397 protein-coding genes, 1 tRNA gene, 1 other RNA gene and 1 riboswitch (1 of these 400 only partly in view) are annotated in these 461,373 nt (G+C 36.5%); of the genes, 179 read left to right on the top strand and 220 right to left on the bottom strand.

The window, feature by feature from the left end; all coding sequences use genetic code 11:
* On the top strand, window positions 1-1,031 hold the 3' portion of the coding sequence (locus IEX65_RS12150) for a SulP family inorganic anion transporter (protein ID WP_188766333.1). The gene continues 511 nt to the left of window position 1, outside the view; the window shows 1,031 of its 1,542 coding nt (coding positions 512-1,542); its start codon lies beyond the left edge, outside the window; it ends in the stop codon at window positions 1,029-1,031.
* Window positions 1,032-1,036: 5 nt separating this feature from the next.
* Complete coding sequence (locus tag IEX65_RS12145) at window positions 1,037-1,708, top strand: carbonic anhydrase (RefSeq protein WP_188766332.1); 672 nt, start codon at window positions 1,037-1,039, stop codon at window positions 1,706-1,708.
* A 110-nt stretch (window positions 1,709-1,818) separates the two neighbouring features.
* On the opposite strand, the gene IEX65_RS12140 is transcribed toward IEX65_RS12145, so the two are convergent.
* On the bottom strand, window positions 1,819-2,427 hold the full coding sequence (locus IEX65_RS12140) for a porin family protein (RefSeq protein WP_188766331.1): 609 nt from the start codon (window positions 2,425-2,427) through the stop codon (window positions 1,819-1,821).
* 319 nt (window positions 2,428-2,746) lie between these two features.
* Between IEX65_RS12140 and IEX65_RS12135 the strand changes: the two genes are divergently transcribed.
* The 11 genes from IEX65_RS12135 to IEX65_RS12085 all read left to right on the top strand — a co-directional run bounded on the left by IEX65_RS12135 (window position 2,747) and on the right by IEX65_RS12085 (window position 19,860).
* Window positions 2,747-3,166, top strand: a complete 420-nt coding sequence (locus tag IEX65_RS12135; protein WP_188766330.1) for an IS1/IS1595 family N-terminal zinc-binding domain-containing protein — start codon at window positions 2,747-2,749, stop codon at window positions 3,164-3,166.
* Window positions 3,167-3,512: 346 nt separating this feature from the next.
* Window positions 3,513-4,823: a hypothetical protein gene (locus tag IEX65_RS12130; protein WP_188766329.1), complete on the top strand. Its 1,311-nt coding sequence runs from the start codon at window positions 3,513-3,515 to the stop codon at window positions 4,821-4,823.
* A gap of 138 nt (window positions 4,824-4,961) precedes the next feature.
* Window positions 4,962-6,551 (top strand): MFS transporter, encoded by a 1,590-nt coding sequence (locus IEX65_RS12125; RefSeq protein ID WP_188766328.1) that lies wholly within the window; start codon window positions 4,962-4,964, stop codon window positions 6,549-6,551.
* Window positions 6,552-6,579: 28 nt separating this feature from the next.
* Window positions 6,580-6,801, top strand: coding sequence for a DUF6814 family protein (locus tag IEX65_RS12120; RefSeq protein ID WP_064196665.1), 222 nt, complete (start codon window positions 6,580-6,582; stop codon window positions 6,799-6,801).
* A 246-nt stretch (window positions 6,802-7,047) separates the two neighbouring features.
* Window positions 7,048-7,254 (top strand): hypothetical protein, encoded by a 207-nt coding sequence (locus IEX65_RS12115; protein ID WP_188766327.1) that lies wholly within the window; start codon window positions 7,048-7,050, stop codon window positions 7,252-7,254.
* Window positions 7,247-9,943 (top strand): sensor histidine kinase, encoded by a 2,697-nt coding sequence (locus tag IEX65_RS12110; protein WP_188766326.1) that lies wholly within the window; start codon window positions 7,247-7,249, stop codon window positions 9,941-9,943. Before IEX65_RS12115 ends, IEX65_RS12110 begins: the two co-directional genes overlap by 8 nt.
* Window positions 9,944-10,015: 72 nt before the next feature.
* Entirely contained in the window at window positions 10,016-10,405 is a 390-nt protein-coding gene (locus tag IEX65_RS12105; RefSeq protein ID WP_188766325.1) for a response regulator transcription factor, read from the top strand.
* Between the two features lie 65 nt (window positions 10,406-10,470).
* Window positions 10,471-12,444 carry a propionyl-CoA synthetase gene (locus IEX65_RS12100; RefSeq protein ID WP_262891858.1) on the top strand — a complete coding sequence of 658 codons (1,974 nt, stop codon included), beginning with the start codon at window positions 10,471-10,473 and terminating at the stop codon, window positions 12,442-12,444.
* A 3-nt stretch (window positions 12,445-12,447) separates the two neighbouring features.
* On the top strand, window positions 12,448-13,494 hold the full coding sequence (locus IEX65_RS12095; RefSeq protein ID WP_188766323.1) for an acyltransferase: 1,047 nt from the start codon (window positions 12,448-12,450) through the stop codon (window positions 13,492-13,494).
* 154 nt (window positions 13,495-13,648) lie between these two features.
* Window positions 13,649-15,550 carry an acetate--CoA ligase gene (gene acs, locus IEX65_RS12090; protein ID WP_188766322.1) on the top strand — a complete coding sequence of 634 codons (1,902 nt, stop codon included), beginning with the start codon at window positions 13,649-13,651 and terminating at the stop codon, window positions 15,548-15,550.
* Window positions 15,551-15,645: 95 nt separating this feature from the next.
* Window positions 15,646-19,860, top strand: a complete 4,215-nt coding sequence (locus IEX65_RS12085; protein ID WP_188766321.1) for a 3-coathanger stack domain-containing protein — start codon at window positions 15,646-15,648, stop codon at window positions 19,858-19,860.
* On the opposite strand, the gene IEX65_RS12080 is transcribed toward IEX65_RS12085, so the two are convergent.
* From IEX65_RS12080 to IEX65_RS12035, 10 genes are all read right to left on the bottom strand, one after another.
* Window positions 19,857-21,494, bottom strand: coding sequence for a hypothetical protein (locus IEX65_RS12080; RefSeq protein WP_188766320.1), 1,638 nt, complete (start codon window positions 21,492-21,494; stop codon window positions 19,857-19,859). The two genes, IEX65_RS12085 and IEX65_RS12080, sit on opposite strands and share 4 nt — an antisense overlap.
* Window positions 21,495-21,657: 163 nt before the next feature.
* A complete protein-coding gene (locus tag IEX65_RS12075; protein WP_308424956.1) occupies window positions 21,658-23,889 on the bottom strand; it encodes a hypothetical protein in 2,232 nt (743 codons plus the stop codon).
* Entirely contained in the window at window positions 23,862-25,052 is a 1,191-nt protein-coding gene (locus IEX65_RS12070; protein ID WP_188766319.1) for a BatA domain-containing protein, read from the bottom strand. The genes IEX65_RS12075 and IEX65_RS12070 overlap by 28 nt, the downstream gene beginning before the upstream one ends.
* A gap of 11 nt (window positions 25,053-25,063) precedes the next feature.
* On the bottom strand, window positions 25,064-25,927 hold the full coding sequence (locus tag IEX65_RS12065) for a DUF58 domain-containing protein (RefSeq protein WP_188766318.1): 864 nt from the start codon (window positions 25,925-25,927) through the stop codon (window positions 25,064-25,066).
* Window positions 25,928-25,936: 9 nt separating this feature from the next.
* Window positions 25,937-26,914: an AAA family ATPase gene (locus IEX65_RS12060; protein ID WP_188766317.1), complete on the bottom strand. Its 978-nt coding sequence runs from the start codon at window positions 26,912-26,914 to the stop codon at window positions 25,937-25,939.
* A 70-nt stretch (window positions 26,915-26,984) separates the two neighbouring features.
* A complete protein-coding gene (locus IEX65_RS12055; protein WP_188766316.1) occupies window positions 26,985-27,599 on the bottom strand; it encodes a DUF4159 domain-containing protein in 615 nt (204 codons plus the stop codon).
* A 129-nt stretch (window positions 27,600-27,728) separates the two neighbouring features.
* A complete protein-coding gene (locus IEX65_RS12050) occupies window positions 27,729-29,066 on the bottom strand; it encodes a TldD/PmbA family protein (protein ID WP_188766315.1) in 1,338 nt (445 codons plus the stop codon).
* 123 nt (window positions 29,067-29,189) lie between these two features.
* The gene (locus IEX65_RS12045; protein ID WP_188766314.1) at window positions 29,190-30,845 is read right to left on the bottom strand and encodes a TldD/PmbA family protein; all 1,656 of its coding nucleotides are present in this window, start codon (window positions 30,843-30,845) and stop codon (window positions 29,190-29,192) included.
* A 365-nt stretch (window positions 30,846-31,210) separates the two neighbouring features.
* Entirely contained in the window at window positions 31,211-32,566 is a 1,356-nt protein-coding gene (locus IEX65_RS12040; RefSeq protein WP_188766313.1) for a TldD/PmbA family protein, read from the bottom strand.
* Window positions 32,567-32,662: 96 nt separating this feature from the next.
* Complete coding sequence (locus IEX65_RS12035; protein ID WP_188766312.1) at window positions 32,663-34,306, bottom strand: TldD/PmbA family protein; 1,644 nt, start codon at window positions 34,304-34,306, stop codon at window positions 32,663-32,665.
* A gap of 416 nt (window positions 34,307-34,722) precedes the next feature.
* Between IEX65_RS12035 and IEX65_RS12030 the strand changes: the two genes are divergently transcribed.
* The 4 genes from IEX65_RS12030 to IEX65_RS12015 all read left to right on the top strand — a co-directional run bounded on the left by IEX65_RS12030 (window position 34,723) and on the right by IEX65_RS12015 (window position 38,770).
* Window positions 34,723-35,775, top strand: coding sequence for an aldose epimerase family protein (locus IEX65_RS12030; RefSeq protein ID WP_188766311.1), 1,053 nt, complete (start codon window positions 34,723-34,725; stop codon window positions 35,773-35,775).
* A gap of 128 nt (window positions 35,776-35,903) precedes the next feature.
* Window positions 35,904-36,500 carry a Crp/Fnr family transcriptional regulator gene (locus IEX65_RS12025; protein ID WP_308424955.1) on the top strand — a complete coding sequence of 199 codons (597 nt, stop codon included), beginning with the start codon at window positions 35,904-35,906 and terminating at the stop codon, window positions 36,498-36,500.
* Window positions 36,501-36,576: 76 nt separating this feature from the next.
* Complete coding sequence (locus IEX65_RS12020) at window positions 36,577-37,116, top strand: DinB family protein (protein ID WP_188766310.1); 540 nt, start codon at window positions 36,577-36,579, stop codon at window positions 37,114-37,116.
* Window positions 37,117-37,366: 250 nt separating this feature from the next.
* Window positions 37,367-38,770, top strand: coding sequence for an amidohydrolase family protein (locus tag IEX65_RS12015; RefSeq protein WP_188766309.1), 1,404 nt, complete (start codon window positions 37,367-37,369; stop codon window positions 38,768-38,770).
* A gap of 81 nt (window positions 38,771-38,851) precedes the next feature.
* On the opposite strand, the gene IEX65_RS12010 is transcribed toward IEX65_RS12015, so the two are convergent.
* The gene (locus tag IEX65_RS12010; RefSeq protein WP_188766308.1) at window positions 38,852-39,817 is read right to left on the bottom strand and encodes a GlxA family transcriptional regulator; all 966 of its coding nucleotides are present in this window, start codon (window positions 39,815-39,817) and stop codon (window positions 38,852-38,854) included.
* 114 nt (window positions 39,818-39,931) lie between these two features.
* On the opposite strand from IEX65_RS12010, the gene IEX65_RS12005 reads away from it, so the two are divergent.
* The 8 genes from IEX65_RS12005 to IEX65_RS11970 all read left to right on the top strand — a co-directional run bounded on the left by IEX65_RS12005 (window position 39,932) and on the right by IEX65_RS11970 (window position 45,338).
* Complete coding sequence (locus IEX65_RS12005) at window positions 39,932-40,501, top strand: dihydrofolate reductase family protein (protein ID WP_188766307.1); 570 nt, start codon at window positions 39,932-39,934, stop codon at window positions 40,499-40,501.
* 58 nt (window positions 40,502-40,559) lie between these two features.
* Window positions 40,560-40,982: a VOC family protein gene (locus IEX65_RS12000; protein ID WP_188766306.1), complete on the top strand. Its 423-nt coding sequence runs from the start codon at window positions 40,560-40,562 to the stop codon at window positions 40,980-40,982.
* A gap of 89 nt (window positions 40,983-41,071) precedes the next feature.
* A complete protein-coding gene (locus tag IEX65_RS11995; protein WP_188766305.1) occupies window positions 41,072-41,443 on the top strand; it encodes a DoxX family protein in 372 nt (123 codons plus the stop codon).
* Window positions 41,436-41,795: a DUF1801 domain-containing protein gene (locus tag IEX65_RS11990; RefSeq protein ID WP_188766304.1), complete on the top strand. Its 360-nt coding sequence runs from the start codon at window positions 41,436-41,438 to the stop codon at window positions 41,793-41,795. The genes IEX65_RS11995 and IEX65_RS11990 overlap by 8 nt, the downstream gene beginning before the upstream one ends.
* 13 nt (window positions 41,796-41,808) lie before the next feature.
* Window positions 41,809-42,081 (top strand): RNA polymerase alpha subunit C-terminal domain-containing protein, encoded by a 273-nt coding sequence (locus tag IEX65_RS11985; protein ID WP_188766303.1) that lies wholly within the window; start codon window positions 41,809-41,811, stop codon window positions 42,079-42,081.
* An 8-nt stretch (window positions 42,082-42,089) separates the two neighbouring features.
* Window positions 42,090-42,467: a VOC family protein gene (locus IEX65_RS11980; protein WP_188766302.1), complete on the top strand. Its 378-nt coding sequence runs from the start codon at window positions 42,090-42,092 to the stop codon at window positions 42,465-42,467.
* Between the two features lie 8 nt (window positions 42,468-42,475).
* On the top strand, window positions 42,476-42,688 hold the full coding sequence (locus IEX65_RS11975) for a hypothetical protein (RefSeq protein ID WP_188766301.1): 213 nt from the start codon (window positions 42,476-42,478) through the stop codon (window positions 42,686-42,688).
* Between the two features lie 124 nt (window positions 42,689-42,812).
* Window positions 42,813-45,338, top strand: a complete 2,526-nt coding sequence (locus IEX65_RS11970) for a phosphocholine-specific phospholipase C (protein WP_188766300.1) — start codon at window positions 42,813-42,815, stop codon at window positions 45,336-45,338.
* Window positions 45,339-45,377: 39 nt separating this feature from the next.
* Here the strand turns inward: IEX65_RS11970 and IEX65_RS11965 are convergent, their stop codons facing one another.
* Complete coding sequence (locus IEX65_RS11965) at window positions 45,378-46,436, bottom strand: response regulator (RefSeq protein WP_188766299.1); 1,059 nt, start codon at window positions 46,434-46,436, stop codon at window positions 45,378-45,380.
* A 6-nt stretch (window positions 46,437-46,442) separates the two neighbouring features.
* Window positions 46,443-47,666 (bottom strand): PAS domain-containing sensor histidine kinase, encoded by a 1,224-nt coding sequence (locus tag IEX65_RS11960; protein ID WP_188766298.1) that lies wholly within the window; start codon window positions 47,664-47,666, stop codon window positions 46,443-46,445.
* Window positions 47,667-47,881: 215 nt separating this feature from the next.
* Between IEX65_RS11960 and IEX65_RS11955 the strand changes: the two genes are divergently transcribed.
* From IEX65_RS11955 to IEX65_RS11895, 13 genes are all read left to right on the top strand, one after another.
* Window positions 47,882-48,694, top strand: coding sequence for a universal stress protein (locus tag IEX65_RS11955; RefSeq protein WP_188766297.1), 813 nt, complete (start codon window positions 47,882-47,884; stop codon window positions 48,692-48,694).
* Window positions 48,695-48,798: 104 nt separating this feature from the next.
* Window positions 48,799-49,173: a hypothetical protein gene (locus IEX65_RS11950; RefSeq protein WP_188766296.1), complete on the top strand. Its 375-nt coding sequence runs from the start codon at window positions 48,799-48,801 to the stop codon at window positions 49,171-49,173.
* 15 nt (window positions 49,174-49,188) lie between these two features.
* Window positions 49,189-51,648 (top strand): heavy metal translocating P-type ATPase, encoded by a 2,460-nt coding sequence (locus tag IEX65_RS11945; protein WP_229250645.1) that lies wholly within the window; start codon window positions 49,189-49,191, stop codon window positions 51,646-51,648.
* A 73-nt stretch (window positions 51,649-51,721) separates the two neighbouring features.
* Window positions 51,722-51,898 (top strand): cbb3-type cytochrome oxidase assembly protein CcoS, encoded by a 177-nt coding sequence (gene ccoS / locus IEX65_RS11940; protein WP_188766295.1) that lies wholly within the window; start codon window positions 51,722-51,724, stop codon window positions 51,896-51,898.
* Between the two features lie 79 nt (window positions 51,899-51,977).
* Window positions 51,978-52,745 carry a hypothetical protein gene (locus tag IEX65_RS11935; protein WP_188766294.1) on the top strand — a complete coding sequence of 256 codons (768 nt, stop codon included), beginning with the start codon at window positions 51,978-51,980 and terminating at the stop codon, window positions 52,743-52,745.
* 110 nt (window positions 52,746-52,855) lie between these two features.
* On the top strand, window positions 52,856-53,713 hold the full coding sequence (locus IEX65_RS11930; protein WP_188766293.1) for a universal stress protein: 858 nt from the start codon (window positions 52,856-52,858) through the stop codon (window positions 53,711-53,713).
* A gap of 88 nt (window positions 53,714-53,801) precedes the next feature.
* The gene (locus tag IEX65_RS11925; protein WP_188766292.1) at window positions 53,802-54,209 is read left to right on the top strand and encodes a hypothetical protein; all 408 of its coding nucleotides are present in this window, start codon (window positions 53,802-53,804) and stop codon (window positions 54,207-54,209) included.
* A gap of 185 nt (window positions 54,210-54,394) precedes the next feature.
* Window positions 54,395-56,572, top strand: coding sequence for a cytochrome-c oxidase, cbb3-type subunit I (gene ccoN, locus IEX65_RS11920; RefSeq protein ID WP_188766291.1), 2,178 nt, complete (start codon window positions 54,395-54,397; stop codon window positions 56,570-56,572).
* An 83-nt stretch (window positions 56,573-56,655) separates the two neighbouring features.
* Entirely contained in the window at window positions 56,656-56,820 is a 165-nt protein-coding gene (locus tag IEX65_RS11915) for a CcoQ/FixQ family Cbb3-type cytochrome c oxidase assembly chaperone (protein WP_188766290.1), read from the top strand.
* Between the two features lie 92 nt (window positions 56,821-56,912).
* A complete protein-coding gene (locus tag IEX65_RS11910) occupies window positions 56,913-57,701 on the top strand; it encodes a cbb3-type cytochrome c oxidase N-terminal domain-containing protein (RefSeq protein WP_188766289.1) in 789 nt (262 codons plus the stop codon).
* A gap of 83 nt (window positions 57,702-57,784) precedes the next feature.
* The gene (ccoG, locus tag IEX65_RS11905) at window positions 57,785-59,209 is read left to right on the top strand and encodes a cytochrome c oxidase accessory protein CcoG (protein WP_188766288.1); all 1,425 of its coding nucleotides are present in this window, start codon (window positions 57,785-57,787) and stop codon (window positions 59,207-59,209) included.
* 95 nt (window positions 59,210-59,304) lie between these two features.
* Complete coding sequence (locus tag IEX65_RS11900; RefSeq protein WP_188766287.1) at window positions 59,305-59,742, top strand: FixH family protein; 438 nt, start codon at window positions 59,305-59,307, stop codon at window positions 59,740-59,742.
* Between the two features lie 100 nt (window positions 59,743-59,842).
* The gene (locus IEX65_RS11895) at window positions 59,843-60,538 is read left to right on the top strand and encodes a sulfite exporter TauE/SafE family protein (RefSeq protein ID WP_188766286.1); all 696 of its coding nucleotides are present in this window, start codon (window positions 59,843-59,845) and stop codon (window positions 60,536-60,538) included.
* A gap of 78 nt (window positions 60,539-60,616) precedes the next feature.
* Here IEX65_RS11895 and IEX65_RS11890 read toward each other — a convergent pair whose 3' ends face one another.
* From IEX65_RS11890 to IEX65_RS11875, 4 genes are read right to left on the bottom strand one after another with little or no spacing between them, the layout of a single operon-like run.
* Entirely contained in the window at window positions 60,617-61,405 is a 789-nt protein-coding gene (locus IEX65_RS11890) for an alpha/beta hydrolase (protein ID WP_188766285.1), read from the bottom strand.
* Between the two features lie 6 nt (window positions 61,406-61,411).
* Entirely contained in the window at window positions 61,412-63,325 is a 1,914-nt protein-coding gene (locus tag IEX65_RS11885; protein WP_188766284.1) for a beta-L-arabinofuranosidase domain-containing protein, read from the bottom strand.
* 19 nt (window positions 63,326-63,344) lie between these two features.
* Window positions 63,345-64,451, bottom strand: coding sequence for an alcohol dehydrogenase catalytic domain-containing protein (locus IEX65_RS11880; protein ID WP_188766283.1), 1,107 nt, complete (start codon window positions 64,449-64,451; stop codon window positions 63,345-63,347).
* Window positions 64,448-65,254, bottom strand: coding sequence for a phytanoyl-CoA dioxygenase family protein (locus tag IEX65_RS11875; protein ID WP_188766282.1), 807 nt, complete (start codon window positions 65,252-65,254; stop codon window positions 64,448-64,450). Before IEX65_RS11875 ends, IEX65_RS11880 begins: the two co-directional genes overlap by 4 nt.
* Window positions 65,255-65,390: 136 nt before the next feature.
* Here IEX65_RS11875 and IEX65_RS11870 point away from each other — a divergent pair, with 136 nt between their 5' ends.
* The gene (locus IEX65_RS11870) at window positions 65,391-66,233 is read left to right on the top strand and encodes an AraC family transcriptional regulator (protein WP_188766281.1); all 843 of its coding nucleotides are present in this window, start codon (window positions 65,391-65,393) and stop codon (window positions 66,231-66,233) included.
* Window positions 66,234-66,263: 30 nt separating this feature from the next.
* Window positions 66,264-66,725 (top strand): hypothetical protein, encoded by a 462-nt coding sequence (locus IEX65_RS11865; protein WP_188766280.1) that lies wholly within the window; start codon window positions 66,264-66,266, stop codon window positions 66,723-66,725.
* A gap of 67 nt (window positions 66,726-66,792) precedes the next feature.
* On the opposite strand, the gene IEX65_RS11860 is transcribed toward IEX65_RS11865, so the two are convergent.
* The 4 genes from IEX65_RS11860 to IEX65_RS11845 form a co-directional block, all read right to left on the bottom strand.
* On the bottom strand, window positions 66,793-68,214 hold the full coding sequence (locus IEX65_RS11860; RefSeq protein WP_188766279.1) for an amidohydrolase: 1,422 nt from the start codon (window positions 68,212-68,214) through the stop codon (window positions 66,793-66,795).
* Window positions 68,215-68,310: 96 nt separating this feature from the next.
* Window positions 68,311-69,195, bottom strand: coding sequence for an alpha/beta fold hydrolase (locus IEX65_RS11855; RefSeq protein WP_229250643.1), 885 nt, complete (start codon window positions 69,193-69,195; stop codon window positions 68,311-68,313).
* Between the two features lie 49 nt (window positions 69,196-69,244).
* Window positions 69,245-70,348, bottom strand: coding sequence for a DNA-processing protein DprA (gene dprA, locus IEX65_RS11850; protein WP_188766278.1), 1,104 nt, complete (start codon window positions 70,346-70,348; stop codon window positions 69,245-69,247).
* 125 nt (window positions 70,349-70,473) lie between these two features.
* The gene (locus IEX65_RS11845; protein ID WP_188766277.1) at window positions 70,474-71,577 is read right to left on the bottom strand and encodes an endonuclease/exonuclease/phosphatase family protein; all 1,104 of its coding nucleotides are present in this window, start codon (window positions 71,575-71,577) and stop codon (window positions 70,474-70,476) included.
* A 150-nt stretch (window positions 71,578-71,727) separates the two neighbouring features.
* Here IEX65_RS11845 and IEX65_RS11840 point away from each other — a divergent pair, with 150 nt between their 5' ends.
* The 4 genes from IEX65_RS11840 to infB all read left to right on the top strand — a co-directional run bounded on the left by IEX65_RS11840 (window position 71,728) and on the right by infB (window position 77,530).
* On the top strand, window positions 71,728-72,183 hold the full coding sequence (locus IEX65_RS11840) for a hypothetical protein (RefSeq protein WP_188766276.1): 456 nt from the start codon (window positions 71,728-71,730) through the stop codon (window positions 72,181-72,183).
* 232 nt (window positions 72,184-72,415) lie between these two features.
* A complete protein-coding gene (gene rimP / locus IEX65_RS11835; protein WP_188766275.1) occupies window positions 72,416-72,889 on the top strand; it encodes a ribosome maturation factor RimP in 474 nt (157 codons plus the stop codon).
* 127 nt (window positions 72,890-73,016) lie between these two features.
* A complete protein-coding gene (nusA, locus tag IEX65_RS11830) occupies window positions 73,017-74,261 on the top strand; it encodes a transcription termination factor NusA (protein ID WP_188766274.1) in 1,245 nt (414 codons plus the stop codon).
* A gap of 197 nt (window positions 74,262-74,458) precedes the next feature.
* Window positions 74,459-77,530 carry a translation initiation factor IF-2 gene (gene infB, locus IEX65_RS11825; RefSeq protein ID WP_188766273.1) on the top strand — a complete coding sequence of 1,024 codons (3,072 nt, stop codon included), beginning with the start codon at window positions 74,459-74,461 and terminating at the stop codon, window positions 77,528-77,530.
* Window positions 77,531-77,598: 68 nt separating this feature from the next.
* Here infB and IEX65_RS11820 read toward each other — a convergent pair whose 3' ends face one another.
* The 4 genes from IEX65_RS11820 to IEX65_RS11805 form a co-directional block, all read right to left on the bottom strand.
* Window positions 77,599-78,306, bottom strand: a complete 708-nt coding sequence (locus IEX65_RS11820) for a hypothetical protein (RefSeq protein WP_188766272.1) — start codon at window positions 78,304-78,306, stop codon at window positions 77,599-77,601.
* A gap of 99 nt (window positions 78,307-78,405) precedes the next feature.
* Window positions 78,406-79,236 carry a mechanosensitive ion channel family protein gene (locus IEX65_RS11815; RefSeq protein WP_188766271.1) on the bottom strand — a complete coding sequence of 277 codons (831 nt, stop codon included), beginning with the start codon at window positions 79,234-79,236 and terminating at the stop codon, window positions 78,406-78,408.
* A 59-nt stretch (window positions 79,237-79,295) separates the two neighbouring features.
* Window positions 79,296-79,604: an HPF/RaiA family ribosome-associated protein gene (locus IEX65_RS11810; protein WP_188766270.1), complete on the bottom strand. Its 309-nt coding sequence runs from the start codon at window positions 79,602-79,604 to the stop codon at window positions 79,296-79,298.
* Entirely contained in the window at window positions 79,601-80,986 is a 1,386-nt protein-coding gene (locus IEX65_RS11805; RefSeq protein WP_188766269.1) for an HAD-IB family phosphatase, read from the bottom strand. The genes IEX65_RS11810 and IEX65_RS11805 overlap by 4 nt, the downstream gene beginning before the upstream one ends.
* A gap of 314 nt (window positions 80,987-81,300) precedes the next feature.
* Here IEX65_RS11805 and IEX65_RS11800 point away from each other — a divergent pair, with 314 nt between their 5' ends.
* Together IEX65_RS11800 and IEX65_RS11795 are read left to right on the top strand one after the other, a co-directional pair.
* Window positions 81,301-81,978 (top strand): response regulator transcription factor, encoded by a 678-nt coding sequence (locus IEX65_RS11800; protein ID WP_188766268.1) that lies wholly within the window; start codon window positions 81,301-81,303, stop codon window positions 81,976-81,978.
* Entirely contained in the window at window positions 81,975-83,339 is a 1,365-nt protein-coding gene (locus IEX65_RS11795; RefSeq protein ID WP_188766267.1) for a sensor histidine kinase, read from the top strand. The genes IEX65_RS11800 and IEX65_RS11795 overlap by 4 nt, the downstream gene beginning before the upstream one ends.
* Before the next feature lie 52 nt (window positions 83,340-83,391).
* Here the strand turns inward: IEX65_RS11795 and rny are convergent, their stop codons facing one another.
* The 8 genes from rny to IEX65_RS11755 form a co-directional block, all read right to left on the bottom strand.
* The gene (gene rny, locus IEX65_RS11790) at window positions 83,392-84,999 is read right to left on the bottom strand and encodes a ribonuclease Y (RefSeq protein WP_188766266.1); all 1,608 of its coding nucleotides are present in this window, start codon (window positions 84,997-84,999) and stop codon (window positions 83,392-83,394) included.
* A gap of 273 nt (window positions 85,000-85,272) precedes the next feature.
* Window positions 85,273-85,569 carry a cell division protein ZapA gene (locus IEX65_RS11785; RefSeq protein WP_188766265.1) on the bottom strand — a complete coding sequence of 99 codons (297 nt, stop codon included), beginning with the start codon at window positions 85,567-85,569 and terminating at the stop codon, window positions 85,273-85,275.
* Between the two features lie 128 nt (window positions 85,570-85,697).
* On the bottom strand, window positions 85,698-86,075 hold the full coding sequence (locus tag IEX65_RS11780; RefSeq protein ID WP_188766264.1) for a hypothetical protein: 378 nt from the start codon (window positions 86,073-86,075) through the stop codon (window positions 85,698-85,700).
* A 16-nt stretch (window positions 86,076-86,091) separates the two neighbouring features.
* Window positions 86,092-87,264 (bottom strand): trans-sulfuration enzyme family protein, encoded by a 1,173-nt coding sequence (locus IEX65_RS11775; RefSeq protein ID WP_188766263.1) that lies wholly within the window; start codon window positions 87,262-87,264, stop codon window positions 86,092-86,094.
* Between the two features lie 56 nt (window positions 87,265-87,320).
* Window positions 87,321-87,890 carry a 1-acyl-sn-glycerol-3-phosphate acyltransferase gene (locus tag IEX65_RS11770; RefSeq protein ID WP_188766262.1) on the bottom strand — a complete coding sequence of 190 codons (570 nt, stop codon included), beginning with the start codon at window positions 87,888-87,890 and terminating at the stop codon, window positions 87,321-87,323.
* Between the two features lie 128 nt (window positions 87,891-88,018).
* Window positions 88,019-89,170, bottom strand: a complete 1,152-nt coding sequence (locus IEX65_RS11765) for a site-2 protease family protein (protein ID WP_188766261.1) — start codon at window positions 89,168-89,170, stop codon at window positions 88,019-88,021.
* 34 nt (window positions 89,171-89,204) lie between these two features.
* Window positions 89,205-89,825 carry an HAD family hydrolase gene (locus tag IEX65_RS11760; protein ID WP_188766260.1) on the bottom strand — a complete coding sequence of 207 codons (621 nt, stop codon included), beginning with the start codon at window positions 89,823-89,825 and terminating at the stop codon, window positions 89,205-89,207.
* Window positions 89,826-89,974: 149 nt separating this feature from the next.
* Window positions 89,975-91,321 (bottom strand): sigma-54-dependent transcriptional regulator, encoded by a 1,347-nt coding sequence (locus tag IEX65_RS11755; RefSeq protein ID WP_188766259.1) that lies wholly within the window; start codon window positions 91,319-91,321, stop codon window positions 89,975-89,977.
* A 177-nt stretch (window positions 91,322-91,498) separates the two neighbouring features.
* On the opposite strand from IEX65_RS11755, the gene IEX65_RS11750 reads away from it, so the two are divergent.
* The 8 genes from IEX65_RS11750 (at window position 91,499) to IEX65_RS11715 (ending at window position 103,126) form a co-directional block, all read left to right on the top strand.
* Window positions 91,499-92,653, top strand: coding sequence for a sugar transferase (locus IEX65_RS11750; protein WP_188766258.1), 1,155 nt, complete (start codon window positions 91,499-91,501; stop codon window positions 92,651-92,653).
* 48 nt (window positions 92,654-92,701) lie between these two features.
* Window positions 92,702-93,850, top strand: coding sequence for a glycosyltransferase family 2 protein (locus tag IEX65_RS11745; RefSeq protein ID WP_188766257.1), 1,149 nt, complete (start codon window positions 92,702-92,704; stop codon window positions 93,848-93,850).
* Between the two features lie 41 nt (window positions 93,851-93,891).
* The gene (locus tag IEX65_RS11740) at window positions 93,892-95,028 is read left to right on the top strand and encodes a glycosyltransferase family 4 protein (RefSeq protein WP_188766256.1); all 1,137 of its coding nucleotides are present in this window, start codon (window positions 93,892-93,894) and stop codon (window positions 95,026-95,028) included.
* Window positions 95,029-95,052: 24 nt separating this feature from the next.
* A complete protein-coding gene (locus tag IEX65_RS11735; protein ID WP_188766255.1) occupies window positions 95,053-96,216 on the top strand; it encodes a glycosyltransferase family 2 protein in 1,164 nt (387 codons plus the stop codon).
* A gap of 182 nt (window positions 96,217-96,398) precedes the next feature.
* Complete coding sequence (locus tag IEX65_RS11730; protein ID WP_188766254.1) at window positions 96,399-97,484, top strand: FIST signal transduction protein; 1,086 nt, start codon at window positions 96,399-96,401, stop codon at window positions 97,482-97,484.
* The gene (locus IEX65_RS11725; RefSeq protein WP_188766253.1) at window positions 97,485-99,920 is read left to right on the top strand and encodes a PAS domain-containing hybrid sensor histidine kinase/response regulator; all 2,436 of its coding nucleotides are present in this window, start codon (window positions 97,485-97,487) and stop codon (window positions 99,918-99,920) included.
* Window positions 99,917-100,801: a glycosyltransferase family 2 protein gene (locus IEX65_RS11720; protein WP_188766252.1), complete on the top strand. Its 885-nt coding sequence runs from the start codon at window positions 99,917-99,919 to the stop codon at window positions 100,799-100,801. The genes IEX65_RS11725 and IEX65_RS11720 overlap by 4 nt, the downstream gene beginning before the upstream one ends.
* 267 nt (window positions 100,802-101,068) lie before the next feature.
* Complete coding sequence (locus tag IEX65_RS11715; protein WP_188766251.1) at window positions 101,069-103,126, top strand: LruC domain-containing protein; 2,058 nt, start codon at window positions 101,069-101,071, stop codon at window positions 103,124-103,126.
* A 35-nt stretch (window positions 103,127-103,161) separates the two neighbouring features.
* Here IEX65_RS11715 and IEX65_RS11710 read toward each other — a convergent pair whose 3' ends face one another.
* Together IEX65_RS11710 and IEX65_RS11705 are read right to left on the bottom strand one after the other, a co-directional pair.
* On the bottom strand, window positions 103,162-105,306 hold the full coding sequence (locus tag IEX65_RS11710; protein ID WP_188766250.1) for a PAS domain-containing hybrid sensor histidine kinase/response regulator: 2,145 nt from the start codon (window positions 105,304-105,306) through the stop codon (window positions 103,162-103,164).
* Entirely contained in the window at window positions 105,303-105,842 is a 540-nt protein-coding gene (locus tag IEX65_RS11705; protein WP_188766249.1) for a heme NO-binding domain-containing protein, read from the bottom strand. The genes IEX65_RS11710 and IEX65_RS11705 overlap by 4 nt, the downstream gene beginning before the upstream one ends.
* A 219-nt stretch (window positions 105,843-106,061) precedes the next feature.
* Here IEX65_RS11705 and IEX65_RS11700 point away from each other — a divergent pair, with 219 nt between their 5' ends.
* The 6 genes from IEX65_RS11700 to IEX65_RS11675 all read left to right on the top strand — a co-directional run bounded on the left by IEX65_RS11700 (window position 106,062) and on the right by IEX65_RS11675 (window position 113,904).
* On the top strand, window positions 106,062-106,787 hold the full coding sequence (locus IEX65_RS11700; RefSeq protein ID WP_188766248.1) for a TolC family protein: 726 nt from the start codon (window positions 106,062-106,064) through the stop codon (window positions 106,785-106,787).
* Between the two features lie 44 nt (window positions 106,788-106,831).
* The gene (locus IEX65_RS11695) at window positions 106,832-109,009 is read left to right on the top strand and encodes an exopolysaccharide transport family protein (RefSeq protein ID WP_188766247.1); all 2,178 of its coding nucleotides are present in this window, start codon (window positions 106,832-106,834) and stop codon (window positions 109,007-109,009) included.
* A 3-nt stretch (window positions 109,010-109,012) separates the two neighbouring features.
* Window positions 109,013-110,185 carry a glycosyltransferase gene (locus tag IEX65_RS11690; RefSeq protein WP_188766246.1) on the top strand — a complete coding sequence of 391 codons (1,173 nt, stop codon included), beginning with the start codon at window positions 109,013-109,015 and terminating at the stop codon, window positions 110,183-110,185.
* Between the two features lie 32 nt (window positions 110,186-110,217).
* A complete protein-coding gene (locus tag IEX65_RS11685; protein WP_188766245.1) occupies window positions 110,218-110,976 on the top strand; it encodes an SAM-dependent methyltransferase in 759 nt (252 codons plus the stop codon).
* A gap of 197 nt (window positions 110,977-111,173) precedes the next feature.
* Window positions 111,174-112,475 carry a lipopolysaccharide biosynthesis protein gene (locus IEX65_RS11680; protein WP_188766244.1) on the top strand — a complete coding sequence of 434 codons (1,302 nt, stop codon included), beginning with the start codon at window positions 111,174-111,176 and terminating at the stop codon, window positions 112,473-112,475.
* On the top strand, window positions 112,441-113,904 hold the full coding sequence (locus tag IEX65_RS11675) for an O-antigen ligase family protein (protein ID WP_188766243.1): 1,464 nt from the start codon (window positions 112,441-112,443) through the stop codon (window positions 113,902-113,904). Before IEX65_RS11680 ends, IEX65_RS11675 begins: the two co-directional genes overlap by 35 nt.
* A gap of 106 nt (window positions 113,905-114,010) precedes the next feature.
* On the opposite strand, the gene alaS is transcribed toward IEX65_RS11675, so the two are convergent.
* From alaS to IEX65_RS11650, 5 genes are all read right to left on the bottom strand, one after another.
* On the bottom strand, window positions 114,011-116,644 hold the full coding sequence (gene alaS / locus IEX65_RS11670) for an alanine--tRNA ligase (protein WP_188766242.1): 2,634 nt from the start codon (window positions 116,642-116,644) through the stop codon (window positions 114,011-114,013).
* Window positions 116,645-116,893: 249 nt separating this feature from the next.
* A complete protein-coding gene (locus IEX65_RS11665; RefSeq protein WP_188766241.1) occupies window positions 116,894-118,405 on the bottom strand; it encodes a 4-hydroxyphenylacetate 3-hydroxylase family protein in 1,512 nt (503 codons plus the stop codon).
* Window positions 118,402-119,313, bottom strand: a complete 912-nt coding sequence (locus IEX65_RS11660) for an alpha/beta fold hydrolase (RefSeq protein ID WP_188766240.1) — start codon at window positions 119,311-119,313, stop codon at window positions 118,402-118,404. Before IEX65_RS11660 ends, IEX65_RS11665 begins: the two co-directional genes overlap by 4 nt.
* Before the next feature lie 29 nt (window positions 119,314-119,342).
* Window positions 119,343-120,509 (bottom strand): hydroxymethylglutaryl-CoA reductase, encoded by a 1,167-nt coding sequence (locus IEX65_RS11655; RefSeq protein ID WP_188766239.1) that lies wholly within the window; start codon window positions 120,507-120,509, stop codon window positions 119,343-119,345.
* A gap of 20 nt (window positions 120,510-120,529) precedes the next feature.
* Window positions 120,530-121,288, bottom strand: a complete 759-nt coding sequence (locus tag IEX65_RS11650) for an enoyl-CoA hydratase/isomerase family protein (protein ID WP_188766238.1) — start codon at window positions 121,286-121,288, stop codon at window positions 120,530-120,532.
* A 154-nt stretch (window positions 121,289-121,442) separates the two neighbouring features.
* Here IEX65_RS11650 and IEX65_RS11645 point away from each other — a divergent pair, with 154 nt between their 5' ends.
* Window positions 121,443-122,861: a leucine-rich repeat domain-containing protein gene (locus IEX65_RS11645; protein WP_188766237.1), complete on the top strand. Its 1,419-nt coding sequence runs from the start codon at window positions 121,443-121,445 to the stop codon at window positions 122,859-122,861.
* 79 nt (window positions 122,862-122,940) lie between these two features.
* Entirely contained in the window at window positions 122,941-123,249 is a 309-nt protein-coding gene (locus IEX65_RS11640; protein ID WP_188766236.1) for a MerR family transcriptional regulator, read from the top strand.
* A 1-nt stretch (window position 123,250) separates the two neighbouring features.
* Here the strand turns inward: IEX65_RS11640 and IEX65_RS11635 are convergent, their stop codons facing one another.
* Both IEX65_RS11635 and IEX65_RS11630 read right to left on the bottom strand, forming a co-directional pair.
* Window positions 123,251-124,792, bottom strand: coding sequence for a PorV/PorQ family protein (locus IEX65_RS11635; protein ID WP_188766235.1), 1,542 nt, complete (start codon window positions 124,790-124,792; stop codon window positions 123,251-123,253).
* Between the two features lie 189 nt (window positions 124,793-124,981).
* Window positions 124,982-126,310, bottom strand: a complete 1,329-nt coding sequence (locus IEX65_RS11630; RefSeq protein WP_188766234.1) for a hypothetical protein — start codon at window positions 126,308-126,310, stop codon at window positions 124,982-124,984.
* 392 nt (window positions 126,311-126,702) lie between these two features.
* On the opposite strand from IEX65_RS11630, the gene proS reads away from it, so the two are divergent.
* Both proS and IEX65_RS11620 read left to right on the top strand, forming a co-directional pair.
* Window positions 126,703-128,178 carry a proline--tRNA ligase gene (gene proS, locus IEX65_RS11625; RefSeq protein WP_188766233.1) on the top strand — a complete coding sequence of 492 codons (1,476 nt, stop codon included), beginning with the start codon at window positions 126,703-126,705 and terminating at the stop codon, window positions 128,176-128,178.
* Window positions 128,179-128,296: 118 nt separating this feature from the next.
* Window positions 128,297-128,716, top strand: a complete 420-nt coding sequence (locus IEX65_RS11620; protein ID WP_188766232.1) for an FKBP-type peptidyl-prolyl cis-trans isomerase — start codon at window positions 128,297-128,299, stop codon at window positions 128,714-128,716.
* A 116-nt stretch (window positions 128,717-128,832) separates the two neighbouring features.
* On the opposite strand, the gene IEX65_RS11615 is transcribed toward IEX65_RS11620, so the two are convergent.
* Window positions 128,833-129,789, bottom strand: coding sequence for an acetyl-CoA carboxylase carboxyltransferase subunit alpha (locus tag IEX65_RS11615; protein WP_188766231.1), 957 nt, complete (start codon window positions 129,787-129,789; stop codon window positions 128,833-128,835).
* Between the two features lie 86 nt (window positions 129,790-129,875).
* A complete protein-coding gene (locus IEX65_RS11610) occupies window positions 129,876-131,297 on the bottom strand; it encodes an MBL fold metallo-hydrolase RNA specificity domain-containing protein (RefSeq protein ID WP_188766230.1) in 1,422 nt (473 codons plus the stop codon).
* 226 nt (window positions 131,298-131,523) lie between these two features.
* Here IEX65_RS11610 and dacB point away from each other — a divergent pair, with 226 nt between their 5' ends.
* Both dacB and IEX65_RS11600 read left to right on the top strand, forming a co-directional pair.
* Window positions 131,524-132,966, top strand: coding sequence for a D-alanyl-D-alanine carboxypeptidase/D-alanyl-D-alanine endopeptidase (gene dacB, locus IEX65_RS11605; protein WP_188766229.1), 1,443 nt, complete (start codon window positions 131,524-131,526; stop codon window positions 132,964-132,966).
* A 29-nt stretch (window positions 132,967-132,995) separates the two neighbouring features.
* On the top strand, window positions 132,996-133,790 hold the full coding sequence (locus IEX65_RS11600; protein WP_188766228.1) for an alpha/beta fold hydrolase: 795 nt from the start codon (window positions 132,996-132,998) through the stop codon (window positions 133,788-133,790).
* A gap of 38 nt (window positions 133,791-133,828) precedes the next feature.
* Here IEX65_RS11600 and IEX65_RS11595 read toward each other — a convergent pair whose 3' ends face one another.
* Window positions 133,829-134,206: a group III truncated hemoglobin gene (locus IEX65_RS11595; RefSeq protein WP_188766227.1), complete on the bottom strand. Its 378-nt coding sequence runs from the start codon at window positions 134,204-134,206 to the stop codon at window positions 133,829-133,831.
* Between the two features lie 201 nt (window positions 134,207-134,407).
* Here IEX65_RS11595 and IEX65_RS11590 point away from each other — a divergent pair, with 201 nt between their 5' ends.
* The 5 genes from IEX65_RS11590 to IEX65_RS11570 all read left to right on the top strand — a co-directional run bounded on the left by IEX65_RS11590 (window position 134,408) and on the right by IEX65_RS11570 (window position 138,862).
* Entirely contained in the window at window positions 134,408-134,872 is a 465-nt protein-coding gene (locus tag IEX65_RS11590) for a hypothetical protein (RefSeq protein WP_188766226.1), read from the top strand.
* A gap of 48 nt (window positions 134,873-134,920) precedes the next feature.
* Entirely contained in the window at window positions 134,921-135,121 is a 201-nt protein-coding gene (locus tag IEX65_RS11585; RefSeq protein ID WP_188766225.1) for a helix-turn-helix transcriptional regulator, read from the top strand.
* Between the two features lie 149 nt (window positions 135,122-135,270).
* A complete protein-coding gene (locus IEX65_RS11580; protein WP_188766224.1) occupies window positions 135,271-136,554 on the top strand; it encodes a GWxTD domain-containing protein in 1,284 nt (427 codons plus the stop codon).
* The gene (rlmB, locus tag IEX65_RS11575) at window positions 136,527-137,402 is read left to right on the top strand and encodes a 23S rRNA (guanosine(2251)-2'-O)-methyltransferase RlmB (RefSeq protein ID WP_188766223.1); all 876 of its coding nucleotides are present in this window, start codon (window positions 136,527-136,529) and stop codon (window positions 137,400-137,402) included. The genes IEX65_RS11580 and rlmB overlap by 28 nt, the downstream gene beginning before the upstream one ends.
* 68 nt (window positions 137,403-137,470) lie before the next feature.
* Window positions 137,471-138,862: a prenyltransferase/squalene oxidase repeat-containing protein gene (locus IEX65_RS11570; RefSeq protein WP_188766222.1), complete on the top strand. Its 1,392-nt coding sequence runs from the start codon at window positions 137,471-137,473 to the stop codon at window positions 138,860-138,862.
* 41 nt (window positions 138,863-138,903) lie between these two features.
* Here IEX65_RS11570 and IEX65_RS11565 read toward each other — a convergent pair whose 3' ends face one another.
* The 3 genes from IEX65_RS11565 to IEX65_RS11555 all read right to left on the bottom strand — a co-directional run bounded on the left by IEX65_RS11565 (window position 138,904) and on the right by IEX65_RS11555 (window position 141,248).
* Window positions 138,904-139,425: a shikimate kinase gene (locus tag IEX65_RS11565; protein WP_188766221.1), complete on the bottom strand. Its 522-nt coding sequence runs from the start codon at window positions 139,423-139,425 to the stop codon at window positions 138,904-138,906.
* Window positions 139,426-139,446: 21 nt separating this feature from the next.
* The gene (locus tag IEX65_RS11560) at window positions 139,447-140,556 is read right to left on the bottom strand and encodes a BT_3928 family protein (protein ID WP_188766220.1); all 1,110 of its coding nucleotides are present in this window, start codon (window positions 140,554-140,556) and stop codon (window positions 139,447-139,449) included.
* A 140-nt stretch (window positions 140,557-140,696) separates the two neighbouring features.
* A complete protein-coding gene (locus tag IEX65_RS11555; protein WP_188766219.1) occupies window positions 140,697-141,248 on the bottom strand; it encodes a DUF1599 domain-containing protein in 552 nt (183 codons plus the stop codon).
* A 167-nt stretch (window positions 141,249-141,415) separates the two neighbouring features.
* On the opposite strand from IEX65_RS11555, the gene folP reads away from it, so the two are divergent.
* Window positions 141,416-142,297, top strand: a complete 882-nt coding sequence (gene folP / locus IEX65_RS11550) for a dihydropteroate synthase (RefSeq protein WP_188766218.1) — start codon at window positions 141,416-141,418, stop codon at window positions 142,295-142,297.
* Between the two features lie 71 nt (window positions 142,298-142,368).
* A complete protein-coding gene (locus IEX65_RS11545) occupies window positions 142,369-143,478 on the top strand; it encodes a hypothetical protein (RefSeq protein WP_188766217.1) in 1,110 nt (369 codons plus the stop codon).
* 26 nt (window positions 143,479-143,504) lie between these two features.
* Here IEX65_RS11545 and IEX65_RS11540 read toward each other — a convergent pair whose 3' ends face one another.
* The 6 genes from IEX65_RS11540 to IEX65_RS11515 all read right to left on the bottom strand — a co-directional run bounded on the left by IEX65_RS11540 (window position 143,505) and on the right by IEX65_RS11515 (window position 149,161).
* Window positions 143,505-144,212, bottom strand: coding sequence for a hypothetical protein (locus IEX65_RS11540; protein WP_188766216.1), 708 nt, complete (start codon window positions 144,210-144,212; stop codon window positions 143,505-143,507).
* A gap of 34 nt (window positions 144,213-144,246) precedes the next feature.
* A complete protein-coding gene (locus IEX65_RS11535) occupies window positions 144,247-145,257 on the bottom strand; it encodes a homoserine O-acetyltransferase family protein (RefSeq protein ID WP_188766215.1) in 1,011 nt (336 codons plus the stop codon).
* A gap of 7 nt (window positions 145,258-145,264) precedes the next feature.
* Window positions 145,265-145,705, bottom strand: coding sequence for a YdeI/OmpD-associated family protein (locus tag IEX65_RS11530; RefSeq protein ID WP_188766214.1), 441 nt, complete (start codon window positions 145,703-145,705; stop codon window positions 145,265-145,267).
* Between the two features lie 127 nt (window positions 145,706-145,832).
* A riboswitch (SAM riboswitch) is annotated at window positions 145,833-145,949 on the bottom strand.
* Between the two features lie 115 nt (window positions 145,950-146,064).
* Entirely contained in the window at window positions 146,065-147,111 is a 1,047-nt protein-coding gene (locus IEX65_RS11525; protein WP_188766213.1) for a CHC2 zinc finger domain-containing protein, read from the bottom strand.
* 111 nt (window positions 147,112-147,222) lie between these two features.
* Window positions 147,223-147,975 (bottom strand): SDR family NAD(P)-dependent oxidoreductase, encoded by a 753-nt coding sequence (locus IEX65_RS11520; RefSeq protein ID WP_188766212.1) that lies wholly within the window; start codon window positions 147,973-147,975, stop codon window positions 147,223-147,225.
* Between the two features lie 256 nt (window positions 147,976-148,231).
* Window positions 148,232-149,161: a homoserine kinase gene (locus IEX65_RS11515; protein WP_188766211.1), complete on the bottom strand. Its 930-nt coding sequence runs from the start codon at window positions 149,159-149,161 to the stop codon at window positions 148,232-148,234.
* Window positions 149,162-149,372: 211 nt separating this feature from the next.
* On the opposite strand from IEX65_RS11515, the gene IEX65_RS11510 reads away from it, so the two are divergent.
* The 7 genes from IEX65_RS11510 (at window position 149,373) to rho (ending at window position 156,573) form a co-directional block, all read left to right on the top strand.
* Window positions 149,373-149,933: an OmpA family protein gene (locus IEX65_RS11510; protein ID WP_188766210.1), complete on the top strand. Its 561-nt coding sequence runs from the start codon at window positions 149,373-149,375 to the stop codon at window positions 149,931-149,933.
* Window positions 149,934-150,059: 126 nt separating this feature from the next.
* Entirely contained in the window at window positions 150,060-150,614 is a 555-nt protein-coding gene (locus tag IEX65_RS11505) for a helix-hairpin-helix domain-containing protein (protein ID WP_188766209.1), read from the top strand.
* A gap of 198 nt (window positions 150,615-150,812) precedes the next feature.
* A complete protein-coding gene (gene purN / locus IEX65_RS11500; protein WP_188766208.1) occupies window positions 150,813-151,376 on the top strand; it encodes a phosphoribosylglycinamide formyltransferase in 564 nt (187 codons plus the stop codon).
* A gap of 20 nt (window positions 151,377-151,396) precedes the next feature.
* Window positions 151,397-152,341 (top strand): magnesium/cobalt transporter CorA, encoded by a 945-nt coding sequence (gene corA / locus IEX65_RS11495; RefSeq protein ID WP_188766207.1) that lies wholly within the window; start codon window positions 151,397-151,399, stop codon window positions 152,339-152,341.
* Window positions 152,342-152,380: 39 nt separating this feature from the next.
* Window positions 152,381-153,364: a YheT family hydrolase gene (locus IEX65_RS11490; protein WP_188766206.1), complete on the top strand. Its 984-nt coding sequence runs from the start codon at window positions 152,381-152,383 to the stop codon at window positions 153,362-153,364.
* 8 nt (window positions 153,365-153,372) lie between these two features.
* The gene (locus tag IEX65_RS11485) at window positions 153,373-154,503 is read left to right on the top strand and encodes a mechanosensitive ion channel family protein (RefSeq protein ID WP_188766205.1); all 1,131 of its coding nucleotides are present in this window, start codon (window positions 153,373-153,375) and stop codon (window positions 154,501-154,503) included.
* A 318-nt stretch (window positions 154,504-154,821) separates the two neighbouring features.
* A complete protein-coding gene (gene rho / locus IEX65_RS11480) occupies window positions 154,822-156,573 on the top strand; it encodes a transcription termination factor Rho (RefSeq protein ID WP_188766204.1) in 1,752 nt (583 codons plus the stop codon).
* A 95-nt stretch (window positions 156,574-156,668) separates the two neighbouring features.
* On the opposite strand, the gene IEX65_RS11475 is transcribed toward rho, so the two are convergent.
* Genes IEX65_RS11475 through IEX65_RS11455 form a run of 5 tightly spaced genes read right to left on the bottom strand, consistent with a single transcriptional unit; the run spans window position 156,669 to window position 162,331 of the window.
* Window positions 156,669-158,069, bottom strand: a complete 1,401-nt coding sequence (locus tag IEX65_RS11475; protein WP_188766203.1) for a c-type cytochrome — start codon at window positions 158,067-158,069, stop codon at window positions 156,669-156,671.
* Between the two features lie 8 nt (window positions 158,070-158,077).
* The gene (locus IEX65_RS11470) at window positions 158,078-158,641 is read right to left on the bottom strand and encodes a Uma2 family endonuclease (protein WP_188766202.1); all 564 of its coding nucleotides are present in this window, start codon (window positions 158,639-158,641) and stop codon (window positions 158,078-158,080) included.
* A gap of 43 nt (window positions 158,642-158,684) precedes the next feature.
* Window positions 158,685-158,930, bottom strand: a complete 246-nt coding sequence (locus IEX65_RS11465; protein WP_188766201.1) for a T9SS type A sorting domain-containing protein — start codon at window positions 158,928-158,930, stop codon at window positions 158,685-158,687.
* A gap of 32 nt (window positions 158,931-158,962) precedes the next feature.
* Window positions 158,963-161,701: an alpha-amylase family glycosyl hydrolase gene (locus IEX65_RS11460; RefSeq protein ID WP_188766200.1), complete on the bottom strand. Its 2,739-nt coding sequence runs from the start codon at window positions 161,699-161,701 to the stop codon at window positions 158,963-158,965.
* A gap of 36 nt (window positions 161,702-161,737) precedes the next feature.
* Window positions 161,738-162,331 carry a Maf family protein gene (locus IEX65_RS11455; RefSeq protein WP_188766199.1) on the bottom strand — a complete coding sequence of 198 codons (594 nt, stop codon included), beginning with the start codon at window positions 162,329-162,331 and terminating at the stop codon, window positions 161,738-161,740.
* Window positions 162,332-162,436: 105 nt separating this feature from the next.
* Between IEX65_RS11455 and IEX65_RS11450 the strand changes: the two genes are divergently transcribed.
* The 4 genes from IEX65_RS11450 (at window position 162,437) to IEX65_RS11435 (ending at window position 166,673) form a co-directional block, all read left to right on the top strand.
* Complete coding sequence (locus IEX65_RS11450; protein WP_188766198.1) at window positions 162,437-164,278, top strand: BamA/TamA family outer membrane protein; 1,842 nt, start codon at window positions 162,437-162,439, stop codon at window positions 164,276-164,278.
* A 265-nt stretch (window positions 164,279-164,543) separates the two neighbouring features.
* Entirely contained in the window at window positions 164,544-165,005 is a 462-nt protein-coding gene (locus tag IEX65_RS11445) for a MarR family winged helix-turn-helix transcriptional regulator (RefSeq protein ID WP_188766197.1), read from the top strand.
* Window positions 165,006-165,056: 51 nt separating this feature from the next.
* Entirely contained in the window at window positions 165,057-165,668 is a 612-nt protein-coding gene (locus IEX65_RS11440) for a YceI family protein (protein WP_188766196.1), read from the top strand.
* A 102-nt stretch (window positions 165,669-165,770) separates the two neighbouring features.
* A complete protein-coding gene (locus IEX65_RS11435) occupies window positions 165,771-166,673 on the top strand; it encodes an SDR family oxidoreductase (RefSeq protein ID WP_188766195.1) in 903 nt (300 codons plus the stop codon).
* A 48-nt stretch (window positions 166,674-166,721) separates the two neighbouring features.
* On the opposite strand, the gene kynU is transcribed toward IEX65_RS11435, so the two are convergent.
* The 9 genes from kynU to IEX65_RS11390 all read right to left on the bottom strand — a co-directional run bounded on the left by kynU (window position 166,722) and on the right by IEX65_RS11390 (window position 177,513).
* Window positions 166,722-167,993, bottom strand: coding sequence for a kynureninase (kynU, locus tag IEX65_RS11430; RefSeq protein WP_229250640.1), 1,272 nt, complete (start codon window positions 167,991-167,993; stop codon window positions 166,722-166,724).
* Window positions 167,993-168,604 (bottom strand): SGNH/GDSL hydrolase family protein, encoded by a 612-nt coding sequence (locus IEX65_RS11425; protein ID WP_229250638.1) that lies wholly within the window; start codon window positions 168,602-168,604, stop codon window positions 167,993-167,995. Before IEX65_RS11425 ends, kynU begins: the two co-directional genes overlap by 1 nt.
* A gap of 128 nt (window positions 168,605-168,732) precedes the next feature.
* Window positions 168,733-170,049 (bottom strand): APC family permease, encoded by a 1,317-nt coding sequence (locus IEX65_RS11420; RefSeq protein WP_188766192.1) that lies wholly within the window; start codon window positions 170,047-170,049, stop codon window positions 168,733-168,735.
* A 320-nt stretch (window positions 170,050-170,369) separates the two neighbouring features.
* A complete protein-coding gene (locus tag IEX65_RS11415) occupies window positions 170,370-171,659 on the bottom strand; it encodes a lactonase family protein (protein ID WP_188766191.1) in 1,290 nt (429 codons plus the stop codon).
* 91 nt (window positions 171,660-171,750) lie between these two features.
* Window positions 171,751-172,068 carry a Dabb family protein gene (locus IEX65_RS11410; RefSeq protein ID WP_188766190.1) on the bottom strand — a complete coding sequence of 106 codons (318 nt, stop codon included), beginning with the start codon at window positions 172,066-172,068 and terminating at the stop codon, window positions 171,751-171,753.
* 94 nt (window positions 172,069-172,162) lie between these two features.
* The gene (locus IEX65_RS11405; protein WP_188766189.1) at window positions 172,163-173,356 is read right to left on the bottom strand and encodes an alpha/beta hydrolase family protein; all 1,194 of its coding nucleotides are present in this window, start codon (window positions 173,354-173,356) and stop codon (window positions 172,163-172,165) included.
* 206 nt (window positions 173,357-173,562) lie between these two features.
* Window positions 173,563-173,636: transfer RNA gene (locus IEX65_RS11400), tRNA-Ala, on the bottom strand.
* Window positions 173,637-173,816: 180 nt separating this feature from the next.
* Window positions 173,817-176,969 (bottom strand): PD40 domain-containing protein, encoded by a 3,153-nt coding sequence (locus IEX65_RS11395; protein WP_188766188.1) that lies wholly within the window; start codon window positions 176,967-176,969, stop codon window positions 173,817-173,819.
* A 73-nt stretch (window positions 176,970-177,042) separates the two neighbouring features.
* On the bottom strand, window positions 177,043-177,513 hold the full coding sequence (locus tag IEX65_RS11390) for a C40 family peptidase (protein WP_188766187.1): 471 nt from the start codon (window positions 177,511-177,513) through the stop codon (window positions 177,043-177,045).
* 165 nt (window positions 177,514-177,678) lie between these two features.
* Here IEX65_RS11390 and msrB point away from each other — a divergent pair, with 165 nt between their 5' ends.
* Window positions 177,679-178,164, top strand: a complete 486-nt coding sequence (gene msrB, locus IEX65_RS11385; protein ID WP_188766186.1) for a peptide-methionine (R)-S-oxide reductase MsrB — start codon at window positions 177,679-177,681, stop codon at window positions 178,162-178,164.
* Window positions 178,165-178,377: 213 nt separating this feature from the next.
* On the opposite strand, the gene thrA is transcribed toward msrB, so the two are convergent.
* A complete protein-coding gene (gene thrA, locus IEX65_RS11380) occupies window positions 178,378-180,840 on the bottom strand; it encodes a bifunctional aspartate kinase/homoserine dehydrogenase I (protein WP_188766185.1) in 2,463 nt (820 codons plus the stop codon).
* Window positions 180,841-181,071: 231 nt separating this feature from the next.
* On the opposite strand from thrA, the gene IEX65_RS11375 reads away from it, so the two are divergent.
* Together IEX65_RS11375 and IEX65_RS11370 are read left to right on the top strand one after the other, a co-directional pair.
* Window positions 181,072-181,374 (top strand): autorepressor SdpR family transcription factor, encoded by a 303-nt coding sequence (locus IEX65_RS11375; protein WP_188766184.1) that lies wholly within the window; start codon window positions 181,072-181,074, stop codon window positions 181,372-181,374.
* Window positions 181,375-181,472: 98 nt separating this feature from the next.
* The gene (locus tag IEX65_RS11370; RefSeq protein WP_188766183.1) at window positions 181,473-182,090 is read left to right on the top strand and encodes a hypothetical protein; all 618 of its coding nucleotides are present in this window, start codon (window positions 181,473-181,475) and stop codon (window positions 182,088-182,090) included.
* Between the two features lie 39 nt (window positions 182,091-182,129).
* Here the strand turns inward: IEX65_RS11370 and IEX65_RS11365 are convergent, their stop codons facing one another.
* From IEX65_RS11365 to IEX65_RS11325, 9 genes are all read right to left on the bottom strand, one after another.
* Window positions 182,130-182,627, bottom strand: a complete 498-nt coding sequence (locus IEX65_RS11365; protein ID WP_188766182.1) for a c-type cytochrome — start codon at window positions 182,625-182,627, stop codon at window positions 182,130-182,132.
* Between the two features lies 1 nt (window position 182,628).
* Window positions 182,629-183,246: an SCO family protein gene (locus IEX65_RS11360; RefSeq protein ID WP_188766181.1), complete on the bottom strand. Its 618-nt coding sequence runs from the start codon at window positions 183,244-183,246 to the stop codon at window positions 182,629-182,631.
* Between the two features lie 58 nt (window positions 183,247-183,304).
* Window positions 183,305-183,694, bottom strand: a complete 390-nt coding sequence (locus IEX65_RS11355; RefSeq protein WP_188766180.1) for a hypothetical protein — start codon at window positions 183,692-183,694, stop codon at window positions 183,305-183,307.
* 33 nt (window positions 183,695-183,727) lie between these two features.
* On the bottom strand, window positions 183,728-185,386 hold the full coding sequence (gene recN / locus IEX65_RS11350) for a DNA repair protein RecN (RefSeq protein ID WP_188766179.1): 1,659 nt from the start codon (window positions 185,384-185,386) through the stop codon (window positions 183,728-183,730).
* A 364-nt stretch (window positions 185,387-185,750) separates the two neighbouring features.
* On the bottom strand, window positions 185,751-186,344 hold the full coding sequence (lptC, locus tag IEX65_RS11345; protein ID WP_188766178.1) for an LPS export ABC transporter periplasmic protein LptC: 594 nt from the start codon (window positions 186,342-186,344) through the stop codon (window positions 185,751-185,753).
* Between the two features lie 65 nt (window positions 186,345-186,409).
* The gene (bamG, locus tag IEX65_RS11340) at window positions 186,410-187,708 is read right to left on the bottom strand and encodes a BamG family beta-barrel-assembly machinery protein (protein WP_188766177.1); all 1,299 of its coding nucleotides are present in this window, start codon (window positions 187,706-187,708) and stop codon (window positions 186,410-186,412) included.
* A complete protein-coding gene (locus IEX65_RS11335) occupies window positions 187,692-188,474 on the bottom strand; it encodes a type III pantothenate kinase (protein WP_188766176.1) in 783 nt (260 codons plus the stop codon). The genes bamG and IEX65_RS11335 overlap by 17 nt, the downstream gene beginning before the upstream one ends.
* Window positions 188,475-188,555: 81 nt before the next feature.
* Complete coding sequence (locus IEX65_RS11330; protein ID WP_188766175.1) at window positions 188,556-189,347, bottom strand: tRNA threonylcarbamoyladenosine dehydratase; 792 nt, start codon at window positions 189,345-189,347, stop codon at window positions 188,556-188,558.
* Between the two features lie 59 nt (window positions 189,348-189,406).
* The gene (locus IEX65_RS11325; RefSeq protein WP_188766174.1) at window positions 189,407-190,081 is read right to left on the bottom strand and encodes a TatD family hydrolase; all 675 of its coding nucleotides are present in this window, start codon (window positions 190,079-190,081) and stop codon (window positions 189,407-189,409) included.
* A gap of 86 nt (window positions 190,082-190,167) precedes the next feature.
* Here IEX65_RS11325 and IEX65_RS11320 point away from each other — a divergent pair, with 86 nt between their 5' ends.
* A complete protein-coding gene (locus tag IEX65_RS11320) occupies window positions 190,168-190,629 on the top strand; it encodes a GNAT family N-acetyltransferase (RefSeq protein WP_188766173.1) in 462 nt (153 codons plus the stop codon).
* A 75-nt stretch (window positions 190,630-190,704) separates the two neighbouring features.
* Here IEX65_RS11320 and IEX65_RS11315 read toward each other — a convergent pair whose 3' ends face one another.
* The 8 genes from IEX65_RS11315 to IEX65_RS11280 form a co-directional block, all read right to left on the bottom strand.
* On the bottom strand, window positions 190,705-192,333 hold the full coding sequence (locus tag IEX65_RS11315; protein WP_188766172.1) for a CotH kinase family protein: 1,629 nt from the start codon (window positions 192,331-192,333) through the stop codon (window positions 190,705-190,707).
* Window positions 192,334-192,376: 43 nt separating this feature from the next.
* Window positions 192,377-193,723, bottom strand: coding sequence for a DNA/RNA non-specific endonuclease (locus tag IEX65_RS11310; protein ID WP_188766171.1), 1,347 nt, complete (start codon window positions 193,721-193,723; stop codon window positions 192,377-192,379).
* 87 nt (window positions 193,724-193,810) lie between these two features.
* Window positions 193,811-194,200 (bottom strand): hypothetical protein, encoded by a 390-nt coding sequence (locus IEX65_RS11305; protein WP_188766170.1) that lies wholly within the window; start codon window positions 194,198-194,200, stop codon window positions 193,811-193,813.
* Window positions 194,201-194,294: 94 nt separating this feature from the next.
* Window positions 194,295-194,552 (bottom strand): hypothetical protein, encoded by a 258-nt coding sequence (locus IEX65_RS11300; protein WP_188766169.1) that lies wholly within the window; start codon window positions 194,550-194,552, stop codon window positions 194,295-194,297.
* Window positions 194,553-194,799: 247 nt separating this feature from the next.
* Window positions 194,800-195,084 carry a hypothetical protein gene (locus tag IEX65_RS11295; RefSeq protein WP_188766168.1) on the bottom strand — a complete coding sequence of 95 codons (285 nt, stop codon included), beginning with the start codon at window positions 195,082-195,084 and terminating at the stop codon, window positions 194,800-194,802.
* A gap of 12 nt (window positions 195,085-195,096) precedes the next feature.
* Entirely contained in the window at window positions 195,097-195,579 is a 483-nt protein-coding gene (locus IEX65_RS11290) for a hypothetical protein (protein ID WP_188766167.1), read from the bottom strand.
* 181 nt (window positions 195,580-195,760) lie between these two features.
* Window positions 195,761-196,549: a hypothetical protein gene (locus tag IEX65_RS11285; protein ID WP_188766166.1), complete on the bottom strand. Its 789-nt coding sequence runs from the start codon at window positions 196,547-196,549 to the stop codon at window positions 195,761-195,763.
* Window positions 196,550-196,655: 106 nt separating this feature from the next.
* A complete protein-coding gene (locus IEX65_RS11280; RefSeq protein WP_188766165.1) occupies window positions 196,656-196,982 on the bottom strand; it encodes a LytR/AlgR family response regulator transcription factor in 327 nt (108 codons plus the stop codon).
* A gap of 154 nt (window positions 196,983-197,136) precedes the next feature.
* On the opposite strand from IEX65_RS11280, the gene IEX65_RS11275 reads away from it, so the two are divergent.
* The 4 genes from IEX65_RS11275 (at window position 197,137) to IEX65_RS11260 (ending at window position 202,604) form a co-directional block, all read left to right on the top strand.
* Window positions 197,137-197,712, top strand: a complete 576-nt coding sequence (locus tag IEX65_RS11275; RefSeq protein WP_188766164.1) for an RNA polymerase sigma factor — start codon at window positions 197,137-197,139, stop codon at window positions 197,710-197,712.
* Window positions 197,702-198,388 (top strand): tetratricopeptide repeat protein, encoded by a 687-nt coding sequence (locus IEX65_RS11270; RefSeq protein ID WP_188766163.1) that lies wholly within the window; start codon window positions 197,702-197,704, stop codon window positions 198,386-198,388. Before IEX65_RS11275 ends, IEX65_RS11270 begins: the two co-directional genes overlap by 11 nt.
* Before the next feature lie 75 nt (window positions 198,389-198,463).
* On the top strand, window positions 198,464-199,876 hold the full coding sequence (locus IEX65_RS11265; RefSeq protein WP_188766162.1) for a S8 family peptidase: 1,413 nt from the start codon (window positions 198,464-198,466) through the stop codon (window positions 199,874-199,876).
* A gap of 4 nt (window positions 199,877-199,880) precedes the next feature.
* Window positions 199,881-202,604 carry a CHAT domain-containing protein gene (locus tag IEX65_RS11260; protein WP_188766161.1) on the top strand — a complete coding sequence of 908 codons (2,724 nt, stop codon included), beginning with the start codon at window positions 199,881-199,883 and terminating at the stop codon, window positions 202,602-202,604.
* Window positions 202,605-202,725: 121 nt separating this feature from the next.
* Here the strand turns inward: IEX65_RS11260 and IEX65_RS11255 are convergent, their stop codons facing one another.
* Complete coding sequence (locus IEX65_RS11255) at window positions 202,726-205,284, bottom strand: zinc-dependent metalloprotease (RefSeq protein ID WP_188766160.1); 2,559 nt, start codon at window positions 205,282-205,284, stop codon at window positions 202,726-202,728.
* A gap of 255 nt (window positions 205,285-205,539) precedes the next feature.
* Here IEX65_RS11255 and IEX65_RS11250 point away from each other — a divergent pair, with 255 nt between their 5' ends.
* The 3 genes from IEX65_RS11250 to IEX65_RS11240 all read left to right on the top strand — a co-directional run bounded on the left by IEX65_RS11250 (window position 205,540) and on the right by IEX65_RS11240 (window position 208,148).
* The gene (locus tag IEX65_RS11250) at window positions 205,540-206,064 is read left to right on the top strand and encodes an RNA polymerase sigma factor (RefSeq protein ID WP_188766159.1); all 525 of its coding nucleotides are present in this window, start codon (window positions 205,540-205,542) and stop codon (window positions 206,062-206,064) included.
* 88 nt (window positions 206,065-206,152) lie between these two features.
* Window positions 206,153-207,064 (top strand): HEAT repeat domain-containing protein, encoded by a 912-nt coding sequence (locus IEX65_RS11245; protein WP_188766158.1) that lies wholly within the window; start codon window positions 206,153-206,155, stop codon window positions 207,062-207,064.
* Between the two features lie 58 nt (window positions 207,065-207,122).
* Window positions 207,123-208,148, top strand: coding sequence for a DUF4097 family beta strand repeat-containing protein (locus IEX65_RS11240; protein ID WP_188766157.1), 1,026 nt, complete (start codon window positions 207,123-207,125; stop codon window positions 208,146-208,148).
* A gap of 96 nt (window positions 208,149-208,244) precedes the next feature.
* Here the strand turns inward: IEX65_RS11240 and IEX65_RS11235 are convergent, their stop codons facing one another.
* From IEX65_RS11235 to IEX65_RS11160, 16 genes are all read right to left on the bottom strand, one after another.
* Window positions 208,245-208,814 (bottom strand): MarC family protein, encoded by a 570-nt coding sequence (locus IEX65_RS11235; RefSeq protein ID WP_188766156.1) that lies wholly within the window; start codon window positions 208,812-208,814, stop codon window positions 208,245-208,247.
* On the bottom strand, window positions 208,811-209,845 hold the full coding sequence (locus IEX65_RS11230) for an aminotransferase class V-fold PLP-dependent enzyme (RefSeq protein WP_188766155.1): 1,035 nt from the start codon (window positions 209,843-209,845) through the stop codon (window positions 208,811-208,813). Before IEX65_RS11230 ends, IEX65_RS11235 begins: the two co-directional genes overlap by 4 nt.
* Before the next feature lie 49 nt (window positions 209,846-209,894).
* A complete protein-coding gene (gene cdaA / locus IEX65_RS11225; RefSeq protein ID WP_188766154.1) occupies window positions 209,895-210,674 on the bottom strand; it encodes a diadenylate cyclase CdaA in 780 nt (259 codons plus the stop codon).
* Complete coding sequence (locus IEX65_RS11220; RefSeq protein ID WP_188766153.1) at window positions 210,649-211,095, bottom strand: GNAT family N-acetyltransferase; 447 nt, start codon at window positions 211,093-211,095, stop codon at window positions 210,649-210,651. The genes cdaA and IEX65_RS11220 overlap by 26 nt, the downstream gene beginning before the upstream one ends.
* A gap of 148 nt (window positions 211,096-211,243) precedes the next feature.
* Complete coding sequence (locus IEX65_RS11215; RefSeq protein ID WP_188766152.1) at window positions 211,244-211,660, bottom strand: iron chaperone; 417 nt, start codon at window positions 211,658-211,660, stop codon at window positions 211,244-211,246.
* A gap of 5 nt (window positions 211,661-211,665) precedes the next feature.
* Window positions 211,666-212,784 carry a lactonase family protein gene (locus IEX65_RS11210; protein ID WP_188766151.1) on the bottom strand — a complete coding sequence of 373 codons (1,119 nt, stop codon included), beginning with the start codon at window positions 212,782-212,784 and terminating at the stop codon, window positions 211,666-211,668.
* 269 nt (window positions 212,785-213,053) lie between these two features.
* Window positions 213,054-214,019, bottom strand: a complete 966-nt coding sequence (locus tag IEX65_RS11205) for a YitT family protein (protein ID WP_188766150.1) — start codon at window positions 214,017-214,019, stop codon at window positions 213,054-213,056.
* An 18-nt stretch (window positions 214,020-214,037) separates the two neighbouring features.
* A complete protein-coding gene (locus tag IEX65_RS11200; RefSeq protein ID WP_188766149.1) occupies window positions 214,038-214,634 on the bottom strand; it encodes an HPP family protein in 597 nt (198 codons plus the stop codon).
* 56 nt (window positions 214,635-214,690) lie between these two features.
* Window positions 214,691-215,671 (bottom strand): Kelch repeat-containing protein, encoded by a 981-nt coding sequence (locus IEX65_RS11195; RefSeq protein ID WP_188766148.1) that lies wholly within the window; start codon window positions 215,669-215,671, stop codon window positions 214,691-214,693.
* Between the two features lie 125 nt (window positions 215,672-215,796).
* The gene (locus tag IEX65_RS11190; RefSeq protein ID WP_188766147.1) at window positions 215,797-216,369 is read right to left on the bottom strand and encodes a YdeI/OmpD-associated family protein; all 573 of its coding nucleotides are present in this window, start codon (window positions 216,367-216,369) and stop codon (window positions 215,797-215,799) included.
* Between the two features lie 27 nt (window positions 216,370-216,396).
* Entirely contained in the window at window positions 216,397-217,155 is a 759-nt protein-coding gene (gene bla, locus IEX65_RS11185; RefSeq protein WP_188766146.1) for a subclass B1 metallo-beta-lactamase, read from the bottom strand.
* A gap of 92 nt (window positions 217,156-217,247) precedes the next feature.
* Window positions 217,248-217,862 (bottom strand): hypothetical protein, encoded by a 615-nt coding sequence (locus tag IEX65_RS11180; protein ID WP_188766145.1) that lies wholly within the window; start codon window positions 217,860-217,862, stop codon window positions 217,248-217,250.
* A 102-nt stretch (window positions 217,863-217,964) separates the two neighbouring features.
* Window positions 217,965-218,579 (bottom strand): IMPACT family protein, encoded by a 615-nt coding sequence (locus IEX65_RS11175; protein ID WP_188766144.1) that lies wholly within the window; start codon window positions 218,577-218,579, stop codon window positions 217,965-217,967.
* A gap of 127 nt (window positions 218,580-218,706) precedes the next feature.
* Window positions 218,707-219,102 (bottom strand): hypothetical protein, encoded by a 396-nt coding sequence (locus IEX65_RS11170; RefSeq protein WP_188766143.1) that lies wholly within the window; start codon window positions 219,100-219,102, stop codon window positions 218,707-218,709.
* A 20-nt stretch (window positions 219,103-219,122) separates the two neighbouring features.
* Window positions 219,123-219,758 carry an oxidoreductase gene (locus tag IEX65_RS11165; protein WP_188766142.1) on the bottom strand — a complete coding sequence of 212 codons (636 nt, stop codon included), beginning with the start codon at window positions 219,756-219,758 and terminating at the stop codon, window positions 219,123-219,125.
* A 45-nt stretch (window positions 219,759-219,803) separates the two neighbouring features.
* Window positions 219,804-221,090 (bottom strand): type IX secretion system plug protein, encoded by a 1,287-nt coding sequence (locus IEX65_RS11160; RefSeq protein WP_188766141.1) that lies wholly within the window; start codon window positions 221,088-221,090, stop codon window positions 219,804-219,806.
* A gap of 65 nt (window positions 221,091-221,155) precedes the next feature.
* Here IEX65_RS11160 and IEX65_RS11155 point away from each other — a divergent pair, with 65 nt between their 5' ends.
* Window positions 221,156-221,299 (top strand): hypothetical protein, encoded by a 144-nt coding sequence (locus IEX65_RS11155; RefSeq protein ID WP_188766140.1) that lies wholly within the window; start codon window positions 221,156-221,158, stop codon window positions 221,297-221,299.
* On the opposite strand, the gene IEX65_RS11150 is transcribed toward IEX65_RS11155, so the two are convergent.
* Window positions 221,296-222,174, bottom strand: coding sequence for a DUF2911 domain-containing protein (locus IEX65_RS11150; RefSeq protein WP_188766139.1), 879 nt, complete (start codon window positions 222,172-222,174; stop codon window positions 221,296-221,298). The two genes, IEX65_RS11155 and IEX65_RS11150, sit on opposite strands and share 4 nt — an antisense overlap.
* Window positions 222,175-222,240: 66 nt before the next feature.
* On the opposite strand from IEX65_RS11150, the gene IEX65_RS11145 reads away from it, so the two are divergent.
* Window positions 222,241-222,771, top strand: coding sequence for an NUDIX hydrolase (locus IEX65_RS11145; protein WP_188766138.1), 531 nt, complete (start codon window positions 222,241-222,243; stop codon window positions 222,769-222,771).
* A 51-nt stretch (window positions 222,772-222,822) separates the two neighbouring features.
* Here IEX65_RS11145 and IEX65_RS11140 read toward each other — a convergent pair whose 3' ends face one another.
* The 3 genes from IEX65_RS11140 to mnmA form a co-directional block, all read right to left on the bottom strand.
* Entirely contained in the window at window positions 222,823-224,451 is a 1,629-nt protein-coding gene (locus IEX65_RS11140) for a S8 family serine peptidase (RefSeq protein ID WP_188766137.1), read from the bottom strand.
* Between the two features lie 108 nt (window positions 224,452-224,559).
* Entirely contained in the window at window positions 224,560-227,904 is a 3,345-nt protein-coding gene (locus IEX65_RS11135) for an NIDO-like domain-containing protein (protein WP_188766136.1), read from the bottom strand.
* A gap of 49 nt (window positions 227,905-227,953) precedes the next feature.
* A complete protein-coding gene (gene mnmA, locus IEX65_RS11130; protein WP_188766135.1) occupies window positions 227,954-229,066 on the bottom strand; it encodes a tRNA 2-thiouridine(34) synthase MnmA in 1,113 nt (370 codons plus the stop codon).
* Between the two features lie 266 nt (window positions 229,067-229,332).
* Here mnmA and trpF point away from each other — a divergent pair, with 266 nt between their 5' ends.
* The 5 genes from trpF to IEX65_RS11105 all read left to right on the top strand — a co-directional run bounded on the left by trpF (window position 229,333) and on the right by IEX65_RS11105 (window position 233,381).
* On the top strand, window positions 229,333-229,935 hold the full coding sequence (trpF, locus tag IEX65_RS11125; RefSeq protein ID WP_188766134.1) for a phosphoribosylanthranilate isomerase: 603 nt from the start codon (window positions 229,333-229,335) through the stop codon (window positions 229,933-229,935).
* Window positions 229,936-230,212: 277 nt separating this feature from the next.
* Window positions 230,213-230,434 (top strand): PspC domain-containing protein, encoded by a 222-nt coding sequence (locus tag IEX65_RS11120; RefSeq protein ID WP_188766133.1) that lies wholly within the window; start codon window positions 230,213-230,215, stop codon window positions 230,432-230,434.
* A gap of 96 nt (window positions 230,435-230,530) precedes the next feature.
* On the top strand, window positions 230,531-231,025 hold the full coding sequence (locus IEX65_RS11115) for a PspC domain-containing protein (protein ID WP_188766132.1): 495 nt from the start codon (window positions 230,531-230,533) through the stop codon (window positions 231,023-231,025).
* A gap of 86 nt (window positions 231,026-231,111) precedes the next feature.
* Window positions 231,112-232,119: a toast rack family protein gene (locus IEX65_RS11110; protein WP_188766131.1), complete on the top strand. Its 1,008-nt coding sequence runs from the start codon at window positions 231,112-231,114 to the stop codon at window positions 232,117-232,119.
* Between the two features lie 71 nt (window positions 232,120-232,190).
* Window positions 232,191-233,381 (top strand): lipoprotein N-acyltransferase Lnb domain-containing protein, encoded by a 1,191-nt coding sequence (locus tag IEX65_RS11105; protein ID WP_188766130.1) that lies wholly within the window; start codon window positions 232,191-232,193, stop codon window positions 233,379-233,381.
* 66 nt (window positions 233,382-233,447) lie between these two features.
* On the opposite strand, the gene IEX65_RS11100 is transcribed toward IEX65_RS11105, so the two are convergent.
* Together IEX65_RS11100 and IEX65_RS11095 are read right to left on the bottom strand one after the other, a co-directional pair.
* Window positions 233,448-234,131, bottom strand: a complete 684-nt coding sequence (locus IEX65_RS11100; protein ID WP_188766129.1) for a hypothetical protein — start codon at window positions 234,129-234,131, stop codon at window positions 233,448-233,450.
* A 45-nt stretch (window positions 234,132-234,176) separates the two neighbouring features.
* Window positions 234,177-235,508, bottom strand: coding sequence for a DEAD/DEAH box helicase (locus IEX65_RS11095; protein WP_188766128.1), 1,332 nt, complete (start codon window positions 235,506-235,508; stop codon window positions 234,177-234,179).
* 239 nt (window positions 235,509-235,747) lie between these two features.
* On the opposite strand from IEX65_RS11095, the gene IEX65_RS11090 reads away from it, so the two are divergent.
* Genes IEX65_RS11090 through IEX65_RS11080 form a run of 3 tightly spaced genes read left to right on the top strand, consistent with a single transcriptional unit; the run spans window position 235,748 to window position 239,626 of the window.
* The gene (locus IEX65_RS11090; RefSeq protein WP_262891847.1) at window positions 235,748-236,629 is read left to right on the top strand and encodes a carbon-nitrogen hydrolase; all 882 of its coding nucleotides are present in this window, start codon (window positions 235,748-235,750) and stop codon (window positions 236,627-236,629) included.
* Between the two features lie 26 nt (window positions 236,630-236,655).
* Window positions 236,656-237,693 (top strand): PDDEXK nuclease domain-containing protein, encoded by a 1,038-nt coding sequence (locus IEX65_RS11085; protein WP_188766127.1) that lies wholly within the window; start codon window positions 236,656-236,658, stop codon window positions 237,691-237,693.
* Between the two features lie 22 nt (window positions 237,694-237,715).
* Window positions 237,716-239,626: an ABC-F family ATP-binding cassette domain-containing protein gene (locus tag IEX65_RS11080; protein ID WP_188766126.1), complete on the top strand. Its 1,911-nt coding sequence runs from the start codon at window positions 237,716-237,718 to the stop codon at window positions 239,624-239,626.
* A gap of 36 nt (window positions 239,627-239,662) precedes the next feature.
* Here the strand turns inward: IEX65_RS11080 and IEX65_RS11075 are convergent, their stop codons facing one another.
* The 4 genes from IEX65_RS11075 to IEX65_RS11060 all read right to left on the bottom strand — a co-directional run bounded on the left by IEX65_RS11075 (window position 239,663) and on the right by IEX65_RS11060 (window position 246,046).
* Window positions 239,663-239,977, bottom strand: coding sequence for a LytR/AlgR family response regulator transcription factor (locus IEX65_RS11075; RefSeq protein WP_188766125.1), 315 nt, complete (start codon window positions 239,975-239,977; stop codon window positions 239,663-239,665).
* Window positions 239,978-240,035: 58 nt separating this feature from the next.
* Window positions 240,036-241,889, bottom strand: coding sequence for a S8 family serine peptidase (locus IEX65_RS11070; protein ID WP_188766124.1), 1,854 nt, complete (start codon window positions 241,887-241,889; stop codon window positions 240,036-240,038).
* A 13-nt stretch (window positions 241,890-241,902) separates the two neighbouring features.
* On the bottom strand, window positions 241,903-243,015 hold the full coding sequence (locus IEX65_RS11065) for a hypothetical protein (protein WP_188766123.1): 1,113 nt from the start codon (window positions 243,013-243,015) through the stop codon (window positions 241,903-241,905).
* Between the two features lie 229 nt (window positions 243,016-243,244).
* On the bottom strand, window positions 243,245-246,046 hold the full coding sequence (locus IEX65_RS11060) for a M16 family metallopeptidase (RefSeq protein WP_188766122.1): 2,802 nt from the start codon (window positions 246,044-246,046) through the stop codon (window positions 243,245-243,247).
* 95 nt (window positions 246,047-246,141) lie between these two features.
* On the opposite strand from IEX65_RS11060, the gene IEX65_RS11055 reads away from it, so the two are divergent.
* Complete coding sequence (locus IEX65_RS11055; RefSeq protein WP_188766121.1) at window positions 246,142-246,738, top strand: DUF502 domain-containing protein; 597 nt, start codon at window positions 246,142-246,144, stop codon at window positions 246,736-246,738.
* A gap of 73 nt (window positions 246,739-246,811) precedes the next feature.
* On the top strand, window positions 246,812-247,411 hold the full coding sequence (locus tag IEX65_RS11050; RefSeq protein WP_188766120.1) for a hypothetical protein: 600 nt from the start codon (window positions 246,812-246,814) through the stop codon (window positions 247,409-247,411).
* Here the strand turns inward: IEX65_RS11050 and IEX65_RS11045 are convergent.
* From IEX65_RS11045 to IEX65_RS11035, 3 genes are read right to left on the bottom strand one after another with little or no spacing between them, the layout of a single operon-like run.
* Window positions 247,399-247,830: a DUF3592 domain-containing protein gene (locus IEX65_RS11045; RefSeq protein ID WP_188766119.1), complete on the bottom strand. Its 432-nt coding sequence runs from the start codon at window positions 247,828-247,830 to the stop codon at window positions 247,399-247,401. The genes IEX65_RS11050 and IEX65_RS11045 overlap by 13 nt on opposite strands.
* Window positions 247,827-248,261 (bottom strand): DUF3592 domain-containing protein, encoded by a 435-nt coding sequence (locus IEX65_RS11040; RefSeq protein ID WP_188766118.1) that lies wholly within the window; start codon window positions 248,259-248,261, stop codon window positions 247,827-247,829. The genes IEX65_RS11045 and IEX65_RS11040 overlap by 4 nt, the downstream gene beginning before the upstream one ends.
* Window positions 248,258-249,262 carry a hypothetical protein gene (locus IEX65_RS11035; protein WP_188766117.1) on the bottom strand — a complete coding sequence of 335 codons (1,005 nt, stop codon included), beginning with the start codon at window positions 249,260-249,262 and terminating at the stop codon, window positions 248,258-248,260. Before IEX65_RS11035 ends, IEX65_RS11040 begins: the two co-directional genes overlap by 4 nt.
* Before the next feature lie 415 nt (window positions 249,263-249,677).
* Here IEX65_RS11035 and IEX65_RS11030 point away from each other — a divergent pair, with 415 nt between their 5' ends.
* The 3 genes from IEX65_RS11030 to IEX65_RS11020 all read left to right on the top strand — a co-directional run bounded on the left by IEX65_RS11030 (window position 249,678) and on the right by IEX65_RS11020 (window position 253,447).
* Complete coding sequence (locus IEX65_RS11030; protein WP_188766116.1) at window positions 249,678-251,135, top strand: 7TM-DISM domain-containing protein; 1,458 nt, start codon at window positions 249,678-249,680, stop codon at window positions 251,133-251,135.
* Between the two features lie 78 nt (window positions 251,136-251,213).
* Entirely contained in the window at window positions 251,214-252,461 is a 1,248-nt protein-coding gene (locus tag IEX65_RS11025; RefSeq protein ID WP_188766115.1) for a 3-phosphoshikimate 1-carboxyvinyltransferase, read from the top strand.
* 62 nt (window positions 252,462-252,523) lie between these two features.
* Window positions 252,524-253,447, top strand: coding sequence for an aspartate carbamoyltransferase catalytic subunit (locus IEX65_RS11020; protein ID WP_188766114.1), 924 nt, complete (start codon window positions 252,524-252,526; stop codon window positions 253,445-253,447).
* A 61-nt stretch (window positions 253,448-253,508) separates the two neighbouring features.
* Here IEX65_RS11020 and IEX65_RS11015 read toward each other — a convergent pair whose 3' ends face one another.
* Window positions 253,509-253,946, bottom strand: coding sequence for a DUF4890 domain-containing protein (locus tag IEX65_RS11015; RefSeq protein ID WP_188766113.1), 438 nt, complete (start codon window positions 253,944-253,946; stop codon window positions 253,509-253,511).
* A 125-nt stretch (window positions 253,947-254,071) separates the two neighbouring features.
* On the opposite strand from IEX65_RS11015, the gene IEX65_RS11010 reads away from it, so the two are divergent.
* Complete coding sequence (locus IEX65_RS11010; protein WP_188766112.1) at window positions 254,072-254,572, top strand: NADH-quinone oxidoreductase subunit C; 501 nt, start codon at window positions 254,072-254,074, stop codon at window positions 254,570-254,572.
* 55 nt (window positions 254,573-254,627) lie between these two features.
* On the opposite strand, the gene IEX65_RS11005 is transcribed toward IEX65_RS11010, so the two are convergent.
* The 4 genes from IEX65_RS11005 to IEX65_RS10990 all read right to left on the bottom strand — a co-directional run bounded on the left by IEX65_RS11005 (window position 254,628) and on the right by IEX65_RS10990 (window position 258,844).
* On the bottom strand, window positions 254,628-256,223 hold the full coding sequence (locus tag IEX65_RS11005) for a peptide chain release factor 3 (RefSeq protein WP_188766111.1): 1,596 nt from the start codon (window positions 256,221-256,223) through the stop codon (window positions 254,628-254,630).
* Window positions 256,224-256,332: 109 nt separating this feature from the next.
* On the bottom strand, window positions 256,333-256,929 hold the full coding sequence (locus tag IEX65_RS11000) for a M949_RS01915 family surface polysaccharide biosynthesis protein (protein ID WP_188766110.1): 597 nt from the start codon (window positions 256,927-256,929) through the stop codon (window positions 256,333-256,335).
* A gap of 4 nt (window positions 256,930-256,933) precedes the next feature.
* Window positions 256,934-257,785 carry a hypothetical protein gene (locus IEX65_RS10995; protein ID WP_188766109.1) on the bottom strand — a complete coding sequence of 284 codons (852 nt, stop codon included), beginning with the start codon at window positions 257,783-257,785 and terminating at the stop codon, window positions 256,934-256,936.
* Window positions 257,786-257,806: 21 nt separating this feature from the next.
* Window positions 257,807-258,844: a glycoside hydrolase family 113 gene (locus IEX65_RS10990; protein ID WP_188766108.1), complete on the bottom strand. Its 1,038-nt coding sequence runs from the start codon at window positions 258,842-258,844 to the stop codon at window positions 257,807-257,809.
* Between the two features lie 99 nt (window positions 258,845-258,943).
* Here IEX65_RS10990 and IEX65_RS10985 point away from each other — a divergent pair, with 99 nt between their 5' ends.
* The 3 genes from IEX65_RS10985 to IEX65_RS10975 all read left to right on the top strand — a co-directional run bounded on the left by IEX65_RS10985 (window position 258,944) and on the right by IEX65_RS10975 (window position 263,113).
* Window positions 258,944-259,123: a hypothetical protein gene (locus IEX65_RS10985; RefSeq protein WP_188766107.1), complete on the top strand. Its 180-nt coding sequence runs from the start codon at window positions 258,944-258,946 to the stop codon at window positions 259,121-259,123.
* Window positions 259,124-259,375: 252 nt separating this feature from the next.
* On the top strand, window positions 259,376-261,994 hold the full coding sequence (locus IEX65_RS10980; RefSeq protein ID WP_188766106.1) for a TonB-dependent receptor: 2,619 nt from the start codon (window positions 259,376-259,378) through the stop codon (window positions 261,992-261,994).
* A 210-nt stretch (window positions 261,995-262,204) separates the two neighbouring features.
* Window positions 262,205-263,113 carry a serine hydrolase gene (locus tag IEX65_RS10975; protein ID WP_188766105.1) on the top strand — a complete coding sequence of 303 codons (909 nt, stop codon included), beginning with the start codon at window positions 262,205-262,207 and terminating at the stop codon, window positions 263,111-263,113.
* A gap of 52 nt (window positions 263,114-263,165) precedes the next feature.
* Here IEX65_RS10975 and IEX65_RS10970 read toward each other — a convergent pair whose 3' ends face one another.
* Entirely contained in the window at window positions 263,166-264,236 is a 1,071-nt protein-coding gene (locus tag IEX65_RS10970; protein ID WP_188766104.1) for an Ldh family oxidoreductase, read from the bottom strand.
* Between the two features lie 228 nt (window positions 264,237-264,464).
* On the opposite strand from IEX65_RS10970, the gene IEX65_RS10965 reads away from it, so the two are divergent.
* From IEX65_RS10965 to IEX65_RS10950, 4 genes are all read left to right on the top strand, one after another.
* Window positions 264,465-266,111, top strand: coding sequence for a DUF4139 domain-containing protein (locus IEX65_RS10965; protein ID WP_188766103.1), 1,647 nt, complete (start codon window positions 264,465-264,467; stop codon window positions 266,109-266,111).
* Window positions 266,112-266,193: 82 nt separating this feature from the next.
* Window positions 266,194-266,985 carry an inositol monophosphatase family protein gene (locus tag IEX65_RS10960; RefSeq protein WP_188766102.1) on the top strand — a complete coding sequence of 264 codons (792 nt, stop codon included), beginning with the start codon at window positions 266,194-266,196 and terminating at the stop codon, window positions 266,983-266,985.
* A gap of 60 nt (window positions 266,986-267,045) precedes the next feature.
* Window positions 267,046-267,579, top strand: coding sequence for a YfiT family bacillithiol transferase (locus IEX65_RS10955; protein ID WP_188766101.1), 534 nt, complete (start codon window positions 267,046-267,048; stop codon window positions 267,577-267,579).
* Entirely contained in the window at window positions 267,576-267,734 is a 159-nt protein-coding gene (locus tag IEX65_RS10950; RefSeq protein WP_188766100.1) for a FeoB-associated Cys-rich membrane protein, read from the top strand. The genes IEX65_RS10955 and IEX65_RS10950 overlap by 4 nt, the downstream gene beginning before the upstream one ends.
* A 46-nt stretch (window positions 267,735-267,780) precedes the next feature.
* Here IEX65_RS10950 and IEX65_RS10945 read toward each other — a convergent pair whose 3' ends face one another.
* The 3 genes from IEX65_RS10945 to IEX65_RS10935 form a co-directional block, all read right to left on the bottom strand.
* A complete protein-coding gene (locus IEX65_RS10945; protein WP_188766099.1) occupies window positions 267,781-268,563 on the bottom strand; it encodes a queuosine precursor transporter in 783 nt (260 codons plus the stop codon).
* A 211-nt stretch (window positions 268,564-268,774) separates the two neighbouring features.
* A complete protein-coding gene (locus IEX65_RS10940) occupies window positions 268,775-269,701 on the bottom strand; it encodes a phage tail-like protein (protein WP_188766098.1) in 927 nt (308 codons plus the stop codon).
* Window positions 269,702-269,773: 72 nt separating this feature from the next.
* A complete protein-coding gene (locus tag IEX65_RS10935; RefSeq protein ID WP_188766097.1) occupies window positions 269,774-270,433 on the bottom strand; it encodes an ABC transporter ATP-binding protein in 660 nt (219 codons plus the stop codon).
* Window positions 270,434-270,650: 217 nt separating this feature from the next.
* On the opposite strand from IEX65_RS10935, the gene sucC reads away from it, so the two are divergent.
* From sucC to IEX65_RS10920, 3 genes are all read left to right on the top strand, one after another.
* Complete coding sequence (sucC, locus tag IEX65_RS10930; RefSeq protein ID WP_188766096.1) at window positions 270,651-271,868, top strand: ADP-forming succinate--CoA ligase subunit beta; 1,218 nt, start codon at window positions 270,651-270,653, stop codon at window positions 271,866-271,868.
* Between the two features lie 308 nt (window positions 271,869-272,176).
* The gene (locus IEX65_RS10925) at window positions 272,177-272,920 is read left to right on the top strand and encodes an alpha/beta hydrolase (RefSeq protein WP_188766095.1); all 744 of its coding nucleotides are present in this window, start codon (window positions 272,177-272,179) and stop codon (window positions 272,918-272,920) included.
* A gap of 4 nt (window positions 272,921-272,924) precedes the next feature.
* Window positions 272,925-273,803, top strand: a complete 879-nt coding sequence (locus IEX65_RS10920) for a helix-turn-helix domain-containing protein (RefSeq protein WP_188766094.1) — start codon at window positions 272,925-272,927, stop codon at window positions 273,801-273,803.
* Between the two features lie 34 nt (window positions 273,804-273,837).
* On the opposite strand, the gene IEX65_RS10915 is transcribed toward IEX65_RS10920, so the two are convergent.
* From IEX65_RS10915 to apaG, 16 genes are all read right to left on the bottom strand, one after another.
* A complete protein-coding gene (locus tag IEX65_RS10915; protein ID WP_188766093.1) occupies window positions 273,838-274,191 on the bottom strand; it encodes a heavy-metal-associated domain-containing protein in 354 nt (117 codons plus the stop codon).
* A 44-nt stretch (window positions 274,192-274,235) separates the two neighbouring features.
* Complete coding sequence (locus IEX65_RS10910; RefSeq protein ID WP_188766092.1) at window positions 274,236-275,309, bottom strand: YncE family protein; 1,074 nt, start codon at window positions 275,307-275,309, stop codon at window positions 274,236-274,238.
* Between the two features lie 87 nt (window positions 275,310-275,396).
* Window positions 275,397-277,634 carry a TonB-dependent receptor plug domain-containing protein gene (locus tag IEX65_RS10905; RefSeq protein WP_188766091.1) on the bottom strand — a complete coding sequence of 746 codons (2,238 nt, stop codon included), beginning with the start codon at window positions 277,632-277,634 and terminating at the stop codon, window positions 275,397-275,399.
* 44 nt (window positions 277,635-277,678) lie between these two features.
* Window positions 277,679-279,109, bottom strand: a complete 1,431-nt coding sequence (locus IEX65_RS10900; RefSeq protein ID WP_188766090.1) for a multicopper oxidase family protein — start codon at window positions 279,107-279,109, stop codon at window positions 277,679-277,681.
* Window positions 279,110-279,126: 17 nt separating this feature from the next.
* A complete protein-coding gene (locus IEX65_RS10895; RefSeq protein ID WP_188766089.1) occupies window positions 279,127-279,648 on the bottom strand; it encodes a DUF3347 domain-containing protein in 522 nt (173 codons plus the stop codon).
* 58 nt (window positions 279,649-279,706) lie between these two features.
* Window positions 279,707-282,046 (bottom strand): multicopper oxidase domain-containing protein, encoded by a 2,340-nt coding sequence (locus IEX65_RS10890; RefSeq protein WP_229250635.1) that lies wholly within the window; start codon window positions 282,044-282,046, stop codon window positions 279,707-279,709.
* Between the two features lie 103 nt (window positions 282,047-282,149).
* On the bottom strand, window positions 282,150-283,205 hold the full coding sequence (locus tag IEX65_RS10885) for a YncE family protein (RefSeq protein ID WP_188766088.1): 1,056 nt from the start codon (window positions 283,203-283,205) through the stop codon (window positions 282,150-282,152).
* A gap of 39 nt (window positions 283,206-283,244) precedes the next feature.
* Window positions 283,245-283,805: a DUF2911 domain-containing protein gene (locus IEX65_RS10880; protein WP_188766087.1), complete on the bottom strand. Its 561-nt coding sequence runs from the start codon at window positions 283,803-283,805 to the stop codon at window positions 283,245-283,247.
* Complete coding sequence (locus tag IEX65_RS10875) at window positions 283,802-284,560, bottom strand: PepSY domain-containing protein (RefSeq protein WP_188766086.1); 759 nt, start codon at window positions 284,558-284,560, stop codon at window positions 283,802-283,804. The genes IEX65_RS10880 and IEX65_RS10875 overlap by 4 nt, the downstream gene beginning before the upstream one ends.
* A gap of 8 nt (window positions 284,561-284,568) precedes the next feature.
* A complete protein-coding gene (locus tag IEX65_RS10870) occupies window positions 284,569-287,079 on the bottom strand; it encodes a heavy metal translocating P-type ATPase (protein ID WP_229250633.1) in 2,511 nt (836 codons plus the stop codon).
* 88 nt (window positions 287,080-287,167) lie between these two features.
* A complete protein-coding gene (locus IEX65_RS10865) occupies window positions 287,168-287,725 on the bottom strand; it encodes a heavy metal-binding domain-containing protein (protein WP_308424953.1) in 558 nt (185 codons plus the stop codon).
* Between the two features lie 65 nt (window positions 287,726-287,790).
* On the bottom strand, window positions 287,791-288,378 hold the full coding sequence (locus IEX65_RS10860) for an AraC family transcriptional regulator (RefSeq protein WP_188766085.1): 588 nt from the start codon (window positions 288,376-288,378) through the stop codon (window positions 287,791-287,793).
* Between the two features lie 74 nt (window positions 288,379-288,452).
* Window positions 288,453-288,887, bottom strand: coding sequence for an HYC_CC_PP family protein (locus tag IEX65_RS10855; protein WP_188766084.1), 435 nt, complete (start codon window positions 288,885-288,887; stop codon window positions 288,453-288,455).
* 69 nt (window positions 288,888-288,956) lie between these two features.
* Window positions 288,957-289,295, bottom strand: coding sequence for a tRNA-binding protein (locus IEX65_RS10850; protein ID WP_188766083.1), 339 nt, complete (start codon window positions 289,293-289,295; stop codon window positions 288,957-288,959).
* Between the two features lie 57 nt (window positions 289,296-289,352).
* Complete coding sequence (gene fumC, locus IEX65_RS10845) at window positions 289,353-290,753, bottom strand: class II fumarate hydratase (protein ID WP_188766082.1); 1,401 nt, start codon at window positions 290,751-290,753, stop codon at window positions 289,353-289,355.
* 156 nt (window positions 290,754-290,909) lie between these two features.
* Window positions 290,910-291,299 (bottom strand): Co2+/Mg2+ efflux facilitator ApaG/CorD, encoded by a 390-nt coding sequence (gene apaG, locus IEX65_RS10840; protein WP_188766081.1) that lies wholly within the window; start codon window positions 291,297-291,299, stop codon window positions 290,910-290,912.
* A 180-nt stretch (window positions 291,300-291,479) separates the two neighbouring features.
* Between apaG and ung the strand changes: the two genes are divergently transcribed.
* On the top strand, window positions 291,480-292,145 hold the full coding sequence (gene ung / locus IEX65_RS10835) for a uracil-DNA glycosylase (protein WP_188766080.1): 666 nt from the start codon (window positions 291,480-291,482) through the stop codon (window positions 292,143-292,145).
* An 85-nt stretch (window positions 292,146-292,230) separates the two neighbouring features.
* Here the strand turns inward: ung and lepB are convergent, their stop codons facing one another.
* The 5 genes from lepB to IEX65_RS10810 form a co-directional block, all read right to left on the bottom strand.
* A complete protein-coding gene (lepB, locus tag IEX65_RS10830; RefSeq protein ID WP_188766079.1) occupies window positions 292,231-293,370 on the bottom strand; it encodes a signal peptidase I in 1,140 nt (379 codons plus the stop codon).
* A gap of 49 nt (window positions 293,371-293,419) precedes the next feature.
* Entirely contained in the window at window positions 293,420-294,139 is a 720-nt protein-coding gene (gene dapB / locus IEX65_RS10825; protein ID WP_188766078.1) for a 4-hydroxy-tetrahydrodipicolinate reductase, read from the bottom strand.
* Between the two features lie 29 nt (window positions 294,140-294,168).
* On the bottom strand, window positions 294,169-294,789 hold the full coding sequence (locus tag IEX65_RS10820; protein WP_188766077.1) for a DUF5683 domain-containing protein: 621 nt from the start codon (window positions 294,787-294,789) through the stop codon (window positions 294,169-294,171).
* A gap of 82 nt (window positions 294,790-294,871) precedes the next feature.
* Window positions 294,872-295,807, bottom strand: a complete 936-nt coding sequence (locus IEX65_RS10815) for a ParB/RepB/Spo0J family partition protein (protein ID WP_188766076.1) — start codon at window positions 295,805-295,807, stop codon at window positions 294,872-294,874.
* Window positions 295,808-295,891: 84 nt separating this feature from the next.
* The gene (locus IEX65_RS10810) at window positions 295,892-296,674 is read right to left on the bottom strand and encodes a ParA family protein (protein WP_188766075.1); all 783 of its coding nucleotides are present in this window, start codon (window positions 296,672-296,674) and stop codon (window positions 295,892-295,894) included.
* Window positions 296,675-297,059: 385 nt separating this feature from the next.
* Here IEX65_RS10810 and truA point away from each other — a divergent pair, with 385 nt between their 5' ends.
* The 3 genes from truA to IEX65_RS10795 are packed head-to-tail and all read left to right on the top strand — an operon-like array spanning window position 297,060 to window position 299,227.
* On the top strand, window positions 297,060-297,794 hold the full coding sequence (truA, locus tag IEX65_RS10805; RefSeq protein WP_188766074.1) for a tRNA pseudouridine(38-40) synthase TruA: 735 nt from the start codon (window positions 297,060-297,062) through the stop codon (window positions 297,792-297,794).
* A 3-nt stretch (window positions 297,795-297,797) separates the two neighbouring features.
* Complete coding sequence (locus IEX65_RS10800) at window positions 297,798-298,271, top strand: GNAT family N-acetyltransferase (protein ID WP_188766073.1); 474 nt, start codon at window positions 297,798-297,800, stop codon at window positions 298,269-298,271.
* Window positions 298,271-299,227 carry an L-threonylcarbamoyladenylate synthase gene (locus tag IEX65_RS10795; RefSeq protein WP_188766072.1) on the top strand — a complete coding sequence of 319 codons (957 nt, stop codon included), beginning with the start codon at window positions 298,271-298,273 and terminating at the stop codon, window positions 299,225-299,227. Before IEX65_RS10800 ends, IEX65_RS10795 begins: the two co-directional genes overlap by 1 nt.
* A gap of 37 nt (window positions 299,228-299,264) precedes the next feature.
* Here the strand turns inward: IEX65_RS10795 and IEX65_RS10790 are convergent, their stop codons facing one another.
* A complete protein-coding gene (locus IEX65_RS10790; RefSeq protein WP_188766071.1) occupies window positions 299,265-302,561 on the bottom strand; it encodes an OmpA family protein in 3,297 nt (1,098 codons plus the stop codon).
* Window positions 302,562-302,674: 113 nt separating this feature from the next.
* Between IEX65_RS10790 and IEX65_RS10785 the strand changes: the two genes are divergently transcribed.
* From IEX65_RS10785 to IEX65_RS10745, 9 genes are all read left to right on the top strand, one after another.
* Entirely contained in the window at window positions 302,675-303,316 is a 642-nt protein-coding gene (locus IEX65_RS10785) for a WbqC family protein (RefSeq protein WP_188766070.1), read from the top strand.
* A 219-nt stretch (window positions 303,317-303,535) separates the two neighbouring features.
* Window positions 303,536-306,079, top strand: coding sequence for an ATP-dependent Clp protease ATP-binding subunit (locus IEX65_RS10780; RefSeq protein ID WP_188766069.1), 2,544 nt, complete (start codon window positions 303,536-303,538; stop codon window positions 306,077-306,079).
* A 69-nt stretch (window positions 306,080-306,148) separates the two neighbouring features.
* Window positions 306,149-306,919, top strand: a complete 771-nt coding sequence (locus IEX65_RS10775; protein WP_188766068.1) for an O-methyltransferase — start codon at window positions 306,149-306,151, stop codon at window positions 306,917-306,919.
* 131 nt (window positions 306,920-307,050) lie between these two features.
* The gene (locus IEX65_RS10770; RefSeq protein ID WP_188766067.1) at window positions 307,051-308,274 is read left to right on the top strand and encodes a cysteine desulfurase; all 1,224 of its coding nucleotides are present in this window, start codon (window positions 307,051-307,053) and stop codon (window positions 308,272-308,274) included.
* 12 nt (window positions 308,275-308,286) lie between these two features.
* Complete coding sequence (locus IEX65_RS10765; RefSeq protein WP_188766066.1) at window positions 308,287-308,475, top strand: hypothetical protein; 189 nt, start codon at window positions 308,287-308,289, stop codon at window positions 308,473-308,475.
* On the top strand, window positions 308,457-308,744 hold the full coding sequence (locus IEX65_RS10760) for a type II toxin-antitoxin system RelE/ParE family toxin (protein WP_188766065.1): 288 nt from the start codon (window positions 308,457-308,459) through the stop codon (window positions 308,742-308,744). Before IEX65_RS10765 ends, IEX65_RS10760 begins: the two co-directional genes overlap by 19 nt.
* Before the next feature lie 15 nt (window positions 308,745-308,759).
* Window positions 308,760-309,179 (top strand): SufE family protein, encoded by a 420-nt coding sequence (locus tag IEX65_RS10755; RefSeq protein ID WP_188766064.1) that lies wholly within the window; start codon window positions 308,760-308,762, stop codon window positions 309,177-309,179.
* Between the two features lie 20 nt (window positions 309,180-309,199).
* On the top strand, window positions 309,200-309,511 hold the full coding sequence (locus IEX65_RS10750; RefSeq protein WP_188766063.1) for an iron-sulfur cluster assembly protein: 312 nt from the start codon (window positions 309,200-309,202) through the stop codon (window positions 309,509-309,511).
* Window positions 309,512-309,636: 125 nt separating this feature from the next.
* Window positions 309,637-310,062 (top strand): BrxA/BrxB family bacilliredoxin, encoded by a 426-nt coding sequence (locus IEX65_RS10745; protein WP_188766062.1) that lies wholly within the window; start codon window positions 309,637-309,639, stop codon window positions 310,060-310,062.
* A gap of 84 nt (window positions 310,063-310,146) precedes the next feature.
* Here IEX65_RS10745 and IEX65_RS10740 read toward each other — a convergent pair whose 3' ends face one another.
* Window positions 310,147-310,875, bottom strand: coding sequence for an LOG family protein (locus tag IEX65_RS10740; RefSeq protein ID WP_188766061.1), 729 nt, complete (start codon window positions 310,873-310,875; stop codon window positions 310,147-310,149).
* Between the two features lie 232 nt (window positions 310,876-311,107).
* Here IEX65_RS10740 and rpiB point away from each other — a divergent pair, with 232 nt between their 5' ends.
* Window positions 311,108-311,536, top strand: coding sequence for a ribose 5-phosphate isomerase B (rpiB, locus tag IEX65_RS10735; protein WP_188766060.1), 429 nt, complete (start codon window positions 311,108-311,110; stop codon window positions 311,534-311,536).
* A 39-nt stretch (window positions 311,537-311,575) separates the two neighbouring features.
* On the opposite strand, the gene IEX65_RS10730 is transcribed toward rpiB, so the two are convergent.
* Window positions 311,576-312,904: a hypothetical protein gene (locus IEX65_RS10730; protein WP_229250631.1), complete on the bottom strand. Its 1,329-nt coding sequence runs from the start codon at window positions 312,902-312,904 to the stop codon at window positions 311,576-311,578.
* 290 nt (window positions 312,905-313,194) lie between these two features.
* On the opposite strand from IEX65_RS10730, the gene rbfA reads away from it, so the two are divergent.
* The 7 genes from rbfA (at window position 313,195) to IEX65_RS10695 (ending at window position 321,900) form a co-directional block, all read left to right on the top strand.
* A complete protein-coding gene (gene rbfA, locus IEX65_RS10725) occupies window positions 313,195-313,569 on the top strand; it encodes a 30S ribosome-binding factor RbfA (protein WP_188766058.1) in 375 nt (124 codons plus the stop codon).
* 125 nt (window positions 313,570-313,694) lie between these two features.
* Window positions 313,695-314,813 carry an ABC transporter permease gene (locus tag IEX65_RS10720; RefSeq protein WP_229250629.1) on the top strand — a complete coding sequence of 373 codons (1,119 nt, stop codon included), beginning with the start codon at window positions 313,695-313,697 and terminating at the stop codon, window positions 314,811-314,813.
* Between the two features lie 103 nt (window positions 314,814-314,916).
* Entirely contained in the window at window positions 314,917-316,044 is a 1,128-nt protein-coding gene (locus IEX65_RS10715; protein WP_188766056.1) for a hypothetical protein, read from the top strand.
* A 37-nt stretch (window positions 316,045-316,081) separates the two neighbouring features.
* Window positions 316,082-318,580: a M1 family aminopeptidase gene (locus IEX65_RS10710; RefSeq protein WP_188766442.1), complete on the top strand. Its 2,499-nt coding sequence runs from the start codon at window positions 316,082-316,084 to the stop codon at window positions 318,578-318,580.
* A 51-nt stretch (window positions 318,581-318,631) separates the two neighbouring features.
* Window positions 318,632-319,654 carry a radical SAM/SPASM domain-containing protein gene (locus IEX65_RS10705; RefSeq protein WP_188766055.1) on the top strand — a complete coding sequence of 341 codons (1,023 nt, stop codon included), beginning with the start codon at window positions 318,632-318,634 and terminating at the stop codon, window positions 319,652-319,654.
* 13 nt (window positions 319,655-319,667) lie between these two features.
* Window positions 319,668-320,657 carry a Gfo/Idh/MocA family protein gene (locus tag IEX65_RS10700; protein ID WP_188766054.1) on the top strand — a complete coding sequence of 330 codons (990 nt, stop codon included), beginning with the start codon at window positions 319,668-319,670 and terminating at the stop codon, window positions 320,655-320,657.
* A 40-nt stretch (window positions 320,658-320,697) separates the two neighbouring features.
* Window positions 320,698-321,900 carry a nucleoside permease gene (locus IEX65_RS10695; protein ID WP_188766053.1) on the top strand — a complete coding sequence of 401 codons (1,203 nt, stop codon included), beginning with the start codon at window positions 320,698-320,700 and terminating at the stop codon, window positions 321,898-321,900.
* Window positions 321,901-322,164: 264 nt separating this feature from the next.
* Here the strand turns inward: IEX65_RS10695 and IEX65_RS10690 are convergent, their stop codons facing one another.
* Window positions 322,165-323,385 (bottom strand): ABC transporter permease, encoded by a 1,221-nt coding sequence (locus tag IEX65_RS10690; protein WP_188766052.1) that lies wholly within the window; start codon window positions 323,383-323,385, stop codon window positions 322,165-322,167.
* 145 nt (window positions 323,386-323,530) lie between these two features.
* Between IEX65_RS10690 and IEX65_RS10685 the strand changes: the two genes are divergently transcribed.
* The 3 genes from IEX65_RS10685 to guaA all read left to right on the top strand — a co-directional run bounded on the left by IEX65_RS10685 (window position 323,531) and on the right by guaA (window position 327,714).
* Window positions 323,531-324,484 (top strand): hypothetical protein, encoded by a 954-nt coding sequence (locus IEX65_RS10685; RefSeq protein WP_188766051.1) that lies wholly within the window; start codon window positions 323,531-323,533, stop codon window positions 324,482-324,484.
* A gap of 53 nt (window positions 324,485-324,537) precedes the next feature.
* Window positions 324,538-326,001, top strand: coding sequence for an MBOAT family O-acyltransferase (locus tag IEX65_RS10680; protein ID WP_188766050.1), 1,464 nt, complete (start codon window positions 324,538-324,540; stop codon window positions 325,999-326,001).
* 183 nt (window positions 326,002-326,184) lie between these two features.
* On the top strand, window positions 326,185-327,714 hold the full coding sequence (guaA, locus tag IEX65_RS10675) for a glutamine-hydrolyzing GMP synthase (RefSeq protein WP_188766049.1): 1,530 nt from the start codon (window positions 326,185-326,187) through the stop codon (window positions 327,712-327,714).
* Window positions 327,715-327,789: 75 nt separating this feature from the next.
* Here the strand turns inward: guaA and IEX65_RS10670 are convergent, their stop codons facing one another.
* From IEX65_RS10670 to IEX65_RS10660, 3 genes are all read right to left on the bottom strand, one after another.
* Window positions 327,790-328,977 carry a glycosyltransferase family 4 protein gene (locus IEX65_RS10670; protein WP_188766048.1) on the bottom strand — a complete coding sequence of 396 codons (1,188 nt, stop codon included), beginning with the start codon at window positions 328,975-328,977 and terminating at the stop codon, window positions 327,790-327,792.
* Window positions 328,978-329,082: 105 nt separating this feature from the next.
* Window positions 329,083-329,649 carry a WcaF family extracellular polysaccharide biosynthesis acetyltransferase gene (locus tag IEX65_RS10665; RefSeq protein WP_188766047.1) on the bottom strand — a complete coding sequence of 189 codons (567 nt, stop codon included), beginning with the start codon at window positions 329,647-329,649 and terminating at the stop codon, window positions 329,083-329,085.
* Window positions 329,650-329,696: 47 nt separating this feature from the next.
* Complete coding sequence (locus IEX65_RS10660; RefSeq protein ID WP_188766046.1) at window positions 329,697-330,953, bottom strand: prephenate dehydrogenase; 1,257 nt, start codon at window positions 330,951-330,953, stop codon at window positions 329,697-329,699.
* A gap of 158 nt (window positions 330,954-331,111) precedes the next feature.
* Here IEX65_RS10660 and IEX65_RS10655 point away from each other — a divergent pair, with 158 nt between their 5' ends.
* Complete coding sequence (locus IEX65_RS10655) at window positions 331,112-331,438, top strand: DMT family protein (RefSeq protein ID WP_188766045.1); 327 nt, start codon at window positions 331,112-331,114, stop codon at window positions 331,436-331,438.
* On the opposite strand, the gene IEX65_RS10650 is transcribed toward IEX65_RS10655, so the two are convergent.
* From IEX65_RS10650 to IEX65_RS10630, 5 genes are all read right to left on the bottom strand, one after another.
* Complete coding sequence (locus tag IEX65_RS10650) at window positions 331,439-332,815, bottom strand: beta-barrel domain-containing protein (protein WP_188766044.1); 1,377 nt, start codon at window positions 332,813-332,815, stop codon at window positions 331,439-331,441.
* A 7-nt stretch (window positions 332,816-332,822) separates the two neighbouring features.
* Window positions 332,823-334,121 (bottom strand): TolC family protein, encoded by a 1,299-nt coding sequence (locus tag IEX65_RS10645; protein ID WP_188766043.1) that lies wholly within the window; start codon window positions 334,119-334,121, stop codon window positions 332,823-332,825.
* A 9-nt stretch (window positions 334,122-334,130) separates the two neighbouring features.
* Window positions 334,131-336,323 carry a peptidase domain-containing ABC transporter gene (locus tag IEX65_RS10640; RefSeq protein ID WP_188766042.1) on the bottom strand — a complete coding sequence of 731 codons (2,193 nt, stop codon included), beginning with the start codon at window positions 336,321-336,323 and terminating at the stop codon, window positions 334,131-334,133.
* Between the two features lie 240 nt (window positions 336,324-336,563).
* Window positions 336,564-336,857, bottom strand: a complete 294-nt coding sequence (locus tag IEX65_RS10635) for a hypothetical protein (protein WP_188766041.1) — start codon at window positions 336,855-336,857, stop codon at window positions 336,564-336,566.
* 43 nt (window positions 336,858-336,900) lie between these two features.
* Window positions 336,901-337,149, bottom strand: a complete 249-nt coding sequence (locus IEX65_RS10630) for a hypothetical protein (protein WP_188766040.1) — start codon at window positions 337,147-337,149, stop codon at window positions 336,901-336,903.
* 7 nt (window positions 337,150-337,156) lie between these two features.
* Between IEX65_RS10630 and IEX65_RS10625 the strand changes: the two genes are divergently transcribed.
* A complete protein-coding gene (locus IEX65_RS10625; RefSeq protein WP_188766039.1) occupies window positions 337,157-337,357 on the top strand; it encodes a hypothetical protein in 201 nt (66 codons plus the stop codon).
* Window positions 337,358-338,356: 999 nt separating this feature from the next.
* On the opposite strand, the gene IEX65_RS10620 is transcribed toward IEX65_RS10625, so the two are convergent.
* Complete coding sequence (locus tag IEX65_RS10620; protein ID WP_188766038.1) at window positions 338,357-339,661, bottom strand: amidohydrolase family protein; 1,305 nt, start codon at window positions 339,659-339,661, stop codon at window positions 338,357-338,359.
* Between the two features lie 173 nt (window positions 339,662-339,834).
* Here IEX65_RS10620 and IEX65_RS10615 point away from each other — a divergent pair, with 173 nt between their 5' ends.
* Entirely contained in the window at window positions 339,835-340,575 is a 741-nt protein-coding gene (locus IEX65_RS10615; RefSeq protein ID WP_188766037.1) for a class I SAM-dependent DNA methyltransferase, read from the top strand.
* 1 nt (window position 340,576) lies between these two features.
* Window positions 340,577-341,062 (top strand): GNAT family N-acetyltransferase, encoded by a 486-nt coding sequence (locus IEX65_RS10610; protein ID WP_188766036.1) that lies wholly within the window; start codon window positions 340,577-340,579, stop codon window positions 341,060-341,062.
* A gap of 71 nt (window positions 341,063-341,133) precedes the next feature.
* Here the strand turns inward: IEX65_RS10610 and IEX65_RS10605 are convergent, their stop codons facing one another.
* Window positions 341,134-343,941, bottom strand: a complete 2,808-nt coding sequence (locus tag IEX65_RS10605) for a TonB-dependent receptor (RefSeq protein ID WP_188766035.1) — start codon at window positions 343,939-343,941, stop codon at window positions 341,134-341,136.
* 304 nt (window positions 343,942-344,245) lie between these two features.
* Window positions 344,246-347,329 carry an amidohydrolase family protein gene (locus IEX65_RS10600; protein WP_188766034.1) on the bottom strand — a complete coding sequence of 1,028 codons (3,084 nt, stop codon included), beginning with the start codon at window positions 347,327-347,329 and terminating at the stop codon, window positions 344,246-344,248.
* Window positions 347,330-347,599: 270 nt separating this feature from the next.
* Here IEX65_RS10600 and IEX65_RS10595 point away from each other — a divergent pair, with 270 nt between their 5' ends.
* From IEX65_RS10595 to IEX65_RS10580, 4 genes are all read left to right on the top strand, one after another.
* A complete protein-coding gene (locus IEX65_RS10595; protein WP_188766033.1) occupies window positions 347,600-348,616 on the top strand; it encodes an aminodeoxychorismate synthase component I in 1,017 nt (338 codons plus the stop codon).
* Between the two features lie 76 nt (window positions 348,617-348,692).
* Window positions 348,693-349,211 (top strand): aminotransferase class IV, encoded by a 519-nt coding sequence (locus IEX65_RS10590; protein WP_188766032.1) that lies wholly within the window; start codon window positions 348,693-348,695, stop codon window positions 349,209-349,211.
* 1 nt (window position 349,212) lies between these two features.
* Window positions 349,213-350,352 carry a flavin-containing monooxygenase gene (locus tag IEX65_RS10585; protein ID WP_229250627.1) on the top strand — a complete coding sequence of 380 codons (1,140 nt, stop codon included), beginning with the start codon at window positions 349,213-349,215 and terminating at the stop codon, window positions 350,350-350,352.
* Between the two features lie 74 nt (window positions 350,353-350,426).
* Window positions 350,427-350,753, top strand: a complete 327-nt coding sequence (locus IEX65_RS10580) for a T9SS type A sorting domain-containing protein (protein WP_188766031.1) — start codon at window positions 350,427-350,429, stop codon at window positions 350,751-350,753.
* A gap of 131 nt (window positions 350,754-350,884) precedes the next feature.
* Here the strand turns inward: IEX65_RS10580 and IEX65_RS10575 are convergent, their stop codons facing one another.
* From IEX65_RS10575 to IEX65_RS10565, 3 genes are all read right to left on the bottom strand, one after another.
* The gene (locus tag IEX65_RS10575; RefSeq protein WP_188766030.1) at window positions 350,885-352,996 is read right to left on the bottom strand and encodes an outer membrane protein assembly factor BamB family protein; all 2,112 of its coding nucleotides are present in this window, start codon (window positions 352,994-352,996) and stop codon (window positions 350,885-350,887) included.
* Window positions 352,997-353,092: 96 nt separating this feature from the next.
* Complete coding sequence (locus tag IEX65_RS10570) at window positions 353,093-356,383, bottom strand: hypothetical protein (protein WP_188766029.1); 3,291 nt, start codon at window positions 356,381-356,383, stop codon at window positions 353,093-353,095.
* Window positions 356,384-356,490: 107 nt separating this feature from the next.
* Window positions 356,491-358,347, bottom strand: a complete 1,857-nt coding sequence (locus IEX65_RS10565) for an OmpA family protein (RefSeq protein ID WP_188766028.1) — start codon at window positions 358,345-358,347, stop codon at window positions 356,491-356,493.
* 784 nt (window positions 358,348-359,131) lie between these two features.
* Between IEX65_RS10565 and hisG the strand changes: the two genes are divergently transcribed.
* Genes hisG through hisD form a run of 3 tightly spaced genes read left to right on the top strand, consistent with a single transcriptional unit; the run spans window position 359,132 to window position 361,902 of the window.
* Window positions 359,132-360,001 carry an ATP phosphoribosyltransferase gene (hisG, locus tag IEX65_RS10560; protein WP_188766027.1) on the top strand — a complete coding sequence of 290 codons (870 nt, stop codon included), beginning with the start codon at window positions 359,132-359,134 and terminating at the stop codon, window positions 359,999-360,001.
* A 28-nt stretch (window positions 360,002-360,029) separates the two neighbouring features.
* Window positions 360,030-360,608 (top strand): Uma2 family endonuclease, encoded by a 579-nt coding sequence (locus tag IEX65_RS10555; protein WP_229250625.1) that lies wholly within the window; start codon window positions 360,030-360,032, stop codon window positions 360,606-360,608.
* 22 nt (window positions 360,609-360,630) lie between these two features.
* Window positions 360,631-361,902: a histidinol dehydrogenase gene (gene hisD / locus IEX65_RS10550; protein ID WP_188766026.1), complete on the top strand. Its 1,272-nt coding sequence runs from the start codon at window positions 360,631-360,633 to the stop codon at window positions 361,900-361,902.
* A 55-nt stretch (window positions 361,903-361,957) separates the two neighbouring features.
* Here the strand turns inward: hisD and IEX65_RS10545 are convergent, their stop codons facing one another.
* From IEX65_RS10545 to ssrA, 3 genes are all read right to left on the bottom strand, one after another.
* Window positions 361,958-363,118 (bottom strand): aldose epimerase family protein, encoded by a 1,161-nt coding sequence (locus IEX65_RS10545; protein ID WP_188766025.1) that lies wholly within the window; start codon window positions 363,116-363,118, stop codon window positions 361,958-361,960.
* An 88-nt stretch (window positions 363,119-363,206) separates the two neighbouring features.
* A complete protein-coding gene (locus tag IEX65_RS10540) occupies window positions 363,207-363,800 on the bottom strand; it encodes a pyridoxamine 5'-phosphate oxidase family protein (RefSeq protein WP_188766024.1) in 594 nt (197 codons plus the stop codon).
* Window positions 363,801-363,928: 128 nt separating this feature from the next.
* Window positions 363,929-364,305: a transfer-messenger RNA gene (gene ssrA / locus IEX65_RS10535) on the bottom strand.
* Between the two features lie 250 nt (window positions 364,306-364,555).
* On the opposite strand from ssrA, the gene IEX65_RS10530 reads away from it, so the two are divergent.
* Window positions 364,556-365,722, top strand: coding sequence for a cytochrome-c peroxidase (locus tag IEX65_RS10530; RefSeq protein WP_188766023.1), 1,167 nt, complete (start codon window positions 364,556-364,558; stop codon window positions 365,720-365,722).
* Between the two features lie 57 nt (window positions 365,723-365,779).
* Here the strand turns inward: IEX65_RS10530 and IEX65_RS10525 are convergent, their stop codons facing one another.
* On the bottom strand, window positions 365,780-367,900 hold the full coding sequence (locus tag IEX65_RS10525; protein WP_188766022.1) for a Tex family protein: 2,121 nt from the start codon (window positions 367,898-367,900) through the stop codon (window positions 365,780-365,782).
* A 69-nt stretch (window positions 367,901-367,969) separates the two neighbouring features.
* Between IEX65_RS10525 and IEX65_RS10520 the strand changes: the two genes are divergently transcribed.
* Complete coding sequence (locus IEX65_RS10520; protein ID WP_188766021.1) at window positions 367,970-368,464, top strand: hypothetical protein; 495 nt, start codon at window positions 367,970-367,972, stop codon at window positions 368,462-368,464.
* Between the two features lie 3 nt (window positions 368,465-368,467).
* Window positions 368,468-369,682: a BaiN/RdsA family NAD(P)/FAD-dependent oxidoreductase gene (locus IEX65_RS10515; RefSeq protein ID WP_188766020.1), complete on the top strand. Its 1,215-nt coding sequence runs from the start codon at window positions 368,468-368,470 to the stop codon at window positions 369,680-369,682.
* Here IEX65_RS10515 and IEX65_RS10510 read toward each other — a convergent pair.
* Window positions 369,677-370,096 carry a DUF1801 domain-containing protein gene (locus IEX65_RS10510; RefSeq protein ID WP_188766019.1) on the bottom strand — a complete coding sequence of 140 codons (420 nt, stop codon included), beginning with the start codon at window positions 370,094-370,096 and terminating at the stop codon, window positions 369,677-369,679. The genes IEX65_RS10515 and IEX65_RS10510 overlap by 6 nt on opposite strands.
* A 3-nt stretch (window positions 370,097-370,099) precedes the next feature.
* Complete coding sequence (locus tag IEX65_RS10505; protein ID WP_188766018.1) at window positions 370,100-371,476, bottom strand: high affinity choline transporter 1; 1,377 nt, start codon at window positions 371,474-371,476, stop codon at window positions 370,100-370,102.
* Window positions 371,477-371,620: 144 nt separating this feature from the next.
* On the opposite strand from IEX65_RS10505, the gene IEX65_RS10500 reads away from it, so the two are divergent.
* Complete coding sequence (locus tag IEX65_RS10500; RefSeq protein ID WP_188766017.1) at window positions 371,621-372,454, top strand: tyrosine-type recombinase/integrase; 834 nt, start codon at window positions 371,621-371,623, stop codon at window positions 372,452-372,454.
* Window positions 372,455-372,557: 103 nt separating this feature from the next.
* On the opposite strand, the gene pdxA is transcribed toward IEX65_RS10500, so the two are convergent.
* Window positions 372,558-373,637: a 4-hydroxythreonine-4-phosphate dehydrogenase PdxA gene (gene pdxA / locus IEX65_RS10495; RefSeq protein ID WP_188766016.1), complete on the bottom strand. Its 1,080-nt coding sequence runs from the start codon at window positions 373,635-373,637 to the stop codon at window positions 372,558-372,560.
* 153 nt (window positions 373,638-373,790) lie between these two features.
* On the opposite strand from pdxA, the gene IEX65_RS10490 reads away from it, so the two are divergent.
* Window positions 373,791-374,726 (top strand): 2-hydroxyacid dehydrogenase, encoded by a 936-nt coding sequence (locus IEX65_RS10490; RefSeq protein WP_188766015.1) that lies wholly within the window; start codon window positions 373,791-373,793, stop codon window positions 374,724-374,726.
* A gap of 83 nt (window positions 374,727-374,809) precedes the next feature.
* The gene (locus IEX65_RS10485; RefSeq protein ID WP_188766014.1) at window positions 374,810-376,174 is read left to right on the top strand and encodes a glycoside hydrolase family 140 protein; all 1,365 of its coding nucleotides are present in this window, start codon (window positions 374,810-374,812) and stop codon (window positions 376,172-376,174) included.
* Between the two features lie 73 nt (window positions 376,175-376,247).
* Here the strand turns inward: IEX65_RS10485 and IEX65_RS10480 are convergent, their stop codons facing one another.
* The 4 genes from IEX65_RS10480 to meaB form a co-directional block, all read right to left on the bottom strand.
* Complete coding sequence (locus tag IEX65_RS10480; RefSeq protein WP_188766013.1) at window positions 376,248-377,489, bottom strand: C1 family peptidase; 1,242 nt, start codon at window positions 377,487-377,489, stop codon at window positions 376,248-376,250.
* A 627-nt stretch (window positions 377,490-378,116) separates the two neighbouring features.
* Window positions 378,117-378,530 carry an rRNA maturation RNase YbeY gene (ybeY, locus tag IEX65_RS10475; protein WP_188766012.1) on the bottom strand — a complete coding sequence of 138 codons (414 nt, stop codon included), beginning with the start codon at window positions 378,528-378,530 and terminating at the stop codon, window positions 378,117-378,119.
* Window positions 378,531-380,780: an efflux RND transporter permease subunit gene (locus tag IEX65_RS10470; RefSeq protein WP_229250623.1), complete on the bottom strand. Its 2,250-nt coding sequence runs from the start codon at window positions 380,778-380,780 to the stop codon at window positions 378,531-378,533.
* 231 nt (window positions 380,781-381,011) lie between these two features.
* On the bottom strand, window positions 381,012-382,007 hold the full coding sequence (meaB, locus tag IEX65_RS10465) for a methylmalonyl Co-A mutase-associated GTPase MeaB (protein ID WP_188766010.1): 996 nt from the start codon (window positions 382,005-382,007) through the stop codon (window positions 381,012-381,014).
* Between the two features lie 119 nt (window positions 382,008-382,126).
* On the opposite strand from meaB, the gene IEX65_RS10460 reads away from it, so the two are divergent.
* The 3 genes from IEX65_RS10460 to IEX65_RS10450 all read left to right on the top strand — a co-directional run bounded on the left by IEX65_RS10460 (window position 382,127) and on the right by IEX65_RS10450 (window position 385,488).
* On the top strand, window positions 382,127-382,843 hold the full coding sequence (locus IEX65_RS10460; protein ID WP_188766009.1) for an SDR family NAD(P)-dependent oxidoreductase: 717 nt from the start codon (window positions 382,127-382,129) through the stop codon (window positions 382,841-382,843).
* Window positions 382,844-382,930: 87 nt separating this feature from the next.
* Window positions 382,931-384,562: a flavin monoamine oxidase family protein gene (locus IEX65_RS10455; protein ID WP_188766008.1), complete on the top strand. Its 1,632-nt coding sequence runs from the start codon at window positions 382,931-382,933 to the stop codon at window positions 384,560-384,562.
* A gap of 125 nt (window positions 384,563-384,687) precedes the next feature.
* Window positions 384,688-385,488, top strand: coding sequence for a hypothetical protein (locus IEX65_RS10450; RefSeq protein WP_188766007.1), 801 nt, complete (start codon window positions 384,688-384,690; stop codon window positions 385,486-385,488).
* A 1-nt stretch (window position 385,489) separates the two neighbouring features.
* Here IEX65_RS10450 and IEX65_RS10445 read toward each other — a convergent pair whose 3' ends face one another.
* The 14 genes from IEX65_RS10445 to IEX65_RS10380 form a co-directional block, all read right to left on the bottom strand.
* The gene (locus IEX65_RS10445; protein WP_188766006.1) at window positions 385,490-386,224 is read right to left on the bottom strand and encodes a 2-C-methyl-D-erythritol 4-phosphate cytidylyltransferase; all 735 of its coding nucleotides are present in this window, start codon (window positions 386,222-386,224) and stop codon (window positions 385,490-385,492) included.
* 50 nt (window positions 386,225-386,274) lie between these two features.
* Window positions 386,275-387,327: a tRNA preQ1(34) S-adenosylmethionine ribosyltransferase-isomerase QueA gene (gene queA, locus IEX65_RS10440; protein ID WP_188766005.1), complete on the bottom strand. Its 1,053-nt coding sequence runs from the start codon at window positions 387,325-387,327 to the stop codon at window positions 386,275-386,277.
* A gap of 261 nt (window positions 387,328-387,588) precedes the next feature.
* Complete coding sequence (locus IEX65_RS10435) at window positions 387,589-388,377, bottom strand: PhzF family protein (RefSeq protein ID WP_188766004.1); 789 nt, start codon at window positions 388,375-388,377, stop codon at window positions 387,589-387,591.
* Window positions 388,378-388,471: 94 nt separating this feature from the next.
* A complete protein-coding gene (gene gldF, locus IEX65_RS10430; protein WP_188766003.1) occupies window positions 388,472-389,194 on the bottom strand; it encodes a gliding motility-associated ABC transporter permease subunit GldF in 723 nt (240 codons plus the stop codon).
* Between the two features lie 53 nt (window positions 389,195-389,247).
* Window positions 389,248-389,763 carry a DUF4199 domain-containing protein gene (locus tag IEX65_RS10425; protein ID WP_188766002.1) on the bottom strand — a complete coding sequence of 172 codons (516 nt, stop codon included), beginning with the start codon at window positions 389,761-389,763 and terminating at the stop codon, window positions 389,248-389,250.
* Window positions 389,764-389,811: 48 nt separating this feature from the next.
* Window positions 389,812-390,357 (bottom strand): DUF4199 domain-containing protein, encoded by a 546-nt coding sequence (locus IEX65_RS10420; RefSeq protein WP_188766001.1) that lies wholly within the window; start codon window positions 390,355-390,357, stop codon window positions 389,812-389,814.
* Window positions 390,358-390,363: 6 nt separating this feature from the next.
* Entirely contained in the window at window positions 390,364-391,653 is a 1,290-nt protein-coding gene (locus tag IEX65_RS10415; RefSeq protein ID WP_188766000.1) for a dihydroorotase, read from the bottom strand.
* Window positions 391,654-391,789: 136 nt separating this feature from the next.
* The gene (gene gcvH / locus IEX65_RS10410) at window positions 391,790-392,167 is read right to left on the bottom strand and encodes a glycine cleavage system protein GcvH (RefSeq protein WP_188765999.1); all 378 of its coding nucleotides are present in this window, start codon (window positions 392,165-392,167) and stop codon (window positions 391,790-391,792) included.
* 143 nt (window positions 392,168-392,310) lie between these two features.
* Complete coding sequence (gene sov, locus IEX65_RS10405; RefSeq protein WP_188765998.1) at window positions 392,311-399,546, bottom strand: T9SS outer membrane translocon Sov/SprA; 7,236 nt, start codon at window positions 399,544-399,546, stop codon at window positions 392,311-392,313.
* A 169-nt stretch (window positions 399,547-399,715) separates the two neighbouring features.
* A complete protein-coding gene (ruvA, locus tag IEX65_RS10400; RefSeq protein ID WP_188765997.1) occupies window positions 399,716-400,309 on the bottom strand; it encodes a Holliday junction branch migration protein RuvA in 594 nt (197 codons plus the stop codon).
* Between the two features lie 49 nt (window positions 400,310-400,358).
* Window positions 400,359-400,904: a hypothetical protein gene (locus tag IEX65_RS10395; RefSeq protein ID WP_229250620.1), complete on the bottom strand. Its 546-nt coding sequence runs from the start codon at window positions 400,902-400,904 to the stop codon at window positions 400,359-400,361.
* Between the two features lie 141 nt (window positions 400,905-401,045).
* Window positions 401,046-401,498: a DUF3299 domain-containing protein gene (locus IEX65_RS10390; RefSeq protein WP_188765996.1), complete on the bottom strand. Its 453-nt coding sequence runs from the start codon at window positions 401,496-401,498 to the stop codon at window positions 401,046-401,048.
* 44 nt (window positions 401,499-401,542) lie between these two features.
* Entirely contained in the window at window positions 401,543-402,742 is a 1,200-nt protein-coding gene (locus IEX65_RS10385) for an ABC transporter permease (RefSeq protein WP_188765995.1), read from the bottom strand.
* A gap of 71 nt (window positions 402,743-402,813) precedes the next feature.
* Complete coding sequence (locus IEX65_RS10380; protein WP_188765994.1) at window positions 402,814-403,440, bottom strand: ABC transporter ATP-binding protein; 627 nt, start codon at window positions 403,438-403,440, stop codon at window positions 402,814-402,816.
* Window positions 403,441-403,659: 219 nt separating this feature from the next.
* On the opposite strand from IEX65_RS10380, the gene IEX65_RS10375 reads away from it, so the two are divergent.
* The 4 genes from IEX65_RS10375 (at window position 403,660) to IEX65_RS10360 (ending at window position 409,488) form a co-directional block, all read left to right on the top strand.
* The gene (locus IEX65_RS10375; protein WP_188765993.1) at window positions 403,660-404,295 is read left to right on the top strand and encodes a peroxiredoxin; all 636 of its coding nucleotides are present in this window, start codon (window positions 403,660-403,662) and stop codon (window positions 404,293-404,295) included.
* A 188-nt stretch (window positions 404,296-404,483) separates the two neighbouring features.
* A complete protein-coding gene (locus IEX65_RS10370) occupies window positions 404,484-405,278 on the top strand; it encodes a glycoside hydrolase family 25 protein (protein WP_188765992.1) in 795 nt (264 codons plus the stop codon).
* A 75-nt stretch (window positions 405,279-405,353) separates the two neighbouring features.
* Window positions 405,354-407,000 (top strand): glucose-6-phosphate isomerase, encoded by a 1,647-nt coding sequence (pgi, locus tag IEX65_RS10365; RefSeq protein ID WP_188765991.1) that lies wholly within the window; start codon window positions 405,354-405,356, stop codon window positions 406,998-407,000.
* Window positions 407,001-407,469: 469 nt separating this feature from the next.
* Window positions 407,470-409,488: a LysM peptidoglycan-binding domain-containing protein gene (locus tag IEX65_RS10360; protein WP_188765990.1), complete on the top strand. Its 2,019-nt coding sequence runs from the start codon at window positions 407,470-407,472 to the stop codon at window positions 409,486-409,488.
* Window positions 409,489-409,747: 259 nt separating this feature from the next.
* Here the strand turns inward: IEX65_RS10360 and IEX65_RS10355 are convergent, their stop codons facing one another.
* The 3 genes from IEX65_RS10355 to IEX65_RS10345 all read right to left on the bottom strand — a co-directional run bounded on the left by IEX65_RS10355 (window position 409,748) and on the right by IEX65_RS10345 (window position 412,434).
* On the bottom strand, window positions 409,748-410,683 hold the full coding sequence (locus IEX65_RS10355; RefSeq protein WP_445447103.1) for an IS256 family transposase, variant Zn-binding type: 936 nt from the start codon (window positions 410,681-410,683) through the stop codon (window positions 409,748-409,750).
* A 176-nt stretch (window positions 410,684-410,859) separates the two neighbouring features.
* Entirely contained in the window at window positions 410,860-411,003 is a 144-nt protein-coding gene (locus IEX65_RS10350; protein WP_188765988.1) for a hypothetical protein, read from the bottom strand.
* 81 nt (window positions 411,004-411,084) lie between these two features.
* Entirely contained in the window at window positions 411,085-412,434 is a 1,350-nt protein-coding gene (locus tag IEX65_RS10345) for a hypothetical protein (protein ID WP_188765987.1), read from the bottom strand.
* A gap of 206 nt (window positions 412,435-412,640) precedes the next feature.
* Here IEX65_RS10345 and IEX65_RS10340 point away from each other — a divergent pair, with 206 nt between their 5' ends.
* Complete coding sequence (locus IEX65_RS10340; protein WP_188765986.1) at window positions 412,641-413,789, top strand: glycosyltransferase family 4 protein; 1,149 nt, start codon at window positions 412,641-412,643, stop codon at window positions 413,787-413,789.
* Window positions 413,776-414,828, top strand: a complete 1,053-nt coding sequence (locus IEX65_RS10335) for an acyltransferase family protein (RefSeq protein ID WP_188765985.1) — start codon at window positions 413,776-413,778, stop codon at window positions 414,826-414,828. The genes IEX65_RS10340 and IEX65_RS10335 overlap by 14 nt, the downstream gene beginning before the upstream one ends.
* A 51-nt stretch (window positions 414,829-414,879) precedes the next feature.
* Here IEX65_RS10335 and IEX65_RS10330 read toward each other — a convergent pair whose 3' ends face one another.
* From IEX65_RS10330 to IEX65_RS10310, 5 genes are all read right to left on the bottom strand, one after another.
* Window positions 414,880-415,509 (bottom strand): hypothetical protein, encoded by a 630-nt coding sequence (locus tag IEX65_RS10330; protein ID WP_188765984.1) that lies wholly within the window; start codon window positions 415,507-415,509, stop codon window positions 414,880-414,882.
* A gap of 105 nt (window positions 415,510-415,614) precedes the next feature.
* Window positions 415,615-417,114 carry a hypothetical protein gene (locus tag IEX65_RS10325; RefSeq protein WP_188765983.1) on the bottom strand — a complete coding sequence of 500 codons (1,500 nt, stop codon included), beginning with the start codon at window positions 417,112-417,114 and terminating at the stop codon, window positions 415,615-415,617.
* Window positions 417,115-417,195: 81 nt separating this feature from the next.
* Window positions 417,196-417,876 (bottom strand): glycosyltransferase family 2 protein, encoded by a 681-nt coding sequence (locus IEX65_RS10320; protein WP_188765982.1) that lies wholly within the window; start codon window positions 417,874-417,876, stop codon window positions 417,196-417,198.
* Between the two features lie 55 nt (window positions 417,877-417,931).
* Window positions 417,932-419,371, bottom strand: coding sequence for a glycosyltransferase family protein (locus IEX65_RS10315; RefSeq protein ID WP_188765981.1), 1,440 nt, complete (start codon window positions 419,369-419,371; stop codon window positions 417,932-417,934).
* Between the two features lie 198 nt (window positions 419,372-419,569).
* On the bottom strand, window positions 419,570-420,730 hold the full coding sequence (locus IEX65_RS10310; protein ID WP_188765980.1) for an SGNH/GDSL hydrolase family protein: 1,161 nt from the start codon (window positions 420,728-420,730) through the stop codon (window positions 419,570-419,572).
* A 130-nt stretch (window positions 420,731-420,860) separates the two neighbouring features.
* On the opposite strand from IEX65_RS10310, the gene IEX65_RS10305 reads away from it, so the two are divergent.
* The 4 genes from IEX65_RS10305 to IEX65_RS10290 all read left to right on the top strand — a co-directional run bounded on the left by IEX65_RS10305 (window position 420,861) and on the right by IEX65_RS10290 (window position 424,070).
* The gene (locus IEX65_RS10305; RefSeq protein WP_188765979.1) at window positions 420,861-421,826 is read left to right on the top strand and encodes a vWA domain-containing protein; all 966 of its coding nucleotides are present in this window, start codon (window positions 420,861-420,863) and stop codon (window positions 421,824-421,826) included.
* A gap of 2 nt (window positions 421,827-421,828) precedes the next feature.
* Window positions 421,829-422,491 carry a tetratricopeptide repeat protein gene (locus IEX65_RS10300; protein WP_188765978.1) on the top strand — a complete coding sequence of 221 codons (663 nt, stop codon included), beginning with the start codon at window positions 421,829-421,831 and terminating at the stop codon, window positions 422,489-422,491.
* Window positions 422,492-422,529: 38 nt separating this feature from the next.
* The gene (locus tag IEX65_RS10295) at window positions 422,530-423,498 is read left to right on the top strand and encodes a phosphoribosylaminoimidazolesuccinocarboxamide synthase (protein WP_188765977.1); all 969 of its coding nucleotides are present in this window, start codon (window positions 422,530-422,532) and stop codon (window positions 423,496-423,498) included.
* A gap of 176 nt (window positions 423,499-423,674) precedes the next feature.
* On the top strand, window positions 423,675-424,070 hold the full coding sequence (locus IEX65_RS10290; RefSeq protein ID WP_229250618.1) for a hypothetical protein: 396 nt from the start codon (window positions 423,675-423,677) through the stop codon (window positions 424,068-424,070).
* A 38-nt stretch (window positions 424,071-424,108) separates the two neighbouring features.
* Here IEX65_RS10290 and IEX65_RS10285 read toward each other — a convergent pair whose 3' ends face one another.
* The 3 genes from IEX65_RS10285 to gltB form a co-directional block, all read right to left on the bottom strand.
* Window positions 424,109-426,442 carry a ChbG/HpnK family deacetylase gene (locus tag IEX65_RS10285; RefSeq protein ID WP_188765976.1) on the bottom strand — a complete coding sequence of 778 codons (2,334 nt, stop codon included), beginning with the start codon at window positions 426,440-426,442 and terminating at the stop codon, window positions 424,109-424,111.
* A gap of 123 nt (window positions 426,443-426,565) precedes the next feature.
* Entirely contained in the window at window positions 426,566-428,071 is a 1,506-nt protein-coding gene (locus tag IEX65_RS10280) for a glutamate synthase subunit beta (RefSeq protein ID WP_188765975.1), read from the bottom strand.
* A gap of 119 nt (window positions 428,072-428,190) precedes the next feature.
* Window positions 428,191-432,762, bottom strand: a complete 4,572-nt coding sequence (gltB, locus tag IEX65_RS10275) for a glutamate synthase large subunit (RefSeq protein WP_188765974.1) — start codon at window positions 432,760-432,762, stop codon at window positions 428,191-428,193.
* Window positions 432,763-433,269: 507 nt separating this feature from the next.
* On the opposite strand from gltB, the gene IEX65_RS10270 reads away from it, so the two are divergent.
* Both IEX65_RS10270 and IEX65_RS10265 read left to right on the top strand, forming a co-directional pair.
* Window positions 433,270-433,884, top strand: coding sequence for a glycosyl hydrolase 108 family protein (locus IEX65_RS10270; RefSeq protein ID WP_188765973.1), 615 nt, complete (start codon window positions 433,270-433,272; stop codon window positions 433,882-433,884).
* A gap of 249 nt (window positions 433,885-434,133) precedes the next feature.
* A complete protein-coding gene (locus tag IEX65_RS10265; protein ID WP_188765972.1) occupies window positions 434,134-434,736 on the top strand; it encodes a lysozyme family protein in 603 nt (200 codons plus the stop codon).
* A gap of 197 nt (window positions 434,737-434,933) precedes the next feature.
* Here the strand turns inward: IEX65_RS10265 and IEX65_RS10260 are convergent, their stop codons facing one another.
* From IEX65_RS10260 to IEX65_RS10170, 19 genes are all read right to left on the bottom strand, one after another.
* Complete coding sequence (locus tag IEX65_RS10260) at window positions 434,934-436,193, bottom strand: sulfate adenylyltransferase subunit 1 (RefSeq protein ID WP_188765971.1); 1,260 nt, start codon at window positions 436,191-436,193, stop codon at window positions 434,934-434,936.
* A 111-nt stretch (window positions 436,194-436,304) separates the two neighbouring features.
* The gene (gene cysD / locus IEX65_RS10255) at window positions 436,305-437,240 is read right to left on the bottom strand and encodes a sulfate adenylyltransferase subunit CysD (RefSeq protein ID WP_229250617.1); all 936 of its coding nucleotides are present in this window, start codon (window positions 437,238-437,240) and stop codon (window positions 436,305-436,307) included.
* Window positions 437,241-437,384: 144 nt separating this feature from the next.
* Window positions 437,385-438,062: a phosphoadenylyl-sulfate reductase gene (locus IEX65_RS10250; RefSeq protein WP_188765970.1), complete on the bottom strand. Its 678-nt coding sequence runs from the start codon at window positions 438,060-438,062 to the stop codon at window positions 437,385-437,387.
* 53 nt (window positions 438,063-438,115) lie between these two features.
* Window positions 438,116-438,997: a sulfite exporter TauE/SafE family protein gene (locus IEX65_RS10245; protein WP_188765969.1), complete on the bottom strand. Its 882-nt coding sequence runs from the start codon at window positions 438,995-438,997 to the stop codon at window positions 438,116-438,118.
* A gap of 14 nt (window positions 438,998-439,011) precedes the next feature.
* Window positions 439,012-441,090 (bottom strand): ferredoxin-like domain-containing protein, encoded by a 2,079-nt coding sequence (locus IEX65_RS10240; protein ID WP_188765968.1) that lies wholly within the window; start codon window positions 441,088-441,090, stop codon window positions 439,012-439,014.
* 196 nt (window positions 441,091-441,286) lie between these two features.
* On the bottom strand, window positions 441,287-442,198 hold the full coding sequence (locus IEX65_RS10235; RefSeq protein ID WP_188765967.1) for a ribonuclease Z: 912 nt from the start codon (window positions 442,196-442,198) through the stop codon (window positions 441,287-441,289).
* A gap of 111 nt (window positions 442,199-442,309) precedes the next feature.
* A complete protein-coding gene (locus tag IEX65_RS10230; protein ID WP_188765966.1) occupies window positions 442,310-442,732 on the bottom strand; it encodes an STAS domain-containing protein in 423 nt (140 codons plus the stop codon).
* A gap of 103 nt (window positions 442,733-442,835) precedes the next feature.
* On the bottom strand, window positions 442,836-443,714 hold the full coding sequence (locus IEX65_RS10225) for a hypothetical protein (protein ID WP_188765965.1): 879 nt from the start codon (window positions 443,712-443,714) through the stop codon (window positions 442,836-442,838).
* 25 nt (window positions 443,715-443,739) lie between these two features.
* Window positions 443,740-444,759 carry a glycosyltransferase family 9 protein gene (locus tag IEX65_RS10220; protein WP_188765964.1) on the bottom strand — a complete coding sequence of 340 codons (1,020 nt, stop codon included), beginning with the start codon at window positions 444,757-444,759 and terminating at the stop codon, window positions 443,740-443,742.
* 12 nt (window positions 444,760-444,771) lie between these two features.
* Window positions 444,772-445,752 carry a glycosyltransferase gene (locus tag IEX65_RS10215; RefSeq protein WP_188765963.1) on the bottom strand — a complete coding sequence of 327 codons (981 nt, stop codon included), beginning with the start codon at window positions 445,750-445,752 and terminating at the stop codon, window positions 444,772-444,774.
* A gap of 78 nt (window positions 445,753-445,830) precedes the next feature.
* Complete coding sequence (locus IEX65_RS10210) at window positions 445,831-446,988, bottom strand: glycosyltransferase family 4 protein (RefSeq protein ID WP_188765962.1); 1,158 nt, start codon at window positions 446,986-446,988, stop codon at window positions 445,831-445,833.
* Window positions 446,985-447,578, bottom strand: coding sequence for a D-sedoheptulose 7-phosphate isomerase (lpcA, locus tag IEX65_RS10205; RefSeq protein ID WP_188765961.1), 594 nt, complete (start codon window positions 447,576-447,578; stop codon window positions 446,985-446,987). The genes IEX65_RS10210 and lpcA overlap by 4 nt, the downstream gene beginning before the upstream one ends.
* Before the next feature lie 4 nt (window positions 447,579-447,582).
* Window positions 447,583-448,683: a glycosyltransferase family 4 protein gene (locus IEX65_RS10200; protein ID WP_188765960.1), complete on the bottom strand. Its 1,101-nt coding sequence runs from the start codon at window positions 448,681-448,683 to the stop codon at window positions 447,583-447,585.
* Window positions 448,684-448,785: 102 nt separating this feature from the next.
* Entirely contained in the window at window positions 448,786-449,766 is a 981-nt protein-coding gene (locus IEX65_RS10195; RefSeq protein ID WP_188765959.1) for a glycosyltransferase family 2 protein, read from the bottom strand.
* Between the two features lie 25 nt (window positions 449,767-449,791).
* Complete coding sequence (locus tag IEX65_RS10190; protein ID WP_188765958.1) at window positions 449,792-450,871, bottom strand: DegT/DnrJ/EryC1/StrS family aminotransferase; 1,080 nt, start codon at window positions 450,869-450,871, stop codon at window positions 449,792-449,794.
* Between the two features lie 65 nt (window positions 450,872-450,936).
* Complete coding sequence (locus IEX65_RS10185) at window positions 450,937-452,181, bottom strand: ABC transporter ATP-binding protein (RefSeq protein WP_188765957.1); 1,245 nt, start codon at window positions 452,179-452,181, stop codon at window positions 450,937-450,939.
* 125 nt (window positions 452,182-452,306) lie between these two features.
* Window positions 452,307-453,140, bottom strand: coding sequence for an ABC transporter permease (locus tag IEX65_RS10180; RefSeq protein WP_188765956.1), 834 nt, complete (start codon window positions 453,138-453,140; stop codon window positions 452,307-452,309).
* Window positions 453,141-453,200: 60 nt separating this feature from the next.
* Window positions 453,201-454,292 (bottom strand): hypothetical protein, encoded by a 1,092-nt coding sequence (locus IEX65_RS10175; RefSeq protein ID WP_188765955.1) that lies wholly within the window; start codon window positions 454,290-454,292, stop codon window positions 453,201-453,203.
* Window positions 454,293-454,327: 35 nt separating this feature from the next.
* Complete coding sequence (locus IEX65_RS10170) at window positions 454,328-456,814, bottom strand: polysaccharide biosynthesis/export family protein (protein WP_188765954.1); 2,487 nt, start codon at window positions 456,812-456,814, stop codon at window positions 454,328-454,330.
* A gap of 180 nt (window positions 456,815-456,994) precedes the next feature.
* Here IEX65_RS10170 and IEX65_RS10165 point away from each other — a divergent pair, with 180 nt between their 5' ends.
* Both IEX65_RS10165 and IEX65_RS10160 read left to right on the top strand, forming a co-directional pair.
* On the top strand, window positions 456,995-458,884 hold the full coding sequence (locus tag IEX65_RS10165; RefSeq protein ID WP_188765953.1) for a DNA topoisomerase IV subunit B: 1,890 nt from the start codon (window positions 456,995-456,997) through the stop codon (window positions 458,882-458,884).
* Between the two features lie 315 nt (window positions 458,885-459,199).
* The coding region (locus tag IEX65_RS10160) for an Ig-like domain-containing protein (RefSeq protein ID WP_229250615.1) at window positions 459,200-461,373 on the top strand (2,174 nt) is incomplete at its 3' end.

Below are 461,373 nucleotides of genomic sequence, written 5' to 3'. Positions count from 1 at the left end.
GGGCTTTGATAATCGGCTTAGTTTCGTTGGGAATTATGATTTTGTGGGAACAACCTTTTATCAAAAGAAATCAAATTCTGAACATGATTCCTGGGGCATTGTTGGCCGTAATTGCAGGAATTATTCTCAATACAGGACTTACTGTTTTACCTCCTTTATTTCACCTCGAAAGCAATCACTTGGTTAGCCTTCCGATTACCAATTCAATCGGTGATTTCTTTACACTATTCCAAATGCCAAACTTTTCGGCAATCAACAATTTCGCAGTTTGGAAAGTCGCTCTTGTCATTGCGATAATTGCCAGTCTCGAAACACTTTTGAGTGTTGAAGCAACTGACAAACTCGACCCTGATTCACGAATAACACCAACCAACCGTGAGCTGCAAGCACAAGGAGCTGGCAATATTATTTCGGGTTTATTGGGTGGTTTGCCCCTTACGCAAGTAATTGTTAGAAGTTCGGCCAATATTCAAGCAGGTGGAAAAACAAACCTTGCAACTGTTATTCACGGCCTTATTTTATTGGTTTGTACTATTTCTATTCCAACGGTTTTAAACCAAATCCCATTGGCTTCGCTGGCGATAGTCTTAATTATGGTAGGTTATAAATTAGCTAAACCTGCCATTTTCAAGCAAATGTATAAAGAAGGCCAAGACCAATTTGTGCCTTTTGTCATTACTGTTTTAGCGGTTGTTTTTACTGATTTATTAAAAGGAATTGGAATCGGTGTTTTCGTGGCGATGCTCTACATACTTTATACCAACTATAAGGGTTCGATGTCGTTCATGCGTGAAGGCAAAAGTGTATTGATTCAGTTTAATAAAGATATTTTTTACTTCAATAAATCAGAACTTAAAATCAAATTGGCATCCTTGAAAGAAGGAGATACCGTATATATAGATGGTACAAGGTCTTCATTCATTGACCACGATATTTATCTGACTTTAGAAGAATTTCAGAAAGACGTTAAATCACGTAACATAGAAGTAGAATTAAAAGGAATTTCAAGAAAACAACTAAACCATAATTAGAAATTATGCAATCATACCAAAAACTCTTATTAGCCAATAAGGCTTGGGCTGCCGAGAAACTTCGTGTAGATGAAGGATATTTTGAAGAATTAGCATCACACCAAAATCCTCAATTTCTTTGGATTGGTTGTGCCGATAGCCGTGTGCCTGCCGACCAAGTTACTGGTACACAACCTGGTGATATTTTCGTGCATCGCAATGTTGCCAATTTGGTCGTACACACCGATATTAATATGCTTAGTGTACTTCAGTATGCCGTAGAAGTACTCAAAGTAAAGCATATTTTGGTGGTAGGCCACTACAACTGTGGTGGTGTGAAGGCTTCGATGGATAATAAAGATTATGGCCTTATCAATAAATGGCTAAGAAACATCAAAGATGTAAACGTAAAGCACCACGACGAGTTGAGCAAAATCGAGGATTTTCAAGAGAAATTCGATAGACTGGTTGAACTAAACGTGACCGAACAAGTGCGTAATTTAGCCAAAACAACCATTGTTCAGAAGGCTTGGGCCACAGGCGATTATCCGCATTTACACGGGTGGGTGCTTGATTTGAAAACTGGGTTAATCAAACCCATCATGGAGATTCTGCCTGATGATTTAGACTCAATCGAAGAAGTGTATCGTTACGACATCAAAGTTCCAGAAGGACAATTAAATGAAACGATGCACTGATAATCAGATTTATAAACAAAAAAGCTGTCAATTTATGTTGACAGCTTTTTTGTTTATAGCAAATATGTGGAATAAGTTGTATGGATTTTAGTTGGTGAAGCAATAAGCCCTTAATTCTTTGAAATTGGGAAACTTACGCCTACGTTCAAGTTGAACGCTAAGTTATTATAATTGGTGTTTGAGGTTTTCGTGATGTCCGTAAAGCCTCTATTAAATCCTGCATCAACATTCAACCAAGTACGAGATTTTAGACGATAGTTGAAGCCTAAACCAGCCAAACCACCAAAATCAAAATCATTGTAAGCTTTTGAGCCATCTGACTGAATCACTACATCTCCATTGCCATTATTTGCTTGGAGCAATGCACCTGCGTACAAACCTGCAAATACTTTTGGTCTAAATTTTTGTCCTTCATTACCGAAGTAATAAACTCCTGTTACTGGTAATTGGATATAATGTAATCTTGTATGATTATCAATAGTTTTACTTTTATCACCGAGTTGTGAGTAAAGTAGTTTTCCAGATAAGCCCCAGTGGCTATCAATACTATAATTGGCAAATCCGCCAATTGATAAACCTGGAAGGTATTTAGTAGTTGGGTCAGCTACGATTGTTGAGACGTTTACACCCACCATTGGGCCGATTGATAATGTTTGAGCTGAAACAAGCTTCACATTGATTAAGATTACTGTAAGTGCAAATACTATTTTCTTTGTCATGATAAAATGGTTTTTAATAAATCAAAAGATTGTGCTTAAATAAGAATTTTACTTTTGGGTTACATAACACTACCCTAAAAATTACGTACCATAGTAATTCTTTAATGCTTTTGATTTGATTTGAGGAAATTTGGGGAAAATACTCAACAGCCTAATTAATTCGGGAGAGGATATTGACCTATAATGGGATATTAATGGGGTTTAGAGGAGTAATAAAGTGGGGAAAGAAAATAAAATTTAAAGAAAAAAATGAAAAAAAATCTTGGAATAATCTATATTTGCTAAAAAAATATATCTTTGCTAAAAATATATAGATACTATGAGCCTCCCAAACTGCCCCCAATGTGATTCGAATAATATCTCCCGAAACGGTATTATCAAAGAACGTCAACGTTTTAAGTGCAAAGATTGTGGCTATAACTTCACCGTCGAAAAGATGGGGAAGAGCATCGAAAGCTACTATGTAATAAAAGCCCTTCAGTTGTATATCGAAGGGGTCAGTTATCGTGAAATCGAGCGTTTATTGGGCGTTAGCCACGTTTCTGTAATGAATTGGGTGAAAAAATACCAAGTAAAAATACCAAAGCAAACGCTTTATCATCCAACCTATAAAGTGATGAATCACAAGGAGTTAGCCGAATTTTATGCTAACCGAGAGAACCTAAAAGGAGCAGGGATGGTCGTAACTGAGCTGGGCGATAAGTTTATGCTTATCAAATGGGAAAGGTTTAAGAAATAGCTAATATTTTGTTTAATCGTGCTTAAACAACAATAGTTTTTCTTTAAATAGTACAATTTGTATCTACTAAAATCTACTAAATATATATTTTTAAAGAAATTTTGCTGCGGTATGATTTAAAATAGCTTATGGTTGATTAAATTTGGCAAAAAAGGTATTTTATAGAATAAAATTTCGTAAAAATATGTATATCAATGAAAAGGTTTTAGTTTTTAAGAAAATTTAAAGTACAATATATTCTATCTATTATTAGCAAAGCTATATCAAGGATTTGTGAATCGAGGCTTTTTATGAAAGTTTTGTATCGTCTTAGCGACGTACAACAAAACCATAATAAAAGACCTATATGAAAAAATTAATCCTTTCTTTGATTGCTTGTGCATCAATGCTCAATGTAGCGATTGCACAAGAGAAAAAAGTAGAAGAGAAAAAAGCTGATGCAGCAGCACCTGCTCCAGCACCAAAACCGCAACCCGCTTTTGGTGCTACCATCGGTGGATTTGTCAGAACTGATTACATCTGGGATTCTCGTAAGAGTGCAAGCGTAAGAGAAGACCACCTCAATCTGTACCCATTAGATGTTGCAAAAGATGCTAATGGAAATGATGTGAATGCAGTGCCACAGTCCAACTTTCTTTCGCTGACTTCAAGAATCAACCTGAAAATCACTGGCCCTGATGCTTTTGGTGCAAAAACTTCAGCTTTCTTTGAAGGTGATTTCTTCGGAAATACTGACGGTACAATCGGTCTTTTCAGATTAAGACACGCCAACGCAAGTCTTGATTGGACCAAAACAAAATTAACATTCGGTCAAACTTGGTATCCACAATTTATACCTGAGTGTTTTCCGGGAGTAGCCAACTTTAGTACAGGTATTTTATTCAATCCATTTGGTTGGTCAACTCAAGCTCGTATCACTCGAAATCTGAATACCAATACAAGTTTTGCACTTTCGCTGTATAAAGATAGAGAGTTTGGAGCGGTGTCGCCATCGGGTGTAACCAACGAAGCATCTTCTAACTCAGCAATTCCGACAATTCACGGAAACTTGCAGTATAAAAATGCAAAATTATTAATGGGTGTTGGCGTTGAATACCGCTCATTAAGACCAAGAATGACAATTTCGACGGGTACGCCAGCCGTAACAGTTGAAAACAAAGGGAAAGTAAACAGTGTAACTGTAAACGCTTACGCTAAATATACAGGTAAAAAAGCTACAATTAAAGCTTACGGAATTTTAGGACAAAACGTAACTCACTTGGTTATGTTGGGTGGTTATTTAGGTTATAATTCTACAACTGACCCTGTTACTGAAATTTACAAACCACTTAAAACCAATGCTTTCTGGTTTGAATTGATGAGCAATCACGCCAAAGTTGCCCCAGCATTATTTGTGGGATACACAGTCAATAATGGAGCCGATGTGCAAGGAAAAGCAGCCTATGCACGTGGAGTAACAGTGGAAAAACGTACAGTTAAAGATGTAGTAAGAGCGGCAGGTAGAATTGATTTTAAGTCAGGAAAATTCAGAATCTCTCCTGAACTTGAATACACTGCTGCTAATTGGGGTACATCAGATAAAACAGGTGCAGTTACAGGTGCATTAACAAACGTAGGAAATATGAGATTCTTATTTTCAACAGCCTATACATTTTGAAATAATTAATAATTGAAAATGGATAATTGAAAATTTAATGGGACTATGATTCTATACGTTATCAATTTTACATTCTCCATTCTCAATTAAAAACAATCAACCCTAAAATTTATTTTAAAACCTTTTAAAACTAAGATTATGTCTGAAAGTAAAAAAAGTTCGATGTTCTCGATAATTGGAGCATCTTCAGTTGGAACGATGATTGAGTGGTATGACTTCTATATCTTCGGAAGTTTGGCTACGATTATCTCTACAAAATTCTTCCCAGCAGGCCCAGGAAGCGAGACTCTCTCATTTCTTTCTACCTTAGCAACATTTGCAGCTGGTTTTGTTGTTCGCCCATTTGGTGCATTGTTCTTTGGCCGTTTAGGTGATTTAATTGGCCGTAAATATACCTTCATGGTGACGTTATTGTTGATGGGAGGTGCAACTTTTGCTATCGGTTGTATTCCATCTTACGAAACCATCGGTGTGGTTGCTCCATTATTAGTTTTATTGTTGAGATTACTTCAAGGTCTTGCCCTCGGTGGTGAATATGGTGGTGCTGCAACTTATGTGGCCGAACACTCACCAACCAACGAAAGAGGCTACATGACTTCGTGGATTCAGATAACTGCCACCGCTGGTTTGATTGTTTCATTAATCGTAATCGCACTTACAAAAGCCATTTTGAGCAAAGAAGATTTCGATGCTTACGGTTGGAGACTTCCTTTCTTATTCTCGATTTTCATGGTTGGTATTTCATATATCATTCGTCGTAATATGCACGAATCTCCGTTATTCTCAAAGGCAAAAGCAGAAGGAAAAACCTCAACTAATCCTTTGAAAGAATCTTTCGGAAATAAATTAAACTTCAAATACGTATTATTAGCATTATTAGGTGTGACAATGGGTCAGGGTGTTGTTTGGTACACAGGTCAGTTCTATGCCATGTCTTTCATCGAGAAAATCATGAACGTACCGAAAGAGCAAGTAGATAACATCATGATTTGGGGATTATGCCTCGGTACACCTTTCTTCGTAGTATTTGGTTGGTTATCTGACCGTATTGGTCGCAAATGGATTATGATGGCGGGTATGTTGGTAGCGATTCTTTCATATCGCACAATTTACACAAAAATGTATGAAACTGTTGATATTAAAGGCAAAACTGAAATCGTAGAAAAAGCAACTTCAGTAGCCGAATTGAAAGAAAATGCAAAAAATAAAAATGGCGGTGTTGACTCGGTTTATACAGTTACAAAAGCATTTATTGACGGTACTACTTACAAAGAAGTAAAAACCAAAACATTGAAAAATGGGGCAGTTGAAATCAGTGACAAAGATGGTAAGCCAATCATTGAAACAAAGAAAACTGTTACAATCAATGATACTGACAAATGGACACTTACTTGGTTAGTATTTATTCAGATGTTGTTCGTAACGATGGTTTATGGCCCAGTAGCTGCATTCTTAGTTGAAATGTTCCCAGTGAAAATTCGTTATACCTCAATGTCATTGCCATATCACATCGGAAATGGTATCTTTGGTGGTCTTTTACCAGCAATCGCAACCTTCTTAGTATCAGACGCAACTAAGTTAAATACAATAGCAGCAGAAGCTGGTTTGCCAAAAGTTGTTGAAAAACCATATCTGGAAGGGCTTTGGTATCCGATAATTCTGGCAGGTATTTGTTTCGTAATCGGAACAATCTACTTAGATGGAAAAGATAATAAAGTAAACGACTAATTTGATTCACTAAAAAAACATTAATAAAATGAACGCTATAAAAAGAATTTTAGGAATAGTTTGGATATTAATCGGTATCGGTGCGGTTTATTATCTAATTGTAAATCAGGCAATTATGCTTTGGAACAAAGGTGGTGAAAACGTAATTCCAGCAATTATTTATACTGTAATTCTATGCCCAATGATTGCTGGGGCTTTAGGAACATTCGGTTTGTATTCGCTACAAGGTGAGTTCGACTCAAAAGATTGATTTTAGTAGCATAGTTGATTTCCAAGCCAGTCAACTATCGAAAAGATAATAAGTGAATTACCATAATAAGTAAGGCTTAGGGTTTAATAGAGCAATGTATGCCAGTTGAGGATAACTCCCGTTGGCATACATTCTTATTTTGGGGGTATTTGCTTTTAACTATACTTATTTAGCAAAAATAGCTAAATAAATCTTTGAATAGTACCACGTTAGTCGTAGCTTAGTGCAATAAATACAAAGCCCTACATGAAGCAGCAAAGAGCCATAGCGATAACGATATTTTTGGTTTGTTTACTCAACTTTCCGCTACTATCGTTGTTCAACAAAGCCGTTTTTATCTTCGGTATGCCTCTTGTTTATGTATATGTTTTTTGTGTTTGGACAATCGGAATCATCATCATTGCAATCATTGCAGAATCTAAAAACGTAGAAGATATACAAGAACATGAATAGCTACGTTTTAGGACTCATTTCGATTTATTACTTGGCATTTTTGTTTATCGTAGCTTATCAGGCCGAAAAGAAATCAAAAAATGCCAAAAGCATAGTTAGTAACCCTAACATATATGCACTGTCGTTGGCGGTTTACTGCACGGCTTGGACATTTTACGGAAGCGTAGGGCGTGCCTCAACCGATGGATTAGATTTCTTGGCAGTATATATTGGGCCAACACTCGTGATGTTTTTAGCATTTCCGATATTGCTTAAAATAGTACGAATTTGTAAAACCCAACGCCTAACGAGTATAGCAGATTTCATTTCATCTCGTTATGGCAAAAATCGTTCTTTGGGAGTATTAGTAACCATCATTTGCTTACTATCAGGTATTCCGTATATCGCATTACAGCTAAAAGCCATTTCAAATAGCTTCGGAATTCTGACAAGAAGTATAGTAAACAGCAATATTTTGGTTGACCATACCTTTTATATTGTCATATTATTGATTCTTTTCACAATTCTGTTTGGCACACGAAACGTTGAAGCAACCGAAAGACACGAAGGCATGGTTACGGCCATTGCGGTCGAATCTATAATTAAATTAATAGCCTTTTTTGCCATCGGAATTTATGTGACTTTTTGGCTTTTTGATGGCTTTGAAGATATTTTCGATAAAGCAAATTTGATGCAAGCTGCTCGAAAAAGCTTTGTAGTAGAGAAAGAAAGTGGAATGTCGATGTGGTTTTGGCACACATTACTGGCCATGATGGCTTTTATGTTTTTGCCACGCCAGTTTCAGGTGACGGTCGTAGAAAATGTTGATGAAAAATACATTAATCGAGCTATGTGGATGTTTCCACTGTATATGGTTCTCATCAATATTTTTGTGATGCCAATCTCGCTTGCGGGCGGAATAATCTTTAGCGGTAAACCAGTGAATTCTGATATGTACGTGTTGTCAATTCCGTTGAATTTTTCTGACGAATCTTTGGCAATTATTACCTACATCGGTGGTTTTTCAGCCGCAACAGGTATGATAATCGTAGAAACGATAGCGATTAGTGTAATGGTGAGTAATAACTTATTGATGCCAATTTTCTTGGGAATTCCAGCATCAAAAGAGCTTATCAATCTAAATCCAAGTCGTGTGATTCAGTTTATGAGGCGTTTTTCAATCGCCCTCATTATATTTTTAGGATATTTTTATTTCAAGTTTATTACCGAAAAATACTCATTGGTTTCAATCGGTATGACGGCTTTTGTGGTGGTTGCTCAGTTTGCACCATCGGTTTTTGGTGGAATTTTCTGGAAAAGAGGTACACAAAAAGGAGCAATGGCAGGTTTAGTAGGCGGTACGATAATTTGGTTTTTTACGCTTATCATTCCGTCATTGGTTAGTTCAGGTGTAATGTCTGACAAAATAATGACCGATGGTTTATTTGGAAATGCCTTGCTGAAACCTTACGAATTATTCGGTATGACAGGCATGGATAATATTTCTCACGCCACTTTCTGGACATTGTTTTTTAATACAGCTCTTTACTTTTTTGGTTCATTATGCACAAAACAGACCTCAATCGAGCATAATCAAGCCGTATTATTTGTTAATATTTTTCAATATTCAAAAGGCATTGAAAACTCGGTCATTTGGCGTGGAAAAGCATTGGTAAGCGATATAAAGTCGCTTTTAGAAAGCTTTTTAGGGGCGAGTCGCACCGAACGAATAGTTAGAGTTTTTGCAACTCGCAATAGTATCAATCTTAATACTCGTTATGCCGATGCCCGTTTTGTAAATTATTCTGAAAAATTATTGTCAGGAATCGTCGGAACGGCTTCGGCACGTATGATGGTTTCATCGGTGGCAAAAGAAGAGGAAATTTCTCTGAATGAGGTCGTAGAAATTTTGAAGAAATCGCAAGAGTTGATGGCCGTGAATAAGGAATTGAAACAAAAGTCACAAGAATTAAAATTACTTACAGAGCAGCTTCAAGCTGCCAATGAGCAATTAAAACAGACTGATAAACTCAAAGATGATTTTTTATCGACCGTTACCCACGAAATTCGTACACCACTTACTTCAATAAAAGCTTTGTCAGAAATCTTGTATGATAATGATGATATCGAACATTCAGAAAGACAACATTTTTTGAATACCATTATTAAAGAATCCGACCGACTGAGTCGCTTGATAAATCAAGTTTTAGATTTAGAAAAATTTGAGTCGGGTAAAGTAAGAATCGTCAAAGAAGAGTTGAATCTCGAAGAAATTATCAAAGATTCTGTTGATTCGATAGAGCAACTGGCTAAAGATAAAGGCATTGAAATCAAGCAAATTATTGATAAAAAAATGCCAACTTTTCAAGGTGAACGAGATAGAATTATGCAAGTAATGCTCAATTTACTCTCTAATGCTTTGAAATTTACTGAACCAAACAAAGGAAAGATAACTATCACGGCTTATGAAGAAGATGGTAGTTTGCACGTAAATGTGATTGATGATGGTGCCGGAATTGCAAAGCCTTATCAAGAGTTGATTTTTGATAAGTTTTATCAAGCCCACGACCAAACCATCAAAAAACCAAAAGGTAGTGGACTCGGATTGGCCATTTCAAAACGTATTTTAGAATTACACAATGGCACGATAGGCGTTGAAAGTGAAGTCGGAAAAGGCTCAAAGTTTTCGTTTGAGATTCCGCTTGAATAATAAAGTGTAGGACAAAGAAAGGATTTCTAAGCAAAAAATAAATTAAAATCTGATACAACAAGATTTACGACAATGAATATCCAAAAGAACATAAAAGTATTAATCGTTGATGATGAGCCAAATATCTTGCTTTCGTTGGAGTTTCTGATGAAAAAAGAAGGTTTTATTGTCTTTATTGCCCGAGATGGGGAAGAAGCGTTTGACATTATCAAAAGAGAGCATCCAAAAATCGTCTTGCTCGATATCATGATGCCCAAAGTCGATGGTTATGAAGTTTGTCGATTTATCAAAGGAGGAAATGACACCAAAGAAACGAAAGTGGTTTTCTTGAGTGCCAAAAGCAAAGAAGCAGATATTGAAAAAGGATATAGCGTAGGAGCTGATTTGTATATCCCGAAACCATTTTCAACCCGTGATTTGGTGAAGAAAATTAATATGATGGCTTCGGGGGTAGTAAGCTAATTAATGCCTCAATGATAGAATGAGTGAATGATAGAATATTATTCTCCAGATATATTAATTCATTCATTCGCTCATTCTATCATTCAAAATTAAAAATGTACAACAAAACTATAATAAAAGTAATGAACTATGACTCATTTTACAGGCGAAGCATTGACCAACCCGAAGCATTTTGGGCTGAGCAGGCTGACAAAATAGCGTGGTACGAAAAACCAAAAACGATTCTCTCGCAGGATAAAAATGGTTTTTACCGATGGTTTGAAGGTGGGTTGATGAACTCTTGCTACTTGGCGGTTGATTACCACGTTGAGCAAGGTAGAGGAGATAAAACCGCAATAATCTACGATTCGGCAGCAACAAAAAAGGTCGTTAAATATTCCTATGTCCAAGTACAAACCGAAGTTGCAAAAATTGCTGGGGCTTTACAGACTTTGGGCGTATGCAAAGGCGATACTGTGGTACTTTATATGCCTATGATTCCCGAGGCGGCATTTTCGATGCTGGCTTGTGCGAGATTGGGAGCTGTTCACTCGGTAGTTTTCGGTGGATTTGCTCCACACGAACTCGCCATCAGAATCGACGATGCTCGACCGAATGTAATCATTTCGGCCTCCTGCGGAATCGAGTTCGATAAAGTAATTCCGTATAAACCTCTGCTCGACGAAGCCATTCATTTAGCCGAACATAAAGTATCAAATTGCCTAATTTTTCAAAGACCGATTCTTCAAGCAAGCATGGTTGATGGCCGAGATATTGATTTTATTTCTTATGTAAATGCTTCAAAGTCAGTTGATTGTGTAGCAGTCAATGCCACTGACCCACTTTATGTACTTTATACTTCGGGAACTACGGGAAAGCCAAAAGGAATTGTCAGAGACAATGGCGGCCATGCGGTAGCACTAAATTTTTCGATGGAATATATTTATGATGTGAAACCCAATGAAGTTTTTTGGGCAGCATCAGATGTGGGCTGGGTTGTTGGGCATTCGTACATCGTTTATGCACCTCTGATTTATGGTTGTACGACCGTATTTTTCGAAGGAAAACCAGTCCGAAACCCCGATGCTGGAACATTTTGGCGAGTAATTGAAGACCACAAAGTAAATGTTTTCTTTACCGCTCCGACCGCTTTCAGAGCTATTAAAAAAGAAGATGCCGAAGCAAAACTAAAAACAAAATATGATACTTCTTCACTGAAGTCTATCTTTGTGGCTGGTGAGCGTTGTGACCCTCCAACTCTCGAATGGCTTCAACAAATAGCTCAAGTGCCAATCATTGACCACTGGTGGCAAACCGAAAGTGGTTGGGGAATTGTGGCTAATATGATGGGAGTAGAACGGTTTCCTGTGAAAGCAGGTTCGGCAACAAAGCCAGTTTGTGGTTTTGATGTGCAAGTTTTGGGCGAAAATGGTCAACAACTCGGTGCAAATGAAGAAGGTTATGTGTGTATAAAATTGCCACTTCCACCAAGTTGCTTACCTACGCTCTGGAATGATGACGAGCGTTTTATAACTTCATACCTCAATAAGTTTGACGGTTATTACCTCACAGGAGATGGTGGCTACATTGATGAAGATGGCTACGTTTTCATCATGGGACGGGTTGATGATGTAATCAATGTCGCAGGGCATCGCCTCTCGACTGGTGAAATGGAAGAAATTGTTGGTTCTCACAAGGCTGTTGCCGAATGTGCCGTCGTTGGTATTACTGACGAACTTCGAGGGCAGCGACCAATTGGTTTAGTGGTGCTGAAAGATGGAGCAGATTTTACACAAGATGAAATGGAACATGAGTTGGTTCAACTCATTCGTGAGCAAATAGGGGCGGTCGCATTTTTCCGTAATGCCGTTGTTGTGAAGCGTTTACCAAAAACTCGTTCGGGTAAGATTTTAAGAAAAACAATTCGTCAAATCATTGATGGTGAGCAATTTACAGTTCCTTCAACGATAGATGATGTAAATATTTTAACAGAAATAGAAGAGTGTATCAGAAATAGAAAAATTGGAGTTTTTCAGTCTGAAGCAAAACAAGCAAGCTAAATAATGCCCAAAGTAATCTGGATTTCAAATTTGAGAGTTTTTGCAACCCTAACCGTAATCATGCTTCATTGTGCGGCAGGAGGTATCTACTTGATGGGGAAAATACCCAATAGTTGGTGGTGGATTTGCAATGCTTCAAATGCTTTCGGTCGATTCGCTGTGCCAGTTTTTGTGATGCTTTCGGGGTATTTGCTCTTAGGAAAATACAAAAATTTAACAGAGTTTTTATCAAAAAGATTTTCCAGAATATTCATTCCTTTTTTACTTTGGACAATTATTTTTATGCTTTGGGGAAATTATTTTGGACTCATTCCAGCCGAAAAAACAAAGTTTGAGTTGCTTGATATTCTAAAAAAAGTACTAACTGGTGGAGCTGGCGGCTCAGGGCATTTATGGTTTGTTTATATGCTTTTGGGGCTTTATCTATTTTCGCCAATTGTTAGTCGATGGATTACGCAAGCGACAGACCAAGAAGTAAAGTTTTTCTTAATCATGTGGTTTATAGCCTGTACGGTTTATCCATATTTTGAAAAGTTTTTGGGTATCAAAAGCAATTTTGAGATTCGATACTTTTCGGGTTATTTAGGATATTTTGTTTTGGGCTATTTTCTGGGGAATCTTCAAATAAATTTGTCTCAAAGAAAAGTAGGTTTTATCTCATTAGCAGTTTTTCTGATAAGTTGGCTGATAACTTTTGTAGGAATTTTTTTCTCGACTGTATCCAATAACAAGGCTTATGAATCAAGTTTGTTCGACTATCTAAGTCCGTCGGTTATTTTGATGTCAATTTCAGCATTTCTGACTTTTAAGAATTTACTGAATATTGAGATTTTACCAACTTTAACCGCTCAATTAGATAAATTTAGTTACGGAATGTATCTGATGCATTTGATTCCGATGAAAATTTTATCTCGTCAGTTTCAGATAAATTTCAAATGGATTCACCCAAGTATTGGCATCGCAACGCAGTTTATTCTGACAACAATAATTTGTTATTTAGTCATTTTTATTTTAAGCAAAATACCCAAAAGTAGCTGGATTACTGGGTAGATTTTGGTTACTTGTTATTAGAGAACTGGTGATTGGTTACAATTATGTTAGCCGACAGTAACCAATCTCCCCAGTTTACAAGTAACCAATAACGAGTACACAATCAAAAAAACATACATTTATTCAATTTTAGTACTTTTTAATATTACCTCAAATGAAAATCAACTCTTTCCAAGAATACGAAGAAGCTTACAAGAAGAGCGTAGAGAATCCCGAAGATTTTTGGGGCGAAATTGCAGCCAATAATTTTGAATGGAGAAAGCCATGGAGAAAAGTGCTGAATTGGAATTTCAGCGAACCAAAAGTAGAGTGGTTTGTGGGCGGAAAACTCAATATTACAGAAAACTGTCTTGACCGCCACGTAAAAGACAAACCAAATCAGCCTGCCATTATTTGGGAGCCAAACGACCCAAATGAAGAGAGTGTGACACTTACATACCGTCAATTATTTGAGCGAGTTTGTCGCTTCGCTAATGTTTTGAAGCGTAATGGCGTGAAAAAAGGCGACCGTGTGTGTATATATATGCCAATGATTCCTGAATTATCGATTGCGGTGTTGGCTTGTGCCAGAATCGGGGCGATTCACTCAGTAGTTTTTGGTGGTTTCTCGGCAACTTCCATTGCTGACCGTATCAATGATTCGCAATGTGTGGCAGTTGTAACAACTGACGGTGCAGTGCGTGGAAACAAAGCTATTCCGATGAAAGATACCGTTGATGATGCCATGATTGGTTGCCCATCGGTGAAGAAAGTGATTGTTGCTACACGTACTCGCACGCCAGTAAGTATGATTAAAGGCCGTGATGTGTGGTGGGAAGAAGAAGAAAAACACGTAACAAGCGATTGTCCGGCCGAAGAAATGGACTCAGAAGACCCACTTTTTATTCTTTATACCTCGGGTTCGACTGGTAAACCAAAAGGCGTGGTGCAAACTTGTGGTGGCTACATGGTTTATGCGGCATATACTTTCCAAAATGTTTTCCAATATAAAGCAGGAATGGTTCATTTCTGCACGGCTGATATTGGCTGGATTACAGGGCACTCATATATTGTTTATGGCCCATTAGCTTCGGGTGCAATTTCGGTATTGTTTGAAGGTGTGCCAACCTACCCAGACGCAGGTCGTTTCTGGGATATTGTTGAAAAACACAAAGTAAATATTCTTTATACTGCTCCAACTGCTATTCGCTCTTTGATGGGGTTTGGTTTGGAATATGTAGAAGGAAAAGATTTAAGTTCGCTCAAAGTTTTAGGTTCGGTTGGTGAGCCAATCAACGAAGAGGCTTGGCAATGGTATTCAAAAAATATTGGTAAAGATAAATGTCCAGTTGTGGATACTTGGTGGCAAACCGAAACGGGTGGAATTATGATTTCGGCTTTGGCAGGAATTACGCCATTAAAACCAGCTTGGGCATCGTTGCCGCTTCCAGGAGTGCAAATGATGTTGGTTGATGAAAATGGAAATGAGATTTTGGGTGGAAACGTCAGTGGAAATTTATGTATCAAATTCCCGTGGCCATCAATTTTGCGTACAACATGGGGCGACCACGAGCGTTGCCGAACCAATTATTTCTCAGCCTATCCCAACCTATATTTCACAGGGGATGGTGCTATGCGTGATGAAAATGGTTTTTATAGAATCACTGGTCGTGTTGATGATGTATTGAATGTTTCGGGACATAGAATTGGGACTGCCGAAGTAGAAAATGCCATCAATATGCACACAGGAGTAGTTGAGAGTGCGATTGTGGGTTATCCGCATGACATCAAAGGACAAGGTATTTATGCGTATGTTATCTGCGAAAGCATGATTCACGACGAAGATTTGACTCGCCGAGATATTTTGGCAACTGTTTCTCGTGTGATTGGGCCAATTGCAAAACCCGATAAAATTCAGTTTGTGAGTGGTTTACCAAAAACTCGTTCGGGTAAAATTATGCGAAGAATCTTGCGTAAAATTGCCGAAGGTGAAACTTCAAATTTGGGTGATATTTCAACACTTCTCGACCCAACTGTTGTAGAAGATATTAAGAATGGAGCTGAGGCTTTGAAGTGATATAAAAATACTTTCGTCTAAAATGGCGAAAGTATTTTTTTTATAATTCATTTTTTGTGTGTTAATTAGTTGCTATAATTCTTCAACTGAATAAAATGATAGCACGCACTCTTACACGAATATTAACTCTTCATTTGCTTTTAACTTATTGTATTTTTTTTAGTGTAAATGCACAGCAAATTAGTTTAGGGGACGAAATAAGAAAAACTTGTATTGATACAGTTACCACTGTTTCTGTTACAACTTCAGGAACTTTTGACACGAATAATCAATTTTTTATTGAGTTTTATACAACAGATGGTAGAAATTTTTTATTACATACTCAAAGTGTAGAAATTATAAATAATCAAATAAAATTTACATATCCAGGCACTTGGTTTGAATATTATAAATATATAAATGTAAAAATACGCTCAACAGCCCCAGCACTTATTGTTTATAATAATTACATCACTATCTTTTCAAAACCATTATATTCTTATATATATGCTGAAAAGGCACAAATAGAAAGTGGTATATATAATAAGAGCGATATTGTTGAATTACCGTTTAAAATTTATACAGTGACTGATGTAAATATTGAAACGATATCAGGAAAAAAATATTTTAGTCAAGGTAATGGAGATACTCGCCAATTCAGTTATAATGAAAATTTAAATTCTACAGGAGTTTATGGTATAAAAAAAGCCAGTAATTTTTGTGGGACAACAAATAATATTTTTGGATATAATTTAAAGGTAAATAGCGAAAAATTTAGAATAGCCAATGCTGATGAGTTTAATTCTGTTTGTGCAGGAAGCAAATGTGTTGTGAAATTACTTACCGAAAACCCACTTCCATCGACAGGAATTAATTTTCAACTTCAACTAAAAAACTCTAATGGGCAAATTACCAACCCAGATTTTACACGATTAAACTCTTCTTTGATTATTGACATTCCTTCAAGTCAACTTTCGGATACTTATGAATTAAAAGTAAAAATTGTGGAAAAAGATATTGAAGCAGCAACTTCTATAGTCGTAAAAGACGTGGGTAGTCATTCAATATCTGGAACGTATAATGTGAAATATGGAGAAAGCTTCTTAATTACTGGCTATACTTCACAAACTCCAAGTGGTTTTCAATACGATGAATTAGACTTATTTCTTAACTCAAAAATTAAGTTATCTATCGACCAACAAAGAAACGTTAAGTTTAATTATCCGAAAGAGTCAGGTTATTATGAACTTACCAACGCTTTTTACACACAATACTTTAACTCTTGCAAAAATAATGTTTCGGGAGGTATTCAAGTTAATGTGTTTCCAAGTATAAATATCGAGTCAATTTCATCTACTAAATTTTGTAAAGGACAAGACATTTTTGTGCAAGTAAGTAGTAATCAGACGCTAAATCAAGCAAGTAGTTATAAGGTTAGGTTTGGAAGATATATTAGTACTGAGCCATTTTCATTAAGATTGTCCTACAGTTCAAGTTTTGAAGAAGTCAACGCTACATGGGTGTCTGCAAATACAATCAAATTTACTATACCGACAAATAGTACAATAAGCAGTTTATCGTATTATTATTTTTCAATCGTTGCATACAATCCAAATCTTGAAGGTATTATTTACAACACCCCAATTCAAATCACAGAAGTACCCAACTTAGCATTTGCAAATTCAACATATTCTATTTCTCCAAGCACTTTTGCAGTAAATTACACTACCAATTGCAATGACGGTTGGGTAAAAATGTCGGATGGAAGAACGTATCCGTTAGAAGCAAATACAGAAACGGGAATAGAAAATGATGGTTATATTCGCTCAATGACTTTTCAAACAGGTACTTATTTTCCCGTAAATACTTGGAACCAATGTGGAATAGGAAGTGTAGCTGGTAGCTTTCAAGTTTCAAATATAGACCCTTCACGAACAGCGGTATTGCTTGCACCACTCTTAAAACCTAAAATTTGTGTTGGTGATACACTTTGGCTTGATTGGACTTCAAATGGGAGTTTCAGTCCTACTAATAAATTTTTTGTCGAGTTTGGATATCCAAACCCAAATATTGAAATACAAGTTGGTAAAAAATATGTGGTAATTCCGAATACTTTCAAGACCTACAATGGCCCTGTGAGAATAAAATCGTTGTATCCAGAAGTATTTTCTTTCCAAAGATTTGTTGAAATAAGTGGTATAATTGAGAATCAATTCCTTAGTTTTGGAGGATGGACAAATAACGATTCAGTTGCTACCAATGGATATAACCCAGTAATGTTTTATGGTTATGGTGGGAATTTCATTACTTCAACTAATCAAATTATTAAGTTAGATAAACCGTTTTATTTTACAAAAGATACGTCATTTGTTATAAACCAAGTTTCAAATGGCTGCTATACAGAGCCATTTATCAAAACACTAAAAGTAGATTATAACCCATATATTCTTAAATTTCAAAAAATAAATGTCTCTTGCAATAATTATAAAAATACACTAAGGATTAATTATTATGTTTTTGGAGAAATACCAAATAATTTTAAAGTTGGTGTTCAATTCCTCAATCGACAAAGTGGTATTTGGATAAATTGCCCAATTAGTAATTATTCCTCTGATGAAATTTGGACAGATATAAATACTCAGAATATACCTGATAATTTTTGTTGGATAAGGTTTGTAAGAGTGGATGAACAAAATAATGTTTTAGAAATTTTGAGTGGAAACTTTTATATAACGCTTAAAAAATATTACCCCTCTCGAATCTTAAGTTCAACACTTGGAAATAATATTGTTTCAGAGAGTTTTCCGCTTAATTTAGAGTTGAGTATAACCCCACAAATGCCACTACTTTATTATAAATTTCAAAATCCAGCAGTGTTTATCGGAACAAATTTAATTATCAATAAAGACGAAGATTTTTTTATTGCCAATGCTTATGACAATTGTGGTTTTGTAAATGTGCCAGATACAGTAAAAGTTAAATTTGCCCCTCAAATTACAGGAGTAAATACGTATTTTATACCCTGTAAAAATTCAACGGGTTTATTTAATATTAGCTACAATACAATCAATGAATTTCCCAGTGGAACAATTTTAAAGTTTTATTTTCAAAACAATGAACAAAAAATATATATAGGCCAAACTACTCAAATAAATGGTACTTTCTCAAGTACAATTCCTGTGGAAGTTGGAAGCGGGGTTTACAATTTAGGCTATGAAACAAATACACCTTCAATTTCAAAAATCTTAGTTAATAATATTAATTATAGGGAAAGAGGTGAGGGTAGAATAATATCTGGTACAATTAACAAATACACTGATGACCCTTTCTATATTCCGTTTGAGCTTAAAGGTGGAAATGGTTTATATAATATCACAACAAATATTTCTCAATTTATATCTTTCCCTATATTTGGTTTGCAACCTATCACAATCAATCAAGATGGATATATTATTGGGACTCAAACGTCAGCTCAATCTCCAACAGAAATTACAATAACTAACCTTAATACCGGCAATTACTTTTGTGTTTCAGATGTTTTGCCAGGGAAATTGAGTATTAATTATTTGCCGAATACAGGACGTAAAATTTACGCAAACCTGTCTTTAACTCAAAATAACATACCAATAAAATGTATAGGTGGTGAAACACAAATAGTTAATTTAGAAACACAAGGAAATTTTAACAGTGACAATTTATTTATCCCCCAAATATCCGATGCCCAAGGGCTTAATTTTACCGATGTTACCTTTACTAAGGTAAATAATGAGTATATGATAAGGATTCCAGATAATATCTCTGCAGGAGTGGGGTATCGAATCCGATTTAGGTCAACATCTCCTATTGAATATGGAGCTTCGAGTAATTCAAATATTATAATAAAACCTCGACCGCAAGCAATACTCTCTGGTATATATAGGATTGAAGAAGGTGAAAGTGCATCTATAACAACATCATTAAGTGGATTTCCTCCATTTAATTTTGGATACAACGATGGTGCTTTATTTTCAAATTATTTCGGTTCAACATTAACCCGAACTGTAAGTCCTGTTGATGATACTATATATGCTATTAATAGTATTTCGGATAAATATTGTTCAGGAACTTCAAGTGGGAATGTACAAGTAATAATCAATTGTGCTTCTTACAAATACTTAACAACTAATCCGACCGAAAATAATGTTTTTAAAGCTCAAAGTTTACGAAGTAATACTACAATAAATAGTAACCTTAAAATAAAATACAAAAGTGGTAAATCTATATTATTAGAACCAGGTTTTAAAGTTGAGAATAATGCAAGTTTTACGGCTGAAATGAATGGATGCAATTAAACCTTCGGCTCAATCCACAAAGCACCTAAAACCAAAACAAACATTACAAGCCACAACCATTCGGGAATCTCAACTGAAAGTTTCTGGGATTCACCAGATTTTGTTGGGCTGGCGTTTAAATAAGGTTGTAAGAGATGAGATTTAGCAAGCTGTGTCTCTGAATTTTCAACAAAAACCTCAATTGAATCACCCAATTTTTGCCAACCAGTTGCTCGGAAGGTATAATTGACTTGACTTGAAAATGGATTTATGTCTGATTTTTGAGCGTTAACTGTATCTTTTTCTACTTTAATTTTTGCTAAAGATTCAGCACTATTAATGGTGATTTCAGTAGGAGAATCTTTGAAAACAGGTGCAGCAAGCAAAGCATTAGTTGCGTTGGATGGGCGAAGTAGATGCAATGCACCTTGCCAAATTTTCATGTAGCTGAGGCTATCGCCACTCAACATTAGCGGAAACGTTTCATTCAAGAGGCTAACGCTAACCGTTCCATTTTTTTTCTGAATAGCAATCGGGAAATCTCCAATACTTTTCTGAAAATCATGGGCTTGAATCGAATACGGCAAGGCCGTTAAGTCGGCTGAGATTGGAATGTTCTCTTGCGTGCTAATTCTTTTAAAAGTCCAATTTGTGCCAAGTGCTTGATTGATACTTTTGGCGGCTAAGTCAGCCTGCGAAAGATTAATGAAAAATATACTTTTTCCTTCTGAGTATGCTTTTTTTACCAGGCTATTTCCCGCATTCGAGGGGTCGGTAATGATAATATCAGGCGTAAAATTAGAATCAATTTGGTTGATTGAAACTGCACTTTGCGTGTTCTTGGCTACTGTACTAATTATTTTTACTTGATTGCCATTTCTGCCCAGCCAATCGGCCAAAGTTTTACTTTCAAAATCAGGGTTTGTGAGTATCATCAACACTCGAAACGCTTGAGTTTTTTGAGCAAAAAACTCAATACTTCGTAAGTTATCGTCGCCGAGAAATAAATCAAAAGAACTTGCTCCAAGTGTAAAAACTGGAACCTTTAGGCTAAAATTATTGAAACCTTTACTCAGTTTTACGCTATCAATAGTCTGTTTCCCCCATTTTAGATACAAAATATTACTTTCAGTAAGGTTTATCTTCCCCGATACTTCTTGCATATCACCTTTTCGCAAAACCGCCGACCAATGTAATTCTTGTAATTCATTTTCTTTGAAACTCGGAATCCACTCAATTGCATGGCCAGCAACTTTACTCAATATTTCTGGCTTTGCGTCTTGTCCAACAATATACACTTTTCCGACTTGATTCGCAAAATTCGGGTTTTCTATCAGGCTCTTATCAAAGGATTTCTGAGAAAAACTTTCTTGAATTTTAAGGCTATCTTTCAGTTGATTGACAACGCTCAATGGCACATCATTACCATATACCAAAACTCGATTACTATCAGTTGATTTTTCCCATTTCGGATTGATAATAAATAGGCAAACTATTAACCAAAAAACTAAGTTTAGTGCAATTTTTATCTTGAATCGCTTACTTGATTTTTGTTTGCGTAAAGTAAAAAATTGAATACCTAACAAAGCAATCAAACCAATTGCCAAAAGCCAATCGTAAATCGTGAAATTTTGTATTTGTTGAATCAAGTTCATTTATAATAGTAGAGCGAAATTCTATTTTGCTCGTAAATCTGAAAAAAATCTAAATAAATTTATCGGATGGATTAACGTCGGCAGGGTTCAAAACCCTGCCGACGTTCTTCTATTTTATGAAGCCCGATGAATTCATGAAGAATCAAAACATTGTTAAAATGATTTATAGCTGTACATGCTTCCAATAGGCTTTTTCTAAGCGTTTTTCGCCTTTGTAAGATTGTGTTTTGGGATTTTTGTTACTCGGTAAAGTTTTATTAATTAGCCCAAATAATTTAGTTTTTAGTGTCAGTTTATCATCTTCTGATAAATCTTTGCCATTGATAAGCTGCTGTAATGAACCTAAAATACTCCAATTGGATAAACTACTATTCACTACTTTATTACTAATGGCCGAACTAAGCTCCATTAACTTTAATTTTTGGGCATTATTTAGTGCTTTTTCGGCATCTTTACTCGAAATAATACCCAAAACCTCGGCCATCAATGCCTCAATTTGTTGCTGACTGTATGTTTTTTGATACTTGAAAGCCGTATTAAACTTGGTCAATTCGCCCGTCATACGTTTTTCTTTTTCTTTAATTGGCGGCGGGTCAAAGCTTGTTTTTTTGACAAAAGTTCTGGCTTTTTGCTGGGCAGATTTCAATAATTCCAATGCTTTTTTCTCATACGGAATCGCTTTTTCGGGTTCGTAAAGTCTCAGATGTAATTCCGATTGCCACATTTGTTCCAAAGCACTTTTCAATAAACTTCTTGTTGATTGCTCGTAAAAAGTATTGGCTTCTCCATCATCGTGAGAATGCACATAATCGGCCAAAAGGCTCGCAACTGGGTCATTTTCATTCCTATTTTCCGCCCCGTGCGAGTGTTCGTGTTCGTCATGTTTTTCGCCATCTTCGTGGTCGCCTTCACCCTCATCGTGGTCGTGTCTGAATCCCTTTAGCATATCACCATCGGTTTTTACATCACTTGGCAAGGCATTTACCCCACCAATTGCTCCTTCATTTTCTTCGCCTAAATACTGTCCGTAGCGGAGGCGGAGGGCTTTTTGGTCGAAGCCAATTTCGTTGGAAGTGCTATTAAATGCTTCCTTTGAAAGTTTTTTTCGTTGGGCAATCAGTTTTTCGGTATCAATAATTATTTGGCGTTGACTTCTAAAATATTCGGGCATGATATTCATGGCCATCGTTGCCAAATCAGCCTCTTCGGTTTGTGAAGTATCTTTATAAACAATAAAATAAGTATCCGATTTCGAGAAATTTGGTGTTGGTCGTTTATTATCAATGGCTGCCCAATAGTAGTAAAGTTCATCGCCAGGGGTAAAGTTAAGAGCCTTTAAATCAATGTTTTTGCTTACAGTGGTCGATTTGAAATTGGCCTGTGAAATCGGAAATTTCACTTCTCTAAACTTCACATTTTCGCCCGAGCCACGAGCCAAAGTAGCTACAATAAATGCTTGATTTACCAAAAAATCATCGGAGATTTTGGCCGAAACCTGAATGTTTTTTGGGTCTTTTAAAAAATGTAATTGATATAATTCTTTTGAAGCAGGTTCAATCTTTGGAGCCAAATCAGGAATGGCTTCAAGTCGATAAAAATCAGATTGATAAATGAGTGAATCGTGCCAATAGGCTTTGAAAGCATATAACCCAGAACTAATTAATTGGTCAGAATATTCAAAACTTTCTCCCAATTTTTTGAAACCAACTTTATCTCCTCGATTATTGCTAAGTTTTACGGTCAAATCGTTTGAATGACTAAATTTTAGTTGCCATTTTAGCAACGAACCGCTAATGGCTGAAATATTCATATTATCCGACTCATTGCTTGACAACCCTGTGTATGTAGGAGGGGTGATGCTTAAAGTTGCCGATTCAAATTCGGGTTTTGTGATTGGAATAGTAGGCGAATTTTGTAATAAACTACTTATTTTTGCTTGATTCTGACCAAATTTTAATGATGGGGAGAAAATATAGAAAGCTATGCAACTGACGAAAAGGCCAGAAAACAACAACAGTTTTTGGTCGTAAACCAGCGGTGTTTGATATGTATTTTTTGAAAAAAGGCGTTCGAGTTGCAGTTGTTCGGCCAAATTAGGTTGCTCGACATTCAGCAGGTCAAGACTGTATTCGGTATCGCCCAACTTTTGGTGAATAAGCTTGATAGCTTCTGTTTTTTTATTTTGAAAAAGCTTTTGTTGAAAAGCCATTCCCACAAAGGCAAGCACCATAGCTACCAAAGCCCAAAGTGTAGAATGACTAACCAAAAGCACCAAGAAATAAGCCGACCCCGCTACCAATAAACATATCAGAGCAGCAACGGTATAAAGTTGCAAATTAACTTTTGCTATGATTTGTCGGAGTTGATTCATGCGTTTTTCGTAATTGCGAGCCATCGCTCAAGGCCTACTAATAAAATAAAAATCAGCAGAAGGCTTTTTGAAAACCATTCATTTGATGATTTTTGTGGGTATTTCTGAATTTGAAAAATATTATTTAACTCATTATCAGTCAATGGTTTACTTAATTGTAAGTTATAAAAATCAATAATTTTATTGCCTAAAAATTCGGGTAATTGCCCATTAAAAACCCATTCGTTGTTTTGGGGTTTCAATAAATCTTCGAGATAAATTACGTTTTGGGTATTTTGAGCGGTAATCTGTTTCCAAAACTTTGTTCCTGAAAAAAAATATAAACTATTATCCGAAGTCGGTATTGATTTATCTGAGAAAACTATATCGTATTTTTTATCATTTTTTGCTTCATTGTCAATCTCAAACTCCCATTCGTAAATATCTTTTAAAGCCATTAATGCGGCTGAAATTTGCTTTTTTTCATTGGCATCAGTATTGAAAATACCGACTTTTAAAACTCCATTATTTGCACTTTCTCCTGTTAGTTGAGTTGCATTTTTTGATGTTTTTAAGAGATTGGCTTCATCGATATAACTTCTTTTATTTTCTGAAAAAGATAAAAACTTTGTTTGTTTGGATGAGTCAACCAACGAGTGAATCTTGAAATCTGTCGGAACAAATATGGCAGGTAATTTTGCCAAAGATTGCTGATTTACAAAGTATAATTCGAGCGTTTGGTTATTTATTTCATGGCTGATTTCATTGAGTGCAATTTGCATATTCGTTGCGGCAATACTTTTTAATGCTTGCTGCGGAGTATCATTCATGTCATCAAACTGAACGGGTTTTGATGCTAACCAATAGCATTTTTCTCCTCTTTTTAGTGCTTCTTCAATCTCGAATTTATAATTTTCTACAACTAATTGATTGGGCTGAATAAGATGAATCTTTGCTTTATCGGTAGAAGATTTTGCCCATTTTATTAAAGGTTTCGATAAAATAAAAACCAAAAGCAACAATAGTAAACACCTGATAATGAGCAACAAAATATTATCCAGTCGAATTCCTCTCGACTGTTGAAGGTTTTTCTCGCTCAGCCATTGAGTGGCTGCCCAAGCAATTACTTTACCTTTTTTTTGATGCCAAAAATGAATGACTATCGGAATAGAAATTGCTAAACTTCCCCACAATATGTATGGATTCAAAAACTCCATTTTTAGAAATTTCTCTTTTTAATTGATTCCAAAATTACACTCGCTATTGGTGTTTCTAAATTTGCTCTGAACAAATGCACAAACGGCTTTTGCAGAGCGGTTTCAATGTTTTTAAGGTAAGTTTCGGCATTTTTTCTTACCTCATCTTTTATGGCTTCTGCCTCCAGCTCAATCTCCTGCCCAGATTCTAAATCTTTGAAGCGATAAAAACCTTTGAGGTTAAATTCTTGCTCATGTTTACCCAAAATCTGAAAAATCAGAATCTCTCGGTGCGGGTTTGCTAAACTCGAAATCAAGCGAATCCATTCATCATCTACTTGCAGTAAATCTGATGCTAAAACTAACACTTCCTTTTGTTTAGCAGAACTTAACGCAGGAAATTTCGGGTCTTGATTTTGCCATTTTCCATTGGCCTCAGCCTTTTCGAGCGTGTATAAAATTCTCTGAAACGATTGTTTGCCCGAACTTACTAAGGTCTGTAATTCACCATTTTGAAGAGCATATAAACTCATTAAATCGCCTTGTCTGTACCCTAAATATGCCAGCGATGCCAATAAAATCTTGCAATATTGTAATCTACTTACGTTATTTTCGGTATAATTCATCGAACCCGATAAATCAATCATAAACTTGAGGTGGAAATTACTTTCGGTCGAAGATTCTCTTACCAAATGTTTATCGGTGCGGGCATAAAGTTTCCAGTCGATTCGCTTGGGGTCATCGCCAGGTTCGTAGTGTCGGTATTGCTCAAATTCAATGCCGTAGCCGTAGCGTTTACTATGATGAATGCCCAACATCAGTTGTTCACTCACCAGTATCCCCGCCAGTTGTAGGTTATTGAGTTTGATTAGTTCGGTTGTAAGCATGGTCGGATTTTATTTCTTCAACAAATCCTTTATTACATCATCCGTTGAAATTCCTTCGGCTTCGGCTCGGAAATTTAATGCAATTCTGTGCCTTAAAATCGGATAGGCGAGGGCTTCAATATCTTCGGGTAGCACCGAAAACCGTTCGTTTAGTACCGCTCTTGCTTTTGCACAAAGTACCAATGCCTGACCCGCTCGTGGGCCTGCACCCCATTCGCACCATTCTTTTACATAAGTCGAATTTGTTGTTGCTGGGCGAGTTGCTCTCACGATATGATTGATTTTTACAATTAATTCTTCGCTGATATGTACTTGGCGAGTAAGTTTTTGCAAATCAATGATGTCATTATCGGTCATGATGGTTTGCAAAACTGGTTTGTTTGTGCCAGTTGTGCTTTTCAACACATCTAATTCTTCGTTTTCGGAAGGATAACCAAGTTTAATATACAACAAGAATCGGTCGAGTTGAGCTTCTGGAAGTGGATACGTACCTGCCTGTTCGATTGGATTTTGGGTAGCAATAATCAAAAACGGCTTCGGTAAATCGTAGTTTGTACCAGCATACGTCACTTTATATTCTTGCATAGCTTCGAGCAAAGCCGCTTGCGTTTTTGGAGGCGTTCGGTTGATTTCATCGGCCAAAACAATATTGGCAAAGATTGGTCCTCGATTAAATTTGAAGAATTTTTTGCCAGTTTCGTGGTCTTCTTCCAAAATTTCAGTACCAACAATATCACCAGGCATGAGGTCGGGCGTAAACTGAATTCGCTTGAATTTCATATCAAGTGCTTTTGATAAAGTGCTTACCATCAAGGTTTTGGCAAGTCCTGGTACGCCTTCAAGCAAACAGTGTCCGCCTGCCAAAAGTGAAATCAAGATTTCGTCAATGGCCGCTTGTTGACCGACAATAACTTTGGCAATTTCTTTTTTTAGTAGGGGTAATTTGGCTACTAATGTTTTGTAATGATGAAGTTCTTTGGTTTCCAATTTTCTTTGAATTTTTTCCGTCAGCTAAAGCAGACGGCAATGAATTTTAAATTACGGCTGAATTTTAGACCTACACCGTTAAGGCATAATTAATAATATTTACTCCAAATTTCGTATTGTCTTCGGCGAGCCAGCGTTTGTTTCTGAAATCGTAGTCCCACTCGCAGCCGTAATCTTTATTGCTGTATAAAACCCCGATTCTACCATTGATAATAATTGCTTTTAAGTAATCATGCACGAGGTCATCCCCCCAGCCATTTAGCTCAAAAGTAGTAGTAGGAGGACCATCAAACTGAAAAAAACAATTATAAATTGGGTGAGTATTCGGGATTTTTTGAAGGGCTTTTGCTCCGAAAGTTCGAGCCATTTCTTGCTCAAATGACTTCGCAAAAAGTCCATCAATATCGTGATTACAATCATCTACGAAGACAAAGCCGCCATTTTCGATATATTTCCGAAAATGGTCACGTTCTTGACTCGAAAATTCAACCAATTTATGTCCACTCAAATAGCAAAACGGACTTTTGAAAAGCTCATTACTACTCAAAAGCACCACTTTTTCTTTTTCATCAATCGGAATAGTCGTGTATTCGACCAAAGAATTAAGAATATTTGAAGGCATTCGCTGGTCGGTATCCCAATCTCCAGAGTTATATTGTATTCTTGTAAAAATAAATGGTTTCATTTGAATAGTTATTGGTTACTGGGAAATTAGTTATTGGTTATTGATAAATTTTTAATGCCTTTTTATTAAACTATTTCAAGATAAAGGCAATACAAATTTTTACCAATAACCAATAACATATAACCAATTCTACACCGCATCAGATAAACTCGAAAATGTAAATTCTCGAATTTTCATGGGTGGTACCATATAATTTTGGTTCGATTCGGTACTGACCACACGCTCAGTTTTTCCCAACATTTCGAGATTATTGAGCATGATAATTGGACTTTCATTGAATCGGAAGTTTTTAATCGGATATTTGATTTTTCCATCTTCAATATAGAAAGTGCCGTCACGGGTAAGACCAGTCTGTAGAAGCGTTTGTGGGTCAACTGAGCGGATATACCATAGTTTTGTCACTAAAATGCCTCTTTTGGTGCTTTTTATCATCTCATCGAGCGTTGCATCGCCACCAAGCATAATAAAGTTTGTTGGGAAAGGAATGGGTTTTACACCTTTCTCTTTCGCCCAAAAACGAGAATAGGATAGGTTTTTAACTACACCTTTTTCAATCCACATACGTTTTTCTTGAGATTGTCCATCGCCTGACCACGGAGATGCTGGTAAATCTGCATAAGCAGGGTCGGAGAAAATGGTTACTCGTTCATCGACAATTTTTTCGCCCAGTTTTGTTTTTCCTCCTTGTTTGCTGAAAAACGAACGACCTTCATCGGCACTACGAGCATCCATATCGAAATAGATATTTTCGAGCAAAACAGCCGCTGCTGTTGGTTCAAGAATTACTGTATATTTGCCTGGTTCGAGTGCTTTGGCATTTTTCGACCCGACTGCTTTTTGAATCGCAATTTTGGTAGCGGCAGCAGTATCGAGTTTATTTACATCGCTAAAACCTTTGATTACATAACCCGAACCAGTGCCATCTTCGGTGCGAACCGTGAGTGAATAATTGATATTGGTACTTTTGTAGTAGGCAAACAGGCCTTTTGAGTTCATCATGGCCGAATAGCCTTTCGAGTCTTCTAAAAAGCCCGCTGCAACTAATTTTTGCTCACGAGTAAGTTTCAAACTTTTCATTACGGCTTCAGCACGTACATCAGGGTTGATGTTGGCGGTTGAATCAAAATATCCTTCTGATTTCATATATGGCTGAGGCTCCAAAACACCCATGTATTCAGGGTTTTCGGGAGCAAGGCGAGCCAATTCTTCCGAGCGACGTACTACTTTTTCGAGCGAGGCATCATCGAATTCGTCGATTGTAGCCACACCAACTCTTTTGCCAAAAGCCGATTGCACTTGCAGATTTTGATTGGTTAATGCACCGCTTGTCGAAACTTCATTGCGTGCATAGCGGATATTTCCGTTGATATTGGCCGAAATATTAATTTCACAATCATCGGCCTTTGAATAGCTCAAAACCTTTTTAAGCAAGGTTTTAGCTTCATTTTCTGATAATATGACTGACATGAATAATTTAGAATTAAAGAATGAGTGAATGAGCAAATAGAAAAGTGGAATATAGATTTTTTTGTAAGAATGGTAACCATTTCTTAAATCCAAATCGCACGGGCGACCCCGTCGTAATTCTTATTAGACTTTCCTTGCCGTATTGATTACATTAACACCATTGAAACGAGCTGTTGCACTTCCGTGCGAAACGGCACTCGATTGTGATGGTTGTCCCTTGCCATCGAAGAATGAACCTCCGAGTCTATAATCACGTTCGTCACAAATTTTTACGCACGAATTCCAAAACTCTTGCGTATTTGATTGATACGCCACGTCTTTGAGCATTCCTGCAATTTGTCCATCTTTAATTTCGTAATATAACTGTCCGCCAAATTGGAAATTATAGCGTTGTTGGTCGATAGAGAATGAGCCATCGCCAATGATATATATTCCTTTCTTAACGTCTTTAATCATTTCAGCCACCGTCAAAGGTGTTTTTCCTGCTGCCAACGAGACATTAGCCATGCGTTGGAATTGCACCGACGACCAGCTATCAGCATAGCAACATCCGTGCGATTCTTTTTCACCGATGATGTGTGCTTGGTCACGAATAGCTTGGTAGTTTACCAAAGTACCATCTTTTACTAAATCCCATTGTTTGGTTTTTACGCCTTCATCATCCCAACCAACTGCACCGAGTGAACCAACTTGCGTTTTATCGGCAAAGAAGTTTACTTCCTTGCTGCCATAATTGAAGTTTTTGCTTTGCCACTTATCAAGCGTAGCGAAAGAAGTTCCCGCAAAATTGGCTTCGTAGCCCAATACACGGTCAAGTTCGAGTGGGTGACCTACTGATTCGTGAATCGTTAGCCACAAGTGAGAAGGGTCAAGTACTAAGTCGTATTTTCCTGCCTCAACCGATTTTGCTGTTAGCTTTTCTTTGGCTTGTTTGGCTGCAGCAGTTACGTCTTCGAGCATATCGTAGCCTTTGTTGTAGCGTGTCGTGATGCCCGTAACTTTATCTTTCGGATTGGTCTGTAAATACTCATAACCCATACCAACTGGGGCAGAAAGTGCCTGACGAGTTTCAAATTTACCCGTTTTCGGGTCAATGGCAGTTACTGAGGCAATCGGCCAAATACGGTGAATGTCTTGGTCGATGTATGAACCATCCGATGAAGCAAAGTACTTTTGCTCATTAACCATGAAAAGTACTGAATTGACATAATTTGCCCCATTTTTCAAGGCAGCATCGTTTACTCCAAGAAGTAAATCAACTTTTTCTTTGATTGGCACTTCAAACGAATTTCGTTGAATAGGTGCTTTCCAACTTACCTCACCGTAGCCATTTTGCGGAGCAAGGATTACGGGCTGTGACATGAGTTTTGCGTTGGCTTTCGCAATCGCAACGGCCTCTTCGGCTGCACGTGCGGTGTCGGCTTCTGATTTTGCATCAACAACGGCCGCAAATCCCCAACAACCGTTGGCAATTACTCGCACACCTACGCCATAAGACTCGGTATTGACAATGTTTTGAACTTTGTCTTCACGAGTAACAACAAATTGATTGAGATAACGACCGATACGAACATCGGTGTAGGTAGCTCCTTTGGCTTTTGCGGCATTGAGAGCAGCATCGGCAAGGCGTTTCTTGACGGCTACATCAATTGCTCCGTCAATTAATGCTTCTTGCGACACAGAATTTCCGATAATCGGAATACCAGCAGTCGGCATATTGGGTAACATGAGTCCCCCAAAACCTAAGCTGGATAACTGGATAAAATCTCTTCTTTTCAAAGCTTTTTCGGTTTTTGTGTAAAATATTAAGTTTATAAATGAAGTCTAATTTATAGAATATTCTTTTAAGCTTAAAAATTGTCTGTTGGATTTTGATAAAAGGTAATAAGTCTTGTTGAGTGGAAGGTCTCTTTGAAATGATAAAACGTTTGTATAAACTATTCAAAGGACACATGAGACATTTTAATAATAAAATTTGATAGAACTAAGATTCATTACCGACTGCTTTAGCTGACGGAATCTTGGATGAAAACAAAACATATTTTGACTTTAGTCGAAATTTGTGGTTTGACTAAAGTCAAATTTGTTTGTTTTAATGTATCCGTCGATTGAAACTGACGGCAATGAATTTATCCTATTTAATTTTATACCGCATCAGATAAACTACTGAATGTGAAGTCTCTGATTTTTAGTGGCGGAACCAAACAACCACCTACACGAGTCGGTTTGCCCATTGCTTCAAGGTTATTGAGCATAATGATTGGACTTTCGTTGAAACGGAAGTTTTTGATTGGGTATTTGATTTGTCCTTTTTCGATATAGAAAGTTCCGTCACGAGTAAGTCCTGTGTACAATAACGTTTGAGGGTCAACGGCACGGATATACCAGAAACGTGTAACTAAGATGCCTTTTTCTGTTCCTTTAATCAAATCGGCCAGAGATTCGTTTCCACCAGCCATGATAAAGCCCGCAGGTGGAGCAATTGCTTTTACTCCTTTTTTATCTGCCCAAAATCTTGAATAATAAACGTTTTTCACAACGCCATTTTCAATCCAAGAGATTTTTTCTTGTGGGCGACCATCGCTACCTCCGCCACCAAAACGGCCACCACCGCCGCCACCGCCAAAGCCTGAGCTTGGAATTTCGATATTGGTTGGGTCAGAATAAATATTTACTCTTTCGTCGAATAATTTTTCTCCTAAACGAGTACCGCCACCTTTTTTGCTCAAGAAACTACGTCCTTCGTCGGCATTTCGTGCATCCATGCTTCGCATCATGTTTTGCAATAAATCAATCGAAGCTGCTGGTTCGAGAATTACGGTGTATTTTCCTGGCTCAAGTGCTTTTGCATTGCTTGAAGCCAATGCTTTTTGCATCGCAATTTCGGTTGCTTGTTTGGTGCTGAGTTTAGATACATCGTTGAAATCTCGAATAGCATAACCCGAACCAAGGCCATCGGCTGTACGAACAGTAATAGAAAAATCAACAGAAGTGGCTTTATTATATCCAAAAAGTCCTTTGCTGTTGCCAATGGCTGAGTAGCCAGTTGAATCTTCTAAATAACCTGCCGCTGTTAAACCTTTTTTAGAACATGGGTCAATGCTATCAAATGCTGCTTTGGCACGGTAATCGGGGTCGATATTGGCAGTGCTTTCGGCAAATGTCGGCGACTCTAAATACGTTTGTGGCCCGAGCATTGGCATATATTCAGAGTTTTCGGGAGCAAGACGAGCAATTTCCTCGGCTCTTCTTACAGTTTTTTCGAGCGAAGCATCATCAAATTCGTTGATGGTGGCTGTGCCTGAGCGTTTGCCAAAAACTGCCGTAACTGCCAATGATTGGTCGTATGATTCGCCACTGGTAGAGACTGAGTTTCGGGCATAACGAATATTTCCTGTGCGACCTCCGCTGAGACTCACACTCATTTCATCTGCCTTTGAAAATGCTAAAACCTTATCTATTATCTTTTTAGCTTCTTCTTTTGATAATATTTTATTCATTTTTGTAGTTTTAAAATGTAAGTAGTCAATGTTCAACAATTGACAGTTAATAACTTTCTAAATTATTAACTGTGGTCTGTGGACTATCGACTTTTATCAAATCTTTCTTCCAGTATTGATTACGTTTACACCATTGAAACGAGTGGTTGCACTTCCGTGAGAAACGGCACTTACCTGCGAAGGCTGACCTTTTCCATCGAAAAACGAACCAAAAGTACGGTAATCGTCTTTATCACAAATCTGCACACATGAGTTCCAGAACTCTTGTGTATTTGATTGATAAGCCACATCATCGAGCATTCCTACGAGTTCTCCGTTTTTGATTTCGTAGAAAAGTTGTCCACCAAATTGGAAGTTATATCGTTGTTGGTCAATCGAATACGAGCCACGACCGATGATATAGATACCTTTTTCAACGCCTTTAATCATATCAAAAACGCTCAATTTCTCTTTGCCTGGACGAAGCGAAACATTTGGCATACGTTGGAATTGAACCGAGTTCCAGTTATCGGCATAGCAGCAACCGTGCGACGCATTTTCGCCCAAGATATTCACTTGGTCACGGATTGCTTGATAATTTACCAAAACACCGTCTTTTATCAAATCCCATTCTTTGCATGGCACACCTTCGTCGTCATAACCTACAGTTCCGAGCGTATAAGGTTGAGTTTTATCAGCTACGATATTTACTTGCTTACTACCGTAGTTGAAAGCTTTTGTTTTCCATTTATCGAGTGTTGCGAAAGATGTTCCTGCATAGTTGGCCTCGTAACCCAATACACGGTCAAGTTCGAGTGGGTGACCAACTGATTCGTGGATGGTTAGTCCGAGGTGATTTGGGTCAAGTACTAAATCATATTTGCCAGCTGGAACTGACTTTGCAGTGAGTTTTTGTTGAGCTTGTTTCGATGCCATGATTGCATCTTCAACCATGTCGTAAGAGTTACGATAGCCAATCAGACCATTTGGAGCGGAAATTTTTTCGCTGGCCAAACCATCTAAATATTCATAGCCCATACCCATTGGAGAGCTGATGGCATCACGAGTTTTGAATTTTCCTGCGGCTTTATCAACGGCCGTAACTGTGAAAGTTGGCCAAATACGATGCACATCTTGGTCGATGTATGAACCATCAGAAGAAGCGAAATACTTTTGTTCGTTTACAAAAAATAAGTTTGATGTTACAAATCCAGCACCATTTTTCATGGCTTCGCTGTTTACTTTCATCAATAAATCAATTTTTTCTTGCACAGGAACCTCAAAAGCATTTTTCTTGATTGGAGTTTTCCATGTTACTTCGCCAACACCTTTTTGTGGTGCTAAGATAACTGGCTCTTTCTGAATCTTTGAGTTTGCTTTGGCAATAGCCACGGCCGTTTCGGCACATTTTGCAATACCGTCGGGTGTTACGTCGCTGGTGGCGGCAAATCCCCAAGTACCATTGGCAATTACTCTGATACCAACGCCATAAGATTCAGCATTGGTGATGTTCTGCACTTTGGTTTCACGGGTAAATAAGAATTGTTGTAAGTAACGACCAATGCGAACATCTGTGTAGGTTGCACCTCGTGATTTGGTTGCGTTGAGAGCAATATCAGCTAATCGCTTTTTGGTAGCTATATCAGCTCCCGGCTCAAGAAGATGTTCGACAGGTACCATATTTCCCAGTACGGGAATCGAAGAACCCATCATAGCTCCCAAACCCATACCAGATAATTGGATAAAATCCCTTCTTTTCATGTTAGGTTGTTGATTGAATTAAAAATGAAATTTATTGTAAAAATGAACAATTATTCGGTGATAAGAAATTTTTTAACAGAAAAACGATTTATACAAAAACTAAAACTAATGAATTGAGTAGATGTTTGGATAATTAGATAGACAAATTGGAGTTTTTTAGCGACTTTCTCGCAAGAATGTTTCTTAATTTATCTTAAATACCGAAATTCTCCTACAACGTTTTTTTACCACGGAGTTAAAAATGAGTATTTCACGGAGTTGCACGGAGTTAGTTAGTCCGTGTAACTCTGTGTTAAACTTCGTGAACCTCAGTGGTAAAAATTAAGGTCTAACATGCCCATTCCGAAAGTATTTTAAAAAAGATTATGTAGTTTTGCCGAATCAAATCTTTAAAATTCTACAAATAATCAAATATAATGAGTATCGAAAGACAATCTTTTGGGAAACTTCCCGATGGCCAAGAAACAAGCCTTTATACTTTAAAAAATACCGCAGGAATGAAAGCCATAATCACTGATTTTGGTGGAATAATTGTATCATTGACTGCACCTGACCGAGACGGAAATTTTACTGATGTTGTTCATGGTTGCGATACCTTGGAAGGTTATTTAAAAGGAGTACCATATTTTGGAGCAATAATCGGTCGTTATGGTAATAGAATTGCAAAAGGTAGCTTTGAGTTAGATGGTATAACCTATTCATTACCAATCAATAATGGTGTAAATGCTTTGCACGGTGGCTTGAAAGGTTTTGATAAAAAATTGTGGAATGTTACCGCAATCGAGGGCGAAGAACCAGCTCTTAAATTAAGCTATTTGGCAGCTGACATGGAAGAAGGTTACCCTGGGAATTTGAGCATTGAAGTTGTTTATACTTTACAGGCCGATAATACATTAAGAATTGATTATAAAGCTACTACCGATAAAGCCACGGTTTTGAATGTAACAAATCACTCATATTTTAATTTGAGCGGAGCAGCCGACGTACTTGACCATGAGGTAATTTTGCACGCTGATAAATTCTTGCCAGTTGATGCGACTGTAATTCCAACAGGTGAGCTGCGACCAGTTGTGGGAACACCATTTGATTTTACCGAAAAGCATACAATCGGTGAACGAATCAATGATACTTCGTATGAGCAAATTGTATTGGGAAGTGGCTACGACCATTGTTATGTATTGACCGATACAAGTTCAGATTTAAGACTCGCTGCTGAGGTGTATGAACCAAAAACTGGACGAATAATGGAGGTTTTTACAACTGAGCCAGGAATGCAATTTTACTCGGCTAATCATTTGAAAGGTGATATTATTGGTAAAGGTGGAGCAACTTATGCTCGTCGCTCGGCTTTTTGTGTTGAAACCCAACATTTTCCAGATTCGCCAAATAAACCGCACTTTCCGACTACGGTTTTAAGACCTGACGAGGTTTATCAATCAACTACTTCGTATAAATTCTCTGCGAAATAATAAAGTTTGGGTGGTCATAAATAGTCCACGGTCAATAGTCGATAGTCCATAGTAATTTTAACTACTAAGAACAAAATGTCGATTATTTAATTTACTTGATTTGACCACCCAAAAATCAATCTTGCCCGATGATGATTTCTGATGCTTCACATAAATTGCTTTTCAAGCAAACTGTTGACGGAATTTATTCATTATCTGATGAAGATTTTGATGCCTTTTTTGAGTTATTCAAGCCTTTTTCTGCCAAAAGAAAGGAAATCTTGACGTATAGCGGTACAGTTGAGAAAAATCTATTTTATATCATTGATGGTTTGCATCGAATGTATTATTCTGATGAAAATGGCCGTGAAGCAACCATTTTGTTTTCATATTCGGGAAACTTTGGGGGTGTTTTAGATTCAATGATGAGTCAGCGGGCATCGATTTTTTTTTACGAAGCTATAAGCCCATCGGTTTTTCTGAGAGCATCTTTTCAACAAATCGAACTCTTAATTCAGACCCGACCAGCCATTGAAATTTTATTGAGAAAAGGTCTAATCAGTGCTTTTTCTGGCGTTTTAGAAAGATTAGTTGAGCTTCAATGTTTTTCTTCCGAAGAAAAATTCCGACAATTACTCAAGCGTAGCCCACATATTCTGCAAATAGTTCCGCATAAATACCTCGCCAACTATATTGGTATTGATGCCAGTAATTTTAGTAAACTAATAAACTCGGTGCAGATATAAATCTTGGTATTTACCAACTTTTTCTAATTTAATTTAGCCCAATTTTGCGAATGAAAATTAATCATTCTTAGAATTTATGGAAAAGCTATTATTACTTAATCAATTAGAAAATCAAGTTGAAAATCATTTACAGCAGGCTATTCAAAAATATCAGAATCTTTCAAATGAATTATTGCTAAAGCCTTCATCATCAGGAGGTTGGAGTATTGCTCAGTGTTTAGAGCATTTGAATTCTTACGGTGTTTATTATTTGCCATTATTTAAAAAAGGTTTATACGCAAGCCAAGATGATATGCGTGTAGAAACCATAGAAAGTACTTGGTTGGGAAAATTGGCCATTGATTCGATGAACCCCGAAAAAGGCAAGAAAAAGTTTAAAGCCAGAAAAGGGCATATTCCCGAAGTGATATTAGATGCAAAGGCTGTTATTGCCGAATTTATCAATCAACAAGAGCAATTATTACAGATTTTACGAATTGCTAAAAACAAGCGTATTCAGCAAATAAAGATACCGATTTCAATAGCAAAGTTTTTGAAATTGCATTTGGGGGATGCCATACAGTTTTTGATTATTCATAACGAACGCCATATTCAGCAGGCAAATCGAAATCTGTAAAGAATCAAAAAGTTATAATTATGCTTAAACTACGTCCTTTAGGGCGTGGTAAAAAGTAAAAAGTGGAATTGTGGCTTTAGCCATGACTGCTTCTAAGTCAAGACTAAAGCCAAATGCTTTTTTATATCTTCCACGCCCTAAAGGACGTGGTTTGAAGAATAAAAGACCTCATTTTTAATGCTTTTAATCCATAAAGAATATTTGTTTTGCATATTTTTACTCATATTTGTAGTCAATACCGATTTCAAATATGAAAAAAACTACTCTGACAAGCGTCCTCATTTTATTCATTTCTTCACTTTGTATCGCTCAAAGCAAAGTCGACTTAGCTATTACAAACGCCAATATTATTGATATTCGAACAGGGAAACTGACTAATAATAAGGTAGTTATTGTTGATAAAGGCGAGATTATAAATGTTTGCTCACCTGCCGAACTGAGTAAATATAAAGCCAATCAAACGATTTCTGCCAAAGGTAAATTCGTAATGCCAGCCCTTTGGGATATGCACGTGCATTTTGGCGGTGGCGATAGCTTGATTCAAGAAAATAAAGATTTGATGAATCTGTATATTGCGATGGGAATCACGGCCGTAAGAGATGCAGCAGCTGATATTTCACCAAGTGTGCTGGAATGGCGTAAGGCAGTGAATGATGGCAAACTTCTGGGGCCAACAATTTTTACTTCTGGGCCAAAACTCGAAGGTTACAAGTCGATTTGGTTGGGTGATATTGAGGTTGGTACAATGGATGAAGTAAACAAAGCCCTTGATTCACTGGATAAACTAAAAGTCGATTTTGTGAAGATTACCGACAATACAATCAAACCCGAGATTTATTTGGGAAGCATCAAAGAGGCAAGAAGGAGAGGTTATAAAACATCAGCACATATTCCGCCTGTATTTACGATTGAGCAAGTGAGCGAAGCGGGCTTGAGTAGCGTTGAGCATATTACGTATCTATTGCGTGCAGGTTTAAAAAATCAGAAAGAGCTAAGCGACCAAGTAGCCAATGGCACACAAACCGCCAGAGATTTATCACTAAAAGCCCTCAACGAATTTGATGAAGCAACTGCCGAAGCGGCATTCAAGATTTTAGCAAAAAATAAAACTGCCGTAACTCCAACATTATCAATTAGTTATGCAACTGCATTTTTAGATGTAAACGACCACCAAAATGATGCGTTCTTGAAATATATTGGGCCCGGTTTACGCAAAACTTACGATTGGCGAGTGCAACGTGCGGCCAAAGATACCAAAGAAGCTATCGAAATTCGTCACCGAACCATCGAAAAAGCAGCGTCTTTGTTGCCATTATTGCAGCGTTCGGGCGTGAAGATTTTGGCAGGAACTGATGCTGGATATTTGAATAGTTTTGATTACCCAGGCTTGGGACTTCACCAAGAATTGGAACTGATGGTCAAAAATGGACTTACACCATTGCAGGCTTTGCAGGCATCAATCATTAATGGGCCTGATTTTTTGAATAAATCAGAAAAATACGGAAGTGTGAGCAAGGGCAAAAAAGCAGATATTTTGTTGCTCAACGAAAACCCGTTGCTCAACATTTCGGCTACACAAAATATATATGGTTTAGTAGCTCACGGAGAATATTTGGATGCTGCCAAACTTAAAAGTCTCCTGATTGCGAAGTAATTGATAATTGAGAATTGATAATTGAGAATTGATAATTGATAAATCATTATTCATTTTCAATTCTCCATTATCAATTAAAAATTAAGAATTATACTTATTTCTATACTCAATCGGTGACATTCCTACCAGTTTTCTGAAAACATCACGGAAAGCTTTTAAATCGGTATAACCCACATCATACATTACTTCGTTAACGGTTTTTCTGCCACTTTCGAGTTGTTTTTTTGCGGATTCTATTTTTACTCTTTGTATGTATTCAATAACTGTATTTGAAGTCGCTTTCTTGAATCTACGTTCAAATGTTCGTCTTCCAATGCCAAATCTATCAGCCAAATCTTCTACATTGAGTTTTGTTTGGTAGTGTTTTTCGATAAACTCTTGAGCATTCAGAATCTGCGTATCTTCATGGTCTTTTTGTCCTTGAAACATCACAAATGGTGATTGGCTGTTTCGTCCCATTTCGAGCAAAAAGAATTTAGAAGCCATAATTGCCATTTCACGATTCGTGTATTTTTCTACCAAATAAAGTAGTAAATTCCAGTACGAAGTAGCTCCTCCACTCGAATAAATGCCATTTTGCTCGGTGATAACCTTGTCATCAGCGAGATACACTTCTGGAAACATCGTTCTGAATTCATTCGCATAAAGCCAATGGGTTGAGCATGATTTTCCGTTTAAAAGCCCAGTTGAGGCCAATAAAAATGCTCCCACACACAGGCTGGCAATTTCAGCCCCTTTACGATGTTGGTCTTGAATCCACGGAATAAAACCTTCGTTTTGTTTGATGGCCTGAGCCATATTTCCGCTCAAGGCAGGAATAATTATCAAATCAGCTTTCCTGACTTCATTCAAGAGAAAATCAGGATAAAATGAAATCAAACCATCATTTAGCTTGACTTCTTTGCTCATTCCTACTAATTTTATGTTGAAAGCGGGTTGGAGTTCCATACTTTTATAGAACTCATTAATGGCCGAAAACATATATCGTGGGTCAACGATTGCAGCTGGAATAGCTGTTTCAGGAACTAATATCATGACGTTTTTCATGCCGTAAAACTATAAAAAAAGTTTGTCGCAATCAACCCACTAAATTGTCGTTTTTACATATTTCTAATTCAGAATATTGCCCGTAGTTTTGTGGCATTAAATCTTACAAAAATTATGAGAAAGCTAAAATTACAAGTTCAAATGTCGGTCGATGGTTTTATTGCTGGTCCAAATGGTGAAATGGATTGGATGGTTTGGAACTGGGATGATGCCCTAAAAAACTATGTTTCAGCCCTTACTGATGATGTCGATTGTATCATTTTAGGTCGAAAACTGGCCGAAGGTTTTATTCCACATTGGGCAGGTGCTGCACAAATCGAGAACGATGAACAAGATTTTGCAAAAAAAATGAGCGAAACTCACAAAGTAGTTTTCACAAAAACACTTGAAAGTGCTGATTGGTCGAATGCTATTTTAGCAAAAGGAAACCTTGTTGATGAAATCAATGCTTTGAAAAATCAATCTGGTAGTGATATCATCGTATATGGTGGAGGGTCATTTGTTTCTTCTCTAATCAAAGAGGGCTTGATTGATGAGTACCATCTTTTTGTAAATCCTGCGATTTTGGGCAAAGGAATGCCAATATTTCAAAGTTTATCTGCTAAGCAAGGACTTACTTTGAGAAAAGCACAGGGTTTTGACTGTGGAATTACGCTTCTTTGTTATGAGTTTAAAAAAGATTAACGGTATTTTGATAAATCAGTAAAATTAGTGTGTTTCTAAATTAAAATTATGAAAAACTATGAATAATGAAATTTCTCTTTGCCTTTGGTTTGATGGCCAAGCCAAAGAAGCGGCCGAGTTTTATTGCTCGGTTTTCTCAAACTCAAAAATTACTTCCGCAAATCCTATGATGGTCACTTTTGAGTTAAATGGCCGAAAAATGATGGGACTCAATGGTGGCCCACAATTCAAATTCAACGAAGCTACATCGCTTGTGGTAAATTGTGAAAACCAAGAAGAAATTGATTATTATTGGGCAAAACTCACCGAAGGTGGAGAAGAAAGTCAGTGCGGTTGGTTGAAAGATAAGTACGGACTTTCGTGGCAAATTGTGCCTTCAATTTTGGGTAAGTTGGTTTCAGACCCTGAAAAAGGACAACGAGTTGTACAAGCCTTTATGAAAATGAAAAAATTTGATATTCAAACCCTCTTGAATGCTTAACTAATGCTTTTGCAAAATAAAGAATTGACATTATATTTATACCTAACTAAAAATATTGACTAAATAGCCTAATAAATAAAACTAAAAACATGAAAAAAGATAAAATCATCTATTGGACAGCTACCACCATTATCGCTTTATTTGAAGGAGTAATGCCAGCTTTGACATCTCAAACTGAATTGGCAAAAGAAGGAATCAGACATTTGGGGTATCCAGAATATTTCGGAAACGCATTGGTTGTTTTTAAGGTTTTAGGGGTTTTGGCTTTAGTTATTCCACAAGTGCCAAAACGAGTTAAAGAATGGGCTTATGCTGGCTTTGCTTTTGACTTTATTTTTGCAACAATCAGTCACGGAGCAGTTGATGGAATCAATGGACAAACATTTTTTCCTTTGGTTGTTTTTGCAATTTTAGCAGTTTCATATGTTTATTATCATAAATTAAACCCTCAAAATGACTGATACTGAGCAAGTGACAGCATATATGGAGACTTTGGAGCATCCGCTAAAAGCTGAGATAGAAGCTTTGAGAATGATTATCAAAGAAACAAATGCCCAAATTTCAGAACGAATCAAGTGGAAAGCTCCAAGCTATTATTGTAAAGAAGATTTCTTGACATTCAACCACCGAATGCAAGATAAAGTGCATTTAATTTTTCATAATGAAGCCATTCCAAAGATAAACTCTGTAATTCTCGAAGGTGACTATAAAGACCGTAGAATGGTATATTTTAAAGATATGACTGATGTTTTGGCTAAAAAAACTGAATTACAGAGAATTATATCCGAGTTATTAGAATTGATTGAAAATTAAGGTTTTACCGAAGATGCTAAAGATTTGCGAGAAAGGTCATCAATTTTTCAAAAATAGCGATTGTCCAACGTGTCCAGTTTGTGAGCAAGAAAATAAGCCTAAAGATGGGTTTTTAAGCTTGCTTCCTGCACCTGCACGGCGGGCATTAGAAAACAACAACATTCATACTTTAGACGAATTATCAAAATTTAGCGAGGTTGAAATTCTGAAACTACATGGAATGGGTAAAACCTCTATTCCCAAACTTCAAAAAGCATTGTCCGATGTTGGATTAAGTTTTAAATAATAGTATTTATGAATACCATAGGATATTTTGAAATACAATCTTCAAATCCTGCCAGTGATGCAAAATTTTATGAGGCAGTTTTTGGCTGGAAATTTATAAAAGACGAATTTCTGCCGATTGAATATTACAGAATCGAAACCAATTCTATCAATGGAGGCTTGCTCAAAAGACCAAGTAATATACCGCAATTGGGCGGTGGTACGAACGCCTTTGTATGTTCGATAGAAGTAGCCAATTTTGATGAAATAGCCGAACTAATTATTGCCAATGGTGGACAAATTGCTCTACCGAAGTTCGCCATTCCAGCACGGTGTTATCAAGGATATTTCATTGATTTGGATAACAATACTTTTGGGGTTTTTGAGGTCAATGCCCAAGCAAAGTAAACAAAAATATGATTGAAGTTTTTAAGACTGATATTAGGAATAAAACTACGGCAAAAGCCATTTTAAAAATATTGAAACAAAGTTTTCCATCTGAAAATTTTAATTTTGACCTCAATGATTGTGATAAGATTTTAAGAACAGAATGTAATGATAATATTAGTCAACAAATCATTGAAGTAATTAATAATCAGGGTTTTAGATGCGAGATTTTAGAAGAGTAGCTTATTCAGTATGCTACTCTTTTTGTTTCGATGGATTAATAACAAAAAAATAATGCTCTAATTTTTAAAAATATTTAATAAAGCAGTATTTTCGATAAAAATTCAGAGACTATTCAACCCTAACATGGAATCCAGAAGAGACTTCATCAAGAAAGCAACTTTATTGGCCAGCGGAGCTGGTCTGATGGGCGTTTTGCCTCCATCAATTCAAAAAGCATTGGCCATTAATCCTGCCGAGGGCAGTACCTTTTGGGATGCCGAACACGTAGTGATTTTAATGCAGGAAAATCGCTCATTCGACCACAGTTATGGCACACTTCAAGGCGTACGTGGCTTCAATGACCCACGAGCCATTAGTTTACCAAATAAAAATAAAGTTTGGTTGCAGTCGAACCTGAAAGGAGAAACTTTTGCTCCGTTCAGACTCAATCTGAAAGATTCAAATGCTACTTGGATGAGTTCGTTGCCGCATTCTTGGGAAAACCAAGTCGATGCCCGCAATAATGGCAAATATGATAAATGGCTGCACGTAAAGCAGTCAGGCAACAAAGCCTACAAAGAAATGCCACTGACTTTGGGTTATTATAACCGTGAAGATATTCCGTTTTATTATGCACTGGCCGATGCCTTTACGGTATGCGACCAAAATTTCTGTTCTTCATTGACAGGGACAACACCTAATCGTTTGTATTTATGGACAGGTACGATTCGTGAAAAAGCTGATTTTGAGGCAAAAGCCAACGTAAAAAACGAAGACGTTGATTACGGAAAATGGGCAAAATGGAAAACTTTCCCCGAAAGATTGGAAGAAAACGGTATTTCATGGAAAATCTACCAAAATGAAATCAGTTTACCAGTTGGTTTTGAAGGTGAAGAAGAAGGTTGGCTCGCCAATTTTACCGATAATCCGATTGAATGGTTCGAGCAGTATGCCGTGAAGTTTTCGCCTGAATATTACAAATACATTCAGAAAATGAATGATATTTTGCCGAAAGATATTGCTACGCTCGAAAAAAATTTGGCATCGTTGAATGGAGCTGAACTCGAAAAAGCAAAATCTGAATTGGCTCGTAAAAAATCATACTATGAAATCTTAAAGCAAGATTTGGTACAATATACGCCCGAAAATTTCGAAAAACTGAATGATTTTAACAAAAATCTCCATCGAAAAGCTTTTACCAATAACCGTAACGACCCACATTATCATGAATTGACCACGCTTGAATACGATGATAATGGCACGCCAAGAAAAGTAGAAGTACCGAAGGGAGATGTTTTGTATCAGTTCAGAAAAGATGTTGAAAATAAGCAACTTCCGATGGTTACATGGTTGGTTGCTCCCGAAAATTTCTCTGACCACCCTGGGGCTCCGTGGTATGGTGCTTGGTATGTGTCGGAAGTGATGGATATTCTGACGAAAAATCCAGAAGTTTGGAAAAAGACCATTTTTATTTTGGCTTATGATGAAAACGATGGTTATTTCGACCACGTTCCGCCGTTTGTGCCACCACATCATGCAAAGCCAAATACGGGTAAAGTTTCGGCTGGAATTGATACTTCAGCCGAACAAGTAAATTTGATTCATGAAAAACAAAGAAAATACAAAGACCCCGAAAAAGATGCTCGTGAAGATGCCATCGGCTTAGGCTTTAGAGTGCCGTTGGTGATTGCTTCGCCGTGGAGTAGGGGTGGAAACGTATGTTCTGAAGTCTTTGACCATACATCTATTTTGCAGTTTTTGGAGAAGTTTTTGAAACACAAAACCAAGAAAGAAATCACCGAAACCAATATCAGCGATTGGCGTAGAACAGTTTGTGGCGACCTTACTTCAACATTCAAACCTTATAACGGAGAAAAGATAGCTTTGCCAACTTTTGTTGCCAAAGAGCCTTTTATTCAGTCGGTTCATAAAGCGAAATTTAAGAAATTACCATCAAATTTCAAGCCTTTAACTGCTGATGAAATCAGTAGCGTAAACACACAAAGTGCTGATTATGAATGGCTTCCGAAACAGGAAAAGGGAATTCGTAAAGCCACTTCAATTCCGTATGAATTATATGTTGATGGGAGTTTGAGTGAAGATAAAAAAACTTTCCAAGTGAGTTTTGGAGTAGGTGATAAGGTTTTTGGGAATAAAGTAAAAGGTTGTCCGTTTGTGGCGTATTTTACTGATAATGAGCTAAAAACTCGTAATTATGCTGTAAAAAGAGGCGATGAATTGACCGATACTTGGGCTTTAGATACATTCACCAATAAAAATTATAGTGTAGAAGTTTATGGCCCGAATGGATTTTATCGCTCGTTTGCTGGTAACGAAACTCAGCCACAACTCGAAACAAAGTTGAAATATCAAGCCAGCGATGCCGCAAAAAAGAGCTTAACAGGCAATGTTGTGATTGAGTTGCAAAATAAAGATAGTAAGAGTTTAAAAGTTGAAATCAATGATTTATCCTACAAAACTGGCAAAAAAGTGTTGGATTTGCCAAAAGGCGGAACGGCAAATTTGGTTTTAAACTTACAAAATAGCCATCAATGGTATGATTTTTCGGTAAAAGTAGAAGGAAATGATACTTTTGAGAAAAGATACGCAGGCCATGTAGAAACTGGCCGAGAAAGTTTCACCGACCCAGCAATGGGAAAGGTGATTTAAAAGTTGAAAGGAAGACTTCGCTTCAAGCGAAGTCTTCCTTCAATTCTTCAACCGCTTCAATTTTTCCAAATTTAAAATTGTAATTTTTCCAGACTCTATTTCTATTAGTTTTTCGTCTTTGAAGTCGGAAAGCGTTCTGATGGCAGTTTCGAGCGAAGTTCCCGCAACGTTTGAAAGGTCTTCACGGCTAATTTTCATATTATTGCTGGCTGTACCTTCTTTTACCAAATGACTATGGAATTTTAGCAAAGCCTCAGAAATACGTTTTCTTACAGAATTATAAGCGAGTTTGAGTAGTTGTTCTTCGTTGGCTTTAACGTTATTTGAAAGTAACTGAATAAATTTCTGTGCAACTTGGCGGTTTTTATGAACGAGATTATAAAAATCATTTTTCGGAATCAGGCAAATCTCGCAATCTTCCATCGCCGCCGCCGATTCGGTGTAGTTGCTTTCTTGTAGTAAATCTACATAGCCCAAATAATCATTCTTGTCGTAAATATTTATTATCAGCTCTTTACCATCATCATTAGTCTTGAAAGTTTTGATTTTTCCTTTGATAACGCAGAATAAATAAAGCGGATAATCGCCTTCACGGTAAATCTCACTTTTCTTTTTATAGCTTCTTACTTCACGGCTTTCGAGTAGTTTTTTTAGTTCTTGGTCGCCACCTGCATCGCTGATTAGTTCGTCGAGTCCGCCTAAATCTTGTGTGTAGTTTTTTTGTAAAAGTTCAACTTTCTTGAGTCGGCTTTCGATAGCATTCAGCAATTCTACATCATCAAAAGGCTTGGTTATGTAGTCATCGGCACCCATTTCCATACCTTTTCTGAAATCAGAGCGGTCGGCTTTGGCAGTCAGAAATATAAACGGAACATTGGCAGTATCGGGTGTTTTTGAGAGTAAATGCAGCACACTGTAGCCATCCATGATGGGCATCATGATGTCGCAGATAATCAAATCTGGTTTTTCGTGGTGAGCTTTTTCTACGCCAACTCGTCCGTTTTCGGCGGTTACTACCTGATAATCAGCCAGTTCGAGAATCTCGGCTGTGTTTTCTCTGATTTCGGTGTTATCTTCAATAAGCAATATCTTTTTCATGCGATTCTAAAAATTTCGAGGAAGGTTTATAAAAAATGTTGTGCCTTCGTTTTCTTTGCTTTTAAATGTGATTGTGCCTTTCAGCAGATTTACGTAGTGAGCCACAATACTTAAACCGAGTCCCGTACCTTGAATTTCGCCCGCATTGCTCGAACGGAAAAAACGCTCGAATAAATGTTTTTGGTCGGCTTCAGGAATCCCGATTCCTTGGTCAGCAACGCTTAGTTTTAGTTCGTTTTCCGACAAATTGGCACTGATTGTTATGTTGTTGTTTTCGGGCGAAAACTTGATGGCGTTTGATACTAAATTAATAAAAATATTACGAATAAGCGTTTTATCGAGGCTTACCATACAACTTCCATTATTGGCACACGAAAGGTTTATTTTTTGTCCAGTTTTTGTAATTCCCTGCAACTCTTGCATCAAATTTTCAATCATATCGTGTAGATTAAATGATTCGATATTGAGCATTACTTTGCCTTCTTCGAGTTTGTTCAGCGATAAAAAATCATTCAAAATATCGGTCAGGTTGCGTACCGAAGATTTGATTCTACCGATGTGCTTTAATCTTTTCTCTTCATCTTGCAAAGCAGAGTATTTTTCAACTAACGAAAGCGACGATAAAACCGTAGCCAATGGTGTGCGAAACTCGTGCGAGGCAATCGAAATAAACCTTGATTTCATCGAATTTACTTCACGTTCACGTTTCAGTGAATTATCAAGTTCGTCTTTGGTTTGTTCGAGTTTCTGAATCGCCTCTTTCAGAATCATGGTGCGTTCTTCAACCTCTTTTTCGAGCTCGGCTTTGTAGGCAATGAGCTGATTTTCAGCCTTTTTTCTGATTGTAATATCAATGATAAACGCAATTACGAAACTTCCCTGACTATTGGTGTACGGACTCAAACTGACTTCTACTGGAAACTCCGTACCATTTTTTCTTTTAGCAAATAAATCGAAATTCGCACCCATCGAGCGAGCGTGTGGGCATTCCGAAAACTGTTGTCGATGTTTTACATGCCTTTCAGTCAGGCGATTAGGAATTAATATTTCAATCGGTTGGCCAATAAATTCATCTGTATTGTAGCCAAACATCATTTCGGTGCTTGGGTTTACTTTGATAATTTTCCCTTCGTTATCCGTAATTAGTATAGCTTCAGTAGCAAATTGAAAAATAGCTTCTACCTGATTCAGCATGTCGTTTTCAGCAATTGAAATATTGGTTGCAATCATCGGGCAAGTTAGGATAATAGTGTGTTGATAAAATATGACTTTGGTCAGTATTTCAAAAATACTTGGCTTCAAAGATAAAAATTTATACTCGGAAGTTTAGCGTTTTATCAATATCATATTTGCTTATGACAAATGTCATAATAATTGTTTTATAAAACTCCAAAATTTGTAGCGTAGAAAAAATGGTAGTGTCAATATCTAAAACAAACTACGTTATGAAAACCATCGTATTTGCCACTGACTTTTCGAGAGGTTCAAGGAAAGCAGCCCAAACGGCGGCCCAAACCGCCACCAAAACTGGTGCAAAACTTATTCTTTTTCATGCGTATCGTTTTCTGATGCCTTATGATTCAGAAATGAGTATGTTGGCTCTTACATCAAAAGATTTAGAAAAACATAGTTTATATATGCTCAAACGTCTCAAAGCAAGGCTTATCAAGAAGTTTTCGCCAGCTTTAGAGATAGAGTTAATGGTTAAAGAAGGCTTAGTAGTAGATGCTTTGACCGAAGTTTTAGACGAAACCAACGCCGATTTGTTGGTTATGGGAAGCGTGGGTGATTCGCCATTGGGAAGTAGATATTTTGGTAGTTTGGCCACTTCAATGATTCATCATGCCAATGTGCCAATGCTTTTAGTGCCTCCAAAAGCGAAGTTTTCGGCTTTCCAAAATACAGTTTTGGGGCTTGATTTTAGGTATGATATTGATGCTACTCTTTTGGGTAAAACAATCAATATTTTGAGAGATTTAGATGCCGTCGTAAATCTTTACACGGTGGCTGACGAGTCGGAGTATGCCAAAGCGAGTGCATTGAAAATCAGGGAGTTGATGAAAAATGTGCCGCACACTTACACGCTCGTTGAGGGCGGAGATTTCCCGAAAGCTGTGTTAGATTTTTCGAGAGCCAATCATTCAGATTTGATAATTACATTCCCAAGAAAGCATAATCTTTTCGAGCGTTTCTTTATCGAAACCAATACCGAGCGTTTGGCTCTCAACGAGGAGATTCCGATTCTGACAGTGGTTTAATACTTATTGAATTTCTGTAAAAGCAATGGAAGAATGAAAGTGACAGCTTTGCATGAGCAAACATAATATTTCCCCAACTTTCAATCTCTAATAATGAAACACCTATGATTATTTATGTAAAACCTGATATAAAGGCAACTGATTTAATAAGACAGTTCAACGAGATTTACCCATTTCTTCGGCTCGAAATTTATCATCGAGGCGAAGAAATGAGTGATGCTGCTCATGACTGCTTGTTGTGTGATATTGTGCATAGAAAAGCCGTCGAGAGCTTTGCGATTTCGCCCGAAATGAAGGTTTCGGAGGTGGAAAATATGTTTTGGGAAAATATGGGGATTCAAATCTCGATATTTAGAAAATCAGGAAAAACTTGGTTAGAATCGTCGTTTACTAATTATTGGTCGCTCGAACGCCAAAATAATTTAGGAAAAGACATGAATGATTTTATGAAAATCGAGCCACAAAAAATTAGAGTTTAGCAAACAAAAACTTTTTTGATTAAAGGAGAAGCGAATGATATGAGTCAGATAGCAGAAGTAGAAGAAAAATTGGTGTGTTATCATTGTGGCGACGAATGTCCCGATGATTCGATTGCCATTGACGATAAGCATTTTTGTTGTCATGGTTGCCAAACTGTGTTTGAGATTCTACAGGATAATAATCTTTGTGCCTACTATGACCTCAACGATAACGCAGGGATTAGCCTAAAAGCCAAAAACTTTGAAGGTAAATATAGCTATCTCGATGAAAGAGATATTGTTGCTCAATTACTTGATTATCAGTCGGGTGAGTTGAGTAAAGTTACGTTTTATGTACCAGACGTTCATTGTAGTTCGTGCGTATGGTTACTTGAAAACTTCAATAAAATCAGAAAAGGAGTTATCTCATCTCGACTAAATTTTATCAAGAAAGAACTTTCGCTGAGCTATAACCCAATAGAAGTTAGTTTGAAAGAAATTGTAGAATTATTGGCTACGCTGGGCTACGAGCCTTTGCTTAATTTGGAGAGTTCCGACAAACCACAACAAAAAAATAATGCACAGCGAAGTTTGATTCTGAAAATAGGTGTGGTTGGTTTTTGTATGGGAAATATCATGATGATGAGTTTTCCTGAATATTTTCACCTCGACCTCAAAAATAGCATTGATGCTACTTACCAAAAGTTTTTCTTGTATTTCAATTTTATGCTTTCGTTGCCAGTTTTCTTTTATGGAGCTTATGATTATTTGAACGGTGCGTGGATTTCAATCAAGGAAAATTTCAAGAAAACTACTGATGTTTTTAGTGTTGATATTCCGATTGCGGTAGCCATTATTACGCTGTATGGACGTAGTGTTTACGAAACATTCTTCAACCATACTGCTGGCTATTACGATAGTATGGCGGGTTTGGTTTTCTTCTTACTGGTTGGAAAATGGATGCAGCAAATCACCTACAATTACCTTTCTTTTGAGCGAAACTATAAGTCATATTTTCCGTTGGCTGTTAAGGTTTTACGTGGAAATGTAGAGTCGTTTATGAATGTAATGGAACTCAAAAAAGGCGATACTATTTATATCCATCACCAAGAGTTGATTCCTGCCGATGCCATTATTTCAAAAGGAAAGGGCATGATTGATTATAGTTTCGTTACGGGCGAGTCTGACCCTGTTAGCAAAAACGTTGGCGAGGTACTTTATGCGGGGGGCCGCCAAAAAGGCGAGCGTTTGGAGTTGATTGTGCAGAAACCTGTTTCGCAGAGTTATCTTACCCAACTTTGGAATAATGAGGCATTTATGAAAGAAAAAGTAATGCCTACAACCGAATTGGCCAATTTGTTCAGTAAATATTTTACGGCAATTACGTTTACAATTGCGACCGTTGCGGGTGTTTATTGGGCATTTTTTGAGCCAAGCCTGTTCTGGAATTCTGTAACTGCTGTGCTAATGGTGGCGTGTCCCTGTGCTTTGACACTTTCAATGCCATTCACGATGTCAACAACGATGGCAATTTTTGGGCGAAATAAATTTTACGTAAAAAATCAGGGTGTAATTCAACTGCTCAACGAAGTAAACGAAATTGCCTTTGATAAAACAGGGACTTTGACTGAAAGTAATTCGGAAAAAGTAAATTTCGTTGGCTCTGAATTGAGTGAATTTGAACAAAAACTCGTAAAAACACTCACGATGCAATCGGCTCACCCGTTGAGCAAAATGATAGCCAATTCGCTGATTATCAAAGATTTTAAAACATTTTCGATAGATTATTTTCAAGAATTTCAAGGCGAGGGACTTGAAGCAAGTATTGCGGGAAACTTGGTGCGACTCGGTAAAGCAGGTTTTATCCAGTCGGCATTAAATCAGGAAGTGAAACATACACATTCATTCCTCGAAATTAATGGCATTCTGATTGGATACTTTGTAGTTGAAACGATTTACCGCAAAAACTGGCAAACGATTCTGACTAACCTCAGCAAGAACTTTAGATTGTTTATACTTTCGGGCGATAATGATGCTGATAAAGAAAAGCTCGTGCCTTATTTCAATGAAAATGCAGTTTATTTTAAGCAGAAACCACAAGATAAACTCAACTTTATCAATCAAGAGCAACAAAAAGGCAATCACGTTTTGATGATTGGCGATGGCCTCAACGATGCAGGTGCTTTAAGGCAAAGCAATGTTGGAATTGCCATCAGTGAAGATATTAAGGTTTTTTCACCCGCTTGCGATGCTATTTTGGACGCTTCAAAATTTGGGCAGTTGGCTGATTTTCTGAAGTTTAGCCGAACTTCACTCAATATCGTGAAAGCAAGTTTTGTGCTATCGTTAGTTTATAATTTTATAGGAATCGGTTGGGCGGTAACTGGCGAACTTTCACCAGTATTGGCTGCTATTTTTATGCCGTTAAGTTCTATTTCGGTGGTGCTTTTTGCGGTTGGGCTTACGCATTTATTTGCCTATTTTAGAAAACTTTAGTAAAACAAGTCTCCCGACTTGTTTGGACAAACCGTGAACAAGTCGGGAGACTTGTTCTACAATAAATACAACTATGAGCATTATCTTATTTTTAGCCGTAGCCGCTATTGTGGTCGCAGGCGGTTTTTTAGGAGCATTTATTTGGGCAACCAAAGATGGACAGTACGACGATACTTACACGCCATCGGTCAGAATGTTGTTCGATAACCCTGTTCAGAGTCCCGAAGCAAAAATTAAGAAAGATGAGTAAGGTCATCTTTATCAGTGATATTTCTCAATATATTTTGTTCGGCTTTTGAAGACTTTTGTTTCATAAATCAAGGCTATTTATGAAACAAACAGGTTCGAAGTGCGTTTACACGATAGCACTAACCACTATGATGTTAGTGCTATTTTTTTCTTACTCGGATACATCGGCACAACAGCACAGTGCCTTTTTGAATGTTCCCGAAACTCAAATCTTCAAGAATAAAAATGCATCAATTTTGGTCAAAAACGTAAAATACACCGAATATTATAAAGAATTTGACTGCAGATGGGAAACCAGCCATGCAGTTGTGAGCGGTTTGAGTGATACTACGGCTCAAAATTATGTCAATGATTGGCTATCGGGAATGACGTTTTTCGGGACGTGCGATGGTGACCATGAATGTCTTGATATTGCATCGTTTCATTATTTCTACAAAATGACTTATGTCACGGCCGTTCAGAACGACCTTCTCGGATTTTTTCAGAAAGCAGGAAATTGTAAAACTTACGAAACTCCATGTTGTGAAACCCAGGATTGGGAAATCTATGATTTAAAACAAAAACGCTTTCTTCTCGAATCGGATATTTTTAAGCAAGATGCACTTTCTCAAAAACTTTTCTTTAAAGCAATCGAAGATAAAGTTGCTCAACGCCATCTGAAATTAATTTCTGATTGGAAGGCTTTCGACCGCCAAATTGGCATTGAAAACCAAACAGGAGGAAATGCCAAAATTGTTGTTTATCTACTTGAAGATGTTGTCGGACAACCAAAAGGTTTGAAGCTTGAGTTTTCTGCTCAAGAAATTGCGAAAATCCTTAATAATGAGATTGTTAAGCGTGTTTTTTAGGCAAAAGTTTCACAAACTGATAACTCTCATATTTGTCTCAAATGCTGGTCATGCTTTATGAAATGCTTGTAGTTTAGATTTGTTGCATCAATCTAAAAATAGCATTCACCATGAAAAAGATTCTGCTTCCAACCGATTTCTCTAAAGCATCAGAAAGAGCCATTCACTATGCTTTGGCAATGTTTAATGATACAGCCTGCGAGTTTACGTTGTTGAATACCTATACAACCAATACTCAACCCGAAATAGCCATGTATGTTTTGGACGACCTGAAAATAAATGCTGAAAATCTGATGGAGAAATTTCTGAAAGGTTTGAAGCAATTTGATAATGAATCGTTTCACACATTCAAGACTGAATATATGCCAGTTTCGGCGGCCAGTGCTATTGAGATTTTGAACCAAACGCATCAATACGATTTGGTGGTTTTGGGAGCGAGTGGGGCAGGGAATAATCTGTTTTTTGGCAGTGTTGCTACCGATGTAGTGCGTAATGTTTCGGCCAATACGCTTGTTATTCCAGCGAATGCTGTGATTAGTCCGCTCAAAAATGTGGTCATGGCCGTTGACTATAATCAAGTGAGCGATTTAAAAGTTTTTGATAACCTAAAAGATTTGCTTGCTCGCAAAGATGCCCAGTTGACACTCCTAACGGTTTTGAAAGATAATCAATCGGCTGATGAGTTAGATGGTTTGGCAAAATACGAATACCATAATTATTTCAATGATGTAAAGGTCAATGATTATTACATCAAAAATTCGGATGTAGAGAAAGGTATCAAAGAGTTTTTGGATATTCATCGTGCCGATTTGCTCGTGATGGTGTCTCGTCATCACTCTTTCTTGGATGTAATCTTTAATCGTAGTGTTACTCGAAAATTTGCGTATCATCCTTCAGTTCCGCTACTCAGTATTTATGATGAAGTGGCTGCTCCATTTATCAATGAAGCCGAGATAGTTACCTTCTAATGATTACCTAACCCCGTTTTTTATTTACAACAAAACTTTAAGTGAGGTAGGCCAAAATCTACCTCACTTTTTTAAACATAAAACTGAAATGACAACTTCTAAAATGCACCAATTGAATCATGCTCATTTTGAGCATAAACTCTGGCGGAATGAACTCGAATTAGTTGCACAAGAAGCTACTTTTTTCCTGAAAACCTTAGATGAATATAAAACAAAAACCATCGCTCAATCGCATGATTCGTTGATTGTGGCCGAATTTGTGAAGCAGTTTCATCATTTTCAACGATTAACTAAACGCTTGCTCGAAGAATTGACAGTTGTCGAAAAAGAAATAGCTCAGGGAGTAATGGCTGATAATATTTTAGATGGCGAACAACGAAAAGATAGAGCTTATTTGAATGAAGAAATGAAATACTTTGAGTCTGATTATAGAGAAACAAAGTACCGTTTTCGCAATTTTATAGCTACTTATGAGCCTGCCCAATCGCTCAATTGATTATATGATTTTAATCATGTTTCCTTCAGACCTCAGTCATGTTTTTGACTGGGGTCTGCTTGTAATTTTACGCCATGATATTACAGGATTAAGAATTAAGAGTGCAGAATTTAGAACGAATTAATGATTCTCATATCTCAAGTCTCATACCTCAGTTTTTTACTATCTACCATAAACCAAATCTTATGCGATTATTTGCCAAACCTTTTTTTAGTAATGACTCTCATTCAGGGGGTGGGGGTGCATTAGAAGGGTTTTATTACGACAATAAAGTAGTAAAAGCCTTTATGATTGCTTCCGTAATCTTCGGAGTTGTCGGTATGTTGGTGGGTCTTACAGCAGCTACTCAGTTGTTTTGGCCATCAGCCAATCTCGGCATTCCGTTTACTACATTCGGACGTATTCGCCCACTTCACACCAACGCTATTATCTTCGCTTTTGTTGGTAATGCTATGTTTGGGGGTATTTATTACTCATTGCCACGCTTATTGAAAACACCGATGTTTAATAAAACATTGAGTTGGGTTCACTTCTGGGGCTGGCAATTAATTATCTTATCTGCGGCAATCACACTTCCGCTGGGAATCACAACATCAAAAGAATATGCCGAACTCGAATGGCCAATTGATATTGCGATTGCATTGGTGTGGGTTGTTTTTGGTATCAATATGATTGGTACAATCATCAAGCGTCGTGAACGCCATATGTATGTAGCTGTTTGGTTTTATATCGCTACATTCATCACGGTTGCCATGCTTCATATCGTAAACTCTTTGGAATTACCTCTTACTTGGACCAAGAGTTACTCAATCTACGCTGGTGTGCAAGATGCCCTTGTACAATGGTGGTACGGACATAATGCGGTTGCGTTTTTCTTAACAACTCCATTCTTAGGTTTGATGTATTATTTCATGCCTAAAGCGGCCAACCGACCAGTTTTCTCTTATAAATTGTCAATCATTCACTTTTGGTCACTTATTTTCCTATACATCTGGGCTGGGCCTCACCACTTACTTTATTCTTCGTTGCCTGATTGGGCTCAAAGTTTGGGTACTGTGTTCTCGATTATGCTCATTGCTCCATCTTGGGGTGGTATGTTGAATGGTCTCTTGACACTCCGTGGTGCTTGGGATAGAGTTCGTGAAGACCCAGTTCTTAAATTCTTCGTAGTTGCTGTTACTGCTTATGGTATGGCTACTTTTGAAGGCCCATTGCTCTCTTTGAAAAACGTAAATGCGATTTCGCACTTTACTGACTGGACAATTGCTCACGTTCACGTAGGTGGTTTAGGTTGGAACGGATTCATGATTTTTGGTATGCTCTATTGGTTAGTACCAAGAATGTGGAAGACCAAAATCTACTCTTTATCATTGGCAAATACGCACTTTTGGATGGGTACACTCGGTATTTTGTTCTGGACCTTGCCAATGTACTGGGCTGGTTTTACGCAAAGTTTGATGTGGAAAGAGTTTACAAAAGAAGGTTTCTTGGCTTATCCAAACTTCTTAGAAACCGTAACTCAGTTGATTCCGCTTTATGCCATGCGTGCATTCGGTGGTTTGATTTACTTGCTCGGTACTTTCATCATGATTTATAACTTAATAAAAACTGCTGGACAAGGAAGTTTTGTAGCTGACGAATACGATGAAGCTCCTGCGTTGGTTAAAAATGTTAGAATCTCAGGTGAAGGATGGCACGCATCTCTTGAGCGTAAACCAGTGATTTTTATGGTGTTGTCTTTAGTTGCCGTAATTATTGGAGGTATTGTTGAGTTCGTACCGACATGGTTGGTTGAATCTAACATTCCGACAATCGCATCGGTAAAACCATACACACCACTCGAACTCGAAGGCCGTGATATTTATATCCGTGAAGGTTGTTACACTTGTCACTCTCAAATGATTCGTCCATTCCGTTCTGAAACCGAGCGTTACGGAGAATACTCAAAAGCAGGTGAGTTTGTTTACGACCACCCGTTCCAATGGGGTTCTAAGCGTACTGGTCCAGATTTGCACCGTGTTGGTGGTAAATACCCAGATAGCTGGCACTACAACCACATGATGGACCCACAAACAATGTCGCCAGGTTCGATTATGCCAACTTACCCGTGGTTATTATCAGATAAATACAACAAAAATTTGATTCCTGATAAAATCGGTGTGATGCGTAAGTTAGGTGTGCCTTACCCAGAAGGTTTTGAAGACGAAGCCATTGCCAATGCTGAGGCTCAAGCCGAAGGAATTGTGAAATCGTTGGCCGATGCCAAAATCAAAACCAAAGGTGACCGTGAAATCATTGCCCTCATTGCTTACTTGCAACGTATGGGTACTGACATCAAAAAAGAACAAACAGCAGTAAAATGACTTTAGTCGATAGTCCACTGTCCACGGTCAATAGCAAACAAATCTGTGGACTATCGACAGTGGACTAATAAACAAATAAAATTATGTTTAAGAACGCATTAAATAGCATCGAAGGGGTTTCAATTTATCCCATCTTTTCGCTAATAGTCTTTATGGTATTCTTTACGGCTCTTGGAATTTGGGTTTTTAAAGCCGACAAAAAATATGTAAAACACATGGAAAACCTTCCTTTCGATTCTGAAAAATAGGTTTTCAAGGATAGAGGTCTGGACTAAGTATCGACTATTGTCCGTGGACCATCGACTAAAAATACATTATCAATCCTTAAAAATTGTCATAAATGAACTTATCATTCAAAACAGGAGATGAACTTATTCTATTCTTGATATTGGTAATTCTCGTCATTTTCGCAATTGTTATCTTATTTGTGGTGTTCGGAATCTTTCGTGCATTAAAGCAAATAGATGCTGAGCGAAGTGGAAAAGTTATCGAAGCGTTTAGCTTCAACACATGGTGGAAAGGCCTTACAGGAGCAGTGCCACTCGAAAAAGAAGAAGTTATTTTATTGAACCACAACTATGATGGTATCAGGGAGTTGGATAATCACCTTCCACCTTGGTGGAAATACCTCTTCTATGCAACTATTGTTTTTGCAGTAATTTATATGCTCGATTATCACGTTTGGGCGTCGAGTCCGCTTCAAGAAGAAGAATATACGCAAGAAGTAGCAGTAGCTCAAAAACAAATTGAAGAATACCAAGCCAAAAACGCCAATAGTATTGACGAGAAAACGGTAAAATTATTGGTTTCTGATGCGAAGGTTGTGGCAAAAGGAAAAGAAATCTTTACTGGAAAATGCGTGGCGTGCCACGGAGCAGCTGGCGAAGGTGGCGTAGGACCAAACCTTACTGACGAATACTGGTTGCACGGTGGAACTATCAATGATATTTTCAAAACCATCAAAAACGGTGTTCCCGAAAAAGGTATGATTGCTTGGAAGGCAACCTTAAAGCCTAATGAGATTCAAGATGTAGCCAACTACATCGTGTCGATAAAAGGAACGAATCCGGCCAATGCCAAAGCTCCACAAGGAGAAAAAGTAGCGGCTGATTCGACCGCAACAAAATAAAATTCTCCCAAGCCTTCCTCGACTGGGGAAGGCTTGGTTAATATTCGGCTTTCAAACGCAGTGCCGAACCTCTATAAGAACTAATGAATACAACAGCACCCAATATTTCGGACTTTTATGATGAAGAGTACCGTGATACCATTGCCACGGTTGATAAAAATGGGAAGCGAATTTGGTTACATCCAAAGAAACCAAAAGGAAGTTTTCATAACAAACGCATTATTGCCACCATCGTTTTTCTAACGATATTCTTCTCAGTACCTTTCATCAAAATCAACGGACAACCGTTATTGATGATGAATATCTTTGATAGAAAGTTTGTGATTTTCGGTCAGGCTTTCTTTCCACAAGATTTTGTGTTGTTTGGCTTAGGGATGATTACATTTTTTGTATTTATCATCTTATTCACAGTAGTTTATGGCCGTTTTTGGTGTGGTTGGGCTTGTCCACAAACCGTTTTTTTGGAAATGATTTTCCGTAAAATCGAATACTGGATTGAAGGAGACGCTCGTCAACAACAAAAGCTTGATAGTAGCCCATGGACTGCCGAAAAAATTAGGAAAAAGACACTCAAGCATTTTATATATATTCTCTTTTCGGTGATTATTGCTCACTTCACAATGGCCTATATCATCGGAATTGAAGAAACCATCAGTATCGTCACTGTTTCACCTGCCAAACACTGGTCAGGGTTTATCGGAATCATTGTTTTTACTGGATTATTTTACTTCGTTTTTACTCGCCTACGTGAGCAAGTTTGTATAGCTATTTGTCCGTACGGACGTCTGCAAGGTGTTTTAATGGGTCGTAGTACAATGGCAATCATGTATGATTTTGTTCGTGGAGAACCAAGAGGAAAATTGACTAAAAGCCCAGAAAAAGTAAATGGCGTAAAACACGGAGACTGTATAGACTGTGCCTTATGCGTGCAGGTTTGTCCAACGGGTATTGATATTCGCAACGGAACTCAACTTGAATGTGTAAACTGTACGGCGTGTATTGATGCTTGCGATGAAGTAATGATAAAAATTGATAAACCAACGGGGCTTATCAAATACGCATCACAAGAAAGTATCGAAAAACGCACGCCGTTTAAGATGTCGATTAGAGCTTATGCTTACTCAGTTGTGTTATTGCTTTTAATCGGAGTTGAAGCATATTTATTATTGAGCCGAACGATGGTTGAAACTACCATTATGCGTGTGCCGGGGCAAATGTATCAAGAACAACCCAATGGTATTATCAGTAATTTGTACAACGTACAATTTATTAATAAAACATCAGAGCCGATACAATTAACGCTCAAAGTAGCTGAAAACAAAGGTGTTATCAGAATTCAAGGTGGAAAACTCAATGTACCAATGCAGGGCCGAGCTGACGCCGTATTTTTCTTAGACATGCCCAAAAATAAAGTTACTGATATAAAAACGCCACTAAAAATTGAAGTTTACAACGGTAATACGCTCGTAGAAACCGTAAAAACCAACTTCTTAGGGCCAGCAGAGTAAATAAATTTTGAATGAGTCAATGATAGAATGAGTGAATATTCCTCTGTTTTATTACTCTATCATTCACTCATTCTATCATTCAAAATTTCAATAAAATGAACTGGGGAAAAAAAATAGCAATCGTTTATTTAAGTTTTGTCGGTTTTATGGGCTTTTTGGTTTGGAAATGCCTCCAACAAGACGATATACATTTGGTTAGTCAGGATTATTATCAGAAGGAATTAGCGTACCAAGATAATATCGACAAAATGAATAATACCAATCAGCTTTCGTCAGAATTGAAATTCAATTATCAGACTGACAAGCAAGTTGTAAATTTAGATTTTCCAAAAGAATCTATCGGCTCAACTGGTGAAATTAATTTCTATCGTCCATCAGATGCTCGAAAGGATTTCGCTGTGAAACTTAATATTGCCAGTGTCGAGAATCAATCAATACCAGTGTCGAAACTTGACCGTGGTTTGTGGGTAGTAAAAGTCACATGGAATAAAGACGGCAAAGGATATTACAAAGAAGAAAAAATGACCTTATAGTAAGATGTAAGATATTAGACAAGAGACAAAAGATTTTTTTGAAATACTTTCTCTTTTTTGAAATCTCTTGTCTTTTGTCTAAAATCTTTTGTCTAAAAATATGTTTTACTCAGCATTCATAATGGGCTTTATTGGTAGTTTGCACTGCGTTGGTATGTGTGGACCAATCGCTATGATTTTGCCAGCCGATACTTCCAAACGCTGGAAGTTTATTATGGGCAGAGTATTATATAACGGGGGAAGAATAATGACTTATGCAGTGCTTGGACTTTTAGTAGGTTTTATCGGAGAAAGCACTACCTATTTTGTTTCGCAAAAGTCGCTTTCAATACTTTTGGGAGGATTGATTTTAGTAGGTGTATTTTTGCCGAAGTCTTGGCAACAAAAAATAAGTTTGAATAGTTATGTGTTCAAATTTACAAATTATATCAAAGCATCATTGTCAAAATTATTCAAGAAACACTCTCTCGCAACGCAGTTTTCTTTTGGTATTCTGAATGGTTTTTTGCCTTGTGGGTTAGTTTATGCCGCATTAAGCGGAGCATTTCTCACTGAGGCCCTTACCGATGGAATGTTATTCATGTTTTTATTCGGTATCGGCACTTTACCGATGATGTTGGGAGTGAGTTTAGGTGCAACGTGGCTCAGAAAAACCTTCGGGGCAAAGTTGCCAAAACTAATTCCGATTACGTATTCATTAATCGGATTATGGTTAATTTTTAGAGGCTTAATTATTTCGTTCCCACATATTATTAAGCAGAATATTGATTTATCAAATATTCCGTTTTGTCATTAGAATTTATTAGGTTTAGGTTGGAAAAAGCAAGAGATTTTCTCTTGCTTTTTTTGTTTTTGGTAGTAGTAAAAGTAATTTTCAGACTAATTGCTTATTAAAAAACAACAATGTTTCAGCAAGATGCTCTGTCCAATATTCCCAAGTATGGCCGCCCGAAAATTCTTCATAAGTATGTGTTATTCCGTGATTATTAAGTTCAAGGTGTAATTGGCGGTTGTATTCTATCAAAATATCATCAGTTCCGCAGTCAAATCGAAAAGGGGGGATGATTTCATTATTTCTCAAAACCCATTCTAAAACACCATCTTGTTCTAAGGCATCTTGCTTTAATTGCTCAAAATCAGACACAAATTCTCCGATTTGATTAAAATGAGTGATAGATGAAAGCCCAGAAAAAGCCTTGAATACGGTCGGATATTTCGCCCCCAAACGCAAAGCTCCAAATCCGCCCATCGAAAGACCAGAAATAAAAATGGGCGATTCGTCAGTTATTTGTGCGTACTGCTCTTTCATCACTTCAACCAAGTCTTCCACAATCCAACGTTCATAATCAGCGGTTTGATGTGGAACATAACCGCTGCCATCGGCATAGAGTCCATCAGAAGGCATCGCCAAAATCATGGGTTTTATTTGCTCAGTTTCTATGAGTTTTTGAGTGGTTATGTGGGCATTCCCCTTCATCGTCCATGCCCAATGACTGCCATAAACACCATGCAACAAAATAACGAGCGGAGTTGCCGACTCATCTAAATTTGGCGGAGTAAAAACTGTAATATCGGTACGTTGTTTTAAGGTATTACTCTTGACTGTAATGAAATCTAAGCCTTGAAAAGTGGCTTTTTCGGTGGTGAAAAATTTAGAATTCATCTTAGTTTAAAAGTTTACTTGCCTTAAAATAGTTTTATTCATCGGGAGTAATCGCAATGATTGTAGCTTGTTGGTAGCCTTGTTTTTCAGATTGACATTGATAAAACCATTGCTAAATGTTGCCTTGTGTTGTTGGTCAAAAACATATCGCTCGTTTTTAGTTGGTCTATACATAGTATCCTCGAAGCCTTCGGCATATTTTCGACCTTTTTCTTCGATGTGTTCAATCGGCAGGGCATAAATCAATGCACCGTAAGCGAAACAATGTTCTCCGTTGGCATCTTGAAGTACCCGAACTTTTGTTTCAAATGCCAATTTTATTTGGTCAGTTTTTTTGAATAATTGCTTGAAAACAATAAAATCTCCTTCGATACGATACTTTTCTTGCGTTTTTATAGCAGTTGCCCAAGTCGGTTTTCTGATTTTGATTGTAAGTGTCTGCGGGGAATCTAATTTGATATTGAATGCAAATTGATTTTTGTTTGGATATTCGGTCTGATTCTCAATTACCAAATTATTACCGTTGAGGTCTGTCGAAAAAACATTTGGCAGAAGCAAAGCCGCCACAAGTGTAGTTTCTGACTGCTTAAACCAAGCATTTTGTAAGAAATAAGGCGAAATACGCCCCGCATTCGGCACACAACATACGGCCACATCTTGATGGACAGGTGAATATTTATACCGAGTTTGCTTTCGATTGGGTTCAACCTCACCGTTTTTTGTTCCCAGCATTTCGTAGGAATTATCGGTTTTTAAATAGGCAATCGACGATAATTCGGGGTGTCTTGCACCTTGTGCAGCATTGAAAAAAATATTCTCAATCTTGTCGGCATAAGCCATGTCACCAGTTTTTTGTAGCATAAGAGCGTAGCTATCCATCAATTCGTGCAATGAACAAAATTCGTAACCCGTATGTGTAGCATCTGCTTGCTGTCTCCAAATCCATTCGTCGCCTGTTGCACCGCCCGTAAGTGTGGTTACTTTTTGGATTCTTGACAAATAAACGGATAATGCTTTCTGAATCGTCGGTGAATTGCTCGAAAAAGCCGCAACTATCAGCGGACGCATGTGTTCGTAAGAATGTACACCGTGCGACTGCAATTTGTAGCTTGGGTCTAAAATATTTTTGAGTTGAGCATCTTTTTCGGAAGCATGATTATTTGAAAAATCTTCGTACAAGAATGTCGCATAGTCTAAATATTTTTTGTCTTTTGTAAGAAAATATAGTCTATCCAAGACATCGGTAAAAGTAAGACCGTGTCCAACTCCACCCGAAAAACCGCTCCCTGCATAAAAAGGACGAGAAGCATTAATCGGATAATTTTGCATGAGGTTTTCGACCGCTTTTACCACAGCCGAAAGTACCTTTGGATTTTTGGTGTATTCATAATAAGCCAAAAGTCCACGATAAAGTGTTGTTTTTGCCCATAATTCACCATTTTCTGCTTGAAATTTATAGCGAAGCTCCTTATCATAAATGCCTAAATATCCATCAGCATCTTGTGTTGCTAAGATGTTTTCTACGTGCTTTTCTACCTTCGCTATGGCTTGTTTATCTTCTAACAAAAACGCATTTCTGATAAAGCCATCCCACCAGTTAGACTGCGTTTCGCTATTCCACCATTTATACTGCTCATCGCCCTCGGCATCTCCTGATTTTAGGTTTCCCAAGTCTTTCGCCTTGCTTTGTTTTTGCAATCTGGCCGAGCTATAAATAGGGTCGTTGATGAGTTTGGGAATCAAACTGTCTAAGTTTCCTACAAATCCATTTAGGTCTTTTTGCATTTGTGTTTTGAGCCAGCCAGTGGGCTTTATGGCACCAAATGTAAATGGTTTTAGTTCTTGTTTGGGCGATTGAGCCAATAGGCTTTTCCCACTCAGAATTATAAAAATTATGAGTAATTGATTTATTTTCTTCATTTTGCTTTTCATTAATTCCTCAAAACACAATAACCCCTTTGGCGTTTCGGCCTGCGTGCATATCGGCAAAGGCATTTGGTAAATCATCGAGAGAATACGTTCGAGTAACCATTTTATCCAAAATCAATTCGCCTTTGGCGTAGAGGTCTTGTAAAATCGGGAAATCAATTTGCGGACGAGTTTTACCGTAGAGTGGATTGATGTAAATTTTGTCCCATTCAAATAAATTCATATCAATTAAGATTTCTTGTTCGATACCGCTCACTTGCACGGCCATGCCTGCATTGCGAACCATCGCCAACGGAGCAGCCCCAAGTTCAGGAATAGCCGTACACTCAAAGGCATAATCAGCTCCTCGTCCGTTTGTCATAGATTTTACAACTTTGGCGGCTTCGGTCAAGCCTTTATCGTTTTTTTCTGCTAAAACAGTGTGCGTTGCACCATATTCTTTCGCCATTTCGAGTCGTAATGGATTAATATCTACGGCAATGATTTTCCCAGCACCCGAAATTCTCGCTCCTTGAATCACATTCAAGCCAACGCCTCCCGTACCTAAAACCACTACCGAACTACCCGATTTTACTTTGGCGGCATTTACTACTGAACCATAGCCAGTCATTACACCACAACCCACAATAGCCGCTGACGAAAATGGTATTTCGACGTGCATTTTCACACAAGCAGATTCTCGAACGAGCGTGTATTCCGACATCGTTCCGAGGCTAAAAGCTCGTTCGATTGGATTATTATTAAAAGTAGTAGAAGCTAAAGTGGCGTGGCCTTCGCTTACTTTATTGCCTGCCGTTACGGCCGAGTTTCGTTCGCAAATGTGCTGGTTGCCTTCTTGGCACTGAAAGCATTCATAGCACGGTATCGCCCAATTGAGCATCACTTTATCGCCAACTTTGAGCGATTTTACGTTTGCCCCGACTTGCTTTACAATTCCTGCTCCTTCGTGGCCCATGACCAAAGGCTTACCCCACGACTGAGAGTCCCAGTCTGTATGGCAAACTCCAGCTGCTTTGATTTCTACCAAAACCTCATCGCCTTGTGGTTCGGCAACTGATATTTCTTGAATGGAAAAACTGCCTTTTCCATCAGCAACTGCGGCTTTACAATGTATCATTTGCTGTAAATTACGGGGTTCAGATAAGTATCAATCACTTCACCGACTTTCGCTCCAGGACACCACACTTCCCAGTCTTTTTTCTGATTTTCGTTTTCTGGCTCTTTTAAAATCATGTCTCTGTCCATATAAATCATCGTCATCACCTTGCGGATTTGGTCGGTATTATTTGCACCTGCACGGTGGAAAACCCAACCCGAATGGAAACTTACTTCGCCCAAATCGTACGGCTCAATTACATGCTTAAAGTCGGTTACTCGTAGTTTTTGCTGAATTTTTTGCTCGCTATCGTCGCTGATGGCCAGTTCACGACCCTCAACAATGGCGTGGCTACCCGCACTAAATTCCAAAGGCCCCATTTCGAGCGGAACGGGTTGCAACGGAATCCAAGCCGTAACGGTTTTGTCTGTGCTAAGTGGCCAGTAATACTGGTCGGCGTGCCACGGTGTAATGCCACCTCCAGCTTCTTTAAAAAGGGCTTGGTCGTGGTAAAGTCTTGCACCATCGGCTTGCATCAATTCGGCGGCAATTTGACCCAAACGTTTGCTCAAAACAAACTCTTTGCAGGTTTCGTCTTCTCGCCAGAGGTTAAAAATCTGTAAAAATGCTTTGCCGTAAGTATCTCTTTGGTCGAGCGGCTTATCTTGTTTATTGATTTCGTTTACTTTTCGGGTAATTGCCTCGCCGTAATAGGCCAATGTTTCAGCATCTAATACATTTTTTAGCTTGATATAGCGATTTTTTTGATAAAACTCAATTGCTTCGACTGGAAGCTGATAAGTTTCGTTTAATAGACTTTTCATTGCTTAGATTTATTAAGATAGATTTGATGCAAAGTTGAATAAATTTTATTTAGAGTGATTTGAGTTTTTTTTCATATAATTGTCTTATATTATCATGATTATTGGAAATTGAGTCGAAGAATGCAAAAATGAAACTATGAAAGCAGTTTTTGAGCAATTAAATACCGAACAATCAAGTTCATTTATTTTCCGAAAATTCGATGTGCCTAAATTCGATGCTCCGTTTCATTTTCATCCAGAGTATGAATTGACCTTAGTTTTGAAAGGAGAGGGGCAACGCTACGTTGGGCAACAAGTACATGAGTTTTTTGCAGGAGATTTAGTTTTTTTAGGAGCAAATCTGCCACATTGCTGGATTAACCAAGCCATCGAGAATGAAAATGCTTCGGCCATTGTGATACAGTTCGGTGACTTATTCTTAGGAAAAGGAATAGTTGAATTACCCGAAATGAAAAAAGTACAAGCTTTTTTAGAAAAATCGAAATCTGGTTTTGAAATTATTGGTAAAACAAAAGAGATTCTCACCGAAAGGATAGTAGCGTTACAGCATAAAACTGCCTTACAAAAAATCGCTGGCTTATTAGAAATCTTCGATATACTGAGTCATTCAACTGAAATTATAACAATCGATGATTTCTTTTTCGAGCATCAGTATAATCAATCGGAGACGGCACGTTTTCAAAAGGTTTTTTCGTATTTGATTGAAAATTTTAAAGAAGAAATCACCCTCGAACAAATTGCCAATATTGCTGATTTATCGCCTACTTCGTTTTGTCGTTATTTCAAAAATATTACTAAGAAAACTTTTGTTGAGGTTTTAATTGAATTTAGATTGCAATATGCCTGTCAGTTGCTCAACAAAACCGACTTACCAATTCAGCAGGTAGCATTTGAGAGTGGCTTTGGTGATGTTCCGTATTTTAATAAATTATTCAGAAAGCATAAAAACATAACACCAAAAGAATGGCGAGGGAAATAAATCATTTTTTAATAGAAAAATTTAGAACAAATGGCTAACGAAAAGATTAATTTACAAGCCCTCGAAGGGAAATGGCATATAATTTTATCGAATTTTCCGATGTGGTTGAAAGGTGATAAGACCAATCCGACTTTCAATTACAAGGTAGCTGAAAGAGATGGAGTTATGGGATTGGCTGATGAAGTGAAATACACTCAAAATGGTCGAACCAAATCAATCAATGGTTTTGATAAGCCTTTGAATACTGAAAATACTTCGTTTGAATGGCGAGGTAACGGCTTACTCTCACTTTTATCCAGTAAATGGCAGGTTTTATACTTAGATACTACGGAAAACTGGGCAATTATTTACTTTGAAAAAACACTTTTTACACCCAAAGGTTATGATGTGATTTGCCGAGAAAAACAGCCAAATGGCCTGATAATGAGAAAGATAGAAGAAAAAATGAGCGAGCTGCGAATTAACGAAAAACTAAAAAAAATAGTGCGATAGATTTGATTGCCTATCACACTATTTTATATTCCCCATTAGGGGCAGTCCGATGTTTCGGTTAGGGGTTTTATTTCCTATAATCTAAAGCAGGTTTTCTATCGCCAACCATTGCTTGGTATTTGAATTCTTTTGTACCACGAGCTTTTTCAAACTCTGCTTTTGCATCTTTCAATGTTTGCGGACTTTCAAAAAGGTCAGTCACAGTCAAAGCCATTGTTTTTGCGGCATTTACCATACCTTTTCTTCCGATACTCATGCCACCAGCCGCAACTGCTTGCCAGCTATGGGCAGGCGTGCCAGGAACCCAAGTGGCAGTTGTTAAGCCAACAGTCGGAACTGTCCAACTTACATCACCAACGTCAGTTGAGCCACCGCCACCTTTTTCAGCAGCCAAAGGTTTTACACCAGTTCCATCTTCAAATTTCACACTTTCAATACCCAAGCTTTTACCGATTTTTTCCGCAAATGCTTTTTCTTCGGCCGTGTATGTCAAGCCACCAACTTTCGTCAAATTTGCGTGCATAACCTTTGCAAGCGTTTCGTTGGGCAATAATTCATAAGTTCCGCCAGTCAATTCCCAGTCAACACGAGTGCCAGTTCCCATGGCTGCACCTTTGGCAGCATTTTCGATTCTCGACCAAACATCCATTACATCGGTTCTGCGTGGACTACGAGCATAATAATAAACCTCAGCAAAATCAGGCACAACATTTGGTGCTTTTCCGCCATTCGTAATTACATAATGAATACGAGTATCAGAAGGCACGTGTTCACGGAGCATATTTACCATATTATCCATTGCCTCGACACCGTCGAGAGCTGAACGACCTTTTTCGGGTGAAGCCGCTGCATGAGCCGAAACGCCATAAAAACGGAATTTTCCAGATTTATTGGCCAAAGAAGTACCAAAACTCGCACTATTCGATGCACTTGGGTGCCAATGAACCACAGCGTCAACATCGTTAAAAAGTCCTTCACGAACCATATAAACTTTTCCAGAGCCACCTTCTTCGGCAGGTGTTCCGTAAAAACGAATTGTTCCTTTGATATTATTGGCTTTCATGTATTCTTTTACAGCAATTGCGGCCGCTGCCGATGCTGTGCCAAATAAATGGTGTCCGCAAGCGTGGCCAGCAATTCCGCCAACTGATTTTTGGTCGGCAGTTGAATCTTGTGATAATCCTGGAAGTGCATCAAATTCTCCTAAGATACCGATAACTGGCTTTCCTTCGCCAAAAGTTGCCGTAAAGGCCGTAGGAATTCCCGCTACACCTTTTTCGATTTTAAAACCTTCTTTGCTAAGAGTTTCCTGCAAAAGTGCCGAACTTTTTGTTTCTTGATAACCTACTTCGGCATAATTCCAGATTTGTTTGGCAATTCCGCCATAATACATTTCTTTTTTACCGATACTTTCGAGCATTTTGTCTTTGGGCGATTGGGCAAAAATACTCACACTAACAAAAGAGCATAAAATAAAGAGTTGCTTCATGATGTTGAAGAAGATTGGTTAATGGTTAGTTTTTTTAGTCCACGCTCAGTAGTCAATAGTCCACAGTATTTACTATTGAACATCGACTATAGTGAACTACTTAAATATTTCTTTTTTCACCAAATCGGGTCTTGAACTTGAAATCAAGTGGCCAGATTCAGGAATAAATATAAATTTAGCATTTTTTCCGATAAGCATCTTTTTTGCGAACGAAAAATTTGTTGTATCCACAATCCAATCTTTTCCGCCGGCCATCACTGTCACATCTGACTGAATTTTTTTCCAATCATTTTTAAGTATTTTCAACTCTTTTATGTGTGCGTATTTTTCATCAGTAGCAGTGTTCATGCGTTCGGGTAAAAACCAACGCACCAAGAAAATTTTACCAAATTTAGAAAACCACCAAAATTTCTCGGTATCGGGATCGATAGCAGGCGAAAGCAGTACAATTTTTTCGATTTTATCGGGAAACATCGCTGCCAACTTAGCTGCTACAGGAGCTCCGTACGAACGCCCAATAATAATTGCTTTTTTGTTAGAATGATTACTTTTGAGAGCCAAAATAATGCTTCTGGCTTGTTCTTCTAAGCTGTAAACTTTCTTTTTAGGACGTTTTTGAGATTTTCCATAACCTGGGCGGTCAACTGAAATTAAATGAAAATTATGTTGTAGTAAACTATCATCAAGTAAATTGATGTAGCCATCCCACGAACCGGGGGCTCCATGAATAAATAGAACAGGTTGAGCAGTATCAATACCAAACGTTACAAAATGAAGTTTAGTAGAATCATTTTCGATGATATGATAAAGTGGTTTTGAAATTCTATTTGAGTAATGTGCTTTTAATTCTTTTTCGGTAAGAATCCATCTACTAAAGCACGAAACGAAAACTACACTGAGTGTTAGAAATACGAAAATAAATTTTAGACGAGATTTCACTTTGCCGCTAATTGACTGATAATAAACAATGACCACAGTCATATAAACGCAGATTGCTTATAAAACGTTTGGGTGAAAATGAAATTTAACACTACTTTAGTCCAAATTTTTTTCCAGGCATAGCCTTAATAATTCCTTGAAATTCGAGATTAAGTAGGAGTGAAGCCAATCTGTTGAGTGGGATTTGTGTTTGCCAACTTAGTTCGTCAATCTGCATTTCGCCGTGCGTGCGTAGGTGCGAAATCACTTGAGCTTCTTCTTCGGTGAATATACTTAAATCAATATCGTTTTTCTTGAATTTTACATTATCAGGGTTTGAGTCTAAATCCCAGTTAAGGGCTTCAACAAGGTCTTCAATTTTGGTGTAAATATTCGCTTTATTTTGTTGAATTAATTTATTACATCCTTCCGATGTTTTATTGGCTAATCCACCCGGAACTGCAAAAACTTGTCGATGGTAATTATTTGCAAATTCAGCTGTGACCATTGCCCCACCTTTAGCCGCTGATTCTGTCACAATAGAAGCATCACTTAGTCCGGCAATGATTCTATTGCGTGCTAAAAACATATTTCTGATAGGTTGCTTTCCAAACGAATGTTCTGAAATAATACCACCGTTGGCTATAATTTGGTCGATATATTTTTCATGTTGTGCTGGATATATAACATCAATTCCAGATGCCATCACTGCAATCGTAGGTAAACCAAAATCAATAGCCGCTTTATGTGCAGTAATATCAATTCCGTAAGCCAATCCACTCACAATCAATGGATTGTATGATTTTGATTGCTCAACAATGTTTTCGGTTACTTTTTTACCATAATCAGTTGCTTGGCGAGTACCGACTATTCCTATTGAGCGAAAATGCTCTAATGCGGCACTTCCTTTATAGTAAAGTACAGCAGGAGCATCATAAAGTGGCTTCAAGCGAGATGGATAATTTTTATCAGTAGAAAAGAAAAGTTGAACGTTTTCAGATTCAGCTTCTTTGAGCGTTTTTTCGGCATCGTTAAGTAATTCTTTCTTTTTTAAGCCTTCAATAACAGTTTTACCAACCCCTGAAATTTTGAGTAATTTGTCAGTTTTTGCTTTAAAAACGTTTTCAGCCGAGCCACAATAACTAATAAGTTGTCTAAAAAAAACACTTCCTACTCCATCGACATTCGATAAGGCAATCTGATAAATTTTCTCCATGCTTTAAAATAATGAATGATTGATAGAATGATTGAATGATAGAGTAAAGACAATAATTTTAACCTTTCAGAATAAAGGTGGATAGTTTTTAAGGTATGTTCTTATAAATTCACTTATTGTATCATTCAATCATTCAAAATTAAATATTCTCCCCAAATCGGATAGTGGTCAGAATAAGGGGTTTCTGAAAAAGTTTTAAAACGCTTTACCTCAATTTTCTTGTCATCATAAAATAGATTATCGATTCTCAAAAAACCTGGTTGTCTATGATAAGTAAAGCCAAAACCTCGACCAGCGTCTTCAAAACTATTTCTTAAATATTGTCTAATTTTTCCGTAGGCAAAACCATACGGTAACTCGTTTAAATCTCCGCAAACCATCACAGGATAAGGGCTTTCTTCAATCCATTTCTCCAGTTCTTTTACCTGAATCGCTCTATCCTCAAAACCTCCTCTAAGCTGATGATAAATCGTTTTTGCTTCTTTTTTTGCTAATTCTTTGTCTTCTTTGGCTTCAATTACTTTCTGCACACGTACACCCATTGAGCGTAATTGTACGTTTATGACTCGAATCGTATCTCGTTTTATCACAATATCAGCCGATAGCAAGCCATTATGATTTATCGACCAGTGTTTTTCTTGTTTTCTTATAATTGGATATTTAGAGAATATAGCCAGTCCTATTTCGCCTTGTCCACGGTCATTTCCAGGGGTTGAATGAACATACGTATAGTATTTATGAGTTCCTCTAAATTTCTTGATTGTTCTAAACTGCGGAAAATCGTCCCAGTTGTATAATTCCTGTAAACATTTAATATCAGCATCTATATCGACTGCCTTTTTTACAAGATTAATCGCATTGGTTGTATCATGCTCATGCACGTACGTAACAGCATCGCACCACATCATATTATAGCTCATTACACTAAATCCTTTGCGGGTATCACGGCTATCAATGTTATGCCATGTAATTGTACGTAATATAAAGGGAATACCGATAAGTAATAAAACCAAAGAGAAAAATGCACGTGGAGATAATCTTATTGCCCAAATAAGCATAAAAATGCCGTTGGCCAATAAAACAAAAGGCATCGACATCATTAAGAATCCCGCCAACCAATGTTTTACGCTTACCGAATAGCTCAACTGATATACCAATAAAGTATAAATTGCAAGCAATATATTCAGGAAGAACAAAAAACGTTTAATTATTTCTCTAATTAACTGCATTGTTGGGTTGGGGCAATTTCTATGCCTAAAATTACTACCTAAACTCGACTTTCTGAAACATATGCACTAAAAAAGCAGATAAACTGAAATTTAAGTTCGTTTGAAAGCATAAAATAAACGAGATTTGTGACTTCAACATTTAATCTGTTTATGAAAAACAAAGTCTTCGAATGGATAAAAAGATATTTACCTGCCGAAATAATTTCAATTATTCTGACACTTGCTTCTTCTGTTTTTACCTATAAACTCACAAAGAGTAATCTCACAACTGCTTTGGTAGGTACTTGGATTGGTAATATTGGTTATTTCGGAACAATTCTTTTAACTGATATTTTCCAAACAAATCGTGCATTAGCGTACAAAAATAAGCCATATACTTTAAAAATCTTTGGTCAGAATATTCGAGCATTATTTGTAGAGTTTGGAGTTGCTGAGTTTTTCGATAGTTTGTTCGTAAGACCAACCCTGATGTATTATTTACCTGTTTGGCTAAATGATGTTTCTTTGGGAGTAATTTTAGCAAAATTTGCCGCTGATATTACATTTTATGTACCTGCTATTGTTGCTTATGAGCTATCAAAGAAAAAACTTCGCCGTTTTGAATAAAACTTTATAAAGATACAACGTTATTATCTGCTAAAATTTGTAAAATATTTAAAAATTGTCTATATTTGCGTTAGAATTGTGAAAAAGGAGGAGCGAAGCCCTCCTTTTTTTCTTGTAAACTTGTTTCATAATTAACAATAAGTAGTAATATTATACGGTTTTTCGGCCGATTTGCCTACTGATTAAAAAAAACAGTTTACCAGTAACCGACATAATTGCCAGTAACCAAAATATGAATACCAATACCGAAGTAAAACAGAAAATAGAGCAACTTTTAGAGCCTTTACTCGAAAATGATAAATTTTTTATTGTTGATATAAAAGTATCGTTATCGAAAGTACACAGTAAAGTTACGATTCTGCTTGACTCCGATGAAGGTATCAAAATTGATGAATGTACAGCTATTAGCCGTCAATTAGGTACTGATATTGACGAAATGATGCCCGAAAAATATACGCTTGAAGTATCGTCTCCAGGAGTAGATTTTCCGCTGAAATCAGAGAGGATGTACCGTAAGAATATTGGACGCAGCCTGAAGGTTATCCAAAATGATGGAACCGAAATAAAAGGAGTATTGGAAACCGTAGAAGCCGAGCAAATCACAGTTATTGAAGACAAAAAGCGTAAGAAAAACGAAGAAATTGTGCCAGTTGCCATTCCGTTCGGAAATATCAAACAGTCAGAAGTAATTATATCATTCAAATAATATTAGTAATTTTAAAAATATTTTGAACAAAAATTAAGAGGTATAATGTGATTTTTGGAGTTTTTACTTAAAAATCATTCTCAATCGCCACGGCGAACCGTCTTAATTCTTAATTGAATACTTAGCTATGCACAGTGGAGAATTAATAGCATCGTTCTCAGAATTTGCTCGTGAGAAAAACATCGACCGCCCGACCATGATTAAGGTTTTGGAAGATGTTTTCAGAACAATGATTCGCAAGAAATTTGGTTCAGACCATAACTTTGACGTTATCATCAATGCCGATAGCGGTGACTTAGAAATGTGGCGTACAAGAGAAATCGTTGACGATAACTCTGAAGACATCTGGGATACTGATAAAATCATGCTCTCAGAGGCACAAAAAATTCAACCTGACTTTGAAATCGGCGAAGAAGTAGCCGATGAGGTTAAGCTCGAAGATTTTGGTCGTCGTGTTGTGCAAACTGCACGTCAGACTTTGATTCAAAAAATCAAAGATTTAGAAAAAGAAATGCTCTACATCAAATACAAAGATTTGGTTGGAGAGCTTATTATCGTTGAAGTATATCAGATTTTAGGTAAAGAATTAGTTTGTCTCGACAGCGAAGGCAACGAATTAGTACTTCCAAAGACTGAGCAAATACCAAAAGATAGACCAAGAAAAGGAACAAGCATTAAAGCGGTGGTTCATAAAGTTGAAATGAACAACGGAACCCCTCGCATTACGCTTTCTCGTACTTCACCAGTATTCCTTGAGCGTCTATTTGAGCAAGAAATACCTGAAATCTTAGATGGTTTGATTTCGGTTCGTAAAATTGTACGTGAGCCAGGCGAAAGAGCCAAAGTTGCCGTAGAGTCTTATGACGACCGCATTGACCCAGTAGGAGCATGTGTAGGTATGAAAGGTTCAAGAATTCATACAATCGTAAGAGAATTAGAAAACGAGAATATCGACGTTATTCAGTGGACTGATAATCTTAACTTGTTGATTTCGAGAGCTTTAAGCCCTGCTAAAATTAGCAATATTCAGGTTGACAACGAACGCAAGCGTGTGGCCGTTTACCTAAAACCAGACCAAGTGTCGTTGGCTATCGGTAAAGGCGGTATGAATATCAAGTTGGCTGGAAAACTCGTTTCGATGGAACTTGACGTATTCCGTGACATCGAAGGCGAAGAAGACGAAGAGGACGTTGATTTGTCAGAATTTGCTGACGAAATCGAAGATTGGGTACTCGACGAATTCCGTAAGATTGGTCTCGACACCGCAAAATCTGTATTGGCTATCTCAAAAGAAGATATTGCTCGCCGTACAGAGTTGGAAGAAGAGACAATCGACGAAGTTTTAGGAATTTTGAGTCGAGAATTTGAATAAATCGAATACAATACTGTGATTTAGAACGAAATAGATAACTATAAATCATATATTCTTGATAATCAAGAATATACCGTTTACATTTGTACTATTGAATTCAAAAGCACAAAAACTGAAGTTCTCCAAGGTTTTTGGACTTGGAAAAAAGAGTAATTAATCTCGCAAGAGATAACAAAAACAGATTTTTAAATCATTTTATGACAGAACAAAAAGAAATGCGACTCAGCCTTGCGGCAAAGAAACTCAACGTTGGTATTGTAACTATCGTTGAAAAACTTGCTGGAAAAGGACATCGTATTGAAAATAATCCAAATGCCAAACTCAACTTTGAGTTATTGAATATTCTTGCTAAAGAATATAATAATAATTCGTTGCTTGAAGATGGAGGTTCGCCAAAACCAGTTGAAGAAGTGAAAGCAAATCCAACTTCTGCTGGTAATTCTGATATTTTATATTTCCGCCAACAAGCAAAAGTAGAGGAGAAAAAAGAACCAGAAACAACCAAACCTGCTGAGCCCGAAGTGATTCGTGCCGAAAGCAAAAGTCAAGGTCTGACAATCTTGGGTAAAATTGATTTGGATAAAAAGCCAACTCCAACACCGCCACCAGCACCAGTTCCGACTCCAGTTGTAGAGCCTGTGAAAGAAGCAGTAGTTGAGCCAGTAAAACCTCAGGTTGAAGAAAAACCAGTTGAGGTGAAGGTTGAGCAACCAAAACCAGAGCCTGTAGTTGAGCCAAAACCAGTAGTGGTAGAAGCTCCGAAACCAGTTGTGCCGCAAGAGCCAGCTAAACCACAGGTAGCAGCTCCAGTTGTTGAGCCACCAAAAGTTGAGGTTGTTACCAAACCAGAACCACCAAAGCAAGAACAAAAACCTCAGCAACAGAATCGTCAAGAATTCCCACCACGCCAACAACAAGGCGGAGGACAAAGACAACCAACTGAGCGTCTTGACCCACGTCAGCCATACAGAGCAGACCAACGTCCGCCTCACAAGGCCGAGCCAAAACCTGCTCCAGTAGTACCAGTTAAGAGCATTCCAGAAGAAATTGATATTGAAGAGATAATCGAACCAGAATTGATTCAAGCAAGAGGTGAAAAACTTCAAGGCTTGAAAGTTTTGGGTAGAATTGAGCTTCCAGTTGAGAAAAAATCAACTGTTGCAGAAGACAGAGACAAACGTAAACGTAAACGCAAACGTGTAAAACGTGGCGAGAAAGTTACGGGTGCAGATGCTGTTGTTACGCCAAAACCAAAAGTTCCAGTAGCAACGGGTACTACTACCAATACCAATAATAATGCGGCTGCCAAAAAAGGCGACCCTAAGAAAAAGAAAGAACGCAAAGAAGAGGTTTCTCAGGTTGAAGTAAAAGAGCAAATCAAACAAACGATGGCTCGTATGCAAACCAAAGGGCCTGACTTCGGAGCAAAATATAGAAAAGATAAACGTAGGTCACGTGCCGACCAAGAAGAACAACGTGCTTTACAAGAGCAAGAAGAAAGCAATATCTTGAAAGTAACCGAGTTTATCTCGGCTGCTGAATTGGCTTCTTTGATGGATGTTTCTGTAACCGATGTAATTTCGGCGGCAATGAAGATGGGTATGTTTGTATCTATCAACCAACGCCTTGATGCGGAAGCAATTCAAATGCTTGCTCTTGACTTTGACTATGATGTACAATTTATCACTGCTGAAGAAGAAGTGAAAGTTGATACGATTGAAAAAGAAGATGCTGAGGAAGATTTATTGCCGAGAGCTCCAATCGTTACAATCATGGGGCACGTTGACCACGGTAAAACATCATTACTCGATTATATCCGTCGCACAAAAGTTGCATCGGGTGAAGCGGGTGGTATCACACAGCACATTGGTGCTTATGATGTTGAAATCAACGAAGGTCCAAACAAAGGAAAGAAAATCGCATTCCTCGATACTCCTGGTCACGAAGCCTTTACGGCCATGCGTGCAAGGGGGGCTAAAATCACCGACGTTGTAATCGTTGTGGTAGCAGCCGATGATAGTGTGATGCCTCAAACACGTGAGGCTATCAACCACGCTAAAAATGCAGGTGTTCCGATAGTATTTGCAATTAATAAAATTGATAAGCCAGGGGCTAACCCGGAAAAAATACGTGAAGATTTATCGAAAGAAAATATCTTAGTTGAAAGTTGGGGTGGTAAATACCAAGAACAAGAGGTTTCGGCCAAAAAAGGTATTGGTATCAATGAACTCCTCGATAAAGTATTGCTCGAAGCCGAATTACTCGAATTAAAAGCAAATCCTGACCGTACTTCAGTAGGTACAGTAGTTGAAGCATCTCTCGATAAAGGTCGTGGATACGTAACAACAGTTCTCGTACAGAACGGTACATTGAAAGTTGGAGATGTTATCTTAGCTGGTCAATACTTCGGGCGTGTGAAAGCAATGGTGAATGCAACAGGTGCAAGAATTAAAGCTGCTGGTCCATCAACTCCAGTGCAAGTTCTCGGTTTACCGGGAGCTCCACAAGCAGGCGATAGATTCAACGTAATGGATTCGGAGCGTGAAGCACGTGACATCGCTAACAAACGTGAGCAAATCAATCGTGAGCAAAGTATTCGTGCTAAAAAACACATTACACTCGAAGAGATTGGACGCCGTAAAGCAATCGGAAACTTCCACCAATTAAATGTTATTGTAAAAGGTGACGTGGATGGTTCGGTAGAAGCACTCTCTGACTCATTATTGAAACTTTCGACTGAAGAGGTTCAAGTAGCGATTATTCACAAAGGTGTTGGTCAAATTTCAGAATCAGACGTGTTGTTGGCTTCAACCGCCGATGCAATCGTAATTGGTTTCCAAGTAAGACCATCGAATAATGCCCGTAGAATTGCTGACCAAGAAGAAATCGAAATCAGATTATATTCTATCATCTACGATGCAATCAATGAGATTCGTGATGCGATGGAAGGCTTGTTAGCCCCTAAAGTTGAAGAGTCAATCGTTGGTACAATCGAAGTTCGTGAAGTATTCAAAATCAGTAAAGTTGGTACGATTGCCGGTTGTTATGTAACTGATGGTTCGATTAAACGTAACAATAAAGTAAGATTGGTACGTGAAGGTATCGTATTACACGAAGGTGAGATTCAACAATTGAAACGTTTCAAAGATGATGTAAACGAAGTGAAATATGGTTTTGAATGTGGTTTGAGCTTGAAGGGCTTCAATGACATCGAAATTGGCGATACACTTGAAAGCTTTGAAGTAAAAGAAGTAAAACGTAAGCTATAGTATGGCTTTAGAAATAATAAAAATGCCTCTCAGTTTTGGGAGGCATTTTTTGTTAGTTTAGTTGGTAACTAACGACTTATATGCTGAACCAAAGTCCGTTTGGCAACAGGTAAGAGCGTTTCTTCCAATGGAAAAGTTAGGTCAGTTTCAATCGAATAGACCGCCGGATTTGGTAAGTGTTTTTGTTGCTTAATCAGATTTATCTTTATATTTTCATAGCTATTAACAAAGTTTCGCTCCCATTCTGAAATAAATGTGGAACTCAAAGAGCGATATTTTTCGCTATGACGCTCGAAAAGGGTGAGTTTATAAGAATATACCCTTGTGCTTCGTTTTCCATTGCTCAAAAAGAAATACCCTTCATCAAGTTTGAGAGGTATAATTCCTACTGGGGTAATGGCAAGTTTACTTTCTACAAAATCATAAATTTCGCTGCCTACCGAAATCGCATTTTCGAATCGCTGACTGGCATAATGAATAATCTCTTCAATTTCTTGCATGAGATTATTGTCGGCAATCATTTCTTCGTAAATCAACTCTAAACTTTCAATTTGAATTCCCGAAAGACGCTTGGGGAAATGGTCTTTTAGGTAATTTTTGTTGGTCTTGAAAGAAACTAAGTTGTTGTAATGAAAGAACAAGTCAGATAGCTGCGGATAAATTTTATTGTTATCAAAATACAGCTTAACTTTTTGTAGATAAGCTAAGAGTGTGTATTTCTTAGCTTCAAAATCAATCGTACCATCTACCATCCAAGTTTCAGATAATTTATCCATAGTATTTTTGAAATTGTTGATGATTCAAATTTAATAGAGAATCTGAAATCTCAAAGAGTTTTGCATAAAAAAATCATAGTGGATTTGAATCAGCATATTTTACATGTCTTTTTGATGTTCATTTTCTGCAACTGCTTTTTGTGCAAATGGTATTTTGGTTTTGTGCTTGTTGAAATGCTCAAAAATGCTAAAACGTATATCACTACTGATGTTTTCTACCCTGAATAAATCTTGGGTCCAGAAAAAAACAGAAAAAGTCATAGTAGATTCGCCAAACTCAGTAAATCTTACAAAAGGCTTTGGGTTTGGAAGAACCGAGGGATTTTTATCGATTAAATTAAGCACAATATCTTTTACTTGTCGAATATTAGGTTGATATTCAATCGTTGCTTGCACTTCAAATCTGGAGGTATCACTTAGGTGAGTCCAATTTTGAATTTGACTCGATGTAAGCATTGAATTGGGAAGAATAATATATTTATCGTCACGGGTGATGGCAGTAGTGGTGCGAAGTTTTATTTCCTTGATTTGACAAACCAAATCATTTACAACAATCACATCGCCAACTTTTATTGAAGCATCAATCAAAAGAATAATTCCCGATACAAAGTCTTTGAAAAGTGTTTGTAAACCAATGCCCAAACCAACCAAAAGAGCTGCCGAACCCGCCAAAATTACCGAAATGTCAAGTCCAACTATTTGTAAGCCATTGGCTACTGCAAAGCCGATGATGATATATTTGAAAAGGCTATAAAGTGAATATTTCTTTCCTTCCTCAATTTTTTTGGTGCGATAAATAGTTCGTTTTATTAGGTAAAGTGAGATTACAGTGAAAATTATCAACAGAAAAATGCCCAAGATTGATGAAACACGAAAATCGAACGCACCTATTTTGATGATAGAATAATTTAATACTTCTTGAAAGTTCATATTGTTTGTAGATTTGATTTGTTAGTATGGAGTGTACGTGGATTTTATGTTTTACAAGTTCAAATTTTGTAGGTATCAAAAAAATGAACCTGCTTACGTTTAAGTTTTCGTTCCATTGAAGCAATCGCCCTCACAATACTTTCTTCAAATGAAAGACTATGTTTTTTTATGAATTTATTTTCGGCAGGAAGCGTCACTATAATTTCACACCATTGATTACTTAGGTCATGTTTTGCTCCTGTTCGTAGTACAACTTTCACTCCTATGATATTTGATTGGTGAGCCGTTAATTGATTGATTTTGTCTCTTACAAAATTTGTGAGACGTTCACTTGCTGTAAATTGAGGTGTTTGGATGTTGATATTCATGCGTTTTTTTTAAATAAGTAGTTGATAACTTCCTGAAAATCAGGTCTTTTGATGACGTAGTCGGCCACTCGGTCGAGTCTTTTATCAGTTGAGCAAAATGATATTCCAACACTTGCTTTATTGGTTAGGCAGATGTCGTTTTCGCCATCTCCAATCATCATTGTATCAGTGAGAGAGATGTCATAATGCTCACAAATGTGAGCCAGTGCATGACTTTTACAATAATCATGTTTGCAAATGCTGTGTTGATGAGGAAGAAAAAACGAAGGGATTTTTACTTCGCCAGTTGCATGGCTTCTCGAAAATTCAAGTTCGTTGGCAAGGCTGAAATCAACGCCAAGTTTATTTTTCAAATGATTGGTGATACAATCATAGCTATCAGAAATAATTCCAACGATATAGCCGCTTTGCTTGAGATTTTCTACTAATGTCAAGGCATTTGGTGTAATTTTTATTGAGTCAGCCACATCGAGGAGCTCTTTAAGCGATTTTCCTCGTAGGAGTTTTGCAATTTGTTTGGTGCGAAGTATTGGATTTGTTTGTGTTCGACCTATTTCTTGGAGTTGCTCAGTAAAATCGAATGCAATGGCGGCTGTTCGGATAAAACTTCCTCTCGTAATTGTGTTATCCATATCCAAAATAGCAATTTTCTTCAATTTTCTGAGATTTTCGCTAAGAGCAAAATCCATTTGTTCGCGTATAACTTGAATATGTTCGTAGGTTTTAAGGTCTTGAAACCCCATATTTTTTGATTTTTTCAGAATAACCGAAGCTACCTGACGAGACATTTGCCCCAAAGCTTCTACGCTTTGCATTCGGTTTTCGATATGCCCGATATTTACTTCTTCAATTCTGACTTTCATTTGGAACATATCAAGTAAAATACCAATATCAACACCATAGCCTTCTTCAAAATCAATCTTTGAGAAGTGTTCTTTTTTTCCAGCAATCATACCGCTCAATGGTTGTTTGAATACTGGGAATTCTGGGTAAAGAATTGATAATAAGGGTTTTGCGACGAGTTCGGTTACTCTGCCGGCTTGTCGAGTAAAATATGATTTGACAAAATCAGCTTTATTTTCTACTATCGGAAGGGTCAGCAAATCAATAATATTCTCTGTATATGTTGTAATATCGGCATCCAAAAAAGCGATGATTTCATTTTTTGCAACCATCACACCATCTTTCATCGAAGTGCCTTTGCCAAGTTTGGTGCTGGTAATTACTTTGCAGCCATGTTTTTTTACAATTTCTATGGTTCGGTCTTCTGATTTGTCATCAACCACAATTATTTCGGTAACATTTGCCGATTTTTTTGTAGTTTCTATTACAAAGCCAATTGTTTTCTCTTCATTTAGAGCGGGAATAATGACAGTTATCATGATTTTGGATATTTTTTGAGTGATAGAATCAGTGAAACTTCTTCTGCGAGAGCAACAATGCTGGTTTTGAATTCTGATTAAGAAAAGAATGCCCCAACAATGTGTTGGGGTTCTCAGCATAATGAAAAGTCAAATGAACTTATTCACCGTATAAATACTAAATTAAAACTCTGACTAAATCTTTGTCGATTTGCTGAGAACAAAGGTCATTCTCAATACTTAGAGACTTCTTAGATAAAAGTTAGAAATTTATTAGATGTTTTTTTTATGAAAAAATGCTATTTACATTTGATTAAAACTTTTAAGAATACTGAATGAAGATTTTAGTAGTAGAAGATGAGCTAAAAACACTGCAAGCTATTCGGCAAGGGCTTGTAGAAAACTTTTATGAAGTAGATATTGCGTATGATGGCTTGATTGCTAAGCAATTGGCCATGCGAAACTCGTATAACTGTATCATAACCGATATTATTATGCCCGGCTTGAATGGCTGGATGCTCGTGCAAGAACTTCGACAACATGGTATTCAAACCCCCATTTTATTATTATCTGCTCTGGGTGAGAGTGAAGATAAAATTATGGGTTTTGATGCTGGGGCTGACCAATATTTGGTAAAACCATTTCAGTTTGCGGAGCTTTTGGCAAGAGTTCGGTCTTTAACAAAACGAGGAACAGAAACTTTAATAACGAATGATATTTTGAAATTTGCCGACCTTGAAGTAAATCTGGATACCAAGAGGATAAGTCGGGCTGGGAATGACATCGAACTCACTGCACTTGAGTTTCGGTTGCTGGAGTATTTCTTACGAAATCAAGGGCGGGTACTCTCAAAAAATCAGATTGCTGAAAATGTTTGGGATGTAAACTTCGACAAAGGCACTAACTATATTGAGGTATATATCAATTATTTAAGGAAAAAAATTGATAAAAACTTCGATAAAAAATTGATTCATACCGTTTTCGGAATGGGTTATGTACTGAAAGAAGAATGAAATTAAGACAACAAATAACTCTTCGTTTTGTAGTCGTTGTGATGGCTATTCTCAGTATTACTATGCTTTCTGTTTATGTTTTTACTTCTTATTTTCTGAATAAAAACTTCTACCGACGCCTCAATAATAGGGCTGAAACAGTGGTTGGATGGCTAAGTCAGACCATTGAAAGTAGAAAAGATATAGCTTTTTTAGAGAGCCTTTTAAAAAATAGAAAAGACCAGATTACTGCTGAAGAAATCATTGTTTATGATGATAATAATCGGGTTGTGTTTGTATCGAACGCTGCTCAGGTGAAAGAAATTGAACCAAAGATTTTGGCAGAAATAAAACAGAAAGCCAGTATCGAATTCGTAGAAAATGACCTTGTTGGTGTTGGGATTTTGTACGAACGAGCCTTTAAACAATATATCGTGATTGCAATGGCAAAGAATCAGTATGCTGATGAGTTTTTGCAACAAATGCGATGGATGATGTTTGGTCTTTTGACCTTCTCCATCATTTTTGTCGGATTTATTGGGTGGTTTTATGCAAAAAAAACATTGGAACCTATCGAAAGAATCGGTACGGAATTGAATAATATTTTTCCTCAAAACCTCAATAAAAGACTTGAACTTAATCAAAATAAAGATGAAATAAACAATCTTACTCTCACAATTAATCAGTTACTGGATAGAGTAGAGGAGGGGTTAGGCCTGCAAAAAATGTTTATTGGTAATGTTTCGCATGAATTACAAAATCCACTTACACGGATTAGCTCTCAGTTGGAAGTAAGTTTATTGAAAGAACGTACTGCTACTGAATATCAGACCACAATTTTTTCTGCCTTAGAAGACATCACGGATTTAGTAAAACTTACTCAAAATTTGTTGAAGTTATCAAGAATGACCGCCTATAATAATGAACTACTGGCTGAGACAGTTCGACTTGACGAGTTATTATTTGAAGCAAAAAATTTTGTTTTGAACAATAATCCAAATTACAAAATCGAGCTAACTTTTGATGCTTTACCCGAAGAACCCGAGCATCTTTGTATTGTAGGTAATAGCTCATTATTGAAAATCGCTTTCGTAAATTTAGTGCAAAATGCCTGCAAGTTTTCGTCCGACAATCAGGCTTTAATCAACCTATCGGCCACTGATTCTTTTAAAGTGATTCACATCGAAGACAAAGGTATTGGAATCGAACCAAAGGAAATTGAGTATATTTTTCAGCCGTTTTATCGTTCTTCTAAAACTTCCGAGACAAAAGGATATGGCATTGGTTTATCTTTGGTCGATAGAATAATCAAAATGCACAATGGCAAAATAAAGGTAGCTTCCGAACTTGGTATTGGTACCAAATTTTCGGTTATTTTCTAACAAAAAAGGCGATACATTGCTGCATCGCCTTTCAGAAAAAACTTAGTTTATCTTATTTTGCGTACGCCACGCTTCTCATTTCACGAATAACCGTTACTTTGATTTGGCCAGGGTACTGCATTTCCTTTTCGATTCTTTGAGAAATATCAAATGAAAGTTTACTTGCAATTTCATCTGTTACGTTTTCTGAATCAACTATTACACGTAATTCACGACCCGCTTGGATAGCATAGCATTTCTCAACGCCATTATAGCTCAATGCTAAAGCTTCTAAGTCACGTAAGCGTTGTACGTATGATTCCATCATCTCACGTCTTGCACCTGGACGAGAACCCGAAATCGAGTCACAGATTTGAACAATTGGAGAAATCATCGAAGTCATTTCAATCTCATCGTGGTGAGCACCAATCGCATTGATAACCTCTGGGTGTTCTTTGTATTTTTTTGCCAATTCCATACCCAAAAGTGCGTGCGGCAATTCTTGCTCTTCGTGCCATACTTTACCGATGTCATGGAGTAGGCCTGCTCGCTTGGCTAACTTAGCGTTTAAGCCAAGTTCTGAGGCCATTGTGGCACACATTTTAGCTACTTCACGAGAGTGTTGGAGTAGGTTTTGTCCGTAAGAAGAACGGAAACGCATTCTACCAATCATTCTGATTAATTCTGGGTGTAAACCATGTACTCCCAAATCAATTACAGTACGCTCTCCAATTTCATTAATTTCGTTTTCGATGTCCTTCTTGGTTTTGGCCACAACCTCTTCGATACGAGCAGGGTGGATACGGCCATCTTGCACTAAACGGTGTAATGACAAACGTGCTATTTCACGACGAACAGGGTCGAAGCTCGAAATAACGATTGCTTCTGGAGTGTCATCAACGATAACTTCTACGCCAGTTGCGGCTTCTAATGCACGAATATTACGTCCTTCACGGCCAATTACTTTACCTTTAATCTCGTCGCCTTCGATATTGAATACCGAAACGCAGTTTTCAATGGCTTGTTCGGCTGCCGTACGTTGAATCGTTTCGATAATAATCTTTTTCGATTCTTTAGTAGCTGTTAGTTTGGCTTCTTCGATTGTCTGCTTAATAAAGCCAGATGCACGAGTTTCGGCTTCACCTTTGATTGCATCAATTAATTGTTGTTTGGCTTGTTCGGCGGTTAAATTGGCAATTTTTTCCAATTGAGCCACTTGCTGACTAAGCATTACTTCTGCTTCTTCTTTACGCTTATTGGCTAATTCCATTTGCTTTTTGGCAGCTTCGGTTTGCTCATTAAGCTTTGTTTGAAGAGTCTCAAGTTCTTTTTCTCGGCGGATATTCTGTTGTTCTAACTGAGCAGCTTGTTGTTTTGACTGAACAGCTTGTTGTTCCATTTGTTTTACACGTTGCTCGTTTTGTAAGATGATGTTTTTACGTTTGTTAGAATCATCTTCAAACTCACTTTTAAGTTTCAAAAAATGCTCTTTGGCTTCCAACATTTTGTCTTTTTTGATGTTTTCAGCTGTTTGTTGTGCATTTTTTATTACTTCATTGGCTCTAATCTCAGCATCTGCGTCTTTGCTTTGGAATGTTTTTTTGAGCAATGCTCTACCCACAAAAAAGCCAATTGCCAAAGCAAGTAGGTCAGTGAGGAGCATCATTAAAATATTCGACATTTTAGATAGTTTTGTTAAAGAATTTATAAATAATTAGGGAATAATAAGTTCACAGCTTTTAGTTGAAAAAACTTTTCATGAAAACTTAAATAAAAGTTTGCCGAAAAGCTGAATGCCAAAACAATAAATGAACCGATTAGACAGTGTAAACCTGAATAGCTTAGAGGCAAGCTGACAAGTAAAAACAAGAAGATGGATTTGAAAAGCAAATGAAGAATAAATATAATACCAGCAGAAGCTTATCGACTGGTGTTTTTTCATTTTAATTTACTTTCAACCAAGAGAAAGGCGTTGTTCGATATCTTCAAGCCTTGTTTTGAGCGATTGTTGCAAAAGTTTATATTTATCTTGGTTTTTTTGAGATTCAACCATACCCTCGATGGCGATGGTTATTAAAAAATCCCAAGAATCCATTTCTCCGCCACTGTAATTTTTTGTAAACGTGTCAAGGCGTCGATTGACGAGATGAGCAGCTTTTCTGAAATAAGGCTCCATTTCGGGTTGAACTTTTAAAGTGACTACTCGACTCAACACTTTCAACCCAATTTCTATTTTATCAGATTCTGCCATTTGGTAATCAATCTTAATTTGTCAATTTCAAAAAAATGATTTTCTATTTTTTATAAATCAATAGGTTTCGTGTGCTAAAGCATTTATAATCAAACCATTTTTATTACTTATTCTACGACTGCACTTGACTATTCTTCGTTTAACAAAGCAATACACGCATCAATCTCTTGTATCAGTTCAGTGATTGTTTTCTTTATTTCTACTTTGTCTGTTGACTTTTTAGCTTTATTCGCTACAATTTTAACACTTTCTTTTTGAATTTCTTTACTTTTTTCAAGAAATTCTTGTTTTTTTAGTCTCTCATTCAGATTTGCTATCTCTTTCTTGTGGTCAGCGATGCTTTTCTGCAATGTATTTATCTGCGATTTTAATGCCAAGATTTCATCTTGAGCTTCAGCTTTTTCAGAAAATAAATTATTGATGAGCTTATTGAATCGAGAGAACATCATTGCGTTCTCTTCCTTCATGGCTACTTCAATATATTTTTGCTCAATAGTTTTGGTCATTGTTTCAGATGATTGATTAGCTTAAAGATTTTTTAGCAGCTTGCTTAAAATCAGCAATTAAATCTCTGATGTCTTCTAATCCAACCGAACAACGGATAAGCCCTTCGGTAATACCGAGTTTAGCTTTGTCGTCTTTCGATAATTTAGAGTGTGTTGTTGTATTAGGATTGGTGATAATCGTACGAGAATCGCCCAAATTTGATGAATTTGAAGCGATTTTTACGAGTTGCGTAAATTTCTTCACTCGCTCAAAACCACCTTCAAGCTCAAATGTTACCATTGCTCCACCTGCTTTCATTTGCTTCTTGGCCAGTTCGTATTGTGGGTGAGTTGTTAGGTGTGGATATTTTACATTCTTAATACCCTCCATTTTTTCTAACGCTTTAGCCAGTTTAATGGCATTTTCGCAGTGGCGTGCCATGCGGATTTCGAGTGTTTCGAGACTTTTTGATAAAACCCAAGCATTGAACGGCGACATCGACGGCCCTGTATGACGGCAGAAGAAACGAATCGGAGCGATAAGTTCTTTTGTACCTGTGATGATTCCGCCCAAAACACGACCTTGTCCATCCATAAATTTAGTGGCCGAGTGCACGATTAGGTTTGCACCAAAATCGGTTGGTGTATGAATAATTGGCGTTGCGAAACAGTTATCTACGTAATAAATGAGGTTATGTTTTTTTGCTAATCGGCCAATCATTGCCATATCTACTAATTCAAGACCAGGGTTTGATGGAGTTTCAAGATAAACCATCTTGGTATTTGGCTGAATGGCTGCTTCCCAATCGCTTTCTGGAGCAGTTGCATCAAGATATGTATGCGTGATTCCCCACTTCGACAAGATTTGAGTCAGAATTTGGTGAGCAGAACCAAACAAGGCACGAGAAGCTACAACGTGGTCGCCCGATTTTAAGTGAGCTGCAAAACCTGCAAAAACTGCGGCCATGCCAGTTGCAGTGGCAATTCCTTCTTCGCAGTTTTCGAGCATACAAACTTTATCGACAAATTCTTGTACGGATGGATTCGAGAAACGGGTGTAGATATTTCCTTCAAGTGTTTCATCGAAAAGGGCTTTTCCTTGCTCTGCATCTTCAAAACAAAAGCTACTTGTCAGAAACAACGGTGTTGAGTGTTCTCTATACTGTGAGCGTTTTGTCTGTATTCTTATAGCTTTGGTTTGTTTTTCCATGGTTGTTTTCAGTCAAATTTCTTTGGTGTTTGGGTAAGACGTACCATCAGACCTTTTTATTCATCAAATTTACCAGCTTTATAATTTTTTATCCAATCTTTATCTACTCCACCGATGGTTTCAAAGAATGGTACGAAATATTTCTTCATATCGGCTTCAAAGTCACCACTTGTTAGGAATGGTTCTGCAAAAATAACAGATTTACGAGGGTAATCAAAGCCCGACATAATAATTGGCACTTTTGCTTGATGTGCCATGTAATAAAAACCCGTTTTTAGCTTACTTACATTCTTACGAGTACCTTCGGGAGCGATAGCAACTAAGAGTTGTTCGTGACTATTGAAGGTATCGGCTACTTGTTGGACAAAGTTTGTGCTTTTGTGCCGATAGACAGGAGTACCTCCTAAAGCACGGAAAATCCAGCCAAATGGTGGTTTAAATAGTTCGGCTTTGCCGAGATATTTTATATCTAAGTTGATGGTCGGGCGAGTGCAAAGACCGACGAAAAAATCAGCGGTACGGGCGTGGGGGGCAACCACAAAAAGACCTTTTTTTAGGTTTTCAGGTACATTTACTACTTTCCAGCCTAATAAACGAAAGCTTGTTTTAAATATCCAGTTTAGCATAGAATTTTGATTTGCGATTTACGAATGACGATTTACGAATTTTATGCTATACTAAACATTATTCTCGCAATTTATTCGTCATCGCTACGGCGAACCGTTCGTAACTCGAATAATTCGTCATTCACTAATTACGGTAAATTTTGAATGATAATGAAAGGTTTTGGACTAAAGCAAATTACAAAAATTATGAGAGCTAACCAACCTAAAATTTTACGTTCGAGAGTAAGAGGCTTCATATCGTATGTTTTTGGATGATAAACCCCTAAGAATCGGCCAATCATTAAGCCGAAAGCCAAAAATCCTGAATATCCTTCTACGGTAGGGAAAAAATATGAAATTACTAACTGTACTGAAACAACCGACAATGCTATGAGCCAGTTGGTCATTGTGTTATCGGTGATTTTAGAGAAACAAAAATAATTGAAGGCTATGAAGGCCGCAAACTTAGCGATTAACTCAAGGAACATTTCTGTGTCTTGAGTGGTAAATTCGTGAGCATTGAAAAAACCTAAGCCAGCATAAAAAATAAACCCAGTAAAGAGAATGGGAGAAACGATATTAAATGCACGGTCGCCGATTAAGCCATAAAGTATATGCCCTCCGTCGAGTTGCCCGATTGGAAAAAGGTTGAGTGCAGTAAAAAATAGCGACAAATAACCCGCAAAAATAATCGGGTAATTGGTGTAAAGATAAGGATGTGGAAGCTCACCAGTTGCGACATACTGCTCAAAGAAATTGAAGAGCAAACTATCACCAAGTTTGATTGAAATATAATCGGGACTTGTTTCGAGAAATTTACCGTAGTCGTTGCCGTATTGTTTGAAAACAGGGAAAAGTTCAAAAACATAATTTAGGTTTGGCAAATGGGTGAAACCATACCAAAGTACAAATAATGCTGCCACAAAACCCGCCAATGGGCCTGCAATACCAATATCGAAGTATTTTACACGAGATTGTAATCGTTCTTTGATACGGATGAAAGCCCCCAGAGTTCCAAAAGTCGAGGTGATACCACCCAGCCACAGCGGTATATAATAGGGTAATGTTACTTCGGTTCTATGTCTTTTTGCTGTGAAATAATGCCCAAATTCGTGAATTGTAAGTACTCCTAAAAATGGTATTGAATATTTAAAACCTTCTAAAAACTCATGCCAACCAAGGGTATTTTCTCCGAAAAAAAAGGGTCTGCCATAAATCCATTCTGCACCAGTGAGTGTAGTAGCGATAAGCGTAATTATAAATAATGATATTTGTATTAGGAGTGTACGTTGTTGATTCATCGGTTAGGTTTGTTGTAAGCCACAAAGTAACAACTTAAAATATGTTTTTACAATATTCTACGATAGAAGTAGGAGGCTCAACTAAAATTGTTTGCATACCGATTGCCTTAGCCGATTCGATGTTGTGCAAATTATCGTCAAAAAATATTACTTCATTTGGCTGAAGTTTATTTGAACGCAAAACTTCGTAATAGATTTCGGCATCTGGTTTCCACAAACCCATTTCATAGGATAGATATAGTTTATCAAAAAGGTTATCGAGATTTCTGATACCGTGAGCTTTTTTTAGATAATTATTTGATGCCGTAATATGAATATTATTGGTATTACTGAGCAGATAAACAGGGTATTTCTGACGAATATTATGAATTAAATCAATTCTATCTGTCGGAATATCAAGCAAAATGGCATTCCATGCGGTGTCAACTTCGTGGTCGGATAGTGGGAAACCGAGCGTTTGGCGGATTACTTCTCTAAATTCTTCATCAGTAAATTGCCCACTTTCGTATCGTCTGAAAATTTGGTCTTCGGTTATTTTTTTTTCGATGTAAGCAGGTGACTTAGAAGTAAATTTAGCAAATGTCTGATAGATTCTTTGGAACTCGATGTTGATAATGACGTTTCCGAAGTCGAAAATTACGGCTTTGAATTTCATACAGATTAAGAATAGGATTGTTAGTGTTTATGTTTAGTGTCGGATGCTTAAAAGAAACGACTTGTAGAACAGATTATTTTACAGAAACAAAAATAGCAGCCAAAATTGGCTGCTATTGCTTATCAAAATGAAGTATTAAAACCGATGTTTTATAATTCTCCGCTTTTCAACATATTATAAATCGTTGACTTTCCAATATCGAGTTTATCAGCCACGAGTAGTACGTCATCATCATATTTATTCAAGAAATGGCGAATAATTCGGCGAGTATATTCTCTTAAAGTTACTTCTTCAAGCAAAAATGCACCTTCGGGTTTGATAGAATTAAAGGTAATATCTTCTGGAACAATCAAATCATCGGAGGCCATCACACAAGCCAGCTCGATAATGGCTTTTAACTCACGAACATTACCAGGAAATGAATAGCCTAACAGTTTTTGTGATGCTTCATTGCTAAGACTTACTTTTGGTAATCGGTTTTTCTTGCAATAATCGTCAATAAAGAATTTAGAGAGTAAAATAATGTCGTTTCCTCGCTCACGTAGTGGGGGAAGGGCCACATTTAATCCCAGTAAACGATAATATAAATCTTCTCGGAAATTTCCTTTTTGTACTTCTTCGGCAAGATTACGGTGAGTGGCCACAATGATTCGGCAGTCAATTTTTACTACTTGGTTCCCGCCAATTCTTGTTATTTCTTGTTCTTGTAGTACACGCAAAATTTTAGCTTGCATGGTAAGTTCCATTTCCCCGATTTCATCCAAAAACAAAGTCCCACCCGTTGCTTCTTCAAATTTCCCTATTCTCCGATTCATCGCACCTGTAAAAGCACCTTTTTCATGGCCAAACAACTCACTTTCTACCAAATCCTTCGGAATTGCAGCCATATTGACTGCCACAAAAGGTTTTTTGTTTCGTGCTGAGTTGTGGTGAATTGCTTTGGCTACCAGTTCTTTACCAGTACCAGTTTCACCATAAATCGAAACATTGATGTTGCTTTTCGAGGCTTTTTCCATCAAGTTAAAGACTCTTTGCAAAGCTGGACTATTGCCTTTGATAGCTTTATCGAATTCGTATTTTTCACGGACTTCTTCACGAAGTTGAGAGATTTCGGCACGTAATTGCTGTGTTTCTTTGATTTTCAGAATCGAATTCCACAAACGTTCTTTTGTGTTTTCATCTTTTACGATGTAGTCGTATGCTCCGTTTTTGAGTAATTGAACGGCCGTCGCAATATCTTCTTGCCCCGAAATGATGATAACAGGAATATCAGAGTATTCTTTTTGAATTCTCTTCAAAACAGTCTCGCCATCCATATCGGGCAACGAATAATCAAGTGTAATGGCAATCGGGCGTCGATAAAGATTATCAAGCAAACCTTTACCTGTCTCGAATCTTTCAACTGTATAATCAGGGTTAAGGGTCAGATGGTATTCGAGCATTGCACCATAAAAAGCATCATCTTCTACGATGAATATAGTCTGTGTATTATCCATTATTTATGTATCCAATTTTTATCCAATTTCCATATAATATTTCTTATTTCCAAATAATGGAAATTTTAAATTTTATGCCAAAATGTAAATTGTTGATAATGAGCCGTTTATGATATTTTTAAAAGTTGGCAAAAGAATTGAAATATAATAACCATCATAACAAACATAGAAATCACGATGAAAAAACAACTCTTAATAATTGACGATAACGAAATGCTTTTAGGCTTAATGAATCACTGCTATAGCGAAGTATTTGAACTTTTCTTGTGCCAAAGCCTAAGTGAAGCAAAAGTATTACTTAAAGACGGTTTATTTCCAGATGCAATCGTGACAGATTTGAATTTGCCTGATGAAGATGGAAAATCATTTATTACTTATTTGAAAACCAATCCATTATATATTAATACCCCATTAATTGTTTTATCGGGTGAAGAAAAAAGCCAAAGCCGAATTGAGTGCCTTAAACTTGGTGCTGATGATTATGTGATGAAGCCTTTTCACCCAGAAGAATTACAGATTCGTATTGAAAAACAATTAAATTCTGTACCTGCAACGGCGGCTTCAATTAGCCTAAATTTAGAAGGCAATCGCAAAAGTGATTCGGACGGTGGAAGTTTCCTGACTCCAAAATCATCATTCCGCAAACGTGCTTTCGATATTATTGTGGCAGGTTCTGCATTACTCGTTCTTTCTCCAATTTTACTGATAGTTGCTATTTTAATTAAGTTAGACTCAAAAGGCCCCGTATTTTTCTTCTCGAAGAGAATCGGGGCTGGTTACAAAGTTTTTGAATTGTACAAGTTTCGCACAATGCGTACGGGAGCCGAAAAAGAAATCAAGAATATGGCTCATTTGAACATGTACGAAACCGAAAAACAAGAAGAAAATCTTGAAACTGATGGTAATTTGATTGATGACTCGGGCTGGAAAAATGAAGATAAATTATTGGACTCTCAAAATCAAAAATCAGCTTTTTTGAAATTTAAAAATGACCCAAGAATCACAAAGTTGGGGGCTTTTTTGAGAAACACAAGTATTGATGAAATTCCACAATTAATCAATATCATCAAAGGCGATATGTCGTTGGTAGGGAATCGCCCACTACCATTATATGAAGCTGAGAAATTGACAAAAGATGAATCGGTAGCAAGATTTTTAGCTCCTGCTGGTCTGACGGGTCTTTGGCAAGTAACAAAAAGAGGAAAAGGTGAATTATCAGCCAAAGAACGCCAAGAGTTAGACAATACATACGCATATCGCCACGATTGGAAATTTGATTTGACTCTCATCGCCAAGACAGTTCCTGCTTTGTTCCAATCTGAAAAAATGTGATTTTTTCAGCAACCTATTTCAAAGAACTTTTCTTAATAATTTACTCCAATGACAGCATTAATCATATATCTCACATTTGCAGTTGCTTACGTACTCTTTTTTGCAATTGCTTCAAAGTTTCAGCGTAACAAAGCTGTAGCCCAAAATCAGATTTCAGATGTAAATTTTTTATTCATGATTCCAGCTTATAAAGAAGATGCTGTGATTATCGAAACTGCAAAAAATGTACTTTCTCAAACTGATTTCGGAATGACCGATGAGGTAGTGGTGATTGCTGACCAATTGAAAAAAGAGACTATCAAAGAATTAGAGACTTTGAAAGTAACTGTAATTGAAGTTTTCTTTGAGAAAAGCACAAAAGCAAAATCTATCAACCGAGCAATGAAGGCTTTAGGTTTGTGGGGAAAGAAACACGATGCGGTTGTATTGCTCGATGCTGATAATCACTTAGTTGAGGGTTTTATTACGAAAACTAAAGCTTCGTTTGCTGCTGGCAACAAAATTATTCAGACACACCGTATTGCCAAAAATCTTGATACTCCGATGGCTAAGTTAGATGCCATTAGTGAAGAAATCAATAATTCGGTTTTCCGTTTGGGACATTATAATGTTGGCCTTTCGGCTGCTTTGATTGGTTCAGGTTTGGTAATGGACTACGAAATGTTTAGAGTTTATCTCAATAAAATTGATGTAGTAAGCGGCTTTGATAAGCAATTGGAGTTGGATATTATGAATGATAAACGCAAAATTGAGTATATGCAAGATGCCTATGTTTTGGACGAAAAGGTGAAGAATACACAAGTATTTGAAACGCAACGTACACGTTGGATTGCTGCACAATGGAATTTTGCGAAACAAAATTTTGCAAAAGCGTGGTTAGAATTGGTAAAAAACGGAAACGTAGATTTCTTCAATAAAGTAATCCAATTTGTGTTGCCTCCAAGATTGATTTTACTCGGAATGCTCGCTTTGATGTTGATAATCAGTGTTTTATTCAATTTCTATTTCACCGAAATACTCTTACTAAATATTGCTCTTTGGATAGGTTTTTTGTTGGCAACACCGATTTACTTATTGAAAAAAATCAATTTTTCGATTTTTATGGAATTGCCCAAAGCATTATTGAGTATGACAAAGGCGATTTTTAAAATCGGCAAAGCCAAACAAACTTTTTTGCATACACCTCACGGGGTTTAATCATTTAACATTTTGACAGGTTGAAAACCTGTCCTACAATAATGAAAATCGGCATCGAAGCACAGAGAATTTTTCGCCCAAAGAAACACGGCATGGATATATATGCTCTCGAATTAATCAGAGCCATTCAGCAATTAGATACGCAAAACGAATACGTAGTTTTTGTGAAACCAGATAAAGATGTTTGTTTACAACCAAGCCAAAATTTAAAAATAGTAGAAGTAAAAGGTAAAACATACGTTGATTGGGAGCAAATTTCATTACCGAAAGCCATTGAGCAAGAAAAAATTGATTTAATGCACTTTACCTCAAATACGGCTTCGGTCAATATCAAATGTCCGTTTATCCTGACGCTTCATGATATTATTTATTTGGAAAAATTATTTTCAAAAGGCTCGCTATATCAAGTTGCAGGGCATTTTTATCGTCGATGGAATGTGCCAAAAATTGCATCAAAAGCCGAATACGTACTCACAGTATCGGAGTTTGAAAAAATACAAATTCAGAAATCACTTGGCATAAAATACACTAAACTAAAAGCAATTTATAATGCTTATAATCAGAATTTTAGAATGATTGAAGATGAAGTGGCTTTGGAGCAAGTAAGAGAAAAATACAATTTACCTTATGATTTTATTTTCTTCTTGGGCAACAAAGCTCCGAAGAAAAACATGAAACGAGTATTAGAAGCTTATGCCGCTTATGCCGACGAAAACCTTACTCCGATTAATTTAGTGATTGCCGAAAGTTCAGAAAAAGACGTGATGCAATTATTGATAGAAATCAACCGCAAAGATATTTTCAAAAAAATTATTCTAACAGGTTATGTGCAGCACTCGGAGTTGCCATGTATTTATAATTTGGCTACACTGTTTTTGTATCCGTCACTAAGAGAGAGTTTTGGTATTCCAATCATTGAAGCAATGGCTTGTGGAACACCAGTCATAACCTCAAACACAAGTGCAATGCCCGAAGTAGCCGATGAAGCGGCCATGTTGGTGAATCCATTTGATGTTGAAGGCATTGCTCAGACTATCAAAAAGGTTTTAGATAACCAAAAATTATATAATCATCTGAAATACAGTGGGTTAAATCGTGCAATGGCTTTTTCGTGGGAAAACACAGCCCAGAAAACTATTAATCTTTATAATGATATTTTGAGTGCAGCTCTTGCTTAAAACCGAAAAATAAACAACTCTACAATGAAAATCTTAGAAATAATATTTTGGCTGCTATTGGGCATTACGTTTTATGCCTATATCGGATACGGAATTTTGATTTGGTTGATGGTTAAAATCAAGTCAATATTCGTTAAAGAAAAAACTTTCAATGATAATTACTTACCAAATATAACACTTTTGATTGCAGCCTATAACGAACAAGACTGTATTGAAGATAAAATCAAAAATTCGTTGGCATTAGATTATCCCAAAGACAAACTAAAGATTGCTTTTGTGACCGATGGCTCAACAGATAAAACAGCCGAAATTATAAAGCAATACGCTGATATTCAGTTATTTCATAAAGATGGACGAAGTGGGAAAATGGCAGCCATTAACCGAGTAATGCCACTGATTGATTCGCCAATAACGATTTTTTCGGATGCCAACGCTATGCTAAATTCTGAATCAGTGCGAGAAATTGTAAATCATTTTTCTAATGAAAAAGTGGGAGTAGTGGCAGGTGAAAAGCGTATCATGAAAATAACTGGACAAACTGCCGAAGTAGGTGAAGGAATTTATTGGAAGTATGAGAGTTTCTTGAAAAAACTTGATTCAGAGCTTTATTCAGCTGTTGGTGCTGCGGGCGAATTATACGCTATTAGAACCGAACTTTTTGAAGAATTAGAAGCCGATACATTACTCGATGATTTCGTGCTTTCCTTAAAAATATGCCAAAAAGGTTACGTAACTGCCTACGAACCAAATGCCTACGCTACCGAAACAGCCTCATTAAACAGTGCTGAAGAGCTAAAACGTAAAATCAGAATTTGTGCTGGTGGTTTTCAATCAACTTTCAGACTGACTGGATTACTAAATCCATTCAAAAATGGTCTTTTGACTTTTCAGTATATATCACACCGTTTACTCAGGTGGATAGTTGTGCCTTTTGCTTTGATATTGCTTTTGGTAATTAATGCTTTTTTAATTGAGCAAAACCAATTTTACTTACTGTCATTTGCTGCTCAGATATTATTTTACTCAATGGCGATTTTAGGGTTTTACTACGAAAAAATTGGTAAGAAAGTCAAGATTCTATATGTTCCGTACTATTTTTCATTGATGAATTATTCGGCTTTAGCTGGTTTTAAAAGATTCTTAAATAATCAGCAGAACGTAGTTTGGGAAAAAGCAATGAGAGCATAAAATTGAGTGTTGCAGTTTGCAATTGGGTGAAGTGATATTAAATTTAACGATAAATTATTCCAAATAAAAGACAAAATTCCACATTATGGAGTATCGTTAGATGGAATGTGATTGATTATCAGTGTTTTATGTATTTGGTATGATTTCTGAAATATAATTTATACACGTGAACCCCCTCAAAAATGTATTTTAAAAACATAGCCGAAATAACTCAAGATAAGATTGATAATCTTAAAAAGAGTGAAAATTATTTACTGGTTTTTATTGCTGAGAAGTCTGCTTCAGATGCTACTCCTCTGATTGATTTATTCAATAGCAATGGAATCAAATTTTTTGGAGGAATTTATCCAACCATTATTCATGATACTGTCAATTACCACGATGGAATGTTAGTGATTGAAGTACCTTATGTAAAAGATGTGGTAAAGTTTTCGATGAAAGATGAAGCTTCTTTCAAGGAAATAAAGAATCTCGAAGGAATCAATACTGCCATTTTGTTGATTGATGCAATGGTTTCGGAGACGGACCTACTGCTCAAAAAAGTTTATGGCTTGCTCAACAATCAAATCAATATTGTAGGAGGTGGGGCTGGATTTATGAGTTTTGAACAGCAACCATGTATTTTTACACAAGATGGAATGTTCGACGACGGTGCTATTTTAGCACTAATGAGCAATAAAAGTAAGATTGGTGTGAAACATGGTTGGGAAGTTTTTGCAGGGCCATTTATTGCCACTTCTACCGAAAAAAACATCATCAAAGAACTTAATTGGCGACCAGCTTTTGAGGTTTATCAAGAAGTAATAGAAGCCAATTCTGATAATAAATTTACTGAAAATAATTTTATAGATATAGCTAAGATATTTCCATTTGGTATTTATAAAGAAGGAGCTGAGTTTGTGGTCAGAGACCCGATTGCTATCAATGATGCAGGAGAAATCGTTTGTATTTCGGAAGTACCCGAAAACTCGACTTTACAAATCCTTACTGGCGACCCTGAAAAGCTAATTCTTGCAGCACGTGATGTGGCTACCCAGACATTACACAATGACGACGATGTCAATTGTTTAATGGTTTTTGATTGTATTACTCGTGTAATGTATCTGGATAATCAATTTGAAGATGAACTAAAAGCAATGCGAGATGTTCATGCTGGAAGACCATGCAAGATAAGAGGAGTTTCAACTTTAGGCGAAATTGCATCATCAGGCATGGGATTTGTAGATTTCTACAATAAAACAATTGTAGCAAGTAGCCTTTACAACTAAATGGAAGCAGGAATAAAAATTGATGTTGCCCGTGAAATTTCATTACTGTATGAATTATCGCTTTCGATAGGGAATTCATTAGAATTAAAAAAAAATTGTGCTGACTTTCTAAATGTATGGATGCGTCAGAAAAATATTGATTTTGGCTCGATTTGGCTTAAAAATAAAGTTTTAGACCTGCCAAATTCTGAAAATTTTACTTTAATCTATGCCAATCCTGAGTTTAGTACAGACAAAAAGGAGATTACACTTAACCACTATTTTATGAGTCATCTCGAAGGAAATGGTGGCGTATGCGTAAAAAGCGATACGCTCCATTTTCAAGAGATAATTACCGAAAAAAACATTACTGACGGCTGCTATTGGGTTATTCCCTTGCCACAGTTGGGCTTTATAAAATTTTATTTTAGCCCAAAAAACCTCTCTCAAGTTGCTTTTGATTCAAGTGAAGTAAAAAAGGCAAGCAAAGTAATACGTAAGTTTGGTGTTACTTTGCAATCTTGCCTTCTGCACAATCAAGTCATCGGATACCAAGATGAACTAAAAAAACTCGCCGTAGTAGCCGAAAAAACCGATAATGCCATCGTAATTTCCGACAATAAAGGTCGTATCGAATGGGTAAACGAAGGTTTTAGCCGTGTTTCGGGTTTTCATTTGGATGAAGTCAAGGGTAAAACTCCTGGTGAAGTATTACAAGGGGCTGGTACAAACCCAGAAACCAAAAAGTTTATAGGTGAACAGCTACGCCAAAGAAATAGTTTTAGAACCGAAATTTTGAATTATTCTAAGACAGGTACCCCATATTGGATTGAACTCTCTATTCAGCCAATTTTTGACGAAGAAGGTAAACTAACTAATTTTATTGCAGTAGAATCTGATATTACTGAGCGAAAAAATTACGAATCCGAACTTCGACAAGCTAAAGAAAAAGCCGAAGAAGCCAGCCGAGTAAAGCAAGAATTTATGGCTGTAGTAAGTCACGAGATTCGTACACCGCTCAACGCAATCATGGGTATGACTAACTTAATTCAAAAAACAAGTCTTAGTCCATTACAATCAGATTATATCAGTACGGTACAAATTTCGGCCGAAAACTTACAAGGAATCATCAATTCGATTTTAGATTTTTCTAAGATTGAAGCAGGCAAAATGTCGCTTCAGAAAATTCCTTTCAATCTCAAAAAAATTCTACAAAATATCATCAGTAGTAATGAGTTTAAGGCCGAACAAAAAGGGATAGGTCTATTTTTGAAGTTTGACGAAAAACTCAATGTTACACTTCTTGGCGATTCAATTCGACTGAGTCAGGTACTACTAAATTTGGTAAGCAATGCCATTAAATTTACCGATACTGGAAAAATCACTATCGAGGCTCGTGTTGTTACCAAAATGAATAACGCTCTTGTGGTAGAATTTAACGTGATTGATACTGGGAAAGGAATAGCTAACGAAAAACAAAAACTAATTTTTGAAAGCTTCACACAAGAAGATTCGAGTATTAGTAGAAAATACGGTGGTACTGGCTTAGGGTTAAGTATCTCGAAGCAATTAGTAGAATTAATGGGAGGCGACCTCCGAGTAAGAAGCGAATTGGGCGAAGGCTCTACATTTTCGTTTGTAGTTGGTTTCCCGATTAGCCAAGAGCCAATCGAAGAAGCCAAGCAAAATCATCTTTCGAGCAATACTTTGATAGGTAAAAAAATATTACTTGTTGAAGATAACGCAATGAACCAGTTTTTTGCCCAAAAGCTACTCGAAGGCTGGGGAATGAAGGTTGATATTGCTCAGAATGGGAGAGAAGGAGTTGAGAAGTTCAGAGCAAAATACTATGATGGTATTTTGATGGATATTCAAATGCCAGAAATGGACGGTTTTCAAGCCACAAAACTTATTCGTACCGAAAGTACCAAAGTGCCAATTATCGCCTTAACTGCACTCGTGGTTGATGAAGAAATTGAGCATTTTAGCAGAGTTGGTATGAATGATTACATCGCCAAACCATTTGTGGCTGATGAATTAATGCAAAAATTGATAAAACATATATCTGTCTCACAAACATACTCGATAAGTTCGCCGAAAGTAAAAGTTGAAGAAGTGGAAAAGCTCTATAATAATCAACTTTTAGCTCAAATGATGAAAGGCAATACGGTTCAGATTCGTCAGATGGAAACGCTTTTTGTACAGCAGTCTGAAGATGCTCTGAAGCAATTTAGTGAGCTATATACACAGCAAAATTGGAAGCAAATTGGGCTTTTGGCACATAAAATCAAAGCTTCGATTGATATGTTGCAGATTACGCCACTCAAGCAGCCAATCAGACAACTGGAGACTCTTGGAAAGCAAGAAAAAGAATCGCCCGAAATTGCCCCTTTAATTAAATATACGACCGAAATTTTAAGGAGAGTTTGTGACGAAATACAATTATCACACCAATGAAACAACCACTCGTTTCTATAATAACGGTTAATTATCGACAAGCAGATGTAACCTGTGAGCTTTTAGCTTCACTGGATAAAATTTCATATAAAAATATTGAAGTATGGGTTGTTGATAACCAGTCTGATGGGGCACTTAAAAACAAAGTTAGTGCCTTGTTTCCCCATGTAAATATCATTGAAAGTAAGAAAAACTTAGGTTTTGCCGGAGGGAATAACTTGGCAATAACGCAAGCTAATGGCAAATATTTAATGTTTTTAAATAATGATACTGAAGTTTGTCCTGATTTTCTCGAACCATTGGTTGAGGTAATGGAAACCAACGAAAAAGTAGGCGTTTGTGCTTCAAAATTGCATTATTTTCATCACCCACATATCATTCAGTATGCAGGTTCTTCAGATTTACACCCTTTTAAGATTCAGAGTTTTGCTGTTGGCTATGGCGAAAAAGATTTAGGTCAATATGATACTACTAAGCCAACTAATTTGGCACACGGAGCTGCCATGATGGTCAGAACTTCAGTTTTAAAAGAAGTAGGATTGATGCCAGAAGAGTTTTTCTTATATTACGAAGAGATTGATTGGTGTCTTAAAATCAAAGAAATGGGGTATCAGATTTATTTCGTACCGCAATCTTTGGTACTTCATAAAGAGTCGATAAGTGTGGGTAAACAAAGTGCAATTCAGGTCTATTACAAAACCCGAAACCGCATTTTATTGGCACGTAAATGGCGTAAAGGGCTGGGCAAATGGATGTCGCTTACTTATCTTGGATTTGTTGCTTTAAGAGACCTGACGAAGTTTTTGTTTCAACGCAAATTTTTACTTTTAGGAATGTATTGGGATGCACTTTCATGGAATTTGAAAGGTAATTTTAAATAATTTTTGATTGACTTACAATTTAATATAAAAAAGAAGAGCCGTTGCATGCAGCGGCTCTTCTGCGTTTGAGAATTACCTATTTTATGAATTCGTAAATGAAAAATTATATTAACTCTATTCCATTAGTGTGTTTATTTTCCAAAAAATGGAAATAATTCAAAAATTGGCATGAATTTAAAGTGCTTATAATAAGTGAGTTATGAGTTTTTTGTTGTCTTGGCCTAACAATTGAATTAATATGATTAAACTTTAATCATCAAAAATTCAATGAAAAAAATAATTTTATTTATCAGTGCCGCTTTCCTTCTTACTTCATGTCTTCCGAATGGAGAAGAAATATTAATGAAAGACAATACTTCTGCAAACACCTCTGCGGCCGCTATTGAAAACTTAAACATTTCTCCTGATTTTAATTTCAAAACCTCAGAGAAAGTTGCAATCAAAGTTTCGATTTTCAATGGCCAAGATAAGCCACTCAAATCGATTCCGTTTTCGATTGTTACCGAGCCAAATGGCGAGGTTATCTTCTCGGGTATGACAAACCAAAATGGTATGCTGGAATTTACCAAAGAACTTGGAAATCATATCAAACAAATATCATTCAAAACTGATATTATTGGTGTTCCAAATAGTCTTACTGTTAATATTCAAAACAACAAAGCAACATTTCAAATTGGTGGAAGTGTGCCAGCGACAAATATGTTTGTTGAGGATTCGAACAGTGATAATGCTCGTGAGATTTATTCTGAACAATCGAATGGTTTGCCAGACTTCAAGACTTTAGGAAGTTGGAATACGGCTGGCGTTCCGAAATACTTAGAGCCAGTCAATGAGAGTATTACTTCTGAGTTTATGCAAGATATTACTGCCAGTTTGCCAGAAAGTAAGCCCTTAACTTCAAGCCATCCTGATTACTTGAAAAACGATAAACCAACAACTTTGATAATTACAGAAAAAGCTGATGTTTGGATTACCTTCGTTCATGAAGGTGCTGGCTGGTTAAACTCTCTTGGTTTTTATACATTCGACCCTAAAAATCCTCCACAAAAAGTTGATGATTTGAAAAACCTAACGATGGTATTTCCGAATGTATCGTACTCAGGAAGCGGCGGTGGACTTGTGGCTGGTAATAAAGTGAAGATAGGAACCTTTGATACAGGTACTGGAATTGGTTTCGTTTTATTGGCAAATGCTTTTAAAGATGGTAAGGTTGGAAGTGCATATTATCCACATTTCAGTCATTCAAATCTTAATACAGAATCAAATGCAGATTTAAGAAGACACTTTGTGCTATTAGATGACTCAAAATCGAATCGTATGTTATTGGCAGTTGAGGATGTTAGCCGTGAAAACAAGCCAATTGGTTGTGATAACGATTTTAATGATGCAGTTTTCTTCGTGACATCGAATCCTGTAAAAGCTATCGAAAACCCTGCAATTCCAAAAATGGATACATTCAAAGACTCTGATGGCGATGGTGTGGGCGATACCCGTGATGAATTCCCGAATGACCCAAATCGTGCATTTACATCATATACACCTTCAAAAACTACTTTTGCTTCATTAGCTTATGAAGATTTATGGCCATCGAAAGGAGATTATGATTTCAATGATTTGGTCTTAGATTATCAAGTACAAGAAGTTTATAATGCGAATAATCAAGTGGTTGATGTAAAAGTAAGAACGGTTGTAAGGGCAGTTGGTGCATCTTTGAAAAATGGTTGGGGAATTCAGTTACCGATTGAGCCATCAGCTATCAAGAAAGTAAGTGGACAATCTTTAAAAAATGGTTATATCAAGACTTTGGCAAATGGCACAGAAGCTGAGCAGTCAAATGCAGTAATTATGATTTTTGATGATGCTTTCAATCAGATTAGAAGGGTAGGTGCTGATTTTGTTAATACAGTTGAAGGACAGCCATATTCAAAAGGAGATACACTTAATGTTGCAATAGAGTTTGCTTCACCAATCGCATCAAGCAAGCTCGGTACAGCACCTTATAATCCATTTTTAGTGGTAAATTATGAGCGTGGCAAAGAAATTCACTTACCAAATTATGCTCCAACAGATAAGGCTGATGCTAAACTCTTTGGTACATCGCATGACCGCTCGAATCCTGCAAAAAATACTTACTACAAAAACTGGAAAAACCTACCGTGGGCGATTCAAGTGCCAGTAAGTTTTGATTATCCTTATGAGAAACAAGAGATTTTGAAAGGGCATTTAATGTTCAGTAAATGGGCCGAAAGTGGCGGAACGCAGTACGCAGATTGGTACTTAGATAAGACTGGATATAGAAGTAAAGCAAATATTTATACGAAATAAATCTTAAAAAACGCCCGAAATTTTGGGCGTTTTTTTTATTTTAAAATATCAAATTCTTTCTCAACCAAACCAATTTTTCGATTAAACGTTTTTTCAATTTCGTCGAATGTTTGCTTGATTGTTTCAAAATCTTCATTGTTTTTTGCCATTTTTTCTAAGATTTGAAGATTTTGCGTGATTTCTGGCAAACCTACCATCGTGAAAGATGGTTTGAGTTGGTGAGCCAACTTACCGATTTCAATAACTTTTTGTTCGTCTATCAATGGTTTCAGTAGGGCAAATTGACTTGGTACAGTTTTCAGAAAAAGACCAAACATATCGACTGCATATTTACGGTCGTTACCATATATCTTCGATAAGTAGTCAGCTTGGAGTGTCTCTATTTCATCTGCTTTTTCAGCTTCCTCAACAATTACAGTATCAGATACTGTTGTTGTATTTTTTTCTTGAACTTCGACTTGTCGATTTGGATTTAGCGTGAGTTTTTGTTCTAAAATCTCACGAAGCTGGTCAGGAGTAAACGGCTTTGTTAGATACGAATTCATGCCAATTTCAAAGGCATAATCGATTTCGTCGCTCATTGCCGAGGCCGTAAGTGCTACGATTGGAATAAACTGATTGGCATTGCCTTCGAGTTTTCTGATTGCGATGGTCGTTTCATAGCCGTCCATTTCGGGCATACGAATATCCATCAAAATAATGTCAAAATCTTCTTTTTGGAGGAAATCTAATGCTTCAAGACCTTGATTGGCAATTTTATAACTCATCTGCCATTTCAATAAAAGCCCTTCTACATATTTTTGGTTGATGAGATTATCTTCCACAACCAAAACATGATAGTTTTTCCAATCTTCCGATATTGATTCTGAAAGCGAATGTAGTTTCTTAGATTGTTGTTTGCTGTCCTTGAGTGGTAGCGTAAAAGTAAATGTTGTTCCTTCGTGAAGCGTACTTTCTGCCGAAATTTCTCCACCATGAAGGTTTACCAACTGCTTCACAATAGCCAGTCCGAGGCCAGTTCCACCATATTTAACTTTTACATCTTGGTCGGCTTGTTTGAAACTATCGAAAATTCTGCCTAAGCTTTGTGGACTGATACCGATTCCTGTATCAAAAACTTTAATTTCAGTCATCAAGAAATCTCCGAGCCTACATAGGAGCGACACTTGAACACCAATTTGCCCTTTTTCAGTAAACTTCACTGCATTACTCAAAAGGTTCATCAAGATTTGTGTCAAGAACGTGGAATCTCCGATTACATCATTTTCTATTTCTTCATCAAATTCTAAAACAAGTTTTACATCTTTTCCTTGTAGCCTTAACCTAAATGTTTGCAAAGTGCTATTTATAAGGTCTTTAAGGCTGAATGTTTGCTCTGAAATCCTCATTTCTCCTGCCTCGATTTTTGAAATATCGAGTACATCAGAAACCAAATTGAGCAATAAATCGGCTGAATAATTGATGGCACTCAGATACTCAACCTGTTTTTTGTTAGGATTTGTATCATAAAGCAAGTGAGTCATACCGATGATTGCATTGATTGGTGTACGAATCTCGTGACTCATGTTTGCCAAAAAACGTTTTTCGGCTCTACGGGCATCTTCTGCTACTTGTCGAGCCTCTTCGAGTGCTTCTTGAGTACGCTTACGGTCAGTAATATCTAAGTGAATACCTACCGAACCCGTTACTTTACCGTTGCTTTCAATGATTGGAGCTCCACTGATGATTACCCAGATTACTTCTCCGTTCTTCTTTTTTAGCGGAACTTCATATACTCCCGTTTCTTTCTCTTTTCTATTATTATTTTGTTCGGCAATTACTCTTCTAAAATCTTCATCGGGTAGGAGAATATCGGCAGCTTTTTGGCCAATTAGTTCATTTTCTTCATAGCCAGTTAGTTCGCAAAAACGTTTGTAGGCTTTTCGGATAATGTCATCATTATCAACTTCGATTAAGCCCAAATCCATGTTTTCAATAATACCACGGTATTTTTCTTCGCTGTATTGAAGTGCTTCGGTGCGTTCTTTTACTTGTCTTTCAAGCGATTCATTAAGTTTTTTGAGGTTTTCGTTAGCACGGTATAAGTCCAAAGCCTTTGCTTCCAACAGCTTTTCGGCTTGCTGACGTGCTTTTTTTTCTCGCTCAATTTTTCGTTTCAGTACTTCTACTTCCTCACTCATGCTCTACTGATAATAAATTTTACTAAAGAACCACTATCATTTAAGTTTACAATCTGAACATTTGCCGTTTCATTGTAGTATTCGAGAGCCGCTTCGATTAATCCATCGGCAAAATCTGCCATTTTTCTTTCTGATTGATAGAGCATTTCAATAGTATTTGAATCAATACGTTGGGTATCAAATTTAGGAAGTTCGGCATCGGGATATAGTTTCAGCACCTCAACGTGTATGTGTGTGTCAATCTGCTCAAAGAGGTCAAATGCACTTTTTATATTCGGAAAAAAATGAGCATAGCTATTCATTAAAACACCAAACAGGTGTTTTCCATATATTTTTAGCAAACTACTTACAGGTATTTGGGTCCGTTGACTGAGTCCGACCACCAATTGAATCATTTCTGAATGGTCATAAGTTCCAACTGCTGTGTAAATTCCACCAGATGGAAGATTGGCTGATTCTATGACATCATCTACAATATCAAAACCAAACTTAGACTCTGCCATGTCGATAAATTCTGTGAAAACTATTCCTTTCATGAGCTTAGGATTTAGAAAAACGGTTGTACCAAAATTAAGCAAAAATCGTGCGAAATTTTAATGGAACTTTAACTTTCCAAAAAAATATTTCATTTCCATAATTTGGAATTTATTGTTGCATTGGTATTTTTGTAAGTTATTGATTATAAGGTGTTTATGTTTTTAATTTCGGAGTGGCACACTAATGGTAATAATACTATCATATAACAACTCAAGAAAATGAAAAAAAATATTTGCTTACTAATAATGGTTTTGGCATACTTCCAAATAAATGCCCAAGCAAAGAAAGACATTAAGCCTACTGTGAAAGAACTACCAACTCTTGAAAAAGTTTTGGATTACGCCGAACATAATTCTCATTTAGTAAAAGAGCAAGATGCTCTGAGCCAACACTACGAACAATCAGTGAAAGTAGCTCAAAAACTTTGGATGGATAAAGTTTTTGTTGATATGGGTGGGCAACGCTCAAATAACGGAGCTATCTTAAACGTAAACAATAGTATTTCTACTTCTGAGTTTAATTCTTTGAGTTTTCAAACCATGAACTCATTTCGTTTAGGTCTTACCGTTAGAGTGAGTTTGTATGATATTATGGCTCGTAAAGACCTCATCAAACAAGCACAGTATCGCCAAGCAGCTTCTGAGCAGCATTCAAAATTTTTGAGTCAAGATGTGAAATTCAGAATCACGGATATTTACAAAGACGCACAATTGGCTTATAAGTTATTGAGTATCAAGGCGGAAAAGAAATACGCACTTTTCTTGCAAAAAGAAATGGCAGAGAAAGAGTTTCAACAAGGTCAGCTTCATATTTCAGAACTCGGACGCATTACCGAACTGGCTTCAAATGCTTTCGCTGAGTTTGAGCAAGCAAGCACAACCTACGAAAAACTTTATTATCAACTTGAAATCATGCTTGGAATATCTTTGAAAGATTTGAAGTAAGCAGTTTTAATTTCAAGGTCAACAACAATAACTCAGCAAAAAAGATGAATCTTATAGAATTTATCCGACTCATAAAGAAAAACATTTTCCTTCTAATATTTATTCCTCTTGTGATGGCTGTAGCAACTTATTTCTTCACAAGAAATTCTGACAAAGAGTACAACAGCACAACAATGCTTTACACTGGCCTTTCTACAGGTTTTACGATTGAAAGCACAGGCGAAAGCCGCAAGGATAGAGATGTGGTGAATAACTCATTCGAGAATATCATTAATACGATTCGTTCGAGAGAAACCATCAAAGAAATTAGCTTTAAATTATTGTCAGAAGCATTGATTTTAGAAAAAGCAGACGGCAAACACGTAAATCCAAAGACGTTCGAGAAAATGAAAGAATGGTTTCCTGCTTCGGTCAGAAAACAAGTGGTTGTAAAAGGAAATGCTGCTGCCACTTACCAAAATTTATTAACGGCCTACGAAACTGGTCAACCTCGTGAGATTCAGCATTTATTCAACGAAGGTAAAACGCCATTTAGCTTAAAGAATTTGAGTGAAATCAAGGCAAATCGTAAGGGTAACAGCGATATGATTGAAATTACCTACTCGCTTAGCGATAAAGGTTTGTGCGAAAATACTTTGAAAACTACGCTCGAAGTATTCATGAGAAGATATAAAGGTTTGAAAGCATCTGAAACGGGCAGCGTGGTAGCATATTTTCAAGAACAGTTCGATAATGCCAAAAAAGATTTGAATGAGGCGGAAGATAGAATGAAGAATTTCAGAGAAAACGGTCAGATTCTAAACTATTACGAACAAACAAAGGCATTGGCTGGTAAAAAAGAAGATTTGACCGATGAGCATCACCGTTTGGAAGGAGAATTGAAAGCTGCTGACAATGCCTTGTATAAACTCGAAGAGAAATTATCAATCAATCGTAGTGCTTTTTTTAAAAATACTGAATTATTAAATCAAAAAAATAAAATTTCTGAACTAACCTCTTTGATTGCTCGCAACAGCTTAAACCCAGATGGTGGAAATATTGAGCAGATGAATAAAGAAGTTAAGATGTATGAAAGCCAGTTGGCTGATGGTGTGAAAAATTTATATGCTCGCACGCACTCAACCGAAAATGTTCAAATCAATAATTTATTAGAATCATGGCTTGAAAACATGATTTTGGTAGAAAAAAACAAAGCTCGTGTAGGTTCATTGAACCAACGTTTGGGCGAAATCAAAGATGATTACGCTCGTTTTGCTCCGCTTGGCTCGGGTTTGTCGAGAATTGAAAGAGAAATTGATGTGCGTGAACGTGCTTATATTCAGATTTTACACGACTTAAATATGGCTTTGCTTCGCAAACAAAACATCGAAATTTCATCGAATCTCGACATCATCGACAAGCCAATTACGATTGAAATGCCAAGCAAAAAAATGATGTTGATTATTCTTTCGGCTTTGGTTGGTGCGATTGGAGTATTGGCAACATTGGTTATCTTAGAATTAAGCGACCGCACTATCAAAAACCTTGAAAGAGCCATTGATTTTACGGGTATCGAAGCAGCAGGAGCGTTGCCAGTTTTCTATCAAAAAAATCATTCCGAAACAATTAAAGAAACGCTAATTGGTCAGATTGTAACGAATTTTAAGCTGAAAATCAGTGCTTTACACGGAAGTAATACAACGCCACTAATATTAGTAACAAGCACTCAGCCAAGCGAAGGGAAATCAGAGGTAGCTAATTTGATAACGCAACATTTACAAAAATCGGGTGCAAGAGTTTTATCAATTCAACCAAGTAGCGAAACCCGCACTTCGTATGTAGAAGGTTTACTGAAATACCCAGCAAGCAAAGCACTGAGCGAAGTAAAAGGTTTTGAAGAATTGATTAGTACATGGATTGACCCGAATGATTATGATTATTGTTTGTTGGAAATTCCGCCATTTTTGACAGGAAATATCCCGACAAATATCTTAAAAAATGCACACTTGTCTTTATTAGTTGTTTCTGCCAATCGTTCATGGAAAAAAGCTGATAAAAAAGCTGTCCAGATTTTGGAAAACTACCATATTCCAGTTGAAATGATTGTAAATGGTGTGGCTTTTGATTCGCTCGAAAATTTGGTAGCAGAAAACCAAACCAAAGATTCAAAACTCAAAACAGCCATCAAACGCTTACTAAGACTCGAATTAAAACGTAAAGAATTGAAACCAGCTTTTGTATAAAAAATGCCTCAAAAATCTGACATAATTTGCTTAGGATTACCCGCTTGGGAAGGGGATTATCTAAAATCAACGGTGCAGTTGATGAGCGAAATGACCCATTTCAGTAGAGTTTTATATGTAGAATATACTTATACGTGGATTGATGTTGTGAGAGGTTTACTTGGAAAAAACAAAGCCCCAGTAAAACGAATTTTAGGACAAGAAAACAGGCTTAGAAATATAAAATTGGACAATGGCAACGAGATTTTAGTATTGACTTTACCAGCCATTTTACCAATCAATTGGGTTTCAAATAAGAGCATTTATCAGTTTTTTTTGAAACTCAACACCAAGATTATAGAGAAAGCAATTAAACGAGTAACCCAAAAAGTAAAAATTAATAATCCTTTGATAATCAATGCTTTTCAGCCAAGTTTTGGTTTGAATTTAAAAGAGAAATTCAACGAAAAAGCAACGATTTATTACTGTTATGATGAAATCAGAGAAGCACAATGGTGCAAAAAACACGGAGCATGGACAGAGCGAGCATTTATGAAAATGGTCGATGCAGTAGTGGTTTCATCAAAATCACTTTTAGAATGCAAAAAGGCAGTACAACCCAACACATTTTTAGTAAAAAACGGAGTTGATACAAGCATTTTTAGTCAGTTCATGAAAAGTGAAAACGCCGAAAAAAAGACGATTGGTTACATTGGTTCGATTGATGACAGAATTGATGCCGAAATGATGCAGGAAGTTATCGAAGCAATGCCCAATTACAAATTTCTTTTTGTAGGCAGAATTATTGACAAGTCTATCGAGTCGAATCTAAATAGGTGTCCAAATGTAGAATTCACGGGAGCGAAACAGCCCAACGAGCTGGCAAGGTATATGGAGAAGATTGACGTTGGGCTGATTCCTTTCGAGAAAAACGAATTCACAAAAAACATTTATCCGCTCAAAATCAACGAGTATTTAGCCAGCGGAATGCCAGTAGTAAGTACTAATTTTGCCGATTTAACTGACTTTGAAGGACTTATTTACGAATCAGACACAGCAAATTTTGAAGAAAATATCAGAACTGCCATTGCAGAAAAGAGCAAAATATTAATCGAAAAAAGAGTCGCTTTTGCAAAAGCTAATTCTTGGAAAAATAGAGCGATTGAATTGAATAAAATCATAGAAAATCTTAATTAATCATCCAGCATTAATAATTTAACATTAAAACAATGACACCTAAACAACAACAAGAAGGACTTCAATACGCTGAAAACGCATTTAAAGGTACAAGCAGCCACCTAAACCTTGATAAAAAATTGATTTCGGAAAACTTCGATTTCAACGGAAAAAAGATACTTGATTTTGGTTGCGGTATGGGAGGAATGACCCTTTGGTACGCTCAAAATTGGAATTGTGAAGTTGTAGGAATGGATATTGACCCCAACCACATTGAAATTGCCAATAAATTAAACGCAAAACATAAAGTAGCAAACGTAAGATTTGAATTGAGAAATGTTTTAGAGAATCCAATTCAAGAAAAATTTGATTTTATCATCCTTAACGATGTTGCTGAGCATATTCCATTGGATATTTTGGAGAGAATCATCGTACAATTAAAAGCGTGTTTGCACCCAACAGGAGGAATTTTCGTAAGTTATCCACCTTGGGAAGGGCCGTATGCGTCGCACCTTAATCACGATATTTCATTGCCGTGGTGCCAGTTTTTACCAGATTTTATGCTTCGGAAAATGATGGAAAAACGCAACCGTGTATTGGTTGGTACAAAGACTTTAATGGAAGAATATTTTGAGTTAAACCACCTCAATCATAGCAAATTGAGCAGAATCTCTAAGAAAGCGGGACTTAAATTATCTTTCCGTAAGAGTCACTGCAAACTCAATAAAATCAGTGGATTATCGAAAGTGAATTTTAATAAATTGTTTTTTAAGTATTTGGTTACTAAAGAGTTAGTGGTTTTAACAGCATAAAATATAAGAATGTTGGACGTGAAAACTTCCCCTCCTTTTTTCAAGGAGGGGTGTCCTGACGAAGTCGGACGGGGTGGTTGTTATTGAGAATATTGATTTTAATTTGATGTGACTTAACCACCCCGTCAAAATTCGACTTTGTCAGAATTTTGCCACCCCTCCTTGAAAAAGAGGGGAAATCTATTCTCGAATAAATAATGAAAAAGTTTCTATCTAAATTCGATGCCTCATTTATTGAGCGAAGTAGCCTAATGATGGGCAATATTTTGAATGCTGGACTTGGCTTCCTAACATTCGGACTATTGGCTCGTGGACTTTCAAAAGATAGTTTTGGCGAATGGGTTTTATACTTGAGCGTATTCGGATTTGTAGAAATGATTCGTGCAGGATTTATCTACCAAGCACTGGTGAAATTTGTGGCTTCGTGCAAAGAAATCGCTGAACAAAAACGCTATATTCTTGGTGCATGGCAAATCAGTTTTTGGCTAACAATCGTCATTTTGTCGATATTATTTATAGTAAAATTAATAATAAGTAAGATTTTTTTTATCAGATTTTCTGAGTTGTTGTTTATTCAGTATCCGGTCGCCATCTGCTTGATGTTGCCCATCAACATGGCGACCATGATATTTCACTCACGCCAACAGTTTATCAGACTTTGGCTTATAAACTTTCTTCAAAGTTTTCCATTTTTATTAACCATATTTTTCTCGAAAAGTATTGATATACAATTAGTTGTCAATACGCATTTACTCGTCCGTGCATTTATTTTAGTCTATATTTTATTGTTTGAAAGAAGTATTTTCTCTAATCTGAGAAGTATAATTTTGATACCGAGAAAAGCTGAAAGTGGTTTTGTTGAATTATTGAATTTCAGTCGATTTACAGTTTTTTCAACCGTAGGAACAAGCCTTTTAAAAAACGTAGATATTTGGTTAATCAATCATTTTGGAGGAGCGAGTATGGTGGCTTTGTATCAGATTCCATTGAAATTAGTTGAGGTTTTCGAGATTCCGTTGAGAAGTTGGGCGATGTCGGCTTATCCTCGTTTTTCGAGTTTGGTTGCTCAAAACAAATACCAAGAATTAAAGAAAAACTTCACAAAAGAGCTTCTAATTTTTACGCTTGGAATGTTGCCAATCATTGGAATTTTATTCCAATTTTCGGAAGAAGTTATTACTTTGTTTGCAGGTAAAGGCTATACCGAAGCAACAATTTTATTGAAATTTTTCTTAATTTATGTGCTGCTATTACCAACCGACCGTTATCTCGGAATTGCTCTTGATAGCCTAAATCTACCACAAATTAACACTTTTAAGGTTTTTATGATGCTTTTTGTCAATATCATCGGCGATTACCTTGTACTTTCAAATCAATTGGGTTTGGTGGCAGTCATTGGTGTAACCCTTGTCAATATCACGATTGGCATTCTTATTGGCTTGTATTTCATGAAACAACAATTCGATGAAAAACACGCTATCAAACTTTCAGGCATCTAATGGGGCGGAATTATTAAAGAAACCCATTAATCTTGTTTTAATTATATTATTCGGCATTTTCTTTTCGCTCATTATCTCGAAAGCAGGTGTTGTTTCGGGAATTGCATTTTTGATGTTGCCGTTTTTGTTGTTCTTCTTATATCAGTTATTTACACACCCTAAATTGGGTATTTATAGTACAATCTTTATGGCTTTTGTGGCCAATGGTATCACTCGCTACGTGAGCGATGCACCCATTGGTTTGGCAGTTGACGGAATTTTAGTTTTATCATTTATCGCAATTTTTGTTAGGAAGCAAAAAGTCGAGTGGAGCGAAGCCAAAAGCGGCTTAACCATGGCCTCAGTAATCTGGATGTTGTATAATTTTCTCGAATTATTCAACCCCGAAGCACGAAGTTTTGAGGCTTGGTTTTATGCAATGAGAGGGGTTTCTTTGTATATGTTTTTGGCCGTTCCGCTCACTTTTATATTACTCAAAGACCGCAAAGATTTAGATTTATACCTCAATATTTGGTTAATTTTATCAATGCTGGGTTCGTTGAACGGACTCAAACAAAATCTGATTGGCGTTGACTCTTTCGAGCAAGCTTGGCTCGACGCAGGTGCTGCCAAACAACATATTCTATTCGGTAAACTGCGTGTTTTTTCGTTTTATTCTGATGCTGGGCAATTCGGAGCTTCTCAGGCTCATACGCTCGTTTTGGCAGTTATTTTAGCTCTTCAAAGTGGTTTAAGCTTAAAAAGAAAAGCGTTTTATTATACTGCCGCAGTCCTTTCACTTATCGGAATGTTTATCTCAGGAACTCGTGGAGCAATGGCCGTTCCTGCCATCGGTTTTATGACTTATCTGTTTATGAGTAAAAATTTTAGAGTTTTTGGTGGCGGAATTCTTCTCGGTGGGTTGATTTTTTATTTACTAAAATTTACTTTTATCGGGCAGAATGTGTACGCCATTAATCGTATGCGTACCGCTCTCGACCCCAATGATGCTTCATTGTTAGTGCGACTCGAAAATCAGAAAAAATTGGCATCTTATTTAGCTTCAAGGCCCATCGGTGGGGGAGTTGGTTCGGCTGGAAACTGGGGATTACGATTTAGTCCAAACAGTTTTTTGGCTCAAACACCAACCGATAGCTGGTTTGTAAGAATCTGGGCCGAAGAAGGTGTGGTTGGACTAACATTACACCTAATTATTCTATTCTACATTGCCATTAAGGGTGGAATGATTCTATGGAATTTACCCGATAAAAATCTCCGACAGCAATTTTTGGCCATTCACGCAGGAACACTCGGTATTTATATGGCAAGCTATGGCAACGGTATTTTAGGACAAATGCCAACTGGTATCTTACTTTACGTAGGTTGGGCTTTGATGTTTAAGGCCAAGAAGTTATGTGGTATGAATTATCCTTTTGCTTCTAAGAAGTAAAGTAATGCTTCATTGCAGTCAGTTTTAACTGACGGAGATTGTAGGAGAAAAATTACTTTCTTGATTAGAAATAAAAAAAGGGCGAACATTTTGTTCGCCCCACATATTATACAAAACTTTTTCCTTTATCAATAGCTCGCTCGAGGCCGCTGGCATCGCTACCTCCTGCGGTTGCAAAGTATGGCTGGCCACCGCCACCACCTTTCATTTCTTTGGCGAGTTCTTTTACTATATTTCCTGCGTGAAGGTTTTTCTCTTTCATAACTTCTTCATCAATAATCACTGCAATTTGTGGTTTTCCGCCAAATTCTGCACCAATTACACCGTAGAAACGTTCAACTTTATTTTTTAGGTCAAAACATAATTGCTTTAATGCATCAGCCGATGGTACGCTTACTTTTGCTGTAATTACGTTTACACCGTTGATATTGACGGCAGTTTTGGCCAACTCATTTTTCAATTCTTGGAGTTTTTCGTTTTCGAGAGCCTCAACTTTTTTCTGTAAAGCAGTTTTTTCCGCTAAGAGATTTTCAACGGCTTTAATCAAATCGTTGTTTCTTAAAATCTCTTTTAATTGATTGCTGATTGATAATTGCTCACCGATAACTGAAAGTGCTTTTCTGCCAGTAATTGCCTCAACACGACGCACCCCAGCCGCTACCGAGCCTTCAGAGATAAATTTGAATAAACCAATCTTGCCTGTTGAAGAAGCGTGTGTGCCACCGCAAAGTTCTACCGAGAAATTCGGGTCGAAAATTACAACTCTCACGAAGTCGCCGTATTTTTCACCGAATGTTGCCGTTGCACCCAAAGCAATCGCATCAGCAATCGGCATATTTACTTTGGTTTCGAGTGGAATATTCTCACGGATTTTTTCATTAACGATGTCCTCGATTTTTGATAATTCTTCATCAGTAACTTTAGCAAAGTGCGAAAAGTCAAAACGAGTAACGTTATCATCTTGGTAAGAACCTTTCTGCACAATGTGCGTACCCAAAACCTTACGCATAGCCGCCAGCATCAAGTGCGTAACGGTATGGTTAGTTCTGATTTTGTCACGACGTTCTTCATTGATATGTGCCACAACCGTTCCTGCATTTTGCAAGATTTCGTCGAGGTTTTTATCTGTCGAAATATGTAAGAAAAGGTCGTTCTCTTTCTTTGTGTCTTTGATACTTATCGAGTGGTCGCCAATCATGATATGACCAGTATCGCCCACTTGACCACCCATTTCGGCGTAGAAAGGCGTGCGGTCAAGCACTATATGGTATTCTTCACCTGCTTTGGTTTTTACTTTGCGGTATTTGATAATTTGAGCTTCGGCCGAAACTTCATCATAACCCACAAACTCAAAATCGCTACCTTCATTCAATTCAACCCAGTCGGTTGCTTCTTTGGCTGAATCTTGTCGTGAACGAGTTTTTTGTTCCAATAATGCTTTTTGGAAACCCTCTTCGTCGATTTTTAAGCCTTTTTCTTTTGCCAAAAGAGCCGTTAAGTCAACTGGAAAACCAAATGTATCAGATAATTCAAAAACAACATCACCACTAATAATTCCATTTTCTGGATTGAGTGCCTCAAATCTTCTTATACCCGTTTCGAGAGTACGTAAGAAAGATTTTTCTTCTTCTTCCACCACACGAGTAACAAAATCTTGCTGAGCTTTCAATTCTGGGAAAACATCGGCAAATTGGTCGGCCAAAACTGGCACAAGTTTGCTCATAAATGGCTCGTTGAAGCCTAAATATGAATAACCATAACGCACTGCACGACGTAAAATTCGACGGATTACATAACCTGCTTTGGCATTTGATGGTAATTGTCCATCGGCAATTGTGAAGGCAACTGCACGAAGGTGGTCAGCAATTACACGCATCGCTACATCAACGTAGCTATTCGATGAAAGCGTACCGTTTTCGCCATATTTTTTACCTGACATTTGTTCGATTACTTGAATCGTATTTTGGAAAACGTCGGTATCATAATTCGATTTTTTGCCTTGAATCGCCATACACAAACGCTCAAAGCCCATGCCAGTATCTACGTGTTTGGCAGGAAGCGGAACTAATGATTTATCAGCTTTACGCTCAAACTGCATGAATACGTTGTTCCAAATTTCAACCACTTGTGGGTGGTCGTTATTGACCAATTCTTTTCCGCCGAGAATATCAACTTCGGCTTGGTCACGAAGGTCGATATGGATTTCAGAACATGGGCCACAAGGACCAGTATCGCCCATTTCCCAGAAATTGTCTTTTTTATTTCCTAAGATAATACGGTCTTCGCTGACCATCGTTTTCCAAATATCATAGGCTTCTTGGTCGAAAGGTACACCATCTTTTTCATCACCACCAAACACCGAAACGTAGATTCTATCTTTCGGGAGTTTATATACTTCTGTCAATAATTCCCACGACCACTCTAAGGCTTCTTTCTTGAAATAATCACCAAACGACCAGTTACCAAGCATCTCAAACATGGTGTGGTGGTAGGTATCAAAGCCCACATCTTCTAAGTCATTATGCTTACCGCTCACACGAAGACATTTTTGTGTATCTGCAATACGCTTTGATGGTGGCGTACCATTTCCCAAGAAAAAGTCTTTGAATTGAGCCATTCCTGAGTTATTAAACATCAAAGTTGGGTCGTTTTTGGCCACAAGCGGTGCAGACGGAACGATTAAATGTTCTTTACTTTTGAAGAAATCTAAAAAAGCCTTACGAATTTCGTGCGAAGTCATTTTGCTGTAAATTGGTTACTGGTAAATTGGTTACTGGTAAATTGGTTACTGGTAAATTGGTTACTGGATATGTACGATTTCTACCAATAACTAATTTTCTAATAACTAATCACTAAAATTAGGGTGCAAAAATAGCTTAAAAATTGGATTTTTTGAAGTGAATTTGCAGAAAAAGAACCCTATCATAAGATTAAAGATTGACAGGGTTCTAAATATGAAGTTTTGGCTTAACTTTCGGCTGGTGATACCTCAAACATTCACATCAAAAACACGCCCGAAGTAATCACTGATTTCGTTTACCAAGATTTTCTTACGTTGTTTTTCTATACCAGCTAATTCTTGGGCTAATTGTTTTTTGAAATCGAGTTGCATTTGCCGAGCAATCTGAATTCGTTGGGCTTGTGGACTCCCCGCTCCGTGCATTGATTCGGTCAAATATCCCACTGCATTACGTCCCATTGTCATGTTTTCAATCAAACGTAAAATCCTTATGCGGTGTTCAGTAGGAATTTCTGATTTACCTTTTAGGTATTTTTCGAGTAAATGTCCAACTGTTTCGCTCTTGAAATCTCTTTCCGAAGGAAGTGTTACCACGATTCCACCTGCTAAATCTTGTGCCAAACGACTGATTTCATAAGGCAGTTTCGTAACTTGGTGCTTACAAACATTTGCCAGCATCTCATCGGGCAAAAATGCCCCTGATTCAGTAGGCTTCGATTGATAAGATGCCGCAATGCCCGTTGCGTAGATGGTTTCGTTGAGGTGTGTCATCTCGGTTAGTTTATCTTTGATATGGCTGGCTTTGTCTGCCCCATTATACTCAGCAATCGTTGCAGCAGCACCAATCAATACATCACCCACGCCACTTTTACAAACATAGCTTCGGCGATGAAAGCAGGTAAAACGCTCAACAAGCATAGAAGCAAACTCATATTCGCCGTTCATAAAAATTAACTCGTTTGGAATAAATACATTATCTAAAATAACCATCGCTTCCTGACCTCCATACTGAGCATTTCCTACATCAATATCTCCGCCTTCCATGCTTCGAGTATCGCATGACTGCCTACCATAAATGTAGGTGATTCCCTCAGCATCAACGGGTATTGCACCAACAATAGCATAGTCTTTGTCATCTTCAGTAAGTCTAATAGTTGGCATAACGAGCAACCAATGGGAATTTAGGCACCCAGTTTGGTGGGCTTTTGCTCCTGTAATATAAACCCCTTCCGATGTTCGTTTGGTTATATGAACAAATAAATCGGGGTCGGTTTGTTGATGAGGGGCAAGGCTTCTATCGCCTTTTACATCAGTCATTGCTCCACCAATCACCAAATTTTGACTTTGCATTTGTGTGATAAATGCCTTGAATCTCTGATGGTATTTAGTCCCGTATTTTTTATCAATTTCAAAACTTGTTGAATAAAGCGAGTTGAAAGCATCCATTCCTACGCAACGTTGAAAACAAGTACCTGTAAGTTGGCCGAGTCGGCGTTGCATTTTGTTTTGCAATACTACATCTTCTCTGCTTTGAGTAATGTGCAAAAAACGGTTTATTCTTTCACCAGTGAAAGGAGAAGTTGCCGAAGCTAATTCAGGTTCTTGGTTAGCTAAATCATACGTTTCGGCCACCGCATTAATTGATGGACGAATCATCGGATGCTCAACGATATCTTCGACTGATTCACCAAAAAGATATACTTTTAACTTTCTATTTCTAAGACTATTGATGTATTCTTGGCCAGTCGTAATTTTTTTCATGCTTGAATAGATTTTTGTAAATGTTCAATAATTGCTGGTAAAACTTCCTCTAATGCTCCTTTGGGTAATTCATGTCCCATGCCTTCAATCATTATAAGTTGTGAATTTGGAATTAACGAAGCATAAATTTCAGCATGTTTAGGGTTTACGAGCGGGTCGGCTGTTCCGTGTATCACCAATGTTGGTGCTTGGATTCTGTGCAATTTTTCGAGTCTCGAACCCGAAGCAACAATCGCACAAAATTGCTGATACCTTGCACGGGGATTTTGCCCTTTTCTGCGTTCGATACTCTCAGTAAAAACTTCTCTAAAATAAGCTTCATCGAATGGAAAACGATTGCCTCTAAGAAAACGATAGGTGGCTACATAGCTACCCACTGAAATTTTATGATTAGAATATTTATTTTTTATGTAAACTCTTTTGATTAAAAATGGAATACTTCTGACCAATAATTTAAGTTTAAAATCTTTTACAACCGCAGGATTAAGAGCATATCCTGATGACATAATTGAAGTTAAACTTATGACTTTTTCGGGATACTCAATGGCGATGTGTTGGGCAATCATACCGCCCATCGAAACGCCAATAATGTTGGCGTGTTTAATTTGAAGATAATCAAGCAACTCAACACTATCTTTTGCCATATCTTCCAGTTTATAGGGCCTGCTTCTGTGCCATTTATCATTCAACCAAGTCGATAGCCCAATGTCACGATTGTCGAATCTGATTACGTAAAAACCAGCTTCAACTAAAGGCGTGATTACATTATCTCCATATATTACACATTGAGCATCAAGACCCATGATGAGTAATATTGCGGGATTTTGACTTTCACCGAATGTTTCGTAATATATTTCTATCCCATTAACTGGTGCTTTGCCTGATTTATTAACAACTAATTTCGACACAACTTTTACAATTTATTAGATTTAAGGTTTCATCTATTTCTACCCAGTGCTTCATGGCTACTGACCCATTCGTTGGCCACAATAGCCGAAGCCAACGAAAGTTCTCCTGCTAATACAACTGCTGCCATTATTTCGGCCAATTTATATACTTTACCAGCACCGAAACAACCCAATATTTCTAAACATTCCTGTTGAGTGGGTAGGGCAGTACCACCACCGTAGGTAGCAATAATGAGCGAAGGAATGGTTATCGAAATATAATAGTCACCGTTTGGTTTAATTTCACTATGTGTAATTGCTGCCGAGGATTCCGCTATATTAGCTACATCTTGCCCAGTAGCAATAAACATGGCAGTCAGACCATTGGCCGAATGGGCTCCATTATTTGACGAGTTCGATAAAATAGCTCCAACATTTGATAGTTGTCTTTGTTTGAACAGAGCCTCGGCCGATGTGTGCATGATTTCTTGCAATAATTCGTTGGTGATGGTAGCTTCAGCAACGACCCTTTTACCACGACTTTGAAGCGTATTGAGGTGTGAATGTTTTTTATCAGTATCCATATTGGCAGCCATCGAAAAATGCTCTAAGCCTTCAATTCCTTGTTCAAGCATCCAATGGCAGGCTCGGTGCGTAGCTTTCGTGACCATGTTTTGTCCAGCCGCATCGCCTGTCGTAAAATTGAAACGTAACCAATGTAATTTCCCAACGGTATATTGCTCAATATCGGTAAGTTTACCTGATTGCGTAGTTTCTTCTGCTTTTAATTTGATATTTTCAAAATTATCATCCACCCATTGCCCAAATTTCCTTGAGAGCCTTGCGTTTTCAAATACAAATAGTGGGGCTCTTTGCATGGCATCATCGAGTACGGTGCAAGTTACTCCACCTGCTTGGCTCAGTAGCTTCATACCTCTACTATAACTGGCCACTAATGAACCTTCAGTAGTAGCCATCGGAATATAAAACTCCCCTTGTGCATATTCGCCATTGACCTTTATTGGACCCGCTAATCCAACGGGTACTTGAGCCACTCCAATGAAATTTTCGAGATTCCCTCGCAAAATTGTGGGGTCAAACGAATAGTTGGTAATATGTTGAAAAGCTACATTTGTTTGTTCTTGCAAAAACTTTTGCCTTGCTGTAATGATTTCAGCCGAATAGTTATCTGCTTTATTTAATGGAATTTTTGCCATGATTTTGATGCTAAAATCTATTATTTATTTTTCTCAAAGCCACGCAAAAACTCAGTTCTGTCATTGATGTCAGTGATAAACTCACTTTCAATACGCAGACCTTCGGCTAAAGTCGTGTCCATTCCTTCGTTGTACAAATGTTTAAGAGCAGCTATGGTTTGGGCTGAATTTTGGATAATATCATTGGCCATTTCAATACCTGCTTGGTCTAAGTTTTCAAGCGAAACGGCTCTGTTTACTAAACCAATGCGTTCGGCTTCTATTCCTGTGATTGGCTTGCAGGTAAACGACATTTCTTTGGCTTTAAGTGTTCCAACTAATCGTGGTAAACGCTGCGACATTCCCCATTTTGGCAAAATTCCCCATTTGGCGTGCGTATCTCCAATTTTTGCATCTTCAGAAGCAATTATCAAATCGAAAAACATCATTAGTTCGGTTGCACCAGTGTAGCAATGACCGTGTACGAGTGCAATGGCTGGCTGAGGCATTCGACGTAAGATTTTGGCAATTTCGTTACCATCTTGCAAAATATCATCGGCCGTAAACTGACCACCCACCAACGACTCATTCATGGCTTTTAAATCAACACCTGCCGAAAATGCTCTTCCTGAGCCTTTTACTATCAAAACTTTGCAAGTAGCATCAGTCTCAATTTGTAATAGAGCAGTTTTGAGTTCACGAATCATTTTGGGAGTAAGGGCATTGAGCGATGCCGGTCGATTCAGATAAAGCCAAGTGATAGCTTCTTGTTTTTCGATAATAATATCTTGGAATGTCATATTAAATTAGGTCTTATAGATTTAACAAAAATACTGAAAATATGCTGCGTGCATACGGTTATTGAAATTTTGTTTAGTAAAATATTATGAAATACAATAATCAACTAATTTTTTAGTTATATTTGTGTATCTCCAACTAAATCATATCAAACACATGAAAAAACTATTGATTATTTTCTTCTACGCCTCAGTTTCGGCTTTTGCACAACCAAAAGTATATAGAGCAGATGAATTTGAGGCAAAAGTGATGCCGCCACGGCTGCAAAACAGTGAATATCCAAACCTTTCGAGGGTCTCAGATGATGGTCGAAATAATGGTGTAATGAAATACGACTTGGAACTGCGAAAACTCAATTTTGACTTCCGTAAATTTGCTATTTCGAAGCAAATTGATTTGTCAGCATTTGAAAAAAAATATGCTATGCCCATTAATTTACTTTTTAAAGAACAAGGTAAACTTGAATATATAGTTTTTGGCTTTAACCGAATGGTTGTAAATAAGCAGGTATTTTTTGATACTTTGAATGCAAACGAAGATAAACAGTTCAGAGAATTGATAGGAAACTATTTTCAAAATGCTGACTTTTCGAATCTAAAAAATACCCAAAAATGTTCTATTTACACGAGTGTGGCTTTAGGAAAAGAACTAAGAAAAAATAGGAAAAACATGATTTCTACTATCGAAATGGCTGAAAGTTGTAACCAACCTGATACTGTTAAATCATTGGTTTTGAATAAGTTAAATCTTGAAAAGTTTCCTGATGTTGTATTTAGATTTAAAAATTTAGAAAAATTAGATTTGTCGGATAATTACATAGAACAAGTTCCCAAACAGATTTGGGAGTTAAAAAAACTAAAACAGCTAAGTCTAAGCGGAAATTATATTGATTATAGCACTTTTAAGTTCTATAAAAACAAACATTTGAAAGACCTAAATTTACAGTTTACTGGAATGGCAGAACTGCCAAAATCATTAAAAAAGAATCGCAAATTAGAGGTATTATTTGTTGGAAACAATAAGATTGAATTCAGAAAAAATGATTTTCGCCGAATGTCAAATCTTAAAGCTTTAAATCTATACAATGTTAGAACTGAGATACTTCCAAAATCAATCGGAAAACTTAAAAATTTAGAAGAACTTGACCTTTATCATAATGAATTGAAGTTTTTGCCTAAAGAAGTTTGTGAATTATCAAAACTCAAAACCTTGGCGGTTGCAAATAATCAGCTTTGGAATTTACCAGAAGAAATTACCAAATTAACAAACCTTCAAACGCTCTATGCTCATCATAATCGTCTGAATACTTTACCAACTTTGCCGAATCTCAAATTGTTAGATATTGGTTATAATCTTTTCAAGGTTTTTCCAGAGGAAGTCTATCAATTGAAGGATTTAGAGGAGTTTGATATTACACATAACGAAATTATGGATATTCCAGAAGGGCTATTGGCTTTGAATAAGCTTCAGAAAGTATTCATTAAAGGAAATGAGTTTTATAAAACAGATAAGCCAGACGACAAATTAACTAAACTTACCGATAGTTTAGAAAAACGCCAAGTGATGGTTAGGTAGGAATGATGATAGTTTTTTGAGGAAAAAAGTTTAGTTTTGGCAATCGAAACTTTAAGATGTATCACTTTTTTGAGAAACGATGACCAAACTTTATTATTCCACTTCCGAAGTAGCCGAAATGTTAGATGTTAACGTTTCCAGAATTAGATTTTATGAAAAAAAATTTAATCTAAGGTTTAAAAGAAATGGACAAGACCGCCAAATAACACAAAAAGATATTGATATCTTACGAGATATTATCCTAAATGCCGACAAAGGTGGTCTTACGCTGAAAGGTGTAAAAAGAAAAATTAGTAAAAAAAGCGACGAAAATAAAACCAAAAATGCCCTAAGAGCTAAGTTATTAACAATTAGAGCATTTTTGGTTCAAACACTCGAAGATGTTTGATTTAGAAGAAAGTACCTACCGAAATCACAAAGCTCTTTTGGCTATTAGTGATATTAGCCGAAGCATAATTGGCAGTATTTGATAGTTCGTAAGGCGTATAAGCTGTTTTAAAAGTGTTGAAAACACCTGCTAAATCAACAAAAAACTTAGCCGAACGATAACCAACTCCACCAGTAAAAATCATCTGAGAGCGGTCGAGATTATCAATTTTCTGTTTGAAGGGGTCTGGCATATATTTCGCACCAAGTCTCAATCTGATGTTTTCGATACGATATTCGCCTCCAATCTTCAAGTTTACAGCATCTTTATAAGTGTTCTTAATTCTACTTTCTTCTTTTGCAGCTTTTTCATAGCCACTAATGTAGCCATTATTGTCATAATTGGCATATTTGATACTCATACCCGTATAACCTACATATTCGGCATCGGCAGCAATGAAACCTTTCTTGCCAGGTAAAAAGAAGGTAGCACCACCACTTGCTTTAAGTGGCGAAGTTATTTTATAAGAAAACTCATTTTCACGAGTTCTTACTTCATTATACTTTGGCGTGAAAAAAGAAGTTTTTATGGCAATACTTGAATTGAAAACTTCATTGACGGTAATCCAAGTAGGAGATGTGATATTAGCACCTAAACTAATATTATCAGATACCTTAATAATACCACCTATACCTAAGTGCATTCCACCACCGCTTGAAGTCAAATCTTCTTTATAATCAAAGCCATTCAACACTTTACCTTTCGGAAATTGCTCTGAATAATTATTGAGGTTTTCGTAGTTAAGTCTAACAAAACCAACTGTAAAACCAAAATAGGTTTTGTCATTAAAATTCAAGCCATAAGCCAAATTCCACTGACTTTGATTACCAGTACTTGAGTTATTTCCTGTTTGAGTAACAGGCAAACTTGTTTCAGCTTGAGTATATTTTGTATCGTTGCCAGCAACTGGGTCAATCATATATGCCCAATAATACATGCCTTCTGGATAATAAGCCGTTGCAGTTGTTTCTTCAAATTCATCGTCGAGTGTTTTGGCACTAACGTTCAAAGAGTTGGCTTTTTCGGTAAAATAATTACCCATTGAGCTTTTATTATTTGTTCCTGCATAGCTAAAATTTGATAGCAAATTTACTTGTTTAGAGTAAGTAACGGCAAATGTCGAGCGTTTTTTTCGGCCATTGGTGCCTCCACTGCTCATGATAAGCCCCAGTTGTCCAATGTTAGCGTTAGAAGTATTGGCTTTGCTTGTTGAACCAGCATACAGCGACGAAGTATTAATCGAATTGAAAATAGGAGTGATGCTCAATTCTGAACGATTATAGAAACCTAAACCTGCGGGGTTTGAGTAAGCATTGCTTGCATCTGCTCCGAGTGATGTATAACTACCACCCATCCCTTGCATACGAGCTGAGCCTGATATTTTCGACTGCGAATATCTGAAAGCATCTTCTCCGTAAAAATGCCCGCCCAAAGTTAGTTGAGCTTGTGCTTTTATTCCTCCCAAAATCAAAGCAGAGGCCATAAAAATTCGTGTAAGTTTCATTTTAGTACTGAAAAGTTGAAGAAAAATAAACCAGATTTTTAATCTTTAGTATAATTACTTCATAGAAAAGGTAATTGCTAATCTTTGATGGATTTTAATAGAAAACCTCGCCAAACGCTATGATTCAGCGAGGTTTTCGAATGATTCTTAAAATATATCTCTAAAAGAGTCTGAACAAACCTTTACAAATTATCTTGGCCCACGGCTGCTACCACCGCCGCCACCACTTGAGTGACTGCTGCTGCTTGAACTACTACTGCTGCTACCGCCATACGAGCTTGAGCCGCTACTGTTACCCCAGCTTGAAGATGAAGGTGTAGAAGAACCTCTTGAATACCCCGAGTTAGAGTTTGAGTTCGACCAACCTGAGCTTCTTGAAGAGTTACCGCTGCCATTCGACCAGCTATCTGATGAGCGACTGCTTGTTGATGGGCGAGAATAGTTGTAACCGCCATTTGAGTTGCTATTTGAGCTTCCCGAATTTGAGTAAGAACCACCATCTGTACCGCCATTTCTACGTGGACGAGCATAGTAAGTATCGTTTGCACTGGTGCTGCCACCGTAGCTTCTCGAATTTCCTCTGTTGTAGTCATTACTTGCAGCACTACCATTCCATTCTCCATTTCTTGACGGACGAGCGTATTCTGTTCCATTAGTAGAACGTGAGCCATAATTGGCAGAACGACGACCATCAGGTGAGTTTGAACCATTATTTACGGCTGCATTTGTAAATCCACGGTTATAAGTGCTTGAACCACTTCCGCCATCACGTGGGCCATAAGTACGACCAACACGATTGTTGCTCACACCTGATACCCCTGATGTAATATTATTATAGTAATTATTTGTATAGTAATTATTGCCAAAACCACCAAAGCGGTCGTAATAGCCATAAGAGTAATAGCTATATGGGCTATAAAATGAGCTGTAAGGGCTATACCAAGAATTATAACCAAATGGGCTATACCATGAACTGTAAGGGCTGTAAAAAGAATTGAATCCGTAGACACCGCCACCCCAGAATGGGTCATAGAAACGGTTGAAGTTTCCAAAACCGAGGCTTAGGCCAAAACCAGAACCCCAATAGCTGCTACCATAGCCACCCAAATAACCACTTCCGTAGCCAAATCGGTTAAAAGGACTTGTCCAGCCAACTGGCTGACTCCAAGCGTAATCGTTCCAACCTGATTGATAACCATTAGCAAAGCCAGAATCATATCCAGCATCACCATTGTTATTACGATAAACTTTGCGAGAGTTCAAATAATTCTCGTCATAATATTCGTCAGTGCCAGTAGCATTTTCTTGAGATTGTTGTGGCTCTTCTGGTTGATAACGTTGGTTTTCAACGTAATCAGGCGTTTGACGTGGTGTGTAAACTACTTGTGGAGCATCTTTCGACGAACCGTAAGTATCATCATACTCGCCTTTGGTAGTGAGTTGCTTGGTTGAGCTACAACCCCATGCACTCAAAAGCACCGCTACCGATAGATATTTTATTGATTTGAAAGTGTTCATTTTACTATTAATTTAATGTGGGCTTTAAACATTTCTATGTATATGATGCGACAGGGTAGGAAATGGTTGTACGTTCTTTAAAATATTTTTTTCATTTCCCAAAATCAAGCTTTTTCAAACAATCGTCATTTAGACAATCAATTATTGAATAGTAACATTATTTTACAAACTTAATATAAAAACCTATCTTTGCAATCAGTTTGAGCATTAATATCTTATTAGAATTTGACTTAAACTGAGTCATTATAGACTTTTTCTAATAATAAAACGAAAAACGTCTGTCTAAAATTCAATTTTATTAAAATAACTTATTGGAAATACGAAATGAAGTGTTGAATGGTTGTAAAATCATTTACTTCATTCTTAATTCTACATTCTCCATTTAAAAAGATATGAGTAAAGGTCTTCCAAAACGTAGTGAAAACTACTCGGAGTGGTACAACGAATTAGTTAAACGTGCAGATTTAGCCGAAAACTCGGCGGTTCGTGGATGTATGGTTATCAAGCCTTACGGTTTTTCGATTTGGGAAAAAATGCAACGAGCTCTCGATGATATGTTTAAAGAAACAGGTCATACGAATGCATATTTCCCACTTTTTGTGCCGAAAAGTTTATTTGAGGCCGAAGAGAAAAACGCCGAAGGTTTTGCCAAGGAATGTGCGGTAGTAACACACTATCGTCTGAAATCCGACCCAAATAATCCTGGTAAACTAATGGTTGACCCCGAAGCTAAATTGGAAGAAGAATTAGTTGTTCGTCCAACGAGTGAGGCTATTATTTGGAATACCTATAAAAATTGGATTCAATCGCACCGTGATTTACCTATTTTGATAAATCAATGGGCAAATGTTGTGCGTTGGGAAATGCGTACTCGTATGTTTTTGCGTACGGCTGAGTTTTTATGGCAAGAAGGCCACACAGCTCACGCAACTGAAAAAGAAGCAATGGACGAAACCAAACAAATGTTGGATGTATATGCTACTTTTGTTGAAGAATGGATGTCGGTTCCTGTGATTAAAGGCTTCAAAACTGCTAACGAACGTTTTGCGGGTGCAGAAGAAACATTGTGTATCGAGGCTATGATGCAAGATGGTAAGGCTTTGCAAGCTGGTACTTCGCACTTCTTAGGCCAAAACTTTGCCAAGGCATTTGATGTAAAATTCCAGAATAAAGAAGGAAAACTCGAACACGTTTGGGGTACGTCATGGGGAGTAAGTACACGATTGATGGGAGCTTTGATTATGGCTCACTCTGATGATTTAGGTTTGGTACTTCCGCCAAAATTAGCACCGATTCATGTTGTAATTGTGCCGATTTATAAAGGTGATGAAGATTTAGAAGCAATCAAGGCGGTAATTATGCCGATTGTGAAAGAATTGAAATCATTGGGTATTACTGTGAAATTTGATGATAATGATGCTTATCGCCCAGGTTGGAAATTTGCTGAATACGAATTAAAAGGTGTGCCTTTGCGTATGGCAGTTGGTATGAGAGATTTGCAAAATGGCGTAATCGAATTGGCACGTCGTGATACTTTAACGAAAGAAACTCGCCCAATCGAAGGTATTGCAACTTACATAAAAGATTTATTGGATGAAATTCAAACAGCTATTTATCAAAAAGCTTTGAACTTCCGTCAAGAAAATATGTTTAAAGTAGATACTTGGGCAGCGTTTGAAGAACAAATAGAAAAAGGTGGTTTCTTGCTTTGTCACTGGGACGGAACTTCTGAGACCGAAGAAAAAATCAAGGAACTGACAAAGGCTACTATTCGTTGTATTCCTTTAGATGCAGTTGAAGAAGAAGGCGTTTGTGTGTATTCAGGAAAACCTTCAAGTAAAAGAGTAGTTTTTGCGAGAGCATACTAAAAGATATGACGGGGCCGCCCGTCCGGTTATGAGATATGAAGTATATTTACGATTATCTTATTTCTCAAATCTTTCAATCTCATAATTCATAATTTATATCTCATATTTATTTTAAAAAATGGTAAAATCAGGCGATAATGTAGCGGTACATTATAAAGGAACGCTAACCGATGGTACGGTGTTCGACAGTTCAGAAGGCCGTGAGCCTTTAGAGTTTCAAGTAGGTAGTGGTATGGTTATCGCAGGATTTGATTCGGGCGTAACTGGTATGGCTATTGGCGAGAAAAAAACAGTCCATATTCCAGTTGATGAGGCTTATGGCCCAGCCTCTGATGAAATGATTTTTACGTTCAACCGTTTGGATATTCCTGCGGATATTCCGTTGGAAATTGGTGGAACTTTAAATATGCACAATGGTCAACAATCAATGCCCGTGATTGTACGTGAAGTAACTGCCACAAAAGTTATTCTTGATGGAAATCATCCATTGGCTGGTCAAGATTTGATTTTTGAAATCGAATTAGTTTCGGTGAACTAATAAAATTCGGTGATTGTGGGAATCGGACAGCCGAAGCTGTCGAAATCACCGAGTAGTCATAAAAAACGCAATTCTGAATATTTCGGAATTGCGTTTTTTGTTAGTGAAGAATAAGTTTAAACTTCCTCAAATTCTCCCATTGCACAGAATTTCTCAATTCTTTCATCAATGCGTTGTTGAGGTGTTTTCTTCGATAACTCTTCTATTTCGTTCAAAATTCGTTTTTTCAAACGATTCGACATATCGTCCCAATCAAGATGAGCTCCACCAAGCGGTTCTTCAATCACTCCGTCGATTAATTTGTTTTGGAGCATATCAGTCGAGGTGAGTTTCAAGGCTTCTGCTGCTTGTTCTTTATAATCCCAACTTCTCCAAAGAATTGTAGAGCAGTTTTCTGGTGAAATTACTGAATACCATGAGTTTTCAAGCATTAAAACTTTATCACCAATCGCAATTCCTAAAGCTCCTCCCGAAGCACCTTCACCGATAATAATGCAAATAACTGGAACTGTCAAAAGCATCATTTCTTTCAAGTTTCGAGCAATTGCTTCAGCTTGACCACGTTCTTCGGCTTCTAAACCTGGGAATGCCCCTGGAGTATCAATTAGCGTTACGATTGGTTTATTGAATTTTTCGGCTAATTTCATCAAGCGAAGTGCTTTCCTGTAACCTTCAGGATTTGGCATACCGAAGTTTCGGTGCTGACGCTCTTTGGTTTTTCTTCCTTTTTGCTGACCAATAACCATTACAGTCTGCCCTTCAATCGTTGCAAAGCCTCCAACCATAGAAGGGTCATCACGTACAGTACGGTCGCCATGTAATTCGTGGAATTCTTGGCAAATGCGTTCGATATAGTCCAGCGTATATGGGCGGTCTGGGTGACGAGAAAGCTGAACTCTTTGCCAACGAGTAAGATTGGCGAAGGTTTCTTTTTTCAATTGCTCAATATTATCATTGAGCGTACGAACGGCTCCGCTAACATCAACGTTGTTTTCATTAGCAAGGCGTTTCATATCCTCAAGCTTAGATTCAAGCTCGGCAATTGGTTTTTCAAAATCTAAAAGTGTTCTCATTCTTTGCTTAATGAAGAATTAATAATGGAGAATGGATAATAATTTATATGCGTAGCATTTTTCATTATCAATTTTCAATTATCCATTCATATTTCAAATGTTTGTCCTTTTTCTGGAATTACTACTTGATTATACCCAACTTCGGCGAGTGTATTTTTAAAGTTTTGCATGGTGTGTAACTCTCCATGCACTAAAAAAATATTTTTGGTTTTTTCTTTATTTTGAGTTTTTACAAAATCAATCAAATCATCTAAATCTCCATGACCCGAAAACACATCAATCTTTTCTATATTGGCATTGACAGGTAGTTTTTGCCCACCGATACTTAATTCTTTACGTTCGCCATTGAGCAATTTCCAACCGAGTGTATTTTCACTGGCGTAACCAATCATTAAAATAGTAGCATAAGGATTACTGATATTGGCTTGAATGTGATGTTCGATGCGTCCACCAGTTACCATTCCTGATGCCGAGATAATGATGCAAGGCTCTGAATGATTAGAAACTGCCTTACTTGCCTGATTCGACTCCAAATATACTAAATTTTCAAAATCAAACAGTGATTCATTTTCTTCATTGAATTCACGAGCCTGTTTGTTCATCAATCTCACATTCTTTTCGTAGATGCGAGTGCTGGCTTTGGCCAAAGGGCTATCGGTAAATACTTTAATTGGTGTAAAGCCTCGGTCGGTGTAAAGTTTATTGAGGGTGTAAAGCATGGCTTGTGTACGCCCCACACTGAAAGACGGTATAATTAATCGACCTGGAATATCAATACAAGCTCGCTGAATAATATCTGCCAAAATTTCTTCTGGCTTGTTTTCGCTGATATGATGGCGGTCGCCGTAGGTGGTTTCGGTGACTAAATAATCGGCCTGTGGAATTGGGTAGGGGTCAACTAATAAAGGATAGTTTTTGCGGCCAACATCACCCGAAAAACAAATTGTTTTCTTTTCGTTGTTTTCCCAAAATTCAAGATAAACATGAGCCGCACCGAGCAAATGACCAGCTGGATAGAGTGTTACGAAACCATCGTCTTTAAACTTAAATTTTTGGTCGAAAGGAATCGTTACGAAATTGTCAATGGCTTCTTTTACTTGGCGTTCGAGGTAAAGTTCTCTTGAATCAACGTCTTTTCTTTTTTTAGAGCGTTTTTTGCTGTCGTGAATTGCTTTGTATTTCTTTTGGTTGAGCGAAGCCGAATCGAGCAATAAAATCTCGGCTAATTCCATGGTGGCTTTGGTACAAAGTACCTGTCCTTCAAAGCCTTCTTTGTATAAATTTGGGATTTGCCCCGAATGGTCAATGTGTGCGTGTGTGAGAATGATTAAGTTGATGAGTGATGGGTCAAAGGGAAATATACCGTATTCAGACTTGGGAGTCTCATGATTGTTTTCTCGCTCCAAATCAGTACCACAATCTATCAAAACTCTGTATTCATCGTCAAATTCGAGCAGGAACATACTCCCCGAAACTTGCCTTGTTGCTCCCCAGAATGTTAATTTCATATAAGTTTATCAAATGATTAAGAATATTAAAGCATAAATCACATTAACTTAATATTCATGGTACAAATTACGGAAACATTTCTTTTTTTAACTAAGCATTTTAGTTAAAATTGTGGGATATTCATCAACACTTAGATTTTGATTGCAAAGAAAAGATTGATAATCAGAGTTTTAGTAAAACTAAAAAATACTACCGAATTTCCCTAAAACTAAAGACATTTTCTGTATGAAAGTAATTTTATTCATTCTTTTACAGATTTCGAACCCACTCGAACGCCTACAAAAACTGATTGATAGTGTGCAAAATGACACCGAAATTAGGAATGGAGTAGTGGCCGCATCTATTCGTTCAACCCAGACGGGTGAATATAAATTACAATATAATGCTCATAAATCGGTCAATTCTGCTTCTGTATTGAAGTTAGTTTCAACGGCATCTGCTTTATCTGTGCTTGGTTCAAATTATCGCTTTCAGACATTTCTTGAATACGACGGTGTAATTGTTGACAGCGTGTTACAAGGGAATATTTATATAAGAGGAACGGGCGACCCATCGTTAGGTTCGGCCCGAATTGGGGCAAGTGTCGATGAGGTGTCGAATTATTTTGCTCAGAAAATCAAAGGATATGGAATCAAGAAAATTGATGGATACATTCTGGGTGATGGGTCAATTTTTTCGGATAATACCTTAGCCGATTCATGGATTTGGGGAGATATTGGTAATTATTACGGAGCAGGAATTAACGGTTTGAACATCAACGAAAATCTTTATTCGGTGTATTTCAAGCAGAGCAAACGAGTAGGCGATTTTGCTCCAATTACAAAGATTGTTCCCGAAATACCAAACATTAAAAACATCAATAAGGTGACAGTCGCAGAGCGAGGCTCGGGAGATAATGTGCTGCTTTATAGCACACCTTTTAGTTCAACAGTGCTTTCGGAAGGGACAATTCCTGCGGGGGATAATGAGTTTTCGGTAAAAGGTTCGATTCCTGACCCGCCAACTTTTTTTGCGTATCAAGTGCAGAAATGGTTTAATTCGCTTGGTGGAATTATCGAAAAACCAACGCTTTCGTTTCAACAATACAAAACATCCGAAGGATATTACCCAAAGCAGCGAAATCTTATTTTTACTTATGACTCTCCGCCATTATCGAGTTTAGTTAAGGATTGTAATTATCACAGCATTAATTTATATGCCGATGCTTTCTTGAAATCTGTTGGATATAATTTATCTAAAGATGGTAGTTTTGATTCGGCCGTAAAGAGCCAAAAACAGTTGTGGTCACAGAAAGGTGTTGATTTACAGGGTTTTATGATTCGTGATGGAAGTGGGCTTTCACCTTCGGGAGTTCTGACCGCCAATAACCTGACTGATATTTTATATACGATGAAAACTGATGCGGCATTTCCCGAATATTATGCTTCTATTCCAATTGTTGGTATCAGCGGAACAGTACAGAATTTGGCAAAAGGCTCAAAAGCCGCAGGAAATGTGCGAGCTAAAAGTGGCTCAATTAGCAATACAAGAGCATTTTCGGGCTATTTTACTGCCAGTAATGGCGAAATGATGTCGTTTACTTACATTGTTAATCGTTATGCCGATGGTGCCGACCGAAAAGTAAGGCGTTATCTGGAAGAAATGATTAAATTAATGGTGGAAATTTAGTAAATTCTTTGATAAAACACCCATCTATTATGCCTTTTATTCAACTAAAAAATGCCAATTATTACTACGAAGAACATGGTTCGGGAGAAGATACCATTGTGTTTTCGCATGGACTCTTGTGGAGTGGCCACATGTTTCATAAGCAAGTAGAATATTTTAAAGATAGATATAGAGTAATTACATACGACCACCGTGGGCAAGGTAAAACCGAAATTACGGCTGACGGCTATGACATGGACACACTCTATGATGATGCCGCTGAGCTAATCGAAAAGTTGGTAGGTAAGCCCGTGATTTTTGCAGGGCTTTCGATGGGCGGTTTTGTTGGTATGCGTTTAGCAGCTCGTCGTCCTGACCTGATAAAAAAACTAATTTTACTCGAAACAACTGCCGACCCCGAGCCGCAGGAAAATGTTGGAAAATATAAAACCCTCAATGCTATTGTAAAGTATATCGGATTTTTTCCTGTCGTTAGTAGTGTAATGAAAATTATGTTTGGTCAGAAATTCTTAAATGACCCAAATAGATTAGAAGAAAAGAAATATTGGACTCAACAGCTAAAATCGAATAATAGAAAAGGAATTACCAAAGCCGTTGATGGAGTAATTTACAGAAAAGGCATTGCCGACGAAATACAAAAAATCATTTGCCCCACATTAATTATGGTTGGCGACCAAGACGTAGCAACCGTACCCGATAAGGCACGCAAGATTCATTCGTTGATACCCAACTCAAAACTGATTGTATTTGCAGGCGGTGGGCATACATCGTCGGTTGAAGAACCTGAAATTTATAATACTGAAATCGAAAAATTTATAAAATAAAAAATCGGAGATAAGTAATTAGCCTTATCTCCGATTTTTTATTGTTGATTGATGTGATTCATTTTTGCATTCATAATTTGCCCAATTTCGAGGGCTTTGCTTTTTACAAAATCTGCTTTTTCGCCCGCAAAAAGAGAATCGGTTGTAAGAAACCACAGTGCTAACCATTGTTCAAAACGCTCAGTTGTAAGTGGGTGTTTTTCGTTGGCTTGTAGGTGTACCCACATCATTCCACCGTTATAGCTACCTGTTTGAAATAGCCAGTTCTCCCAAAAATTTACAACTCTCGTAATGTGCATCTCCCAATGCTCGGCGGGCATCTCAAAAACTGGGGCAAGATTTGGCTCATTATGCACTCTCTCGTAGAAATTATTTACCAATAATTCTATATCTGCTCTATTCTGAATATCATCCATGTTTGAATTGGTTTGTAGGACAAGTTTCTAACTTATCGAAGTCGGTACAAAAGTAATTCTAAAACATAATTGATAGTATATGATTTTTCTCATAGAAAAAATAATTGTAAAATAATTTTGATATAATGTAAAGTTTATTTTACATTTGTATCGTTAAAGTTTACATGAAAAAGCTATTACCTTAAAACAATTTTCAAAATTATGGAACCAAGATTCTTATTTCCGCATCGTTTCAAACTCATTGGATGGATTATAGCAATCCCATCAATTATTTTAGGTTTATTCGTTATGTTCGATAACCTGAGTTTAGATTTTTTTACGATTAAAGTACCTCTCGACTACATCGCTTACGATGGTTCAATAAATGAAAAAGGTTCGATTCCAAACGGAACAGAGTTAAATTTTACAGACGAAATTGCTACTATTGGAAGCATTGTAGGTTTACTTTTTATTGCTTTCTCGAAAGTGAAGTTCGAAGATGAATATGTATCAAAAATCAGATTAGAGTCTTTGCAATGGGCTATTTATCTTAATTTTGCACTTCTGATTACTGCCACAGTTTTTGTGCATGGATTGGCTTATTACAACGTGACAGTTTACAATATGTTCACACCGCTGATAATTTTTATCGTTCGGTTTTATTATTTGCTTTTGGTGAAAAATTGAGTTGGAGGTGTCACAAAACGGCGAGCAATACGTTCGCACCACAGAATTATGAAAAATAGAATCAGAATAGAAAGAGCCATTTTGGATATAACCCAAGCAGATTTGGCCGAGAGAATAAATGTAAGTCGGCAGACTATCAATGCTATCGAAAGTAATAAATACGTACCGTCAACAGTTTTGGCATTGAAGATAGCCCGTATATTTGGCAAGAGTGTTGAAGAAGTTTTTGAGCTTGAAGAAAACGATTGACGCATTCTGTTCGTTATACATTCAGCAATCCATTTTATTTTTCCTTAGCGAGGTGTTACTAAACCGTTCGCTAAGGAAAATCTTCTGATAAATATATTTTGAATTGCGGCATATTTCCTTAAATTTGAATCTTTAGAAACGAAACATTGATGAAGAAAGCAATTATTTACAGCTTTTTGGTAGTATTGGCTGCTTGTACAACAAATAAGAAAATTCAGAAAGCCCAGAAGGAGATAAACAAAACCGTAGCAGCGAAACCTGCACCTATCCCAGTTGCGAAGCCAGTGGTGGTAGCCATCAAAAGTAGGTATTTATTAAAAGATTCGGCGTCAGTCAGAATCTACATGGAGCTTGATATTGAAAATCTAAAGAAAGACCAAGTTGCACAACAACTCAACGATTATTTTAGATTTAATTGGCTATTGCAACCTGACTATGGCGTGCGTGAAAGAATTGGCTCTGGAAGAATTGAAATTACAGACCAAAATATTTTATTGAAAGAAGATAAAATCTTGTTAGATTTTGAAATTCCACGACCTAAGAATTTAGCTAAAGGGCTTTTATTAACTGAAGTTTTTCAGTTGGAAGACAGCAAAAAATCGAATAATGATTTGGTGATTGACTTTAATGGAAATCGACTTAACGACCGATTTGGAGTTTATGTTGGTGGACAATCAATTCCTGTTTTCAGAAATTATATCAATAAAAATGATTCATTTCAGCTGAAAAGCGTTTTGAGCCATCCTCGTGATTTATTTTTGATTCGTTATAAAAATGATTTCTCGGCAGCCCAGTCGCCAATGGCAACTTCTATTCGTCCGAGTATCGCAAGTTTAACAATAGAGGAGACAGTAAAGGTACAAACCAATACCTTCATTAAGTTAAGCCAAGAAGGGCTTTATCAAGTTGTAGAAGATACCAATTCAACCAGTAATGGATTTGGATTTTTACTCGTTGATGACCGTTATCCTCGTTTGACACGTCCAGAAAATTTGGTAAAACCCTTGATTTACATGACCACCAGTCAGGAATTGAGAGCTATCAACGATAATCCAAATTCTAAGCAGGCTTTAGATAAGTTTTTCTTGGCAATTACGAGTGGTAATCAGATGGTTTCAAAGAAAATCATAAAGAATTATTACCACCGAATTGAGGAGTCGAATCGCCTTTTTACGTCTTACAAAGAAGGGTGGAAGACCGATAAAGGAATGGTTTATACGGTTTTAGGCCCGCCAAATAAAGTACAACGAAGCCGTGACCGTGAAGTATGGGTTTATTCGCAAAATCAGAATTTTTCAGAAATTATATTTACATTTAATAGAAAACCAAACCAATTTATGGAAAACTATTATGAACTGGTTCGTTATCCCGAATATCAGGCATATTGGTTTCCGTTTGTAGAAGCATGGAGAACAGGAAACGTAGTGGATTAGGCCGCAGTTCAGAAAGCGGAACATCGTCAGGAGGCTTTCGCAAGTCCGAAGGCGATAATAAAACTGGATTTAAGAAAAAATATTTTGCAAAACCAACCCCAGCTGGCTTTGAGAAACCCTCAAAACCAGATATTGTTTTTGGTGTACAGTCGGTTTTGGAAACTTTAAAGAGTACCAAAGAAATAGAAAAAATATTACTTCAACGTGATTTTGGTCATGCTGAGGTAGAAAAATTGGCTCGTGAGCGTGAAATTCCTGTACAGAGAGTTCCTCTTGAGAAATTGAATCGTGTAACGATGAAAGTACATCAAGGCGTAATTGCGTTTGTTTCGGCAGTAAATTATGCTAAAACTTCAAACGTAGTTGCTGATACTTTTGAGAAAGGAGAAACGCCTCTCTTATTGATTTTAGACCGTGTGACTGACGTACGTAATTTCGGTGCGATTGCACGTACAGCTGAGTGTGCTGGTGTAAACGCAATCGTTGTGCCTGCTCGTGGTGCTGCTCAAATCAATGCCGATGCCATGAAAACCTCAGTTGGGGCATTAAATCACTTGCCTGTTTGCCGTGAAAATAGTTTATCTCAAATCGTGAGCGAGTTGCAGCAATCAGGTATTCAGGTGGTAGCTTGTACTGAAAAAGCAACAACTGAGCTGTATGACGTAGATTTTTCGGTACCAACAGCAATCTTGATGGGTTCGGAAGAAGATGGTATTTCGGATAATTTACTTGAGCAAGCCGATTATGCCACTAAGATTCCGATGGTTGGTAAAATTGGTTCATTGAATGTATCGGTAGCAACGGCGGTTATTTTGTACGAGGCGGTCAGACAGAGACAAAGTAAGTAATCAATAAAAATAAAAGTAAGCCTTTGCTATTTCTTTACCGAATTTGGCAAAGGCTTTTTCTATTTACGATGAGATGCACAATTTTATGTTTGATTGTATGCTCAATCTTCTCGGCCAATGCTCAGAAGTACAATTCTACATTCTCTGAAAAAGTTAAAAATACTCGTGATAAAGCACTAACGTTTTTGGTGGAAAGTCAGATAGATTCAAGCATTGATAACAAGCAATTTAAAGGTGAATGGTACGGAACTATGGAATTGACCGAACCATATTTTTTTATTGGCAGAAAACAAAAACACAAAGATTCAAACGGTTTTACGGTTTCGGCTATTCATAATTTTTTGGCAGAGGTTTATTTGGCTGATACTACACTACATTTCCTAAAACCAACTTTAGATAAAGCCTTTAAAGATATTCTTACCTATCGAAATGGCCAACGATTCAATTTTTGGAAAGCTCTACCACCCAATAGGAAACTCAAACTTTTCGGTGAACCAAATCCTCAACCGTTGGTTCATCGTCCAACTGAGTATCCACTTCGTTCAAGATTTATCAATAATGCCGCAAACGTACCCGAAGATGCCGATGATACTTCGCTCGGTAATTTAGCTACCATGTATCATAATCAAATTTTTGGTGACACTTTACAACTTATTGCAAGTGAAGAGTACGATAAATTTCTCGACCTACACCGTAGGAATCGTAATTGGTACAATCATTTATTTGTTCGTTATCCAAATTCAGGAGCTTTTCTGACTTGGCATTCGCAGGAATTTCGTTTTTGGTTTTTGAAAATACCATTTACCTTTCTAAGTACATTTTTTATTTTTTTACCAGGAAGTTCAGCTCGTCCAAAAGCCTACAACCCTTGGATTCCTTTTGGGGCAAATGATGTTGATGTGGTTGTTAATTCAAACGTGCTAACATATCTGACAGTTTCTAATCAGCTGGATAAAAGTCACGGAAAAAAAGGAGCTATCGCCTACACCGAGTATCTATTGAAACAACCTCGTTGGTATAATAATGCAGTTTATTATCCGAACCTTTATCATATTCATTATGGGGTGGCTCGTGCCTATGCCGCAGGAGTGGATGAACTTGCTCCAGCTTGTCAAATAATCGTGCAGAATATCATAAGAACCCAAAATAATGATGGTAGTTTTGAGAGTCAGGATTGGCTCAATAATAAGGATTTGGTGCAATCAACGGCCTATGCCTTACATGCTATGTTAGATTTGAAATCGAGAGGAATGAATATAGAAAATGAAAGAATTGAAAGAGCAATTCGGTTTCTCTTACAAAAATTTATTGTTGAAAATGAAGGAGTAAAATGGAATGGAGGTGTTTTCTTTTCGGGAGGAACTGCTCTTAGAAATATTTTGATTTGGAAGTCTGATGCTTACACCACTGCTTTAATTGCCAATTCTTTGACAAAATATCTAAAAATGACAAAAAAATAGGAGTTCGATGCTTCAAACTCCTATTTTTCTACTAAAAGTAATTATTTCTTTCTTGAAAATTCTGCATCAATAATCCAAAGTATACTATCGGGGTCGGTATCTCCTTCAACCGTAATATCAGCTTTTTGATAAATCGGCAGACGCTCATTGTATTTTTCGGTAATGGTATCTAAAAGCGATTTGCTTTCTAAATCAAATAGCGGGCGTTCGTTTTTCTTCGATACTTTCATGCGTTCAACCAACATTGCAGGTTTTACGTCCAAGAAAATACTAATTCCATTCTCTTTGATATACTCAAGGCCATCATGGAAACACGGAGCTCCGCCACCAGTTGCCACAACCATTTTGCTATCCTTCTGAATTTTATGTAGTTGTTGGTTTTCTACTTTTCTGAAATATTCTTCGCCATTTAAGCTAAATATTTCTGCTATTTTCTTGCCTTCAGCAATTTCGATTCTAAGGTCTAAATCAATAAATTCATAGCCAAGACTCTTTGCAATTTGTCGGCCAAGTGTACTTTTACCCGACGAAGGCATTCCTATTAAAAAAATATTCGTGGTCATTCTCAGATTTTTGCTTCTATCTTATTTTAAATTTTCGGCTAAACTTTCTACTTTCGGGATACTATGATTTCCCCATTTTCCTTTAACTACACCATTTTGTAACAAAATCACACAAGGATTTGTTCGTGCCATTGTTTTTAAAACCGTAGCATCGGCCGAGAAATAAGGCGTTGTGATGGCATTTGCGGCACTAAACTTCTGATAATCAGTTTGAATAACCGAAGTCAAAATCATTGGAGTTATTCCTTTCGCTTCAGCATCTTTTATCAAAGATTTCAATTCTGAAACTTCTTCGCTATCAATATTTTTGACGTCTTTGAAAATCACCAGTAGTTTTTTCCCAGCAAAAGTCGAATCAGTATAGTTGTTTCCTTGTTGGTCTGAAACCGAGTAATCAGTAATTTTTGGTCTTAATTTATCTTCGTTCAAAGTTACCATCGAAACATATTTGTAGGTAAGTGTATCCATCAAAAACTCTTTGGCTACAATTTCTTCGTTGGTTTTCTTATTCAAAAACGTAAACTCCATGATTGGTTTTACACCCGTAGGTTTCATTTGGTCAGGAATACTTTTTCCGATGGCGTAAGGTAAGAAATCAATCGGAGGAAGGTAACGAATAGCGTAGATGCCAATTCCGAAAGAAATTGCCGTAACGATTGCCATTACTAAGTTTTGATTTGACTCAGTATATTTATTTCTAAACGCAAAAATCACCAAAATCAAGACCGTCAAGAAAATATCTTTGTTGAATGATGTCCACGGCTTAAGTTTTAAGAAATCACCGAAACATCCGCAGTCGGTTACTTTATTGAAATATGCCGAATAGAAAGTCAGAAAAGTAAAGAAAACAATAATAATCAGCAATAACCACGACGTGATTTTCATGCGGTAGGATAGGAGTGTAGCTACCCCCAAAATCACTTCTAATGCACAGAAAATCAATGATAATGCCAGCGAATTGTGAGCAAAAAACATGAATAAACCTTGCATTGAAGGTAAATCTTGGGCAAAAACCTCGAAATATTCTTCGAGTTTGATACCAGTTCCCACAGGGTCAACGACTTTTACGAATCCCGAAAAAGTAAATATTACACCAACAATGATGCGGGCAATTTGTGAAAATAGTTTCATATAAATTCAATGAGTGAATGATAGAATTAGTGAATGAGTGAATGAACGATTTTTTTCAAAGTTAAACCTCAATTTTAATACAATTAGTTAATGTCTTGTTAAACCAGTAACTAATAACCAGTTTTCTAATAATTAAAAAATTACTGCTGCCCTTGAGCTTGACCGAGTTTTATCATACAGAAAACTGCATAATTAATGATGTCCTGATAGCCCGCCTTGATGCCTTCCGAAACCAAAGTTTTACCTTGATTATCTTCTATTTGCTTGATTCTGAATAATTTCATCAAAATAATATCGGTCATCGAACTCACACGCATATCACGCCACGCTTCGCCATAATCGTGATTTTTATTGAAAAGTAACTCCATAACTTCAGCTACTTGCTTATTGTACATGGCTTGCAATTGCTCAAATGGAATTTCGAGGTCTGTACTATTCACCAAATCTGCTTGGATGAGAGCCATTACACAATAATTGATGATACCAATAAATTCGGGTACTTCGCCTTCATTAACACGGCTAAAACCATTGTCTTGAATCGTACGGATGCGTTGGGCTTTGATAAAAATTTGGTCGGTGATACTCGGTAAGCGTAAGATACGCCAAGAAGTGCCATAATCTTTGTTTTTCTTCTCGAAGAGGTCTTGACAAATTTTTATGACATGGCGGTATTCAATTTCTGTTTGGTTCATTGTTTATGTAATTGCCTGCTGGCTTTGGGTTCTGTATTCAATTTAGAAAAAATTAATCAAGTTCAATAGATTGAATTATCTTTGACGCTAAAATTAATGAAATTGGAGAAAAAAGGCAGAACCGCCTTTATACTTGCAAAACTATAAAACTTCGGCTCTATAAGCAAATGACATTTATAAGTATCAATCACAAACACGACCCAAACGAGCCAGTAATTGGCCAAAAACTCATAGATTTATCGAAACCTTCTGTTATGGGGATTCTAAATATCACGCCCGATTCGTTTTTTTCGGGGAGTAGATTTACGCCCAATAGTAATCAAATTATATACCAAGTTTCAAAAATGATTAATGATGGAGCAACATTTATTGACATTGGCGGTTACTCGACTCGTCCTGATGCCGATGATGTGAGTGTTTCGAAGGAAATTGACCGAGTAACGCCAGTCATTGAAGTAATTGCTCAGAATTTTGGTGATAAAGTGGCCATTTCGATAGATACTTTCAGGAGTAAGGTAGCTCGTGAAGCTGTGAATGTTGGGGCAACAATCATCAACGATATTGCAGGAGGAAATCTGGACGAAGAAATGTTTCAGACCGTAGCCGAATTGCAAGTGCCGTATATTTTGATGCACAGCCGTGGAAATCCTCAGACGATGAATAAACTCAATGATTATCAGAATCTTACGCTCGATGTAATCACCGAATTGCAAGAAAAAGTGGCTAAACTGAGAGCTTTAGCAGTAAAAGATATTATCATTGACCCAGGTTTTGGATTTGCCAAAAATGCCAAACAAGGTTTTGAAATGATGAGAAATTTGGAAGCCTTTAAGGTTATGGATTTACCGCTTTTAGTAGGAGTTTCAAGAAAATCAATGATTTGGCGAACGCTCAACATCACCGCCGACGAAGCACTCAATGGAACAACGGTACTTAATATGTACGCTCTCATGCAAGGAGCAAAAATCTTGCGTGTGCATGATGTGAAGGAAGCTTCGCAGACTATTAGGCTGTTTGAGGAGTTGGGTAAGGTTAGAATGATGTATTAAATCTGATTTTACTCGAAAATGATTTTTATATATTATAATTTAAAAAGCAAAATAAATCCATTCATTAAATTATGAAACTTTTTGATACATTTAATCGAACAAACTTAGAATTCAAAAAACATCAACAATCAACTTATGATTTCTATAATCAGACTGCTCGAAAAGAGTTTGCTGAAATTAGAGAAAGACTAGAAGAATGGTTCCAAAAATATCCATTTAATAACCAAAAGAAACTTAAAAATGATTTAATAAAAAATGGATTTAATGCTGCTTTTTATGAACTTTTTTTATACAATTATTTCTATAAATTAGGATTTAATATTGAAATTGAGCCAGAGGTTCCAAATTCTTCACATCGACCAGACTTCCTAATATTTAATGATTTAGGTAGTTTTTATCTTGAAGCTACTACTGTTAACGGAGCTTCAGAAATTGAAACTAAAAGAGAAAAAATTAGAAGTGTTGTCTATGATAAAATTAATGAATTTCACTCACCTAATTTTTATTTGGATATACAGTGCTTTCAAATTATTTCGGGTAAAGCACCATCTTCAAAACGTATTGTAAATTTTATTAAAGATAAGCTTTCCGCTATTAATAATATTGTTGAGAATAGTAATCATAACTTTATTAGTTGGTCTTATTCTGATGAAGATATTTTAATGGAGATTGGAGTTATTCCAAAGCCCACTAAACACAAAGGACAGACAGAGTCTACAACAATCGGCATATATGGTGGTGATGGCACTGCAAAAATTGATAGGAGTACAGAATGTATTAATAAATCTTTAGCAAATAAATCTAACAGATATGGCAAACTTGATAGACCTTATGTAATTGCTATAAATTTACTTGAAAAACAAAGCGATTTTGATACTAATTTGGCTTTATATGGAACAGAAAGCTTCATTTATTCTAAGAATTCAAGAGAACTGATTAAGACTATAAGAAATAAAGATGGATTTTTCTATGGGAAACAAGGGTTTCAACGGAAAGGTGTTAGTGCAGTATTAGCTGGAGCTGTTTTCCCTTCTAACTCTGATGATTTTCAGTTAACAATATATCATAATATTGAACCATATTATAATTTTGAAAGAGGTTTGATTAAAGAAAAACATGTTTATTTGGAGAAAGATGAACAATTATCATATTATAAATTTAAAGAAGAGTTAATAAAATAAGGTATATTGTTAATTACTTTCCTTTATTATCTCTGAGGAAGTTTTTGAATGGATAATTGACCAGATAAACGTTTTTCTTCATATAAATTAATCACGTTTTTGAATTCTGCATTGGCTTGCCATTGAAGAATTGTGCCGTACCCTGCAATTCCCCAACCGATATACTGATATAATTCTCCTGCATTTAGTAAAGTAAATATGCCTAAAGTTGCTCCAACCCATTGAATAATTCGCCCTTTTTTTCTCTCTTTCAAGGCTTCTGAAAAATAACGATGGGTCTGATAATCATTCTGTTTTAAAATTCTATTAATCTTTCGAGCATTAACTCTTTTATTATCAGCGTAAAAAAATAAAAAAATAAAATGTTTGTATTTTAATTGTTCAAGTTTTTGATTCAGAACGACTTTCTCATTTATCTCTTTTTTTTCTGAATTTACATTTATGGGTTCAGATTTAGTTAAAACGGGTTGCTCAATAATTTTTTGTTTGTTAAATGCTTCATCTATAATATATTCTTTGCCATTTCTCCAGATAATTTTGTAAATGTCTTTGAGTAAAACTTCTTTTGAAGACTTATTTACATCATCAAATGAGTAAAATTGGACTTTTTGTGCATCAATACTGAGAATTTTTGTAACAAGTGTATCGTTGCTTTTTTTCAGGATTTTATCTTGGGCAAACAAATTGCCCCAAATAAAGACCACACAAAACATAAGTTTGATTCTGAGTAACATTTTAAAATTGTGTCGATTTATTAATTTTATAAACTCAAACATTCCACCCCTTAATCGTCTCAGTCATTGCTTCAAATTCGATTAGAAATCCATCATGGCCATACATTGAATCAATAAGAGCATATTTTGCGTTTGGAATATGCTTAGAAATAAATTCTTGTTCTTCGGGTGGAAACAATACATCAGAGGTAATTCCAATTACCAAAGTTTTTGCTTTGATGAGTTTGAGAGCCTCCTCAACTTTCCCACGTCCACGACCAACATCGTGAGAATCAAACATCTTTGAGAGTGTCCAATAAGAAAAGGCATTGAAACGTTTGCCGAGTTTCTCTCCTTGGTAATTTTGGTAAGTATTTGCCCTAAAAAAATCAACTTGACCTTCGTCACGAGATTGTGTGCGACCGTAAGTAGCATAATTTCGGTAAGATAAAAGAGCGATTGAACGAGCCACTTTCATGCCATTCATACCCGCTTTTGGGTGGCGTTCGGTCCAAGTTGGGTCGGCTGCAATGGCCATTCGTTGCGATTCATTAAAGGCAATTCCCCACGGAGAATGAATGGCGTTTGTTGAGAAAAGAATTAAGTTTTCAATCAAATCGGGCTGTAATATTGCCCATTCGAGTGCTTGTTGGCCACCCAACGAGCCACCGAGTAAAGTATTTATTTTTTCGATACCTAAATGAATACGTAATAAATCAATCGCACGAACAACATCACGGATACTCAAAAAAGGAAAATCATGAAAATAAGGCTCGCCCGAAATCGGGTTTTTGCTTAGTGCATTTGTAGAGCCATAATGTGAACCCAGAATATTTGCACAAACAATAAAATGTTCATTTGGATTGTAGAGACGTTTTTCACCAATCAGTCCATTCCACCAATCGGACGGATTGGCGTTGCCCGTAAAAGCATGACACACCCACACAACATTATCTTTTTCAGCATTGAGTGTTCCGTAGGTAGTGTAGGCCAAATCAAATTCGGGCAGCCAAGCCCCCGATTCAAGTTTAAAAGGTTCGTCGTGATGAAATGTCTTATTCTCCATTTATTTTCTAAAAACTGTTATTTCCTTTTCTCAATCTTTCAAAAATCTTTACTACTCTGCTGATTCTCGTTTCGGTGTGTTTGCCGCTGTTCACCCACATTTTTTGATATTTTTGATTAGCGGGCGAAAGTTTATTAAATAATTCTGCCATTTCTTCATCAAAATCAAGAGCTTCTTGCAATTCTACGGGCATTTCAATAGATACTTCTTCAAAATCTTCCTCAATACTTAGACTAATTTCTTGGTGAAGTTTTATTCCAAGTTGCTTTTGCAACTTTAAGGGAATCGTAATAATATGATGTCCATTTCCCGTTGGAAATAAATTGCTTTTAAAAGGTTGATTGTTGATAAATCCTTTTATTTTGATATGTCCACGTCTGCCAAAAACTTCAAAAGTATTTTCTGGAAAATCAACATAATGCCACGAACCCGCCGGATTGGGAGGCATTTTCTTGATAATTTCTTTAAAATGAATGACTTTGTTGGACATAAAAATAAACATAAAGCATAAAATACGACGTATTTCAGGCAGTTTTGAATGATGTACTTTAAAAAACCAACGATTGTCTTTGATTGGTTTATAAGCCCGAATGGTTTCGCCATTTCGGTAGGTATTGGCACCTTATCGCTTGAAGCGGGACAGGTTGCCCGAGGTTCGTAGAGCCTATTCTCTCCCCTCGTCTGTATAAATCAATCAATCAGCTACTGGAGTAGGATAATTGAATTGATGTTGCAAAGATGCGGTAGGATTTGTTAAAAAACAAATGGTGTAGAACAATTTTCAAAATTGTTCGGCGAAAAAAACTATTACATTGTTCTACCGAAATATTCATTTATATCCTTAAAACCTTTATTCCAGTCTCTTTTTTCAGCCAAAATACCTGCCATAAGAAAATCTTCGATGAGGGCATTTGCTCCGTTGATACCTGCGGTATCGTTATCGAAACTTATCAAAATCTTATATTTTTTGAAATATTTCATCCATTCTTTCTTGAATATCTTGGCACTTCCCAAACTCACGGCCATCATGCCGTGCTTTACTAAAGTCATGCAGTCGAACGCTCCTTCGGTGAGATATACCTCTGAATTTGGACGAAGCTTTTTGATAGAATCAAGATTGTAAATACTGCGAGGAACGCCCGATAGAAATTGATATTTACTCGCACCGTCGGGAGGATTTCCGATAGTTCGTCCTTGTAAATAAACGATTCTACCATCCTGATAATAAGGAATGATGATAGGATGTACGAAAAATACTAAATTGCCTTTATCGTTGACAATGCCGCAGGCTTTTAAATCTTCTAATGAATAGTTTGATTTCAGAAAATCATTGGCAACTATGTAGTTTTTTATTACAAAAAGTTTGAAGTGCCTAATCGTCCAATCATCAATTCCTCGGCCACGTAAATATTCAGCCGCTTTTCGAGCTGACTCGGTAGCAGGTTGAGTTAGGCAAAATTGCTGAAAACGCTCGTAGATTTCGCTGTAAATTGGCTTGAATTTAAACTGTTTTTCGGGAAGAGGTTTGTTGGTGTAAACGCTTTTGATGTCGAGCTTACGTATAGTTTTATGGCGAACACCATCATAAGCAGGAATATAACGAGTGGCGAGTTCTTCGAGAGCGGTTTTGAAGTCAATCTGACAGGCATCGGCATAGAGATTAATCACATCACCGTGTTTGCCACAGCCAAAACAATGAAATTCGTTTTGTGGCGGAGGATAAAAAACTAATGAAGGAGAATCTTCAACGTGAAAAGGACAGTTCATGCGTCGGCTCTGAACGATTTCAAAGCCCAAGTCACGAGCAACTTGCCGAATATCAATTTCTTTTACACGTTGAAGTAGATTGTCCATTGAATGAATTTACGAATGACGAACAACGAATGTCACTTTTCTTATCGAGTGGATTAATATTCGTAAATCGTCATCGCACGGGCGACCCCGTCGCAAATCGTAATTTTTTAATTATTTTCTATGAATCATAGTCGGAGCAGCTTGAGCTTTTGCATAGAGCACAATATCTGCAATCGTCACACGGTCAGGAGTATTGATAGCGTACAAAATTGCATCAGCTACATCTTCGGGTTGAATTGGGTCGAAGCCTTCATAAACTTTTTTTGCACGTTCGCTATCGCCCTTAAAACGTACCAACGAAAAATCGGTTTCTACTGCACCAGGGGCAATATTTGTTATTTTTATGCCATATTTTGTCAAATCATGACGCATTCCTTCACTAATTGCCTCCACCGCTGATTTTGAAGCACAATAAACAGCTCCATTAGGGTACGTATATTTCCCTGCAACCGAACTTAAATTGATGATATGTCCTTTTTCACGTGCTACCATTATTGGCATTACAGCTTTCGATACATAGAGTAAGCCTTTCACGTTTCCGTCTATCATAGCATCCCAGTCTGCAATGTTCCCATCTTGAATCGGCTCAAGTCCGTGGGCATTTCCTGCATTATTGACTAAAATATCAATGTTTTTCCATTCTTCGGGTAAAGATTCAATGGCTTTCGCTACGTCAGTTTGATTACGCACATCAAAAGCGAGTATTGTGACCCGTACTTTTTCTGAAAAATATTCTTTTAATTCATCTAAAACTTCACGACGACGACCGCATAGAATCAAGTCAATTCCTGCGTTGGCAAAAGACTCGGCTGTTGCTTTTCCAATTCCTGATGTTGCACCTGTAATAAGGGCTATTCTTTTCATTTTCTATTGGTTATTTGTTACTGGAAAATTGGTGTACTGTTTACTTGTTTAATGGTTATTGGTGAACTTGGAAATTGGTGTACTGGTTTCTGGTGAACTTATAAATCGGTTACAGGGAATAGGTTATTTAAAGATGAAATGGCTAAAATGAAAGATATTATCTGGAATCTAAATGCCTGATAATCAGTAAATAGTTTATTAATAATTAATACACAAGTTTCCCAGTAACCAATATACCAATTAACCAATATACTAATCAACCAATAATCTTTGGCCCATGTTGATTGATTCCCGAAACATAAGTATCTCCATGAATACCCACTTTTTCAAAACTATTTTTCATGGCAATTGCCACTTTTTCGGCAGTTTCTTTGCCTTGGCTAAATGCAAAAATCGAAGGGCCAGCTCCCGAAATACTACATCCTAAAGCACCTGCTTCTAAAGCTGCATTTTTCACTTCCCAAAACTCAGGAATTAAAATTGCTCGCACTGGTTCGATAATAAAGTCAACCATCGAACTCGCAATTAGTTTATAATCGGCTTGCATTAAACCAGCTATCATACCAGCCACATTTCCCATTTGGGCAATGGTGTTTTTCATTGAAACTTCGTTACGCAAAATATGGCGAGCATCTTTTGTATTTACCTCAATATCAGGGTGAACGATGGTTACGTATAGCTCATCAGGTGTAGGCACTTTGAATACATCAAGTGGCTGATAACTACGCACAACTACAAAACCTCCAAGTAGAGCAGGGGCTACGTTATCGGCGTGGGCTGAGCCACAAGCAATGCGTTCTCCTTCCATCGAAAACGGTAATAATTCTTTTGCCGAAAGCGGTTTTCCTAACAATTCGTTCACCGCAAAAACTCCCGCCACCGAACTCGCCGAACTACTTCCCAGTCCACTGCCGAGTGGCATTTTTTTGTGTAATTCAATCTCTAAACCTTGTGTATTGCCCGTTTGTTCGAGGTATTTTAAAATCGGAACCGTTACGGCGTTTTTAGAAACATCGTAGGTGAGTTTTCCTTCTTCGCCAGTAATATTTGTGATAATGATTTGATTATCAGAACGTTTACGAACAATTACTTCATCGCCTGGGGCATCAACTGCAAAGCCGAAAATATCAAATCCACAGGCAACATTAGCAACGGTAGCAGGGGCAAAAATCTTGATTGAGTCCATCAATAAAAATAGGTGTGTTTTCTTTGGTTATGTTCGCCAAATTTAGCCCTTTTTAAGAAATTTTCGACTGACAAACTTATAAATATTATTTCGTTGTTAATTTTTAATCAGAAAATTGAAAAAAAAGTTGTTTTTTAGTTACTTTTTATTACTTTTCGCATCGTAATGAATAAAAAAAGTATTTTTTCCTAAACCCCAAACAAATCAAACAATGAACAGATTTCTATTACCCCTTCTGATTCTGCTTTGGTCTTTGTTGTACACTGGTTGGTGGAACTGCAACCGTAAACCCTTGTGTTCGGGCGAGCCAATCGTTACCGATACAACGTCAATGGTAGTAGCAGCCACTCCAGCGATTGACTCAACCAAAATGACAGACTCTGTAAAAGTAGATACTGTGAAAGTAGCTGCAACCCCAGAAGAACAAATCTTGTTTACTCCATTAGATGTTTATTTTAAAGTGAATCAATCGGGCATTGAAAAAACTGCCGAAGTTGAAACTTTCATTGCGACAGCTAAAAAGTATTTTGAGAAATATCCAGACAAACAAATTTTAATCACTGGTCATGCTGATAGTGATGGTTCGGATGCACTGAATCAACGACTTTCAGAGAATCGTGCTAAGCAAACAAAATCATTCTTACAAAAAGAAGGAATTAAGGCTTCGCAGATGACTACCGAAGGCAAGGGCGAAAAAGAGCCAATCGCTTCAAACGATACTCCTGAAGGAAAGGCCAAGAATCGTCGTAGCACAATCAGATTAAAAGAATAAGAGAAAAGTCAACGGTCGATAGTCAATAGTTGTTAGACCCAATTGTAAACTGAGATAGTCGATTGCTTGAATTCACTCTAAAAATTATCAGTTTAAGAAATTTTATAACTTTAAAAATATAAAAAAATGGAATTTTTCAAATGTTGGTTAACAGATTTCCCTTGGGGAGTTTTTCTTGGATGTTTATTACCACTTTTATTACTTTGGTGGTGGCTGAGCCGTGAAATTAATCGTTGGAAAAACCATGCGGCCGAACTACAAGATAGAATCAATTTCTTGGAAGGAGAATTAGACGCTTGCAGAAAATCTAAAGTATCGACAAATGTAAGTGTTGATGCTGGTGGAAGCACTGCGGTAGGCAGCGGTGGAGCAGGAATTGTTGCAGGGGCTTTAGGTTTAACAGCAGCAGCAGGTGCGGCACCAACTAAAAAAGACGATTTGAAAATCGTTGAGGGTATCGGGCCTAAAATCGAAGAATTATTCAATAATGCAGGTATTTATACTTTTGCCGAGTTGGCTGATACCTCGGTAGAAAAAATGAAATCTATTCTTGATGCAGCTGGTCCTCGTTTCCAAATTCATAATCCTGCCACTTGGGCTGACCAAGCTGCTTTAGCTCGTGATGGCAAATGGGATGAATTGAAGAAATGGCAAGATGAACTTTATAAAGGTAAAGCTTAATTGAGTTTTTCATTTACTTAGTATGCAGTTTTTACAAAAGAATCTCTGGAAATCTTCCAGAGATTTTTTTGTGGATATAAATGTTTTATGAAAAAAAATACCGTGATTCGCACAAAAATTAATTTTGAATGAGTGAATGATAGAATGATGTTTTTTTCATTCTATCATTCACTCATTGACGCATTCAACATTAAGTAAATGACACGAATTGCTATTTTTGCTTCGGGTTCGGGAAGTAATGCCGAACGAATAACTAATTATTTTACTGATAATGAATCAGTTAGTATAGAACTATTTTTAACTAATAATCCCACGGCTGGTGTAATTGAGCGTGGACGTAGGCTTGGAATTCCAACAGTTTTGTTTGACAAAAAGACATTTTCAAAGACTAATAAAATCGTTGATTTACTGCAAAAACAACAAATCGACTTAGTCATTTTGGCTGGTTTTCTGTGGTTAATTCCCGAAAACTTAGTAAAAGCATTTCCAAATAAAATCATTAATATTCATCCTGCATTGTTACCAAAATACGGTGGTAAGGGTATGTGGGGGCATTTTGTGCATGAAGCCGTTGTGGAAGCAGGAGAAAAAGAATCTGGTATAACGATTCATTACGTAAATGAGCATTATGACGAAGGGAAAATTATTTTTCAAGCAAAATGTGAGGTCGTACCAACTGATACACCCGATGACGTTGCTAAAAAAGTGCAGGCCCTCGAACACATTCATTTCCCCGAAGTTATCGAAAAATTGATTGAATAAGCCTTAAAATTGAGGATAGGATGGTAAGGATATTTTATAAACATGGCAAACAAGTAATGAAAGAAACCGATGTAAGAGAACTCGGTTTACTTAAAAACTTAATGTGGGTAGATTTGCAATCAGCCACCAGCGATGAAGAAGAATGGGTTGAAACCAAATGCAATATCAGTTTTCAAACTCCGCAAGAAATCGTTGAGATTGAGAGTAGTGCAAGGTATTTTGAGCAGAACAATACCATCAATGCCAACTCCAACTTCCTACTTTCCGAAAATGATGGATATTCTTTTTATCCTGTTTCGTTTCTGATTCGAGATAATATTTTGTTTACTTTTCGTCAGGGAGATTCAAAAACATTTGCCGATACGGTAAAGAAAATCAAGATAGGAGAGGAGGTTTTTAAAGATGGCGTTGATATTTTACTGGTATTGCTCGAAACCCGCATCGAATCAGATGCCGATTTGTTGGAGGCGATGTCGAAAGAAGTAAAAAATATTAGCCGAACCCTTAGCCGTGAAAAGAAACCCAAACAAGATTCGCTACTCAGAATCAATAATTTACAAGAAAATACAATGATGATTCGTGAAAGTATCATTGACAAACAACGAGTGCTTTCACAGATTTTACGTAGCATTTATTTTCCCGAAGACCGCAAAGAGCGTTTGAGAATTGTGTTGAAAGACATTAGTTCCTTGCTCGAATATACTACTTTTAATTTTGAACGTTTGGAATACCTTCAAGATACTTTCATGGGTTTGATTAACCTCGAACAAAACGAAATTATTAAGATTTTCACAGTCGTTACAATCTGTTTTTTGCCACCAACACTCATTGCGGGTGTTTTCGGAATGAACTACCCTTTGATTCCGACTACCGACCATCCATTTGGTTTTTGGATTGCCGTAATCTTGATGGTTACCTCTTCATTAGGCTTTTTGTTCTTCTTTAAACGCCGAAAATGGATTTAATCAATTGAAGTTTCTGAAAATTATTTTACAATTATACGAATGCCAGTTTTATCAACAAACACCGATTATCAACCACCCAAATGGCAATTTAATGCCCATATTCAAACAATTTATCCAAGTCTTTTTCGCAAAATTCCTATTAATTATAAACGAGAGCGAGTTGAGCTACAAGATGGCGATTTCTTGGATTTAGATTGGTCATTTGCTGGAGCTTCACGTGGTAAAAAACTCGTAATCGTTACGCACGGCTTAGAAGGAGACTCTACTCGCCACTACGTAACGGGTATGATAAAGAAATTCAATGATAATGGTTATGATGGCTTGGGCTGGAATTGCCGTAGTTGTAGCGGTGAAATGAATCGTTTGCCACGTTTTTATCACCACGGCGATGTCGATGATATTCGTTTTGTGGTCAATTATGCCATCAATACTTACAATTATGAAGAAGTTGTTTTGGTAGGGTTTAGCATGGGCGGAAGCATGACAGTTCGACTTTTGGGGCAAAATCCCGAACTTTTACCAACCCAAGTGAAATTCGGCTTAGCTGTTTCGGTTCCGCTTGATTTATATACCTCGGTCTATGAACTTTATAAACCTGGGCGTAGGTTTTATATGAAACGCTTTATAAATAAACTGGGCAAAAAAATTAAAGAGAAGTCAACGCAACATCCTCAAAATAATTTAGTTAGTTATGAAGGATATGAGCAAATCAAAAATTTTGAACAGTTTGATAGCCGATATACCGCTCCGATGTTTGGTTTTAAGAATGCCCACGATTTTTATCAGCAAGCAGCAGCAAAGCCATTTTTAAAGTCGATAAAAGTACCTACATTAGTAATCCAAGCAATCAATGACCCATTTTTATCGCCCGAATGTCTGAATTTAGGCGATGCTGAAAATAACCCCAACGTTCATTTACAATTATTGAAATTTGGTGGCCATGTAGGTTTTATGATGCGAAATTCCAACGAAACTTGGGTGGAACGTCGAGTAATAGAGTTTATTAAAGAGCATAAAGCATAAGATTTTAGATGAATAAATTAGAGAAAATTCTGCACAAAAGTTTTTTATATAATCCAGTCGAGAACTGGCTTTGGTTTGTAGGAATATTGCTGGTAGGCTTGCTTTTCAAGCGAATTTTTTCGGTTCTTGTCAGTAAAATTGTTTACCGTTTAATCAAACAAGAAACACAAAATATACCAGTTTCCAACTTCGTAGATTTACTAAAACGCCCTGTTGAGTTTATTATAACCCTCCTCATCATTTATTCAGCAGTTGACGAAATCTCTTTTCCTAAAAAATGGCGAATCATTCCATTTGGCAAAATGCGAGTAAGCGAATTTGCTGATAAATTGCTCGATACGCTTTTTGTGATTGCCATTACCTGGATAATTATCCGACTCGTAAAATTCTTTGCTTTGGTTTTCCTGAAAAAAGCCGAAGAAAACGATACCAAAACAGATGAACATCTCGTGCCATTTTTCAGAGATATTATCATTGCTTTGATAGTTTTCTGCTCGTTTTTTTTGATTTTGGGCTTTGTGTTTCGTCAAGATGTCATTAGTTTAATCACAGGTTTGGGTATTGGTGGGGTGGCTTTAGCTTTGGCTGCACGTGCCACGCTCGAAAACCTTTTTGCTTCATTTACGTTATTTACAGAGCAACCATTCATTGTTGGAGATGACATTGAGCTGGGAAGCATGGTCGGGAAAGTTGAAAAGGTGGGCTTTCGTAGCACCCGAATCCGTCACGTTGATGGTAGTCTGATTGTTGTGCCAAACCAGATGTTGGTTTCTCAAACACTTAATAACTTAACACAACGCAAAGACCGCCGACATAAATTTTTTATTCGTCTAAAGCTCGATACACCGATTACCAAAATTAAGGTCGTAGTTGATGAAATTCAGCAACTTATTGATAATCATCAACAGACAAGTTTGCACGAGGGGCATGTGAAGTTTGATAATATTGGTGAATATTCGATTAACTTAATTGTGGTTTTCTTTGCCGCCACGCCTGATTATTGGGAAAGCAAAGAAGTTAGACAAGAAATAAATTATTTGATTAACCAAGTTTTAGATAAAAATGGAGTCGAATTAGCAACACCAACAACAACATTATTTAGTATAACCGACGATAAAAATATTGATAATGATTACTAATCAAGGTTTTTATTGGCCGATAGATTAAAAATACTGGTTTAAGGGTAATTTTTTTGATAAATATTTGTGAATACAAAAAAAAGGCTATATAATTGCATTCAAATCCAACAAAACACTTCAATCGGCTCATCTATTCTCAACAGAAAATTCTTGATTCAGCCAATTGTATCCGAGCAAAGTTTCCGTTTTTTTTCGAGTAATCCCCGAGTATTTGATTAAATTCTAATAAAACTTGGAAGTGTCTTTTCCGAAATACATCTTATTAAAAATTCTAACCGCTAATCAATAGCAATTTTAACGTCTTGTTAATTTTCTCGTATGTACACATCAGAAGAACTGAATCTTAAACTTCTATCAGAGTTAAGGAAAATTTGTATAGAACTCGGCATTAAAGATGTCAGAACTGCCTCTAAGACCGAATTAATCGAAAAGATTTTAGAGAATCAAAGTTCTGCCTCCATCTTTAATACTCCCAAAAGTGTTGCCTCAGATTCTACTGCAAATCAGCCTATCGAACAACCCCTCTTTAAAGAAGATAAAGGAATAAAAAATAGAAAACGCTTACCTAAAACTGACGAAAAACCTGCTGCTACTGAGGTTGTAGAGGAGATTTCGCAGCCGCAAGAAAAAGTACAACCTATTGCAGAAAAAGCAAATACAAAATCGGAAGGTTTCAAGAAGCATGATAATAAAAAATCATTTGAAAAACAGAAACCAGTGCCTGCCCAGTCAGAGGTTTTCTCTGATATGCAAGCAGCCGACGAAGAACCAATATTGAATCTGGAAGAACCCGCAGACTTTGACTTAGCTGCCATTGATGCTGAAATGGATGAGTTTGCCCGCTTGACCGAAGACATTATACCTGATATTCCAGAACCAAAAGAAGATAAACGCTACGTCGATACTTACACCAAAGACATCAAGAAACAATTCAATAACCTTATTAAAGAATTTGATGGAATTATTGAAAACGAAGGTGTTTTAGAAATCATGCAAGAAGGTGGCTACGGTTTCCTTCGTTCAGCGGATTATAATTATTTGGCAAGTCCCGATGATATTTATGTGTCGCCTTCGCAAATCAAATTGTTTGGTTTAAAAACTGGTGATACCGTAAAAGGTGCGATTCGCCCACCAAAAGAAGGTGAAAAATACTTTGCTCTTTTGAAAGTTTTATCGGTAAATGGTAAAACTACCGAAGAAATCCGTGACCGTATTCCGTTTGAATACCTCACTCCACTCTTCCCCGAAGAACAAATCAAATTAAGCAGCCGACCAGACGTATATTCTACTCGTGTACTTGACTTATTTGCACCCATCGGAAAAGGTCAACGTGGTATGATTGTGGCACAGCCAAAAACTGGTAAAACGGTTTTATTGAAGGAAATTGCCAATGCCATCACACGTAATCATCCAGAGGTTTATTTGATTATCTTGTTGATTGACGAACGCCCAGAGGAGGTTACTGACATGCAACGCAGCGTGCGTGCCGAGGTAATTGCTTCTACTTTTGATGAAACTGCCGACCGTCACGTAAAAGTTTCGGGCGTGGTTTTAGAAAAAGCAAAACGCTTAGTTGAGTGCGGACACGATGTAGTTATCTTGCTTGACTCAATCACTCGTTTGGCTCGTGCTTATAATACTGTTATTCCATCATCTGGTAAAATACTTTCGGGTGGTGTTGATGCCAATGCCCTTCACAAACCAAAACGTTTCTTTGGTGCAGCTCGTAATGTAGAAAATGGTGGTTCGTTGACGATTATCGCAACGGCTTTGATTGATACAGGCTCGAAAATGGATGAGGTTATCTTTGAAGAATTTAAGGGTACGGGTAATATGGAACTCCAACTCGACCGTAAATTATCGAACAAACGTGTTTATCCTGCGATTGATATTTTGGCATCAGGTACACGCCGTGAAGATTTGTTGATGGATAAAGATTCATTACAAAAAGTGTGGTTATTGCGTAAATTCATGGCCGATATGAATCCAATGGAAACTATGGAATTCTTACTTGATAAAATGAAAGGAACTCGTAATAACGAAGAGTTTTTGTTGACAATGAATAGATAATTGGAAAATTTGTGACTGGTTATTGGTAAACTGGTTATTACTTCTTGATATATAATAGAAAAGGTTTGCAATTTTGGTTGCAAACCTTTTTTGTTTTATAGACTTTTCAAGTATTCAATTAGATTTGCTCTTTCTTCAGTGCTTAGTTTATCTCCAAAAGTATGTCCAGCATTGCTATACCCTGGCAGTTTAGTATCGTAGATTCCATTTCCTTTATTCTTTGTCGGAATCGTATATTTCCAGCCAACTTTTTGGTAGTCATAATCATAACTTGACGAGCTTCTTTGCCATTTTGTTGGGCGTTGAGAGCTATTCAACAAATCTTCAAGCGTTGGTACAGAACCGTTGTGTAAGTACGGTGCAGAAGCCCAAATACCATCTAATGGCGGAGAAACATAGCCATCTTCGGCTTGAAGTGTTGATTTTGGAGTAGAATTTGCAAACCAACTTTTGTTATACCATTCAACCAAATGTGAGTTTTGACTAAAATATCGGGCATAAAGTGGGTCTGTTTTTACGATATTTAAAGCGACAAGTTTATTCGGAAATTTGCTTTTATTACCATAAGTACCATGACAATTACTGCAATTTTTTTCAAATACTGTTTGACCAGCTACAAGTTTAACTTTATCAATTTCTTGTGGGTAGGGTGGCGGTGTAATTGATTTTAGCCATGACAATATATCATCAAAATTTTCATGTACTTTTCGAGCGGTGGTAGTATCGGGAATACCTAAGAGTGATGCTTGCATCAATAATTTAGTCATACTTCCACGCCCCATACCGTTATAATAAAGAGCATTTTTCTTGGCGATATTCCAAAGTGGGGGGATATCCGACGCCAAGGTATAGTTAATTGGTTTAAAATTAGCTTTCTTTTGATGTAATAAATCAACTGGATTACGATAAATTGTGCAAGCTTCTTCTAATCTAAATGCAGGGTTTACTCCCGAGTTATTGGTGATAATGTAAGATGGTAAGACTTTTATTGAATTCCCGTAAGGCTCGAAAGCTTGTCTTTCTGGGCTATTTTTTTTGTATTTTAAACTAACCAACAACCTCAAGAGTTTGGTCGTTTTAGCCTGACTTTTTTTGAAATCAGCAAAGCTATTTCCCAAACCCAGAACAACTTTGCCATTTAGTGCTGAAGAATGGCACGTAAGACAATTACCTGCAAATACTTTTGTGCCGTTGGTAGTTTTAAACACATTGCCCCAATAAAAGGCCAATTGATTATCGCCACTTCGAGCTAAAACGGTATCGGGCTTTTTTAGCATTTTATTTTTCATTATATCAAAGGGGGTACCACCTCCGATATAATCACCTTCGGTCAGATATTTATAACCCGCTTCTGCATTTCCAGTAACGGCTTGTGCTGTGGCAGGAATTTCTTGGGTTTTCCAAGTTGGGTTTTCGGTGAAAGTTGGCAAGTCTTTATAAGAATTGCAAGAACTAAAGAAAAATATTGAAAGAAAAATTAAACAGTATTTTTTCATTATTATAACTAAGCAAAAATCTCGCTAACTTTTACCTCAAATTCAGGTAAAACTGGTGCTGCTGAGCAAATATCATCATCCATACAAATCTGAACTTGCTTGCGAGAGGTATAGACATAAACCAATTCAGGTTCTGGTAAAATATTCCAAACTACTTTTACTCCTGCTTTAAAATATTCTGTTATTTTTTTCTCAATCTGGTAGGGTTTATCATTCGTTGAAATTACTTCGATAATAAACTCGGGAATTACATCAATGCCATTTCTTTCCTCAGTTGCTTGTTCATCTGTTAAGTAAACAATATCTGGTCTTCTCATCTGAATAGGACTTAGCATTGTTTCGTATTCTGATGCTAATGAACCATTATTCATTTTTACTCTCTCGAAAAAAAGTTTATTTAATCTAACGAATATAAAAATCTGTCTTTTATCCATCTTAGAAAACTGTATTATTTCGCCATCGTTCCACTCATACTTAAAGCCATCAAGTGGCTGTTCCCACTCCAAAAATTCAGCAAGAGTTTTTGGCAATTCCGTAGAAATTGGATTTTCAAGTTCGCTTATTGCTGTCATAATTGTAATATTTTAAAACAAATATAAGTTTTTTCTACTGCAATCAATCCAAATTCCTAATAATCTTCTTCGACCGAATTACATCATCTTGATTGACAATTACAAAATAAATACCTTCGGGAAGACCTGATAAATCGAAATCATGTAAAGCTTTTTCGTGAACAGCTTCTTGCAGGATTTTACCTGATAGGTTTGATAATTGGTAGTGTGTTTCCAGCCCTGCGGGTACTTTTACATATACCTTTTCGTCGGGTTCGTTATAGAAAATTACTAATTCGTCTTTGGTCATGAGTTTTGTGAAACGGAGTCAGAAATCCGCTTTTAATTTTTGAATATTTTCGTTGTTCGGGCTTTGCCTTTTTGAATGGTACGAATAAAATACATTCCTGACGAATAACCCGATAAATCTATACTTGGTTCGATTTCTTTGGTTTCGGTTTGAAACAAAGTTTTGCCCCAAATATCTTCTATCGAAATTTTCGTTTTTTCTCCGTTGAGTTTCAAGGTTATTTTATCGCTTGTTGGGTTGGGGTAGATTTGAAATTTTGAATTATTCGATGAAATTTCATTAGCCGTTATCGTAAAATCGCCTTTCCATGGCACTAAATTGGCTTCTGGCGTTGGTAATTTTACATTCGTGAAAATATGAAATTCGCCCGCAGCTAAATTGATACGAGGAGTAGCTTCATTAACATTGATTTCTTGTCCCGTAAAATAGTCATACCATTTGCCAGTCGATTCAAAATTGACATTGGCTGTTTCGCTATTGATACTCAAATTGGCAACGATTCGTACATTCATCGAACTGTGATTTAAAGCTACTTGTTTCACAACATCACCAGTAGATTCATTAAATTCTTTTGAAGTAAACGCCGCTTGCGTAGTTTTGAGTTTGATTAGCTCGGCATAAACTTTAAATAATTTTAGTCGGTTTTCATCTTTCAGATATTCCCATTTTTGTGGTTTTATACCTGTTCTTCCGTTAAAATCTATGTTTACATCGTAGCCAAACTCACCAAACTGCCAAAGCATTTTTGGACCAGGATAGGCAAAAAACAAGGCCGCTACCGCTTTCGAGCGTTCGAGAACTGTGGCTAAATTCTTTACTTCATTTCGTCCATTATTGAGAGCGTCATACACAATTCGCTCCTCATCGTGGCTTTCTATGTATCCAACCAAATTGGGTTCGTTCCAGCCTTTAAATTTATAATTCAGTCCCGAAAAACTATTATTTGTGCCTTTTACATTATTTCGAGCAGCTCCATTCTGATTTCCCCAAAGCATAAAACCGTAGTTTGCGAGTTCAATTTCTTCGGCATTTTCGGCAAAATGTTCTAAAATCAAATAAGAGTCCTTATCAAATGCTCTGATTTTGTCATAAAAATGTTTCAAGGCCTTGATTCTGTTCTCATCGTATGCTGACATCTGAGAATCAGTCAATGATTTTCTTTGTGTAAACCCTTTCGATAAATCAAAGCGATATCCATCTACTTTATATTCTTTCAACCAAAACTCCAGAACTCTGTCGAAATAGTTTTGCGTGGCAGTACTTTCGTGATTAAAATCAAAGAAAACCGAATACAAGTGCGGAGCAGTCGGATTTTGAAATGGACTATCAGCCGCAGGTTGTGAGCCACCCCAATAAGCTTTTGTATATGGAAACTCATAATCGGCATGATTGAAAACCACATCAAGAATAATCGCAATGCCATTTTCGTGGCATTTATCAATCAAATATTTCAAATCATCTTTTGTACCGTAGGCTTTATCGGGAGCGGTGTAATAAGTCGGATTATAGCCCCAAGAATTATTGGCTGTAAATTCATTGATTGGCATCAGTTCTAGGGCGTTTATACCTAATCGCTTGAAATATGAAATCGAATCGGCCACTTCTCGGTATTTGCGAGAATTAATAAAATCACGCACCAGAAGCTCATAAATAACCAATTTCTCTTTAGCAGGGCGTTTGAAATCTTTCACTTTCCAATTATATGGCGTTTGTCCAGTTTGAAGTACCGAAACTGTGCCACCATAAGTATTTTTTGATGGATAAAGTTTGAGGTCGGGGTAGGTGCTTGACAAAATTTCGGAATCAAATTTTGGGTCGAGTATTTTTTCACAAAATGGGTCGCCAACGGCCGTTTTACCATCAATCAAATATTGAAAAGCATATTCTTTTCCTTTTTCTAAGTTATTGATAGTGAGCCAATAACGTTCGCCATCAGGCGTTTGATTCATCAAGTATTTTGGGTCGATTTGCCAATCATTGAATTCGCCGATGAGGTAAACAAAACTTTTCTTTGGAGCAAAAAACGAAAATGTAACGGTATTATCATTGATATAGTTAATGCCGTCTTTAATATTGGGGGGTAAGTTCAAGACTGTATTTTGGGGTTTGATTGTAAACTTTATGGGTTCTTTTATAAATTCATTACCACTAATTATAGTAAGAGTAACAAAAGGAGAACCAGCGGGTGAGATAATGGACGCAGAATCTGTATTTAAAAAACCTTGTCCATTTAATATAATTGAATCAACAATTTTTGAAGTTTTTATTTTTACTCTAATCGTCTCATTGGCTTCAAAAATTTTATTTAAGTCAGGTTCTATTACTTTATAAACCAATTTATCGTCGAATAAATCCAAAATAAAATCCTCAGTTTGGGCTTTCCCATCACCACTTTTGAGCAATAAACCAAGTTTTTTGATGGTTCGTCCAACAGGAACTTTGAAATAATCACGAGGCTTTAGTTTGATGCTCCAACGGTCGTTGCCCAATGAAGTCATTCGTCCCATTTCAAATGGAACTCCGAAATTTGTTTGTCCAGTAGGCTGAAACTCAAAAGCATTATCGGCCGTTCCAGCACCTGACCATAGAAAAACATCGGAGGTTTTGCCGAGTAAACCAGCCACCCGAACATCCTTAGCTTGTTTTAAATCAAAGATTAGTGTAATTTCTTTATCTCCATTCGGAAAGTAGGAATCTGTCGTAACAGCTTGACTAAAAGACTGTTGCAGTGCAAATAGAAGTAGTGTGCATTGTAGTAAGATGCGTTTCATTGTCGTATAAGGTTAAAGTATTTCGTAAAAATACAATTAATTTCTGAGAACATACTTTTCCAGCACCTCATAAACTCGATGAATCGGCAAACCCATTACGGTATAAAACGAACCTTCAATTTTCGGAATCCCAATCATTCCAATAAAATCTTGTACTCCATAGGCTCCCGCTTTATCGAACGGTTTACAACGCTCAATGTAATAATCAATTTCCCAGTCGCTCAATTCCTTAAAATGTACATACGAAGTATCCGCAAAACCGATAGTTTCATCGGAGGTCATTACACATACGCCCGTAATCACTCGATGAACTCGTCCGCTCAACATTCTGAGCATTTCTTTTGCTTCGGCGTGGTTGGCAGGCTTATTTAAGATGGTACTCTTTTTATTTTCTTGGTCGATAATCACCACGGTATCAGCACAAAGAATGATTTCATCTTGAAGGTTTTCTCGAAAACACTCAGCTTTAGTACGTGCCAAAAAAACAGGAACTTCTTCAACTGGCATATTTGCTGAAAAGTTTTCATCCGTTGGTATCACTTTTACCGTAAATTCATAGCCAGCATTGTGCATGATTTCTTTTCGGCGTGGAGAATTTGATGCTAAAACTAATGGTTTTGATAATTTCATAAAGTTTCTTAGATTTTCAAGGGGCGAAATTCGTTATTTTTAGCCAATTATCAGTCTTAATTTTAAATTTAAGTCCGAATCAATGAAAAATTCTTAAATTGAGACATGAAGTATTTGTTTATCATATTTGTTTTGTTTTTGAATACAGCTTTAGCCCAAAAAAGCCTTTCTGATAGCCTTGATAGCGGAAAATCTGTTGAGGATAGCATCATGTATTCGAAGCTGAAACAAAAAATGAATAAGAGTAAAGTTGGGAAAAGTATCTACGGGGCTGTTTTTCGGGATGTTTATAATTCTAACCAAAACAAAGAAATTAAGGAGATTGAAATAAATCCGTTTGAAAAGTATGATGGTAAAATCATAGGTAAAATTATTATTAAAAAACTCGAAATTTTCGGGCCAAGTGTCAATGATACAACTCGTAAAGGCTCTAAAATCGAACATTTTGCCAGTAAAACTTTCCATTATAATACTCGTGAAAAAGTTATCCGACAATCCTTTCTGCTTTTTAATGAAGGCGATAAACTGAACCCTCAAACCCTCAAAGATAACGAACGTCTTTTGCGTGCCAACCCAATTATTCACGATGCCCGTATTTACATCATCGAACGCCCAAATGCAAATTGGATGGTTGATGTTTTGGTGCTGACACAAGATGTTTGGTCAATAAACTTTGATGTTTCGGGCGATAGTTTTCGGAATTTTATGTTCGGCTTTGAAGACCGAAACTTTCAAGGGCGTGGCCATTCGTTTCTGAATAAAATTACGTGGAAGGCTGATGACCCATATCAGAGATTGGGCTGGCGAAGTATTTATACACTTCCTTACATTGGCAGGAGTTTCATTTCGGGACAATTAAAACTTATCAACGAACGAGATTTAGCTCAATATTCGGCTCAGATATTTCGTCCTTTTCTTACTGTCGAAACTCGAAATGCTGGCTCAGTCGAATTGGGATATACTCGTGTGCGTGAGTATAAAAAACTGATAATCAATAAAATAGATAGTGCCTTTACTTATCCTGTAAGTTATTTTTATTCAGATGTTTGGTACGGAAGAGCTTTCAGACTTGACCCAATGCAAAGAAGTAAACAACTCATTGTAGCACTTCGCCGAAGTAGTTTTGAATACCGGAAACGCCCAGAAGTAAGCGTTGATACAAATAAAATTTATTGGAATCGCACGAATTGGTTGGCAAGTATTGGTTATTCTAATCGGAATTATCAACGAGATTTCTTGATTTATGGCTTTGGTCGAACCGAAGACGTTCCCGTTGGAAATCTATTTGCTTTTACACTTGGCACTGAAAATACTGAGTTTGGTAATCGTGGCTATGCTGGAATGCAATTTGCCAAAGGAAAATATTTGCCAGCCGACAAAGGTTATCTGTATGTTTTGGCAAATGCTGGCACATATCTAAAGCAAAAGCAAACCCAACAAGGAGTAGTAGGTATTCAAAGTTTCTATTTTAGTCCATTGATGAGAATTGGCAAATCCCAAACCCGACAATTTATTAATTTAGGCTTTACTTACGGCTTCAATCGAGATGCTCTCGACTATTTGAATATCAGCGGTCGAGATGGCATTGTCGGTGTAAATAGTGAAGGATTGCGAGGCGACAAAAGACTAACTTTGGGCTTTGAGACCGTCTTGTTTTCTCACAAGAGTATTTTCGGATTTAGAATTGCCCATTTTGCTTTCGCCAACTTAGGTTTAGTAAGCCTAAAAGATAAATTATTGATTGAAAGTAAAGTCTATCAGGGTTATGGAATTGGTTTTAGAATCAGAAACGAAAACCTAACTTTTAATACTTTCCAGATTCGATTAGGTTATTATCCGAATATACCAGATATTTCTTCGCCGTTTAGATTTGCTTTTGATGGCTCTCAACCACTCAAACTTCGTGACTTTGATATTTCAGCTCCATCCATTATTCCTTTGAGATAATTTTGTTTCTAATCGACCAAATTCTACCAATAGTTTAAAACTTTGAAAGTTTTTTTAGATTTTTTTAAAATATTTTTTTTCTTCATTAAACCTCTCATTATCAGCATTTTTGTTGATGAAAATAAGCAATTATAAATGTTTTGATAAAGAATTTCTAATTTTTTATTGAAGACATTGAACTAAAAATAATCAGTTACTGTATTATATGTATAGACATATATTGTCAATGTATTATATTTGCATTGAACTAAATAAAAATATAATTATGTCAATCGAAAAAGATATTAAGCAACAAAAACCATTTAAGAGTACTTACCAAAAAGTGGTTGTAAATATAATGTACACATCCAACTGGATGAGTTCAGAGCAGCAAGGTTTACTAAAACCATTCGATTTATCGGCTCAACAATACAATGTATTGAGAATTTTGAGAGGACAGTACCCAAATCCGATTACTGTTAATGGCATCATTGAGCGTATGCTCGATAAAATGTCGAATGCCTCAAGATTGGTTGATAAACTTTTATTAAAGGGTTATGTGTCGAGATGCGATAATGCTGATGACCGAAGAGCTTGTGACATCAGAATAACTGAATCAGGCTCACAAGTGTTAAAACAAATAGATGAAATACAGGCTACGTGGGAAAAAAGTAATCATTTTTTATCAGATGAAGAAGCCGAAACGCTAAGCCGACTTTTAGATAAGCTGCGTGGAAGCGAAGATTAACAGTGCAATTTATTATTTAATTATATTTTTTTAATTCTAATTTAGTTCAAAATGAAAGTTGTTAAAAATTTGATGGTTGCAGTATTAGCTGCATTGGTAAGTGTTTCAGCAATGGCTGATGGTGGAAAAAAAGCTGCTCCTGTGGCATTGAAAGTAGATACAAAAGCAAGTACTTTCAACTGGCTTGGTAAAAAAGTAACTGGTGAGCATAACGGTACAATTGGTATTCAAAGTGGTAGCTTAGTTGTAAACGGTGGAAAATTGCAAGGTGGTGAGTTTACAATTGATATGAAATCTATCAAATGTTTAGATTTGACTGATGCTGGTTACAATGCAAAATTAATTGGTCACTTGACAACTCCAGATTTCTTTGATGTAGCAAAATACCCAACTGCAACTTTGAAAATCAAAAAAGCGACTGCAAAAGGTAATGGTAACTATGATGTAACTGGCGATTTGACAATCAACGGTGTTACACAACCAATTACATTCCCTTCGGTTGTAACAGTAGATACAAAAGGTGCTACTGCAACTGCTAAATTTGAAGTTGACCGTACGAAATTTGGTAGCAAATATGCTTCAAAATCTTTCTTCGATACAATCGGTGACAAAATGATTAACGACAACTTCCAAGTTGATGTTAAAATCGTAGCTGCTAAATAATTTTAGTGATATTTTTTCTTAAAAAAGCCACAGATGAAACAATCATTTGTGGCTTTTTTGTTTTAGATTTACGCATTATTCAACATCAAAAATCAAATAATAATGGCGTATAACGAACCTATGCTCAGAGATGGAGCTTTAGATGGAAAAACTTTTATTGTGACTGGTGGCGGAACTGGACTTGGCAAATCAATGTCGAAATATTTTCTTGAACTTGGGGCAAATGTGGTGATTACAAGTAGAAAACTGGCAGTTTTGGAAGAAACCGCCCATGAACTCGGCCAAGCAACTGGAGGTAAAATATTGCCAATCGCCTGTGATGTGAGAGATTATGGTGCTATTGAAGCCATGAAAGATAAAACTTTGGCTGAGTTTGGACAAATCAACGGTTTGTTGAATAATGCCGCTGGAAATTTTATTTCTCCAACCGAACGTCTTTCGCATCGAGCCATTGATACGATTGTTGATATTGTATTGAAAGGGACTTACTATACAACACTCGCTTTAGGCAAACATTGGATTGAACATAAACAAGCAGCAACGGTGCTGAGTATCGTAACTACCTATGCCTCAACTGGCTCGGGTTATGTTGTGCCATCGGCAATGGCAAAATCTGGGGTTCTAACAATGACCCGAAGTTTGGCCGTTGAGTGGGCAAAGTATGGCATTCGTTTCAATGCTATTGCACCAGGGCCATTTCCAACCAAGGGTGCTTGGGACAGATTGTTTCCTGTAGAGGCTTTTCCTCCACACCTAAGAGAACGCTTCTCTGACCATGGAAATGTGCCAATCAAGCGAGTAGGGGAGCATCAAGAATTAGCTAATTTAGCGGCATATTTAATGTCTGATTTTTCTTCTTACATCAACGGCGAAGTAATTACGATTGATGGTGGCGAATGGATAAATGGAGCAGGAGAATTTAATCACCTAAATGAAATTCCAACTGAAATGTGGGACTTTATTGCAGCGGCTATTAAATCTAATACACGAGCAAAGAAAGAGTAAAAAATGTTTTCATAGGATAGGGTTTGCTAACCCTATCCTATGAAAACATTACACCACAGTCAGTTTTTCATCTCCAAATCGCTCAAATTCTTTTGTTTCTACTATTTTCTTGATGCGAATGACTGTCTGAAATATTTCTTCAAAAGTATTGTAAAGTGGTGCAATACCAAGTCTAATATTGTTTGGCGGACGAAAATCTGGAATAATACTTGGCGAACCATCAACTGGTTCTATCATCGCTCGGTTGATTTTGTACCCTTCTTGATGCTGAATCGAGATATGTGAGCCCCGTTCTTCTGCGTTTAGTGGAGAGGCAATCGTGAAGCCTAAAGGCTGTAAAAGATTTTCAACTAATTCTATTAAAAAACTACTTTGAGCAACACTTTTTTCTCTTAGATTTTCCATGCCAGCTTCAATCATGATGTCTAAACCAGCTTCTATTGCTGCCAATGAAAGCACCGAAGGAGTACCTGTAGCAAAACGTTGAATATCATTCTTTACCTCATAATCCAGCGTAAAATCAAAAGGTTTGTCATGGCTAAACCATGCCCAAATTGGGTTGGAAAGTTTTTCTTGTAAATCCTTTCTGATATACAAAAATGCAGGAGCTCCCGGCCCACCATTGAGATATTTGTACGTACAACCCACGGCCATATCTGCACCAGATTCATTGAGATTTACTGGTACAGCTCCCGCCGAATGGCTCAAATCCCATAAAACTAAAACACCTTTTTTGTGTGCTAAGTCATTGATTTTCTGCATATTATATTTGTATGCACTCTTGAAAACCACATGGCTGAGTGTTAATAAAGCAGTATTTTCATCTAATGTCTGTTCAATATCTTTATCAGAAATACTTATTTCATCATCACTTTTGATGATTGAAAGTGAATGATTTTTAAATTGTTGCTCAATCAAACCCTGCAAAACATAAATGTCAGTCGGGAAATTAAGTGAATCTGTAATGATTTTGGTTTTATTATTCTGAAAACTAAGAGCCGCAAAAGCTAATTTATAGAAATTGATTGAAGTGCTATCTCCAACAAAAATTTCATCGGGTTTTGCACCAACAATCTGAGCAATTTTGGCTGCAACTTTGTTGGGTAGTTCAATCCAATGTTCGTTCCAGCTTCTAATCAATCTTTTTCCCCATTGATTTTGAATAAGATTAGTGCTGAGTTCGAGTGTTTTCTTGGGTAATCTTCCCAAAGAATTCCCATCTAAATATATTTCATCGCCGATTTCAAATTGATTTCTAAAATGAGCGAGTTTATCATTTTTATCAAGTTTGAGTGCTTTTTGCTTAAAATCTTCAATCATTATGGTTTTATTTTCTTCAATAATTCTGGTAAAATTTTCTCCACCCATTGCTGATACATTTTTCCCGAAGGATGCAGTCCATCCTCAGTAATGAGAGAGGCATCGTTAATTGCTTGGCGAGAAATAGGTGTAATATCAATAAATAGAATACCTTTTTTCTCGGTTTCTTCTTTTTTTACTTTATTAAATAAATCAATCTGCTCCGAAATCGTTTTGTTTTGCCCTTTTCCACCAAATGGTGTTACTCCCCAATCAGGAATTGAAACCACAAAAACTCGCTCAGGTTTATTCCCAGCAAACTTAATGGCAGTTTCGAGGAGGTCAATAAATTCTGTTCGGAATTGCTCTATACTTCGTCCACGATATTGGTTATTAACACCAATCAGCAAAGAAACTAAATCATAAGTTTTAGTAATTTTTTCTGAAACTATTTTTGCATTTAGTTCGTCGGTTGTCCAACCTGTACGGGCAATTATTTGGGGTGAAGCTACTTCTACACCACTTTTTGTCAGACTTTTACTCAGTTGAACTGGCCAACGCTCGTTTTCAGCTACACTTTCGCCAATGGTATAGCTATCGCCTAAAGCTAAATATGATAAGCCGTTTGTCATATTATTTGATTGTGAATTGATATTCTGGGAAGAACTTTCACACGAAAAAAGAAAAAGTAACAGAATTGATGTGAGGTATTTCATAATTTGATGATTCGTTTCAATAACAAACGAATATCAATACCAACTTAGATTTCTATATCCTTGTTTTTCTTTTTTCCGAAAAATGTAATTAAAAAATAAATAACCGTTAAAACCACCAAAAAGATAGCAAGACTGCTGATTTCTTTGACGGCCAAATTCGACAAAAACCAGATGATTGAGATAGTTGCTAAAATCGGAATGGTAATACCAGCGGGAAGTCGAAAACCATCTGTCTTAGCATTTTCATTGAGTCGAAGCTTGATAGTTGCCAAAACAACGCCCAAATAGACTGTTAGTAGGGATGCACTGGCAATTACGGCTAATTCTTTGAATCCACCCGAAATCGAGAAAATGAAATCCAAACCTGCATAAGTAATGATTGCGAAATAAGGCGTGGCAAATTTTGGGTGAACTTTGGCCATGATTGGTGGCATCCAACCTTTATTGGCACCCGCAAAAATGACTCTTGGGTAGGACAAAACCGAGCCACTCAATGCCGCAAATATTGAAAATGCTGCTCCTACAACCATTAAAGTTGAGCCAAATGGCCCAATTACTTTATTGGCCACGGCTGCCAATGGGGCTTCACTTTGATTGACTAAATCAGCACCAAGCACTCCTTGAGAAACAGTTTGAATCAAGATATAAAACAACACAACTGCACCCATACCCGAAAGTATGCCAAGTGGTACAACTTTTTGTGGATTTTTGAGCTCTCCACTCACATTTAATGATGCTTCGCCTCCAGCAAATGCAAAGAAAAGTAGGAGAGAAGCTTCACCTAATTTTGAAATACTCGGCATGGAATGCCATTTTAGGTTTTCGTTAGAAGTACCAAAGAAGCCCGCTATGATAAGAACCACCAGCGGAATAAGTTTGATAAGAGTAGTTATTTTTACGATATTATCTCCGTGCTTTACTCCAAGAATATTGATGTAGGTAAAAATTCCGAAAACTAACAAAAAGAATACTGCTCTAATGGGTAGTTGAGTAAGAATTGGAAAATAAACACTTAGTGTATCGGCCATGGCATTGGCAATGGCGGCATCAGCTAAGATTCCAACAAACCAAAACATCGTATTGGCCAAGAAACCCGCATAAGGCCCAAATGCTGCGTGAATGTAGGCGTAAGCTCCACCCGTGACGGTAATTTTGCTGCCAATTTCTGAAAAGCAAAGCATGATGAGCATCATCAGGAAACCACAAAAAAGATATGCAATAATACTGGTTTCGCCCAAAAAACTGGCGACAAATGCTGGTAAGACGAAAATTCCTGCTCCGATGGTTCGGTTAAGTGTATTGGCAGCTAAGCCCAAAATACCGATTTCACGGCGTAGGCCTTCGTTGTTGGTTGATGTCATTTTTTAGGGTTTGAAGTGTAATAGTTTTATATAAATCACAAAGTGGTTCAACTTTAATAGCCGTAGGTGAAACCTATGGGCGTTTATATTGAGTAACAAGTTTAACCCCTTCGGGGTTGAACTTTAAAAAACTCTTATTACCATAGGTTTCACCTATGGCTATTCATATTTAATCCTTTCAGGATTTTTATAATGGGATTAAATCTTACTTCAGCGTGAAAAGTTTAATATCCAAAAAAATTAATCCAAATCTAACGGATTTATCTTCAACAAAAAAGCCTTCAATGAATTTTGAAGGCTTTTGAGCGAATTAGAAAATATTATTTCACGATTTGAATTCCGTGGCAACCACGGGGCATGAAAAGTTTGAAATCCTGTTTTTGTAAGCTTGGTTTATCTCCGTTTTTTACTTTCCAAAATTCAATTCCTCCGAAATGTTTTCCAAAATTAAAATAATCGAAAACTGTTACGGCAATGTTTTCACCTGATTTGTCGAATACAATATTTTTTGGTAAAATTCCGTCAAATTCGTATTCTGCCACATTATTTAAAGAACCATCAGAAGATAGTTTTAATAATGAAATGGATGCTTTTTTTGAAGAATCATTATTTTCCCACGGATAATATGATTTTTTCGCATTTGTCACTGCTACCAAACTTCCATCTGGACTAATTGCAAAACTTGTTGGTGTTTCGCCGAGTTTGGTTTTTGTGATTAAATAATGCTCACTTGTACCTTCTAAATTGAATTTCAAGACAAACATATCGCCCATAGCATCGCTGCTTAATTCGGACTTATTTGCAATATTCGATTTTAAATCAGGAACGAGATAATACTTACCATCAGGGGTGAATTGTCCAGCACTTGGTAAACTTCCAACTTTTAGGGTTCGGCCTACTACATCTAATCGAATAATTTTTGTCGTTGGGCCATCACGAGTTACTTTTAGCAATCCAACTTCTTTCGATTCTTCCATTGTGAATGCTAAAAAGTTATTGTTTGGATGCCAAGTTACATCAGTGATTTTTCCTGACTGAAAATCTTGTGGTTTATTGATTATTCTGATTGGCTTTCCAGTTGGGTCAAGCTCTAAAACCTGCAATTCTTTGCCATATTCTTCACTGCAAAGTGCCAAATATTCTCCGTTCGGACTAATATCAATCGCCGTTGGGTTTTTGCCAGTCGGAAATTTATATAAAACTTTTGGCTGAGATAAATCGCTGATGTCAACCACCGAAATAAAACCACCTGCTGGTAGCTCTGAATTTAGGTTACGAATCTCAGTAGTTGTTTCGGGTGTTGTGCCACGAGCCTCAACGACATAAGCAATCGGATGATTGGGCGAAACCACAATACTTTTTGTTGAATTGATAGCCGAGTTTGAGACAACTAAACTTTTTATTTCATCAGAATATTTCTCAATCGGAAGTTTTACGACCGACATAAAATCTTTGTTGCCACGCTCTTTAAACAACTTGCCATCAACAAAAGCTGAGGCTGCCATATCTGCATCTGAAATGGCTATAATACCTTTAGCATCAAAACTTAACTTCTGAGAATAGGCAAGTGAAGAGGCTAATGTAAGTATAGATAATAGTATTTTTTTCATGGGAAATCAAGGACAATGCGAATCTTGTTCGCAGTAATGGACTGCAAATTTCTGAAAAAAACAGCAAAGTTGGGCAAGATTTCGTTAAAAATTAACTTTCGGCATCATAAACGACTACTTTTTCCCAAAGAGAAGAGCAGTTGTTGATAAATACATAATGGTCAGGGTGTACTTGATATGCGTCTTGGTCGGCGGCATTATCGAACACAAAAGTTAATGAAAAACTATACGTAGAATCAATCACTTCACGGTTGGTATTAGCAGGACGACCAACGTAAGCAGTCTTGATTAAATCAATTTTTGAAAGTTCTTTCAAACCTGCGTGTAGTGCCTCTTGATGTTCTTTGTTATCTTTTTCTTTTAACCAAAAAAATACTGTGTGTACAACACCTGATTGTAAGTTTGCCATAGGAAATTGAGAATTGAAAATTGAGAATTGAAAACTAAAAATTGAGAATTGACAATGAATTTTATAATTCTCCATTATCAATTCTTAATTTTCATCATTTTATGCCACTAAAGAAAGAAAGTGTTCCGAGTAAGTAATTTTGAATTGATGTACCGTGGTCGCCGCCTTGAATCGGAATTAACTCAACGGTAGTTGCTCCACGTTTTTTCATAGCATCGAATGCCGTTTGGGAATTGAAATACGGAACATAAGTATCGGCAGTTCCATGATATAATTGAGTTGGCGTTTTTGGCTTCCAATCAAAAACATCGTTGTCTTTTACGGCATTCAATAATGCAGTATCAGTACCATCTGTCACGCCTTTTTTTACTTTATCACTCAAAATTGTCATCAAACTTCCAGAGATACGAGCATTTTGTTGTTCTTTCTGAATCTGAGAGGCATAAGCGGCTGCAAAATAATCAGTCATTGGACGATTGAGTTTGTAGATTCTATCATAAGTCAACAATACCCAAATATACGAAGCATTGTGCTGTGAATTTCCACTCGAAGGCGTAGAAACCAAAGTTTTGAAACTTAAAGTTTTGTTATAGGCACCAGCACCACAACTTGAGGCCTTTAAATTAAATTCCGAACCTGTTTCTTCCTCAATTTTTTTCTGTAACGACATCGTAGCAAAGCCACCTTCCGAGTACCCTGCAATAAATAAGTTATTATTCCAGTTGATTTTTTCTTTGGTTATTACTTCTTTGGCTGCACGAAGCATATCTAAACTTGCCGAAGCCAGCCCTTCACGATGCTCATAAGTGTGCGGAAGGGTGTTTGATGCACCATAACCGATATAGTCAGGTGCTACAACGATGTATCCTGTGTTGATAGTAGCTAAAACTGAAGCAATAGTGCCTTCACCATCGGCCGAGAAATAAGATGGTGCTTGCTTGTCATCGAAGATTGTACCGTGTTGATAGCTAACCATTGACATCGCTGTTGAGCCTGCTTTTACAGGAACAATCAATGCACCTGATGCTTGGATTTCGGTGCCATCGGTGTTTTTAGTTTTATAAACAATTTTGTACTGTTTTACGCCTGAGCTAATAAAAAGTGATGCCTGAGCACCAAGACTTGAGCCAAGTGCTGCAATGAGTTGTTCTTTTGTAAGTTCTTTGACGAGCGTAGAACTCACCAAAACCTGTGGTTGAGGTGTTTCGACAGTTGATTTATCACAAGACCAAGTAACAAAAGCAAACGTAAAGGAGATGATGAAGTACTTAAATAATTTTGTTTTCATGATTTTATTTGGATGTTACACAAAAGTACAAATTCAGACGGATTGTCTGTAATTTTAGCAACGTTTTTTAGTGAATGAAAATTATTAATTTGTTCAGAAGATAGATAAAATGGGACCTACTAAAGTGAGGGAATGTTATTTTTGTGAATATTTGAGGTTGGAAAATAAAAAAGCCTAATAATCGTATTGATTATTAGGCTTCAAAGTGGAGGAGATGGGATTCGAACCCACGACCCCTTGCATGCCATGCAAGTACTCTAACCAGCTGAGCTACACCCCCGTATCTATTTTCAAAAATTACAAACATAATAACCCATGACCCTTGTATGCCATCGGTGCGACGTTTCGCCAAGTACTCTAACCAGCTGAAACGCCAGTCCGATGAGCTACACCCCCGTTTTTTGTTGTGGTGCAAAGATGCTATCTTTTGTTTGAACAACAAAATTTATCTGTTAAAAAATTACCAACCAGGAATCAAGAAATTTACTCCCGAAACCATGTTTTGGCGTTTTCCATTGTAAATTGGTACTGCTAAGTATGGCTCTACAATCAAATAACCCATCAGATTTACACGCAAACTAAAACCTGTCATTATCAATGGCTCAACTTTTAGCTTAATTGAAGTTTCGTTTTGGGTTTGGTATTCTTGCACTGCACCTATTTTTCTATCAGCCGACCAAACCATGCCACTATCAAAGAAAAAGTTGAGGTCGCTCGGTACGTAAGCAAAATCTATCAAAGCCAATTTTTTCGGGCCAGTTAGTGGTAATCTGACTTCAAGATTTGTCACCAGAAGTTGTTCGCCTTGCAGGGCTTCTTGCGTAATCAGACCCAAGTTTTGCTGTTTTGTGAGTGCACTTCCATAAAAACCGTGCATGTTCCAAGGAAAACCTAAATATAGAGGATTAATTTGATTCAAATAATCAAGATTCGAGGCATTCAAACGACCGTTATAGAGGAATCTTCCCGCAATCGTGAATGGTTTTACATATTGATATTTTCGTGCATCAACCAAAACATTGGTGTAACTGGTTGAACCAAAATATCTTCCCGCCTCAAATCTATAACGATAGCCCTTGATTGGTGCAGTAGTTCCAAAAATTGTATTATCACCCACAAAAGCTACGTATAATTGACTCAAACTAAAGGCATTGAAACCTTGCGATTTTAAATATGATTGCGAAAGTCTTTCTCGGGTGCTATTCGTCAATACGAAGGTTTGACCAGTTGTGGGGTCAAATGTTGTGTAATCAGTATATTCATCGCCCGAAAAGCCATACCAGTTGCCATTGATACCGCCTTCAATTCGCTGATTAGTATTAAGTGGATAAAATGCAAATACGCCTATTTGGTTAATAGCCAGTCTATTAATTAAATATTTGTTGGCAATTAAGGAGTCATTTGTTGGTACCCCAAGCGATGATTTCACTTTAGCATCAGTCACATAATTGCTTTTGAAAAAGCTTGCCGTTTTTGTAGTGCTATCGGTGTAAGTTCCTTGAAAGCGGTACGGAATACGTGCAAAAGTCACTCCCCACTGCAAAGGTTTCTTTTGATTAAGGTACATGAGTTGTCCACCAAAATCTTGGATTTGACCATTAATAGAAACCGCTCCAGCCAATTGATTATGATTAAGCATATCACTGAAAAGTCCAACTACGCCTCCGCCCAAGCCAGTTCCCCAACGACTTGCTGAAACACCAACGCCCGAACTGCCGAGATAATCTAATTTGAACTTTGGTTGGTAGTTTAAAAGTTTCAATTTCTTTTCTGGAACTCTAACTACAAGGTTATTTTGCTCTAAATTTTTCTGAACAATATCTCGTCCTTCTTTTTGAATCGCCAGATTTGCTGCCGATTTATTGACTTCATTTCCAACGACTTGTTGCTGAAATGCACCGTAACTTGCTAAATATAAGTTGTATTTGCCATTTTGGAAGTAGTTATAAATCAACTGTCCAGTTTTTGTAGCAATACTGACTGCGGGCGAATACATCGTAATTCCGCTGATACCAGTAAAATAATTGGTTAGTTTTTCAATTTGTTTCGAGATAATATCGTACCGATAAAGGTTTCTAAAACCATCGGCATCGGATAAGAAATAGATGGCTTTTCCATTGGGGGCTATTAAGGGATTGAGATTATCAGCTTCTTGGAAAAAGTCAAAATTCTCAACTGACAGCGTTTCTATGTTTATTCTTGAAATTCCATTGCTCGCTTTTTCCAAACGAGCATTTTTACTACCTCTATCCGAAACAAAATAAATCCATTCACCATCGGGTGACCAAGTTGGTTGTAAATCCGAAAAATTGTCTTTTGTGAGATTTTTGACCGTTCTTTCTTTCAAATTATATAAATACAAATCGCTTTCGCCATTCATCAGCCCCGAAACTACAATCGAATTTCCATCGGGTGACCACGCAGGATTGGTAAACGAATCGACTTCTTTCAGTTCAAAACTATCTTTGTTTCCGTTAGCAATATCAATGATTGAGAGTTTATTTCGGCCTTTAGTTTGAATCACCAAAGCCAACTTTTGACCGTCGGGCGACCAAGTTCCTGCGGTTTCCAGAAAACTATACGAATCAACGTGTGAGCCAAACGAACTACTTTCTATCTTACGAATGATTCGCCCAGTAAGTGTTTCTACAATAAAAATATCAAGTGAAAGTACGTTTTTTGATGAAATATAGGCTACATATTTGCCATCTGGACTAATTGACGGTGAAATATTCATTTCGCCCGCATTGCGTTGAGATGCAATTTCTTTTCCAATCGGTTGAATAGAAGTGCCTGCTCGCATGGGGGTGTAAGTATCAATCAATGCCTGTTTCCACTTGACCGAAAATTTATCAATACTTGTTTTGAGGTTTCTGGTGAAAGCTACTTCAATGCCATATTTAGCCGTTTCTCTGAAAAGTGGACGAATAATATCATCGCCGTAAGTTGCGGTCATATAAGCCCAAAAGGCTTGTCCCCAGCGATACGGAAAATACTTGTATTCTTTGGTTACTAAATCTCTAATTGTCGGAATGTCGTTGCTCAAAACTGCATCACGCATCCACATGGCCGTATGGGCGTCAACTCGTCCCAACGACATATATTCGGCCAAACCTTCCACCATAAAAAGTGGTAGATTCTGTATATTGCCAATTTGTGTGGAGTCGCCTGAAGTCATTAACTGATATTGAAACGCATGAACCAATTCATGCCCCAAAACGTGGTCGGTTTGGCGTTTGGAAAACATAATCGGCATTACTACTCGATTTCGGAGTCCTTCGGTTACGCCACCTGTTCCTTCACCAATTTGTCCACCAATGGCGGTAGTTTCTTGAAAATCAGGGTGATTTTGGTAAACAATTAAAGGATTTGGCTTAATGAATGCCAGCTTGAAAACTTCTTGATGAATTCTATACCAATGTTCGCTGTTGACAACAATGTCGTTGGGAATCTTGTTTTCATTGAAATAATGGTATAACTCGAAGTGAGGGCTTTGCAGAACTTTAAATCCGAAGGTTTTATAGCGAGGTTTGTTTTGTCCAAAATATTGCGACTGCGAAATAGCTAAATTGCTGATAATCAATCCAATGGTCAATAAACAAAATTTTCTCATGCCTTCGTGCGAAATGTTTTTACTAATTAAGAACGTAAAAATAGACAAAATCGCTTATTTGTGGTTTAGAAAATTATTGTTTTGCTAAATCAGTGTATTGCGGGCGGCAAACTTTGGCAAAACGAGACTTCCAATAATTTGTCATCATGTTATCTTCAATAACACCTTTGCTTGAAGATGCATGAATAAAACGAATATCATTTTCGTTTTTTACCTCGGTAACAATTCCCGAATGGCTGATGTTTTTGCCGACGGTCACGAAGAAAACCAAATCGCCTTTTTGAATATTGGGTAAATTGATTGCAGGAAAATATTCGGCCTGCTGCCATGAAATTCGAGGCAGTTTTACACCAATTTCTTTAAATGTTAAGCAGAGTAAGCCCGAACAATCGAGCCCTTTTTCGTCATTTCCACCACTTTTATATGGAACTCCCGTATAATTTCGAGCGGTAGAAATAATTTTCTTTGTATAAATATTTTCTCGAATTGGCGTATTTTCTGGGGCTTTACTACGTAGAATCTTGCATGAACTTACACTTATCATGCAAAATATGATAAAGATATACGTTTGGTATTTTTTATATTGTAGCACTTATGATGGGTTTTTCAGAATTACAACGAGAAAATGATGCCAAACAAGCAATTTTTCAAAACTTTTTTGCTACTTAATTCGTAGTTAATACAAAACATCTCTAAATAAAAAAAGATTATGAAGAAAATAATGCTGTTATTAATGCCATTTGTCTTTTTGGCTTGTCAGAGTTATTCACAAAATGGTAAATCGAAAAAAGCTGATTGCAAAATTGAGGTTATCAAGAAAACTGACGCTGAGTGGAAAAAGCAATTGAGCCAAGAGCAATATTATGTAAGTAGAAAAGCTGGAACTGAACGTGCATTTTCAGGTATCTATTGGGATAACCACGATAAAGGCGTTTATAAATGTATCGGTTGCGATTTGGAACTTTTTACATCAGACACAAAGTTTGAATCTGGAACTGGTTGGCCAAGTTTTTGGAAACCAATCAATGAATGTAATGTAGAAGAACGTGCCGATAATGCTTACGGAATGGTCAGAACTGAAGTCGTTTGCAATCGTTGTAAAGGTCATTTAGGTCACGTTTTTGACGACGGCCCAAAACCAACGGGCTTGCGTTATTGCTTAAATTCTGCTTCTTTGAAGTTTGTGAAGAAGTAAGTTGATTGAGGAATTATGGGATAAGAATTGTCTCAATATATTTGATTGCCGTCTGCTTTAGCTGACGGGTTGGTGTAAAAGAGTTGAACAAATTTGACTTTAGTTTAAATATTAGGTTTGACTAAAGTCAAATTTGTTTATATATAAGTATCCGTCAGTTAAAACTGACGGCAATGAATTAATCTTCATTTAAATTTTGATAGGCTCAGCTTCCTACACCAAATAACTACTAATACTCATAATATCAGCAAACACACCTGATGCGGTTACTTCTGCACCCGCACCTGGGCCTTTTACTACCAAAGGATTGTATTTATAGCGTTCGGTTGTGAACGAAATGATATTTTCAGAACCAGCTAAATTAAAGAATGGATGCGAGCGTCCAACTGTTTTTAGGCCGATGCTGGCTTTGTTGTCGCTGTCGAGGGTTGCTATGAAACGTAGCACTTCATCATTTGCTTGAGCATCTTGCAAAAGTTTCTCAAATCGATCATTGTCTTTTTCGAGTTCTTCAAAAAAAGCATCAACTGAAGGTGCATTCAAACAAGCATCATTCAATAAATTAATGATTGTTACATCTTCTGGTTCAAGTTTTAAACCTGCTTCACGAGATAATATTAAGATTTTACGAGCTACGTCCTGGCCACTCAAATCGTCTCTTGGGTCTGGTTCGGTATAGCCTTTTGCTTTGGCTTCTTTCACTACGTCAACGAATCTATCGCCAACCTTAAAGTTATTGAAAATATAAGCCAATGTTCCCGAAAGAACCGCTTCAATTTTATTGATTTTATCTCCACTCGTTATCAAACCTTGTAAAGTGTTGATAATTGGTAAACCAGCCCCAACATTGGTTTCGTATAAAAACTTCACACCGTGTTTTTGGGCGGCTTTCTGGAGCATAAAATACTGTTCATATCTGCCCGAGTTGGCAACCTTATTTGGCGTAACGATTGATACACTACTGCTTAAAAGCGAGTAATAATACTGCACAATATTTTTATCGGCCGTGCAATCGACAAAAACGCTGTATGGTAAATTCAAATCTTGTACATCGGAAACAAACGAGCCGATATTGGCAATTTCGCCTTTTTCGAGCAATTCTTCTTTCCAATTTTCGAGACTAATTCCACCTTCATCTAACAACATTTTTTTTGTATTGGTGATGCCTACCAGTCTGATGTTGAGGTTTTTACGTTGTTTTAAGTATTCTTTTTGTTCTTGAATTTGTCTTAAAAGCGTACTTCCAATTAAGCCTGTTGCACCAACTAAATATAAGTTAAGCGTCAAGCCATCAACTTGAAAAAAAGTTTCGTGAATGGCATTGAGAGCTTTTGTAATATCTTTTTTGTAGATTACCACCGAAATATTCAACTCCGAAGAGCCTTGTGCTGTGGCTACTACATTGATACCATTTTTGCCGAGTACAGTAAAGAGTTTTCCCGAAGTACCAGTGCTTGATTTCATGCCTTCACCCACAACGGCAATGACCGAAAGGTTTTGTTCGATAGAAATATTATCAACCAAACCTTGCGAGATTTCGGTAGCGAAACCTTCTTCCAAAATTTCTTTTACGCCATAAGCAGTTTTTGGGTCAACCGCAAAACAGATTGAATGCTCGGAAGAAGCTTGAGAAATCAAGATAACGCTGATTTTATTGGCTGCTAAAATTGAAAATAATTTGGCAGAAACGCCAGCAACCCCCATCATACCGCCACCTTGTACATTGACCAAAGCAATGTCATCAATCGAAGAAATACCTGTGATGGAGTATTCTTTAGTACTTGCAGTTTTGCTAACGAGCGTACCTTCGTGGTGATGATTGAAAGTATTTAATATTTTTAAAGGAATGTTTTTCTGAAAAGCAGGAGTGAGGCTCGGCGGATAGATAACTTTTGCCCCAAAATGCGATAATTCCATTGCTTCGGCATAAGTAATGGTCGGAATTGTAAACGCATTTTTTACTTTGCGAGGGTCAGAAGTGAGCATTCCATCAACGTCTGTCCAGATTTCTATAACAGTTGCGTTGAGTGCTGCACCAAAAATTGAACCTGTATAATCAGAACCGCCACGGCCGAGTGTGGTTGTTACGCCATCAATCGTTGAGCCGATGAAACCAGTAATACATTGAAGTTTATTGGTTTGAGCAAAATGCTTTCTTATTAGTTCGTTAGTTAAATCTCCGATTACTTCGGCATAACCAAAGTGGTCGTCGGTTTTAATTACTTTGCGAGCATCTAAATATTCGGCATCAATTCCTCTGTTTTTGAGTGCTTCGGTAACAATTGTTGTCGAAAGTCTTTCACCAAAACTCACAATAAAATCATTTGTTCGTGCCGAAAGTTCTTTTATCAAGAAAACACCACGTAGTAAATCTTCAAGTTCATTTAATAAACCTTTTACTTTTGCAATGGCACTGCTCTGATTTTTAACATCAATCAAACCTCTAACGGCTGCGAAATGACGGTCTTCTACTGATTTTAATAATTGTAAATATTCTAAATCAGAAGTAGCGGCCAATTTACCAATTTCGATTAGGCGATTCGTAACACCACCCATGGCCGAATAAACTACTGCAATTTTGCGTCCTTCGTTAAGATTTTCTTGTAAAATCTGTATAACCTGATTGATACTTTCAACCGTTCCGACCGATGTTCCACCGAATTTTAATACTTTCATAAACCCCCAGCCCCTAAAGGGGAGACTTTTTAAATGATAAAATAGATTTCACAAATATAACAATTTATATACCAATGTCAGAAAAATGATTATAAAATTGTGTTTTTCTAAGAAAGTAATAGTCCAAACTATATATTGATTAGAAGATTATCTAAATATTTAATGAAAAATTTGGATTTCTGAATCTGAAAACTCATATTTGTATTTATCAATTGATATAAGTGAAAAATTATGAATAATTTATTTAGAGCATTGAATGATGCTACTCGCCGTGAGATTTTAGAATTGCTGAAAGATGGAGATATGACTGCGGGCGATATTGCCGATAAATTTGATATGAGTAAACCCAGCATTTCGCATCATTTAGATTTGTTGCGTCAAGCTGATTTAGTAGCTTCTGTAAAGAAAGGTCAGTTTGTGCTTTACTCGCTCAATATGACCGTCATGGACGAAATTATGGTTTGGTTTATGCAATTTAAGCCTAATGCGACCCAAGCCGAAAAACCAAGAATTCGTCTGCACGTTGGAAAGTAGAATGCTTCAAGGCTTTCACGAAGTCAATGAGTTCAAATAAATAAGTTTAATATAGAAACTTGTTGAGCATTGACCGTGAACTAAAATAATCTACACCGATGAAAAAAAATATTCCGTTTGAATTGCTGATTTTGGCAATTATTATGTTTCCGTTTGCCTATATTTATATTAATTGGCAACCCAAGTTTTCGCTCAATCATCAGAATAAGTTTTATTACTACTTGTACGCAGTGGTGTTTTTCTACATTGTGCCACTTTTGATGCAGTTTTTGGATAGCCGAAAGCCTAATGCAGAATTATTACTCAAAAGTGCCAAACGAATTCGTTTGATTTGGTCGGCTTACCTTTCGGCTTTGGGGCTAATATTATTTTATTATTTACTCAACGATTATGAGTATGATAAGCCTCGGCTCTTGGGAGTTGCACTCTCACTTTTTTTATTTGCCAGCGGAAATTTTAGACAAAATATTCATCCAACAAGCATTTTTGCAGGAAATGGTATTTTCTCGAATAAAGCGAGTTTACAAGCAGCAGAGGAAAGAAATAATAGAAAAAATCAACGTTTTATGGCTAAACTTTTCTTTTGGGTCGGAATCGTCGGGACTGTCTTCTTTTTATATTTTAAAGAGTCAACTCTTACTTCTTGGGGATTGATTTTTGTAGGAATGGTAATCTTTTATGGAATTGCTATTCGTTTGATTCGTGGGGTAGTTTGAGTTTTAAGGAAGTCTTCGCTCCAAGCGAAGACTTCCTTTTTATTTGTTATTTAAAACTTTCTCAACTTCTTTTACATCAGTAATTTTAGTTTCTCCATTCCATTCGTAATAAATGTAGGTAACAACTTCGGCAATGTCAAGATTTGTAAGTTGATTATTGGCGGGCATTGGTTGGTTATATTTCTTACCGTTAACCAAAATTTCACCTGCAAGCCCATTTTTAATAATATAAATAACCTTTTCTTTATCTTTCAGATAATCACTGCCTGCAATTGGTGGATAAAGGCTTTGAAGTCCTTTTCCATCTTTTTGGTGGCAATTAGCACAATTCTGTTCGTAAAGTTCCTTTCCTCCGATATAATACTGCTCCAATTTTATCTTTTCTTCTGACTGGCACGAAGTAAAAGATAAAACCGCAATCAATAGTACAAATACCTTTGAAAGTAATTGTTTGATAAATTTATAAATGTTTTTAAGTTCTTTGATAAGAGGTATATTATCTTCATCATACCTCATATCTCTGATTTGTTGTCTCATTTTATTTTTCGTTTAATAAAACTTCCATGTCTTTTATCAATTTAGTCACGTCGGTTTCTTTTGTGCCGTCATAGATACCTCTTACTCGACGTTTAGTATCTACTAAAATAAATGCTCCACTATGAATAATTCCACCCGCAGCCGTTGAGTCTTCTCCAGCCGTTACGTAATAAGATTTCTCACCAATTTCGTAAATCTTTGCTTTTTCGCCCGTTACGAAATTCCACATTTTGCTTTTTACGCCCAATCGAGCGGCATATTCTTTCAGTACTTGTACCGAGTCATGTCGAGGGTCGATAGAATGAGATAAAATACCAACTTTGGGATTTTCTTTAAACTTTTCGTACACTCTCAACATTTGCTTTTTCATGATTGGGCAAATAGTAGGGCAGGTGGTGAAGAAGAAATCGGCAATGTAGATTTTCCCTTCGTAGTTTTTGTGCGTAATGGTCTGATTATCTTGATTTGTAAACGAAAAATCAGGAATGGTATGATAAACCGAGTCGCCATTGATAAATTCTCGTTCGCCCAAAATCGGTAATTTGCGAGAAGAATTTTCGCACGAAATTATACTAATGGTTGTGATACAAAATAGTATAACAGGAATTAACTTTTTCATATATAAATTAAGCCTATAAGCATTAAACTTACAGGCTTTATTAGATTGTAATTTGATTTTATTTCAAAAACTCTTCAGCTTTTTTCTTTGCATCGAGCGTTGACTGTTTCAATTGCTCACCTTCTGCTTTCAATGCCGTTAGGGCTTTTACTTTTTCTTCGCTATCTTTCATATCAGCTGCTTCTCCGAGTTTTGGCATCCATGTTTCCATGTCGTTGTAGGCTTTATCAAGAGCCAACGAAATATCTAAAGCTGTTTTTTTCAATGTTGTATCAGCTTCGGCTTTTTTCATTACGTTGGCTTTCAAATCTTCCAGATTCATGCTAATAGGCATTACTTCATCGTGAATTTTGAAAGTTTCTTCTTTGAGTTTTGCCGCTTCTTCGGCCGATTTATCTGTACAAGCTAATGAAAATACAACAAGTAAAGCAGCTAATAAATTCTTCATTTTTATCTTTTGTTTTGTGTAAATATTTGATTATTAATGTATTATGCCAAGCATTTCGATTGCACTATGAATTGCACTTTCTGAAGGGTGTTCGCCACCAATCATTTTAGCAATTTCAATAATGCGTTCATCTTGACTTAACTGTTTGATACGGCTAACTGTTTTGGTCGATGAGTTATCTTTATAAACAAAGAAATGCGATGAGCCTCTACCTGCAATTTGGTGCAAGTGCGTAATGGCAATTACTTGAATACTTTGAGCCATTTCTCGCATCATTTTACCTACTTTTATGGCTACTTCGCCCGAAATACCCGTGTCAATTTCGTCGAAAATAATGGTTGGCAATGAGCGTTTATCGCCCAAAACATATTTGATAGCAAGCATCAATCGTGAAAACTCTCCACCTGAAGCCACATCTTTTAGTTGTCGAGGTGTAACGCCTTTATTGGCACTAAACAAGAAATTAATTTGGTCGATACCTTCGCTGTTGAGGGCGATGCTTTGGTGCTGAATTTTGAGAATTGCATTTGGCATACCGAGTTCAATCAACAAGCCAATGACTCGTTTTTCGATTTCTGGTAAGACCTTTTGACGTACTTTCGATAATGATTCTGCTACTTTGGTTGCGGCCTCGAAAGCTTTATTTACACGCTCTTTGGCTGCCGAGAGATTTTCGCTGAGGTTTAATACTTTACTTACTTTCTCTTCTAAAATTGCTTGAATTTCGAGCAATTCTCCATTGGATTTGACAGCGTGTTTTTGTTGGAGTTTGTAAAGTAAATTTAGGCGGTCTTGAATCTCAATGATTTTTTGACCATCAAGCTCGATGTTATCTTCTTCCGATTCAATATCTCGAGAAACGTCTTTTAATTCTAATAGACAACTCTGAATACGGTCTTTATATTGTTGATAATCAGGTGAATAGCTGGCAATAGGGTTTAACGAACTAACCGTTGATTGAAGCACCGAAAGGACCGATTGTTCCGAATTATTGAGGTATTCGTAAACGGTCTTTAAGCGAAGTTTTACTTCTTCGGCGTGTTCTAAAATATTGAGTTCTTGCTCGAGTAATTCTTGTTCGTTAGGGTCAAGTTTAGCCTTTACGAGTTCTTCAAGCTGGAAATTATTGAAGTCGAATTCTTTTTTATTTTGGTCAGCCTCGATTTGTAATTGCTGATAGGCGTCTTGCAGTTTTTTGTAAGTACGGTATTTTTCTTGGTACTCAACCAATTTATCGTGACATTGGGCGTAAGTATCTACAATGCGAAGTTGGTATTCGTTTGAGCCAAGTAAAATCGAGTCGTGCTGCGAATGAATATCCATCAACTGCGATGAAATCTTACGAAGCGTTTCGAGTGTTACGGGCGTATCGTTGATGAACGCCCTTGATTTTCCGCTCGGAGAAATCTCTCGACGCACAATACATGAGCTTTCGAAGTCGAGTTCTTCTTCTTCAAAAATATTTTTTATGTAGAAACCTGCCATATCAAATGTACCCTCGATGATACATTTCTCCGACTCATTGTATAGCGTTTTTGTATCAGCTCTATTGCCCAACAACAGACCAATTGCCCCGAGCATGATTGACTTACCTGCACCTGTTTCGCCAGTGACTATATTGAAATGAGCATCAGGCTTTAGTTCGAGATGCTCAATGAGAGCGTAATTTTTTATTAATAAGTGAGAAAGCATGAAAATCTGGCTTTATTTGCGTGATTAGGCTTTGAGTAGTCAGCGGTTGATTGGCCGCAGCCCACTTTAGTTTAATTAATCAGTATTTTAAAAGAATTGTTTTCAGCAAAATAACTCATTTGCTCTAAAAATCTTATTCTTTTCCGAAAAATAGAAAACTGTTTTGTTTCACCTTTAAAATGAACAACAAATTTAGAGCGAATTTTATGAAAGCAAGTAGAAAATAGAATGATTTTTTTGTAAACATTCAATTGGTTACTGGGAAATTGGTGATTAGTTATTGGAGTATTGGCTATTTGGGAATTGCTCAAAGTTGAAGATTGACGACCATTCACTAATTTCTCAATAACTAATAACCATTTATCTAATAACTCGTAGTATCAGTAGCTATATCATCATCAGTTTGAGAATTGAGCGAGTCAACTGCAAATGTACCTTTTGTTCTACGCATGGTATAGTGCGTAAAATCTTGGTCGGCATCCATTCCAACTCCGTGTAGTTCTTCTTTTGGCGTTTTGATGGTGAATTTTCGGTCGGTATAAACTTTTTTCTTGAGTGGACTCCAATTCAATACATCAGTGGCAAGACTTTGTTGCTGTAATCGGTTGAAAAAGAACACATTACCCATTACTTTATAAAGGCCATTAGTTTTTTCATATCGCCCAGAATCGCCACGTAGAGAAGAATACTCAACGCCATTTTTATCATAGAAAGTTACATAAACTGCTTTGGGGTAAATTTCGTCTTCGTTCTGAAACTTTAATTGACGAGCAGTAGTGAGTTTTACAGTTGTTCGTCCCGAATCGCTATACATCACCACCAAGTTTTCGGTGGCCATTAATGGACCGTTGTATTTGTTAGCAACTTCAACTTTCTTTTTTTCTTCACAAGAAGTTAAAAAGAGGGCAAAGAATAGCAAAAAGATAAATTCGATGATGTATTTGAAGGAATTAATCATATTTATAGACAAAACGTTTGTGTTGATGAGCGAAACTCGGAAGCCGCATTCGCTCCACAAAGATTTTAATCAATTTTAGGTTTCAAGAACCAACGAGTATCCATTAAAGAGAAACCAAGTGACATCTTAACATAATTTTCTTTTACAAGGCCATTGCCAATTACGCCACGATTTCCGACTGATACCGAAAAGTCAATGTAGCTCACACTACGATAAGCTAATGGTGTTGACAGTCCTAATGAAAAACTATTGTCTTTGATGTGCGTACCATTGACCAAATAAGGTGTTTTAACTTGTTGGAAACCAGCACGATAGAATACTTGATTGAAGTATTTGGTAGAAGTATATTTTGGTAAGTATTCCACACCAAAAGCTATTTTTTCGCTGCTGGTAAGATTACTTTCTACTTTATTATCGAAATTACGGTATTGTGTCCAGTCCTGACGGCTATATTCGGCAGCAAATGTCCACTTGTAAGGGCTTTCGAGGCTGATACCAAGAGCATATCTTGAAGGTAAGGTCATGCCACCATTGTACATTGCAAGAGTATCTGGTTTTTGGATAACTTGTGGGCCATTTCCATTATCATACAATGTAGAAAATGTACGAATACGTTCTCCTTTAAGCTTGCTTGATAATTCGTAAGTTCCACCAACATTCAAATTCCATTTTTCAGCCAGTTTTTGTTGAAAAGCAAAACCTGTTTTTATTTCAAATCCACCTACTGAAATTCGGTCTGAATTACGAAGGTACATATCGTTAGAGCTTAATAAGAGTAGGGTTGTTGTATCACGTTTAAAACTACCGAAGTAGTAGCCAGTTTCAACGCCTAAATATAGTTTCTTGCCCAACAAAACCCCATTTGCCCAAGCTGCTTTTGAAAGCCCACCTAAACCTTTGTATGTATGGCTAACTGATTTATCAGTTGTACCACCAATGATTTGTGTAAAACGAGCTTCGTGGTCAACACCTGAATATGGTTGCATCGTGATAGCGGTAGTCCATTTTGTTTTTACTGGAAAAGCCAAGGTAATATGGCTAAGGTTCATACCAAAATCAGATTGTGATAATGTGCCGTTTGAAAGCGTTTTGTACTGCCCTCTAAGGCCAGTATTGAATGCAACGTAACGGTTTTTGGCTAAAAGTGCAGGATTAATGGTGTTTACTGCGATACCATTTCCGAAGCTCAGACCCGTTCCGCCCATCGCATCATTGGCAATGGCACTACCCGAAAAAATATCTCCAATCCCGAGAGCCGAGTATGGTGAGTTACCGTAAAGTCTTGATTCCTTTTGTGCGAAAGATTCAGAAATGGTCAGAATACTAATAAAAAGGTAAGCAGTTAGTTTAATTTTTTTCAACATTGTATTGTAAAATTCTGTTCAGACCAATCAGGGTCAAATTTGGGATTTTTTCTATCGAAAAAGTAGTTTTCTGTGCTACTTGATTTGCTTCGTTTGTTAAATCGACTGCAAAGGTCGGCTTTTTTATTTGACTTTCAAAGAAACTCGCATCTCCACCGCACAATATAACTTGACAATCACCCAGTTTTAGATAATTTTCAATCATTCCGTTCACCTCAGCGATAATTCCGTTGACCACTCCGCTCTGAATACACTCTTTGGTGTTTTTGCCGATTAATGATGGAATTGCATGGGCTTCAACTAAGGGTAATCTTTTAGTAAACGAATGAAGTGCTTCAAATCGTATTCGCATGCCTGGGGAAATTATGCCCCCCTCAAATGCACCGATGCTTGAAACATAATCATATTTGATGGCTGTCCCCATATCAATAATAAGAATATTCTGATTTGGAAACAGGAAATTTGCCCCAACTGCACCTGCCAAGCGGTCAGTACCGAGGGTTTGAGGGGTTTCGTAGTGTTTTTTTATCGGAACTGGCGTTTCTGGATTTAAGAATAGCTTATTGGCGTTAAGGTTTATGAAAATTTCCTCAAGCTCGGATTGACTTTTCGTAACCGAAGAAATGATGATATTTTTAACATTATTTAATAAAAGCAGTTCTTCAATTTTTTGAAACTCTAAACCACGATGAACTTCCAAAAGTTGATTTTCTTCAAAAAAACCAATTTTTGCATAAGTGTTTCCAATATCAATGACTACATTCATAAATCTCTATCCCCCAAAGGGGACTTTTTAGCTTAAAAGAAAATTTGTGCCAAATATCAAAGTTTTAGCACAAATTGTTTATTATTCTTTATCTTTTGACTTTGATTTGAGAGCTGTTTTTCTACGAATATTTGCTGGACGTTTGGTGATTTCGATTGGATAACCCAACAAATCACGTATAACCACCGACGCACATACACCACCAAAAGCAGCAGGTAAATATGAAATTGTTCCATAAGCCGAGCGTTTGAAGTTAGTTCCGTCGGTCAAAATCAAAGACTCTTTCATTACTGGTTCGATTGAAAAAACCGCTTTGATACCTTTGGCTATTCCGAGTTTTTTGCCTCGTTTTCTGATATAATGAGCAAAAAGGCACTCGTAAGTATCAAACAAATCGGTAATACGGAGTTTTGTTGGGTCGATTTTTCCACCAGCACCCATCGAACTTACAATTCTTTGCCCTTTTTCGTAAGCGGTTGAAAGTAAAGTTAGTTTTGGTGTGACACTATCAATGCAATCCATCACATAATCAAATTTTGTTTCGAGAATCTCTTTGCATTTATCAGGCGTTAGAAATTCTTTTACAACGTGTAATTTCAATTCTGGATTGATTGCCATTAGACGTTCGGCCATAATATCGGCTTTTGAAACACCATGATTGGTAGCAAGGGCAGGTAATTGACGGTTTCGGTTGGTTGGGTCAACAACATCGCCATCAACGATTGTCATTTCACCCACACCTGAACGACAAATATATTCGGCGGCAAATGAGCCTACACCGCCCAGTCCTACAACTAAAACATGGGCATTTTGGAGTTGGTCGATTCCTTCTTTACCAACTAATAATTCGGAGCGAGAGAGCCAAGCGGGCATTTTTGTTTTAATGATTTATGATTAAGCAAACTTTAAATATGAGTCATAATGCACCACATTTAAGAACAGATTTCTAAATAATTTGCAAAAATAGTATCAATGAGTTTATCTAATGGCATTTTTAGAATAAAAGATGCTTTTTCGTAGATTTCTTGAATTGAAATATTTTTATCATCGGTCTCAAAAAAAAGTTTTTCGAGTGGAATTTGAGGTAAAAGATGGGCCGCATTTGAATTATCATTGAGCAAAGCTGCTCCGAGCGAAATATGGAATCCACGCTCAAGAATAGCTTGTGCGATATGAAAGTTATTATTGAACCCATGCAAAATCATGGGTACTTTCGGGCGTACGATTTTTTTGATTGAAATTAATTCATTGAAGCATTTAACACAGTGTATAATAAGTGGTTTTTTGACTTCTTCGGCAATGCGAATTTGTTTGATAAAAACCTCTTCTTGTAGAGGTAGAGCCGCACCCTTTAGTCGGTCAAGTCCACATTCGCCAATGAGTTTAATTTCTTGGTATTTTGCAAGTTTAGCGAGTTTGTCCAGTTGAGCTTTTTGGTTATTTTCGTTGATGTACCAAGGATGAATACCCGCTGAAAGCCAAGTACTGGGTACATCTTCATCGGGAAATGTTTCTAAGGCTTCATCGGTCTCTGGAACGATAAGGTTATAAATTATTTGGTGTGTATCTTGTTTTTCAGGATTATGGGTATGTATATTTATGAGCATAAATACAATGGATGTATGATAGAATGATTCAATGTACAAATATATTCTATCATTCACTCATTCGTTCATTCAAAATCAGATTTTATATGAATATTAAGTGTGTGCCTTTCTACGAGTTGAGTTTAGATGAGCTATATGCCATTATGGTTTTAAGACAAGAAGTATTTGTAGTAGAACAAAATTGCCCATTTGTAGATGCTGATGGCAAAGACCAACTGGCATGGCATTTTATGGTTTGGGATGAAAATAATAGATTGGCAGCTTACACACGTCTTTTTGGCAAGAACGTTTATTATGAAGGCTATACTTCAATCGGTCGAGTGGTTACATCTTCGCACGCTCGTGGTGGAGGTATTGGTAAAATCTTGATGCAAAAATCAATCGAAAAAACGATAGAATTGTTTGGCAATGAGCCTATTAAGATTGGAGCTCAAAGTTATTTAAAAAAATTTTATCAGTCACTCGGTTTTGAACTGACTGGGCATGATTATGTAGAAGATGGTATTGACCATACTTATATGACCCTCGACTTCGCTCGGGTACCTTGATTTTTCGTTCTAAAACTTGTGTTGTCTGAGCGGAGTCAATTGGGACTTTCGACTTCGCTCAGGCACCCCAATTGGCTATTGATGTACTAATTTTTTTGTAATTCGTTTGGTGCCTGACTCTATTGTTAAGATTTTTATTCCGCTTACAACTTCTTTTTCGGACAACTCGATATAAAAGTCATTATTACCAATTTGGAGCATTTCGTTCCCTTCAAAAATTACCTTTCCAAGGTTGTCTGTTAGTTTTATATTAGCTTTTTCTGAAAAAAGCGATTGAATATTGATGTTTATTCGCTCCAGCAATGGATTTGGAAAAGCAGTGATAGTTATTTCAGCCAGTTGAGGCTCATTGGCTGTGATGGCAAAATTAGTTTGTATATTATTATCAAGCCATTGCAGGCGTTGATTAAGAAAATTTCGGAGTTCGTTTACTTCTTGCTCCCACGTACCAGCATAAGGCGTTGGTTGTGGCCAAACAAAAGTGCCTAAAATGGGCCATTTCTGAAAATTACGAACGATTGGTTCTTTTAGAATATTGGTCAGTGTGTCGATGTGTTTGGTGAGTCGGTCGTTTTGTAAAGTTCCGAATTTTCGTTGAAAACTATATTCTTGGCCGAGTTCTTTTACATAAGCAGAGTCGGAGAGCATTCGTTCCCACCAGAAAGGTACTTGCCAAAAGTCGTCGGGACAGGTGTAATTAAATCTGTAAGCAAATCCGAATGGATTGTCTCCATTACAATAATTACCATTACCGTAAGTAATGTCATAGTCCCACGGTGGGCCTGCTTTTATTTTGCCACCCTTACTATCTTTATCTTTATAGAAATATGTACTTATTCGATAGCCATCAACGTTTTTTGAAAGCTCATTCAGTAAAAAAAGTTGAATAAATGACCTTGTATCAATGTATTTTCGATATCCATTGGTTTTATCTCGGTAATTTTCAGATTGAAGTGCGTTTTCGGCATTATCTACATAATTTTTTAGATATGTTTTTTGTTGAGATGTAATTGTCTTGGGCGATTCATAGAGGTAAGTTGTATAGGTGTTTGTAGCAAAATAGTTAGGATATTTCGACCGCCAACTCCCCAAATTAGAACCAGTGTTTTTATCTACTTTAAAAATATAACCGCCCGTAATATCATCGCCAGTCAAATCGGTTTCTTTCAGATTGGCAATATTCACTCGACCTTCGTCTCGCTTTATTTTTTCCATAAAAACATAAACGCCCATATACACATTATTTATTATGACCTCAACATATTGTGTACGAGAAGCATAAAGTCCCATTTCACGGGCCACTCGCATTGTAAGTACGTTGTGCATGAAACTTTTTTCGTTGTAAGAAGCAAACAAAATCCAGTCAGATTCTTTGGGCATTCCGAGTAAAGAGGCTTCAATAGATTCAGATTTTTCGTTCCACAATTCAATACCAATGCTTTTTTTGGGAAACATTTGAGAAGATGAACCTCGATATTCGATACCCGCAAAACCATCATAATGCGGTTTATCGCTGACATTATTGCTTTTGCCTTGACCATTATAATAGATTTTGAAATCGGTTTTTATCTTAGGTTCATCGACAATGGATAGTCCGTTGGTATTTATTACCACAATCGGTAAACTTGATGAAGTAAGAAATTGGGCTGTGAGTTGTTGGAAAATGCTGATAGTCAGCAAAATAGTAAAGTAAAGTTTTCTCATAGGGTTGAATATGGCTTGAACAAGTTGGAAACTTGTTGTACTACTAATATCTGAAATTGGCAACTTTTAAAGTTGGACCAGCATCCTTTCTTGATTCTAACGATTTTTGGATTGCACTTGGTACATTCGATAAAAAATCATAGCCAGTCAATGCCTCTAAATCATCAATGCTGAGTCGGTATTCTCCCCATTTTGTACCTTCGACACTCTCTTTGTTGGGGATATTTACTGCAATAACACGTGTTTGTGCATCTACACGAGCAATATCATTGCTACCTACTGGCAAGATTACAATCACTTTCCAAAAAGATTCGGGTACAACAACTTTGCCATTATCGAGAGTGCTGGTTTTACCTCCGTTACTACCCGTTCCGCCTTTTCCATATACACCAGCCACAATGTAAAGCTCATTTCCAGCAGCAGCAATTTTGCGTGAATACTCTTCTAAATCTGCCCAAAGTCCACGGTTATTGCTCGGAGCTTGAGGAGCGATATTGGTCATCAAAAAAGTCTCATCATTATCTTCGTAGCTACCATCACGGTCATCGGATGGGCAAAGATGCCCACGGTCGAAACCCGAATTGGTGTAGTCTGATGTAACAACTCTATACCATGAACTCGGCAGTGCAGGGTCGGGACGGAAATTGTCAGTACGTTGAGTAGTACCTTTCCATGCCATACTCAGATGCCAACTTGACCAATTTGCTGTGCCTTTACTGCGATTATATGATAAGACATACTGCTTTTTTATCATCAAATAATTATTTTCATCTTTCGAGTCTGCATTGCTCGGATTTCCCATCGCCAAATTATCATCACGGGTAGGAGTGGTCGAATTTGTTGGCGAGTCGCCAGTCGAGGTGATAATAATATCATCAATATTGAGGCGATTTGCCCCGCCCGAAACCTTACGGATTTCAAACCTGATTTTGCCAGATTCATTAATAGTGAAGGCGGTTGTAGAAAGTTTGCTACCAGAAGTTTTTTGTGTAGCACCAAATTTTGACCATGACGAACCGCTATTTTTAGAAACATATAATTCCCATTCAGAGTCGCCATCGCCATTGTATGCACCATAAGAGATATTGATTTCTTTTACGCCAAAAATATCATAATTCATGCGAACAAAGCCTGTTTCTCTGATTCTGATTGCACGAGATTCATTTTTTGTATCGTTGGCAGTAGTACCAATGAGTGCATCTTCAAAATACCAAATTCCGCCAGTCAATTCTACATTTCCTGCGGTGTAACTACTTTTTGAAGCATTTTCGAGACCTTCAGGAAAACCTGTGATATATGCAGTGCTTTTAGGAGTAATTGATGAAATACAAGAACTGATAAGAAATGAAATACTGAGTAAATAGGAGAAATGACGGAACTTTGCGAACATTGATTAATGAAATTAGATGTTCTGTAAAATTACATAGAAAATATAAAAAGCCCACAAATTTCTTTGCGGGCTATTGTAGGCTATAGGCTACACTTGAGGTTTTTCTTTGTTCCAAAAATGTAATGCTCCGAGAGCGATAACTGCCCAAATGCTTATATCAAGAATGATTGTTTTTTGAGCAATCATCCCTCTTAAATTGATATTAATTATTAAGACTATAATGGCATATAAAGTGAGAAATGCAGTTGCAAACAGCCAACCTCGCTGTGAGATTTTGTCATTAGACTTACGTACAACAAATCCAAGAAAACCAATAGCAAGTTGATACCCTCCGATGTAATTCATACTCGAAAGTTCATTCGGATTGTTAGGAGTTCCATTGAAATATTCAAGGGCCATTGCTGGTGCAAATACAGCAGGAAAGCCAAGTAATAAACTATATCCTGCTACGATTAAGATAAAAGTGTTTGTTTTCATTTTGGTTTTGGTTATAGATAGGTTGATAATTACTCTTTTTCTGTAAAATAATAATAGAGGAAACCAAGTCCACCACCCAAGCGGATGAATAAATCTATCCATGCGGCAATAGGGGTTTGTGATAAATGGAAAAGACAAAGATTCCACAAATCACTAAGGCAATTACACCCGCTAAAAGTACCGTTTTATTGTTTGCCCCTTTGATGGACAGATAGTATAAAACACCGAGTGCAACAGCATTTGCTCCTGAATAAAATATGAAATTTTTGGCGGTGCCAATTAAAACTTCGTGCGAAATTTGGTCGATGGTTGGAAAGCCATACGTTTGAAAAATAACATTTGGAACAAACATTAGCACAACACCAATTAGTGTCGAATAAATGACTGCGAGTAGGAGAAAGGTTTGTTTTTATTTTGTTTGATGGTTTTGCAGACCACTATACATTTTTAAAAATAATAAATTTAATATATGTATAATTCTGATAGTCAGTAATTTATAAAATTGTTAAATTAGGTAAATCAAAAATGTATAGTGGTGTAATAGTTTTGTAGTTCTAAGATAACTATACGCAACGACTAATGGAGAAATGGTTTTATTACTACTTTTTGAGAGCAATTGCCATACTTGCAGCGATGTCGTTTACCAATATCCCTCCAATATATCCTGCTATAAGTGTTGTTTCAATACTTAAATCTAATCCTCCTACATAATACAAGCCTAAGTTTAAACTCAAGCCTCCCAGTGCTCCCATTACTTTGCCACATACTGAACAAACCTCAGGGTCGGGCTTAGGTATGGGTGGGTACAGAAATCTCCAACGACGAGGGTATGGTGTGCCGCACCAACCTGCTAAAAGTGCTAAAATAATTATTGTTGCTGTCATAATTTTTGAAGATTAAAATTGATTTTTATTTTCATTCGTTTTGTAAGAGAAATTTACGATTCTTTCATTTTTGAGTTCTTTTTCAGGCTGTATTAAAAGCTTTAAATTTTCAGTTTTTATATCGTTAGGTATGAATAACACCTTATCAACACCTTGAAGTTTAGCTTCTAAAAATGGCTCATATTTTTTTGTTGTTGCATTCAATTTCTGCAGATAGATTCCTAAATCTGGAGTATTTGTAAATCGTAAATCACCTTTGCAGAGCATATCTGGGCTACACCCTGGGCAATTGCCAATTACAAATTCACAAAACTTAGGGTTTTTATATTCTGACAAACATTTTAGGTTTTTCAGAACATTGCAAGGCAATAGTTTTAAGGCTCCTTGCACAAACTTAATTTCTTCATTTTTGACTACAACATTTGTGTCCGATTTTTGAGAATCGGTGCAAGAATTAAGCAATAAAACGGACATTAGTATTAGTAATTTTTTCATTTTATTTGAAATGTTTGGAAAATATTATAGCCTGTTTTTTATTTTCGTTTCTTCATAGTTTCTTAAAGACTGGTAAGGAACTACGAGGGCGAGTGTTTTGGGTTTTGGCGGCAAGAGAGTCAAAAACATTCTTCAATAACTTAGATAAATGTCTCAGAGTATCGCAAAAACTTAATGATTATTAGTTAGCAACGCTAATCATTCGCCAACGTTGAACAGTACCATCATATAGTAAAGTACATCCCCCATTATTTAATATCGTAACATTAGCTGCTGTATATGTGATAATTCGGTTAGCTGCCGTAGAAGCAGCATCTTCATTAACTATTGTTACAGATGTGCCTTGTACTGGATACACATAAACAATCATTCCATCAATACCCCCAGCAATACTGTTGATAGTTTCGCCCCCACCGCCATTTGCAGGAGTATCAACCGATATTATTGAAGCTCCTGCTCTGTCGAAATTTAAATGACCGCCATTTCCTGAGAGTAAAACTTTCTTTTTTAGTGCAAAATCACCATCTACGTGGAGCTTCGCTAATGGTGTATGACTACCAATTCCGACATTTCCATCATCATTGATAATCATTCTTAAAAGACTGTTTGTAGTATTATTAGCAGTGGTATTAAACCAAATATTAGTACCATTGGCTGTTGTAGACCAAGCTTGGTTTGTTCTTAATATTATTGAAGCTCTGTTACTTGTAAAGCCAGACCCAGTATGTCCTTTTGCTCCTAAATATAAAAGCCAACTATCATTGTTGCTGGCTCCTGGTGCTGCTGGTGTGCCTGATGCATTACGACCAATAATGTAGCCTCCATCATTTAAATTATACTTAGTTAAGACAATGTTGTCGAGGTCATTTGTTACTGTGTTTTGGATTGAAGTTGGTGTCAAAGTAACATTTTGACCAAAGACAAAAGCTGAAAAGCTTGTGAGCAAGAAAGTAAAAATTATTTTTTTCATTGTTTTGTGATTTATAGAGTTTCAAATTATTTTTCAAATTTTATAAATAATCGAAATACATAAGTGCTGTTTCGATTTAACGGTGTATGTTTCGATTTAACGGTTTTTAAATGTTAGCCAGATGAATTTTTAATTGAGTTCGCTTACGACGAGAAACAATAACCTTATGATTATCTGTCAGCTGTACAGTGTTGGTTACTTCCGAAAAAAGCTTTACACATTTAAGGTTTATCAAATAAGATTTATGTGTTCGGTAGAAATCATAAGGGACTAAACGACTTTCGAGTGTTTTGAGTGGTGTAGCAACAATTTTTTTTTGTCCATTAGCAAAGTATAAAATCGTGTAGTTGATGTCGGCTTGCAACATAATAACCTCTTTTGGATTAATTTCTTGATACCCTCCGATGTGAATGTATTTTGTAGTAGAGTCCATTGGCTTATTGGTTTTTAGTATTTAATTCATTTAAAAGCTTAGTCGAATAACTTTGACAAACACCAACACCAGTAGAGAAAAACTTTCTAAAATTTTTGTTTTTTCAATAAAAATTCATTCTTTTGATTAACCTATTTTTCGACTGAACCCTACTATGACTTTTTTTACCCGTAAATCTACTGACAACGACTTGATAGAAGGTATCCGTTCGGGCGGAACTCAGCGGAGAACTTTTGAAAATAAACTTTACCAGAAATATAACTACCTGATTCGTGATGCAGCTCGAAAACATAAAATTGAGGAAGAAGAAGCCTCAATAGCCTATTCAGATGCAATTCTAACCATTATCGAACATATTGGAAGCGGACGTTTTGAGGGGCGTTCTGAGCTTAAAACATACTTATATCAAATTTTTTTCAATAAATGTGTTGATGTTATTCGTAAAAATGCGACTAAAGGAGCGTACCACCTCTCATTTGATGATATTTTAGAACCGATTCCAGACCCACAGCGTACAGTTATACAAGATTTGATACGTAAGCAAGACCACGAAAAACTTAGAAATCTTCTAACAACGCTGGGAGAAAGGTGTCAGCATTTATTGAATCGTTGGGCAGAAGGCTACTCCGACCAAGAATCAGCCAAAGAATTTGGTTATAATTCGGCCAATGTAGCCCAAACAACAAGACTAAGATGTTTAGAGAAACTGAGAGAACTTTATGGCAAATGAATTTTTAGATATTGATAATTATTTTCAAGGTAAACTTTCGGCAAAAGAAAAAGAGGCCTTTGAAAATAATCTTGCCAATGACCCATCGTTGGCTGAGGATGTTGCATTTTATGCACAAACAAAATTTGTACAAAGAGACCAGATTTTAAAAGAACGCCATGTAGAATGGACTACTCAATCGGGTAGTAAAGCAGTTGGTGTAAATTTTAAGCTAATTTCCGTAGGCATAGCAGCTATATTTTTGGTGATAATTGGTGTTTGGTTTTTTACTGGAAGTGATATTCAGCAACGAACAAATGCTTACATTAAAAATGATTTAGACCAGTTGACAAGAACAATGGGGGCTACTGATGATAGTTTGAAACTTGGAAAAGATTTATATAATCAAAAAAAATACACTGAAGCGAAAATTGTTTTTGATAAATTAATTAATAAGTCACCAGAAGCCATTGAATTTGCAGGCTTATCCGCTTTTAAAATGAATGATTATGATGGAGCAATAAAGTATTTTGAGAAAATCGAACAAAATACCGAGCTTATCAATAATAAAGGGAAATTTTATCTTGCGTTAGTGAAAATCAGACAAGGCAAAACTGAGGAGGGAGAACGATTATTGAATGAAGTAATTGACCAAAATTTGGGCGGGAAGACAGATGCAGAGAAAATTTTAGAATAAGTGTGTTTGTGTTTTTATTGCTTTTGCGACTAAACTGTTGACATTTAATAAACGCAAACCCAACTACAAATAATCATGAAAAAGAAACATTTCTATTTGATTTTATTAGGATTAACGCAATACCTTATTGGTTTTGGTCAAGTTAATCAGATGAGTACCGCATTTGATGCTCAGAAAGGTATACCTAAACCCACTGAATCTATTGTTTTTATAAAAAAGGATGGAGATTTGGTTGTGAAGGATGAAAAAATTTATCTATTGAATCCAAATGGAAAAACTTATAAAGCTAATGGACGAGAGGCGGCAATTACTGAGGTTATAAGGAAGTATAAAAATCTATACAAATCTCAAAAGAAAGCCATACCTAACATTACTTATGTAGAATGTTGCAAAGGTAGTAATTTAATTCTTTTGCGTGGGCAAGGCCTTGATGCTCAAACAAATCCAGACCCAGATGATGGAAGTGCAGGTGACAACAGTAAGAACCATCCTCCTCATGCAGGCGAATGGGGAGCAAATTCTTTCGTATTTTCTCAGAACCCTACATTTTTAGATAGGAGTTTCTCACCAATTCAACTTGATGATTGCAATAACTGCTCACAAATCAAAGTTGCAGTTTTAGATAATGGTGTTAATTTTGATAAATTGAGTTTGCCAAATTCTATGTTCTTTACCCGAAAAGAGCTTGACTGTAATTCAACATCCAATGAAATAAGTGGTATAAATTTTACATCTTTTGGTGACAGGTACGAAACACAGGATATTCCACATGTAGGGATAGATGCTCAAAATATCTTTGAAGGTATAGGGCACGGAACCTTAGTTACTAAAATCATAGCTTCAAATCAAAAAGTGAATCTTAAGATACTACCAATGAAGATTATGCATCACGGAGAAGGGGTTTTGTTTGATGCTTTATGTGCCTTGATGTATGCCGCCGAAAATAATTTTGATGTCATTAATTGTAGTTGGGGAGTAAAGGGAAAAAAAAATGAAGTTTTTGAAGATGTGATTCATTTACTGAAATCGAAGAATATAGTTTTAATTGCTTCGACAGGAAATGAAAAATCATGGTTAACACAATCAGCCAATGAACTTTCAAAAGGTAAGTTTATCTCTCATTATCCTGCTATGTTTGCCCATAATAACCATAATGTTATAAGTGTATCAAATATAGAATTAGGTAATTACGGTTCAACTTACACCAGTTTGGCCGTAGCAAATGAAAATAGACACTTAGTAGATATACTACAAGATAACGATAATGATGCATACACTTCTTATTCGGCAGCTTTAGTTACCGCTTTATTTGTTAGTAAATTGGAACAATTAAAAGGGATTCAGTTTAGAGAGGCTTCAAGTATCACTAATGCGATGAAAAACTTAAAAACAATCTTTTATGAACAATCAGATATAATTGAGCGAACTGGAGATGTTAACCGGTTTTCTCAAGGAAAGGTAATAAAGAAAATCGCTACAATAAGGTAAATGTATGATAAGAGCAACAAAGAACTTTTGTTTGGTATTCTTAGTATTGATTCAATTTCAAGTACAAGGGCAGTGTGTAGAGAATAAATCATTGACTGAGTATTTCTCGAAATTACAAAAAAGCATCACCGAAAAAGATTCGGTGATGCTTTTGTCATACAAAAAACATTTTGAAAGATGTCATCTTCAAACTGACACTTCTTATACAAAAATCTTATATTTTTTAGGAATTCTCTTTCAAGATAAGCAAGAATATGATAAGGCAATTAACTATTTCCGACAAGCAAAGAATTTTAATTCTAAAATTAATACTTCGACTCTGAATCAAATTAAAGTTTTGAGTCAATTATCTTATTCATATTACAAATCATTCAATTATGTTGAAGCATTAAATACGTATCAGCAAATAGTAGCATTAGGGCAATCTCGAGGAGACTTGGCTGTATATGTAACAAATGCCTACGAAAAACAAGCAAATATTTACAATAGATTAGGGGATTTTGAAAGTTCTATAAAAAAAGCACTCCTCGGACAAAAAATAAGCAGGGCGTTTAATGACTCGGAAATGGAGGCGTATAACCTGATAATACTTTCTAAATCACAGAATTCGATTGGTGCTACTAAAGAGGCATTGGAAAGTATTAATCAAGCAATAGCAATTTTTGAAAGTAAAAAACTTGAAGAAGATTTAGCAGCTTCACTTTCGGCTAAGGGCTATATTGAATCTAAAAATAATGAAAAAGATAATGCTATAAAGAGTTTTAAGCGAGTGGCTTCAATCTTCAAAAAGTTGAAAGATAACAAAGGATATAGTTTAGCTTGTCTTGATATTGGATATGTATATTATAAGCATGGGGGGCAGTTGGATAAAGCTCTGTTATATTATAATGAAGGGGTAAAATTTGCGGTTTCTCCATTTACTAAGATACAATTATTTGATAACATTGGGGCAGTTTATTGGAAAAAAAAGGATTATGTTAGAGCTTTAGAATTTTATCAGAAATGTTTAGTCAATAATGGATACTTTAGATTTTCAGACGGAAGTATTTATGAGATTCCCAAAGCAAAATCTTTAAAGTATGCTGATTACAAACGAACTTTCCTAACTATTCTCCAAGATAAAGCTATCTGTTGGTTAGACTATGCCAAATCTGAAAATAACAAAAAAGAACACCTTGAAAATGCCCTAAAAACTTACCAATTAGCTGATAAACTGATAGACTACATGCGGCAGGAGCATACAGGCACACAATCGAAGTACTTTTGGCGAGATAAAACCCGCTCAATCTACGAATCTGCCATCGAAACCTGTTATTTACTCAAAGACTACGAAAAAGCATTTTATTTCTTTGAAAAAAGCCGTTCTGTATTACTGAATGATAAATTGAATGAACTGGGGGCAAAACAAAAACTATCGGAGACTGATTTGCAGAAAGAAAAAGAATATTTAAGCCGAATTTCTGAACTAAATGCCTCCATCGAAAAGGCAAGCATTGCAAAGCAAAAAAACGATTTAAATAATCAATTACTTGATTTACAGGAGCAACAAGGCCATTTCATCAAATCTCTCGAAACCAGAAATCCAGCGTACTATCGTATGAAATATGATACGACAACGGTTTCTCTAAAACAATTTCAAAATTATTTATCATCATTCAAAGGGCAAGCAGTTGAATATTTTATTGGTGATTCTGCCACCTATGCTATTGTAATTTCTCAAAATTCAGCTTCAATAAAAAAACTAAGGTATAATATTGCAAATACCCAACAAATCCTTGATTTCTGCTCTAAAAGTATCAATACTAAAACCGAATTAAGCCAATATTTATTGCTAAGTTCAGCTATTTATAAAAGTCTTATTCAGCCATTAAATCTTCAAAATGGTCGATTGATTATTTCTCAAGACGGTATTTTTATACCATTTGAAGGATTAAGTAAATCATCAGCAAAGAAAGAGTATTTAGTGCATGATTTTAAGATTTCTTATACCTATTCAGCTCAGTTTTTATTGAGAAACCTCCAAAATACTACTTTTTTGCCTCAGAATAAATTTCTTGGTATAGCACCAGTCAACTATAACTTACCAAACCTTAGCTCATTGAAAGGCTCAACCGAATCGCTTGATGCTATTGCGAAGAGTTATTTTTGGAGTAGTAAATATATTGGTAAAGAAGGTAGTAAAAAAGCATTTTTGACTCGTGCAAAGAAATACCAAATCGTGCAAATTTATACTCATGCCTTTGCCGATAGCAACGAAACTGAACCACGGATTTATTTTGCAGATACTACCCTCAAAGTTTCGGAGTTAAATTCGGAAGAACGATTCAAAACAAACCTTTTGGTGCTTTCTGCCTGTAAAACAGGTGTTGGTAAAGTGGCAAAAGGTGAAGGTGTTTTGAGTTTAGCACGTGGTTTCTCTATGCTTGGTATTCCGTCAACTATCACCAGTTTGTGGAGCGTTGAAGATAAGAATACTTATAAACTTACTGAGCTTTTTTATCTATATCTTAATCAAGATTTTCCGAAAGATGAGGCTTTACAAAAAGCAAAAATAGATTTATTGAACGAAGGCCTATTACCTAATTCATGGGCTGGAATGATTTTGATTGGGGATAGTTCAGCTATATCCTCTAATTATTGGTATGTTTGGCTTTTGGCTGGATTTGTTATTACCGCTATAGCTGGAATTTGGTATTGGAGAAAAAGAACTAAAACCTCTACGATTTAAATTTAATAGTGAGGATAGATTTTTTATCTACATTAACTGTTCTAAAAAATTTAACTGATGAAGGAAAACAAAAAAGAGCGAGACAAATGCCTCGCTCTTTACTTCATAAAAACTGTGTTTATTATTTATTTGGATTCAATGCTGTGTCAATTCTTTGCAAAACATCTTGTAAATGATATTTGCTCATTTTGTCGGTTGTCAAAGGCAATGCTGCTTTGATTTCCCCTTTCAAGGCTTCCAAATGAGCTCTTGCGATTGACGGTAAGTCGGTTTTCTTCAAGTCAACCATACGAGTATCATAACCATAAGTTGCTCCTTGTGGGATGTACGAAACCGCAGCCATTCCAGGAGTAAGTAATGAAGTTACTTTCTCAACAAATACTTTCTGTAAGTTACGACGATAGATGTCGATTACTTTCTTAGATTTCAATTCCGACCAAATACTTCCACGTAAATCAGTCATTAATTCATCTAAATTATAGTTAGCTGCACTTGCCGAACCAGTTTCCATTAATCTTACGGCACGGTCACCCGCCAAAAGATTATTCAATGTTGCTTCTTGAATAGCTTTTACCGCCTCAACACCCGTTTCTGGATTGATTTTGCTCAAAATATTTTTGTCGAGCATCCAAGTTGGCGTTTCAAAAACTTGGCGATTCAAGAAATTAACAGCTTCTTTTTGAGTAGCTCTCGGTACAACTTCATATACAGAACCTTCCATGTCATAGGTTTTTGGCGTATCGTAAATACCACCTACGTTTTTGGTTACATGACCAATGTATCTGCGGTATTGTCCTGTTACGTTTGCATACAACTCAGCTAATTCCTTGTAAGATTCACCATTTTCTTTGCTCCATTCTGGCAAGTTTGGTAAAATTCTCTGTAAGTTTTTGATACCATAATCAGAAGCTTTCATTGCGTTATCGCTCAAATCTTCAGTTTGATAACGTGGGTCGAAAGGACTAACTTCTGTACCAAAACGCTTACGTGGGTCTTTTACTGCTTCTTTAGTCAATTCGTTCAAGATAGCTTTTTCTTCGGTGGCACTTTTGGCATCAGGGAAATACTTATAAGCCCATTGAATAGCCCAAATGTCATAATCACCAATGCGTGGGAAGAAATCCGTAACACCATCTTCTGGTTGTGCTACGTAGTTGAAACGTGCGTAATCCATAATAGAAGAAGTGTGTCCGTTTTTAGCAACCCATTCTTTATCACGTAATTTCTCTACTGGAGTAGCCGAACTCGCTCCCATGTTGTGGCGTAAACCAATAGTATGTCCAACTTCGTGTGACGATACAAAACGAATCAATTGTCCCATCAATTCATCATCAAAGTTTTTCTTTCTTGAGCGTGGGTCAGCAGCAGCTGTCTGAATCATATACCAGTTACGCACCAAACGCATTACGTTATGATACCAACCAATATGACTTTCTAAAATTTCGCCACTACGTGGGTCGTGTACGTTCGGGCCATAAGCATTCTGAATATCGGCAGCAAAATATCTGATTACCGAGTAACGAGCATCTTCTAAACCTAAGCTGTCTTTTGGATTCATGTATTCACCACGAATCGCATTTTTCCAACCCGCTTTTTCAAAAGCTACTTGCCAATCGTCAACACCTGCTTTGAGGTATTTTTGCCATTTTTGTGGCGTTGCTGGGTCTATGTAATAAATGATTGTTTTTTTAGGTTCAATCAATTCTCCACGTTTTTGGCGTTCGGCATCTTCTTGGTTTTTAGGCTCAAGTTTCCATCTTACCGCAAAAACCTCATTATCTGATTTTTGTGATTCTTCACCAAAAGTGGCATACTGATTTGCAAAGTAGCCAACACGAGGGTCGAAATAACGCTTACGCATTGGTGTTTTTGGTAAAATAATCATCGAAGTATTAAACTCCATCGTTACAACACCCGCATCACGTGAAGCAGGAAGGTAATTACCAATTTGTGGAATTGGAACTAAAGAAACGCTCGGAGGAATCACACTGAAAGTTTTAGTAGTGCGAATTTCAGTGTTGATTGGATACGAACGAATATGTTGGATAAACGAACGGTCGGCTTGGAGTGCTGCAATTTTCAATAATTGCTTGTTTACAGGGTCGAGCGAGAAAACTTGGTTGTCTCCTTTGAAGAAATCTGTTACTTCAATCACCGAAGATGTATCTTTTTTCAAAGCCTTAATATCAAAAACGCCAATAATTGGGTCAGCACTTGAATTCTTTACGGCTTGGAAAATTGGTTTTGTACTATCCGGACTCGCAATTACGAATGTAATTGAACGCAAGAAAAGTTTATTTTCTGGGCCTTTTTCCCATCTAACAACTTGGCGATTCACTTCCTCTCCACCAAAAATACCACCACCTGCGGCAGTTTTTGAGTAGCGAGTTACGGTCATGATGTCACGTCCAATCAATGAATCACCGATTTCAAAGAAATACTTGTCTTCAATCTTATGAACGGTCATCAAACCTTTGCTGGTTTTTGCTTTGTCAGTGATTACTTCTTTGTAAGGTTTTGGGCCTGTCTTTGGTGCTTCGGCTGGTTTGGCTGGAGCAGCAGGGGCTGGGGTGGCTGGTTTAGGGTCTTCTGCTTTTTTTTCGTCTTTTTTCTGTGCATTTGCTCCGAGAGCCACACTCAAAATCAACGAACTTAAAAAAGTAAATTTTAATAATTTCATAAATTTGAATTAATAGTTTGAAGAATATTACTGGTAAAACTAAACAAAAATGCCAAATTTCGTAACAATCATTTGATGAACGGAGAATGAAACAAGACTAATGGACGATTTTTGTAGAAATAGATGACTTCTTAATAACAATACCTACTAAATTATGTTAGATTTTCGTTCAAAAAAAATATTTTTAGATTTACTGTAACCTTATGTTTCTTTTAAAGTAAGCATATTCAGAAACAAACAAAACGATAGATTTTTATGACCGATGAAACGGCCATGTTATGTGTTTTTAATGGCGAGCTGGACAAAGCAGCGATTTTGTATGAACGATACAAACGCCCTTTGTTGAATTTCTTCCTACGCTTTGGTGTAGAGTGGGAGACAAGCCATGACCTTACACAACAAACTTTCTATCGGATGATTCATTATCGACATTCTTATCGAGATGGTTATGAGTTCAGAACTTGGATTTATAGAATTGCTCGAAATCTGTTTCATGACCATCTGAAAGATAATCATCTAAAAATGAGTGAGTTAAATGATAGTCACGATTTTGAAGAAGAAGAAACATTCGACGACCAAAATCATCAATTAATAAGAATAGCATTACAAAAACTACCCGACGAATATAGAGAAGTTTTACACCTGAGTAGATTTGAAGACATGAAATACGAACAAATTGCTGAAATGCTTAATGTATCAGTTTCGGTTGTGAAAGTAAGAGTACATCGAGCTATCAAAAAATTGCGGGAAGTGTATTTGAGTTTGGATGTAGATGTATAAAGTAGGACAGGTTTTCAACCTGTCATTTGCGAGAAAAAGTAGTTTCAATTATAGTTGACAGGTTACAAATCTGTCCTACAACGATAAAATGAAAAATAAAAAAGAAGAATTACTGGCTGATTTTCTGGAAAATAATCTTTCTGCCATCAAAAAGCAGGAAATAGAAGATTTCTTTGCCAAAAATGAAGGTTCTAAAACAGAGTTTGAGGAATCGAAAGAAATCTTCTTTGCTATCAATAAATCAATCGAGAAAGATTTTGATTCATCAAAAGATAGATTTTTCTATGATTTCCTTTCGGCAGAAAAAGAAAAACTTTCCGAAAAACCACCAACAAAAGTCATTCGTTTCTACGAACGAACCTATTTCAAATATGCTGCAAGTGTGGCTGGTTTAGCTTTAGCTTTTTGGTTTGGCCGAAAAACGGTTGATAATCAGACGAATACAAATTTGATGTCTGATAACGGCTCTTCAAAAGTGATTGAAAAGTTGGTTGAAGTGCCTGTTGTGCGTGTCGATACGATTTATGTGGCTAACAAGCAGCTTGCTTTGGCCAAGCAGCCAAATGTAATGAATGAGATTGGTACCTTGAAAAAGGAAATTCAAGAAACCAAAGACTTATTGATTTTGTCGATGCTTAAAAAAGAATCACCATCTGAGCGGATTCAGGCAGTTAATTATAGTTATGATTTGCAACAACCCGATGAGCAAGTGCTAAAAGCTCTTATTTATACCCTCGATTATGACCGAAACGTAAATGTACGAATTGCAGCGGCCGACGCAATCGGAAGGTTCGGAAATAATACCAATGTGCGTGATGCACTCGTTAAGTCGTTGTTGAAACAACAAGAACCAACCTTACAGATTTCGATTATTGATATTCTCACCAAATACAATGAACGCAAGGCTTTACCTGCTCTTCGATTACTGGCCGAAGATAACTCTACATCGGAGTTTGTGCGTCAGAAAGCTGAAGAGAGTACCAAACTTTTAAGTCTGTAAGTGTTTGATTATTAATTTATTACTTTTAAAAATGAAGAATTTTCTAAAAACAAAAATTATGAAAAACTATCTAAAAATATCGCTATTTGTATTGATAACAATGAATGCTTTTGCTCAGAATAAGCAGAGTACGTTTAAGCAAAGTTTTAGCGGAGCCGACAAAAGAGTGCTAATTATGAGTGCCAGCAACAACCTAACAGTTGAAGGAATTACAGGTACTGAAGTAATCATTGAGTCGGATAAGCAAGAGCGAGAATTTCCTGAAGAAGCTCAAGGTTTGAAGATTGTTTCGCCTGGTGGAGCAGTTGATAATACTGGTATTGGAGCCAGTGTGCAGCTTGAAGGAAATACACTTAAAATAAAGCTACCAAAGAGTAAGTATTATGGAAATTTCGTTGTCAAAATTCCGAAAGATTTGAACTTAACATTACAAGAAAATGGAAATCCTTACGGTAAATGGTTGGTAACGAGCATGAAAGGTGAGGTTGAAGCAAATACTTCCTACACGACACTCAACATAAAAAATGTGAGTGGGCCGATTGTAGCTCGCTGTGGTTATGGGAAGGTTTTTGTAGAATTTGATGAACTTAGCCAAACAAGACCCAATTCAATTTCGGCTAATGGTGCAGTTGATATAACACTTCCAGCAACAACAAAGGCAAATTTGAAAGTTCAGGCTATGTATGGTGAGTTTTTTACTGATTTTGATATTCAACAAATGAAAGTTGAAGAAACAAAAAAAGATACAACTAATAGAAAAGGGGCAAAATTCACTGTTTATAATAATCAGACTATCTATCTACATGATAATGCAGCCTATGATAGATTTGGGAAAAAATTCTCAAACGAAGATTATGAAAAAATAAAGAAGGCAGAAAATAGTTCTGGTAAATCATTAACGTTTGCAGGTTCACCTTCAAACGGGCAAGAAAGCTCAGCATACGCTCAGTCAGTGATTGCATCAAGTAACTGGGAGCTTGCTGGAAGAGAATTTAATACGAGTATGGGAAGTATTAATGGTGGTGGAGTGAATATGAATATAAGGTCGGACTTTGGAAATGTCTATTTAAGAAAGAAAAAATAAATAGAAACACAAAATTATGAAAAAACAAAACGGTGCCTGAGCATATCAAAGGCACCGTTTTTGTTGATGTAGAACAGTTTTCTAAATTGTTCAATATCAAAACAAATTCGTTTTTATCAATTTGATAGAAATAGCAATCAAAATCATTCCAAAGACTTTACGAAGAATATCTGCCCCCGTTGGCCCAAGAATTTTTTCGAGTTGCTGTGAAGTTCTGAGAACTATGTAAACCACTAATAAATTCAATAAAATTCCGACAACAATATTTTCTTCTTGATAAGCCGCTTTCAAAGAAATAATGGTTGTCATTGTACCCGCTCCTGCAATAATTGGAAACGCCAAAGGCACAATTGAGGTTGCCTTACTGTTGGTAGTTTCGTGTTTGAAAATGCTTCTTCCCAAAATCATTTCAAAACCTATTAAAAACAGAATTAAAGCCCCTGCAATGGCAAAAGATTTGACATCAACGCCAAATAAACTCAAGATACTTATCCCTAAATACAAGTACGTAATCATCAATCCACCAGCAACTAATGTTGCTTGTTCTGCATGAATACTGCCTGCTTTTTTGCGTAAATCAATGATTATCGGAATTGCTCCCAAAATATCAATAACCGAAAACAAAATAATTGTTACCGAGATGATTTCTTTAAAGTTGAAGTTCATTGGCGTAGTAAGGTTTTTAGTTTGTCGAATTCCCAATCTTCAATAGCTGGGAAATTGGCTATTCTGAAAGTGGTGTCTTTCCAAGCACCATAACCATTACCCAAAATTATATTATTTTCCTTAGCTTTTTGTTTCAAAACCGAAATTTCATCAACCGTTCCTTTTATTGCAATAACTGTTTCTGACCTTACTTCTTCATTGGTAATCAATAAATCAAGAGTAGTTTCTTGGGCTATAAACCTATAAAAATCCTTTGCTCTTGATTTTATATGAGTGTCAATGGCTTGAATATCAGGCACTTGCTGCATTACTCGCATTAGAAGATAAATACCAAGAATGTTTGGCGTGTAATGCGTTTGGAATTTCTTGAAATTATCTCTGATGAAAAGTAGGCTGTTGTAGTGGTTTCGTTCACCAATTTCTTCGGCACGTTTAATGGCTTTTGGAGAACAAATCATCACGCCCATTCCAGCGGGTAATCCGAGACACTTCTGCACTGAAGCCAACCAAATATCTCCAGATTTCCAGTCAAGCTCAATTCCACCCAACGAAGACGTAACATCAACTGCAATAAGTGCTTCAGAATTTAGTTTGTTAAAAAATGAAAACTCTATTTGAGTAGCATTCGATGTTTCGTTTTGGGTAAAACACCAAACATCGGCATCGGTTGAAAGCGATTCGGATATTTTTTCTTGAAAATCAAAATTTGTTGCTGATGTTTCTTTACTTAAGCGAGAAGCATACTCAAACCATTTTTCGCCAAACGCTCCATTAAAAACGTGATGACTGTGATGTCTAACGAGTGATTGGCTGATGATTTCCCAACATTCGGTGGCTGATGAAGTAAAATAAACTTCGTAATCGTCGGGAATATTTTTTTTTTGTTTGAAGACCAAAATGCACACTTCAAGCATTTCCATAAAAGCCTTACTGCGGTGATTTTGACTCAAAATACCTTCATTCATGGCATCTTGGAGGTAAGTTGCCACTTGCGGATATACTTTTGATGGTCCTGGATAAAACGTTGTCAAGTACCCCTAACCCCTAAAGGGGGATTTTGATTAATGGAAGAAAACTTTATTATTTAAGAAAATACGCTTTTAAATCTCTTTCGAGTTCGGTTACGGAAATGGTTTTGATGTTTCCATCAATTGCCAATGATATTTTTCCGTTTTCTTCCGAAACACAAATGGCGGCGGCATCAGTGGCCTCTGAAATACCAAGTGCTGCACGGTGGCGAAAACCATAATTTGAAGGCAAATCATCGTTACTCGCAATCGGTAGAATGCAGTGTGCGGCCTTGATGCGATTTTGGTTGATTATTAATGCACCATCGTTTAGCAGACTATACTGACTAAAGAGCGATAAAATTAGTTTTTTAGATAAAACTCCATCAATAACATCGCCAGACTCCGCAAATTTTGATAAATCATCTTCTTTCTGAATGACAATAATCCCTCCCGTGAATTCACTTGACATCGTTTTTGCAGCTTCGATGACGTTTTTCAAAGGATATTTTTCTTCTGGGCTTATCTCTGTGCCAAGAATATTCGAAAAAAGCTGATTATTTGTTAAAGAAGTAGATTTGCCGACTAATAATAAAAAACGACGAATTTCCTGCTGAAATAGAACAATCAAGGCAATGGCTCCCACACCCATAAAATACTCCAAAATGCGAGTAAGTAGCTCTAAACCAATGGCTTTGACAATCAAATAAAATAAATAAATGAGCAAATAACCCATAAATACCCGACTTGCCACACTACCACGCACCAGTTTATAAATGTAATACAGCAGAAATGCAACGAGCGTTATATCTAAAATATCAGTCCACTTAATTTCTAAAAATCCTATTTGCATGAGAAAATTTCATTTTATATTCAAATTCGGTTTCGTAGTACACCTGAAAACCTGAGTTTTCATAAAACCGCTTTGCTTTTGGGTTATTTTTCAATACCTGTAATTCGATTCCCTTCGATTTTCTTTGTCCATCTTCAATTACCTTATCGAGCAGTTGGCGACCAAAACCTTGGTTTTGAAAGTTTTTTTGAATCAGAATATTTATGATTTCAAAAGAATGATTTTTTTCTTCTATCTCCAAATATCCGATGCTTTGTTTTTCAAATTCGATAATCTGAATGTTTTCCGAATCAAATTCTCGTCTGTGCGATTCGATTTCGGTGCTGTAAACGGCATCGCTGTATTCTTTGAACGAACTTTGTTCGATTTCAAATGTCAAATCGGCATCGTTTTGCGTTGCTTTTCTGAGTAGAAGTTCCATTTTATCAATAACGGTTTATATAGGATTTAAGATAAAATGAGTTGCCTTATATTCAGAAAAATCATTTCATTACAAAATAAATACTTTTTGAGAATAGTAGATTGATTTTTAGTATTTCTTTCAGCAGGATTATGACGAATTTTAATCTCTATTCCTTATTTTTAATAACTTTGGCTTGCTTTACTCTGAGTTTCTTTGCTGCCTTTTCTTCATTTTCCATTATTCTCGCCAAAACTATTTTTCGGATTACTTCTGCTGGAAGTGGGTTATCGGCCGTAAAATGTATTGTTGAACCCTCATGTTTGTAGCCAACTAAGTCTTGTCCGAAGTGCCCTCGTAATCCAGAACTCATGAAATAAAACGAGAGATGAGTTTTATAATAACCAAAGCCAACCAATGCTCCTTTGTACTTGAATGTTGGAATCATATAGCTGATTACCTCTTCGGCATCGGGTACTAAATCCAGTATTTGCTGACGCAATTCTTCAAGAGCGATACGTTCTTTTTCTGGTACAAACGAAAGATACGAGTCAATATCTTTTACGGCAATATTCTTCTCCATCATAAATTTTAATAGGTTTTAAATTGCAAACAAGAAGGGTGTAATACTTTTGTATCATCGCTGATTTTAGTTAATAAACCTGTCTGTGGGTTTCGTCTAAAAACCACTATATTATTTGAACTCTGGTTAGCCACGATAACAAAATTACCCGTTGGGTCGATATTAAAGTTTCGAGGCGTTTCGCCATAAGTAGATTCATGACCTACTAAAGTCAAAAGCCCATTTGATGCGATTTTAAAAATAGAAACAGTATTTTCTACTCGATTGGTAGCGTACAAAAACTTCCCATCGGGCGAAATATGAATATCAGCACTGCTATAAATATCGGCTTTTTTTTGATTCGATACTATGCTTTGAAATTTGCTTAATTGCCCATTTTTGTAAGCATAACCAATGATATTTCCACTCAATTCTTCGATAGAATAAGCAAATTTTTGATTTGGATGAAAAGCCATGTGGCGAGGGCCTCCACCTGCTTCGGTGTTGATAGTCAGATGATTAGTTTCGATTAATGGTTTCGCTTGACTATCATTAAACTTAAATGTTCTGATTTTGTCAGTGCCTAAATCGGGTAGAAAAAGAAAATCGTTTTTAGGTGAAAGATTTGCCGAATGGATATGCGGTTTTTCTTGTCTTTCTTTATTGATGCTCGTTCCCGAAAACTGAATGCTTTGCACGTATGGGTTGAGGCTGCCATCTGTATTTTTGCTCAAAACCGTTACATTTCCTTCTCCATAATTAGCCGTAATGACGAATTTATTGTTTTTATGTACACTCACATAAACAGGGTTTTCACCATTGGCCGATTGTTTATTAATAAATTTCAAGCTACCATCAGCACTATTAATGGCAAATGCACTTACATTTCCGTGTTGAGGAAGTTTGGTTTCGGTACAGGCATATAAAAACTTACCATCGGGCGAAACCGTCAGAAAGGAGGGATTTACAATGTTTTCAGTATTAAAAACTAAATTTAAAGCACCAGTTTTTGGATTGAGTTCATAAACATAAATGCCTTTGTCGGGTTTACCATCGGTGTACGTGCCAACAAACATCAAGGTTTTTGATTGGGCAAAAACAAAATTTATACTTAGTAAAAGGATAAATAAAGAGGTTAGTTTTTTCATTTAATAGGTTTAACGCATTAAAAAGTCTAAAAAATACAGTGTTTTGCCCTGAAAGGGCTTCAAGAAATTAAGATAGGGCGTAGCCCTATCAAATATGTGTTAAGTTCATCTGCCCTTAAAGGGCAAAACAATTTTGTTGGCAATTCTTTCACCCTTTCAGGGCAAGGTTTATGTATTTCTTCTGTCTTTCTGAAAGAATCTGTTTGCTGTGAATTTGTCCTCTCCTACAGATGCTTTCAGAAAGACAAAAACATGACATGCTTCAGCACTTAATGGTCAAGTGGGCGTTTTTTTATCATTCCACCTTTGGTATCTTTTACACTGTTCATGACCACAAAGGCATTTGGTTCTATTTTTTCGATTTCAGTATTGAGTTTATTCAATTCCAATCTCGTGATTACGGTATAAATAATGTCAATATTTTTAGTTTCTCCACTTTTTCCGTAGCCTTTTTTACCGCTATACACAGTTACGCCACGCCCCATTTCATTGATAATCATTTGTCTGATTTCCTCGTTGTGTGAAGAGATAATCGTTACGCCGATATACTCATCAATACCCTCAATGATAAAATCTAAGGTTTTTGAAGCAGCCAGATAGGTAATCATTGAATAAAGGGCAATTTCGACCGAAAGGAAATAAGCTGCGGCCGAAAAAATAAGCACATTGATGATAATGATAATATCGCCAATAGTTGTTCCCATTTTTTTGCTTAGAAAAATCGCCAAAACCTCAGTTCCATCAATGACAGCCCCACCTCTGACGGCTAAGCCGATACCCGCCCCAAGAAAAAATCCCCCAAAGATAGAAACCAGTAGGTTATCTTGAGTAACATCGGGGAAATTCACTGTACCTACACAGAGTGCAAGTCCAGCAATGGCTAAGGCTGTTTTGAGGGCAAATACTTTCCCCAAGATTTTATAACCCAAAAAGATAAACGGAATATTGATACAAATAATGAGGATATAAAGCGGAATTTGAGTCAAGGCTGAAATGAGCAACGAAATACCCGTAGCTCCGCCATCAATGAAATGGTTGGTCAATAAAAAACCTTTGAAACCAAATGATGCCGAAAAAATTCCAGCCGTTATCAAGATAATATCTTTGAGGTAGCGTTTGAGTAAGATTTTTAACTCACGATACCCTTTGGCCAGTTTATAGTCGGAGTATCTTTCTCCGCTTGCTAATTTGGGTAGCGTGGTTTTTGTGATTATTTTTTTCCAGAGTGAATTCATAGCTATGCTTATTACGAATTAAGTTTTTAAATCTGCTTTTCTTTTTCGCAGAAAATTGGTAAATCTTCTGTCAGTTGGGTATTTCCGATTAGGAGTAAGGTTATTGAAAACCAACGCAACTATCAGTAAAATTAGTGTGCCAGTAAGTACGGGTGTTAATACATACAAATACCCCAGTTGTTTTACTTTGTCAGTGCCTATGATGGCAATGAGTGCCGCTGCTCCTCCTGGAGGGTGGAGAGTCTTAGTTATTTGCATCATCACTATCGAGAGCGAAACTGCCAAAGGGGCGGTAATCCATAAAATATTGGGCATAATTTTATAGATAGTCACGCCTATAATAGCCGAAATAACATGCCCTCCAACCAGATTTCGAGGTTGTGCCAATGGACTTTGAATGGCACCAAAAATCAGAACACTCGATGCTCCAAACGAACCAATCAAAAATACATTGTCGATGTCGGCCAAGGTCTTACTTTGGATGAATGCAATGAGAGCGATACCTATAAACGAGCCAATAAATGAATAGAGGTGTTCTTTGGTATCGACCAAGGTTTCTCGGTAGATGACATACCTTGTCATCCTTAAACCTCGTTTAAGTTTATTTCTTACCATTTTTTGTTTTGTTGTACTTATAATGTTGTTGTGTGCAAAATATTTTTTGGATTGGTTTACTTCAAAACCTCCATTTCGTTGATTTCGGGGCCACCACCACGATTAGCTGAACCTGCCACCGAATAAACCTTTCCGCCAACTACCGAAGCTCCTGTGCCATGACGTCCTTGTTTGAGGCTTGGAAATGGCACCCATTGCATTTTCTTTGTGTCGAATGCCTCAACTTCGCTATGGGCAGGTACTTGAGCCGCACTTTCACCACCAATTACCAAAAGTTTATCGCCAAATGCTACCGATGAATTTCCTGCTCGTTGCGTTGGGAGATTCAGTTCTGCGGGAAGTGTCTGCCATGTTTTTTTCTTTAAATCATATACATCGACTGCTGGTTCGGTCAGATTCAAAACTTGATTAATACGAGCCGTTGAACGTCGGCCACCTGCTACATATAGTTTATCATTGATTACGGCTACGCTTACGTGGTCACGTAGGTGAGGGGCATCGGCCAATTTTACCCAAGTATTGGTTTTTGGGTCATATTCATCAAGCCATGCCACGTGGCCGTCCCAGTGGCCGTCTGTTATACCACAAACTGTATAAATCTTATTTTTATAGACTACACAGCCTGCCGACCCACGCAAACGGTCTTTTGGGATTTCGGGGCCAACTCGCCATTCTCTTTTTTCGAGATTGTAGATATAAATATTCGGAATTGGGGTTTCATGCGGGTATTTTCCTGTCATGGCCATCATTACATATACTTCACCATTGTATGTAACAGCTTGCAAATGATGGATTTCGAGTGGAGTGTCAACTGATTTTGTCCAAGTTTGGGTTTTGATGTCGAATATTTCGGTGGGTTTAATACCACGTCCGCCCAATAATACGAGTTTGTTCCCAACGGCTGTCATGGTGTTTTCGTGGCGATTGGTACAAGTATTGGTTGGAGACATTACTTCCCACGTTTGGGCGTTGGCATTGAATGCTATACTTGCTAAGGCAGTAATAAAAGTGTACTGAACAAAAGGTTTTAATTTCATGAGAGAGTTAGCTTAATGAGGTTGATTCAGTAAGCAATTTAATGAAAATATTTCTTTTGTGAATTGAATTGAGACGATGAAAGTATTTGTGTGGATGAGATTTTTAGCCCTTTCAAATTTCAGAATTATTTGGAATTCGTTTTTTGAGCAACAAGTTCAATAAATTCATTAATACGTTTCTGGCGAGTAGCTTGTTGTTTGGCCATCAATAATCTGTGTAATACAGCTTTTTGGGCAGATTTGCTCAAACTCATAAAGAATTCTTTCGAGCCTTGATTGGCCATTAGGGCAGTTTCAAAGTCAGGTGGTATCACGAGGGCTTCTACCTCGTCTAAGATTGTCCACGAACCATTTTCTTTGGCTATTCTGATGCTATCAAATCCCGCTTGGCTCATTTTTCCAGCCTCAATAAGTTTCTCAACTTTATCTTTATTTATTTTTGACCAAACACTTTTTGGCTTGCGTTTCGTGAAAAACTGCATATATTTTTCGTCGCTGATAGGGCGTGCAGTGCTATCAATCCACCCAAAGCATAGGGCTTCGTCAACTGCTTGACTCCATGAAATAGACGGAATGTTTGATTTCTTCTTAAAATAAATCAGCCAAACCGATTGTTTTGAAAGATGGTTTTCTTGAAGCCATTCCCTCCACTCGGTTGTGGTACTTGGATAAAAGGTGTCTATTTCTTCTTTTTCCATTTTCTACATTGAAACAGTTTTTTGTGCTTATTGAACTTTGAATAATTTGATTGTGTAATCAAGTAATTGTTGATTACCATAATCACCGTGGCCTGGTACTACAATTTTTACATTTGGATAAGCTTTTTTTACTTTTTCGACAGTGTTAGACCATTCGGCAAGATTGGCATCGCCTAAGTATCCTTTGCTTGCATCAACTTCTTTCACCAAACACCCGCCAAACATGACGTTTTCGCTCGGAAAATAACCCACAACATTATCTTTGGTGTGGCCTTCACCAAGAAACTTGGCCGTGATGCTTTCTTTACCAACTTTTAGTGTAAGTAAATCCTTGAAGCCATTTTGCGGAACGGTGTATTTATTTTCTTTGGCAAGTTCGATGGTTTTGAAATTAGCATAAGAGGGAATATTATTATCATGAAACGCCTTTAAACCGCCCAAACAATCATCGTGGAAGTGCGTAGGAATAACGGCATTGATTTTACAATGAAGCGTTTCTTTTACCCATTTGATGAGTTCTTCAGCACTTTTATCGTTGGTTGGGGTGTCAAACACAATAACTTCATTATTATTTCTAACCAAAACGCCATTACATGGTACATAACCAAAATCATTGGTTTGTTTGAATGAAACGTGCTTAAACGCATTTTCAGAAATTTGAGTAATTACCAAACTACTGGTTTTGTAAATTTCTTTTGCTTTGAACTTGGCTTTCTTTTGAGCAAAAGAACCTAAAGTTACTAATGAGAGTACTGTAATTAAGAGAGTTTTAGTGATAGCTTTCATTTTTCTTTGGTTGGAGACTTTGGTATTTATTTTAATTGATTAAGTTATAAATTAAGAGTTGGATTTTGAAATAGAAACCGACACCTCATTATTTAGCTGTTTGGTGGAACGAGCCGAGTTTGATTTGGGGGATTTTTAAAACGTGTACAAATTTTATAGATTAAAAAAGCTGAAATAGCTGTTCCGACCAAGATTACTCCTTTATCGCCCAAAAGTTCAACTACAAAATTAAAAGTTTTTGTTTTACCGCTGTGTGCTTCTTCAGCTGTTCCATTCGCTAAGGCAATTGCTTCAAAATATGAGAATAATGTAATGCCAATAGTTGCCACAAATCCAATTAGATAATTTTGTATTGCCTTAAATGGTGTTAGGGTCTCTATTGTTCTTTGATAGTAACGTTTTTCTGTGAAGAAACTGAAAAAGGTTTCATAATCTTCAAAGTTCGTGAAACTAAATTCACAATCAGCTGGCAAACCTCCAAGTGCCTTGTACTTAATGAGAATATCTTTGTCAAACTCCTCCTTTTTAATAGATTTTATATTTTCAAACTTGATTTCAACTTTAGTAGCGAGAGATAGTTTTTTATTCCAAGCATCTTGAAAATCAGTATATGAGTTGAAGTTTTGACTTGAAAATTTTAGCGAGTTTTCGTCAAAGATGAAAGAGGAAATCTTATTGCCCGAAATTGAAAATACTTTGTTAAACATAGTTGTAAGGTTGTTTTATTGGATTAGTTAAAGTTTTAGTTGGTTAAACTAAACGAAGTTTATGAAATATTTATTAATTCATTTGTGTAACATACTTTCCCACTAAACCGTCATCAAATACTCCACCAAAATCCCATCAATTTTTTCGAGTTTACCAATAACTTGGTTGGTGAGTGTTTTTCTGAATTCGAGTTCGATGGTGCATTGGTTATCATAAGTTTGGTTTCTGATTTTTAGGCTAAATTCTTTCACTACTTTCATTACATCATTCATTTGCACAAACTCAAAACTCACATTATAAACATCATTGACGGTCTTTTCAATTACTTCGGCCACTGTCAGAGCCTCGGCCGTTGCAGATTTATAGGCGTTGATTAAACCAGGAACTCCCAAAAGAGTTCCGCCAAAATACCGAACAACTACTACCAAAATATTGGTAATATTTTGTGATAAGAGGGTATTTAAAATTGGTTTTCCTGCCGTCCCCGAAGGTTCGCCATCATCATTTACTCTGAAATTAGTGCGGTCGAGTCCCAAACGATAGGCATAACAATGATGCACCGCCTTGAAATGCTCTTTTTTGAGGTTATCGACCAATGGTTTTACTTCATTTTCGTGTTCGATAGGGTAGGCATAAGCCAGAAATTTGCTGCCTCTATCTTTAAATAAGCCCTCAACAGGAACTTTAATTGTTTTATAAGTATCTTCAAAAAGCATGAATAACGTGGAGCGAATCTCCAGATTCGCAGGATTTTAGATTACAATCCTAAATAATACTAACTAACAATAAATAAAACAGCAAAATTGGTAAGTATTTACATAAGAAACACTTGCTTTTGATTATCTACAAAGTAACCGATTTATATCTTTTCCAGTGAAAACCTCGGTCGGTTTGTTCTTCGGCTTGCCAGCCTTTATAAATCACGAGTTTGTTTTTTTCTTGAACTACATAAAAATAATCGCCCGCACCAGCCCACCAAGCACCACAAGCCGAAAGTGCAGTTTTTGGAATCTTGTTTTCGGTATAAAGACTTGGGTCGGTAATATCTGCATTGCCAGTTATTTTATCAATTTTAGCTACTTTTTTGCCAAAACTTAGAAAAATATCCGAATGTGGTGCTCCATTGGCATCTTCGGGGTAAGTCTTGAAAGTAAATTTTGCTTGTACTGGAGTCGATTGTGCCATTGCCAGCTGAGCCAAGCAAATAAACAAAACAACGATAGTAAGTGTACGTTTCATAAAAAATAGGGGTTTGGTGATTAAAATTTTTGAAGACTTCCTGACTCGAAAATATCTTTATTTTTGATGCCTTTTTGTGCCAATTCGAGCATATCTTGAGCAACTTTTTGTCCGGCAATTACCTTATAATTATCAGGAATCAGTGGTGCAAAAAAGTCCATCACAATTTTGCCGATTTTTTCGCCCATGCGTGGATTCTCACGTTCACCCGCCAACATTGATGGACGTAAAATGATAAGTGTTGGAAAGCGTAAATCGCTCAATGCTTTTTCTATTTCACCTTTCACTCGGTTATAATAAATCCACGACCTTTCGTCGGCACCCATTGCTGTGATTATTAAAAACTGTTTTGTACCATTAGCAAGCCCAGCTTTTGCAAAATTAAGCGGATAAGTAAAGTCAACTTTATAAAAAGCATCTTTAGAGCCAGCTTGCTTCATTGTGGTTCCGAGGCAACAAAAAATATCATCAGCAACGATTTTTGACGCATCCAGATTATCAAAGTCCATTACTATTTGTTCGAGTTTTTGATGCTCAATATCCAATTTTTTTCTGACTATGATTGTTACTTTATTGTAGTATTGGCTTGCCAGAAGCTTATGAGTTAGGTGTTTTCCGATGAGGCCAGATGCACCAACTACAAGGGCTGTTTTCATGATTTTTAATCTTGTTATAAACAAAGTGAATCTTCAAGCTACAATTTATCTTCTTTTATTGAAATCTATTGTATGATACCCTACTAATTTTTCAGCACGAGCCGTAACGGGGCGGTGATAAATGAAAATTTCGTAAGTGTTTTGGGTTTCGCCAAAATTCCCTTCAAAATACACCTCATCGGTTGTTTTATTAGGTTTTTGTGTAACGAAATCATAATTATAAACCCCTTGTTTTAGTCGAATAGTGGCCGTGTATCCACCAAAATTATTGTCATAGACCATTTCATTGGTTTTGTCGAGACGCCAATCATTGAAACTTCCATTGACATAAACTTTCTCATCGGCAGCCTCTAATTCATGGGTTTTTAGACCAAATGTCATAAATACATAGTCAGAATCTAATGCACCGTCAGTACCTTCACGGTTATCAACTACATAATTTCCATCAAAATCATTCGATTCGATATAGGCAGTTTCGCTTCTATTGGCTTGTGGCGAAACCCACATTTCATCTTCTTTGCCTCGTTTGATTTGAGCAATATATTGGCCTTTGTAATTTGTACTTCTTGAATCAAAAAAACGGAATTCATTGCCTGCAGGAAACACATTTTCATCATCAAAAAAACGATATTCAATTTTCGACATTCCCTCATTGACACTAAATGCTTTTAAGTTTCGGACGGTCTTATCCCATCTGAAATTTTGACGAATAATGATTTTCAATTCATCTCGTGGCGACATCAAACGGTAGCCTCCGTAATTTACTTCAAAATCTACTTGTTGATGAGTTTTGTATTTTGATGGTGCTTGAGCTTGTCGAATCGTGCCAAATGCACCGACTTGGGTTTCATAAACCATGAAACGTTTACTGAAAACAATATCATCTTTGCGGCGTCCACGCCACGCTACAAGCAGATAATTTCCTGAAAGTAAAACTTTAGGTATTTCGATTTTATAATGATAATAAGGCACTTTTGTTGTACGTGAAACCTGATAATCATTCACGATTAGGTCGTTATACTCAGGCATATATTCTATTTCAGAAAGAACCGATTGCTTCCAATCGTAGGTACAATGCAAGATTTTTATGTGATATTGCTCGTAATTGGCATTTAAGTCATCAAATTCCAACCAAAGGTTTTTTGAGTCGTTGAGCGGAAGAACTGGAGGATTGAGTGTGCGGGAAGCATCATGGGCATCGCCCACGAGCGGATAAAGTAAAACGGTTTTTATATTAGGTTCGTAGGTGAAATCTTCAAAACGTAGTTGCTTGGTTTGAGCAAACACAACAAATTGATATAAAAGAAATACAATAAAAAGACATTTTCGCATGGAGACAATTATTTTTTCAAAGCTAACGATTTTTTATTGATTTTATTGGTGGAATTGTTTTCAGAATGCCTAAAAACAAAGTGACACAACCGAGAAGTTGTGCCACTTTTGAAAACGTTTCGTTGGTTGAGCGTAGTCGAAACCTGCGGAGTCGAAACCAGCGAATCAGACTGCCAGCGAATCGGACTGCCGACGCAATCGAAAATTAGCTTTTCTTTTTCTTAGGAGTTTCTACTACTGGTGCAGCCGCAGGAATCTTAGCTTTGATTTCGCCGATACCTTTTTCAATACCATCTTTAAAGAATTGGTATGAACCATCGCCCGCACCCAAAGATTGTGCTTTTAATGCAAAACCAAGTGCATCTGATGATTTACCGAGTTTATCAAGAATCTGAGCTTTTATCCAATTATTACGGAAGTTTTCACGCAAGGCCAATGATTTATCAACTAAACCGAGAGCTTTGTTTAAATCCATTCCTTTTTGCAGCATATAGTCAGCTGCTTGTTGAAAAGTATTAGATGCTTCAATGTTTTTCTGATTCACTGCATTTTCGATAGACGCTGCATTGTCAACACCAATAGCTAAAGAAACTTTTGTTTTTTCCCATGAGAAACTCAACGTTGCTGCATCATCTTTCAAATCTGAGAAATCGAACGTAAGTGTTTCAACCGAAGATACATCTTGCGGACGAGCCGTAACACGTAAAACATCGTCAGAAGCTGAGTAGTTTTGTTCGGTTACATCGAGTTTTTTACTAAAAATAATTGTCCAGTTTGTTTGGTTTGGAATTGACATGATAGCATATTTACCAGCTTTCAAAACTTGGCCTTGAACAGTGATGTCGCCAGTAGTTTCGATACGAGTAGCAGCATTAGCACCCGTACGATATACTTTATCGAAAGGAATAAGTTTTCCGAAAATTTCACGGCCTTTCAACGATGGGCGAGAATAGTCGATTGTAATTTTGCTAACACCAACAACTTGAGAGATTGATGCACCTGGACTTGGTGCTGGGGTAATTTGTGCAAAAGTTAGAGTGCCTGATAATAAGCAGCTTAATGCTAATAGAGCAATTTTTTTCATTGGATATACCGATTTTGTTGATTTGATGAACTAAATTCGTGCAAATCTACGTATAAAACTCCAAGTATGCACCGAAAAAAACTCCTCGATTTACTCGAAAACCATAATCCAAGCGATAATAATGAATTAAAGATGACAAATGAAACAATTGAATTTGTGAAAACAAACGAAGATTGCTTCAAACGTGAGCTGTTGATTGGTCATGTAACAGGCTCAGCTTGGATTGTCAACGATGCTCGAACGCACGTTTTAATGATGCACCATCGAAAACTGAATCAGTGGTTTCAGCCTGGTGGACATTGTGATGGTGACCCCGATGTTTTGAATGTTGCTCTGAAGGAAGCAAACGAAGAAACTGGCCTTAAAAACTTAAAAGTGGTTGATGGTAAGGTATTTGATGTCGATGTGCATTTGATTCCTGAGCGAAAAGGAATCCCTGCACATTATCATTATGATGTTCGTTTTTTGATTGAATCTGATATGAACGAACCTTTAATTGTAACCGAAGAATCGAATGATTTGGCGTGGGTTTCGCTTGACAAAATAGCTGAACACAATGACTCTGAGTCGATTATGCGAATGGCGAGGAAAATTTAATAAAAGCCAATAAGGTTGCGAAACGTCGCAACCTTATTGGCTAACAAGAATTTATCTGACTATTTTAGTCGAATATTTTAGATTTTCGGCAGTTACTTTCAGAATTACATTTGCTAGCGGTAAATCATTAAGAGCTGGCAATGTGATTTTACTTTCTTTTGTAGTCAAATTCCAAAGTATTTTTCCTGTCAAATCAGTAATTGAGTATTCAAAATTTGTTCCTGCATCGTTTTTCAAAACCCAAACTTTGGTACTTGAACCATCGTTGATTGGATTTGGGAAAACAATTACTTCTTGCCCTGATTTCTTCAATTCATTTATGAGTGATTCCAATTCGGCCAATTCGTAGGCTTTATCAAAATTTGGAATTCCAAAGCCAACTCTATTATCAGGGTTTGTGTATTGGCTCGCCGAACGAATCAAATATTCTCTTACCTGCATATTAGTTAAACTCGGAAATGCCTGCCAAAAACTTGCAGCAAAACCTGCCAATAAGGGAGATGAAAAAGAGGTTCCATTACTCGTTCCGATAGCCCCATTTGTATTTCCTATGACAGTTCCAGCTCCTTGTGCCGAAAGTTCGGGTTTTACTCGACCATCAGCCGAAGGTCCATACGAACTAAAAGAAGCAATATTTAAAGAACTACTTACCGCACCAACCGCAATAATTGAATCTGCATCGGCGGGTGTACCGATGTATTTCCACGACCCACTACCTTCATTTCCTGCCGAAGCCACAACCAATATTCCTGCTTGAGCGGCCCAGTCGGCTGCACGAGTGGCTAACGCACGGTCGCCGTTCATATCAGTATATTTATAATTTTGGGCTGGATTATCAAATTCGGTATATCCCAAAGATGTATTGATTACATCTACGCCCACACTATCGGCCATTTCGGCACCAAAAAGCCAGTTGGCTTCTTCTCGTTTGGTTTCAGAGGCAACGTCTTCTGTGGTTAATAATAAATAACTTGCTTTATAGGCAGTTCCAACGATTCGGCCATTCTCAAAAGCTGCCATGCACGATAATACATTGGTTCCGTGGTTGTGGTCATTATAAACATTTGCTTCATTATTTACAAAATCCCAAGTGCCTACCACTCTTTTATCATTGAATAAATCATTGAAAAAGCTTAATCTGTTGGCATTCAGAAAGCCAGAATCTAAAACACCAATTAACATTCCTTCGCCACGATAGCCTTTGGTGTGCATTTTATCTGCACCAAGCATGGCAAGTTGAGTTTGAGAAAGTCCGTTGTCTAAAATTCCTTCATTTCCGAATTTGTCTTTTGTTCTTGAGGCTTGATTTTCACCGTTCTGACGAGTATTTCTAATATCACCTTTTCCCTCTAAACCTCTAACAAACGAAAGATTGAGAATCTTGGCAAGTGTGGCAGCATCGGTTTGAATCAATGCACCATTTATCCAACGAGACTTATACAAAACTTTCGCTCCAGTTTTAGTGATTTCTGTCAAATAACTTGGGTTAGGAGGGAGGTCTCTTTCAGTAATAGCGATTTTTTGATTCGCACGGCGTTTAATTGAGCGGTCAGAAAGAAACTCTTTTGGTCGAGAAACTGAATATGGCGAATTGGTTTTGTCTTTAAAAAGAACAAAGTATTGATTTTGTGCGAAAGTTGTGAAGGAAGTGAATATGAGCAGAAAGTATATTTTTTTCATATAAATTTTATTTAAAACTTAGTTTTGGGCTAAATAAAGTGCGTTACTATTTATAAAACGAAAAAAAAGACGCTTTTGTAAACGTCCTTTCAAATTTATTTTGATTTTTTATTCATTACAAGGGGTTGCACTGATTTTTGCTTGGAAAATACTGCCAATTTCAACTTTGAAACCTGGGTTTAAGTTGATAGTCTTCCCTGCAGTATATTTGGCAGATGCGTTGGTTGGTGGTTGTCCGATTGTATTAGTTGCATTGATACTATCTTGTGCTTTTATAGTGGTTGGAGCTTGCGAAGTTCCAGTTGTTATATTTTCTGTTTGAGTTAGTGAAACTATCTGACCACATGGATTGATGTTTACTTGAATACTGCTTGATGTTGAGCAGCCATTACTAAAACAAGTTGCTGTGTAACTTGTAGTTATGCTTGGAGATACAGTTATCATGGGACCTTGTTCAGTGCTGCCACCTGACCAAATTACATTTCCAATACAATTGTTGGCTATCAGTTGAAATGATTGTTGTGTATTTGTTATAATTGGTTGTATAATTTCTTGGTTATTAGTAAATTTTAATATCCAAAAGTCTGCCATGCCCCATGAAGGTTGAGTTTTATCGTTTGATATTTGTGAATATGAAAATCCAGATGTAATGTACCCATTATTTACTGGATTAATATCAATGAATGAATCATATTCTAAACCTCCAAACCTTCTGTCCCAAATTCTATTTCCTAATGAATCTAATTGCATAATAAAACCATCAGTCGAACCTTTGGAAGGAGAGGTAACAATGCCGTTGGTTGAGGTTATTGTTCCAGTAACTAAAATACCTTTCTCATTAGGGAATATTTTATTAAAAATTGAAGTATTTAAGTAGGTTTTTTTCCAAATGATATTTCCAGATGAATTTAATTTATAAATATCACTATCAGCCCCTAAGTTGTTACTTCCTGTAAATATTATGTCTCCTTCATTGGTTACCTTTACATCATAAAAAGTGTGGTTTAAATTTGAATTAAATGTTTTATCCCATTGTTTTATTCCATTTGCATTTAATTTTACTAACCAATAATCGGGGTAGCCACTTCGAGTGATTGGCTGGCTTTTATCTCCACTTACACTACTGTAGCTTGTGCCGCCCAGCAGTATGCCCCCATCGTTTGTTTTTATACATTTTTCAAAATAATCTCCATTATTTCCTCCGAATCTTATATCCCAAACTTTATTTCCGAGAGAATCAATTTTTATGACCCAATAATCTTGCGAGCCTCTACTATTCTGACTAACATCAAATGAAAGGTCTGAATTTGTATGTCCTGCCAAGATGTATGAATTATCATTTTCTACAAATCCATCTAAGAGAAGGTCGTCTATATTGCCACCATATTGCTTATCCCAAACTTTATTTCCAAATGAATCTAATTTTATTATCCATCCATCAAGTCTAAGGCCATATGTTGGGTCATTATACGTTCCTTGGGTTTTATCCCCACCACTTCCTTGAGTGTATCCCACTAATAGTAAACCATTATTTTTAAGTTTGATTGATTTTGTCAATACATCATCATCTGCAGAACCAAATCTTTTATCCCAAATTTTATTTCCAATTGAATCAATTTTAATTACCCAATAGTCATTTTTACCTCTGCTTGGCTGTGTTCTATCACCATTGCCACTATTATTATAAAAACTTGCTGTCATGCCTGATATTAAATAATTTTTGTGGTCATCACTTACAGTCAAATTCCTTAATACATCGAAATCTGCTGTACCAAATCTCTTATCCCATATCTTTGTTGTCGGTCCATATGAGTTTTGTGATGCAACAATAAGGTTGGGCCTTTGAATATTTTGTAAATTTGTAATGATTGCACTTGTTCCTGTTGTTTGTGAAGAAGATACTTGACAGCCATCATCATATATTACAATCGCATTGTAAGTTCCAGGTGATGTTGTTATTGCAGTATTATTATTGGAAGAAACAACCGATGTTCCCCAATTATACGAATTAATGTTATTGCTGGGAATTGACGTAGCAGTCAAATAGATATTTTCATTATTACAAATAGTATAATTACTTGCAGTAACACTTACTCGTGCAAAATCAACATAAATATCATCACTTAAAGGACTTGTACAACCATTTTCGGTGCAAGATATATTAAACTTTACAAGCCCATTTATTGTCGCAGAAGCTGTTAGACCTAATGGCACTCCTACCCAAGTTCCCAAACTGGAATCAGAAAGATACCAATTAACTGTTCCACTACATCCGCTTGCTGTCAAGTTAGTTTGCCCACCTTTTCCACAAACATAAGATTTTGAAGAAGTCAGAATTGGCTTTTGTGGAATATTACTATTAAGTATAATAGATACAACATTCGATGTTTCAATACAGCCATTTTTCTCAAATTTTATTGAATAATTACCTGTGCTATTGGTTGAGTAAGTTAAAGTATTTACGCCAGATATACTATTCCCATCTTTATACCATATAAAATTAGTACCTGAAATAGGAGAAGAAGCTGTCAGAGTAATTGAATTACCAGAACATATATACTTTGTACCATCAGGTGTAATGATTGGTGCTTGCAAAACAGATACTGTAATATTACTTGATGTTTGGCATGACGTCTGGGTACAGGTAGCCGTATATGTTGTTGTTTGTGTAGGTGAAACTGTTATGGTAGAAGTTGTTGCACCTGTTGACCAACTTAATAACCCAACACTACAAGTGGCTGTTAGGGTTGTAGATGGACTGCTTGAACAGATTGTAGGTGCTGTTGATGGCGAAATTGTTGGTGCAGGTGGTGGCGTACAAGTCGAAAATCTTATCATTTGATTGCTAAGACTTATTGAAGTTGAATTATTCATTCCTGCTGGTGAAAAGCCAACACTACCTGTACTATTTTCAATGCCGACGGTTCTGCTTATTCCACCGCTATTATTTTGAATATTATGAATTTCTATCTTCCCTGAATCTTCAAATAATTGTAATTGAACTGAAGTAATAAGTTGATTATTATTAAAGTGACTTATATTCTGGTAATTAATAACTAAAATTCTATTTGGAGAGGTTCCAGAGACAAAATAGTTGATAATTGGAGAAGAACTTGCTCCAGGATGTTGGTCGGTTGCAGCGTAAGCTATAAAATTATTTGGAGTTGATGTATTAGGAATTGTCCCAACGCTTGTGCTGCCACTTCCACTACCAAAAGTAATATACCCATTAGCACTCATGTAGAATTGAGTCTGGGTTGTATTGAGGAATGTAAAGTTGAATCCAATATTAAATGGCCCTAAAAAATTATCATCACCAAGTCCAGAGCTGGAAATTGTTGTTCCTATACCACTGATAATATTATTGGGTAAACCAGTTGTGATTGTGTAGGTTTGAGAAAATGTGCGGAGTACGATTAAACCGAAAAATAACAGCGAGTAGATTTTTTTCATTTGCAGTTGCTTTGTGTAAATTATCACAAAGCAACTGCAAATGAATCATTTATTCAAATGAATTATTAAAACTTTTTAATATCCAACCTCCACCCACAACATCATCTCCTTCGTAGAAAACAGCTGCTTGGCCTGGTGCAATTCCGCTGACAGGTTCGTGGAAAATTACTTTCATTTTATCACCTTCTTGTGTAATTGTAGCAGGAGAACCATCGTGTTTGTATCTGATTTTAGTATTTGTTTCTAAACTAATATCATTCAAATCGGCATATTTTTGCATCACGAGCTTGCCCACCATCATGCCATCCTTATCCAAAGATTTTTCGTGACCCAAGACTACTTCGTTAGTTTCTTTTCTGATTTCTGTAACAAACATTGGTGTACCGAGAGCAATGCCTAAGCCTTTGCGTTGACCGATTGTATAAAAAGGGTACCCTTCGTGCTTACCAACTACTTTTCCATCTTCCAAAACAAAATTTCCGCCTTTTACTCTTTCCTCCAAACCTTCTACTCGACGTTTCAAGAAACCTCGGTAGTCATTGTCAGGCACGAAGCATATTTCGTAAGATTCTTTCTTATTTACTAAATCATAAAATTCTTTTTGGGTAGCCATTTCTCGAATTTCTGATTTTTTTAAATAACCCAAAGGTAATTTTGTTCTTGCCAAACTTTCTTGCGAAACTCCCCAAAGTACATAGCTTTGGTCTTTCCAAGTATCAATTCCTTTTGAGATTATGTATCTTGAGTTTTCTTGACGCACATTGGCGTAGTGCCCAGTGGCTATAAATTCACAATCAAGTTTATCCGCACGGCGTAGTAAAGAATCCCATTTGATGTGCGTATTACATAACACGCATGGGTTTGGTGTGCGTCCTTCCAAATATTCGCCAGTGAAGTGGTCGATTACATAATCGCCAAATTCTTCACGTATATCTAATATATAGTGTGGGAAACCTAAATTGACGGCAATGTTTCGTGCATCATTGATGGAGTCGAGGCTGCAACAACCTGTTTCTTTTTTACTACCACCCGATGAAGCATAATCCCATGTTTTCATGGTCATGCCGATTACTTCGTAGCCTTCTTCGTGGAGCATTACTGCTGCTAACGAACTGTCGATGCCGCCACTCATGGCGACTAAAATTCTTCCGTGTTTACTCATTTTGTTTACTGCGTTGGTTCAAAGCCAACCGTCTATTAATTGATAATGTATAATTGATAATGCAAAATTACTCAACAGAATTTGATTATGAATAGTTCTGAGGTAATTTTGAACCAAAGAATTGAAATTGAACTTTTGTCGGTCACTTCAACTGCTTCGGCAGTCCGATTCGCTCAGTTACCGACAACTTCGACTACATTTGGTAGCTGAGCGGAGTCGAAGCTATCAAATGTAGCCGAAGTCATAAATCGTAAACTGTAAAGATAATGTCATTAAAAACTCTCGTTAAAGTAAGTAATATAACCAATTTGTCGGATGCACGTTATTGTGCGGGTATGGGCGTAGAAATGATTGGTTTTGTAATGGATAAATTTTCGGCTGATTATACTTCTCCCGAAAAAATGAAAGAAATAAAATCGTGGGTGGCGGGTGTGCAGGTTGTTGGCGAAACCCAAAGTGCTGATTATGAAGAGGTAAAAGCCTTGGTAGAAGCGTATGAGATAGATATCTTGCAAATTTCGGAAGCTGGACTTTTACCCCAAATTGCTGATTTGGGTAAACCAATCATTTTAAAACTCGAATTCGAGAGTGCATATCTCGAAGATTATTTAGAACGATATTCTCAATTTGTAGAATTCTTTTTGGTCGATGGGGGGGATTTCTCAGATTTTGCTCGCTATACACTCAAAGAATATTCGTTTAATTATCCAATAGTTTTAGATTTTGGCATAACAGCTGAAAATGTAAACGAACTTCTCGAAGAAATGCAAATCAAAGGAATTGCACTGAAAGGAAGCAACGAAATTCGTCCTGGATATAAAGATTATGATGAATTGAGTGAAATTTTGGAGGTTTTAGAAGAAGATTGATGATTCCGATACTCCAAAAGATAGTTTGGAAGTACTATCTTTTGGAGTAAAAACTTGCCCAAAGTTCATTTACGCTGCATTTCATCCTCCAAATTTTGCCATTCCTCCATTTAGTTTCCAAAATCCTCATCAAAAAAATCCCTTTGACATTATTTTTTTCCATTCATGTAGTTTGTATTACATAGTACCGTCTTTCGCCTATATCTTTGTTTCATCAATCACACAAACAGTGGTTGATTTAAACAGAAAAACAAAAAATATAAACAATATTAAGACAATGGAAAAGCGACTTTTTAAAATCAAAACAAACAAAATGATTGGTGGTGTAGCAGCTGGTTTAGCTGAATATTTCAATCTCGATGTAACACTCGTACGTGTATTGTTCGTAGTAGCATTTTTTGCTCCAATACCTGCAATTATCCCTTACGTTGTTCTCTGGATTGTGATGCCAACCAAAGAATCTCAAATTACAACTGTTAATTATACACCAGTAAATTAACAATCAATAAAGGAAGCCTTCTGAAGGAGGGCTTCCACAAAAATAAAATAAACTAATCTAATAAAACAATAAATCCCCCTTTAGGGGTTAGGGGCTATGGAAAAGCGATTATATAGAATCAAAAACCGTCAGGCGATGCTCGGTGGAGTTTCGCAAGGTTTGGCCGAATATTTTAATATAGATGTTACTCTAATTCGAGTAGTTTTTGTATTATTGTTTTTTACTCCAGTACCAGCATTTTTTGCCTATTTTATATTATGGGTTGTATTACCCGTGAAGTATGATTATGGTTTTGCGGGAGTTGGAGACTCACAAGCATATAATTCAACTAATGATATTAATTCTCAAACCTCAAACTTTACCTTCATGAGCCGTCACAATCAAAACAACAATTTAGTAGGTGGTGCAGTACTTATTATTTTGGGTATTATCTTTTCATTCAAGACATTCTTTCACATCAATTTGTTTCATTACATCGGTCAGATGTGGCCTTTGATTTTGGTCGGATTAGGTGTTTGGCTTATCGTAAGAGATAAAAAAGACGATAACTTCACAAACTTTACCAACAACGATAGTTCATCTAACTTGTAATCACCGACATATAAATCCTGTAAGATTTCAAACAACTTGCAGGATTTTTTATTTCAGAATCACAATTTTTTAATCAAAATAAAAATATGGAACGCAAAAGTAATATTTTCTGGGGAGCAGTACTTATCGTGTTGGGCTTCTTGTTTCTCGGTACAAATCTCGATTGGTTTGAGTTAAACTGGTCATTCCGCAAAATTGCTCAATTTTGGCCTCTAATGCTTATTTTGGCAGGTGTGGCTGCATTTTTCAATCAGAAAAAAAGTATCTACAATGCAACTTCTGCACTATTGATTGCCTTCGCAATTCCGCTCGGAATCTTTACGTGTGTGGATGATGGTGTACACGAACTTAAAGACGAAATCAGCGACGGAATCAATATCGACATTGACGATTTTGATGATGACGATGATAATTATTCATCGAATTCTGACACAACGGTTGGCGATAGAAACAAGCAATACTTTGCTGTTGAAATGACTCCTGATGTAAAAGAAGCTACTTTGAAACTGGGTGGGGGAGCAGCCGAATTTGATTTGGAAGAATCACCTAACAGACTTTTTGAAGCTACAACCTTATTGAATTTTAAGAATGGTTATACTTTAGAAGAAGAAACCAAAGATGGTAACAAAACCATCAACTTTGAGATGAAGGATAAAAAAGGTAAAGAATTCAATATCAATTTTGATGATGATAAAAAGTTTGATAACGATGTATTATTAAAATTGAGTACAGCTCCAGTTTGGAATATCAACATGGGAATAGGTGCTGGAGAAGTTGATTTTGATTTTAGTAATTATAAAGTTAAAAAGTTGGATATTGAAACAGGTGCAGCTTCGATTGACATAAAACTCGGCGATAAACAAGATAAAGTTGAAGTTGATATAGATGCTGGAGTGGCCAGCGTAAAAATCAAAGTTCCTGAAGGAGTAGGCTGTGAAATCAGAATGGATGGAGCATTAAACGCCAAGGATTTTGATAATTTCGAGAAAATAAAAAGTGGACTTTGGCAAACCAAAGGTTTCGATAAGGCCACTAAAAAAATAACTTTAAATGTTGATAGTGGTCTTTCTTCTTTAAAAGTTGACCGTTATTGATTAAATAAACCTCATAGGTTTCTAAAACCTATGAGGTTTTGCTTTAAATTTGCAGAAAACCATTATTCTGCATGAAAAAAATCTTCTTCTTAGTAGTTTTTGCTTTTATAACTTCGTTTGCTAATGCCCAAATGCTCTCGACTGATGCAACAATTAGTTTGCTGACAGTCTCGCCAGGAGCAGAATTATATTCTACCTTCGGACATAGTGCCATTCGTATTCGTGACCCACGCCAAGGACTTGATTTTACTTTCAATTATGGAGCTTTTGATTTTCGGACAAAAGGTTTTTATATTAAATTTTTACGTGGCACACTTCCGTATCAAATAAGTGGAAATTATTTTGAAAATGATGTGGCTGGTTGGAGTCAAGATAATCGCTCGGTTATTGAGCAGGTTTTGAATCTTTCGCAAGCCCAAAAGCAAGGCGTTTATGATTTCTTGCAAAATAATTATTTACCGCAAAATCGAGAGTATGCCTATAAATTCTTCTACGATAACTGTTCTACTCGCTTGCGTGATGTATTGCGTAGGGTTTGCAAAGATAGCTTGCAGTTGAGCAAAACGTTACACGCCGATAGTTCGTATCGCCAATGGATAGATTTATATGCTCGTAAAAACGAAAAATTATGGGCAGATTTCGGAATGGATTTGGCCATAGGTGAACCTTCTGATGAAATTACGGGTGCAAACGGAGCAATGTTTTTGCCAGATAATTTGATGGATGCTTTCGATGCGGCTAAAATCAATCGTGATGGTAAATGGCAACCTTTGGTACTTTCAAAACAAGTTATCAACCGAGATATGTTGGCTGTTGCGGATAAAGAAAAAGAATCAATTACACCTAATATTTTGTTTTGGACTTTGTTTTTACTCGTTTTAGGCCTTACAGCTTATCAATTTAAGACAGAAAGTAAGAGTTTTCTTTTCGATAAAATTATTTTTACGATTGCCGGTATTTTTGGTTGGTTTATTTTCTTGCTTTGGTTTTTTACCGACCACGGCGTAACCGAAAATAACCTAAATATAATCTGGACATATCCACTTTTTTTTCCTATTGCATTATTACTTAAAAAAGAGAGTAATCGAGCTTGGCTCTCTAAGCATTTCTTAGCCTACGGAATTATACTTGTATTTTTCTTAGCTGCTTGGAAATTCTTCCCACAAGAAATCAATTATGCGTTAATTCCAGTCGTTTTGATGCTTTGTGTACGAGCCTTCTTTGTTTGGTGGAGAATTAGAAAGAAATTAAGTTCGTTTTAGATTTGTGGGGCGAAGTTCCGACTTCGCCTAAATATAAAAGGCTGTCCGAAAGACAGCCTCTTTCTATTATATCTTCTTCCATCTAAAAATTTCCTTCCCTGCTTTTCCTATAATTCCTTCTTCACTCCAAATAAACTCATAGAAAATTATTTCATTTCCTGTAAATTTATAACCGTAAGTAGTTGATTTATTGGAATTTGCGTATAAATCTATCAAATCAATATCGGTTTGAGTAGTTACATAATCACTCCAAACATAATAAGTTGCCAGCGAATCTACACCCGAAATTTTACCATCATATCCAAGTTCGATGTTTCCGTTGGGCGTTGAATATTTTCCTATCCAATATTTCTTTTCTATAAAACCAGTCGTATCAACTTTTTTGAATAGGCTATTTCCAATTTTTAGAATACCATTGCTCAAAGTTGCTTCAAATTCTGGTTTGGGCTTTACTTCGTAAGCATCAAAAAACTGGATTTTCTCGCTTTTTTTTATCGAATACGATGAACCTTCGTGAAAATTCCAAACGATACTGGCAGTATCGGCTTTGGCATCGAAGTTAATCATCACAGTATCAGCAAAGGGTTTTGCTTGTAGCGGTGACTTGGTTCGTTCGAGCGTTTCTAAATATTTGGCATTTACCCAAATTGTGTTTTCAAGCGTTTCGGGTTTGGTAGTTTCTTGCTTGGTTTCGGTCTTGCAGGCAATTATAGTTACCACTAAAGCAACAGACAGTATAAAATTTTTCATAGAGCGTAATCAAAGATTGAGGTTACGCTTGTAAATTTAAAAAAATTATGCTTTTCTGCCACCGTTTCCGTACCATTTCTTTTTAGGTTTTCCTCCGCCTTGTGGTGTATTACCAGCATTATTAGGTTTTGGTGCAGTTCTGGCATTGGCGTTTGGTTTTTGTGAAGAATTACTTGGTCTTGCACCGCCTCGGCCTTGCGGTTTCTGAACAACTGGCGGCCCAACACTATAATTAGGTTGAATAGCGTACGGATGCTCCTGAATCACAGGGATTTTCTTACCAATTAGTCGTTGAATATCTTTTAAGTATGTCAATTCTTCATCTTCACAAAATGATAGTGCTGTTCCGTTTGCTCCTGCACGCCCAGTTCTTCCAATTCGGTGAACATAAGTCTCTGGAATATTCGGAATCTCAAAATTGATTACATAAGCCAAATCATCAACATCAATGCCACGAGCGGCAATATCAGTTGCAACTAAAACTCTCGTTTCTTTAGATTTGAAGTTAGTCAAAGCTCTTTGACGAGCATTTTGTGCTTTATTTCCGTGTATGGCTTCTGCTTTAATGCCTTTTGCCAATAACACTTTTACAACTTTATCTGCCCCATGTTTTGTACGAGTAAAAACCAAAGCTGTTTCGATTTTAGGTTCTTTCAGAATCTCCAAAAGCAACGCATTTTTGTCTTTTTTATCGACATAATACAAAAACTGATTAATCGTGTCCGCCGTTGATGAAACAGGCGTAACACTCACCGAAGATGGATTATGCAAAATTGTTGAAGCCAGTTTTACAATTTCATCGGGCATTGTTGCCGAGAAAAACAACGATTGACGTTGCTTAGGCAAAAGCGTTATCAGACGCTTCACGTCATGCACAAAACCCATATCGAGCATACGGTCAGCTTCGTCCAAAACAAAAATTTCGATGGCATTGAGCGTAATGAAACCCTGCGTGATTAAATCAAGCAAACGACCAGGAGTAGCAACCAAAATATCTACACCATTGTGTAGTTCGTCGGTTTGACGGCCTTGTTTTACACCACCGAAAATTACGGTATGGCGGAGGTCGGTATTTGCACCATAAGCAGCTATGCTTTCACCAATTTGGATAGCCAACTCACGAGTTGGAGTAACGATGAGGGCTTTTATTTTTCGACGACCTTTACGGTTTATATCTCGGTTCTGATAAAGTTTTTGTATGATTGGAATTGAAAAAGCGGCTGTTTTTCCTGTACCTGTTTGGGCAACGCCCAATAAATCTTTTCCTTCTAAAACTATCGGTATGGCTTGTTGTTGGATGGGTGTTGGAGTTGTGTAACCTTCGGCAGCAAGTGCGAGCTTGATTGGCTCAATTAAATTTAATGATTCAAATGACATAGATTGGTGCGAATGCACAATTAAAAATGTAGAATTTAGAATGGTAGTCGTTCAAAACAACTGAGTTAATCTAAAGTCTTGTAAATTTTATTATAAAATAAGTTTTACAAAGGTACAGTTTTTTTCTGAGTATATAATCTTTTCAAATTTGGACTTATTTCATTGAAAATCAATAATTCTACATTCTACATTCTTCATTCTACATTAAACGAAGTATCTTTGCGAAAAAATTGAGAAATATGCGTAAAGTAAATATCGGATTAGTACAGATGTCATGCTCGGCTGATGTGGCCGAAAATACCCAAAAAGCAATCAAAGGAATCAGAGAAGCGGCTGCCAAAGGAGCCAACATAGTTTGTTTACAAGAGTTGTTTACCTCACTTTATTTTTGTGATGTAGAAGACCACGCTAATTTTAATTTGGCAGAAGCCATTCCCGGTCCAACTACTGATTTATTATCAACCGTTGCAAAAGAATGTAATGTTGTAATTATTGCTTCATTGTTTGAAAAACGTGCGGCGGGACTTTATCATAATACTACCGCAGTACTTGATGCCGATGGAAAATACTTGGGAAAATACCGAAAAATGCACATCCCAGATGACCCAGGTTACTACGAGAAATTTTATTTTACGCCAGGTGATGCCTCGGCTGATGATTTAGGGTATAAAATTTTTGAAACAAAATACGGAAAACTTGGCGTACTGATTTGTTGGGACCAATGGTACCCCGAAGCGGCACGCATAACTTCGTTGATGGGAGCAGAAATTTTGTTTTATCCAACAGCCATTGGTTGGGACACCAACGAACCAGACCCAAATATGAATACCGAGCAATACAACGCTTGGCAGACGATTCAACGCAGTCATGCCGTGGCAAATGGTTTGCACGTAGTTTCGGTCAATAGAGTAGGGCGTGAAGCTGACCAACAATTTTGGGGTGGAAGTTTTGTGGCAAACCCATTCGGGAGTTTATTGTATTTGGCTTCGCACGACAAAGAAGAAGTACATGTACAAGAAATAGATTTAGACTTAACCGAAAAATACCGTACAACTTGGCCTTATTTGCGTGATAGAAGAGTTGATAGCTACGGCCCGATTTTGAAGAGGTTTATTGATTAAAAACACTGCCATAAAATCTGATTTTCATGCAAATTGATAGTTCATACAAAATTTGGCTCGAAAAATTAAAGCAGAAAATAAGTGTTTCGCAGTTAAAAGCTGCTGTGAGTTTAAATACACAGTTGATGGAATTATACTGGGATTTGGCCAAAGAAATTATTATAAAACAGCATGAGTCAAGTTGGGGAGATGCTGTTTTTGAACAGCTATCAATTGATTTACGACTAAGTTTTCCGAATATCAAAGGTTTTTCTCGTAGAAATTTATATGCTATTCGCCAATGGTATTTATTTTATAGTTCTTCATCAGAATTTGTGCCACAGCCTGTGGCACAAATTCCTTGGGGGCATAATCGCTTGATAATATCTAAAATTAAAAATGTAAAGGAAGCGTTGTTTTACTGTAATGCCACACTTCAAAATGGCTGGAATAGAGAACAACTTGAAATTCAGATACAGAATAATTATTTTGATGCAAAAGGTAAATCAATTACAAATTTTCAGATAACTCTACCAGCTGCACAGTCGGAATTGGCCATTGAGACGTTGAAAAATCCTTATAATTTTGACTTTTTAGGCTTAGAAAATGATGCTTTAGAACGAGAAATTGAAAATGCAATGATGCAACACATCGTTAGATTTTTGATAGAAATGGGAAAAGGCTTTGCGTTTGTGGGGCGTCAATATCAACTGATAGTAAGTGAAAACGAATATTTTATTGACCTTCTATTCTATCATCTACAATTAAGATGCTATGTTGTTGTAGAATTAAAGGCGGGAAAGTTTAAGCCCGAATACGCCGGTAAACTAAATTTTTATTTGTCGGCGGTTGATAGCCAACTTAAACACGCAAGTGATAATCCAAGCATTGGATTAATTCTGTGCAAACACAAAGATAAAATCGAAGCAGAATATTCCCTTCGTGACATTCAAAAACCGATAGGAATTAGTGAATATCAATTAACCCAAGCATTACCAAAGAGTTTTGAGAATAAATTGCCTACTGTTGAACAGATTGAGTTGGAACTTAACAACATAGAATCAGAAGAGAAAAAGACATTATAAATAACAATATAAAAAATACAAAGTGCTTACAATCAGTAATTTATCGTTTTATTTTGGTGGAAGACCGATATTTGACGGTGCGAATTTGCAAATAAAACCAAAAGATAAAATTGGTCTAATCGGTTTAAACGGAATGGGAAAATCAACGCTTTTGCGTTTGATAGTAGGAGAGTACCAACCTGATGCTGGAAGTATCTCAAAGGCAGGTGACTGTTCGATTGGGTTCTTGAATCAAGATTTGCTTTCGTATCAAACCCAAGATTCAATTTTGGCGGTTGCTATGCAGGCTTTCGAGCGTGAAAATTATCTCCAAACCGAAATAGATAAGGTGCTACACGAGATGGAGGTAGATTATAAAGATGAATTAGTAGATAAACTCGGGCGATTACAGGAAGAATTCGACCATTTGGGTGGTTATACAATTCAATCGAAAGCTGAGGAGATTTTAGAAGGTTTGGGTTTTAAAACAGAAGAATTATCAAAACCTTTGAAAGAGTTTTCGGGAGGTTGGCGAATGCGTGTAATGCTGGCTAAGTTACTTTTGCAAAAACCAGCGTTATTGCTACTCGATGAGCCTACCAACCACTTGGATTTACCTTCGATTCAATGGGTTGAAAAATATATCTTGAATTACGAAAATGCCGTTGTGGTTGTTTCGCACGATAGAGAGTTTTTGGATAATGTTTGTAATACTACGGTTGAAGTTACTGGTGCAAAACTGGTCTCATACCCGGGGAATTACTCGTTTTATATCGAAGAAAAAGCACTTCGTAATGAAATTCAAAAAGGAGCTTATGAAAATCAACAAGCTCAGATTCGTCAAACGGAGCGTTTTATTGAACGTTTTAAGGCCAAAGCAACTAAAGCTCGTCAGGTACAGTCGAGGGTGAAGGCACTTAATCGCCTTGAGATAATTGACGATGTGATTGATGCAACTGCCCGTGTTCACTTTAAATTTAAGTTTGGCGTAAACCCAGGTAGAAATGTATTTTCTCTCGAAGATGTGAGCAAAGCTTACGGCGAAAAAGTAATTTTGAAAAATACCACAGCTACCATTGAAAGAGGCGATAAAATTGCACTGATTGGGGCCAATGGTAAAGGAAAATCGACTTTGCTAAGAATTATTGCGGGAGACGAAAATATAGTTGGTGAACGAAAGTTGGGGCATAATGTGAATTTCTCGTTTTTTGCCCAACACCAAATGGAGTCTTTGCACTTAGAAGAAACTCTTTTGGAAGAACTGAAATATGCCGATGGTGGTAAATCTGAAACTGAGTTACGTTCGGTTTTGGGGTGTTTCTTGTTCAATGGAGATGATGTTTTCAAGAAAATTAAAGTGCTTTCGGGAGGCGAAAAATCTCGTGTGGCATTAGCAAAAGTACTGATTTCGGAAGCTAATTTCTTGCTACTCGATGAGCCTACCAACCACTTAGATATGCAGTCGGTAAATATCTTGATTCAGGCACTCGAACAATACGAAGGCACTTACGTTGTGGTTTCTCACGACCGTCACTTTGTTAGTCAAGTTGCCAATAAAATTTGGTACATTGAAGATTACGAAATCAAAGAATATCCAGGAACGTATGATGAATGGGAAGAATGGTACGAAGAAAATAGAAAGTCAGTTGCCAGTAATCAACAGGCAGCAGCCAGTGCTTCACAACCTGTAAAGAAGGTAGAAACCGTTACACAGAAACCGGCAGCGAATGCAAATCTGATAAAGAAACTTGAAAGAGAAATTTCTGAAATTGAAGCAAAAATCACGGATTTAGAGCATCAGTTGGCAACGATAGAAGGGAAACTTGCCGACCCAAGCAATTATTCTGACAATCATGCACTACAAAAGCTCAATGCTGATTATGAAGTAGTAAAAGTAGAATTAAAGAAAGCCAACGATTTGTGGGAAGCAAAAATGTTGGAAATGGAAGGATAAACAAAAGAGGAACTTTTTCTAAGTTCCTCTTTTGTTTTACGCCACCTGTTGTTCTTTCCAGATTTTCCCACGTCGGCGTGAAAAGGCCACTTTTTTTAAATTTGATAACGTAAAAGTATCATCAATGGGTTTTATATAATCAAGATTCACGATTGCAGATTTATTGACTCGAATAAAGTTTTTGAATGGCAAAAGCCTTTTTTCAAGCTTTTTGAGAGTGGTGGCCGTAATTATTTGCTTCCCATCTTTAAGAGATATTATGGTATAATTTATATCCGATTCAAGGTGAAGCATTTCTTCGGGTAATAAATATTTTCTACTGCCAACATGTATTTTATTGAAAGTTTCCATGAATGCAAAAGTTTTAAAATGCTCAATCATTATAATTGAGCATTTTATACCTGAAATATTATAAACCAGCATAAGCTGTTTGTTTAAGTGCTAAATATCGAATTTTTTTATTTAGCCCTCCACTTGCACCTAAAACAAGATTTTCTCCATAAGTTCCGCCTAAAATGACAACTTTTCCATTGTTAGGTGTATTCGTTTGAGCTTGAGCAAAAGTATAGAATGGTCTGGTAGTGAGGCCAGTTGTATTATTAGCTCCTCTATACATATATCTGGTGTTGGCTTCATAATCGTATAAAAATACACCTCCGTTTCCATAAATATAATCAACGCCTGATGTTCCCCAGTCTTTGTAAATTTGAGCTTTTTTTAAGAGAATCTGTCTAACCCCAGTGCCATCCAAATAAGAGTTACCAGACCAAAAAGCTGCGGCCATACCTGCTGCATTTGGAGTAGCACAACTCGTCCCTCCAAAACTACCTCCATATACAAAAGTTGTTGTATTTGTTGCTGAACTAATGGCTGGAGCTAAGTTCCCGCTGTTTGTTGGGCCTTGGCTACTGTAACTGGCTATTATACCTGATGTTCCAGCCGCAGAACCATAACTTGTGTAAGGAACTGCACCAACTGATAATACATTGTCATTGGTTGAGTTTGAAGGAGATGTATTTGAACCACTTGCTACTTGGTATTGGTAAGCACTTCCATCATCATGACTGAAAATCTCAAAAGTAGGACTTGCACTACCAATTTTTTTCACGGCTATATATATTGAAACACTTGAACCTGAAGTATTTGTCCAGCCAACATCCTCAAAAGTTAACCCAGAATTTGTACTTGAAGCTAATACAGTATTATCAGATGCTCTGTAGATATATACATCGTAATCTGAGTTTGCAACAGGATTCCAAGAAAGAGAGGCTCTGATATAATCGCCAGGACCAGCCGTACGATTATTTTGTTCATCACTTCCACTCCAATTATGCCAATTGTCTGCATCAGAATCACTAAATGAACCTTCCCAGTGAGTTTGGGCACGGTTTCCGCATGAAGTAAAGAACAGAATTCCACTGCTACCAGCATCGTTGGCTGCAACACAAGCTGCTCCTGTATCATCTGCCCAACCAGTATTATAGGTTGATAATGACATCGAAATAACTTTAACACCATGTGCTTGACAAAGATTAACGGCAGCTCCTTTTTCTGTATCATTGCCTACATCATAAAGCTCAAAAGTAGCATTAGGAACATGGTCATATACTGTTTCGACGCAGGCAGTTCCATGTACATCACCTAAAGTCATACTTGCTACTGTAGCAACTTGTGAGCCATTTCTCCACATATAGGCTGGTGTTGGGCAATGTCCTCCAGATACAGCACTTGATAAACTACCAAAACCGCTATCAATAATAGCAACTCGAATACCGCTACCTCCAACACCTGAATAACTATCTGAGTTCATCGTTGTTGGACCTTCATTGTCATGAAGAATTTTTCTTACAGCAAACATAAAATGTCTGCTATCAAGTTTTGAGCCTAAAGCCATTATCTCATCAGCATTTAACCAAATACTTGCTCGATTTTTCCATAAAGTTTCCACTTTAAAACCAAGATTCTCGAGATAATTTTTATCAATATCTGCTTCTATTTTTGTGGCATTGTAATCGTTTTTATAGACTACTTCTACGTTAATTAGCTTTTCACCATTAGTTCCCGAACGCATCCTAAGTCCTGTGTCAGACATTTGAGTTTCGGCGGCTGCTCTGTTTGTGGCGGCCAATTTCCCAATGTTATATAATGTAGCATCGATTCGTATATTTTCAGGCACACTTTCTACTATTTGAGGATTATTAATATCCTGCGAGTAAGTTATCAAGAATATTAAACTCAATATAAATGTCAGTATATTTTTCATGAGTCAATTTTGTTTATTTAACACCCAATAAAACCAAAACCATACCTGTACCTTCATTTAAGTCGGTAAGAGCTTTTCCAATAATAGCCCCTTGTGCCTTTTTGTAGTTTTTGGCCCTCATTGCATAGCCTTTCATATCAGAAGTAGTCAATAAATCACCTGCTTTAATTGACCATTTAGTAGCATCGGCTTTTACATAAACCCTGCCTGTAATAGCAATTGGGTAGTCGCCGTCAACAGATGCAACACCTTTTTGTTGTAACATTAAGCCAGGAGAGACGCCATTTGCACCACTAATTACACCAACCACCTTATGGTCATATGCTTTTTCTGCAATTTGAAGTTTTGCACTACCATCTGACATAACCGAAAGAATTGTTCCCGGTTCAACTTTTACTTTTGAATCAACTTTAAAATACTCAGCTAAATCGGCACCACCAGTAATTTGCAGCTCATCCACAACGATTCTACTTTTTCCAGTAGTATTCCAATCGCCATCAAGTTCCATTGTTTTGAGATTGGTAGTTGGGTCATAAAATAAGATTTCACCCGCTTTGTTGGTGGCATCTGAAGCTCTAATATACAATGAGTTATTGCCGTTTGATGCACTCATTGTTATCATTCCTGCGGATGCAGTTCCTGAACTCTGAATTAATACCTTATCAGTTGTACTTGTTTGAAGCACCAAATTTCCATCAGCAATACTTAACTTTTGAGACGGAGATGAAGTACCTATTCCAACAAATCCACTACCCAATATTCTCATTTTTTCAGAAAAAGAAATTGTACCATTTTGAGTTGTAGAAAATTCAATATCACTTCCACGGGCTGTTGGTGTCCATGTTTCTGTACTTGCAAATCTAATTTGTGAACCATTAAAAAAACCTGTACCAGTATGTCCAAAGGCATTCACTTGTAAAAGAGATGAATTGTTTGTAACTGCGGTAGGTGCTGCCAAAACTCCAGCCGACCTTTGCCCTCGTAATTCTGGAATATTAGTACTCGTCAAGATTAAATCAGGGGCAAAATTTCTGCTTTCTTGATTGCCTGGAGTAATGAGCGTGCTTTGTGCAATTGCATTTGCACCAAATGCAATTGCAATACAAGTAAGGATAATTTTTTTCATGGTATAATGTATTTAAATAAAGGAGTAATTGATTTTAATAAGATATCACACCTTAAAAGTATAGCGATGTTTTTTTAGAGCCAAAATTTTAAATCCAAGTTTTACTGAGCGGTTGGGAAATTTACTGAATGGTCAAATTACGAAGTAATTTATTGATAGAAAGAGATTTATATACATAAAAAAAGCTCCTTCGATGAGGAAGGAGCTTTGAAGAATGATTACTATTATCTTACTTTTTCTCAGGCAAAAGTACAAACTTAGCAAAGTTTTCAGCACAGAATTGATTGGCTGCTTTTTTTACACTTTCGATGCTAATTTTATCAATCAACTGATTTTGGTAGCGATTGATGTAGTTCAAATCTTCACCATCAGAATATTGGTCAAGTAGATAAGAATTCCAGAAACCATTCTCTTTTACTTGTAATTCTACTTCACGTTTTTCTTCGGCAACTACTTTTTCAACGTCAACTTTTTCTGGGCCATTGGCTTTGATTTTGGCAATTTCATCTAAAGTGATTTTTACGAGTTTATCAACATTGGCTGGTGAACAACCAAACGAAATCGTAAGATTATATGTCGATTTTGGAAGCTTTTCGTACGATGAACGAATACTTGGTGTATAAACACCACCTGCTTCTTCACGGAGTTTTTCGGTGAGTTTAATATCTAAAACTTCGGCTAAAGCATCTAAATTTACTAATTCTTCTTCCGAATAATCAAAGTTACCGTTGAATTGTAAGCTTACACGAGCTTTATCTTCTAAGCCTTTATATACATTCTTCTCAACTTTGCCTTTTACTTTGCTAATTCCCAAATCTTTGAATGATTCCTGACGTCTGGTAGAAGGCAAGCCACCAATGTATTTTTCGAGTAAAGGTTTAATTTTTTCAATTTCAAAACTTCCAACAAAAACAAAAGTAAAATCACTGAAATCGGCAAAACGTTCTTTGTAAATTTCAATGGCACGGTCGATATTTACTTTATCAATATCTTCTGGTTTGTTTGGCGTTCGACGAAAATGATTTTGATAAAGAACCGTTGTAACAGTATCACCAAAAACTTTTTCAGGTGTGAGTGTCTTGATAGAGTTCGTCAATAATTCTTTTTCGTTTTTCAAGAAATTCTTCACTACTTCATCATCACGTCGAGGTTGAGTAACGTACGCATACATTAGTTGGAGTGCTGTCTCTAAATCTTTTGGGGTTGTACTTCCACCAATTCCTTCGGTCAACTCTCCGATATATGTATAAACTTGAGCCACTTTACCCGCCAAAGCTTTTTCGAGTTGGGTATCTGATAATTTACTTACCCCACCTTGGGATACAATCGTAGAGGCCAATTCGGCAGAAAAATAATCTGCATCGCTGTAAAGTGAAGTACCACCTTTGCTACTTGCTGAAAATACAATTTGGTCGTTTTTGAAATTTGTTGGTTTTAGAGCTACTTTCGCACCGTTTCCAAAAACAAGTTCAGTAACTCCGATTTCATCAATTTTCTTTTCCGAAACTACTTTTGTACCTTCTGGTATTTTCTCCAAAATTGGTGTCAATACAGCTTCATCTTCATAAGGTTTCAAATCAGGATTTTTATAACTGATGAGTCCTTTAAGCTTTGCTTCATCTGGTAATTTATCTTTGTCTTTTTCCGAACCTACAATTATTCCAACTCGGTTCTCTTCTTTGATTACTTTTTTGATAATCGCATTGATTTCATCGAGCGAAATGCCATCGAGTTGTTTTTGTGCAAATTCATAGCGGAAGGTCGCATCCGTAAAAGCACTTCCTTGAAGGTAGTTTTGAACTAATCCATTCACAAAAACAGCCGATTTAGTTTTATCTTTTTCTTTGAAACTCTTCTCAACACCCACCATGTATTCCTTTTTAGCACGTTCTAATTCACCTTTCGTAAAGCCAAAACGTTTCAAACGTTCTTGTTCGTCAATCATAGATTTGATGGCTGCTTCCATTCCATCTGCATTTTTAGGCAAAACAATCGTTTGGAAAACATCTAAACCTCCCAAAAATGGACTGTAACCCATAATTCCAAACACAAATGGAGCATTTGGTTTCTTTGAAGCCTCTTGTAATCGAGTGCTAATCATTTGATTGAAAAGATTTTCGGCAATATCTGTGCGATAATCAGCTTGCGTAGTAGTTTTTTCTCTCGGTAAACGAGCAAACATTTGGAAGGTAGATTGAGGAATCTCTTTATCTAAAATCTGATAAGTTTGCGTGCCTGCTGATGGCGGAATTTCATACTTTGTTCGTTTAGGAGCACTTTTAGGCGTTTTTATATCAGTAAATTTTTCGGTAATTAGTTTTTCAACTTGAGCCACATCAAAATCACCGACTGCTACAACTGCCATTAAATCTGGACGATACCAATCTTTATAGAATTTTACAATTTCTTCGGGAGGAAATGTTTTTAAAATATCTGTTTTACCAATCGGAAGGCGTGAAGAGTAGCGAGAATTATTAAATAAAATTGGCAAAAGTTTTTGTTGAATACGAGATTGTGCATTTTTGCCTCTTGTACGTTCTTCCTCCAAAATAATACCTCTTTCTTTGTTGATTTCGGCAGTATCAAGCGTTGCATAATTCGACCAATCAGCCAAAATTTGGAACGCTCTTTCAAATAATTTTGCTGAGTCGGTTGGTACTTGAAGTTGGTAAATCGTTTCGTCGAAACTGGTTGAAGCATTTAAGTCGGCTCCGAATTTCATACCTGATTTTTGCAGAAAATTCACAAGTTCGTTCTTTGGAAACTCTTTTGTTCCATTAAAATTCATGTGTTCTAAGAAGTGTGCCAGCCCTTGTTGAGCATCAGTTTCCAAAACAGAACCTGCATTGACTACCAAACGTAGTTCCATACGATTTTTCGGTTCGGCATTCTTCAGGATGTAATATTTCAATCCATTTTTCAATGTTCCAACTTTTACGGCAGGATTATTGGGGATTGGAACATTGAGCTTTTGTGCAAAAACTTGAGTAGATACAGCAAAAATGAGAATTAGGTGGATGATTTTTTTCATAAATAAACGGTTGTTTTGTGTTTAGAAAAACTTTTAACAGTGTGAAAATGTTGTAATTTATATAAAACGTGCTAATTTATCTAAAATTATTTAATATGCCCGAAAGAACTATACTTAGCCGATTACTTTCTTATTTCGTAAGAGGACTACTATTTGTTGCACCAATTGGTTTTACAATTTATATATTATTAGGAGCTTTTGATTTTGTTGATAATATTATCAGAATCCGTATCCCGACTGGTGACCCTAACCGTGACTTGATAATTCCGGGTTTAGGTTCGTTGATTATTGTTTTAGGAACAATGGTTACGGGCTTTACGTTTTCGGTGCTTTTGCCTCAAACTATTCAAAACCTTATCGAAAATGCTATTGGACATCTGCCATTGGTGCGTATTTTTTATTTTGCTTTTAAAGACTTGATTTCTGCTTTTGTGGGCGATAAACGTAAATTCACACAAGCCGCCATAGTTTTGCTCAACAAAGAAGCGGGTGTGCATAAAATAGGTTTCATTACACAAAATGATTTGACGAGTTTGGGCGTTAGTAATATGGTTGCCGTCTATTTTCCGCATAGCTATGCTTTTTCGGGTGAATTGATGCTTGTGCCAAAAGAAAACATACAAATGCTCGATATGCCGAGTGCCGAAGTGATGAAACTAATTGTTTCGGGTGGTGTATCAGTAAAAGAATAATTAGGTTAGGTAAATCGTGCAACGGTGGCCGACGCTCGGTCGCTTTTTGTTAGCCGTTAGGTAAAGAAAAATGATGAAAAAAAATCTACAACTTAAAGGAATAATCTGTTTAACTATCTTAGTTATGGTTTCATTTGTAAACCATGCTCAAGACTTTCATCTACGTCAGGCTCAAACAGTCGAGGAATTGCTCCTCAAAAAAGACCCTAATCGTACATATGCACTAATTAATAAGGAAAAATATTTAGTAGTTGAGAATCTACGCCTAAATACAAGAGATAGATTTTACGTTGGAAATCTGATTAGATTCAAGACTAAAGATGGTTTTGTATTTGAAGATGATATTTATGAAGTGAAGGATTCTTCGTTTGTAGTGACAGCTCTCAACCAAACCACGAATCGTTATGAATATGTAGAAATAAAACTCGATGAAGTAACTAAAATCTACAAAAGACCAAAACGCAAGATTGGTATTGGTTGGCAGACTTTTTCGCCTTTTGGATATTTAGTTTTTGAGTGGGCTGCTTGGGGTGTTTCTCCGCTGCAAAATAATAAGTGGCCAATAGCCGCAGCACTCACAGTTGCTCAGCCACTTTTTACGATTGTTTCTAACCAATTTAGGAGCAGAAGAATTACCGAAAATTACCGACTGAGAGTCTTTCAATCATTTTGATGGCCACCATTTGATGGCCACCCAAATACTTTGATACAAATCGCCGAAACTGTAATAAAAACTACACCTAAAATACCAAAAATAAGTATCAGAACATAGTCTTGGCTTAGTCGAGCATCTTCTGTATTTATTGGCGAATAAAATATCTCAACCTCGTCACCTACTGAGTAGCTCGAAGGTCTTGTGAAAACATCATGATAGTAGAGATGCTGTTGTTGTTTGGCGTCAAAATACTCTACGATTGGGGCTTTACTACCTTTTCTGCTTACTCTTAAATCGACAACTTTGCCTGTTGTTTTGATGGCAGTTTCTGTAAAATTAGCTTGTTTTTTATAGAAATACCAAGCCAATGCACTAAATAAAATTCCAATCGAGAGGAAAATAAACAGTACATATTTGAGTGGGTCATTTTTGCTCATGAGTTTTGGTTTTTATTTCTAAATGAAATGCCAAATACACTAAAAATTAGCCCAAAAGACAACAAAATTGTTATAGGAAAAAAACTATATCCTAAATTAATATCTGTTGGGTTTTCGGGATTATAATAAACATTTACTTGCTCGCCAATTCGATAACTTGAAGGACTTGTGCCTTCGGTGTGTTGGTATTCGTACTTGATATTTTCAGCCGTAAAATACTCAATAATTGGAACTGGTAAACTTTTGTTTTTCGGTACTTTAAAGCCAATAACTTTACCGACGGTTTCTTTACTTTTCGTAAAAAATAAATACTGGTCAATAAAAATCAATGCTGTAATTCCAATCAAAGTAAAACCAACTCCAATAAAAATACTGGCGAAGTTTTTCTCCCAAAATGTTTTGGGCTTTTTTGTATAGGCTGGTAGGCTCATCTCCACGGTGCTTTTTGGTAATACGAAACATAAGTATCTCCATCAATTACTATCATCGGGTCGCCATTTTTTGGATGATTCCGTTTTTCAAACGAATAGACTTTATAACCCTCCGCTTGCGACTGAACGTGAATTCTATTGCCTTCCAGACGCCATGTGCCTCGGTCGGCACTTTGGCTCGACGAACCGCCGTAACCACCGCCACCGTAGCCGCTTATTGAGCCTTCGGCATAATATTCGTAGCTTCCATTGGCATTAATAACAATACATTTTGAACTATTGTAACTACTCGAATAAGTTGAAGATGTATTAGCCCAGCACCATTTGCCAACAATACTTTGGTCTATTCCTCCACCCGAACTTTTGCCATAAGTGTTTGATTGTGAATTGCTTGCATTGCCACGTTGCATGACCACATTAACTCCACCACCTATGAGCGTCAAATAGTTACCGTTAACGGCGAATGTGAAAACTGTCGTACCAGTATTACCAGATGTAGTAAGAGTATTTCCTGCCACTGAATATCTAAACGGATTGCCATTATAAGTTCCAGTTTTATCATTTTTGAACACAACTGTTTCTCCATTGACTGACCATGTTCCTAATAAGTTTGCTGGGGCAATTGCACTCGTTTTGGGAATATCTGCATTAGCATTTGTAGTTATATTTGGAGTTGAGTTAACCGAACTTGTACCTTTTGAAAATGTGATGGGTGCATCTAAATCTCCGCCCGAAAGCGTTAGTTTGTTGTTTTGTAGTAGATATTTATAAATCGTTGTTTCACCATCTTGTTTGACGGATAAGGTTGAGGGCGTGCTTGTGTAAGAAATTCTTTCGCCATCAAAATTTCCGCTTCCGTCGGAGTTGAGTTCTAAGACCATCGCAAAACCGAATTCATTATTGCTCCACTTTCCTATTAATTGAGGTTTGGAAGTTTGAACTTTTGTGCCAATTTGTGCAAAGGCATAAACCGAGAAAAGTATAAAAAGAATAGTTTTCATAAGATATTTTATTGAGTTCATGGAATACGAAATCCTAAGATTTTGCCGAATATGACTAAGATTCGAATCTGCCAACTCGGCGGAGAGTTTAGGTGAATAGTGTTTTTAAATTTCTGATGAAGCATGGCTAAATAGATTTTGGAGTTTATCTCTTTTTGAAGCTTTACCTTTTTCAGTAAAAACAATGTCTCTAAAGCTGCAAAAAAAATATTCAAGTCGTTTTCGGATATTTGCTCATAGATAATCAAAAAATTCTGATTCGTGAGCAGTGTTTTCAATTCATTGAATATTATTTTTGAGTTTGACATACAAATCCTCGTCAAGTAATAACTGCTACAAAACACCCATAAAATATCATCACTTTCAATACCTCATTTGTAGTATTTTGCTTAAATTGAGCCAAAAAATGTTTTATATGCGTTATTTTCTATTGCTTTGGCTACCAATTTTTGCCTTCGGGCAAGATTTTGTTGTGCTTCCAAAAGAAGTAGAAAAAAAAGAAATTCGTGAGATAATATATACTATAAAAGACCTTTCTGATTCGATTAATATTACTGAAATTCTGAAATCTGAACCTCAGTGGTGGCAAAAATCAGTGATAGATATACCAAATTTTGGATGGGGAAAAAGAAGTGCTTGGCTAAAATTTGATGTGAAAGCATTGGTCGATAATCAGTATTTACTACAAATAAATAGTTCTGTTTTCGATGACCTAAGTTTTTATTTAGTTCACAATAAACGGATAATTCAAGCATACGAACATCTCAGTCGAACAAGTTCAGTCGATGCTCGGCCTTATCATCACCGAGATTTTGTTTTTCCATTAAAACTTTCAGCTGGTCAGCATTACACCATTTATCTACACGGTAAATCCATTTTGAATACCAATAAATTTCCGCTGATTATTTGGACACAGAAAAGTTTTGAGCAAAACGACCGTAAAGTCAACTTATTTTGGGGAATTATCATTGGTGTTTTTACGCTCATTGCAGTCATCAATTTTACAATTGGCTTACTCCTAAAGCTGCGGATTTTTCATTTTTATGGATTCTATGTTTTAGGAATCATCATGGTTTTTTTTCATCTCGAAGGATATTTGTATGAATACCTGCCCATAAATCTCATAAAAAACAGCTTTTTCGACCTCTCTCATCTTTTTACTTATAGTTTTTTATTTTGGAATATACTTTTTGTGATGGCCTTCACAAAGGTTTCATTGGCTAATCGGCCAATTTTTGAGCGGAGTTTACGTGTTTTAGCATCGTTCTTTTGCATTTCATTGATATTTGCTGTGTTTTCTCCTCTCTGGTTGTCATTCGTTTCAGATACTTTCCTGCAAGTTTATGGTTGGTTTGGTCGAGGATTTCTCATCTTTTCTATTCTAATGCTTTTTGTGAACGTTTTTATGAGCGTTCGGCAAAACTATCTATCAATGATTTATTTAATTGCTGTTGTGCCTGCCATACTGTTATACTTAATTTCACAATACTTCAATCATATTTTTAATTTATGGTTAGTTCAACCTTACGTATATCTTCTCGGATTTCTGATTGAATTAGTGATACTTTCAATAGCTATGTTTTTTAAGGTAAAAAACTATCTATTCAAGAGCGGGACTGCTGTGTCAGTTGTAAATAATATTGAAAATGAGCCAGTTACAACAGGAAATGCCTCAAAAAAAGAGATTCTATCGAAACGAGAAATCGAAATTATCACGGCTTTTGCTAAAGGGTTTACATATCAAGATATAAGTGATGCCATGTTTATTAGCCCGCACACGGTGCGAACGCACATCAAAAATATTTATCAAAAACTCGACATCAATAGTAAAGCCGAGGCGGTCAAGATAGCCATCGAACAAGGTTGGCTTTAATTTAAAAGCATTTTTTTGACCTACATTTTACGAGTTTATTTTTATCTTTGCGACCGAATACAGAACCAAAGCAAATTAATGGATAAGATACTCCTCCGTAAAAGCACCAGCCCTTTCGACGTAAAAATAGCCTTAGCTTCTTCAAAATCTGAAAGCAATCGAGCTTTAATCATCAATGCTTTAGCAAAAGACAGTAGCGAAAATTTATTGAATCTTTCTACGGCACGTGATACACAAACCATGATTCGTCTGTTGAAATCAACCGACCAAACAGCCGATGTGATTGATGCAGGCACAACGATGCGTTTCTTGACGGCCTATTTTACGGCAACGAACCAAAACAAAATCATGACTGGCACGCCACGTATGTGCGAACGTCCAATCGGGATTTTGGTTGATGCACTTCGTACGCTCGGTGCAGAAATTGAGTATCTTGCCAAAGAAGGCTATCCGCCTTTGCATATTAAAGGTTTTGCCGAACAAAAATCAAGCGAAGTGACGATTCGTGGCGATGTAAGTAGTCAATACATTTCAGCTTTGTTGATGATTGCTCCAACGTTGCCACAAGGACTAACCATCAATCTAACTTGCGATTTAGGTTCCATTCCATACATCAAAATGACACTTGAGCAAATGAAAGCTTTTGATGTAAATTATGATGCTAATTGGGAAGCTAAGACCATAAAAGTATTACCAAGTGTTTATCGGTCAACTACTTATAAAGTTGAGTCTGATTGGTCGGGAGCGAGTTATTGGTATAGTATTGTAGCACTTTCTGAGTTTGAAAATACACAAGTCGAACTACTTGGCTTGAAAGAGAATTCATTGCAAGGCGATAGTGATATTGTGAATATTATGAGTCATTTGGGTGTGAAAAGTACATTTACAGCCGATGGCGTATTATTGACTAAAATTCCTGCCGAAACTACCTTAAATTGGGATTTTACGAATTGTCCAGACCTTGCTCAAACCGTGGCCGTAACTTGTGCTGCCAAAGGAATCGAAGCGACATTTACAGGTATTGAAAGCCTTAAAATCAAAGAAACTGACCGAGTTTTGGCACTTCAAAACGAATTGAAAAAATTTGGCGGCGATTTGGTGGAAGTTGAAAAAAATACAACTTATAAAGTAAAAAGCAGTCAGCCATTATCAATTGTTAATTATCCATTATCCATTCACACATACGACGACCACCGCATGGCGATGGCGTTTGCACCGTTGGCAATGATGATAGATGTGACAATCGAAGAACCAAACGTAGTAGTGAAATCTTACCCAAGTTTTTGGACTGATTTACAAAAAATAATCAGTTTTGACAACTTTTGAGAAGTTGTCAAAACTATAAAAACTTTTTTGTTTAACTTTGCAAAACTCTTCACAAAAACACAATGCAATCAATTAGTACAAAGCATCTACTAGGAATAAAAGACCTTACGACCAACGACATAAATTTGATTTTAGAAACAGCTAAAGAATTTAAAGACGTTATCAACCGACCGATTAAAAAAGTTCCTTCTCTGCGTGATGTTACGATTGCTAATGTTTTTTTTGAAAATTCTACCCGTACCCGACTTTCCTTTGAATTAGCCGAAAAACGCCTTTCGGCCGATGTCGTAAACTTCTCAGCATCAGGTAGTTCGGTAAAAAAAGGTGAAACTCTGCTCGATACTGTCAATAACATTTTGGCAATGAAAGTCGATATGGTCGTGATGCGACACAGCAGCCCTGGAGCTCCACATTATTTATCGAAACACATCAAAGCCAATATCGTAAATGCAGGAGATGGCACGCACGAACACCCAACGCAAGCTTTACTTGATGCGTTTTCGATGCAAGAAAAAATCGGAGATTTAGCGGGTAAGAAAATTGCTATTATTGGAGATATTCTTCACTCTCGTGTAGCATTATCAAATATTTTTTGCCTACAAAAACTCGGTGCCGAAGTGATGGTTTGTGGACCCAATACGCTTCTGCCAAAATATATTAGAGAAATTGGCGTAAAAGTTGAGCATAATGTTCAAAATGCTCTTCAATGGTGTGATGTGGCAAACGTATTACGAATTCAACTCGAACGCCAACAAATCAAGTATTTCCCATCGTTGAGAGAATATTCTTTGTATTTCGGTATCAACAAAAAAATGCTTGATGAATTAAACAAAGAAATTGTATTGATGCACCCCGGCCCAATCAATAGAGGAGTAGAATTAACATCTGATGCGGCCGATTCGCATCATTCAATCATTCTCGACCAAGTAGAAAACGGAGTGGCCGTAAGGATGGCCGTACTTTATTTATTGGCTCAACAAAATTGATATTTAATTTGGTAGAACGTCCAGTTTGGACGTTCTACCAGATATTTTTTAGTTGCCGAAATTACCTTCTACCTCTTCTTTCTTTTCGGCCTTCTTGCATTTCAGTTTTACGTTTTTCCTGTTCTTCTTTAAATTTCTTTAATTGCTCAGGATTAAGTACCGACTCATATTTTTTACTCAAATCTTCATGATTTGCCTTCATTTTTTCACGAGTTGCCTTCATTTCAGCTTTATGAGCGGCACGTAATTCTTCTTGTTTTTTAGCTTGTTCGAGGTTGATTGCCAAAACCTTTTTGTACTGTTCGTCGGTAAGGTTTAGATTTTTTTGCATACGTTTGGCATATACTTCTGCACGTTCTTCGGCGGTGAATCTTGCTCCTCTTCTGTCAGCTCTTTTTTCGTGTGGAGGTCTTTCTCTGTGAGCGGGTTTTGCATCTTGTGCGAAAGTTCCAAAGCCCAAACCAGCCATTAATAGTGTTACAAAAATTGCTTTTTTCATTGTAGTATATTGTTTTAATAATGAACACTTACACAAATTAGAGCGAATATTAAGGCAATAGTTTAAACATACTCTGAACAAAAACTGCTATTTTTGTTTAAATTAACATTTTTTAAGGAATCGAGATGAGCTTTAGTGAAATTAAAGAATTGATAATCAATATGTTTGGTGAAGAAATCATTCTGAAAGAAGATTTGACTTCGCCACAGCATAGCATAACAATACCCAACGAACGTTTGCTGGAGGTGTGCCAGTTTCTGCACGTTCAGCCAAAACTCTATTTCGATTTTTTGGCTTGTATTACAGGTATTGATAATGGCCCAACTGTCGGAACTGTTGAGGTCGTCTATCATCTAACATCTATTCCTTACGAACATAGTTTTGTATTAAAAGTGGAAGTGCCACGCAATCAAGATGGGGAGCCATTACCAAAAGTATATTCGCTGACACCTATTTGGAAAACGGCCGATTGGCACGAACGAGAAACGTATGATTTAGTTGGAATTGAATTTGTCGGGCACCCCGATTTGCGAAGAATACTTTTACCAGCTGACTGGGAAGGGCATCCACTCCGAAAAGATTACCAAGAACAAGAAATCTATCACGGAATAAAAGTGAAGTATTGAGAGAGTTCTGAGTTTAAGTACACTCAGAACTCTAAACTCAGAATTCAAAACTCTTTTAATACTGCAAAGCAGTTTTAAACTCAGATGTAGTATGAAACTGAATATCAGGGTTATTCTGAATATTCATTCGTAGAATCCAATCAGTTTCGGCCAAAAATACTGGGTTTTCATCTTTGTCATAAGCAATGAAATTACTTTTTAGACGAATAAACTCAGCTAATTTGGTTTTATCTTCACAAGTTATCCAACATGCTTTTGAATACGGACGAGCTTCAAAAACGCAACTTGCCGAATATTCATTCAATAAACGGTGCTGAATTACCTCAAATTGAAGTTCACCAACAGTTCCGATAATTTTTCTATTTCCCGGCTGAATCGTAAATAACTGGGCAACTCCTTCATCGGTTAATTGCTGCACACCTTTCTCCAACTGCTTCGATTTCATTGGGTCTTTGTTGATTACCTCTTTGAAAATCTCAGGAGAGAAACTCGGAATACCAGTAAATTGAAATTCTTCGCCCTCGGTAAGTGTATCACCAATTTTGAAAGTACCAGTGTCATATAAACCAATTACGTCGCCTGGGTAAGCATCTTCTACAACGTCTTTTCTATCAGCCAAAAATGCAAATGGACTGGCAAAACGCATTTCTTTGTTCAGGCGTACGTGTTTGTAGAATTTCCCACGATTGAACTCTCCGCTGCAAATACGTAAGAATGCAATTCTATCACGGTGACGTGGGTCAATATTTGCGTGAATTTTGAATACAAAACCACTAAATTTATTTTCGTCAGGTTCAACCATTCGTTTGTCGGTCATGCGATGCACAGGTAGTGGCGAAACATCACAGAATGTATTGAGCAATTCCATCACACCAAAATTACTCACGGCACTTCCGAAAAACACAGGAGCTAAATCACCCTTTAAGTAAGCTTCTTTATCGAAAGTATCATAGATTCCATCAATCAACTCCACATCTTCACGTAATTGTGCGGCATCTTTTGCTCCAACTTTTTGGTCTAAAACCTCTGATTCTAACTCAATTACATCAATATCATCTTCCAAACGAGTTTTATTGACCGCAAAGTGATTCATTTTCTTTTCGAGTAAATGATACACCCCTTTGAAATTTGAGCCACCATTTACTGGCCAAGTGATTGGACGAACTCGTAAACTCAATTTTTGCTCCAATTCATCTAATAAATCGAATGGATTTTGTCCTTCACGGTCCATTTTATTTACGAAAATGATAACTGGAGTTTTACGCATTCGGCAAACCTCCATTAACCTTTCGGTTTGCTCTTCTACACCTTTCACGCAGTCAATTACCAGAATTACACTATCCACAGCCGTTAGCGTGCGGTAAGTATCTTCAGCAAAATCTTTGTGACCAGGTGTATCAAGGATATTAATTTTTAAAGCTCGGTATTCAAAAGTCATAACCGATGTTGCCACCGAAATACCACGTTGCTTTTCGATTTCCATAAAGTCAGAAGTCGTTGACTTCTTGATTTTATTTGATTTTACAGCACCCGCAGTCTGAATAGCACCGCCAAAAAGGAGTAGTTTTTCAGTCAATGTGGTTTTTCCTGCATCAGGGTGGGCAATGATGGCGAATGTACGGCGTTTGTGCAACTCTTCAGTAAATGACATTTTTGAATCTTAATTTTTTAAAACGAGTGCAAAATTAAGGAAAAAATGTCAAAATAACGTCGGCAAGGTTCAAAACCTTGCCGACGTTTGTTAATTTATGCGGGTCAAATCAAAACTCAGGAGAGAATTTATCCCAAAGTTTATTGGCTTGGTCTTGAATTGGTTTGGAAAGTTTTTTAAATGAGCTATCTGCGACTTTTTCTTTCGGAAAATCAAATCCTCGAGGTAGGGTTTTTCCTCTGATAGCGGCTTTATTGCCATTTTCGATAACCATTAGTTTTAATCCAATTGGACTAACATCGCTGCGACATCCTAATTTGTAGAGAAATGTGATTTCGGCATACTTATTTTTGTCCAAATCAGTAATTCGGAGCGACTCTGGCAGCAATTGGATGTCGTTATCAAATTCACAGTGTTCTTCTTTATCCGTTATCTGGCGGAGCAAAAAAAGTTCTTTATTGCTTTTCTCGACATAGTGCTGAACTAAAATTGCTTTCGTCACCCATTCGTCTGACCTATTTTGTAGGGTTGTGGCAACTAAATAATTTTTGCCATTTTTATCTTCAAATTGTAGTGCCTTATCTACTATGGCATCATCCGAAACTATTTTTCGTAAAATTGAAGGTTCAATGTTTTTGGTGGCTATTTGTTGTGAAAAACTACTTATACTGATAAAACAACTAATAAATACTATTATTTTCTTCATATTTCTACATTGCTCCCCAATATCTTGAAGCTTCTTTTATGGTTTCAAATTTATTTTTGTTGGATTTTGCGTATTCTATATTTGCACCTTCGGCACCAGCCCAGTCGATGATGATTTCGATTTCATTTTTGTTATTCATAAATGCACCAATGATTTTAATGGCATCATTCGGAAATTCTCCACCATCATCTACTCGCCAAGTTGAGCCTGCATCGTATTTGGCTGGATAGTCTCTGTATATGTATGATGTACCACCGATGACTAAACTTGCTAATACACTGTCTTTTTTAGGTTCAAAAATGACTAAATATGCTTTTTGTCGCTCAGCTAAATGGGCAATTTCCCATGCCTGTTTCACTTTACGGTTTTTATCTTTTGCAATGAGTAATTTGATTTTTTCATCAACCAAAATAGGTGTTTCTATTTTTTTTAGAAGTACAGGTTTGTGATTTACAGCAAAATTATAGTTGAAGAGAACAACTGTTTCATTGGGATTAACTTTATCTCCATTTAGCATACTAAACAACTGACCTTTACAATTATCAATATTCTGAGCAACTAAATTGATGCCCTTCTCATTGCCTGCTTGTGTTTTTAGGAATTTGATTGGCGTTACTTCTGCATTTTTATCAATAGTTTGAGTTAGTTCTCTTGGTGATATTCCATCCTCAAAAGCTAAAATTTTATCACCATTTTCGTTACTAAAACCAAAGGTTATAAATTCTTCTGTTTTATCGACATTCTGAGTGGTAGCTGTCGCTATGGTGTCAGTTGATACTTCTTTTTGTGTTGTTCCTTTTTTTGATTGACAGGCAAGTGAAAAAGCTAAAATTGAAATGAAAGCAATGCTTTTCATAGGTATAATACAGGTTAGGTTTTAATTATTCTTAAAATATTCTTTCAAAACTACCTCGCCAATTTTGCCTTGTGGGGTGTATTTATCTCTGAATTTATGTTTTCTTCCTTCGTCATTTTCTCTTTTTAAGTCAGGAAACCATTTCCAGATAAAACAGCCTGCCAACCAGCTTTCTTTCCAAACTTCTTCAAAAAAAGCTTTATAAGCATCGGCTTGAAGTGCATCATTATCGGGATGTTTTGAGTAAGATTCCCAAGGCTTTTGGGTAGTAAAATCAGTGCTTTGATAGCCGATTTCGGTAAATAGAATTGGTTTTTGGATTTTTCTGCTGAATTTTTCTAGGCCGGTGCGGTGTTTCTCCCAACCTTTTTTGATAGCTTGTAAAGAAGGTGATTTTTCTTCGGCCAATGGGAAATATCCATCAACTCCCACAAAATCAAGTTCTGCCCAAAATGGCACTTTATCATAGCAGTCCCAGTTTTCGGCGTAGGTTAATTTTCCTTTGTAAACGCTTCTTATATCTTTGATGATTTTATGCCAAAAATCAGGTCGTTTTTCTACGAAATTCTCAAATTCGGTAGCAATACAGTAAATTTCAACTTTGGTTGAATCGGCAACTTTGGCAAAGTCGAGCAAATATTCTCCGAAACTTTTCTCGAAAGTTTGCCATTCAGCTTCGGTTTTGAAGTCTAAATCACCCGTGAAAGTACTGCCCGTGCTGCTTTGTACCCAAGCGTGCGGCTTTAGCATCACTTTCAAGCCTTTTTCGTGGGCCATTCGTACACATTCGCTCACACCTTTTGGCGATTCGCCCCACCAATGCCCATCAGATGATTTATTGTATCTAAATTCTGGACTTCCGTCACGAGTAAAGCCGTAAGGCGTAAGGGCAACCCATTCGGCGTGAATGTTTTTTACATTATCAAATTCAGTTGCCTCAATTTCACGAGGAGGAGCCACAAAACAAACTCCCTTTAGTTTCTTATCTTCAAAAATGACAGCTTTGTTTTGGCAGCTAAAGCATAGACTTATAAAAATGATTGAGAGATATTTGAACATAGGGTTATGAGGGCAAATTTGAAAAAAGTAGAATATTTTTTATAAAATTGAGAAATAGTAGATAGTTTTGCAAATAAACTTTCTTCCTCTCGAAAAAGAATGACTTTTGAAGAATATTTGATAACAAAAAAGATAGATGCTGATAAATTCAAAAAATCTGAACCACAAAGATTTGATGAATGGAAGTATCTGTTTGCTCAGATGCACCCCGAAAGTTTTACTTCGCACAAAAAGTTTTTGATTAACCCAACTCGCAGAAAATATCAAATTGAAAAGTAACTGAACTCCTCCGAAAGTTATCGTTCTGCCCAATTTTTCCTCATCTAATTGCCATTCATCACAATTTTGTATTTTTCATGTCTATTATTAAGTGGCATTCGTCTACTCTTTTCAAGCGATTGTAAATTATCTAAATCTTTTGGTACTAATATTTAGTTCTCAAAGGGTAAATAAGCAGTAATTTTGTACTTATTCAAGATTTTAGACAAAAATCATAGTGCTGTTACAGCTATTATTTTAAAACTCAACTAAATGAAAAAACTGAATTTACTTCTATTATTAATTGTAGGATGCGTTAGTGTTACGTTCGCCCAATTTCCTGGTGGCGGCGGTGGTGGTGGTGGTATGCGTATGGGTGGCGGCGGATTCCCAGGGATGAATCCAATGCAACAACAGCAAATTCCACAAGAAGAAATTCCAAGAGGTTCGGCAAAAATTTCTGGAAAATTGATAGATTCAACGACTAATAAAGCTGTTGAGTTTGCTTCGGTTGCGGTATATGACAAAAACAATAAAGTTGTCGATGGTGCAATGACCGATATGAATGGTGCTTTTACGGTGAAAAACTTGGCGAAAGGTACATACAAAGTGGTTGGTTCGTTTATTGGTTATAAAAATGCAGTTTTAGCCAAAGTTGAAATCAAGGCCAATAAGGAAGAAGTCAATGTTGGAAACATGCTAATGGCAACTGATACTAAAGTTTTAGCTGAGGTAACAGTGACAGGTCAGGCTGCTTTAATTGAAGATAAAGTTGACCGTTTGGTGTATAATGCCGATAAAGATATTACAAGTAAAGGTGGAACCGCAGAAGATGTATTGCGTAAAGTTCCGATGTTAACGGTTGATATGGATGGAAACGTTCAGATGCGTGGAAGTGGTAATATCAAGGTTTTGATTAATAATAAGCCCTCGAGTATTTTGGCTACAAATGTGGCCGATGCCATCAAGCAGATTCCTGCTGATATGATTAAACAAGTTGAGGTAATTACTTCACCATCAGCTAAGTATGATGCAGAGGGAACCGCAGGAATTATTAATATCATTACAAAGAAAAATAATCTTCAGGGCTTAACTGGATTTGTGAATGCTGGTGCAGGCTGGCGTGGTGCAAATGCTTTTGGAAACGTAAACTTACGTAAGAAGAAAGTGGGAGTTGCTCTGAATTTCGGCGGAAATAGTTCGTATAACACGCCGAGCGATGGTTCAACTGTAAGAAATTCTTCTGTAAGAGGTATTGAAACAAATTTCAAACAATCGGATGAAAACAATGTAAAACGCTTGTTTGCTAATTCACAACTTACGATTGATTATGATATAAATCCTAAAAACTCAATGAGTTTGAGTGCAAGATTTGGCTTAGGTAATTTCAATACTTCGGGTTTACAAACAAGTTTATTGAAGAATATCTCTGGAACAATCTTACAACAATTTACTCAAGATTCTAAGAATATTCGTGGCAATCAGAGTATCGATGTTGACTTTAACTATACTCGCACTTTTAAAGAACAAGGACACGAATTGGCGTTTTTGGCACAACATGGTCGTAACGACAGAGTAACCGATTTTACGAACTCTCGTTCGGGTTTGCCATTTAGTAAAAGTAATAATGATGGTGTAAATGGCGAAACAACTTTCCAGTTAGATTATACCTATCCTTTCAAGAAAAATATTTTTGAAATTGGAGCGAAGTATATCATCCGTGATGTAACAAGTAACTTTGATTTCTTTAATTATGATACACAATCAGGGCAGTACATCATTCAACCGAGTCGTACGAATAACTTTAGCTATAACCAAGATGTAGCGGCAGCTTATTCAACTTTAACTATTTCTTTACCTAAGAAATGGGGTATCAAAGCTGGTGTACGCTACGAGGGAACTGAGATTACGGCTAAATTCCAGACATCGGATAAACCAATTACGATTCCAGCTTATAACAATGTTATTCCGAGTTTATCAATCTCTAAAGATTTTCCGAAAAATCATAAAGTTAGAGGTAGCTATACGCAACGAATTCAACGCCCTTCACTTGAGTTCTTGAATCCGTTTGTTAACTACCAAGACCCATTGAATATTTCGTACGGTAATCCATTGTTGAAACCTGAGTTAAGTCATAGCTTCGAGTTGAATTATAGTACATTCTTCAAAGCTAACTCAATCAATGTTTCGGTATTTAGAAGATTCACTGATAATAATATCACAAGCGTAAGGTCAGTAAACGAGCAAGGTATCACTACTTCAACGTTTGATAATATTGGTAAAACTAACTTCTATGGTGGTAGTATTTTCGTGAACTTACAACCTACCAAAAGCTTACGTTTGGGTGGAGGTACGAATATTACAAACAATTTGTTGAGCGGTACAATCGTGATTCCTGTATTGCAAGCTGATAATACTTATAAGAACTCGGTTGTTGCGATTCAAAACGAAGGTTGGAATGCAAACGTAAACTTTAATGCTTCATATACCTTTACTAAAGGTTGGGGAGCTCAAGCATTTGGTTTTATGGGTAGTCGCCAAATTCAATTACAAGGCTATCAAGGAGCATTCCGTTTCTATAATTTAGGTGTGAAAAAAGACTTCAAAAATAAGAAAGGAAGTTTCAATATCGGTCTTGATAACCCTTTTACGAAAGCACTTAAAATCACAAGTGAATCAAGTGACCCGACTTACAAAACTACAAACGTAAGAAATATCTATAACCGTGGTATCCGTTTCTCAATCAACTATATGTTTGGTAAAATGGATTTCAACGGAGGAAGTATGTTCCGTAGCAAGAAAAAAGTAAGTAATGACGATGCTAAAGCTGGCGAAGGTGATGGTGGAGCTGCAACTCAGCAACCAACCACGGGTGGTGGTCGTCCGAGATAATATTAGAAAAATTATACTTCAGCAATAGATTTTTTTATTTGAAAAGCCATGCAATATCGCATGGCTTTTTGCTTTTGTACGATTAAATTTTATTTTTGTTAAGTCGTAGAATTGACAATTTCTTACACAGACAAATAGTTTTACTTTGTTGTTGACTTGTCAACTACTGACCGTGGATTACTTAAAACTTCATCCTTAATCTCATAATCAATGAAAAAGATTATCTACTTTTTGTTTTTACTAACTATCAATCAATCATTATTTGCCCAAACTGAAAAAGAAGATAAAGTTTTACAAAAAAAACTACAAGAAACCCTTACTGGATTTAATGGAGTTGTGGGTGTGTATGTGAAAAACTTGAAAACCAATAAGTTTGCAGCTATCAATGCCGATACAATTTTTCCAACTGCAAGTATGGTCAAAGTGCCGATTATGGTTGGGACTTTCGATAAAATCTTAAAAGGACAGCTTAAATATGACCAAGAGATAGTCTATAAAGATTCCCTCGATTACGATGACGGAATTGTTGGTTCTCTGAAAGATGGTGCAAAATTGCCACTCAATGAAGTCATGATGCTGATGTGTACAGTAAGCGACAATACAGGAAGCCTTTGGTTGCAAGCATTGGCAGGTGGAGGAATACGAATAAATGCAATTATGGATTCGCTGGGGCTGAAAAATACTCGTGTAAATTCACGCACGCCTGGCCGTGAAGCTAACCGAACTGAATTTGGCTGGGGACAAACTACTCCAAGAGAAATGGCTAATCTGATAACAATGCTTCGTCAAAGAAAAGTTTTTACCGCTGATGCCTCGGATAGAATGTACCGAAATCTTGGACGACAATTTTGGGATGGAGAGGGACTTTCACAATTACCCGAGAATATAAAAGTAGGTACAAAAAATGGAGCAGTGAACCGCTCTCGTTCAGAGGCTGTATATGTCCATGCCCCACATGGAGAGTATGTTTATTGCATAATCACAAAAAAACAAAAAGACGAATCATGGACGAGAAACAATGAAGGCTATGAATTATTGAGAAAAGTAGGTGCCTTGTTGTGGAATTATTACGAACCCCAATCAAAATTTAAGCCAGTGGAAGGCTATGAGAAATGGTGAAAATTATGAAATGACAACTTCTATGAAGTTGTCATTTCATATAAATTTATTTTTAGAATTTCACGCCAAATCTATCACCAAGCCCTTGTAAATCTTCAATTACTTTATCATTTAGCGGAATACCATTTGCTCGGCGTTCTTTTTCAAGTTCACGTTCGGGGTCGCCAGGAATCAGAACTGGTTGATTTTCAATGTGTTTGGCATTTCTGAAACGCTCAATCCATGTATCCATACTTGCCTTAAATTCTTCTTTTGGTCTGAATCCATCAATTCGCATTGCACCTAAGAAATGCCCAGTTCCCTTGCCAACTTGTTCGGCAGCAACTCCATGAAAACCTGCAGTTGCAAAAGGTGGTACCCAAGGACCAAAATTTGCTCCTGATAATACGCCCGAAAAAATGTCTACAATTGCTCCTAATCCATATCCTTTATGGCTGCCATGCTCACGGTCGCCACCGAGTGGAAGCAAGCCACCGCCATTTTTTACGGCATTGGCATCATCTGTCGGGTTTCCATTGGCATCTTGTACCCAACCGATGGGAGCTGATAGTCCTTTACGTTGCAAAATCTCCATTTTCCCATAAGCAACCGCCGTAGAGGCAAAATCAGCCACAAAAGGTGGTTGATTGCCAGCAGGAACAGAAACCGCAATCGGATTTGTACCAAGCATTTTTTCTACCGCAAAAGTCGGAACTACCAAAGGTGCTGCATTAGTCATTGCCCAGCCAATCATATCATGTGGCAAAGCCAACATCGAATGATACCCCGCAATACCGAAGTGATTGGAATTTTGTACTGAAATCCAGCCCGAACCATAGCGTTTTGCTTTCTTGATAGCCACTTTCATGGCATAAGGGGCAACGACAAGTCCTAAGCCTTTATCTCCATCAATAACGGCTGTTGATGGTGTTTCGTGAATGATTTTTATTTCGGGATTTGGGTTCAAACGCCCGTGGTCGAATAGTCGAACATATCCAATCAATCGAGCAGTTCCGTGTGAATCAACGCCACGTAAATCGGCCGAAATTAGGACATCAGCTGCCAATTTTGCATCTTTTTTAGGGCAACCAATACTCAAAAAGATATTTTCTGTAAAACGTCTAAGATTTTTTTCTTTAATCATAATTGTGGAGCGAACATCCTGTTCGCCGAAAGAATAGTAACATGAAATTTGAGTGTTTTCAACAAATCAAAGGTTACTCAATAATTATTTTCAAGCAAAATAATGAAGGTTTTACAGCTAAAGCAAAGAATTTTTCTTAAAATTGCCTTTCAGTTGAAGAGATTAACAAACTATTCACACAATAAACCCTTACGTTGACGTTTTTACAAAAACAAACATACTCTCATTATGAAAATCTATTTGAAATCATTACTAACCTTATTTTTTACCAAAAATTCTATTCTTCACTCAACTTTGGGACTCGGAGCATTACTTTTTGGGTTTCATTTTCCAATTTTCTCGCAAGGACAAGTAAAAGTTGATGCCGAAAACCAGCATATTACTGTTTTCTTGAATCGAGCTCAAATTGATGCCCGTGTAAAAACAACTGTGCAAGCTGGCACAACCAAGATGGTTATTGGAAATGTTGCTACCACTGCCGACCCAAACAGTATTCAAATTGGTGGTAAAGGCGATGTTGTGATTATGGGAGTAAAGTTTAAGCAAAACTATTTGGGAAACAAAAAACGCAGTGTGCTTGAAGACTCGCTAAAAATGGCAAAAACTGAGTTAGAAGTGGTTGAGGTTTTGGTAAAAGTGGCCGAAAACGAGCGAAATATGCTTATGGCTAACTCAAATATCAAAAACGAGAAAGATGGAGTAACACCAGAAGACTTGAAAGAAATGTTAGATTTCTTTAGAACTAAATTGACAGAAATCGGCACACGACAAATGCAATTAGTTCGTCAGTCAAAAGATTTGCAAGATAAAGTTAATCGTTTTCAGCAACAACTTACTTCTCAAGGCACAAACGTGAATCAACCTGCGGGTGAAATTGAATTGACATTGCAAGCAAAAGCATCATCAGCAGTTGAAGTAAATCTGACATATATTGCCAATAATGCGGGTTGGTCGCCCGTGTATGATATTCGTGCCAAAGACGTAAAAAGTAATATTGATTTGGCGTATCGGGCAAATGTTTATCAAAGTACAGGCATTGACTGGAAAAATGTGAAACTAACACTTTCTACTGCAAACCCAGCCGAAGGTGGTACAAAACCCGAATTATATGCCCAATACGTAAATATTTATGAGTCAGTAGTAATTCAGACAAAAAATGCACGGATGATGAAAGGTGAAGCTCCACAAGCAATGGAAATGGCTGCTGCACCTGTTGCAATGGCGGATGTATCAACTACCGCTTCATTTGTCAATACTGTTCAATCTACGTTAGCCGTAAACTTTGATATTTCAATTCCTTATAACATTCCATCGGGTGGAAATGTTGAAATGGTTGATATTCAGAATCATTCGTTGCGTTCGACTTACAAGTATTATACTGTGCCGAAATTCGACAAAGACGCATTCTTGACTGCGATTATTACTGATTGGGAAAAGTATAATTTATTACCAGGGACAGCTAACGTGTATTTTGAAGGAACATTCGTTGGCACAACCGATATTGCTGGAGGTGAAGCCAAAGATTCTTTATTGATTTCGTTAGGACGTGATAAGAAGATTATTGCTAAACGTGAAACCATCGAAGAATTTAAATCAAGAAAGAATGTAGGTTCAAATATTCGGGAGTCGTTTGGTTATAGACTAACACTTCGCAATACTAAAAATGAGCCAATAAGCATAGTCATGGAAGACCAAGTGCCAATTTCGCAAGATAGCAGAATTGAAGTAGAATTAGAAGATGCTAAAGGAGCTGATTTTAATCGTGAGACAGGAAAACTAACTTGGAATCTGACACTCCAACCACTCGAAAACAAAGAAATTTTACTAAAATACAACGTAAAATACCCTAAAGGAAAAAATATTCAAGGATTGTAATGTTGGACAGGTTTCTAACCTGTCAGCTTTACGATATTAATTTTAGTTATTTAGACAGGTTGCAAACCTGTCCTACAAAAATATGAATTTACAAGAAATTTGCCACCAAACAGTAGAAGTAGCCAAAGAAGCAGGAGCATTTATTGCTCAAGAATCAGCTAAATTTAACCGCAATTCGGTTGAGTACAAAGATGTGAACAACGTAGTTTCGTATGTTGATAAAGAAACCGAAAAAATAATCGTGAGTCGTCTGCGGGAGATTTGGCCCGAAGCAGGTTTCATAACGGAAGAAGGCACAGCCGACTCATCAGACCTTGATGGTTTAAATTGGATTATTGACCCACTCGACGGGACAGCCAATTTTATTCATGGTCTGCCCAATTATTCAGTGAGTTTAGCTCTCGCTCGTGGAAAAGATGTGTTAGTTGGAGTTGTTTATGTTGTTTGTTCAAGCGAAGTCTTTTATGCCATGAAAGGTGGTGGAGCTTTTAGAAATGACCAACAGATTAAAGTTTCCCCAATCAAGCATTTAGGAGAGAGTTTATTGGCAACAGGTTTTCCTTACTACAAATTCGAGAACCAAGATAAATACCTCAAAATTTTAGAATCGTTGATGCAAAAAACACACGGTTTACGCCGAATGGGTTCAGCAGCTATTGATTTGGCCTACACAGCTTGCGGATATTTTGATGGTTTTTATGAATATAATCTCAACTCATGGGATATGGCAGCTGGGATTTTACTCGTGACCGAAGCTGGTGGTTTTGCCTCAGATTTTTCGGGTGGAGATAACCATCTTTTTGGTGGAGATGTGGTAGTAGGCTCTGCCGTTCATGCGGAACTACTGGTCGAAATTCAACGTTATTGGAAGTAGAAGTTAAATAGTAACAGAGAATGAGAAATTGATAATTTTGAATAAAAATATTTCAAGTTTATGGATTTAGAAAAGTCGAGCGTCGAATCGCTAAAATATCCAATCGGAGATTTTGAATATGGAAAGAAATATTCTAAATCCGATACTCGTACACATATAAAAGTTTTAGAGAAATTACCTCAGAGATTAAAGGCCTTAACCATAAAACTCTCAGATGCTCAATTAGATACACCATATCGCCCAAATGGTTGGACGGTGCGTCAGGTAGTGCATCATATTGCTGATAGTCACATTAATATGTTCACTCGTGTGCGTTTTGCCTTAACCGAAGAAAATCCACCGATAAAAGGTTATGACGAAGCCGCTTGGGCTTTATTACCTGACCATGCTTTGCCGATTAAGCCTTCATTACAAATTATCGAAGGTTTGCACAAACGTATGGTGGTACTTTTTAAAAGTCTTGATAAAAAAGGCTTGAAGAAAACATATTACCACGGTGGCTATCAAAAATCGTTTGATATGCAGGAAGTTATCGCCTTGTATGCGTGGCACTCGGAGCATCATTATCAACACATTGTTCAAGCATTAAAATGATAGAAAACATAATAATCGGACTCGTTTTTGTTGGTGCAGTAGTTTATTTAGTAAATATTGTACGTAAACAATTTGCAGGAAAAGCATCGAGTTGTGCTGGTTGTGCAGGCAGCTGCCAAGTCAGCAAGATTGAGATTCCTACTGAAAACTCATAAAAAAAGTGCCGTCGAAAGATGGCACTTTTTTTAATTTCTACGAAACTCACATTGGTGTAAATGTAGCTTCATCAATAATCTGATGAGCGTGTTCTTTGCCCAAATATTTATCAATAATGCTATGTGCTAAATAAATCAATGGAGTGAGCAAAATAGCAACTACAAATTTGTAAATATAGTTATTGGTTCCAGTCGTTACCACTTCTGTAATTGTCCAGTTTCCGAAGACATAAAAGGCTATAAAAACTACCACAAAACTATCAATCAATTGAGAAACTAAGGTTGAACCAGTAGCTCGTAACCAAATCATTTTATTATTGGTGTATTTTCTAAGCCAATGAAAAACCGTTGCATCTAATATTTGTCCAACCAAAAAGGCTGTAATCGAACCTAATATAATTCCAAGTCCTTGACGGAAGATAATTCCATACGCATCATCAATATTCAAGAAATTTCCTGCTTTATCTTTATTATTATGATTCACCCAAAAATCAGCGGGTGAAACTATCGTAGAAACATAAATAATAATAAAAGCGTAGGCAATCAGAATTGCTGTTAGGTAAGAAATTTTCTTTACGCCACTTCTTCCGAAATATTCATTAATGATATCAGAAGTAATAAAAACGAAAGGCCAGTTTAGAACCCCCGCCGACATATTAAAGTTAAATTTTTGACCAAACAACGGAATTTGCAGAGGTGCAATGCCGAGTGTAGCCTCAACCGAAAAAATCTTAGCACCAATCACTTCTGCTACTACTGCATTGGTCAAGAAAATTCCGCACAAAACAAGATAGAGGGTTTGTTTTTTAGTTTTTATTGAGTCAGACATTATGAATTACAATTTTAGAAACTGTTTGTTATTCTTAATAAAGGGAACGAGTTCTATTGATAAATATGAGTAAAAAATAGTTCAAAAGTTATCTATAAAGATTTACTATCAATTGAAAAATTGATGAGGATTGCATAGTGTTAAGCCTATTTTATAAATTGTTAATGCTATTCTTATATTTTATATAAATTCAAATAGTTTCATTAAAAAATCACCAATGAATAATTACTAATCCTGGTCCTCCATAAGATTCAGATGCAGCAGGAGCCCCACCGCCTGGAATATATCCATAATAATTACTACCAAATGTGGTAATATAGGCGTTGCTTGATGAGTTAAATACAAATGTGTTTGATTTGGTTCTTGTGTAACTTGGGTAAGTACCTCCACCTACAGCTTCAGAAAAAACAATGACATTCACCCCATTATATACTTGAAACGAGGCACTTGAATACATTAATGGTTCTCCACCTTGAAATGTAATTAGTTCTGGGGTGATGCTACCAAAAGCTTTGAATAAACCGTAGCTACTTTTTCCAACAGGAACATAATTTCCTAAATTAGATTTATTCGGATATATAAAGGTATTACTATAACTGGTTGAGGTATATCCTCCTTTTGAAACCTTTATCCACATTGTAGTACCAGCAGTTACATCTATCAAAAAACTTGCGAAATCGCCTCCCTCTCCTCCATAAGGATTCAAGACAGCTGAACTTCCTGCACCGCCGCCACCCCAAGCCTCAACCCAAACTTTACTGACACCAGCTGGTACTACAAAATCAAAATCTTCAGTAGTGGGAGCAGAAACACTTGTTGATTTATAATAAGTTACAAAACTTTTTGAATTTGGGAAACGACTATATAATCCTTGATTGCCTGTTGTACCAGTAAGGTTGCTCCAATTTGCTCCATTATAATAAGCTAAATTTGAGTTTGATTGGTCATATACAACCATTCCTGCGGAAGGAGAAGTAATTGATGTATTAGGTGCTGTAACTCTTGGGATAAGCATACCCTTTGATGTTGCATTTGCATCAATTATAGCTGATGTCGTATTAGGTGAAATAGTTACGCTTTGTGAGTACACTGTAAAGCTCGCTACTATTCCAAAACAAAAAAGTATGTTTAGTTTCATGTGCTAATAATGGAGTTTATATGGTTATTTGTTTTCGGAAATTAGAAATCTATACCAATTTTCATTAACCAGTTACACATCACTAATTATTACGCCATCTTGCATAACCAATTTTCGGTCGGCCATATTTGCCAAATGTTCGTTATGAGTAATTATAACAAATGTCTGATTGAATTGTTTCCTCAACTCAAAAAACAATTGATGTAATTCTTCGGCATTTTTTGAGTCGAGATTTCCGCTTGGTTCATCGGCAAAAACTACTGCTGGCGAGTTGATTAATGCTCTTGCCACCGCTACACGTTGTTGTTCACCACCCGAAAGTTCTGATGGAAAATGTTTGGCTCTTTCTTTTAAACCCAGTAATTGGAGCAATTCTTCGGCTCTTTTAGTGGTTTCAGTAGTATCTTTTCCGCCAATCCAAGCTGGTAAACACACATTTTCAATGGCCGTAAATTCGGGCATAAGGTTATGAAACTGGAAAATAAAGCTAATTTTTTCGTTTCTAAACTTAGCCAGTTCTTTATCTTTCAGTAAACTATAATCAACTCCATTGAGCAATACCTCGCCAGAATCAGCTTTATCGAGTGTCCCTAAAATTTGTAGAAGTGTGGTTTTTCCTGCTCCAGAAGCTCCAACAATCGAAATCACTTCTCCTTGATTTATTTCTAAGTCAATTCCCTTCAAAACTTGTAGATTTCCGTAGTTTTTCTTTATATTTTTTGCTGTAAGCATTTTTCTGTGGAGCGATTCTCCAGAATCGCTGTTATTAAATTTGTTATAAATTTTTAATGGTAAATTAATGACTAAAAATAAACAATATTTGCCTAAAAATAAGCCTAAATTATAATTTTATAGCAATTTAGCAATTAACTGAAATTTCGTAATTGTTATTTCACTTTTGTTGACTAATTTAGCAAAAAATTTAAAACTAAAAAAAATCCTACTTTACATGAACGTTCACGAGTATCAAGGTAAAGAAATACTAAGCCGATATGGCGTACGTATCCAGCGAGGAATCGTAGCCGAAACACCTGAGCAAGCAGTAGCTGCCTATCAGCAAATTGCCGAAATGACTAACTCTAAGTTTGCCGTTGTGAAATCACAAATTCACGCTGGTGGACGTGGAAAAGGTAGTATCGTAGGCTCTGAGCAAAGAGGTGTACAATTAGCAAAATCTGCTGATGATGTACAACGTATCTCAACAAACTTGCTTGGAAATGTATTAGTAACTATCCAAACTGGTGCTGAAGGAAAAGTTGTAAACAAAGTTTTGGTTGCAGAAGATGCTTACTATCCAGGTGAAAGCGAGCCGAAAGAATATTACATGGGTATCTTGCTTGACAGAGCAAAAGGTTGCAATGTAATCATGGCTTCGACTGAAGGGGGTATGGATATCGAAGAAGTAGCTGAACATACACCAGAGAAAATCTTTAAAGAGTGGATTGACCCACGTGTTGGTTTACAGGCTTTCCAAGCTCGTAAAATTGCCGATAAATTGGGCTTAACTGGAACTGCCAATAAAGAAATGGTGAAGTTTGTTACTTCATTGTATCAAGCTTATGTTGAATCAGACTCTTCGATGTTTGAAATCAACCCAGTTTTGAAAACATCTGATAATAAAATTTTAGCAGTTGATGCTAAAGTAAATATTGATGATAATGCTCTTTATCGCCACCCTGATTTAGCTGCGATGCGTGATAAAGCAGAAGAAGACCCATTGGAAGTTGAAGCGTCTGACAATGACCTAAACTACGTAAAACTCGACGGTAACGTAGGTTGTATGGTAAATGGTGCAGGTTTGGCTATGGCTACAATGGATATCATCAAGCTTTCGGGTGGTGAGCCTGCTAACTTCCTTGATGTAGGCGGTGGTGCAAATGCTAAAACTGTGGAAGCTGGTTTCAGAATTATCTTGAAAGACCCGAACGTTAAAGCTATTTTGATTAATATCTTTGGTGGTATCGTTCGTTGCGACCGTGTTGCGACTGGTGTTGTTGAGGCTTACAAAGCTATCGGTGAAATCCCAGTGCCAATTATCGTTCGTTTACAAGGAACTAACGCTGCTGAAGGTGCTGCAATCATCAACGAATCTGGTTTGAAAGTTTATTCTGCAATTGTTTTGAAAGAAGCAGCCGAATTAGTTGAGAAAGTACTGAACGAAAATTAATTTTTCGCTTTTTATACAAGAGCCTCTTATTCATTCAGAATAAGAGGCTTTTTTGTTTTGAGAATATTTTACTAAACAATTTTTGCAAAAGTGACTTTTGAACTGCTTCTATGGAAGTATCTTTACTCAAATGAAATAGGACAAATAAAAATAGTCAATTTACACTTTTGTTATTTTACTTTTATCGACATCTCTTCGGTCTTATAAAAAGAAACAAGGCTATGGCTATTAATTGCAATGTCGTATTTTTACTTGTAATGACCTTCAGGTGCTTAATATATTTGCCTTGAACTTTAAATATTTCAGCAATGATAAAGCACTTTTTATTTTTTGTTTTGTTACTCTTCATAAATGTTAGGGCAAACGCCCAAAAACAAACCTATGTCTTTGTTCATGGAGCTTGGGGTGGTGGTTGGGAGTATAAAATAGTAGATTCTCTGCTTTCCGCCCAAGGGCATCAAGTGTATCGCCCTACGATGACGGGCTTGGGAGAACGAGTTCATTTGGCAAACTACGAGATTAATCTTAGTACCCATATTCAGGATATTGTCAACATGATTTTGTTTGAAGATTTACATAATATTACACTCGTAGGGCATAGCTACGGAGGTATGGTTATTTCGGGCGTGGCAGAACGAATACCCGAACGCATTGCAAAGTTGATTTATTTAGATGCTTTTGTACCTAATGATGGCGAAAGTTTGTTTACGGCAAGAGGCGAGAATGAAGCAAGGGCTATGATTATGCCTCATGTCAAAGATGGCATGATTGAGTACTTTTTTGGCCCAACTAAACCTACGCCACCAACTGATGTGCCACATCCATTAAAAACGCAGACTGAAACGCTATCAATTAAAAATCCAGCGGTTAAAAGTATTCAAAGTTTTTATATTTTGATGTTGCCAAATGGCGATGCTACCAAAGCAAATTTTGCTTTTTTTGCACAAAGAGCCAAAGAACGTGGCTGGAAAATAGTAGAAATGAACGGCGACCATTACCCTATGCGAAATCAAGTCAAGAATTTTATCATAACTTTGAGCAAATGTAAATAAAAATATGCTGGTCAAAGAAATACTGCCGAATATAGCTTTGCAAGCCTATATCAAAAGCTACCTTATTGTTAGGTTTGATACGGCTATACCAAAGGAATTTGCTACTAAACCTTATCCAACACGGATAGAGCAATCGCTCAATTTTTTTGCAAGGGGTTATATAAACAATCAAAACCCAGCAACGGGCGAATCGGTACGAGTGGCTTCAACAGCCATATTCGGGCAGCAGGTTTGTAGGCTTAATTTTGAGACTATTTTTCAGCCTGATTTCTTGATGCTAATGGTAAATTTTAAAGCTGGGGCTATGCACCGCTTGTTGAGAATCCCGAACCAAGAGCTTACTACAAAATTTTGTGATGCTGAACCACTATTTAGTTCAGAGATGAGAATGGTCAATGACTTGATAGCTAATGCCAAAGATGAAGTAGAGATTGTGGGAATAGCAGATGAATTCTTTCTAAAAAAAGTCAGAGCCTTAAAAAATGATGCCAATCAAATTGATAAAATTGGCGAATTGTTGCTTACGAATCCAACCCATTTTTCGTTAAATTGGCTCGCTGACCAAGCTTGCCTAAGCCCTCGACAATTTGAGCGTCGTTTTGCCGAACGAATGGGGGTAAGTCCTAAATTTTACAGTCGTATCAATCGTTTTTATCAAACTTTTCTATACAAAGAGACAAATCCTGGTACTGACTGGCTGACAGTTGCCTTGAATTTTGGATATACTGATTATTACCATTTAGCCAAAGATTTTAAGCAGTTTGCTAATACCACACCCAAAATTATGCTCGAACAGTACGCACGCCGCCCCGAAGTGGTATTCAAGTTCTTTGAACCGCCCCGTTCCGCTTCGGCGTATCGTACTGCTGTAATAGACTCATAGTTTCTTTTGTGTTTTATACCAAAAGAACAAAGGATTAATCTTTGTGAGCAGCAGCTGTTTTCTGACAACAACTTGGCAAAGCATCGTGCGATTTTTGGTCGGCTACAACTTCATCTGCATCATAACCAATTTTTGAAATCACTTCTTTGATTTTTTCTGGACTTGTCTTTTTTGTGTTGTAAGTAATCGTTACAACTTTGTCGTCTAAGTTTAAGTTAGAATTAACAATTCCTTTTGAAACGCCCAAATCTCTCTCGATACGCTTTTTGCACATACCACATTTAGCTGATGTTTTGATTTTTACTTCAGCAGTTTTTGGTGGTTCAATTGCAAATGTTAATATGCTGATAGTCAGCAAAATAGTTAAAATTGAAATTGCTTTTTTCATTGTTTTATTGCGGTTCGTCGCCACGATTTATAGTTTATAAAATTTTATTCTTTCAATACAATTCCGTTGGGCTGACTACCAACCGAAATATCCTTTGTTTTTGTATGAGTACTGGCATCAATCACCGAAACCGTATTTCCTCTTTGATTGACAATAAATGCTCGTTTCATATCCTTAGAAAACGTAATTGCGTGTGCATCATCGCCAGTGATGATTGTTCCTTTCAAACTCCATAGATTATTTTTTCGTTCAAAATAAGCTACTTTATTTTGGGCTGCTTGGCAAATCCATAACTCATTAAGTGTTTGATTATAAGCCATTTGGCCTGGGGCAAAATTAACATCCAAATACTCTACTACACTTAATGTTTTTGGGTCGATAATATTAATTGTCAAAGCAACTTTGTTTTCAACATAGATTTTGTCATCAGCTCCTGCCCACACATTGGTCGGAAAAGCATCTACTTTTATTGTCTTTATTATGGCTTTTGTTTGAGTGTTTAACACATAAACAAAACTACTTTCGCCCAATGCCACAAAAGCATATTTTCCATCTTTCGAAAACACAACTTCGCTTGGGTCGGCTCCAAGAGCTACTTTAGTTTTCAAAACACCGTTAGTTGCATCATAGATAAACATTTCACCCGAATGAGTTGCACTTGCCGACCAAATTTCACTACCATCAGCACTAAAAACTGCATTGAAATTGACATTTGGTAATGCCATTTTTAGTAATGTACCACCAGTTTTTGTATCAATGACCGCTATTCCACCTTTTTTATCGGTTGCGTTATGTAAGGCCGTATGCCCAAGTGTAAAGTCATATTCGGGTGTTGCTACTGCCAGTTTTTTACCATCAGCCGACATATTAATGTGGTGCGGGAAACGGCCAATTTCGGTCAATTGAATGATGTTTTTAACGCTTAATTCATTCAAATCTACTATTGAAATAGTATTGCTACCACCGTTTACGACGTAAGCTTTCGGATAATCTGTTTCAACCACGGGGACTGGCTCTTCAATAACTTTTTTTGACTTACACGAAATCAAAAATTCTCCCCAAATCAAACTGCCACAAATCAAGGCACTAACTGTATAAAATTTTCTTTTCAATACCATTGTTTATTTTTTTCTCTAATAGAAAACGAATCTACTCAGTTTATCTGTATATCAAAAATAAAACATATTGGTTATTGGTATAGAAAATTAAATTCTGCCTCCCAATTTATAGCGAGTTCCGAAATAAATGACTCGACCTACAACTGGGCCCCATGCACTTCCAGCATCAAATCTGCTTCCAAAAGGATTATCAGGAGTTACGATTGGGTCTTTTTGACGGAAATTTGTCAAATTTTCTCCACCGAGATAAATATCCCATCTTCTGAACGAACGGCTTACTTGTGCATTTAGATTTACAAAAGCTGGAGCGAATTGTATCGGCATAGCTTCGTAACTTGTATGCACATAAGTGGTTGATAAATTTGGGATTCTACGCTGCCCATTGAATTGCAATGTTACATCAAACTTCCATTTATCGTAGGGTAGGGCATAGCCTACATTAAATAAAACTCTATCTATTGGTACAAACATTTTTCGTACCGTAATTTCTTGATTTAACGACTTTCCGAGTGTTTGCCAAACATCTGAATAACGGTAAGCCACTTTGAATTCAAGTCGAGGGGCTGGCACGAGATTCACCTCAACTTGTGCAGAATTTGCATAGTTTTTTCCTTGAGAATTATAGAAATACAAGAAATTTGGGTGTTCGGTATCGCCAATTAATTGATTTTGGAATCGGGTATGATACAAATCAATAATCAAATTAGATTTTCCAAAAGTTTTGGTCAAACTTACTCCGTAATTCCATGAAACTTCGGGTCTGATAGCTTCTAAGAAACGTACGGTTCGTGAGCTAACCAAGTTTCCGAAATATTCGGCAAATGGATTGGCTGTTCGGAAACCTTTTCCTGCCGAAAGGCGTAAGGCCGTATTTTCGGTTGCATTGTAAAGTACGTGTAAGCGAGGCGTGAAAATCGTTCCATACAAGTTATGAAAATCAAGTCTTGTACCTGCCACTGCGGTTAGTTTTTCGAGGTGCTTGTAAGTATATTCAAAGAATCCACCTTTTACTATTTCTTCACGCTGATAAATCAAATCAGCAAATTTTTCATCGTAATTGTCGTACAAAAAGCTCAAACCCGCTTTGTATGAATGATTGGTGTTTCCAAAAATATCTTGATAAATCAGATTACCATAAAGTGTTTGTTGTTTGCCATCATACGGACGAAAGCCGAACTGTGATTTTGAATCATGGATAACTCCATTGACAATAAACCCTAAGCCACGATATGGTTTTGATTGGTAAAGTTTAGCGGTTTTCGAGAAAAACTCGGCTCGATTCGTAGTGTTAGAAAATCTATAAATAAGGTTATCAAGCGATAATGGGTTTTTATTGATTTGTCCTCCTAAACGTGTATCATAAAGGTATTTTACACCAAACTGGGCTACCATTTTATCAGATTCGTATTTCCAACGATTAATAAAATTTGCTTGTGTATATTTAGGCAAATCATAGAAATTATCGTTGTTTTTATCAATCGAGGTTTGCATCGTGGAGCCATGTGATAGAAATGCTACCGACCATTTGGGCTTGGATTCTTGTTTTTGTTTAAAAATATGTGCCAAATTTAGATTAATTTCACCTCGACCCAAACTATTTACATAGGTATTGAGATATACTTTTTCGGCTAAATCTGGTTTTTGAAGTTCCACATTGATTTGTCCTGTCATAGACTCATAACCATTTACTACCGAACCTGCACCTTTACCAATGTCTATCGACTGAATCCACGTTCCAGGTATATAATTTAGCCCAAAAGTTGTGGCCAGTCCTCTTATTGATGGTATATTTTCTACGTTGGTTTGTACATAAGTTCCAGCCAGACCTAATAGTTGAATTTGTTTTGCTCCCGTAACGGCATCGGCATAACTAACTGAAACAGAGGCGTTTGTCTCGAAACTTTCTGAAAGATTACAACAGGCGGCTTTTGCCAAAGCCTTTGAGGTTAAGATTTCGGTATGAATTGGCGATAGCCTATCCATCGAGGTTGAACTACTGCGAACAACTACTTCTTGTAACTGGTTTTCAGATTGAAGAAACACTCTCAAGTCGGTTTCGTTACTGATGTCGAGTGTGTCTGATTTATAGCCTACAAAGCTGATTACCAGTTTTTTAGACTTTGCTCGAGCAATCGTGAATTTTCCTTCAATATCAGTTGTAGTGGCTATTTTAGTACCAAGCCAGTTTACGGTTGCACCAATGATAGGTTCTTCTTTGTTATTGCTTTTGTCTAAAACAATGCCGCTGACATTTTGAGCAAAAATGTTTAGATTGATTGCATAGAAAAAAAATGGCAATATTATTTTTTTAGAAAAAATATTCATTTCGTTTGGATAAACAAACAAGTTTGGGGCTTGTTCTAAGGTTGTTAAACAATTTCAAATTGGAGCATCATACCATCGTCTTCGTGTTCGAGATTGTGGCAATGAACCATATATTTGCCTTTATTATCAGGGAATTTCATTGTGACTTTTACAGTTTCGTTGGGCATTAATAATACGACATCCTTCCAACCCTTTTCGTGGGGTAATATGCCACGTTTACTGCTTCGCTCCGATACTTGAAACTGCAAACCATGAATGTGCATAGGGTGTGGTTCGTCGCTTTTATTTTCAAAAATCCAAGTTTCAATATCGCCGACTTTTACTGTTTCGTCAATGCGGGTTGAAGAATATAACTTGTTATTGATTTGATGACTCATTTTCAATCCCATTTTCATTTGAAGCTTGAAAGTGCGAGTTTTGCTTGACATCGATAATTTTTCGATGGTCGATAATCGGGCAGGAGTCTGATAGTTTTCGGTAACTATTGTTTTGACCGTAAACTTCATAAAATTAAATTCTTCTTTCCCTTGAGCCTTACTTCCATCAGGAAAAGTATTTGATTTCAAAAAAACACTTTCGTTTATTTTCAGACTACTAAAATCTACCAATATATCTACCCGTTCGGCAGGACCAAGCAATAGAGAAGTCATTTTCGCTGGATTTTCGAGCAAACCACCGTCTGAACCAATGACTGTGAAGGGTAAATTATTTGTAAAAGCCAAATTATAAATACGGGCATTTGAAGCATTCAAAATGCGAAGTCGGTAAGTTGTACTCGAAACCTCGGTATAAGGAAAAGCAGTTCCATTAACAGTAATAGTTTCACCCATATAGCCACTCATCACTTCATTCATTGTTGGGTTATATCGTAAGTTGTTGTTAGATAGTCGTTTATCTGAAATGATTAAAGGTATCTCTAACGCTCCCGATGGCAAATTTAGAGTGGCTTCTTCAGTATCATTTACAATTAACATTCCTGCCAAGCCCATATAAGTTTGACGGGCGGTAGCTTCGTGAGGGTGTGGATGATACCAATAAGTACCCGCCCGTTGATTGACATTAAATCGGTATTCAAAACTTTCGTTTGGATGAATTATATTTTCAGGATGTCCGTCCATATTAGCTGGAATCACCAAACCGTGCCAATGAATATTGGTATGCTCATCCAAGTTATTTTTGAATGAGGTACTGAATTCGTGGCCTTTTTGCATTCTAAAAAGGGGGCCAGTTGGTATATTTTCCAAATAACTCATTATCTCAGTTGTGCCTTTGTTTGTAATTTTTGCTTGGGTGGTTTTAGCATTCATTACATAATTTTTTGGGTTTTGAATAATCTTTGGAATATTCAATGGATTGCTAAAATTATCTTCGGCCATACTCACAGGCACTGGCTCAACCTTCATACAACTTTCAAGCAAAGCACTTCCTGCAACAATTCCAATAGCACTATTTCTGATGAATGTTCTGCGTTTCATTTGGTTGATTTATTTAGCTATTTTTTAGAAATTATTTCGGTTACTTTTCCACAGTTCAACATTTTATTACCGTAATAAGGGTTTTTAATGGCTTTGTTATTGCTCAACCAACTCTTTTTTACCATTGGGCAATACTGTACAAAGGAATCTTCAGTATTTCCAAATGCCTTAATTAAAGACACCATATTGGTGGATAATTCTCTAAAATGCTCTCTTTGGTGTTCGGGGTCTTTATTTTCACTAATGTGTTTAGCATCCGAACTCATGCGTTCGTTCAATGGTTTAAAAAAAAATTTTTGTTCTGTAGTCATTTTGCTTTGGTCAATGACATCAAGTTTTGCCAAGAAATTTTTTGCTTCAATGCTTGCTTTTGAGCCATCTGTAGCTACTAAAGCATCTTTTATGGCATAATAGGAGTTTATCAAAGTATTAACTTGGTTTGCTGTTATAGCATCAATCTTATCAAACTTGCCATTTTGTGCAAATGTGTTTGAAGCAAAAAAAGCTATCAAAATAATGGTGTGTTTTATCGTTTTCATTTTTTTATATTTTTGTGAAAAATTTTGTTGATGAGTGTATTTTTTTGATTTAATATCTTTAATAATTTAACATAAATCCAAGCCCAAAGCCCATATCGCTGTCATAATGAGTCGAAATGCCAATATTTTTATTCAAAATATACCGCAAACCAGCCATATATTCTTTATCTGTATTTATCATCATATTCATACGTAATCGCTTTGAAAGAGGAATATCTTTTCTTTCTAATTGTAAACGAAAATTGCCGTCGGTAAAAACTTCAGCCTGTGCGGTAACGAGCATTGGTAATGTATAATTTACACCCAAACTTAGGACTGCTCTTTTATCTTTGGTGCTTTTCTGTCCAAAGAGATTTGTTTCAATCGACTTATCCATCATTACATGATTAATCTGACGATAACGCCAATCGAAGCCTATAAAAGGCATTAGCCACTGCATTTTTCCAATATACCTTCCCAAATGAGTTTCAGTTTCGTAGCCATGATGGTCGTTATAGCCCAGTCGCCATTCAGTACCGATACTCCATCGGGTATTTTGAAGCATTAATTCACCATCATTGCCATTGGTTGCCACATCATTTTCCGCCATCAAATGAAATTGCCTATCATCAGCATACAATTTTCTTTGTGCCAATTTAGGATTTTGAATTTCAGGATTTGGTTGCTGATTTTCATAACTAAAAACTCTTCCCATACCAGCCATCATGTGATAAAGAATATGACAATGAAAAAACCAATCTCCTTCTATATTTGCACTAAACTCTAAAGTATCGGTTTCCATTGGCATAATATCAATGACATTTTTTAGAGGAGAAAAATCCCCCTGACCGTTCAACACCCTAAAATCATGTCCGTGTAGGTGCATTGGGTGCCGCATCATTGAACCATTGTATAGAATTATTCTTACTGTTTCACCTTTCTTAATAAGAATTTTATCGGCTTCCGAGACAACTTTATTATCTAAACTCCAAACATATCGGTTCATATTTCCACTCAACTCAAAGCGTAATTCTTTCACAGGAGCTTCTTTCGGAAGTTTTGTTACAGAGGTCGCTTTAAGCATTGAATAATTTAAAGTAATAATATCCGATAATTCATTGCTATTATATTGTGTATCTTCGGTTGTCATACTTTCCATGTCATGTGCTTTCTTTTTGCCCATTTCCATGTTTTTCATGGTGTGTTTAGGTTTTTCAGGTTCACCCGTTATTTCAGAATACATTACTACATTCATATCCATCTGATTTAACGACATCTGCATACCCATATCATCTAAATCACCATTCATTTTCATCATGCCATTCATCATTTTCATTCCCTCAAAATATTTGAGTTTAGGCATTGGTTTCGCTTTTATCTTTTCACCCTCACCTAAAAATAATGATGTTGATTTTGTACGGTCTTCGGAAGTTGCCAAAAATTCAAAGGATTTTTTGTCTTCAGGAATCGATAGTATAACATCGTAAGTTTCGGATACAGCAATAATTAATCTATCAACTTCAACGGGTTCAATATCATTACCGTCATTCGCTACAACCGTTATTTTTCCGCCTGCATATTTTAACCAAAAATAAGTTGATGCACCACCGTTTGAAATTCGTAGTCGAACTTTATCTCCGACTTTAAATTGCGTAAGTTGGCTTTCTTTTCTGCCATTAATCAAAAATGTATTGTAATAGACATCACTTACATCCATTGCATTCATTCGCTTCCATTCGTTATTTACTTTAGTTTTCAAATAACCCTGTTTAATTGCTTCTCCATAACTTTGAGTTGCACCTTTCTGAATAGCGAACCAATCTGTGGCATTATGAAGCATCCGATGAACGTTTTTGGGGTTCATATCTGTCCATTCACTTAAAATAATCGGTATAGTTGGTAAATCATCAATTCCTGTCCTAAAAGTTGAATCGGATGTCTTTTTGTTCAAAATCATTGAGCCATACATTCCGATTTGTTCTTGCAGGCCAGTATGGCTGTGATACCAGTGCGTGCCATGCTGAATAATTGGGAAACGATATAAATGAGTTGTATGTGGCTTAATTGGCATTTGTGTAAGATTGGGTACACCGTCATATCTGTTTGGCAGAAATAAACCATGCCAGTGCAAAGATGTTTCCTCATTTAATTCATTATGTACGTAAATCTCTGCTGTATCGCCTTCCATAAATGTTAGGGTAGGCATTGGTATTTGGCCATTTACGGCAATTGCACGTTTAGGTTTAGCTCCAAATAACACAGTTGTATCTTTTACATAAAGGTCATATCGAACCACTTTTTGGCTATAAGATGGTTTTGATATAAACAAAAGCAATGCAATTATTGGCAACACTTTTTTAGAAGCGGAACTCTGCCCAACATTTTTTAGAATATCCATATAAGAAATTTCATTTCTCATCTTCAAATAATATATTATAAAAATCAAAAACACCCAGATAAATGGTAATCATCATGTCTTTGTATTTATTTTAGTATAAATTATTTTCTGATGAGGTAATGTTTCAATATTTTAAAGCAATTCCGTTAGGTTTTTGCCCAACCTGAACGTCTTTGATTTTAGTGTGATTAGTAGTATTGATTATCGAAACTGTAAGGTTCTTTTGGTTGGTGACGTAAGCAATTTTGTCATCTTTCGAGAAAGCAATTGCATGAGCGTCTAAACCTGTCTGTATGCTGCCTGCTTTTTTCCATTTATTATTTTCTCTCTTAAAATAGTAAACAAAGCTTTGACCAGAATTACTTACCCACATTTCGTTTAATGACTGATTATAAGCAACATAACCAGGTGTAAAACCTAAATCAACAGTTTCAATCACCTCCAATTGATTGACATTAATGACACTTACCGTCTGACCGATTTCATTATCGACATACATATTTCCATCTGTTCCAGTCCATGCACCCACTGGCTCTGCTCCAACGGCTATTGTTTTGATAACTTTTTTTGAGGTTATGTCAATCACTGAAATTGAATTACTACCTCCATTAGCTGTAAAAGCATATTTTCCATCAGATGAAAATGTTACTTCGGCTGGTTCTGGACCAACAGAAATAGTATTTTTTAGTGACATTGATGCTGCATCAAATACTAAAGTTTTGCCTTCATGCTCCATTGAAGTAGTCCAAATTTCAGACCCATCAGGCGAGAATATTGAATTATGATTTGGTTTAGACAATTCCGTCTGTGATAGTACTTTACCTGTTTTAGCATCAATAATTACGATTTTTCCCTTTGTTTCGTGTGTACCTGAATGTCCTTCGGTTAAATCAACACCCGGAACACCGATACTTAATTTTGTGCCATCGGGCGAAAGATAAATATGGTGTGGAAATACAATATCGTTGGTCATATTATGAGTAGAATGATTACTCACAGATTGATTTAGTTTAATTGTATTTGTTTCGTCTGTGTTTAGATTAATGACCGAAATTGTTGTACTTTCTCCGTTGATAACATACGCCGCAGGAAAAGCGATATTTAATTCAGGTGTAGCTTCGTTTGGCATACAAGACAAAATTACACTCATCATTAATAGAAAAACTACTGTTTTTTTCATCTTAGTGCTTGTTTATTAGGCCTAATTTGCAACTATTAATCATTTATTTTCAAATTCAAGAGAAACACTTAGGTATTCCCATGTGACTTTGATTAGTCCTTTGTTTTTGTTTTTTGCTATCACTTCATAGGTTAAAGCCTCTGTGAGGTTTTTATTTTTTATAGGAACTACTTCTACTCTGATAGCATCATTTTCTTGTTTATAATCATCTGCCAAGTGCATATTCCACGTTTTGCTCAAAATGAGTACCCATTTGTCTTTGTTTGGAATAGTAAAGAAACCGTATTTACCTTTTGGAATTAGTTTACCTTCAATAATAACATCTTTAGAAAAATCAATCCATGTAGCATTATGAGCACCAGTTGACCATACTTGATTATAAGCAACTAAGCCATTCCATATATTTCTGCCACGAACACTTGGTGAGCCATACTCAATATGAACATGATTGTCGCCAATCATTTCCATCGTAACCATTTTCGGACTTTTGGGCTTTGCTGCTACCTTGCTGGTATCAGTTTTTGGTTGATGGTTTTCGTGTTGAGCAAAAGAAATAATTGTCGAAAATAGAAATATGGTTAAGATTGATATTTTTTTCATGTTGTTTTATTTTGTTTTGAATTTGATTTTTGACTTACAAAAAACAGTGTAAATCCACTAATTATCGTTATGATTCCAAATACTGAAAATGCTCTCAATAACCAATTCGAGATATTATCTCGGCTTTGATAATCCATCGTGTGGAGCATCCATAAAAAATCAAAGATTCTCCATTTACTATTTCTAAACTTTTGTACTGTACCGAGTTCGTTCGCTACATAAACCGTTGTATTCGTTGGGTTCGAAAATGTGACTGCATAAGCTGGAAGTGGCTGCTCTCGGTATTCATGATGCCCATTGGTGTTGGTCAGATACTCAACAGACTTTACTGGTGCTGGTGCATCATTCAGAAAACTTTTTTTTGCAATTTCAATCGCTTCTTCTTTGCTTAGTGCTGGTCGTAACTCACCAGTTTTGGCATTTGCCAGTTGTATTTTTTTACCTCTATCGTGTTCTTTTGCATAAGTAATTTGATAAAAAGGACGATTCAGAATTTGTATCAGACGAATATCAAAAAGGAAGTTTACCGAATCTTTCAGTTTAATTTGTTGAATGATGTCTTTAGGGTTTACAAAGTCAATATCTGCTCCAATGGGGTGAATGTGGGCTTTTTGGTGGTCGCCATGAACTTCATCCATATCTGACCAACTAAAATAAAGTCCGCCGATTGTCCATAAAAAGAATTGAATTCCTAAGATTACACCTAACCAACGATGAGTTTTTCTGATTTTTCGCTGAAATACGCCTTTCTTCATACTATCATTTAAAGTTTAATACTTCTTAATCTTAAAGCATTACCAATAACTGAAACCGAACTAAAACTCATGGCCAGTGCTGCCAACATTGGTGATAATAATATACCAAATACTGGATATAAAACACCCGCAGCAATCGGAATCCCGACGGTATTGTAGATAAAGGCAAAGAATAAGTTTTGCTTGATATTATTCATTACGGCATGACTCAATTTTTTAGCTTTCACAATACCTTGTAAATCGCCTTTGACCAAGGTTATTTTGGCACTTTCAATCGCTACATCTGTTCCTGTACCCATCGCAATGCCAATATTAGCTTGAACCAAAGCAGGAGCATCGTTTATGCCATCACCAGCCATCGCCACAATTTTACCTTGAGCTTGCAAGCTTTTAATTTCTTTTAATTTGTCTTCGGGTAAACAGTTTGCTTTATAAGCACTTAAATTGAGTTCAGCCGCAACAGCATGAGCGGTATTTTCATTGTCTCCGGTGAGCATAACTACTTCAATACCTTGGTTCATTAGTTCTTTAATGGCGTCCTTGCTTGTTGCTTTGATGGCATCTGTAATCGCTACATAACCTGCAACCTCGCCGTCAATCGCAATAAAAGAAACCGTTTTTCCAAGTTTCTGCTCGGCAGTGACGGTGTTTTCTAAGTCAACAGAAACAATCGCTTTTATTTGTTGCATAAGAGCTATATTTCCAATTGCTATTTTTTTGTCATTTAAAGTGCCTATTACTCCTTTACCTGCAATTGCTTCAAAACCTTCTGTTGGTGTCAAAGTAATATTTTTTTCTTTGGCGTAGTTTACAACCGCTTGTGCCAAAGGATGTTCACTATACTGATTAACCGAAGCAATGCTTTGCAATAACTTATCTGAATCTGCCCCTTTTAATGCAAACACTTTATCCACCGATGGTTTTCCCTCCGTAATTGTTCCAGTTTTGTCGATTATCAATACATTTATTTTATTCATGTTTTCTAAAGCTTCAGCATTTTTTATTAAAACTCCCGATGAAGCTCCTTTGCCAACTCCAACCATGACCGACATGGGTGTTGCCAGACCCAAAGCACACGGACAAGCAATAATTAAAACTGCAATTGCATTGATAAAACCATAAACCAATGCTGGGTCAGGGCCGAATTTTGCCCAAATAAAAAATGTAATTACAGCAACACTTACAACAATCGGAACGAAATACTTGGCAACACTATCGGCTAATTTTTGAATAGGAGCTTTAGAGCGGCTCGCATCATTTACCATCTGAATGATTTGTGAAAGTAGAGTTTCAGAACCTATTTTCTCGGCAACCATTACAAATGTTTTGTTGCCATTGATTGTACCTGAGCTTACAGAATCGCCAACTTTTTTATCAACTGGAATAGGCTCGCCCGTAATCATTGATTCATCAATTGTACTTTCTCCAGTTACAATTTTTCCATCAACTGGGACTTTCTCACCAGGTTTGATTCGCAAAAAATCACCTTTCTTCACATCACTAATTGATATTTTACTACCAATGCCATTTATTAGAATTGTTGTTTCGGTTGGAGTCAATTTTAGTAATTCCTTAATAGCCCCACTTGTTTGGCTATGTGCTTTTGCTTCTAATAATTGTCCAAGCAATACTAAAGTCAGAATTACTGTCGTTGCCTCAAAATATAGATGAACTACGCCCATTTCATTTTTAAATTCGTGGGGAAAAACACTTGGAAACAACAATCCGATTATACTGAACAGATATGCAACGCCCGAACCAATACCAATTAAGGTAAACATATTAAGGTTCAAAGAAACGATTGATTTCCATGCTCGTACAAAAAATATCCAACAAGCATAAAAAACAACTGGTAAGCTGAGGATAAATTGAAGCCAATTCCATTCGTTATGTCTCATTACTTTCATCAATGGATTATTGGGAATCATATCGGTCATCGCTATTATGAAAATGGGCGTTGTAAAGGCAATAGCTATCTTCATTTTCCTTAATAGGTCACTATAAGTCTTGCTTTCTCCATCATTGTTTGTAGCTTTGATTACCAAATCCATTCCACAAATAGGACAGTCACCCGCTTCATTTTTGATTACTTCAGGGTGCATTGGGCAAGTATATTCTGCTTTTTGATTAATACTCACCTGTGGTACTAAATCCATTCCACAAACCGGACAATCACCTGCTTTGTCATAGAGTTTATCTCCTTCACAGTGCATCGGACAATAATATTTACTGTTGCTATTATCACTCGATGGCTTCACAATCTTTTTTTCTACTTTTATTTTTTTGAAAGCATTGATTTCAGCTTCATTTGTATCATCAATTGTATAATTACCTATAAGTGATAGCGATTTTTTCAATTGTTCGGTAGGAATGTGCTTCTCCATCGTAATGCTTGCTACTGGAGGGTCTAAGGTTACAACTGCCGAAATCCCTTCTACTTCATTGAGAGCTTTTTCAACCTTTGTCCGACATCCATTGCATGACATCCCCGTTACTATATATTTATGGTTCATTTCCATTGAGATTCAATAATGTAATATTCTGACCTTTATAGAAAGCGAACTAATGCTACTGTCTTCATTAGTTCGATTCTCTATTTTAACAAAATTATTTTTTTGATACTTTGTGTAATTTCATGTGGCATTTTGGACAGTTATCACCTTCTTTACCCGTAACTTCGGGGTGCATCGGACAAGCATATTTGCCTTCTCCATCCATTTTAGTATGTTCTTTCATATCCATTCCATTCTGAAAACAATAAAGCACACAAGCCATTCCTTTATAACTTGAATGAATATTACCTATTTTTTTGCCAGAAGCATCAAAGATATTACAAGTGTTGCCTTCTTCTTTTACACTAAATGTCAAGTCGCCATTAATGTTGTGGTATGATTTACCGTCTTTACCCATTCGCCCCATAACCTTACCATTGGCATCTACCAAATTCCCTTGCCCATCAATATATGCTATTTTATTACCTTTGGCGTCATTGACTACATTCTCTTTCGTAATCTGACCAACTTTAACTCCACCTTTCTTGATTGTCCCATTTTTATCAATATTCATCATTTGATGCTTGTAATTGGCGTTTTGAGCAAATGCAACCGATTGAATAAAAGCGATTACCACAATGAATAGTGCGATAGTTGTTTTATAAGTTTTCATTTTCTGTTTGTTTAAATTTATAAAACAAAAGTAGTTGGTCGGGTCAATCTAAGTGTTACAAAATTTTATGAGATTGTTGTAACATTATTGACTGCATCAAGTGCTAAACGATTTTTGAAGTGTTGTTTTTTATAATCGCTCGGAGTCATTCCTACAATTTGTTTAAATTGATTAGATAAATAGGCCACGCTACTGTATCCTAAGCCCCAAGCGATTTCCGAAAGATTTTGCTCTCCATAAGAAAGTAACTCTTTGGTTAGTTCAATTTTTTGATTGATGATATATTTTTCTATGGTAGTTTTTTCGAGAGAAGAAAATAAAGAACTTAAATAGGAATATTCAAAGCCTGTTTTCTTTACGAGAAAATCAGAAAAATTTTGTGATTCTTGTTTTTTGCCTTTTTTCCAATGTATTTCGTCAATTATCAAGCGTTTGATGTGTTCAACCACTTCAGTATGATGGTCTTCGATTATTTCAAACCCTTCTTTTTTTAATAATTCTCGAATATTGTTTAAAAGAACTTGGCTTGGGTTTCCATCAATTTCAACATATCCAAGGTCTATTTTAGATACAGTCAACCCAAGATTTTCGAGTTCTTCACGTACAACACGAATACAACGGTTGCACACCATGTTTTTGATGAGTAGATTCATTTTTGTAAAATAGTCAATAGAAAAACATAGCCACTAAATAATGAGGCTTAATTATTTTGCTAAGAATATTTTACTCAAATTAAAAATGATTGATTTTGAACCAAAATGGTTCTACCAGTTGATGGTGGGGGAGATGATGCTTGATTTTTAGAAGATATGTTTTTCAAAATATCTTCAACAATTGCTTTGACAAACGAAATGAAAGTAATTTTTACCCAATCTAAGCCTTTTTGAACGAATTTGGCTACATTTTGAGAAGCCGAAGAAGAGTAATCAACGTTTTCGTATTTTTCTTCTTCAGTGCAGCATTTCGCTTTCTTTACTGTAGTTTTTTGCGGTAAATTATCTTTTTTTGCAGTTTTATTACAACAAGCTGTTTCGCTTTTGTGCAAAGATGTTTGTTTACCTTTTACGGTGCAAGAGTGTTCAACCAAACCAAAGCCAGTACTACTAAGTAGCACAACTACTGCCATCAACACATTAAATATGCGGAATAGAGCCTTTTTCATTGATTTGATTGAAATTATATACAAATGTATAAATTTATAAACGAAATTAGCAAGAAAAAGTTCATGATTTTATGCTAATAGACTTCCATTTGGTACTTTTTGTTGTGGTTCGGATAAAACTACTTCGCCATCTTCCAAAATAAAGCCAGTTGTAAGCACTTCCGACATAAAATCAGCGATTTGACGTGGTGGAAAATTAGTCACACAAATTACTTGTTTGCCAAGCAATTCTTCCTTTGTGTAGAGTTTAGTGATTTGGGCCGAAGAGCGTTTGATTCCGATTTCAGTTCCGAAATCTATCAATAATTTATAAGCGGGTTTACGAGCCTTAGGAAAATCATTTACTTCTATAATTGTACCTGCACGGAGTTCTACTTTTTCAAAATCTTGCCAAGTGATAGTTTCCATTCTTTTCAAAAATTAAGAAAGGACAACTTTTTAGGGCTGTCCTTTCTGTAATGTATTTTATTTTAGGCTGCCAACCATGTCTTCTGGTTTTACCCACTCGTCAAACTCTTCGGCTGTTAAATAACCTAAGCTGATAGCTGTTTCTTTGAGTGTTGAACCATTTTTATGAGCAGTTTGTGCAATCTCAGCTGCTTTGTAATAGCCAATCTTAGTATTGAGGGCGGTTACAAGCATCAAAGAGTTGTTTACGTGTTTTTTGATATTTTCTTCAAGTGGAGCAATTCCAACGGCACATTTATCATTGAACGAAACACAACCTTCGCCAATCAAACGTGCTGAGTGTAAGAAATTATAAATCATTACTGGTTTGAATACATTCAATTCAAAATGACCCATTGCACCACCAAAGTTGATAGCCACATCATTTCCCATTACTTGTGCAGCAATCATCGTGAGAGCTTCACATTGTGTTGGATTTACTTTTCCTGGCATGATTGAAGAACCTGGCTCGTTATCAGGAATGAATAATTCGCCGATACCTGCACGTGGGCCAGAAGAAAGCATACGAACGTCATTTGCGATTTTCATCAAACTTGCAGCTACTGTTTTCAATGCTCCGTGAGCCTCAACAATGGCATCGTGGGCTGCCAATGCTTCAAATTTATTTTCGGCTGTTATGAATGGCAAACCAGTTAAATTAGCGATATGTTTTGCTACAACTTCAGAGTAACCAGCTGGAGTATTGATACCCGTACCAACGGCAGTTCCACCAAGAGCTAATTCAGAAAGGTGTTCTAAGGTATTTTTGATGGCTTTCAAACCATGATTTAATTGCGAAACATATCCTGAAAACTCTTGCCCAACTGTCAATGGTGTTGCGTCCATGAAGTGAGTACGTCCGATTTTTACAACGTTCATAAACTCAGCCGATTTCGCAGCCAAAGTATCACGTAGTTTTTCTATACCCGGAATAGTTACTTCAATCAACATTTTGTATGCCGCAATGTGCATAGCCGTTGGGAAAGTATCGTTCGATGATTGTGATTTATTTATATCATCATTTGGGTGTAAGAACTTTTGTTTGTCACCTAAATCTCCACCTTGTAATACGTGTCCACGGTAGGCAATTACCTCATTACAGTTCATGTTCGACTGCGTACCTGAGCCTGTTTGCCAAACAACCAATGGGAATTGGTCATCGAGTTTTCCTGCCAAAATCTCATTACATACAGTTCCAATCAAATCGGCTTTTTCTTTTGGTAAAACACCTAATTCGTTATTGGCCAAAGCAGCTCCGTGTTTTAAATAAGCAAATGCCTTGATGATTTCTTTTGGCATCTTATTAATGTCCTGAGCTATCTTAAAGTTTTCGATTGAGCGTTGAGTTTGAGCTCCCCAATATACATCAGCAGGTACTTGTACCTCGCCCATCGTATCTTTTTCTATTCTGTATTGCATGATTTGTTGTTAATTATAAATAAGAGTGTTTTGAAAATTAATCGTTTTCGCAAAATTAACTTAGAATTGAATATAGTTTTGAAAAACTATACTTTTTTTACGATTTTAAACAAAAAAAGCACGGTTGAGGCCGTGCTTTGAATAGTATTTTTTGCTTTAGTTTAATCTATAAGGAACAATCAGATTAAATTCTGGAATTTCAACGTAAAACTGTTTACCATCAATCATTCGTTCCATGAGGTAGCTGCCCATCATTTTACCAATGGTAGTTTTTAGATTGCAGCCCGAAACATATTCGTGGACTTCGCCTGGTTCTAAGACTGGCTGAACTCCGATAACTCCTTCGCCTTCAACTTCTCTTACAGTGCCATTAGTATCAAAAATGAACCATTGACGACGCAGCAATTGAACTGTGTTTTCACTATTATTTTCGATACAAATTCGATAGGTAAAAACAAAATGTTCTTGAAGTGGGTTTGAATACGAAGGCTGATATTCCGTTTTTACTGTTACTTTAACACCAGCAGTTACAGCAGTTGTTGTCATAGTGTTTTTGTATAGGTTTTGTAATAATCGAGGGATTTGCATCGCAAGTTAAGGCTTAAATGATATTTAATTGTATTAAATTTGCCAAAACTTGTTTAACGGATACAAAAAGTATATTTTTATTAATTTAACGAAGTAAAAATACAGAAAATATTTAAATCAACTTATTTTTTTTATTGTATGGATGTGAAAATCGAAGAAAGCTGGAAAGTTAGATTAAAAAAAGAATTTGAAAAACCTTATTTTGAGAGCTTGATAACATTTGTAAAAGCTGCTTATAAAAGTGCGGTTTGTTACCCACCCGGAAGTTTGATTTTCAATGCTTTTGATAAATGTCCATTTGATAAAACTCGGGTAGTGATTCTTGGTCAAGACCCTTATCATGGCCCTCGCCAAGCCAATGGACTGAGTTTTTCGGTAAATGATGGGGTTACTTTTCCGCCATCGCTGATTAATATCTTTAAAGAACTAAATGATGATTTGGGTGTGCCGTTTCCGAAAAGTGGTAATCTTGAGCGTTGGGCCGAGCAAGGTGTGCTTTTATTAAATTCAACACTGACGGTGCAAGCAGCAAGTGCGGGTTCTCACCAAAATAAAGGTTGGGAGCAATTTACTGATGCCGTAATACAATGTATCAATGATGAAAAAGAAGGTGTTGTATTTATGCTTTGGGGAAAATATGCTCAGGATAAAGGTAAGATTATTGATACCAAAAAGCATTTTGTGTTGAAATCAAAACACCCATCACCAATGTCGGCTAATTTTGGTGGATGGTTTGGCAATAAGCATTTTAGCCAAGCCAATAATTATTTGAGAGGTAGGGGAGTTGCTGAAATTGAATGGTAAAATAGTTATTGGTCAATTAGTTATTAGTAAACTTGTTTTTGGGGAATTGATTACGAATATCCAGTAACCAATTCCCCAGTAACTATTATCTAATTATTGAGAACAATCTGCTCCAACGGATTTTGTTTAAGAAACTTCCTTCGCTGTCGATTGACATCCAAATAAATACTGCTTTTCCTACGATGTGGTCTTCGGGTACAAATCCCCAAAAACGAGAGTCATCAGAGCCATGACGATTATCTCCCATCATGAAGAAATAGTCTTGCTTGAAAGTATATGATGTGATAGGCTTTCCATCAATCAAGATTCTACCATTTTCATATTTTGCATTTTCGTTTCCATCAAAAGTAGTAATAATACCTTTGTAAAGAGCAATGTTTTTCTCGTCCAAAGTCACGGTCATACCTTTTTTCGGAATCGTAATCGGGCCATAATTGTCACGATTGAAAGGGAATAAACGAGTATTATGTGGGAACGTAGGGAATCTTGTATCGGTTGTGTCTCCTTTGGCCATTATCATTGGAGTAACACTTTTTACAAAATCCAAACCTTTCATTTCATTCACTGCCTTAGCCGATGCCGTAACATAATAAATAGTTTTATCTGTCATTCGCATATCTTGCTCAAACTCAGTGATTTCGTATTTCTTGAAAATCTTTTCGTTTACTTGCGTATTGGTTTCAATGGCATATTCCATTTGCATCTTTTCTGGATTATCCGACATTTTACCATTGATAAATACTTGGCCATCACGCACTTCGAGCACATCGCCTGCAATACCTACGCAACGTTTGATATAGTTGGTACGTAAATCGACAGGATATTTGTCAAAACCACCAAATTCGTCGGGACGCTCTGGGCAACCTGGATAATTGAAAACCACTACATCATTGTTTTTTACAGAAGTAAATCCTGGTAAACGGAATTGTGGTAATTGAATTAGGTCTGAATACGAAGGAATATCAGTAAACCAAATTTTTTGGTGCGTAAGCGGAACCTGCAAGATAGTTTTTGGAGTACGAGAACCGTAGTGCAGTTTACTTACAAAAAGAAAGTCATTGATTAATAAGCTTTTTTCCATCGAAGCCGTTGGAATTGTGTAAGCTTCTAAAAACATCCATCTAATGAGTGTAGCCGCAACAACTGCAAATAACACCGAATCCCACCATTCTCTAATAGCTGATTTTTTCTTTTTTGGTTTTGTATTAGTTTGTACTTCTGCCATTGATATAGTTTTTAATACTTTAGAATCTATTTAAGGTTATTTTGAATCGTTATTTCAATCCCAAAAGGTCATTCATTCCAAATACTCCTTGTTTGTCATTGAGCCATTCGGCCGCAATAACCGCTCCGAGTGCAAACCCATGACGGCTGTGTGCAATATGAGTAATTTCTATTTGGTCAACGTCGGAAATATATTTTACAGTATGTGTTCCTGGAACTTTTCCTTCTCTCGACGACCAAATGGGTACTTCATTTTCTGCCGCAATTTGGTTGTTTATCCAAGTAGTTTTATCAGTCAAATTATCAATGATACCTTCAGCCAATGTGATAGCCGTACCACTTGGAGCATCTTTTTTCTCAGTGTGGTGAATCTCATTAGTAGAAACTTTAAATTCCTTGTATGGATTCATCAAACGAGCCAATGTTTTATTTAGCTCAAAGAAAAGGTTTACACCAATACTATAATTCGAAGCATAGAAAAACGCTGCCTTGTTTTCGACGCAAAGCTTTTCGATTTCAGGTTTATGTTGAAGCCAACCCGTTGTTCCGCATACCGTTGGAATTCCAAATTCCATGCAATATTTTAAGTTTCCATAGGCCGATTCTGGCGAACTAAACTCAATAACAACATCGGTGTTTTCACGGCTAAGTGCTAAAATCTCTGTGCGATTACTCACATCTATTTTTGCCGAAATCTCATGACCACGTTGTAAAGCAATCTGCTCGATTACTTTACCCATTTTTCCATACCCTAAAAGTGCAATTCGCATACTTCCAGCTTGTAATTTATTTGAAATAATTAAAAGTTTAATCTAAGTTTTACACCAGCGGATGCTCCGAATGATGAAGACTCAATAGAAGGTTCAAATTTTAGCGAAATATCATCGCTCATATCAAAACCTTTTAAGTGTGCCGAGACATTGGCTTGAATTGCCTGCAAAGTCCAGCCTGCTGCCAATGCAATCCATGATAAGTCACGTTGGCGATGGTACGCTTTTACTGCTGGCTCAATCTGTGTTTGGACAAAAGGTCCACGTAATTCACCATTGACAGGAATATATACCTCAGTTTTTTTATCAATAACGATTTGTGCTAAATAACTTTTGTAGAATTTGTATTTGTCGTTATTCCACCAAATAGCATAGATACCGCCCGCCGCTGCACCGTAAACAATAGGTATTACCCAATATTGTCTATTAGTAGCTTGTCCCCAACCTGGAAGTATCAAAGAGCGTAGTAATACAGTTCGAGGAATACTCCTTTTGTTTGAAGAGTCGGTTTTGACGATATTTTTCAAAAAACTTTTCTTCTTTGTTGTATCAATTACAGCTTTCGTTGTGCTTAAAACTTTGGCAGTATCAAGCTTTTGGGCGAAGGCTGTACTCGAAATCAAGCATAAGACGATTAAAATCCTTATCATTATGTTTTAAATTTTTGGTTTAATAACGCCTACTGGTTTAGGTAAGTATCAGAAAACCAAGTATTTAACATTCCTTAACGAATTACTCGTTAACTTTAATTGCATTAAGGATTCTGTCGAGTTCTTCTTTTGAAGTAAACGGAATCTTGATTTCACCCTTGTGTTTATCATCGGCTTTAACCAAAACTTTCGTTCCGAAATAGCCTTGTAATCTAAACTGTAAAGATGAAATCTCTTGTTTTATAGTTACCTGACGTGTCACTTTTCCTTCTTCAGGGATAATCAACGTCAATCTTCTTACTTCGTCTTCAACTTTTCTTACTGACCAGTTTTCTTGAACAATCTTATTGAAAAGTTTTATCTGTGTTTCGTGATTATCAATATTAATCAATGCACGTGCATGACCCATCGAAATCTCGCTATCTCTAACTGCTGCCTGAATCACGTCGGGCAGTTTCAAGAGTCTCAAATAATTATTTACTGTCGTACGGTTTTTTCCAACTCTATCTCCCAACTCTTCTTGTTTCAATTGAAACTCGCTCAACAAACGGTGATAACTGAGGGCAATCTCGATGGCATTCAGGTTTTCACGCTGAATGTTTTCGATGAGGGCCATTTCGAGCATCTGTTGGTCGTTGGCCGTGCGGATATACGCAGGTATTTTCGTGAATCCAGCCAGTTTTGAAGCCTGTAAACGACGCTCTCCTGAGATAAGCGTATATTTTCCTGGGCTTGCTTCTTTAACTGTAATTGGCTGAATAATACCTAAAACCTTAATTGACTCGGCCAATTCTTGTAAAGCTTCTTGGTCGAAGTGTGTACGTGGTTGAAATGGATTTGTTTCTACCGACTCAATCATGATTTCGTGCATCGAACTCATGGCTTCCATTCGGCGTGGTACAGGGGTTTCAAAACTTTTTTCCGAACCCTTCTCCGAACCCGAATCAGACAGCAATGCTCCCAGACCTCTTCCGAGTCCAGTCATGCTCTTCTTTGTGTTTGCTACCTTAGGCTCCATATATACTATTGTTAATGAAGAAAAAGTTTTGGTATTTCAAAACCTATCTTCATTGTTGTTTTGTCGTTTGTGAATAGAATTTTCTTAGTTATCCTGTCCGAGTTTACCATTTTTTACCAAAATCTCACGAGCAAGGTTCAAGTAACTAATCGCACCTTTACTATCGGCATCTTGTGCTAAAGCAGGAACACCATAACTCGGCGACTCCGAAAGACGGATGTTTCGAGGAATGAGCGTCTGAAACACCATATTTCTAAAGTGAGTCGTTACTTCATGCACTACTTGGTTAGAAAGGCGAACTCTCAAATCGTACATCGTCAATAAAATACCTTCAATCGTGAGGGCAGGGTTGAGGCGTTGTTGAATAATCTTGATGGTATTCAATAACTTTCCGAGTCCTTCTAAAGCAAAGTATTCGCATTGCACGGGTACAATAACCGAGTCGGCAGCCGTAAGACTATTGATAACGATTAAACCCAAAGATGGCGAGCAGTCGATTATGATAAAATCGTACATGTCTTTTACATCCATGAGCGATTCTTTCATTTTTTCTTCACGTTTCGGAAGGTTAATCATCTCAATTTCGGCACCAACCAAGTCGATGTGCGATGGCAGTAAATCGAGGTTTGGGAAATCGGTTTCGATGATAATATCACGTGGACGGATATCATCGACCATACATTCATAAATACTGTTTTCGACTTCTTTGGGGTTAAACCCTAAGCCCGATGTAGCATTCGCTTGCGGGTCGGCATCAATAATGAGCGTACGAAATTCGAGAGCAGCCAAACTGGCTGCAAGGTTAATTGTGGTTGTGGTTTTGCCTACACCACCTTTTTGATTGGCAATTGCTATTATTTTTCCCATTTCTTGTGGTTAGAGAAAATTACTGCCTCAAATATCTGACTTTTAATGTTAATAAACAATTAAATGTTCCACGCTGTGGGTAAAATGTTCCACGATGTGGATAAGATTGTTGATAAGAAAAAGCTCTTTGAATTAAGAATTAAGAATTGAGAATTAAGAATTTATTCGTGTAAATATCTGATAGTTAGCTGCTTATAGTTTGTGTTTTTGTGTGGCGTTTTTTTGATTTTCCTAAGAAAATTGTGTGTAATATTTTTCAATAAAAAATATCAATAAACTGCTTGAGTGAAGTTTTGAAGGAGTAAAATAAGTTTGAATTATAGCGAAATGACATTTTAATCAAGATTCGTCAATCGTAATTCATAAATCATAATTATCTTTGTAGATGCGATATTTAATAGAATGCTCATACAAAGGCACTGATTTTCATGGCTGGCAGATTCAACCCGATGCCATTAGTGTGCAAGAATGTATCGAAAAAGGTCTTTCAACAATCCTTAAAAGAAAAGTAGATATTACGGGAAGTAGTAGAACCGATACGGGCGTACATGCTGCTCAACAATATGCTCATTTCGATGTTGAAGAGGGCATCAATGACCTCGGAAGGCTGGTTAATGGCATGAATGGGATTTTACCAAGAGGTATTGCTATCAAACAAATCAAATTGGTGGCTGATGATTTTCATTCAAGATTCGATGCAACACATAGGCGTTATCTTTACCGAATTTTGCAAGAGAAAAACCCATTTTGGCATGAATTGGCTTATTTCTACAAACCAAGACTTGACATAGCGTCAATGAATGCCGCTGGTGAAATAATGAAAAAATATATTGATTATCAGTGTTTTAGTAAAGTGAAAACCGGTGTGCAGACCTTCAATTGCAGGATTGAGTTTGCATACTGGGAACAACAAGGTTCTTTTTTGTTGTTTCATATAAAGGCAGATAGGTTTTTGCGAGGAATGGTGAGGGCAATCGTAGGAACGATGCTTGAGGTAGGTTTGGGAAAATTGAGTTTAGAAGATTTTGAGCAAGTCATACTTTCTAAGGATAGAAACAAAGCGGGTAGGGCAGTGCCACCCGAAGGATTGACTTTGATGGAGGTAGGATATAATTTTTAGAAAATGGTGAAGATTGAAATAAATAAAATAAGCAGCCATCAGGACTTGGAAGATGTCAAGCAACTATTCAGAGAGTATATTGAATTTTTGCAAGTAAATCTTGATTTTCAAGACTTCGAGAATGAGTTGGCCAAACTTCCTGCTAAATATGCCGAGCCTGAAGGTGCGATTTTTTTAGCAAAAGTAAATGACCAACCAGCTGGCTGTATTGCACTTTGGAAACTTGAAGAAGGCGTTTGTGAAATGAAACGTTTGTTCGTAAAACCTGAATTTCAAGGTCTTGGACTCGGTAAAATGTTGGCTAATAGATTGATGGAAGAAGCCAAAATCAAAGGCTACCAAACAATGAAATTAGATACTTTAAAACGATTACAGTCGGCCAATTATCTTTATGCTGCGATGGGTTTTAGCGAAACACAACCTTATAATTTTAATCCAGAACCCGATATTGTTTATTTTGAAAAGGAATTAGTTTGATGGCAGTTATAGGAAAAGATATAAAAGAAGCAATTGAGATACTAAAGTCGGGTGAGGTGATTGGAATGCCGACCGAAACTGTCTATGGTTTGGCGGGTAATGCTTATAATACTGAGGCCATAACCAAGATTTTTACGGTCAAAAACAGACCAACTTTCGACCCGCTCATTGTGCATACATCAAGCATTGAGCGTGTGCATGAATTTGTGAGTGAAATTCCCGAGAAAGCTCAATTACTGGCCAAACATTTTATGCCTGGCCCGCTTACACTGCTTTTGCCCAAAAAAGATGTTATTTCTGATTTGGTAACTTCTGGACTTGACACGGTTGCGGTTAGAATTCCCAATCATCCGTTGGCTTTACAATTACTCGAAAACTTAGATTTTCCATTGGCCGCACCGAGTGCCAATCCGTTCGGATATATTTCGCCAACTTCGGCACAACACGTTGATAATCAGCTTGGAGATAAAATTAAGTATATTTTGGATGGAGGTGAATGTAAAGTTGGAATTGAATCTTCGATAATTGGTTTTTTTGATGGTGAAATAGTAGTGCTACGCAAAGGAGGATTAGCAATTGAAGAAATTGAAGCGATTGTAGGAAAGGTTAGAATCGAAGAGCATTCGTCGTCAAACCCGAAAGCTCCGGGAATGCTCAAAAGTCATTATGCACCACGTACTCAGTTATTGTTTACTGGTGATTTGTTATTGGCACATGAGGATACAAAACTAATTGGTTATTTAGGCTTTGATAAATTTCATACCTCAATTCCACAGGAAAACCAACTTTTACTCTCTCCCGCAGGAGATTTGAACGAAGCTGCTAAGCATTTATTTGCCTATATGCGTTTGCTTGATGCTCGTGGCTTTGATAAAATTTATACCGATTTACTTCCTGAAAAAGGCTTGGGTCGTGCAATCAACGACCGCATAAAAAGAGCAACGACCCAAGAATAGATTTCAAGGGTCGTTGTTTTATCTTGGCATTATATTTTTAGTTCTCCGTAATTACAAACTCTACTCTACGGTTTTTAGTACGATTTTCTTCGGTATCATTCGGAGCAATTGGCTCGTCTTGTCCTTTGCCGATTGCTTTAATTCGGTTGGCTGCTACGCCTTTATTGAATAGGTAGTTTGATACAACCGTTGCTCTAAAATGCGATAAAGCTAAGTTTAGACGTGGGTCACCATTGTTATCGGTGTATCCTACAATTTCAAGTTTAACTTTTGGGTTAAGTTTCATAGTATTAACCAACTTATCAAGTTGAGGAAATGACTGTGGCTTGATTTGTGAACTACTTTGCTCAAAATACAAATTACTCAATCTAAATCTTTTTCCAACACCTAAATTTTCAAAAATCTCAACTTTTACCTTAAAATCTTCGTCAGTAATAACTGTTGCATTATCAACATAGACCTTTTCTTCTTTCTTTTCTACCTTTTTTGGAGCAGGCTCTGGTTTTTTTTCTACTGGTTTTTCAGGTGTTGTTACGGCAACTTCTACCTTTTTTTCGGGGACTTTTACAGGTTCAAGCTTCTTTTCTATTGGCTTTGGTTCTTCTTTTTTAGGCTCAGGTTTAGGCTCTGGTTTCTTTTCAACTTCTTTTTTCATCATGAAAATATCACGCTTGAAGTCAGAAGTGGAGGCGAGTGAACTTACATCAACAGTTTCAGCGTAAACTTCATAACCCGGAGCTTCAACCTCCATATTATATTTTTTATCAGGTAGAAGGTTTGCTTGAAAATCTTGTGATTCGATTGCAAATTTTGCCGTTACTGACTGATTTGCTTCGTCGGTCAATTTCAGTTTAACATTTGGAATCGGTTGTTTGTTTTTAGAATCCAATGCCTTAAAATTAAACCCATAAGCCTCTTTCTTTAGTGCAATTGTCACTATACCATTTATTGCCGATGCAAGATTTACTGCATCTTTAAAAATAGTATATCCGTTAGCATTTAGTTCTAATTCATAGTTTTTATCTTGACTCAAAGTCGCTTTCATGCGAGTTCCCCCTTGCATGAGTGTACCGTTTATTACTTCGCCGTTTGTAGTAATTTTAAATTCCGAAACAATACCTTTCTTGGTTAAAGCATCAATCGGAGAAAAAATAATATCTTCGGTTGGGACTTTTTTGATTTTTAACTTAACCGTTTTATTCGACGGACTTTTCGGAAGTGTTCCACGATAAGGTACATACCCTTCTGCTTTTATCTCAACGCTATATGACTCGTCGTTTTTCAGTTCAGCCAGCCATTCTGCAGAGAGCGGATTGGCCACAATAGCTATGGGTTCGTTATTGGCATTAAAAACCCGAAGATTCGCATTGGCAACATTGCCTCCTTTATCTTCATCTTGCACCATTAATTTTATTTTATCAAAAGCATTTTTAAATAGCGGAATTTCTTGCTCAAATAAACTACTCGAAGCCAATGCTTTTGCATCAATGTTTTGCGTAGATTTTTCGTAGCCTTCAGCATCTACCGTAACAGAGTAACTTCCTGAAATCGGAAGGCTTACTGTGAAAGTATTCTTATCATTCGTTGTGCCAATGGGCTGGCTATCTTTCAGATTTATGATAGAAAGTTTGGCTGCATTGATAGCTTGTTTCTTCTGAGCATCTACAACTTTAAAAGTAAATGTATAAGCATCTTTTTGAAGCTCAACAACCTTAGTGCCTTCTTTGTTGGTTGCAGAAAATGCAGGGGTTTCTGTTAACGTCTTGTAGCCATCGGCTGAGATTTCGAGTGTATAGTTTTTCTGTGGATAAAGGTCTATTTTATACTGTTTAGTGGCATCCGAGGTTCCAATAAGTGGTTCTTGTGCGGCACGCATCAGTTTATATTTAGCTTCGATTGGCTTTTTTGTTATTCCATCAATAGCCGAATAAAAAACAGTTTGGAATACTTTCTGCATACTAATTCCAATCAATTTGCTTGAACTACGTTGAAGCGTACCAGTTTGTTTCATGTACCCATTTGCCTCAATCTGTTGGAAATAGTCTTTATTTTTTTCTAAAACTATTTTGTATTCGCCCGTTTTTGCATTGAGTTTTACAGGAATTGGCTGTTTCAAATCATCGAAAATCTTTACATCAGCCCCTTGAATTAACTGCTTGTCTTCAGCATCAGAAACCAAGATAATGTATTCATCCACCGTACTTTCGAGCATAATTTTATGGCTTAATTTACCTGCACTTAAATTCTCTAAATTAAAAGGCTCCTTTTTAGTGGTATAATTTGGGTGGCTTACCTCAACAGTGTAGATACCGCCTTCGGTTGGTTTGAATTTAATATCAGCCTCGGTAGTTCCTTGAATTTCTTGAACTTTATCTTTATAGGAAATCTTGAATGTTGCAGGAAGACGTTTGCCCGAAAGTTTATCATAAGCCCCAAATGAAAAGAAACTTTCAGAAGGCATCGTAATGGTGTATTCCTTCTGATTAGTTGCCTTTAAATCAATTTTTAGAGGCGTGTAACCTGACTGTTCGATTGCAGCCGAATATTTTTTAGCGGGGTCAAATTCTACAACCGCTTCACCTTCTGGCAAAAGATTATCGAAGAAAAGTACGTTGTCGGTTGTGTTCGTAATTTTTAGGCTTACACCTTTCAGAACTTTTTTTGTATCATCTCCAACAATTAAAATTTTAACGCCATTAACAGGCTTTTCGAGTCTTATTTCTTTATTGTAAGAGCGAGCAGGGTCGCCTACTTCCAATGCAAAACTTTCTCGCTTTGGCTTATGGCTATTTGATGTTACCTCAACCGTATATAAATCAGCTTTGGTGATTATCATTCTAAAATACGGAATACCTTTACCTGTTTTTCCAGTAAATGTCTTATCTCCTGCCGTAATTGTGAAAGTAGCATCAACATAATCACCAGTTGCCTCATCAATGGCTTTCAAAATCAACGCTGCTGATGGCTGAGGCTCCATATCTAATACAACATTGAAGCCCTCTTTGTCTTGGTCAGCAGCAATATTTTGTATTTTTTCTTTGGTATGATAGCCGTCGAGTTGAGCTGTTATTTTATAAGATTCACCACTTTTTACCATTACGGTAACACGTCCATCGACTTCTTTCAACGGAATCACATTTCCGCCTGTAAGTGATACTACCGTAAATTTAGGCTGTAATTGAATGTTATTACGTTTGTCTTTTGCCGATAAATTGAGTGGAATTTCAATAAATGAAGTCGTTGTGTTGGTTTTGTTGACAAAAAAAGTGCTATCCAAAACTACGAAATGGATGGATGCAAGCAGTAAGTATAAGTAAGTAATAATCCTCGTCATGCTTTTTGGGAAAGTGTATGCGTTTGATTACAAATTTCAGAAAAAATCTATACATTTTAACTGTTTTGCTAAAATGAATTGTATATTTTTTTGAAAATATGTTTTTTTGCCAAATGAAAACACTTGATACACAGTCAGTTTTGATTGATTTGCAATATTTGCCCAGCATTGAATTTTTTGCTTGCATCCAATCATTCTCCGAAATAATATTAGAATGTAACGAAAATTACATCAAACAGTCCTATCGAAATCGTTGCTACATATTAGGTTCTAACAAAACAGAAATGCTTATTGTACCAGTTGTTGATGGCAATAAGAAGATTTTGATTAAAGACATGAAAATTGATTATAGCCAAAGATGGAACATAAATCATTGGCGAACCATCAGTGCCGCTTACGGAAAATCGCCTTTTTATGAGTTTTATTCAGATTATTTCAGAAATATTTATGATAAAAAACATACGTATTTATGGGATTTGAACTTGGAAATGCTGACAATGTGTCTGAAACTTTTGAGGGTGAGCAAGACAATTCGTCAGACTGAAGTTTACGAAAAAGAAGCCAATTCGACTGTTTTTGATGCCAGAAATCTTATAAATCCTAAAAAAGTATCAGATAGCAGTCAATTTTATCTGCCAAGCCCATATCAGCAAAATTTTGGCAATGAATTTGTGCCTAATCTCTCCATAATTGATTTATTATTTTGTCGTGGAAATCAAGCAACAGAAATTTTAAAAAAATCTATGTCGATTTGAACACACTTTATTAATAATCCGTTATATTGCAAAACGTAAATAGTAGAATTAAGAATGTAGAATTAAGAATGTAGAATGTTTTCTTAATCTAAACATTTTACCAAATAAAATCTATCTTTTCTTATTCTCGTTTGAATTCGTTTTAATTGTAAAAATATTTTGATTGTAGTTTGTGAATTAATACTTCATTCTACATTCTTCATTCTACATTAATTTCAAATGGAGCCTAAATTTTCACAGAAAGTCAAAGAAATCATAACCTTAGCTCGTGAAGAAGCACTTCGACTGGGGCATGATTACATCGGAACCGAACACTTGATTTTGGGGATGATTAGAGATGGTGAGGGAATTGCTCTAAATCTATTGAGAGATTCAGGCGTACAACTCGACGAACTACGCATCACTATTGAGCAGGCCACAAAAGGCACTGCAACCAACAATATTAAAAACTTGGCGAATATTCCGCTTACTCGCCAGTCTGAAAAAGTTTTGAAAATCACCCATTTAGAGGCCAAAATCTTTAAATCACAATTGATAGGTACTGAGCATTTGCTGTTGGCCATTTTGCGTGACGGCGATAACCTCGGTGGACAGATTTTACAAAAATTCCACCTTAATTACGAACAGACTAAAGAAATGCTTGAGTATCAACTAACCGGTCAGAAACCTGTGATGGAACGTCCAGAGACTGATGATGACGATGAAAGAATTTTCGGCGGTGGCACTGGTGGGTATTCTCAGCAAAAAGGAGAACAGAAAAATCCAGAGAAATCTAAAACTCCTGTTTTAGATAACTTCGGACGTGACCTAACCAAATTTGCCGAAGCCGGTAAACTCGACCCGATTGTAGGACGTGAAAAAGAAATTGAGCGTGTAGCTCAAATTCTTTCGAGACGTAAGAAAAATAACCCAATTTTGATTGGTGAGCCTGGTGTTGGTAAAACTGCTATTGCCGAAGGTTTGGCACTCAGAATTGTGCAGAAAAAAGTTTCAAGAATTTTATTCGGAAAACGTGTTGTAACGCTTGATTTGGCTTCATTGGTGGCTGGTACAAAATACCGTGGCCAGTTTGAAGAAAGAATGAAAGCAGTAATGAATGAGTTAGAGAAATCACCAGATGTGATTTTATTCATCGACGAAATTCATACGATAGTAGGTGCAGGAGGTGCAAGTGGCTCGCTCGATGCCTCAAATATGTTTAAGCCAGCTTTAGCCCGTGGCGACATCCAATGTATTGGTGCCACAACGCTTGATGAGTATCGTCAATATATCGAGAAAGATGGTGCTTTGGCCCGTCGTTTCCAAATGGTAATGGTAGAAGCAACTTCAATCGACGAAACCATAGAAATCTTGAATAATATCAAGGATAAGTACGAAGACCACCACCACGTAAGCTATACACCAGATGCTTTAGAGGCAGCAGTAAAATTATCGGAAAGATATATCACTGACCGCTACCTTCCGGATAAAGCCATTGATGTATTAGATGAGGTTGGTGCAAGAGTACACATCAATAATATTTCAGTTCCACAAGATATTCTTTTCTTAGAAGAGCAAGTTGAGTTAATCAAAAAAGAGAAAAATCAGGTGGTGAAGAGCCAACGCTATGAAGAAGCAGCTCAACTCCGTGACCGTGAGAAAAAACTTTTAGAACAACTCGACAAAGCAAAAATTGCTTGGGAGGAAGAAGCCAAAACTAAACGCTACACAGTAACCGAAGACAACGTAGGTGATGTGATAGCGATGATGACGGGAATTCCGGTGAAGCGAGTGAACATGAATGATGGCGAGAAAATCTTGAATATGGGTGATGCACTCCGTGGCAGAATCGTAGGTCAAGACCCTGCCGTTGAAAAACTCGTAAAATCAATTCAACGTACTCGTGTTGGCTTGAAAGACCCTAAAAAACCAATTGGTTCGTTTATTTTCTTAGGCCCAACTGGGGTTGGTAAAACCGAACTTGCCAAAACTCTTGCCACGTATCTTTTCGATAAAGAAGATGCCTTAGTAAGAATTGACATGAGTGAATATATGGAGAAATTCAGTATCTCTCGTTTGGTTGGAGCACCTCCAGGATACGTTGGCTACGAAGAAGGCGGTCAATTGACTGAGAAAATTCGTAGAAAACCATATTCGGTAGTATTGCTCGATGAGATTGAAAAAGCTCACCCAGATGTGTACAATATCTTGTTGCAAGTGCTTGATGATGGTATCTTGACAGATAGTCTTGGTCGCCGTGTTGACTTCCGTAATACAATTATAATCATGACTTCAAACATTGGGGTTCGTGACTTGAAAGATTTCGGTACAGGAATTGGTTTTGCAACTAAATCACGTACTGATAATCAAGATGAAATGGTGAAAAGTACAATTCAGAATGCTTTGAAGAAAACCTTCTCGCCTGAATTCTTGAACCGTTTGGATGATGTAATTGTATTCAACTCATTGAGTCGTGAAGATATTCATAAAATCATCGACATCGCACTTGGTCGTTTAATTGCCCGTATCACAAATATTGGCTACAATATCGAATTGACCGAGAAAGCAAAAGATTTCTTAGCAGAAAAAGGTTATGACCAACAATACGGTGCAAGACCATTGAATCGTGCGATTCAAAAATATGTTGAAGACCCATTGGCAGAGGAAATCTTGAAAGGTGATGTTCAAGAAGGCGATACTATTTTGGTTGATTACAGCGGCGAGGGTGACACACTGTCGTTTGGAAGAACCAAAAAGGAAGAGTCAATCGAAAATAATCAATAATACAAGAATTTATCTTGTGAATAGCAAAAAGCACGGCAATCTGTCGTGCTTTTTTGCTATTTTTGCACCATGATTCTTGATTATATTAAATATTTGTTGAAGGCAAAAGATGAGCATTCGCTGCATTCTCCTTTTGTTTTTGACTTTTACACTAAAATTCTCAAAGATAAAACTTTGTACAAAGAATATACAGAGATTGAAACTTTGAGGGGAAATTTGTTGAGTGATAATCGTATCATTAATATCAACGATTTTGGAGCAGGAGCAAAGACAAATAAGAGCATTCAGCGTACGGTCAGCGATATTGCAAGTAAATCACTCAAAAAGCCAAGTTTAGCTCAACTCTTTTTCCGAATAATCAAGTATTATCAGTATTCAAGCATCTTAGATTTAGGTACCTCCCTTGGTTTAACGACCGCCTATTTAGGAAAGACAAATCAAGAAACAAGCTTGAAAAGCTTTGAAGGATGTGAAGAAACAGCCAAAATTGCCCAAGAAACTTTCGATAAACTTTCTTTAAATAATATTGAAATTATACAGGGAAATATTGATGAAACTTTGCCGAAAGAATTACAAAAGATTCAAAAATTAGATTTTGTTTTTTTCGATGCCAATCACCGTTATGAGCCAACGATTCGTTATTTTGAACAGTGCTTGAGCAAGGTCAACGAAGATAGTTGTTTTATTTTTGATGATATTTATTGGTCAGAAGAAATGAAACAGGCTTGGACCACGATTCAAAATCATGATTCGGTTCGAGTGAGCATTGATTTGTTTTGGGTAGGAATCGTTTTTTTTAGGAAGAAACAGCCAAAGCAACATTTCGTTTTAAAATTTTGATTTAATTTAGAATTATTCCAAACTAAAAACTATTCTGGCTTGTTGTCGTAATGTGGGGCGATTCTCCAGAATCGCTGAAGTTGAAGAAATAAAAATGTAAATTAAGCGATTGAGAAATCGACTAAAACAATATGTCAATATTAGATATTAATAAAATTCGTAAAGATTTTCCGATTCTCGATGAAAAAGTAAATGGCCGTGATTTAGTTTATTTTGATAATGCAGCAACAACTCAAAAACCTTCGATTGTTTTGGATGCTTTGGCAAACTATTATGGTCATTATAATGCTAATATTCATCGAGGTATTCACTTTTTGGCCGAAAAAGCAACTTCTGCTTTTGAAGACTCACGCACAACAATTCAGAAGTTTCTGAATGCAGCCCATAAAGAAGAGATTATTTTTACGTACGGAACAACTGATGGTATCAATTTAGTTGCTCAAACATACGGCCGTAAGTTTTTGAAAGAAGGAGATGAGATAATTATTTCGACATTAGAACATCACTCTAACATTGTGCCGTGGCAAATGCTTTGTGCAGAAAAAGGTTGCGTGCTAAGAGTAATTCCGATTGATGATAAAGGCGATTTGATTTTGGAAGAATATGAAAAAATGCTTTCGGAGAAAACCAAGTTTGTTTCGGTTGTTCACGTCTCCAATGCTTTGGGAACAATCAATGATGTGAAATTTATCATTGATAAAGCTCACGCAGTAGGAGCAAAGGTTTTGATTGATGGAGCTCAAGCATCTTCTCATATTACAATTGATGTGCAAGCATTAGATGCTGATTTTTACGCTTTCTCAGCACATAAGCTATTCGGGCCAACTGGTATGGGTGTTCTTTATGGAAAATCAGATGTTTTAAATGCCATGCCGCCGTATCGTGGAGGTGGTGAAATGATAAAAGAGGTAACGTTTGAGAAAACTACTTATAACGAGTTGCCATATAAATTTGAAGCTGGTACACCAAATATTGCTGATGTTGTGGCAGTAAAGTTTGCCATAGATTATATCAATGATTTAGGAAAAGAAAACATAGCTGCTTACGAAGATGAACTTCTGAAATATGCCACCGAACAACTTTCTGATATTTCAGGCTTGAGCATTGTCGGACAAGCAAAGGAAAAAGTTTCGGTTGTTTCGTTTGTTTTAGATGGCGTACACCCGCAAGATGTGGGCGTTATCCTCGACCAGCAAGGAATTGCAGTTCGCACGGGACATCATTGTACACAACCATTGATGAACCGTTTAGGACTTCCCGGAACTTCAAGAGCCTCATTTGCTGTTTATAACACAAAGCAAGAAATTGACAAATTGATTGCTGGCATTCATAAGGTTAAGAAAATGGTACTTTAAACTAATATTGATATGATTACCAAAGCACAGTTATTGGAATCTATTGACGATTTACCAGAAGAGTTTGAAAGAGAAGAAGTTATTGAGCGTCTTTTAATCATTGATAAGTATAATAAAGGAATTCAACAGATTAAAGAAGGCAAGACTATTCCAGTTGACCAGTTTAAGAAAGAATTTGAAGCATGGCGACAGTCGAGATAAGTGAGGAAGCTCAAGAAGACTTTTTAGATGTTTATTCCAATCTTTACGACGACAGCCCATCCTATGCTGACTTTTGGGAAAAAGAATTTTTTAAAAAAGTTAAACTTTTAGAGTCTTTTCCGAATATGGGGCGTATAGTACCCGAAATTGGTAGTCTTAGAAATTTTAGAGAAATTTCAGTTGGTAAGTATAGAGTATTTTATGTTGTTAGTAAGACTATCGTTGTAATTATTGGCATAAGACATAGTGCCAAGTCGCTGAGTTTCTGAAGTTTAGATAAAAATATGACCATAAACGAAATACAAGATGAAATCATTGAAGAATTTGAACTCTTCGATGATTGGGAAGGAAAATACGAGTACATCATTGATTTAGGTAAAAAACTACCTAAGCTTTCAGATGAGTTTAAAACTGAAGATAATATCATCAAAGGTTGCCAATCAATAGTATGGCTTCATGCCTACAAGCAAGATGGCAAAATACATTTTGAGGCTGATAGTGAAGCAATTATAGTGAAAGGTTTGGTGAGTATGCTTGTTAAAGTGATGACTAATCATACACCTGAAGAAATTGCAAACGCCGATTTGTATTTTATCGAAAAAGTAGGTTTAGCAAGCCATTTGGCACAGACTCGCTCCAATGGACTCGCTTCAATGGTAAAGCAGATGAAAGCCTACGGTATTGCATATCAGGCTAATGATTAATTCTATATAAAATAAATAAAATGACCGAGCAAGAATTAAAAGATAAAGTAATAGAAGCAATTAAGCAGGTTTATGACCCCGAGATTCCCGTTGATGTTTATGAACTGGGCTTGATTTATGACATAAAGATTTTTCCAGTAAATAATGTTTATGTTTTAATGACACTCACTTCTCCGTCTTGCCCTTCGGCCGAATCAATTCCTGTAGAAATTGAACAAAAGATTCGTGAAATTGAAGAAGTGAGCGATGTAAGTGTAGAATTGACGTTCGACCCACCTTACGCAACCGATATGATGTCGGAAGTAGCCAAGCTCGAACTTGGGTTTATGTAAACCTTATGGCTGTATTAAAGCATTAAGTAGATTATAATTATTAAAAAAATGTCAATATTGCCCTATGACATTTTATAACCATCAAATAAAAGCTCCCCTTTAGGGGCGGGGGGGCGGCTAAATTTATGTATCCTCCTCATTTAGTTGCACCTATGAAAGCCGACTTAGTAAACGCAGGCTTTCAAGAATTACTTTCTGCGTCAGACGTAGATAATTTTATCGCCAATCAGAAAGGTACTTCATTGGTTGTTATCAATTCGGTATGTGGTTGTGCTGCAGGTACTTGCCGTCCAGGAGTAAAATTGGCTCTTCAAAGAACTGAAGCAAAACCTGATTCGCTTGTTACTGTTTTTGCGGGTGTTGATACTGATGCTGTACAACAAATGCGTACTTATATTCCTTTCCCTCCATCATCGCCAGCAATTGCGATTTTCAAAGATGGAGAAGTAGCTCACTTTATCGAAAGACACCATATCGAAGGACGTTCGGCTGAAATGATTGCCATGCACCTATCGGCTGCATTGGAAGAAATCGTAGGCGAAGAAGCGTAATTAGTTCAGAGTGAAGAGTTCTGAGTTCTGAGTTTTCGACACAAATTTAACTCAGAATTCAGAACTCAGCATTCAGAACTAAAATTAGAAGTTTGGTTTCAATAAGTATTTACCGTAGAATTCGTTAATTACCTTTACTGCATCATCTGCTGTATCAACCAATTTAATTAGATTCAAATCTTCCGGGTTGATATTCTTTTCTTTCTCACACATTGTTTGTTTTATCCACTCAATAAGTCCTTGCCAGTATTCGGTTCCAACCATTACGATTGGGAATCTTGCAATTTTCTTTGTCTGAATTAATGTAAGTGCTTCAAAAAGTTCATCGAGTGTTCCAAAGCCTCCTGGCATGATTACAAACCCTTGCGAATATTTCATGAAACATACTTTACGTGCAAAGAAATAATCGAAGTTGATACTTTTATCAGGGTCAACGAATCTGTTTGGAACTTGCTCAAATGGCAATTTAATGTTCAGACCTACCGATTTTCCACCGTTTTCTGCTGCACCTTTGTTTCCTGCTTCCATCACCCCTGGACCACCGCCCGTGATAACCCCGTATCCTTTAGCTACTAATTTAGCTGCAATTTCTTCTGAAAGTAAATAATATTTATGGTCGGGTTTAGTACGTGCCGAACCGTAGATTGTTACACAAGGGCCGATTTTTGCCAAACGGTCAAATCCATCCACAAATTCTGCTACGGTTTTTAATATTTGCCACGAGTCTTGGCTCTGAATTTCATTCCATCCTTTTTCTACAAATGCCTCACGAATTAATTCTTCTTCATTTAATATAATTTCTTTTTCTGCCATAATTAAATTTTGTTTGTCGTACGAAATAGTTTTTTTGTTTTTGAAGGTAAATTTTTATTTGGTCGAATAAAACAATTCTTCTTAAATTTTTTGAAAAGAATTGGATAATGAAAACGTATATTTGTAAAAAAAAGTTTAAAATAGAATAAAATGAATTTTTCTTGGCTAATTCATCCCCAAAAAGAAAAGTTCTTAGTATATTTTTTAATCAAGAGTAGGGGAATAAAATACTATGAAAGTAGCAATAGCAGGCGACCACGCTGGTTTTGAGTACAAAAAAGTCATACTTCGTTGGCTTCAAGAACAAAATTTCGAGACGGCAGATTATGGCCCTTATACACCCGAAGCGGTAGATTATCCAGATACTGCACATCAGTTGGCCAGTTCGGTTGAAAGCGGCCAATATGAGTTCGGAATCTTGATTTGTGGCAGCGGAAATGGTGTTTGTATGACTGCCAATCATCATAAAGGAATTAGGGCTGGTTTAGTTTGGAACCTCGAAGTAGCAGAGTTGATTCGTCAGCACAATAACGCTAATGTTATATGCCTTCCTGCACGATTTATTGATGTAGAATTAGCACTTGAATGTGTAAAAACCTTCTTGAAAACAGAGTTTGAAGGCGGCCGTCACGCTCGACGAGCAGATAAAATAGCTTGCTAATAAAAAGAGCTATGAATTTCGGTTCATAGCTCTTTTCTCTTAATACTTTCTCTGATAAATTCCTTGAATTTTACTGGTCTGATAGTCAGACGCTAAAGCAGGAATTCTCTTAAATATCTTCGGTATAACATTCTGCTTGTCAATGATAATTGTTGGAGGGTCTTTCTTGAAATTATCAAAGATATTGATGATGCTTTCGTAGTTGTCAGGGTTTTCTAAGTCAATTTTAGAAAGCTCCCAGTTGAGATAACAAGTGGCCGACTTTCCATAAGTATATTCATCAATTCGCTCACCAATTACCAACATTTTCTGGCCTTTCATTAACTCTGGAAGCTCTTTTGGCTTCACACGCATATCTGTCAATTGCTCAAATCCTTTTCCAATAAAAGGAGTAACTCCTTGATATTGTACAAAAACAATAAATAAAAATAAGATTGTAAACAGTAATTCGGGTAAAAACGCACCACGAAGGTGGAAGAAAAAACCTGTAATAAAATACGCAAAAAATGGTACAAAAATTATAAACTGCATCGGAGCAACGTTGGGAGATAAGAATAAGGCCAAAAGTGACGCAATTCCCCAAATGAGCATAATTTGCTGTGTACGCTGCTGATAACTGTTATATCTACTTACCTGTGTCTGCCTCAAAAAGCCAAATACAGCCAATGCAGAGGGAACTGTAATGGCAATAAATGCACTCTTAAAGTCTTCTAAACTATATTGCTTGATTTTGAAAATGCCGTTGAACCAGTTGTATTTAAATTCATCGAGCGAATCATAGAAATAAAAGTAAAGCCCCGCCAAAAATAGTGGTAAACCAAAACCTAAAATTGCCAAGAAGTGTTGGCGAATATTGGCATTGGTGAAGAATACTAAACTTGCTATGCTCCAAAAAATGAAAACCATAGTTGGCTGATGAAACAATGAAGCAATACCAATATACAAACCAACTTCAAATACCTCATCCGAAACCCCTTCACGGCGTTCCATTTGTTTTACAAGTTTATTGAATGCAAAAAGCAAAAATGTTGTTGAGAGTAAAACTGGCGATAATTTACTCATATCGAACGAAAGGCTCATTAAAAGTACATAAATGAGACCAGGAGCGTAGTTTTTTTCGAGATAAGTTTGGCGAGTGTTACAAACAAACGTAAAATATAATGCCTGAAAGTAAGTTATTAGAATAGCTATGAACTCATAAACAAGTTGCGAACGCCCAAACGAAACATCAATGGCCCAATAAACAAATGATGCCAATGGACCAACGTTGGTCCATACTTCTCGGTATAAAAAGCGTCCTTCGTGGATTTTTTCTCCTACCAGCATCCACTCAAGTTCGGGGATAAGTAGGGGTAACTTTTGCCCCATAAAAGGCAATTTAATAATCACGACCAGCAAAAGCAGTGAAAAAATGTGAAATAGGGAGTTTAACCTAAAAAATGTTAACAAGGCCTTGAATGATTAGTTTACAGCACAAAGTTATGAAAAAAGTAACTGATGTGAGAAACTTTACTTTATTTAACCCGAAAATTTGCGGATATTTGCATAAAATTAATGGTTGAATGCCACAATGATTGAATGTTAGAATGAATTTCTTAAAATAGTTCATATTTCTTATTCACTCATTCTATCATTCAGTCAATCAAAATTAGGAAATGATGGAATCGAAAAGACAAAGACAAGTAGCAAAGCAGATACAAAAAGATTTAGGAGAGATTTTTCAGAGAGATTTGAAACAATTATTTGATGGTGCGTTTGTTACGATTACGGATGTAAAAACTACGCCAGATTTAGCGATAGCAAGAGTTTATTTGAGTTTTTTGTTGGCAAAAGATAGAGAAGGTGTATTGCAGATTGTAAGAGAAAATACAAAAGTTATAAGAAATCTTTTGGGAGAACGAGTGCGTCATCAATTAAGAATTGTTCCAAATTTACAGTTCTATATCGACGATACGGCCGAATATGCTCAGAAAATGGACGCTCTTTTTGCAGGAATCGTGATTCCGCCAGCACCAGCCGAGGGCGAAGAGTAATAGTAGCTATTCAAAAATCCAACGTTATATAAGCTTAGTTTGTGAATCTTTCATTTCTAATCGCCAAGAAGTATTTTTTTTCAAAAAAGAAAAAAAGCTTTATCAATTTTATTTCTATTATTTCGATGCTCGGAATTGGCATCGGAACTATGGCTTTGGTGATTGTTTTGTCGGTATTTAATGGATTGGAAGATTTGAATCGAAAAATCTTTAAATCTTTTGACCCTGACATAAGGGTTTCTCCTAAAAATGGAAAAAGTTTTGTGTTAGATAAAGCCAAGATTGACCAAATAAAGGCTTTGAATGATGTATGGTACGTAACCGAAGTTATTCAAGATAACGCTTTGGTGAAGTATGAAAACTCCCAAATGGTCGTAACCTTAAAAGGTGTTGATGATACTTTTCAAGCACATAGCGTTTTGAAAAAATCATTGGTTGAGGGAAATTTCGTACTGAAAAAAGATAGCGTTGATTATGCTTTTATTGGCGGGAACGTATATGGAGCATTGAATATATCCTTACAAAATGTCATTGAACCAATCGAAATTTGGTATCCTCGCAATCGAAAATCAATTTCTTTAAATCCAGATGATAATATCAATCGTCAGATTTTGAATATTTCGGGAGTTTACTCTTTAGAACAATTTCATGACGATTTTGTGTATGTGCCACTCGAAGTTGCCCAACAATTAACCGAATATGGTAATAAACGTAGTGCAATCGAGGTTCAAGCAAAACCAAATGCTGATATTGCTAAGGTACAAGAGGCCGTAAAGAGTATTTTGGGACAAGATTTCTTGGTTCAAAATCAAGATGAGCAAAATGCTTCGTTGTTCAGAGCTATTAAAATCGAAAAACTGTTTATTTTCATAGCATTGTTGTTTATTATTGGTATTGCCTCTTTCAATATTTTCTTTTCATTAACTATGTTGGTGATTGATAAACAGCAAGATTTGAAAACTCTATTTGCTATGGGTGCCGATGCTGGCTTAATAAAACGTATTTTCTTCTCCGAAGGGGCATTAGTTTCTTTTATTGGAGCTATTGTCGGTCTTGTTTTAGGTGGAATTATCTGCTTTCTACAAGAGCGTTTTGGAATTATAAAGATGGGAATGGAGAGTTCTATCATTGATGCTTACCCTGTAAAAATGCAATTAAGCGATTTTATATTAACTGCCATTTCGATAATTGTTATTACACTCTTGGCATCGTATCTGCCCGCAAAGCGTGCTGCCAAAAACTAAGACCAACTTATGTAAGGCTTTAAACCTTACCGAAGTTAAAACCCCATAAAATTAAATTCCTATTGAGAACGATTCGCTTTAGGCGTATTTTGAATAACCCAAGATGAATAAACTTTTAAAAATTGCTGTATTATTACTGATTGTTTTTCAAACTGCCGCACAGAACATTCCCTTGTTAGATGCCTCTAATCGCTGGATTTTGGTGAATAATAAAATAGAAAGAAACGAGATTTACTTGACTTCCTATAAAAAATCTAAAGTTAGGCTGAATACACTGGTTTTATCTTTTGCCGAAAATGGTAAAATTGTATATGACTATGAGACAAACTCTAAAACTGACGGAAACCCTAATATAAAATATCTCGATATCAATACCGCTGAAAGTTCTTGGACTTTTGATACCTTATCTAAAACACTTTCGTTAGTTATTCAGGCCGGATACACAACTTTTGATGATTTTAAGTTTAAGCGAGAATATAAAATTGATGAAGTGACTGACGGCTTTATTCTGATGAAAACAAATGAAGTTTTCTTTGAAGATTTAAAAAGAAAATCAGTTACAATGTCACAACCTGTAAGAAAACCCACGCCTGTAAAACCAATTATAACTGAAAAGAAATCGGTAGTTATAGCAAAAGTACCTTTGGTAGATTCTACAAAAGTTGTTCAGAATAATGTTGAGGTTTCGAGAAGGGATTCAATGGTTGTAAATGTTACTGTAACCAAGAAAGAGCTTATTGAAGAAGTAAAAACTCAACCCGTTGTGATTGCTCCGCCAGTTAAAATTAATTATTTGGAGCAATTTAAAACCTTATTTGATAAAAGCAGTCGTTGGATTTTGGTGAGAAATAAAATCGAGCGAGGTGATATTTACCTGACACCTTACCATGAGTCTAAATTGACAATCAATAATTTAGTTTTATCGCTGGCCAATGAAGGGAAGATTGAATATGATTATGAAAGCGACCCAAAGGTTAAGTTTTGTGCAGGCGTAGATTTTTTAGATATTGATACCGATGAAACTTCGTGGGAGTTTGATTCAGAGAATAATATTTTTACGCTGACAATCAAGGGTGGATATGCCAGTTTAGATGATTTTAAGTTCAAGCGAGATTATACAGTAGAGGCTTTTGATGATGGTTTTGCTTTGAGAAGAGTAAAAGAGCATTATTTTAATGATTTTCGTAAACCTGTAAAAGCTGCTGGAAATTATCAGCGTAGAAGAAAATAATATTTATAGCCATTAAAACTTGATTTGTCAGTTGTCGATGAAATTTCTTTCGGTCATATTTACTTTATTCATAAGTTACGGTGTCTTTTCTCAAGAAAATCCCGTGATAATGCCTTCGCAGGGAGCATATAATCCTTCTCGAACGAAAGAACATGATTTAATACATACCAAACTCGAAATTAAACCTGATTGGCAGAAACAATTCCTATATGGCAAGGCAATCATAACTTTCAAGCCACACTTTTATCCTCAATCAAGTATTAGTTTTGATGCAAAAGGGTTTGATATACAGGAAGTTACATCAAAAGGAAAAGCCTTGAAGTATAACTATGACAGGAGTATTTTAAAAATTGATTTAGGGCAAATATATACCCGAAAAGATACCATTAGTATCCAAATTACCTATGTTGCTAAGCCAAACGAACTTCCAGTTGGCGGAAGTGATGCCATTACTGCTGATAAAGGTTTATATTTTATCAACCCACTTGGTAATGAACCCGATAAGCCTCAACAAATTTGGACACAAGGCGAAACCGAAGCGAATTCGTGTTGGTTTCCAACGATAGATTCGCCCAATCAGAAAATGACACAAGAGATTTTTCTGACTGTTGATGCTAAGTTTATTACACTTTCAAATGGTAAACTTATTTCTTCTAAACAAAATTCTGATGGTACTCGTACTGATTATTGGAAGCAAACCAAACCAACTGCTCCGTATTTATCAATGATTGCAGTAGGAGATTTTAAAAAAGTTGTTGACCCAACTTTTAAGGATTTTGAAGTAAGTTATTATATCGAACCTAAATTTGAGAAATACGCACTGAATATTTACGGCCGAACTCCCGAAATGATTCGTTATTTCGAGAAAATACTCGGTGTTAAGTACCAATGGGAGAAGTATTCTCAGATTGCTGTAAGAGATTATGTGTCAGGAGCAATGGAAAATACTACTGCAACTATACATGGCGATTATATCCAAAAAGATAATCATCAATTAGTAGATGATAATGACGATGGCGTAATTGCTCACGAATTGTTTCACCACTGGTTTGGTGATTTAGTAACTTGTGAGTCTTGGTCGAATCTTCCACTCAACGAAGCCTTCGCCAATTATTCTGAATATTTATGGACAACTCATAAATATGGTAAAGAAGAAGGCGATTTAGTGGCTTACATTGCCCTCAATCAATATTTAGATGAATCAAAGGAAAAACAAGAGCCATTGATTCGCTTTAGATATTTCGATAAAGAAGATATGTTCGATTCGCATTCTTATGCAAAGGGCGGACGAATTTTACATTTACTTAGAAATACAGTAGGAGACGAGGCTTTTTTTGAAGCACTCAAACAGTATCTCACGCAATATGCTTATAAAACGGCCGAAGTTGAAGATTTAAGATTAGTTTTTGAGCAAGTAACAGGCCAAGATTTACATTGGTTTTTCGACCAGTGGTTCTTGAAAGCTGGCCACCCAGTTTTGCAAGTTTCGCATGACTATAATGGTGGAAAATTAAAGCTAAATATCAAGCAAACACAAGATACTACATATACGCCTGTTTATAGATTGCCATTGAAAGTGTTGATAAAGTTTGATAATGAGCAACTTACACAAGAAATAGTCTTGGATAAAGCACAGCAGAGTTTTGAATTAAATGTTAAATCCACCCCCAAAATGGTTTTGCTTGACCCCGATAATATTTTGGTTGGTAAAATTGAGCATCAAAAATCGCAAGATGAACTCATTTACCAATTTTATAATGCTGAGGGAATCGCCACTAAACTGAATGTACTCGAAACATTAACTTATATTCCAGAAGACGATACCACTTTTTATTATCCACCAGCCGAAAAGAAAATCAGACAATTATTGATTGATGCTACCAAAGATAAGTTTTGGAGAGTAAGACAGTTTGCGGTTCAAAAATTATTCGATTATGATGGTGAAGAATTTTTGGAAGTAGAAAAAGCCCTGCAATATAGAGTGATACACGATGAACGCTCGTATGTACGTGCTGATGCTATTTTGGCCATGAAAGGTTTTCAGAATTCTCAAAATGATAAACTTTTCCGTGATGCTCTTTCTGATTCTTCTTATACAGTCCAAGCGGCTGCCATTGAGGCTTTGTTGGCCAGTAAGCCTTCTGATGCAGTTGAGTTGGTCTTGAAGTTTGATACTTCTACTAATCCGAGTATTTTTGCCGCTGTGGCTAATTATTTTGCCGAAGAAGCTTCTCCACTTCGTTTTGATTGGTTTTTAAATCATCTCAAACAAATGAAAGGTAATGATTTATACCAAGTTTTAGGTATTTTTGGTACTTATATTGTAAAATCGTCTCCTGAAATCCAATTGAAATGCCTGCCATTGTTGGAACAAATCGCCAAAAACGACACCCAATGGTATGTTAGGTTTGCAGGAATGCAGACCCTCAGTTTGATAAATGAACACAAAGAAGTAAAAGCTCTGATGAAAGAAATTATTGCTTCAGAAAAAGATGAACGCTTACAAAAAATATATAAGCAATTTAGGGATATTTGAAAAATCCACGGTCAATAGTCGATAGTCAATAGTGTTTTTTCCTCTTTCCAAATGAATAGAAATCTTCGAGATGGTATCAATTTTTTTTCAAAGGTTACTTGGCCTCGTGCTTGGAATGCCTCGAAAAATGTAGGTAGTTATCTTGAATCAAAACTTACTGGTCGTACGATTCATCGAGGCTTACCCGTTGCGATTTCGATTGAACCAACAACTTCTTGTAACCTACGTTGTCCCGAATGCCCAAGTGGTTTGCGAAGTTTTACCCGCCCAACGGGTATGCTTCCAGAAAAACTTTTTAAACAAACCATTGACGAACTCTCCGATACACTACTATATTTGATTTTTTATTTTCAAGGAGAACCATACTTGCATCCAAAATTTTTAGATTTGGTGAAATATGCTTCAAATAAGAAAATTTATACGGCTACATCGACAAATGCTCATTATTTGACCGATATTTCGGCCAAACAAACCATAGAGTCTGGTTTAGACCGAATGATAATCTCGATAGATGGCACAACACAAGAGGTTTATGAGCAATACAGAGTAGGCGGAAACTTGAATAAAGTGATAGAAGGTACTAAGAAGATTGTACATTGGAAACGAGAATTAAAATCAAAGACACCACACATCATATTTCAATTTTTGGTGGTAAAGCCTAATGAACACCAGCTTGAGGATGTCAAAAAAATGGCAAAAGAATTAGGTGTTGATGAAGTTGCTTTTAAAACAGCACAAATTTATGATTATGAAAATGGCTCTTCGTTGATTCCAACGATTGATAAATATGCTCGATATGAGCAGCAAAGTAACGGAACATATAAAATAAAAAATAAATTACTCGACCACTGCTGGAAAATGTGGCATTCGTGCGTAATAACCTGGGATGGCCTTGTAGTGCCATGTTGTTTCGATAAAGATGCCGAGTATAGAATGGGAGATTTGAAGCAAAAAACATTCAAGGAAGTTTGGCAAAGTGAACCTTATCAACAATTTAGAAAGTCGCTCACCAATGCTCGTGCAGAAATTGAAATGTGTAAAAACTGCACAGAAGGCACTAAAATATGGGGTTAATATTGAATAAATCATGAAACGTACGAAGTCTATCAAATGGGGTATTATTGGTGTTGGTGATGTCTGTGAAGTAAAAAGTGGCCCAGCATTTCAGAAAATTGAAGGTTCTGAATTGGTTGCTGTTATGAGACGTTCGGCTGAACTGGCCAAAGACTTTGCTCAAAGACATGGTGTAGAAAAATGGTATTCAAATGCCGATGACCTAATCAATGACCCCGATATTGATGCAGTTTATATTGCTACACCTCCAAGTTCTCATGCCGAATACGTCAAACGTGTAGCCGAGGCTGGCAAAGTAGTGTATGTCGAAAAGCCAATGGCTCGTACTTATAAAGAATGTCTGGAAATGATTGAAGCGTGTAAGGCCGCCAACGTTCCTCTATTTGTGGCATATTATCGTCGGTCATTACCAAATTTCTTGAAAATAAAAGAGTTATTAGATAGCAAAGCCATTGGCGATGTGCGTTTTGTGAATATTTTTGTTCAGAAACCATTGGATGTCAAAGACCAAAACTCGAATAATTGGCGAGTTAATCCTGATGTTTCGGGTGGTGGATACTTCTATGATTTGGCTTGTCATCAATTGGATGCTCTTGATTTTCTTTTTGGCCCTATCAAAAAAGCCAATGGTTATACTGCCAATCAAACAAATAGTTATGCTGGCGATGATTTAGTTGTAGGAAACTTTGTTTTTGAAAATGGCATAATTGGTTCTGGAATTTGGAGTTTTGCCGCCAATAAAGTGAGCCAGAAAGAAACTACTATAATAGTGGGAAGTAAAGGTCAAATTTCTTTTCCTTGTTTTGGCGACCATTCGGTTACGCTTGAAGTTGAAGGAGAAGCTCCAATCAGATACGAATTTGATATTTCGCCTAATATTCAGAAACCTTTTATTCAAACCATAATTAATGAATTGAATGGTAAAGGCATTAACCCAAGCCACGGTGAATCAGCTGCCCGCACCAATTGGGTGATGGAACAAATTTGTAATCCGATAAACTAATAATAGAAATTTACAATAATTTTAAACAACTCTAAAACTTATGACACTTATTACGAGAATTAAATTAATGGTAATGATGTTTCTCATGTTCTCCACTTGGGGTGCTTGGTACGGGCAAATGGGAAAATATCTTTTTACTACGCTTCATGCAACAGGCGACCAAATCGGTAGTGCTTATGCTACTTTTTCGATAGCTTCGATTGTAGCTCCATTTTTTATGGGAATGGTAGCTGACCGTTTCTTTTCTGCTCAAAAAGTAATGGGTGTACTCAATATTTTAGGTGCTGTTATTCTTTATTTCTTGATTCAAAACCAAGACCCTGACACATTTTTCTGGTATATTTTAGCTTATACACTCACATTTGCTCCGAACTTGGCTTTATCAAGTTCGATAGCCATGAATCAGATGGAAAACCCAGAAAAAGAATTTCCTTCTATTCGTGTAATGGGTACAATCGCTTGGATTGTAATTACAAATATCATTGGTTTTTATGGCGTAGGCGATAAAGTTACAATCTTCCAAATAGCTATGTTTACATCAGTTGCATGGGCGATTTTTGCGTTTACATTGCCCAATACACCACCAAAGGCCACAAAAGCTACTTCATTTGGCCAGATTTTGGGTACAGATGCGTTTGTCTTATTCAAAGACCGTTCGTTTTTGGTATTCTTCATTTGTTCGATTTTGGTGTGTATTCCATTGTCGTTTTATTATGCTCACGCCAATTTATCTCTGACGGAGTCTAACATGACAAATGTTGAAAATAAAATGTCGCTTGGACAAGTTTCAGAGGTTGGCTTTATGCTCTTGATTCCATTTGCATTGAGCAAGTTTGGTATTAAGAAAATGCTCATTGTTGGTTTAATTGCATGGATAATCAGATTTGTATGCTTTGGTTACGGTGATGGTATTTCGTCGGAATGGATGCTATATTTGGCCATTATTTTACATGGGGTATGTTATGATTTCTTTTTTGTAACGGGTCAAATCTATACGGATAACAAAGCTGGTGAAAAAATCAAAAACTCAGCTCAAGGGCTTATTACTTTAGCCACTTATGGCATTGGAATGGGTATCGGTTCGATTTTATCAGGTAAAATTTTAGATAAATATACTACTAAAGTAGGAGAGGTAAGCACCCACGATTGGACAAGCGTTTGGATGGTTCCTGCTGCCATTTCAGCCGTAGTATTATTGTTATTTATTGTAGTTTTTAAAGATAATACAAGAGCAGAAGCATAATTTTATAAACTAATTTTCTGCCTACAAAAAGAGGCTGTCTTAAAAGTAAAATCAACCAAATAATATTCTGCAAATCACCTCATCCCAACCCTTCTCCTCACAGGAGAAGGGCTAAAAGTCTCCCTCTCCTGCGAGGAGAGGGAGATTTAGAGGGTGAGGTCAAATGCTATCCAAATATTCTTTTGTGAAGAAAACTTTTGAGACAGCCCCTTTTTATTTTTGCAAGTGAAGCGAAAGCATAAAACGGTTCTATTTATTCCACAATCAGCTTTTAAACTTCAAAGATTCAATGAGTTTCATTCGAGAAACTACCAATGTTGGAATTGTTATAACTGCCAAAACCAATAAAACCGTAACAATATTTAGGATAATTATCGTCAGCCAATCGAACGAAATCGGTACATAACTCATATAATAACTTTCAGAGTCAAGCGGAATGATTTTGTATATTTTCTGTAAAAAACAAAAGCCAATCCCAATAATATTTCCGTAAATCATGCCTTTAAGGATGATTGTAAGGCCATTATAGACAAATATCTGTCTAATTCTTATATTATCAGTTCCTAAGGCTTTGAGCAATCCAATCATCGGAGTTCGCTCCATCATCATTACCAAAAGCACCGAAATCATATTGAAACTCGCCACAAGTAAAATTAGGGCGATAATCACAATAATATTTCTATCCATAAGCCCGAGCCAATCAAATATGGCTGGAAACATCTCGGTAACTTTTACCAACTGCATATCTTGGTCGATTTCATCAAAAACATTTTTAGCGGCCAAATCAAGGTGGTCGAAGTTTTTTAAAAATATTTCATAGTGTCCAGCTGTGTTTTTATCCCAATCATTCATTCGTTGCACCAAGGCTAAATCGCCAATGATAAAGTTTTTATCAAACTCTTCTAAACCCGTATCATAAATGCCGACAACCTTTACTGGTCTAATTCTGGGTGGATTTTGAATAAAATAAATAAGAACTTTATCTGAGATTTTGATTTTTAATTGATTGGCTATTTTCTTACTGATAATTATTTCATCAGAGTACGTAGTGTCTCTAAAATTTATTGGCCTACCTTCAATCAAATTTTCTTTGAAATTTGCCCAGTCATAATCCCTTCCCACACCTTTTAGTACGATTCCTGAATGTTCTTCGTCAGATTTTAATAGCCCTGCTTTATTTGCTACTGCTTGAACGTGCCTGATTTCGGGGTTTTTTCTGTAATTTTGGTAAAATTTGGTATTTATTATCATCGGTGTTTCTTCAAACGACTGATTCAATGTAATTTTGCTCACTTGTATGTGTGAGCTAAGACTAAATAGCTTATCTCTGATGGTTTGTTTGAAACCAATCAGAATACTAAACGAGATAATCATTACGGCCAAACCAATGGCTATGCTCGATACACCAATTTTGGTTACAGTCGAAGTAAAAGTAGTTGTGTTGGTTTTTTGAATGCGTTGAGCGATAAACCGAGGTAAATTCATACTTATTTGGATGCTGATTTTTTACAAAACTATCAATTTATACCAAGATTAAAAAGATTTATGAGATAAGCCTATTTGACTATCTCTGATTGATTGACTTGATTTTTAAGAGTACGCTTACGAATCAGGACTGACTTTAAAGAATATGAATATAAAACAGTTTTTATTGAAGGCTTTATTATTATCAATACTTACTTGGGGAACTATCGAGGCGGTTTTTCTTTTCGACCCCTACAAAAAACACGACTTAGCTACTTCATATTATGCCATCATTATAGATAAGTTTCAAAGACTTCAATCTCTTAAATCTCCTAAGGTTGTTCTGATTGCAGGCTCAAATTTCGCTTATGGAATTAATAGCAAAATGCTCGAAGATTCATTGAAAAAGCCTGTTGTAAATATGGCTATCCACTATGATTATGGTGCGAAATATATGCTCAAACAAATTTCTCCCGAACTCCACAAAGGCGATACTGTGATTATGGGCTTTGAATATATCATTGAAAGTGAAGGGAATAAAAGTGAACAATTATTAATGGCAAGATATTTTCCGAAAGCCAAAGAGTGGATTGAGTTTGATGACATTTTTGAGGATATTCGAGAAAATAGCCAACTCCGAATCAATACCTTCAAAACAGTTTTAGAACGCTTAATAAAGAATGAGCAGATTACTTATGATATTGCAGATACAACGCACATTTTTTTCAGAGGAGCAACTAATCAGTATGGCGATTTAATAAGTCATTATAATAATCCAAGATTTAAAGAAATTCCAAGAGCTATTTTAAGTGACAAGGTAAGTCTGAAAGATGCCATCGCCGATATGAATGATTTTTATTCTGCGATGAAAGCTAAAGGTGTGAATGTATATTTTGTTTACCCGACTTACTCAAAGGCCAATTATGATTTAGATAAAAAAATCATTGATAAATATGTGAAGGAATATAATGATTATGCCAAATTTCCGATTTTGGGAACTCCCGAAGATTTTGTGTTCTCGGATACTCTGTATCACGATATGGCTTATCATTTAACCCAAAAAGGTGGAGAAATTCGTACTCAAAAAATCATTCAGTTATTAAGTAAGGCAGGTCAATAACCTACCGAAGATGTCTAATGACAGGTTAGTGCCTGTACTACAAAAATTAATTTATGCTTTTCAATTCGATAGAATTCTTATTGTTTTTTCCAATCGTTACGATTGTCTATTTTTTGCTTGTGCATAAGCATAGATGGTGGTGGTTGTTGGCTGCAAGTTGTGTTTTTTACATGGTTTTCAAACCCGAATACCTGCTGATATTGGGTTTTACGATTGTTGTTGATTATTATGCCGGTATCTGGATAGAAAATGCTGTTGGAAAGCAGCGAAAGTGGTTTTTAATCTTGAGTTTGGTAGCAAATATTGGTGTTTTGGCATTTTTCAAATATACCAACTTCGCCATTTTTGCATTGGCTCAGGCCAATATTGCCCACTATAAATTATTAGATTTTATCCTTCCAATTGGCTTATCGTTTCATACTTTTCAAGCCATGAGTTACACAATTGAGGTCTATCGTGGAAATCAAAAAGCCGAAAAGCATTTTGGATTATATGCTCTATATGTGATGTTCTATCCACAATTAGTGGCTGGACCAATCGAACGCCCGCAAAATGTATTGCATCAGTTTTATGAAAAGAAAAGTTTTGATTATCAGAGAGTTACGAGTGGATTGAAGCTAATGGCTTGGGGATTATTCAAGAAAGTTGTAATTGCCGACCGACTAACTTTGTTCGTTGATAAAGTTTATGATACACCCACTCAATATGAAGGTGTTCCAATTATTATAGCTACGATATTTTTTACTTTTCAAATTTATTGTGATTTTTCTGGCTACTCTGATATTGCACTCGGTAGTGCCGAAGTGATGGGTTTCAAGCTTATGAAAAACTTTGACCGACCGTATTTTTCAAAAAGCATATCGGAATTTTGGCGTCGTTGGCATATTTCGCTTTCTACTTGGTTTAGAGATTATCTATATATTCCTTTGGGTGGAAATCGAGTAAGTAAAACTCGTCAAAACTTCAATCAATTTTTTGTATTTGCAGTTAGTGGTCTTTGGCATGGTGCCAATTGGAATTTTATTATTTGGGGAGCTTTACACGGATTTTATCTCATTTTTGCCCGAATTACTCAAAAACCAAGAGCCTATTTCAATAAAATTACTGGTCTTGAAAAAGTTCCCTTTATATTAAAAACCGTTCAGGCTTTTACAACATTTTGTTTAGTGGCTTTTGCTTGGATATTCTTTAGAGGAAATTACCTCGAACAAAGTCAATGTTGGCATTTAGTAACTCATTTATTCTCTAATTTACCTTCGACAAAAGAGTTTTTAACCTATAATTATATTGCCAAAAACGTATTTCTTGAATTTACGATGGTTGAATTTTTGATTGCTGTTGGCTTGATAATTTTTATGGAGATTATTCATTATATTCAACGAGATAAAAGTATCCGTCAGATTGTATCTAACTATCCAACTGCTTTACGTTGGACACTTTATTACTTATTCATAATGGCATTTTTTATCTTAGGGATTTTTGACCAACCTGCCAAATTTATCTATTTCCAGTTCTAAATATCTGATAAATAGAGAGTTTAAGAAAATACTTTGAGATATTTGCTAAGAAACTGAATGTTGTAATTGTCCTGATAATCAAGGAGTTATGTTTTTCTTGTATTGCCGTTAATTCATCAGAAACAATACTTTTCTTGCACTCAATAGCATTTTCTTCTAATTTTGTATTTTAGAAATGTTACCATGACCGAACAAATCCTTATTCTTGATTTTGGCTCACAGTTTACGCAACTGATTGCACGCCGAGTACGAGAACTAAATGTGTATTGTGAAATACACCCTTTCAATAAAATTCCGCCGATTACAGCCGATATTAAAGGTGTAATTCTTTCAGGAAGTCCATGTTCAGTAAGAGACGAAGATGCTCCAATAGTTGATTGGCAAGAAATTGCCAAAACATTGCCAGTTCTTGGTGTTTGCTATGGTGCTCAGATGATGGCTCAAATGGGTGGAGGAGAAGTAGCTCCTTCTTCAATCAGAGAGTATGGCCGCACGATTCTGAATAAAGTTAATAATCGTTATGCTCTTTTCAAAGACGTGGCTGACGATACACAAGTTTGGATGTCGCACAGTGATACCATCGCTGCTCCGCCATCAAACGCTGATATTATTGCTTCGACTGATACGGTAAAAGTTGCCGCTTTTAAAATCAAGGAAAAACCAGTTTATGGTATTCAGTTTCACCCAGAAGTTACACATACAGTTTTGGGAAAAACTATTATCAAAAACTTTGTGGTAGATATTTGTGAATGTTCGCAAAGTTGGACTCCTGATTCATTTGCCGAAGTTACTATTCAAGAATTGAAAGAAAAACTGGGTGATGATAAAGTAATCATGGGGCTTTCGGGCGGAGTAGATTCTTCAGTCGCCGCTACCTTGATTCATCATGCAATTGGTAAAAACTTATATTGTATTTTTGTTGATAACGGATTGCTTCGCAAAGGCGAGTTTGAGGAGGTTTTAGAGTCATATAAAGGCTTAGGTTTAAATGTTGTAGGCGTTGATGCCAAAGATAGATTTTATGATGCACTGAAAGGTTTAACCGACCCAGAAGCAAAACGTAAGGCTATTGGTAAAACGTTTATTGATGTTTTTGATGCAGAATCACACAAAGTAGAAGGAGCAAAATGGCTCGGTCAAGGTACAATCTACCCTGATGTCATTGAGTCAGTGTCAGTAAAAGGGCCTTCTGTTACCATCAAATCGCATCATAATGTTGGTGGTTTACCTGATTTTATGAAATTGCAAGTAGTTGAGCCGCTTCGTTTATTATTCAAAGATGGAGTACGTGAAGTAGGTAAAGCTCTAAACATTCCTCAAAATATCTTAGGACGCCATCCGTTCCCTGGGCCAGGTTTAGGAATTAGAATCTTAGGCGATGTAACGCCTGAGAAAGTACAAATCCTACAAGAGGTTGATGCAATCTTTATTAACGGTTTGAAAAACAGCGGTTTATACGATAAAGTTTGGCAAGCAGGCTCGATGCTTTTACCAGTGCAAAGCGTAGGAGTAATGGGCGATGAGCGTACATATGAAAGAGTTGTAGCTTTACGTGCCGTTACAAGTGTTGATGGTATGACAGCCGACTGGGCTCATTTACCTTACGAGTTTTTAGCAGATGTTTCTAATGAAATCATCAATAAAGTGAAAGGAGTAAATAGAGTTGTATATGATATTAGCTCGAAGCCTCCAGCAACAATTGAATGGGAATAAGGGTATTATACAAACAAAAATCCCAGTTTTGATTAATTCAGAACTGGGATTTTTTATGGTAGTATGTCAAAAGATTTAGTTTGTACTAACTTCACTTAATCTTAATTTTTCTTTTGCAGGAGTAGTAGCTGTTGCAGTCGCTACTTTATCATTTATATTCAATTCTTCTTTCTTCAACTTTAATCTTCTTACTTCCAACAAATTTCCTGCAACAAAATAGCATATCAACAAGAATAGAATAAAGAAACAAAGCTCAGTATTAGAGAAATAACTTCTTGCAAAATAAGTTAGTGCTGTAAAAAAGATAGTTGTAAAGTATAGGGTAAACGACGCTTGCATGTGCGATAGGTTATTGTCTATCAATAAATGGTGCATGTGTAATCTGTCAGCCTTAAATGGCGATTTTCCACGTAAAATTCTGATAGAAAAAACTCTGATTGTATCAAAAATTGGAATAATCAATATAACAACTGCAATGATAGGGGCACTTACAAATGAAATATCAGCTTCCCAAGCGTGCATAACATTTAGGTGAATAAACTTCACTGCTAATACCGTTATGATATAGCCAATAATTAATGAGCCAGTATCGCCCATGAATATCTTCTGAGTTTGGGAGAAATTGAATCGGAGGAAACCCACCAACGAACCTGCCAAGCATAAAGCCAAACAAGCCAATGAATAATGGTGATTAACCAAAAACCATAAACCGAAACCAGTACTTGCAATCATGGCAATTCCACCCGCTAAACCATCAATACCGTCAATTAAGTTGAAGGCATTAATCATTGCCACAAAAATGAAGATTGTCAATAAAATACTGATAATGTAAGGAATATGGCTGATGCCAAAAATCCCAAATAAATCAGAAATGCGTAGGTCACTACCTATAACCACAATAGCGGATGCCAATACCTGCACTATCATTTTCTTTGTAGGAGAAAGAGCATATAGGTCGTCTTTTACACCTAAAAAGAACAATATGACTGTACCAGCAAATACTTTGTGAATTAAGATTCCTTCATCGCCAAAGTTCCAAATCATGTAACCGATTAAGATTCCTGCGAAAATGGCTACTCCACCAAAAGTTGGAGTAGGAGTTTTATGCGAACTACGTTTCACGGGATTATCCATTAATCCTCGCAGCCCGCTTATGTTTATAATTACAGGAATAGAACGCAAGTTGATGAGCATTGCGATTACAGCTGAAATTAAGATTTGGATTTGCTTATCAGGGATAAGTGATTCAAATGTTGGAAACATCAGAACTATGTTTAATTTTATATTACTTGGTTAGTAATGACTATACAAAATAAATACTTTTTTCAATGTGAAATCTAAAAAACTTAAATCTTTTTGCAGATTTATTTATCTAATGGTGATTTCTCTTTGTCGAACAAGCTGGGCTGGATTACCTTGATAAATGCCATAAGCATCCAAAGATTTGGTTGCAACCGAATTAACCGATAAAACAGCGTGCGAATGACAGGTTGTACCTCCACATACTACTGATTTTGCTCCAATCCATACACCTTCTTCAAGAATTATGTCTTTCACTATTAGGTCAAAAGTAGGTTTCTTATAGTCATGATTACCCGATAAGAGCATTGCCCCTTGCGATAAACAACAATTATCCCCGATTTTAACCTTTCCTAAACTATCAATCCATAATTCTTCCCCCAACCAAACATTATCACCAATTTCCAAATTCCAAGGATATTTGATATTGATATTGGGTTTCATCGTTACGTTTTTACCAATCTTAGCTCCAAAAAATTTTAATAATGACTTTTTTATAGAACTCGGAATCAATAAATAAGAGTTAATAAATAAAGCATTGATGATATACCAAAGAGCTGATACTAAAAAGCCTCTTGTAAGATTCGACTGTTTATACCAATCATTATTATATTTCGATAAATCTGTTTTCTGCATTTATGACTGTATTTTGTTAGGTTGGTTACAAAAATTATGCTGGTTTTTTAAATGTTTTGTAGCTTGGCAATCAATAAACTACTTTTTGTTCTTCCTTCTTCAAGGCGGTCGGATAGATAAACTTTAGTTGCTTCAAAATGCTTTCTATAACTTTCTTTGTCGCCCATTTCAACAATATTTGCCCATTCATGAACGGCAGTGTGAAAAGCTAAATCTTCACCTCTAATACTCTTGTCGAATAGAGCGGCTTTGATGGTTTCTTCGAGTAGATTTTCGTTCATGAAAAGATATTCGGCCATGCCTACACGTAACTTAAATGGAGGCGTTTGACAAATCAAACTTTTGTACGGATTAGTACCGAGTTTGTGCCATGTATCTACCATTGCCAAAAGGCTTAGATGAGAGTTAGGTTTATGCTCAAAATCTTGATTTAAACTAAATTCGCTCATGATTTTGTCATCAAGCATCAAATCACCACCTTTATCTTTAAAAACACTATCTCTTGCTGCGTATATCCTTTTTCTAAATTTCTTCTCGTTTTCTTCAATCATCAATTCAAAAAGTTCGCTTTCAGCTTTAGCATAGCTACGAACGTCTCGTTTAGCATAAGGATTTTGAAGGGCTAAACCCGAATAAACGTGAAATTTATAGCTGTAAATTCGCAAGGTCATTAATAATTTAACATTATCAAGACCATTCGGATGGAGTGTGTTTTCCCATGGATATACCTTTCGGTGCATAAATGCAGTACCGATGCTCTCAAAGCCGATGTGTGTAACTGCTTGAATATCAGCCATCATGCGGTCATGAGCATGATAATCTTCAAGCTGATGAATAGTTGAACCAATGGCACTAAGTACGGTTTGTGCTTGTATAAATGCTTCATTGCTTGCCCTGTGATTGACAAGCACCAATGTTTGTCCAACGGGATTTACGGCTGGCCCATAAAGTGCATGGCAAGTAACAATCTGAGCATCTTTGGGTAGAAATTTTTCAAACGCTGCTATTTCAGGCGTTTTGACTGAGGTTTGTCCAGCTACTATTGCACCATATTTGGTTGATGGGCCGCATTGAGCTGCAACTTTTTCAATGTTTTCGGCTTCTACTGAATAAAGAATAAAGTCGCATAAGCGAGAAATCGCGATGCCATCGGCAAGGATATTAATCCCAAAGTCACTGAGTTCTTGTTCTAATTTTTCACGGTTTTGTGGAAGGTCACATCCATACACATCGAATCCTGCTTTTGCCCATATTCGGGCAAACATCTTGCCCATATCTCCCAAACCAATGATACCTATTTTCATAAACCAATATTTGAAGCGGAACGCTGCCCGTTTTGGATGAGTGAACGAATGAGTAAAAATTTACAAAAACTCAAAATTCAGTCATTTTTGTTTTAATTTGTATTTACAAAATAACAAAAATTCACTCATTCACTCATTCACTCACTCAAAAATATTTTATGCGAACCATCTTATTACTTATTATTTCCAACACTTTTATGACTTTTGCTTGGTATGGACATTTGAAAAGACCAGACCTGCCCATATGGAAAGCTATTCTGATAAGCTGGGGAATTGCCTTCTTTGAGTATGTCTTTATGGTTCCTGCCAATAGGCTTGGGTATGGTCAATTTAATGCTTTTCAGCTTAAAACTATTCAAGAAGCAATCACGCTTGTAGTATTTGTTATTTTTGCTGTATTGTATCTAAAAGAACCACTTAAATGGAATTATTTGGTCGGTTTTGGACTAATATTTTTGGCTGTTTGGGTAGTTTTTAAGAAATAATTATTGTTCAAATGCAGTTCGGATAGTGTCGAAAATTCTGCCTAAGATACTGATGTCTTTGGTAATTACTTCGGCATTTCCTTGCATTCCATAACGGAAAGAAAGTTTTTTCTTTGAGGTTGTGGTTAATCCATTAGGCAGATTTACATAGACTTTATAAACGCTTTGACTTCCAGTAGTTGAAGTGATTGTCGATGAAACATCAGCAATGGATGCCACTTTCCCTTTCAAGATTCCAAACTCCTTTTTACTAAAATTATCTAAAACAATATTTACATCCTGTCCTTCGGCGATTTTGCCCGAACCCGATGATTCCAAAAATAATTCTCCTACATAAGAGCTTGAAAGTGCATTGTTTATATTGCCCGTTGGCGGAATAATATTAGCTATTTCTTGGTTTTCGTTAATGTAGGAGTTTTGTTTGATGAAGTTCAAATAATTCACTTTGCCAGCAATGGTTGCTTTGAGTAAATATCTTTGCTCCCAGATGTTGAGTTGGTTAAGTAGATTTGTGTAAGCATCAAGCAATAAATTATTTGAATTGAGTTGACGGTCTTTTTGCTCGAAATCAACTTCTACTTTTTGACTTTGGAGCGTAATTATTCTATTTTGGTTTTCGTCGTAACTTGATTTTGCTGCCTCTACTGCTTTGAGTTTCTGAAAAACTTCATCTTGCTTTTGTTCTAATTGCTCAGTAGAAATACTCCCTGCTTTATGCAAGGCTTTATAACGATTGTCAAAGTTTTTCTTTTGCAAATTGTATTCATTCTCTAAAAGCTGGACCTGACGTTTAAGGCGTTCAGAAATCTGAATGTATTCAGCAATCTGTTGATTAATGCTTGATTTACGTAAACTTGTATTCTGTCCTCTAATATCCAGCGAACCTATTTCTTTGATTTTTAATAGAAAATTATTGTACGGAACTTGAAGTTCACCCAACTGTAAATCATCAGTAAATTGCCTGAGAGAATCAGCATTTAAAGTATTTACTGAACTATTTTTTATGAAATTAAGCTTTTGTTTTAGTTGTAGAATATCATCATATTTTGTAGCACTTTTTAGATAACCTAATACCTCATTTTCCTTGACAAGCGATTTATCAGCCACGATAAGCACAATATTTCCACTCGTACGAGCCACAAGCGGTACAGGCGGGTTATTTGACGTTATGTTTATTTTTCCTTTTATAACATCAGGATATTTTACAAAATAACTTAAAACTAAAATTGTTGTTACAATGCCAAATATGACAGTAAGCCCCCAACGGAGTGTCCAGCTTGGCATTTCTGATAATATTTCATCAACTTCTTCACTGCGGCGTGGCATATTCAAAACACGCACAGGCGAGGGGTTAGTATGTTGAATTTCGTTTGGCATTGCTAAATCAATAATTTTTATCTAATTCTCCGATGAGTTTGCGGAGGGTGATTTCGTAACTTTTTAATGAATACATTGATTCGAGATAATTAAAGTTTGATTGAACATACTCTAATTGAATCGTTCGATATTCCAACGCATTTGAAAAGCCACTTTCTAAACGACCTTTGACTAATTGCAGGCTATTTCCTAAGTTTTTTACTAATTGCTGGTTTAGTTTTACTGCCTTCAACTGATTCTGATAAGCAGTAAAGGCATTGGTTAATTCAATCGAAAGCTCTTGCTTTAGTTCTCCAAGTTGCAATTCACCAATTTTATTTTGTATAATAGCCTCACTGATTCCTCGCTTTAGTTCACCACCATTATAAATCGGAATTGAAGCCCGCAAACCAATAGTAAAGTTAGAAACATTACCTTTAATTGGAGCATTTCCTTCAAATCGAGTGGTCGAGTAGCTTTTTCCGAGCCTACTGTTTAGGCCAATGGTTGGGTTTCGCTGGCTTCTGATTAACTCTATTTTACTTCTATTCAAATTGGTTTCGACTTGTTTGGCTAAAATTTCGTTGTTTTGGCTCAACATTTTGCTTTTAAGAGCTTCAAAATTGAATTCATCTTTTGCTACATCTAACTTATCAGTTAATTGATAGTTTTTTGATTTATCAGAACCCAGCACCATATTGAGTTTATTGAGTGCAGCTTGATATGAATTTTCTTGTTGTAGGTAAGAAGATGAGTCGATTAAAAATGAATTTTCCGCCCTCAAAACCTCAAAATTACTGGCTTTCCCAAGATTAAGTTGAAGTTTGGTATCGTTGAGTCTGAGTTTCGATAAACTTTTTGTTTCTTTCAAAACCAGACTTTTTTCTCTTTCAATAATTGTTTTGTAATAAGACTCAATCACGTCTTTGATAACGCTGGCTCTCGTATTTCGTAGCAGCTGCTCGTTTTCTTTACTTAAATAATTGAGTTGAGTTTTTTTGATATTTCGTTGATTCCCATTATAGATAGTGTAATTGGTATTAAAATCAGCATTTAAGCTATTATCACCAAAAACACCCTTCACGAAGTTGATAGGCGAGTTATTATTACTGTATAGGTTATTTTGCCCAACATCAAAACTTACAGACGGAAATCGCTCTGTTACTCCCACCTGTTGGTTGAGTTGGGCAATTTCGAGTTGTTGTTTTGAGATTTGGACCTTGTAATTATTTTGCAAGCCAATCTTAATAGCATCTTCAAGCGAAAGCTGCGACTGTGCTAAAAGCTTACTTGAAATGAGTAAAAATATGATTAAAAATTTATTCATACAGTCTGATTAATTGCCCAATTCTAATTGATTCTTAACTAATTCATAATAAAATCCTCGTCGTTCTACTAAATCTTGGTGTTTCCCTTCCTCAACGATTTCGCCTTGATGCAATACCACAATATTATCAGCATTACGGACAGTGCTTAGTCGATGGGCAATAACCAAAACAGTTCGCCCTGCGTAAAACTGATTGAGATTTTCCATGATAAATTTCTCATTATTGGCATCTAAGGCACTGGTCGCTTCATCAAAAAACAAGAAAGGCGGATTTTTGTAAATTGAGCGAGCAATCAAAATTCGTTGTTTCTGACCGATACTAAGTCCTTTACCTTCACCACCAATTTTCGTGGCTAAACCAAGCGGTGAAGATTCGATAATATCAAAAATATTGGAAGCATAAACTGCGTAATTAAGGCGGTCGGGGTCTGTTATCTCATCGCTGCCGACAATGTTTTTCTCAATCGTATCCGAAAAAATAAAACCATCTTGCATCACTACACCACATTGTTTTCGCCACCAACCTGTATGATAATCTTGCAGTTTTCTATTACCAATAAAAATATTTCCACCTGTTGGGTCATAAAATTTCAGTAATAGCTTCATCAGAGTTGTCTTTCCACTACCACTACTGCCCACGAGTGCCGTAACTTTTCCTTCTGATAGAACTAAGTTGATATTTTTTAAAATTTGTGGCGAAGATGGGCCTCCGTAACTAAAGCTGAGATTTTGAAAAATGATGTCTCGGTAATAAGAGAATTGAGCTGTTCGAGGAACATCATCTGGATTTTCGTCTTCTTTTTTATGAATTTCATTTAAGCGGTCAAGGCTAATTCGAGCATCTTGGGCAGAATGAACAAAGTTTAAAAGAGTGCCGAGTGGAGCATTGGCCTGCCCAACAATTCCTTGTATTGAAAGCATCGTACCGAAAGTTATATCGCCCTCAACAACGCCTTTAGCGGCCAAAAATGTTATCAAAATATCTTTTAAATGCGTTATAAAAAATGCCCCAGTTTCTTGATATTGGCTAAGTTTGAGGTCTTCGATACCTATCTTAAATAACCTTGCCTGAATATTTTCCCATCTCCAACGCTTTTGGTCTTCTATATTTTGAAGTTTGATTTCATTAATTCCTGTTACTAATTCCACTAATGCACTTTGATTATCGGCAAGGCGGTCGAATCGGCGAAGATTAATACGTTTACGATATTTCAGAAAAGCATAAATCCAAGCGAAGTACAGAATCATGCTTACGATGAATATAAGGAAAATTGGCAAACTAAAAATTGCGAGTAATACGCTGAATATCAGCATATTGAAAACTGAAAATACAACGCTCAGTGAAGAACTCGTCAAAAAATCTTGAATGATTGTGTGGTCATTGATACGCTGGAGAATATCACCTTGATTACGAGTTTCAAAAAATGAAATCGGTAGTCGCATGAGTTTGGCCAAAAAATCCGAAATCAAAGAAATATTCACCCGATTGCTGATGAGCATCAAAATCCAGTTTTGTATGAAATTTGATACCATTTGACCGAAAAATAAAGCTAATTGCCCAAAAAGTATCAGATAGATAAAATTCATATCCTGATACTCAATGCCTCGGTCAACAACTGCTTGGGTCAAGAACGGAAAGATGAAAGATAGAATAGCTCCAAGCAGCATTCCAACCCCAATTTGTATAAAGAAACGCTTGTATGGACGTAAATATCCCCAAAAATAATTCAGAGAAAGCCCTTCACGTTTGTCATCTTCACTTTCGTAGAATTTCTGAGTAGGTTCAAGCAATAATGCAATGCCGGGAGTATCTTCAGGATAAACCCCATTGTGCCATGCTTCTAAGAAATCTTTATGTGTATATTTTTCGAGGCCAAGAGCAGGGTCTGCTACCATTACATGAGTTTTCGTAACTTCATAGACAACTACAAAGTGACGTTGACGCCAAAAAACAATACATGGCTTTGGAGCATCTTCGAGCAGTATTTTGAATGGTATCTTTACTGCTTTCGTACGAAAACCGATTGATTTTGCTCCATCACTAATACCTGCTAAGGATACGCCCGTTTGGGTAATAAATGTTTTGTCTCTGAGAAATTCTAAACTATAATTTTTACCGTAAAACTTGGAAATCATACGTAGGCAAGTAGGGCCGCAATCTACTGCATCAAGTTGACGGTAATGTGGGAAAACTTTTTTCACTCAGTAATAATTTGGTTAATAGTAATTGTAGATACGTAAAGTTGCCAATAATAGATGTTTATTATGGCCAAATTACTCACCTCAGCAATAATACAATCGGAAACAAAAACTAAGCCAATAAAGTAGAATGGATAGTTATATTTATGAATACAGTTTCTATCGTAATAGATTACGTATATTAATAAAAAAAGCACTTTCAAAAGACGAAAGTGCTTTTATAGCTATACTTATTAAAAAAAATTACGATGGTAAACAAGGCGTTACAGGTTTGCAACCACCAAATGAAATTGAGAATGAAAACGAAATAGTTGGTTTGCAAATATTCGTTGTCGGTGTCGGACAAGTCGGAACTGGTGGACAAGTTGGTTTTGGTGCTGTATAACAAGGTGGAGGAGTTGGCGTTGGACATGTTGGAACTGGTGAACATGTTGGTTTTGGAAGACAAGTTCCTAATAATCCTAATAATCCAAAAGTACCACCTTCTACGTTATTTGTGTTGATTGTAGAGATTTCAAATTGGTCGAAATTTTTCATTTGTTTTAGTGTTTTTAAAAAGGTTCACGATTATTTTACTATACTAATTTCCTGAGGTTCCTCCTGATGGTAAACAGCCAGTAGGGGGCGGGGTACAAGTTTTAGGTGGTGTACAAGTTGTTGGTGGTGGCGGACAAGTTGGTGTACAGCTGGTAGTTTTTGGAATACAAGTTGTAACTTTTGGAATACAGTAATTGAAGTTAAAACTAAAGTTAAAACCAAAGCAGAATGTACCGCCTTCAATACTGTTCATTTCATTTAAAGTGATTTCAAATTGGTCAAAAGTTTTCATATCTATCATGTTTATAAGGTTTCAAAAAGGTTCACGGTTTTATATCACTCAATTTATATTCAAATGTCAGTACCCAGTTGCACTCACTACCGAAGGCAAACAGCTTGTTGGCGGTGGCGTACAAGTTTTAGGAGGCGTGCATGAAGTAGGTGGAGGAGTACAAGGGTTTGTTGGTGGCGTACAGGTTGTTGGCTTTGGTGCACAGTAAGTAGGTTTTGGAGCACAAAAATTAAAACTTAGATTAAAGCCGAAACAGAAAGTACCACCATCAATGTTGTTCATTTCGGTTGAAGAAAGCTCAAATTGGTCAAAATTTTTCATTAGATTTTTAATTAATTGTTTTAAAAAGAATACACTCAATAATTATTTATAATATTATTTTCTTGCTTGGAGGTAATTACAAGCAAATTTTAGCACACGGATAGACACCAATTTTTGAAAAAAATATTTTTCAAAAAAGTTTGGCACGCTCTAAAGCATGGCACATAATTTGCACTGTAAATACTTGTAGAAGTTTGAACAGGGAAGCTGTAAACTTAGGAAAGTAGAAATTCCTACTTAAGCAGAAATTTCTACCTACCATTTGATTCATCTCATTAGTCGAGACTTCGAAGGGTACGAAGTTAGTCATTTTAACTTTTTTAATGGTTCACTCAATAGTAATTATCTCAATAGTATAGATTATAATGTTGTGTGTACTTTGGCATAATGTTTGCTCTATTTACTTTAAGAAACGTTAGATAGGATTTTGATGAAAAAAAACGAAATCTGAATATTTCTAAGTTTTTGGCATGAAACTTGTTATTTATTAGCAAGAGGTCATATATAAGCCATTTTGCTAAGTTTTTACAATTGTTTGGATAAAACTCTTGTAGAAACTGATTATGTTTATATTTATGTTGCAAAAATGATACCACTTAATCATTTTTGGCAATATATTTATTTTTGCATTTCTTTCGTTCTAAATTCAGAACCAATTCTCAATCTTAGTATTAGTATTTAATTATTCTTCTATTTCCTCATAGAATGAAATTTTGCTGCCCAATGGTTGAAGATTTCCATACATTGATATATTCTATCTTGAAACCTAACCATTCGATATATATAACCCTTAGGATTTAGTTTCGTCGAATATTCTTAGGATTGTCATTATAGGGTATAAAAAAAGGATTACCTAAGTAATCCCTTTTCCTTCTCGTGAATCTTTTTATTTTCCGCCGATTCCGTATTTATCAACGTATTTTTTGTAGAGTCTTTTTTGCTTATCGTCAAGGTCAATTTTCTTACCTCTGATAAATGCGTAGCTTACTTTATTAGTTCGCATATCCAAAATATCACCTTCTGAAACTGCAATCGTAGCAAGTTTACCAACTTCGAGTGTACCAACTTGTTTGTCGATACCTAAGATTTTAGCATTATTGAGCGTAATCATTTTTAAAGCATCTTCTTTATCCATGCCAAATGCCGCACTTGTTCCTGCTACGAATGGTAAATTACGAGTTTTATAGAATTCTTCAGTATAAAACATACCAGTTAGAACTCCCGCCTTCATCAAACGATTTGGAAGTTTATAAGGATTCCAAACGTCTTCATCTGAAGTATTCGGCAATCGGTGAGTTGGTGAAACAATCACTGGGATATTATTAGTTTTCAAGAAATCCAGTGCCAAATCTGCTTCTTCACCGCCAACAACCACAATATTTTTGATTTTGAACTTCTGTGCCATTTGGCAGGCTTCAATTATTTCTTTACCGTAGTTTGTACGAATATAAAGCTTTTTTGAGCCATCAAACAAACCCTTCATCGCTTCGAGTTTAGCGTTTTTAGGATTTGGATTGCTTATTTCGCTGTAAGCAAGTGCATCGGCAATAAAGCCTTGAAGTTCATTTTTTTGCTCAATATATTTGTCATTCTTTTTTACAACAAATCTTGCTTCTTCTGGACTAAACTGACGAGCAATCAAGGCAGGATAGTTTAACCAAACGCCATCATCTTTTTTAAGGGCAGCATCTTCCCAGTTCCAGCCGTCGTATTCCATTACAGATGATGTTCCTGAAATAATTCCACCTTCGGGAGTTGTTTGTCCAATCAAAACACCATTGCCACGAACTGTCGGGATAACCTCCGAATCAGTATTGTGGGCAATCAATGCACGGATATTCGGGTTGAATTGGCCTGTTTCGGCTTGGTCGAAAGTTGAACGAACCGAGCCAATTTCAACTAAACCAAGCAAAGCAGCAGGAGCAATGATACCAGGATAAACAGATTTTCCTGCAACACTTATAACCTCGGTCGCATTTTTATCAAAGCTTGTGTTGGCATCGCCAATGGCAGTAATAACTCCTTTATCGAAAACAATCGTACCGTTCTGAATGATTTTTCCATCGCCTACGTGTATTGTTCCACCTACCAATGCAATTGGTTTTGACTGCGGAGCCGCTGGTGCAGGGTTTTGGGCAAAAACGCCAAATTTTATTAATAGTAAGCTTAGAAGTGATAAATGTTTTTTCATTGAGCAGGTTTTAGTTTGATGAACAAATTTTGTGAAAAATATGGGTAATTCCAAATATGTATTCCAATTAATTGCATATTCGTAAAACACACCAAAAAGTAAGTTTATTATTCAAAAAAAAGTTTTATTTTTAAACTTTCTGAATACCTAAAAATGCTTCTTAGAGCGAAATTATGAGTAAATTATATACAAATTTAGCGAATGTTTATCATGAAATATATCAAACCCTGTTTGATTACGACGAAGAGTTTAAGTTTTACGATAAGCATTTAAAAGAAAACGAGATTAAGAGCGTTGTTGAAATTGGTTGTGGGACTGGAAACTTAGCCAAAAGATTACATGAAGCAGGATACGAATATCTTGGAATTGACCTGTTTGATGAAATGCTGAAAATTGCAAAAACGACTGCTCCGTTGGCTAAATTTCGTCAGGCTGATGCCCGAAATTTTGAGCTGCAAGAAAAGCAAGATTGTGTCATCATTACAGGTAGAAGTATTAGCTATTTGACGAGTAATAATGATTTAATCAAAGCATTTAATTGTATTGCCAATGGCCTAAAGCAAGACGGGCTTTTGATGTTTGATGCCATTGATGCAAGCAAACTTTTTGTCGGTTTTACTTATGAAAAACTTGATACATTATTGACAACCTATAGTTCTAATGAATACAAAAGAATAAGTAAAAGTAAGAAGAATCTACAATTTGGTTGGACATGGGATTGGGAATCGGAGTATTTTATGAAAAATCAAGATGGCGAATACGAAAAAATTGGTGAAGATTTTTCTACTCTGCGTGCATTTTTGCAAGATGAATTGAGCTTATTTTTAAAAATTACAGGTTTTGAATTAGTTAATCTTTTGCCCAAGAAATCGTATGCTTGGGACGATAATTTTTTTATAGCAAAAAAAGTGTAATATGAATATAAGAAGTTTTGATAAGGAAAAAGATGCAGAAGCAGTTTGGGAAATATTACATTTAGTTGTTGCAGAAGGTGATACTTTGGTTTTTGCCCCATACTCTTCCAGAGAGAAAATGCTTACCTATTGGTCAGCTGATGATAAATATGCTTATGTATGTGAAATTGACAATAAAATTGTTGGTACATTTTATATCAAGCAAAATCAACCTGATTTAGGTTCTCATGTAGCCAATGCAGGCTATTTAGTTCACCCCAAGCAAAGAGGTAAGGGGATTGCAGAAACGATGTGTAGGTTTTCATTAGAAGAAGCACGTCGTTTGGGATTCAAGGCAATGCAATTTAATATTGTGATTAGTACAAATGAGGTTGCAGTAAGGCTTTGGCAAAAATGCGGATTTGAAATTATTGGCCGTTTACCAAAAGTTTTTCAGCATCAAAAGCTGGGTTTGGTTGATGCTTTTGTGATGTATCAATGGTTGTAATAGTTAATGTATCAACAACAAAAAACTCCGAAAGTGATTTCGGAGTTTTTTGTTGTTGGTAATATTCAAGATTAGAATTTAATACTCAAATTACCATTGAAAACTGTACCCAATTGGCTAAACTGTGAACCATTATAACCAAGGATGTCATAACGACCACTGAATCCTAAGAATCCTCTTAATAGTGCCTTATCTTCAGGTTTTGCTATAGCAGCAGCACCTTTTTCGTTTAGGGCAACTAAATCCCATTTAGGTAAAACGTTGAATAAGTTATTGGCATTCAAAGTCAATGAAACTTTGCTATTGAATGAGTAACCAACACTTAAATCAGTAACAACAGCTGGTTTGAATTCAGCTTTGATATTTTCCATGTCGCTACCACCATTATCCAAGTCTTGGAAGGCTGTTTTTCCGAAAAGTGTATTGTTTAAATTAATATTCCATTTTGAAACACTGTAATCAACACCAAAGATTACTTTTGTTTTTGGACGGCTTTCTGTCAACAATGATTTGATTTGTGTATTTAAGATACTTGAACCTGCTGCTTTAACTGGTGCTGGCTCTGATGGAGTACCAACGATTTTGTTTTGCAACATATAGTTTCCTGCTAAGTTGAAAGAAAGTTTTCCTTTTCCTAAAGCAACATTTCTGTATGAAACTACATAGTCAAGACCAGAAGTTTTTGTCTCGATACCATTGATAAAGAACTGAACACTTGATAAATCATAATTTCCAGCACCTACAGCAGTTCCTTTCAAAATTCTACCTAAATCTGTTACTGGGTTTGCTAAATTCTTATCAGATGTTGTGATTGATGAACTATATACAATTCTGTCTTTCACATTAATTGAGAAATAATCAAGTGTGATTGTGAAGTTTTTGCTTGGTGTAATTGCAAGACCAACTGTATAGTTAAGTGATTTTTCAGGTTTTAAAGAAGGAATACCTAACGCACGTGCTTGTGCTGAGCGGTTATTAAATAATCCTGATGATTGAATTGTTCCACCAACGAAAGCAGCTTGTACTGATTGGGCATAAATTTGGTGTAAACTTGGAGCTCTGAAACCTGTTGAAGCTGAAGCACGGAATACAACTTTATCATCTGCAAATTTATAGCGAGTTGATAATTTCCAAACATTTGCATTACCAAAGTCGCTATATTTTTCTGTACGAACTGTACCGTTAATTAAGAAGTCTTTTGTAATATCATAGCTCAAATCTAAATATCCACCAACGTTGAAACGTTTGTTCGTACCTGCATTGATTTTGTTGATACCAGGGAAAGAGTTAGAACCTTCACGGTCATAAGAGGCTTCGTCACCAGCTACAATTGTGTATTGCTCATTGCGAGCTTCCATACCAAACGCAATACCTAATTTTTCATTCACTTGTTTAGAAATATCAATATTCCCAACTAAATGACCGAATTGATAGCCACCTGGCTTGAAGCGTGTTGGGCTATTTTTACCTAATGAACGGTTTACTGTATTATCTACTGTATATGCTTGTGAATTGTAACCAGTAGTTAAGCTTACATCATGTTTCCAGCCATTTGTTTCTCCTTTTGCACCAATAGTAGCATTATAGTCTAATAAATCACCTTCAAATGTTGGTACATAACCAATGTAGCCTTTGTATAAATCAACCTTGTCTTCGTTAGGGAAAGCTAAAGTTGCTTGAGTTACATAGTTTACACCACCGTTGTCAGTTGGGCTATGTAACAAACCACGGTCTTGTCTCCAATATGGAGTACGATAGTTAGCAAAACTCGAAACTCTTTTCACAACCATAGCTGCATTAGCATAGATTTCTTGATTTTCAGATAATTTGAAACCACTATTAATCAAGAAACGTCCTGCTGTTGTTTCGCCAGTTCCATTGATATTTCCAGCTGTTGGATAATCAGTCAGGAAGCGAGTTATCATTGCGTTAGTAGCTGCATCTCCACCGAAAGTAGCAATTTCAGTAGGAAGGTGAACTTTACCCGAGCGAACCGCACTATTTTGTTGTAAGAAATCAACTGTGTAATTGATGTATCCTTTTCCTCCAACGTTGCTTCCGCTGTTTAATGAAACATTGTACATGCCACCATCACCTTTTGATGTAACACCCGAATTAACATTCAATGTTGTGTATTCGTATTTGTCTTTCAAAATGATGTTCATTACACCTGCAATTGCATCCGAACCATATTGAGCAGAAGCACCATCACGGAGAATCTCAACACGTTTAATTGCTTGTTGTGGAATAGCAGATAAATCAACACCTGTTTCACCACGACCAGGAGAAAACTGCACATAAAGTAATGAACTTAAGTTTTTACGTTTTCCATTAATCAAAATCAAACTACGACTTGGTCCCATATTACGAATTTCCCAAGGGTCAAGTAGGGTAGTGGCATCATTTACTGGCGTATTTACAGTATTGAATGATGGTACACGATACTGTAATGCTTTATCGAATGATGGTTGTCCAGTTGTTTTCAATTCAGCCGAAGATAAAATGTCGATTGGCAATGGCGAATCTGTCAATGACCTTTGGCTTGCTCTACTACCAACTACTACAACTTCATTCAATGCTTTTTCATCATTTTTCAATGTTACATCAATTGTTGATTGACTACCAACTTTGATTTCTTGAGCAGCATAACCAATAGCTGAAAATGCAAGAACAGCATCTGCATCGGCGGCAATTGAGTATTTGCCATCCATATCAGTGCTGGTACCTTTGGTTGTTCCTTTGATTTTTACTGTTACTCCGGGGATGCCAGAGCCTGTTGCATCTTTTACTGTTCCGTTGACAGTACGAGTTTGTGCGAATAGTGTAGTGCTTAGGAAAAGCAAGCTCACTAACACCGAGTAGGTGAAACGATTCATCATAAATAATTAAAGTTTATTTGGTTTTTGTTTAGATTAACAAGTGCGAAGTTACTTCCAATGTTTTCTAAAAAACAAATTTTCGGAATAAAATTTTATATTTATTAGAATAAGCCAAATAAAAATGTAGTAAATGATTATTTTGCTTTATAAAGTATGTTGTATTATTAAAAAAAATTAAAAATAAGTATTTGTAACTATCTGGATTTTAAAATATGATTATTTTTATTTATAATTGTAATATTTACACTTATAAATAAAAAAGGCCTTGAGTTTCTCAAGGCCTTTAAAAATAGTGTGATGATAATTACTCAGTTCCATGAAATAAATTTGCTCCAAAGATACGTCCACCCGATGCACATCTGCTACATTCTTCAGTGTCACCCATTTCAAGAATAGTATCGCAGTGTATGTGTTGATTTCTTCTTGGCATTGCTCTTTGAGTCGGATTTCCCGATGCTTTTTCAGCAAGCATTTTTAGCATAATTCTGTTACGTTCTTTAGCCAAGTTTTCACGTATTTGCTCATCTTTTTCAATGTCGAAATAAACTGTTCCGTCGATAATTGTTTTTTCTGGGCGAGCATAGATTGAAAGAGGATTGTTGTTCCATAGAACTACGTCAGCATCTTTACCAACTTTGATACTTCCCAAACGATTATCTAAATGAAGCATTTTAGCAGGGTTTAATGTTACCATTTTCCATGCTTCTTCTTCGCTCATGCCACCATAAAGTACAGTTTTTGCAGCTTCTTGATTTAAGCGACGTGCCATTTCAGCATCATCAGAATTGATAGCAGTAGTTACACCAACTTTGGTCAAAATCGCTGCATTATGAGGGATAGCTTCTTTTACTTCCATTTTGTATGCCCACCAGTCAGAGAATGTCGAAGCATTTACGCCATGTTCTTTCATTTTATCCGCTACTTTATATCCCTCTAAGATGTGCGTATAAGTATTGATATTAAAATTGAAAGATTCAGCAACTTTCATCAACATATTGATTTCCGACTGTACGTAAGAGTGACAAGTGATAAAACGTTTTTTGTTAAGGATTTCTACCAAAGCATCTAACTCAATGTCACGACGTGGAGGTGTAACACCTGTTTTGTTGGCGAGTGCATTATACTCTTTCCATGCTTTTTCGTATTCTTTGGCACGTTGGAAAGCATCGGTGAATACTTGCTCAACTCCCATACGTGTTTGAGGGAAACGGCCAGATGGCGATGGGTTATTACCATTTTTTACGTTTTCACCCAATGCAAACTTAATGAAGCCATCTGCTCCTTTGATAAGCAAATTGCTAGGATTTTCGCCCCATTTCAATTTGATAAGTGCTGATTGACCACCTATACAGTCGGCCGAACCGTGCAATAATTGTGATGAAGTAACACCTCCAGCCAATTGACGATAGATATTGATGTCGTCAGAGTTTACTGCATCTTCTTGACGAACTTCAGCCGAAACACTTTGAACTTCGTTGATTGAGAACAAGGCAATGTGCGAGTGTTCGTCAAAAATACCATTTGTTAAGTGCTTACCAGTTCCGTCAACAGTTTTGCTTCCTGCTGGAGCAGTTAAGTTTTTGCCCACTTGAGCAATTTTACCGTTTTGTAATAAAACGTCAGTATTTGCTACAATTCCTTCTTTTTCGTTGGTCCAAACAGTGGCATTCTTGATTAAGAGTGTTTCTTGTTGTGGTTTTTGTTCGCTACCATAAGCCGTAAATGGATAAAGAACTTTTCCAACTTGAGGTACTTTCGCTTTGGCTGTATCTTTCTTAGCAACTTCTGCTTTGGCTGCTTCTTTGAAAGTAGCCTCCCATTTAACTTGTTTTCCATCGCCCAAAATAGCATCACCTTTGATGTTTTTGCCATCGTAATACCCACTCAAACGAGTTTCGTTGGCATCTTTCTTATCAAGCTTGGTAGTGATTGTCAATAAATCACTGATACGGCTTACCTTAGGAGTAGTTTTTACGGTATCATTGCTGATAAACTGATAATCTGGTTTGTCGATTTTACCAGTGATATTAAGTTTGTAATTTGATTTGTCATCAATTTTCAAATCATAAACACCTCTAATATCGGTTACATTCATATCGCTCAAGATATAACGCTTGCCTTGCACCCAGTTTTCGTAAATTACATTGTCTTTATTGAAAAGATTGTCTGATGTAATAATAAAGTTGGCCAACATTCCTTTTTTCAAGCTACCAACTATATTATCTACTTTCAATAATTTAGCAGGGGCAGAGGTAAGAGCTTCGAGGGCTTTGTTTTCTGGCAAACCATATTCGATTGCTTTACGAAGGTTTGCCCAAAATTCGGTCTTATTTCTTAAACCAGCAGTTGTAAAAGCAAAATTTACACCTGCTTTCGCCAAAATACTTGCATTAGCAGGGGCCATTTCCCAGTGTTTCATCTCGGTAAGGCTTACCATCGAAGCATCGAATGGGTCTTCAACATCATAAGCCGAAGGGAAATTGAGGGGTATAATTAATGAATTACCTAAGCCTTTGATTTCATCAATTCTTTGATATTCGTCACCTGCACCTTTAATGATATATTGAACACCAAATTCTTTACCAATTTTATCCGCTCTCAAAACAGCCAATTTATCGGTTGCTTCGTAGATTTGTGGAAGCGATTGCATCTCATTAAAAGCATCTAAAGAAAGATTTTTCTCTTGTGCTTTTCCACCTTTTTTATACCATTCTGCATCATAATATGTTTGACGAAGCAAAGCTACAGCTCCCATCAACGAAACTGGGTAAGTTTGCGTTGAAGTACCTTTATTGAGTGAATAATGAGCGGAAGATTTTGCCTTTAAGAGTACGTTATTTTCCTTGTCGTCGGCATAAGAAACAAAGGCCGAAGTTCCACGAACAATGCCATCTGCAATATGTACAGCAGCACTTCCGAAGCCAATCTTACGCATTTCTTCAGCTTTTGCAGCATTTACTTTAAATTCGGCTGTTGCATCAACTTCAGGTTTTACGGCTTGATTCCAGTCATAAGCTCCTTTTTTGTTCGTTTCGAGTTGCGGAGCTCCTCCAAAACCTCTACCACCGCCTGCTGGACGTTGAATTTCGGGCATTCCGTAATCTGAATAAATGTCAATTAGCGAAGGATAAATTCTTTTGCCTTTGAGGTCATAGACTACCGTTCCTGCTGGAACTTGAAGGTCTTTTCCAACTGACTCAATAAAACCATTTTTGATATAAATCATGGCATTATCAAGAACTGTCTGGGCATCAACTACAATTGTGGCATTCTTGAAAGCATACTGCGACGGTCTTTCGTCATAGACGCCATTTCGTTGAAAGGTGACTTGAGAAAAAACAGAACCAGAGATGAGCGAAACAATGAGTAAAGTAAGAAGTTTTCTCATGGAGTAGGTTTAAGATGTTTGATGAATGAATGATATTGCGAATTTGACAAATTTTACTCAATAAACAAAACTATTAATATTTTTGTAGCGAGAATAGCCGAATTAGCTAAAAACAATTGCTAAAGGTGCATTTTAATCGACAAAAGCGAATGTATTGTGAGACTGATTTTTGTCAAAATTAATAATAATCTGCTTTTGTAGTTTTTCTGGAATGAAATAGCTTAAGATTAGGTTACAGGATTATGAAAGGTGTATCAAAGAGTAAATAAGGTGAAATTGAATAGAGCAGAAAGTATTGAAAAAATTAATGATTTAGCCTCAAATAAAATCCCTTTTTTGATGATAAGTGATTTTGAAGGGGAAAAATCAATGATTTGGCCACTCGACAACGTAAATCCAGACAAAGTAAAATATTGGATGAATGGAATTTCAAATCATGTAATTTCTGAGACACAAAACTCTCAGATTACATTACAGAAGTTCCCAATTTCATTTGAGGAATATCAACAAGCATTTGAATTTGTTAAAACCAATATTTTGCTTGGTAATAGTTTTCTGACAAATCTAACTTGTGCCACAAAAATTGACCTAAATATAGATTTGCAGGAGGTTTTTGAGCGAAGTGAAGCTCGCTATAAAGTGCTTCTTAACGATGAATTTATATGTTTTTCACCCGAAATTTTTGTTCAAATTAATGAATCAGGGAAGATTTCGTCGTTTCCGATGAAAGGGACGATTGATGCAAATATTCCTCATGCTGAAAGTATAATTTTAAGTGATAAGAAAGAATTTTACGAGCATACAACTATTGTTGATTTAATTAGAAATGACATCAGCAAAGTGGCTAATAAGGTTTGGGTCGAGAAATTTAGGTATATTGATAAAATCCAGACCAGCGATAAAAAAGAATTATTACAGGTAAGCTCGCAAGTAAGTGGCTTATTAACAGAAGATTGGAAACAAAAATTAGGTGATATTATTTTTTCACTTTTACCTGCTGGCTCAATTTCGGGAGCTCCGAAAGATAAAACTTTGGAGATTATTGCTGAGGCTGAAAAATATACTTACTTTTCACAATTCGGAGAATTGTGTAACAAACGAGGCTTTTACACTGGAATTTGTGGAATTTTTAGCGGAAAAACTTTTGACTCAGGCGTGATGATTCGATTTATCGAAAAAACAGGAAATGGCTTAGTTTATAAAAGTGGTGGTGGAATAACTGCCCATAGTATTGTTGAAAATGAGTATCAAGAAATGATTCAGAAAATTTATGTCCCTATTGTTTGAAACAATAAAGTGCCAAAACCGCCAATTACATAATCTTTTTTACCATAATAATAGGGTAAGATGGACGTTGGAAAACTTGTTTGGAATAATTGGAGATTTTGATTTTGAAAACATCATCGAAATTCCCGATTGGGTAGGCGAGGGGCTGCATCGGTGCCGTGTGAGCTATGACGAAGAGGTTAGTAAAGTAGAATTTTTTGAATATGATTTTAAGCATCCGAAATTTATACAATTAGATGAATATCAGTCTTTTAAATATGATTTCAAATATGAAGATAGAAGCGGATTTCAGAATTTATTGAAGCTTTATCCAAAAGCTGATGATGTAATTGTCACTCAAAATGGCTTGCTTACCGATGCGACTTATGCCAATTTAGCCTTTTTTGATGGCACAAAATGGTTTACACCAAATACCTATCTACTTTTAGGAACAAAAAGAGAATATCTAATTGATAATCAATTACTTTTTGAAGAAGAAATTGCTGTAAAAGACCTAAAGAAATTCAAACGAATTGCCTTAGTCAATGCCATGCGAGATTTAGATTTAAGTTATGAATTTGAATTGGACAATAATATTATTACGATAAAAAGCTAAAATGACGATACATAAAAATATAATTATCGGTGCTGGGCCTTCGGGGCTATCTATTGCGGGGCGTTTAAGCAAATTAGGTATTCCGTTTATCCTTCTTGAAAAATCAGAAAACGTGGGCAACGAGTGGCGGAATCATTATGACCGCCTCAGATTGCATACCGATAAAATTCACTCGGCTTTGCCACACTTGCCATTTCCCGCTGATTACCCGACTTTTGTGCCGAAAGACCAGTATATTCAGTATCTCGAATCGTATATTGAGCATTTCAAAATTCAACCAATTTATAAGCAAGAAGTGCTTGATATAGCTAAGAAGGATGGAATTTGGCATATAAAAACCATAACAGATGAGTTTTTGGCTGAAAATGTAATTGTTTCGACTGGCTATAACCGAGTGCCAAAGATTCCACATTTTATTAATAATGCTTTGTTTGAAGGAGAAATCATTCATTCTAACCAATATAAAAATGGTAAATGCTACGCTGGAAAGAATGTTTTGGTCGTTGGTTATGGGAATTCGGGTGCCGAAATTGCCCTTGATTTATATGAAAGTGGAGCAAAAACTTTTGTCTCAATTCGGAATCCTGTCAATATCGTTAATCGTGAATTTTTGGGACGTTCGACCCAAGGAATGGCTATTTTTCTTTCAAAATTTGGCAATTCGTTTTATGATTTTATCTCTAAGATTTTCAAGCGTCTTTCAACTGGCTCGATGAAAGATACTGGTATTCCGATTTCTCCACTTGCACCTTCCGAACAACTCCGAAAACAAGGTAAAGTGCCAGTGATTGATGTCGGTACACTGCAACAAATCAAAGAAAAAAATATTGTTGTTTTGCCTGATATTCAGGAATTTACGCATGATAGTGTTGTTTTTAAAGATGGCCAGCATTTAAAATTTGATGTGGTATTATTGGCAACTGGCTATCATGCACATTTAGAAAAGATAATAAAAAATATTACACCTTTACTTAATGAAAGGGCCTACCCAAAAGAGATGTGGAATGATACCGAAACTTATAAGGGATTATACTTTTTAGGTTTTAATTTACCATTAACAGGTATTCTCAGAGATATTAGCATCAGTTCGGCAAAAATTGCTCAAAAAATCGTAGATGTTGAGCCAAAAATAAAAAAGTAAAATCAACTTCGATTGGCATGATATTGGCTTAGTTTTTAACTAAAACAATATCATCTTAATAAACCAACACGATTATGCAATTGAAGAATCTTTTACCTGCCTTGATACTATCTGCCATAATTAGCCAACCAATTTTCGCTAAAGATGCAGACCGTCCTGAAATTAAATATTCAAATAAAAGATTTGAAGTAAAAGTACCTGAAAAGAAAGTAAAAACGTTAGAAGTTGAAATCAGAGACATTCACGATAATTTGGTATATGGTACAAGATATTATAATGTAAGTAATTTTGAAAAGATATACAACATCAGTCAATTGCCGAAAGGAAAATACTTTGTGAAAGTTGTTTCTGATGGAAACGTTTACCAAGATGTGATTAAAGTAAAACGTAGAAGCTTGTAATCTTCCCTAATAATAGTTGAAATGCCGAAAATCTTGATTTTCGGCATTTTTTATGTCAAATCCAATGAAAAACCCCTCACGTAATCACATGAAGGGTTAGTAGTTAACCTATGATGAAAAAAAAGATTGTTTTATGGAAGAGCAAATGCTACATATTGATTTCCTTTTTTAGTACCAAGTTTTGTGCCTCCACAGGCAATAACTATATATTGTTTGCCATTTACTTGATAAGTCGATGGCGTGGCAAATCCTGCTGCTGGTAATTTGGTTTCCCAAAGTAATTTGCCCGTTTTTTTCTCGAATGCCCTAAACATTCCGTCTTTGGTTGCGGCAATAAATAATAGTCCACTTGCCGTTATAACTGGCCCGCCGTAATTCTCTGTTCCTGTATTGGTGATGCCTTTTTCTTTAAGGCTTTCTTCATAACCAAAAGGTATTTTCCACAAAAATTCTCCTGTATTCAAATCAATTGCACTCATTGTTCCCCACGGTGGCGAGATAGCTGGCAAGCCTTTATTATCTAAAAATTTATTATAACCAGTGCTTTTGAAAGGTAAATATACAGGTTTTGAAATGGTTGTTGTTGTTCCTGCTTCTTTTTTCTCGTCTCCGAACAAAAAAGAAACAATTGCTTGCTTTTCAATAGCCGAAAGAGCCGTGAAACCTGGCATCATTCCTTTTCCGTTGGCAATAATATTATTAACATAAGCTTTATCTCGTTTTTTAGAAATATCAATCAACGAAGGGTAATTTGATTTCGGATTTCCTTTGCGGTCGTTTCCATGACAAGTATTGCAATAAGAAACATACAGTTTTTCGCCTGCACTCAGGTTGGCCGATTTATCTTCTTTAGGTGTTTCTACCATTGTCTGTATCCACGCCATTTCGTTAGAATTTACATAAAGAATCCCTTCGGGGTCAGCGGCTGCCCCGCCCCATTCGGCACCACCATCATAGCCAGGTAAAATAACGGTGCCTTCTTTTGTGCCTGGATGATACAAAGAAGTTTTATATTTTTTGAAATTTTGTACTAACTCTGCTCGATTTTCGGCATACGGACTAATCTGTGTTTCGTCTAAACTATTTGACTGGCGTGCAAATGGAGCTGGCTTAGTTGGAATCGGCTGAGTCGGCCAAGCAATTTCTCCAGCCAAAGTAGATTTCGGTACTGGCATTTCTTTTATTGGAAAAATCGGTTTACCAGTTACTCGGTCAAATACAAAAACAAAACCTTGTTTGGTAACTTGAGCCACGACATCTATTTTCTTTCCGTTTCGAGTAATTGTCATTAAGTTTGGCGGAGCTGGCATATCTCTGTCCCAAATATCGTGGTGTGTAGTTTGGAAATGCCAAATACGCTTGCCAGTACGAGCATCAAGAGCTAAAAGACAATTGGCAAAAAGATTTTGTCCCTTACGATTTCCACCATAAAAATCGTAGCCAGCCGATCCAGTTGGTACGTAGATTATTCCTCTTTTTCGGTCAACAGACATCCCTGCCCAGTTATTTGCTGCCCCTGTATAGGTATTTTTATAGGCATCTTTCGGGAAAGTTTCGTAACCAAACTCACCAGGGTAGGGTATCGTATGGAAAGTCCAAGCCAATTTTCCAGTTTTAACATTAAATGCTCGAATATCGCCAGGGGCTGCATCAGCACCTTCAGAGAGCCGAAGAGGCATCACGATTAAATCTTCAAAAATTGTTCCTGGGGTATTAGAAATAACGAACTTGTTTTGTGCAACTTCGGGCAAACCTGTGTGCAAATCGGTTTTGCCTTTATCTCCAAAAGATTCGATTGGTTTTCCAGTTTTTGCATCTAAAGCCCAAAGGTTCGGACCAACAGTATATAGAATTCGACTATCGTTCCCTTCTTTCCAATAAGCTACTCCACGACTTGTACTCGCCCAGTTTTTGAGCGGGTCGCCAAAACGCCAAATTTCTTTACCAGTTGCTGCATCGAGTGCAAATGCCTGAACAGCAGAAGTTACGCCATACAAAACTCCACCAACAATAATCGGATTTACTTGCATTTGTCCCGAATCAGGTGTAGAATAAGTCCATGCTACTTGCAGTTTATCTACGTTTTCGGGATTAATTTGGGTTAGAGTCGAGTAATGATTTCGGTCGGCACCACCTAAATACTCAGCCCAATCTACATCATCTGGCAAAGATTTAATTTGGAGTGCTGAGGCAATGATAAAAAAAAACAATGCCAATGAGCCAATAACTAATTTTAGTTTCATAATTTAAGGTTTTGAATAGAAATTTTCGAAAGATAAAAGATGTTTGAAAATTTGAAAGTATTTCCAATTCTCCATTTTTAATTATCAATTAAACTATCATTTTTCTTCTTTACGTTCATCAATATCATTTTCGGGTTCGTTATCGTAAGTTTCAAAAATTTCTGGGAATTTTATCTTCAACCAACGATACTGCTTAGAATTAAGGAAAATAAATCTTGGCCCGATGGATTCTTCAACATCTTCTTCGGAATAGATTGGATAGAACATTCCATCGGCAGTATTATTTTCACCTACCGCACGATTAACTAAGTCAATGAGCTTGGCAGTATCAAAATCGAAAAGTTCGTAAGTAAGCTTTTCTTGTTTGTTTTTAGGTTTTGGTAAGGCTTTTACGAATTGTTTTTCTTCATATTTTTTTCCGTTTGGCATCGTAAAACCATAAGTAAACGTGCGGTCAGAATAATTACTTTTCTTTAAAGTTTTTGCGAAATTATCAGTCAAAAGGGTAGGTTTGAACTGATTTCGAGAAATCTTACTCAAAGAATCAATGACCGATTTATAAACATCTTTGTAAGATTCAACATCCCAGATATTGCATTGAATAGTTATATTTTTGAGGTTTTCGAGAACAGAAAGGCCATTGATTTGAAATTTACGCAGGTTTACAATAAAATCATCTTTCTCTTGGTTCGACATTTTTCCAATCAACTCAATTTGTGTTAGCTCATCAAGTAATACACTTAAACTATCTCGACTGTATTTGGTACCATACATCGTAAAATCTACATAGTTATTGGGTAAAGTTTCTTCTACAATATTTGCTTGGGTACTATCAAATAACACATAAGAAAGTTTCGGACTACGATAATCACAGACAATGACTAAGCGATAAGGTGATGCAATGTCAGTCAGATAATCGTTTACAATCTTAAACTGATTTTCTCCAATTGATGGGAAATAATTAGAGTTCTCTTTTTTTAGTGAATCCAAATTACTTTTAATCGTGTGTTTTAAAGAAACATACAAAGTTTGTTTGTAGCTTTTTCCATCTATGAGAGCCGAAATGTTTTGTTTTTCAAAGTCAGTTTCACTACTATCTGTGTTGTCACGGAGATACTTGATTTCGCTAAATTTGGCTTTAGGTAATAATTTTTCGTTGAGTTTCTGCAAAATATAAGTGTAGAGTTCGGTATTAGATTTTTCAGCAAGTTCATTCATATCAATCACTACAACTTGCTTGCTTTCTTTTAGAATATCCGATGGTTCTTTGGCTGCTTTTAAGTCTTTTGCAGTATCTTCGGCCAACATTTTTTCTCTTTTGAGTGCCTTAGTAAAATTTTCGACATTGAATGCAGCCACTTGTTGTTTGTAATCGCCATAAACGATTGGTTTTTCGGGGTCATTCAATATTTCACTGTGTTTTTTCTCAATATACTCAGACTGTTTTTTAGTAAGGAAAATATAATTCTCGGTTCCTCCGTAAGTAAAAGCTTTGCGGATATTGATTTTATAAAATTTGCCATCAATTTGGTTTTCTTCCAATGCTCGATTTATTTCTTCGAGCCAATCTTGGGTATTAAAGAAAAGCGTACTAAAATTAAGCGAAAACTTATCATTACCAGTTTCGTCAGCATCATCTGCTTTGGCAATTCTATTTTTTGACTCATATTTTTTGCCATTTACTTTGAAGCTAACTACCAATTCTCGCTCTTTTTTAGGACTTTTTTTAATTTCAGTTTCAAAGTTATCGCTTACTTTGTCGGCTTTAAATGCACCTCTTGAAATTTTTTCCAAGCCGCCAACGAAGTTTTTAAACATCATTATTTGTTCATTTTCTTTAGTCGGAAGCGGATTTACTTCGGCAATAACTTCTGGAAACTGACTTAATAAGTTTCGTTTAATATTAGTAGCATTTTTCGGCTCAAAACGTAATTCAACAATGGCATTATCAATACTTAATGCATCTGTGGTAGGGATAAGGCCAATCGTTTGAAACTCCTTAATGAGAGAATTGAGACTATCTCGGCTTTTTTTGCTCGAAAAATCTGCTTTTGTTCCAAAAAGTCCTTCAAATATTGGGTTTGTTTTATTTTTATCTTCAAACAAAACATTCTGAGTGCTATCGACCAATAGCACAGCTTTTCGGCCATCTCTAACTGATAGAAATGGGTTATAATCGTTGCCGACAATAATTATTCTTTTGGAAGAATGCTGGTCGGTCAGAAAATCATTGATTGATTGAAAATCTTTACTCGTAAAACCTGCCAAAAACGAAAAAGCCGTTGCATAAGATTGAATGATTGTTGAGTCAATATCAATATCAGGTGGTAAGTTCTTCTTGATTGTTTTTACTAACGAAAAATCAGTATCTGCTTTTTGGGTATAGGTTTTGCCATTTGCTTGATAAGTCATTTTAAACTTATTTTGGCTACCCGCAAAGGGATTTTTGATTGGAATGTTTGATTCACTTTGTGACTTACTTTCTTCGGTTTTGCTAATTTCTATTAATTGAATGTCTTTAAAATCAAAGTTGGGAATAAGTTTTTGTTTGATTTCTTTCCAATAAGATTCATAGATTTCGCTTCGAGTCAAATTCTTCTGTTCGGCAGGAATCAGAATAACATTTTTGCAATAGGATAAAATCTCGACTTTGCTTTTTAGTTCGTATTCTTTATATGAATTCTTGATAGAATTGGCGTCATTGATTGATAGCATCTTTTTGTGCTGCAAGCTATCAATTAACGAAAATTGGGTTGCTTTCAATGAAACATAATTATCGTAGAAGTAAGTTTGTCGGGCAGCATAAACAAAGAAACCAAAATCTTTGATGAGTTTGATTTGGTCTTTTTTTAGCCAAACGAGTAGTTCGTTATAAACTTTTTCGTCGATTAAGTTTATTGCTTTCAGTTTGGCAGCTAATTCTGTGTAGTTAGCTTTAGAGGGTCGGAGGTTTTGTTCAATTACCAAAAATGTCAGCGGGTTATTGAGTTTAATATCACCTTCGATTTCGGTTTTAAAGAGCATTTTATCGCCCAACATTTTTTCAGACAATTCTCTGAGACGAACAAGCTCATCGGCTGCCGAACCCACGTTTCGCATTAATTCAAAGACTCCCAGAAAGCCTAAGATGGCAGTTCGAGATTTGATAAGCGAATCAGGTACTTGATTTTTTCCAAATTGGCCAAACGAATTTGCACCTAAACGTTGATTAAAAACTTTATCTTCTTTATTAACTATTTTCAAAAAAGCATCTTTACCAAATTCAGTGATGATTTCTTCTTTTTGGAGTGCGTCGAGGTAGCCCTCAATTTGTTTATCAGTAAGTTTTTGGGCAAACGTAGGAGCAAAAGCGATTAAAAATAAAAGTAGTGAGAATATTTTTTTCATTGGTCGATAAATCTTTTTTCTTCAAAAATAGATTAGATTACAGAAATAACCTACATTTTGAAAATACAAAAAAAAATCGCCACAATTTGCAGCGATTTTTTAAGGTCTTAATACACGATGAATCTTACCCTTCGACTTTTTGAAGTATCTTCTTTGCCTTTAGAGTCTTTAATAATTTCTTGTTCGCCAAGACCTTTAACCAGCATACGGTTAGGGTCAATTCCTGCTCTTTTCAGATAATCTGCACAGGATTTTGCACGACGTAACGAGATTTTTTGATTGATAACTGCATCACCAACACTATCCGAATACCCCGACAGTTGTACATTCAATTTTGGATTTAAAGTCATCAACTCGATTAAACGATTGATGTCAATATAATATTCCGATTTTACTATGATTGAGTTGCGGTCGAAATACACATCATTGAGGGTGTAAATCTTCTTCGTTTCAAACGAAATATTTGGGTCACTTTTCAACTTAAATGTTTCAGTAGGTTTGCTCATATCAACCTCTGGAGCATTTACATAAGGATTTTCTCTTTTATCAACTTTCGCAGCAGCTACAACTGGCGTGCTAGTAGTTTTAGCTTCGAGTTTAATTGTTTTTACAAATTTTTCGTCTGCATCATTTGTTTCTGGAATCCAGTTGCCTGTGTAGTCAGCGTTTCCACCACCCGATACAGTTAAACCATATAGATTTCCGAAAACAACTCTTGTATTATTATTGATGTCAAGCGGAACAATCTGATTATTACTCAAATCAAAAACTCTGATTTTTGCATTGCTGATAACGTTATTATCAGGTCCTAACACTCTAATTGTGTAGGCAATGTTTTTAGGCATCATTTCAATCGTGTTATTGATTGTTTCAGTGCCGTTTACATTTTCAAGGCTAACTTTTATTTGATTCGCTGGTAAATAACCTGGAGCTTCGCAAGCCAATGTATAATTATTTCCTGCTTTCAATTGCATTAATGATACACCATTTTTTGCTGAGAAAGATGCCGAATTTCGGCTATTCATCGCTACAAAAACAGAAGCATCAATTGGTTTTTTTGTCATGGCATCTACAACCATTACATTCACAGGCACTTGTCTTGCTCCTCTAAATTTATTTGGTAGTGGAGAAACATAAATGTCACCTTTGATTTCGATATAAACCTCTTCTGTATTGCCAGATATTGCAGTATATTCTTCGTTATTCGGGGTGTTCAAGAAATCAACATCTTTAGGGAATGTCCAAGTGCCGTCTTCTTGTAATTCGGTTTGATAAAGGTCGAATCCACCAGCACCACCACCTCTAATTGAACTAAAAATGAGTGTTCTGCTATCGGGCATTAGCGTTACAGTTCGTTCGCACTCTGAGTTGATAGGTTCTCCCATCTTCTCAAAATTTGTCCAACTGCCATCATCAGTTTTGTTTGCTACCCAAATTGTATAACAAGATTCTGTATTACGATATTTCTCAAATTTTTCACGTACAAAAAATAACATTTTACCATCTTGCGAAACACTCGGGCTTCCTTCATACATAGCAGTATTGAGTGGCTCGCCTACATTGGCAGGTTCGTTCCATTCATTACCAATACGTTTTGCGTAAAAAATATCTCTGTCGCCAAATCCACTTGGGAAAATAGCATCGAAGTACAATTCTCTACCATCATAGGTAAGGCTTGTACCCATTATTTTACCTTTCTGAACTTTGTCTGTGATTGTTTTAATGAGCTGAGGAGTTTCCCAAGCGGCTGATTTGTCAGCACGGGAGCTCATAAATACTTTTGTACCATCCGGACGGTCTTGTACAAATACGAATGTTTTTCCGTCTCCACTAATCGAAAATGCGTGTTCACGATACTCTCTTGTGTTGATTGGAGCACCAATAGATTTTAAGTTACTCTGGGCGATGGCTTCATTGCTACCTAAGTAAGCGATTGCAGCCGCTAAAAGCACAACCTTTTTCATTTTTTTAGTCATTTTTGGGTTCACTGTGTAAGATTAACCATGTGTTTGATATTGATTATTGGTTTCCAAATTCTGTGCCAAAATCTTATCAAACGGTAGCAAAAATTAATTAAAATTTTCTGTTTTGCGTTTTTAGTGGTTATTCTATGTAAAAAATGAATAAAAATCGTCATTTTTTACATCCAAATTTTAGGTGATGTGTTTTGATTTTCTTGTAATGACTTTTCCTGAACACTAAATAACAAGTACTTACTTAGTTTTGAGTGCTTTTTTGTAGTCTCTATTTTTTTGAGACATATACTTAAAGTAATAATAGGGTAGGGTCTAAGTGTCAATATAAAATCATATACTGACGCTTAGACCAAATAAGTTTGTAATGAGATATATCAAAGATAAATCAAGAAACAGATTTATTTGATAAGATAATAGTGAGCTTAGTGCCTAAAATGTATCGAAACAAATTAGTTAAAAATTGCCATCAGACAAATGCAAACTAAGATAAGAAATGAAATGATTTTTTTAGTTTTTACCGAGAAAACACCACGTGTTTTTGCTGTACTGAGCGAGATATAATTTTTCATTTTAGGTTACTTAATAGATTATAAGGAAAGCATTATTATTTACTATTGTAAATTTATAAGTTTTAAATTTAACTTTCAAAATTTTTTGAAAGTTTTTTTTTTACAATAACATTAAATGTTTTGCTGATAACCGAATATTATTTTGTCATTGACAAGCGATTAAGTTAATTTTGTGCTTTGACCAAAGAAATTTTTCAATTCAAATGCCAAATACAGATTCAATATTGAGAATTGCCCTCCAAAAATCGGGTAGATTGAGCGAGGATTCGTTTAGATTATTTAAAGAGTGTGGAATAAAGTTTGAAAGTGGTACAGGAAAACTCAAGACTTCCTCATCAAATTTCCCTGCGGAGTTTTTGTTTTTGAGAGATGACGATATTCCGGGCTACGTTGAAGATGGTGTGGCCGATATTGGTATTGTAGGAGAAAATGTATTTGTGGAAACAAATCGTAAGGCAGAAGTAACCTACCGATTAGGTTTTTCAAAATGCCGTTTGTCAATAGCCGTTCCTCGTGGAGTAGATTATAAAGGTGTTGATGATTTTCAAGGTAAGAGTATTGCAACATCATATCCACGCATTCTTGCCAATTATTTGAAGGAACAAGGGGTAAAAGCCGAAATTCACGAAATTAGTGGTTCGGTTGAAATTGCTCCAAGCATTGGCTTAGCCGAAGGTGTTTGTGACATCGTAAGTTCGGGAAGTACACTTTTGAGCAATGGATTAAAAGAGGTCGAAACTATTTTCCGCTCGGAAGCGATATTGATTTCAAATAAAAAATTAGCAAAATCAAAACACGATACGCTCAACAAATTGTTATTTAGAATCAAAGCTGTACAAACAGCTCAAAATTATAAATACATTTTATTGAATGCACCGAACGATAAACTCCAAGATATTATCAATATGATACCAGGAATGAAAAGTCCGACCATAGTGCCATTGGCAATGGAAGGTTGGAGTTCGATTCATTCGGTTTTGGAAGAAAATCAGTTTTGGGAAAATATCGAAGCCATTCGTTCGGCTGGAGCAGAGGGGATTTTGGTAATTCCAATCGAAAAAATGATTTACTGAGCGGATTGTTGAATAAAACTTAATCAACATGATAACTAGTCTCGAACAATTAGACCTCACAAAGGCTTATACCTTTAAAGATTATCTTTCGTGGAAGTTTCAGGAGAGGGTTGAGTTATTGCGTGGTTATGTTGCTAAAATGTCGCCTGCCCCAACGAGTACACATCAAATAATAAGCAGTAATTTACATTATAACTTAGGGTACTTTTTGCAAAAGAAGCCTTGTAAAGTTATAGCAGCTCCTTTTGATGTCTATTTACCATCAATCAAAGGAGAAGGAGAAACTGTTGTTCAACCAGATTTGTGTGTAATATGTGATACCACAAAAATAAAAAAGCAAGGTTGTGTTGGAGCTCCTGACTTAGTTATTGAGATATTATCGCTTGGCAATTCCCGTAAAGAAATGACTCAAAAATTTCAGATTTATGAACAAGCTGGAGTTAAAGAATATTGGGTTGTTTATCCTTACGAACAAGTAATTCATCAATATAAATTAGAAGGTGATACTTTTCAGGCATTACCTATTGCTGAAAAAACGATAAAAAGTCAACTATTACAAGGCTTTGAAGTAGATATGGATACGATTTTTGACACAATCGTTGAATAAAGAATCATATAGAATAAATTAAATGAATATCATATCATTTCCACAACGCTCCGAATGGAAGCAACTTCTTGCTCGTCCTGTGCAAGAAATGGCTGAAATTGAGCAAAAAGTATTACCAATTCTTCAAAAAGTAAAACTCGAAGGCGATACTGCACTTAAAGAATTTGCACTCAAGTTCGATAAAATTGAAATCACCGATTTTCAAGTTTCGCAAGAAGAGATTGATGCAGCAGAAAGTCAATTATCCGATGAACTGAAAGAAGCGATTCAGCAAGCATACAATAACATTCATACTTTTCATAAAGCTCAAAAACAAACGCCCGAAGTTATTGAAACGATGGAGGGCGTAAGATGCTGGAGGAAAAGCGTTGGAATTCAGAAAGTCGGATTTTATATCCCAGGCGGAACAGCTCCACTTTTCTCAACGGTTTTGATGTTAGGTATTCCCGCACAAATTGCTGAGTGTCAAGAACGAATTTTATGTTCTCCGAGCAATCATCCCGCTATTTACTATGCTGCAAAATTGGTTGGTATAACTAAAGTATTCAGAATAGGAGGGGCTCAAGCAATTGCCGCCATGGCTTACGGAACCGAAACAATTCCGCAAGTTTATAAAATTTTCGGACCAGGAAACCAATACGTAACAGCCGCCAAACAATTATTGAGCAAAGAAGGGGTAGCGATTGACATGCCGGCTGGCCCATCGGAAGTTGCTGTTATGGCAGACGATTCGGCAGTTCCATCGTTTGTGGCTTCTGATTTACTTTCTCAAGCCGAACATGGTGCCGATAGCCAAGTTTTGTTAGTTTCTACAAGCAAAAAGTTTGTTTCGGCAGTAAACTTGGCTGTTTCTGGGCAGTTAAATCGTTTGCCACGGAAAGACTTAGCGGCAAAAGCAATAGAAAACTCAAAAATAATTCTGCTCGAAAATCAACAAGATTGTGTCGATATGCTCAACGAATATGCTCCTGAGCATTTGATTTTAGCGGTTGAAAATTTTAATGAAATTGGTGAGCAAATCATCAATGCAGGTTCGATATTTTTAGGAAATTATACCCCAGAATCTTGCGGTGATTATGCTTCGGGAACAAATCATACATTACCAACCAATGGTTATGCAAGGGCGTACAGTGGTGTTTCGGTAGATAGTTTTGTGAAGAAAATTACTTTTCAAGAAATTACTAAACAAGGGATTTTGAATATCGGTAGAACGGTTGAACTGATGGCCGAAGCTGAATCATTAGAAGCTCACAAACGTGCAGTGACATTGAGGATGGAGAGTTTGTTGAGTTAAGTTAATCACGGAAGACTTCCCTCAAAGGGAAGTCTTCCGTAGAACCATCGTAGATTTATTTGGCAGAAAACTTATAAACTGTTGTTGTTTGGTAAGTTTCATTAGGTTTTAAAACTGTACTCGGAAATTTTGGCTGATTGGGTGAATCAGGGTAGTGTTGTGTTTCTAAACAAAATCCTGTTCGGAATTTATAGTTTACTCCTTTGCCAGCCGGAACACCATCTAAGAAATTTCCTGTGTAAAACTGCACAGCTGGTTCGGTCGTTAAAACTTCCATTACTCGGCCAGAAGTTGGCTCATAGACTGTTGCTATGCTTTTCAAAGTTTTGCTCGAATCAGTTGCAACCCAACAGTGGTCATAACCTTTCCCATATTTGATTTGCATATCTTTTGCATCATTGATTCTTGCACCAATTTTGAATGATTTCGTAAAATCGAAAGGGGTTCCTGCTACTGCTTTCAATTCGCCTGTTGGGATTAGCGTCTCATCAACTGGCAAAAACTTATCAGCATTAAGCATCACTTCATGGTCAAGGATTTCTTTGCTAAAATCGCCAGTGAGATTGAAGTAAGCATGGTTGGTTAAATTTACAACTGTTGGTTTATCGGTAGTTGCTTTGTAGGCAATTTTTAATAAATTATCCTTCTGCAAAGTATAGATTACCTCTACATCCAATTTCCCAGGATACCCTTCTTCGCCATCCGCTGACGTGTAAGTGAGTTTTAGTTGAGGTTCTTCGCCATCAATTGGAGTCGCTGTCCAGATTACTTTATCAAAGCCTTTTTTTCCACCGTGTAGAGCATTTACACCATTGTTTTGTGCCAAAGTATATTGTTTGCCGTCGAGTGTAAACTTACCTTTAGCAATTCTATTTCCATAACGGCCAATCAATGCTCCGAAATATGGTGAGCCTTTTAGATAACCACCTAAAGAATCGCAGCCGAGTGCTACATCTGTGTATTTGCCGTTTTTATCTGGTGTTGACCAATAAGTGATAATTCCACCGTAATTAGTAATCTTAACTACCATCCCACTACTATTTTTTAGTGTGTAAAGGTCAGCCGCTTCGCCAGTTGGTAGTTTGCCGTAGCTTGTTTTTTCAATTTTGTTAATTGTGGTAGTCGAATCACTTGTGGTACTTTCTGCTTTTTTTGAAGTGCAGTTTTGGAATAACAAGGCACTACACAGCAAAATACCAAGAACTTTTAGTTTCATAATTTAAGGAAGAGTTTAAGATTGGATTGATAAAAAAATACGGTGTAAGTTAGCACATAATGGCTATTCAATCAAAAAAATATTGTTTTTAAATCTGCCGCCAATGAAAGTCCTCCGTCGAATAATCAAAATAACCTCTTTTATTTCCTTTTGCATTTAGAAAAACAAAATCCATCGCAAAGGCTTTAGACTCAACTACACAAAAATTCTTTCGTGCGAAATCGAGCAACTCTGACTCAACATCTTTCTGATTTACGTCAATAACTTCGGGCTCAGCTATAATACTGCCTGACTTAGCTTTTGTGGTATAGCACATTCTACTGGCTAATCTTGAGTTGTTCCAAGCCATATCGGCTATTTCATCATTATAATGTATTTCTGCTTTGGTATATATTCTGAGTTGAAGTTTGAGTTCGGCATCATAAAACAACCAACTTAGGGAACTATTATGATTGAGATGCTCAATTTTTTCGGAACGAATATCGGTATGGAAACGGAGTTTTTTTTCTTCAATATTGATATTTCTTAAAACTACTGTTCGTTGTTCGGGAAAGTTATTACTAATTGTAGCGACATAAGCTTGATGAAATGGCGATTTTGCAGTTTTGACGGATTGTTGGAGTAAAAGCCAAATTTGTTTTTCAATTTCAATTAAATCGTTTCCTAAAAGTGTTTCTCTCATGAAAAGATGGACTGGTATGTAATTTTTGATAGTTGTAAATGATTTAGAATTGAAACTGACTGTTGAGAAAGAATGTTTTTGAAAATAAAAAAAGTCTGATAACCTTATGATTATCAGACTTTTAGCCTTTGTGGAGACGCAGAGAGTCGAACTCTGGTCCGAACATGGCAATCGACGAGCCTTCTACATGTTTATTCGGTCTTATTTATTCGAGAACAGGTCGGTGTCCGACATACCAAATCTATTCCTTAGAAACCTAAATACTAATTACAAACAAGTTCCCCGCAAGTAATCGCCTCTGCAAGGTCGACACCCCGAACTCCCCAGCGGCAGAGGTTAGCCAAGGCGGGATGTGGCTAAATGGTTAATTCACTCCGGAATTAAGCAGCCATGGCATACGAAGTATTGCCAGTTATTGTTTGGAAGAATTTTTAACAGGAGATTCTACCAACTCCCGACATGCTTTTACTCGCAACCACTCACGCCGTCAAAACCGGTCGTCCCCGTTGCATATTTACAAATGCAAAAGTACACTTTTTAGTTCAATTTTGCCAACTAAAATTTTTTTGAAAAAAAACGGCGTAGGCCGCAAGTTTTTCAAATTAATTTCGTCTAATAAGAAGCAAGCCTACAAAACTGCACTTTTTGACCGTTATTTTTACTTAATTAAGCACCCCAAAACTGAATTTATATTTTGATAAAAGTTTACGTTTAATTGAAATTTATTACCAATCACTCTTAAATCTAATCAAAATATGAATGTAAAATCAAGTATTTTATGGGCTTCACTATGCTTTTTAGCTTCGGTTTTTATCGCTTGTCAGAAAAACGAAGAATTAATTCCTACTGTCAGTACTGCTAATCAAAACAATTCAGAAACCGCCGCATTTCGAGTAGACGCCACAGCTTCTACCGAAACCATCGCTCTTGGAAAAGCTTTATTTTGGGACCCAATTTTATCGGGTAAGCGAGATGTCGCTTGTGCTACGTGCCATCATCCTGCCAATGGCTATGCCGATAATCTTGATTTATCTATTGGCGTAAATGCGGTTGGTTTAGGTGCAAACCGACATTTTTTGAGTCCAAATACTTTTGCTTTTGTTAAACGCAACGCTCAAACTATTCTCAATACTGCTTTCAATGGCATGGATGCCAACGGAAATGTAAATGCAGCAACCGCCCCAATGTTTTGGGACTCGAGAGTTCGGAGTTTAGAGGCACAGTCAGTCGAACCCATCAAAGCTCTTGAAGAAATGCGTGGAAATGCCTATTCAGAAGCCGTGGCATTGGATAGCGTTGTGGCTCGTTTAAAACGTATTCCGCAATATCAACAATTATTTCAAAGTGCTTTTGGTAATGCCCAATCTATTACGGCAAGCAATATGGGAATTGCGATAGCTGCCTTTGAACGAACTTTGGTGGCGAACAATTCGAGAGTTGACCGCTATAAGGCTGGCGAAACATCTGCTCTTTCAGCTTTGGAAGTAAGAGGAATGAATGCTTTTCAGACTGTTGGTTGTGCCAATTGTCATTCAGGAAATATGTTTTCTGATTATCAGCTCCATGTGCTTTCGGTACCTGATAATACAAAAAATGCCCAATCTGATGCAGGAGCAAATAATACTTATGCGTTTCGTACGCCGAGTTTGCGAAATTTGAAGGTGACAGCACCTTATATGCACAGTGGCGTTTTTCAAACTTTAGATGATGTGGTTAGATTTTATGGCAGAATTGCAGGAGGAAATTCGCAGAATAGAAATGTTGCGGTTCGACAAATTGACCCACGAATCAGAAATTTAAGAATTGGTAATAACCAAGCAGCGATTGTGGCTTTTATCAATGCTTTATCGGATGATAATTTTGATAAGTCAGTACCAACAAGTGTACCGAGTAGATTGAGTGTTGGAGGTAATATCAGATAGAACAAAAAAGGCTTTCGTGTAATCACGAAAGCCTTTTTTGTTTAGTTTATTCAAACATCAAAACTTCATCGAAAGCCCAATACGCTTTCTTGGAATATCAATTTCCATCACTTTTACTTGGACTTTTTGATGCACCTTCACAACTTCGTTCGGGTCTTTAATGAAACGATTGGCCATTTGCGAAACGTGAACCAAGCCATCTTGATGCACGCCCACATCAACAAAACAGCCAAATGCTGTTATGTTGGTTACGATTCCCGGAAGAATCATGCCTTCTTTCAAATCTTCGATGGTATGCACATCCGAAGCAAATTCAAATGCTTCGAGAGCCTCGCGTGGGTCACGGCCTGGTTTTTGAAGTTCAGATAAAATATCGTTTAGTGTTGGTAAACCAACTTTATCTGTCACATAATTTTTAAGAACAATTTTTGATTTAAGTTGTTCATTACCAATGAGTTCGGCTACTTTTACTCCTAAATCTTTTGCCATTTTTTGCACAATAGGGTAGGTTTCTGGGTGAACCGCCGAATTATCGAGTGGATTTTCAGCACCACGAATACGCAAGAATCCCGCACTTTGCTCAAATGCTTTTGCACCCAATCTTGGTACTTTCTTTAACTCTTCTCTCGAACTGAATGCTCCGTTTTTTGCTCGATATTCTACGATATTTTGTGCCAAAGCAGGCCCTAAGCCCGATACATAACTTAAAAGGTGTTTACTGGCAGTGTTCAGCTCAACACCAACTAAGTTTACGCAACTTTCAACTACCGAATCGAGGCTTTCTTTGAGCATTTTCTGCTCAACATCATGCTGATATTGCCCAACTCCAATAGATTTTGGGTCGATTTTTACGAGTTCAGCCAGAGGGTCCATTAATCTTCTACCAATCGAAACCGCTCCTCTGACGGTTACGTCTTTGTCAGGAAATTCTTCACGAGCAATTGGCGAAGCTGAATAAATGGATGCTCCTTGCTCCGAAACCATGTGAACGGCTGCTTTCAAATTACCGTTTTTCACAACTGATTTTACTAATGACTCTGTTTCTCGGCTGGCGGTGCCGTTACCGATGGCAATCGCATCAATTTTATATTCCAAAACCAATTTTTTAATAACGGCTTCGGCTTCCATTTGCTTGGTCATCGGATAAATGACTGTATCATAAATCAAATCTCCCTGTTCGTTGAGGCAGACAGTTTTACAACCCGTCCGGAAACCTGGGTCGATACCTAAAACTCTTTTTTGTCCGAGTGGCGAAGCCAATAATAGTTGACGGAGGTTCGTTACGAAAATCTTAATGGCCTCACTATCAGCTTTTTGTTTGGATATATTACTAAACTCGGTTTCGATACTTGGTTTCAAAAGTCGGTCGTAAGAGTCGCTGATTGCTTGTTCAACTTGTTCTTTGGCTTCAGGTAAACCTTTCAAATAAATTCGGTCGAGGGCATCAACGCCACGCTCAGTTTCAATCGAAATATCAATCGACAAAAATCCTTCTTCTTCGCCACGACGAAGTGCCAAAAGTCGATGTGATGGGATTTTTGATAATGGCTCAGAAAATTCGTAATAATCTTGGTATTTGATACCGTCTTCTTTTTTGCCTTTTTTTACTTTAGAAGTGATAATTGCTTCACGCTCAAATAATCTTCTAACTGCATTTCGGGCCTGAATATCTTCGTTAATCCACTCAGCCATAATATCTCTTGCTCCTTGAAGTGCCTCTTCCACACTTTCAACCTTATCATTCAGATATTTTTCGGCAATGGCTTCGATATTTCTATCTTTTTGAGCGAAAATAATCTTAGCCAAAGGTTCGAGCCCCTTCTCGATGGCAACTGTTGCTCGGGTTTTACGTTTTTGTTTATATGGTAAATATAAATCTTCTAACTCATTGAGATAAAGAGCATTATTGAGTTTTGTCAATAACTCAGGTGTCATTTTGCCTTGCTCTTCAATCGACTTGATAATTGCTTCACGACGTTTATCGGCTTCCAAAAACTTATTGTAAAGTTCCTTGGTATCGGCCACTTGCACTTCGTCCATGCTACCTGTCATTTCTTTTCTGTATCGAGAAATAAACGGAACAGTAGCACCTTCATCTAATAAACTAATGGTGTTTTGAATACTCTTTTCGGGTACGCCCACGGTTTGGGCAATAATTTGTATTTGTTTTGTGGTCATCGTTCCAACCTTTTTTATAAAATCTGAATCTTATAGCTAAATAATAATTCACAAAAATCTGATTAAATTATGAAAATGCAACTTGTTTTAGTGATGATTCTTTCCACATTATTCCTTACAAATTGTGAAAAAGAGAGCAATTCGGTTGATAGTCAGGCGACTATGAACGATTACGTAGTCAATTATGGCACAAGTTTCGGGATGTGTGTTGGTCCGTGTCGGAAAGAAATGAATTTACTAAATGGCGAAGTCAGTTTTACAGTTTTCTACACTGAAGGTAGAGGTGCAACTGGCGGAACACCAAAAACATTTAAAGAATCGCTTGATGCAACTTTACAAAATTCGCTTATTAAAAGTATTGATTATGAATCATTTAAAAAACTTAATGAAATATTTGGTTGCCCAGATTGTGCTGATGGTGGTGCCGAATGGGTAGAAATTATGAAAGGCGATTCAAAACACAAAGTGACTTTTGAGTTTGGAAAAGTACCAAAAGAAATCGAAAGTTTAGTGACTGTTTTACGAGAAAAAAAGGTTTACTTTGAAGAAAAATATTTGAAGTAAAGTATGTATGATATAATCGTTGTTGGTGGAGGTGCCGCTGGATTTTTTGCTGCAATTAATGCCGCAGAAAAGAAGAAAGGCTTAAAAATAGCAATTTTAGAGCGTGGGAGAGATGTTTTGCAGAAAGTTAAAGTATCGGGGGGAGGGCGTTGTAATGTTACGCACGCCTGTTTTGAACCCGAAAAACTGGTAAAGTTTTATCCACGTGGCGAAAATGAATTACTTGAGCCTTTCAAAAGATTTAACCCCACCAACACGATTGAATGGTTTGAGAGTAGAGGGATAAAGATAAAAAAAGAAGCAGATGGAAGAATGTTTCCAGTAAGCGATTCTTCACAGTCGATAATTGATTGTTTACTCGGTGCTGCTCGCCTAAATAATATTGAAATACTGACCAATTCGAGAGTTGAGTATTTTGATTATATGCCAAATGAGCATTCAAACTGGAAACTTCGTGTAGCTGGAGATAGAATTTTATATACTAAAAAATTAATGATTGCCACGGGAAGCGACACGGCTGTTTGGATTTTACTGGAAAAACTAAAAATAAAAATTGTTGAGCCAGTTCCATCGCTTTTTACATTTAATATAAAAGACGAAAAACTTGCTGATTTAATGGGCCTTTCGGTACCAAACGCCATTATTAATATACAAAAAACACAGTTTGAAAGCAATGGCCCAACGTTAATTACACATTGGGGGCTTTCGGGGCCGGGAATTTTGAAATTATCAGCGTGGGCAGCAAGAGAATTGAATGCCTCAGCATACAAGTTTTCGATTAAAGTAAATTGGCTGGGTGATAAAAATATTGAGGCGGTGCGTAATTATCTGCACAATCAAATTAATACACAGCAGAAAAAGAACGTAATGGCTAATGCCGAGTTTGGCTTGCCGATTAGATTATGGAAAAATCTGTGCAATGCTGCTCAGATTGGAGAGTTTCAGAAATGGGCTGAAACTGGTAAAAAACATATCCAAAGATTGGTTGAACAACTTACTGCCTGTACGTTTGAAGTGAATGGTAAAAGCACCTTCAAAGAAGAATTCGTTACCGCAGGCGGGGTAGATTTATCAGAAGTAGATTTTGAAACGTATAGTTTGAAGCAATATCCAACTTTATTTATGGCTGGTGAAGTGCTAAATATTGATGCCATCACTGGAGGTTTTAATTTTCAAGCAGCTTGGACTGGCGGTTGGATTGCGGCCCAAAATCTATGATTTTTTCTTGCGTCCAGCTTGCAGAATTTCAGAGAAAATAGATTTTTCATTAATATCATCGAGAATAATGGCTTCTTGAAGGATTTCCTTAAAAGAAGCCTCTTTCTTTTTAAAATCTTCTAAATCTCTAAATGTAACTCCGTGAATAAATTTGCGTTTTTTCGATTCTAATAAGCCTTGCTCATTCGACATCTGAAAGCCACGATGAAACCCAACTTCAATACCAGCATTTTTCTTCAATACAACAAAATAACAAAACTCATTTTTTACCCCAAACATAGCAGTATTAAACATAAAACGCTCTATCATTTTAGGGTGAGCATTGAGGATTGTAACCCTCAGTTGAGACATTAATGTTGCAATCAAGGGTTCTTGACTTTCAATAAAATTTTCTATGGAAATGTATTTATTCATTGGTTAGTCGTGTTTTGTTATAAATGAACCAATAATCATACCGCCGGTGCTTGCCAATAGGCCCCAAATCATTGATGGAATTTCGGTTTCGTAGAACTCAAAGAATGTCCAAACGCAAGTTCCCAAAGTCATTGAAAGAATTGCACCGAGTGCGTTTGCTTTTTTCCAGTAAAGCCCAGCCACTAAAGGTACAAATAAGGCTACGAGACTCAAAGCCGATGATTCGCCTACTAATTCGTAAATTTCAGATTTGTAGAGCGATAGTGCTACACCAATCAAAGTGATACCGATTACAGATAATCGCATGATATGGAGTAATTTTTTATCACTAACTTTTTCTCCGTAAATCGGTTTGATTAAATTTTCACCCAATACCGTAGCAGGAGCTAAAATAGCTCCACTGCAAGTACTCAAAATTGCTGATAATAAAGCCCCAAAAAATATAATTTGCATTCCAACTCCCGAGTGCTTTAAAACTAAAATTGGAATAAGCATTTGAGAATCGCCTTGCTTGAGGTCTGAGTACAAGATTGTTCCGCAAAGAGCAATGATAAGCGGCATCGAGGCAACGGTTAGGTACATCAAAGCTGACCAATATGCACTTTGTACGGCAACTTTTTCAGACTTTGCCGAAAGTGTTCGTTGAAAAACATCTTGTTGTGGGATTGAACCCCAACCGATAGTTATCCATGCTGCAAAATATGTTATCCAACTTGTAAGAGAATTTTCTTTTGGGGTAAATCTGAAAAAATCGGGGGATGTTTTGGCTACTATTTGTTTGATTCCGCCCACTTCTCCAATGAGTTCGAGCATTAAAACCAACATACCAATAATAATAATGGCCGTCTGAATGGTATCTGTTATGGCAACTGACCACATTCCACCTACATAAGTATAAAAAAGCACAACAGATGCACAAATAGCAATTCCCCAAACAAACGGTACATCGGCAATTGATTGTAAGACGATAGCCAAAGCGACCAATTGAGCTGCAATCCAACTAAAATAAGATGGAATCATAAAAATGGCTGAAATCCATTCTACTTTTTTATCGTATCTGATACTAAAATAATCGCTGAATGTAAGAATATTTAATTTATAGAGCGGCCGTGCAAAGAACATACCGATAAGCAGCAAACACAGAGCTGCACCAAAAGGGTCTTCGATAACACCCAAAAGCCCGTGTTCTACAAATTCAGAACTTGCTCCCATGACTGTTTCAGAGCCAAACCAAGTTGCAAACAAACCAGATGCTACTACGTATGTAGGCATTCGTCGGCCGGCGATAGCAAAGTCGTTGGCGGTCTTCACAAATTTTGAAGCATACCAACCAACAAAAATTGTGAGCAAAAGATAAAGAATTATGAAGCTAATCAGCATTTAATTGGCAAATTATTTGATTTGTTCTTAGTTTTATGCAAAAATCATAAAAAAAATGCAATTCAATGTGACTTTGCTTTTATATTACAGTCATTATTTATATTTTTCGCAATAGAAACCCAAATTTTAATTTATTACGCAGCTGTGACCCACCTTATTGAACGATTTACAGAGATTTTAAGAAAAGGCAAGTACAATTCACAAACGATAGCCGCTTATCGAAATGCTATCTTTGTGTTTTATAATCATTTTCGAGATTTACCACAGAGTAAAATTACCGAAGAACTGATTGCCGCTTATTTAGTTGACCTTGGTGAAAAAAAAGGAAGTAGTTTGGATGCTTCATTACAAGCAGGAAAAGCAATTAAACTATTTTATGAAGTTATTTTCAATCGAAAATTAGGTATCAAAGCTAATGGAGAGTCGAAAAGTGATAGCTTACCCGAAATTTTAACCGAAAAAGAAGTTGCTAAAATTATTTCGGTTTTAGATAATTTAAAGCATAAAGCTTTGATGTCTATTATTTATGCAGCAGGTCTGAAACTGAGTGATGTATTGAACATGAAAATTTCGGATGTTGATTTTGATAAGAAAGAAATCATAGTATCTCCTTCAAAATCCGAAAAGGGCAGAACTTTGATGCTTCCGAAAAAATTAGTACCAATTTTGAAAGCCTACATTGAGAAATATAACCCTCAAGACTTGCTTTTTGGAGGAGAAAATGGGAAAACGTATAGTCCAAGGAGTGTACAGTTGGTTTTCCAACAAGCAATGAGTAAATCAAAAATTGAAAAAGATGCTTCGGTGCATACACTACGACATAGTTATGCCGTGCATTGTTTAGAACGAGGAATGGATATACATTTACTACAAGAAATATTAGGACATAAATACTTACAAACTACGGCAATTTATAACCAAATTGCTCAAGTAGAACTCGTAAATATACGCAGCCCATTTGAAGACCTTGATGTATAGTTCTGAATTTTGAGTGCTAAGTTCTGAGTTAGTTATGTCAATGATGTAACTAACTCAGAACTCTAAACCACAGCGGCGGACCGCTCAGAATTCTGAACCCCAATCAGTCTTCCATGCTGGCTTCTTTCAGCACAATTGTTTTCTTTTTCATTGAGCCTGCTTCTAAATCGGCCAATTCTTGGCGATTTTTGGCAATATCAATGGCCATATAGATGGCATTCAACATTGAAGATTCGTCTGCAATGTTTTTTCCTGCAATATCGTAGGCTGTACCGTGGTCAGGCGATGTGCGTACTTTGGGCAAACCTGCCGTAAAGTTTACACCATTTTCAAAAGCTACCATCTTAAATGGCATTAAGCCTTGGTCGTGGTACATGGCCAAAACTGCATCATAATTTTTCCAAGCGGCAGTACCAAAGAAGCCGTCGGCAGGGAATGGCCCAAATACCAAATTTCCTTTTTTCTTATACTCAATAATCGCTGGTTCAATTATCTCTTTTTCTTCATTTCCTAAAAGACCATTTTCGCCAGCGTGTGGATTTAAACCAAGTACTGCAATCTTAGGTTTTTGTTTCCCGAAATCACGAATCAAAGAAGATTTTATTTGGTCTAATTTGGTGATTATTAGTTCTTTACTTATATTTTTCTTTACTTGCTCTAATGGTACGTGGGCAGTAGCAACACCTATTTTGAGGTCTTCGCTTACCATAAACATCAGTTCCTTATTTTTCACACCAAAAGCATCTGCTAAAAACTCAGTATGCCCTGGAAACTTGAAATCATCACTTTGGATATTATGTTTGTTTATCGGAGCCGTGACTAAGGCGTCTATTTTTCCAGCTTTTAGGTCTTCAACCGCTCTTTTTAATGATTCAAACGCTAATTTTCCAGCATCTTGAGTAACTAAGCCTGGTTGTACTTCAAGCGATTGGTCGCTCATGCAATTAATTACATTTACTTGCTTATGATTGATTTGCTCAACCTTATGGATAGTAAAGAATTGCCAATCTTTTACATCCATTAACTGGCGATAACGGTTAATTACTTTACCAGAACCATAAATTACAGGAGTACAAATTTTATTTAGTCGATTGCCACCGACTGCTTTTATGATAACTTCAGGGCCAATACCATTGAAGTCACCGATGCTTATACCAATAATTGGTTTTTGAATTTCGCTCACTTTTCGACAGAATTTAAAAGATTTTAGGACAAACAAGATTATTTTTTACAAAAAATAATACAAAACTATGTCTATCCAATACTGAACCTTAATTTTGCTGCAAGTTACTGACAATCATATTATAAAAAAAGTCCTGTGAATACAAACAACGTTATGAATAAAGGTTTGGTGTTAATAGCCGACGAAATGCACCCGAGTTTGATGCCTATGCTCGAAAAAATTGGCTATAAAACAGACTATCAACCGAAAATTACGAGAAGCGAAATTATTGAGAAAATTGGTAATTATGATGGTTTAATTATTAGAAGTAAAACTTTTGTTGATGCCGAATTATTGACGAACGCTAAGCAATTAAAGTTTATTGGAAGGGCAGGAGCGGGACTCGATTTGATTGATATTGCATACGTAGAGTCAAAAAATATAGCAATTTTTGCTGCTAACGAAGGAAACCGTGTAGCAGTTGCCGAACACGTACTTGGAATGGTACTTTGTTTGATGAACAATATTTTAATTGCCGACCGTGAGGTTAGAAATGGAATTTGGCAACGAGAAAAAAACAGAGGCTATGAATTGATGGGAAAAACTGTCGGTTTAATTGGCTACGGAAATAATGGTAAAGAAACGGCAAAACGATTTAAAGCTTTTGGGTGTAAGGTTTTGGCCTATGATAAATACAAATCTAACTTCTCGGATGAGTTTGTTTCGGAGGCTTCTATGGAAATGATTTTTGAACAAGCTGATATTGTAAGCCTTCATATTCCGCTGACAAATGAAACCAATAAATTGGTGAATGCTGAATTTTTATCAAGCTTCAAAAATGATATAATTTTGATAAATGCAGCCCGTGGTGAAATTGTGTCTTTGCGTGCGGTAGTGGAGAATCTCGAAACTGGGAAAATCAAAGGGGCTTGTTTGGATGTTTTAGAAAATGAAAAGTTACAAAAACTTTCAACAGAACAACAAGCTGATTTTGAAAATCTAAGTTCGTCGGAGCGTGTTATTCTCACTCCGCATATTGCAGGATGGACGTTTGAGTCTTATGTGAAGATTAATGAAGTATTGGTTGAGAAAATAGCGAGCTTAATATGAGAAAGTTGCGTGTTATGAAATAGAAAATAATTGGTAATTTGTGGCTACGAACATCAATAATTCTATCTATTTCAACGACTACAATGAAAAAACTACTTTACTCGGTACTATTCTTATGCTCTGTCATTTTTAATCTTACTGCTCAGAGTTTTACGGTAAGCTCAAATAAAAGATTTATTCTGAAAGAAAATAAACCGTTTGTTTGGGTTGGTGATACAGCTTGGGAACTTTTTCATGCCCTTGACCGAGATTCTGCTACTTATTATCTAAATAAAAGAGCCGAGCAAGGATTCACAATTATTCAAGCTGTTGCATTAGCTGAATTAGATGGCTTAAACTCTCCAAATGCTTATGGCGACAAGCCTCTGATAAATAATGACCCTACGAAACCCAACGAAGCATATTTTAAGCACGTTGATTTTATTATTGACAAAGCCGCAGAAGTAGGTCTTACTATTGGTCTTCTGCCCACATGGGGAGATAAGGTATTTAAAGACCGATGGGGTAATGGGCCAGAAATTTTTGATGCTGAAAACGCTAAAATCTATGGTAAATGGATTGCTGATAGATATAAAAACCGAAAAAATATTATTTGGATTTTGGGTGGAGACAGAAATCCTCGTGCTGGCTCAGAAGATTTGGCTATTTGGCGAGCAATGGCCAGTGGCGTTGCAGAGGCTTACGGTGGCAACGATAAAGTTTTAATTACTTTTCATCCGCAACCTAACAAAGAAGGTGCGAGTGAGTGGTTTCATAACGATGATTGGTTTGATTTCAATATGTTTCAAACAGGGCATTGCCGTGACAATGATGTGTATAACCGTATAGCAGGTTCGTATGAGCGTCCTAATACAAAACCTGTTGTTGATGGAGAGCCAATTTATGAAGACCACCCAGTGTGTTTCAATGCCAATGATTTAGGTACAACTAATGCTTACGATGTAAGAAAAGCTATTTATTTGGATGTTTTTGCTGGTGCCTTTGGTTTTACTTATGGCTGCCATGACATTTGGCAGATGTATCGCTCGACCGCTGCTCCTGTCAATGGCCCACATATTTTCTGGAAAAAAGCACTTGACTTACCTGCGGCAAATCAAATTAAACATTTAAAACGATTGATTGAGTCAAGGCCAATCTTAGACCGAATCCCCGACCAATCATTGATTGTAGAAAGTAATAATTCGGCATACGAGCGTATTCAGGCCACACGTGGCAATGACTATGCTTTTGTTTATTCGGCAATAGGCAAGAGTTTTACTGTAAATATGGAGAAAGTATCTGGTAGTCAGTTAATTGGCTATTGGTTTAATCCCAAAAATGGGCAAGTCAAAGAAATTGGATTCTTTTCAAACAAAGGTAAAACTCAATTTACGCCACCTACAAATGGATATGGACAAGATTGGGTTTTAGTTTTAGATGATATTTCTAAAAAATATCCAAAGCCGTAATAAATTTTTTGGCCACATCTAATCGAAATATAAAATTTGATTAGATGTGGCCAATTTTTAAATCGACAGATTCCTAACGGCGTTTTTTTCTACTACTTTCTTCTTCCTCTTCTTCTTCTTCTTCTTCTTCTTCTTCTTCTTCTTCGTCTTCTTCTTCTTCGTCTTCTTCGTCTTCTTCTTCTTCGTCTTCCTCTTCATCGTCTTCCTCTTCATCGTCCTCGTCCTCCTCTTCGCTGTCTCCGTAAGTAAAGCTATAATTTTCTTCTATCGCATATTCTTCGCAAAGAGTTTCTAAATCCGCAATAAAGTCATCGGGATTTTCGGTTAGAATTTCAAAATTATTAATGTAAGTATATTCTACTCCATCTTCTTCTTGGGCTTCATAGTCGAAATAGAAATCTTCTTCGCTTTCGACGTATTCCATACAAAGTTCTTCTAATTTTGTGGCAAATTCCTCCGTATCTTCGGTTTCAATCCAAAAATCAGTTACGTAAATCATTCCATCAACAGCAAAGTTCGATTCTTCAGAATCATCCCAAACTCCTTCACTGAAATCAAGGTTTTCAACAGACTTAATTATCCAAGAATCATGTCCGTTAAATTCCTTGTTCATCATATAGTCATAAGGAATATAGCAGTAACCTCTGTCGCCCCAGTCTTTTCCCCATGAATTTCGCACAATAAACACGTTATCTGGGTCGGAGTAGCCTACACATAGCATTGCGTGCCAGCCGTGTGTTTCACGGACATTATCTGATGGTTTTGGCATCGGTACACGGCCTTTATTTTTACAGGCACTATCAAACGACTCAAATGTATTCAAGCAAAACGAAATTGGATACCCTTCAGCAAGCGTTTGTTTCCATAAATCGAGTTTGGTTTCGATATATTCAGCATCAACGATTTTGAAATTAGAACCGTGGTCATAAGCCGACTGGTCAGGTTCATCAAGAATCATTGTTTCATCATTGGGCCATAGTTCTTCGGAGCAAGCACCATATTCTTTTAAACCCTCAATAGCCTTATACATGATAGAACCACAGTCTTGATTTTGTGCATCTTCCAGATAACGTGCGTTGTAGTAAATATATAAGCGGCTTACGTCGGCCGAATCTCCATTATTTCTTTTCGCTAAATATTCGTAAGCTCCTGCAAAGGCATTAGCAACACAACTGTTACCTACTTGCATTTCTACTTCAGTGAGGTGTTCTCTTAAATCTACTTTAGAAGGTAATTTGTCAAATTTCCCTGATTCTTTTCTGTTTACATTTGCGGGTATAGCTCCCGCACGATAACCACCAATTCGGTTTTCCATGGCTTTTTTTAAGTTTTTAAGTAATTAGGTGTCAATTTTTTTCAAAAATATAAAATTCTTAAATACTAATGATATTTCAACTTTAAAAGTTTGTTGGCTGACTTTGATTCCAAAAAATTGAAGAGTGTTAAATGCCTTAGGATAGAATTGGGGCTATCTGAAAAGCAAGTTTTGTAGTGGGAATTATATCACAAATATATTCAGAAAAATAGTTGAACCATTCGTGTGTGTAAGATGCTACACTTTTGAAAAAGCAGGTGTTAGAGCATTTGATGTTTTGTTATTTAACCTTAAATTGTTCGTTTTTTTTTTCAAAAATAAAAACTTATTAAACGGATACAAATAAATAATTTTACTCAAAAAATGAGAATTTTATACTGAAAAATAACCAAAAATAAGGTGTTATTTGAGGTGTTATTTTTGGTTAAGGCCTCGTATAGTGTTGATTATAAATACTTTGGCATGGTTATTTCTGTTAGTATGTTAGAAGTGTATTATGAAACACTTATCTAAACATCGCAATCTGATATAGAATATATATTCAATAAAATTTTATTTCACTCAATAGCAACAAAAGCAAAAAAGGGCAGAATCTTCTGCCCTTTTTTCTTATACTTCGTCGATGATTTACCAAAGATTAATGTAATGGTCTTCTTTGGCTCTCATCAATTTTTCGTCCTCATCAGTTTTATCATAATAACCACAAAGATGCAAAACTCCATGAACTACAACACGTCTAAACTCGTGGTCGAAAGTAGTTTTAAAATCTTTGGCATTATCAGTAATTCGCTCTACACTCACAAAAATATCACCTTCAATCAATTCTTCTTCTTCTGAGTTATCAAACGTAATAATATCTGTCAAAGTATCGTGGTCGAGATACTCAACATTTATCTTATGCAGGTATTCGTCATCACAAAAAACATAGTTGATGTCTGATAATTCAAAACCTTCAGCTTCGATAACTGACTTTAACCAACGTTTGGTTTTAATTGGATTCTTTACCTTAAAATCAATGGATTCAGAATGAAAATTTATCATTTATGCCTTGTTTTTCTTTTTTTCGAGTGTCATTAAAAAAGCAGGTAAAAGTATCAAGTTAGCAATCATTCCCATCAAAAGTGTAACAGAAACCAATGTGCCAAGATAGATTGTACCTTTAAAATTTGATGCCGCAAAAATACCGAATCCAAAGAAAAGTATAATGGCTGTGTAGAACATACTAATACCAGTGTACATGATTGTTTCGGTGATGGCTTCGGAAACTGTCCGATTATGGTTTTTCATTTCATCTTTAAATTTGGTGAGGAAATAAATCGTACCATCAGATGAAATACCAAATGCAATACTAAATACAAGTGTAGTAGTAGGTTTGAGCGGAATACCAAAGTACCCCATAACTCCTGCAGTAATTATTAAAGGCAAAATACTTGGAATCGTTGAAATCAGAATCATTCTAACATCAAAAAACTGGGTAGCCATCACAACGCAAACCAGTAGGATAGCCCAAGCTGTACTTTCAACCAAATTTTGAAGTAAATAGTCGTTACCTTTCATAAACACTACACCATTACCCGTAATTTTGGCTTCAATTTGTTCTTCTTTCGGAAGCCATTGCTTTGCTTCTTTATCATAATTGAAGATGGTGTCAATTTTAGGCTGTAAGGTCGATACTAATTGCCTAATTCTAACTGTACCAGCATCACCACACTGAAAACTAACACGAGTATATTGCTTGGTACTATCAATAAATGGAGTGGCTAAGTTTTCTTTACCCTTCACTGTGCCAACGTATTCGGCCAGTTTTTGGAGTTCTAAAGCCCCAGGAAGTTGGAAATATTTAGGGTCTCCACCACGATATCCTTGATAAACGAGTTTGATTGCTTCAACCAACGAAATTGGATTTGTAAAATCATCGTATTTTGCAAATTCACGTTGCATAACCTTGATTTTATTCAATACTTGCGGGTTCAATACGCCATTTTCTTTTTTAGTATCAATCACGACCTCAAACGGTACGATGCCGTGAAAATGCTTTTCGATAAATTTCAAATCAGCATAAATGGGGTCATTTTGAGGTAAATCATCAACGATATATCCGATTGCTTTCAAACGGAACATTCCGATTCCAAAAATCACTACCAAAATCCCGATAAAAGTATATAATGCCGTTCGGCGAGTATGAACAATACGATTGACAAAACTCAAAAATTGAGTAATGGTTTTGTTGTCGAGGTGGCGAACACTTTTAGCACTTGGAGCAGCCGAATAACTAAATAAGATTGGCACTAAAATCAATGATATTGCCCACGTTGACATGATACAAATAGCTGCAACCAACCCGAATTCTAATAATAAAGGGCTTCCCGTAAAATAAAATACAAAAAATCCAATGGAAGTGGTTACGTTGGCTAAGAAAGTAGTTTTACCGATTTTCTCAATCGCAACGGCCAATGCACGCATTTTATCGTTGTGTTTGAGGTATTCTTCTTGAAATTTATTGACCAAGAAAATGGTGTTTGGAATACCAATGACGATAATCAGTGGAGGAATAAGGCCAGTAAGAATAGTGATTTTATACCCAAATAAAACAATGTAGCCAACCGACCAAACAACCGAAATCAATACTAAAAGAGCGGTGAAAAGTACAGTACGGAACGAACGGAAAAAAAGATAAAGAATACCAATCGTAACCAAAAATGCCAGCCCGAGGAATTTTGTCATTTCAGCCGAAACTTTCGAAATGAAATTTGTTCGGATAAATGGCATTCCCGAAAAGTGTACTTCAATATTATTTTTTTCGCCAAATGCTCTTGCCGCTGCTTCAATCTCTCTCGAAATCGTAATTCTCCCTTTGCTATTAAGCTTCGCTTGGTCGAAAGTTACAGCCATTAGGTGGGCGTTTCCTTCTTGACTGTAAATGACACCTTTATAAAATGGTAATCGGTCGATTTTTGCTTTTAGTGTATCAACTTCGGCTTGAGTTGACGGACGTTTCGACACCAAAGGAGGGAAGTTAAACTTCTTTTCGATGCTATCTTTTTCAATACCAAAGAGGTTTGCATTAGATAAAACATTCTTGATACCTTCAATATTTTTAATTTTTTTGCTTAAATCATACCATTGATTGAAGGTTTCGAGTTGATAAATTTTATCAGATTCAATAGCGATAACCATAACGTTACCGTCTTCACCAAAGCGTTTTTTGAAATCTTCATAAATCTTGAAATTCTCGTCACTCTTGGGAAGAATTCTCGCCAATTCGTAAGACATAGTAATCTTTGATGCCATAAAACCCATAAAAAGGGTCGTAATAAGCAAGACAAATAACCATGTTTTGCGATTTTTTAAAATAATTTTTGAAAGATTGTACCAGAACATAAATACGGTTTTTCAGTAGTCGGAAATTTTCAAGGAATCTTTATAAGGAGGCTATAAAGTGCAAAATTACTTATTTTTTAAGTATTGTCTAAGTAAATTGTGGGGAATTGTAGGTAGCGAAGAAATCGGCCAAGCAAAAATTTAATGATGTAAAGATTTAAAATAGCTATCCAGAAGGATATTTGCTCCTTGAATCGGCAAAATAGCTTCCGAAAGCACTTGGCTTGAAACTGATTCTAAGTTGTTTTTAACCACATTATCATTAAAAAACTGATTTTCGAGGTATTGTTTGATATAATCGTGCATCCAATTGAGGCTTTGCTCTTGACGGTTTTTCTTCCAAAAACCATTTTGAAGCATTTGTACCTTAAAATCTGAAATTACTTGCCAAATCTCAGTTAATCCACTTTTTTCTAATGCTGAACAAGTTAGCACAGGAGGATACCAATTATTGGGAGTAGGTGGAAAAAGGTGCAATGCGTGTACATATTCCATACGGGCGTTTTTAGCTTTCTGATTATTATCTCCGTCAGCTTTTGTAATGGCTATTGCATCGGCCATTTCCATAATTCCACGTTTAATACCTTGTAGTTCGTCGCCTGCTCCTGAAAGCATTAATAACAAAAAGAAATCAACCATGCCTTTTACGACGGTCTCTGACTGCCCAACACCAACCGTTTCGATTATAATTACCTCAAAACCCGCAGCTTCGCATAGCAGCATTGTTTCACGAGTTTTGTTGGCTACTCCGCCCAGTGTACTACCCGACGGTGAAGGTCGAATATAGGCCAAAGAATCATGAGCCAACTCCTCCATACGGGTTTTATCACCCATAATACTACCTTTTGTTCGTTGGCTTGTAGGGTCGATGGCCAGCACTGCAATTTTTTTATCAAGTGAAGTAATATGCTTACCAAAGGCTTCAATAAATGTACTTTTACCAACACCAGGCACTCCTGTTATTCCAATTCTGACTGCTCCGCCCGTATGTGGTAAAATACCTTCCAATACTTTTTGTGCAATGGCTCTGTCGTTTTCTAACTGGCTTTCTATCAATGTAATAGCTCGACTCAAGATGATTCTATTGCCAGCAATTATTCCGTTGATATATTCCTCAGCAGTCAGACGTTTTTGCATAAATAATATTAATATTGATTTGATTTTACTACATTTGAAAAACAAAGATATTAAACAAAATAGAATTCCTTTACCTTTTATTTTACCCAGTTTTTCGTAGAAACTTAATATTTGAAAGAATGAAAATCGTACTTATTGGTGCAACAACTGGAATTGGGCGTTCAGTCGCTGAGTTATATGCTGCTCAAGGCCATGAAATGGTAATTACAGGGCGTCGAATAGCTCTTCTCGAAGAAATTCAAAAAGCTTTCCCAACTACTAAAATATCAGTTTTGGAAATGGATGTTGCTAAAACCGATGAAGCACGTGCCAAAATGGATGAGGCTGAAAAAATACTCAATGGTATTGATTTGGTGATAATCAATGCAGGAGTTGGGTTCCAGAAAGCAACTTACGAGCAGGAAATGAATACTGTGGATATTAATGCTCGTGGTTTTACTGCTTTGGCTCAATGGTCATATAAATATTTTGTTCAAAAAGGGGGTGGACATTTGGTTGGTGTTTCGTCTTTGGCCTCCCTGACAGGAAGTGCCTATTCGCCCGAATATCACGCCACTAAAGCATTTATGGCAAATTATATGTCTGGTTTAAGAATGCGTTCGGCTAAATACAATCCAAAAGTTTATGTTACTGATATTCGTCCTGGCTATGTAGATACGCCAATGACAAAACAGAATAAAGGAATGTTTTGGGTGGCAACTTCAGAGAAAGCGGCAAGGCAGATTATTGAAGCAATTGCTGCAAAAAAGAAAGTTGCATACATAACGAAACGTTATCAGATTATAGCATTCTTGTTGAAAATTCTGCCCGAATCAATACTGGCTAAAGTTTTTTAGAAATGAATATTTCATAAAATAGCAGCATATTTTAATTTTATAATTTTTCAACCTCAAGTTCTTATAATAACCCCCTAAAACAAAACAATGAAAACTACAAAAACATCTTTACTCTCTTTTTTACAACAAGCCTTTAGTTTGGCCGAAAAAGCTAACATTGAAAACTTATCATCACAAACTGTTATCGAAATTGAACGTGAAAAGTTCTTGCAACGCAGAAAGTTTTTGAGTGATGCAGGAAAATTTGCTATGTTTAGCAGTGCGGTAGGTTTGTTAGAAGCCTGCAAAGCTGATGACCCAACACCTAATGCAGATTCAGCCGAAAATACTTTATTCAGCAAAGCAACAACTACTCAACCAAGTGTTGCCATTGTTGGTGGAGGTATTACAGGCTTGCATGCGGCACATATTTTTACAAAACGAGGCTTCACTAATTTTACCATTTACGAAGCCTCGAATCGTACTGGTGGAAGAATGTACACCGCCAAAAATATCATGGCTAATGGCCTTACAACTGAGTTAGGTGGTGAATTTATTGACTCAGGGCATAAAGATATGCTCAATTTAGCAGCTGAATTTGGCCTTACGTTGTTAGATACTCAAGCACCATCTGAGACTGCTCTCATCAAAGACGCTTATTATTTCAATGGCCAATTAATTCCACTTCAAGATGTTATTGATGCTTTTCGTACCATCTCTGCCGACCTTCGCCGTGATATAAATAGCTTATCAGATGTGATTAGTTACAGTAGTTTTTCGGCCGATGACGAGCGTTTAGATAACTTATCGATAACGGCTTACTTAAATTCTATCAACTGCACGGGTTGGTTAAAGGAACTTTTAGAGATTGCTTATGAGACTGAGTATGGTCTTGCTCCTCAGCAACAGTCATGTATCAATATGCTTTACTTAATTTCGCCCAATACTAAAGGTGGAACAACCTTTGAGATTTTTGGAGTCAGTGACGAACGTTACAAAATTGCGGGAGGAAATCAGCAAATTACTGATAGATTAACTGACTTATACGGAAGTCAGATTGAAAAAAATATGGAACTTACTAAAATAAGTAAGGATAATGGTAAATATGAATTAAAATTCAAAGGAGTTGCTCAGACCGTCAAAGCAGATTATGTTTTGATGACCATTCCATTCACCAAACTACGCCAAGTTGATATTGATTTGAATCTTCCTGCAGTTAAACGTAAATCTATCAATCAGTTAGGATATGGAACGAATGCCAAACTAATGTTGGGTTTTACGGAGCGAAAGTGGCGAGGCTTAGGTTATTCTGGATACGTATTCAGCGACAACGGCGTTCAATCGGGTTGGGATAATAGCCAACTACAAGGAGGCACAGCTGGCGGATACACATTTTATTTCGGCGGAAGTGCGGGGGTAAATGTTGGTAATGGTTCGGCTCAAAGTCAAGCAGCGGCTTATTTGCCAAAGCTAAACCAGATATTTCCGGGTAGTACCGCAAAATACAACGGTAATGCTGTCAGATTCCATTGGCCAAGTCACCCATTTACGCTTGGTAGCTACGCGGCATACAAGGTCGGGCAATGGACAACCATTGGTGGGGCAGAAATTGAGCCAGTAGGAAATTTATATTTTGCAGGAGAACATTGCAGTTTTGATTTTCAGGGATACATGAACGGTGGAGCAAATACTGGCAAAGTGGCCGCTCGTGCCATATTAAAGGATATGAACATGGCTTAAAGTGCTTAAATACAGCATTTTACTATTAAAGTTCGTCATTGTAATTAACACAACAAAATTTACTTTGTTTCTGTCGTTAACAATGACGAACTTTATTTGTTTTAATATAAAATATCACCCTACCTATGAAAACAAATGTTTACTTAATTATTTTTTGTTTGTGTTTTTGGTCATGTCAGAAAACGGAGCAACAGCCAATTTGTCGTTTAGCTAAATTTGTTACCGAAACTCCTTCTACCAATCTTATTCATCATGATTTGATTTCATTAAAAAATAATAGAATTGATAAAATTTATAGCTACGACCTCCGAAATGGTACTGATACAACTGCCCGTCAAAGAATCTTTTTTGAGTATAACGAATTAGGGAGAATCTCTCGAATTAGAGATGAATCAAATCTTACAAGAATAATACTTTTTAATATTGCATATAATGCGAAGGGCAATGCTGAAAAAGCAACTCAGCTTACAAACAATGTGCAGTCAAACGAAATTATATTTGAGTATGACGAAAAAAATCGACCTACTGCCGTTGTAAGTTTAAATCTAATCGGGCCAAATCGCACGATTGAATATGATGCCAATGGAAATCCATTCAGAATCACAAGGGCTGATTTTGGAAGCTTAGCTACCATCAATGAGCATAATTTTGATGATAAACGTAATTTTTTTGAAGGCATTCCCGATATTCAGCTTTATTGGTTGCTACGCCCGCTTTATAGTTTCATCCCTTTTGGTAGCAATAATATCGTAGGTACAAAGTTTTATTCGATTCAAAATTTAGAATTCAAGGAAGTGCCTGATATTCGTACTGCAAGAGAAACATCTTATAACGAACAAGGTTTCCCAGTAACTATGAATATCATTTTGGAAAATCAAGGAAAAACCGTGACGAGCAAATCGAAATTTGAATATAATTGTGAGTAATTTATCGACGAGCCAGAAAAGCCTCGGCAACTAACATGTCTTCTGGAGTAGTAATTTTGATGTTTTCGTAAGCACCATCAATTAGCGTGATTTTTTCGCCCGCAAATTCTAAAACACTCGCACAATCTGTAAAAAAAGTTTGTTCTTCTACTTCAAAAGCCCTCTTCATCAAACTGATTTGGAAGGTTTGTGGAGTTTGAACTAACTTCAGTTTTGTGCGGTCAAGTGCGGTAGAGTTTTCGCCGTTGTTATCAAATTGTCTCACTGAATCTTTGACCCAAACACTGGTTACGGCACTACCTTTTTCGGCGGCTACTTGAAAAGAGTTTTGAATTATTTCAAGATTTATGAGTGGTCGAACACCATCGTGAACTGCTACGAGCCCATCAGTTTCTATGGTGCCTAATCCATTTTTTACCGATTGAAATCGAGAAGCTCCGCCAACCGTGATTTTGATAGCGTTTTTGTGAGATTGGATAACTTCGTTAGTCGCAGTAATTTCATTCCAATACTCAATATCATTTTTGGGAAGAACAACAATGACTTGAATATCAGGTACTTGCAGGAATTTTTCTACTGTGTGAATTAAAATAGGCTTACCTTTGAGTGGTAGAAATTGCTTTGGAATTTCACTTTTCATTCGGCTACCACTACCACCTGCCACAATAATTGCATAGATACCCCCAGCCACAACGGTGTCCGCCCCTAAAGGGGAGCTTATTTCTTTATTATTCATTTCTTTATTTTAGCTCCCCTTTAGGGCAGTCCGATGGGTCGGCGGGGGGGTTAGATAATTAACATTACATCGCCATAAGTAAAGAATTTGTATTTTTCTTTGATGGCTTCGTTGTAGGCGTGCATGATAAGCTCATGTCCACCAAATGCACAAGCTGTCATCAATAAAATTGACTCAGGCAAGTGTAAGTTAGTAAGTAGAGCATTAGTGATTTTGAAATCGAAAGGAGGGAAGATAAATTTATCTGTCCATCCATTATTTACTGGCTTCAAATGATTGCTTGCCGAAACCGATGATTCGATGGCTTTCATTGCCGTTGTACCAATCGCACAGATTCTTCCTTCTTTGTCAATCGAATTGTTTACGATATCACAAGTAGCTTCTGGAATGAAGAAATTTTCAGAGTCAGTTTTGTGTTTAGTAAGGTCTTCTACATCAACTTGGCGGAATGTACCGATACCAATATGAAGCGTGATAGGACAGAAATTTGTTCCTTTTAACTCCATACGGCGTTGAACATTGCGAGTAAAGTGCATACCGGCCGTTGGTGCGGCTACTGCTCCTTCGTTTTCAGCAAAGATTGTCTGATAACGCTCACGGTCTTCTTCTGTTACAGGACGCTTAATGATGTCAATCGGAAGAGGAGTTTCGCCCAATTCGTGAATCGTTTTCATCATTTCTTCGTGTGAACCATCAAATAAAAATCTGATTGTACGACCACGAGAAGTTGTGTTGTCAATTACTTCGGCTACTAAATCACTATCACCGAAATAAAGTTTATTACCTACACGAATCTTACGAGCAGGGTCAACCAACACATCCCACAAACGCATTTCACGGTTTAATTCACGAAGCAAGAAAACTTCGATTTTTGCACCTGTTTTTTCTTTTGAACCATACAAACGTGCAGGAAATACTTTAGTATTGTTTACAACCATTGTATCGTTTTCGCCAAAATAATCAACGATGTCTTTAAACATCTTATGTTCGATTTTTTTGGTTTTGCGATTCACCACAATCATACGACTACTATCACGTTGTTCGTAAGGGTGCATGGCAATAAGACTATGCGGGAGGTCAAGTTTAAATTCTGAAAGTTTCATTGTTATTGTATTCCCAACTCTGATTTTTACAGAGAAATTGTTAGATTTCGTTCATGTATTGGGGTGATTGTTATCTGACATGAAGAAATTTAGGCGAAGAAAAATTGCTTAACCTAAGTATTTAAGGCTGCAAAGGTACGAAATCGGAATAGGGGGTGTCAAGTGTTTTAATATAAATGTTTTATGATAATTATCAAAATATTTGATAAAAAAATGAGACACCGAATTTTCGGTGTCTCAAAACTTGATTTTTAAACTATATTAGATGCTAATTTTTCCTTTGAGGTAAAGTTTGCCTTTTCCTGCCATCAATACTCGGTCATTGACGAGAGTGCATTTCAAATAGCCTTTTCGACTTGATATTTGCTCGGCCGTTAATTCTGTTTTATTGAAGATTTTAGACCAATATGGCACTAATTTAGTGTGTGCTGAACCAGTTACGGGGTCTTCGTCAATACCAGAACCTGGTCCGAAGAAGCGAGAAACAAAATCTATTTTCTTTGATTTTGCTTTTGCTGTAACGATTATGCCACGAGCTTTTATGTTTTTCAATGCACTAAAATCGGGTTTTAATTTTTCGATTTCTTTTTGAGTACCATACACCAACATATAATCATCGGCTGCTCTGTAAATTTCTTTTGGTTTTTTACCAATGTTCTCAATCAATCCTTCTGGGGCATCCGAAATGAAAGTCTCTTGCAGTGGAAAGTCAAGTTCAAGCCATTTATCAGCTTTACGTACTTTCAAAATTCCACTTTTTGAACTAAACAAAATTATATCTTTAGGGTACTTCAACACATTGAAAATAACAAAGGCTGTTGCTAATGTGGCGTGGCCACATAAATTTACTTCAACAGTAGGAGTGAACCAGCGAATCTCGAAGCCATCGGCATTGGGTACAAAAAAGGCAGTTTCTGAAAGGTTATTTTCGAGAGCAATGCGTTGCATTAAATCATCGGCTAACCACGATTTTAAGGGAATTACCGCCGCAGGATTTCCTCCAAATAACTTGTCGGTGAAAGCATCTACTTGATAAATAGGTAATTGCATTTTATTGATTTTATATTTTATTGATGAATGTTTTGGTCAATAAGTCCACAGCGAAGCAATCTTCTAATTATCTGTTATTTAGCTAAATAAAAAATCAGTTCTTTTTAGATACCAGATTTTGCTTAGTCAAGAAGAGCATCAAGAAAATCACGCTTAATAGATAGATTATATTTCGAGAATCAATTAAACCTCTGCCGAGTGCTTCATAATGGTAGCCAAGACTTAAAAAAGAAATATAGAATTGAGTTGTGCCACTAAAAACATTGGCAAGTTGTTGAATTCCATCATAAAAAACATAACAAAGAACTGCACCAATCACAAATGCAACTATCTGATTATCAGTTATTGATGAAGCCCATAGACCAATACTTGCAAAAGTTGCCCCAAGCAAAAGTAAGCCAACATAAGAGCCACTAACTGCCGCCGAATCAATATTTCCTTTAGGATTACCTAATTGATAAACTGAATAATAGTAAAGTAGGGTAGGCAGTAACGCCACGAAAATCAGTAAGAAAATAGCCAAAAATTTACCAATAATAATTTGCCACTCACTTAAAGGTTTGGTGAATAATAATTCGATAGTTCCGCTTTTATATTCTTCTGATAACGAACGCATCGTAATGGCTGGAATCAGAAATACAAAAATAAAAGGAGTTAACTGAAAGAAATTATTGAGGTCTGCATAGCCGTAATCGAGTACGTTTGAGTCGAAAAACCATGTAAATAGGCCAACAATTACTAAAAAAACACCAATTACGATATAGGCAACCAATGAATTGAGGAAACTATTTAATTCTTTCCGAAATATTGCAAGCATCTTTAAATTGAAAATTTACGAAAACGATTGAAAAATTAGAGAGGTCTCTCAGATTAAAAGTCCAACTCTGGTTTACTATTCTTAATAATAGCTGAAACAACTAACGAAAAAACAAAGCCAAAGAGTATATATCCAATGACTGCAAACAAAAAAGTAAGGCCAGGAGTAGCAAATCGGGTTGCAATTTCCATTGCTTGGTCAATTTGTTCAGAAGAAAGTCCTTGTTGCTCCAGTTGTTCAACTTGCATTTCACGCATTTGTTGAATGATGGTAGTATCAATAAATGTGATGTAGATATAATTAAAAATCGCAGCAATTAAACCACAAACAGCACTCATAAGCGTACCCAAACCCAATCCTTCGCTGAAACCCATAAAGTTATTGTTTATTAACTTAAATTCTCTGAGTGACATCACGATACCAAAAAGAAGTAAAAGAAATGGTATCCAAGATAATGCTGGGGTTTTAAAATGACCAGTAATATACAGACCTACTGTATAGATAATAATAAAGATTGCACTAATTAATCCCCATTTAAGTGCAATGCGAGCGGTTGATGGTTTTTCCATTTTTTTTGTTTAGAGTTAGGTTATTGATGAGTAAATTTAACGAAATTTCTATGAAATAGTGAAAGTATGACGTCTAAATATTACAGAAACAATTGTAATTCCAACGATACAAAGTTGTTTTTTTACAATTTCATCTAATAAAACATAACCTGCCGACGGTATTTCTTTGGCCTGATTCAACAACAGTTCGTATTCTTTTATACCAAAATCTTTGATATGGTTAGCTTTGATTTTTTCGATGCCTTTGATATTTTCTTGAACCCACAGCATTATGGCGTGGTTGTGTCCGTAAGGTTTATCAATAAACTGTACGAATAAGAAAAACACAATGCCAGTGATGATGGCTGCCACCAAATTGGTCATGAAACCAACCGAAAAACCTTCTGTAAAGCTCAATATTCCCAAATTATTGGCACGATAAACCCATGTAGCAACAATTACAAAAATAATATTTACACCAAATGCGGGTAATTTGTAGCGTCCAAATGGACTTTTTTCTAAACCATAATATTGAATGAGAGCAACTCCTATGCAAACTGCGGCTGCAATAGCTCCATACGTAAACGCATATCTTAATATTTTACTTTTAAGCATCTTTGATTATTTGTTGATATAAATTTTGCCTTTATTGATTACTGCTTTGGCTTTTCCTTTTAGGGTTTTACCAATAAATGGCGAATTTTTTGATTTTGATTGAATCATTTTCGTTTCATAGACCCATTCAATAGTCGGGTCGAAAATGCTTAAATTTGCCTCATTTCCTTCTTTTATGGAAACGTTTTCTAAGCGTAATAACTTACGTGGGGCAGTGGTTAATTTTGTAATAATCTGTTCTACCGAGAGTTTTGAGTAAGTATTAGATACTGCAAAGGCAGTTTCGAGACCGATAACACCAAAATCTGCCATATCAAACTCAAGGTTTTTTGATTCTTCATCTTGTGGGTTATGGTCAGAAACTAAAACATCAATTGTTCCGTCTAAAAGTCCAGCTTGTAAAGCCTCAATGTCTTCTTGACTTCTGAATGGAGGATTAACTTTTAAGTTGGTGTCGAAATCTCTCAAATCTACATCAGTAAATGCTAATTGGTGAGTCGAAATGTCACAGCTAACTGGTAGTCCTTTTTGTTTTGCTTCACGAATCAATTCAACACCTGCTTTTGTTGAAATGGTTGAAAAGTGTAAACAACTATTAGATTTTGGGGTCGAATTCTGACCTAAATAATATTCCAACAATTTTAAATCTCGCATCAACATCAATTCTTCGGCAGTTGACGGAATTCCTTTCATGCCGAGTAGCGTGCTTTCAATGCCTTCGTGCATTTGTCCAAAAATCGTCATCGAAGGCTCTTCAGGACGGTTCATCAACAAAGCATCAATAGGAGCGAGGTACTGTAAAGTTTTTAATAAAATATCGGCATTCCAAAGAGTATGGTCGCCATCTGTGAAAGCCACCGCACCAGCTTGGTGTAAATCAAGCATTTCAGTAAAATCTTTTCCTTCACAATTTTTAGTAACTGCCCCAGTTGGATAAATATTAATTAGTTGCGATTGAGCAAAGTTTTTAACGTAAACTATCGCTTCTTTGGTCTGAACAACAGGTTTGGTATTTGGTAAAGTAACGATTTCAGTAAAGCCACCCGCCATTGCCGCTAACGAAAGAGTATTCAAATCCTCTTTCGATTCGTAACCAGGGTCTTTGGGCGAAACTCTCATATCAATCCATCCTGCCGAAACACATAGATTCTTGCCGCTAATCACTTGCTCGGCAGTGGTTTCTATGTTGTCGGATATTTTTTGAATTTTGCCGTTTTCAACCAGAATATCTTTTGTTTGTCCGTTTAGCTCGGAGGAATTATCAATAATTTTTACTGACTTTAATAAAATTTTCATTTTTTAATTTGACTTTCAGACGATTGCTCGAATGTCGGATTATTAAACTTAAATCTATAATCTTGATTCAAAAATCAAAAAAAATGCCCTAATGAGGGCATTTAAGGTAATATTATATGAAATGACGATTCATAGCTTAGATAATATTTTGATAAGCTGCTGAATCCATCAAAGCCTCTACTGCTGCAAGGTCATCAACTTCAACTTTTACCATCCAGCCTTCTCCATAAGGGTCGTTATTTACAAGCTCTGGATTACTCGCAAGTGCTGGGTTAACCTCAAGGATTTTTCCAGCTACTGGTAAAAACAAATCAGAAACAGTTTTTACTGCTTCTACCGTACCAAAAATTTCGTTAGCGGCCAATGTTTGTCCAACCGTTTCGATTTCTACAAATACGATGTCACCTAATTCGCTTTGAGCAAAATCAGTAACTCCGATTACCGCAATGTTTCCTTCGGTAATTCTTAACCATTCGTGTTCGCTTGTGTAGCGTAAGTCAGCAGGAAAATTCATTATTGATGAAAGTTTTAAAATTTGGCTGCAAGTTACAGCAAATGTTGGAAAACAGAAAAAATGTAGCTTAAAAAGTTTTGGTATGTCTGCACCGAACTCTGACACTTACTTATTTTGGTCAGACCTGCGGTGCAGACCTTTTGTTATTCTGAAAGACTAAATCTTACATTCAAACCACCCGTTGTGGTTGTACGAGGAAATGAGAAGTTTGTTACGAATGGACGATTCACTAAGTGGTCGATATAGAAATTCATTAAGATTCTTTTATTGACCTGATAAGAAATGCGAGGTCCAAGTTGGAAATTATAGTTTCCTTGTGTTGGTTGTGGGTCACCATCGAGTCTTCTTTGGATACCTTTAATATCTCTTAGCGTCAGATTAAACTGAAGGTTCAAATCATTTTTTAGAGTAATCACCTGTCCGTCACGACCTCTCAATGGTAGCTTAACGTTGTTTTTCTTAAAGCCAAAATTGAAAACAAAGTCGTCGCTTGAATATTCAGCAATCTGAGAATTTGAAAGATTTAATGAAGCTCTACGCTCTTTGTTGTATTCAAATTTACCCGAAATCTTACTCTTGGTCACAAACTGGACACCAATAAACGGAGCAAATTTCTCATCAATCGTAATCGTACTCATCACAAATACTGGAATGTATTGGCCGAGTGAGTTGAGAACATCGCCATTTGGTAAAGGATAACCCTTTTGTGCTAAATTGATGGCAATATCAGTTTTGTTATACTCAAGCGATGACGTGTAATTTCCAACATTGAAATTTGAAGTATAGCTATGGTTAATGGTAATCGAGCTAAAAATACGCTTGAAAGGCTCTAAATTTGCCAAACCACTATAATCAATTCGCCAGTTAGGAAGTGGTAAATTGATTCGGCGATTGTTTGGGTTGAATGGATTAAAGCCGATTCTTGCTCTGTCAGTTTTACCGCTGTATGCCGCAAAGAAGGCCGGAATCAAAATATCTTGAGCATTCTTGTTGTAATATGCCTTTTCGATAGCTGATAAATCATCGCCATTTTTAAACTGAGCATAATACATCTGATTGCGGTATTTTATCATATTATCAAAAACTTTGTATTGATAATTAGAGCCGCTATCAGTACTCATTCGCTCAAATGCCGTACGGAAGCCCCAAAACGACATACCATAATTGCCATTACGAACTGGACTTTTAGCACTATATCCGCCATTAGCGTCTGCCGTATAATACTCCTGATAAGTATCGCCTCGACTCATGTTGCCGCTAATCTGAATTCTCAAATCTTTTGATGGCTCAATCGTGGTACGATAACTAAATTTCTTTTGTAGAGTCTGAGTAAATGGTTGAGTTTGAACAGTCGTTTTTGATAACCAACCTTTTTCGGCAGCTTTTATTTGGAAATATCTATCTTGTTCACCCATTACAAAACCTAATCCTGGGGCAGATTCATTGTCTGTGGCTAAACCAAAAAATCTTGGAGTAGGCATAAATCCAGGAAGGATTGAAGTTTCGGTAATTGAATAGTCATAGTCTATACCACGAACACTTAAAAGTAAGCGAGTAAAAGTTTTTGCTAAATTACTCGTTGAAGTTTCGATGTTTTCATCATCACCCGGGTTACGTGTAAAACGCTTTTTTACTGGGTTTGGACTATTGGCAAATCTGAGATATTTGGCTTTGTTATAGAGTTTTACAAAGTCTATTTTACCTCTCACTCCTCGGTCACGACCATTGCGAATTGTATTACCGAACGGGATGTTAAATTCATCAAGGATATTCAACGAAACTGCCTGATAATTAAATTGATTATTATATTTTGCATCAGCCGTAATCCAGTCGAGTAAGAAGAATTTATCGAGCGGTAAACGATATGTGAGTCGCATTTCTTGGGTAAAATTCTTAGCACGACCTAAACGTTTTAGATTTGTGAGCAATGAATCTATTTTTCTCTGAGTGTTCAAATCTCCTTGCGGCTCATCAATCAACGCATTCATTGTAGCAGAATAATTCAACAATACACTTTTGGTGAGATTCCATTGCAAATCATACATTCTGTTCATCAAGAAATACTTCTCATACATCGGAATAATACCATTCGTTGTTAAATCAGAATTTCTTAATTGAGTCTTGGCAAAACTTCTATCAAAATCAGTTCTAAAAGCCATTACGGTTGGTAATGGAGAGAAATTAAAGTCTTTTAGCCAATATAAAAACGGTCTGTCAAGGGATTTTTTACTTTTAAAAGGCTCCCAATTTATTTGTTTTGGTTGGAACTGATAGGTAAATCCACCTTTATATTGGTTCAGAGCATATTGGTCAATCAAGATATTACTACGACTTACATTGTTTTGTGCGTAAGTAAATGTAAAGTTTTCTATGTCGTAGAAATGAGATTTTGCTCCTTCTTTCGTCTTAATCTTTCTGACATTCGAGAAGTTAAATCCTCGACGAGTGTTGTCATCAACTACTAATCTACGATATCTTTCACGCTGCACTTGGTCGGTGATATTGGCCAAGGCAATTTCAAGTGGCATATCGGGGTCAAGTGGGTTGAAATGTGGGGTCACGGTCTGTTTATCGAAGTTGATAAAGAACGGAATTTTTAGTCCCCATTTTTCGGGTAAAAGTTTATCTACTTCGATATTAGAAGCAATACCAATACCTTTACCAGTGTCTCTGGCTCTTTCAGAAATTTTGTCTTGGACGCCACCAAAACCATAGCCTTTATAATTGCCATTGACTACAACTGTTGCCAAGTCTGCCAGTTTAATATTGGCTGCCAACAATGCTGCATCACCCGAAGTTTGGTCGAAACCATAGGCACGGAGTTCGTCCATCCAAACTAAAAATGTATTAGCCGATTCATCAACAGATTTTGGATTCCTAACCCCAAGCATTATCGTAAGAACAGTGCTTAAATCTGGATTTCCTAAAACCGTGATATTGAATTTATTATCTTCGGTTGGTTTGGTATAACGCACTGAAATATTTTTTGCTACCCTGTTTCGCTCGCCTTTCAAGGCAACTAATTCTTGCAGAGCCACATCAATCATATTTTCGTCAGGCCATATTTCAGTTTCATTTAATGCTCCTTTTCGAGTCATTTTTAACTGCGGTATTTCAATTTCGTAGTAGTTTTCTGTTAAGTCCGTACCAATTCTGATAAATGCACCACCTACTTCTTTTTCGTTATCAGCATCGTTTTCGGCGTGGATAAATAAGCGTAAACGCTTATAGTTTAACATATCAACACGAGTGTTTTTGAAAACTGCTCTTGAGTCGCCATCACGGAGATTGGTAACTCCGAGTGAGATAGACTGCTCATTGAATTTGATGTTGAATTGTTGTTGAGTTACGTCTTGGTCACGAATAAAACCTGGCGGAACTACATAAGGTGTTTTTCCTTCTTTTACATTACAGTTTTGACCATCATCTGAGCAGCCATTTTCTTCAATACTTACTATCCCAACCTTAAATTTTGCATCATAAGGCTCTGGTACTTCGGTTAAGCCTGCATTGCTTAAATTTTTATCATAAACACGGTAACTGTTTGATTCGAGTTGAAGTGAAGCAAAACGAAGTACAACTGGCTCTTCAAAATCGGTAAGAACTGTTCGCATAAAACGAATTGATTTGAATCCGTTGATGTCGCCATATTTACGAGTAAATTGTTTGATTGGCACTCTGAAAAGATACCAAGTGGCTTCTGTTCCCGGAACTGTCACTTTATCAACGATAAAACCTTGGCCGACATCCATTCTATTCGGACGAAGGTCAATTTCATATTCGTAGAAGTTTTCAACGTCGTTGATAGTATTATCTGCATTTACATCTTCTTTGTCAGGCGTCACCGAGTTGGCAGGCGTCGCCACATTGTTTGATTGTGTATTGCTTTGGGGTGAATTGTTCTCTACACCTAAATAGTTTTTAAAACGTTGTAAAAGATTCTTGTTTTGAGCGTCATAATCAGTATCAATGAAGAACTTGAAATCATCACCCGAAGGGTCTTTAGCTATTTCTTCATAAACACTTGGCTTTACTTTGGTTTTGATGTCTTCCAAGTATCTTTTAATATGAGGAAAATCTTTTTCTTCAGAATTTGAGAGACCATCTAAACCAACATCTTGCTTTTCTCTTGAACCTGTTTGATTATCAAAGGCATCGGTTATAAATTGAACACTTGGAGCTTTTCCCCAACGAGTTGTAACGGGTTGAGAGGTAGAACCACCACTCGGCAAAAGTCCATTTTCAAAGTTATTTCTGCTATCTGGGATAAAGTCTTCTGAAATATCACCTAACTGAAATAGTAATTTTCCACCTTTTGTGTTTCTTCGATTGCCATTAGGCGAACCATCACGAACAACATCAACAAATGGATTTAACATCCAAAACGTAAGATATTCGGTATTGGCATTCTCAAAGTCATTGTCAGCCGTAATACCACGCATCACAGCACCAAAATTATCTTTTGGATTATTTAGGTAGCCATCGCTATTTAAGTTTGGATTATAGTTATAAAGCCCTCTTTCTGATGGGAAATAACTAATATCAAGAATATTTAGAGGAATAGACGAATTGAATGCTGGTAATGAACGACCAGTAAAAATCTGATTTGGCGTAAAGGCTTTTTCGTAAAGGTTATTATTGGCCTCAGCCGTTACATTATCAGGAAGCACTCCTGCTCCAAAGCCACCACTAAAATAAGTAGTTTGGTCAACTGTATAAACCGATATTTTTCCTCGACGATAATTATAATCATAGTTTGACAAACTTCCCTGAAATCTCTCAGGTGTTGAAGCTGGACGCCAACGTGTTGGTTGACGAGTGAGGTCATTGATATTTCGAGTTGATTCAAAATCATCAATCATTGCGTTTCCACCAATACGTTTATCATTTACGGCAGGAATCAATTTAGCATACTCAGCAGTTAACTGAATTGATGACATTTCCTTTGTTTGAATCAACGGAAGGGCATCAAGCATACGAGTAATGAACCTCGAATCTTTACGAAGGTTTAAGTCAACTCCTAAAATTGTATTATTGACTGGCTCTTGTCCGATTGCTACCCTTGTCAAGAAACCTGGGGTGCTTTCACGAAGCGTCATGGCTGTTGCACCGATATGAATATCTTTGCTTAGATTATAGTCGAGTCTCGACCCGAGCATGATGCGACGTTGTGTATTGAATAAATCGGGTTTTTCCCATTCGATACGAATCTGACGAGCAGAGTTGAGAATACTTTGGTTAATGATTTTGATTTTACCGAGTTGTGGTTCAATTGTATAATCAGCACCTTCTTGTAATTGAACGCCACCCGCAAAAATTCTAACCGATTGACCAGATGCACCCAAAGGGAGCGATATTTCGGAAGCATTGCTTGCTTGTAAACTACCACGAATAAAAAACTTGTTTTTGGTTGTAACTTGCTGTGCATCAGCCATTGTTGTACGATACAACTCATTGAAAACATACTTTTCTTTCAAGATTTGCTCGTCAATGTCAAATTTACTTTCGAGTGTTGACCCAAAAGGTTCGAGTACTGGGAAAATCATTTTTCCCATTTTTGTATCAATTGTTATATCTTCAACAAAGTCAAAGTTTCCATCTCCGTCGGGAAGTTGAGGGTCATTATTTGGATTCAAACGGTCGAGGTTCATTATTCTGATGAGTGGAATATTCTGTAACTTACGTCCTTCTTGTAAGTTAGGAGTATCCATTCCTGTGCGGTCATCTTTATAAATGATACGTAATTGAAAACCTTGTTTACCTACACCGGGAGTACCGAGTGAATAAATATTTTTCATCATCAAATTCCACATCGGGCTATTCGTACGGTTACGAATAGTTGATGATTTGATGAGTTTCAACATAATTACTTCGTCTTCACGGCGAGCAGAGTAATCTTCTGTCAATTCTCCAACTTTATACGTACGGCCATTGTAGGTGTATTCATAAGCAACTGCTAAAATTTCATCGTTTCGTAGCGGAGTAACCAATGAGATATAACCCAATTCCGCATTGTACTTAAACTCTCTTTCTGTTAACCTTTTAGAGCCCCTAAGCACTTCATAATCAATGCCTTTTTTCAACCCAAGTCTTGCGAGAGTACCAGTACTATCATCAACTCTTCTGAAATTTGGGTTATTATTAAGTTTGTCGTATAAATCAGTCGCTTTATTATCAACAATATTATATTTACCGGCAGCATTTGGGAGTTCGCCTAAATCTGTAAACGCAGTCAGATTTCGCATTGATTCAATGCTATTTGTTCTATTGGTTACATAAACTTCCAAACGAGTAATTTTCACATTTGAAAGTACTAAAGGCAAATTACGAAGAGATTTTTCGTAATTATCTCTAAAAAATTGAGCCAAAAAGAAGTGACGGTTTTCGTCATAATTATCACATCGAATCTCAAAAGTACGATTCTGCGAACCTCCATTCAACACAATAGATTCGGTTCGAGAACGCTGTTGAGCAACTACGGCAGTCACGTCAAGTTTACCAAATCTGAAAGCAGCTTTAACACCCATTAAGTTCTGAACACCCGGAATCAATTGACTCTTTACGGGCATACTGATATTTCCACCTTCAACTTTTTGTAAAATATCTTCGGGTTGATTCTTAAAGTTTAGCTTTAGTTGATTTTCAAAGTTAAAGGCTGCTTTGGTGTCAAGGTTTGTCAAAACTCCCAATTTATCACCAATTTTGCCATTAAAGTTGATATTAATTTGCTCATTAAAATTAAAGAGCGTTTGTTTTCTTTGAATGAGTGGCAAGAATGGATTATCAATAAATTGTTTAATCAACTGAAAATCGAGTGTAACAAATCCATTCGGTTTTAAATCAGGTAAGCTTCCGCCAAATATGCGGTCAACTACTGGGTTTTTCTCTAGTAATGGTCTTAGACCTCGGCCACTAACTGCACTTTTTCCGTCTTGCAGGTTTTCATAATCTCTTAAAATGCTGCGACGAACACTGGCATTCTGAATGCTCGAGTATTCGTTGAATGTAAGTGCTTGTGGAACTTTATAATCAATACGTTTACCAGCTTTTTCGCTGATTGAGATTTCTTTAGCATCTGGCGATAGTTTGAAATCCGTAATGATATTCTTTGAATCTTTTAGATAGAATGGTGATTGTGGAACTTTGGCCGTGTAACGGTTTAAATAGCGGTCTTGCCAACGATAGCTTGGTCTGCTTCCAGTTCGAGAAATAACTGTATCTTTCTCTGGAATTAAGAGTGAATCTATCTTTGGTTTCTCAACAGTAGTTGTACTTTTCTTACGTGTTTGAGCAAATAAGTCGTTGGTACTTATCAATCCAAAAAAGCAAAAAAGTAATAGTAAAGTAACACGATTAAGTTTTAATAGCTGTCTGAACATACAGTTTTTAGGAAATTTCAATAGGAGTATCAAGAACTAAACGACTAAAACCTTGCCAATAGTCTATGATGTCAATAATTTTAGCTTGTTTTTTTTAGTTTCAAGCAAAAGAATAACGCTGAATAAGTTTTTTATGATTGAATACTCAGCGTTATTTTATTTAATGGTTTTAACGAAGTGCGAGTTTAATGAGTTGTTCAACCGTTATATCGTTGCCTTCACGTTTCAGAATCGTGTCAATACTCTTCTCGGCAGTGGCTCTCGGAATACCAAGCATCACTAAGGCTGCCAATGATTCATTACGTACTTTAGCATTTACAGGGTCGAATATACTTGGTGTGATTCCGCCAATGATATTATCTTTCTTCAATTTATCTTTAAGCTCAATGATGGCTCTTTGAGCAGTTTTAAGGCCGATACCCTTAATGCTTTGGATAGTTTTTACATCATCGTTTACAATAGCTTGTTTGATTTCGGCTGAGGATAGCGAAGAAAGCATTACTAAAGCCGTACTTGGGCCAATACCCGATACACTTGTGAGGTCTTCAAACAAAATTTTCTCTTCGGCCTCGTGGAAACCAAATAATGTATGCGAATCTTCTCTTACGATAAGCAAGGTATGTAGTTTACAGCGTTCACCAGTATTATGAAGTGCTGCGTAGGTTTGTAAAGAGATTTTAACTTGATAGCCAACTCCACTTACATCAATTATGACATAAGAAGGGTCTTTGTAGGCAAGTTTACCGTCGAGATATGCAATCATGTTTTTGAATTTATTTGGGCGTTTTTGCGATACGCCCCTACGACTCTTATTATTTTACTATGTTCAATCTCAATCCCCCACTTACTTGTGGATTCAAGAAGAATGGAGAGGGTAGGGCCTCAACATACAAGCCAGCATCGACAAATACCGCCAATGGCTGATTTGGGAGTTTAAGCTCAAAACCAGCTGTTCCGCTGGGTCCGAGTGATATTTTTTTAGTATGGTCAACTTTTTGGCCAATCAAAATATCTGCATAATGACTTCTGTTATTTATTTGAGCTCCAAATCCATAATAAACGTGGGCCCAATCTCTTCTGAAAATTTCAAGTTGCCATAAATAATGTCCTTGAATCATTAGACCTGCGGTTTTGTATTCGCCTGCGTTGTATCGTCTTTGGCGATTGTATATAAAACCATAAGTACCAATATTTACATCAAATGCCTTATCGCCATTTTGGAAGTATTTTCTGAGATTAAACCCGAGAGGCTCGCCAACTCTGAAACCCGCTGCCCAGTTATAATCGTACTGAGCAAATGTTTCGGATGACATCCCGATGATAAAAATTGTTGTGAAAGCAAAAAGTAGTTTTTTCATTGTATTTTTAGATTCAAAAATTCAAGAATTTGCCAAAAGTATAAAATACTGTCTATCAAACGAAATCTTGGGTAATTTTATTCAATAAAAAAGCGTCCGAATGTACATTCGACGCTTTAAACTTTTGTTTGAAATATTATTTTACAAAACTAAATCAGTATTAACCAAAATATAATTTAGTTCGTTAATGTCATCTGCATTCAGTTTTAATGTTCCTTTTACCGTTACACGGTCGTCTGTATTGAAACGTTTGGTTGATTTTTTGAATTTAATCTGTACAACCGATTCTGGCCCAGCACCTCCACAAAAGAAGCACGAACTGTAAGGATTTGCAGAAAGTACATAAACATTAGCGTCAACATCTACTGGAATCATGTAGCCAGTCAAGATTATCTCCTTGTCTTTCAGATTTGCTACTTTCTGACCAAAAGTAGGGTAAAGAATAAACATTGATTCTTCGGCACTCCACTTTTTCTTGAAAGTCACGTCACGGAGTGTTTCCCACGTAATTTTTGTAGGCTCATCTGCATACGTGAATGCGAACAATGATAAAGCAAAAAAGCCGAGTATGAATCTTCTTGATAAATTTTTCATTTTTTTATGGTTGATGAATATGAATGATGTTTAAAGTTAAAACCTTATTCGGTAGCCAATGTTTTAGAAATATTGATTCTGTAAATACCGATTGATGGAATGGCCGCTGCCAAAATTCCGACTAATAACGCACCTACAAACAAATATATTTCGCCAGTTTGTAAACTAAATTGGCTCACATCGAAATGGAATTTTTTGCTTAAAGCGTTTGAAATCAAATAGATACCGATTCTGCTCAAGGCGATTCCTGCGATAAAACCAAGCAAAGATAAAATAATACCTTCTAATAACAACATCAAAAACAAACGAGTTCGGCTTGCACCCATCGAAAGCATCAATGCCATTTCGTATTTGCGTTCTTTTAATGAATTGTATAAAGAAACAAAAACGCTAATTCCAGAGATTAACATTATTACCGCTGCCAAAAATTGAAGTCCTTCGATTCCGATTCCCAAAAGTTCAAATAAACGATTCACTTCAATGGCTGGAACTGCCGCTTGTAGTTTAGAGTTTTGATTAATATTTCGAGGCATCGTCATCATGCCCATTGGCGAACGAAATTTGATAATTGCACTCGTAATTTCTCTTTTTATTGTACTATCAGCAGCTTCTTCTTCGTGGTGTTCATCTTTGTGTTCGTGGATATTCCAGACACTATTCAAGCTTGTTAGAATCAAATTATCAACTACCGAATTGTTGTATTCTAAAATTCCGACAACTTTGTAGTTGTTTTCGGCATGTTTTTCACCTTCCGAATCAAGTCCGTGTGAACTCGCAAATGTGTCACCAACTTTTAAATTGGCATTTTGAGCAGTTGAAGCTCCCAAGACTACTTCCAAATTGCCTTTAAACATTTTTCCAGAGGCAATTTTGGTCTTGAAATGTTCAAAATATTTTTTATTTGTACCAATAATTCTGAATCCCTGATAATTATCTCCCATCGACAGAGGAATCATTTCTTTTACCAAAGGATTTTGAGCAATAGCCGCCACATCGTCTAAATAAACATTGCCAGTTGGATTATCAATCTGATACACAGACGATAAAATTAATTGAAGCGGACTTCCTTTTGCACCTACCACTAAGTCGATTCCACTGATATTTTTGGCAAATTTATCTTGTAATTGTTTGCCCAAAAGCATCAACAGCGAAATCATTGCAATGCCAAGTGTCATCAACAATATACACAAAAAACTATTGAGCTTTTTGTAGAGTATGTTTTTCCAACTTATTTTAAATAACATCTTATTTGATTTACGATTTTCTAATCGGTAACTGAGCGTAGTCGAAGTTTCGATTAGGAAATCGTAATTTTTTAAAGTGTAATAATATTTTTAAAATTATCTTTTAGTCTTTGGTCGTGCGTTACTATAATCAATGCAGCTCCAATGTTTTTTGACTGATTTTCGAGTAATTGAATTACTTTTTCACAATTTTCGTCATCTAAATTAGATGTCGGTTCGTCGGCCAAAATTACATCTGGGTTATTCATCAAAGCCCTTGCTATACTTACCCTCTGCTGCTCACCACCACTCAGCATTGATGTTTTTTTATCGAGAAGACCTGAAATTCCTAAATTATTGGCCAGTTTTTGGGCTTGTTCTTTTGATTCCTTTTGGTCGGCAAGGTAATTTGCCAATAATAAATTATCCAAAACACTCAACGAACTCACAAAATGTGGCTTCTGATAAATAATACCGAGATGATTCGCACGCATCTTGGTGGATTCTTTTGCCGAAAGTGTAGCTAATTCGTTATTATTTATTTTTATCGAACCGCCATTTGGCGTGAGCAACAACGCCAATAAATGCAACAGTGTGGTTTTACCAGTTCCTGAATTGCCCAGAATCAGCAATGTTTCACCTTTTTCGCAGCTAAACGAAGGGAAATTAAATGTCTTTTTGGTATCGTACGAAAAACTTAGTTCGGAGCAAGCCAGCATTGTATCAGTTTTTTGATTCTTTGTTTCAAAGATACTACATAAGCACTATTTAGTACAACAATATTTTCATTGCTTCATCAAAAAATAATCTTATTAATATGATTTCGAGCATAACAAACCGCAATTATTTTTATGTAGATTTGTGAACTATTTTTATAAAAAATCAATTCTCTATAAAGTTAGTAGATTATTTGTTTAATTTTTAAACTAAATCAAATTATGTCACTTAGATTAGGAGATATCGCACCAGACTTTACTGCTGAAACCACGCAGGGTACAATTAATTTTCACGAATGGCTTGGTAACTCTTGGGGAATGTTGTTTTCACATCCAGCCGATTTTACGCCAGTTTGTACAACAGAATTAGGCAAAACTGCACTTTTAAAAGATGATTTTGCCAAAAGAGGTGTAAAAGTGATAGCTGTTTCGGTTGATGATTTAGATTCACACAGCAAATGGGTTCCAGATATTGAAGAAGTAAACGGTGTAACCGTAAATTTCCCTATCATCGCTGATGCCGACCGTAATGTGGCAACTTTGTATGATATGATTCACCCAAATGCTTCTGAAAAAGCAACGGTTCGCTCGGTATTTATTATTGGGCCAGATAAAAAAGTTAAATTAACTTTAACTTATCCTGCTTCAACAGGCCGTAATTTTACAGAATTATTGAGAGTTATTGATTCATTACAATTAACGTCTAATTTTCAAGTTGCTACTCCAGCCGACTGGAAAGAAGGCGAAGATACAATCGTTGTTCCAGCAGTTTCGACCGAAGATGCAATTGCAAAATTCCCTAAAGGTGTGAGAGTTGTAAAACCTTATTTACGCTACACTCCACAGCCTAATAAATAAGCTTTTAAATTGAATAAAATGTGGCATATTTTGAAGATATGCCACATTTTTTTTGAAAAACTTATCAAAATAATAAGTTTCGGCTACTAAACACGCAAATCATTTTAATCCTACCGCATTTTATTTACTTTTGCACAATATTTGCAATATCATCTACATTGTTAGATTAATAATTGCTATTGAGTTTGATGAGAAAGAAAAAAAAATTGAGCCTTTGGGAAAGATTCCTAAACCAGCTTTTTTCCTTGCGTGGACTCTACGTTTTGATTGTTATTGCCCTTATCACTTTATACCCAGTGTATGTAAGTGACGGTCAACGTTGGACTTATATTGATAGTTTTGGCATCAAATTGCCTTTAAGATATAATATTCATGGCATTGATGTTTCGCATCATAATGAGCAAATCGACTGGCACAAGGTAAAGCATAGCATTGAAGATAAAGTAGAAATCAGTTTTTGTTTCATTAAAGCCACCGAAGGAGAAGACCTAAAGGATGCTGATTTTGAAAAAAACTGGAAAGAATCTCGCAAAACGGGACTGATAAGAGGAGCATACCATTTTTATGTTCCGAGAGCAAACCCTGTTGAGCAGGCCCAAAATTTTATTGAATCGGTTGTATTAGAAGAAGGAGATTTCGTGCCAGTGCTTGATTTCGAGATTCAAGGAACTAATAAAAGAGTGAGAGCTAATTTGCTCGAAAATATAAAGACCTTCATCAATATTATAGAAAACCATTATGGTGTAAAACCTATTATCTATACCAATGGTCATATCTACAAACAATATATAAAAGGAAATTTAGACAAGTATCCGCTTTGGATTTCAAATTATGATAGCCAAAAGCTGGAAGGATACGACGACGCCCGATTGATGATATGGCAACATAGCACCGATGGCAAAGTTGATGGTATCAGAGGAAATGTCGATTTCAATGTTTTTGTTGCTTCAAAAAGCCATTTAGACGATATTTGTATTAAATAAATTCTCCTAAAGCCCTAAGAGAATTTATACTTACCAAAGAAAAAACTCCCCTTTAGGGGCTGGGGGTTATAAAATATGCTTAACTCAACGAATTTTACTCAAACACCTGCTTTCAAAAAACTTAAAGCTCATCATCGTACTATCAGCAAAAAACACTTAAAAGAGTTATTTGCCGAAGATAAAAATCGTTTTAAGAAATTCTCAATAAAGTTTAATGATATTCTACTTGATTACTCAAAGAATAATATCAATCGTCGAACTATCGGATATTTAACCGATTTGGCAAAGGAGTGTGATTTGTCAGGTGCTATTGAACAAATGTTTACTGGCGAAAAAATCAATCAAACAGAAAACCGTTCGGTGCTTCACGTAGCGTTGCGTAATCGCTCGAATTCTCCTATTTTGGTTGATGGCAAAGATGTGATGCCAGATGTAAACGAAGTTCTCGAAAAAATGAAAGAGTTTTCTGGAAAAGTTATTTCAGGAACTTGGAAAGGTTATACAAATAAGTCAATCACTGACATCGTAAATATCGGAATCGGTGGTTCTGATTTAGGGCCAGTGATGGTTACTGAAGCCTTGAAACCATACAAAAAGAAAAACATTAATATTCATTTTGTATCGAATGTTGATGGAACTCACATTGCCGAAACCTTGAAAAAAGTAAATCCTGAGACAACACTATTTATGATTGCCTCAAAGACTTTCACTACTCAAGAAACAATGGCCAATGCCCATTCTGCACGTAATTGGTTTTTGGCAACTGCTGTAGATAGCGAGTATGTAAAGAAACACTTTGTGGCCATCTCAACTAACCAAAAAGAAGTTGAAAAATTCGGTATCGACCCTGCAAATATGTTTGGCTTTTGGGATTGGGTAGGAGGTCGTTACTCTCTTTGGTCGGCAATTGGTTTATCAATCGCATGTACGATTGGTTACGAAAATTTCGAGCAGTTACTTCTGGGAGCTCACGAAATGGATAATCATTTCCGTAATACTCCATTTGAAAAGAATATCCCTGTTGTTTTAGCACTTTTAGGTATCTGGTATAATAACTTCTACGGTGCTGAATCACAAGCAATTTTGCCTTATGACCAATATTTACACCGTTTTGCTGCTTATTTCCAACAAGGAGATATGGAATCAAACGGAAAATACATCGACCGAAATGGCAATAAAGTTGATTACCAAACTGGCCCAATCATTTGGGGTGAGCCAGGAACAAACGGTCAACATGCTTTCTATCAGTTGATTCATCAAGGGACAAAACTAATACCTGCTGATTTTATTGCTCCAGCTCTTTCGCATAATCCACTGGGCGAGCATCATAAAATGTTATTATCAAACTTCTTTGCTCAAACCGAAGCCCTAATGAATGGTAAAACTCGTGAAGAAGTTGATGCCGAATTGACAGGGAAATCAAAAGAAGAAATTGAAAAGATAGCTCCCTTTAAAGTATTTGAGGGAAATCGCCCAACAAATTCAATTTTAGTGAAGAAAGTAACGCCAAAGACTTTAGGTAGTTTGATTGCTATGTACGAACACAAGATTTACGTGCAAGGCATCATTTGGAATGTATTTAGCTTCGACCAATGGGGCGTTGAACTTGGAAAACAATTAGCAAATAAAATTTACCCTGAACTAACCGACAGCGAGGCAATCGACAGCCACGATAGTTCAACAAATGCCTTGATTAATCAATATAAAAAGTGGAGAAAGTAACTTTTTCTGATTCTTGCGTCTCAATAAAGGCTACTCAATCGAGTAGCCTTTATCGTATATAGAATTACGAGTGATTGAACGGTGTATTTTGTTACAAATGTACAATTGCGATTTTTTTAGCTGATTATAAAATTTTTTAAAAAATATTTCTGAGCTTTGGTTTGATTTTGCAATTATTTAAGTGCTTGATAATTAGTTGATTACGGTATGAATTTGTTTTCATTTTTTTTTGAAAAAATAAAAATTACGGAAATTATAAAAAAAAATGTCGTTTACATTTGGAAATTACAAATGCGTAATATACCTTTGAGACATCAAGTAAATATGCTTTCCTAATTAATATAACAAGTGCCTGAACGAAAGTTCAATCTCGAACCCCAAAAAAGTAAAGGTAACCAGCTATTGAGAGAGGTGTTTTTCATTAAGCAGTTTGACACCTCCCTCTCAGTAGCCCAGTGAATCTAAGATAATGGACTTACGTGCTTTTTTACATACCCAATTTTTGGCGTTCCTTTTTTTCTGTTGGGGGAGCATAAGTGTTTATGCAACGAAGCACGAAAATGACACTCCTCTTGTTCCTTACGAGATAAAATTTGCCGATGTAACTTTTCAACTCACTGATGTTACTAGATATTTAGTTCAAACCGAACTAAAAAATATTCAAGCCGATAAAAATAGCCTTCGCCAGCAACTCGATAAATTTAACTTATTTTTACCAGTAGTAGAACCAATTCTGAAAGAAAAGGCTGTGCCTGATGATTTTAAATTTTTGATGATATACAACAAATATCAATCAAGTATCGAAACATCAACATTTTTAGAGGCAGGTGTCTATTGGTGTTTGGATAGAGAAAAAGCTGATGATGTAGATTTAATCGTCAATGACCAACTTGATGAACGTAAGCACTTGATTGCCTCAACCAAAGGTGCGGCAATGTGTTTCAAACGCAATCAAGTTTTATACAGAAATTGGGGGGCAACACTTTTTTCGCACATTGCTGATAGAAAGATTCTCACTTTGCTCGAAATAAATAGAAAATGGGCTGAAAATCCATATATTCTTTTAGATAATCCTTCATATTCAGCAATTTTACAGTTCTTAGCATACAAAATTGCCATTGAACGTGAGTTTCCTGTTTATAAACCTAATGTTCAAAAAATTGTATATGAGTACCCATACAGTAAAGGAAAATCATTAAGTAAAATAGCAATAGATTTAAAAGTTGAGCCAGAAACTCTAACTGAGTACAATAAATGGCTGAACTCACCAACAGTTCCCGAGTCAGATTGCAAAGTTTTAGTTATTGTTCCTGCCGATAGATACAGTGAAATAAGAACTTTTGCTGAATTATCAAGAAAAACGGGTTTGCCTACTAAAGATTTAGGTTTTCCTATCTTGAAAAGAGAAGATAAGATTGCTAAAAATAAAGGCAAGGGTGGGGCTTTTTATTTAATAAATGAGATAGAAGGTTTACAAGCCGATATGTGTGATGTTCCCGTAACAATGGCCTATAAAGCTGGAATATCAATTGAACGTTTTGCTGAATACAATGATATGAAAGAAAATGACTTGCTTAGAATTGGGCAAGTATATTATATTCAACCAAAAGCAAGTAAGGCCAGCGTACCATTTCATGTGGTAAGAGAAGGCGAAACTCTTTGGGATATATCTCAAATGTACGGTGTGAAGCTCGCTAATTTGTTAGATTTTAATAGATTTGAGACTGTGCAGCGTTTGCAAAGAGGTAGAGTAATTTGGTTGCAAACCACCAGACCTAAAAATAAACCAATTGAGTATATCGAAATGCCAGATGAAATGGCTGAGGTAGAAGATATGATGGTGGCTGGTAAAACTAAAAATGTTGAAAAAACGTTTATTATACAAGATACTGTCAGAACATCTGAAAAAGTAATTTCAAAAGAGGTAGATTTGAACAGTTTACCATTAAGCCAAGAAATTGGAAAAGTACAACAAACAAAGCCTGTCAATAAAAATGATGTAGCTTCTACCAAAAAGGAATTACCAAAAGATATTAATTTAGAAACTCTGCCTTTAAGTCAGGAAATTGGAAAAGGGCAGCAGATTAGAACAGCTAATAACAATGATGTAGCTTCAACAAAAAAAGAGCTACCCAAGGAAATAGATATAAATTCATTACCTTTAACGCAAGATATTAGGAAAGAACATTCTAATAATGTAACTTTGCCCAAAAGTACTGATAGTAAGTTAGTTAGTGGAGAACAAAGCCAAGAAGAAGAGCGTATTGTAACTTGGAATAAGCAAAACTCTACAAAAAATAAGCTTTATTCAGAAGAAGTTGCAGAACGTGAAGAAAATAAAAATTTCTTGAGACATACAGTAAAAAAAGGAGAAACTCTTTTCAGAATTGCAGTCAATTATAATGTAGAAGTATCGGAATTGTGGGTTTGGAATAATTTGACGAGCACCATTGTTGAAACAGGTACCGTTCTGAAAATCAAACGTTAGTAAATAGTATAGATTCACTCAATAGCTCGGATTAGCTTCTGCCATTGGCGGGAGCTAATTTTATTTTGGTAATGTACTCAAAAATAGTTGGTGGGAAATTTGCGAAGAGGTATTATATTCCCGGATCAAGTCGAAGAGGAAGTTTGCTCTGGTGGAGACCAACAAATCAGCAATAGACTTGGCGTGTAAACGACAGAATGTAGCTCATTAACTGGGCTACATTTTTTATTCTGTCGGCATACGTTATGGCTAAAAAAACTCATTTTTCGTTAGAAAAAAAGATATACCATTGGGCGGCATTCCGCTTTATGAAGTTTTTACGATGTTCGACCGATAAACCACGATGAACATCCAAGTGATTTTTAAGGTGAGAAAAGAACCTTTCGATACCATTGGTAGTTTTCGGAATAGCACCATCCTCCAGAAAATGGAACATACTTGGAATGGCTGATTTGATATACATGTAAGTCCTTCTGAGTAACTTATGGGTGTACCAGTATCTATCAGTATTTTGATTGAAAGATTTTTGTTGATAGAAAGACTTGTGAGTTTGCTCCCAATTCTTGAACTGATTTAACCAAACATTTTTGTCGTTATGTGAGGTAATTTTGCTAATCATCAAGACCAACTTTCGGAGGTCTTTAGCTGGCTCTTGTTTCGGACATTTTGTAAGCCAAATTAAACTCTGACGCTGTAAATGAACTAAACAACGTTGTATTTTGGTCTCAGTCAATACTTCTCTAATAGCTTTAAGCGTTCCTTTGTGTCCATCAACTGTCATACTATCAATCTTCAATCCCAATCGCAAAAGATTCTGCAAATCCTCTTTGATTTCTTCATATTTTTCATCCTCACTAAAGCGAATCAACTGAGTATAATTACTATGATGGTCTTGATAAGTTATCAAACAAAATTGCTTGAAATAAGTCCCATCCATTCGCATATGTAAGGTGCGTTTATTTTGAATTTTGAGTAAAGGAGCCTGAGCTAAATACTCATAAAAAAAGCGTTGAAGGCTTGCCTTACTATACCCACTTTCTCTACTCAAACTTTCATAGGTTTGGCGTTCTAAAATCCATTTCTTGAACCATACAAAACGGTTTTGAAGGCGTACATCTTTGCGTTGTTCGCAGTACAAAATTCCACAATTTTTACACTTGTATCGCTGTTTCCCAGCTTGCTTTCCCCACTTGATACTGGTCTGATAGCCACAGACCCAGCACCGCTTTTTTTTCTATTTTCATGAAACAAAAAATGATTGATGAAACTAATTTCATCAATCATTCAAAAAATAAAATACAACTCATTGATTATTAGTTACTTATATTTAGTAATTGTACATTTTACCAACTATTTTTGAGTATTATACCTTTATTTACATCCACATGGAAATTTTACTTCTTTACCTTTTTTGAGATTTACTTCTGAAAACCATTGTTTAGGTTTAGCAATAAATACCACATTCTCTACAATTGGTACAACGGTCTGACGTACAGTTTTTTTAAGTTTTGCCATCTCGAATGATATTAAAAAAATACTAAAAAAGAAGTTTTAGTCATAGACCAAGTTCTTTTTTAGTATTTTTTAACCACTTGATTATGCACTTGCTGTACTTTGTATCGGAACTTTTTTGTAGCTAAGAGCAAATCGTGCTACAAATGCCATAGCACTCCATCTTCCATAGTCGTATGGCATTCCCATCGTAAAGTTTTGAATAAATGTGGCCAAAAAGAAGTAAGCCACCATAAGTGTAAAGTCGCAAGTAGGATTGAAAATTTCTTTCCATATCCACTTCAAAATGACAAGATGAAGGACTGCAAATATGAGAAAACCAACAATCCCTAAGTCATGAAACATTTCGATAAATGGTGAATCAACGTAGTAATCTTGGTATCCGTGACCAAAGAAAACTGGAAACCAATTGTTCTTCTCTATATTACGGTCTAAATTTGTAAAAACCTTGGTAATATTTATTACACGAGTAGAGGCTGAATCGTCAACTGTTGCTTTTACACGAGATATTGTATCTGAATCAGTAAAAAAACTTGTAAGGATTTTACCTAAACGGTCTGTAATAATATCAGTAACAAAGAAAAAGTACTCTTTATATTGTGAACTATTCCAAATAGAGAAACCTATATAAACCAATACCAGCAAAATTATGAACCCTTGCCAGCCTGTTAGCCATTTAAGAATCTTGTAGATATTCTTTGCTTTGATATTTGATATAAAATAGAGGAAAAAGAATGCTCCTGTAACAATAATCATTGCCATTGCTTGACATAACCCCACAACGATTATTAAGATTCCAACAGAACCCATTGTAGCTATTCTCCATAATAGACGTTTTTCATTTCGAAGTAATAATACCCCAGCTACAATACCAATGTAAGCACTTTTAGCATAAATGTGGGGATTTCCCATTGAGGACATTCCTCCTTCATCACCAAAACTAATGGCAGCACGCATACCGAACATATAAGCAGGATTACGAGCAATGTAATAAAGCAAACTAATACCTCCGATAGTACAAAATATCAGTGTAAAATATAGAAATGTTGATTTAAGATTATTAATGGAGATACCAGCGAATATAAACATTGCCATTAGAAACACAAGCTGGTTGCCAATTTCTATTGGCGTATTTGTGAACCATCCTCTATTGGGTGAGTAAGTGGCTAAATATAAAAGTGCCATTAGCCCGTATAGAGTACACATTAAATAGCCGATGGTATTGGCTTGATAAAGTTTTTTTGGATTTAGTGGAAACGCAATCAATAAACTCACTATTGCCATACCAGCTGTAAAGGCTGTACTACCTGGGGCAAGTTTCAGACCATCTCTAAAGAAATACACAATTGGTAAGCCACCAAAGAAAAAACTAAGTCCTATACTTTGGCGATATTTATTAAATTTATTGAATAGCCAATCAAGGTAAATAAACATTTTGATACTTTTTTTATGCAAATATACCTCTCTGTTTTGGTAATTGCAGTTTATTGTTGGATTTTTAATAATTTGAGCCTTAAAATTTCTTATTTTTGAGGCTATTTTAAGAGTAAATACTTTTTAAATAGTATTTGCGTTTAGAATTCACATCGAACATTTTTTTATTTTTAATAAGTCTTTTTTACTCGAAACCCCTTTTTTGCATGAAAATGCTCATAATTCACCAGTTTTTCTGGGCTCATTATAAAGCAAAAATTTATACAGAACTTCAAAAAGTAGTTGATAAACATCCCGAAGACGAACTTTTAGTACTTCAAACTGCCTTGAACGAATTTACAAGAGCCAAAATCGGCAATCTTGATTACAGTATTCATCAATACAATATAAAAGTTTTGTTTGAAGACTATTACGAAAATACTACTATATGGCAACGTGTAAAGAAGTCAATTTATTGGGTAAATAAGTTTAAACCTGATGTAATTAATTTACCAGGCTATTATGAGCCTGCCATGAATATTGTGCTTTTTTATTGTAGAATGAAGGGCATTAAAGTCGTGATTTCTTCTGATTCTACCGAAGGCGATAATCCAAATGTAGGTTGGAGAGAAGCTTTGAAAAGTTTTGTAGTAACAAAAGCTCAGGGATTCTTCTGTTACGGTTCCAAATCGGCCGAGTATATATATAAACTTGGTATGAAACCTGAACATATTTTGGTGGCTAATAATTCGGTTGATAACGATAGAGTTGCGAGTGTTCATGCAGAAGCTCTTAAAACTCGTGATGAAGTAAAACAATCATACAAGCTTAGAAAATATAACTTTATTTATGTTGGTAGATTGATAGGTGTTAAAAACTTAGATAATTTATTAGCAGCTTACAAGCCATTAGCTGATTCTGATTGGGGGCTAATTATATTGGGTGACGGGAGTGAGGAAGCTAAACTTAAACAATATACTGCTGATAATAATCTCGATGGAATATGCTTTATCGAAGGGCAACCGTGGTATGATGTCCCTAAAATTTTAGCATTAGCTGATGTGTTTGTTTTACCGAGTTATTCTGAACCTTGGGGCTTGGTAGTTAACGAAGCAATGGCAAGTGGATTACCTGTGATTGTTTCTAATAAATGCGGTTCGGCTTTTGATGCTGTTTTGGAGGATTCCAACGGATACACTTTCAATCCGTATGATGTTGACGAACTGACTTCTAAATTTAAAAAATTTGTTGATAGTCCAGAAAAAATCATTCCTTTTGGACAAAAATCAAAAGAAATTATAAAGCGTTTTTCGCCCGAGCAAGTTGCTCAGGAAATGTACGATGGTTTTAAAAAAGTAGTGTATGAAAATAAGTAGAGAAAACAATTTTGACCTTATTCGCCTCATTGCTGCTTTTCAGGTATTGATTTGGCATGGTTCTGTGCATTTTGACCTCTCAGAGAGACTTTACAATATTTTGGTGGTCATATATCATTTCCCAGGAGTTCCAATTTTCTTTACGATTAGCGGTTTTTTGATAAGTTTTTCGTTAGAACGAAATAATTTTAATTTAAAACAATATTTTAAGAATAGAAGTCTAAGAATTTTTCCTGCATTGTGGGTGTGTACAATTCTTACTGCAATACTACTTTTAGGTTTTGGAAAAATAGGGAGCGTGAAGGATTTCATCACCTGGTTTATTGCTCAAATTACCTTTTTTCAATTTTATGCCAGCGAATCTCTTAAAACTTGGGGAACAGGGCATCCAAATGGTAGTTTGTGGAGCATTGCGGTTGAATTACAGTTTTATTTAGTTTTACCATTGATTTTGTATATAATCAATCTTTCTAAAAATAAACTGTTTATCAATCTGTTGCTATTGGTAGTTTTTCTACTTTCAATTTTTATCAAGTATTTTATCCATAACAATGCGTTTATTTTACAAAATGAATTGTATGTCAAGTTGCTCAACAATACAGTTTTGATATACCTACATTTCTTCTTGACAGGTATTGCGATTTACAAAAATTTTGAATGGTTATTGCCATATTTAAAAGACAAAGCAATTATTTGGCTTGTTATTTATGCAGCTTATGTTATAATATTTAAGTTTTGGCTCAAATTTTACGATAATAATTACGAAATAAGCATTTGGGGAATTCTGGCAAATACTATACTGTCGTTGCTTACGCTATCTTTTGCTTTTTCGTTTACTGATTTAAGTAAAAAGCTACTTCGTGAAAATGATATTTCGTACGGAATTTACATTTATCACATGCCAATCGTAAATACAATGGCGAGTTTAGGTTATAGAGGAAGTATCTGGAATTTAGTCGTTTTAACTGTTCTTACTACAATTTTAGCATTTATCTCATGGAAATTGATTGAACAACGGATTTTGAAGTTAAAAATGTGATGCAAGATAAAGAGGCACGTCAGTTTTACCAAACGTGCCTCTTTTTTATGACTACTTTAAAATGATTGTTGTTTCGGTGTATTTCCCTTCAGGGACAGGATTAATGACCGATTCCATGTAGCCATTTGGTAGCTTACCACCTGGAATCCATAATTCATTCGCACCAGTTTCGTTGCCAGAAGGCAATCTGAGTTTGAGTTTTTTAGGTCTTCGTATATCTATTCTGATTATCTCTGAATTTTTCCACATTCCAGCTGGAATTCCTAATTCAGTTTCTACGTAGCTAAGTTGCCCATTAGCTTTTTGAAGCAAATCATTCATTTCTTTCTTGCACATCACAAAAAGTCCATCTTGACGGCCGAGCATTGTTCTTCCGTATTTATCTAAAATATGTTTTTGTGTAAGAAAAGAAGCACCTCGTCTAAAATTTCGCTGATGTCGGTGGCGGTATCTCCATTTTAAATAATTAGATGGATTTGGCCTGCTCCCTTTCGGAATACTAACAATTTCATCTTTTGAATGGCCTTTTTTGAAGGCTTTTACTAAAAAATCGGTTGTATCATTTTGAAAAAAATGACTTTCGGAAAGATTAAAATACTCAGAAACGAGTACTGTTTTAGTTGTTGCATTGGCCGAAATAGAAGCATTAAACAGCAGAAGGGAAATGAGAAATAATCTCATCTTCGAACTTAAAAACATAGTATATATTAGGTTAGCGTGATAAGTGCAAAATTATAAATTTTGACTTACGAACCAATAAGTTCTATGCAATATGTTTTGGTATATTTACTTTTCTGAAGTTTGTTTCATCATGTAGTTTCCAAAAAAAGAATTTTTCTTTGCAAAATATTGTAAGAATATCTCTTGAGGAATATCTGCTTTATTAATATTAGGGCTTTCAGCTATTGAAGGTACTTCCTCCCATTTAAGTGTGGTCATACTACTAAAAATGCCTAAAATGATTGTAAGTACCATGTATAACCTCAAAAATTTAGTTGAGACTTGAGATTTTAGCATTTCTGAATAAGAGAACATTAATAGTACAAAAATTAAGATTTTAATCGTGCTGATAAGTCGCATTGCTAAATCATTATTAAAACCGATTCGATAAAGTGGCGAAATAATGAAATAAGCGGCACAAAAGCCAAGTAGTACCAATTTATCATTGTATGAGTTTTTAGATGCAAAGAGTTTGTACATGAAAAATATGTAAATGCCCACTTCAAAAATACAATACCCAACCAAAGCTAAAATTGAGATGAATGGTTTTTGGTAGAGATAACCAGAAATATCGGCGAATGTCCAGATAAAACCTGAAAAACGGTTATCTTGAAAATGTGCTAAAAAATAACTGGCCATAATGAAGGTAATGATTCCGCCACCTGCCAAATTAGCAACACTAAAAAAGTTTGAAAATCTTCGGTATAGTACTAAAAAACCTGCAATAACTCCAACACTGAACGCACCGAGAAACGACCACATTAGCAATAACGAAACAAAGAATAATACAAAACGATTATCTTTTCTGATAAAGCTTTCGTAATATACAAAAAAGACTCCAACCGTCGTAACAATGTGATGCTGAGGCGAATAATGAATATTTATCAAATTAAATGAAATACCTGATGGCCAGATAAAATATTGTATCATGGGCAGCGAAACCACATTTTTTAGCAAATAATGAGCATACAGGTATGGCTTGAAAAGTGTAGCACCCAATAAAAAGAGTACAAAAACCAATATTATGTTGAGATTCTTAGGACTTAGAAAATACAGCCAACTAAATGAAATAAAGATACCTATTGCTCCCCATAAATATAACAAGATATTGCTTGCTCCGAACCCTACAAATTTACAAATGATAGCAGTTGGTAAATAATAAGCCATATAATACCCCAAAATGGCTGGTTCTTTCAATATTCCATAGCGAGTTTCATGCTCATAAACAACTGGAAATGGTTTCTCGATGAGTTCTTTGACAATTGTGTTATGTTTATAATAATCATACGATTGTCCCAACCCGAAATTTCCCAAACTGAAAATAACCCCTAAAACTAACGTAAAAAATGCTAAGTATAGAATCGTACTAAATTCAATCTGCTTCACCCTCAATGCCGAGAAATCTTCATTACTTTGATTGGTATTTACTACGAAACTATAAAACGAATAAATAGACACTACAAACCCAAGAGTTGCCCACAACGGATTAAGCCACGTCAGAATAAATATCAGATTTGGTAATAGTAAGTAAGTTACCGTAAGTATTTTTAGATTTTTAATGGTCATTTTGCTGAGAAATCTTGTGGTTTCGATTTTGACTCAATGATTATTATTTATTTTGACTTGTAGGAGCAAAGCTCAAGTAAGTTAATTTACAAATCTATATTTGAATAAAACCCAAATAGCTTCTACACCATCTTTCCAATTTATTTTTTTTCCTTCACTAATTGAGCGTGGATAATAACTGATTGGAACTTCGGGTATTTTATAGCCGAGTTTTGCAATTTTAGCCGTTACCTCTGGACAAAATTCAAAACCTGTACAGTTGAGTTTTATTGATTTTAAAAGTTTAGCATCGAATACTTTGTAGCAAGTAGGTTCGTCAGTTAGATTTTGAAAGTATAAAATATTCGTAATCCAAGTCACGACTTGTCCGCCCAAAAAGAATGAAAAATAGGAGTGTTTGTTTTGCTTGTTCAAAAATCTCGAACCATAAACTACTTTTTCTTTGCCGCTTTCAATGACAGGAATTAACTTATAATAGTCTTGTGGGTCGTATTCCAAATCTGCGTCTTGAATAATAATAATATCGCCTTTTGAATGCTCAATGGCTGTTCTGATTGCTCCACCTTTTCCTTGATTTTTTTCGTGAAAAACTACTTTGATTGTATCACTTTTCAAGGTATTCAGTAACTCGCGTGTACCATCAGTCGAGCCATCATCTACTACAATGATTTCTTTTGGGATATTTACTTCTCCAATCTTATTTAATATATTTTGTATATTATGAACTTCGTTGTAAGCTGGTATTAATACAGAAAGGAGCATATTTTTATGGGGATAATTCAATATTCAAATGATTTTAAGTGTTGTGTGACAGACTTTATTTACTTGTTTTTCGGTGCCAAAGTTTAATATAAAGCACTGAGTCTGTCTCTACCGTGAAGTTTTTGCTTAATTCACTGCGTAATTTGTCAAGTGCAATCTTATTTTCTGGTGTATTTATTTTTGTGCTATCATCAATTACGGTGTGGCGGAATCCAAAAAACACTAATTTCATGCTGGTATCTTGCAGCGATTTTTCATAAACATCCGTGTGCTTTTTTATGTAATCGCTGGTTTGCATTTCGGTATTGATAAAAGGTACATTTGGATAGCGATGAGAGTGAAAATAAAATAGTGTGCCAAAATCTATTAATAAAGCTTTGTCTCCTGCTTTTAAATTCCGATTTACCGTGCTGGCATAAGTTTTTTCGATAGCAAAATCATCTATTTGAACCAAACGCTGAATAACTTCTCGACGAGTAATGAAAGTAATGACCAAAACCAATATAGACAAAATTCCAAGAGCTAAATAAACTCGATTGAGTTTTTGCTCATAGATTTTGCTATAATGATTATAGACCATTGCAATAACCACCGAAAAAAACGGAGCAGCAGGGTAGAAGTAATGCGATGCTTGACTTTTCATGAGGGAAGTCAAAGATAGCAATCCGAAAAACAACGAAACCATAAAAGTTGTGTTGCTCCAATACTTCGATTTGTCTTTTACTGTAAGAGCTAAGATAATACTCAATATCGTCAAAAATATGAACCAAAAGGTTTTGATTATCAGCTTTTTAAGAAATAATGTATGCGAAGGATACGAACCAAATGGATAGATATATGACCAATAAATGTGTTGTTCAAGACGATTAAGTTGATAAAAATATAATAGCGATAAAAGTAATGGAACGGCAAAACCTACTAAAATCAATGTTCCTTTTTGGGTAATTTGCCAGAAATTACTTTTGCGGATAAAGAAACATTCATAAAAAAGGTATAAGCCTGCACCCGCAACATAAAACATTGCGATACTTTTGAAGGTCATGGCAATTCCCAGTAAAACTCCACCGATAAACCAATCTAAATTCTTATTTTTAGATAAAAAGTAGAGCGACCAAATGGCAAGAATCGCAATGGGAGCCTCTGGTTCAAGGAAGTTAATCTCCATGAAAAAGCAGCTAAGTAGCGATAAAAACGCAGTGATAAAAGCCGTTTGGCTGCTTTTTGTAAGTTTATTAACAACGATGTAACTCGAAATGCCAATTCCAATAAATTCGATTACAATTAGAAGTGTTACTTGAAAATGAGTAAAATCGCCACCCAAAATGTTGATTCCTTTTTGTACAAAAACATACCAAAGCCACGATTTAGAGGGTATAAAATCATACATTTGGTAGCCATCATTGAGCGAACGCCCAATAACCAAGTATTCCAAGGCGTCATATCCGAAGCCAGAATTATATGAAAAAAGACCAAAAATAGGCGTTAGGAGCAACAAAACGCCAAAATGGAGTGCAGAACCCCGCTGAGTGGCATTCCACCCGAACGTATTTTTGTTTGTTGTTTTGATAGACTGAAATTTTTGTTGGGCTATTCAATAGCCAATGTTGATTAAAAAAGTTTTTTGCGATGTAAGCAAATGATTTTTATGCAAAAATAGCAAAAATCATTGGTATTCTAAAGGTTATACTTCCGACTACTTATTCTGTGGGCTAAAAAGTTCTTGATTTAAAACTTGATACAAGTAATCGGCAGCCACTTGGTTTCCTGCTTTATTCCAATGTAAATCGGTTGGAAAGTAATATGCTTTAAATGGGTCTTTATGCTTCATAATTACGTCTTTAAATGAATAAACCTTTATATTATTGACTTTACAAAAATCAACAATTACTTTTTCATGGCTCATTGTACCCGATTTTTGGAATTCCGCAATCGATTTATTTGAAGGAATAAAGAATGTATAAAACTTCCCGCCCGATTGTTCTACATTTTTAGCTAATGCCTTTAAATAAACGTAAGTAGGGTAGAATCGGTCATTTTCAGTTTTAGGTTGTTCAGCGATTTTGGGTGTAGTTGGAGACGAGGTAGCTGTTTCCGTTGCTGATTTTTTATCAGTTGTTGCAGACTGTGTCGTTGCTTGCTGATGCTGATTTTCTTGCTTTACTTTTTTGTTCCACATGATTCCGACCTGTGTTCTAATCATATTGAACAAATGAGAATGAGATGCAAACCAATTATAGACTTTGCTATTGGCCAACTTGTTCTTCTGAATTGCGTTCAGATTTGTAGCTTCATTAACTGCTTTTGGAACAATAGAATCTTGTTCGATAGTGAAATATCTATTTTCTGAATTATCAACGAAATCGTTTTCGTAGTAAAAATACAAAACAACTTTTGGGTATAGCTCTGGGCCACGAACTTCGTAAAATTTGAGTGCATAGTCTGTACCCGAGCCAGATGCTCCCGCATTCAATACAGCTACTGAATCTCTATTTATTTTTTTTTCTAAAAGTTTGCAGAAAGTTTCGTCATCATTTACTCCCCAACCGTAAGTAAATGAATCGCCGATTGCCAAGATTTTAAACGGAATCTTTTTGTAATCATTCAGTTGTCGAGTATCACGCATACCAATTTCGTTGTTTTGATATTCGTAATAATATTCACGTGGATGACTCTTAAATCCTTTTTGATTAGGAACAGGTACCATACCTCCTAATTTGGAATCGTAATAAAACTGTACGGGAGAAATAACTTGTGGGAAAAATATACGGATAATAACTTCGCCAATGATTAAGCCAACCAAAAGGCTTATAAACATAGCAGCAATATTTTTAAGAGCGTTTTTAATGAAATTCATTGATTCAAAAAAAGAATTAAAACGTTTTTTGTGGTTTTACTTTGTTGTATAAAATCTCCATTAATCAACAACTGTGCAAAATTAGCCAATTTTTACTTGGGGTTCTCGTCAAACAGTGATAATTTTAAGCATGAATTGGATAAAGCCACTTACGATAGTCGAATTTGTCTTCATTGGCATATTTTTGTTGGTCTATGCCACCTACTTTATACGTCTATACTTAGTTGCTCGCCGATTAGGTACTACTGCTCGTTCGGTTATTATTAAATTTATAATCAGAGGAATTTATTTGGGACTTTGCATCTTGGGTTTGTTGGGGCCAAGTTTTGGTGTTAATGAAATCGAATCTCAAGCAACTGGAAAAGATATTTTCTTTGTATTTGATTTATCTCGCTCGATGGATGCCATTGATATTGAGCCTTCAAGGTTAGAAAAAACAAAATTTGAACTTATTAAAAATATAGACCAACTCAAATCTGATAGAATTGGTCTCATAGTGTTTTCGTCAGAGGCATATACACATACACCTCTCACTTTCGACCGTGATGCTATTAGATTATTCATTCAAAAACTGAATACTGGTTTGTTTGTAAATAATGGCACTGATTTGAATGCAGCTTTTAGTTTGATTTTGAAGAAATTTCAAGCAAGTTCAACACTAAATAGTCGAAAAACTAAAGTCATTGTACTTATTTCAGATGGGGAAGATTTTGGAAAAATCGAACCAAGTGTAATTTATGCACTCAAACAAAATAAGATTAATCTACTCACACTTGGTGTAGGTACACCGCAAGGAGGGTTAATCAGAGAAGGTATGGATTATAAGAAAGATAAGAATGGGCAAGAAGTTGTTTCTAAACTAAATGCTCCTTATTTGTTAAACTTGACGAAAACCCTAAATGGAAAATATTTTCAACTAACCAATCAAGTAAATGGTGTTTCTGACCTTTTGAAAGAGGTTGACCGAGTTGAAAGCAATTGGATTGACACCCGAAAAATGACAGTTGCCAACAATAAATACTATTATTTCGTAATTTTGGGCTTACTTTTAATGATAATTGATATATTGTTTACTGTCCGTACAATCAAAATCTGACGATGAATATTTGGTTTTTTTATATAATCTTGCTTTTCCTCAATCTACGCTCGTTGACGAACGTTTCGCAAAGAAACGCTCTCAAAATCGAAGCAGGGACAGCTTTTTATAAAAAAAACTTTCCATTGGCAGCTCAGAAATATGAAGAATTAGCCAATATTTCATATAATTTAGAACCAGAAGCACGTTTAAATTTAGCACATTCCTATTTCAGTATCAACGATACATCAAAGGCTTTAGAAGAATACAAGAAATTGGTCAGACTCAACGATGTGGTGATTTCTACCAATGCCATGATTCAAGTAGGGGTGATTGAAACAATGAAAGGCGATAGCACAGGAGCTTTAGAGTTATTTAAGATTGCTTTGCAAAATGATAATGAAAATAAAGTAGCAAGGTATAATTATGAATTATTGAGAAAGAAACTCCCTCAGTCTCCACCCAAGAATAACCAAAGTCAGACCTCTGAAAGTCAATCTAATAACGGTGGTGAAGCTGAAAAAACAGAAGAGAAACGTGATGAATTAGATTCAACTACTCCCGAAAAAATGAGTAAAGAGAAGGCTTTGCAAATCTTGGAAGCAATGAAAACTACCGAGTTGCAGTATGCACAACAACGTAAGCAACAATCAAATAAAAAAGAGAAAGTAGAGAAAGATTGGTGATAAAATCTTTTGGTTCAGAAAATATAAAATTCAATATAATGACTCAAATTTCAGATGGCGGTGTTTTGCAATCCGCAGTAAAAGAAACAAATTTTAATTTTGAAGGACAAACCGCTTTTTATCGTGGAAAAGTGCGTGATGTTTATGATTTTGGCGATAAAGTTGTGATGGTTGCATCGGATAGAATTTCAGCATTTGATGTAGTATTGCCTCGTCCGATTCCGTTCAAAGGTCAAGTTTTGAATCAAATTGCTGCAAAATTTCTGAATGCAACCAAAGATATTGTTCCTAATTGGCTTTTGGCTTCTCCTGACCCTAATGTTTCTATTGGTGTTCGTTGCGAAACTTTCCCAGTCGAAATGGTTGTTAGAGGCTATTTAGTAGGTCATGCTTGGCGTACATACAAGAGCGGACTTCGTACACTTTGTGGAGTGACTTTACCCGATGGTTTGAAAGAAAATGATAAGTTCCCAACACCAATCATCACGCCAACAACCAAAGCTCACGAAGGCCATGATGAAGATATTTCTCGTGAAGATATTATTGCAAAAGGCTTAGTTTCGGAAGAAAAATACGTTCAACTCGAACAATACGCTTTGGCCCTATTCCAAAGAGGCACAGAAATGGCAGCCGAAAGAGGTTTGATTTTAGTTGATACAAAATACGAATTTGGTGAAAAAGATGGTATAATTTATCTGATTGATGAAGTGCATACGCCAGATTCTTCAAGATACTTCTTTACCGAAGGTTATGCTGAAAATTTAGCGGCAGGACTTCCACAAAAACAATTATCTAAAGAATTTGTAAGAGAATGGTTGATTGCCAATAATTTTCAAGGAAAAGAAGGACAAACTGTACCAGAAATGACCGATGAGAAGGTGTTGGAAATTTCAAACCGCTACATTGAACTATACGAAAATGTTTCGGGTGAAAAATTTGTAGCCCAATCTGGTGAAGATGTCATTGGTAGAATAGAAGGAAATATTAAAGCATATTTTGGTATTTAGATGTGGGGCGAACATCCTGTTCGCCGTAACTAACCTACATTTTTCAATTTTTAAAGTATGAAATATCCAAGAAGATTATCATCTCAAACAATACAGTAATTGCCTTATCAGATACGGAAGCTGCCAAATTTTTTACTGATGATACTCGCTCAGATATTGGTTCGGAAGCTGAAAAAATGAAATTTGCCAATACTGTCAATGATTTAGTAGCAAAATTCATTCGATTAGATTTTCAAGAAGATTTACAGGCTGAAATGTTGGTAATGGAGCGTATTAAACCGATTGATTACCGTGCTTTTGAAGTTGAAATTCGAGAATTGTGGCTTGATGTTTTTGAGACTGAATTAATCGAACTTCATAGAGCAGGTTTTGTCCATCGTGACCTCCAACGCCCTTCTAATATAGGTGGTTTAGCTTTTGATAATATTTTATTGACAGATACTGGATTACGCCTAATTGATGTTGGTATTTCGGCCTTGAAAAGCCAAGTTGGTCATAAGATTTTTGAAAAGTATGTCGAAATAGAACTTCAAGAAATGGCCTTATTTAGGGAATATTTCTTAAATAGATAACAAAAGCCCCCTTTTCATTGAAAAGGGGGCTTTTTATTTTACTTCAAAACATCTTGATAACTTACCAGTTTTATTCCTTTTTTGATAATAGCTTCTTTAACTTTTTCGCTCGTAAAAATATTGGTTACATCTTGTCGACCTTGTGCAACGTCTTCATAACCAATGTGATAAATGGCTTTTAGTTCATCATTATCAAGTCCAGGGTGTTCTACAAACACATACTTTTTGCCTTCTTCCAGCTTATCAAGCATTGCAATAAAACCATTGATTCGTTCTTCAGTTGATTTATTTTTAAAATCAAAACCAATATAGTTGATTCCAAAATCTTTCACTGATTCAACGTCAACCATTTTTAGGTTAAATTCTTTAGCAACTTTTTTTGCCATTTTCTTTACTTCGGGAGTAAAACCCGTACTACCCATGTGTCCAGAAATATGACTCAAACGTGGAATATATTTCAATGCCATTTTTATTTGAGCTCGAAGTTCTTTTTCGATATCCTCTATTTTCCAAGCATTATCCATAATAGCTTGGTTTGGATAGTTATTATTATGAAACAACATCGGGTAGAAATATCCATCGGCATTTCTGATACTTGGACAGTCGGTGAGTGGTCGCCATTTTATGTTATCCCATTCACTTGTAATAGCAAAGTGAAGTCCAACATCGGTTTTTGGATTTTCAGTCAGCATTTTTACTGCTTCTGGAAACCACGGAGACGGTACAATTACCTCGATTGAGGTCTGAATTCCTTCTTTATAACACTTAATTAATGCTTCATTGCCCGAATGAGAATAACCCATATCGTCTCCTCGAATGATAAGTTGAGGCGAATTGGCCGATTGTTTACTTTCTACGCCTTTAAAAACCTCTCTTTTTTGATTTTTATTGAAGATACTTACAAAATCAACCGATATTTTATCTCCATCAAAATTGAAAACAATTGTTTCAGTATGTGGACTCTCAATGTAACGGAGTGTCAGTTCTAAAGTCTTACTGTCTTTCCAAGCATAACTTCCTGCAACTTTGAATGGCGAAAGACCAACTCTATTTGATTTAGCAATGGCAACCAAATAAGGTCCAAACTTTGTCGTTTCGCTATTTATCCATTTACCCAAACCAAATGGAATGGTATGCGTGACAGAGTCAGTTTTTATTGACAAATTCAAAGTTTCATTTTTAAACTCAAATCCTACGCTCTCAAGAGCTTTTGATTTAGAAATAATTCCATAAGTTTTCCCTGAAATACCACTTTCAAGCATCGATGAATTTTCTTTACTGCCAATGGGTAGAGCTAAAGAGACAATTTTTTGCTTTAATTCTGTCAGTTTTTTAGGGTTTGCAGAAAGTTTCTTATCGTTTAGTGCAGGAAGAATATATTTCCAAATCAAATTGATTTCAGATTGCATATCGGGAGCCTCGGCAGTAGTGATGATAACAGCGTCTTTTTCGGGCAGAACTATAATATATTGTCCGTTAGCACCATCAGCACGGAAACCATTGTTTCTACATCGCCACATCTGATAACAATAGCCTTGTAGCCAATCACTTGAGTCTCTTTGGGCTTGGGTTGCATCAGGATTTTGCATGATTTTCATACTTGTAGCTTCTTCAACCCATGAAGCAGGCAAGATTTGTTTCCCTTTCCAATTTCCTTTTTGTAGAAATAATTGTCCGAATTTTGCCATATCTTCGGTCTTAACTCTGAGTCCCCAACCTCCTGTATTAATGTTTTTAGGGTCAACTTCCCAATCAATACCTTCAATACCGAGAGGTGTAAAAAGCCTTGGTTGTAAATAGTCAATCACTTTTTGCCCTGTTACTTTCTGCACAATTGCTGAAAGCATATAAGTTGCAGGTGAATTATACAGAAACTTAGTACCAGGTTGGTTTTTTATTGGTGTATTCAAAAACTCTCTTACCCAATTATCTGATGTTATCATGCCAAAGTTTTCTTTGGCGTGGCCAACGCTCATCGTTAGCAAATCTTTCACTTTCAACTCCGAAAGATAAGGACTGATATTTACAGGAACGTCTTCGGGGAAAAATGAAATCACTTTATCTTCAACCGTAAGTTTTTTTTCAGCAACCGCAAAACCGATGGCCGTAGCTGTAAAACTCTTACTTACCGAATACATGGTATGTTTCAAGTCGCTACGATATGGATTCCACCAACTTTCAGCCACTACTTTTCCGTGCCTGACGAGCATAAAACTATGAAATTCGTGTTTGCTTTTGTTGGCAGCATCTAAGAAATTAATGATTCCTTCGGAAGAAACGCCTTCCGCTTCGGGTGTGCTACGAGGTAATGAAGTGACTTTTTGAGCAGATATTTGATAGCTCAAAAAGAATAAAATTAAGATTTTTTTCATTGTTATTTTAGGGAGAATAGTTTTATTTCAAGTGTTTCAAAGATAAACAATTTTAAAAGATATATAAACAAAAACGCCATTCTTGCTATAAGAATGGCGTTTGATAACTTTATTTTAAAGCTTTTATGCCTCGGCATAAGCTGGAGAAATCATAGAAACAGATTTTGCTTCCAATAGCGTTTCACCCATCAAATACTCGTCAACTTTTCTTGCACACTCACGTCCTTCAGAGATAGCCCAAACAACCAATGATTGTCCACGACGCATATCGCCAGCTGCAAAAATCTTTGGATTTGATGTCTGATAATTTGGAGCTTTTACATTCTTACGCTCATCAACTTCAATTTCTAATTGATTCAATAAATCTTGTTGAGGATTCAAGAAACCAGCCGCAATCAAAGCTAACTCACAAGGAATTTCACGCTCGTTCATTTCAACTTTTGTTCCGTTGAACATAGCCGATTCCGAAATCAAAATTCCTTTCAAATTACCGTTTTCATCTCCGATAAATTCTTTTACATTGATACTGAATAAACGCTCACAACCCTCTTCGTGAGAAGTTGATGTGCGTTTTGTCAAAGGCCAATTTGGCCAAGGAGTTGCCTCGGCACGCACTTGATAGAATGGCTGTTTTTTATCGTCGATTTCTGGTTCAGGCATCACTTCAACCTGCGTAATAGTTTTTGCTTTATGGCGGTTAGATGTTCCAACGCAGTCAGAACCTGTATCACCTCCACCAATTACTACAACGTTTTTACCAGTTGCAAAAATTTCTCCATTTTGATAGGCTTCACCACGGTGGTCGTTGATACGCTCTATACCAGCAACACGTTTGTTTTGTTGGCTCAAGAATTCCATTGCAGGATAAATGCCTTTCAATTCTTTTCCTTTAATTTCAATCATACGTGGAACAGTCGAACCACCCGAAAGTACAATTGCATCAAAATCTCTTACTAAATCACTTGATTTAACATTAAAGCCCACGTTTGCATTGGTAATAAAAGTGATTCCTTCTTCTTTCATTACATCAACACGACGGCGAACAACCGATTTATCGAGTTTAAAATCAGGAATACCGTAACGCACTAAGCCACCAATTTCGTCGGCACGCTCAAACACTGTCACTAAGTGACCAGCTTTGTTCAATTGCGAAGCAGCCGCTAAACCCGCAGGGCCAGAACCAACTACCGCTACTTTCTTGCCAGTTCGTTTCTTCGGAATGTTAGGTTTTACCCAGCCGTTAGCGTAAGCACGTTCGATAATTGATTTTTCGATGTATTCGATAGCCACCGGTGGCTTATTGATACCTAAAACACATGATGCTTCGCAAGGAGCTGGACAAATACGTCCTGTAAATTCAGGGAAATTATTTGTCGAACTTAAAATTTGGTAAGCATACTCCCAGTTTTCTTCCCAAACGGCATCATTAAATTCTGGAATGATGTTACCAAGCGGGCAACCGTTATGGCAAAACGGAACGCCACAGTCCATACAACGAGCAGCCTGCTTACGAGTATTATCTTCATCGACAGGCATTTCAACTTCATTATAGTCTAAACGACGCTCTTCAACGTTACGTTTAGCTGCCAATTCTCTTTGAAATTCTAAGAAACCAGTAGGTTTTCCCATTGTTTTATAGTGATTTTGTTATATAGTTGGTCGATTATTGGCGATGGTTGTTTCGCCAACAATCTAATACTAAATGCTCTGTTATTAATTAAATTGATACACAATCGCTGGAAATGAGCTTACGCCAATACTTTCTCAGCTGCTGCTTTTTTCTTTCTTTCCATTAAAACTCGTTTGTAATCCGTAGGGAATACTTTTACGAAATTTGGAATTTCATTTTCGAAATTAGCAAGAATTCTCGCTGCTACTTCACTCTTAGTTTCTTTCAAGTGTTTTTCGATGAAAGATTTCAGCATTTCGGCATCTTCGACATCAACTGTTTCTAAACCAACCATTTCTTTGTTGCATTTTGCTTCAAATGTTTTGTTTGGATTATACACAAAAGCGATACCACCACTCATACCCGCTGCGAAGTTGCGACCAGTTTCGCCCAAGATAATCGCCAAACCACCAGTCATGTACTCTAAACCGTGGTCACCAATACCTTCAACTACAACTTTAGCACCTGAGTTTCTTACGCAGAAACGCTCTCCAGCCATACCTCTGATATATGCTTCACCCGATGTTGCACCATAGAATGCCACGTTTCCGATAATCATATTTTCTTCGGCTTTGAAAGTAGCTTTTCTATCGGGATACACAACTAATTCTGCACCACAAAGACCTTTTCCGAAGTAGTCATTTGAGTCGCCCTCGAGTTCGAGTTTCAAACCTTTTGTCGAGAATGCACCAAATGATTGTCCAGCTGTACCTCTATATTTATAGTGGATTGTGCCATAAGGTAGGCCTTCTCCTGCATAAACTTTCGAGATTTCGTTGGAAGTCATTGCACCAATCGAGCGGTTTAAGTTATTCACCACGTATTCGGCTTCAACTTCTTTTTTACTTTCTAATGCTGGTTGAGCATCAGCCATCATTTTCCAGTCAAGCACTTGTGAAATACCGTGGTCTTGCTCTTCTTGCTTGTATTGAGCAACATCCAATGTTGTTGGCTCTTTAAACAAGATTCCTGAAAGGTCAATTTTCTTATATTTCCAGTGATTGATGTCATCACGTTTTTCGAGGAATTGCGATTGACCAACCATTTCGTTTACTGTACGGAAACCTAACTCAGCCATGATTTCACGAAGCTCCATAGCTAAGTAAGTAAACATATTCACTACGTGTTCTGGCTTACCGCTGAACATCGCACGAAGTTCTTTGTTTTGAGTAGCAACACCAACTGGACAAGTATTCAGGTGACACTTACGCATCATGATACAACCAACCGCTACTAAAGCTGCAGTAGCAACCCCAAATTCTTCTGCACCCAAAAGAGCTGCAATCGCAATATCACGACCTGTACGAAGCTGACCATCAGCTTGTACGGTAATTCTACCACGCAATTTGTTTTTAACCAAAGTTTGGTGAGCTTCGGCCAAACCTAACTCCCAAGGTAAACCTGCGTGGCGGATTGAAGATAGAGGAGAAGCTCCTGTACCACCATCGTGTCCTGCAATCAAAACCACATCAGCGTGTGCTTTGGCAACACCTGCTGCTACTGTACCAACACCAGCTTCAGATACTAATTTAACAGAGATTCTTGCATCACGATTTGAGTTTTTCAAATCATAAATCAATTGTGCTAAATCTTCAATCGAATAAATATCGTGGTGAGGAGGTGGGGAAATTAGACCAACACCTGGGGTACTATGACGCACACGACCAATCCACTCATCAACTTTATGACCAGGAAGTTGTCCACCTTCACCTGGCTTAGCTCCTTGTGCCATCTTGATTTGTAGTTCTTTGGCATTGGTTAGGTAGTGACTTGTCACACCGAAACGCCCAGAAGCTACTTGTTTGATTGATGAACTTAGGTTATCGCCGTTTTTATCTAATTCATAACGGATTTCATCTTCGCCACCTTCACCCGAGTTAGAGCGACCACCGATACGGTTCATCGCAATAGCTAAGGTTGTGTGTGCTTCCCAAGAAATCGAACCAAACGACATCGCACCCGTTGCAAAACGCTTGAAAATGCTTTCAACTGGTTCTACTTCTTCCAAAGGAATTGAATTTCCTTTTTTGAATCGGAGTAAACCACGAAGTGTAAGTGCATCTTTGGTTTGGTCGTTGATTAATTTTGAATATTGTTTAAAGATTTGATAGCCTTTTTCTAAATCTTTTTCACCAACACGTCCAGATTGTTGTAATAAGTGAATTGATTGTGGGTTGAACATGTGACGCTCGCCACGTTGTTTCCACTGATACACTCCACCAACCTCTAAGCGTTTTACTGATTCTTGTGGAACATCTGGGAATGCTACTTTGTGGCGTATATTTGCTTCTTTAGCAATTTCTGCCAAGCCCATTCCACCGATACGTGAGATTGTTCCAGTAAAATATTTATCAATAACAGGCTTGTTCAGACCGATACACTCAAAGATTTGAGCACCTTGGTATGATTGAAGGGTTGAGATACCCATTTTAGAGAAAATCTTCAACAATTCTTTATCAACTGCCTTGATGTAGTTCTTATTCAGAGTATAATCATCAAATTCTCCTTCGATTAAGCCTTTTTTGTTCATCCAAGAAAGCGTCTCGAATGCCATATATGGGCATATACCCGAAGCTCCGTAGCCGATAAGAGTAGCTACGTGGTGAGTTTCCCAAATATCACCTGCTTCTACCAAAATACCTGCTTTTCCACGAATTCCCTTTCTGATGAGGTGGTGGTGAATAGCTGCCGTTGCTAAAAGCGATGGAATAGGGGCGTGGTCTGAATCAATCGCACGGTCAGATAGAATCAAAATTTCAAAACCATCTTCGATAGCGTCTTCTGCATAACGGCAGATACGCTCTAAACCAAATTCTAAGGCTTTGCCAATATCACCAGCTTTAGAATTAAAGTAAGTATTGATTGTTTTTGCTTGGAAACCTTTGTAATCAACAAAACGAAGTTTGTCAAACTCTTCGATTGTCAAAACCGGCTGGTCAAGCTGAACTAAACGACAGTGAGCTGGCGATTCTTTCAAGATATTTTCATTGGCTCCAACAAATGAAATCAATGACATGATTGAACGCTCACGAATCGAGTCGATTGGTGGGTTAGTTACTTGGGCAAATAATTGCTTGAAATAATATGACAAATGTTGACTTTGGTCAGAAAGAATTGCCAACGGCGTATCTACACCCATTGAACCGATGGCTTCCATACCAGTTTGAGCCATTTGTGCCAAAATCATACGAAGGTCTTCTGATGTAAAGCCAAACGTAATTTGGCGTTTCAATAAGGCATCTTCGCTATATTGTTGGTAAGGACGAATCGACTTTGGAAGTTCTTCGGTTTTGATTTTATTCTCATCTAACCATTCTTGGTAAGGTTGACGTGAACAAATATCGGCTTTGATTTCTTCGTCAGGAATGATACGGCCTTGTTCCATATCAACCACAAACATTTTACCAGGCTGTAAACGACCTTTTGAAACAACTTTCTCTTGGTCGATGTCGAGTACACCCGCTTCCGATGCCATGATAACAGTATCATCGTTCAGAACCCAATAACGAGATGGACGTAGTCCATTTCTATCAAGAGTTGCACCTACCATTTTGCCATCAGTAAATGAAATTGAAGCTGGGCCATCCCAAGGCTCCATAATAGCAGCGTGGTATTCGTAGAAAGCTTTACGGGTTGGGTCCATTGCTTCGTTGCCATCCCATGCCTCTGGTACGAGCATCATCATTACGTGTGGCAATGAGCGACCCGACAAGTATAATAATTCGATTACGTTATCAAGTTGAGCTGAATCTGAATTACCTATATCGCAGATAGGTAAGAGCAAATCCATTTCTTCTTTCGTGAAGAAATCAGAGATGAAAGATTTTTCTCCAGCACGAATCCAGTTTACGTTTCCTTTTACGGTATTGATTTCACCATTATGAGCAATAAAGCGGAATGGTTGAGCCAATTTCCAAGAAGGGAATGTATTTGTAGAGAAACGAGAGTGAATTACTGCAAAAGCAGAAGTCACGGCTTCGTTATGCAAATCAGGGAAATAATATTTCAACTGCTCGGTAGTCAATTGCCCTTTATAAGAGATTGTTCTACACGATAGCGAAGAGAAATAGAAGTGTTCTTTAGCTCCAACAACAGCTTCACGTATGATACGAGAGGCATATTGACGGAGAATGTAAAGTTTACGTTCAAAATCAATTTCTTCTGTAATATCAACAGGGCGTTTGATGAACACTTGCTCAACATTTGGCTCAACCGAAGCCGAACCTTCGCCCAAAATATCACCTTTAGTTTCAACGACACGATAACCGAGTAGTTCTAAACCAAGCTTTTCAATTTTTCGGTTTAGAATATCACGGCATTCTTCACGCTCGGTTTTATCCATCGGGAAGAAAATCATACCTACACCATACTCACCAACAGCAGGCAGATGAAAGTTGAGTTTGTTACATTCATCTAAGAAAAACTCGTGAGGTATTTGGAGTAAAATACCCGCACCGTCACCAGTATTAGGGTCGCAACCACATGCACCACGGTGGTCCATGCGTTCGAGCATTTTAATCGCATCGGCTACAATTCCGTGCGACTTGCGTCCTTTCAAATGAGCCCTAAAGCCAATTCCACAAGCATCATGCTCAAACTCTGAGCGATATAAGCCTTGTTGTTGCTCTGTAACTTGTTCAGTTTCAGTCATCGTACTAATATAATAGTGATTTGAAATTGTACCAACACGGAACGTAGTTCCGAGAGTGATTTTGTTGTATTTTTTGTAAAAATCATTGACCCATATAATCTTTTGAATCGAAGAAGTATGAGGTGGGTTTATGATAAATACATTGCAATATAATACCAAATATATTTGGCATAACAACATTTAAACCAAATTTTCTTTCATTGATAAAAAATACTTGTTTTAACAACAAATATTATGGGAAAAATACAACGGATAGTGCAATAAATACGATTTAATTAGGTATAAGTTACTAAGTTATGTCATGTTAGATGTAGGCCAAGTATCATCAATATATTGGCTATTAAGGTATTAGGCAAGCAGAGTAATATTGTATATTTTTTAGATTACCAAATTTTACTTGTAGAAGAATTAATATAACTATTAGAAGAGATTTGGTGTGTTTTGATACTAAATTGTTGATAATCAGTAATTTATGATTATTTTTGTGCTTCACCATCAAAATCAGTTATGATTATTCAAAAAAGTAAATTATTCACAACACTTCTTTTAATCTTTTCTTTTCATTTTTTATCTGCTGCATCATTCGATAAATACTTCCCGAAACTAATCAAGTTTGAAGGCCTTGGCTACGGAATTCACCAGCCAATTTGGGGAGACAAATCATTTTCAAAAAACGAAGCATATTCGATTTATAAAACACATTACTGGGATAAATACCATGCTTCGATGTTTAAAAGTCAAGGCGTGGCAGAAGTACTCATAGACCAAATCATCAATGCAGGTGTTGGTAAAGAGTGTGTCAATATAAAAGCCTTCGAGGCTGTTATTGGAGTTAAACAAGACGGTTACTTGTCTATTAGTGATATTAAAAAAGCAAACAGCTTTAAATTTCCCGAGGAAATTATCAATCCATTCGTTAATTATCGACTACATTATTATAATAGTCGAGCGAATGCTAAAAAATATCGAGGTTGGATAACCCGTGCAAAGAGTTTTTATCGCAGAACCAAAGATGGAGACTTATTGGCTGACTATCTGATTTTACCCAAAATGTTGATAAAAGAGGAAGTTCCAATCATTTCTGAGTACGAAGCCGAAGAGATTTTGGTTACCAATGAATAAAATCTAAGAGTTTTGAAATACTATCAGTTATAAAATTTACGTTTTATTAACTGATAGTATTTTAGTTTACAGCAAAAATTTTGCCACCATGAAATCTAATTTGTTACTCAGATACTACCGTTAAATAAATAATTCAATAAACTGCTGATAATAAGCCTATTACTAAACTCTACTTTTTTAAGTCCCAAATTTATTATTAAGCGGTATAATTTTTGCTATTGATTATACTGTCTGGAAAAAAAATATACGATGAACCTTAGAAAAATTACACTTACCTTGCTGGTAATCAGCTTGTTATCTTCTATTTGTGTTATTTATGTAAATCAAGCCGCATCTTTTAATAAATATGCCCCCAAATTACTAAAATTTGAGGGAGAAGGCTATGGAATACATAAACCTATTTGGGGCGATAAAATCTTCACTAAAGATGAAGCCTTGTTTATTCACCGCCATCATTATTGGAATCGTTTTTTAGGCAACCATTTTAAAAGCCAAGAGGTTGCTGAGGTTTTAATTGACCATCTAATTAATGCAGGCGAAGGCCGTGAAAACAGGAATATCAAAGCTTTTGAGAAAATTATTGGTGTTCCACAAAATGGCGTGCTGACGATGAGTGATGTCAAAGCAGCTAATGATTTTGAATATCCCGAAGATATTGTAAATCCTTACGTTGAATATCGTTTGCGTTATTATCGTTCAAGAAAAGATGCGAAAGTAAACAAAGGTTGGTTTAAAAGAGCCAAATCATTTTACATCAAAGAATCTGAGCGAGAAGATGAAGACAACATTGTAGAAGATTATATTGTTGTGCCGAAAAATCAACAACATAATATCGTTGAAGATATAAAATAATACACAATCTTACCCGATAAACTCTTCCCTAAAAATGCCTCGTGAGTAAATTATCCTCCTTTCAGCGATGAAAGGAGGGGAGAGGTCTTCGATATGGGCAAAAAAAAAGACAGCCAATTAGCCGCCTATTTTTTATCTAACCTAAACTAATAGAACTGATAGTTTGGTTGATGAATATTTTTTTAAAACTAAATATTTTATTCTACAAATCCAACACCTACGGTGCCATTGCTACTTTCATCTATTAAAATAAATGAACCGTTAGCAGGATTCTCCTCATATTTATCTGCAAAAACTGGACTTGCTGTTTTTAATGAAATCCAACCGATTTCGTTGAGCTTTAGACCACCATCGGCAGGGGCTTCATTGCTCAATGACATGTTTTTGATGTCAATTACCGAACTGATATTAGTAACCTTTGCTTTTACTCGGTTGATGCCGTGTTGGAGTAGATAAGTTTTACCAACTGTCAGCATTTGACTATCGAGCCAGCAAATTTTTGCATTGATTTCTTTTCGTGACTCTGGTTGCTCGCCAACTTTTACGAGCATATTTCCACGACTCACATCAATATTATCTTCGAGCGTAATCACAACTGATTCTTTGGCATTACCTGATTCTAATTGAGTTCCAAACTTCTCGATAGTTTTGATTTTACTAATTTGTCCGCTTGGAAGAGCTTCAACCAAATCTCCGACTAAGAATGTTCCGCTGGCAATTTTTCCTGCATAACCTCTATAATCGTGATATTCTTCAGTTTTTGGTCTCACAACGTGCTGCACCGGGAAACGAGCTTGAATAGTGCTTAATTCTGAGTTTTGAGTGCTGAATTTTTCTAAACTATCAAGCAATGTTTCGCCTTCATACCATGGCGTCTCAGCTGATTTACGCACTAAGTTTTCGCCGTAAAGTGACGAAATTGGAATAAATTGTAGCGTTTGGCCTTCAAAACTTACTTGCTCTGCAATACCCAAAAGTTCGGCTTTGATGGCTTCAAATTTTTCTTGGCTATAAGCTACCAAGTCCATTTTGTTTACAGCCACAATTATATTTTTGATGCGAAGCATCGACGAGATATAAAAGTGACGTTTTGTTTGCTCAACAACACCATTACGTGCATCAATTAAAATAATTGAAACCGAAGTGTTTGATGCCCCCGTAACCATGTTTCGAGTATATTCAAAATGGCCAGGAGTGTCGGCAATGATATATTTACGATTTGGTGTGCTAAAATAAATATGAGCCACATCAATCGTAATTCCTTGTTCACGTTCTGCAATTAAGCCATCTGTCAAAAGCGATAAATCAAGAAAATCAAGACCTTTACGCTTTGAAGCTGACTCAAGAGCTTCTATTTTATCTTGTGTAATTGAGTTCGTTTCGTAAAGCAAGCGTCCGATAAGTGTACTTTTACCATCATCAACTGAGCCTGCTGTTGCAATTCTTAGTATGTCCATAGCCCCTAACCCCTAAAGGGGGATTTTTATTCTTTTTCTACGAAAAAGGTCTGTTTTGAAATTGTGATTTGTAATCTGAGAAACGGTAAACACCCCTTTAGGGGCAGGGGGTCAAAAATATCCCGCTTGTTTACGTTTTTCCATGGCTGCTTCTGAGCGTTTGTCGTCAATTCTGGCTCCACGCTCCGAAATTTGTGCCGAAAGAATCTCACCGATTACATCGTCTAAGTTATCTGCCGTTGATAAAACCGCAGCCGTACAAGTCATGTCACCAACCGTGCGGAAACGTACTTGAGTTTTATACGGAACTTCATCTTCTGACTTATTGATAAATTCAGAATCTGCCCAAATCATACCATCACGCTCAAAGACTTCTCGCTCGTGTGTGAAATAGATAGATGGAATTCTTAATTCTTCTTCTTTGATATAATTCCAAACATCTAACTCAGTCCAGTTTGAAATTGGGAATACCCTTATGTTTTCGCCCAATTCGATTTTACCATTGAGCATATCGAACAATTCTGGACGTTGTTTTTTAGCATTCCACTGACCGAAATCGTCACGAACTGAGAATATACGCTCTTTGGCACGAGCTTTTTCTTCGTCACGTCTTGCTCCACCAATACAAGCATCGAACTTAAATTCTTCGATTGCATCTAAAAGTGTTACGGTTTGCAAAGCATTTCGACTGGCATATTTTCCAGTTTCTTCTTTCACTTTGCCTTGTTTGATTGAATCCTCTACGTAACGCACGTGAAGTTCTAATCCAAGTTTATTTACCAACCAGTCACGGTATTCAATCGTTTCTGGGAAATTATGTCCTGTATCAACGTGGAGAAGGGCAAAAGGGATTTTACCAGGGTAAAACGCTTTTTGGGCAAGTCTTACGACGGTAATAGAATCTTTTCCACCCGAAAATAATATAGCTGGTTTCTCAAATTGAGACGCTACTTCACGCAAAATATAGATGGCTTCATCTTCCAATTCTCTCGGAAATGAGCTGTCATTTGCTTGATAAACCGTTGTTTTTTCTGAAAAAGTACTCATTCTAATGAATTACGACGAGCGACCCCGTACGATTTATAATTTACGAACGAAAATTTATGAATTCATTCGCATTGATATTTATTAAAATGCTCGTGTAGCACGAACAAAACTTTGCAAAGTTAGCAGTTCTTTTGGTAAATCGAATTATCCAGCGTGAAGTCCGCACTCTTTTTTCGACTCTTCCCACCACCAACGTCCAGCTCTTGGGTGTTCGTCAGGGCCAATGGCACGTGTACAAGGCTGACAACCAATGCTAATAAAACCTTTGCGATGCAGCGGATTGTCAGGTACTTTATTTTCGGAAATGTATTTCAAAACATCTTCATAAGTCCAGTGAATCAACGGATTGAATTTCCATACTTTATTTCCTTCATCCCATTCCCAAATCTTCATATCATTACGATTCTCCGATTGTTCGGCACGTAAACCTGTAATCCAAACTTCAGCACCTGCTAACGCTCTTTTTAGTGGCTCGATTTTACGAATAAAGCAGCATTCTTTACGATTTTCAACCGATTCATAAAAACTGTTAGCTCCTTTTTGTGTAACGAGTTGCTGTACTTTCTCGGTGTTTGGGAAGTAAATTTCAATATTCTTTTTATAACGAGAACGTGTGCGGTCAATTAACTCATACGTTTCTTGGAAGAAGCGGCCAGTATCTAAAGAGAATACTTTTATATCAAGGTCATTCTTGAAAACGGCGTCGGTTATTACTTGGTCTTCTTGCCCTAAAGAAGTTGAAAAGACAACTTTTGAAGGATATTGACTGGCAATGTAGCTGAGGCTTTCAGCCAATGTATATTTTTCTAAAATATCTACCATGAGAAGAAATTATGAATTACGATTTTGTTGAACTTCGTAAGTCTTAGTTTTATTTAAAGCCAAGCTTTGGCTAAATTCCAAATATTTAATAAAACAACCAAAATACCAACCGAAATCATGATGGTTTTGGGCTTAAATAATTTCACCAAAAATGCACCCAATGGAGCAGCAAAAACACCTCCGATGATTAAACCTGCGATTGCTTGCCATGCTTGAATATCAATAAATAGCATGAAAACCCCTGTACTAAAGAATGATACAAAAAACTCCGCTGTATTTACTGTTCCGATTGCTTCTTTTGGAGCATTACCTTTACTGATGAGGTTTGATGTAACCAAAGGCCCCCAGCCACCACCACCAACTGAATCAAGAAATCCGCCAAAAAGGCCTAACAAACCTAAGTTTTTGTTTTGTGGTTCGGTTGGTCGAGTTTTAAATGCTTTTGAGATAATGACGCTACCCAGAATAATCATATAGATTGAAATATAAGGTTTAATCATTTTTCCATCGAAAACATCTGAAATCAGATATGCCCCAATCATAGCACCAACCACACCCGTCAATACAATTCGGAAAAATAATTTTTTGTCGATATTTCCAAAATATATGTGAGAGAGTCCAGAAACCCCCGTTGTAAATACTTCAGCGGTATGAACACTGGCTGTTGCATAAGCAGGTGGAACACCAAGCCCTAAAAGCATTGAAGTACAAGATGCACCGTATGCCATACCCAAAGCTCCATCAACCAATTGAGCTAAAAAACCTGCTCCTGTATAATAAAGTAATTTGGTATCAAATTGGAAATCAAAACCATTTAAGCCAGTTGAAATTCTGTAAATCAGAATACCCAAAAGTGAAATTTTCATGAAAATCATGGCATAAGCAATGAATTTCATTTGTACATTTTCACTTAAAGCGATAGCAATTCTTTTCATAAATTAGTTCTATGTTAAGCAACTTCGAGAGTTGATTTGAGCGTTTCACGAACAGTCATGGCTTGTTTCAAGAATTCTTCTGAAGTTGAGATGTAATCAACAGCGAAGTCTTTACTTGGCTCATTTTTGTTGATTTGCAAGATTTGTTCTTTGATATTTCCGCCAAATTCGCTTTCAAAATGTTTATCAAATTCAGAAATAATACCGTGTTGCGTACTGCAATTGATATTTTTATCGAGCAATAATGCTTTTGCTGTATTTACTTGTGATTGATACGCATAGTAGATAGCATCTGCGTAACGGCTTTCGTTGAAAGCTTCTTTTGCCCACTCGATTTTTTCTTCTGATTCGTAGAAAAGCGTAGCTACCAAGTCAATGATTACACTCGCACACTCGCCAACACCAATTTCTGTTTGGAAAATTTCATCACGTCCCCAATCAACAAAATCTGTATCAACCAAAGTTGTCAAATCGGCTAAAGGCTTCAATAAAGCATAGAAATATTTTTCGCCTTGACGGTCGTAATAGTCATTGAAATATTCTCCTTCTAAGCCATTTGCTTCGTAGTCATTTAATACGGTGCGAAGTAATTGTGGGCCTCTTTTGCTCGGCACTTTGATTACTTTATCAGCGATTCTTCCACCACCATTTCCAGTTGTACCACCGCCGAGCAATACTTGCAAAGCTGGTAATACTTTTCCTGCTGATTTTAATGAGCTACCATGAAAACCAATGTGAGCCATACTGTGCTGGCCACAGGCATTCATACAACCCGAAATCTTGATTTGCATATTATTTTCCTCAATCAATTCAGGAAAATCTTCTTTCATTACTTTCTCCAATTCAAGAGAAATGCTCGTACTATCTGAAATTGCTAAATTACAAGTGTCGGTTCCTGGGCAAGCCGTTATGTTTACGATGCTATTAGCACCTGGAGCAGCTAAATTGTGTTCACTTAAAATGTCAAATACGGCAACGAGGTTTTCGGCTTTTACAAAACGAAGCAATAGGCCTTGGTTTACTGTTACACGAACATCATCGGCTACTAAACCTTCGAGCTTTTCGATTAAGCTACGAGAAACAGTACTTGAGATATTTCCCAAAGGAACTCGTACGAAAACGCCGTAATAACCAGTTTGTTTTTGGGCAAAAGCGTTGGTTTTAAACCAATTCTGAAACTCAACGCTATCTTTTGTGCTAATTGCTGAGTCAATTCCTGCTTCTGGTTCTGACTTTTCAGTATTGATTTTATAGGTTTTTACTTTCAAAGAAAGTTTTTCTTCTTCCACTAACTCCATGAAAGCCTCGAAACCAATTTTAGCAATTAAGAATTTCAAGCGAGCTTTGTGGCGAGAGTTTCTTTCTCCATAACGGTCGAAAACCCTCAAAACGGCTTCGATGAAAGGGATTATTGCATCTTCTTCGATAAATTCATACGCCAAATGAGCTAATTGTGGTTGAGCACCTAAGCCACCACCCAACATCACTTTGAAACCACGAACACCATCTTTGATTTTTGGAATAAATCCTAAATCGTGCATGTAGCTGAGTGCTGTGTCATCGTCAGTATTCGAGAATGACATTTTGAATTTACGACCCATTTCTTGACAAACTGGGTTACGTAAGAAGTATTCAAAAGTAGCGTGTACATAAGGCGTAATATCGAATGGCTCATTTGGGTCGATGCCCGAAGTAGGAGAGCCTGTGATATTTCTTACGGTATTACCGCAAGCTTCACGCAAGGTGATATTATCTTGTTCAAGTTTCGCCCACAGTTCTGGAGCTTTGTCAAGACTCACGAAGTGAATCTGAACATCTTGTCGAGTCGTAAAGTGTAGATTTCCAGTTGAATATTCGTCAGAAATATCGGCAATTCGTTTCCACTGCTTGAGCGTCATTTTACCATAAGGTAATTTGATGCGAATCATCTGAACTCCCTGCTGGCGTTGGCCATAAACTCCACGTGCCAATCTCAAACTACGGAATTTTTCTTCGTGGATTTTACCCTCACGAAACATTCTAATTTTACGCTCTAAATCTATGATGTCTTTTTCGACTAAAGGATTCTCTAACTCTGTTCGAAAGCTTTGCATATCTATCTAAGTATTTTTAATACACAAATATATATTAAGTCTATGATAGTTATAGACTTAATGGGTATTTATTTTTTGAAAATATTTGATAAGTACAATTTTATCGAAAATATGTATAAAAAAATAGCGTAGTACAAGTTTCTAACTTGTTTGTAAGGGAAGTAAGCAAGTTAGAAACTTGCTCTACAATTTTTAACTATATTTTATAAGATTTTCCTTCTTCAGCTAAAAAGGTATTTTCAAATACTTCTTTAGCTTCGATGAGATGAGAATCAAGGGTTTTGTATCGAGAAGAATAATGGCCAATAATTAATTGTTTGGCATTAGTTTGTTGGGCAATCATGGCTGCTTGGCGAGCCGTTGAATGATTGGTTTGTTCAGCTCTTTTTAGTTCGGAATCAGTAAAAGTTGCTTCGTGATAAATGCCATCAACGTTTTGTAACTGATTGATTTTTAGTTCATTGTATGCGGTATCCGAACAGTAGGCAAATGATTTCGAAGTACCACCTGCGATGGTGTAATCTTCGTTTTTATAAGTGATTCCGCTTAATTCATCATAAATATCAAGTCCATCTTTTAGCATCTTTAAGTATGGAATTGGAAAATTTGCAGGAAGGTTTTCTGCAACAATTTTTCTCTTACAAGCTTTTGAGCGAAACAAAAAACCACAACACGGAATACGGTGGTGAAGCGGAATAGTTTCAACCGTAACTAAATTTGTTTCGAGTAAATGATAAACGTTTTCGGTGTCGGTTTCTACAAAATTGATTTTATAATGTAGGCGAGTATCAGAGTGCTTGAATTGAGCCGTTAGGATTTCGTCGAGCCCACGAGGAGCAAAAATCGTTAGGTCTTCTTTGCGTTGGTTCATACTCCAACTCGAAAGAAGACCAACCAATCCAAAATAATGGTCGCCGTGAAGGTGGCTTATAAAAATATGTCGAATTCTTGAAGATTTGATTTTTTGTTCGAGTAAACGATACTGCGTACCTTCTCCACAATCAATCAAGAAAGATTCGTTTTCGATTGATAACAAAAAAGCTGAGGGGTGTCGATTTACAACAGGAGTCGCCGAGCCAGTACCTAAAACTAAAAAATCAAAATTCATAAATTGGTTATTTGTTACTGGAAAATTAGTGATTGGAAAATTGGTGTGAGTATTTATAACCAGTAACCGCACGGGCAGTCCCGCAGTTTTCCAATTTCCAGTAACTATAAATTAGAATTTTCCTTCTGTGAAACCGTTGTCTTCGCCTAAATCGAACTCGTCGTCGTTTTCTTCACGGAAATCGTTTTCTAAATCGTTCATAAATACTGCATCGATTCCTTCATCAACTGTTGGCAACAAAACAATCTCTGGGATTTTTTCACCATCAATGAGGTCGAGAATATCGTCATCTTTCGTACAAACAATAAAAAGACCTTGCTCAGTGCGGCAAACACGGGTTGCTTTTCGGAGAAGAGAAAGGCCCGTCTCGTCAATTTCTAAAACTTTTGAGAAGTCAACAATCATATTTGTTAGCCCCTCACGATACAAAACAACAATCTGTTTTTCAATTTCGCCAGTAATTGATTTGTCGAATTTGCTCTCGTTTAATTGAATAAGGGCGTAGTGTTCGGTTTTCTCAACAGAGTAACTCATAAGTGATGATAGCTTTTTATTTTTTGCAAATTTAAGCCAAAAATTTATTTTTAGATGCCAGTCGAAATATTATTTCGTGAATTTATGGCCAGATGATTTGAATTTAAGAAACAAATTTGTCGAGAATGACATCGACTAACTTATTTACAGAACGAATTTTCTTGGCAATTGTTTTGCCTATTGTTGGCCTGTTGGGGTCTTCAAAGCCGTAAGCTGGCGTAATCTTAGAAAGTTTTTTGTGAGAATAATTATTTAATTTTTCTCGATAATCGCTCGGGAAAGCTCTGTCACGATAGTTAATCGAATAGAGTTTTTCGTTTGATTTTAGTTGATTGATATTTCTTTCTGGTATATTCCAATATCCAATATTTACACCAGCTTCTTTCAGAATGTGCACTCCATCAAACATCGCAGGGACATGCTCCAGCCAAAGTTGGTCAGCATTGAGTCCTTTGCACATATCCTTAAAACCTTTTTGACGAGTATTGTTTCCCCACCATTTTAAGAATTTGGTGGTTTCCTCCGATTTTTTTAGGCCAATAAAACCTGAATGGTAGATTCCCGAATTAAGAATTTGCTTTTCGTCTGGGTGAGCATTAGCAAATAATAATTGTGGTGTAATAATGATATTTGATTGATTCAGAATGTCGGTAACAAATGAAATTGATTGAAAAACAACAGTAGTGCAATCAATGAAAATTAATTTTTCTGTTTTTTGGAGAAAATATGCTGCAAAAAAAGGCTTACAATCAGCTACAATTTCTTCGTGTGTGTAACGCACAGACATTTCTTCAAAACCACTGATATTGAGTGAGTTAACTTCAGTAATAGGGTAAGGACATTGAATAAAACTCGGAATGTTAGATTCTTTATCAACTAAACCAATTTGAAAATCATAGTCAGGATGATGAGTTTTCACGGAGTCGCCCAAAACAATGGCATTTGCCAATTGATTGATGGAACAAACGGTAAATATGAGCATATTTATGTTGAGTCTAAAGAACCAGTTAATTAGGTAATAATTGTTTTTCTAAAAGAGTACTTATAACCGTTTCAACAGGAATTTCAGCACTTGCACCCTCAGTATTTCTAATAATAATAGCATTTTCGCCTGTTTTATATTGTCCAGAGTATGGAATGTGATTTATAAAATTAGCTAACTTTCCAATCATTATCACACCAAAAGTGCCTACGGCATTGGCTAAATGAGCAGGACCACTGTCAATACCAATAAACAACTTAGCTCTACGAATCACTTCGGCGGTTTCTAAAATGCTAAGTTTGCCACACAGATTGATATAACGCTCTGAGTTAATGTTTAAATCGCTCGATAAACCAATTTCAATAATTTTTGCATCAGTATTCTGGATAAGAAATTCAATAAACTTCTCCCACTTACTTTTATCCCAATTCCTACTATTTTGTGCAGATTGACAATGTACTACAATAAATTTTACTGGCAATGATAGCGTATCGACCTTTTCTATTTCTTTCTTAGAAATATGTAACTGAGGTGATTGATTGGTAGTTGGAAAACCAGCAATTTTTTGCTGAACATTCAGTAAATTGCCATGAAAATAATAATTATGAATCGTTATGTCTTTTGTGTTAGCGACAAGGTTTTCTACATAAATATTACAAGTTTCGCAGAAACTATTATTTCTAAATTGAAGGTTGTATGTCGTATCAAAAATACCTGAGTTTATCAAAAGGCGACGATGGTTGGCACAGAAATCATCAATTATTGTATCAATATTTGGGTTATGAACTACTAATTCTTTAAAAATAGGCTTTACAATCCAAAGAATAATATCGTTAGGATGGGTCTCTCTGATTTGTCGGGCGAGTGGTTCGCTGGCTACAATATCCCCAAATTGTTGAGTCAGAATAATGGCTGTAACCTTTTTATTTAAAATTTTTTTTTGAATGTAAATCTTGGAAAAATCAACAAGAAAACGAAAATACACATTGAGAATGTGTGTGTATTTTTTATATCTGTGCAACCAAAGTACTATGAATTTTTGCATAAATAGTAAAAATCAAGATTCGAATATCTGTGCTAATTTTTCCAAGGGAAGTTTTAAGTACTTTCTAACTCTTACAAGTCTTTTAACTTTTTTAGGTTTTATATAATCACATTTGAAGTTTTTCCAGTAAAGCTCGTTGTTTGTCAATAATTTATTTTTGTAAAGTTCAAAAAGTGGAACTATATCTGGGCGATGCTCAAAATCAATCCTGTTTTGATATTTAGATACTTCCTGAGGTTTGGCAATTAAATATCCGCTGTAATGGAAAAACTGTAAGCGGATATTTTCGTTAATAAACCATTTTTCATTTTTTAGCGAACAAACTCTTTCGTGCAGATTCCAATAAGCAACATTATATCCTAAGTGTTTGTCAATTAATACTTTCTCGAAAAATGCGGGAAAGAATTCTGCCCAGTGTTGGTCAACAAAAAGGCCATTACATAAATCAATTTTACATTCTTCGTAGAGTTTCTTGCACCACCAATCAATCATTCGGGCAGCACTTTCAGAACGTTTAATGGCCACAAAACCAAAATTAAATACTCCAGTATTCACTACATCTTCTTCATTTTGCCATTTATCGTCATTGTAGGGAGTAGTTATGTGTGGAGTTACTACTATATTATATTCTACTAAATTGCTTGTTAGGTGACTTAGTTTGTCAAAAACAATAATGTCAGGGTCGAAATAGATGATATTTGTAATGTCTGGTCTATTTTTTAAAAAATAATCAAAATAATAGGGTTTTACTGCAGTATTTAACTCGGTAATATCATAGCGGTCACACATTCCTGCAAAATCTGGAATGTTTATTTTATCTACTTCAAGTAATTGATAATCAGGTAGTTTTGATTTGTCAATGTCTTTTGTGTCGAGTTTGTCTACCAAACCAATGATATATTCAAAATCAGGATTTTGTTCACGCAAAGAATCTCCGAGCGTATGAGCTTGGGCTAAATAATTGACCGAACAAAGTGTAAATATAAGTGTCATATAATGTAGGGTGAGCATTCTGCTCGCCGAAATATCTCCGTTTGTAAGAAAAGAATGGGTTTAAACCAAAAAGTTTTATCAGAAAGACCCCAGTAAACTTTCAATTTTCATTACCGAATTTTCAAAACTATACTTATTCAAAACTTTATCTTTGGCTTTTTGTCCAAGTTGCTTGGCATAAGATTGATTTAGAAATAATTTAATAATACTCGAAGCCATAGAGAATGTATTCAAATACGGCACAATTATTCCAGCATCTTCTTCAATAAACTCTCTACAACCACCAGTTTTATCGAAACCAATCATAGTTTTTTGAGCCAGTGCGGCTTCGAGCATCACGAGAGGGAATGGGTCTTCTCTCGAAACTATCGTAAAAATATCCAAACAGTTTATCAATTCAACCGCATCGGGCGTTTGTTCGATAAACGTTATTTTATCTGCGATTCCCATTTTGGCAATATCGTATGAAATTTGCTCATAATAATCGCCTTCTTTTTTTACACCAATCCAAACGAAATGACAATTTTCATTGCTTGTATTGAGAATTTGGTTAATTACTTGTAAGAAAACATCAATACCTTTTCTCCATTCAGCGTTTCCGCATCCACCAATCAAAAAACCAGTTTCTGGAAGATTATATTTTTGTTTAATTGATTGATTATCAGTTGCTTCAATTCGATTTAGGATAGCCTCATTATCAACAAATGAATGAATAACTTCAATCTTTCGAGCTGAAACTAAATACTTTTCTATGATATTTTCGGACACTGCCTGTGAGCAAGCAATAATTTTTGTGGCATAGCTAAATAAAAATTTTCTGTCTGCTGCTTGCGAGTAAAGTTGTATCGAAAACTCTAATTCGTGAATGTGAGCCAATAATGGAGCCTTTACATATTCGGTCAGTTTTGGTAAAACATGAGCCGAGGCAATGGTATTGGCATAGATATAGTCGAAATTTGCGTTTTGAAGGTTTTCCAAAAGTTGCTGAGTTGCATTTGAGTCATTTTGGCTCTTGACAAGTTTAGAAATTGCTTTTTTGATGCCTTTTTTCTGAGGGTTTGTATTTGGCCAAAAATGATTTGTACAGATTTCGGCAAAATCATTTTCAAGAACCCCACCTCCAAGCAATAAAAGTTGCATTTCTACACCTTTTTGCTTCAAATACTTCATGACATTCAGCAAAAAAAGTTGAGCCCCAGCTCGGTTTGCATCATGACTTACAAATAAAATTTTCATGATACTGTTTGATTTAATACTTTTTTCTCAATGAGCATAATCAAGATATGTATGACTTTGATGTGAATCTCTTGAATACGGTCGGCATAACCAAAATGAGGTACTCTAATTTCTACATCGGCCAAGCCTGCCAGTTTTCCACCATCTTTTCCAGAAAAAATCACTACTTTCATGCCTTTTTCACGAGCAGCTTGGGTGGCATTAATAATATTTTTGGAGTTTCCACTTGTACTAATCCCTAAAAGTACATCGCCTTCATTTCCTAAACCTTCGATGAATCTTGAAAAAATATAGTCGAAACCATAGTCATTTCCTACGCAAGAAATATGGCTTGGGTCAGAAATGGCAATTGCCGCCAATGATTTACGGTTATCTCGGTAGCGTCCAGAAAGTTCTTCGGCAAAGTGCATGGCATCACAATGCGAGCCACCATTGCCACAGGAGATAATTTTCTTGCCATTTTTGATGGCATCGGCCATCAAATCAGCAACCTTTTCAATATTATTTATATTTTCTTCCGAACTCATAAAATCATTCAGCACTTTTTGGGCTTCTTGAAGTTCGGCTAAAATTTCTTTATAGTTTGTCATTTTTTTAATCAAAAATTGAGTCCCATTTGCTAATTTGGTTTTGAATATCAAACTCTAAGGCTCTATTTCTTAGTTTTTCTTTGTCAATAACCAATGTTTTATTTTGTGTAGCAATCATCGCTTCGGCCAAATCTTTTGGGTTGAAGCTGTCAACACTTTTTCCCATTCCTTCTTGCACAAATTCTGAAATCCCGCCTGAGTTATAGCCCACAATTGGCTTACCGAGATAGGCAGCTTCCATCATTACTAAAGGAAAAGGGTCTTCTTTGGCGGTCAGAACAAAGCCATCTGCTATATTTAGATAATCATAATATTCGTCAGATTTTTCACCAATTTCGATAAAATTTAGTTTTTCAAGCTTAGTTCTTTGGCGAATGTAGTGCAAAACTCCCGTTTGTTTAACACTTCCCAGCCACGCAATATAGGTGTTTGCGGGTAAAAACTCAAATAAATCGCAGACCGTATCATAGCCTTTTCTTAGATTCATCGAGCCAGACATTACCCAAACAAAAGCATTAGTTGGAATATTGAGTTTTTGACGAATAGTTTCGGCAGAGGTTTTTAATTGAATGGTTTGTGTATCAATAAACGAGTGTAGTAGGAGCGTATTTTGATAGCCCATTTCTTTTACTCGCTTTTCTACTATTGACGAACAACAAATAATTCTATCTGCATTATCGAACATGAATTTAAATTCATCGTATCGGATTTCGTCATAAATACTCACCAATTCATGCACGTGGAGGTCGTAAGGAACTTGAAGTTTTACCGCCAATTTGGCAAATTGTGGCATTGTGAGGGTATTCAAATACCAACGGTCGGCTTTTATTTGTTTTTGTATATCAATTAGCTTTTTTTCCTCGGGAGTAATCTTGAAGATTTTATGATAAATTCCTTCATAGATTTGATACACAAATCCTCGTTTGGAAGTATTTACAAAAGTTTGTTCGGCGGTTGAGTGATTGGCAAATAATTCTCCATTCTGACGAGTATAAATTGCTGTTTTTATCTTTCCTGAAAGACGTTTCAGTAAATACCAAAGTAGCATTTCCGAACCTGTTCGTCCGCCCGTGGGAGTGATAAAAAGAACTAATTTTTTACTCATTAGATATGGTTATTTGTTTTTGGGAAATTAGTTACTGATTTATTTGGGAATCTGTTATTGGATATGGGATATTATTTTGACTAATAACTAATTTTCCAATAATTATTTACTAATCTTATAAAATGTTGGTTTTTTAAGTAAAATATTCCAAAAATATTTAGAGAAAACGCCAATCATGTGAGCAAATTTCTTTTGATTTTCGAGTTCTGAAAATGGATTTTTGAAATTTATTGCATTTGAAACAATTTTCATCAAGAAAAAAGTTGGTACCCAAAGCCAATAGTGAAGCATCAATAAAAAATAGTGTAATGCTCCAAACTGTTTCCGAATCCAGACTAAATTAGAAAGCTGAATTTGGTGGTCAAAACGATTGAAATAGGTGTAATTTTGGGCTTCATCGTAGCGTTCGGGCTTACTTCCCCATTCTTCGTGAATGATATTACAATCTTTGAAAACTAATAATTTACCGAGTTTGCTAAGTCTATAACCCCATTCGGTATCTTCACCATATAAGAAAAATTCCTCATCTAATCCTCCGGTCTTTTCAAAGCCTTCTCGTCTTACCATTAAAAATGCTGCTGCAATATAATCAACTTGCTCGGGGTCTTGGTATTCTGTTTGTCGAATAAGTGAATTTAGAACACTTCGAAATTTAGGTGGAACTATCCAAAAATCACGTCTAAATGTAAAAGTATGATAAAACGTACGAGGATTTAAATCAGGGTAAACTTGATAAGCACCACCTGCAATAGCATCTGGCCGTGCCTCAAGTCGAGCGACACAAGTATCAATTACTGGTTCATATAATTTTGTGTCAGAATTGAGTAGAAGCAAGTATTTTCCATTCGAAATTCTCATTCCTGCGTTATTTGCACGGGCAAAACCTGCGTTATAATTCATTGATAACCAGATAGTTTCGGGAAAGAATGATTTAATATAACCTTCATCGTCTCCTTTTGAAGCATTATCGACAACTATTACTTCGTAGCTAACTTTTGTAGTAAATTGTTTGATTGTTTTGATACACTCAACAATTAATTCGGGCGTACGGTAATTGACAATTATGATAGAAACTGTTACCAAATGAAACTTAGATTTAAGTGTTTACTCAAAGATTTTCGTTGATGATACTCGCAATACGTTCGACATCTTCCAATGCTAAATCGTAATAAAGAGGCAAAGATAATGCTCTTTGTGCAATGTTCTCAGAAATTGGGCAAGGATTATAAAAATCTAAGTAAGGTAATTGGTTGAGAGATGGATAAAAATATCTTCTTGGGGTAATTTCGTGTTGTTTGAGAGCCTCAGTAACCTGCAAAAGTTTAACTTCCGACTCCAGTATGACTGGGTAGTAAGCATAATTATATTCAAAGCCTTCAATCTCATTGCTTGGGCGTTGGAGTTTTTCCCAATTCAATAGTTCATCATATTTTTCTGAAATAACCCTACGATTATTGATAATATCGGCAACTTTCGGCAAATTACACAAACCCATGGCAGCATGAAACTCAGAGTTTTTTGCATTGATTCCCATCATGTAATAGTCATCATTTTTATGCCCAAAACTGCGGTATAATTCCAGTTTTTTATTCAGGTCAGCATTATTACTTACCACACATCCACCTTCTATACTATGAAAAACTTTTGTAGCATGAAAACTGCACGTGGTAATATCTCCAAAAGATAGCACAGATTTGCCTTTGTAGGTAGCTCCAAATCCGTGTGCTCCGTCGTAAATGACTTTCAGATTATGTTTTTGGGCAATAGCTTCGATTTTTTCAACATCACATGGGCGACCGTAAACGTGCGTAGCCATAATTGCCGAGGTTTTTTCAGTAATGGCAGCTTCAATTAAATCAGCATTGATGTTGAAAGTTTTTGGTTCGATATCAACAAAAACTGGCTGGAGGCTTTCCCACAAAATTGAAGTTGTTGTTGCACAGTAGGAGAAAGGCGTAGTGATGATTTCGCCTGTTAGGTTTAATGCCTTGAGTGCAATTTGAATCGCTATTGTGCCGTTTCCTACAAAAAGTAGATTTTCAACGTTTAAATATTCTTTTAACTGACCTTCTAATTTTCTAACCAAGGGCCCATTATTGGTAAGCCACGTGTTGTCCCAAATACCTTTGATAATTTCTTGGTATTCTTCAATCGGAGGTAAAAAAGATTTTGTTACGTTTATAGCCACTTTAAAATGCCAATAAAGGCTGTAAAAATTTGTTGATTACTAATAATTCTGATTCCTGACTGCAATTAAATCAAACCATCCATTTTCCATGTTTGTACTGGAATGTTGATTGGTCTAACTGCTCCTGGCCATTTACCATACCAGTTTGTGCCCTCACGCCAATCGGCCACATCGAAGCTAATTGCATCTTCCATAAAGAAAATTGGGTCAGCTGTATCTTTCACAATCATAACAGAAATGTAGTAGGAGCCATCATTCAAGAAATTTCCCGGAATTTCGAGCATTCCTTTGATAAGACCCTTCGAGAAAGTTTTAGCTTGGCTACCTACATTAAACACACATTCGCCAGTCATGTTATACAAAAACATACTCAGATTCAAATGTGCGGATTCGAGCATATTCCAAAACTCGATATTCACTTTGAGCGGTGTACGAACATCAATGTTTTTGCTTCCATTGATAAATTCTGGCACAACTTCAATATTCTTGATTCTTACTTGGTCAGTTCCTGGGGCTTCTTCGGGCGTTTCCCAATTTTGTTGTAATTGGAATTTAGAAATACTCGTCATGTAATCATGCAGTACCTCGCCAACTTCACCGTACTTTATTAAATTCCCTTTTTGCAAGAATGCTGCTTTATTACAAAGTCCTTGAATAGCGGTTGCATTATGGCTCACAAATAAAATGGTTCGACCACTACTCGAAACATCTTTCATTTTGCCGAGACATTTCTTCTGAAATTCAGAGTCACCAACGGCCAAAACTTCATCAACGATTAAAATTTCGGGTTCAAGATGAGCCGCAATCGCAAAGCCCAAACGCACATACATACCTGATGAGTAGCGTTTTACGGGTGTATCTAAAAATTTCTCGATACCTGCAAAACTTACGATTTCATCAAACTGGCTTCTGATTTCGTGTTGTTTCATCCCCAAAATCGCACCGTTTAGAAAAATATTCTCACGGCCAGTTAATTCGGGGTGAAAGCCAGTGCCAACTTCCAATAAACTCGCCATTCGGCCATTTACTTTTACTTGTCCGCTGGTTGGCTCAGTAATTCGACTTAAAATTTTGAGCAAAGTAGATTTTCCTGCACCATTCGAGCCAACGATTCCGATACGGTCGCCTTGCTCAATATCAAAACTCACATTTCTTAAAGCCCAGAAAACCTCTTTTGTTTCTTCTTCATCTTTTGAAGTAAATAACTCAGTAAAAAATCCAGAAACGCTTTCTTTCAGATTTTGGTATTTCTTCTTTTTATGACTTAGAATATACTTCTTTGAAATATTTTCAATCGAAATTGCTTTCATTTATTATTTACAAAAAAGCCATTGCTTAAATGACCTTTGCGATAATTGTTACAAATTTATTATGAACTTCTGTTTGAAAAACTAATAAAAATCATGTTTTGAAAAATAATTCTCAATTTAGATTTTTATAGGTGGTCAACGAATGAGTTTTCGTTTTTACGGAAAAACCAGATTGAGAACAATACTGAAATAGCTACGAAAATGAGCATCGGGATAAAACTCTGCCAATTAAATTCTGCGAAGTCTCCCAATAGGCACCAACGCAATCCGTCAATCGTGCCAGCTACTGGATTCAGATTATAAATCGGATACCACCATTCATTGCGTACTCGCTCACTTGAGTATGCAACTGGTGAAATAAAGTAACCAAATTGAACTACAAAAGGAATGATTTGAGCAATATCACGATATTTTACATTCAATACCGAAGCGAAAAGTCCTGCACCAAATGCTCCTAAATATGCTAAAAACAAAAATATAGGAGCAAAAATAATGTGCCAGCTTGGAATAAATTGGTAGTAAATGCAAAACACAAAGAACATTGCAAATGCAATCATTGCATCGAGTAAACCAACTAAAAGCGAGCTAAATGGTATGATTATTCTCGGGAAATATACTTTTGAAACTAAGTTTCCGTTTCCAACAATACTATTACTAATTTGTGAAAGTGATTGTGAGAAAAATAGCCAAATAATAACTCCAGGTATTACAACAAGCATATAAGGAATACTTGAATCTTGCTCCAACTTGGCAATTTTGCCGAAGGCAAAAACCATAACCATAGCAGTCATTAATGGCCTGATTACTCCCCAAGCTACGCCCAAAACTGTTTGTTTGTAGCGAACCATCACATCACGTTTGCCCAGAATCCAAAATAATTCTCTCTGACGCCAAACTTCTCTCCAATAATGTAAGGCAGATTTTCCTGCTTTTATTACTACTTCGTTGTCTTTATCCATTTATCAATAATCCTCAAAGAAAAGGCAAAACTAAAATTTAAAGTCAATCAAATTCACTTATTAGTTCATTAACTCTTTATATGATTTTCTCATAATAATGAAAACTAAACACAAGAAGAAACCAACAAGTGCTCCTTTTTGGGTGTTACCGCCAATTGTATAGGTGCGTTGAGTCAGTGGCAATCGGACTGGTTGTAATACCGTAAAGAGTGGAGTTTGATTGATTAATTGCATTTTTATTTGTTCAACTGCAGCTAATTGTTGATAATACTGGGTCGAAACATAACTATTGCTACGATTTAACTGCATTGTTCTCATTGGAGCTGTTGGGTCAACAGCATTTTGATTTTGAAATTGTGCATTAGCTAACTGACGGTCAGTTGAACTTAATTTTCCTTCTAATTCTCTTAAGCGAACCATCTGAATATCGTAGATATCTCTGGTTTTTCGAGTTCGTACTTCAATATAAAATTCTTCAAGAGTTTTTAATAATGTTTCTAACCAAACTTTTGTTAAAAATTCACTATTTGTTGTAGCTGACAAAACCATGATAGACCCCATTTTGTCAAGAGATTGAAGAGAGGTCTGGGCTTCAAGTTTTTCGTATATAGTTGATAGCAAAATGTTTTCTTCTTTCGTAAAATCGTTTGGTGACTTTGGCTTAAAACGGTATTTTATCGCTTTTAAATTAGGTTCGTGAAGTAAATCTCCTCCCCATTCTTTTTTTGCAATATCACTACTATCTTTATAAAAATTGATAAATAGAGTTTTTTTTCCGCCTATGAGTACTTCTTTCATTAAAGCTCTTTCATAAAGAGTTTTTGATGAAATTAATAATCCAAAGTTGCCTCCACTGAATAAATCGTTTGAAGTTGCACCACCACCAATTCCAAATGCACCTGCCAGGCCGCCTAAACCACCTAAACCCATTTGTTGGCCACCACCTGATTCTAAATTAAATTGGATTTCTCCTGTATAATCAGTGTCTTTTAACTCTTTGACATCAAGCAAGATACTAATGAGTGTACCGAGAGCAATACTAATTAAAAGTAATCTCCACTCATTACCAATAAGTTTGAAGACACCTATTACTTTTTTAATTAAATCTTTGGTGTTAATTTGCTCTTCTTGTATTGTTTGATATTCTGCCATTTTACTTTTCAATTTTAATTTACAACAATATTCAATTATTTAGATAACTGAAAAATAGCCAATACACTTAAAAACGCTGTCATTGTACCTGCAATGGTAGAAAACAAGCCTTGTACTTGGGCAACCTGTTGTTGAGCTGTAATTGTTTTTTGTGGAATGATAATCTCTGAGCCTGGAGCAACTTTAGGATAGATATTGACAAACAAAACTCTACGAGTTCTATCCACCGAGCCATTGGCATATAAAATATATGATTTACTTCTCAATGATTTTTTTGTAAATCCACCCGCATTTGAAATATAATTGATAAAGCTTTTATCGTCCAAATATTTAATAGTTGTTGGATATAGAACTTCTCCTTGTACACGAACAGTTTCGAGGCGTTTTGGAATTCTGATAATATCTCCATCTTGCAAAACCATATCTTCATTTGAGCCTGGATTTTGCATGATTTTAATCAAATTAATACCGATTGATGATACTGTTGTTGCATTAACATCTTCAACTTGTACAGCCTGATTTCCTCTAACACTATTGGTAATTTCTGTAATTGCTTTACGACGTTGAGCAATTTCAATTTCACTTAATTGAATTTGACGTACCAAAGTAGCTCCTTCTAAATATGCTTGTGGACTTAAACCCCCAGCTCTCTCAATCAAATCTGATATTTTTTCAGTTTTGCTTTTGATACCGTAAGTAGCAGGGAAAATTACTTCACCTTGAATTTCGGCGAATGTTTGTTCGATATAATTTGGTGAACGACGAATAAAAATTTCATCAAATGGGTATAAAACGAATTTATTACCTGTTTGGTCAACTTTTAGGTCGGCGTTGATATTGAAAGTGTAAGTATCCGAAATTTGAGCATTAGCCGATGTTGGGTCAACATTTCTTTTGCGACGAACAACTTCAACTCTTGATAACGATGCCGACTCTGATAAACCACCTGCTTTTACCAATACATCTTCGATGGTCATATTTCTCAAGAATGGCATTTCAATTCCATCAACAGCTGCTGGATTATTCAATGCTCCCTGAATACGCACATAAGCTGGTTCGGTCAAATCAAAGATGGATGGGATTGTGATTACATCTTCACGTTTCAATACGACATCTGCTGCTTTACCTTTAACTATATCATCATAATTGACCGAAATATTTTCAACAATCATATCTTCACGAGTACGGATGATTGAAATTCTACCAATTAATGCTTCTCCTTTCAATCCTTCAGCCGATTTGATTAATTGTGAAAGTGTTGGACTGGTTTCTAATGAATATTCACCTGGACGGAAAATAGCTCCATTTACTGCAACCATGTTTTCAAAACGTTCTAAAACTCTTTCAATTACAACTGAGTCGCCAGATTGCATTTTGAAAGTTGGGAAATCAGCTTCCAATACATCTAACAGTTTTCTTTCACGAGCTGTATTTCTATATACTTTTAAACGATGATGATACGCATAAGGTGCGAATCCACCCGCATATTCAATTAGTTTACTAAGTTTTTCATCTTCCAATAGTTCAAATAAGCCTTCTCTTTTGGTATTGCCTTTTACTGCCACTCGTGAAGTGTAAGGTAATACTTGAATAATATCTTGGTCTTGAAGAATGATATTATTCTTCGTAAAACCATTCATCAATAAATCATAAATATCAAAAGTAGATACAATTCTGTTATTTCTGATGATATTTATTTTTCTGTATGTACCTACTTCATTCGGTCCTCCACAAGCATATAAGGCATTTTGAACTGTCGATAAAGAAGAAAGCGTGTATGTGCCTGGGGCAATCACTTCGCCAGTAACTGTAACTTTTATACTACGTATATTTCCTAATGAAACATTTAGGAAAGTATTTGCGGGAAAGCCAGAATATGGATTTAATCCAATATAAATTTTCGATAAACGACTTTTAAGTCTTTCCTTAGCTTGTTCGATGGTCGAACCAGCCATATAAATCAATCCAACTTTATCTAAAGTAATGTACCCATCAGCTGAAATAATAGGTTTGTACATCACTTGTGAGTAACCATAGATATCTATCAAAAGTTGGTCGTTAGGACCGAGTACATAATTGCTTGGGGTCGCTATGTTGATAGCTGGAGTTGGGTCGAATTTTACAGTATTGAAGAGATTGTATCCAAAGATTCTTCTTCTAAGTGTAGCTTTAGCTGCGTCTTGTTCTGTTTCTTGTTCACGGATAATTCTTAACGAATCTTCCTTATTAATAGCTCTTTGGTCAGCTGGGTTGGCCTGTACATTTCTTGCTGCATTTCCATCGTTTGGATTTAAAGCTCGATTTTTTGCAGGAAGTGGCATATTTGGAGTAGCTTGATTTCCATTGCCATTTCCAGTATTTGCAGGTACACCAGTTGGAATGTTGGTTGGGAGATTAGTAGGAATGGCTGTTGGGCCGGTAGGAGTAGCAACAGGATTTTGTCCAAATGTTTTGCTAAAAATCAGTATAAAAAGCGTAAATTTGAAAAAAAATTGTGAAAAACTATTCTTGCTTAATTTCATATCAATAACGTTATTTGTCAAAAGACTTTCTCTTTGGTTATTTTGGGAAACGAAAAAGTTATGCAAAGTAACACAAGATTTTTTATTTTGTTGCTGTTTCATGTTAAGTATGTATTAAAAAGAACTTTGAATTGCAAAGTAAATAATAAAACCCCAAACTACAAAATATTCTAAGAAAAAATGGCTGAGATTAAAGAAGCAACTTATAACGAAGACAGTATTCGCTCACTTGACTGGAAAGAACATATCCGTTTACGCCCTGGTATGTATATCGGTAAATTAGGCGATGGCTCGGCAGCGGATGATGGAATTTATGTTTTGCTTAAAGAAGTAATGGACAATTGCATTGACGAATATGCAATGGGTTATGGTAAATCAATCGAAATAAAACTCGATGAAGGTAGGGTAGAGGTGCGTGACTATGGTCGAGGGATTCCGCTCGGGAAAGTGGTTGATGTAGTTTCAAAAATTAATACTGGAGCAAAATATGATAGCAAAGCCTTCCAAAAAGCTGTTGGTTTGAATGGTGTTGGTACGAAAGCAGTGAATGCTCTATCGACATACTTTAAAGTTCAGGCTTTCCGTGAAGGTAAATCGAAATGGGCGGAGTTTAACAAAGGTGAACTTACCAAAGAGTCAGAAATGATGGATTCTGACCAAAAAAATGGTACTCATGTAATTTTTGAGCCAGATAATTCGGTTTTCAAGAACTACCATTATATCCCACAGTTTGTTGAAGCAATGATTTGGAATTATTGCTACCTCAATGCTGGTCTGACGATTGTTTTCAATAAACAAAAGTACATTTCACAAAATGGACTTTTGGATTTATTAAGAAGAAAAACTGACGAAGATTCTTTACGTTATCCAATTATTCACTTAAAAGGTGAAGATATTGAGGTGGCACTTTCGCATGGCAATCAGTATGGTGAAGAATATTATTCATTCGTCAATGGCCAAAATACTACGCAAGGAGGTACGCACCTTTCTGGTTTTAAAGAAGCGTTGGTTCGTACGATTCGTGAACACTTCGGTAAAGATTATGCTCCCGAAGATATTCGTCAGTCGGTCATTGGTGCAATCTCGATTCGTGTGCAAGAACCCGTTTTTGAGTCTCAAACCAAAACTAAGCTTGGTTCGGCTACGATTTCACCTGAACCCAATTCTCCAACGGTCAGAACTTTTATCAGTGATTTCTTGAAAGAGAAGTTGGATAATTATCTGCACATGAATTTGGCGGTGAAGGAGGCCATCAAGAAAAGAATTGAGCAGTCAGAGCGTGAACGTAAAGAATTGGCAGGTGTAAGGAAATTAGCTAATGAAAGAGCCAAAAAAGCCAATTTGCATAATAAAAAATTGAGAGATTGTCGTTTTCACTTAGATGATGAGAAAAACGAGAAGCGATTTGATACGGTAATGTTTATCACTGAAGGTGACTCTGCGAGTGGTTCTATCACCAAAGCACGCAATCCTGAACTTCAAGCGGTGTTTAGTTTGCGTGGAAAACCATTGAATAGTTTCGGACTTACTAAAAAAATCGTTTACGAAAACGAAGAGTTTAATTTGCTTCAACACGCTCTCAATATCGAAAATGGTTTAGAGGATTTACGCTACAATAAAATCATTATTGCTACCGATGCAGACGTTGACGGAATGCACATTAGATTGTTATTGCTTACATTTTTCTTACAGTTCTTCCCCGATTTAGTGCGTGAAGGACATTTATACATTCTCGAAACTCCATTGTTTAGGGTAAGAAATAAAAAAGAAACGATTTATTGCTACTCGGAAGAAGAACGCCAAAAAGCAATTTCAAAACTTTCACCAAAACCAGAAATTACACGTTTCAAGGGTTTGGGAGAAATTTCACCGAACGAATTTGAAAACTTTATTGGAGAAAATATTCGTCTTGAACCTGTGATTTTGGAAAAAGAATCGTCAATTCCGAAAATTTTGAGCTATTATATGGGTAAGAATACCCCAGAGCGTCAGAAATTTATCATCGAAAATCTTCGAGTTGAAAAGGATGAAATTGATGAAGTTTTGGCTGAGGTATTAGATATTAAATAATGTTGGTTTGTTATGAAAACTCAACCCTTGTATTTTGAAATACGGTGGTTGAGTTTTTCTTTTTATTTAGTTTGAATATGGGGTGATTATAACCCTTTTCTACAATTCAAACACTGTAATTGAGCTTGAAAGAAGAATTTAAAATTTAATGATTTTTTTAACAATGTTCGGCATTTATTCTTTATTGTTATATTCCAAAGGATAAATTTTTGTGACACTTTAACTGTTCAATTATACCATTTGATAAGTCAGCTTCAAGAAATACAGGCATCGGCTTAATTTCGGTAATTTAAAACCGATTTTAGCTTTTATGTCATGAAGAAAAGTTTCCTTTGTTTTTTCTTTCTTTTCATTGGGTTTGCCAGTTTTGCCCAATGCCCTTTCAATAACTCTCCAACATTTGGTGGTACAGCTAATAATGATGCAAGTAATCTTGTGCTTGGCACTCGCTCTATCTTGTATGAATCAATGTGGGCAGGCGATTACTACGAAATCAATAATATTCAAGCGGGAGCGAAGTACAGATTTGATTTTTGTGATGCCACTTATGATACGTATATGACGTTATTTCCCAAAAACTCAACAACGCAGATTGCGTTTAATGATAATTTTTGTGGAACGGGCGGAACAAGGTCTCAAATTGAATATACTTTTCCAACTGGGGGTTCTTACAGGATTCAATTAAATGAAAAATTAGGTGGAAATAACTGTACATCCAATGGTACAAATACCCCTCTTTATGTAACGCTCATTTCAGCACCACAAGTGGAATCTTCGGTTTCGTCTATTACGAATGTTTCTGCTTCGACGACCAATGCGACTTCAATAAGTTTTACCGTCACTTTTTCGGCTGCGATTACAGGATTGACAAGTAGTAATTTTAGTTTATCAACAACGGGCGTTTCTGGTGCATCAATAAGTTCGGTTTCAGGTTCGGGTACGACATGGACCGTTGTTGTTAATTCGGGAACTGGAAATGGGACAATAAAGCTAAATTTATTGAATGATACGGGTTTGACCCCCGCATTATCGAACGAACCATTTACAACTGGTGCTACTTATACGATTGATAAATCTCCACCCACACTAACCATTACGAGTACGGCGAGCAATCCGACCAAAAATTCTCCGATTCCTGTTACTTTTACTTTTAATGAAATTGTAACAGGATTTGTGGACACCGATGTAAGTGTTACTAATGGAGTTTTAGGTAGTTTTTCGGGTAGTGGGTTGATTTATACAGCCGCAATTACGCCAAATTCAAATGGAGCAGTAGGTGTTGACGTAATTGGAAATCGGTATGCAGATTTAGCGGGTAATTCAAATACCAATTCATCTATTTTTTCAATTCAGTTTGATAATATACCCCCGACGGTTTCGAGCATTGTAAGGAATAATCCGACGAGCCAGAATACGAATGCACCAAGTGTAGTTTTTGGCGTAAGTTTTTCTGAAACCGTAACAGGGGTTGATGTTTCTGATTTTAGTTTAGCAACTACGGGCAATGTTTCAGGGAATATTGCCAATGTGACGTTTCAAAGTAGCATTTATTTGGTTACTGTAAATAATATATCAGGAGCAGGAACGCTAAAGTTAAACTTGAATGGTTCTGGTACAGGAATAACTGATATTGCTACAAATGCAATTAATGCAGGGTTTACGAGTGGCGAAATTTACAGCTTTGGCAATGCACCAAGTTTTGTTTTGGCAAGTCCACAGATATTGACAGTTTGTCAAAATTCGTCAGCAATAGCAATCAATAATTTACTGGCGGTTACTGATATTGATAATGGACAAACGTTAACTTGGTCTATTCAGAGTAGCCCACAGAAGGGAGTTCTTACAGGTTTTCCTTTTTCGAGTATAACAAATGGTGGAAGTATAAGCCCGACAGGACTGACCTATACGCCAAATAATAATCAGACTGGAAGTGATTCTTTCACAATCAGGGTATCTGATGGTACAAATACAGTTGATATGGTGGTGAATGTGGGAATTACTTCCTTACCAAGCATCACTATTAATCAGCCTTTGACAGTATGTGCAGGAAATGCCATTAATTTAACTTCATCGGTTGGGAATAGTTATTCATGGAGTGGTCCGAATAGTTTTAGTTCAAGTTTGCAAAATCCAATTATTTCCAATGCAAGTAGCTTAAATACAGGCACTTACAGTTTAGTAGTAGCCACAAACGGATGTAGTGCCAGTGCCACAACGAGTGTGACTGTAAATCCCTTACCAAACATCACTATTAATCAGCCTTTGACAGTATGTGCAGGAAACGCCATTAATTTAACTTCATCGGTTGGCGATAGTTATTTATGGAGTGGGCCGAATGGCTTTAGTTCAAGTTTACAAAATCCAATCATTTCAAATGCAAGTAGTTCAAATACAGGAACTTACAGTTTAGTAGTAGCCACAAATGGATGCAGTGCCAGTGCCACGACAAGTGTGACTGTAAATCCCTTACCAAACATCACTATTAATCA

It is taken from the genome of Emticicia aquatilis (assembly GCF_014644295.1).
In the GTDB taxonomy this organism is placed as follows: domain Bacteria; phylum Bacteroidota; class Bacteroidia; order Cytophagales; family Spirosomataceae; genus Emticicia; species Emticicia aquatilis.
This window is presented reverse-complemented; position numbering and strand designations above follow the sequence as displayed.

Coding starts and splice junctions, on each gene's coding strand:
- IEX65_RS11570 (WP_188766222.1), top strand. CDS start 137,471: ATGAGATGCACAATTTTATGTTTGATTGTATGCTCAATCTTCTCGGCC.
- IEX65_RS11490 (WP_188766206.1), top strand. CDS start 152,381: ATGCCAGTTTTATCAACAAACACCGATTATCAACCACCCAAATGGCAA.
- IEX65_RS11325 (WP_188766174.1), bottom strand. CDS start 190,081: ATGCTCATAAATATACATACCCATAATCCTGAAAAACAAGATACACAC.
- IEX65_RS10955 (WP_188766101.1), top strand. CDS start 267,046: ATGGATTTAGAAAAGTCGAGCGTCGAATCGCTAAAATATCCAATCGGA.
- ung (WP_188766080.1), top strand. CDS start 291,480: ATGGATGTGAAAATCGAAGAAAGCTGGAAAGTTAGATTAAAAAAAGAA.
- IEX65_RS11020 (WP_188766114.1), top strand. CDS start 252,524: ATGCAATCAATTAGTACAAAGCATCTACTAGGAATAAAAGACCTTACG.
- IEX65_RS10860 (WP_188766085.1), bottom strand. CDS start 288,378: ATGAATCTACTCATCAAAAACATGGTGTGCAACCGTTGTATTCGTGTT.
- IEX65_RS10935 (WP_188766097.1), bottom strand. CDS start 270,433: ATGCTTACAGCAAAAAATATAAAGAAAAACTACGGAAATCTACAAGTT.
- IEX65_RS11650 (WP_188766238.1), bottom strand. CDS start 121,288: ATGACATTCCAAGATATTATTATCGAAAAACAAGAAGCTATCACTTGG.
- IEX65_RS11980 (WP_188766302.1), top strand. CDS start 42,090: ATGAATACCATAGGATATTTTGAAATACAATCTTCAAATCCTGCCAGT.
- IEX65_RS11815 (WP_188766271.1), bottom strand. CDS start 79,236: ATGAACTTTCAAGAAGTATTAAATTATTCTATCATCAAAATAGGTGCG.
- IEX65_RS10730 (WP_229250631.1), bottom strand. CDS start 312,904: ATGGGGCAAAAGTTACCCCTACTTATCCCCGAACTTGAGTGGATGCTG.
- IEX65_RS10175 (WP_188765955.1), bottom strand. CDS start 454,292: ATGGCAGAATATCAAACAATACAAGAAGAGCAAATTAACACCAAAGAT.
- IEX65_RS10395 (WP_229250620.1), bottom strand. CDS start 400,904: ATGAAAAAACTACTTTTTGCTTTCACAACAATTTTTATCATCGGGATG.
- IEX65_RS11140 (WP_188766137.1), bottom strand. CDS start 224,451: ATGAAAAAAATATACTTTCTGCTCATATTCACTTCCTTCACAACTTTC.
- IEX65_RS11965 (WP_188766299.1), bottom strand. CDS start 46,436: ATGAAAAAGATATTGCTTATTGAAGATAACACCGAAATCAGAGAAAAC.
- IEX65_RS10165 (WP_188765953.1), top strand. CDS start 456,995: ATGGCTGAGATTAAAGAAGCAACTTATAACGAAGACAGTATTCGCTCA.
- IEX65_RS10350 (WP_188765988.1), bottom strand. CDS start 411,003: ATGGCAAAACTTAAAAAAACTGTACGTCAGACCGTTGTACCAATTGTA.
- gcvH (WP_188765999.1), bottom strand. CDS start 392,167: ATGAATTTTCCTGCTGACTTACGCTACACAAGCGAACACGAATGGTTA.
- IEX65_RS11135 (WP_188766136.1), bottom strand. CDS start 227,904: ATGAAAAAAATCTACTCGCTGTTATTTTTCGGTTTAATCGTACTCCGC.
- ccoS (WP_188766295.1), top strand. CDS start 51,722: ATGAGCATTATCTTATTTTTAGCCGTAGCCGCTATTGTGGTCGCAGGC.
- IEX65_RS11560 (WP_188766220.1), bottom strand. CDS start 140,556: ATGAAACTATTTTCACAAATTGCCCGCATCATTGTTGGTGTAATATTT.
- IEX65_RS10250 (WP_188765970.1), bottom strand. CDS start 438,062: ATGGTAGATATTTTAGAAAAATATACATTGGCTGAAAGCCTCAGCTAC.
- IEX65_RS11235 (WP_188766156.1), bottom strand. CDS start 208,814: ATGAACTTCAACTTTAAAGAAATCATCTCGGTAACAATTATTTTGTTT.
- IEX65_RS10530 (WP_188766023.1), top strand. CDS start 364,556: ATGAATGTAAAATCAAGTATTTTATGGGCTTCACTATGCTTTTTAGCT.
- dapB (WP_188766078.1), bottom strand. CDS start 294,139: ATGCGAATTGCACTTTTAGGGTATGGAAAAATGGGTAAAGTAATCGAG.
- IEX65_RS11895 (WP_188766286.1), top strand. CDS start 59,843: ATGTTTTACTCAGCATTCATAATGGGCTTTATTGGTAGTTTGCACTGC.
- rlmB (WP_188766223.1), top strand. CDS start 136,527: ATGGAGAACAGGAAACGTAGTGGATTAGGCCGCAGTTCAGAAAGCGGA.
- IEX65_RS11705 (WP_188766249.1), bottom strand. CDS start 105,842: ATGAAAGGAATAGTTTTCACAGAATTTATCGACATGGCAGAGTCTAAG.
- IEX65_RS11215 (WP_188766152.1), bottom strand. CDS start 211,660: ATGATGGAGAAGAATATTGCCGTAAAAGATATTGACTCGTATCTTTCG.
- IEX65_RS11770 (WP_188766262.1), bottom strand. CDS start 87,890: ATGCTAAACTGGATATTTAAAACAAGCTTTCGTTTATTAGGCTGGAAA.
- IEX65_RS12095 (WP_188766323.1), top strand. CDS start 12,448: ATGCCCAAAGTAATCTGGATTTCAAATTTGAGAGTTTTTGCAACCCTA.
- IEX65_RS12055 (WP_188766316.1), bottom strand. CDS start 27,599: ATGAAACCATTTATTTTTACAAGAATACAATATAACTCTGGAGATTGG.
- IEX65_RS11990 (WP_188766304.1), top strand. CDS start 41,436: ATGACTGATACTGAGCAAGTGACAGCATATATGGAGACTTTGGAGCAT.
- IEX65_RS10645 (WP_188766043.1), bottom strand. CDS start 334,121: ATGAATAAATTTTTAATCATATTTTTACTCATTTCAAGTAAGCTTTTA.
- IEX65_RS11820 (WP_188766272.1), bottom strand. CDS start 78,306: ATGGATAAATTATCTGAAACTTGGATGGTAGATGGTACGATTGATTTT.
- IEX65_RS11465 (WP_188766201.1), bottom strand. CDS start 158,930: ATGACCAAAGACGAATTAGTAATTTTCTATAACGAACCCGACGAAAAG.
- IEX65_RS11305 (WP_188766170.1), bottom strand. CDS start 194,200: ATGAAAACAAACACTTTTATCTTAATCGTAGCAGGATATAGTTTATTA.
- IEX65_RS11290 (WP_188766167.1), bottom strand. CDS start 195,579: ATGAAAAAATTACTAATACTAATGTCCGTTTTATTGCTTAATTCTTGC.
- IEX65_RS10855 (WP_188766084.1), bottom strand. CDS start 288,887: ATGAAAAAGGCTCTATTCCGCATATTTAATGTGTTGATGGCAGTAGTT.
- cdaA (WP_188766154.1), bottom strand. CDS start 210,674: ATGCAAATAGGATTTTTAGAAATTAAGTGGACTGATATTTTAGATATA.
- IEX65_RS11510 (WP_188766210.1), top strand. CDS start 149,373: ATGAACAGATTTCTATTACCCCTTCTGATTCTGCTTTGGTCTTTGTTG.
- IEX65_RS10850 (WP_188766083.1), bottom strand. CDS start 289,295: ATGGAAACTATCACTTGGCAAGATTTTGAAAAAGTAGAACTCCGTGCA.
- IEX65_RS11335 (WP_188766176.1), bottom strand. CDS start 188,474: ATGAATGTAGTCATTGATATTGGAAACACTTATGCAAAAATTGGTTTT.
- IEX65_RS11170 (WP_188766143.1), bottom strand. CDS start 219,102: ATGAAACGTACACTTACTATCGTTGTTTTGTTTATTTGCTTGGCTCAG.
- IEX65_RS10200 (WP_188765960.1), bottom strand. CDS start 448,683: ATGAGTAAAAAATTAGTTCTTTTTATCACTCCCACGGGCGGACGAACA.
- IEX65_RS11725 (WP_188766253.1), top strand. CDS start 97,485: ATGGAAGCAGGAATAAAAATTGATGTTGCCCGTGAAATTTCATTACTG.
- IEX65_RS11095 (WP_188766128.1), bottom strand. CDS start 235,508: ATGTCATTTGAATCATTAAATTTAATTGAGCCAATCAAGCTCGCACTT.
- IEX65_RS10885 (WP_188766088.1), bottom strand. CDS start 283,205: ATGAAAAAAACAGTAGTTTTTCTATTAATGATGAGTGTAATTTTGTCT.
- IEX65_RS11960 (WP_188766298.1), bottom strand. CDS start 47,666: ATGATTGCAACCAATATTTCAATTGCTGAAAACGACATGCTGAATCAG.
- IEX65_RS10460 (WP_188766009.1), top strand. CDS start 382,127: ATGAAAATCGTACTTATTGGTGCAACAACTGGAATTGGGCGTTCAGTC.
- IEX65_RS10455 (WP_188766008.1), top strand. CDS start 382,931: ATGAAAACTACAAAAACATCTTTACTCTCTTTTTTACAACAAGCCTTT.
- IEX65_RS11005 (WP_188766111.1), bottom strand. CDS start 256,223: ATGTCATTTACTGAAGAGTTGCACAAACGCCGTACATTCGCCATCATT.
- IEX65_RS10480 (WP_188766013.1), bottom strand. CDS start 377,489: ATGGAAAACCGAATTGGTGGTTATCGTGCGGGAGCTATACCCGCAAAT.
- IEX65_RS10340 (WP_188765986.1), top strand. CDS start 412,641: ATGAAAATGCTCATAATTCACCAGTTTTTCTGGGCTCATTATAAAGCA.
- bamG (WP_188766177.1), bottom strand. CDS start 187,708: ATGTTGAAAAAAATTAAACTAACTGCTTACCTTTTTATTAGTATTCTG.
- IEX65_RS10870 (WP_229250633.1), bottom strand. CDS start 287,079: ATGGAAATGAACCATAAATATATAGTAACGGGGATGTCATGCAATGGA.
- IEX65_RS11615 (WP_188766231.1), bottom strand. CDS start 129,789: ATGAGAACACTTTTAGATTTTGAAAAACCAATTGCCGAGCTTGAATCT.
- IEX65_RS11785 (WP_188766265.1), bottom strand. CDS start 85,569: ATGGCAGAATCTGATAAAATAGAAATTGGGTTGAAAGTGTTGAGTCGA.
- sucC (WP_188766096.1), top strand. CDS start 270,651: ATGAACGTTCACGAGTATCAAGGTAAAGAAATACTAAGCCGATATGGC.
- meaB (WP_188766010.1), bottom strand. CDS start 382,007: ATGCAAAAACGTCTGACTGCTGAGGAATATATCAACGGAATAATTGCT.
- IEX65_RS11210 (WP_188766151.1), bottom strand. CDS start 212,784: ATGAAAAAACTAACCTCTTTATTTATCCTTTTACTAAGTATAAATTTT.
- IEX65_RS10785 (WP_188766070.1), top strand. CDS start 302,675: ATGAAAACACTTGATACACAGTCAGTTTTGATTGATTTGCAATATTTG.
- IEX65_RS11710 (WP_188766250.1), bottom strand. CDS start 105,306: ATGAGTGAGGAAGTAGAAGTACTGAAACGAAAAATTGAGCGAGAAAAA.
- IEX65_RS10770 (WP_188766067.1), top strand. CDS start 307,051: ATGTCAATATTAGATATTAATAAAATTCGTAAAGATTTTCCGATTCTC.
- IEX65_RS11805 (WP_188766269.1), bottom strand. CDS start 80,986: ATGATAACTGTCATTATTCCCGCTCTAAATGAAGAGAAAACAATTGGC.
- IEX65_RS10570 (WP_188766029.1), bottom strand. CDS start 356,383: ATGAAAAAAATATTCTCACTACTTTTATTTTTAATCGCTTTTGCTCCT.
- lepB (WP_188766079.1), bottom strand. CDS start 293,370: ATGGCAGAAGTACAAACTAATACAAAACCAAAAAAGAAAAAATCAGCT.
- IEX65_RS11155 (WP_188766140.1), top strand. CDS start 221,156: ATGCCTAAAAACAAAGTGACACAACCGAGAAGTTGTGCCACTTTTGAA.
- IEX65_RS11915 (WP_188766290.1), top strand. CDS start 56,656: ATGTTTAAGAACGCATTAAATAGCATCGAAGGGGTTTCAATTTATCCC.
- IEX65_RS11390 (WP_188766187.1), bottom strand. CDS start 177,513: ATGATAAGTGTAAGTTCATGCAAGATTCTACGTAGTAAAGCCCCAGAA.
- IEX65_RS11755 (WP_188766259.1), bottom strand. CDS start 91,321: ATGGATAATACACAGACTATATTCATCGTAGAAGATGATGCTTTTTAT.
- IEX65_RS11730 (WP_188766254.1), top strand. CDS start 96,399: ATGTATTTTAAAAACATAGCCGAAATAACTCAAGATAAGATTGATAAT.
- fumC (WP_188766082.1), bottom strand. CDS start 290,753: ATGCAATACAGAATAGAAAAAGATACGATGGGCGAGGTACAAGTACCT.
- IEX65_RS11690 (WP_188766246.1), top strand. CDS start 109,013: ATGCCTCAAAAATCTGACATAATTTGCTTAGGATTACCCGCTTGGGAA.
- IEX65_RS11295 (WP_188766168.1), bottom strand. CDS start 195,084: ATGACAGCAACAATAATTATTTTAGCACTTTTAGCAGGTTGGTGCGGC.
- IEX65_RS11640 (WP_188766236.1), top strand. CDS start 122,941: ATGACCAAACTTTATTATTCCACTTCCGAAGTAGCCGAAATGTTAGAT.
- IEX65_RS11190 (WP_188766147.1), bottom strand. CDS start 216,369: ATGGAAAAAGAAGAAATAGACACCTTTTATCCAAGTACCACAACCGAG.
- corA (WP_188766207.1), top strand. CDS start 151,397: ATGGTAAGGATATTTTATAAACATGGCAAACAAGTAATGAAAGAAACC.
- IEX65_RS11315 (WP_188766172.1), bottom strand. CDS start 192,333: ATGAGAAAACTTTACTTTACTATTTTGCTGACTATCAGCATTTTCCAA.
- IEX65_RS10285 (WP_188765976.1), bottom strand. CDS start 426,442: ATGAAAAAAATCTTAATTTTATTCTTTTTGAGCTATCAAATATCTGCT.
- IEX65_RS11765 (WP_188766261.1), bottom strand. CDS start 89,170: ATGAATCAACAACGTACACTCCTAATACAAATATCATTATTTATAATT.
- IEX65_RS11415 (WP_188766191.1), bottom strand. CDS start 171,659: ATGAAAAAAATACTATTATCTATACTTACATTAGCCTCTTCACTTGCC.
- IEX65_RS10890 (WP_229250635.1), bottom strand. CDS start 282,046: ATGAGAAATGAAATTTCTTATATGGATATTCTAAAAAATGTTGGGCAG.
- lptC (WP_188766178.1), bottom strand. CDS start 186,344: ATGATTAATTCCTTCAAATACATCATCGAATTTATCTTTTTGCTATTC.
- queA (WP_188766005.1), bottom strand. CDS start 387,327: ATGAAACTTTCAGAATTTAAACTTGACCTCCCGCATAGTCTTATTGCC.
- IEX65_RS11535 (WP_188766215.1), bottom strand. CDS start 145,257: ATGGAGAATAAGACATTTCATCACGACGAACCTTTTAAACTTGAATCG.
- IEX65_RS11930 (WP_188766293.1), top strand. CDS start 52,856: ATGAAAAAGATTCTGCTTCCAACCGATTTCTCTAAAGCATCAGAAAGA.
- IEX65_RS10420 (WP_188766001.1), bottom strand. CDS start 390,357: ATGCTTAAAAGTAAAATATTAAGATATGCGTTTACGTATGGAGCTATT.
- IEX65_RS11855 (WP_229250643.1), bottom strand. CDS start 69,195: ATGACTGTGGTCATTGTTTATTATCAGTCAATTAGCGGCAAAGTGAAA.
- IEX65_RS10820 (WP_188766077.1), bottom strand. CDS start 294,789: ATGATAAGGATTTTAATCGTCTTATGCTTGATTTCGAGTACAGCCTTC.
- IEX65_RS11355 (WP_188766180.1), bottom strand. CDS start 183,694: ATGAAGAATTTATTAGCTGCTTTACTTGTTGTATTTTCATTAGCTTGT.
- IEX65_RS11055 (WP_188766121.1), top strand. CDS start 246,142: ATGCCCGAAAGAACTATACTTAGCCGATTACTTTCTTATTTCGTAAGA.
- IEX65_RS11395 (WP_188766188.1), bottom strand. CDS start 176,969: ATGAGAAAATTTTGTTTATTGACCATTGGATTGATTATCAGCAATTTA.
- IEX65_RS10635 (WP_188766041.1), bottom strand. CDS start 336,857: ATGAAAAATTTCGACCAATTTGAAATCTCTACAATCAACACAAATAAC.
- IEX65_RS10240 (WP_188765968.1), bottom strand. CDS start 441,090: ATGCAAAGCTTTCGAACAGAGTTAGAGAATCCTTTAGTCGAAAAAGAC.
- IEX65_RS11245 (WP_188766158.1), top strand. CDS start 206,153: ATGAAAAATAAAAAAGAAGAATTACTGGCTGATTTTCTGGAAAATAAT.
- IEX65_RS10920 (WP_188766094.1), top strand. CDS start 272,925: ATGCTGGTCAAAGAAATACTGCCGAATATAGCTTTGCAAGCCTATATC.
- IEX65_RS10210 (WP_188765962.1), bottom strand. CDS start 446,988: ATGAAAATTTTATTTGTAAGTCATGATGCAAACCGAGCTGGGGCTCAA.
- IEX65_RS10225 (WP_188765965.1), bottom strand. CDS start 443,714: ATGCTCATATTTACCGTTTGTTCCATCAATCAATTGGCAAATGCCATT.
- rho (WP_188766204.1), top strand. CDS start 154,822: ATGTACACATCAGAAGAACTGAATCTTAAACTTCTATCAGAGTTAAGG.
- IEX65_RS10630 (WP_188766040.1), bottom strand. CDS start 337,149: ATGAAAACTTTTGACCAATTTGAAATCACTTTAAATGAAATGAACAGT.
- IEX65_RS11025 (WP_188766115.1), top strand. CDS start 251,214: ATGGATAAGATACTCCTCCGTAAAAGCACCAGCCCTTTCGACGTAAAA.
- IEX65_RS11145 (WP_188766138.1), top strand. CDS start 222,241: ATGCACCGAAAAAAACTCCTCGATTTACTCGAAAACCATAATCCAAGC.
- IEX65_RS11075 (WP_188766125.1), bottom strand. CDS start 239,977: ATGGAAACTTTCAATAAAATACATGTTGGCAGTAGAAAATATTTATTA.
- IEX65_RS10985 (WP_188766107.1), top strand. CDS start 258,944: ATGACTTTTGAAGAATATTTGATAACAAAAAAGATAGATGCTGATAAA.
- IEX65_RS10810 (WP_188766075.1), bottom strand. CDS start 296,674: ATGGGAAAAATAATAGCAATTGCCAATCAAAAAGGTGGTGTAGGCAAA.
- IEX65_RS11435 (WP_188766195.1), top strand. CDS start 165,771: ATGGCGTATAACGAACCTATGCTCAGAGATGGAGCTTTAGATGGAAAA.
- IEX65_RS11525 (WP_188766213.1), bottom strand. CDS start 147,111: ATGGACAATCTACTTCAACGTGTAAAAGAAATTGATATTCGGCAAGTT.
- IEX65_RS10800 (WP_188766073.1), top strand. CDS start 297,798: ATGGTGAAGATTGAAATAAATAAAATAAGCAGCCATCAGGACTTGGAA.
- IEX65_RS10220 (WP_188765964.1), bottom strand. CDS start 444,759: ATGCAAAAATTCATAGTACTTTGGTTGCACAGATATAAAAAATACACA.
- IEX65_RS12085 (WP_188766321.1), top strand. CDS start 15,646: ATGATAGCACGCACTCTTACACGAATATTAACTCTTCATTTGCTTTTA.
- IEX65_RS11685 (WP_188766245.1), top strand. CDS start 110,218: ATGACACCTAAACAACAACAAGAAGGACTTCAATACGCTGAAAACGCA.
- IEX65_RS11085 (WP_188766127.1), top strand. CDS start 236,656: ATGCAAATTGATAGTTCATACAAAATTTGGCTCGAAAAATTAAAGCAG.
- IEX65_RS10950 (WP_188766100.1), top strand. CDS start 267,576: ATGATAGAAAACATAATAATCGGACTCGTTTTTGTTGGTGCAGTAGTT.
- rpiB (WP_188766060.1), top strand. CDS start 311,108: ATGAAAGTAGCAATAGCAGGCGACCACGCTGGTTTTGAGTACAAAAAA.
- IEX65_RS10360 (WP_188765990.1), top strand. CDS start 407,470: ATGGACTTACGTGCTTTTTTACATACCCAATTTTTGGCGTTCCTTTTT.
- IEX65_RS10245 (WP_188765969.1), bottom strand. CDS start 438,997: ATGAAAAGAATTGCTATCGCTTTAAGTGAAAATGTACAAATGAAATTC.
- cysD (WP_229250617.1), bottom strand. CDS start 437,240: ATGAGTACTTTTTCAGAAAAAACAACGGTTTATCAAGCAAATGACAGC.
- IEX65_RS11255 (WP_188766160.1), bottom strand. CDS start 205,284: ATGAAATTATTAAAATTTACTTTTTTAAGTTCGTTGATTTTGAGTGTG.
- IEX65_RS11475 (WP_188766203.1), bottom strand. CDS start 158,069: ATGAAAAAATACTGTTTAATTTTTCTTTCAATATTTTTCTTTAGTTCT.
- IEX65_RS11460 (WP_188766200.1), bottom strand. CDS start 161,701: ATGAAACGCATCTTACTACAATGCACACTACTTCTATTTGCACTGCAA.
- kynU (WP_229250640.1), bottom strand. CDS start 167,993: ATGATTGAAGATTTTAAGCAAAAAGCACTCAAACTTGATAAAAATGAT.
- IEX65_RS10310 (WP_188765980.1), bottom strand. CDS start 420,730: ATGAATTTCATTAAAAACGCTCTTAAAAATATTGCTGCTATGTTTATA.
- IEX65_RS11645 (WP_188766237.1), top strand. CDS start 121,443: ATGAAAAAACTATTGATTATTTTCTTCTACGCCTCAGTTTCGGCTTTT.
- IEX65_RS11220 (WP_188766153.1), bottom strand. CDS start 211,095: ATGGAACTTCTACTCAGAAAAGCAACGCAAAACGATGCCGATTTGACA.
- IEX65_RS12105 (WP_188766325.1), top strand. CDS start 10,016: ATGAATATCCAAAAGAACATAAAAGTATTAATCGTTGATGATGAGCCA.
- IEX65_RS11310 (WP_188766171.1), bottom strand. CDS start 193,723: ATGTTCGCAAAGTTCCGTCATTTCTCCTATTTACTCAGTATTTCATTT.
- IEX65_RS10685 (WP_188766051.1), top strand. CDS start 323,531: ATGAATATAAAACAGTTTTTATTGAAGGCTTTATTATTATCAATACTT.
- IEX65_RS11630 (WP_188766234.1), bottom strand. CDS start 126,310: ATGAACACTTTCAAATCAATAAAATATCTATCGGTAGCGGTGCTTTTG.
- IEX65_RS11985 (WP_188766303.1), top strand. CDS start 41,809: ATGCTAAAGATTTGCGAGAAAGGTCATCAATTTTTCAAAAATAGCGAT.
- IEX65_RS12030 (WP_188766311.1), top strand. CDS start 34,723: ATGAGTATCGAAAGACAATCTTTTGGGAAACTTCCCGATGGCCAAGAA.
- rny (WP_188766266.1), bottom strand. CDS start 84,999: ATGTCGAATATTTTAATGATGCTCCTCACTGACCTACTTGCTTTGGCA.
- IEX65_RS10445 (WP_188766006.1), bottom strand. CDS start 386,224: ATGAATAATAAAGAAATAAGCTCCCCTTTAGGGGCGGACACCGTTGTG.
- IEX65_RS11995 (WP_188766305.1), top strand. CDS start 41,072: ATGAAAAAAGATAAAATCATCTATTGGACAGCTACCACCATTATCGCT.
- IEX65_RS12130 (WP_188766329.1), top strand. CDS start 3,513: ATGAAAAAATTAATCCTTTCTTTGATTGCTTGTGCATCAATGCTCAAT.
- IEX65_RS10435 (WP_188766004.1), bottom strand. CDS start 388,377: ATGCAATTACCTATTTATCAAGTAGATGCTTTCACCGACAAGTTATTT.
- IEX65_RS11890 (WP_188766285.1), bottom strand. CDS start 61,405: ATGAATTCTAAATTTTTCACCACCGAAAAAGCCACTTTTCAAGGCTTA.
- IEX65_RS11975 (WP_188766301.1), top strand. CDS start 42,476: ATGATTGAAGTTTTTAAGACTGATATTAGGAATAAAACTACGGCAAAA.
- gldF (WP_188766003.1), bottom strand. CDS start 389,194: ATGCTTGCAATATTTCGGAAAGAATTAAATAGTTTCCTCAATTCATTG.
- proS (WP_188766233.1), top strand. CDS start 126,703: ATGAGTAAAGGTCTTCCAAAACGTAGTGAAAACTACTCGGAGTGGTAC.
- IEX65_RS11195 (WP_188766148.1), bottom strand. CDS start 215,671: ATGAAATTAAAACCTTTTGTTCAGTACACTTTTATTACTGCCTTAGCA.
- IEX65_RS11440 (WP_188766196.1), top strand. CDS start 165,057: ATGAAAGTTGTTAAAAATTTGATGGTTGCAGTATTAGCTGCATTGGTA.
- IEX65_RS11000 (WP_188766110.1), bottom strand. CDS start 256,929: ATGAAGAAAATAATAGTATTTATTAGTTGTTTTATCAGTATAAGTAGT.
- IEX65_RS11105 (WP_188766130.1), top strand. CDS start 232,191: ATGAAAAAAATCTTCTTCTTAGTAGTTTTTGCTTTTATAACTTCGTTT.
- IEX65_RS10300 (WP_188765978.1), top strand. CDS start 421,829: ATGAATATTTGGTTTTTTTATATAATCTTGCTTTTCCTCAATCTACGC.
- IEX65_RS10880 (WP_188766087.1), bottom strand. CDS start 283,805: ATGAAAAAAATATCAATCTTAACCATATTTCTATTTTCGACAATTATT.
- IEX65_RS11680 (WP_188766244.1), top strand. CDS start 111,174: ATGAAAAAGTTTCTATCTAAATTCGATGCCTCATTTATTGAGCGAAGT.
- IEX65_RS10780 (WP_188766069.1), top strand. CDS start 303,536: ATGGAGCCTAAATTTTCACAGAAAGTCAAAGAAATCATAACCTTAGCT.
- IEX65_RS10605 (WP_188766035.1), bottom strand. CDS start 343,941: ATGATGAATCGTTTCACCTACTCGGTGTTAGTGAGCTTGCTTTTCCTA.
- IEX65_RS11165 (WP_188766142.1), bottom strand. CDS start 219,758: ATGAAAACAGCCCTTGTAGTTGGTGCATCTGGCCTCATCGGAAAACAC.
- IEX65_RS10970 (WP_188766104.1), bottom strand. CDS start 264,236: ATGATTAAAGAAAAAAATCTTAGACGTTTTACAGAAAATATCTTTTTG.
- IEX65_RS10280 (WP_188765975.1), bottom strand. CDS start 428,071: ATGGGAAAACCTACTGGTTTCTTAGAATTTCAAAGAGAATTGGCAGCT.
- IEX65_RS11320 (WP_188766173.1), top strand. CDS start 190,168: ATGAATATTAAGTGTGTGCCTTTCTACGAGTTGAGTTTAGATGAGCTA.
- IEX65_RS11060 (WP_188766122.1), bottom strand. CDS start 246,046: ATGAAAAAAATCATCCACCTAATTCTCATTTTTGCTGTATCTACTCAA.
- IEX65_RS11810 (WP_188766270.1), bottom strand. CDS start 79,604: ATGAATATCAACATCCAAACACCTCAATTTACAGCAAGTGAACGTCTC.
- IEX65_RS10305 (WP_188765979.1), top strand. CDS start 420,861: ATGAATTGGATAAAGCCACTTACGATAGTCGAATTTGTCTTCATTGGC.
- IEX65_RS11090 (WP_262891847.1), top strand. CDS start 235,748: ATGCGTAAAGTAAATATCGGATTAGTACAGATGTCATGCTCGGCTGAT.
- IEX65_RS12115 (WP_188766327.1), top strand. CDS start 7,048: ATGAAGCAGCAAAGAGCCATAGCGATAACGATATTTTTGGTTTGTTTA.
- IEX65_RS11270 (WP_188766163.1), top strand. CDS start 197,702: ATGGCAAATGAATTTTTAGATATTGATAATTATTTTCAAGGTAAACTT.
- IEX65_RS10270 (WP_188765973.1), top strand. CDS start 433,270: ATGATTATTCAAAAAAGTAAATTATTCACAACACTTCTTTTAATCTTT.
- truA (WP_188766074.1), top strand. CDS start 297,060: ATGCGATATTTAATAGAATGCTCATACAAAGGCACTGATTTTCATGGC.
- IEX65_RS11735 (WP_188766255.1), top strand. CDS start 95,053: ATGAAAATCTTAGAAATAATATTTTGGCTGCTATTGGGCATTACGTTT.
- IEX65_RS11520 (WP_188766212.1), bottom strand. CDS start 147,975: ATGAAAAGAATAGCCCTTATTACAGGTGCAACATCAGGAATTGGAAAA.
- IEX65_RS10515 (WP_188766020.1), top strand. CDS start 368,468: ATGTATGATATAATCGTTGTTGGTGGAGGTGCCGCTGGATTTTTTGCT.
- IEX65_RS11665 (WP_188766241.1), bottom strand. CDS start 118,405: ATGAAAAAAATTACGACTGGCCAAGAATACATCAATAGTCTTAGAAAT.
- IEX65_RS10720 (WP_229250629.1), top strand. CDS start 313,695: ATGCTCGGAATTGGCATCGGAACTATGGCTTTGGTGATTGTTTTGTCG.
- IEX65_RS10230 (WP_188765966.1), bottom strand. CDS start 442,732: ATGAGTTACTCTGTTGAGAAAACCGAACACTACGCCCTTATTCAATTA.
- IEX65_RS10695 (WP_188766053.1), top strand. CDS start 320,698: ATGACACTTATTACGAGAATTAAATTAATGGTAATGATGTTTCTCATG.
- IEX65_RS10335 (WP_188765985.1), top strand. CDS start 413,776: ATGAAAATAAGTAGAGAAAACAATTTTGACCTTATTCGCCTCATTGCT.
- IEX65_RS10450 (WP_188766007.1), top strand. CDS start 384,688: ATGAAAACAAATGTTTACTTAATTATTTTTTGTTTGTGTTTTTGGTCA.
- IEX65_RS11405 (WP_188766189.1), bottom strand. CDS start 173,356: ATGAAAACAAAATTATTTAAGTACTTCATCATCTCCTTTACGTTTGCT.
- ruvA (WP_188765997.1), bottom strand. CDS start 400,309: ATGATTGCATATCTCGACGGTAAACTTGCCTACAAAGACCCTTCTTAT.
- IEX65_RS11620 (WP_188766232.1), top strand. CDS start 128,297: ATGGTAAAATCAGGCGATAATGTAGCGGTACATTATAAAGGAACGCTA.
- IEX65_RS10295 (WP_188765977.1), top strand. CDS start 422,530: ATGACTCAAATTTCAGATGGCGGTGTTTTGCAATCCGCAGTAAAAGAA.
- IEX65_RS11590 (WP_188766226.1), top strand. CDS start 134,408: ATGGAACCAAGATTCTTATTTCCGCATCGTTTCAAACTCATTGGATGG.
- IEX65_RS11280 (WP_188766165.1), bottom strand. CDS start 196,982: ATGGACTCTACTACAAAATACATTCACATCGGAGGGTATCAAGAAATT.
- IEX65_RS11450 (WP_188766198.1), top strand. CDS start 162,437: ATGAAGTATTTGTTTATCATATTTGTTTTGTTTTTGAATACAGCTTTA.
- IEX65_RS11330 (WP_188766175.1), bottom strand. CDS start 189,347: ATGCCCGCTTGGCTCTCTCGCTCCGAATTATTAGTTGGTAAAGAAGGA.
- IEX65_RS10670 (WP_188766048.1), bottom strand. CDS start 328,977: ATGTTTCCAACATTTGAATCACTTATCCCTGATAAGCAAATCCAAATC.
- IEX65_RS10900 (WP_188766090.1), bottom strand. CDS start 279,109: ATGAAACGCAGAACATTCATCAGAAATAGTGCTATTGGAATTGTTGCA.
- IEX65_RS11420 (WP_188766192.1), bottom strand. CDS start 170,049: ATGACATCAACCAACAACGAAGGCCTACGCCGTGAAATCGGTATTTTG.
- bla (WP_188766146.1), bottom strand. CDS start 217,155: ATGAAAGCTATCACTAAAACTCTCTTAATTACAGTACTCTCATTAGTA.
- folP (WP_188766218.1), top strand. CDS start 141,416: ATGACATTTATAAGTATCAATCACAAACACGACCCAAACGAGCCAGTA.
- dprA (WP_188766278.1), bottom strand. CDS start 70,348: ATGGAGAAAATTTATCAGATTGCCTTATCGAATGTCGATGGAGTAGGA.
- IEX65_RS12110 (WP_188766326.1), top strand. CDS start 7,247: ATGAATAGCTACGTTTTAGGACTCATTTCGATTTATTACTTGGCATTT.
- IEX65_RS11285 (WP_188766166.1), bottom strand. CDS start 196,549: ATGAAAAAAATAATTTTTACTTTCTTGCTCACAAGCTTTTCAGCTTTT.
- trpF (WP_188766134.1), top strand. CDS start 229,333: ATGTCATTAAAAACTCTCGTTAAAGTAAGTAATATAACCAATTTGTCG.
- IEX65_RS10915 (WP_188766093.1), bottom strand. CDS start 274,191: ATGAAAAAAGCAATTTCAATTTTAACTATTTTGCTGACTATCAGCATA.
- IEX65_RS10290 (WP_229250618.1), top strand. CDS start 423,675: ATGAAATTTGCCAATACTGTCAATGATTTAGTAGCAAAATTCATTCGA.
- IEX65_RS11635 (WP_188766235.1), bottom strand. CDS start 124,792: ATGAAACTTACACGAATTTTTATGGCCTCTGCTTTGATTTTGGGAGGA.
- IEX65_RS12080 (WP_188766320.1), bottom strand. CDS start 21,494: ATGAACTTGATTCAACAAATACAAAATTTCACGATTTACGATTGGCTT.
- IEX65_RS10390 (WP_188765996.1), bottom strand. CDS start 401,498: ATGAAAAATTTATCAAGAAGATTCATACTCGGCTTTTTTGCTTTATCA.
- IEX65_RS10740 (WP_188766061.1), bottom strand. CDS start 310,875: ATGGCAGAAAAAGAAATTATATTAAATGAAGAAGAATTAATTCGTGAG.
- IEX65_RS10325 (WP_188765983.1), bottom strand. CDS start 417,114: ATGACCATTAAAAATCTAAAAATACTTACGGTAACTTACTTACTATTA.
- IEX65_RS10910 (WP_188766092.1), bottom strand. CDS start 275,309: ATGGTATTGAAAAGAAAATTTTATACAGTTAGTGCCTTGATTTGTGGC.
- IEX65_RS11175 (WP_188766144.1), bottom strand. CDS start 218,579: ATGCTTTTTGAAGATACTTATAAAACAATTAAAGTTCCTGTTGAGGGC.
- IEX65_RS11800 (WP_188766268.1), top strand. CDS start 81,301: ATGAAGATTTTAGTAGTAGAAGATGAGCTAAAAACACTGCAAGCTATT.
- guaA (WP_188766049.1), top strand. CDS start 326,185: ATGACCGAACAAATCCTTATTCTTGATTTTGGCTCACAGTTTACGCAA.
- IEX65_RS11845 (WP_188766277.1), bottom strand. CDS start 71,577: ATGCAGTTAATTAGAGAAATAATTAAACGTTTTTTGTTCTTCCTGAAT.
- IEX65_RS11035 (WP_188766117.1), bottom strand. CDS start 249,262: ATGAAAACTATTCTTTTTATACTTTTCTCGGTTTATGCCTTTGCACAA.
- IEX65_RS11720 (WP_188766252.1), top strand. CDS start 99,917: ATGAAACAACCACTCGTTTCTATAATAACGGTTAATTATCGACAAGCA.
- IEX65_RS11040 (WP_188766118.1), bottom strand. CDS start 248,261: ATGAGCCTACCAGCCTATACAAAAAAGCCCAAAACATTTTGGGAGAAA.
- IEX65_RS11540 (WP_188766216.1), bottom strand. CDS start 144,212: ATGTTACTCAGAATCAAACTTATGTTTTGTGTGGTCTTTATTTGGGGC.
- IEX65_RS11840 (WP_188766276.1), top strand. CDS start 71,728: ATGAAAAACAAAGTCTTCGAATGGATAAAAAGATATTTACCTGCCGAA.
- IEX65_RS10705 (WP_188766055.1), top strand. CDS start 318,632: ATGAATAGAAATCTTCGAGATGGTATCAATTTTTTTTCAAAGGTTACT.
- IEX65_RS11875 (WP_188766282.1), bottom strand. CDS start 65,254: ATGAAAAGTCTATTAAACGAAACTTATCAGCTTCCAGTCGAAGCAATT.
- IEX65_RS12015 (WP_188766309.1), top strand. CDS start 37,367: ATGAAAAAAACTACTCTGACAAGCGTCCTCATTTTATTCATTTCTTCA.
- rimP (WP_188766275.1), top strand. CDS start 72,416: ATGAATACCAATACCGAAGTAAAACAGAAAATAGAGCAACTTTTAGAG.
- IEX65_RS10925 (WP_188766095.1), top strand. CDS start 272,177: ATGATAAAGCACTTTTTATTTTTTGTTTTGTTACTCTTCATAAATGTT.
- IEX65_RS10555 (WP_229250625.1), top strand. CDS start 360,030: ATGATAACTAGTCTCGAACAATTAGACCTCACAAAGGCTTATACCTTT.
- IEX65_RS11885 (WP_188766284.1), bottom strand. CDS start 63,325: ATGAAGAAAATAAATCAATTACTCATAATTTTTATAATTCTGAGTGGG.
- IEX65_RS10620 (WP_188766038.1), bottom strand. CDS start 339,661: ATGAAAAAACATTTATCACTTCTAAGCTTACTATTAATAAAATTTGGC.
- IEX65_RS11585 (WP_188766225.1), top strand. CDS start 134,921: ATGAAAAATAGAATCAGAATAGAAAGAGCCATTTTGGATATAACCCAA.
- IEX65_RS10680 (WP_188766050.1), top strand. CDS start 324,538: ATGCTTTTCAATTCGATAGAATTCTTATTGTTTTTTCCAATCGTTACG.
- IEX65_RS10425 (WP_188766002.1), bottom strand. CDS start 389,763: ATGGAAAAACCATCAACCGCTCGCATTGCACTTAAATGGGGATTAATT.
- IEX65_RS12145 (WP_188766332.1), top strand. CDS start 1,037: ATGCAATCATACCAAAAACTCTTATTAGCCAATAAGGCTTGGGCTGCC.
- IEX65_RS10990 (WP_188766108.1), bottom strand. CDS start 258,844: ATGTTCAAATATCTCTCAATCATTTTTATAAGTCTATGCTTTAGCTGC.
- IEX65_RS10715 (WP_188766056.1), top strand. CDS start 314,917: ATGAATAAACTTTTAAAAATTGCTGTATTATTACTGATTGTTTTTCAA.
- IEX65_RS11580 (WP_188766224.1), top strand. CDS start 135,271: ATGAAGAAAGCAATTATTTACAGCTTTTTGGTAGTATTGGCTGCTTGT.
- IEX65_RS11740 (WP_188766256.1), top strand. CDS start 93,892: ATGAAAATCGGCATCGAAGCACAGAGAATTTTTCGCCCAAAGAAACAC.
- IEX65_RS10415 (WP_188766000.1), bottom strand. CDS start 391,653: ATGAAAATTTTATTAAAGTCAGTAAAAATTATTGATAATTCCTCCGAG.
- mnmA (WP_188766135.1), bottom strand. CDS start 229,066: ATGAGTAAACACGGAAGAATTTTAGTCGCCATGAGTGGCGGCATCGAC.
- IEX65_RS11045 (WP_188766119.1), bottom strand. CDS start 247,830: ATGAGCAAAAATGACCCACTCAAATATGTACTGTTTATTTTCCTCTCG.
- IEX65_RS10525 (WP_188766022.1), bottom strand. CDS start 367,900: ATGACCACAAAACAAATACAAATTATTGCCCAAACCGTGGGCGTACCC.
- msrB (WP_188766186.1), top strand. CDS start 177,679: ATGAAGAAAATAATGCTGTTATTAATGCCATTTGTCTTTTTGGCTTGT.
- IEX65_RS10170 (WP_188765954.1), bottom strand. CDS start 456,814: ATGAAATTAAGCAAGAATAGTTTTTCACAATTTTTTTTCAAATTTACG.
- IEX65_RS11750 (WP_188766258.1), top strand. CDS start 91,499: ATGAAAAAACAACTCTTAATAATTGACGATAACGAAATGCTTTTAGGC.
- IEX65_RS10775 (WP_188766068.1), top strand. CDS start 306,149: ATGATTCTTGATTATATTAAATATTTGTTGAAGGCAAAAGATGAGCAT.
- IEX65_RS10345 (WP_188765987.1), bottom strand. CDS start 412,434: ATGTTTATTTACCTTGATTGGCTATTCAATAAATTTAATAAATATCGC.
- IEX65_RS10575 (WP_188766030.1), bottom strand. CDS start 352,996: ATGAAACTAAAATTAGTTATTGGCTCATTGGCATTGTTTTTTTTTATC.
- IEX65_RS12120 (WP_064196665.1), top strand. CDS start 6,580: ATGAACGCTATAAAAAGAATTTTAGGAATAGTTTGGATATTAATCGGT.
- IEX65_RS12010 (WP_188766308.1), bottom strand. CDS start 39,817: ATGAAAAACGTCATGATATTAGTTCCTGAAACAGCTATTCCAGCTGCA.
- IEX65_RS10875 (WP_188766086.1), bottom strand. CDS start 284,560: ATGAAGAAAGGCGTATTTCAGCGAAAAATCAGAAAAACTCATCGTTGG.
- IEX65_RS11425 (WP_229250638.1), bottom strand. CDS start 168,604: ATGACAAACGGCTTATCATATTTAGCTTTAGGCGATAGCTATACCATT.
- IEX65_RS12075 (WP_308424956.1), bottom strand. CDS start 23,889: ATGGCTCGCAATTACGAAAAACGCATGAATCAACTCCGACAAATCATA.
- IEX65_RS11900 (WP_188766287.1), top strand. CDS start 59,305: ATGAACTGGGGAAAAAAAATAGCAATCGTTTATTTAAGTTTTGTCGGT.
- IEX65_RS10505 (WP_188766018.1), bottom strand. CDS start 371,476: ATGCTGATTAGCTTCATAATTCTTTATCTTTTGCTCACAATTTTTGTT.
- IEX65_RS11180 (WP_188766145.1), bottom strand. CDS start 217,862: ATGTTTAACAAAGTATTTTCAATTTCGGGCAATAAGATTTCCTCTTTC.
- IEX65_RS10710 (WP_188766442.1), top strand. CDS start 316,082: ATGAAATTTCTTTCGGTCATATTTACTTTATTCATAAGTTACGGTGTC.
- IEX65_RS10995 (WP_188766109.1), bottom strand. CDS start 257,785: ATGAAAAGCATTGCTTTCATTTCAATTTTAGCTTTTTCACTTGCCTGT.
- IEX65_RS10700 (WP_188766054.1), top strand. CDS start 319,668: ATGAAACGTACGAAGTCTATCAAATGGGGTATTATTGGTGTTGGTGAT.
- IEX65_RS10215 (WP_188765963.1), bottom strand. CDS start 445,752: ATGACACTTATATTTACACTTTGTTCGGTCAATTATTTAGCCCAAGCT.
- IEX65_RS11120 (WP_188766133.1), top strand. CDS start 230,213: ATGGAAAAGCGACTTTTTAAAATCAAAACAAACAAAATGATTGGTGGT.
- IEX65_RS11655 (WP_188766239.1), bottom strand. CDS start 120,509: ATGGCAAAAATTCCATTAAATAAAGCAGATAACTATTCGGCTGAAATC.
- IEX65_RS10655 (WP_188766045.1), top strand. CDS start 331,112: ATGCGAACCATCTTATTACTTATTATTTCCAACACTTTTATGACTTTT.
- IEX65_RS11115 (WP_188766132.1), top strand. CDS start 230,531: ATGGAAAAGCGATTATATAGAATCAAAAACCGTCAGGCGATGCTCGGT.
- gltB (WP_188765974.1), bottom strand. CDS start 432,762: ATGACTGAAACTGAACAAGTTACAGAGCAACAACAAGGCTTATATCGC.
- IEX65_RS11695 (WP_188766247.1), top strand. CDS start 106,832: ATGAATCTTATAGAATTTATCCGACTCATAAAGAAAAACATTTTCCTT.
- IEX65_RS12005 (WP_188766307.1), top strand. CDS start 39,932: ATGAGAAAGCTAAAATTACAAGTTCAAATGTCGGTCGATGGTTTTATT.
- IEX65_RS11275 (WP_188766164.1), top strand. CDS start 197,137: ATGACTTTTTTTACCCGTAAATCTACTGACAACGACTTGATAGAAGGT.
- IEX65_RS12025 (WP_308424955.1), top strand. CDS start 35,904: ATGATGATTTCTGATGCTTCACATAAATTGCTTTTCAAGCAAACTGTT.
- IEX65_RS10795 (WP_188766072.1), top strand. CDS start 298,271: ATGGCAGTTATAGGAAAAGATATAAAAGAAGCAATTGAGATACTAAAG.
- IEX65_RS10940 (WP_188766098.1), bottom strand. CDS start 269,701: ATGAAACTAAACATACTTTTTTGTTTTGGAATAGTAGCGAGCTTTACA.
- IEX65_RS11265 (WP_188766162.1), top strand. CDS start 198,464: ATGAAAAAGAAACATTTCTATTTGATTTTATTAGGATTAACGCAATAC.
- IEX65_RS11860 (WP_188766279.1), bottom strand. CDS start 68,214: ATGAAGCAACTCTTTATTTTATGCTCTTTTGTTAGTGTGAGTATTTTT.
- IEX65_RS10760 (WP_188766065.1), top strand. CDS start 308,457: ATGGCGACAGTCGAGATAAGTGAGGAAGCTCAAGAAGACTTTTTAGAT.
- IEX65_RS11470 (WP_188766202.1), bottom strand. CDS start 158,641: ATGACAGCAATAAGCGAACTTGAAAATCCAATTTCTACGGAATTGCCA.
- IEX65_RS11700 (WP_188766248.1), top strand. CDS start 106,062: ATGAAAAAAAATATTTGCTTACTAATAATGGTTTTGGCATACTTCCAA.
- IEX65_RS10470 (WP_229250623.1), bottom strand. CDS start 380,780: ATGGCATCAAAGATTACTATGTCTTACGAATTGGCGAGAATTCTTCCC.
- apaG (WP_188766081.1), bottom strand. CDS start 291,299: ATGACAACAACTGCTGTAACTGCTGGTGTTAAAGTAACAGTAAAAACG.
- lpcA (WP_188765961.1), bottom strand. CDS start 447,578: ATGACAAACTATAAAGAAATTTTAGCCGAACTTCAAGAAGCCCAAAAA.
- recN (WP_188766179.1), bottom strand. CDS start 185,386: ATGCTTTCTCACTTATTAATAAAAAATTACGCTCTCATTGAGCATCTC.
- IEX65_RS11010 (WP_188766112.1), top strand. CDS start 254,072: ATGAGCTTTAGTGAAATTAAAGAATTGATAATCAATATGTTTGGTGAA.
- IEX65_RS10185 (WP_188765957.1), bottom strand. CDS start 452,181: ATGAAAGCAATTTCGATTGAAAATATTTCAAAGAAGTATATTCTAAGT.
- IEX65_RS11515 (WP_188766211.1), bottom strand. CDS start 149,161: ATGGACTCAATCAAGATTTTTGCCCCTGCTACCGTTGCTAATGTTGCC.
- hisG (WP_188766027.1), top strand. CDS start 359,132: ATGCCAAATACAGATTCAATATTGAGAATTGCCCTCCAAAAATCGGGT.
- IEX65_RS12040 (WP_188766313.1), bottom strand. CDS start 32,566: ATGAATAAAATATTATCAAAAGAAGAAGCTAAAAAGATAATAGATAAG.
- IEX65_RS10965 (WP_188766103.1), top strand. CDS start 264,465: ATGAAAATCTATTTGAAATCATTACTAACCTTATTTTTTACCAAAAAT.
- IEX65_RS10565 (WP_188766028.1), bottom strand. CDS start 358,347: ATGAAAAAGGTTGTGCTTTTAGCGGCTGCAATCGCTTACTTAGGTAGC.
- acs (WP_188766322.1), top strand. CDS start 13,649: ATGAAAATCAACTCTTTCCAAGAATACGAAGAAGCTTACAAGAAGAGC.
- IEX65_RS11880 (WP_188766283.1), bottom strand. CDS start 64,451: ATGATACATTGTAAAGCCGCAGTTGCTGATGGAAAAGGCAGTTTTTCC.
- IEX65_RS10490 (WP_188766015.1), top strand. CDS start 373,791: ATGAATAAAGGTTTGGTGTTAATAGCCGACGAAATGCACCCGAGTTTG.
- IEX65_RS10665 (WP_188766047.1), bottom strand. CDS start 329,649: ATGCAGAAAACAGATTTATCGAAATATAATAATGATTGGTATAAACAG.
- IEX65_RS11050 (WP_188766120.1), top strand. CDS start 246,812: ATGAAAAAAAATCTACAACTTAAAGGAATAATCTGTTTAACTATCTTA.
- IEX65_RS10180 (WP_188765956.1), bottom strand. CDS start 453,140: ATGGATAAAGACAACGAAGTAGTAATAAAAGCAGGAAAATCTGCCTTA.
- IEX65_RS10895 (WP_188766089.1), bottom strand. CDS start 279,648: ATGAAAACGATAAAACACACCATTATTTTGATAGCTTTTTTTGCTTCA.
- IEX65_RS10690 (WP_188766052.1), bottom strand. CDS start 323,385: ATGAATTTACCTCGGTTTATCGCTCAACGCATTCAAAAAACCAACACA.
- IEX65_RS11565 (WP_188766221.1), bottom strand. CDS start 139,425: ATGACCACGAATATTTTTTTAATAGGAATGCCTTCGTCGGGTAAAAGT.
- IEX65_RS11365 (WP_188766182.1), bottom strand. CDS start 182,627: ATGAGACAACAAATCAGAGATATGAGGTATGATGAAGATAATATACCT.
- IEX65_RS10610 (WP_188766036.1), top strand. CDS start 340,577: ATGAATATAAGAAGTTTTGATAAGGAAAAAGATGCAGAAGCAGTTTGG.
- IEX65_RS10745 (WP_188766062.1), top strand. CDS start 309,637: ATGTATCCTCCTCATTTAGTTGCACCTATGAAAGCCGACTTAGTAAAC.
- IEX65_RS11070 (WP_188766124.1), bottom strand. CDS start 241,889: ATGAAAAATATACTGACATTTATATTGAGTTTAATATTCTTGATAACT.
- IEX65_RS11950 (WP_188766296.1), top strand. CDS start 48,799: ATGATTATTTATGTAAAACCTGATATAAAGGCAACTGATTTAATAAGA.
- IEX65_RS11360 (WP_188766181.1), bottom strand. CDS start 183,246: ATGAAAAAGTTAATTCCTGTTATACTATTTTGTATCACAACCATTAGT.
- IEX65_RS11100 (WP_188766129.1), bottom strand. CDS start 234,131: ATGAAAAATTTTATACTGTCTGTTGCTTTAGTGGTAACTATAATTGCC.
- IEX65_RS11250 (WP_188766159.1), top strand. CDS start 205,540: ATGACCGATGAAACGGCCATGTTATGTGTTTTTAATGGCGAGCTGGAC.
- IEX65_RS12050 (WP_188766315.1), bottom strand. CDS start 29,066: ATGTCAGTCATATTATCAGAAAATGAAGCTAAAACCTTGCTTAAAAAG.
- IEX65_RS10815 (WP_188766076.1), bottom strand. CDS start 295,807: ATGGAGCCTAAGGTAGCAAACACAAAGAAGAGCATGACTGGACTCGGA.
- IEX65_RS10790 (WP_188766071.1), bottom strand. CDS start 302,561: ATGACGAGGATTATTACTTACTTATACTTACTGCTTGCATCCATCCAT.
- IEX65_RS11545 (WP_188766217.1), top strand. CDS start 142,369: ATGAAACTTTTTGATACATTTAATCGAACAAACTTAGAATTCAAAAAA.
- IEX65_RS11445 (WP_188766197.1), top strand. CDS start 164,544: ATGTCAATCGAAAAAGATATTAAGCAACAAAAACCATTTAAGAGTACT.
- IEX65_RS11240 (WP_188766157.1), top strand. CDS start 207,123: ATGAAAAACTATCTAAAAATATCGCTATTTGTATTGATAACAATGAAT.
- IEX65_RS11600 (WP_188766228.1), top strand. CDS start 132,996: ATGCCTTTTATTCAACTAAAAAATGCCAATTATTACTACGAAGAACAT.
- dacB (WP_188766229.1), top strand. CDS start 131,524: ATGAAAGTAATTTTATTCATTCTTTTACAGATTTCGAACCCACTCGAA.
- IEX65_RS10330 (WP_188765984.1), bottom strand. CDS start 415,509: ATGAGATTATTTCTCATTTCCCTTCTGCTGTTTAATGCTTCTATTTCG.
- infB (WP_188766273.1), top strand. CDS start 74,459: ATGACAGAACAAAAAGAAATGCGACTCAGCCTTGCGGCAAAGAAACTC.
- IEX65_RS10600 (WP_188766034.1), bottom strand. CDS start 347,329: ATGAGAAAACTTCTTACTTTACTCATTGTTTCGCTCATCTCTGGTTCT.
- IEX65_RS10765 (WP_188766066.1), top strand. CDS start 308,287: ATGATTACCAAAGCACAGTTATTGGAATCTATTGACGATTTACCAGAA.
- IEX65_RS10540 (WP_188766024.1), bottom strand. CDS start 363,800: ATGAGAGAAACACTTTTAGGAAACGATTTAATTGAAATTGAAAAACAA.
- IEX65_RS11925 (WP_188766292.1), top strand. CDS start 53,802: ATGACAACTTCTAAAATGCACCAATTGAATCATGCTCATTTTGAGCAT.
- IEX65_RS11260 (WP_188766161.1), top strand. CDS start 199,881: ATGATAAGAGCAACAAAGAACTTTTGTTTGGTATTCTTAGTATTGATT.
- IEX65_RS10380 (WP_188765994.1), bottom strand. CDS start 403,440: ATGCTGGCTTGCTCCGAACTAAGTTTTTCGTACGATACCAAAAAGACA.
- IEX65_RS10975 (WP_188766105.1), top strand. CDS start 262,205: ATGAAAAAGATTATCTACTTTTTGTTTTTACTAACTATCAATCAATCA.
- IEX65_RS11595 (WP_188766227.1), bottom strand. CDS start 134,206: ATGGATGATATTCAGAATAGAGCAGATATAGAATTATTGGTAAATAAT.
- IEX65_RS12065 (WP_188766318.1), bottom strand. CDS start 25,927: ATGCTTACAACCGAACTAATCAAACTCAATAACCTACAACTGGCGGGG.
- IEX65_RS12140 (WP_188766331.1), bottom strand. CDS start 2,427: ATGACAAAGAAAATAGTATTTGCACTTACAGTAATCTTAATCAATGTG.
- IEX65_RS11455 (WP_188766199.1), bottom strand. CDS start 162,331: ATGAAATTATCAAAACCATTAGTTTTAGCATCAAATTCTCCACGCCGA.
- IEX65_RS10650 (WP_188766044.1), bottom strand. CDS start 332,815: ATGCCAAACGAAATTCAACATACTAACCCCTCGCCTGTGCGTGTTTTG.
- IEX65_RS11065 (WP_188766123.1), bottom strand. CDS start 243,015: ATGAAAAAAATTATCCTTACTTGTATTGCAATTGCATTTGGTGCAAAT.
- IEX65_RS10905 (WP_188766091.1), bottom strand. CDS start 277,634: ATGAATATTTTTTCTAAAAAAATAATATTGCCATTTTTTTTCTATGCA.
- IEX65_RS10375 (WP_188765993.1), top strand. CDS start 403,660: ATGTCACTTAGATTAGGAGATATCGCACCAGACTTTACTGCTGAAACC.
- IEX65_RS12035 (WP_188766312.1), bottom strand. CDS start 34,306: ATGAAAAGAAGGGATTTTATCCAATTATCTGGTATGGGTTTGGGAGCT.
- IEX65_RS11555 (WP_188766219.1), bottom strand. CDS start 141,248: ATGAACCAAACAGAAATTGAATACCGCCATGTCATAAAAATTTGTCAA.
- IEX65_RS11935 (WP_188766294.1), top strand. CDS start 51,978: ATGAAACAAACAGGTTCGAAGTGCGTTTACACGATAGCACTAACCACT.
- IEX65_RS11775 (WP_188766263.1), bottom strand. CDS start 87,264: ATGGAAAAACAAACCAAAGCTATAAGAATACAGACAAAACGCTCACAG.
- IEX65_RS11200 (WP_188766149.1), bottom strand. CDS start 214,634: ATGGTAAGAAATAAACTTAAACGAGGTTTAAGGATGACAAGGTATGTC.
- IEX65_RS10485 (WP_188766014.1), top strand. CDS start 374,810: ATGAAAAAACTACTTTACTCGGTACTATTCTTATGCTCTGTCATTTTT.
- IEX65_RS10585 (WP_229250627.1), top strand. CDS start 349,213: ATGACGATACATAAAAATATAATTATCGGTGCTGGGCCTTCGGGGCTA.
- IEX65_RS11410 (WP_188766190.1), bottom strand. CDS start 172,068: ATGGCAAACTTACAATCAGGTGTTGTACACACAGTATTTTTTTGGTTA.
- alaS (WP_188766242.1), bottom strand. CDS start 116,644: ATGACTTCGCACGAAATTCGTAAGGCTTTTTTAGATTTCTTCAAAAGT.
- IEX65_RS10580 (WP_188766031.1), top strand. CDS start 350,427: ATGCAATTGAAGAATCTTTTACCTGCCTTGATACTATCTGCCATAATT.
- IEX65_RS10320 (WP_188765982.1), bottom strand. CDS start 417,876: ATGCTCCTTTCTGTATTAATACCAGCTTACAACGAAGTTCATAATATA.
- thrA (WP_188766185.1), bottom strand. CDS start 180,840: ATGAAAGTATTAAAATTCGGTGGAACATCGGTCGGAACGGTTGAAAGT.
- IEX65_RS11150 (WP_188766139.1), bottom strand. CDS start 222,174: ATGAAAAAAATTGCTCTATTAGCATTAAGCTGCTTATTATCAGGCACT.
- IEX65_RS10980 (WP_188766106.1), top strand. CDS start 259,376: ATGAAAAAACTGAATTTACTTCTATTATTAATTGTAGGATGCGTTAGT.
- IEX65_RS11870 (WP_188766281.1), top strand. CDS start 65,391: ATGAAAGCAGTTTTTGAGCAATTAAATACCGAACAATCAAGTTCATTT.
- IEX65_RS10545 (WP_188766025.1), bottom strand. CDS start 363,118: ATGAAACTAAAAGTTCTTGGTATTTTGCTGTGTAGTGCCTTGTTATTC.
- IEX65_RS11530 (WP_188766214.1), bottom strand. CDS start 145,705: ATGCCTCCCAATCCGGCGGGTTCGTGGCATTATGTTGATTTTCCAGAA.
- rbfA (WP_188766058.1), top strand. CDS start 313,195: ATGGAATCGAAAAGACAAAGACAAGTAGCAAAGCAGATACAAAAAGAT.
- IEX65_RS11375 (WP_188766184.1), top strand. CDS start 181,072: ATGAATAATTTATTTAGAGCATTGAATGATGCTACTCGCCGTGAGATT.
- IEX65_RS10260 (WP_188765971.1), bottom strand. CDS start 436,193: ATGGACATACTAAGAATTGCAACAGCAGGCTCAGTTGATGATGGTAAA.
- IEX65_RS11715 (WP_188766251.1), top strand. CDS start 101,069: ATGAAAAAAATAATTTTATTTATCAGTGCCGCTTTCCTTCTTACTTCA.
- hisD (WP_188766026.1), top strand. CDS start 360,631: ATGAATATCATATCATTTCCACAACGCTCCGAATGGAAGCAACTTCTT.
- IEX65_RS11610 (WP_188766230.1), bottom strand. CDS start 131,297: ATGAAATTAACATTCTGGGGAGCAACAAGGCAAGTTTCGGGGAGTATG.
- IEX65_RS11110 (WP_188766131.1), top strand. CDS start 231,112: ATGGAACGCAAAAGTAATATTTTCTGGGGAGCAGTACTTATCGTGTTG.
- IEX65_RS11955 (WP_188766297.1), top strand. CDS start 47,882: ATGAAAACCATCGTATTTGCCACTGACTTTTCGAGAGGTTCAAGGAAA.
- IEX65_RS10945 (WP_188766099.1), bottom strand. CDS start 268,563: ATGTCTGACTCAATAAAAACTAAAAAACAAACCCTCTATCTTGTTTTG.
- IEX65_RS10510 (WP_188766019.1), bottom strand. CDS start 370,096: ATGAATAAATACATTTCCATAGAAAATTTTATTGAAAGTCAAGAACCC.
- IEX65_RS11300 (WP_188766169.1), bottom strand. CDS start 194,552: ATGTTTGTTCCAAATGTTATTTTTCAAACGTATGGCTTTCCAACCATC.
- IEX65_RS10520 (WP_188766021.1), top strand. CDS start 367,970: ATGAAAATGCAACTTGTTTTAGTGATGATTCTTTCCACATTATTCCTT.
- IEX65_RS11780 (WP_188766264.1), bottom strand. CDS start 86,075: ATGACCAAAACTATTGAGCAAAAATATATTGAAGTAGCCATGAAGGAA.
- IEX65_RS11205 (WP_188766150.1), bottom strand. CDS start 214,019: ATGAATTCACTCTGGAAAAAAATAATCACAAAAACCACGCTACCCAAA.
- IEX65_RS10750 (WP_188766063.1), top strand. CDS start 309,200: ATGACCGAGCAAGAATTAAAAGATAAAGTAATAGAAGCAATTAAGCAG.
- ccoN (WP_188766291.1), top strand. CDS start 54,395: ATGCGATTATTTGCCAAACCTTTTTTTAGTAATGACTCTCATTCAGGG.
- IEX65_RS11745 (WP_188766257.1), top strand. CDS start 92,702: ATGACAGCATTAATCATATATCTCACATTTGCAGTTGCTTACGTACTC.
- IEX65_RS11015 (WP_188766113.1), bottom strand. CDS start 253,946: ATGAAAAAAGCAATTTTTGTAACACTATTAATGGCTGGTTTGGGCTTT.
- IEX65_RS11970 (WP_188766300.1), top strand. CDS start 42,813: ATGGAATCCAGAAGAGACTTCATCAAGAAAGCAACTTTATTGGCCAGC.
- IEX65_RS12125 (WP_188766328.1), top strand. CDS start 4,962: ATGTCTGAAAGTAAAAAAAGTTCGATGTTCTCGATAATTGGAGCATCT.
- IEX65_RS11910 (WP_188766289.1), top strand. CDS start 56,913: ATGAACTTATCATTCAAAACAGGAGATGAACTTATTCTATTCTTGATA.
- IEX65_RS11370 (WP_188766183.1), top strand. CDS start 181,473: ATGAAAAAAAATATTCCGTTTGAATTGCTGATTTTGGCAATTATTATG.
- IEX65_RS10370 (WP_188765992.1), top strand. CDS start 404,484: ATGAGAAAGAAAAAAAAATTGAGCCTTTGGGAAAGATTCCTAAACCAG.
- IEX65_RS11865 (WP_188766280.1), top strand. CDS start 66,264: ATGGCTAACGAAAAGATTAATTTACAAGCCCTCGAAGGGAAATGGCAT.
- IEX65_RS11160 (WP_188766141.1), bottom strand. CDS start 221,090: ATGCGAAAATGTCTTTTTATTGTATTTCTTTTATATCAATTTGTTGTG.
- purN (WP_188766208.1), top strand. CDS start 150,813: ATGACACGAATTGCTATTTTTGCTTCGGGTTCGGGAAGTAATGCCGAA.
- ccoG (WP_188766288.1), top strand. CDS start 57,785: ATGAATACAACAGCACCCAATATTTCGGACTTTTATGATGAAGAGTAC.
- nusA (WP_188766274.1), top strand. CDS start 73,017: ATGCACAGTGGAGAATTAATAGCATCGTTCTCAGAATTTGCTCGTGAG.
- sov (WP_188765998.1), bottom strand. CDS start 399,546: ATGTTCAGACAGCTATTAAAACTTAATCGTGTTACTTTACTATTACTT.
- IEX65_RS10755 (WP_188766064.1), top strand. CDS start 308,760: ATGACCATAAACGAAATACAAGATGAAATCATTGAAGAATTTGAACTC.
- IEX65_RS10385 (WP_188765995.1), bottom strand. CDS start 402,742: ATGTTATTTAAAATAAGTTGGAAAAACATACTCTACAAAAAGCTCAAT.
- IEX65_RS12135 (WP_188766330.1), top strand. CDS start 2,747: ATGAGCCTCCCAAACTGCCCCCAATGTGATTCGAATAATATCTCCCGA.
- IEX65_RS12000 (WP_188766306.1), top strand. CDS start 40,560: ATGAATAATGAAATTTCTCTTTGCCTTTGGTTTGATGGCCAAGCCAAA.
- IEX65_RS11485 (WP_188766205.1), top strand. CDS start 153,373: ATGAATAAATTAGAGAAAATTCTGCACAAAAGTTTTTTATATAATCCA.
- pgi (WP_188765991.1), top strand. CDS start 405,354: ATGCTTAACTCAACGAATTTTACTCAAACACCTGCTTTCAAAAAACTT.
- IEX65_RS11505 (WP_188766209.1), top strand. CDS start 150,060: ATGGAATTTTTCAAATGTTGGTTAACAGATTTCCCTTGGGGAGTTTTT.
- IEX65_RS10625 (WP_188766039.1), top strand. CDS start 337,157: ATGTTTATAAGGTTTCAAAAAGGTTCACGGTTTTATATCACTCAATTT.
- IEX65_RS10615 (WP_188766037.1), top strand. CDS start 339,835: ATGAGTAAATTATATACAAATTTAGCGAATGTTTATCATGAAATATAT.
- IEX65_RS10660 (WP_188766046.1), bottom strand. CDS start 330,953: ATGAAAATAGGTATCATTGGTTTGGGAGATATGGGCAAGATGTTTGCC.
- IEX65_RS11760 (WP_188766260.1), bottom strand. CDS start 89,825: ATGAAATTCAAAGCCGTAATTTTCGACTTCGGAAACGTCATTATCAAC.
- ybeY (WP_188766012.1), bottom strand. CDS start 378,530: ATGATAAATTTTCATTCTGAATCCATTGATTTTAAGGTAAAGAATCCA.
- IEX65_RS11795 (WP_188766267.1), top strand. CDS start 81,975: ATGAAATTAAGACAACAAATAACTCTTCGTTTTGTAGTCGTTGTGATG.
- IEX65_RS10865 (WP_308424953.1), bottom strand. CDS start 287,725: ATGAAAACTTATAAAACAACTATCGCACTATTCATTGTGGTAATCGCT.
- IEX65_RS11030 (WP_188766116.1), top strand. CDS start 249,678: ATGCGTTATTTTCTATTGCTTTGGCTACCAATTTTTGCCTTCGGGCAA.
- IEX65_RS11675 (WP_188766243.1), top strand. CDS start 112,441: ATGAAAAACACGCTATCAAACTTTCAGGCATCTAATGGGGCGGAATTA.
- IEX65_RS10235 (WP_188765967.1), bottom strand. CDS start 442,198: ATGAATTTTGATTTTTTAGTTTTAGGTACTGGCTCGGCGACTCCTGTT.
- IEX65_RS10265 (WP_188765972.1), top strand. CDS start 434,134: ATGAACCTTAGAAAAATTACACTTACCTTGCTGGTAATCAGCTTGTTA.
- IEX65_RS12020 (WP_188766310.1), top strand. CDS start 36,577: ATGGAAAAGCTATTATTACTTAATCAATTAGAAAATCAAGTTGAAAAT.
- IEX65_RS10960 (WP_188766102.1), top strand. CDS start 266,194: ATGAATTTACAAGAAATTTGCCACCAAACAGTAGAAGTAGCCAAAGAA.